A 461,373-nucleotide genomic window follows, 5' to 3' on the forward strand; every position below is an offset into this window, starting at 1 on the left:
CGAGGTCGAAGTGGTAGGTGGTGCGCAGCGTCTCGTGCCGGCGCACCGTCTGATTGAGAACCGCCCGGCAGTTCTGGACCGTCAGGCCCGCTGGAATGTCCAGATTGAGAATGATATGTGTATTGTGCCGAGCGTGCGGCGGCAGTTCGTGGTAGCGGAGCCAGATGTAATGCTGGCCCCAGCCGAGATTCGTCTTCATCGGCAGCCCGCTTCCTGCGGTTTGAACGGTTCAGCGTACTCAGGCTAAATGAGAAGCAAGCCCCCGTCCGGCGCCGCCGCTGTCATGTTGTCTGGGGTGAAAAGCTGCCAGAGCACCTCGTTGACAGCCGTCGCGGAATTCGATGAACCTGGACGAGGTAATTCAGCGCAGGGATTTCGAGGAGACCCGTGATGGAAATACCTCACGAGTTCCAGGCCATTCTTCGCCGGCATCTGCCCTACGCCGGGCCGGGTGATCTGGCCGCCGACGACGATCTCACCGCGCTCGGTCTCGATTCGATGGGGGTGGTGCAGTTGCTCGTCGATCTGGAAGACGGATACGACTGGGAACTGCCCGACGACATCCTCGACGAGGAGACGTTCGCCACGGTGGGGTCGTTGTGGACCCGGTTGTCGGCGCTGCTCGGCGCGGCGCGGGCCGGACTCTGAGCCGTGCCGACCCGCCTCGACGACCTGCTGCGGTCCGGCGCCGACGACCACGCGGCGCTCACCTACAAAGACGTGACGCTCACCTACCGCGAGCTGCGGAGCCGGGTCGCGCGGGCGGCCGGGGGGCTGCGCGGGCTGGAGCCCGGCGCCCGGGTCGCCGTCTACGCGGAGAAGCGGATCGAGACGGTCGTGGCGATCTTCGCGGTGGCGGCGGCCGGCGGGGTCGTCGTGCCGATCAACCCGCTCTTCAAGGCGCGGCAGGTCGACTACGTGATCGACGACTGCGGCGCGGTGCTCCTGCTGACCACGCCCGAGCGGGCCCGCACGCTGACCGCCTCGGCGCCCACGGCGATGCTCGACGACCTCGACGCCGGACCGCCGGGCCCCGCCGGGCGCGGCGACGCCTCCCCGGTCGCGGCCATCCTCTACACCTCCGGCAGCACCGGACGGCCGAAGGGCGTCGTGCTGAGCCACGGCAACCTGCTCGCGGGGGCGCGGAGCGTCGCCGGCTACCTCGGCCACACCTCCGACGACGTGGTGCTCGCGGCGCTGCCGCTGAGCTTCGACGCCGGGTTGAGCCAGCTCACCACCGCGTTCCTGGCCGGAGCCCACGTGGTGCTGGTCAACTACCTGCTGCCGCGCGACGTCGTCCGGCTCTGCGCCCGGCACGGGGTGACCGCGCTGACCTGCGTGCCGCCGTTGTGGACGCAGCTCGCCACCCAGAACTGGCCGCCCGAGGCGACGCGCAGCCTGCGGTACTTCGCGAACACCGGCGGCCGCCTGCCCGCCACCACCCTGGCCAGGTTGCGCGAGACGTTCCTGCAGGCCACCCCCTTCCTGATGTACGGCCTGACCGAGGCCTTCCGGTCCACCTACCTCGACCCCGCCGAGATCGACCGCCGGCCCGGCTCGATCGGCAAGGCGATCCCCGGCGCGGAGGTCCTCGTCGTGCGGGCCGACGGTTCGGCCTGCGACCCCGGCGAGGAGGGGGAGATCGTGCACCGGGGCCCGCTGGTGTCACTCGGCTACTGGAACGACCCGGCCCGCACGGCCGCGCGGTTCCGGCCGTTCCCGCCCGGCGCCGACGAGATCGCCGTCTGGTCGGGCGACGTCGCCTACCGCGACGACGACGGCTTCATCTACTTCGTGGGGCGCACCGACGAGATGATCAAGACCTCCGGCTACCGGCTCAGCCCCACCGAGGTGGAGGAGGCGGCCTACGCCACCGGCCTGGTCGCCGAGGCCGTCGCGGTCGGCGTGCCGGACGAGGAACTGGGCGAGCAGGTGGCGCTGCACGCCGTGCTCACCGCCGCCACCACCCCCGACGAACTGCGCCGGGCGATGGAACGCGACCTGCCCCGGTACATGGTGCCGCGCCGGTTCATCCTCGCCGACGCGCTGCCCCGCTCGGGCAACGGCAAGTTCGACCGCGCCGAGCTCCGCCGCCGGGCGCTGCGATGAGCTGGGAAGGCCACCGCGACGGGCAGCTGACCGTCGGCGGCGTTCCCGCCGGAACGCTCGCCGCCCGCGTCGGGAGCACGCCGTTCTTCGCCTACGACCGCGACCTCGTCACCCGCCGGGTCGCCCTCCTGCGCACGGTCTTGCCCGCCGAGGTCGAGCTGAACTACGCCGTCAAGGCCAACCCGATGCCCGCCCTGCTCCAGCACCTGAGCGGCCTGGTCGACGGCTTCGACGTGGCCTCGGCCGGGGAGCTGAAGCACGCGCTCGACACGCCGGTGCCCCCCGCGCGGATCGGTTTCGCCGGGCCGGGCAAGACCGTCGGCGAGCTGACCCAGGCGGTCGCGGCCGGCGTGACGGTGGAGCTGGAGTCGGAGACCGAACTGGCCCGGGTGCGCGCGATCGGCGCGGAACTTGGGATTCCCGCCCGGATCGCGATCCGGGTCAATCCCGACTTCACCGTGCGGGGCTCCGGCATGCGCCTGGGCGGCGGGCCGCAGCAGTTCGGCATCGACGCCGAACGGGTGCCGCAGGTGCTCGCCCGGCTGGGCGACGACGTCGACTTCCAGGGGTTCCACGTCTTCGCGGGCTCCCAGAACCTGCGCGCCGACCACATCTGCGAGGCGCAGCGGCACACCGTCGACCTGGTCCTCGGGCTCGCCGAGGTGTCGCCGCCCATCCGCTACCTCAACCTCGGCGGCGGGTTCGGCATCCCCTACTCGCGCCGCGACCAGCCCCTCGACCTGGCGCCGATCGGCGACAACCTGGCCCGGCTGCTGCGCGAGCGCGTCACGCCGCGGTTGCCGGAGGCCCGCGTCGTCGTCGAACTCGGGCGCTACCTGGTCGGCGAGGCCGGCGTGTACGTCACCCGGGTCGTGGACCGCAAGGAGTCGCGGGGCACGACCTTCGTGGTCGTCGACGGCGGCATGCACCACCAACTGGCGGCCTCGGGGAACCTCGGGCAGGTGATCCGGCGCAACTATCCGATGGCCGTCGCCGACGGCGTCGGGCGGCCCGTCGACCCCCCGGTCACCGTGGTCGGCCGCCTGTGCACCCCGCTCGACCTGCTCGGCGACCGGGTGGAACTCCCGCGCGTCGACGTCGGCGACCTGGTCGTCGTCTTCCAGGCCGGCGCCTACGGCCTGACCGCGAGCCCCACGGGCTTCCTCAGCCACCCGGCGCCGGTCGAGATCCTCGTCTGAGAAAGGGGCGCCGGGGCGCCCCTTCCGCTACGGCAGCGGCACGGTCGCGGGGAACAACGACGGCGCCAGGGCCGCCTGGTCGACGTCCCACAGATCCTTGAGGCTGGTCTCCGGGGCCGTCGCCGCCATCTGGACGCCGAGCGCGATCGTGCGCATCATCCCGGCCATGCTCTCGGCCGAGATGATGGTCGGGTCGGCGAGCATGAAGACACTGGTCCGGCCGTTGGCGACCGTCACCCTGACCCGGAACGGCTGGCCGTACTGCTGCGCCAGCGGCGTCCACGACAACTCGGCCGGAACGTCGCTGGTGGCGTCGGACGGCCGGCGGTCGAGCTGCACGTAGTTGAACCAGCAGCGGAACAGCTGGTTCACCCAGCAGTCGTGCGTCAGCTCGACGCCGCGCTCCGCGGCGACCTCCGCGGCGAGCGCGGCGATCCGGTCGAAATCGTAGGAGGAGTAGCGGTACGCCTTCGCCCCGGCCCAGTGGAGGCGCTTGACGTGCTCGCCCAGCGGCGATCCCGGGTCGACGGTCGTGACGACCGGGATGAGCTGGTTCATCGTGCCGATCACATGGTGGTGCTCCGGCGAGAACCGGTTGGAGGCCATCAGGCTCATCGTCACCCTGTCGGTGTCGGTGTGCCGGGCCAGCCCGGCCGCGACCAGCGCCATCACCAGCGCGGGCGCGGTGACGCCGAGCCGCTTGGCGGCCAGCGCGGCCAGCCCGCCGAGGCGGTGGGAGTGCAGGGTGGCCTCGATCCGGTCGCGCTTGACCTTGGCCGGCAGCGTCGGCAGCGGGTCGGCCAGGACGTCGCCGAGGGCGCGCCGCCAGTAGCGTTCCGACGCCTCCTGCCGGTCGCGCCACCGCTCGCCGCGCTGCTCGACCGCCAGTTCTCTCGGCGTGGGCCCGAGTTCGGCCACCGCCCCCGGGTCGGCGATCAGGGCGCTGAACTGGTCGGTCAGGTGGTTGATCGACCAGACGTCCATGATCAGATGGGAGAACGACAACGCCAGGAACACGGCCGAGCCGTTGGTGGTGATCATGCGCCCGCGCCAGCACAGGCCGCCCTCCATCGCGAACGGCTCGGCGCAGAGTTCGTCCTTGGTGTCCTCCGGGTCCTCCCAGTCGCGGACCACCCGGTCGATGCGCTCGATCGGCAGTTCGGCCGACTCGTGCACCCGCTGCACCGGCTGCCCGTCGACGACGTGGTAGGTCGTGCGCAGCGGCTCGTGCCGGTCCATCAGCACCCGCAGCGCGTTCTCGACCCGGGCCATCGGCAATCCCCGCAGGTCGCAGACGATGGGGAGGTTCGCGTCCTGCATCCAGTCGTCGGGATAACGCTCGATCTCGCGCCAGCTGAAGAGCTGGCCGTGGCTGAGGGGGGCGTCGGCGGGCATCGGTTCTCCTAGCGGTTCGTGACGGACTGCCGTCCGTGCCACAACACGTAGATGGCGACGGCGACGGCGATCTCGAACATGGTCCCCAGCGTGACCAGGCTCGCCACGTCGGCGTGGATCAACGGCAGCCCGCGCAGATCCTGCATCAGGCTGAACGCGATCAGTCCGGCGTGCGACCCCGCGACGGTCCAGGTGAGCCGCACCCTGACCTGCGGCGGCCGCACCCAGCCGGTGCGGCGGGCCAGCGGCCGCAGCACCGCGGCGGACACCACGGCGACCGGCAGCGCCTGCGCCGCCAGGAACGCCGTGACGTCGCCGCCGGTGGCGAGCGCGCCCGCGCCCCCGGCCAGGGTGACCACGGCGCCCCACCGCAGCGCCGAGAGCAGTTCCGGCTCGGTCCGCCGTGAGATCGCCAGGAGCACGCAGACCACCACACCGGCCGCCCAGACGGCGGCCACCAGCGGGTCGACCCCCCGGAGCAGGAACAGCACGCCGCCGGCGACCGGCCAGACCCCGGCCGAGACGGCCCAGAGCAGCGCCGGATCGAATGGCGGGCTCACGTTTCCGGACCCGGCCTCTTCTCGCAAAGAGTTCTCCCAAAAGAGATGGTTATTCGATTTCGGTCGAGAATAGCGCGTCGTACTGGCATCAGAGCTCGCGCGTGCGGTCGTGTCAAGGCTGTTTCCCCTGGACGACGTTGGCAGCTAGCTACTGGCAACAAGGTGCCAGCACACGATCGTGGCCCGGCGCGGGGAGCCGCCCGTAGGGTCGCAGTAACTCCAGCGGTGACCATTTGAATAACGCTCGTGTCCGTTATTTTCCCCGGATGCATTTTAGCGGCTTGAGGTGGCGCATTCATGGTTCAGGACTCGATTCAGTCGGACGCCCGGCGCGATTCGTCGGTCGAGCCGATCGCCGTGGTGGGCATTTCCTGCCGGCTTCCGCAGGCGGACACCCCCGAGCGTTTCTGGCGTCTTCTCCGCGAGGGCGTCGACGCGGTGACCGAGGTGCCCGCCGGCCGGTGGCCGGACGCGCCCGCCGACACCCGGGGCGCATTCGTCGGCGACGTGGACCGTTTCGACGCCGCCTTCTTCCGCATCTCCCCGAACGAGGCCGCCGCCATGGACCCGCAGCAGCGGCTGGTCCTGGAACTGGCCTGGGAGGCGCTGGAGAACGCCCGGCTCGCCCCCACCGCCCTGCGCGACGCGGCGGCCGGGGTGTTCATCGGCGCGATCTCCAACGACCACGCCGCCCTGCTCGGCGACCCCGGGCGGCACACCTACATCGGCGCCAACCGCGCCATGATCGCCAACCGGGTCTCCTACTTCCTGGGACTGCGCGGCCCGAGCCTCACGCTCGACACCGGGCAGTCGTCGTCGCTGGTGGCGGTGGAGCTGGCGTGCGAGAGCCTGCGCCGGGGCGAGACCGCCCTGGCCCTGGCCGGCGGCGTCAACCTGAACCTGCTCGCCCAGACCACCGCCGCCATCGGCAGCTTCGGCGCGTTGTCGCCCGACGGCCGCTGCCACACCTTCGACAGCCGCGCGAACGGATACGTGCGCGGCGAGGGTGGCGCGCTCGTCGTGCTCAAGCCGCTCGCGGCGGCGCTCGCCGACGGCGACCCGGTTCACTGCGTGATCCTCGGCGGGGCCGTCAACAACGACGGCGGCGGCGACGGCCTGACCGTGCCGAGCGCCCGCGCCCAGCAGGAGGTCATCACGCTGGCCCGCCGCTCGGCCGGGGTCAGCCCTGCCGAGGTCCAGTACGTCGAGCTGCACGGCACCGGCACGAAGGTGGGCGACCCGATCGAGGCCGCCGCCCTCGGCGCCGCCCACGCCGGATCGCGCGCCCCGGGCGACCCGCTGCTGGTCGGCTCGGTCAAGACGAACATCGGCCACCTCGAAGGCGCGGCGGGCATCGCCGGCCTGCTCAAGGTCGTGCTCAGCCTCAAGAACCGCGAACTCCCGGCCAGCCTCCACTTCGAGCGCCCGAACCCCGACATCCCCTTCGCCGACCTGGCCCTCCAGGTGGTCGGGTCGTCCCGCGCGTGGCCCGCCCCCGGCGGGCGGCTGGTCGCCGGCGTCAGCTCGTTCGGCATGGGCGGCACCAACTGCCACCTGGTCCTCGCCGAGGCCCCCGCGAGCGCCGCATCCCCGGCCGCCGAGGGCACCGGCGCCGGGTTGCCGTGGGTGATCTCCGCGCGGTCGGCCGAGGGGCTCCGGGCGCAGGCCGCCCGCCTCCGCGACCGGATCGACGGCGAGCCCGCGATCGGCGCCGCCGACGTGGCGCTCTCGCTGGTGCGGACCCGGGCGCAGTTCGAGCACCGGGCGGTCGTCCTGGGCGAGGGCCGCAGGGAGGCGCTCGACGCGTTCGCCGCCGGGCGGCCCGGCGAGTCGCTGGTGAGCGGATCGGCCGTCTCCGGGCAGCGGGCGTTCGTCTTCCCCGGCCAGGGGTCGCAGTGGGCGGGCATGGCCGCGGAGCTGCTCGACGGCTCGCCGGAGTTCGCCGCGCTCGTCGCCTCCTGCGACGCCGCGCTCGCGCCGTTCGTCGACTACTCGGTTCTGGACGTCCTGCGCGGCGCCCCCGGCGCTCCCGGCCTCGACCGGGTCGACGTGGTGCAGCCCGCGTTGTGGGCGGTCATGGTGTCGCTCGCCGGGTTGTGGCGGGCCAACGGCGTCGAACCCGACCTGGTCCTCGGGCACTCGCAGGGCGAGATCGCCGCGGCCACCGTCGCGGGGGCGCTGAGCCTGGAGGACGGGGCGCGGGTGGTGGCGCTCCGCAGCCGGGCCATCGCCGGCATCGCCGGCCTCGGCGCCATGATGTCGGTCGGCGCGCCGCTCGACGTCGTCGAGGAGGCCGTGCGGCCGCTGGCGCCGCAGGTGGGCGTGGCCGCGTTCAACGGCCCGCGCTCGGCGGTCGTGTCCGGGCCGCGCGCGGTCCTGGCCGACCTGGGGGAGCGGCTCGCCGCCGACGGGCACCGGGTCAAGCTGCTGCCGGTCGACTACGCGTCCCACTCGCCCGAGGTCGAGAGCATCCGCGACGAGGTGATCGCCGCGCTCGCGCCGATCAGGCCGGTGCGCTCGGCGATCCGGTTCGTCTCCACCCTCACCGGCGAGCCGATGGACACCTCCGGGCTCGACGCCGGGTACTGGTACTCCAACCTGCGGCAGCCGGTCAGGTTCGCGCAGGCCACCCGGTCGGCGCTGGACCTGGACGCTGCCCTGTTCGTCGAGTGCAGCCCGCATCCGGTGCTCGGCGCGAGCGTCGCGGCCACCGCCGAGGCGGCCGAGCTCGACGTCGCGGTCGTCGGGTCGCTGCGGCGCGGCGAGGGCGGGCCCGAGCGGTTCACGCGGTCGCTGGCCGAGGCGTACACCTGGGGCGCGCCGGTCGACTGGGCGGCGCGGGGCGAGGCCGGGGCCCGGCTGGTCGACCTGCCGACCTACCCCTTCCAGCGCCGCCAGTTCGGTTCTGCCGCGATCCTGTCCCGGCCCGCCGCCGCAGCGGTCACCGCGGCCGAGGCCCCCGTCGCGCCGGCCGGGTTGTCGCGGCGCGAGATCCGCGAGCTGGTGCTCGCCACCGCCGCGGGCGTGCTCGGGCACCAGGACGCCTCGGGCGTGGAGCCGCACCGGACGTTCAAGGACCTCGGTTTCGAGTCGGTCGCCGCGGAGGAGCTGCGGGCCCGGCTGCGCACCGCGCTCGGGACGCGGCTGCCTGCAGGGCTCGTGTTCGACCACCCGACGCCCGACCGGCTGGCCGACCACCTGTACACGCTGACCAGCGGCGACGTGGCCGAGGCCGCGCCGGCCGAGGCGGCGGGGACCGACGGCGACCCGATCGTGGTGGTCGCGATGGGCTGCCGCTACCCCGGCGGCGTGACGACGCCCGAGGAGCTGTGGCGGCTGGTGCGCGCCGGGGCCGACGCCGTCGGCGAGTTCCCCGAGGACCGGGGCTGGGACCTCGACGCGCTGTCGGCCACCAGCGACACCCGGCACGGCGGCTTCCTCAGCGGCGCCGACCTGTTCGACGCCGGGTTCTTCGGGATCAGCCCGCGCGAGGCGATCGGCATGGACCCCCAGCAGCGGCTGCTGATGGAGGTCTCCTGGGAGACCGTCGAACGCGGCGGCCTCGACCCGGCCACCCTCGAAGGCACCCCCACCGGCGTCTTCGTCGGCGCGATGTCCTCCGACTACGGGCCGCGCCTGCACCAGCCCACCGGCGTCGCCGACGGCCACCTGCTGACCGGCACCGCCCTCAGCGTCGCCTCCGGCCGGATCGCCTACGCGCTCGGCCTGCGCGGCCCCGCGATCACCGTCGACACGGCGTGCTCGTCGTCGCTGGTCGCGATCGTGCTGGCCATGCAGGCGCTGCGGCGCGGCGAGTGCTCGCTGGCGCTGGCCGGGGGCGCGACCGTGATGTCCAACCCCGGGCTGTTCGTCGAGTTCAGCCGGCAGGGCGGGCTGGCCGCCGACGGCCGCTGCAAGGCGTTCTCCGCCCAGGCCGACGGCACCGGCTGGGGCGAGGGCGTGGGCATGCTGCTGCTCGAACGGCAGTCCGACGCGGTCCGCAACGGCCACCCGGTCCTGGCCGTCCTGCGCGGCGGCGCGATCAACCAGGACGGCGCGAGCAACGGCCTCACCGCGCCGAGCGGCCAGGCTCAGCGGGAGGTCATCCGCCAGGCTCTCGCGGACGCCCGGTTGTCGCCCGCCGACGTCGACGCGGTCGAGGCGCACGGCACCGGCACCCGCCTCGGCGACCCCATCGAAGCCGAATCGATCATCGCCGCCTACGGCGCGGACCGCGACCCGGAGCGGCCGGTCTGGCTCGGCTCCCTGAAGTCGAACGTCGGCCACACCCAGGCCGCGGCCGGGGTCGGCGGCCTGATCAAGATGGTCAAGTCCCTGGAGCACCGCACGCTCCCGCGCACCCTGCACGCCGACGAGCCCACTGCGCAGGTCGACTGGTCGGCGGGCCACGTGCGCCTCCTCACCGAACCGGTCGCCCTGCCCGGCGACCGCCCGCTCCGCGCGGCCGTCTCCAGCTTCGGCATCAGCGGCACCAACGCCCACGTCATCCTCGAACGCCCGGCCGAGCCGGCACTGCCGGGGCGGGAGCGGCCGGAGCAGGAACCGGTCGCGCCGGACTCGGCGGCCTCCGCGAGCATCACGGGACCCACGACTTCCGCGGGCTCCGCGCTGGTCTGGGTGCTCTCGGCCAAGACCGAGAGCGCGCTCCGGGAGCATGCGGCGCGCCTCGGCGCGTTCGCCGAGGACGCCGCCGACGAGGATCTCGTCGCGGCCGGGCCGCTGCTGGCGCGGCGGGCGGCCTTCGCGCACCGCGCCGTCGTGGTGGCGAAGGACCGGGCCGACCTCCGCGAAGGGCTGGCGGCCGTCGCCGCCGGCACGCCGCACGCGGCCGTGGTCACGGGCGTCGCCCCGGGCTCGGTCCAGCCGGTGTTCGTCTTCCCCGGCCAGGGGTCGCAATGGGCCGGGATGGCCGTCGAGCTGCTCGCGTCCAGCGCCGTGTTCCGGGAGCACCTGACCCGGTGCGACGACGCGCTCCGGCCGTACACCGGCTGGTCGGTGGCGGACGTGCTGCGGGAGGCAGAGGGCGCGCCGAAACTGGAGGGCTCCGACGTCATCCAGCCGGTGCTGTTCGCCGTGATGGCCTCGCTGGCCGGACTCTGGCGGTCGGTCGGGGTCGACCCCACCGCCGTGGTCGGGCACTCGCAGGGCGAGATCACCGCGGCCTACGTCGCGGGGGCGCTGTCGCTGGAGGACGCGGCCAAGGTCGTGGCCCTGCGCAGCAAGGCGCTGATGAAGCTCGGCGGCACCGGCGGCATGCTCGCCGTCTCGCTGCCCGCCGACCGGATCGACCTCACTCGCTGGGACGGCCGCTTGTGGCCCGCCGTGTACAGCGGCCCGGCCAGCACCGTCGTCGCCGGCGACCTCGACGCGCTCGCCGAGTACGCGGCGGAGTGCGGCGAGACCGTGCGGACCCGGCCGGTCGCGATCGACTACGCCGCGCACACCCCGCACATCGCGGCGCTGCGCGAGGAACTGCTGGCCACGCTCGGCGACGTCACGCCGCGCCCGACCGAGGTCGCCTTCTGCTCGGCCCGCGACGGCGTGTTCATCGACCCCGCCGAGCTCACCGCCGACTACTGGTTCACCAGCCTGCGCACCCCGGTCCGGTTCCAGCAGGCCGTCGAGGCGTTCGACGGCCACCCGGTCTTCATCGAGGCCAGCCCGCACCCGACGCTGACCGGGCACGTCCAGGACACCCTGGCGGCGGCCGACCGGCCGGGCGGCGCCACCGGCACGCTCCGGCGCGACCAGGGCGGTCTCGCGCGGTTCCTGACGGCGGCCGCCCACGCGTACACCCTGGGCGCGGACGTCGACTGGGCCGCCGCGCTCGACGGCGGGCCGGGCCACCACGTCGACCTGCCCACCTATCCGTTCGAGCGCAGCCGCCACTGGCTCGGCGGCGACGTCCCGGCGGGCCTGGGGGCCTCGGGGCATCCGCTGCTCGGCGCGGTCGTGGCGCTGGCCGGCGACGACGGCCTCCTGCTCAGTGGACGGTTGTCGCGCGGCGGCGCCCCCTGGCTGGGCGACCACGCCGTCGACGGCGAGGCGATCCTGCCCGGCACCGCGTTCCTGGAGTTCGCGCTGGCCGCCGCCGAGGCGGCCGACTGCGAGGAGGTCGAGGAGCTGACGATCGAGGCGCCGCTGCCGCTGCGGGGCGCGTGGTCGGTCGAGGTCCAGGTCGCGGTCGCCCGCGCCGACGAGCAGGGGCGGCGCGGGTTCACGATCCACGCCCGCCCGACGGGAGACGCCGAGAACCCGTGGACCCGGCACGCGTCGGGCGCCCTCGCCCCGTCGGCCCCGGCGCTCACCGGCGCGCCCTGGTCGCCCGGCACGCCCGTGGACGTCGCCGACGCCTACGCCCGCCTGGCCGAGCACGGCTACCACTACGGCCCCGCCTTCCAGGGCCTGCGCGCCGCCTGGCGGTCGGGCGCGGACACCTTCGTGGAGGTCGCGCTGCCCGAGCCGCTGCGCGGGGAGGGCTTCACCCTCCACCCGGCGCTGCTGGACGCCGCCCTCCACCTCCTGGTGCTGGAGGCCGCCGACGAGGCCCGCGACCCCGGCACGCTGCTGCTGCCCTTCTCCTGGACCGGGGTCCGGGTGTCCGCCCGGGGCGCCGACTCGCTCCGGGCGCGTCTGTCGGGCGACTCCCTGACCTTCTACGACGCCAGCGGTCTGCCGATCGCCGAAGCCGACGCCCTGCACCTGCGCAGGGTGGCCCGGGGCGCGACCCGGCCCGCCGCCGAGACCTACGGCCTCGACTGGGTCGAGTCGGAGACGCCGGCCGCCGAGCTGGGCGACCAGCGCTGGGCCGTCGTCGGGATCGACGCCTTCGCCGACGAGATCGGCGCGGCGCTGGAGGAGGCCGGGGTGGCGGCCCCCCGCAGCTACGACCTGGTGTCCGTCGCGGAGATGTCCGTCAGCGGCGTGCCGCCCACCGTGCTGGCGCCCGTCTCGACGGACGACGACGACCTGCCGTACGGCGCGCACGACGGCCTGAACGAGGCGCTCAACCTCATCCAGGCGTGGGTCGGCGACGACCGGTTCTCCGGGTCGCGGCTGGTGTTCGTCACCCGGGGGGCACGGAGTTCCCCGGCGGGCGGCGCGCTCTGGGGGCTGGTGCGCTCCGCGCAGTCGGAGCACCCGGGACGGTTCGTCCTGCTCGACGTCGAAGAGGGCTTTACCGCCTGGGGTTCGGCCGCCGCCGCCGTCGGGGCGGGCGAGACGCAGCTCGTGACGGAGGACGGCGCGGTCCTGGTTCCCCGCCTGGCCCGCCGGACCGTCGCCGCGGCGCCCGGGTCCGGCCTGGGCGACGGCACCGTGCTCGTCACCGGCGGGACCGGCGGGCTGGGCCCGCTGATCGCCCGGCGGCTGGTCGACCGGCACGGCGTCCACGATCTGCTGCTGGTCTCCCGGCGCGGCCCCGACGCGCCCGGCGCGGCCGAGCTGCGCGCCGAGCTGGAGGCCGGGGGCGCGAACGTCACCATCGCCGCCTGCGACGTGTCCGACCGGACCCGGCTGAAGGCGCTGCTCGCCGGCCACCGGGTCACCGCCGTCGTGCACGCCGCCGCGGTCCTGGACGACGTCACCGTCGAGGGCATGTCGGCCGGCCGCCTGGACACCGTCTTCGCGCCGAAGGCCGACGCCGCCTGGCACCTGCACGAGCTCGTCCCCGACGCGACCGCCTTCGTGCTGTTCTCCTCGGTGGCGGCCGTGCTCGGCAACCCCGGCCAGGGCAACTACGCCGCCGCGAACGCCTTCCTCGACGCGCTCGCCGCGCACCGCCACTCCCTCAACCTGCCGGCGGTCTCGATCGCCTGGGGCCTCTGGGACACCGGAACGGGCATGTCCGGCACGTTGTCGGAGGCCGACACGGCCCGCCTGGTCCGCGCCGGCATCGCCCCGATGAGCGCCGAGCAGGGGCTGGAGCTCTTCGACGCGGCCCTCACCGCCCAGGAGCCCCTCCTGGTGGCCGCGACCTGGGACCGCGCCGGGCTCCGCGCCAAGGCGGCGGCCGGCGAACTGCCCCCGCCGCTGCGCGGGCTGGTCCGCGCCCCGGGCCGGACCGCGGCCAAGGCCGCCGAGCAGGCGACCGGACGGGCCGGCCTGGCCGAGAGCCTGGCCCACCTCACCCCCGGCGACGCGCGGGCCCGCCTGATCGACGTCGTCCGCGCGCACGTCGCCGCGGTCCTGGCGCACGGCGGCGCGGGCAGCGTCGGCGTCGACCGCTCCTTCAGCGAACTCGGCTTCGACTCCCTCACCGCCGTCGAGCTGCGCAACCGGCTCACCACCGACACCGGGTTGCGGCTCTCGCCGACGCTGATCTTCGACCATCCCACCGTCGAGGCCCTCGCCGACCACCTGTTCCACACCCTGGCCCCCGCCGGGCCCTCCGCCGAGGACACGCTGCGCGCCGCGCTGGAACAGGTCGCGTTCATGGTCGCCGCCGCCAACGGCGACGGCGACTCCCTCCGCGAAAAGCTCGTCGCGATTCTGCAGAGCGGCCTGGAAACCTTCGGGGCCGCCCCGACCACCAGGCTCCGAGCACGGCCGAGCGGCACCTCGGACGCGGCGGAGCGACTCAGCTCCGCCTCGGACGAGGAGATCTTCGCCCTGCTCGACGACCGGGCCAAGGCGTCACCCCTGAGGTCCTCACCGGAAAGGTCCGAACATGGCGACTGAGGACAAGCTGCGCGAATATCTCAAGCGCGCGATCGTCGAGTTGGCGGAGACCCGGCAACGGCTCAGCGACAGCGACGACCGCCGGCACGAACCCATCGCGATCGTCGGCATGGCCTGCCGCTACCCGGGCGGGGTCACCAGCCCGGAGGAGTTGTGGGACCTGGTCGCCGCGGGCGGCGACGCCGTCGGCGAGATGCCCGCCGACCGAGGCTGGGACGTCGAGGGCATCTACGACCCCGACCCGGAGGCGATGGGCAAGACCTACTCCCGGCACGGCGGCTTCCTCTACGACGCCGGCGACTTCGACACCGCGTTCTTCGGGATGAGCCCGCGCACCGCGCTGGCCACCGACCCGCAGCACCGGCTCGTGCTGGAGACCTCCTGGGAGGCGTTCGAGCGGGCCGGCATCGACCCGGCCACCCTGCGCGGCAGCCTCACCGGCGTCTACGTCGGCAACATGTACAGCGACTACTCCTCGCGGTTCACCGACGGCGCGGTCCCCGAGGGCGTCGAGGGCACGCTGCTGGTGTCGAGCGCGCCGAGCGTGCTGCCGGGGCGGGTGTCCTACACCTTCGGGCTGGAGGGCCCGTCGATCTCGGTCGACACGGCCTGCTCCTCCTCGCTGGTCGCCATCCACCTCGCGGTCCAGGCGCTGCGGCGCGGCGAGTGCACGATGGCCCTGGCGGGCGGCGTCACCGTGATGGCCACCCCCGACTCCTTCGTCGAGTTCTCCCGCCAGCGCGCCCTCGCGCCCGACGGGCGGTGCAAGTCGTTCTCCGCCGACGCCGACGGCGTCGCCTGGGCCGAGGGCGCCGGCATCCTGCTGCTGGAGCGGCTCTCGGACGCCCGCCGCAACGGCCGCCGCGTGCTGGCCGTCATCCGCGGCTCGGCCGTCAACCAGGACGGCGCCAGCAACGGGCTCACCGCACCGAACGGCCCCGCCCAGGAGAAGGTCGTCGAGCAGGCGCTCGCCGACTCCCGGCTGGACGCCCGCGACATCGACGCCGTCGAGGCGCACGGCACCGGCACCCGGCTCGGCGACCCGATCGAGGCGGGGGCGCTGCTGGCGACGTACGGGCAGGGCCGGTCGAAGGACGCCCCGCTCTGGCTGGGCTCGGTGAAGTCGAACATCGGCCACTCCCAGGCCGCCGCCGGGGTGGCCGGCATGATCAAGATGGTGCTGGCGATGCGGCACGGCGTGCTGCCCCGCACGCTGCACGCGGAGAACGCCACCCCCGAGATCACCGAGAACGTCCAGCTCCTCAACAGCGCCCGCCGCTGGTTCCGCGAGGGCCGCCCGCGCCGGGCCGGCGTCTCCTCCTTCGGCATCGGCGGCACGAACGCGCACGTCATCGTCGAAGAGGCGCCCGAGCAGCCGGAGCCGCAGGTCCAGGCCCCCGCGGTCGTCGGCGCCCCGCACGCCTGGCTGCTCAGCGCCCGCACCGCCACGTCGCTGCGCGAACAGGCCGCCCGCCTGCACCGGCTCGTCAGCGCCGACCCGACGATCACCCCCGCCGACGTCGCGCACGCCCTCGCCACCCGGCGGGCCAGGTTCGAGCACCGGGCCGTCGTCGTCGGCCACGACAGGGAGGCCCTGCTGGCCCGCCTCGGCGGGCACCTCCAGAACGAGCAGATCACCGGCACCGCGCCCGACCGCCCCCGGCTGGCGTTCCTGTTCACCGGGCAGGGCGGCCAGCGGGCCGGCATGGGCCGCGAGCTGGCCGCCGCCTCACCCGTCTTCGCCGCCGCGCTCGACGAGGTCTGCGCCGCCCTCGACCGCTACCTCGACCGGCCGCTGCTCCAGGTGATGTGGGCCGAACCCGGCACGCCCGACGCGGCGCTGCTGAACAAGACCCGCTACACCCAGCCCGCGCTGTTCGCCTACGAGGTGGCCGCCTACCGGCTGCTTGAATCGCTCGGCGTCACCCCCGACTTCGTGGCCGGCCACTCCGTCGGCGAGTTCGCCGCCGCGCACGTGTCCGGCGTCTGGTCGCTCGCCGACGCGGCCCGGCTGATCGCCGCCCGGGGGCGGCTCATGCAGGCCCTGGACGTGCCCGGCGCGATGGTCGCCATCGAGGCGAGCGTCGAGGAGGTGCGCCCCGGGCTGACCGGCCAGGTCGGCGTCGCGGCCGTCAACGGGCCCGCCTCCGTCGTCGTCTCGGGTCCCGAGGAGGCGACGCTCGCGGTGGGGGCGCGCTGGCGCGAACTCGGCCGCCGCACCCGCCGGCTGCCGGTCAGCCACGCCTTCCATTCCGCGCTGATGGAGCCGATGCTCGCCGCGTTCGAGGCCGAACTGCGCACCGTGCTGTTCACCGAGCCGCAGTTCCCGGCCGCCACCAACCTGGGCCCCGACGCGAGCTGGACGCAGCCGTCGTACTGGCTCGACCAGATCCGGCAGGCGGTCCTGTTCCAGCCGTTGATCGCGCAGCTGGAGGCGGCGGGCGTACGCGCCTTCCTGGAGGTCGGGCCCGAGGCGGTGCTGGCCGGGATGGCGCACGACTGCGTCACCGGCCCCGGCGCGGTGATCGCCTCGCTGCACCGCCGTCAGCGCCCCGAGCCCGACGCGCTCGTCGACTGCCTCGCCCGCATGGCCGTCGCCGGGGTCCCGGTCGACTGGGCGGCGCTGTCGGGCGGCGGCGCGCACGTCGAGCTGCCCACCTACGCCTTCGACCGCGAGCGGTTCTGGCTCAGCTCGCTCCTGCGCACCGGCGACGTCACGTCGGCCGGGCTGCGCGACGCCGGCCACCCCCTGCTGGGCGCGGCCGTCGACCTCGCCGACGACGGCACCACGATCCTCACCGGACGGCTCGCCGCCTCGTCGGCGCCCTGGCTGGGCGAGCACGTGATGCTCGGCTCGGCCGTGCTGCCCGGCGCCGCGCTGGTCGACCTGGTGCTGGACGTGGGCGGCCGGATCGGCTGCGACGAGATCGAAGAGATCATGTTCGAGGCCCCGCTGGTGCTGCCCTCGCGCGGCGCGGTCGACGTGCAGGTCGTGCTCCAGCACGCCGACGGCCCCCGCCCGATCCGGGTCTACTCCCGGCCCGCCGGGGAGCCCGACGCCGTCTGGACCCGGCACGTCTCCGGCCTCGTCAGCGCCGCGCCCACCCCGGTGACGGCCGCCTGGGCCGCCGAGTGGCCGCCCGCCGGCGCCGTCCCGATCCCCGTCGACGGCGGCTACGAGCGGCTGGCCGACCTCGGCTACGAGTACGGCCCCGCCTTCCAGGCCGTCCGGGCCCTCTGGCGGCACGGCGAGGACCTGCTCGCCGAGGTCGCCCTCGACGACGACCAGGACGTCGCCGGGTACGGCGTCCACCCCGCGCTCCTGGACGCGATGTTCCACCCCATGCTGCTGGCCGACCCGGCCGCCGCCGCCGAACTCCGCCTGCCGTTCGAGTTCCGCGGGGTGCGGCTGCTGGCCGCGGGGGCCCGCCGCCTGCGGGTCAGGCTCGCCTCCATCGACGCCGACGGGTGCTCCGTCGAGGCGGCCGACGGCCGGGGGCAGCCGGTGTTCGCGATGGACTCCCTCCGGGCCCGGCCGGTCCCGGCCTCGGCGCTGGCCGCCTCGACCGGCCCCGCGCCGCACGGGGTCGACTGGGTGGAGGTGAGCGGACCGGCCGGCAACGGTTCCGGGTTCGCGTTCCTCGACCCCGAGCACCTGCCGTCGCTGGAGCCGGTGCCCGAGTTCGTGGTGACCACCCTGACCGCCGACGACGGGGACGTGCCCGCCGCCGTGCGCCGGGTGTGCGCGCAGGCGCTCGACCTCATCCAGACCTGGGTGTCCGGCGACCGCTTCGCCGGTTCGCGCCTGGTGTTCCGCACCCGCGCCGACGACCTGGCCGGCGCCGCCGTGCTGGGCCTGGTGCGGTCGGCGCAGTCGGAGCACCCCGGCAGGTTCGTCCTGCTGGAGGCCGGGCCCGACTTCACCGCCTGGGGTTCGGTGGCCGCCGCCGTGGAGGCGGGCGAGTCGCAGCTGACCGCCCGTGACGGCGTGCTGCTGGCCCCCCGGCTGGCCCGCCGGACCGCCGGGCCCTCGACCGGGATCGGCGAGGGCACGGTGCTGGTCACCGGCGGCACCGGCGGCCTCGGCAGCCTGGTCGCCCGGCGGCTGGTGGAACGGCACGGCGTGCGGGACCTGCTGCTGGTCTCCCGGCGCGGTCTGGACGCGCCCGGCGCCGGGCTGCTCGTCTCCCACCTGGGCGGTTACGGCGCCCGGGTGACGGTCGCCGCGTGCGACGTGGCCGACCCCGGCGCGCTGGCCGCCGCGCTCGCGCTCGTGCCGCCCGACCGGCCGCTCACCGCAGTCGTGCACACGGCGGGCGTGCTCGACGACGCCACCGTCGAAGGGCTCACCCCCGCCCGGCTCGACACCGTGCTCGCGCCCAAGGCCGACGCCGCCTGGCACCTGCACGAGCTCACCCGCGACCTGCCGCTGTCGGCCTTCGTGCTCTTCTCCTCGCTGGCCGGCGTGCTCGGCAACCCCGGGCAGGGCAACTACGCCGCCGCCAACGCCTTCCTGGACGCCCTCGCCGCGCACCGCCGCAAGGCGGCCCTGCCCGGCGTGTCGATCGCCTGGGGGCTCTGGGAGACCGAATCGGGCATGTCCGGCACGCTGACCGAGGCCGACACGGCCCGGCTGGCCCGCGCCGGCATCGCCCCGCTCACCGTCGAGCAGGGCCTCGACCTCCTGGACGCCGCGCTCGGCAGCCCCGAACCGCTCGTCGTGGCGGCCAGATGGGACACCGCCGGCCTGCGGGCCAGGGCCGAGGCGGGCGACCTGCCCCCGATGGCGCACGGCCTGGTCCGCCTCCCGCGCCGGGTCGCCGCCGGAGGGCCGGCGGCCGGACCGAGCCCGTCGGGCGGGCTCGGGGAGCGGCTGGCCGGGTTGTCCCAGCCCGACGCGCTGCGCCTGCTCACCGACACCGTCCGGGCCCACGTCGCGGCGGTGCTGTCGCACGGCAACGCCAGCAACGTCGGCGTCGACCGGGCCTTCAGCGAACTCGGCTTCGACTCGCTCACCGCGGTCGAGCTCCGCAACCGGCTCAACGCCGAGACCGGCCTGCTGCTCCCGGCCACGCTGGTCTTCGACCACCCGACCGTGAACGCGCTGACCGACTACCTGTTCAAGAGCCTCGCGCCCGCCACGCACTCGCCCGAGGAGATGCTGCGCGGCGTGCTGGAACGGGTCGAATCGATGATCACGGCCGCCGCCGGAGACGCGATCAGGAACAAGGTCGTCGCGATCCTGCAGAACGGCCTCAACCGTTTCACCGCCGCCGATCCCACGCGCGCCAACGGCGACGCGGACGACGTGGCCGGCCGGATCGACTCGGCCTCCGACGAGGAGATCTTCGCGCTTATCGACAACGAGCGGTGACCCGTGGCCACCGGAAGTGAAAAGGCGGGATCGATGAGTACTGAGGACAGACTTCGCGACTACCTCAAGCGCGCGATCATCGAGCTGGAGGACACCCGCGAGCACCTCGCGGAACTGGAGGAACGCCGGCACGAGCCCATCGCGGTCGTCGGCATGGCCTGCCGCTACCCCGGCGGCGTGACCAGCCCCGAGGAGCTGTGGGAGCTGGTCGCCGAGGGCGTGGACGCCATCGGCGAGTTCCCCACCGACCGCGGCTGGGCCGCCGACCTGTACGACCCCGACCCCGAGGCGGTCGGCAAGTCGTACACCCGCCACGGCGGCTTCGTGTACGACGCGGCCGACTTCGACGCCGCGTTCTTCGGGATGAGCCCGCGCACCGCGCTGGCCACCGACCCGCAGCACCGGCTCGTGCTGGAGTCGTCCTGGGAGGCGTTCGAGCGGGCCGGCATCGACCCGGCCACCCTGCGCGGCAGCCTGACCGGCGTCTACGTCGGCAACATGTACGAGCACTACGCCGGCCGCTTCATCGGCACGGTCCCGAACGCCGTCGAGGGCACGCTGTTCACCTCCAGCGCGTCGAGCGTGTTGTCGGGACGGGTGTCGTACACCTTCGGGCTGGAGGGCCCGTCGATCTCGGTGGACACGGCCTGCTCCTCCTCGCTGGTGGCGATCCACCTGGCGGTGCAGGCGCTGCGGCGGGGCGAGTGCGCCCTCGCGCTCGCCGGGGGCGCGACCGTGATGTCGTCGGCGGAGCCGTTCATCGAGTTCTCCCGCCAGCGGGCCATCTCGGCCGACGGCCGCTGCAAGTCGTTCAGCTCGACCGCCGACGGCGCGGCCTGGGCCGAGGGCGTCGGCATCCTGCTGCTGGAGCGCCTCTCGGACGCGCGGCGCAACAACCGCCGGATCCTCGCGGTGGTGCGCGGCTCGGCCGTCAACCAGGACGGCGCGAGCAACGGCATGACCGCCCCCAACGGCCCCGCCCAGGAGCGGGTCGTGCGGCAGGCGCTGGCCGACGCCCGGCTCGACACCCGCGACGTCGACGCCGTCGAGGCGCACGGCACCGGCACCCGGCTCGGCGACCCGATCGAGGCCCAGGCCCTGCTCGCCACCTACGGGCGCAAGCGGGCGGCCGACCGGCCGCTCTGGCTGGGCTCGGTGAAGTCGAACATCGGCCACACCCAGGCCGCCGCCGGGGTGGCCGGCGTGATCAAGATGATCAAGGCGATGGAGCACCGGACCCTGCCGGTGACCCTGCACGTGGCGGAGCCGACCCCGCACGTCGACTGGTCGTCGGGCGGGGTGCGGCTGCTCACCGAGCCGGTCCCGCTGCCCGCCGACCGGGTGGTGCGGACGGCCGTGTCGAGCTTCGGCATCAGCGGCACCAACGCCCACCTCATCCTGGAGGAGGCGCCCGCCGCCGAGACCGACGCCGCCGCAGAGACGGGCGCCCCGGCCGTCGGCCGCCTCGTCTGGGTCGTGTGCGCCAAGTCCGCCGCCTCGCTGCGCGGCCAGGCCGCCCGGCTGAGCGCGTTCGCGGGCGGCGCCGCCGAAGCCGACCTGTTCGCCGCCGGCCGGCTCCTGGCCCGGCGGACCGGCTTCGCCCACCGCGCCGTCGTCGTCGCCGAGGACCGCGCCGAACTGGTCGCCGCGCTGACCGCTCTGGCCGACGGAGTCCAGCACCCGGCGGTCGTGAGCGGAGTCGCCCCCGCCGACACCCGGCCCGTCTTCGTCTTCCCCGGCCAGGGCTCCCAGTGGGCCGGCATGGCGGTCGAGCTGCTCGACTCCAACGAGGCGTTCCGCGCGCAGATGCAGCGCTGCGAGAAGGCCCTGCGCGTGCACACGGGCTGGTCGGTCACCGGCGTGCTGCGCGCCGACGAGGGAGCCCCGCCGCTGGAGGGCACCGACGTCATCCAGCCGGTCCTGTTCGCGGTGATGGTCTCCCTGGCCTCGTTGTGGCGCTCGTTCGGCGTCGAACCCGCGGCCGTGGTCGGCCACTCCCAGGGCGAGATCGCCGCCGCCTGCGTGTCGGGCGCGCTCTCCCTGGAGGACGCCGCGAAGATCGTCGCACTGCGCAGCCGGGCCCTGGTCAAGCTGAGCGGCACCGGCGGCATGGCCGCCGTGTCGCTGCCCGCCGCGCGGCTGCGCGACCTGCTGGAGCCGTGGCACGACCGCATCTGGATCGCGGTGCACAGCGGCCCGGCCTCCTGCGTCGTCGCCGGCGACGTGGACGCGCTCGACGCGTTCACCGCCGCCCACGGCGGCGCGGTGCAGATCCGCCGGATCGTGGTCGACTACGCCTCCCACACCCCGCACGTCGAGGCGCTCCGCGAGGAGCTGCTGGCCACCCTCGACGGGGTCGCGCCCCGCTCGACCGACATCGGGTACAGCTCCGCGCACCGGGGCGAGTTCATCGACACCGCCGAGCTGACCACCGCCTACTGGTACGAGAGCCTCCGCAACCCGGTCCTGATCGAGTCGGCGGTCACCGCCTTCGCGGGCGAGGGCACCCCGCTGTTCGTCGAGGCCAGCCCGCACCCGGTGCTCGGCCACGACCTGCGCGAGATCTGCGAGTCGGCCGGGATCACGGCGGGCGTCGCCGCCACCCTGCGCCGGGGATCGGGCGACTGGCGCCGTTTCCTGACCGCGCTGGCCGACGCGTACGTCCTCGGCGCGGAGGTCGACTGGAGCGCGGCCGTCACCCCCGGGCCCGACCGCAACGTGGACCTGCCGACCTACGCCTTCGAACGCCGCCGCTACTGGCTGGGCGCCGCCGGGCCGGCCGGGATCGCCCCCGCCGGGATCGACGCCTCCGGCCACCCGCTGCTCACCGCCGTGGTGCCGACCGCCGACGACGGATTCCTGCTCACCGGCGAGCTGACCGCGGCGACCGCGCCCTGGCTGGCCGACCACGCCGTCGAGGGCGGCGTGCTGCTGCCCGGCGCGGCCTTCGTCGAGCTGGCCCTCGAAGGCGGCGCGCTCACGGGCTGCGACCACCTGGAGGAACTGGTCATCGAGGCGCCGCTCTTCCTCTCCGAGGGAGAGACGGTGCCCCTCCAGATCATCGTCGGCGCGTCCGACGCCGACGCCCGCCGCCCGGTCGGGGTCTTCGCCCGCGCCGGTTCGGCCTGGACGCGGCACGTGTCCGGGCTCCTCGCCACCGGCTCGCCGGTCATGCCGGAACCGCCCGCCTGGGCGGCCACCTGGCCGCCCGCCGACGCCGAGCCGTTCCCCATCGACGGCGCCTACGAGCGGCTGGCCGACCTCGGCTACGAGTACGGTCCCGCCTTCCAGGGCGTCCGCGCCATGTGGACCCGGGGGACCGAGCTGTTCGCCGAGATCAGCGCCGACGGCACCGACGTGACCGGCTTCGGCATCCACCCGGCCGTGCTGGACGCCGCCTTCCAGCCGATGGTGCTGGCCGCCGGGCCCGGCGCGCCGCGACTGCCGTTCGCCTTCCGGGGCGTCGGCCTGCACGCCTCGGGCGCGACCCTGCTGCGGGTCCGGCTGGTGCCCTCGGGCGACGACGCGACCGTCGAGGCGGCGGACGCGTCCGGCCACCCGGTGTTCTCCATCGCCGGCCTGCGGGTGCGGACCGCCCCGGCGCGCACGTCCGCCGCGCGGGGGCCCGTCCTCCACGGGACGGACTGGGTGAAGGTGGCCGCGCCGGCCGGGGACGAGAGCGGATTCGTCTTCCTCGGCGCCGGCCCCCTCCCGGCCGACGTGCCGGGATTCGTCGTCGCCGTCGTCGGCGCCGACCCGTCGAGCGGGCTCCCGGTCGCGCTGAGGGAGGAGTGCGGCCGGGCGCTCGACCTGGTCCGGATGTGGGCGGGCGACGAGCGGTTCGCCGCCTCCCGCCTGGTGTTCGTGACCCGGCCGGGCGACCTGGCCGGCGCGGCGGTGCGCGGCCTGGTGCGCACCGCGATGTCGGAGCATCCCGGCCGGTTCGTGCTCCTGGAGGCCGCGGAGGGCTTCGCCGACTGGTCGGCCGTGGCCGGGGCGGTCGCGGCGGGGGAGACGCAGCTCGCGGCCGTGGAGGGCGCGTTGCTGGCCCCCCGCCTGGCCCGCCGGCCCGCCGGACCCGCCGAACTCCCCGCCGGGATCGGCGAGGGCACGGTGCTGGTCACCGGCGGCACCGGCGGCCTCGGCAGGCTTGTCGCGCGGCGGCTGGTGGAGCGCCACGGCGTACAGGACCTGCTGCTGGTCTCCCGGCGCGGCCTCGACGCGCCCGGCGCGGAGGAGCTGGCCGGTGAGCTGGGCGCGCTCGGCGCGCGGGTCACGGTCGTGGCGGGCGACGTCGCCGACCGCGACACGCTGGCCGCCGCGCTCGCGCTGGTCCCGCCCGACCGGCCGCTGACCGGCGTCGTGCACACCGCCGGCGTCCTCGACGACGCGACCGTCGAGCACCTGGACGCCGGCCGATTCGCCACGGTGCTCGCGCCCAAGGCCGACGCCGCCTGGCACCTGCACGAGCTCACCCGCGACCTGCCGCTGTCGGCCTTCGTGCTGTTCTCCTCGCTGGCCGGGACCCTCGGCAGCGCCGGCCAGGGCAACTACGCCGCCGCGAACGTGTTCCTGGACGCCCTCGCCGCGCACCGCCGCGAGGCCGGGCTGCCGGCCGTGTCGATCGCCTGGGGCCTGTGGGCCGTCGGCAGCGGCATGACCGGCGGGCTCACCGACGGCGACGTGGCCAGGATGGCCCGCTCCGGCGTCGCCCCGCTCACCGTCGACGCCGGCCTGGACCTGTTCGACGCCGCCCTCGGCAGCGCCGAACCGCGGGTCGTCGCCGCCAGCTGGGACGTCGGCGGGCTCACCGCCCGCGCCGAACGGGGCGACCTGCCGCCGCTGCTGTCCGGCCTGGTCCGCGCCCCGCGCCGGCAGGCCGCGTCCGGCGTCGCCTCGGCCGCCCCCGCAGGCGACCTGAGCGGACGGCTGGCCGCGGTGCCCGAGACCGAGGCCAGGCGGCTGCTGACCGACCTCGTCCGCGCCCACGTCGCCGCCGTGCTCGCCCACGGCAGCGCCGCCGGGATCGACGTGGACCGGGCGTTCAGCGAGCTCGGCTTCGACTCCCTGACCGCCGTCGAGCTCCGCAACCGGCTCAACGCCGAGACCGGCCTGCGGCTGCCCGCGACGCTCGTCTTCGACCACCCGACCGTCACCGCGCTGACCGGCTACCTGTTCCGGCACCTCGCCCCCGCCGCGCCCTCGCCCGAGGAGACGCTGCGCGGCGCGCTGGAGCGGATCGAGGCCGAGCTCGGCACCCTCAACGGCGAGGCGGACGCGGTCAGGCACAAGCTCGTCGCCATCCTCCAGACCGGCCTGACCCGGCTCTCGCCGGGCCCGGCCACCGCGACGGAAGTGGTGGCGAAGATCGGCTCGGCGTCCGACGAGGAGATCTTCGCGTTGATCGACAACGAACTCTGACCACCGACCCGACCACCCCCTCGCTACTGGAAAGGCTCGACAGATGGGGAACGAGGAAAAACTCCGCGCCTACCTCAAGCGTGTGACCGTCGAACTGACCCAGACGCGCCGCCAGCTCGCCGCCGCCGAGGACCGCGCCCACGAACCGGTCGCGATCATCGGCATGGCCTGCCGCTTCCCGGGCGGCGGCGAGACGGTCGAGGGGTACTGGGACATGTTGTCGCAGGGCCGCAACGGGGTGACCGAGGTGCCGGCCTCCCGCTGGAACATCGACGACTACTACGACCCCGACCCGCGCACCCCGGGCGCGATCTACACCCGGGACGGCGCGTTCCTGCCGGAGATCACCACCTGGGACGCCGAGTTCTTCGGCCTGTCCCCGCGTGAGGCGATCCGCGTCGACCCGCACCACCGGCTCCTGCTGGAGCTGACCTGGGAGGGACTGGAGAACGCCGGCGTCTCGCCGACCCGGGTGGCGGGCAGCCGCACCGCCGTCATCGTCGGGCTGATGGAGACCCTCCAGTACGGCCGTCTCCAGCTCGAACGCCAGGGCCTGGACGCGCTGGCCGACCCGTTGCTGGCCCCGGGGGTGTCCGCCAGCGTCGCCGCCGGGCGCATCGCCTACCAGTTCAACCTGTCGGGCCCGACGCTCACGGTCGACACCGCCTGCTCCTCCTCGCTGATCGCGGTGCACCTGGCCGCCGAGAGCCTGCGGCGCGGCGAGTGCGACCTGGCCATCGCGGCCGGGGCGTCGCTGACCATCCACCCCACCAACGTCATCCAGGCCTGCGCCGGCGGCATGCTCTGCCCCGACGGCAGGTGCAAGACCTTCGACGAGGGCGCCGACGGCTACGTGATGGGCGAGGGCGGCGGCCTGGTCGTGCTCGAACCGCTCTCCAAGGCGATCGCCAACGGCCGCCGCATCCGGGCCGTGCTGCGCGGCTCCGCCGTCAACCAGGACGGCCGCAGCAACGGCCTCACCGCCCCCAGCCGCAGCGCCCAGGTCGCGGTCATCACCAGTGCCATGGCCGCCGCCGGGGTGTCGCCCGACGACATCGACCACGTCGAGGCGCACGGCTCCGGCACCCACCTCGGCGATGCGATCGAGCTCGGCGCCCTGCACGACGTCTTCGGCGGCCGGCCGGCCGAACGCCCCCTGCGGGTCGGCGCGGTCAAGACCAACATCGGCCACACCCAGGCCGCCGCGGGCGTCGCCGGGCTGATCAAGTCGGTGCTGATCCTGGAGAACCGGCTCATCCCGCAGACCCTCAACCTGACCCGGCCGTCCCCGGCCGTGCCCGCCGACGGCTCCATTCGGCCGGCCGTCGACGCGGTGCCGCTGCCCGGCGAGGGCGCCCCGCGCCTGGTCGGCGTCAGCTCCTTCGGCCTGTCCGGCACCAACGCCCACCTCGTGCTCGAATCGGCGCCGCGGCCCGAACCGGCGGCGGCCGCCGAGGGACCGCACGCGCTGCCCCTCTCGGCCGCCGGCGACGCGGCGTTCCGCGAGCACGCGGCCCGCCTCGCCGCCTGGCTGGAGGAGCACCCCGGCGCCGACCTGGCCGACGTCGCGCACACCCTGCGGGTCGGCCGGGCCGAGCACGACCACCGCCGCGTCGTGGTCTGCGACGACGTGGCCGGGGCCGTGCGCGGCCTGCGGGCCGCCGCCGCGTCGGGGGCCGCCGCCCGCGTCAAGGGGCGGCCGCGCGTCGCCTTCCTGCTCCCGGGCGTCGGCGACCAGTACGCCGGCCTCGGCCGGGAGCTCTACCAGGCCGAACCCGTCTACGCCGAAGCGGTCGACCGCTGCGTCGAACTCGCCGGGGACGTCGACCTGCGCCCGCTGTTCGACCAGCCCGCCGCCGCCTCCGGAGACCTGGCGATCCTGCTCGGCCGGGCGCAGGCCCCGTCGGGCGGTGACGACCGGCTCGCGCACGCCGAGGTCGCCCACCCGTTCCTGTTCACCGTCGAGTACGCGCTGGCCCAGCTGCTCGCCCACCGGGGCGTGCGCCCCGACGCGCTGCTCGGCTACAGCCTCGGCGAGTACGTCGCCGCCACCCTGGCGGGCGTCTTCACCCTGGAGGACGCGCTGCGCGTCGTCACCGAACGCGCCCGCCTGATCAGCGCCATCCCGGCCGGCAAGATGGTCGCGGTCGCGGCCGGCGAGGAGCAGGTCCGCGCCTTCGGCGACGGGACCGGCACGAGCGTCGCCGCGCTGAACGGCCCGTCGATGACCGTCCTCAGCGGCCTGCCCGACGAGATCGACGCCGTCACCCACCGGCTGCTGGAGGCGGGGATCGCCTGCCGCCCGCTGCGCTCCGCGCACGCCTTCCACTCCTCGCTGCTCGAACCGGCGCGGGAGAAACTGGCCGCGCTGATCGAGTCGGTGCCCCGGCAGGCCCCGTCCACCACGATTCTCTGCAACCTCACCGGCCTGCCGATGACCGCCGAACAGGCCACGAGCAGCGCCTACTGGGCCGACCAGCTCGTCAGCACCGTCAGGTTCGCCGACGCGGTCGGGCACTGCGTCGAGCAGGACGTCGACGTGTTCGTCGAACTCGGCGCGGGGCAGACGCTCGGCGGCCTCGTCCGGCAGAACCTCGCGGGCGGGTCGCGGGCCGCGGTCCTCGGCACCCTGCCGGCCTCCTGGACCGGCGGAGCGCCGCGCGACTCCCGGGCCGAACTCCTGGACACCTGTTCCCGCCTGTGGGAACTGGGCGCGGGGGTGACCTGGGAGCGCGTCCAGCCGGGACCGGGCCGCGTCGTCAGCCTGCCGGCCTACCCGTTCCAGCGCACCCGCTACTGGCCCGAGATCACCGAGGGCAGCAGCGCGCCGGTGCCGTCGGCCCGCTCGGCCGAACCGGCCGACCTCTGCTTCGCGCCCGCCTGGCGGCGCGACCCGGCCCGCCGGGCCGTCCCAGCCGACCTGCGGCTCGACGGCTCGCTGATCGTGTTCGCCGACTCCGGCGGCGTCGGCACGGCGCTGGCCGACCGCGCCGCCGCCGGGGGCGCCCGGGTCGTGGAGGTGGTCGCCGGGACCGGGTTGCGCCGCGAGGGCCGCCGCCTGGTCATCGACCCGCGCGACCCCGCGCACTACGCCGAGGTGTTCGCCGCCGCCGAAGGCGACGGGCCGGTCCGGGTGGCCCACCTGTGGAGCCTGCTCGCCGACGACCCGCACACCGCCGTCGAGTGGGGCTTCGACAGCCTGCTGCTCGCCGCCCAGGCCCTCGGCGACCGGAAGGTACGCCTGCTGACCGTCACCCGGGGAGCCACCGAGATCCTCGGGGCCGACGCGACCGCTCCGTACCGGGCCGTGACGCACGGTCTGGGCCGCGCCGTCCGGCACGAGTACGCGGGCCTCGACTGGACCGGCGTCGACCTCGATCCCGACGCGACGGACGTGGCCGCCGAGGCCGCCCAGATCGGCGCCGAACTGCTGCTGGACCCCGGCCCCGACGACGCCGTGGACGCGCACGACCGGGTCTCCGGCTGGCGGCGCGACCGCCGCTGGTCGCGCGGCTGGGCCGAGGCGCCCGCCGTGCCCGATCCGCCGTCGCCGTGGCGGGAGGACGGCGTCTACCTGATCACCGGCGGCGCCCGCGGCCTGGGCATGGCCCTGGCCAAGCACCTGGTGAGAAGCGGGGTGCGCAGGCTCGCGCTGGTCGGCCGGACCGCGCTCTCCCGCGACGCCGCGGCCGACCCCGGCAGCAGGGCCGGGCGCAGCCTGCGGGACGTCGCCGACCTGGAGGCCGCCGGCGCCGAGGTGCTGCTGCTCACCGCCGACGCCGGCGTGCCCGCCCAGCTGCGGGCCGCGCTGGAGAGCTGCCGCGACCACTTCGGCACGCTCACCGGCGTGATCCACGCCGCCGGGCTCCCGGCGGGTGGAATGGCCCAGCGCAGGGCGCTCGCCGACGCGGGCGCGGTGCTCGCCCCCAAGGTCCTGGCGATGGGCCCGCTGGCCGAACTGGTCGGACCGGGCACCCCCGCCGACCGGCGGCCCGAACTGCTCGTCCTGTACTCCTCGGCCGTCACCGCGTTCGGCGGCATCGGCGAGAGCGACTACTGCGCCGCCAACACCGTCCTGGACGCCTACGGCGAGGCGCTCGCCGCCTCGGCCCCCTCCACCCGGGTCGTCTCGATCGCCTGGGGCCCCTGGCGGCACGACGACTGGCAGGCCGAGAGCCTGAAATCCGCCACCGGCCTGGCCGAGCGCGTGCGCGCCTACCGCGAGCGGTACGGCTTCGCCGACGACGCCGGCTGCGCCCTGCTCGACCGGATCCTGGCCGGCGGGCACGGCAGCGTCCTGGCGGTCCGGCAGCCGCTCGGCGAGGTGCTGCGCGACTGGTCGGCGATGGTCGACATCGACGCGCTGGTCGGCGCGACCACGGCGGTCTCGCTCAGCGAGCGGTTCCCGCGCCCCGAGCTGCGCACCGACTACGCGGCCCCCCGGACCGAGACGGAGACCGTCGTCGCCGAGGTGTGGGGCGCCTACCTCGGCATCGACCGGGTCGGCGTGCACGACCCGTTCTTCGACCTCGGCGGCAACTCCCTGGTCGGCATGGCCATGGTGATCGCCATCGAGAAGGAACTCGGCGTGCCGATCGCGCCCGCCGTGCTGTTCGAACACCCGACCGTGGCGGAGTTCGCCGCCGCGGTGGCCGGAGACGCCGCCGAAGGCGCCCGCCAGGCTTTGGACACCAGCTCGGCGCGGGGGTCGCGGCGTCGCCGCGCCCGCTCGGGGACGCGGAAGTGAGGACGCCCGACATGGGAGCTGACGACGTGGTTGACGAAGAGAGCGCAGGCACCGACATCGCCATCGTCGGGATGTCCGGCCGGTTCCCCGGCGCGCCCGGTGTGGCCGAGTTGTGGGCCGCCATCCGGGCCGGGCGGTCCGGGGTGACCCGCTTCACCGACGAGGAGCTCCGGGCCGCGGGCGTGCCCGACGACCTGCTCGCCGACCCCGGGTACGTGAAGGCCGGGGCCGTGATCGACGGGGTGGAGCTGTTCGACGCGGGCTTCTTCGGGTTCAGCCCGAAGGAGGCGCAGATCCTCGACCCGCAGCACCGGCTCTTCCTGGAGCACAGCTGGGAGGCGCTGGAGGACGCGGGTTGCGACCCCACCCGCTTCGACGGCGCGATCGGCGTCTTCGGCGGCTCGGCGTGGAGCTCCTACCTGCAGAACAACCTGGTGCCCAGCGAGGTCAGCGCCATCATGGGCGAGCTCGCGGTGGGCCTGGCCAACGACAAGGACTCCCTCACCACCCGGGTCTCGCACACGCTCGGCCTGACCGGCCCCAGCTACTCGGTGCAGAGCTACTGCTCCACGTCGCTGGTCGCGATCTGCGCCGCCGCCAGCAGCCTGGCCGCCTTCGAGAGTGACCTCGCGCTGGCGGGCGGCGTGGCGGTCGGCGTGCCGCACCGGGTCGGCTACCTCTACCAGCAGGGCGGCATCGCCCCGCCCGACGGCGAGTGCCGCGCCTTCGACGCGGGCGGCCTCGGCGCGCCGCTCGGCAGCGGCGTGGGCGTGGTCGCGCTACGCCGCCTGGAGGACGCGCTCGCCGACGGCGACCAGATCTACGCGGTCATCCGCGGCTGGGCGGTCAACAACGACGCCGGCCGCAAGGTCGGCTTCACCGCGCCCGGCGTGCAGGGCCAGGCGGCCGTGATGGCCGAGGCGCTCGCCGCCGCCGGTCTGACGCCCGCCGACATCGACTACGTGGAGGCGCACGGCACCGGCACCGCGCTCGGCGACGCCGCCGAACTGGCCGCGCTCCAGCAGGTGTTCCGGGGCCAGGACCTGCTGATCGGCTCGGTCAAGCCCAACGTCGGCCACCTCGACCGGGCCGCCGGCGTGACCAACCTGATCAAGGCGGCGCTCGCGCTCCGCAACGGCGAGATCCCGCCGACCCGCAACCTGTCGACGCCGAACGCGCAACTCGGCGCGGGCGAGGCCCGCCTCGACGTGGTCACCGACTTGCGCGCGTGGCCGGACGCGGCGGGCCGCACCCGGCGGGCCGGGGTCAGCGCCTTCGGCATCGGCGGCACCAACGCCCACGTCGTGCTGGAGCAGGCCCCGCGGACCGCCCGCCCGGCGGACGCCCCCCGGCCGCAGCTGCTCATCTGGTCGGCCCGCTCGGCGAAGGCCGCCGACGAGCTGACCGGCCGCCTCGCCGACCACCTGGCCGGCGCCCCCGATCTGCGGCTCGGCGACGTCGCCCACACCCTGGCGGCCGGCCGCCGCGTCTTCGAGCACCGCCGGTTCCTGGTCGCCGCCACGGCCGGGGAGGCCGCCGACGGCATGCGCGACGCCGGCGTGCTGGGCCGCGCCGAGAGCCGCGCCGACCGCCCGGTCGGCTTCCTGATCCCGGGCACCGGCGAGCAGTACCCGGGCCTGGCCGAGGACCTCTACGCCACCGAACCCGCGTTCCGGGCCGCCCTCGACGAGTGCCGCACGATCCTGCGCACCCGGATGGACGGCGCCGACCCGCTGGAGGAGATGCTCCGCCCCCGCGACACCCGCGCGGGCGGCGGCCTCGGCGCCCTGCTCGGCCGCGACGCCGCCCCCTCGGCCGCGATGCCCACCGCGCTGCTGCACCCCGCGCTCTTCTCCGTCGAGTACGCCCTGGCCACCACCCTCATCGGCTGGGGGGTCACCCCGGCCGTGCTGGCCGGCTACAGCCTCGGCGAGTACGTCGCCGCCTGCCTGGCCGGGGTGCTCTCGCTGGAGTCGGCGCTCGCGCTGGTCGCGCACCGGGCCACCCTGATCGACGCGCTGCCCGAAGGCGTCATGAGCGCGGTCCCGCTCGGCGCGGCCGACCTGGCCGCCCGGATCGCCCGCGCGGGCGTCGCCGGGGTCGACGTGGCCGCCGAGAACGGCCCCGACCTGACCGTGCTCGCGGGCGAGCCCGCCGCCATGGACGAGGTCCGGGCGCTGCTGGCGGCCGACGGGATCCCGTGCCGCCCGCTGGCCACCGGGCACGCCTTCCACTCCCGGATGATGGAGCCGGTCCGCGCCGAACTGACGGCCTGGATCGCCGCCAACGTCGAGCTCGCCGCGCCGCGCATCCCGTACGTGTCGAACGTCACCGGCGAGCTGATCACCGACGCGCAGGCCGTCGACCCCGGATACTGGGCCGAGCACATGTGCGCGCCGGTCAGGTTCGACGCCGTGCTGGGCACGCTGCTGGCGCAGGGCGACCACGCCCTGCTGGAGCTGGGCCCCGGCCAGTCGCTCGGCGCGATGGTGCGGGCGCACCGCGACTGCCCGCGCGACCGCTGGCCGCTGGTGGTCCCCACCCTCCCGGCCGCCGCCGACCCGCGCCCGGCCGGGACGGTGCTCGCCGAGGCCGTCGGGCGGCTCTGGCTGGCCGGCGTCCCGATCGACTGGACCGGCTACCGGCACGACCGGCCGGCCGCCAAGGTCGGCCTGCCCACCTACCCCTTCCAGCGCGAGCGCTACTGGATCGACGCCCCGGCCGGGCGGCCCGCCGAGGCCCCGCGCCTGGCGGCCGACCCCGACCACGTCCAGCTGCTGGAGACGCGCTGGGCCGCCGAGCCGCTGCCCGCCGAGACGGACGCCACCGGCCGCCACGTCCTGTTCGCCGACGGCACGGGTGTCGCCGACGCGCTGGCCCAGGCGCTGCGCGCTGACGGCGGCGACGTGGTGACCGTGCACGCGGGCGCCGCGTTCGCCGAGGTCCCCGGCGGCTTCACCATCGACCCCGCCTCGGCCGCCGACCACGTCGCGCTCGCCCGGCGGCTGGCCGAGGGCGGCCCCGCCGTCGTGACCGACCTGCGCCTCCTCGACCCCGGCGGCGGCCCGGACGGCCGGGCCGTCGTGCCGCTGGCCCGGCTCCTGGACGCCTTCGGCGACGAGGGCGGCGACCGCACCCGGGTCGTGATCGTCACGCAGGGCGGGCAGGCGGTCGCGCCGGGGGAGCGGGCCGACCCGGCCCAGGCCGCCGCCGCGACCCTGCCGATCATCGGCAACCAGGAGTACCTCGCCCTCGACTGCCGCGGCGTGGACCTCGACCCGCGCGCGGGCGCCGCCGGTCACGCCGGCGTCCTGGCCGCCGAGCTGCGGCGCGCGTCGTCCGACGTGCTCGCCGCCTACCGGAACGGCCGCCGCCACGTGCGCGAGTTCGCCGCGGCCAAGGCCGCCCCGGAGAAGAGGACCGGGGTGCGCCCCGGCGGCACCTACCTGATCACCGGCGGCCTCGGCGACGTCGGCCTGCTCGTCGGGGAGCACCTGATCCGGGCCGGCGCGGGCCGGCTGATCCTGACCAGCCGCAGCGGCCCGCGCGGCGACGGCGCCGACCGGCTGCGCGCGCTCGGCGCGGAGGTGCTCACCCCCCGCGTGGACGTCACCGACGCCGCCGCGATGCGCGCCATGCTGGCCGACGTCGGGCGGGTCGACGGGGTGGTGCACGCCGCCGCCGAGACCGGGCCCGACACCTTCCTCCCGCTCCGCGACGTCACCGAGGCCGCCGTCGAGCGCCACTTCAGCGCGAAGGTCACCGGCGCCCGCGTGCTCGCCGAGGTGCTGCCGGAGCTGGACTTCTGCGTCCTGTTCTCCTCCACCTCCGCCATCCTGGGCGGCATCGCGTTCGGCAGCTACTCGGCCGCCAACGCCGCGCTCACCGCCCTGGCCGGTCGTCCGGGCTGGACGGCCGCGAGCTGGGACACCTGGTCGGTCACGCTGGAGCGCCTCGAAGGCGGCATGGGCGCCAGCATGGCCGCCCACTCGATGACCGCCGCCGAGTCCCTGGCCGCGCTCGACCAGGTGATCACGATCGGGCGGCCCGCCGTCGTGGTGGCCGCGGGCGGCCTGACCGACCGGCTGCCGGCGGTCGCCGCCGAGACCGGACCGGCGTACGCCGCCGAGCGGTTCCCCCGCCCCGAGCTGCCGCAGCCCTACAGCCCGCCGCTGACCGGCACCGAGCGCGGACTGGCCGAGTTGTGGTCGGAGGTGCTGGGCGTCGAGCCCGTCGGCACCCGCGACAACTTCTTCGACCTCGGCGGGAACTCGCTGGTCGCGCTCCAGATGCTGGCGCTGGTCAAGAAGCGGTTCGGGGTCGCCGTCCCGACCGTGCTGCTCTTCGAGGCCCCGACCGTCAACCGGCTCGCGGCCATCCTGGACGAACGCGGCGCCGCGACCCCCGTCGTCAAGCCCGCGGCCAAGCCCGCCGCGCCCGTCGCGGCGACCCGGAGCGACGACGACCGGCGGATCGCCATCGTCGGCATGGCCGGCCGGTTCCCCGGCGCGGGCGACGTGGACGCCTTCTGGCGCAACCTGCACGACGGCGTCGAGTCGATCAGCTTCTTCACCCCGGAGGAGCTCCGAGCGGCCGGCGTCGACGAGGCCCTCGTCCACGACCCCTCGTATGTTCCGGCCCGCCCGATCCTGGACGACGTCGCCGGCTTCGACGCCCAGTTCTTCGGCATCAGCCCCCGCATGGCCGCGATCACCGACCCGCAGCAGCGCCTGTTCCTCGAAGTCTGCTGGGAGGCCCTGGAGCACGCCGGCTACGGCGCCCCCGAGCACCGGGGCCGGGTCGGCGTCTACGGCGGCGCCAACATCAGCACCTACCTCCTGCACATGGGCGAACGCCTGATGCGCGAGGACGAGGACGTCAGCCACTACGAGATCATCATGGGCAACGACAAGGACGCCCTCACCACCACCGTCTCCTACCTGTTCGACCTGCACGGCCCGAGCGTCGCCGTCCAGACGTTCTGCTCCACCTCCCTGGTCGCCACCCACCTGGCGGTGCAGAGCCTGCGCGCGGGCGACTGCGAGATGGCCCTGGCCGGAGGGGTCTCGATCCGGGTTCCCGACAAGGTCGGCCACGTCTTCGGCCCCGGCGGCATGGAGTCGCCCGACGGCCACGTCCGCACCTTCGACGCGCAGGCCCGGGGCAGCATGTTCGGCGACGGGGCCGCCGTCGTCCTGCTCAAGCGCCTGTCGGACGCGATCAGGGACGGCGACCACGTCTGGGCCGTGATCCGCGGCTCCGCGATGAACAACGACGGCGCGCTCAAGGTCGGCTACACCGCGCCCAGCGTGGTCGGCCAGGCCCGGGTGATCGCCGACGCGATGGCCGACGCCGACGTCACCGGCGAGGACATCAGCTACGTCGAGGCGCACGGCACCGCCACCGAACTCGGCGACCCGATCGAGGTGGCCGCGCTGACCCGCGCGTTCGGCCCGACCGGCGAGACGGGGTACTGCCCGATCGGCTCGGTCAAGACCAACGTCGGCCACCTCGACCGCGCGGCCGGCGCGAGCGGCCTGATCAAGACTTCCTACGCGCTGAAGAACCAGGTCATCCCGGCGAGCCTGCACTACACGGCCCCCAACCCCGAGATCGACTTCGACAACAGCCCCTTCTACGTGAACGCCGAGCTCTCCCCGTGGCGGACCCGCGACGGCCGCCCGCGCATCGCCGGGCTCAACTCGCTCGGGATGGGCGGCACCAACGTCCACATGGTCATCGAGGAGGCCCCGGCGCGGCCCGCCGCCGCCGAGGACGGGACGGGCCGCCGCCACCAGATCCTGCCGGTCTCGGCCCGCAACGCGGTCGCCGCCGAGGAGGCCGCCCGGCGGCTCGGCGAGCACCTGGCGGCCTCTCCCGGCACCCGGCTGGCCGACGCCGCGTACACGCTCCAGGTGGGCCGCAAGACCTTCGAGCACCGCAAGGTCGCCGTCGCCACCACCACCTCCGACGCCGTGCGCGTCCTCACGGGTGACGGGCTGCTGTCGCGGGTCGACACCGTGCAGGGCCGCCAGACGGCGTTCCTGTTCGCGGGCGTCGGCGAGCAGTACCCGGGCATGGTCACCGAGATCCACCGGCGCGAGCCCGTGTTCCGCGCGGCCCTCGACGAGTGCCTGGAGGTGCTGCGCGGCCCGCTCGACGGCGTCGACCTGCCCGGCCTGGTCGCGGGCGGGCGCGGCGCGGCCGCCGACCTGGCCGTCTTGCTCGGCCGGGCCACCGGCGACAAGGCCGACGACCGGGCCGCCACGCTGCGGCGCACCGAGATCGCCCAGCCGGCCCTGTTCGCCGTCGAGTACGCCCTGGCCCGCACCCTGATGGCCTGGGGCGTGCAGCCCCGGCTGATGCTCGGCTACAGCCTCGGCGAGTACGTCGCGGCCTGCCTGGCCGGGGTGCTCTCGCTGCCGGACGCGCTCGCCCTGGTCGCGCACCGGGCGGCGCTGATCTCCACGTTGCCCGCCGGGTCGATGGTCGCCGTCTCGATGCCCGCCGAGGACGTGCGCCGCAAGTTCCGGCTGGAGCGGCGCGGCCTCGACCTCGCCGCCGTCAACGGACCGCAGGTCTCGGTGGTCGCCGGTCCGGCCGACGAGATGGAGCGGCTGGTCGCCGAGCTGCGCCGGGCCGAGATCCCGTGCCGGGCGCTGGAGACCACGCACGCCTTCCACTCCCGGATGCTCCGGCCGGTCGCCGGGGAGCTGACCGACTGGGTGAAGGCCAACGTCCGGCTGAACCCGCCGGAGCTCCCCTACATCTCCAACCTGACCGGCGAGCTCGCCGACGCCGACCTGGTCTGCGACCCGGGCTACTGGGCCGAGCACATGTGCGGGACGGTCCGGTTCGGCACCGGCGTCGAGACCCTGCTGGCCGACCCCGAGCTGGCCGTCGTCGAGATCGGGCCCGGCCAGTCGCTCGGCGCGCTGGTCCGCGGGGCGGGCTGCCCGCCCCAGCGGTGGCCGCTGATCCTGCACGCGCTGCCCGGCGGCAGCGACCCGCGCCCCGACGACGAGGCGCTGGCCGGCTGCCTGGCCCGCCTCTGGCTGGTCGGCGCGGAGCTCGACTGGAACGCCTACCACGGGCGGCTGCCCGACGCCGGGACCGACGGCCTGCCGGGCCGGATCCCGCTGCCCACCTACCCGTTCCAGCGGCGCCGCTACTGGATCGAGGGGACGCCGGGCCCGGCCGGGCCGAAGACGAAGCCGTCGGCCCTGGAGAGCGGCAGCATCTTCGACGCGATCACCAGCCTGCCCAAGCTGCCCGAGGAGCAGTGGCTCCACCTGCCGGTCTGGCGGCAGACCGCGGCCCCCGCGCCCGGCGCGGACCAGCCGGCCACGTGGCTCGTCTTCACCCGCGAGGGCGCGGCCGACGAGGTGACCGCCGACCTCGCCGCGACCGGCGCGACCGTCGTCCAGGTCCGCCCCGGCGAGGGCTACGCCGCCACCGGCGACGGCCACACGGTCCGCCCGGGGAACGTGGCCGACGCGCTCGCCCTGCTGCGCGACCTGCGCGCCGCCGGGCGGGGGCTCGACCGGGTCGTGCACCTGTGGAACCTGGAGCCCGGCGACGGCCCGGTCGAGAACACCGTCGAGTACGGCCTGCACACCCTGGTCGCCCTCGCCAGGGCGGCGGGGGAGTCGGGCGTCGACGGCTGGTCGCTGGACATCGCGGTCCGCGGCACCCAGGAGGTCCTCCCCGGCGAGGTCCGCGACCCCGACGGCTCGACGCTGCTCGGCCCGGCGCTGGTGATCCCCCTGGAGTACCCGAGGGTCACCACCCGCTTCATCGACCTCGACACCCCCTCGGGCCTGGCCGCCGAGCTGGCCCGCCCGCAGACCGACCGGATCGTGGCGCTGCGCCGGGGCCGCCGCTACCTGCCCGGCTACGAGACCATGGCCACCCCGGAGGCCGCGCCGCTGCGCGACGGCGGCGTCTACCTGATCACCGGCGGCCTGGGCGGCATCGCGCTCGGCCTGGCCGAACGCATGGCCCGCGACGTCAAGGCCCGGCTCGTCCTGCTCGCCCGGTCCGGCCTGTCGGGCCGGCCCGAGGCCGCCCGGCGGGTCGAGGCCATCGGCGACCTCGGCGGCGAGGTCGAGATCGTGGTCGGCGACGTGTCCGACCCGGCCGCGGTGAAGCGGGCGGTCGACACGGCGATCGAGCGGTTCGGCGCGCTCCACGGCGTCCTGCACGCGGCCGGCCTCCCGGCCATGGGCCTGATGCAGTTCAAGCGGCCCCGGGAACTGGACGCCGTGCTCGCCCCCAAGATCGCCGGAACGCGGGCGCTGGAAGAGGCCCTGCGCATCGGCGAACCCGACGAGATCGAGCTGGACTTCCTGGCGCTGTTCTCCTCGATCACCTCCGCCACCGGCGGCGGCCCCGGCCAGGTGGACTACTGCGCCGCCAACGCCTACCTCGACGGCTACGCCCTCCGGCTGGCCGCGACCGGCCGCAACGTCGTGTCGATCGACTGGGGCGAGTGGACCTGGAACGCCTGGGAGGCCGGCCTGGCCGGCTACGACGAGGGCCTGCAGACCTTCTTCAAGGAGAACCGGGCCCGGGTCGGCATCGGCTTCGAGGAGGGGTACCGCTCGCTGCTGCGCGCCCTGGCCAGCGGCGAACCGCGAGTGGTCGTCTCCACCCAGGACTTCGAGACCGTCGTCACCGGCAGCGCGCTGTTCAACCTGGAGGCGGTGACCGCGCCCGCCGGCGCGGGCGCCCCCGGCGACCGGCACCCCCGGCCCGAGCTGGTCACCCCCTACCAGGAGCCGTCGGGGCCGAAGGAGGAGGCCATCGCGGCCATCTGGGGCGAGGCGCTGCGCCTCGACCGGATCGGCGTGCTCGACAACTTCTTCGAGCTGGGCGGCAACTCGCTGCTGGGCGTCAGCATCGTGGCCGCCCTGCGCCGCGAGTTCGCCCTCGCCGAGCTCCCGCCGCACATCCTGTACGAGGCCCCGACCGTGGCCGCGCTGGCCACGACCATCGAGGCCCTCACCTCCGGACCGAAACCGGCGGGCGAGAACGGGGGCAGCCACGTCCGCGCGCAGCTCCGCCGCTCGGGCCTGGAGTCGTCGGCCTCCCGCCGACGCAGATGAAGCCATCTTTCACAGAAACGGAGAGGTCATGACCCTTATCGGTGTGGTGGGCGCCGGCGTGATGGGCGTCGGCGTGGCCCAGAACCTGGCCCAGACCGGCCACGAGGTGGTCCTGGTGGACAAGGACGAGGAGATCCTCGCCGCGGCCCGCGCCACCATCTGGCGCAACGCCAGGATGAGCCGCCTGATGGGCGGCCCGGCGCTGGACCCCGATGACGTGCTGTCCCGGATCACCACCGCGGTGGGCGCCGAGGCGGTCGCCAAGGCCGACGTCGTCATCGAGAACGTGACGGAGAACTGGGACGTCAAGCGGGCGGTCTACGAGACGATGGACGCGGTCTGCGGGCCCGACACCGTCTTCGTGGTCAACACCTCGGCGATCCCGATCACCAAGGTCGCCGCCGTCACCGGCCGCCCCGACAAGGTCGTCGGGGTGCACTTCATGAACCCGGTCCCGGCCAAGCCGGCGTGCGAGCTGATCCCCGGCTTCCACACCACCGCCGAGACCGTCGAGCGGGTCCGCGACCTGCTGTCGGCGATGGGCAAGAAGGCCATCGACGTCAAGGACGCCTGCGGCTTCGTCTCCAACCGCGTCCTGATGCTCACCGTGAACGAGGCCGCGTTCCTCGTCCACGAGGGCGTCGCCACCGCCGAGTCGGTCGACGAGGTGTTCCGGAGCTGCTTCGGCCACCCGATGGGCCCGCTGGAGACGGCCGACCTGATCGGCGTCGACACGATCCTCTACAGCGTCGAGGTGCTCTACGAGCACTACGCCGACAGCAAGTACCGGCCCTGCCCGCTGCTCAAGCAGATGACCGACGCGGGCCTGCACGGCCGCAAGTCGGGCCGCGGTTTCTACACCTACGACGCCAACTAAGGAGCCAGACATGTCCGCCAACGCCAAAGAGCAGATCCTCGACTTCGTGCGCGCCCGCTACCCGCAGGCGGAGATCGACGAGACCCAGGACATCTTCGCCCTGGGCTTCGTGAACTCGCTGTTCGCCATGGAGCTGGTGATGTTCATCGAGAAGACGTTCGAGGTCACCATCCCCAACGACGAGTTGAAGATCGACAACTTCCGGTCGGCCGAGACCATGTCGGAGCTGGTCGACCGGCTTTCGCCCGCACGAGTCTGACATGACGACCCAGGCTGAGATCGCGCCGGGCGTGCTCCAGGTCACCGACCGGAAGTCCGCCCGGGCGTTCGTCGACACCCACATCGTCCCGTACGCCGACGCGTACGACCGGCAGGGCCGGGTCCCCGAGGAGCTCCTGGAGCGGATGACCGCCGCCGGGCTCTGGGCCCCCTTCCTCCCCCGGGACACCGGGGGAGGGGGCATGGACCTGGTCACCCTCGGCGAGGTCCACGAGGAGGTCGGCCGAGGCTGCTCCTCGGTGCGCAGCCTGCTGACCGTCCACACGATGGTGTCGTGGGCGGTGCAGCGGTGGGGCAGCCCGGCGCAGCGCGAGCAGTGGGTGCCGGCGCTCGGCCGGGGAGACGTGCTCGCCGCGTTCTGCCTGTCCGAGCCCGGCGCCGGCAGCGACGCCTCCGGGATCGCCAGCAACGTCGTGGAGAAGAACGGCGGCTGGGTGCTCAACGGCGTCAAGAAGTGGATCACCAACGGCCAGCGGGCCGACCTGTTCCTGGTCTTCGCCCGCACGGCCACCAGCATCGGGGCGTTCCTGGTCCCCAGGGACACCCCCGGCGTCGAGGTGACGCCGATCGAGGACGTGCTCGGCACCCGGGCGTCGATGATCGCGGAGATCTCCTTCCGCGACGTCGCGCTCGGCCCCGACGCGCTGCTCGGCCCGAGCGGCTTCACCGCCGGCATGGTGCTGACGGGCACCCTGGACCTCGGCCGCTACAGCGTGGCGACCGGCTCGGTCGGCATCATCCAGGCGGCGCTGGAGGCCTGCGCCGCGTACGCCTCCCGCCGCACCGTCGGCGGGTCGCTCCTCAAGGATCTGCCGCTGATCCAGGCGAAGCTCTCCGACATGGTCACCGACGCGCGGGCGGCCCGGCTGCTCGTCGCGGAGGCCGGCCGCCTCAAGGACGCCGGGGAGGCGTCCACGATCATGGCGACCTGGGTGGCGAAGTACTTCGCCTCCACCGCCGCCGCCCGGCACGCGTCCGAGGCGGTCCAGATCCACGGCGCGAACGGCTGCGGCCACGACTACCCGGTGGCGCGGCTGTACCGGGACGCCAAGGTCATGGAGATCATCGAGGGCAGCAACGAGATCCAGCGCATCACCATCGCCGGCCAGGCAGAACGGGAGATCATCTGATGACCGTGATTGACCTCAGAAAACCGGCGCAGGGCCGGATCAAATGCGTGGTCTGGGACCTGGACAACACGCTCTGGGACGGCGTGCTGCTGGAGGACGGCGACGTCGCCCTGCGGCCCGAGGTGGTGGCGCACATCCACCGGCTCGACCAGATGGGAGTGCTGCACTCGATCGCCAGCAAGAACGACGGCGCCGCCGCGCGGGAGAAGCTGCGCGAGTTCGGCCTCGACGAGATGTTCCTGCACCCGCAGATCAACTGGAACGCCAAGTCCGAGTCCATCGCGCGCATCGCGAAGGCGCTCAACCTCGGGCTCGACGCCTTCGCCTTCGTCGACGACCAGGAGTTCGAGCGCGGCGAGGTCGGCCACAGCCTGCCGGCCGTCACCCTGGTCGACATCGTGGATCTGGAGGAGGCGCTGGCCCGGCCGGAGTTCATCCCCCGGTTCGTCACCGACGAGTCGGCCCAGCGCCGCCCCATGTACCAGGCGCAGGCCGCGCGCGACGACCTGGAGTCGGGCTTCGTCGGCACCAACGAGGAGTTCCTGGCCGGGCTGGAGATGCACTTCACGATCGCCCCCGCCGTACGGGACGACCTCCAGCGGGCCGAGGAGCTGACGGTCCGCACCAACCAGCTCAACTCGACCGGCCGCACCTACTCCTACGAGGAGCTCGACGAGCTGCGCGGCTCGCCCGACCACCTGCTGCTGGTCGCCTCCCTGACCGACCGGTTCGGCAGCTACGGCAAGATCGGCCTCGCCCTGGTGGAGAAGGGCGAGCAGGTGTGGCGGCTCAACATGATGCTGATGTCCTGCCGGGTGATGTCCCGCGGCGTCGGCATGGTGCTGCTCAACCACATCATGCGGCTGGCCCAGGCGGCCGGGGTGAGCGTGCGCGCCGACTTCGTCGAGACCGGCCGCAACCGGATGATGCAGATCACCTACGCCTTCGCGGGCTTCCGCGAGGTGAGCAGAGACGGCGTCCACGTGGTGCTGGAGGCCGACCTGAGCACCGTCCAGCCGCCACCGCCCTACGTCCACTTGGAGATCGTCGATGAGCTTTGACGACGCGGCATCCCGGTGGATGCCGTTCGCGGGCCAGACCGGCGCCGGTCCCGGCGCGCTCGCGCTGTACTGCCTGCCGCACGCCGGCGGCGCCGCCTCCACCTTCCGGAGCTGGCAGCGCGTCCTGCCGGGCGTGGCCGTGCAGCCCATCCAGCTCCCGGGCCGCGACAGCAGGCTCAGGGAGCCGGCCTACGACCGGATGGGGCCGCTGGTCGCCGACCTCGCCGAGATCATCCAGGCGGACGTCTCGCTCGGCTCGATCGACCGCAGGTACGCCCTGTACGGCCACAGCCTCGGCGCGCTCGTCGCGTTCGAGCTGGCCCGCGAGATCCGCCGCCGCGGCGGACCGCCGCCGGTCCACCTGTTCGTCTCCGGATCCGTCGCCCCGCAGCTCGCCTACGAGGACGGCAAGCCGGTCGGGCAGATGTCCCGGCCGGAGGTGGTCTCGATGCTCCGCGAGCTCGGCGGCACGCCGGAGTGGCTGCTGACCGACCCCGGCGTGCTCGACATGATCCTCCCGGCCGTGGTCGCCGACTTCACCATCAAGGAGACCTACGAGTACCGGGAGGAGAAGCCGCTGGACCTGCCCATCACGGCCATGCCCAGCACCGACGACTCCCGGATCAAGGCCGAGACCGTGACGCCCTGGGGGGAGCAGACCACCAGGGAGTACGAGCTCCAGCCGTTCGTCGGCGGCCACTTCGCGGTGTTCGAGCAGGCCGCGCTGGCCCACAAGCTCATCTCCAAAGCCCTGCTCAAATGGATGTGACGGAACCCTTCGTGTGGCGGGTCCACCTCGATCAGCCTGACGGCGCGAGGTGGGCCCCGCTGCTTTCCGGGCCCGAACGCGACCGCGCGGCGGCGCTGGCGACCCCGGTCGAGCGCCGCCGTTTCACGGTCGCGCACGGCGTCCTGCGGGCCGTCCTCGGACGGCTCACCGGCCGGCCGCCGGCCGAACTCGTTCTCGACGCGGAGGATAACGGCCGGCCCTTCCTCGTCGGCCGCCCGGTCGACTTCAACCTGTCGCACTCCGCGGAGTGGGCGCTGATCGGGGCGGTCGGCCCGCACCTGCGGGTCGGCGTCGACGTCGAGCAGGTCCGCGACGACCTCGACCACCTGGCCATGGCCCGGCACCTCTACCAGCCGGCCGAGGTCGAGCGCCTGACCCGGGCCGCCTCGCCCCGGGAGGAGTACTTCCGGCTCTGGTGCGCCAAGGAGGCGTACGTCAAGGCGACCGGGGAGGGCCTGCCCGGCCTGCGGAACGCCCTGGTGACGCACGAAGGGAACGCGACGGTGGGTTCGTCGCGTTCCCTTCGCTGGATCGAGGTGGCGCCCGGCTACGCGGGCGCCGTCGTCACGACCGCTGGGAGACCGGCACCACGTACCGGTTGAACACCAGGTCGCGCAGCACGTCGTCACCGCCCTCCACGATCGACACGTACCGCACGTCCCGCAGCAGCTTGCCGATCACCGCGTCGTGGGTGTAGCCGACGCCGCCGAACATCTCGGAGGCGGCCGAGGCGATCTGCCAGCCGATCTGGCCGCAGAACATCTTCGTGGTCAGCGCCGCCTTCAGCGTGCCGACCCGGAGGAACTCCGCGGCCGCGTCGGGCCGGGCCGCGATCTCGTCGTAGCGGCGGGCCGCCGCCAGGCACTGGTTCGCCATCACGTCGATCTGCATCTCGAACTGGCCCAGCTTGGCGGCGAACACCGCGTTGCCGGCCAGGATGGCGCCCTTGACCTGCTTGGACCTGCCGTACTCCAGGCACACGTCCCGGATCCGGCGGGCGATGCCGAGCGCCGTGGTGGCGATCAGGATGCGGCTGGCGTTCAGCCCCACCTCCAGCAGCCGCAGCCCGTTGCCGCGCAGCACGTTCTCCGCCGGCACCCGCACGTCGGTCAGCGTCACCTGGTAGGTCGCCGAGGAGCGCAGCCCCAGCACGTCCCAGCGTTTGTCGATCCGGATGCCCGGCGTGTCCCGGGGGACCAGCACCGCGAGGTACCCGGCCGGGTCGTGCTCGGCGCGGGCGACCACCACCAGGAACTCGGCGAAGTCGGCGTTCGTGGAGAACGCCTTCTCCCCGTTCAGCACGACGTCGGTCCCGTCGCGGCGGGCCGTCGTGGTGATCCTGGCCAGCTCGCTGCCCGCCGCGTGCTCGCTGCCGAGCGTCGCGCAGAAGCCGCTCCCGGCCACCAGCTTGCCCAGGTAGTGCTCCCGCAGGCCGGGGGAGCCGTACCAGGACACCATGCTGGTGGTCAGGACCGGGATGAACAGGGTGAACGCGGCGCCGGCGTCGGCGTAGGCGAGTTCGGCGACGATCTGCACGCCGTCCTCCAGGCCGAGGCCGGGGCCGCCGTACTCCTTCGGCACCCACCAGTTCGCCAGGCCGGTGTCGGCGAACCGCTCGTACAGCGGGAGCGGCGCCTCGGCCAGCGAGTCGAGGTAGGCGTCCTTGCCGATGAGCTCCCGGCGCGCGAACGCCTGGACGGCCCGCACGTGCTCCGGCTGCCTCATCCGGTCTCCCGTTCGTCGAGCAGCTCGGCCAGCATGCGCACCGTCGGGCACTCCAGCAGTCCCGTCACCGGGACCGACGCGTTCAGCGACTTGCGGATCCGGGTGGTCAGCTCGATCGCGAGCAGCGAGTGGCCGCCCAGCTCGAAGAAGTTGTCGGTGGCGCCGATCGGCTCGATGCCCAGCACGCGCGACCAGATCTCGGCCAGCGCCGCCTCGGTGCCCTCCTTCGGCTCCACGTAGGGGTTGTTGAGGTCGGGTCTCGGGTGGCGTTCCTGGTCGTCGGGGCTGTCGTCGGCGCCGTGGATGTCGCCGGTGACCCACTGCGCCAGCCGGCCCTCCAGCGGGCCGGTCGAGATGACCAGGTGGCCGACCCGGTCGGTGGAGGCCAGGGCCCGCTCGAAGACGTCGACGCCTTCGGCCGGGGCCATCGCGAAGCCGACGACGGCCTCGCTGTGGCCTTCGAGACGGGTGGCGTCGATGCTCCAGGTGTCCCAGTCGACGGTCACCCAGCGGCCGCCGCCCGCCACCCGGGCCTGGCGGATGTAGGCGTCCAGCGCCGCGTTGGCCGCCGCGTACGGCGCGAGCGTCATGCCGCCCAGCACCGCCGCGATGGACGACAACGTGATCCGCCGGCCGGCCGCGTGCCCGCCGAGCACCTTCTCCAGCACGTGGAAGCCCTTGACCTTGGTGGCCAGGTGGGCGTCGCACTGGGCGCGGTCCATCAGGTGGGCGAAGTTGAAGTACGCCCCGTCCTGCACGCCCGCGCCGTGCACCGCCACGTCGATCCCGCCGAACCGCTCGACCGCGGCCTCGACCACGGCCGCCATGCGCTCCTCGTCGGCCACGTCGGCCGACAGGCAGAGCACGGTCGCGCCCCGGCTCTCCAGGTCCTGGATGTTGCGGATGTGCCGGGCGGTGCGCTCGCCCCCGGAGGGCGTCTCCGCCAGGAACGACTCCCACTCCTCGCGGGGCGGCAGCGGCGACCGGGCGGTGAGCACCAGGTTGCAGCGGTACGCGGCGGCCAGGTGGCGGGCGAGCACGAGCCCGACGTCGCCGAGGCCGCCGGTGATCAGCACGGTCTCGCCGTCCTTGATCGGGCGGGTCTCGTCGGTCAGCTCCTCGGTCGGGAACTGCTCGTAGGCCCGCGCCCAGGTCTCGCCGGCGCGGACCGCGACCGGGCCCTCGTGCGGGGCCAGGATCGCGGCGAGGATCTGCACCGACTCGTCGCCGGCCGGAGAGGGGTCGGCGTCGATCGTGCGGGCCCGGATCCGCGGGTTCTCCTGGGCCAGGCTGGGGGCCAGCGCCGCGAGAGTGGCGTGCTCCGGGTGGCGCAGGTCCGAGCCGAGCACGCCGACCGCCCCCGAGGTGAGCAGGGCGAGCTCGGCGCGCGGCGCGGAGCCGCTGTTGTCGACCAGTTCCCTGGCCAGCGCCAGCACGGAGTAGAAGCCGCGGCGCTGCTCGGCGTCGAAGTGCGCCGACGGGTCGTCGTCCGCCCCCGGCTCGGCCGAGGCCAGGCTGAACGCGTGGACGATCGCACGGGGCGCGGCCAGCAGCGAGTACATGAGTTCGGCCATGTCGTCGGGCTGGTCCAGCCTGACGGTGAAGTCGCCCGCGTCGTCCTGCTCGAAGCTCTCGCCGCTCCGCACGGCCGTGACCTCGGCGCCGGCCGCGTTCAGCCGGTCGATCAGGGCCTCGCCCCGGGCGTCGTCGGCGAAGACCAGCCAGGGGCCGGCCGCGCGCAGCCGCTCGTCCAGGCCGGCGACCGGGAACGGGCGCTGCTTCCAGGTCGGCAGGTACGTCCACTTCGACCGGTCGAACGTCTTGTCGTTGCTCACCGGCGCGGCCTGCGCGTTCGGGCTGGCCTTCACCCAGTAACGGCGCTTCTGCCACGGGTAGGTGGGCAGCTCGACGCGGCGGCCCGCGCCCCGGTGCAGCGCGGTCCAGTCGATCGTGCTGCCGGCCTGCCACAACCGGGCCAGCGTGGCCAGCAGCCACTCGGCCGCGGGCACCCCGTCGACGGGGGCGACGACGATCTCCTCCGACGCCTGGCCGGCGTCGTCGCGCGTCACCTGCACGCCGAGCCGGCGCAGCCCGTCGGCCAGCGCGCCGACCGCGTCGTGCCGGTCGGTGCCGTCCTCGATGCCGATCACGGCGTCGACCGCCGCGAGCAGCTCCGGCCCCCAGGTCTCCGGCACGGCCTCCGGCGTGACCAGGCGCACCTTCGGGTTGCGGCGCTGGGTCTTGGCGTTGATCCAGCGGGCGGGGTCGGTCAGCGCCACGACCGCGTCGTCGCGGTCGGCGACCACGATCGCGCGCCGCAGCGCGAACCCGCCGCGCGACATCTGCAGGGTGAACGCCACGTCCGCGACGTCCTCGCCGGAGTCGCCGGCCAGATATCCGGCCAGCCGCTCGCCGAGCGCGTTGAGCGCGTTCTCGTCGCCCGCCGAGAAGGTCAGCAGGTGCGGGCCCGGCCGGTTCGGGCGGGCCTCGCGCGGCGGCGCCTGCTCCAGCACCACGTGCGCGTTGGTGCCGCCGAGGCCGAACGAGCTGACCCCGGCCCGGCGCGGGTGCGGGCCCTCCGGCCACGGCCGGTGCTCGGTCAGCACGGTGAAGCGGTCCTGCGCGGTGGCCAGCGCCGGGTTCGGCTGGGCGTAGTCGGGCACCCCCTGGAGCAGCTCGTGCTTGAGGCTCAGCGCCGCCCGCATCAAGCCGGTCACGCCGGAGGCGCGGTCGAGGTGGCCCAGGCTCGGCTTCAGCGAACCGAGCACGGCCGGGGTCTCGCGCGGCTGGGTGAACACCCGGTTCATCGCGGCCAGCTCGATCGAGTCGCCCAGCATGGTGCCGGTGGCGTGGCACTCGACGTACCCGATGGTGTCGGGCTTGACCCCGGCCACGCCGAGCGCCGTCTCGATCACGTCGGCCTGGCCGTCGACGCCCGGCGCGGTGTACCCGGCCCGCATGCGGCCGTCGTTGTTGGACGCCGACCCGAGGATGACGGCGTGGATCACGTCGCCGTCGGCGAGCGCGTCGGCCATGCGCTTGAGCGCCACCGTGCCGACGCCGCTGCCCATCACGGTGCCGCCCGCCTCGGCGTCGAAGCTGCGGACCTTCCCGTCGGGCGACATGATGCCGCCCTGCTCGTACAGGTACCCGGCGGGCTGGGGGAGCGGGGTGAACGCGCCGCCGGCCAGCGCCATGTCGCACTCGTAGGTCAGCAGGCTCTGGCAGGCCAGGTGCACCGCCACCAGCGACGTGGAGCAGAACGTCTGCACCGACACCGCCGGCCCGCGCAGCCCCAGCTTGTACGACACCAGGTTCGCCAGCGAGTCGCGCTCGTTGCCGATCGCCATCAGCATCGCGCCGCCGGGCTGGCTCGCCTGGTGGAAGATGTTCTTCACGACGTAGTCGGGGAACCCGCAGCCGCCGAACACCGCGACCTGCCCCGGCACGTCGGTGGGGCAGTAGCCGGCCGCCTCCAGGGCCTCCCACGAGCACTCCAGGAACAGCCGGTGCTGCGGGTCCATCATCTCGGCCTCGCGCGGGTTGATGCCGAAGACCCCCGCGTCGAAGTGCTCCAGGTCGGCCAGCGGGCCGCCGATCCGCACGTAGCGCGGGTCGGCGATCTGGCCGGGCTCGACGCCGGTCTCGCGCAGCTCCGCGTCGGTGATCTCGCGCAGCCCCTTGATCCCGGACAGTACGTTGCGCCACAGGTCGGCGACGCTGTCGGCGCCGGGGAATCGACCGGACATGCCGATCAGCGCCACCGCCGAGGCGTAGTCGGTTTCCGTCATGACGTCCTTCCGCTCCGGAGCATGTTCCGCCGCTGTTCGATGCGCGAGGTGCGCTGCTGTTCGCGCACGTCGGCCGTCTGCTCTTCGTTGGCCTCGCCCGCGGTGGCCGCTTCGGCCAGCGACGAGATGGTGGGCGACTGGTAGAGGATGTGCGGGGGGAGGTAGGTCAGGCCGAGCGTCTTGCGCACGTCCGCGATGATCTCCATGCCGAGCAGCGAGTTGCCGCCGAGCTCGAAGAAGTTGTCGTGGACGCCGACCGATTCGAGGCCGAGCGCCTCGGTCCACACCTCGGCGATCTTCTCCTCGGTCTCGTTCTGGGGCTCGACGAACGCGGTCGACAGGTCGGGCCGGGGGTGCCGGCCGAACGCGTCCCTGAGCTTCTTGACCGTCGCCTGGTGGCTCTCGATCGACGACTTGCGGCTCATCGCGACCAGCGGAGCGAAGTCCTGCGTCGAGGTGACCACGTGCCGCTCACCGCTGTTCAGCACCCGTACCAGCGCCTCGAAGCCGTCCTCGAAGCTGAGCCCGAACAGGCCCCGGTACCAGGTGAAGTACTGCTTGGAGCCCTCGTCGTAGTTCTCCAGGCCCTCGGTCCAGCCGTTCCACGTCCACTCGCACCAGTCGACCGAGGTGACCAGCGCGCCGGGCAGCGGGTCGCTGAGCGCGAAGGAGTCGAGGAACGCGTTGGCCGCGCAGTAGTCGACCTGGCCGGCGCCGCCGCCGGTGGCGGAGGTGGTGGAGGAGTAGAGGGCCAGGAAGTCGACCGGCACGTCCTTGAGCACCTCGGCCAGGGCCAGCGAACCGGCCACCTTCGGCGCGAGCGTGCGCTCGATGTCGGCCACGGTCTTGAACTGCATCAGGCCGACCGCCGGCACGCCCGCGCAGTGCAGGACTCCGTTGAGCCCGCCGAACCGCTCGACCGCCGCGTCGACCGCCCGCCGCACGTCGGCGACCTTCGACACGTCGCCCGCCACCGTGACGACCCCGACGCCGCGCGCCTCCAGCCGGCGCAGCCCCTCGACGCGCCGCCGCACCTCGTCTGCGGTGCCGGGGGCGGCCAGGATCTGGTTCCACTGGTCCTTCGGCGGCACCGGGGTGCGGCCCAGGAGGACCAGGTTGGCCTGGTACTTCTCGGCCAGCAGCTCGGCCATGCCCAGGCCGATGCCGCCCAGGCCGCCGGTGACCAGGTAGGTCCCGCCGCGCCGGACGTCCACGACCGGGTCGGTCCTGTCGATGTTGGCGGCGTCCAGCACCTCGTAGCCCGGCGTCCAGCGGCGGCCCTCGCGCAGCGCGACGACCTGGTCGGCCGGGTCGGCCCGCAGCTCGGCCAGCAGCCCGCGCAGGGCGGCCGGCGAGGTGCCGGCGTCGGCGTCGATGAGACGGGTCTTGACCCTCGGGTACTCGACCGGGATGAGCCGGGTCGGGCCGAGCAGCGTGTTGCGCTCCGGGATGACGTCGTCGCCGGTCAGCACCTTCTGGCTGCCGACGGTGACGATGTCCAGCGCCCAGGTCGGCAGGCCGAGGTCGACCGCGGCGCGGGCGAAGGAGACCAGCGTGTAGAGGCCGCGCTTCAGGCACTCCTGGGTGGCGTCGCCCTCGGCGGGGGCCGGGTCGGCGGTCCAGAGGTGGACGACCCGCTCCGGCTGGAAGCCCCGCTCGCCCAGGGCGCGCAGCGCGGCGACGACGTCCTCCTGCGAGCCGGGCCGCACGACGAACGCGTCAGGGTCCTCCCGGTAGGCGTCGCCGGGCCGGACCAGCACGACCTCGTGGCCGAGGGCGTCGAGCGCGGCGCGCACCGAGCCGGTCAGCGTGTCGGCCAGGCCGGCGTCGGTGAAGAGCAGCCACTTGGTCTGCTCCTCCTCGCGCACCAGCTGGGGCGCGGTCTGCCGCCACACCGGGACGTTGATCCACCGCTCGTCCGGCAGGCGCGGCAGCGCGGTCGCGATGCTGGTGGGGTCGCTCTCGTCGAGCATGGGCACGCCGGTGCCGAGCGCCGCCTGGTCGATCTCCAGCCAGTAGTCCTGGCGGTCGAACGGGTAGGTCGGCAGCGGCACCCGGCCGGGATCCCAGCCGTCGTGGAGGGCGTCCCAGTCGATCGGCACGCCGGCCAGCCAGAGCTTGCCGACGGCGGTCGCGGTGGCGGCGAGCGTCTCCACCTGGTCGCCCTGGCCGGGCAGGGTGGTGACGATCAGCGGCCACTGGTTGCGGTCGCAGTCGGGGTGGCCGCGGGTCAGCGCGCCGAGCGACTGGCCGGGGCCGATCTCGGTCAGGGTCATGTCGCCGCCGCGCAGCACGTGCGCGAGCCCGGCGCCGAACTCGACCGTCTCGCACATGTGGCGGGCCCAGTAGCCGGGGTCGGTGACCAGGTCGGCGGTGGCGATCTCGCCGGTGACGTTGCTGACGTACGGGATGACCGGCGGGTTCAGCGTCACGTTGGCGGTGATCCAGGAGGTCAGCTCGGCCGCGACGGGGTCGAGCATGCGCGAGTGGAACGCGTGCGTGGTCTGGAGGCGGCGGCAGCCGATCTCGGCCGCCCGCAGCCGCTCGGCGGCGGCCTCGACGGCGTCCTCCGGCCCGGCCAGCACGAGCTGCGAGCCGGTGCGGACCGCGACGTCGAGGCCGAGGTCGCCGAGCACCGCCTTCAGCCGCTTCTCGTCGGCGGCCACGGCCAGCATGCCGCCCTCCGGCTGGGAGGTGATCAGCTTGGCCCGGTAGGCGACCAGCTTGAGCGCGTCGGCCAGCGACAACACCCCGGACAGGCAGGCCGCGACGTACTCGCCGAGGCTGTAGCCGACCATGATCTCCGGCTTGACGCCCCAGCTCATCAGCAGGCGGGCCAGCGCGTACTCGGCGACGAAGACGGCGGGCTGGATGAGGTGCGCGTTCGGGTCCGACGCGGGGGCGGCGGTTCCGGTCCGCCCGAGCAGCGCGGCCAGGTCGGGGGCGCTCGCGGGCCCGGCCGGCACGAAGACGTCGGACAGCTGGGACGCCTCGGTGAGGCCCAGCAGGCTGACGCACTCGTCGACGTCGGCCCGGAAGCGCGGCTCGGTCTCGTACAGGGCGGCGACCATGCCCGGGTACTGCTCGCCGACGCCGGCGATCAGGAACCCGGTCTTGCGGCCGACCGCCGTGTCGGTCCGGCCCAGTGGCCCGGCCGGGTCGGTGAGCAGCGCGGCGGCTTTGGCGTTGCCGTCGGCGACGACCACCTTGCGGTGGTTGAAGACCTTGCGGCCCTTCTGGAGGGTGTACGCGACGTCGCCCAGGTCCACGCCGGGGTCCGCGGCGATGCTCTCGCCCAGACGCACGGCCATCCGCTCGGCGGAGGCGGCCGACCGGGCCGACACCGGGAGGATCTGCCAGCGGCGCGGCCGTTCCGGGCGCGGGGCCGGAACGGGCGCCTCGACGATGATCGCGTGCGCGTTCGTGCCGCCCATGCCGAGCGAGCTGATCCCGGCGATGCGCGGCCGCTCGGCGCTGCGCGGCCAGGGAGTCGGGGTGGCCGTGACGTAGAACGGGCTGGTCTCGAAGTCGATCTCGGGGTTCGGCGAGGTGTAGTGCAGCGTCCCGGGGATCAGCTCGTGCCGCAGCGACTGGACGACCTTGATCAGGCCCGTCACGCCGGAGGCGCGGTCGAGGTGGCCGACGTTCGGCTTGATCGAGCCGAGCACGCAGTACTGCTTCTTCTCCGTCTGGCCGAACGCCTTGGTCAGCGCCGCGACCTCCATCGGGTCGCCGACCTCGGTGGCGGTGCCGTGCGCCTCGACGTAGCCGATCTGCGACGGGTCGACGCCCGCCTTCTCGATCGCCTTGGACACGCAGCGGCGCTGGCCGTCGATGCTGGGGGCCAGGTAGCTGAACTTCATCGCGCCGTCGTTGTTGATGGCCGAGGCGCGGATCACCGCGAGCACGGTGTCGCGGTCCTCGATCGCCTTGCCCAGGCGCTTCAGCGCGACCACGGCAGCGCCGTCGCCGAACATGCTGCCCCGGCCCTGCGCGTCGAAGGTGCGCACGTGGCCGTCGGGCGACTCCTGGCCGCCCTCCTCCCACAGGTAGCCGGTCCGGTCCGGGATGCGGACCGAGACGCCGCCCGCGAGCGCCATGTCGCACTCGTCGCGGCGCAGCGCCTCGCTCGCCAGGTGCACCGCGACCAGCGAGGTCGAGCAGAACGTCTGCACGGTCACGCTCGGCCCCGACAGGTCGAGCCGGAACGAGACGTTCGTGGCGAGCGAGTCCTTGTCGTTGCCGATCATCAGCGCGGACGTGTCGATGCCCATGGCGAACGCCTGGAGCCGGGTCAGCAGGTAGCCGCTGATGTTCATGCCGGCGAACACGCCGACCGAGCCGCGGCTCTCCGGCGAGCCGTACCCGGCCGACTCCAGCACCTCCCACACGCATTCGAGGAAGAGCCGCTGCTGCGGATCGGCCAGCGTGGCCTCGCGCGGGTTGTAACCGAAGAACGCCGCGTCGAAGCCGCGGATCTCGTCGAGAACCGGCCGGCTCCGGACGTAGTTCGGCTTCGAGAACGTCGCCGCCGGCACGCCCGCCTCGATGAGTTCCTCATCGGAGAAACGCGTGAAGGATTCGACCCCGGTGCTGATGTTCCGCCAGAAAGTCTGGACGTCATTTGCTCCCGGGAATCGACCGGCCATGCCGATGATCGCAATATCGGACTCGTCCGCGGGGTATTGCGAGCCGCCAGGTGGATGTTGCTGATCCATCAACACGCCCCTATTCACCGAATTTTTTAAGTGGGAATTCTTTTAGAGCAGCCCGCCGCGGCCCCAGCCGCGGGTGAGCCGGCGAATCGCGAAAACGCCGCAGACGAGCGCGATCCCCAGCAGGATCGCCGCGGGCAGCATCGTCCCGGCCGTGTCGCCGACGACGGCGGCCTGCAGCATCTTCAGGGCCCAGTAGCCCGGGGACAGCTGCGCGGCGACCTGCGCCCACTCGGGCATCAGGCTCAGCGGCACCAGCGCCCCGCCCAGGGAGCTGAGCGTCAGCGCGCCCACGTCGGCGATCACGCTGAGCTCGCCGTGGCTGCGCACGATCGCGGCCAGCAGCGCGCCGATCGCCAGCAGCGTGAACGCCCAGACCAGGATCGACCCCAGGACCAGCGGGACGTTCCCGGGCACGGGCAGGCCGATGACCAGGCAGCCGTACACCAGCAGGATGCTCTGCTGCGCGATCATCACCACGTAGATCGGCAGGGTCTTGCCGATCAGCAGCTCGGCGGCCGGCGCCCGGCTCACCCGGAGCCGGTCCCAGGTCTTCCAGGTGCGCTCGGCCAGGATCGCGTTGCCCGCGATGGAGATCGCGAACACCGAGAACATGACCAGCAGCCCGGTCACCACCTTGGTGGTGCCGCCCTCGACCGCGCGGACGTACAGCGGCTTCAGGACCAGCATCAGGACCATCGGCATGACCACGTAGCTGATCGTCTGGCCGGGGTCTCGGAGCCGGATGAGCGTGTTGTTGCCCGCCAGGGCGCGGATCCGGTAGAGGGACTCGCGCAGGGCGGCGGTCGGCCCCGGTCGGTAGCCGGTGTCAAGGAGCATCGCTGACCGCCAGGGATCGGTAGAGGTCGTCCAAGGAGGGGTTGTGGACCTCGATCGTGCTGATGGGCCGCTCGGCGCGGCCCAGCAGGTCGATCAGGGTGGCGGCCGGCTGCGTGGTGGAGACGCGGACCTCCTCCTCGTTGTCGTGGATCAGCCGCACCTCCCCGGGCAGCCCGTCGACCAGCTCGTCGTAGGTGCCCCGCGCGATGATCTTCCCGCTGCGGGCCACCGCGATGGTCGCCTGCAGCTCGACCAGTTCGGGCAGGTAGTGGGTGGTGTAGACGATGGCCGCGCCGTCGCCCGCCCGCTGCTTGACGACGTCGAGCATCGCCTCGCGGGTCTCCAGGTCGGCGCCGGCGGTCGGCTCGTCGAGCAGCAGCAGACCGGGCCGGTGGATCAGCGCGGTGGCCGCCTGGACCCGCCGCTGCTGCCCGCCCGACAGGCCCGCCGTCCTGCGGTCGATGAACGAGCCGAGCCGCAGCGCCACGGTCAGCTCCTCGATGGCGCCGTCGAGCGCGGCCCGGCGCAGCCCCGCGAGCTTCCCGAACAGGTTGAGGTGCTCGCGCACGGTGACGGACGGGTAGAGCGCGATGTGCTGCGGCGCGACGCCCACCCGCCCCCGGCTCGCCGACGGCGGACGCCCGTCGATGGTCACGTGACCGGCGTCCTGACGGATCAGGTACGACACGATCTCCACGAAGGTCGTCTTGCCCGCGCCGTTGTGCCCGACCAGGCCGACGATCTCCCCGGCCGCCACACTCAGGCTGAATCCGTCCAGCGCCAGGACCGGGCCGTATCGCTTGACAAGATCGATGGCGTGCAGCAACGTGTCACCTCCTTGATTATTCACCTCGAAAAGACGCTTGCTTTTCGCGGGCCCGCGAATTTGATAATTCGAATTCGACTGAAGAAATCGAGTTACCGCTACAGTAGCGGCGGCGGGCCCGGCCGCCATTGGCAGGAAGTGGCCGGGGAGAACCGGCCAGCGGCGGGCGGCTTGTCGCCGACAGGGGTCACCCCTACGCCCCGGCGGCGCAAAGACAGGGGTTGCGCGCGGCGCCGGGCCCGGCCCATTTCTGGCAGGCTGACCTGCGAGGACGGCCATTCTTGCTTGACATAAACCCGCTGTTCATATTGACCGGTTGATGTCAGAATCTTCGGGTGACTATCGAACGCTCTGACACGAAGTTGCCGGAGGAAGGCGACAGTCGCCCCAGGGGGCTGCCATCCCTCGCGGCAGGCCCGCTCACCGCGGTCGCGGCGGCGCTCGCGGCCGTGCTGACCGCCCTGTCCGGCCGGTACGGATTCCACCGCGACGAGCTCTACTTCATGGTCGCCGGCGACCACCCCGACTTCGGCTACGTCGACCAGCCGCCGCTCACCCCCCTGCTCGCCCGCGCGAGCACCGCCCTGTTCGGCGACACCCCGTCGGCGCTGCGCGTCGTCGCCACGGTCTTCTGCGTGGCCTCGGTCGTGACCGTCGCCCTGATCGCCCGCGAACTCGGCGGCGACCGCCGGGTGCAGACCGTCGCCGCCTGCTGCGCGGCCACCTCCGGGATCGTCCTGGGCCTCGGCCACCTGCTCGCCACCGCGACCTTCGACATGCTCGCCTGGCTGGTCATCAGCCTGCTCGTGCTGCGCCTGCTGCGCACCGGCGACGGCCGGTGGTTCGTGGCGATCGGCGTCGCGGTCGGCGTCGGCATGGAGAACAAGCAGCTGCTCGGGCTGCTGGTGGTGGTCCTATTCGCGGCGCTGCTGCTGGTCGGGCCGCGCGACGTGCTGCGCACCCGCTGGTTGCCGATCGGCGCGCTCATCGCCCTGGTCCTCGCCGCGCCCAACCTGATCTGGAGCGCCGCCAACGGCTGGCCCCAGTTCGCGGTCGCGGCCGGCATCAGCGAAGACGGCGCCGACGACCGCGCGATGCTCCTGCCGCTGCTGATCGCGCAGCTCTCCCCGCTGTACCTGCCGCTCTGGGCGGCCGGGCTGGTCCGCCTGTGGCGCGACCCGTCGGTCCGGTGGGCCCGGCTGATCCCGGTGGCGACCCTGCTGCTCGTCGCCGCCGTGCAGATCGCGGGCGGCAAGTCCTACTACGTGCTGCCGCTGCTGATGGTGTCGATGGCGGCCGGCGTGGCGCCCGTCGTCCAGTGGGCCCGCACGCGCGTGCTGGTCGTCTGCATCGCGGTCGCGGCGGCCGTCAACGTCGTCATCGGGCTCCCGGTCCTGCCGCCCGCCGCCGCCGGGTTGCCGAACGCGCTCAACGCCGAGGTGGGGGAGCAGATCGGCTGGCCGGAGTTCGCCGACTCGGTCGCCGCCGCCTGGCAGCAGATCCCCGAAGCCGACCGCGCCCGCGCCGTCATCTTCGCCCAGAACTACGGCGAAGCCGCCGCCATCGCCCTGTACGGCCCCGAGCGCGGCCTCCCCGCCGCCTATTCGGGCCACATGAGCTACGCCGACTGGGGCCCGCCCCCCGACACCGCGAACGGCCCCGTCCTCCTCGTCCACGCCGCCGAGAACCGCCGCATCCCCGCGCGGTTCACCGACTGCCGCCTCATCGGCCCGGTCGACGTCGGCCACGACCTCGACAACCAGGTCAGCGAGAACGTCATCCGCCTCTGCGGAGCCGCTCCCGTCCCCTGGTCCGCCCTCTGGCCGAGCCTCCGGAGCACCTGATGACGACCCCGATGAGCGGTGAGAAGATGTCACCGGCACGCCCGCCTATTGCGGCGCCGAAACCCTTAGCCTGGCTACCATGCGCGTAGGTTGCCTGATCGGGTCGGGCCGCGACTGCGACATCTACGAGGCCGGAGCGGGCAAGGTCATCCGGCGGGCCAAAGACGGCCGCAGCCTCGAACGCGAAGCGTCCGTCATGCGCCACGCCAGCCGCGGCGGCTTCCCCGCGCCGCAGGTCTACGACGCCGACGGCCCCGACATCCTGATGGAGCGCCTCGACGGCCCGAGCCTCTTCCAGGACGCCGCCGCCCACCCGCGCAAGGTCCGCGACCACGGCCGGCTCCTCGCCGACCTGCTCACGAAGTTGTCCGCCGTCCGCGCCCCCGGCTGGCTGCCCGCCGTCTGCGTCGGCCACCACCTGCTCCACCTCGACCTCCACCCGCACAACGTCCTGCTCACCGGCGACGGCCCCCGCGTCATCGACTGGGCGACCGCCCGCCGGGGAGCCTGCGCCGCCGACGTCGCCGCCACCTGGCTGGCGCTCGCCTCCGGCCACGTCGACCCCCCGCTGCGCCGCAGCCGCGACCAGATGCTGGCGGCCTTCCTCGACCGCGTCGACCGCGAGGCGGCCCGGCCCTACCTGACCGTTATGGCGGACCGCCGCCGTACCGACCGAAACGCCGACGACGCGGAGACGGCCGCCATCGACCGCCTCCTCGCCCGCGAACACACGACCCTCGAGGAGGCAGCCAATGGCAGATCGACGTGAAGTCCGGGTATCCGACGCTGATCGCGAGGCCGCAGTCGCCCATCTGCTGGCCGCCGTCGACGAGGGCCGTCTCAGCCTCGACGAATACAACGACCGCATGAGCCGCGCCTACACCTCGGTCACCTTCGCCGACCTCGACAACCTCCTGGTCGACCTGCCCGACGCCCAGGCCGCGCCGACCGTCACCGCCACCCAGACCAGGGCCCCGGCGGTGGCGACGGGCGCGTTACCCCGCTGGCTCCGGGTGGTCTGGATCGCCTGGGTCGCCAAGGTCGCCCTCAACCTGGTGATCTGGGTCCTGCTCAGCGTGACCGAGGGCGAACTGCTCTACTTCTGGCCGATGTGGGTCATCATCCCGCCGGGCCTGGCCCTGCTCGCCGTCAGCTACGCCGTCACCGCTTCGCGGAAGAGCGTGGGCTCCTAACGGCGAACGTCGATCATCCCGGCGGGATCCCGCCGGGTGGTCGAGGCCACCTCAGACCCGGGTGAACGTCAGATGCGTGACCCCTGACGGCGTCGAAACCGCCTCGATCGTGTACGTCTCCTCCAGCGCCTCCAGCCCGTCCCAGAGCCTGACCCCACGGCCGAGCAGGATCGGCACCTGCACCACGTGCAGATGATCGACCAGCCCCGCGGCGAGGAAGTCCCGGATGACCGTGGCCCCGCCGCCGACCCGCACGTCCAGGCCCCCGGCGGCCTCCCTGGCGACCGCGAGCGCCTCGGCGGGCGAGGCGTCCAGGAAGTGGTAGGTCGTGCCGCCGCCCATCTCGATCGACGGCCGCGGCCGGTGCGTGAGCACGAAGACGGGCGACCGGAACACCGGCGTGTCCCCCCACCACCCCCGCCAGTCGGGGTCGTCCTGCCAGCCGGGCGGCCCGAACTTCCCGGCCCCCATGATCTCCGCGCCGATTCCCTGCTCGTGCCGAGCCGCGAAGACGTGGTCGACGCCGGCGGCTCCCGTCTCGTGCCAGAAGCGGGTGGCGAACATCCACTCGTGCAGCCGTTCCCCGGCGTGCCCGAACGGCGCGTCGAGGGCCTGGCCGTCGCCGGTGCCGAAACCGTCGAGCGAGATCGAGAAGTTGTGCACGCGTACCGCGGACATGAGCGGGCTCCTTAGGTCGGGCTCTCACCGATGAGTCGGAGCCGCCGACCGGTTCTCTACCACCACGACGAACTTTTTCCGACCTGCTCGGCACCGGCACCAGCGGCCCCGAGTCGACCGCCAGAGCCGATCCCGTTCGGTCACGAGCCCGCGATGATCCGCCGCAGGTCGATGAACACGAGTTCCTGGCCGCGCTGGTAGGCGATGACGTCCCGGGTCGTGACCTCGACCAAGAGCTCCTCGTGGGCTTCGCCCGTGTACTCGGGGATCACCACCCCGAGGTCGGCGACCTTCCCGGTCCGCAGGTCGATCAGTCTCCCGGTCCCCTCTTTGAGGTGCAGGAAGCGGTCGGCGGCCGGTGCGAGCCCGAGGCCCGGGATGGGGCGTTCATCCGATCCGTCACGGTTGCGCACGAACGACTGCTGCTCGCGCGAACCCGTGCAGACGGTCACCCCGCACTGCACGTAGAGTTCGCCGGGCCCGACGACGGCGTCGGCCGTCGCACCGGTCTCCAGGTCGACCAGATGACGGAACAGGAATTTGTCCTCCCCGCTCACGTCGGACGGCGTCCCCGCCCACGGCCACTCCAGCAGCGTCAGCCCCTGCCCGCCCGGCACCGGTGACACCGTCCCACCCTCGACGGGCACGCTCAGCACGTCGCCGCCCTGCAGCGAGTAGATCAGCCGGTCGCCGACGAGCTGGATGCGCCCGAACGCGCCACGCGGCGACTGAGCCAACCGGACCGGCGGCCCTCCGGAGAACGGCGCCGCCCACACCTCGCCGTTCGTGTAACCGGCCTCGTTGACCCACCAGACGAGCCGGTCACCCGCCATCGCGTAACCACCGGAGAACCGCTCCTCCGGCTCGTTCACGTCGGTGATCTTGCGAAACCGCTTCGCGGCCAGGTCGTAGGCGTAGAAGGCGGCCGTACGTTCCAGGTCGATCCGGCTCCGCAACACGACGGTCCCGCGGTCGGCGAACAGGAGCCCTTCGAGAACGGTCCCGTCGTCCAGTTTCCGCGGCACCGTCACCACGGCCTCCGGCCACACCTCCTCCACCAGCCCGAGGGTGGTCTGCGCGGGTGAGCCCGTCGTCGACGGAACCGCCTGCGGACCGACTGCCGGCTCGCCGCCGATCCCCGAAGCCGGATCCAGACGGACCACCTCCGGGCGGATCACGGTCACCGCCACGACGGCGACCGCCACGACGGCGGCCACGACCAGAACCGAGGCGAGCAACCGAGGCCGACCGATCGGATCCCGATCGGAGGTGGCGCGCAGGTCGTCGTCGACGGTCACCGAAGGCTCCTGTCGTCGGGGGAGTCTCGCCGCTGGCAGCTCGAAGCCTAGCCAGACCGTCGGCCGCGCAGGTGATCTCGCGCGCCTGCATCGGGAACGACGTTCTCCGTCGATTTCACTCGTCTTGGAACCTTTTCGCCTGCTGCTCGCGATAGAGGACACATGACCCCCGACAGCGACGCCGCTCTGCTGGCCGCCGTGGCCGAGGGCAGGCTGGAGGCGCTGCGTGTGCTGCACCATCGGCACGCGCCCTGGTTGCGGGCCCGGCTGGCCCGCCGGTGCGGCGATCCCGACCTGGTCCAGAGCGCCCTGCAGGACACCTTCGTCGCGGTCTGGCAGGACGCGGGCCGCTACCGCCCCTCGGAGGGCGCGGCGGGGGCCTGGTTGTGGACGATCGCCATCCGCAAGCTGGTCAGCGCCCTGCGCGGGCGGCCGGCTCCGGTCGCCGCCGAGGCCGCCGTCACCGAGTCGGCCGAGGACCTGGTGCTGCGCGCGGTCGAGCACGGCGACCTGGGGACCGCGCTGAACCGGCTGTCGCCCGAGTTGCGGGCGGCCATCCGGGCCACCGTCCTCGACGGGCTGACCGTCAAGGAGGCCGCGCGGCTGCTCGGCGTGCCCGAGGGCACCGTGAAGACCCGCGTCATGCGGGCCAAGGCCCAGCTGAGGGAGTTGCTCACATGAACGGGTGGCACGTGCCCGACGACCTGCGGGCGGCCTATCTCGACGGTGGTCTGCCGGAGGCGGCGGCGATGTCGGTCGAGGTCCACGTGGCCTCGTGCCAGGGGTGCCAGGCCGCTTTCCCCGTACAGGAGGAGTGGCTTGAGGAGAGCTGGGCGGCGATCGCCGACGTCGTCGACCGGCCCGCGCCTCGGCCGCTGACCCGAGGGCTGACCGCGCTCGGGATGCCTGAGCACGTGGCGGTGTTCCTGGCGGCGACGCCGGGGCTGACGCGGTCGTGGCTGCTCGGGGTGGCGGGCGCGCTCGGGTTCGCGGTGGCGGCCGCGCACGCCGCCGACCGGTCGATGCTGGTCTTCCTCGCGGTCGCGCCGGTGCTGCCGCTGCTCGGCATCGCCGCCGCCTACGGTGCGCGGGTCGACGCCCTGTACGAGGTCGCGAGCGCCGCGCCGATCAGCGGCGGCCGGGTGCTGCTGCTGCGCGCGATGGCCGTGCTGGTCGCCGCGCTGCTGGTCACCGGGGCGGCGACCCCGGCGTTGCCTGCGTTCACCGCGGCGTGGTTGTTGCCGTCGCTGGCCCTCACGGGGGCGGCGCTCGCCCTCGGCCCGCTCCTGGCGCCGCACCGCGCCTCGGCGCTGCTGGCCGCGGGCTGGCTGGCGGCGGTGCCGGCCGGCCGGGAGGCCGTGTTCGGGGCGCCCGCGCAGGCCGCGTACGCGATGGCTCTGATCCCGTTCGTCTATCTGGGGGCACGTCGATGGAACCGACTCTGACCGTCCGCGAACTGACCCGGCGGTTCGGCCGCCGGACCGCGCTCGACCGGGTGTCGCTGGAGTTCGGCACCGGCGTGACCGGGCTACTCGGCCCCAACGGCGCCGGGAAGACCACGCTGATCCGGATCCTGGCGACCACGCTCGCGCCCGACGGCGGCGGGGTGCGGGCGTTCGGGCTCGACCCGGCCGACCGCGAGCAGCGGCGGGCGCTGCGCCGCCGTCTGGGCTACCTGCCGCAGAACCCGGGGGTGTACGCCCACTTCACCGCCTTCGAACTGGTCGAGTACGTCGCGATCCTGAAGGAGATGAACGACCGGCGGGCCCGGCACGACGAGGTGCGGCGGGTGCTGGCCGAGGTCGACCTGGGCGACCGCGCCCGCACGAAGGTCCGCAGGTTGTCGGGCGGCATGCGGCAGCGGCTCGCGCTCGCGCAGGCGCTGCTGGGCGACCCCGACCTGATCGTCTTGGACGAGCCGACGGTGGGGCTCGATCCGGAGCAGCGGATGCGGTTCCGGGCGCTGCTGTCGAGGCTGGGCGAGAGCCGTACCGTCCTGCTGTCGACCCACCAGACCGAGGACGTCACGACGCTGTGCGGACGCGTCGTGGTGCTGAAGGCGGGATCGGTGGTGTTCGAAGGGGGCCCGGGGGAGCTCGCGGCCCGGGCGGCCGGGCGGGTGTGGCTGACCACCGCGCCGCCCGCCGGCACGTACTGGCGCACCCCTGACGGCCGTTACCGGACCCTGGGCGACCGGCCGCCGGAGGCGGTGCCGGGGGAGCCGGGCGTCGAAGACGGCTACCTGCTGCTGCTCGGCGCCGAGGGGGTGCCGGCGTGACGCTGGCCGTGTTCGAGCTGCGCCGCATGGTGCGCAACCCGCTGATCTGGGCGGCCGTTGTGATCGCGGTGGTCGTGGAGGGGGCGCGCGCTTCGCAGTGGTGGCCTGACCTGACGTTCGTGACGGTGCGCGCGGTGACGGCGTCCACGCTGGTGGCCGGGGCGGTGCTGGTCGCCGCGAACCTCGCCGCGGGCCGCGACCGCCGGGGCGGCCTGCCGGAGTCGCTCGGCGCGCTGCCGAGCCGGGCGCCCGCCCGCACCCGCGCGGTCCTGCTCGCCGCCCCGCTCGCCGGGGCGCTGGCCGCCGCCGCGGTGATCGTCCCTCTGGTCGGGTACGCCCTGCTGCGCGGCCCCGTGGCCGGGACCTTCGACGGCTGGGAGGCCCTCAACGGCGTGGCCCTGGCCGCGCTGGCGGCGACCGCCGGCGCGGCGCTGGCCCGCTGGACGCCCTGGCCCTTCACCTCCCTGCTGGTGATCTTCGGGTTCGCCTTCCTCCTCGTCGCCAATCCCCGGGGCGAGTACGGCGGCTGGGCGCTGCCGTGGATCGCCACGCACGACGCGACCCTCGGCCCGCGCCCCTCGGCGGCGCACCTGCTCTACCTGGTGGCGGTCGCGGTGGCGGTGGGCGCCGTGGCGCTGTTGCGGCACGGGCCGCGGCCGGTCCCGGCGGCGGTCGCGGCGGTGTCGCTGGCGGTCGCGGTCCCGGTGGTGGCGCAGGCCGCCCACCTGCCCAAACCCGCGCCGGTGGCGTGCCGGGACCACGACGGGCTGACCTTCTGCCCGCGCCCGGGTCACGAGCCGTGGGTGGCGGGGTGGGCGGCGGCGCTGCGCCCGATCACCTCGGTCGTGCCGCCGCGGGCGCTGGCCCGGGTGCCGGAACTGCGCCAGGAGCTCTACGGCACGCTGCCGCTGGTCTGGCGGCCGGGCGTCAGCGAGACGGGCGTCGCGGGCGCGGTCGCCGAGAGCGCGGCCGGTCTGGAACCGGGCCCGGGGTGCGGACGGGCCCGCACGGTGGTGGCGTTGTGGCTGACCGGCCGGGTCGCCGCACTGGACCACGAGCGGGCGCCGGCGAACTGGTCGTGGCCTCCGGGGGCGGCCGGGCCGGGCGACGGCTGGCACGTGTACCCCTTGACCGAGAGCGGCCACACGGCCGTCGTCCCCGGGCGGCTGAACGGCGCCTTCTACGACGACGCCGACCTGGCCAACGCCCGCGCGCTGCTCCGCGACCCCGGCGCGGCCGACCGGGTGCGGGCCCACTGGACGACGCTCACCGATCCGGCCACCACCACCGTCGATGCCGCGCCGCTGCTCGGCATCGAGGCGGTCACCGGTCGCGGGCTGTGCGGGGAACCGAGGTGAGGGCGCTGGCCCTCCCGCTGATCCGGGCCGTCGACTGGCTGCCGCTGGCGGCGACGGTCCCGGCGGTGCTGGTCGGGGCGTGGCTGGTTCCGGCCGAGTTCGCGGTCGCGGTGGTGCGGCTGGCGGCGGCTCTGCTCGCCGCCGCTGCGGCGTTCACGCTGGTGGACGCCATGGCCGCGACGACGGCCGCCACCCCGGTGCCGCGCCGGGTGCGGCAGTGGGCGCGCACGCTGCTGGCCGCCCTGGCGGCGGGCGGGGCGTGGACGGCGGCCTGGTGGCTGGCCGGCGTGCCCGGGTCGCCGGTCGGCCCGGCCGGGGAGACGGTGGCGGCGCTGCTGCTGGCGTTCGCCGGGGCCGGCTGGGCGGTGCGGCGCGCGGAGGGCCGGGCGGTGGCGCTGGCGGGGGCCGCGCCACTGCTGGCCTGCGGCGCGGGCACCTGGGCTCCTGCGGGGGTCGGCTGGTGGTGGGCGGTGGGCCCGCTCCTGCTCCTGGTGGCCGCCGTCCACGACGACGTGACCTGACGGCCGCTACCCTCCGAGCCATGATCATGAAATTAGCCGGTGCCGCCGTGGCGGCGCTCGTCCTGTTCGCCGGGCCCGCGCACGCCGCCCCCGTCAAGGGTCAGCCCAGGCTGACCAACAACGCGATCTACAAGAAGCCCGCGCTCAAGAAGGTCTCCTGCAAGGCGGTCAAGGGCACCACCAAGGCGTCGACCGAGAAGTACGTCAAGAAGGTCGTCTCCTGCCTGAACACCGCCTGGAAGGGCGCGATCGACGGCTTCCAGCCAGTCAAGGTGCACTTCAAGCAGGACAAGCAGGCGTGCGCCAGCGGGAACGACATCGCCGGTTCCTACGCCGAGATCTGCACCCAGGCCGTGGACGTCCGGCTCGCCGACGACTGGATCAGGGCCAAGAGCGACGCGATGGCGTTCGCGGCCCTGCTCGACGCCTGGAACGGCGTCGTCCAGGGCATGACGGGCATCGGTTCGGCCTTCCGGTCCATGCCGAACGACCGGACCGGTGAGGACATGGCGGAGCAGACGCACCGCTACTTCCTGCAGGGCGACTGCTTCGCCGGGGTGTCGGCCCGCGCCCTGGGCCGCAAGATCACCGACTTCAAGCAGGTGATCGCGGGCCTGGAGCCGCCGGAGTACTCCTACCTCAAGCACAACGGCAAGCTCGCCAACCGCGTGTACTGGATGAAGAAGGGCTACCAGTCGGGCAGGCCCGGCGCCTGCAACACCTGGACGGCCCCCGCGGCGAAGGTCGCCTAGGAATCCGGCGGCGGGCATGTCGAGAACCGGCGACCGGCTCCGTCCCCGCTCCGAGACGAAGGAGCAGGACATGAACCGACACGACGTCACCGAGGTGCTCGCCCAGCCGATCGCGCGCGACCTGCTGGCTTCCCCGATCCCCGCCCGCCTGGCCTACACCGGCCTCGACGGCGCACCCCGCGCGATCCCCATCGGGTTCTGGTGGGACGGCGCGCACGTCGTCATGGCGACCGTGCCCGCCTCGGCCAAGGTCGGGGCGCTGCGCCGCGATCCCCGGGTGGCCGTGACCATCGACACCGAGCGGGCGTGGCCGCCGAGGGCGCTGCTGATCCGGGGCACGGCCCGGCTCGAAACGGTGGAGGGGGTGCCCGGCTCGTACATCGAGGCGGCCCGCAAGCTCGTCCCGGCCGAGCACTTCGCGGGCTGGGAACAGGGGGTGCGGGAGCTGTACGACCAGATGGTCGTCATCTGCGTCGACCCCGAGTGGGCCAAGCTCCTCGACTTCGAGACCACCTTGCCCAAAGCCGTCGAAGACCTGCTCCTGGCCCGAGCCTGAGGAACGGGGCGGAACGGGATGGAACGCCTTATCTGTGAGGCGGCCGCGACCGGCCGTCTCTCATCATCGATAAGGACAGATCATGAAAAGCGTTCTCAAGCGGCTGGCCGCCGTCGTCGTGGCCGGCGTCGGCGTCGTCAGCCTGGCCACCGCGCCCGCGCAGGCCGCGACCGTCATCACCGCCCACCTGGAGATCGGGTTCAACACCGGCGTGCCGGCCGCCCGGACCATCAACCTGAACGTCCACGTCCCCATGAACGAGTACGACGCCAACGGCTACCTCATCCACGGCGCCAGGATCCAGGTCCGCTTCTACGGCAGCGACCCGGGCAGCGACCCGATGATCTACGGGCCGATCACCTGGTACAGGGGCGACTACGGGCTGACCGCCGGGGCCGACGGCATCCACCTCGACTACGGCTGGGAGGTCCCGCAGGGCTCCTTCCTCAACGAGGACAGCGGCTTCGCCAACAACGGCGACGAGGTCTACATCGTCGCGAAGTTCATCGACGGCGACGGCGCGACCATCAGCGCCACGTCCAACACCGAAGAGGGCATCTACTAGGTTCACTCCACGGCGGCCGTCCCCACCATCTTCAGCGCCCGTTCGAAGTACTCCGCCGCCGGGCCGAACCGCCCCTGCGTCAGATGGTCGTCCCCCATGTCGCACAGTGCCGCGATCGTCCTCGCCGCGTGTACGGCGGTGCGGTGCAGGACCCGCGCGTCGTCGTAGCGCGCGCACTCGTGCAGGTGCCGGTGGAGCGTCGCCGACAGCTCCAGCGCGTGCGCCGGCCAGCCGTGCCGGGCCGCGTGCACGGCCACCGCGAGCAGGTTGGCCAGTTCGGTCTCCACCGCCGCCGACGCCGTCTGCACGTAGTGGTCGAACAGGCGCGTCAGCGCCGACCGGCGGTCGTGGTCGGTGTCCTCGTCGGCCAGGGTCGCGGTCGCGTGGGCGCGGGGCAGGTCGTGGAAGCGGTAGCGCCCGGGGGCGGGTTCCTGGAGCAGGTGGGCGTCGACCAGATCGTCCAGGAGACGGCCCGCGTGTTCGACGGTGGTGCCGACCAGCGCGGCGGCCGCCAGGCGTTCGATGTCCGGTCCGGGGTGGAGGCCGAGCAGGCGGTACATGTCCTGCTGGCCGGGCGGCAGGTGGTGGTACGACAGGTCGAGCGCCGCCGCGATGCTCAGCGGGCCGACCTCCAGTTCGCCCAGCCGGTGCTGGTGGTCGCGCATCCGGTCGGCGAGGTGGGCGGGGGTCCAGCCGGGGCGGATGCGCAGGCGGGCGGCCGCGATCCGGATCGCCAGCGGCAGCCGGCCGCACAGTTCCACGATCTCCGTGAGCAGCCCCGGAGCCTCTCCGCTGACGCGCTGCTCCCCGGCCGTGCGGGCGAACAGCGTGAGGGCGTCGGGGCGCGGGAGCACGTCCAGGGAGAGCGGGCGCACGTCCTCCAGGCCGGCCAGCCGGCGGCGGCCGGTGATCAGGACCAGGCAGGTCGGTGAGCCCGGAAGCAGCGGGCGGACCTGCGCTTCGGTCGCCACGTTGTCGAGCAGCACCAGGACGCGGCGCCCGGCCAGCCGGGTGCGGTAGAGGGCCGCGCGGGCGCCCGGGTCGTGCGGGATGCGGTCGCCGGGGACGCCGAGCGAGCGGAGCAGCTGGTCGAGGGCGTCGCCGGGGTCGACGGGGGCGCCGCCCCGGGTGAAGCCGCGCAGGTCGACGAAGAGCTGGCCGTCGGGGTAGCGGTCGGCCAGCCGGTGGGCGACGTGCACGGCCAGGGTCGTCTTGCCGACGCCGGCCATGCCGTCGACCGCGGCGATCACCGGGCCTCCTTCGCGGGTGGTGGCGAGGTCGTCCAGGAAGGCGATCTCGGCGGTCCGGCCGGTGAAGCTGGCGATGTCGCGCGGCAACTCCCGGGGGACGACCGTCGGGGCGCCCGTCGGGGCGGCCAGGTCGGCGTGGCCGCCGAGGATCTGGTGGTGCAGGCGCTGGAGCGGCGGGCTCGGGTCGATGCCCAGGTCGACGTTGAGGCGCCGGCGCAGGTCGCGGTAGACGCGGAGCGCCTCGGCCTGGCGGCCGGAGCGGTAGAGGGCCAGCATCCACTGGGCGTGCAGGTGCTCGCGCAGCGGTTGTTCGGCGACGAGGGCGGCCAGGTCGGCGAGCAGGTCGTCGTGGTGGCCGAGGGCCAGGCGCGACTCGATCCACGTCTCCTGGGCGGCCAGCTTGCTCTCCTCCAGGCGGATGCGCTCGGCGTCGAGCAGCGGGTCGAGGGCGACGTCCTCGAAAGGGCGGCCTCGCCACAGGCCCAGCGCGCCGCGCAGCCGCTCCGACGCCAGGCCCGGTCTGCCCGCCGTCAGGGCGCGGCGGCCCTGGGCGGCGAGGTCCTCGAAGGTGAGCAGGTCGAGATCGGCGGGGGTCAGCCGGATCTCGTAGCCGCTCGGGACCGTCGACAACAGCGGCGGTTCGGCGCGGCCGGCCAGGCCGAGCACCTGCCGCAGCGCCGACACGTAGGTCCGCAGGGCCACGGCGGCGGTTCTGGGCGGGCGTTGCGGCCACAGGGCGTCGACCAGCCGGTCTACGTGGACCGGCCGGTTGACGTGCAGCAACAGGACGGCCAGCAGGACCCGCTGTTTGGCCGCGCCCAGCCGGACCACTCGGTGGCCGTCGGAGCGGACTTCCAGTGTGCCGAGGACACGAAACCGCATAGACCGGCAATACCACATATTGTTCACATACTGGGATCCTTGTTCCATTCTTCAGTTCAGGCACTTGGGGCCCGGGGGCGTCGCCGGATTTCGTGCCCTACACAATCCGGGTTTCCGGACAAAATCGCCGAACTCTGTCAAGCCACGCCTTTACCGGCTTTTTATGGCCGGGCCGCAAAGTGGCCGCATGTCTGATCTGATCAGCGTCGACGAATGCGAGCAGCTCACCCCCGACCACGTCCACGACCTCTACCGCCGGCACGTCAACCGCAGCCAGGTGTCCCTGATGACCTCCTTCGGCTTCGGCCGTGAACTGGTCGAACGCGCCGAGGGCGCCTACCTCTGGACCCGGTCGGGACGGCGGATCCTCGACTTCACCGGGGGAGTCGGGGTGCTCAACCACGGCCACAACCACCCCCGGATCCTGGCCGCCCGAAAAAGGTTCCAGGAGCGGCAGCGGATGGAGGTGCACAAGACCTATTTCTCTCCGTACGTCGCCGCGCTCGGCCACAATCTCGCCCAGCTGCTCCCGGGCGACTTGAACATGTCCTTCTTTCCCAATTCGGGCGCCGAGGCGGTCGAGGGGGCGGTGAAACTGGCGTACAAGTACCACCGGGGGCGCCGGCACCGGATCCTGCGCGCCGACATCGCCTTCCACGGCAAGCTGCTCGGCTCGGGCAGCCTCACCGGGGCCCACCAGAACTTCACCTTCCCCGGCATCCCGGGCGTCGAGGTCTTCCCGTACGGCGACCTCGACGCCGTCAGGCGGCTGGCCGGGAAGGACGTCTACGCGATCCTGATCGAGCCGTTCAGCGCGTCCACCATGACGGCCTGCTCCGAGGAGTTCCTGCGCGGGCTGCGCGAGATCTGCGACGCCCACGACATCGTGCTCATCTTCGACGAGATCTACACGGGCTGGGGCAAGACCGGCAGCCTCTTCTACTTCATGCGCTACCCCGGCCTGGTGCCCGACGTCGTCACCACCTCGAAGTCGTTCGGCGGCGGCAAGTCGTCCATCTCCGCCTACATCGCCCGGGAGCCCGTCTTCAAGAAGGCGTACGACAACCTCGGCGACTCCCTGATGAACAGCACCAGCACCACCTACTACGGGTTCGGCGAGGAGACCGCCACCGCGATCGAGGCGGTCAACATCGCCGTCGACGACGACTACCCGGCCCGCGCCCGCGCGATCGAGCGGGTGCTCGCGCCCGGCCTCGACCGGATCAGGAAGACCTACCCCGACACGGTGGCCCGGGTCAGCGGGGCCGGCGCGCTCTACGGCGTCTTCCTCGACGGCGGCCCGAAGCTGCTCGACCGGGTGGCGAAGCTGGCCCCCGTCGGGCTGGCCCGCGACCCCAACTTCCGGGTCAAGCTCATCACCTGCGCCGTGATCGACGCCCTCTACCGCGACCACGGCGTCTACGCCTACTACACCCTCAACGGCGCGAACCCGCTGGTCGCCGCCCCGCCGCTGGTGGCGGAGCCGGCCGACGTGGAGTACTTCCTCGACAGCCTCGACCAGACCCTCGCCCAGGGGCTGCTCCGGCTGGTGACCCGATTCGTGAAGGAGAAGGTGGCGCCGCGATGGGGATCGTAGTCACGGGCAGCGCGGGCATGCTGGGCTCGACCCTGCTCCGCCGCCTCCACGAGACCGGCCGACCCGCCTCGGGCGTCGACCTCAACCCGGCCGACGGCGTGGCCGCCGACATCCGCGACACCGCCCGGATGACCCGGTTGTTCGACGGGGCCGACGCCGTCGTCCACACCGCATCGGCGCTGCCCAGCTACCCCGACGCCGAGATCCACAGCGTCATCGTCGAGGGCACCCGCAGCGTGCTGACCGCCGCGCGCGACGCGGGCGTGCCCCGGGTGGTGCACATCTCCTCCACCGCCGTGTACGGCCTGCCGAAGCTGGTCCCCACCCCGGAGGACCATCCCCGCGAACCCGTCGACCCCTACAGCCGGGCCAAGACCGCCGCAGAGGAGGTCGCGGAGAAGTTCCGGGCCGACGGAATGTGCGTGCCGATCATCCGGCCGAAGACCTTCCTCGGCCCGGGACGGATGGGCCTGTTCGCGATGCTCTTCGAGTGGGCCGAGGAGGGCCATGGCTTCCCCATCCTCGGCAGGGGCGGGGCGCGCATCCAGATGCTCGCGATCGACGACCTCGTCGACGCGATCCTGCTGGTCCTCGACGCGCCCGCCGACGTCGCGGGCGACACCTACAACATCGCCGCCGCCGAGTTCGCCACCCTGCGCGAGGACTTCCAGGCCGTGCTCGACGCCGCCGGGCACGGCCGTCGCGTGCGGTCGGTCCCGGCCGGTCCCGCGCTCGCGGTGCTGCGCCTGCTCGGCCGCACCGGCCTGTCCCCGGTGTACGACCGGCTGCTCTACAAGCTGCTCGACGACTCCTACGTCGACATCGCCAAGGCGCGCGACCGGCTCGGCTTCGCGCCGCGCCACGCCAACCGCGACGCCATCCTCGACGCCTACGCGTGGTGGCGGGAGAACGCGCGGGGCCAGAGCGCCGGGCGCACCAGCCGCGACGCCTGGCGGCAGGGCGCGTTGTCCTTCGTCAAGTTCCTCTTCTGACGGCGGGGAGACGCCACATGGGTGTCATCGAGGCGGATCTCGCCGCCCGCGCGCGGCCGGGCCGGATCGGCGATCTGGTCACGCTGCTGCGGCCGCTGCACAGCGTCAAGAGCCTGCTGCTGGTGCCGCTGCCCCTGCTGGACGCCGGCCACTGGACCCTCACCGCGCTCGCCCAGGTCGCGTGGGCGGTCGCCGGGTTCGTGCTGGCCGGGGCCTGCGTCTACGTGGGCAACGACCTGGCCGACCGGCACCGCGACCGGCTGCATCCCGTCAAACGGCACCGGCCGATCGCCGCCGGGCGGATCTCGGTGCGGGCCGCCCACCTCTACCGGACCCTGCTCGTCGTGCTGCTCGCGCTGATCGTCGCCGTGGGGCCCGGCCGGCCCTACTGGCCGCTGCTGGCCTACCTGGCCCTCAACGTGGCCTACAGCCGGTCGCTCAAGCACGTGCCGCTGGTCGACGTCGGCGCGGTCGCGCTGGGGTTCGCGCTGCGGGTCGTGCAGGGGTACGCCGCCATCGGCGCGCCGATCTCCGGATGGCTGGTGGTGACGGTGTTCGCGCTGTCGCTGCTGCTCATCGTCGGCAAACGCCGCCGGGAACTGCTCGACAGCGGCCCCGACCACCGGCCGGCGCTGCGCGGCTACTCGGTCGAGCTGACCGGCCACCTGCTCCAGTTCGCCGCCGTCCTGTCGGCCGTCGCCGGGCTGGTGTACGTGCGGACCGAGGCGCCGCTCGGGCCCTACGGGCCGGGGGCGCTGGTGCTGGCCACCCCGTTCGTGCTGTTCGCCCTGTTCCGCTACCTGCAGGTGGTGCTCGTCGACGGCGGGGGAGGCGACCCGGTGCGCGGCCTGCTCGGCGACCGGGGGCTCGCGGTCACGGCGCTGGGGCTGGCCATCGTGCTCGGGACCGCCTTCGTCCTGGCCCGCAACCCCGCCCTGGCCGACGTCCTGGTGCGGTGAAGGAGACCCGATGACCCTCGTGTCGATCGTCATCCCGGCCTACAACGCCGCCAAGACCCTCCGGCTCTGCCTGGCCTCGGCGCTGGCCCAGACCCACCGTCCCCTCGAAGTCATCGTCGTCGACGACGCCAGCACCGACGGCACCCCCGAGACAGCCGCCGAATACCCGTGCGTGGTGGTCCGGCAGCCGTACAACCAGGGGGTGTCGGCGGCCCGCAACAGCGGGGCCGCGCGGGCCCGCGGCGAGGTGCTGTTCTTCCTCGACTCCGATGTCGCCCTCGCGCCCGACGCGGTTGCCGCCGCCGTGCGCCTGCTCGCCGCCGACCCCGGCTGCGGCTGCGTCTACGGGGTGTACGACCGGGAGCCGCTCATCGACGACGGCCCCGTCGAGGTCTACCGCACCCTCCACCTGCACCACGCGCTCAGCCGGGGGGCGGGCCCGACGGCGACGGCGGTCTTCGCCCTCGCCGCCCTGCCCCGGACGGTGTTCGAGCAGGTCGGCCCGTTCGACGTCACCCTGCGCGCGGCCGAGGACGACGAGTACAGCGAACGGCTGCTGGCCGGGCACCGCATCCGCCTGTCGGGCGCGATCACCGGCCGGCACGACGAGGCCGACCGGCTGCTGCCGCTGCTCGCCGAGCAGTTCCGGCGGGCGCGGCTGCTGCGCCGGTCGGCCCGCAACCGCCTGCGCAAGGACGCGCTCGTGGTCAACCGCGTGAGCGGCGTCGCCGCCGCCGCGCTCACCCTCGCCACCCTCCCGCTCGGCCCGTTCGTCCCGGCGCTGCCGGTGCTCTTCCTGCTGGCGTTCGCGGCGGCCGATCCGCCGCTGGCCCGGTTCGTCTGGCGCGAGCGCGGGCCCGCCTTCCTCCTCTACTTCGTCGCGGTGCACTTCCTCGTCCACACGGCCCTGCTCGCCGGGGCGGCGGCCGGATGGCTCCCCAGAAAGGCCGGTGACTCATGAGACCGCTGGTCTCCGTGATCATCCCCAACTACAACTACGGCTACGTGCTCGGCCAGTGCCTGGAGGCGGTCCGCGCGCAGACCTACCCGAACGTCGAGATCGTCCTGGTGGACGACTGCAGCACCGACGACAGCGTGGCCGTCGCCCGCGCCATGGGCGTCGAACCGCTCAGCACCCCCCGCAACGGCGGCGTGTGCGTCGCCCGCAACCTCGGCGTCGAGCACGCCCGGGGCGAGATCCTGTTCTTCCTCGACTCCGACGTCGCCCTCGCCCCCGACGCCGTCGCCGAGGCGGTCGCGATGCTAGCGGCCGACCCCGCGATCGGCGCGGTCAGCGGCAACTACGAGGCGATCCCGCTCAACCGGGTCAGCCTGGTCCGCGAATACCGCAACCTCTACCGCCACTACTGGTATCTGGTCGCCGAGGGCCCGATCACCGGCTTCCTGCCGGTCGCCATCATCGCCTTCCCGGCCCGCGTCTGGGCCGAGGTCGGGCCGTGGACCGACGCGCTCAAGCAGTCGGAGGGCGCCGACGTCGGCGAACGCCTCGCCGACCGCGGCTACACGGTGGTGCTCACCTCGGCCGTGCGCGGCCGCCACGACGACGACGCCGAGGTGCGCACCGCGCTCTGGAAGGTCTTCACCCGCACCCGCATGCACGTGCCGTTCTTCCTGCAACGCCGCTACGCCGCCGGCGTCGTCGGCTCGCCCGAGTCGGGCGCGAGCCTGGCCGCCGCGCTGGCCGCCGCCACCCTGCCGGTCCCCCTGCTGACCGGCCTGCCCTGGACGGCCGCGCTGCCCGTCCTGCTGCTGCTGTCGTGGTTCTGGATCGACCGCCGCATGTACCGGTTCGTGCTGAGCAGCCGCGGCGCCGCCTTCACGCTCTACTTCGCCGCGATGCACTTCCTGATCAACCTCACCATCGCCGCCGGGGCGGGTGCCGGCATCCTCCAGTGGCTGACCTCCCGCTCCTTCCGCCGCCTCTACACGCGGGTGCCCGCGTGAAGCGGGTGCTGCGCTGGACCGCCGTCGTGCTCGTGCTCGCCTTCCTCGGCTGGCAGCTGTGGCGGGTGCGGCACGGCGTCGGCGACAGCCTGCGCCAGGTCGGCTGGTCGACCTCGATCCTGGCCGCCGTGCTCGCGGCGGTCGGCGGGCTGCCCGGGTTCTTCGCGTGGCGGCTGCTGCTCGCCGGGCTCGGCACCCGGCTCACGCTGCCGGTCGCCGCCCGCGTCTTCTTCCTGGCCGGGATCACCCGGTACCTGCCCGGCGGGGTCTGGCCGGCGGTCGCGCACGCGGCGATGGCCCGTCCGCTCGGCGCGCCGCCCGCCCGGCTGGCCGGGGCGTTCGTGGCCACGCAGGGGCTCGGGGTGGTGTCCGGGCTGCTGGTGGGGCTGATCGCACTGCCGTGGCTGGTGGCCGCCGAGCCGATCTGGTGGGCGCTGCTGCCGCTCCTGGGCGCCTCGCTCATCCCCCTGGTGGCCCCCCGGCTGCTGGAACGGCTGCTCGGCGTGGCCCAGCGGGTGCTGCGCCGGGGCGGGGGAGAACCGGTGACCCTGCCGGGGCGGCGCACGCTGCTCACCGTCACCGGGCTGCTGTCCGTCGGCTGGCTGATCAGCGGGCTGCACGTCGGCGTGCTCGCCGTCGCGCTCGGGGCCTCGCCCGCCGGGGCGCTGTCGGTGGGGATCGGCGGGTTCGCGCTCTCCACCGTGGCCGGGATCTTCACGCTCGTCATGCCGTCGGGGCTCGGCCCGCGCGAGGTCGTGCTCGGGCTCACCCTCGCCACCCTGCTGACCGGGCCCGCGCTGATCACCCTGGTCGCGCTGAGCCGGGTGCTGATCACCGTCGTCGACCTCATCTCGACCGCCGTCGTCCTGGCGGCGCTGTCCCGGACCCGTATCGCCCCTCTCGCCGAAGGAGTGTCGTCATGACGTCTCAGCTCAAGCACCTTTCCCGGCAGGTGCCGGCCGGGCCGGTGTCGGGGGCGCTGCTGCGGATGATCAGCGCCGTGCCGTTCGCCGACCGGCCGTTCGCCTGGCTCGAACGGCACCCGGGGGTGCACGGGGTGGTGCTGTCGGCGTTCGGGCTGCGCCGCCCGATCTTCATCGACCACCCGATCGACCCCGAGCCCCGGTTCGGCCACGGCCGCCCCGCGCACGCCGAGCTGACCGCCCTCATCGAGCGGGGCCGCGACCGCTACGCCGACCGGCTGACCCGCTTCCGAGACCTCGCCCCCGCGCTGGCCGGCATCCCGGTCCGCGACCGGCCGTCCGGCACCACGCCGTACTGGGACAACGGCTGGTTGCCGCCGCTCGACGCGCTCGGCCTCTACGGCCTGCTCGCCGAGACCGACCCGCGCCGCTACGTGGAGATCGGCTCCGGCAACTCGACGAAGTTCGCCCGCCGCGCCATCGCCGACCACGGCCTGCGCACCCGCATCACGTCGATCGACCCGGCCCCCCGCGCGAACGTCGACGCCCTGTGCGACGTGGTGGTGCGCAGCCCGCTCGAACGCGCCGACCTGTCGGTCTTCACCGGCCTCGAACCGGGCGACGTCGTCTTCCTCGACGGCTCCCACCGGGTGCTGATGGGCTCCGACGTGACGGTGTTCTTCTTCGAGGTGCTGCCGCTGCTGCCGCCCGGCGTGCTGGTGCACCTGCACGACATCATGCTGCCCTTCGACTACCCGCCCGAGTGGCGCTGGCGGCACTACTCGGAGCAGTACCTGCTGGCCGCCTTCCTCCTCGGCGACCCCGGCCGTCACGAGATCGAGCTGCCCAGCGCGTTCGTCCAGCACGACCCGGAACTGCGCGGGCTGCTGCGCCCGCTGTGGGAACGGCTCGGCGTCACCCAGCACTACCTGCCCGCGTCGTTCTGGTTCCGGCGGACGTGATGCTCGACTCGGCGGAGCGCCGGGAGGCCCCTGAGAAGGGCGGTCCCGGCGCGGTCCGGACCCTCCGGTGGGCGGCCGTCGCCGTGCCGGTGGCCTGGCTGGCGGTCACCGTCGTCAACTGGCTGAGCGGGGACTTCTGGTGGTGGGGCGGCGCGGCGCCGCTGGTGGTGTTCTTCGCCGTCCCGCTGCTGGTCGTCGCGGCCGTGCCGATGCTGACGCTGCGGCGGCGGGTGCCGTCGCGGCGCGACCGGGCGCTGGTCAGCCTGGCGGCGGCCGCGCTGGTGCTCATCGCGGCGCGCCTGGTGCTGAGCGGCCGGACCTGGCTCTGGGTCGTGCCCGACCTGGTGATCCCGCCCGTCCTGTTCCTGCTGGTCCCGGCGGTCCTGCTGCTGGCCGTGCCGCTGGCGGGCAGGACCCGGTGGTGGACGGCCGCCCTCGCCGCCGCGGCCCTGGCACTGGGCGCGACCCAGGCCGGGATTCACGTCGGCGCGGCCGGCGGCCCGGCCCCGCCGGGCGCGGTGAAGATCGTCTCCTGGGACGCCTACTGCTGGGACACCGACGACGACCCCGACCGGTTCCTGCGCTACCTCAAGCAGTGGCGGGCCGACGTCTACCTGCTCCAGGAGCACTCGGGCTGCGGCCCGGGCGCGCCCACCCCCATCGACGACGCCGACCGGCTGCGCCGCGAGTTCCCCGGCCACCACATCGCCACCCTCGACGGCCTCCTCACCGTCTCGCGCTTCCCGGTGGCCGGGCAGGCGGCGGTGGGGGAGGCGGTCAACCCGTACGCGCCGAGCTGGCGGCACGCCGCGCTGCGCACCGACCTCGCCATCGGCGGGCGCACCGTCTCGGTCTACAACGTGCACCTGTTCGACATGCTCTACCTGAGCGCCAGCCCGCTGTCCCCGCGCTTCTACGAGGCCATCGCGACCCTCGACACCGCCCGCAAGAAGCAGTTCGACGCGCTGGCCGCCGACCTCGCCGCCAACCCGAACCCGGTCGTGGCCTCCGGCAACCTCAACACCCTGCCCGGCATGGGACACCTGCGCGCCCTCGACGGCCTGACGGCCGCGCAGGGCCCGCTCCTCCCGGCGTCCCTGTCGTTCGCCGGGTTGCGCCTGTGGCGCATGGACTGGACCTTCACCTCCCCGGAGCTGGCCGTCCACGGCTACGACCTGCACTCCCCGGACGGCCTGTCCACCCACCACCTGCAAGAGCTGTTCGTCTCGGAGGCGTGACACCGATGGAAGCCCCCCTGGTCACCGTGATCGTGCCGACCTACAACCACGCCCGGTTCCTCCCGCTGGTCCTGGCGGCGATCCGGGATCAGACCCACACGCCGCTGGAGGTCGTCGTCGTGGACGACTGCAGCACCGACGGCTCGGCCGGCGTCGCCGCGTCGGCGGGCGTGCCGGTGCTGCGCACCCCCGGCAACAGCGGCCCCGCCGTCGCCAGGAACCTGGGCGCGGCGCACGCGAACGGGGAGATCCTCTTCTTCGTCGACTCCGACGTCGCCCTGGCCCCCGACGCGGTCGCCACCGCCGTGGCGATGCTGGCGGCCGACCCGGCGCTCGGCGCGGTCTGCGGCATCGAGGACCCCGACCCGCTGATCCGCTCGACCCGCGTCGAGGACTACCGCGCCCACCAGCACCACTACTGGTCGATCGCGTCGGAGGGCGAGGTGTCGTTCCTGTGGTCGGCGATGTTCGCCATCCGCGCCTCGGTGTTCCGCGAGACCGGCCCGTTCAACCCCGATCTGCGCCACACCGAGGAGGTCGACTACGGGCGTCGTCTCAGCGATCATTACCGGGTGCGGATCACGCGCGCCGTCCGCGGCCGGATGGGCCACGACCGCGAACTCCCGACCCTGCTGCGCAAGCTGTTCCAGCGCGGCCGCATGCGCGTCCCCCTCTACGCCCGCCGCCGCCGCTTCGCCCAGGGCTACGAGACCCCCGCGCGGGCGCTGGCGTCACTGGCGTCGGCGCTCGCGGTGCTCACCCTCCCCGCGCCGTTCCTGCTGGGCCCGTGGTGGGCGGCGCTCCCGGCCGCGTTCCTGGCCGCCTGGGCGCTCGGCGACGCGGGCATGTTCCGGTTCGTCTTCGCCCGCAAGTGCCCGCTGTTCGGCGCCTACTTCGTCGCCGTCCACTTCGTGGTCGGCCTCGCCATCCTCGCGGGCGTCGCGGCCGGCGCCCTCCAGTGGCTGGCGTCCCCTTCCTTCCGGCGCCTGTACGACGCCCGCACCCCCGAGCCGGCCCGTTGAGGAAGGCGGCCGGGATCGCGGCGGCCGGCTGGCTCGGCTTCGTGATCCTGCACCACCTGCTCAGCGGCCGGTTCTGGTTGTGGCTGATCCCCGACCTGATCCCGCCCGCCCTCTATCTGGCCGTCCCGGTGACCCTGCTGGCGGCCGCCCGGTGCCGAGGCCGCGCGGCCCTGCTGGCCGCCGGTTCGCTGCTGCTGGGAGTCCCGCACGGCGGCCTCAACCCCGCCGCCCTGACCGCCCCCGGCGGCCCGCCCCCGGCCGGAGCGGTGCGGGTCTTCTCGTGGAACACCGAATACTGGCACCAGGACGACGACCCGGCGGCCTTCTACCGCTTCCTCACCGACCAGCACGCCGACGTCTACGTGCTCCAGGAGTACCTGAACTGGGTCGGCGACCGCCCCCGCGAGGTCGACGACCTGGCGGCCCTGAAACGGGAGTTCCCCGGCTACCACCTCGCGGCCGAGGGCGAACTCGTCACGGTGTCGCGCTTCCCCATCGTGGCCGCCCGCCCGGTCGTCGACCCGGCCGGCCCGTCGTGGCAGGCGGCCTTCGACCTCGCCAAGATCCTCCGCACCGACCTGCGGATCGGCCCGTCGACGCTGTCGGTCTACAACGTGCACATCCCGGCCCAGTACGTCCTGAACGAGAACCCGTTCACCACCCGCTTCTACACCGAGCTGCGCAGCCGCGGCGACCGCCGCGACACCCAGTTCGGCGCACTGCTGGCCGACCTCGCCGCCAACCCGTCGGCGGCCCTGGTCAGCGGCGACTTCAACAGCACCGGCGCGATGGGGGAGCTGCGCCCGCTGTTCGACCGGCTGACGAGCGCCAACACGGCGAACCGTTCGATCTTCCCGACGTCGTGGTACGCGGGCGTGCTCCCCCTGTGGCAACTCGACTGGACGTTCACGAGAGGGCTGACGATCCACCAGAGCGACCTTTCAGACCCGCGCGGCCTGTCCGACCACCGGGCCCAGTCAGTGACGATCAGTACGGATCGCGGCGCCGAGGACCGGCCGGCGTAGGTCGGCCGGGGTGATCACCACACCCGTCACCCGGGAGGCGAGAGCCAGGGCCATCGGGTGGGCGTTGTCGAGGGAGTCGTCGGCGGCCGGGTCGACGCCCAGCTCGCGCAGATGCCGGTCGAGCCGGCCGGGGTCGGTCCCTGACCGGCGGACGGGGTAGCCCGGGTCGAGGGCGGTCACGACGTGGCCGTCGACGGCGTAGGAGAGCCGATGGTGGGCGTAGTCGTGCCGGAGCACCGACACGGCCTCGCCCCCGTCGCGTGAGAGGGCGGACAGGGTCTCGGGCTCGGAGCCGCGCCAGCCGAAGTCCTCGACGGCGACGGTCCAGCCGCCGATCCGGCGGACGGTGACGATCTGGGGGCCCTCGGGGTAGTAGGTGTGGTCGTCGACGTCGATCTGCCGGATGTCCGCGTCGGCCGCGCCGAGCCGCCGCAGCGTCTCGTGTTCGTCGAGGTCGCGGACGAAGACGACGGTGTAGACGTCGCCGAGCTCGCTCCGGCTCTCCCACGCGTAGTCGTCCGGCGACGGGCCGGGGGTCCGGGCGGTGGCGTGGACCAGCTCGTACGTGTCGGCCTCGTCCCAGACCTCCGGGTGGGCGGCGAGGAAGGCGTCCACGAACACCTGGGCGACCCGGCCGCGTTCGCTGACCGGGTGGCCCTGGTCCTTGGCCCAGGCGCGGATGCGGTCGGAGACGTCCCGTCCGAGTGTCCGGTGGGTCACCCGGAGGGGGGTGAAGTCGACGTCGCTCACAGGGTGGTCAGCCAGTCGGTCAGGATGCGGTTGACCTCTTCGGGGCGTTCCTGCTGGATCCAGTGGCCGCAGCCGTCGAGCACGTGGGAGGAGACCAGGCCCGGCAGCGTGGTCGGGTAGGCGGCGATGGCGCCGGCCATCCACGTCACGGTGGCGTCGAGGGCGCCGGCGGCGAACAGCGACGGCTGGGTGATGGGGGCGCCGTCGAACTCGGCCAGGTCCTCCCAGTCGCGGTCCATGTTCCGGTAGCGGTTGAGGGCGCCGCGCAGGCCGGTGCGTTCGAACTCGGCGGCGTAGACGTCGAGGTCGGCTTCGCTCAGCCAGGCGGGCAGCCGGTCGGCGGGGAACCGGTCGCGCAGCCTGCCGCCCCCGGAGACGAAGTGGGGGTCGGTCGTGTGCGGCATCGTGTCGGCCGACAGGGCGGCGTAGAAGCCGGCGAGCCAGCCGCGCACGTCGGGTTCGATCTCGGCCTCGGCCCGGCCGGGCTCCTGGAAGTAGCTGATGTAGAACTCGTCGTCGCCGCCCATCGCCGCGAAGATCTCGGTGGGGCGGGGCCCGCCGCGCGGGGCGTAGGCGACGCTCAGCAGGCCGACCGCGCGGAAGACGTCGGGCCGCAGGAGGGCGGAGTGGGCGGCGATCGACGAGCCCCAGTCGTGCCCGACGACCACCGCCGACTGTTCGCCCAGCGCCTGGACCACCGCGACGTTGTCCTCGACCAGCTCCACCATCCGGTAGGCCGCCACGTCGTGGGGCTTGGACGAGCGGCCGTAACCCCGCACGTCGACGGCCGCGACGCGGTATCCGGCCTCGGCCAGCACCGGGATCTGCCGCCGCCACGAGTACCACGACTCGGGGAACCCGTGCACGAGCAGCACCAGCGGCCCCGACCCCTGCTCCACCAGGTGGATGCGGCCGGCGGCGGTCTCGACCAGGCGATGGGTGAGTGCGTTCATCCCTCCATCATCCGACGGATTCGAACGCGCTGTTCACCACCCCGAAGTCCGCCGCGTCCGCGAGCGCCCCGTACGTGCCCGACGTGAGGATCTCGGCGGCGGCCCTCCCGGCCAGGCCGTAGGCCGCCTGCGAGATCGACGACCCGAGGCTGACCCGCCGCACGCCCGCCTTCCGCAGCGCCTCGACGTCCGGGGCGCCGGGGCCGGCCATCGCGTTGACCGGCAGCGACGTCCGGGACACGAGTTCGGCCAGCGTCGCCAGGTCGAGGAGGCCGGGCACGAGCAGGCTGTCGGCGCCCGCCTCCGCGTAGGCGGCGGCGCGGGTCACCACGTCGTCGAGGCGGCCGGCCGGGTCGCCGATCCCGAACAGGAAGACGTCCGTGCGGGCGTTGATCAGCAGTTCGGGCAGGCCCGCGTCGGCGGCCGCCTGACGGGCCGCGCGGATACGTCCGGCCTGGTCGGCGACGTCGAAGAGCGGGCCGCCGGGCGCGGTGCAGTCCTCCAGGTTGACGCCGACCGCGCCGATCACCGCTGTCACGCTCTCGGCGACGTCCTCCGGGCCGGGGCCGTAGCCGCCCTCGATGTCGGCCGTGACGGGCAGCTCGACGGCGGCGGTGATGCGGGCGACGGCGTCGGCGGCCTCGGCGCGGGTCAGGTGCTGGTCGTCGGGGCGGCCGAGGGCCCACGACACCCCGGCGCTGGTGCCTTGGCCCCGGCGGCGGCGATCATCGCGGCGCTGCCGGCGTCCCAGGCGTTGGGCAGCAGCAGGATCCCGTCGGCGTGCAGGTCGCGAACGCGCGGGCCTTGGCGTGCAGGTCGTCGGTCATGGTCGTCCCCCTGAGATGCAACCCACGGGTTACAGTCGCTCCGTAACCTGTCAAATGAGATAAAGAGGGTTACACTGGGAGGGTGCAGCCGGACACGCTGATCGGACTGGGCGGACACCCCGCCCTCGATTTCCTCAACAGCCACCTCGTCTTCCACCGGGAGACGTTCGAGCTCCTCGGCGACGGCACGGCCTACCTCGACTGGCTGGAAGCCGAACACCTCGTCGACGCCGGCGACAGGGCGGCCGCCGAGACCGACCCGGGCCTCGACGCCGCCGCCCGCGCCGCCGTCGGCCTGCGCGACACGCTGCGCCCGGTGATCGCCGCGTGGGCGGCCGGCACGCCCGGCGCCCCCGATGACGCGACCCTGGCCGCGCTGAACGGGCTGGTCCGGGTCGGCCGGCGCTGGGACGAGGTCGTGCCCGCCGACGGCGGGCTCGCCTACCGGCCGCGCCGCGCGTGGGGGAGCCCCGAGGCGCTGCTCGCCCCGGTCGCGGAGGCGGTCGCCGACCTGTTCGTCCACGGCGACCGGGCGCTGGTCCGGGTGTGCGACGACGTGACCTGCGGCCTGTGGTTCTACGACACCACCAAGTCCCGCCGCAGGCGCTGGTGCTCCATGGCGATCTGCGGCAACCGGGCCAAGGTCCGCCGCCACCGGATGGCGACGTGAACCCGCTGCCCGACGTCCTCGCCGAAGACCTGGACGTCGTCTTCGTCGGCATCAACCCCGGCCTCACCTCGGCCGCGCGGGGGCACAGCTTCGCCACCCCGGGGAACCGGATGTGGCCCGCCCTGCACCGCTCCGGGTTCACGCCCCGGCTGCTGCGCCCCGAGGACGAACGCGACCTGCTGCCCCTCGGCCTCGGGCTGACCACGATCGTCCGCCGGGCGACGTCCAAGGCCGCCGACCTCGCCACCGGGGAGTACGTCGCCGGCGGCCGCGACCTGGTCGCCCGCATGGCGCCCCTGCGCCCGCGATGGCTGGCCCTGCTGGGCGTCACCGGCTACCGCCGGGCCTTCGGCGTGCCGGGCGCGACCATCGGCCCGCAGCCCGGCCGCCTCGCCGGGGCGCGGGTGTGGGTGCTGCCGAACCCCAGCGGGCTGAACGCCCACTACCCGCCCGAGGCGCTCGCCGCCGAGTTCACCCGGTTCCGGCTGGCGGCTTGCATCCGGTACCCACGTACAGCCTTACCGTCGGGGCATGACGCCTGACATCTCCGCCTGCACCCTGCCCACCGCCGAACGGCCGCTGCGCGTCGCCGAGTTCGACACGTTGTTCGCCGAGGCGGTGCGCGGCGTGCGGCGCGAAAGCCCGGAGCGGCTGCGGTTCGAGCTCGCCCACGAACCCGGGTACGCTGCCCGCGCCGCCCACCTGGCGGTCCGGGAGCACGGCTGCTGCTCGTTCTTCACCTTCACCCTCACCGTCGCCGACGGCGGCCTCACGCTGGACGCGACGGTGCCACCCGGGCACGAAGACGTGCTCGACGCGATCGAGGCCCGCGCCGCCGGCCGCTGACGAGAGGAGAATCCGCGATGGACGGGTCGTACCTGCGCACCGGGCAGGTGGCCGAACGGGCCGGGGTGAACGTCCAGACGCTGCGCTACTACGAGCGGCGCGGACTGATCGCCGAGCCGGGCCGCAGCCTCGGCGGCCACCGCTGCTATCCGCCCGACACGGTCGCCCTCGTCGGCGCGATCAAGGCCGCGCAGCGGCTCGGCTTCACCCTCGACGAGGTGGCCGGCCTGCTGGCGACCGGCCGGTCGACCCCGGACCTCCGCGACCGGGCCCGCGCCAAGATCGCCGAGATCGACGCGAAGATCGCCGGCCTGGCCGGCGTCCGGCGGGCGCTGAGCCGGGTGGTCGCCGCCCGCTGCGACAGCCTGACCGACTGCACCTGCCCCGAGCTCGCATGACGGGCCGCCACCGGCTGGGCGAGGTGACGGCCGTCTTCCTCAAGCTGGGTGTCATCGCCTTCGGCGGGCCCGCCGCGCACACCGCGATGATGCGCGACGAACTGGTGCGCCGCCGGGGCTGGGTGAGCGACCAGCGGTTCGTCGACCTGATGGGCGCGACCAACCTCATCCCCGGCCCCAACTCCACCGAGCTGGCCATCCACCTCGGCTACGACCGGGCCCGCTGGCGCGGGCTGCTGGTGGCCGGGGTCTGCTTCATCGTGCCGGCCGCGCTCATGGTGACGGCCCTGGCCTGGGTGTACGTCACCTACGGCGGCACCCCCGAGATCCGGGGCGTGCTCTACGGGGTGGTGCCGGCCGTCATCGCGATCATCGTGCACGCGCTGACCGGCCTGCTGCGCACCGCGATCAAGAACCTCTGGCTCGCGGTCCTGGCGGTCGCGGCCCTGGCCGCCTACTTCCTCGGCGTCAACGAGCTGCTGATCCTGGCCTCGGGCGCGCTGCTGGCCGCCGCCACGACGGCCGCCCGCCGGGGCCTGCTCGCCGTGCCGCTCCTCGGGCCGGTGGCCGGCGGCCTGCCCGTCTTCCCCGACCCGACCGGCGGGCAGCTCACGCAGCTGTTCCTGACCATGCTGAAGATCGGTTCGGTCCTGTACGGCAGCGGCTACGTCCTGCTCGCCTTCCTGCGCGGCGACTTCGTCGAACGGCTCGGCTGGATCAGCGGCCGGCAGCTCGCCGACGCCGTCTCCATCGGCCAGGTGACCCCCGGGCCCGTCTTCACCACCGCGACCTTCATCGGCTACCTGGTCGCCGGTCCGCTCGGCGCGTTCCTGGCCACCGTGGCGATCTTCCTGCCGTCGTTCGTCTTCGTCGGCCTGCTCACCCGGCTCACCGACCGGCTCCGCGCCGCCGAGTGGACCTCCGCGCTCCTCGACGGCCTCAACGCCGCCGCCCTCGCCCTCATGGCCGGGGTCTCCTGGCAACTCGGCGTCACCGCGATCGTCGACCCGCTGACCGTCGCCGTCGCCGCGGTCACGCTGGTGCTGCTCTGGACGACCCGGCTCAACAACGCCTGGTTCATCGCCGCGGGGGCCGCGATCGGCCTGGCCCACACCCTGCTCACCTGATCACCCGTACAGCGCGGCCGGGTCGAGGTGGTAACGCCCCGACGCGACCGGTTCGCCGAGCAGCAGCCGCCGGGCGGCGTCGGTGACCGCGCCCGCGCCCACCGCCACGTCGGAGGCCAGCTGCGGCCAGCTCGCCAGGGTCCGGCCGACCTCCGGCAGGGACGCCCGCATCCGGGGGCTCAGCGAGTCGAACATCGCCAGGACGTACCGGATCTTGTCCTTGGGCGCCAGCCCGATCAGGTCGTCGGCGCTGACGTCGCCGAGGCGGCCGTGGAAGATCGGGCGGCCGGGTTCGAGGTCGAAGCGCTCGACGTCGAGCATGCCGCGGTCGCTCGTGCTCATCAGCACCGGGATGCGCAGGTCGCGTGCGCGTTCGCGCACGGCCACCTTCGCGTAGAGGTCGTCGCACTCCTCGACGACGAGGTCGAGGCCGTCGAGGAACACCTCGACGTTGGCCGGGGTGACCCCTTCGGGGAAGGTCTCGACGTCGAGGTAGGGGTCGATCTCGTACATCTGGCGGGCGGTCACGACCGTCTTCTCCAGGCCGAGGTCGGGCAGCCCGGCGCGGATCCGGTTGAGGTTCGTCAGGTCGAGCCGGTCGAAGTCGGCGATCCTGAACGACCCGCCGACGCCCTCCATCGTCAGGGTGAGCGCGGTGCCGTTGCCGACCGACAGGCCGACCACGCCGATCCGGGCCGCGCCGAGCCGCCGCTGCTCCGCGGGGGTGATCTTGTTCCGGTTGCGGTCGGTGCGCAGCCGCCGGAACTCCTCGGCCGGGTGGGTGCGCACCAGCACCGCCGACCACGGGTACCAGACCCAGGTCCCGTCGCCGAGAGGGTCGTGGACGCGGCGGACCGCACCCGAGCCGAGCAGTTCCTCGGCCTGGGTCTCGGTCAGCAGGGCGGGGCGCCATTCGTCCACGTCACACCGCCGTGTAGCCGACGGTGCCGCGCACGACGTCCAGGACCTGGGCGCCGGTCGCGTAGCTGAGGAAGACCCGCTCGGCGCGCCCGCGCGGCGGGAAGAAGCCGTCGACGCACAGGACCGTCGTGGCCGTGCCGTAGGTGGACCGGAACGCGACGTCCTCGAAGGCGACCCAGGTGTCCCAGTCGGCGTCGAACAGGTCGAGCGCCGTCGCGCGGATCAGCCGCGCCATCGTGCGCGACAACCCCGAGCCGCGCAACCGGGGATGCACCCACAACCCGCCGACGTGGGCGATCCGGCCCGACAACGCGGGCACCGGCGTGGCGAGCTCGATCCCGGCCGCCATCTCGGGCGGGACCGGGTCGAACCACAACGCGAGCGACTCGACCAGCGCGGCGAAGTCGCGGGTCACGAACACCCGCCCCGCGCCGCAGGCGACCACCTCGCCGCCCGCGTCGAGCGCGGACAGGTGGAAGGCCGAGCCGGGGACGATCCGGCTGCGGGCGGGGTCGAAGGTCGGGTTGACGCCGTCGGCCCCCATGGCCGCGCCGACGACCTCGGCCCAGCGGTGCAGGTCGCCGGTCAGCCGCAGCCGCAGGCCGCGCCGCCCGGCCCATTCGGCGGACGCGGTCGCGAGCTCGCGGACCTCGGGCCGCCGGAAGAAGATCCCCCTCATGGCCACCAGGCTCGCCGCTCGCCCCGAAGCGGGGCGATAGCCGCGAGCGGGACAATCAGGTAGACGCGGCCCCGGGCCGCCGCGCCACGAAGACGAGCTCCATGCCGGGCCGGTCGGGCGCGCCGCGCACCTCGTCGACGGCGAAACCGTGCTCCCGCAGGTCGGCCTCGACCTCGGCGCGCTCACGGAACCGCAGCGTCGATTCGGAGACCACCACCGCCCCGTCGGACGCGAACACGTGCACGCCCCGGAAGCTCACCAGCGGCAGGCGCACCCCGGTCAGCTCGCGCCAGGTCTCGACCCGGCCGGCACCCGGGATGTCGGTCACGCGGTGGGTGGTCGCGCGGCTCCACCCGGCCCACTCCTCCCACACCCGCCGCGCCGGGTCGCGCGTCTCGAAGACGAACCGCCCGCCGGGCCGCAGCGCCCGGAACACGCCGCGCAGCGTCCGGCGCCACGCGTCGGCGTCGACGATCGCCTGGACGGCGTTGCCGGTCATCGTCGCCAGGTCGGCCCCCAGGGGCGGCAGGTCGCCCGCGTCGCCGTCGAGCCAGCGCACCTGTTCGGCGCCCGGCTTGCCCCGCGCGACGTCGACCGACGCCTTCGCGGGATCGATCGCGGTGACCGCGATCCCGCGTCCGGCCAGCAGCAACGCGAACACGCCGGTGCCGCACCCGACGTCCACGACCGACCGCGCGCCGAACTCCGCGGCCATCGCGAGATAGGCGTCGAGGTCGCCCCGGCCGGGGTCGAGCGGATCGTAGACGGCGGCCAGCCTCGGGTGCGCGTAGTTCGCGTCGATCACGGCACCAGGTCGATCGTGAGACCTTCGTCGCGCAGCGCCGCGACGGTGCCCGGGTCGGCCTCCGCGCCGGTGATCAGGAGGTCGACCTCGGGCAGGGCGCAGACCGGGGCCAGCCCCGTACGGCCCAGCTTCGACGAGTCGGCCACCACCACGTGACGCCGCGCGGCCCCCAGCATCCGGCGTCTCATCTCGGCCTCCAGCAGGTTCACGCCCGTGACGCCCGAGACGGCGTCGACCCCGTGACAGGCCAGGAACACCGTGTCGGCGTTGATGCGGTCGAGCATCAGCGCCCCCATCGGGTCGACCAGCGCGTGGGTCGCCGGCCGCAGCGTGCCGCCGGTGAGCAGCACGGTGACGCGGGGGATCGCGGGCTCCAGCTCGACCGCCACCCGCAGGCTGTTGGTGAACACGACGACGTCGGTCAGCTCGGGCCGGGCGACCAGGGCCCTGGCCAGGAACGTCGTGGTGGTGCCGGCGTCGATGACCAGGCTCTCGCCGCTGACCACGAGGGCGGCGGCGTGGCGGGCCAGCCGGGTCTTCTCGACGGCGGCGCTGCCGAGCGACACCTCGAACGACGGTTCGGCCTGCCGGGTGGGCCTGGCCGGGATCGCGCCGCCCCGGACGCGGCGCAGCGAGCCCTGCCGGTCGAGCAGTTCGAGGTCGGCGCGGATGGTCACGCTGGTGACGCCGAACAGCCCGGCCAGGTCGGTCACCCGGACGAACTCGTGCTCCAGCACCATCGAGACGATGCGCTCGCGGCGGGTGTCGGCCGCGACGTCCGCCACCTCGGTCATCGGCGTCCGCCCCGCAGGCCCGGCGGCAGCAGCGCGCCGTGCGCCGCGATCAGTTCGTCGCACAACGCCTCGATCGCCGCCGGGGGCAGGGCGGCGGAGGTGGCAGGGTCGAGCATCACCGCTTGGTACACCGCCGATCGTCTCTGCTCCAGGGCCGCGGTCACGGTCAACTCAACCACATTGAGGTAGGTCCGGTTCAACGCCGCCAGCTGGACCGGCAGCGCCCCGATCGGCACCGGGCGCACGCCCGCGCCGTCGACCCGGGCGGGGACCTCCACGCACGCCGCCGGGGGCAGGTTGTCGATGAGCCCCTCGTTCGGCAGGGTCAGGTAGACCTCGCGCGGTGTGCCGGTGACCATCGAGTGGATCACCTCCGAGGCCATCTCGAAGTGCTTCCACTGCGCCAGCAGCGGCTCGCCGGAGGCCAGCGCGCCGCGCAGCCGCTCGTAGGCGTCGAGCTTGCGGGCGCCGCGCCGCAGCGCCTCGTCGACCGGCAGGCCGAGCCGCCGCACCTCGCTCTCGTGCGGGAGGAACCACGGCACGTACTCCGCGGCGTGCTCGCTCGACTCGGTCGGATAGTGGCCGAAGCGGCGGTAGATCTCGCTCCGCACGTCGTCGTCGCCCGCGATCAGCGGATCGAGGTCGGGGTAGAGCGAGCGGCCGCCGCTCTCGAACCGCAACACGAAGGCCTGGTGGGTGACCCCGGCCGTACGGAAGTCGATCTCCGCCAGTTCGCGGCCGACCAGGTCGGCCAGCAGGGCGTGGGTGTCGCGGACGGCGTGGCACAGGCCCGCGACGTTCCGCAGCGGGCTGCCCGCCCTGACGGCCCAGCAGAGCGCGGCCATCGGGTCGGTGTAGGTGAGCAACCAGGCGTCCGGGCAGCGCCGGGCCATGTCGGCCGCCAGGGCGAGCATCTCGGGGATGGTGCGCAGCGCGCGGAAGACGCCGCCGACGCCGATCGTGTCGCCGAGGGTCTGGCGGAGGCCGTACCGGCGGGGGATCTCCAGGTCGCGCAGGAGGGCGTCGTAGCCGCCGACGTCGAACTGGCAGATCACGAAGTCGGCGCCGTCGAGCAGCGCGGGCCGGGCCGCGGCGGCCTCGATCCGGGCGTGCGCGCCGCTCTCGGTGTCGAGCCGGCGGGCCAGCGCCTCGGCGGTCGCGAGGCGGCCGGGGTCGACGTCGTGCAGGGCGACGCGGAGGGCGCCGGCCAGCTCCGGGGCGGAGAACAGATCCGAGAGGATCTTGCGGGTGAGGTCGACGTTGCCGGCTCCGGTGATGACGATCCTGGTCATCGGAACCTCCCGGAGGAGCGGCCACCGCCCGCAGGCGGTGGCCGCCCCCTCCTATTCGAAGCGGATCTCGTCGATGGTGATGGTGGAGTTGCCGCCGTACCAGAAGCCCATGGCGAGCTGGCTGGGCGAGCTGCGGTTGACGCCGTTGGCGGCCATCGGGATGCGGATGTCCTGGTAGGCGGTGGTGATGACCGGGTGCCCGCCGCCGTCGAGGGTGAAGTCGGCGAACAGCTTGGTCGAACCGCCGAGGCCCAGGTTGAAGTGGGTCTGCTCACCGCCCGAGGCGCCCTTGACCCTGATCACCAGGTGGGTCTTGGACGTCAGGTCGACCCCGACGTCACTGCCGAACCAGCCGCAGTTGTTGTACCGCAGGCTCAGCGCACCGCCGGTGACGGCGCTGTCGAGGAAGCAGTTCGCCCCGGTCCACTTGCCGAAATCGTTCTGCGACGGCCATGGCGGGCTGCCGTTGAAGTCGTCCAGGACCAGGCCGGTGGGACTGGGGGAGGGCGACGGCGAGGGGGACGGAGACGGCGAAGGCGATGGGGAAGGGCTGGGCGAGGGTGAAGGTGAGGGTGAAGGGCAGTTGGGGGCGCACTGGCCGACGGTGAAACTCGGGGCCAGCACGTTGTAGCCGCCCGCCGCGTGCCAGGTCCCCGTGTTGGCGAACCTGATCGAGTACTCCGCCCGCGACCGCAACCCGGTGGCCTGGTCGGGCAGCCACAGGGCCAGCCGGTAGGTCCCCGGCACCACGGTCGACGGCACGGTCACCGTCTGGGTGGCGAGGGTGTGCGCGCCGGGTGTCCAGCGGCGCGGGTCGAGGCCCGGCACCGGCAGGTCGTAGCGGCGGGTGCCGTCGTCGAGCACCAGGAACACCGGGCGCTGCTTGACCGGGCCGGCCCAGCCGTCGTTGCGCAGGGTGGCGGAGAAGGTCAGCTGCCCGCCGGGCTGCACCGAGTCGGAGAGGTTCGCGTCGACCAGCCGGAGCCGGTAGCCCATCTTGCGCTTGAGCCGGACGAACGCCGTCTCCGCCGGGTCGTCGCCGGAGGCCGCCAGGTTGGCGGCCTTCCACTTGTTCGTGTTGACCGCCGCGTAGTCCTCGTTGATCTCGGTGAAGTTCAGCTTCGACATCTCGGCCTGGACGTTGACCCCGGCCGCGTCGTTGTAGCCGTCGGAGTTGCAGGTCTCGCCGCCGGTGATGGCGTTGAAGCCGGTGGACGTCGCGCGGTCGTACATCCACTGCTTCTTCACTTCGATGTCGAACCAGCCCATCCACGAGTTGTTGTCGTAGGTGCCCATGTCGTTGTAGTCGGCCAGGAAGCAGTCGTTGTGGAAGCCGATCCGGTCCTTCTGCGCCTGGGTGAGCGAGGGCGCGTCGAGCACCTCCTTGATGAAGATCGGATAGCGCAGGGCGAGCGGGATCGTGGCCGGGGTGGTCTCCAGGATCTTCGTGACGATGCGGAGCCGGGTGGCGTACTGGTCGTGGTTGAACGGGTCGGAATAGGTGCCCGTGTGCCACTCGCCCCACGCGCCCAGGTAGCCGGCCTCCAGGTGCGCCACCACGTCGGCGTTGGCGGTCAGCACCGCGCCGACCTGCGTGACGTGGCCGAGGATGCGCGCCTCGGGCACCGACGCCCAGCCGTCCCAGGTGTAGGCCGGGCGCAGCACGATCTTCAGGCCGGCCGCGCGCACCGCCGCGAGGCCGCTCGCCAGGTTGTCGAGCAGGGCCTGCGGGAGGGTGTCGGCGCCGCTGTACTTGTCGAGGTGCAGGTAGCTGTGGACGAGCGTGTTGCCGTTCTGCCTGGCCCGCGCGAAGGTGCGGTCGAGCAGGTCGGGGTTGAAGCCGGGGATGGTGGCCGCGTTGACGTAGTCGTTGACGGCCGGGTCGTCGATGATCTCGTAGCGGTTGTGGAAACCGCGCTCGGGGTTGGCGATGACGGTGGCGAGGTCAGCCTGGTAGGTGCGGGTCTGCGCCTCGGCGGTGCCGATGACCAGCCCGGTCACGACCAGGGCCGCCGCCGCGACCACGGCGCTCGTTCGTCTGGGCATCATTCGAACCGGATCTCGTCGATGGTGATGGTGGAGTTGCCGCCGTACCAGAAGCCCATGGCGAGCTGGCTGGGCGAGCTGCGGCTGATGCCGTTGGCGGCCATCGGGATGCGGATGTCCTGGTAGGACGTGGTGATCACCGGATGCCCGCCGCCGTCGAGGGTGAAGTCGGCGAACAGCTTGGTCGAACCGCCGAGGCCCAGGTTGAAGTGGGTCTGCTCACCGCCCGAGGCGCCCTTGACCCTGATCACCAGGTGGGTCTTGGACGTCAGGTCGACCCCGACGTCACTGCCGAACCAGCCGCAGTTGTTGTACCGCAGGCTCAGCGCACCGCCGGTGACGGCGCTGTCGAGGAAGCAGTTCCCGCCGGTCCACTTGCCGAAATCGTTCTGCGACGGCCATGGCGGATTGCCGTCGAAGTCGTCGAGCACCAGCCCCGAGGAGGCACCGGGATCCGTGACGACGGTGACGGTGTTGCTGACCGGCGACAGGTTGCCCGCCGCGTCGCGCGCCCTGACCGTGTACGCGTAGCTCGTCGAGGCGCTCAGCCCGGTGTCGGTGTACGTCGTCCCGGTGACCGTCGCGACCTGCGCGCCGCCCCGGAACACCTGGTAGCCGGTGACCCCGACGTTGTCGCCCGCCCCGCTCCACGCCAGCGACGCCGACGAGGCGGTCCTGCCCGTCGAGGTCAGCGTCGGCGCGGTCGGCGCGGTGCAGTCGCCGGTGCAGGGCCCGCCGCCGGTGCTGACCGAGCCCAGGTTCACCCAGCCGTCCGAACCCTGGTTGGCGTTGGCGAACGACAGCGGATAGGGCGGCCGCCACCGGTCGATCGTGTAGTCGGACAACCGCGTCGCGGCGGGCCGGTTGCGCAGCACGGTCTGGGTGACCGCCTCCAGCGGGTTCCGCACCCGCAGCACCAGCGAATAAGACCCCGCCGGCAAGCCCGACGTGCTGAGGTTCGCCGAGAAGTTCACCGGCCGGCCGAAGTCGAGGTGGTCGGCGGTGTTCCAGTCGGGGAACGCGCGGATCCGGAGCGGCTGCACGGTCCGGATGTCCCAGTCGGTGTCCCACGTCTTCACCACGGTGCCCGCGCTGTTGCGCAGCCCGAGCACGAATGTCCACGGGTAGTAGAACGGGGCCACCCCGTCGTTCTGGACGGTCACCCCGACCTTGAACGTCGAACCCGCGGCAGCGTTGAAGTTGGCCTGCGGGATGTGCAGGTTGTAGCCCATCTTGCGCACCCCGGCCGCGACCTTCGGGTCGGTGGGGCTGTAGCCGCCGGCCCCGGTCTGGTTGATCATCCACGAGATGTGGGTGAGCTCGGTGGCCGCGAGCACGTCGTCGACCTGGCCGCCGCCGGCGGGGTAGTTGGCGTACAACGAACCCTGGATCTCGGGGCGGGCCTCGCCGCCGATCGACTGGGTGACCCACCGGTTCTCGGTGCCGGTGTCCAGCATGATCTGGGTGAACGCGTCGTCCCAGCCGTTCATCGAGCGGGGCAGCGTCATGCTCTTGAGCTGGTTGCCGCGCCACTCCTTGTACGGCCACGAGTCGTCGTGGAAGCCGATGCCGGCGGCCGTCTCCGCGCCCGCGAGCCCGGGGTAGCGCACCTCCAGCTGGAGGTTGTCGAAGGCGGAGTCGTAGGCGTTGATCAGGGTGCGGATCGTGGTGTCGCTCGGCATCAGGTTCGGGTAGCCGTCGGCGGGGTCGCGGTCGTACGGCCAGGTGTGCCACTCGCCCCATAGGCCGACCAGGCCCAGCGACATGAACCCGGCCCGGGGGTCGTCGTCGTAGCGGGCCGCGAAGGCGTTGATGAACGAGATGAACGCCGCGACGACGTCGGGGTCGTCGTAGTCGGGGCTGACGGTGCCCCAGAACCCGTTGGTGCGCAGTGCCGTCTTGCCGTTGAGGCAGGGCGGGATGCCGTTGCCCGGGTGGGAGCCGGTGCCGCCGGGATACTCCACGTAGAAGCGGAAGGCGAGCTGGCGGCCCCAGACGGCGGCCTCGTCGAGGGCCTTCTCGAAGACCGTCCAGTCGAAGACCGAACAGCTCGACGGGTCCTTCATGACCTCGTTGAGCGCGAAGTAGCTCCACAGGACGCCGCCCGGGAACTTCGCTCCGTAGTCGTCGCCGGGGAACAGGTAGGGCGCGAACCCCTTGAGGGGCTGGCCGACCGGCGTGTTGGCGTAGGTGTAGGCGTGGGTGGTCAGGGAGGTGTCGGGGGCCGGACCGGCGGGCGGCCGGGGCGGCGGACCGGCGGCGGCCTGGGCGGGGAGGGCCTGGCCCAGGAGCAGGGTCGTGAGGGCGGTCAGGGCGGCGAGCCATCGCTTCATGGGGGCCTCGGTTTTCACATCGAAACCTGGACGTAACGAATTACAAACAGGAATCTTCGCTTTCGCAACCCTCCGTGAGGTACTTATGATTAGCTCTTGACAAATTTTCGCTAGCCTACATCATTACTTCCGGAAAGGGGCGCGCATGCAGGCGGTTCTGAGGAAGCGCGACGACCGGATGGCCGGCTGGTTGTTCCTGCTGCCGGTGATCATCGGATTCCTGATCTTCTACGCCTATCCGACGGTCCGCGGCGTCTGGTACTCGTTCACCGACTACAGCCTGCTCAACGACCCCGCCTACGTCGGCGCCGACAACTACCGCGAGCTCGTCGGCGACGGGCAGTTCTGGAACGCCCTCAAGGTCACCGCCTACTACGTCGTGGTGAACATCGGCTCCCAGACCCTGCTCGCGCTCGGCCTGGCCGCGCTCATGCACCGGCTGACCCGCTCGGTCGTGCTGCGCGCCGCGCTGCTGGTGCCGTGGCTGGTGCCGAACGTGACCATCGGCCTGCTCTGGGCCTGGCTGCTCGACCCCGACCTGGGCTTCGTCAACCACCTGCTCGGCGTGGTCGGCATCGACACGACGTTGTCGTTCAACTCGCCCACCTGGGCGATGCCGCTGGTCGCGCTGGTCAACAGCTGGGCCTACACGGGCTACACGGCGCTGCTGCTGTACGCCGGGATGCTGCAGATCCCCCAAGGGCTCTACGAGAGCGCCTCGATCGACGGCGCTGGCGAGGTGCGCATGTTCCGCTCGATCACGCTGCCGCTGCTGCGGCCGATCATCGCGCTGGTGCTGGTCGTGTCGCTGATCGGGTCATTCCAGATCTTCGACACCGTCGCGGTCGTCTACGGCGGCAAAGCCCCCATCCCGGAGGCCCGCGTCATCTACTACTACATCTTCCAGCAGGCCTTCACCTACTTCCACATGGGCTACGCCGCCGCCGTGGCGATGGTCCTCGTGCTGGTCCTCGGCGTGCTGACCGCCGTGCAGATGCGGATGCTGCGCGCGTCCCGGTCGGACCTGGGCTGATCGGACCTGGCTAAGGAGCTCCCCCATGCTGAAGCGCGCCTCCTGGCTCGCCCTGATCGCGGCGCTCGCCGTGACCGTCTTCCCCTTCTACTGGATGATCCGGACGGCGCTCACCCCCGCCGCCGACCTGTTCCGCGACTCGACCGCGCTCTGGCCGTCGAACCCGACCCTGATCAACTTCACCCGCGTGCTGGGGCTGGTCTCCTCCGAGGAGGCCAGGGCGGCGGGCGGATCGGGCGCCGAGATCGACTTCCTGCTCTACACGGCCAACTCGCTCGTCTACAGCGGCCTGATCGCGGTCGTCCAGACGCTCTGCTGCGCGATGGCCGGCTACGCCTTCGCGCGGCTGCGCTTCCCGGGACGCGACCTGGTGTTCGGCGTCATCGTGGCGGCGCTGATGGTGCCGCCGATCTTCACGCTGCTGCCCAACTTCGTGCTGGTCAAGCAGCTCGGCCTGGTCAACACCTTCCCCGGGCTGGTGCTGCCGAGCCTGCTCATGACCCCGTTCGCGGTGTTCTTCCTGCGGCAGTTCTTCCTGTCGATCCCGCGTGACGTCGAGGAGGCCGCGACGCTGGAGGGCGTCGGCCGGTGGGGCATGTTCTGGCGGATCGTGCTGCCGATGAGCCGGGGGCCGCTCATCACGATCGGGCTGACCACGATCGTGTGGAGCTGGAAGGACTACCTGTGGCCGCTGCTCGTCGGCAAGGCCGAGGAGACCCGCGTCCTGACCGTCGGCCTGGGGGTGTTCCTCCAGCAGTCGCCGAACCGGGCGCCCGACTGGACCGGCCTCATGGCGGGCTCGGTGTTGTCGGTCGTCCCGGTCCTGCTGCTGCTCGTCTTCCTCGGGCGGCGGCTGGTTCAGTCGCTCAACTTCTCCGGCATGAAGTAGCGCACGATCGCGGGGTCGAGCGGCGGCACGTCGAACGGCGTGCCGCCGTCGCGCAGCGACAACGTGGCGAGGTACCCGGCCGCGACGCTCATCCGGGCCGCCACCGGCGAGGTGTCGGTCGGGCCGCCGTGCCGGGCGAACCGGAGGAACTCCGCCATGATCGCCTCGTCGGCGCCGCCGTGCCCGCCGGCCGCCTCCGGCACCCGGTAGGCCCGGTCGGGTTCCCGGTAGGGCGACTGCCCGCTGTTCCAGACCTGGACGACCGAGCCGGGCCCGTCGCCGAGGTTCTCCAGGCGGCCGTGGGTGCCGATGACGGTGTAGTTGCGCCAGTAGTCGGGGCTGAAGTGGCACTGCTGATAGGCGGCGATGACGCCGTTGTCGAGCCGCATGTTCATCACCGACACGTCCTCGACGTCGATCAGGTGGTGGAAGCCCGTCGACGCCGACGGCGGCCAGGGCCAGTCGCGCAGCCAGCCCTCGGCCGGGGGTGTGCCCGGCGGGCGGCGGTCGAGGTTCCCGTACACCAGGAGATCGCCGAAGGCGCTGACCCGTTCGGTGTAGCCGCCGGCCAGCCAGTGGATCACGTCGAGGTCGTGGGCGGCCTTCTGGAGCAGCAGGCCGGTGGTGCGGCGGCGGTCGGCGTGCCAGTCCTTGAAGTAGTACTCGCCGCCGCGCCCGACGAAGTGCCGCACCCAGATCGTCTTCGGCACGCCGATCTCCCCGCGCGCGATCACCTCGCGCATCAGCCGGACCACGCCCATGTGCCGCATGTTGTGGCCCAGGTAGAGGCGGGTGCCGGTCTCGGCCGCCGTGCGGAGCACCTCGTCGCAGTCGCCGATCGTGATGGCGAGCGGTTTCTCCAGGTAGACCGCCTTGCCCGCGCGCAGCGCCGCGATGGCGATCTCGGCGTGGGTGTCGTCGGGGGTGGCGATGAGGACGGCGTCGACGTCGTCCTCCAGCAGGTCGCGGTAGTCGGTGAAGGCGCGCTCCGCGGGGAGCCGGGTCAGCGCGGCCGGGTCGGTGTCGCACACGGCGGCGATCCGGCACCCCCGGCCCGGGCGGTGGGCGGCGGCGGCGAGGGTCGATCGTTGTCCGGCGCCGATCACGCCCAGGCGGAGGTCATGCATGTCGGGTCCCTAGTGCGTGCGGCCGAGGGTGAGCCAGCCGGTCAGCGTCGTGTCCTGTCCGGCGTTGGCGAAGCGTAGCGGCACGCCGTTCCTCAGCGGATTGACGACCCGCATGACCAGCGTGTGGTCGCCCTTCCTGAGCCCGTGGAGCCGGGTGCTCAGCTCGGCCGGGGCGCCCGGCAGCACGCTCGTGAGCTGCCAGGACGTCGTCCACCTCTTCGTGATCCGGCCGTTCCTGACAGCGGCCACCTCGACCGGCCAGTCGTAGGGGAACGGCGCGACGCCCTCGTTCACGATCCGCACGGCCACCTCGGAGCCGCCGACGCGCGCCTCGGCGACCCGCAACGAGTAGCCGAGCGATGTGGCGGCGGCCAGCGCGGCGTCGTAGGCCGCGCCCGTGTACCCGGGGCTGAAGGCGTGGTGGTTGAGCAGCCACGTCGCGTGGGTCTGCGCGACGCTGCCCGCGAAGTCGCCGTCGCAGCCGCCCGAGAACAGGCACCCCTGCAGTTCGGGACGCAGCTCACCGGCGACCGGGTTGGTCTTCCACTTGTCCGCCGTCCCGGCCTGGTTCATCAGGTCCATGAAGTGCCAGCCCGGACCGGGCAGCGTCGAGAAGACGAACGAGTCGTCGTGGTAGCCCATATCGAGCGCCGCGTTGTCGGCGCCCGGATAGCGCACCATCAGCCGCGTCTCGTCGAAGGCCGCGTCGTAGGCGCGCAGCACCCGCTGCTGCTGCGCCGGGGACGCGAACCAGTTCTCCGTGCCCGGGTCGCCGTTGTGCGGCCAGGTGTGCCACTCGCCCCAGAAGCCCAGCAGGCCGAGCTGCACGAAGCCGATCCGGGGGTCGCCGTCGTAGCGGCGGCCGAGCGCGGCGATGAACGCGTCGAGCGCGGCGGCCAGGCGCGGGTCGTCGTAGTCGGGCGACACGCTGAGGCCGTCGTTGCCGAAGTCGTCGTACGGCCGGGTGAGCAGCCCCTGGTCGATCAGGAACCGCGGGATGCCGCTCGGCTTGGCCGGATAGTCGAGGTAGAAGCGGAACGCGGTCTGGTGCCCCCGGGCCGCGATGGCGTCGAGCCCCTCCTCCAGGGCCCGCCAGTCGAACCGGTGCGGGCCGGTCATCACCGCGTCGAGCGGCAGGTAGAACCACTCCATCGTGTGCGGGAACGTCGCGTACGCGCCGGCGTACGGGATGAAGCCCTTCAGGGGGTTGGCGGCGGGTTCCTGGCCGGCGGCGAGCGGCCGCCAGCCAGGGTGGGCCTCGGCCGGTGCGGTCAGCAGGACCGCCGTGATCAGCGCGGCCATGAGTATCCGGGCAGGTCGGGGGACCATCGGGCCTCCAGCAGGGGACTTATGAGTCAGCCTTGACAAATTTTCGATGAGCCACATCATTATTCGGGAGAGCCCCCAAGGCAAGAGGGAACTTTTCTGGCCCCTCGGCCACGTCCCCCCAGGAAGAGGTACCTCGATGATCGACAGGAAGCGGGTCGGCGCGGCCCTGCTGTGCGGGTTGCTGGCGCTCACCGGCTGCGGCGGCGCGGACGAGGAGCCGGGGAGCGGGGGCGGCCAGGTCACCCTCGACTACTGGCTCTGGGACGACAACCAGCAGGCCAGCTACCAGGCCTGCGCCGACGCCTTCGCCGCCGCCAACCCCGGCATCACGGTGAAGATCACCCAGACGGCCTGGGCGCAGTACTGGCAGAACCTGACCACCCAGCTCGCCGCCGGCGACGCCCCCGACGTCTGGACCAACCAGGTCTCCTACTACCCGCAGTTCGTCACCAGCGGGCAGATCCTCGACATCCAGCCCTACGTCGACGCCGACAAGGTCGACCTGAGCCAGTACCAGTCCGGCCTCGCCGACCTCTGGACCAAGGACGGCAAACGCTACGGCCTGCCCAAGGACTGGGACACCGAGGCGGTCGTGTACAACGGCGACCTGCTCGCCAAGGCCGGCGTCGACCCCGCCGAACTGGCGAACCTCACCTGGAACCCGCAGGACGGCGGCACCTTCGAGCAGGTCATCGCCAAGCTCACGGTCGACTCCAAGGGCCGAAACGGCCTCGACCCCGCCTTCGACAAGGACGACGTCGCCGTCTACGGCTACCTGCCCGAGTGGAACGACGGCTCCCAGGGCCAGAACGGCTGGGGCGAGCTCGCCGCCGCCAACGGCTTCGTCTACCTCGACAAGAACCCGTGGGGCACCCAGTACAAGTACGACGACCCCAAGCTGATCGAGACCATCGCCTGGTACAAGGCGCTGACCGACAAGGGCTTCGCGCCGAAGTTCGACAAGCAGTCGACGCTCGGCATCGACGCCGTGATGAACTCCGGCAAGGCCGCGCTGACCATCGCCGGCTCCTGGACCATCAACACCTACCTCGGCGAGGGCGCCCAGCAGAAGTTCGCGCTCGCCCCGCTCCCGGTCGGCCCCACGGGCACCCGCAAGAGCGCCATCAACGGCCTCTCCGACGCGATCTGGGCCGGCACCGAGCACAAGGACGCCGCCTGGAAGTGGGTGAAGTACCTCGGCTCGGCCGACTGCCAGAACACCGTCGGCGACAACGCCGTCGTCTTCCCGGCCGTCAAGAGCGCCACCGAACGCGCGCTCGCCGCCCACAAGGCCAAGGGCCGCGACGTCCAGGTGTACGTCGACTACACCACCACCCCCGGCGGCACCTTCCTGCTCCCGATCACCGACCACGGCACCGAGATCAGCCAGATCGTGCAGGACGCCCTGCAGTCGGTGATCCTCGGCCAGATCTCCCCGGCCGACGCCCTGACCAAGGCGAACCAGCAGGTCAACGCCCTGTTCGTCTGATGATCCGCTCCCGGCGGGACCGTGTGGGTCCCGCCGGACCCTGGCTCGCTTCCAGTGAGGAGAACCATGCCCCTGCTCGTCGACCTGGCGGGACGCGCCTTCGCCGTCGAACTGACCGGATCGGTCCCCGTCGAGCCCGTCGCCGGCGGCCTGATCCTGCCGCCCGGCCGGGTCGCGGTCCTGCACGGACTCGGCGACGCCCTGTTCTACCGGCACGGCCAGAACTCGTGGAGCCCCTGCGGCTGGCGCCGCCTCAGCGAACCCCCGCTGCGCATCGCCGACCCCGAACGCCGCCTGACCGCCGACGACACCGTCTGGGACGACCCGGCCCGCCACCACTCCTCGGCCGTGGCCGCCCTCCAGGGGCCCGACGGGAACGTGCTCCTGCTGGGCGCGCTGGGCCTGGGCACCCCCCGGCTGGCCGCCGACCACGACACCCTCGCCGGGTGGTGCGAGGAGGACGGCGCGCCCTGGTTCCTGGCGTACGGCCCCGAGCGGGAGGTCTTCGCCTCCTACACCCGTGAGCTGGCCGGGCGGCTGGGCCGCAGCGACCGGCGGGCGGGCAACGTGTGGTGCACCTGGTACGCCTACTACGAGGGCATCACCGAGGAGCAGCTCAACAAGGACCTCGCCGGGCTGGCCGGGCTGCCCTACGACGTCGTCCAGGTCGACGACGGCTGGCAGCGGATCGTGGGGGACTGGGAGCCCAACGGCAAGTTCCCCTCGGGCATGGCCGCGCTGGCCGGGCGGATCAGCGCGGCGGGCCTGCGGCCGGGGCTCTGGCTGGCGCCGTTCATCACGCTGCCGGACGCCGATACCGACCCGGAGTTCCTGCTGCGCGACGCCGCGGGGAACCCGGTCGAGGCCGGGCACAACTGGGGGGCCGCCTACTGGGCGCTCGACCTCACCCACCCCGGTGTTCAGGAGCACCTGCGGGCCCTGATCCACCGGGTGGTGCACGAGTGGGGCTTCACCTATCTCAAGCTCGACTTCGTCAACGCGGGCGCGGTGCCCGGGATCCGATACTCGGGGGCGGCGCGGGAGCGGGCGTACCGCGACGGCCTGCGGCTGATCCGCGAGGCGGCCGGACCGGAGGTCTACCTGCTCGGCAGCGGCGGCCTGCTGCTGCCCTCGCTCGGGCTGGTCGACGGCATGCGCAGCGGCCCCGACGTCGCCCCGATGTGGGCCAACTACGCCACCGACGACCCCTCCGACGCGATGGCCTACAACGCCGTCGTGAACTCCCTCCACCGGTTGTGGCACGCGCCGCTGCTCCAGGTCGACCCCGACGTCGTCTACTTCCGCAGCCGGCTGAACCTGCTCACCGACGCCCAGATGGCCTGGTTGCAGGACCTCGCCGCGATCTGCGGCTTCCGCGCGGTGTCCGACCCGCCCTCGTGGCTCAGCCCCGCCGAGCTGGAACGCCTGCGCGCCTATCTGACCGACCGGCCGGAGATCGTCCAGGAGGGCCGTTACCGCTTCACCGTCGACGGCCGCGAGGTCGACTTCACCCCCGCGCTGAGCCCCGGCCAGCAGTACCCGATCTCGTGAGGTGGACGATAGAATTACGCTTTCTCAAAGCGTAATTAGTGGGGCAGATTCCAGACGCGAGCCACGGTCTCGCTTTAGGGGGCACAGGTGGTCGACCCGGCCGGAGCCGATGTCAGCAGGCTCCGCGAGCTCAACTCGCTCAGCGTCGTCCGGGCGATGCGGGGCCAGCCGCCCGCCACCGTCACCGAGCTGGCGGGCCGCACCGGGCTGTCGCGGCCGGGCACCGACGTCGTCGTGCGCGGGCTGGTGACCGACGGGTGGGTGCAGGTCGTCGAGCCCGACGGCAGCACCGTCGGCCGCCCGGCCCGCCGCTACCGCTTCAACGCCGACGCGGGGCACGTCTTCGGGGTCGACGTCGGCGCGCACAAGATACTCGTGCTGCTGTCGAACCTCGAAGGGGAGGTGCTGCTCAGCCGCCGTCTGCCGGTCGACCCCGACGCCGGCCCGGCCGAACGGCTCGCGGCCCTCGACGCCGCCCTCGACGGCTGCCTGACCGAGGCCGGGCTCGAACCCGACCGGATCTGGGCGATCACGGTAGGGGTGACCGGCCCGGTCGACGCCTCGGGCCGGACCTCCCTGTTCACCCCGCTGCCCGGCTGGGCGAGCGTCTCGCCGGCCGACCACCTCGCGGCCCGGTTCGGCTGCCCGATCTCGGTCGAGAACGACTGCAAGCTGGCCGCCGTGGCCGAACGCTGGCAGGGCGCCGCCCAGGACGCCGACGACATCGTCTACCTGCAGGCGGGCATGCGCATCGGCGCCGGCCTCATCATCGACGGCACCCTGCGGCGCGGCTTCGGGGGCGCGGCCGGGGAGATCGGCGCGCTGAAGACGCTCCGCTGGTTGTCGGCCCCCTCCCGCCTGGAGAACTGCCCCGGCATGCCCGCCGACGTCCACCCCGACGACAAGGCGGCCTGGGTCTTCGAACGTGCCCGCGAGGGCGACCGCGACGCCCGGACCACGCTGCGCCGCTACGCGAAGGACCTCGCGGTCGGCACGGCGGCGCTCGTGCTGACGCTCGACCCGCAGGTCGTGGTGCTCGGCGGCGGCTACTCGCGGTCGGCCGACCTGATCATCGACCCGCTGGTCGACGAACTGGAGCGGCTGGTCCTGCGGGTGCCGGAGGTCAGGGCGTCGAACCTGGGCGCCGACGGCGTGGCGCTGGGGGCGCTGCGCATCGCGCTCGACCAGATCGACGCCCAGCTCTTCGCCGACGGCATGCCCGCGCCGCTTAAAACGTGAAAATCCCATATCCGCGACGTTGACGACCTCTGACGGCTGCTTTAGCGTCAGGCGGATTGAAACGTTTTTGCGGTGAGGTGGTCGACAGTGGTGACGGCTGGGCTGCGGGCGCTGCGCATCGAGACGCCCTCATGGGCCTACGGCAACTCGGGCACCCGGTTCAAGGTCTTCACGCGCGAGGGGGTGCCCCGCGACCCCTACGAGAAGATCGCCGACGCCGCCCAGGTCCACCGCTTCACCGGCGCCGCCCCGACCGTCGCCCTGCACATCCCGTGGGACCGGGTCGACGACTACCGCGACCTGGCCGCCCACGCCGACGCCCACGGGGTGGCGATCGGGGCGATCAACAGCAACGTCTTCCAGGACGACGACTACATGCTCGGCAGCGTCACCAACCCCGACCCGGCGATCCGCCGCAAGGCGCTCGGGCACCTGCTCGACTGCGTCGGCGTCATGGACGCCACCGGCTCGGAGGTGCTGAAACTCTGGTTCTCCGACGGCACCAACTACCCGGGCCAGGACGACATCCGGGCCCGCCAGGACCGGCTCGCCGAGGCCCTCGACGCCGTCTACGCCCGGCTCGGCGGCCACCAGCGGCTGGTGCTGGAGTACAAGCTGTTCGAACCGGCCTTCTACGCCACCGACGTGCCCGACTGGGGCACCGCCTACGCCCACTGCCTGCGGCTCGGGCCGAAGGCGACGGTGGTCGTCGACACCGGCCACCACGCGCCGGGCGTCAACATCGAGTTCATCGTGGCGTTCCTGCTGCGCGAGGGGAAACTCGGCGGCTTCGACCTCAACTCCCGCTTCTACGCCGACGACGACCTGATGGCCGGTGCGGCCGACCCGTTCCAGCTCTTCCGGATCATGTACGAGGTGGTCGCCGGCGGCGGTCTCGACGGCGGCGTGGCCTTCATGCTCGACCAGTGCCACAACATCGAGCCGAAGATCCCGGGGCAGATCAGGTCGGTGATGAACGTCCAGGAGGCGGCGGCCAAGGCGCTGCTCGTCGACCGCGGCGCGCTGGCGCGGGCGCAGCGCGCGGGCGACGTGCTGGGGGCCAACGGGGTGTTCATGGACGCGTACAACACCGACGTGCGCCCCCTGCTGGCCGCCTTCCGCGAGGAGCAGGGACTGGCCCCCGACCCCATGGCGGCCTACGCCGCCTCCGGCTACGGCGAGCGCATCGCCGCCGACCGGGTCGGCGGCCGGCAGGCAGGCTGGGGAGCCTGAGTGCCATGTCACACATCCAGTACGAGGTGGTGTCAAAGCCGTAACCTGATCTTGTCGGTTATGAGGGTTTTCAAAGAGATTTGGGGTAATTCCCGAGTCTCTGGAGGCTCTTCGTGCCACCGTTGCGAGCCGCCCTCGTCGCCGTCGGACTGGTCGTGGCCATCGCCACCCCCGTCCAGGCGAGTGCCGCCCCCGCCATTTCCGTGGAGAACGGGCGCACCCAGCCCGTCTTCTCCTACGCCGACGCCATCCGCGAGTCGGTCCTCGTCGAGTCGAGCGTCGACAGCGACGCCGACGGCGTCCTCGACCGCGTGCGGGTCGACATCATCCGCCCCAAGGAGTCGGGCCCCGCTCTCAAGGTCGCCTCGATCATCGACGAGAGCCCCTACTACGACAACTCCGGCCGCGGCAACGAGGCCGAGCGCAAGGTCTACGACGCGAACGGGAACATCGTGAAGTTCCCGCTCTGGTACGACAACTACTTCGTGCCGCGCGGCTACGCCTTCCTCGCCGTCGACATGATCGGCACCACCAAGTCGACCGGCTGCCCCGACGTCGGCGGCAAGGCCGACATCCTGGGCGGCAAGGCCGTCATCGACTGGCTCAACGGCCGCGCCACCGCCACGAAGCTCGACGGCGTCACCCCGGCCGTCGCCGACTGGAGCACCGGCAAGGCCGGCATGATCGGCAAGTCGTACGACGGCACCCTCGCCAACGGCGTCGCGGCGACCGGCGTCGAGGGCCTGGAGACCATCGTCCCGATCTCGGCGATCAGCTCCTGGTACAAGTACCAGCGCATGAACGGCGTCATCTACAACTTCAACTACCAGTCGTACCTCGGCAACGCCGTCGACACCGACCCCGACGCCAAGTGCGCCGCGGTCCGCGCCTACGCCGACGCCAACGACGGCGACGACACCGGCAACTACAACGCCTACTGGGCCGAGCGCGACTACATCGCCGGCACCCTCGGCGACGTGTCCAAGGTCAAGGCCTCGGTCTTCGTCGTGCACACCGTCAACGACCTGAACGTCAAGCCGGACAACTTCTCCGTCTGGTGGGACGCGCTGGCCAAGAACGGCGTGCCGCGCAAGATCTGGGTCGGCCAGACCCAGCACGTCGACCCGTTCGACTTCGAGGGCCAGCGCGACCGCTGGGTCGACACCCTGCACGCCTGGTTCGACTACTGGCTCGTCGGCGTGCGGAACGACGTCATGAAGCAGCCGCGCGCCGACGTGCAGACCGGCCGGACCGACTGGATCACCCTGCGCGACTGGCCCGAGCCCGCCGCCCAGCCGCACCTGTTCCGCCCCGCCGCCGACGGCACGCTGGGCCTTGTCCAGGCGCAGAACGGCGAGACCGCGACCTTCACCGACGTCCGCCAGTCGGAGAACGCCATGGTCGCCAACATCACCACCCCGGCCGCCGGCCGCGTCGCCTTCACCACCAGTGAGTTGTCCAAGGACATCCGGATGTCCGGCACGCCCGAGATCAGCCTCCAGGTGAAGCTCGACAAGCCGACCAGCAACCTGACCGCGCTCCTCGTCGACTTCGGCACCGCCGAGCGCGTCGCGTGGCGCTCCAACCAGGGCATCCGCAACCTGACCACGCAGAGCTGCTACGGCGAGTCGACCGCCGCCGACGACGGCTGCTACTTCGACGTCGAGACCAACATGGCGACCGCCGCACTGGAGATCGTCGGCCGAGGCTGGATCGACGTGCAGAACCGCGACTCGATCAGCGCCTCGAACCCGCTCCCCGTGGGCTCGTACGGCGAGGTCAAGTGGCTGACCCTGCCGCAGGACTACACCTTCAAGGCCGGGCACCGCATCGGCCTGGTCCTGGCCGGCACCGACTCGACCTACAGCGGCGAGCCGGCCACCGGCGCCAAGGTCACCGTCGACCTGCAGCGCAGCCGCGTCCGCATCCCGCTCGTCCTGGCCCCCGGTGAGACCGTCACCGAGGCCGACGTCCGCGCCCGCCGCGCCGCTCCGTGGGTCGCCCCCGCCGAGCCCGAGTGGCCCGCGCCGGAGTACCGCTTCTGGTAAACCGTTAGAACCCGGCGACGGCCCGGCGGCTTCGTGCCGCCGGGCCGTCCCCCATTTCACCTGCGGGCCGGCCCGTAGCGGGCCGTCCCGGCGATCTCCCGGGCCGTCTCCTCCTCCTCGGCGGCGACCCGTTCGGCGCCCACGATCCGGGCCATCAGCTCCCGGGCCTCGCCCGGTTCGAGCACGTCGAGGTCGGTGCGCCGGACGCCGGAGAGCCCGCCCAGCCGGTTGCGCGAGGTGATCAGCACCGCCGCCGCGCCGCCCGGCAGCAGCGGCCGGACCTGCTGCTCGGTCCCGGCGTCGTCGAGCACCACCAGCGTCCGGCGGCCGGCCGGCAGCGTGCGGTAGAGGTCGGCCCGCTCGCCGGTCGACTCGGGCAGCGCGCCGGGCGTCACCCCGAGCGCCTTGAGGAAGCGGCCGAGCACCTCGCCCGGGTCGGCGGGCGCGCAGCTCGGCGTACAGGCGGCCGTCGGGGAAGGCGTCGGCGACCTGGTGGGCGACGTGCAGCGCCGGCGCCGACTTGCCACTCCCGGCGCGGCCCGCGACGATCTGCACGATCCCGCCGCCCGATTTCAGCGCCGCCCCCAGCGCGGCGCTCTGCCGGTCGCGGCCGGTGAAGTCGGCGGCGGCCGGCGGCAGCTGCGCCGGGACGGCGATCCGATGGGCCTCGCCCGACGGCGGCCCGAGCAGGGCGGCGTCGCCGCGCAGGATCGCGTGGTTGATCGCGGTCAGCTCCGGCCCCGGGGTCGACGCCGAGCTCCTCGGCCAGCAGCGCGCGGCCCTCGCGGAACACCGCCAGCGCGTCGGACTGGCGGCCCAGCCGGTAGAGCACGGTCATGTACTGCCCGCGCAGCCGTTCGTTGGCCGGGTGGACGTCCACCAGCGCGGCCAGTTCGGCGGCGAGCCGGCCGTGGCGGCCGAGCGCCAGGTCGGCGGCGATCCGGTCCTCGGTCGCCGACAACCGCAGCTGCTCCAGCCGGGCCGCCTCCCCGGCCCCCACCTCGACGGGCCCGAGCAGCCGGAACATCACCGGCCCAGCATGACAACCGCCGCTTTCCACGACTAGGCCGCAGACTTGCCTGTGAACGCCAGTCACTGTTCGTCCTGATTTCGCCTCCTGGTCAGGCGCGTCCACCAGGCTCGCCGCAACGTTGTTCGCTGGGTGAAGAAGGCGTGAAGTTGAGAATCAATTGGCGGCGGACAGTCGCATTAGTACTCCCGGTCCTGACCGCTGTGCCGTTCCTCGTGACGTTGGCCCAGGCGGCCGAACCGGTGCCCTCGATCAAGGTGAACGAGGTCGAGTCGAACGGCGGCACCCCCGGTGACTGGGTCGAGCTGACCAACACCGGCACCACGCCGGTCGACATCGGCGGCTGGCAGATCAAGGACAGCGAGGACGACCACGTCCTCACCGTCGCCGCCGGCACCATGGTCGCCCCGGGCGCGTTCGTCGCGCTGGAGACCGAGCCGGCGTACGGCCTGGGCGGCGGCGACTCCGTGCGGGTCTTCCTGGCCGACGGCACGACGCTCGTCGACTCCTACACGTGGGCCGCGCACGCGCCGATCACCTGGGGCCGCTGCCCCGACGGCACCGGCGCGTTCGCCGCCACGGTCGCCTCCACCAAGGGCGCGGCCAACGACTGCGGCACCCCCTCGGCGTTCGTGAAGATCAACGAGATCGAGTCGAACGGCGGCACCCCGGGCGACTGGGTGGAGCTCGTCAACGTCGGCCCGGTCCCGGTGGACATCGGCGGCTGGATCGTCAAGGACAACGACGACACGCACGTGTTCACCGTCCCGGCCGGCACCACGATCGCGCCGGGCGCGTTCCTGGCGCTCGACACCGAGGTCGCGTACGGCCTCGGCGGCGCCGACTCGGTCCGCGTCTACCTGGCCGACGGCAGCACGCTCGTCGACGCCCACACCTGGTCGGCGCACGCCGCCGTCACCTACGCCCGCTGCCCCAACGGGACCGGCGCGTTCACCGACAGCACCGCCGCGACCAAGGGCGCGGCCAACACCTGCGGCTCCCCGGCTTCGACCGTGAAGATCAACGAGATCGAGTCGAACGGCGGCACCCCGGGCGACTGGGTCGAGCTGACCAACACCGGCACGACCCCGGTCGACGTCTCGGGCTGGATCGTCAAGGACAACGACGACACCCACATCCACGCCATCCCGGCCGGCAGCACCATCGCCCCCGGCGGCTTCCTCCCCGTGGACGTCGAGCTCTCCTACGGCCTGGGCGCGGCCGACTCCGCCCGCCTCTACTCGGCCGACGGCCTGACCCTGCTCGACTCCCACACCTGGCCGGCGCACGCCGCCGTCACCTACGGCCGCTGCCCCGACGGCACCGGCGCGTTCACCGACACCACCGCTTCAACCAGGGGCGCGGCCAACGCCTGCGGTGCCACCACGCCGACCGGCACCCCGTGGCCCGGCGGCGCCGACGTCGCGACTGCCGACGGCGCGGGCGTGCTCGGCGGCAACATGAGCGGCCTGTTCTACCAGCCCTCCGGCGACGCCGGTCCCGGCTCGTTGTGGGCGGTCAAGAACGGCCCCGGCACCCTCTACCGCCTGGAGAAGAACGGCGCGGCCTGGACGCCCGCCGAGACCCACCCCCTGAAGTTCGCGACCGGCCTGGGCGACCCCGACGCCGAGGGCGTCACGCTGACCTCCGCCGGCGTCGCGGGCGGCGTGTTCGTCTCGACCGAGCGCGACAACGGCGTCAGCGGCGTCAGCCGCCCTGCCGTGCTGCGCTTCGACCCGGCCGGCGCCGACGGCACGCTGTCGGCCGCCAAGGAGTGGGTCCTCACGGCCGACCTCCCGGCGGTCGGCGCCAACGCCGGCCTGGAGGCCATCGCGTGGGTGCCCGACTCCTACCTCACCGCGAAGGGCTTCGCCGACGAGCGCACCGGCGCCGCCTATAAGCCGTCCGACTACCCGAACCACGGCGAGGGCCTGTTCCTCGTCGGCGTCGAGGGCACCGGCAGCGTGTACGCCTACGCCCTCGACCAGAACGGCACCGCGTTCACCAAGATCGCCACCGTCGCCAGCGGCTTCCCCGGCGTCATGGAGCTCTCCTACGACCCCGAACTCAAGAAGGTCTGGGTCGTCTGCGACGACACCTGCCAGGGCCGCGCCGCCCTGTTCGACGTGAACGCCGCCGGCAAGCTCGCCGCCACCGTCGTGTACGACCGCCCGGCCGGCCTGCCCAACCTCAACGACGAGGGCTTCGCCCCGGCCGCCCAGGCCGAGTGCGTCGCGGGCCGCAAGCCGGTCTTCTGGACCGACGACAGCAACACGGGCGGCCACGCGCTGCGCACCGGCACCATCGACTGCACCGTGCTCGACCTCGACACCGACGACGACGGCGTCGACGACGCGATCGACCCGAAGAAGGACGACCCCGCCAACGAGAGCTTCTCCGACGGCGTCACCTCGGGCCGGATCCTCGCCCGCGAGGGCCGTACCGTGACCGTCTCGGACACCACCGCACCGGCCGGCGTCCTGGTGACCGTCGGCGCGGGCGGCCAGCCGGCGCGGGTCCAGCTCAACGGCGTCTTCGGGACCGCCGCCCTGACCGAGGGCGCCTACCGGATCACCGGCACCGGCAGGACGTACACGGTCGCCGCGCTGAGCGGGCAGGCCGCGGCGAAGGTCACCGTCAACGGCACCCCCGTCACGCTGACGGCGGGCGCGGGCGGCTCGGTCACCCTGACCGAGGTGCCCGGCAACGGCACCGTCGCCGGGATCGTCGGCATCGGCCACACCGGTGACGTCACCCTGACGGCGTCCGGCGTCCCGGCCGGGACCTGCGGCGACATCGTGGTCCGCAACGTCATCGTGGCCACCGCCGGCGCGACGTCGGTCTCCGGCACCGGCGCCAGCGACCTGATCATCGGCCGCTCGGCCGACGACGTCATCACCGGCAACGGCGGCGACGACTGCGTCGTCGGCCAGGGCGGCGCCGACACCATCACCACCGCCGGCGGTAACGACCGCATCGACGCCGGCAACGGCGCCAACGTGGTCAGCGCGGGCGGCGGCGACGACCACGTCCAGGGCGGCAACGACGCCGACACCTTCGACTGCGGCGAGGGCGCCGACGTGGCCCGCCCGCTGCGCGGCGCGAACGTCAACGTCGAGGGCCGCTGCGAGACCTTCTGACCGATTCCCCCCATGAGCCCGCGACCCCCAGGGGGTCGCGGGCTCAGCCGTCCACGGCGACGGCGGCGTACTCGTAGTTGGTGCGGCCGTTCTCGTCGCCGTAGTGGGAGCGGCCCGTCATGATCTCGCCCGTGGGGGAGAGCGAGGTGTGCTTGCTCTCCTTCAGGTCGGCCGTCCAGTGGCGGCCGACGATCCGCAGGCTCTTGCCCTGCCAGCGCATCATCTGCGCGTAGTAGACCGTGTAGCCCTTCTCGTCGCCGTAGTGGTAGCGGCCGGTCAGCGCGTAGCCGTCGGGCACGGTGTACACGCTGCGCGGCTCGTCCACGCGCACCCAGTAGCGCTCCGGGAGCACCTCCACCCGGACGTCGTTGATGTAGATCTGCCCGCAGTAGTAGGTCGTGGTGCCGTTCTCGTCGCCGGTGTGCGCCCGGCCGACCAGCATCTGGTGCTCGGGGCAGAAGAAGGTGCTGTTCGACTCCTTCACCTTGCCGATGTGCCCTCCCAGCACCCTGATGGTGTACGTCTCCGCGGCGGCCGGGGCGGCGGAGGCCAGGGTCGCCGCGGCGACGGCCGCGGCCAGGGTCTTCTTCAACATGGCGGTTCTCCCGTTCCTCGTTGGCTTCGACGGGAACTCTCGCCCAGGCGACTTGTGAGGCGGTGGAGACGTTCTTGGAGGCGGCCAGCGAGCCGGTTGTGGCGTGTCACAAGTGAGCTTGCGGCGGTGCTCTACCAATGTGAACGTCGTACAGGAGAACGTGCTGGTCGGGAGGGGCGTCGCCGTGGGGTCCGATCCGCCGGTCCGGGCCGATCTGGAGCAGGTGTTCCGGGCCGCCTATCCGCGCGTCGTCGCGGTGGCCGCCCGCGTGCTCGGGTCGCGGGACGAGGCGGAGGACGTCGCGCAGGAGGTCTTCCTCGCGTTCGGCCGCTCCACGGTGCCCGCCGGGGAGGCGACCGGCTGGTTGTCGGTCGCCGCCGCGCACACCGCCCTGAACCATCTCCGGTCGGGCCGCAGGAGGACCGCCCGGGAGGAAAACGCCTCCGGCGAGACCGTCGCCCCCGACATCGCCGACGCCGTCGTCACCCGCGACGAACGCCGCCGTGTGCGCGAGGCCCTCGCCCGGCTGCCGCGCCGCCAGGCGGTCGCCCTGGTCCTGCGGCACAGCGGCCTCAGCTACGCCGAGGTCGCCGCCGCCCTCGACCTGTCTCCCGGCAGCGTCGGCACGATCGTGCGACGGGCCGAGTCCGCTCTGCGCAAGGAGTTGAACCGTCATGCGCCATCCGACTGACGGCACGCTGCGCCGGCTCCTCGACGAGCCGGACGGGGTCGCCGACGCCGACCGCGACCACATCGCCCACTGCCCCGCCTGCCAGGAAGGACTGAACGTGGCCCGTGACGACGCCGCCTTCGCCGCCACCGTCTTGCGCCCCGACGTCGAGGTGGACGTCGACCAGGCGTGGACCCGCTTCTCCACCCGCCCCCCGGCGAAGCGGGCCACGGTGCTGAGCCGCTGGCGTTCCCGGCTGCGCAGCCCGGTCGTCGCCATCGCCGGCGCGGCCGTGCTGGTCACCGGCGCGGGGGCGGCGGCCGCCGCCGACTGGCTGCAGATCTTCCAGGCCGAGCAGGTCGCCCCGGTGACCGCGCCGCAGGCCGAACTGGCCAAGATCCCCGAACTCGACGAGTTCGGCGACCTCGACATCACCGACGAGATCAACTTCCGCCCCGCGAAGGGCCTCACCGAGGCCCAGGAGGCGGCCGGCCTGACCCTCCCGGCGGTCGCCGACCTGCCGCGCGGGGTGAGCGGCGCGCCCGCCTACTACGTCGTCGGCAAGGCCGGCGCCTCCTTCACCTTCTCCGCCGAGACGACCGCCCGGACCGCCGCGAAGGCCGGGGCGACCGCCCCGCCGATGCCGCCGGGGCTCGACGGCAGCCGGTTCATCCTGTCGGCCGGGCCGGGCCTGGCGGCGGTGTGGGCCTCCGACCACGAGATCCCCGCCCTGGCCGTGGCCCGGATCACCGCGCCGTCGGTCTACTCGGCGGGCGTGCCCTTCACCACCGTGCGCGATTACCTGACGTCGCTGAGCTTCATCCCCGCCGACGTCGTGGCCCAGCTGCGCGGCTTCTCCGGCGACGGCACGCTGCCGCTGTTCTCGGCGGTCGAGGAGAAGCAGACGTCCGTCACCGACGTCGGCGGCCGCCCGGCCACGCTCGTGCAGAGCGGCTCCATGACCGCGGTGCTCTGGGTCGCCGACGGCGTGATCAACGCGGTCGCCGGTTCGCTCACCGCCGACGAGGTCCTGACCGTCGCCCGGGGGCTGCGATGACCAACGCCGTCTGGACCTCCGGCCTGCGCAAGCGCTACCGGAAGCGGACCGCCGTCGACGGCGTCTCCTTCTCGGTCGCGCGGGGCGAGGTGCTCGGCCTGCTCGGCCCGAACGGCGCCGGCAAGACGACCGTCATCAAGATGATGCTCGGGCTGGTCCGCCCCGACGCGGGCGAGGTCATGCTCCTCGGCCGGCCGGTCACCGACCCTCGCGCCCGCGCCAAGGTCGGCTACCTGCCCGAACTCTTCCGCTACCAGCCCTGGCTCACCGCGAAGGAGGTCCTCGGCCTGCACGTGCGGCTCGCCGGGGCCGACGTACCGGAGCGGGAACGGCACGACACCCTCGGCCTGGTCGGGCTCGCCGAGCGGGCGGGCGACCGCGTCGGCGGCTTCTCCAAGGGCATGCAGCAGCGCCTCGGCCTGGCCGTCGCGCTCGTCGCCCGCCCCGAGTTCGTGGTGCTCGACGAGCCGACCAGCGCGCTCGACCCGGTGGGCCGCGCCGACGTGCGCGACATCCTGCTGTCGCTGAAGGACCGCGGCGTGGCGGTGCTGCTCAACTCCCACCTGATCGGCGAGGTCGAACGGGTCTGCGACCGCGTCGTCGTGCTCGACCGGGGCCGGGTCGCCGCCTCGGGCACCCTCGCCGAGCTGCTCGGCGGCCGGGAGCTGCGGCTCCGGCTGGAGAAGGTCACCGCCGAGGCCGAGGAGCGCCTGCGCCGCGCCGGGCCGCTGAGCCGCGACGGCGACCTCTACACCGTCGCCGACCTGGAGGGCGACCTGATCCCCGACCTGGTCGCCGACCTCGTCGAGCTCGGCGCCCGCGTCCACTCGGTCGAACCCGGCCGCGTCAGCCTGGAAGACCGGCTGCTCGACATCCTGGGAAGTGAACGATGATCGTCCTCACCTTCGCCGCCCTCACCCTCCGCGAGGCGGCGCGCCGCAAGGTGCTGCGGGCGCTGGCCGTGCTCACGGTCGTGCTGCTGGGCCTGTCGGCGTGGGGCTTCCACACCCTCGTCACCAAGGAGTTCGACGGCGCCCTGCTGACCAGCGGCGAACTGCGGCTCATCGCCTCCCAGCTGCTCAACCTGGTCATGTTCGGCCTCAGCCTGATCGCCGCCCTCGGCACCGCCTTCCTGGCCGGCCCGACCGTCGCCGGGGAGATGGAGTCGGGCGCCGCCCTGGCGATCCTGGCCCGCCCGATCCGGCGCTCGACCGTCCTGACCGGCAAGTGGCTCGGTCTGGTCGTCTTCGGCGGCGGCTTCATCGCCCTGGCCGGGCTGGCCCAGTTCGTGATCGTGTACGCCACCACCGGCTACTGGCCCTCCGACCCGGTCACCGGCCTGGCGCTGCTCGCCCTCCAGACGGCCGTCCTGCTCACGCTCGGGCTGCTGTTCTCCACGCTCATCTCGCCGATGGCCTCGGGCGTGGTCGCGGTCGGCCTGTTCGGCGCGACCTGGATCGCGGGAGTGGTCGGGGGAGTGGGCCGCGGCCTGGGCAACGACAGCGTCGCCGCCGTCGGGTCGGTCTCCCAGGTCCTGCTCCCGACCGACGGCCTGTGGCGCGGCGCGATGTACGCCTTCCAGGACCCCACCGCGCTGCTCGGCTTCGGCGGCCCGGCCGTCAAGGGCGGCTTCCCGTTCCTCAGCGACGCCCCGCTCACGTGGGCCTACCTGGCCTGGACGATCACCTGGACCGCCCTGGTGCTCGGCCTGGCCGCCCTGCTGCTGCGCCGCCGCGATCTGTGACCGCCCAGGTCACAAGGAGTTTTTGCGCAGGTGAACGAAGGATTTCACCTCACCGAAACCTACGTCCGGCCGGGGGCCGGATAAGGTCTGTCCATTCTCGACAACGTTGATCCCTTCATCGGCACCGCGGCCACCGACCTGCCCCCGGCAGGCGGCCTGGCCGCCACGTGGTGGTGGCCGAAACCGCAGGTGGGCAACACCCACCCCGGGGCCACCTCACCCCTCGGCATGGTCTCGGCCTGTGCCTACTCCGGTGCCTACCCGACCGGTTACGGTCGTTACGCCAAGAACACCGAAGGCGTGCCCGAGGAGATGTTCGACCGTCTCCAGGCCAGTGGGTTCACCCACTTCCAGCAGTCGGGCACCGGCGCGATCCGCAAGTACTACAACTACGTGCGGGTCACCCCGATGGTGCAGCCCCTCGACGACCTCGGCCAGTCGTGGTCGTTGTCCGACGAGGAGGCCTCGCCCGGCTACTACGCCGCCACCCTCGACACCGGCATCCGGTGCGAGGTCACGGTCGGCCAGAAGGTGGCCGTGCACCGCTACACCTTCCCCCGGCACAGCAGCGCCCGGGTGGTCGTCGACCTGTCGTGCGGCGGGCTCGCGATCGACCTCGGCCGCACCGTGCCGCTGCGGGCCCAGGTGGAGAACATCGGCCACGGCCAGGTGCAGGGCACCGTCGTCATGGAGGGCGTGCCCCTGTCGGTGTACGTCGACGTCGACGCCCCCGGCTGGCGCCAGATGCTCTGGTACGACCGCCGGCTCATCGACGGCGGCACCCGGCTCGACTTCGACAGCATCCGGCACACCACGCTGCGCCCCTTCGGCATGCTCTACATGGGCCCCACCCGCGCCGGGCAGACGATCGAGGTCCGCATGGGCTTCTCGCTGCGCGGCTGCGACCAGGCCAAACGCAACCTGGAGCGGGAGACCGGCCTCGGCCAGCCCTCGTTCGACATCGTCAAGCTGCGCACCCGCGCCCGCTGGAGCGACCACCTCGACCGCGTCAAGGTCGACGGCGGCACCCCGGCCCGCCAGACCGTCTACTCCACCGCGCTCTACCACTCGCTGATCAAGCCGTGCATCGTCGACGACGAGAGCCCGTTCTGGCCGAACAACGGGCCCTACGCCTTCGACGTCTGCACGATGTGGGACATCTACAAGACCCAGCTCCCGCTGCTGATGGCCATCGCCCCCGACCGCGCCTCGGGCCTGCTCGAATCGCTGATCCGGGTCTGCGAGGAAGAGGGCAACTTCCCGATCGGCTACCGCATGGCCCGCGGCGCCGACCGGTTCTTCCGCCAGGGCAGCGCGCTGGCCCACACCGCGCTCGCCGACGCCCACGCCCTCGACCTCGACGGCATCGAGTGGAGCTGGGCGCTCGTCCACATGGCCGACGACCTGCGCCGCATGTACGGCGAGGACTTCTTCGAGCACGGCGTCGTCCACCCCATCACGCACACCCTCGACCTGGCCTACGGCCACCACCTGACCGCCCAGCTGGCCCGCGCGCTCAACGACACCAAGCTCGCCGACGACCTGGCCCGCCGCGCCCACGGGTGGGTCAACGCCTTCGACCCCGGCACCGGCCTGCTGCGCGACTCGGAGTTCTACGAGGGCGGCAAGTGGAACTACTCCTTCCGGCTGCTCCACGACATGGCCGCCCGCATCGCGCTGGCGGGCGGCGACGCCGGCTTCATCGCCAAGCTCGACCGTTTCTTCGGCTACGGCGCCGCCCCGGTCAAACAGGCCGGACGCCGCCCGCAGCCGGCCGAGATGGCGGCCGGCTACGCCCTGAACCGCTTCGAGGGCCTCAACAACGAGCCCGACATGGAGGCCCCGTGGGCCTACCACTACGCGGGCCGTCCCGATCGCACCGCCGAGGTCGTGCACTCCGCGCTCACGTGGCAGTTCGGCACCGGCCCCGGCGGCCTGCCCGGCAACGACGACTCCGGCGGCCTGAGCTCCTGGTACATCTGGGCCTCGCTCGGGCTGTTCCCGGTGGCCGGGCAGAACCTCTTCCTGATCAACGCGCCCGCGTTCGAACGGGCCGCGCTGAGGGTAAGAGAAGGCGAGTTCGTCATCGAGACCAGCGGCCTCAAAGAGGCGCCGATCAGCTCCGACGGCGCCGAGCATGAGCCCCCGGTCCAATACGTCCAGTCGGCCACCCTCAACGGCCGTCCACTGGATGCGGCCCACCTGACTGCCGCGACCGTCCATCGGGGCGGCAGACTGCACCTGCGACTCGGCCCCGAGCCATCGGGATGGGGGCGGGGTGTCCGCCCGCCGTCCCTGTCCGATTCCCCTGCGCTATCGGAGGAGACTCGATGACCCACCCCCGTCGCCGCCTTGTGATCGTGGTCAGGGCCGACCCGGTCATCTGCGGCCATTCCGGCGAGGCCCGCAACCTCGCCGAAGTGGCGCTGACCCGTGGATACGACGACGTCAGGCTGCTGACCTGGCCCATCGCGGCCCTCCAGGCCGCCGGGCTGCCGTTGAAGCCGCTCGACCGGCTGCTGCCGTACAGCCCCGGCATCACCGTCGAACGTCCCGAACCCGTCGGCGACTACCGGGTGCCCGACGGCCGCCACCTGGCCGGGCTGACCGGGCGTCTGGTCGAACTGCTGGCCGAGCCGGTGCCGACGACCTGCCTGTCGATGTACATCGTGCCGCACGCCAACGTCGTGCTCGACGCCGTCAACGCGGCCCGGGCGGCGGGCTTCAACCCCAACGTCCGGACCATCGTGAAGGCCGTCGGCTCCGACGTCACCAACGTCATCCGCAACTGCCTGCGCGACGGCCACTTCGGCGCCGCGACGGCGCTGTTCACCACGTTCCTGGCCAACGACGAGGTCGTGGCCGTCTCCGACTACACCCGCGACGAGATCATCGACGCGGCCGGGCAGGTCGACGCCCACGTCGGCACCACGTTCGCCGAACAGTGCCGCCGCCGGGTGTCGGTCAGCTACCCGCCGATCGACTCCACCGCGTTCCTCGACCCCGACCCGTCGCTCGTCGACGCCGCCCTCGCCCACCGCGGCCTCGAACGCGACGGCTACCTGCTGTTCCTGTCGCGGGTCACCCCGGCGAAGGGCATCTTCGACCTGCTGGCCGCCTACCGGCAGGCCCGCAGCCGCGAGAAGGTCAAACTCGTCATCGCCGGCACGGGCACCGCGCTCGCCCAGGTCCAGGCGATCGCGGCGGCCGACGAGCACGTCGTCGTCCTCACCGACGTCGACGACAACGAGAAGCCCCTGCTCATGCGCGGCAGCGCGGCCTACGTGCTGCCGACCAAACCCGAGCCCGACTTCGTCGAGACGTTCGGCATCGCCCTGGCCGAGAAGATGCTGGCCGGCGGCGGCCCGATCATCACCACCGACACCGGCGGCACCCTCGAAGCGGTCGGCGACGCCGCCATCATCGTCGACCAGGGCGACGTCACCGGCATCGCGGCCGCGATCGACCGGGTGGTCCTCGACATGAACGGCACCGAACGCCGCGAGCTGGAACTGCGGGCCCGCGACTGGGCCATGCAGTTCGACCGCGCGGCCGTCTTCGACGACCTGTTCCCCGAGACGGCCCTCCGCCAGAGCGCCTGACCGCGATCGACGCCGGCCCGGACGGATCACTTGCCGCCCGGGCCGGTTCACTTGACCGGCAACACCGCGCGCACCGCGAAGCCGCCGTTCAGCGGGCCGGCGTCGAGGGAGCCGTGGAAGAGGGCGGCCCGTTCGCGCATGCCGATCAGGCCGTGGCCGCCCGGCACGTGCGGCGCGGGCCGGAAGCCCTCGCGCGGCCCGTCGTCGGTGACGTCGACGCGCAGCTCGCCCGGCCCGTGGCCGATCGTGACCGCCACCCGGGTCGGCCCGGCGTGCTTCAGCGTGTTGGTCAGCGCCTCCTGCACGATCCGGTAGGCCGACAGGTCGAGGCCCGCCGGCAGCGGCCGGGGGTCGCCGGTCACCTCGACGGTCACGTCGAGCCCGGCCGTGCGCGACTGGTCGACCAGGTCGCCGACGCGGGCCAGGCCCGGCTGCGGGAGACGGCTGTCGGTGGCGGGGCCGCGCAGCAGGTGCAGCATGCGCTGGAGCTCCTCGACCGCGCCCCGGCCGGTCGCCTCGATCTGGGTCAGCGCCTCGCGCTCCCGGCCCAGGTCGGCGGGGAGCCGGCGGCGCAGGCCGCCCGCCTGCATCACCATCATGCTGACGCTGCTGGCGACGATGTCGTGCAGCTCGCGGGCCAGCCGGGCCTGCTCCTCGGCGACCGCCTCGCGCACCAGCTGCTCGCTGCGCGCGACCACGGCGTAGGTGCGCTCGTCGGCGCGGCGGGCCAGCACCTGGTAGCGGCGCACGCCGACCCCGGCCCCGCCCGCGATGGCCGACATGCCGGCCGCGATGGCGTACTCGGCGAACTCGGCGCCGCCGTAGGTCGTGCCCATGGTGGCGACGAAGACGGTCGTGGCCGCCACGCCGAACAGAGCCCGGGTGCTGCGCAGCCGGGTCTGGCTGAGCACCGTGAACAGGAAGACCAGCTCGGTCAGCCACTGCCAGGCGGCGGCGTCCTCCAGGGTGAACACGAACACCGCGGCGGAGACGACGGTGTAGAGCGCCATCGTCCAGATGGGGGCGACGCGCCGGAACAGCACCAGGAGCGCGGTGGCGACGCCGCCGGCCACCCACAACGCGGGGATCGACCGCTCGGCCAGGTCGGTGCCGCCCGTCAGCTCCTCGATGACGGCGAACAGCCCGACCGCCCCGGCCACCAGGCCGTCGGCCGCGCTCAGCCGGGTAGCTTGCACGAGATGAGCGTAGTGTGCGGTTCGTCTCAGTCGAGCAGTTCGTCCAGCACCCGGGGAGCGAGCCCGAACGCCGTCGTCATGCCGATGCCGGAGGTCACCGAGACCACCCGCACCCCGGCCATGGGGGAGACGTCGAGGAAGGGCCGCGCGGCCGAGGCGTAGACGCCGCGCCAGCGTTCCCGCACCTCCAGGCGGGGCACGCCGAGCAGGCGGGCGGTCTCGCGGAGCACGAGCCGGTCGAGGTCCTCGGCGTTGAAGGGGTCGAGCGTCGTCGCGTAGTGGTGGGTGTCGCCGATGACGAGGTCGCCGTCGGGCCGCTGGGTGAACATCAGGTTCAGGCCCGCGTCCACGAGAGGCGCACTCTCGGTCTCCAGCCGGGCGCGCACCGCCTTCAGGCCCGGCAGCGCCGCGAAGCCGTCGTAGCGCAACATCGAGAACCCGGTCAGCACCGCGGGCGCGATCTCTCTCCTGTACGGGTCGGCGACCCGCAGCATGTGGAGGGCGCAGCGGCGCACGCCGTACAAGGCAGAGAGCTCGGGGAAGTGCCGGTCGACGTCGTGCCCCACGCAGACCACCACGGCGCCCGCCTTCAGCGGCCCCCGCGAGGTGCCGACCAGGCCGGGTTCGATCGTGTGGACGGCGGTCTCCCAGTGGAAGGTCACGCCCTGATCGGCCAGCCACCGGGCGACGGCGGGCACGGCCGTGCGGGGGTCGACCCGGACGTCGAGCGGGAACCACGCCCCGCCCAGGCTCTCGATCCCGACGCGCTCGGCGACCTCGCGGCCGGTCAGCGGCACGACCTGGTCGCCGCGCTCCCGCGCGAACTCGCCGAGCACGGCCATCTCGTCGTCGTGCCGGGCGACCAGCACCGTGCCCGACTCCCGCAACCAGAACCCGGCCTCGCGGGCCAGCCGCACCCAGGCCGAGCGGGCGTCGAGCGCGTAATCGAGCGCCGCCCCGGCCTGCGCGGTCACGCAGCCGTGGCCGAAGTTGCGCACCGACGCGCCGGTCGCATGCCCGTCGCGCTCGACGACGGCGACCGACCACCCCCGGCGCACCGCCTCCACCGCGTGCGCCAGCCCGACGACGCCCGCCCCGACGACCACCAGGTCTGCCCGACTTGTCATGACAAGTAGGGTAGCCATATGGACGAGCCCCTGCACCGGCGCATCGCGGCCGACCTCCGCCGCCGCATCGCCGACCACGAGCTGCCGGTCGGCTCGGCGCTGCCGTCGGAGTCGCACCTGTGCGAGCAGTGGGGCGCGTCCCGGGCCCCCGTCCGCCAGGCCCTGGCGGCCCTGCGCGCCGAGGGCCTGATCGGCGGCGGCCAGGGCAAACCCCCCGTGGTCCGCTCGACCGCGGTCAGCCAGCCGTTCGAGACGTTCCTGTCGTTCTCCCGCTGGGCCCTGGACCACGGCCGCGTCCCCGGCCAGCGCACCCTGGAGATCACCCGCCGCCCCGCCTCCCCGGAGGCCGCCGAAGCCCTGTCGCTGCCCGACGGAGACCCGGTCGTCGACCTGCTGCGGCTCCGCCTGCTCGACGGCATCCCCGTGATGCTCGAACGCACCACGTTCGTCTGGCCGGTCGGCCGCCTGCTGCTCGACCACGACTGCGACGAGGGCTCGATCTTCGCCTTCCTGGCGGCCCGGGGCGTCGACCTGACCCACGCCCGCCACGTCATCGACGCCGTCGCCGCCGACCCGGTCGACGCCGACCTGCTCGGCCTCCCCCCGGGCGCGCCCCTGCTCCGCGAACGCCGCCACACCACATCGGCCGCCGGTGAGCCGGTCGAGTACTCCGACGACCGCTACCGGCCCGACGCCGTCTCCTTCACGATCGAGAACTCCCAGCGGGCCCGCCCGGCCCTGCTGCGTACCCGAGGACGGATGCCATGATCGAACTCGTCGTCCTGGACGTCGCCGGCACGACCATCGAAGAACACGGCAGCGTGTACGAGGCCCTCGAAGCCGCCGTCCGCGCCGCCGGCGCCACCCCGACGCCGGAGGAGGTGCACCGCTGGATGGGCGCCGGCAAACGCGAGGCCATCGCGGGCCTGCTCGGAGCCCCGTCGGAAGCGGCCTACCAGGACTTCCGCGCCCGCCTGGCTTCCCTCTACGCGACCAAGCCCCCCTACCCGCTGCCGGGAGTGGCGGAGGCGGTGACCCGGTTGCGGGACGCGGGCGTGAAGGTGGCCCTGACGACGGGCTTCGACCGCGAGGTGGCGACGGGCCTGCTGGAGTCGGTGGGCTGGACGGGCTTCTTCGACGCGGTGATCTGCGTGGACGACGTCCCGGCCGGCCGACCGGCGCCTTACATGATCTTCCGGGCGATGGAGGCGACCGGGGTGACCGACGTGCGCGCGGTTCTGACGGCGGGCGACACGGTCCGGGACCTGGAGGCGGGGACCCGCGCCGGGGCGTCGATGGTGGTGGGGGTGCTGACGGGGGCGCAGGACGCGGTCGACCTGGGGGCGGTCGCGCACACCCACATCCTGGCGGGGGCGGCGCGGATCCCGGATCTTCTGCTGCCCAATTGACGGCATACAGAGGACAAGGGGGCGTTGCCGCTGGTCTACTAGACGTATGCAGAAGAACAATGCGCCACATGACTACGGACAAGTGGACCGAGACCCTGACCGAACTGGCGGAGGCCATCCGCACCTCGGAGATCCCGGGCGACCTCGGCATCAGCCAGGTCACGCTCGCCACCACCTGGGACTTCGAAGGAGAAGAGGCCCTGGAGGCCACCGTCGTCATGGACGGCGAGGACCCCGACGGCTGGTCGGGCGAGCTGACCCACGCCCTGGCGACGAACGGCAACACCCTCGCCGCCCGGCACGGCCTCGACCACTACGTCTTCTTCCGCATCTACTCCCCGCAGGAGTGGGCCGACAAGGACCGCCCGGACGACGAGGAGGAGGCGTGAGCGGGAGCTTCAAGGTCGACGACTACCTCCGCCTCGCCGACCAGATGGCCGGCCGCTCCGCGGGCCGCAAGCGCCCGATGTCCGCCCACCTCCGCCGGGCGACCTCGACCGCCTACTACGCCCTGTTCCACGAACTCGTCGGCCAGGGCACCAGGCGCGCGGTCCGGGGCGGTTCGGACGACCAGCGCCGCACCGTCAGCCGCTGGTACGCCCACGGCAACTTCCGCCAGACCGCGCGCTGGGTCAGCGCGATCGCCGCGAAGACCAGCGCCCCCGACGCCGTGACCCTCCTGCTCAGCAGCAACGGTCACGTCGACGCCGACCTCGCGCTGCTCGCACGGACCTTCACCACCCTCCAGCGGGAGCGCCACACCGCCGACTACGACCCCGACTACAAGCCGACCCGGTTCGACACCCTCGGACACGTGACGAGCGCGAGGCTGGCCGTCGACGCGGCCCGGCGGCTGGACGGGGCGAACGTGCAGGCGTTCGATATGTTCCTGCTGCTCTCACTCGGCGGGGAGCGCATGGTCAGGAACACGTGATCTGAGGAGGCGGTCATGGAGGCGGAACTCCGCGCACTCGAAGGCTGCTCGAAGGGGAGACGTGGCTCGTGACGTACCTGCTGGATCAGGCCGGGCGGATCAGCCGCCGCTCGACCGTCTGGACGCGGACCGCCGACGGCTGGGCCGCGCACTACCACCAGGGGACGCTCGCATGACCGCCGCCGACCTCGCCGCGCACCTCGCCTCTCTCGGTGTCGACGTGCACTCCATCGGCCGTGACCTCGACGAACGCTACTGTCTCGTCGAAGCGCCTGACGGCTGGCACGTCTACTACAGCGAACGCGGCCAGAAGTCCGGCCTCCGGATCTTCCGCGACGAGGACGCCGCCTGCCGCGCCCTGCTCCGCGACGTCCTCGCCGACCACGGGGTTCAGGCGCGCCTGCGCACCTCGGGAAACTCCGGCTCCGCAACCTGACGCCCGCGCAGGTGCCGGTCCAGGAACCAGGCCGTGTACGCCCGCGTGATCTCGACGGCCCGCGCCCCGTCGAGCGGCTGGGACGTCAGCCCCACCTGCCCCCGGAGGATCGCGTAATCGGTGAACGACGAGTGGTCGGTGCCGGTCACCTCCACCCACGTCTTCGGCTTCGCCTGCACGGGCGGCCACGTCGCGTCGGTCCTGACCGCGCCCATCAGCAACACCGGCCTCTTCAGCGGCGGCACGTCGGGCATGAAGCTGCCGTCGAAGTCGACGGCGGCCCGGATCGACGGGCGAGCCGCCATGGTGTGGACGGCGGCGTTGCCGCCCATCGAGTGACCCGCGACGGCGACGCGGTCGACGTTGAACCGCTTCTTCACCTGGTCGATGACGAACGTCAGGTCCTTGACCCGCCCCGCCGAGACCTGCGCGCCGAGTTCCTTCGTCTGTGGACGTTCACACACCACACACGTCGTCGTATGTCCGTCGGGAAAGGTGGTGCCGACCGACTCGTAGGTGTGCTCGACCGCCGCCACCAGGTAACCCCGGCTGGCCAGGTCTTCGCCGAGCGACGTCAGGGTGGCCCGGGGAAACGAGAAGCCCGGCGACAACACGACGAGCGGCAGAGCCTTCCTGACCATCGGGGCGCCCGACCGGGCATGGGTCCGGGTCGTGGCCAGCACTCCGGGCGGGACGTCTTCTGCCCCCGGGACACGGGCGAGGATGTTGGCCGACTCGGCCGTGGTGACGTACCGGAACCGTTTTGTTTTGGAAGAGAGCGCCGGATACCAGACCGTCACCATGAGCTGCCGCGAACCGGACGCGGGCACCCACGGATCGGGGCGCGACCGGTCGACGAGGTGCAGCGCTTTGGCGCCGACGGGGTGCGGGCCGGTGGGGACGGGCAGGGCCGGCGTGGTGACGAGGCCGCTCACGAGCGCGCCGACGGTGAGGATGTCCATGCCCTCACGGTTCCGTTACGCGGCCTGTCGGCATCAGCGCCGAAGGTCAGCCCGTGCTACCGACTTCCGGCGGAGGTCGCGGCGACCAGAAGACGGTGGCCCGGCATCAGCTCGTGAGGCAGCGCCTCCTCGGGAAACCAGCCGGCTTCCAGGATCTCGGTCGGATCGAGCGCCAGGGTGCCGCCGAGAAGTTCGCCCTCGTAGGCGACCTCGACCCGCAACCGAAACCCGCTCTCGACCCGCACCAGCCGATTGACCTGCGCCTTGAGACCGGTCTCCTCCATGACCTCACGGGCGACGGTGTCCTCGAAGGTCTCACCACGTTTGGCGTAACCGGTGGGCAGCCCCCACTGCCGGCCCTCGGGCCAGAAACGATGTTTCAGCAACAGGACCCGGCCGTCGTCATCACGGATGACACCCACCACCCCGACCATGAACGTCGCCTGCGACAACCAGAGCAGGCGCCACTGCACCGCGCCCCCGATCGCCCGCCAAGCGGTCGCCGCCAGACTCCTCAAGGCTGCCATCGTTCCGTTCTACACCACCCGGACACGGGCTCCGGGAAGGCCCGGTCGAGCTTGTGGACTGGCGTGGTGAACCGGTGGACGGACCTCATCGCGGGCCTCCTTGATGAAGCTGGCAGCGCATGGTCCTAGCGCGATGTTCACGGTCTCTCGCCATGGCGTGTGCAGCGCGGTGTTGCGTGGTGAGGCTTGCGCCTTGTGCGGGGCACCGCGATGTTCCATGGTGCGAGCTCGAGCCATGGTGTGGTGCAGCGCCGTCTTCCGCACTGGTGACTCCCGCGCGGTGGCCATGTCCTTGACCAGGGCTCAAGACCTCGCGATCTTGACGGCCGCCATCACGCGGTCGTCGAGGACCCTTTCCGTGCCGTCGAAAGCGGGCACCACCCGCGGGCTCGCCACGAGCGGGATCGGCTGCCACTCGGCCGGATCGAGCACGGCCAGGATGTCGAAGTGGTCGACGACCAGCAGCGTGCCGCCGGGCCGGACAGCCGCCGCCAACTGCGGAACGATGTCCTCCAGCGCGTGGACGTAGTTGGTGCAGACCAGGTCGTATCCGTCGTCGGGTGCGGTCCAGGTGGTCAGGTCGGCCTGCTGCCAGGTGATCCTTCTGACGACCTCGGGACCCGCCTCTTCCGCGAGGGCACGGGCGTGGTCGAGGGCCACCTCCGAGATGTCGAGCGCCGTCACCTCCCACCCTCGGCGAGCCAGCCAGATGGCTTCGGCGCCCGGCCCGCATCCGGCGTCGAGGACCCGGCCCGGGGCGAGTGACTCGGCCACATCGAGCAGGTAGGGGTTGGGCTCGTGGCGCAGGGCGTCGGGGTCGGAGGTCCGGTACTTGTTCTCCCAGAACTCGCGGTCGAACACCTCGTCATGATCCGGGTGCGCGCCATGCCTGTGCCCGTGCCCGTCCCCATGACCGGACTGGTGATCAGCGCCGTGGTGGTGCGCAGGGTCGGGTCCGTGGTGGTGCGCAGGGTCGGGTCCGTGGTGGTGCGCAGGGTCGGGTCCGTGGTGGTGCGCAGGGCCGGTTCCGTGGTCGTGCGCAGGGCCGGGTCCATGGTCGTCACTGTGACCGAATCCATGGCTGTGGCTGGGATCACCGCCGATCTCATGGCCCTGCTCGTGCTGTTCGGCGTGCTCTCGGCCATGCGCGTGAGCGTTGACGCGTGCGAGTTCGTCTTGGCGCTCCGTACCGTCTCCGTGCTGCTCGTCTCCCGGCCCGTGGCCCGTGTAATGCCCGCGCTCGTGCCCCGGCTCGTGGGCGGCTTTCTCGTGCTGTTCCGCTGTGCTCATGTTCGCCTCGCCTCGCTCGTTGTCCGGATATTTCATGACGCCGCCGCCACCGCCAGTCGCGTCTCCTCCGCGATCAGGTCGCCGTTGATGCGGGCCCCCGCCAGCGCCCCGGCCGCCGCTGACGACCCCACCTGCGCCATCAGGTCGGTCACGTTCCCCGCCACCCACACCCCGGGCACGTCCGTCTGCCCGTCGGCCGCGGCCGGAATGTGCTCGCCGAAGCCCCCGGGATGCGGGACGGCCTTGAGGCCGAGCTGCTCCAGGAAGCCCACCCGCGCCTCCAGCCGGGTACCGACCACCACGGCGTCGCGCGGCACGACGGTGCCGTCCTTCAGCCGGACGCCGGTGATCCGGTCGTCGGCGATCTCCACCGCTTCGACTTCGCCGATCACCACCCGGATGCCGCGGGTGCGCAACTCCACGGCCTGCTCCTCCGCCGGCGGCTCGGCGGTGAAGAGGGTCACGTCGTCGCTGAGCTGGCGGAACATCATCGCCTGGTGGAGGCCCATGGGGCTGGTGGCCAGGATGCCGATCGCGCGGTCGCGGATCTCGTAGCCGTGGCAGTAGGGGCAGTGGACGGCGTCGCGGCCCCAGCGTTCCCGCAGGCCCTCGATCTCCGGCAGGACGTCGATCAAGCCGGTCGTGACCAGCAGGCGGCGGGCGCCGACCTGGCGTCCGTCGGCCAGGGTCACGGTGAAGCCCGGTTCCACGCCGACGACCGAGCCGGTGGCGATGTGGCCGCCGTACCGTTCGACTTCGGCTCTGCCCTTGGCCAGGAGTTCGGCGGGCGGGGTGCCGTCGTGGGCGAACAGGCCGTGGACCGCCTTGGCGGGCGCGTTGCGCGGCTCGCCGGCGTCGATGACCAGGACCGATCGGCGGGAGCGGGCCAGCATGAGGGCCCCGTTGAGCCCGGCCGGGCCGCCGCCGACCACAACTACGTCGTAGGTTTCTCTCATGCCGCCCACTGTGCGGCGAATGACGGCAGATGTGCAAACTTGTTTGCCAATATGGCAAACTCGCCAATATGACGGACGACATCGGCCAGGCCCTCGACGCGGTCGGCCCCCGGCTGCGGGCGCTGCGCAAAGAGCGGGAGACCACCCTCGCGGCGCTCGCGGAGGCGACCGGGATCTCGGTCAGCACCCTGTCGCGACTCGAGTCGGGCGCGCGGCGACCCACGCTCGAACAACTGCTGCCGCTGGCCCGCGCCCACGGGGTGACGCTCGACGAGCTCGTCGACGCCCCGGCGACCGGCGATCCGCGGGTCCATCTGCGACCGACGTTCCGCAACGGCCTGACCATGTTGCCGCTGACAAAGCGGGCGGGTGGAATCCAGGCGTACAAGATCATTCTGGCTCCCGGCGACCGCAGCTCGGAACCGGAGCTGAAGACGCACGAAGGGTACGAATGGCTCTACATCCTCAACGGGCGCATGCGCGTCATCCTCGGCGAACACGACGTGATCATGGAACCGGGCGAAGCGGCGGAATTCGACACGCGGGTACCTCACTGGTTCGGGGTCGCCGGCGACGAACCGGTCGAATTCCTGAGCCTGTTCGGCACCCAGGGCGAACGCATGCACCTCCGGGCCCGTCCGAAGAAGGCCCGAGACGCGGACCACCTCGACTGAGTGAGGCGGTTGCGCGGGGCTGCGTGACCCGGCCCTGATCTGGCCGAGGTGATCGAACCCTGGGGCGAGGTGCTCGGATCGCCGACCCGGCTCGGGCTGGGATTCACGTTGGCCGACCCGCCCTGGCCGTTCTCCCCGAACCCGCGTCTTCAGCGGCAGCGGATCCGGGGAGCGCTCATGTTGGCCGACCCGACCCGGTCGTCTTCTCCGAACTCGCGTGCCCTCGGCCACGGCGGATTCGGGGGAACGCTCGTGTTGGCCGACCCAAGCTGGTCGTACTCCGCAACCCGCGCGCTTTCAGCCACGGCGGATCCGGGCGAGCGCTCGTGTTCGCCGACCCAAGCTGGTCGTTCTCCCCACCCCGCGCGCCTTAACCCACAGCGGATCCGGCGAACGCTCATGGTGGCCGACTCGACCCGGTCGTTTTCTCCGGGCCCGCGCGCCGTCGGCCGCGGCGCATCGGGCGGAGCGCTCGTGTTCGCCAACCCGACCCGGTCGTTCTCCCCGAACCCGCGCGCCTTCGGCCTCAGCGGACCGGGAGGAACGCTCTCCTTCGCTGACCCCCGGTTCCGCTTTCGCATTCACCCCGAGCCGCGCCGGCCCACGCTCAGCGAGGTGTTGTATCGGTTCCGAGCACGTCGATCGACGCCGTCCCGTCCGCAGCCACGTCCAGGACCCCCCAAACCGTCCCAGCGACCACCGGGAACCGGCCCGGCCGCGAGGCCGTGACCTGCCCGGTCGCCGGGTCGTGGCGGACACCCGTGTAGGCGTCGAGCAGTGACCAGCCGGCCATCGCGCGCACGTAGTGGTCGCCGCATTCGATCTCGTTGAACGGGTTGCGGCGGGTGCCGTCGTAGCGTTCCCGCAGGCCGTCGAGGATGCGGAACGCCTCGTCCGGCAGGCCCTCGTACAGGCAGCTGGCCGCGACCTGGTACTCCACGCCGGTCCACACCTCGTCGCAGTAGCGCAGCGGCACCTCCGGGCGTCCGCCGTGCGGCCAGGTGCACACGACCAGGCCGGTTTCGGTTCCGTCGGCGAACGAGCGGTAGCCGTGGGGTTCGAAACCGGTGCGCAGGTTGTACTGAACGATCGATTTCAATGCGGTTTTGACCCGGTCGGCGGGCAGGATGTGACCCAGGTTCAGCTGGTGCGCCCACCACTGGCCGAGCAGCTGGTCCGACAGGCACCCCTGCCCGAAGTCGTGCTCCTCGCCGGTGTCGGGCTGGCCGTAGTACTCGCCCGTCCACAACAACTCGTCGTACCCGTCGCGGCCGAGCGTGAAGAGTTTCGCGAAACCGGCGGCCAGCTCGGGTTCCACGAGCCGGGCCATCTCCTCCATCGCCCGCAGCGCCGCGAGCCAGAGCCCGCCGACGAACATGTTCGGTCCGTGCAGGCTGATGTCGTAGGTGCAGGGCTGGTCGCCGCGCAGAATGCCGGTTCCGTCCGGGTCCCAGGTGCGGGTGACGTGCTCCATCAGCCGCCGCAGCGCGGGCCACTGCTCGCGGAGCCAGCCGAGGCCCGATCCGTCCAGAACCGTTCTGTACGTCTTGAGCACCGCCCCCAGCATCCCGTCGAGCGCCGGCCGGACCGGCCCCCCGATCGCGACGTCGTGGTATTGCGGCAGGTAGAGCGGCAGGGCGACCCGATGGGGGATCGACCCGTCGGGGGCCTGGATCGTGAACTCGGTCTCCCGCATGTCCCGCCCGAGCGAGGGGAACAGCCGGGCCAGCGCCTGCTCGTAGTTGAAGACGTGGTTGCAGTTCAGCGGGCACGACCCGCCCACGTCCCCGTTCCAGTTCCGGGTGGACGCCCCCAGCGCCCCCTCGAACCCGTAGGCGCGCCCGTCGGCGGTCCGGAACAACGAGGGCGACCGCACCAGCGTGCCCTGCGCCGAGATTACGTCCTTCAGGATCTCGGGGAGGTCGCTGTCGGCGACCGCCGAGGCCCACGCCCGCGACGTCGTGTCGAGGTGGTCGCGGTCGGCCAGGTAGGCGTCGAGTACGTCGACCGCGCCGCCGAACCGGGTCGCGTAGTGGTTGCCGATCCAGAACCGGCTCCCCGCATAGGACGGGGTGGGACCGAACCGGTCGAAGTCGGCGAACCGGTTGGGGAACCACCAGGCGTGCACGAAATCGATCGTCGCGGTTTCGCCCGGCGCAAGTGCGAAGGCGGCGGTGACGCCGGCGTCCCAGGTGAACCCGGCCGGGCTGGGACCGGCGGGCGCCCGCAGGGGAGAGGCCCCGTCGGCCAGCGCGGCCCGCAGCGCGGCGTCGGAGAAGTCGCCCAGTTGCACCGGGGTGACCAGTTTGACCGTCTCGGCGAAGCGCAGCAGCGCCTCGGCGCCGATCGCCCGCGGGAAGGCGACGGCCGGGGCGTCGGTCCACAACAACATCTCGCCGTAGCCCTCGTCGGTCTCGCCGAGCGAGGGGTTGTCCATCAGCACGCCGGTCTGTCCGGGCCTTCTGAGCAGGCGGTTCACGTTGCCGCCGTACCCGGCGCCGCGGGTGCCGTCGATGGGGGTGACCCCGTCCCAGCCGACCGCGTTCTGCAGGGCGCCCAGCAGGAAGCCGTGCCGGAACTCGGCGCTGGTGTTGGTCACCGTGAACTGGTAGCGGACCAGCGGCAGCGAACTGGCGTCGGCGTCGAGCGGCACGAAGGGGGTGAACGCCGACATCGACACCGCTACCGGCAGCGCGTCGTCGAGGTAGTCGACCTCGGCGAAGGGGTAGGCGGCCTGGAACTCGGTCGCCGTCACGGTCGGCCACGACGGGAGTCGTCCCAGGTCGGGCACTTCGGCGTCGGAGACGTTGGGGGCCGGGTCGGAGCCGGGCGGCACCGGGGCGCCACGTAGCAGGCGCACCACGTCGTCCGGCGGCTCGGTCGAGGAGACGCGCAGTGCGAAGAAGCTGTCGGGCAGGAAACCCCGATGGTTGGGCACCCCGCCGAGTTGCCACTGCCGCAACGCCCCGTCTCCGGCCAGCGCCACGTGCCCGGTGCCGAAGCCGCCGAGAGGGAACGCGACCGCGCGCCGGGCCTCCCCGGAGTACCGCTTCACAGCCCCCGCCTTTCCAGGTTGGATTTCGTCGGTCTTGAAATCGATTTCAGGCACGCTAGACGAGCTCATCAGGGGTGTCAAGCGCGGGTATGGTGTGGCGCTATGGCGACGATTTACGAGGTTGCGGCGCTCGCCGGGGTCTCTCCCGCGACGGTTTCCCGGGTTTTCAACGGCAACACCGTCTCCGAGGAGAAGCAGCGCCTCGTCCGCGACGCCGCCCAGCAACTCGGCTTCACCCCCAACAAGACCGCCCGCAGGCTGCGCAAGCAGAGCTCTGAGGTCATCTGCCTGCTGGTGCCCGACATCGAGAACCCGTTCTTCACCGCCCTGGCCCGCGGCGTCGAAGACCGCGCCCAGGAGTCGGGCTTCTCCGTCGTGCTCTGCAACACCGACGACGACCCCGCCAAGGAGCTGCGCTACCTGCAGATCGCCGCCTCCGAGCACATGGCCGGCGTGATCCTCTCGCCCGCCTCCGACGAAGTCGACCTGGGCGCCATCGCCTCTCTCGGCAGGCCCGTCGTAGCCGTCGACCGCACCACGCCCTACCCGGTCGACGCCGTGAAGATCGACAACCGGGCGGCCGGCATCGCCGCCACAACCGCGCTGGTGGACGCCGGTTTCCGGCGCATCGCCTGCATCGCGGGTCCGGCCGGGATCGAGGAGACCGAAGACCGCTACCTTGGCTGGAAGCAGGTCGTCACGGCCCGCAAGACCCTGGTCCGCGACGGCTTCCTGCAGCACGCCAACTTCCGCGTCGACGGCGGCCGGGCCGCGATGAAGGCCCTGCTCGAACTGATCCAGCCGCCTGACGCCGTCGTCACGACCAACAACCTGATGGCCATCGGCGCACTCCAGGCCCTGCACGAGAGCGGCATCGACCCCGAGGACTTCGGCGTCGCCGTGCTCGGCGAACTGCCCTACCTGCTGCCGCCGCCGTCGAGCGTGGTGCAGGTCCGGCTGCCGGCCCGCCACCTGGGGCGGACCGCCGCCTCGATGCTGCTGGAGCGCATCGGCGGCGACACCCAGCCGCTGCGCACGGTCGTGCTGCGGGCCGAGATCGCCCGACCGCCGTTATCGCTGTAATCGATACCGTCCTGTTACTTGCCTGATCAGGGGCTTCATGAGGTACGTTTCGCGGAGTGCTTGACGAAATCGATTTCTTGCACTTTCATGTGGCGCACGCCACACGCCCCCGGGGCCGCAGGCCGGCTGTGGCTCGCGTTGTGCATCTGCCCCAAGGAAAAAGGACGCAGGCCTATGAACATCCCCCGCCGCAAGGTCGCGCTGGCCTGCGCGACCGCCACCCTGGCGGCGACGGCCCTTGCGGGTTGCGGAAGCGACTCGGAATCGACGTCGACCGGTGCGAAAGCCCTGGAAATCGTCTACTGGAACTACGGCCCGGCCGCCGAGAGCGGCAACAAGGCCACCGCCGACGCCTTCACGAAGGCCCACCCCGACGTCAAGGTCACCCTCACCCCGGTGACCGGCGAGAACTGGGGAACCTACTACGCGAACGTCGCCACCCTGATCGCCTCGGGCAAGAAGCCCGACCTCATGGTGATCTCCGGTGAGGGCGCCCAGTTCGTCCACAGCAACAAACTCGTGAAACCGATCAACGAATACCTGGAGAAGGACGCCGGGGCCAAGGCCATCACCGACGACATCGCCCAGGGCCTCATCGACGGCTTCACCGTCAAGGGCGACGTGATCACCCTCAGCTACGGCTGGAACGACATGGTCGTCTACTACAACACCGACGTCTTCAAGAAGGCCGGCGTCGAGCCGCCCAAGGCCGACTGGACCTGGGACGACTTCAAGACGGTCGCCAAGAAGCTGAGCGTCGACACCAACGGCGACGGCACCAACGACCAGTACGGCTTCACCTGGGCCAGCAACGAGATCTTCCCCGGCATCATGCCGTGGGTCGCCAACGCCGGCGGCAACCTGACCAGCGACGACGTCTGCCAGGCCACCGCCGACTCCCCGCAGGTCACCAAGGCCGTGACGTTCCTCAACGACCTCATCAAGGAGGGCGTCGCCCCGGCCCCGATGCCGATGAGCGACGTCTTCACCCGCTTCCAGAACGGGCAGATCGCCATGTTCGGCGCGGGCCGCTGGCCGATCGCCACCTTCCTGCCCGCCGGGTTCAAGAGCTTCGACATCCAGCTCTACCCGAAGGGCGACACGTACAAGACCGTCTTCGGCGGCGCCGGATACCCGATCCTGAAGTCGTCGCAGAACCCCGACCTGGCCTGGGAATACCAGAAGTTCACGGTCAGCGACGAGATCGAGAAGGGCTACGTCGGCACCCCCGACAAGCCCGGCGACTCGATCCCGTCACGGCGCTCGGTGGCCCACACGATCTCCCAGGTCGGCGTGCCGCCCGCCAACAGCGACCTCTACTACGACAGCATCGACAAGTTCGAGACCCTCGTGCCCTACCCGGCCCCGGCCAAGTACAGCACGTTCGAGTCGACCGTCCTGCGCCACCTGCAGCAGATCTTCGCCGGCGAGACCACGGTCCCCGACGGCCTGAAGGCCATGCAGGGTGAGCTGACGGGCATCGTCACCTGCTGAGCGACCGGGTCCGGCCCCTGAACCCGGACCCGGTTCCCCTCCCAAGGCGGACCACTTTGACCACTGACACCCACGCTGCCACCCGCCTCCGGGACGAACTCGTCCCCGGGGCGGGGCCCGCGGCACTCACCGATCACCCGGCCCCCGAACTCCGGACCGGCCCCGTTCCCGTCACGAACGGCGCGACCATCCCCGGTTTCACGGCGGCCGTGTTCCGGGACGGCTCCCTTCCGGCTAGGGGTGGTGCGACCATCCCCGGTTTTACGGCGGCCGTTCTCCGGGACGGCTCCGTTCCCGCTAAGAATGATGCGGCCATCCCTGGTTTCACACCGGCCGTCATCTGGAACGGCTCCGTTCCCGCCAAGAAGGGTGCGGCCGCCCCTGGTTTCACACCGGCCGTGCTCCGGAACAGCTCCGCTCTCGTTACGAACGGCGCGACCATTTCCGCTATCACGGCGACCGGGCTCCGTGACGGCCTCGTTCTCGAGGCGGACGGTGCGAGCCTTCCGGGTTTCACGGCGGTAGCCGTGCTCGGAAACGGCTCCGTTCCCGCCAAGAGTGGTGCAACCACCCCAGGTCTCACGGAGGCCGTGCTCCGGCACAGCCTCACTCCCGCGACGGCACCCGTTCTCGGCGCGACCTCCTCCCAGCCCGGGCGTGCCGTCGAGGCGGGGCGATGAGCGTCAAACAGGCCCAGGCCCGGACCCGTGGTGACGGGGTCGCGGCGCTGGCTTTTCTCACGCCGTCGATCCTCACGTTCCTGGTGTTCGTGCTGGCGCCGACCATCGGCGTGCTGATCCTGAGTTTCTTCGACTGGAACCTGCTCAGCGACGGCACCTTCGCCGGCCTGGACAATTTCCAGCGCCTGTTCACCGACGAGCGGCTGCTCGGGGTCTACGGGTCGACGACGTACATGGCGCTGGTGATCCTGGCCGTCAACGTCGTGCTCGGACTGCTGCTCGCGGTGCTGCTGGAGACCAGGATGCCCCGCTGGATCAGGGCGTTCTTCCGGCTCTCGTTCCTGTTCCCGTTCGTCGTCTCCGCCTCGGCGGTCGCGCTGATCTGGCGGTTCCTGCTCAACAAGGATCTCGGCCTGGTCAACTACCTGCTGGGGCTGACCGGGCTCGACCGGATCGACTGGCTCGGCAGCTCCACCTGGGCGCCGATCTCGGTCATCATGGTCAACTCGTGGAAGACGATCGGGTTCTCGATCCTCGTCTACATCGCGGGCCTGCAATCGATCCCGAAGCAGTTGCGCGAGGCCGCGATCGTCGACGGCGCGGGCGCGTGGACCCGGTTCTGGCGCATCACCTTCCCGCTGCTGTCGCCGACCATCTTCTTCCTCGTCGTGATCAACACCATCAACTCCTTCCAGATCTTCGCCGAACCCCGGGTGCTGACCCAGGGCGGCCCGGGTGACTCCAGCCGCACGATCGTCGAATACCTCTACGACCGCGCCTTCGGCGACTTCGACCTCGGTTACGCCTCCGCGATCGGCATCACGTTCGCGCTGGTCCTGGTCGTGCTGACCGCCATCCAGTTCTGGTTCTCGCGCAGATGGACCCACTACCAATGAGCAGCCGACTGACCGTTGGGCACGTCGCCGCGCGCGTCCTGACGTTCGTGATCCTCGTGGTCGCGGCCGTCGCCATCACCGCGCCCTTCCTGTGGATCTTCCGCGGGGCCTTCTCCGGCTCCGACGCGGAGCTCTACCGCCTTCCGCCGACCTTCCACGCGGAGAACCTCACGCTGGACAACTTCGGCAAGGTGACCGAGCAGGTGCCGTACTTCCGGTTCTTCCTGAACTCGATCATCGTGTCAGGGACCGTGACGATCGCGCAGCTCATCACCTGTTCGACCGCCGCCTACGCGTTCGCGCGGCTCCGGTTCCGGGGCAAGGGCGTGCTGTTCGCCGTGGTGATCGGGTCGCTGATGATCCCGATCCAGGTGACGATCGTGCCGTTGTTCCTGGTCATGTCGAAGATCGGCATGACGAACTCACTCTGGGCGCTGATCTTCCCGGGCATCTTCTCCGCGTTCGGCATCTTCCTGCTGCGCCAGCACTTCATGGCGCTGCCCTACGAACTGGAGGAGGCCGCCAAGATCGACGGCGCCTCGCGGTTCCACACGTTCGCGCGCATCATCCTGCCGCTGTCGGGGCCGTCGATCGCGACCCTGGGCATCCTGTGTTTCACGTACTGGTGGAACGACCTGCTGCTCCCGCTGGTGATGATCTCCGACACGGACAAGCAGACGCTCCCGGTCGGACTGGTGCTGCTGGCCGGGCGCTTCTCGACCGGTTCGCTCGGCACCATCGCGGCCGGCATCGCGATGGCGATCGTGCCCGTGCTGATCGTCTTCATCGCGGCGCAGCGGTACATCGTCCAGTCGATCGCATCGAGCGGACTGAAGCTCTGATGATCACACGTCTGCACGCCGCATCCCCGACGACCAGGCCCACAGCTCCGATGATCACAAGCTTGCACGCCGTAATTCCCGCGACCCGCCGCGAGACTCCGATGGCCACATGTCTCCCCGCCGTATCTCCGGGGACCGGGCGCGAGGCTCCGACGGTCACATGTCTGCACGCCGTATCTCCGGGGACCGGGCGCGAGGCTGCGATGGTCACATGTCTGCACGCCGTATCTCCGGCGACTGGGCACGAGGCTCCGATGGTCACATCTCTGAAATCCGCATTTCCAGCGACCGGGTCCGAGCCACTGGTGATCACGTTCCTGAACTGCGCGTCGACCGGGTCGAGGTTGTGATGGTCGCGTTTCTGAAACCCGCGTTCCTGCTCTTCTGGCGGGAACTGCCTCGTGCCGTCATAGCGGGGCTGTTCTTTCTCGCCACGCTGGTGCCGGTGATCACGTCGGCGACGGTCGGCGCACCCGCCTGGATGACCGCGCTCGCCACCCTGCCGCCGTCGCTCGCGCTGACCTCCGTCGCGCGGTTCTGCGCGCTGGTCGCGCGCGGTGAGGCGCCGAAGCTGGCTGAGCTGCGCAGATTCGATCCGGTGCTGGCGCTGTTCGTCGCCGGGTGCGCGGTGCTGACCGGCGTCACCGTGGTCGCGGGCGCGCTGGCGATGGTCGTGCTCCCGTACGCCCTCGCCTACGGCGCCCTGCGCGGCAAGCCCGGCCTGAAAGCCCTGCGGGGCGGCGCGATCCTGGTCGCGTTCAAGCCCTTGTGGGCGCTCACGATCGTGGCCCTCTACTGGCTGGGCGGGTTCGCCGCCGCCGCGTCCACCGGCGTGCTCGCCGTGGTCGTCGTGCCGTTGCTGCTGGTCGTCACGGCCACGCAGACGATCGGCCTGCTCGACGAGATCGACACCCTCCAGGGCCGGACGTGGCCGGCCCGAAGGTGACGATCTACCAGGTGGCCGCCCATGCCGGGGTGTCGGCGGCCACCGTGAGCCGGGTCATCAACGGCGCCCGCGTCTCGCCCGAGACCGAACGTAAGGTCCGGGCGTCGATGGCGGAGCTGAGCTTCACCCCCAGCCGGGCCGCGCGCCGCCTGCGCGGACAGTATTCCGAGGTCATCGCCCTGATCATCCCCGACGTGGAGAACCCGTTCTTCACCGCGCTGGCGCGCGGCGTGGAGAACCGGGCCCGCACCGGGGGCTACTCGGTCGTGTTGTGCAACACCGACGACGACCCGGAGCGCGAGCAGACGTACATGGACATCGCCCTCGCCGAGCACATGGCCGGCGTGTTGATCGCGCCCGCCGACGGGGCCAGTGACGTGCAGAAACTCATCGAGCACGGGGTTCCGGTGGTGGCCGTCGACCGGAGCCTGCACCGGCCCGACGTCGACGCGGTCACCGTCGACAACCGGGCCGGCGGGCGGGTCGCGGCCGAGGCGCTGCTGGCGGCCGGGTTCTCCCGGGTCGCCTGCATCACCGGGCCGCAGTCGGTCGAAACGGCGCAACTCCGCATGGAGGGCTGGCGGCAGGCCACATCGTGGCCCGGCGACCGGCTGCTGCGCTACGCCGACTACCGCGTCGACGGCGGCCGGGCCGCGATGCGCGACCTGCTGTCGCTGCACGAACCGCCCGACGCCGTGGTGGTCGCCAACAACCTGATGGCCGCCGGGGCGCTCGACGTGCTGCGCGAACGCGGGCTCGAACCGCCCCGGTTCGGCGTGGCCGTTTTCGGTGATCTTCCTTTCACGTCGCTCGAACGCCAGGGCGTGCGGGTCGTCGACCTGCCCGCCCGCAACCTCGGCGAAGCCGCGGCGGCCCTGCTGCTCGCTCGCATCGCCGGCGACGACGGACCCGCGCGCACGGTCATCCTGCGCGACACGAACACCCGGGAGAGATGGTGACGTTGTTCTTCGGTGTCGACATCGGCACCTCGTCGAGCAAGGGCATCGTGGTCGACGGTTCGGGCACCGTGCTCGCTTCTTCGGTACGCGACCACCGCGTCGCCCGCCCCCACCCCGGCCACGTGGAGATGGACGGCGAGAGCTGGTGGGCCGAGTTCGTCTCCCTGGCCGAGGAACTGACCACCGGCCGCGAGATCACGGCGGTCGGCGTGAGCGGCATGGGCCCCTGCGCCCTGCTGACCGACGCCGACGGCACACCGCTGCGCCCGGCGATCCTCTACGGCGTCGACACCCGGGCCGCTGCGGAGATTTCAGAAATCACCGAGCTCCTCGGTGGCGCCGAGACGATCCTGGCCCGTTGCGGCTCGGTGTTGTCGTCGCAGGCGGTCGGCCCGAAACTGCGCTGGGTCGCCAAGCACGAACCGGAGATCTGGGCCCGCACCCGGCGGCTGTTCATGCCGGCGTCGTGGCTGCTCTACCGCCTGACCGGCGAATACACCCTCGACCACCACTCGGCCAGCCAGTGCACCCCGATGTACGACGGCACCGGCTGGGACCCCGAATGGGCGCCGCTGGTCGCCCCCGGACTGGACCTGCCCACCCTGCGCTGGTCGGACGAGATCGCCGGAACGGTGAAATCGAATCTCGCGGGCATCTCCGCCGGAACCCCCGTGATCACCGGCTCGATCGACGCCTGGACCGAAGCCGTCAGCGTCGACGCCTGCAACCCCGGCGACCTCATGCTGATGTACGGCACCACGATGTTCCTGATCGCCACCGTCGACCGGCCGCTGCGCACCCCCACGATGTGGGGCACCGTGGGGGCGTACACCGGCTCCCACAACCTGGCCGGCGGAATGGCCACCTCGGGCGCGATCACCTCGTGGCTGAGCGACCTGACCGGAACCGGTTTCCCGGCCCTGCTGGCCGAGGCGGATGCCTCCGGACCGGGCGCGCACGGCCTGCTGATGTTGCCCTACTTCGCGGGGGAACGCACCCCCGTCCACGACCCCGACGCCCGCGGCGTCATCGCGGGACTGACCCTCAGCCACACCCGGGGAGACCTCTACCGGGCCGCCCTGGAGGCGACGGCGCTCGGAGTCCGGCACAACGTCGAGGCGCTGCGCGCCGCCGGAGCCGAGGTCGAGCGGGTGGTCGCGGTCGGCGGCGGCGTGCGGGGCGGATTGTGGACCCGCATCGTCAGCGACGTCACCGGCCTGCCGCAGATCATCCCCACGACCACCATCGGCGCCTCCTACGGCGCCGCCTACCTGGCCGCCCGCGCCACCACCGGCGCCGCCATCACCGACTGGAACCCCCCGGCCGAGACCGTCACCCCCGTGCCCGACCCGGCCTACGACGAGCTCTACGCCCTCTACCTCGACCTTTATCCCGCCACCCGTGAGGTCGCCCACGTCCTCGCGGCCCGGGAACGCCGCCTTTCCTCCGGAGGAACCCGCTGATGTACACCATCCCCCCGACGCCCGAACGCCCGGCCGCGCCGCCGAAGACCGCCTACCTGATCGCCAGCGGCGACCTGCGCCTTTCGGCCAACCTGGCGGGCTGGCCGACCCAGGTCCAGATGGAAGCCGACGTGACCGCCGCCTTCGCCGAACTCGGCTGGACGGTCGTCCGCGCCAACGACGTCGACCCCGCCACCGGCCACGGTTTCATCTCCAGCCAGCGCATGGGCCTGGAAGTTTTCAAGACCATCCCGCCGGACGCCCCGCTCATCGTCGCCGAGGCGGTCTGGCAGTACAGCCACCACGTGCTGGCCGGCCTGCGCACCCACCGTGGCCCCATCCTGACGGTCGCCAACTTCGAGGGCACCTGGCCCGGCCTGGTCGGCCTGCTGGGCCTCAACTCCGGTATGACGAAGATGGGAGTGGCGTACTCGACGATCTGGAGCGTCGACTTCCAGGACGACTGGTTCAAAGCAGGCATCAAGAGCTGGGTGGAGACCGGGACGATCGCGCACGACGCCTCCCACGTCCACGACCTGCCGAAACTGACCGAAAGCCCCGAACGCGACCTCGGCGTCGCCCTGGCCCGCCAGCTCCTCACCGACAAGGCGATCATCGGCGTGTTCGACGAGGGCTGCATGGGCATGTACAACGCGATCATCGACGACGAGTTGCTGAACCCGATCGGCATCTACAAGGAACGCCTCTCGCAGAGCGCGTTGTGGGCCGAGATGCAACGCACCTCCGACGAGGAGGCCGACGCCGTCGGCGCCTGGCTGCGGGACCAGGGCATGACCTTCAAGCTGGGCGAAGACGAGGCCACCGAGCTGACCGAGGCGCAGCTCAGATGGCAGTACAAGATGTACGTCGCCGCGCTGCGCATCAGCGACGACTACGGCCTCGACGCCGTCGGCATCCAGTACCAGCAGGGCCTCAAGGACCTTTCGCCCGCCTCCGACCTGGCCGAGGGCCTGCTGAACAACGCCTCCCGCCCGCCCGTGACCAGCCGCGACGGCTCCCGCGTCTTGTGGGAGAACGCCCCGCTCCCGCACTTCAACGAAGCCGACGAAGGCGTCGCCGTCGACGCCCTGGTCACCAACCGCATCTGGACCGCCATGGGCCTCGACCCCGCGACGACCCTGCACGACGTGCGCTGGGGCGAGCAGTACGGCGACCAGTTCGTGTGGGTCTTCGAGATCTCCGGCTCTGTTCCGCCGTCGCACTTCGAAAACGGTTACGCGGACGCGGTCGGCTGGCGGCAGGACCCGGTTTACTTCCCGCTGGGCGGCTCGACCATCAAGGGCGTCTGCAAGCCGGGCGAGATCGTGTGGAGCAGGGTCTTCATCATGGACGGAGAGCTGCACGTCGACCTGGGCCGCGCCTCGGCGGTCTCGCTGCCCGAGGAGGAGACGGAACGACGGTCGCAGGCGACGACGCCGGCGTGGCCGATCATGCACGCGGTGTTTCACGGGGTGAGCCGCGACCAGTTCATGGCCCGGCACAAGGCGAACCACTTGAACGTGGCGTACGCGCCTGACGGGGAGACGGCGGACAAGGCGCTGGTGGCGAAGGCGGCCCTGTTCGAGGAACTGGGTGTGAAGGTGCACATCTGCGGAGACGCGAACGTGAGCTGATTCCTGACCGGCGAGGGAGGCCCTGGCAGGACCCCGGTCAGGAGGTCATCCGTGCTGCCGCGCGGATGTGGTCAACAGATCCCGAATCTCCGACAACCCGCTCTGCAGGCGGGCGAGTTCGCCTCGGACGGCGGACACGTCCTCCTGCAGGGCGGTGACTCGTGCGTCTACCTGCGTCATGCCGCCACGAATGCCGACACTCTCGAGGCGAAGAGCCGAGAGGCGATGACGGATCTCCTTGGTCTCCTCACACAGCATGTCGGTGCCTGCTTGGGTCAGGGCGACGTTCTTCGCGACTTCGGAGACACGGTCTTCGATGTAGGACATCGGGTTACGCGCCCTGGCGCTCGACGAGCCTGGCCAACAGGTCGCGTACCTCCATGTGACCGGCCTTGAGCATGGCGATGTCGTCGCGCATGAGGCCGATGTCGTCCCGCATCAGGCCCATGTCGTCGCGCATCAGGTTCATCGAGCGTTCGAGGGACACCTGCCCGGCTCTGAGGACGATGATGTCGTCCTTCGCGACGGAGAGGTTGTCTTTGACGACGCTCATGTCGTCCTGGATGGCGGTGATCCGGGTGTCCATCTTCGCCATGTCCTGACGCATTTCGGCGATGTCGTCCCGGATCTCGGAGATGTTGCTGTGGATCGTGACGATGTTGGTCTCCAGGGCGGAGACGCGCTCCTCGATGAGTGACATGCCGTAGACCTTATCCGGTTCCGGGCTAGGTAGGTCGGCACTTGTCTACATTCGCTCGGGGTCTGGACGTGTACTTCTCCACATACCGGAACCGCCGGATCACAACCTCCCGTACCGGTACGCGAATCACTCCTACAGAGAAGACAAGGAACTGAGATGCGTACCTCCATCACCCGGCTGGCCACCCTCACCGCCACCGCCGCCGCGCTGGCCGCGACCCTGGCCGGCACCGGTCACGCCGCGACCGCCGGCACCGTCGAGCTGAAGAACGGGAAGATCACCTACGTGGCGGGCGCGCAGAGCGTCAACAGCGCCTCGATCACCGTCTTCAACGGTCAGATCGCCGTCTTCGACACGGTGAACCTGACCCCGAAGGGCGGGTGCCAGAAGTTGACGCCGCGCGCGGTGACCTGCGGGACCACCGCGACCGAGTTCTCCGCCGACCTGGGCGACCTGAACGACTCCTTCAGCGTCGGCGTCTCGATCAAGGGCACCGTCAACGGCGGCGACGGGAACGACAACCTCATCGGCAGCAGCACGTCGGCGCAGGGGCACAACGTCACCTGGATCGGCGGGAACGGGACCGACACGATCTCGTACAAGTCCAGCAACAGCTCCGTGCGGGTCACCCTCGGCGACACCGTGAGCGATGGACGCAACATCGACAACGACTTCGTCCGCGGCGACGTGGAGAACATCGTCGGGTCGACGTTCGGCGGCGACTTCCTGATCGGCGCCGACACCCCTAACCGCATCGACGACGGCGGCGGCGCCGGCGACAAGCTGTTCGGCCTCGGCGGCAACGACGAGCTGTTCGCCAAGGACCTGGCGAAGGACTCCGACCTCGACTGCGGGGCGGGCGTCGACTCGATCACTATCGACAAGGACGGTCTCGACCCCGAGCCGGTCGACTGCGAGAACGTCCAGCCCTTCTGACCCGGAGAACGGCGCCCCGCCCGGTGGCGGGGCGCCGTTTCGGCGGCAGTTGCCCTGGACGTAGTAGAGCGACCGCGAGATGGTCGCGGCGGATGCCGTAGATCAGGTGGGCCCCGTCGCCCCACATCATCCGGGCCTCCTCGTCCTCCGAAAGTTGGAGCAGGGTCACCCACTCCTTCGCCTCGGAGACGAAACGGGGGTCCTGCCACCCGCCCGGCACGGCCAGGGCCGCCCCCACCTTCTCGACGGACCGCTGGAAGGCCACCGAGTACCGAGTGCGTCGTCCGGGGGAGGCGGGCCCGCTCGAAGTCGTCGAGCGCGTCGCGGAAGTCGCGGCGCCACACCGCCGCGTAGGTCTCCTTGACGCCGCCGAACGCCTCCACCAGGTGGGGCTGGCAGCTCTCCGGCCAGGTCGCGACCGTCCGGGCGGTCAGGGGCAGCATCTCTCGGTAACGGCGGTGCCCGGGGGGACGTACACCACGAAACCCTCGCGGCCCTCGACCCCGGCCAGGAACACCAGCGTGCCCGTCCCGGGCAGGTCGAGGTTCATCTCATAGCCGGCCAGCGCGGCGCAGTCGAGTTCGGCGGCCAGGGCGAGGCCGGCGGGCACGTCCACGTCCGGCGGCAGCAAGGGGCGGCCGCCGAGACGGCCGACCACGGGGTCGCCCTCCGCCGCGTGGGTGAGCCGGACCGCCGGGCGGGCAGGTGGTCGCGGACGACGCCAGCGTAGCCGGTCAGCCACGGGGTCATGATCGGCATTCTGGCGCATGCGACCGGCAAAGCCTTGCCCATGTGCCCCGGCCCACCGCCTCCGTTTCGTCAACGTGATCCATGTCGGAGGGGGCCGGCCCCTCCCTCGTGAAGGGCGTCCGATGACGACCGAGATCAACGCCAAACTCACCGCCGCCGCGGTCGCCGAGCACGCCTCCAGCCTCGGCACCGCCGCCGCCCGCAACCTCGCCACCACCACCAAGTCGGTCCCGCAGATGCAGGGCATCTCGTCGCGCTGGCTGCTGAAGGTGCTGCCGTGGGTGGAGGTCGCGGGCGGCACCTACCGGGTCAACCGCAGGTTGTCGTACACGATCGGCGACGGGCGCATCCAGTGTCTCAAGACCGGGGCGCGGGTTCAGGTCATCCCGCAGGAGCTCGGCGAACTTCCGCTGCTCCGGGGGTACGGCGACGGTGAGGTGCTGGCCGCGCTGGCGAGCCGGTTCGAGCAGACCGAGTACGCCCCCGGCGACCTGATCGTCAGCCCGGAGCAGGCGGTCGACCGGTTCCACATCCTGGCGCACGGCAAGGTCGACCGGCTCGGCGCGGGCAAGTACGGCCACGCCGTCTCGCTGGGCGTGTTGTCCGACGGGGCCTACTTCGGGGAGCAGGCCCTCCTCGACGACCACGGCGTCTGGGAGTTCGGCTTCCGCGCGGTCACCCCGTGTGTGCTGCTGTCGTTGACGAAGGAGGCGTTCGCCGAGGTCGCCGACCGGGCGGCGGGGCTGCGGGCGCACCTCGACGCGCGGCTGCACGCCGAGACGCCGCACACCGACGCCGACGGCGAGGCGGCGATCGAGTTGTCGTCGGGGCACTCCGGCGAGCCGACGCTGCCGCACACCTACGTCGCCTACGAGACCCACCCGCGTGAGTACGAGCTGTCGGTCGCGCAGACGGTGCTGCGGGTGCACTCCCGGGTCGCCGACCTCTACAACGAGCCGATGAACCAGGTGGAGCAGCAGCTGCGGCTGACCGTCGAGGCGCTGCGGGAGCGGCAGGAGCACGAGCTCGTCAACAACCGCGACTTCGGGCTGCTGCACAACGCCGACCACGGGCACCGCATCTCCACCCGGTCGGGGCCGCCCACGCCCGACGACCTCGACGACCTGCTCGCCGTCGTCTGGAAGGAGCCGACGGTCTTCCTGGCGCATCCGCACGCCATCGCCGCGTTCGGGCGCGAGTGCTCCAAGCTGGGCCTCTACCCGAACACGGTGAACCTGCTGGGGCGTGAGGTGCCGGCCTGGCGCGGGGTGCCGATCCTGACCTGCAACAAGCTGCCGATCAGCGACACCGGGGTGTCGTCGATGTTGCTGATGCGCGTCGGCGAGGAGAGCCAGGGGGTCGTCGGGCTGCACCAGACGGGGTTGCCCGACGAGTACGAGCCCGGCCTCAACGTGCGGTTCATGGGCGTCAACGAGCAGGCGATCATCTCCTACCTGGTGAGCGCCTACTACAGCGCCGCCGTGCTGGTGCCCGACGCGCTGGGCGTGCTGGAGAACGTCGAGCTCGGGCACCGGGACTAGCGGGTGCGGCCCTTCGAGCTGCCCGACTTCTACCGCCCCTGGCCGCCGAGGCTGAACCCGCACGTCGAGGGGGCCCGCGCGCACAACCGCGCGTGGGCCGCCCGGCACGGGCTCATCGACGAGCGGGTCTGGGACGCGGCCTGGGCCGACTCCATCGACCTGGCGCTGTTCGCCGCCTACTGCTTCCCCGACGCGACCCCGGCCCAGCTCGACCTGCTGACCGACTGGTACGTCTGGGGCTTCTACTTCGACGACTGGTTCCTGCGTCACTACAAGGCGACCGGCGACGTCGCGGGCGCCGCGGCGTGGCTGGCCGACGTGCGCGGATTCATGCCGGTGGACCTGTCGCAGCCGGTGCCGGCCGCCGAGGACCCCGTACAGGCGACTCTTCAGGAGTTGTGGGCGCGGACCGTGCCGGGCACCACCGAGGAGTGGCGGCGGCGCTTCGGCGACGACACGTTCGCGCAGATGGACGACGCCTGCTGGGAGCTCGGCAACCTGGCCGAAGGGCGGGTGCCGAACCCGATCGACTACCTCGAACGGCGGCGCGGCGCGGGCGCGGGCCGGTGGGTGGCCGACCTGATCGAGCTGGTCAACGGCACCCCGCTGCCCGATCACGTGTGGGCGTCGCGGCCGGTCCAGGTCGTGCGCGACACCTTCACCGACGCGCAGGTGCTGCTCAACGACGTCTTCTCCTACCAGCGGGAGACCGAGCAGGAGGGCGAGCTCAACAACTTCGTCCTGGTGCTGCGCGAGTTCCTCGGCCTGACCCCGCAGGAGGCCGCCGACACCGTCAACGACCTGATCACCTCGCGGCTGCTCCAGTTCGAGAGCACCCTGCTGACCGAGCTGCCGGAGCTGCCGCTCACCCCGGCCGAGCGGCTGGCCGTGCTGAACCTCGCGCGGTCGCTCCAGGACGCCAACGCGGGCTCCCACGAATGGCATCTGCGCTCGTCGCGGTACATGAACGAGGAGACCCGAGGGGCCGACCCGAGGGTGCCGGTGTGGCGGCACCCAATGGGCCTGGGCACCTCGGCGGCCCGGTTGTGGGCGGGCCACCGCCCGGTCGACCGGCACGCCGCCTTCCGGCCGCCGCCGCAGGACAGGCCGGTGGCGAGCCCGTTCGCCGGGGCGGCCCGGACCGCCGCGGCCGACTGGGCGCGGCGCATGGGCCTGCCCTACTCACCGCAGGCGGTGTCGTGGGCGGTCACCGCGCACCACGGCGTGCCGCGCGACCGGCTCGAAGTGCTCGCGCAGTGGTACGTCTTCCTCGCCGCCCTCGACACGGCCGTCGACCGGCTGTTCAAGGCGCGCCGCGACCCGGCCGGCGGGAAGGCGTTCCTGCGGCGGCTGCCGCTGTTCCTCACCGAGACCCCGCCCGTGCCGGTCAACCCGGTCGAACGCGGCCTGCGCGACCTGTGGGGGAGGGCCCCGCTCGACCCGGCGAACGTCGAGCGGCTGCTCGCGGTCCGCGAGTGGGAACTGGGCAACAGCGCCCGCGAACGGGTGCCCGACCCGGTCGACCACCTGCAGACCCGCCGCGCCGAGCACGCGGGGCTGATGATCGATCTGGTCGTGTACGGCCTGGGCCTCCCGGCCCCCCGCCGGGGCGCGCTGGAGGAGTGTTTCGCCGACCTCGCGACGGCGCGGCGCGACCTGGTGACGTACCCGGACAAGATCGGTGTGCCGACCGAGGTCAGCAACGGAGTGTTGGCGCTGCAACGGCTGCTCGGCTGCGAGCTGCAACAGGCGGCCGACGTGGTCGGCGACCTGCTGGCCGCCCGCCGCGAGCAGTTCGACCGCCTCGCCGCCGACGCCCCCGCCGGCTACGCGGCGGCGCTGCGCACGTGGCTGGCCGGCGACCTCGGCGAAGGCGCCCGGCTGGGCCTGTCGGGCCTGGGCACGAGAGGAGCCCACGCGTGGCGACCAGCCTGACCAGCCTCGGCACGGGCGCCGCCCGCGCCCTGGCGACGACGACCAAGACCCCGCCGAAGACGGCCTCGACGACCCCGAGGTCGCTGCTGGACATCCTGGAGTGGCGCGACCTGCCCGGCGGCGCCTACCGGCGCACCAGCACCCTGCGCCGCACGATCGCCCGTAGGGGCAGCTCCCAGCCGGGCGTCCAGGTCACGGCGGGCCACACGGGCGAGCCGGAGATCCCCGGCATGTACGTCGAATACGGCTGCCCGCCGCGCGAGTACGAGCTGACCGCCGCCCAGACGATCATGCGCGTGCACCGCCGGGTGGGCGACCTCTACAACGACCCGCACGACCAGTACGAGGAGCAGCTCCGGCTGACCCTCGACGCCCTGGCCGAACGCAAGGAGCTCGACCTCGCCCGCGAGCTCCTCCAGGCGCCGCCCGCCCGCCACCGCGTCACCACGGCGCAGGGCCTGCCCACCCCGCTCGACCTCGACGCCCTGATCTGCAAGCAGACCTCGCCGCGGTACCTGCTCGCCCACCCGCGCGCCATCGCCGCCTTCGGCCGCGAGTGCAACCGGTTCGGCGTGCGGCCCGACGAGGTCGACTTCGGGGGCCGCCGGGTCGCCGGCTGGCGCGGGCTGCCGTTCGTGCCGTGCGACAAGCTGCCGATCGCCGCCGACCACACCACGAGCATCCTGGTGGTCAGGCCGGGGGAGGGGCGGCAGGGCGTGGTCGGCCTGCGCCCGGCGCAGACCCCGGTGGTGCGCGAACTCGGCACCTCGCGGCAGGCCGTCACCGACTACCTCGTCAGCGAGTACTACGGGGTGGCCGTGCTGATCCCGAACGCCGTCTGCGCCCTCGACGGAGTGCAGGTGGTGCGTACTTCGACGCACTGAGCATTCCGCCACCGACCCCGCGTCCCTTCCCGCCGAGAGTGAGCATCCCGGCGGTGAGAGGACGTGGCGGCGATGGAGACCCGGCAGCGAGCGATCTGGGCCGACGCGGCCAAGGGCGTCTGCATCCTGCTGGTCGTGGCGTGGCACACGGTCGGCAAGAGCTACCAGCGCATCGACTGGACGTCGGCCGGCCCGTTCCCGGCGCTGTGGGGCGTCGTCGGCGACGCGCTCATGACGCTCCGCATGCCGCTGTTCTTCACCGTCTCCGGCATGTTCGCGCTGAGCGCGTACCGCAAGCCGTGGCACCTGGTCGTCCGGTCGAGGGTGGCCAGGTTCCTCTACCTCTACGTGGCCTGGACGGTCGTCCACACCGCGATCCTCTGGTTCACCCCCGCGTTCGACACCCTGAGCGCCCGGAGCGCGGGCGAGTTCGCCGAACTGCTCCTCGTCACCCCGCCCAACCTCTGGTACCTGTACGCCCTGGCCGTCTACTTCGCCGCCGCGAAACTCCTGCACCGCGTCCCGATCCCGGTGCTCCTGGGCGCGGCGGCCCTGCTCGCGGTCGTCACCGCGGCCGGCGTGTTCGACACCCCGGGAAACCGCGGCTCGATGTTGCAGAACTTCGTCTTCTTCCTGCTGGGCCTGCACCTGCGCCCCTGGGCCGAACGGGTCGCGGCGACCACGACCTGGCGCCGCACCGCGATCATCGGTCTCGTGTACGCAACCGCGCTCGCCGCCATGCTCCTGCTGTCGGCCCAGCGGATCCCGACCGTGTGGACCCTGGTCTCGCTGCTGGCGACGGTCTTCGGCCTCTCGGCGGCCCCCCTGCTCGCCCGCCTGAGGCTGATCGGCGAGGGCCTGGCCTGGCTGGGCCGCCGCACCCTGCCGATCTACGTCATCCACATGCCGCTGCTGGCGATCGTGCACACCACCACATCGGGCCTGCTGGCCGACGTGCCCCTGGCGGTGGCCGCCCTCTATCCGGCGGCGGTGACGGCGGCGCTGGTCGCGACCTGCCTGCTGATCGACCGGCTGCTGCCTGCCTGGCTGACCGACCTGCCGAAACGCCGCCGCGAACCGGCCCTCACTCCGTGAGGCGGGCGGCGTGGCGGGTGATCAGGTGGCGGGCCGCGAACGTCAGGTCCTGTTCCGCCGCCTCCGCCAGAGTCAGCCACTTGTACGCGTCGCCCTCGCCCTCGTCGAGCGCCACCGGCGGTTCGGCGCCCACCGTCGTCAGGAAGGTGTGCCACACGTGGCCGTCGGCGCCGCGGCGGCACTGGTCGCCGTCGATGGGCTCGGTGGCGATCGGCGACAGGGAGATCGCGCGCAGGCCGGTCTCCTCCTGGAGTTCGCGGGCCGCGCTGGCCTCGGGCGACTCGCCGTGTTCCACGTGGCCGGCGGGGATGGTCATCGCGAAGGGGAAGGCGATGCGGTTGAAGAACAGGAACCGGCCCGACGGGTCGCGCACGAAGACGCCCGCCGTCTCGTGCCACAGGCGCAGGGCCGTGTCGACGATCAGCGACCGGTCGGCGGTCTGGCCGCAGGTGGCGCAGCGGCGGCGGACCCGGCCCCCTTCGGTGTAGGGCTCGACGGTCTCGGCGTCGCAGTGCAGGCAGTATTCGTGGCGCATGGGCAGGGCCCACCCCCTCGTGAAACGCTGACCAGCCCATTGTGCGGCACGGCCGCGTCCGAGGGCCTCCGCAGGTGGATACGGTTCTGGCTTCGCGGACGGTTCAGGCGCGCGCGCCGATCGGAGACAATCCGCTGATGTTCACGAAGAAGCAGGCGCCGATGGAGACCGACGACGACGATCCCGTTCCCATCCTCGACCTGGCCAGGACCGAAGGCTTCGAGGTGTTCCAGCAGCGCGTCGACGAGGGTGACGAGGTCGCCCAGGGCCTGCTGGCCGAGTGGGGCGTCGACGACCTCGCCACCGAGAAGGGTTTCCGGGCCTGGTTCGGAAACGTTCACGGCGTCAGCGAGGGGACCACCCCCGCCGAGCTCCTGACGGCCCTCGACGACGTGCCGGAGAAGGACGACGACGGCGTCTGGAAGTCCCTCGCCCGGCTGCTCGGCTTCTCCCCGGACACCGCCTCGGCCGAGAAGATCATCGCCGGGACGGTCGTCCGGCACGTCATGGACGCCGACGAGGAGGTCCGCGGCCAGATCGAGGAGTTCTTCGACGCCCTCGGCAAGGACCTCGACGACTACGACCTCGAACTGGCCCGCCAGGGCGGCGTCGCGATCTTCGGCGACCCCGCGGCCGACAAGCCCAAGGTGGCGGCCACCCGGCTGAACGACGGCGTCAGGAGGGACACCGCCGAGCGGTTGCGGAGCATCAAGGACGGCATGGTCTCCAAGGTCGTGGTCGACACCCCCGAGCAGCGGTCGCTCGACCGGCTGGCCTGGGTGCTGGCCAACCTGAAGGCCGGCCGCGAGTGCGTGGCCGTGGTGACGATGCTGGAGAACGAGATCCGGCTGTTCGCCAACTCGGCCGACGCCGGGCTCGGCGCCGACTTCAAGCGGCTCTTCGACGCGGCGGTGAAGGGACAGCGGCAGGCCGCCGACGACATCAGCGCCATGTTCGACGAGATGGTCGGCCAGAAGCTCGAGGTCCGCGTCGTGAAGGACGGCAAGCTGCCCCCCGACGTGCTGCGCCGGGGCGAGCGGCGGCTCCGCAAGACCCTCGACTTCCTGGCCTCCCTGGAGAAGGACTGGGACGACCTGCGGGTGCTGACCCACCAGGCCGCGCGCGGCATGAAGATCCACGCGGAGACCCAGGCCGGTGACGTGCTGCTGCGGCAGCGGGAGAAGGCCCTCGGCGAGGAGGCCGGGTGGTCCGACGACGAGGACGTCGAGCGGCGCGAGAAGGAGCTCAAGCGGAAGATCGACGACGGGAAGCGCGCCCGGCTCTCGCGGCGCATCACCGACGCCAAGATCGCGATCGGCATCTCCAAGTTGTGCTGCTTCAAGTGCTGGCTCATGATCCAGGCGCTCAAGGCCAAGGGCATCAACCTGTCCCCGTCGGGCACCCACGCCAAGACCTACGGCGCCGGCTGGCCCGCGCCGGCCAGCCTGGCCAAGCCGTCGTTGTTGCGCGCGTTCCTGCAGATCCCGGAGGACGAGGAGGAGCGCACCGACCTCGACGGCCGCCTCCTGAAGGCGATGTCGACCGCCGACGGCCGGGCCGCGATCGTCACGGAGATCGTCTCCTTCACCGACAAGGGCCAGCTGGAGTCCGGCTACGAGTCCAGCGGGGACGAGAGCGAGGTCTCGCTCACCCTCTGGAAGGACTACTACGAGGACGACGACTCCTCCTCCGAGGAGGTCGTGGTCGAGAAGCCGAAGCGCAAGGCTCCGGCGAAGCCGAAGCAGGTCGTCAGGAAGCCGGCGCCCGTCAAGGTGGTCGAGCCCGACACCTCCGGCGACGACGACGAGCGCAACGCGTCGAGCGACGACGACTTCGTCACCACCGCCCGGAAGAACCAGCGGGCCGACGACCCCGTGCCGCGCCGGGTCACCCGGTCGAGCGGCCTCCAGCTGCCCGGACTCGTCGGCTCCGCCTACCCGGCCGACCCTGGCGAGGCGAAGTTCGCCAAACGCAAGGACCACGGAGGCGACAAGCGCAAGACCCCGGTCAAGCGGCGCAAGACCGGCAAGAAGAAGTAGCGCTAGCGGCAGACCAGCCGGAGCGTGTCGTCGACCGCCTCGTAGACGGCCTCGATGGGGTGGCGGCCCATGATCCAGCCGCGCAGGCCCTGGTCGGCGACCGCCCGCAGGGTCGAGACGACCACCGCGTCGGCCCCCGCCGAGGCGGCGCGCATGACGTCGGCGAACAGGGTGTCGAGCGGGGCGTAGACCTCGGCCGCGCGGGGGTCGTCGGTGGTCTGTAAGACGATCATGAGCCGGTAGAACTGCGGCTGCGCCTGGAAGGCGCGGATGGCGGCGTGCAGGACGTGCCGCAGGCGGTCGCCCTCGGTGTCGCCGCCCGGCGGGAGGCGGTCGAGCCTGCGCCGCAGGCCGTCCTGCCACTCGTCGAAGACGGCGGCGAAGAGGTGTTCCTTCGAGGAGAAGTACCGGTAGAGGGTGCCGAGCGCGACCTGGGCGTCGCGGGCCACGTCGGAGACCTTGATCTTGTCGTAGTCGCTGCCCGTCAGGCCGCGCAGGCCGGTCCTGACGATGCGGGCGCGGCGTTCCCGCTGGTCCTTGCGGAGCGATTCCGGCGCCGCCGGGCCCGGCACGTCGGTGACCATCGCGGAGTTCTCCTGATCGGGTGGGAAATTTCGATCTAGGTTACCGGTCCGCGCGCCGTAATGATCATGAAATCCTCGGACTTGTTGTACTGTGCGGTGCACAGTACTGTGTGAAGCATCATGGAACTCGAACTCCGGCGTGGCGTGATCGTGCTGGCGGTGCTCTCCCAGCTCGGCTCCTTCCGCTACGGCTACGAGCTGCGCCAGGCCCTGGCCGAACAGGGCATGGCGATCGAAGAGGGCACCCTCTACCCGCTGCTGCGCCGCCTGGAGAACCAGGGCGCGCTGGTCAGCGAGTGGCGCACCGACGGCGGCTCGCCCCGCCGCTACTACACGCTCAGCGACGACGGCCGGGAGCAGCTCGCCCGGCTGACCGGCTCGTGGAAGGAGCTCACGGCCACCATGGACCGACTTCTGCAGGGTGAAGGGGCGTCATGAACGCCGAACAGCTCATCGACTCCTACGTCGCCGACGTCGCCCGGCGGCTGCCGCGCCGCCAGCGCGCCGACGTCGCCGCCGAACTGCGCTCGATCCTCCTGGACGAACTGGGCGATCACACCGACCCCGAGAGCGCCCGCCGGGCGATCGACGCCTTCGGCCGCCCCGCCGAGGCCGCCGCCCGCTACCGCCCGCCCCTGGTGCTGCTCGACCCGGCCGACTCCCGCCCGTTCCTGCGCTGGTCGCTGGGCGGCCTGGCGGTCATCTGGGTGCTGGGCGCGGTGTCGGTCATCGAGGAACCGGGCCCCAACCCGGTCGCCGCGTGGTGGCTCGGCGTCGCGGTCCCGTCGATGTGGTGGCCGGGCGTGCTGTTCACCGGCTACGCCCTGTCGGCCTGGGTGCGACGGAGATGGCCCGACCGGGGCCGCTGGCAACCGCGCCCGATCGACACCGGCCGGGTCAACCGCTGGGGCCACGCCGCCGCCTGGGTCTTCTACGCCTGCGGCACGGTCGCGCTGGTGACCCTGCCGTGGTTGCACTACGACCCCGCCTTCCACGCGCGGCGCGGCCCGTGGGTGCTGGCGTTGCTGATCGTGCACCTGGTCCTGTACGCCGTCGTCATCGTCAACGGCCGCTGGAACTCGCTGACCCGGCGGCTCGACATCGTGATGAACCTGGCCGTCGGGGGAGTGCTGATCTGGGTCATGGCGGCCGGGGCGGTGTTCACCGAAGGGTGGGTCGACGACATGGTGAAGGGCATCGTCGTCCTGATCCTGCTGGTCACCGCCTTCGACGTCGTCCAGAAGACCCGGCGCGAGCTCCGTCAGCACAACCTCAGCTCGTCGACATAGGTCGCGGGGTCGGCGGCGGAGAACTCGTCGCAGGTGTCGTGGTTCCACAGGCTGCCCGGATAGAGCGCCGGCGCCTCCTTCAACGGCCGCATCCCGGTGATCCTGAAGGGGGCGCCGCCGTCGTCGATCGTCAGGGTCACCGTCTTCTGCTTCTGCAGCACGTCGGCGACCAGCCGGTATTCGCAGTAGCGGCCCGTCTCCACCTGCACGTCGAACACCTGCTGCTCACCCGGCGCGAGCAGCACGGTCTGGGTGTCGAACCAGCTCTTCTCCGACCAGCCGTACTTCTCCATGAAGCGGGGGACCGGGTGGCGCGCGTCGAGGTCGAAGGACAGGTCGACGAGCATCTCGGTGCCCTGCGGCGGCGAGTAGAAGACGGTCCCGCCGAGGGGCTCGCGGCAGTCGGCGTCGACCCGCAGGTCGAGGATCCGGACGTCGAGTTTCGAGACGTTCTCCAGCACGAACCGGGTGCCGACCGCCACGCCGACCCCGCCGAGCGAGCGCATGAGGTCGGCCAGTTCGTCCACGTCGGCCGACGCGCGGACCGCGTTGATGCGGCGCAACGTGGCCGGGTCGGGCCGGTAGGCCGTGGGGAACACGAACGTGTCACCCGGGTCGAGGTCGCGGATCTTCAGCGCCGCCACCACCACCGGCTTGGCGATCGGGCTCGGCGACGGCGAGGCCAGCACCACGAGTTTGGCCGCGTCGGAGGTGACCGCCGCGACCGTGCCCGTGACGACGGTCAGCAGCGCTCCGCCGACGACCAGGGCGGGCTTGCCCAGCAGCCTTTGACGTAACGACGGTTTGGGGTGGTGTCGGCGCACCCGCCCTATCGAATAGCCCGGACCGTCCGGGCATCGGCCGTTTCCTCCACCTGGTTGGAGGCCCAGGTTCTCCGGTACGCGTCCACCAGCCAGGCGTCGGCCCGCGCCTCGTCGGGGTGCTCGGGCAGCACGCTCACCGGGACCAGCTCGGCCAGCCTGCGCTCCAGCCCCGCCGCCATCGCGAGGGCCTCCTCGCGGCCGATCTCCCCGGTCCGGATCGCCACGATCACCTCGCGCTGCGGCATCGGCAGCGTGATGCGCCCGGTCTCCAGCAGCTCGACGCCCTGGAGGCCGAGCCGGACCATGTGCCCGGTCGCCTTTGGCATCTGGTCGCGGTCGCGCTGGGCGCGCAGGTAGCCGATGAACCGGTCGGCGGCCCGCCGCGACAGGATGAACGACGGCCCCTCGGCCAGCAGCTCGGCCCCGAGCGGGGTGACCGTCGCGTCGGGCGCGAACAGGGCCAGCAGCACGGTCGGGTTGCCGTCGAGCGCCAGCCGCATCCACTTGCGCAGGCTGTAGACGGTCAGGTCGAGGTCGCCCGGCCGCGACCGCGTCCCTTCGGGCACCGAGCGGTGGATGTACTGCTCGAAGGGCCGCAGCCCGATCACGTATTCGGGCGGCTCGACGCAGATGCCCAGCTCGTCGTGGTCGCCGGTGTCGCCGACGGTGGTGCCGTGGAGGCGGGAGCCGATCTCGCAGCGCAGGATCGTGTGCGCCGCCGCGATGGCCGCGAATTCCGGGGTGCTGTGCCGCGTCCAGCCGGTCATAGGCTGAATAGTACGATAAATATCGAACTAAGGAGACTTCGTGCTGTTCGAGCCCCTCACCCTGCGGTCGCTGACCTTCCCCAACCGGGTCTGGATGTCGCCCATGTGCCAGTATTCGGCCGCCGTCGACGGGCCCGACACCGGGGTCCCCCATGACTGGCACCTCGCCCACCTGGCCGGCCGCGCCGTCGGCGGCGCGGGGCTCGTCATGGGCGAGGCGACCGCCGTCTCGCCCGAGGGCCGCATCAGCCCCGCCGACACCGGCCTGTGGAACGACGCGCAGGAGACGGCCTGGGAGCGCATCACCCGGTTCGTGTCGGCCCAGGGCGCGATCCCCGGCATCCAGCTCGCCCACGCCGGGCGCAAGGCGTCGACCGACCGCCCCTGGCTGGGCGGCGGACCGGTCGGGCGGGCCGACCACGGCTGGACCCCGGTCGCGCCGAGCCCGATCCCGTTCTCGGCGGCTCACGTCGTACCGGACGAACTGACCACCGCCGAGATCGGCAAGCTCGTCGAGGCGTTCGCCACGGCGGCCGAGCGGGCGCTGCGCGCCGGGTTCCGGGTGGTCGAAATCCACGGCGCCCACGGGTACCTCATCCACGAGTTCCTGTCGCCGCACAGCAACCACCGCACCGACGCCTACGGCGGCACGTTCGAGAACCGGGCCCGGTTCGGCCTGGAGGTCGTCGACGCGGTGCGCGCGGTGTGGCCGCAGGAGCTGCCGCTGTTCTTCCGGGCCTCGGCGACCGACTGGCTGCCCGAGGGCGAACCCGCCTGGACGCCCGGCCAGACCGTCATGCTCGCGGCCGAACTGGCCGCCCGCGGGGTCGACCTGATCGACGTGTCGAGCGGCGGCAACGCCTCCACCCAGCAGATCCCGCTCGGCCCCGGCTACCAGGTGCCCTTCGCGCGGCAGATCAGGGCCGAGGCGGGGGTGCCGGTGGCGGCGGTCGGCCTGATCACCGAGCCGGAGCAGGCCGAGGAGATCGTGGCCACCGGCCAGGCCGACGCGGTGTTCCTCGGCCGCGCGCTGCTGCGCGACCCCTACTGGGCGGTCAGGGCGTCGGGGGAGTGGCCGGCGCAGTATCGGCGCGCTGCCCCTCAACCGCGCTGACCACGCTGTCGAGCAGCCCGGGGAACAGCCGGTCGAGGTCGGCGCGGCGCAGGCCGTTCATCTTCGAGGTGCCCCGGTAGACCTGGGTGATCACCCCGGCCTCGCGCAGCACCCGGTAGTGGTGGGTGGTCGTCGACTTGCTGACGGCCAGGTCGATCGCCGAGCACGGCACCTCGGCGCCCGAGACGGCCAGGAACCGCACGATCTCCAGCCGGGCCGGATCGGCCAGCGCGTGGAGCACCTCTTCGAGCCGGATCTCCTCGGCCGGGGGATGCTCCAGGACTCTCGCCGTCATCCCTCGATCTTAGTCCGACAGACGTCGGACTACCGATCTCCCCGCCGTGACAGCGCCGCGAAGGGACCGTGACAGGGGCGTCCCGCACCGTGGGGGCATGACACTCGAAGCACGTTTCCAGCGGGGGGACGAGGAGGCCTTCGCCGACGTCGCCGGCCGTTACTCGCGGCCCATGTTCGCCGCCGCCTACGGGATGCTCGGCGACGCCGAACTGGCGGCGGACGCCGTACAGGAGGCCCTCGTGAAGATCTGGCAGAAGGCCGCCACCTACGACCCCGGCCGCGACCTGGCCCCCTGGTTGTTCACCATCACCCGCCGCGCCGCCGTCGACGTCCACCGCAGGACCCGGCGGGACGCCGGCGCGACCGACCTCGACGCGGTCGCCGCCCGCCTGGCGGTGCCGCCGCCGTCGCTCGACCACCAGTGGACCTCGTTGCAGGTGGCGCGGGCGCTGGCCCGGCTGACCCCGCAGGAGGCGCAGGTGCTGCGGATGGCCTACTTCGAGGACATGACGCAGAGCGAGATCGGCGCGGCGCTGGGCCTGCCGGTCGGCACGGTCAAGAGCCGCACCTTCCGCGCCCAGAAACGGCTCGCGGAGCTGCTCGCCCACCTGCGATTCGGACCGGCCGAAAGCCCTCACGAAGCGTCGGAGGCGGGGCACAGGTCCCGCCTGTGCCCCGTCCGGTGAAGATCTCAGAAGAGCGCCTGCGCCCTGTCGACCACCTCCTTCCCCAGAGGCCGGTGAGGCGGCCACGAAGCCGGTGAGCCGCCGGCCGGCCGGCCCGGCGGGTCGAGCCGCACGCCGTCGGGGCCGACCGACAACACCGACCCGGGCACGCCGGGCGCGGTGAACGGCACCCGCACCACCCCGCCGTGCACGGCCGCCGCCGAGCCGAGCACCCCGTCGGGGATCGCGGGCTCGGCCACCTCGCCGGTCGACGGCGTGAAGACGGCCAGCCGCGAGCGGCACCCCCGGTCCACCCGCAACACGATCCGCGCGCCGTCGCCGCCGAGCGGGGTGACCCGCCCGGACAGCCCGCCCAGCACCGGACGGCCGCGCCACCGGAACTCCGGCGGCCCGCCGGGCGGCATCCCGACGAGCCCGCCGGGCAGCACCCGGGCCCCGGTGACGGCGCCGGGCATCAGCTCCCAGCTCCCGTCAGACAGGTCGAGCACCACCGGGCCGGGCGCCTGCGGCCGGGTCAGCCCGAGCAGCCGGGGCGCGAGCACGACCCCGGGGCCGCTCGCCCCCGGCGGCAACCCGGCCAGCCGCTTCAGTCCGCCCGCGCCCGCCCGGTAGACCGCGTCGCCCGTCACCAGGTCGCCCGTCAGGTGGACGAACGGCCCGCGCCCGGCGGCGAGCGTGGTCTCGGCCGACTGGGTGACCAGGGAGATCCGGTGGCGGCCGTCGTCGTTGCGGCAGAGCAGCGCCCGCTCGCCGTCGAGCGGGCTGATCTGGGTGCCGGGCTCGCAGGCCGAGGCCAGCGGGCGCATCAGCGGGCCGGGACCGGTGAAGTCCCACACCTCCGGTCGCGCCGCGTCGCCTCCGGTCACCGCGAGGCAGGCGGCGTACCGGCCGTCGGCGGAGAACCGCCAGCTCACCCTCACCGTCGTCACGCTCACACCTTGCTCAGGCGGCCTTGTGGGCGACTTGTGGGTTACTGAAGATCCAGTGGGGCGGGCCGTAATGCCTCATCAGGGCAGGTTTTTCTGACCGTTGACGCCCTCTTAGCACACTTGTAACATTCAGCCATCACTGCGCAAGAATCTTGCAAGCTGATGTTTGATTCCTATCTTTTCCTCGCAACTTCAGGGATGCACAGCGTCCGTGCTCCTGTACCCCCCGACCCCTGTAGTGCCATGCCGAGAGATAGAAGAAGGCGATGACGAGAAAGCACGGACCGTTACGGCTGCTGGCGGCATTTGTCGCGGCAGTTCTCGTCGTGACCGTGGGGCCGCTGCAGCCGGTCTCCGCGGCCGGCGGGCCCAACCTCGCGGCCGGGAAGACCACCGCCGCGAGCAGCACCAACTCCCCCTACCCCTCATCCAACGTCGCCGACGGCAACCAGGAGACCTACTGGGAGAGCTCCGGCAGCACCTTCCCGCAGTGGGTCCAGGTCGACCTGGGCAGCGCCCAGACCGTCGACCAGGTCGTCCTGAAGCTCCCCTCCGCGTGGGGCGCGCGCACCCAGACCCTCTCGGTCCAGGGCAGCCTCGACAACAGCGGCTGGTCGACGATCGTCGGCTCGGCCGGGCAGAACTTCGCCCCCGGCAACGCCAACACCGTCACCCTGAACTTCGGCGCCACCAACACCCGGTACGTCCGCGTGAACATCACCGCGAACACCGGCTGGCAGGCCGCCCAGCTCTCCGCCCTCGAGGTCTACGGCGTCACGAGCTCCTCGGGCAACCTCGCCTCGGGCCGCACGATGACCGCCAGCAGCGTCTCGCAGAACTACGTCGCGCCCAACGCCAACGACGGCAACGCGAGCACCTACTGGGAGAGCAACAACAACGTCTTCCCCGAGTGGCTCCAGGTCGACCTCGGCTCCTCGGTCGCGGTCAACCGGGTCGTGCTGAAGCTGCCCCCGGCCACCGCCTGGCAGACCCGCACCCAGACCCTCGAAGTCCAGGGCAGCGCCAACGGCTCCAGCTTCTCCACGCTGGTGCCCTCCGCCGGGTACACCTTCAACCCGGCCACCGGCAACACGGTGACGATCAATTTCACCTCCGCCGCGACCACCCGCTACGTGCGGCTGAACATCACCGCCAACACGGGCTGGGCGGCCGGGCAGATCTCCGAGTTCGAGGTGTACGGCCCCACCGGCACCGGTGACACCCAGGCGCCCAGCGCCCCGGGCAGCCTGACCTACACCGAGCCCGCCTCCGGCCAGATCCGGCTCGCGTGGAACGCCTCCACCGACAACGTCGGCGTCACCGGCTACGACGTCTACCGGGGCGGCCAGCTCATCGCCAGCGTCGCGGGCAACGTGCTGACGTACACCGACAACCAGCCGGTCACCGCCACGGTGACCTACTTCGTGCGGGCGAAGGACGCGGCGAGCAACGTCTCGGGCAACTCCAACTCGGTCACCCGCACCGGCCAGTCGACCGGTGACACCCAGGCGCCGACCACCCCCGGCAACCTGGCCTACACCGAGCCCGGCTCGGGCCAGATCCGCCTCACCTGGACCGCCTCGACCGACAACGTCGCCGTCACCGGCTACGACATCATCCGCAACGGCTCGGCCGCGGGCAGCGTCTCGGGCTCCACGCTCGTCTTCACCGACACCCAGCCGGCCACCGCCACCGTGACCTACCTGGTCCGGGCCCGCGACGCCGCCGGGAACGTCTCCGGCGACAGCAACTCGGTCACCCGCACCGGCACCAGCCAGCCCGGCAGCAACCTGGCCACCGGCAAGGAGATGGTCGAGTCGGGCCACGTCCACACGTTCGTCGCGGCCAACGCCAACGACAACAACCTGGACACCTACTGGGAGGGCGCGTCGGGCAGCTGGCCGAGCACCCTGACCGTCAAGCTCGGCGCCAACGCCAACGTCACCTCGGTCGTGCTGAAGCTCAACCCGTCGTCGGCGTGGGGCGCGCGCACCCAGAACATCCAGGTCCTGGGCCGCGAGCAGTCGGCCGGCGGCTACACCAACCTGGTGTCGGCGGCCAACTACACCTTCAACCCGAGCTCGCAGAACACCGTCACCATCCCGGTGACCGCGACCACGGCCGACGTGCAGCTCCGGATCACCAGCAACACCGGCGCCCCCGGCGGCCAGATCGCCGAGTTCCAGGTGTTCGGCACCCCGGCCCCCAACCCCGACCTGGTCGTCACCTCGGCCACCTGGTCGCCGTCGTCCCCGGTCGAGACCGACTCCATCACGCTGTCGGCGGTCGTCCGCAACAACGGCAGCGCCAACGCCCCGGCGTCGTCGGTCAACCTCTACCTCGACACCACCCGCGTCGCCACGGTGAGCGTCCCGGCCCTCGCGGCGGGCGCGCAGACCACCGTGACGAGCAACATCGGCCCGCGTGACGCCGCCTCCTACTCGGTGAACGCCAAGGTCGACGAGGCCAACACGATCATCGAGCAGAACGACGGCAACAACGCCTTCGTCAACAGCACGGCCCTCGTGGTGCGCCCGGTCGACAGCTCCGACCTGGTCGCCGCGCCGGTGGCCTGGACCCCGAGCAACCCGTCGGGCGGCCAGACCGTCACCTTCAGCGTCGGCATCAGGAACCAGGGCACCGTCGCCTCGGCGGGCGGCTCCCACGGCATCACGCTGACCGTCCTGAACGACTCGGGCACCGTCGTCCGCACCCTGACCGGCTCCTACTCCGGTGTCATCGCCGCCGGCGCGACCACCTCGCCCGTCAGCCTCGGCACCTGGACGGCCGCCAACGGCCGCTTCACCGTCCGCGTCGTGCTCGCCAACGACGGCAACGAGCTGCCGGTCAAGCAGGCCAACAACACCACCAACAACGGCCTCTTCGTGGGCCGCGGCGCCAACATGCCGTACGACCACCTGGAGGCCGAGGACGCCGTCCGCGGCGGCGGCGCCGGCGTCGTCGGCCCGAACCGCATCATCGGCGACCTGGGCGGCGAGGCCAGCGGCCGGCGCGCCGTCACCCTCAACACCACCGGCGCCTACGTCGAGTTCACCACCCGCGCCCAGACCAACACCCTGGTCACCCGCTTCTCGATCCCCGACGCCTCCGGCGGCGGCGGCATCAACGAGGAGCTCAACGTCTACGTCAACGGCGCCTTCCACAAGGCGATCAACCTGACCTCGAAGTACATGTGGCAGTACGGCAACGAGGCGAGCCCGAACAACTCGCCCGGCTCCGGCGGCCCGCGCCACATCTACGACGAGGCCAACATCTTCCTCGACGGCTCGTTCCCGGCCGGCACGAAGATCAAGCTGCAGAAGGACGCGGCCAACGCGACCAACTACGCGATCGACTTCATCAACACCGAGCAGGTCGCCCCGATCGCCAACCCCGACCCGTCGAAGTACGTCGTGCCGACCGGCTTCACCCAGTCGGCCGTCACCGCCGCCCTGGACAAGGCCCGCATGGAGAGCGGCTGGGAGGGCGTCTACCTGCCCGCCGGCGACTACTCGGTGCAGAGCAAGTTCAACGTCTACGGCAAGGCCATCAAGGTCGTCGGCGCCGGTCCCTGGTACACCCGGTTCTACGCCCCGACGAGCCAGGAGAACACCGACATCGGCTTCGACGTCCAGTCGTCGGCCAACGGCGCCTCCTTCAGCGGCTTCGCGGTGTTCGGCAACTACACCTCGCGCAACGACGGCCCCGGCAAGGTGTGGAACCTGACCGGCATCAGCAACATCTCGATCGACAACATGTGGATCGAACACCAGATGGTCATGGTGTGGGGCACCAACGTCAGCAACCTGCTGCTGACCAACAGCCGCGTCCGCAACATGTACGCCGACGGCCTGAACCTGACGAACAACAGCAAGAACAACACCGTCAGGAACATCGACGCCCGCTCCACGGGTGACGACGCCTTCGCCCTGTTCAACGCGATCGACATCGTCCAGGGCGACAACACGGGCAACCTCTGGGAGAACCTCTCGGTGACCACCCCGTGGCGCGCGGCGGGCCTGGCGGTCTACGGCGGCCAGAACAACACGTTCCGCAACATCTACATCGCCGACACCCTGTGCTACTCGGGCGTGACGGTCTCCTCGCTCGACTTCGGCTACCAGTTCAAGGGCTTCGGCACCCAGCCGACCACCCTGGAGAACATCTCGATCATCCGGTCGGGCGGCCACTTCTGGGGCGCGCAGACCTTCCCGGGCATCTGGATGTTCTCGGCCTCCAAGGAGTTCCAGGGCATCCGGATCAACAACGTGGACATCGTCGACCCGACGTACTCGGGAATCATGTTCCAGACCAAGTACAACGGCGCGGCGGAGTACCCCCACACCGACACGGTCTTCAACAACGTCTCGATCTCCGGCGCCCAGAAGAGCGGCGACGCGTTCGACGCGAAGTCGGGCTTCGGCATCTGGGTCAACGAGATGCCCGAGCAGGGTCAGGGCCCGGCGGTCGGCTCGGCCACCTTCAACAACCTGACCTTCAGCAACAACTTCCAGAACATCAAGAACACGACCTCGACGTTCACCCTCAACATCAACTAGTCACCCGCTGAGCGGGCGCTGCCGCCGGAAGGCCAACCTCCGGCGGCAGCGCCGTTTCATCTGTACGGGCTCAGTCCCACCAGAACGACCAGGCGTTCCGCCCCATGATCAGCTCGGCGTAGTCCTCCAGCGTGCCCGGTCCCTGGACGATGGTGTCGGGGCAGAACGTCCAGTGCTCGGCCGCCACGTGGACGGCGTGCAGCGGCGTCGTCGGCGGCGCGGCCACGCTCAGGTCGAGGGTGTTGAAGCCGACCCCCACCACGCGCGCCCCGAACCGCTCCTCCCACGAGCGCACGACCGCCGCCATGGGCACCGCCCACTCGTTGTGGTTCACCGCGCCCTGCCAGCCCATGACGGCCAGCGCGTCGGCGCCCCGGTCGGCGGCCACCAGGCCCAGCGGGGTGCCGTTGCGGGCCAATTCGCGGGCGTACCAGTCGGCGACCACGTCGGGATGGGCGACCGGCACGCCGGGCTCGGCCAGGCCGGGGGAGACGGGCCCGAAGGGCTCCAGATTGCCGATCTGGTCGTGGGAGGCCATCTCGACCCAGTCGGCCCACACCTCGTCCATGAACGCCTGGGCGTGGAACAGGTCGATGCGCTCGGCGTCGTCGGGGGCGATCTGGCCGACCGACCACGGCTGCACCGACTCCTCCATCAGCAGCGGCCACAGGCCCGAGGCGGGGTGCTCGGCCCGCAACGACGACCACAACTCGCCGGACACGGGATCGTCGCTCAGCCAGAACGCCGGCCGCCGGTGCGGGCGTCCGCGTTCGAAGGTCGGGTCGGGCCACACGGTCACGCCGGGAGGCAACTCCACGGTGAGCTCGCGCCGCACGCCGTCGTCGGCGAACAGCTCGCGGAGCTCGGGCGGCAGCAGCCCCTTTCTAACCGGCACGGCGGAAAGAATAGTTCACACCGTGTTCGTGCGGTTATCGTGTGGTCATGCCGGTTCCCCGACCTCTGCGGCCGGGCGACCCGCGGCAGGTCGGGAGCTACACGCTGACCGGCCTCATCGGCGAAGGCGGCCAGGGCGCCGTCTTCCACGGCCACACCGACAAGGGCGAGCCGGTCGCCGTCAAAGTCCTGCACGCCCGCGTCTTCGGCAAGCGCGACTTCCACAACGAGGTCGCCGCCGCCCGCCGGGTGGCGCAGTTCTGCACCGCCCGCGTCATCGACGCCGACGTGACCGGCGAACGCCCCTTCATCGTCAGCGAATACGTCGACGGCGAGTCGCTGGAGTCGCTGGTCAAGCGCGAGGGCCCGCGCGACGCCGGGTCCCTCGACCGGCTGGCCGTCGGCACGGCCGCCGCGCTGGCCGCCATCCACCGCGCGGGCATCGTGCACCGCGACTTCAAACCGGCCAACATCCTGCTGGGCGCCGACGGCCCGCGCGTCATCGACTTCGGCATCGCCCAGGTCGTGGACGCCGCCGGCACCGAGGCCAGCCGCGTGCAGGGCACCCCGGCGTACATGTCGCCCGAGCAGCTGGCGGGCCGCCGCCCCGGCCCGGCCTCCGACGTGTTCTCGTGGGGCGTCACGATGACGTTCGCCGCGACGGGCAAACCGGCGTTCGGCAACGACAGCATCCCGGCGGTGATGAACCGCATCGTCACCCGCGAGCCCGACCTGTCGTTCGTGCCCTCGCGCCTGCGCGCCGCCCTGGCCGCCGCCCTGGCCAAGGACCCGGCCGACCGCCCCACGGCCGCCGACCTGCTCGTGACGCTCGTGCACGCCCGCGACGAGGGCCAGCACGCCCACGTGCGCACCTCCCGCCGCCGCCGGGTGCTGATCGGCGGCTCGCTGGGCCTGATCGCCGCCTCGCTCGCCACGGCCGTGGTGCTCCTGCCGTCCGAACCGGCCCGCCGGCCCGTGGTCGCCGTCTCGCCGATGAGCCGCCCGGTCGACGCCGCGTTCGGGCAGCCGATGGGCGCGCCGTTCACCGGACACCGGGGAGAGGTGCTGTCGGTCGCCGCCGGGGCCCTCGGGGCGCGCCCGGTGGTCGTGTCGGCCGGCCGCGACGGCACCGTCCGCGTCTCCGACGCGGTCACCGGCGCCGCGATCGGGAAGCCGCGTCCGGTGAACGCCCTGAGCATCTCGTCGCTGGCCGTCGACGGCGACGTCGTCGTCTGCGGCGGCTACGGCGCCGGCGTGTGGCTCTCCGACCTGCGGACGGGCCGCAAGCTCGGCTTCGCCGCCGAGACCGGCGACGTCCTGTCGCTGGGCGTGACCGGGGTGGGCGACCGCCGCGCCGTGGTCACCACGGGTCCCGGCTCGGTCCGCGTGACCGACCTGTCGACCGGCGAGACCCTGCTGAAGCTCGGCGGCGGCGCGACCGCGGTGGCGTTCACCATCGTCGAGGGCCGCGACGTCGCCGTGACGGCCACTCTCGACGGCGCCGCCGAGGTCTGGGACCTCCACTCGGGCGAGCCCGTCGGCAGCGCCTTCCCCCTGCCGGGCGAGCTGCTGGCGGTCTGGTCGGACATGGCGGTCACCGCGGCCCCCGACAACACCGTGCGCGTCTTCGACCTCCCGTCGGGCCGGCCCCTGGGTTCGCCCTACCGGGGCCACACCGACCGCGTCAGCGCCCTGGCGACGACCGAGCTCGACGGCCGCCCGGTCGTCGTCTCGGGCAGCTGGGACGGCACCGTCCGCGTCTGGGACCTGATGACCGGCACCCCGGTCGGCCCTCCGCTGACCGGCCACCGGGGCTGGGTGACGTCGGTCGCGGTGACCGTGGTCGAGGGCGTGCCCGTGGTGGTGTCCGGCGGCCGCGACGGAACGGTCCGCACCTGGCGGCTCTAACGCTCCAGCGTGGCGAAGACGATGACGTTGTCGGCGTAGTGCCCCGTGGCGTCGTCGAACGCGCCGCCGCAGGTGATGATCCGGAGCTCGGCGGCCGGGGAGGCGCCGTAGACGTCCCGGGTGGGGAAGTCCTTCTTCGCATGTGTACGCACTTCGCCGACCCGGAACGTCACGGTCTTTCGGTCTTCGAGCCTGACGAGGACGCGGTGTCCCGGCTTCAGCGTGCCGAGCTCGGCGAACACGCCCGGTCCGGTGGTGGAGTCGAGGTGCCCGGCGATGACCGCCGGACCGGCGTCGCCGGGGCGCACGCCGCCGGCGTACCACCCGGCGACCTCCGCCTTCTTCGGCGGCACCAGGACACCGTGGGCGTCGAGCGTCAGCCGCTCCAGCCGTGAGCGCACCCCGATGGCGGGGATGCTCACCTCGACCGGTTCGGCGTGCGGGGCCTGCGGCGTGACCCGCGCGACCTGGTTCTCGACCGGCCCCCACCCGGCGGCCTGCCGCTCAGGCGTGCCCGGCCCGGCCTGGGGGGTCGCCGCGAGGACGGCGGGCAGGTCCGGGCCGGCCGCCGAACCTCCGGCCGTCAGCAGCACGGCGACCAGCAGTGCCCGGCGTCTCACCTCATACGGCCCGAGGGGGTGCGAAGCCGTACAAGAAAAGCGGTGACGGCGAGCACCAGCGCGCCCGCGAGCGCGAACACCCAGACCGGAACACCTTCGTGGGCGAGCCCGCCCATGCCCGTGTCGACCGCGCCCTGGGGCGTCACTCCGGGCGCGGCCGCGTCGGTCAGCGGAAGCAGCCGCAACCCGGACTCCCCGTCGAGCACGACGACGGTGTTGGTCGACCCCGGCGCGAGCCGCACGTCGGCGCTGGTGCTGTCGTCGCCCCCGGCGGCGGTGATCTTCTGCATGGCGGCGTCGACCTCGGTGTACGCGGGCGTGTCGGCGAACCGCAGGTCCTCCTCCATGCCCCCGGCGGAGACCGTCACGGTCCGCTCCTTGAGCGACGCGGCGATGACGCGCAGCCCCGCCTTCCCGTCGGGAAGTTCCATCGAGTCGTTGAGAACCTGCAGCCGAATGCTCTTGTACGGCCCCATCCCCGCCACCGTGTACGCCTGCCCGCCCGCGACCCGCACGTTGGCCGACAACACCGGCGGCGTGGTCGCCCCGGCCCCGGCGGGCCGCATCGCGACGGTGTACTGCCCCGCGCCGAGGCTCTGATAGGGCGACACCCCGCCGTAGGGGACGGCGTTGAGCACGAGCTTGGCCCGGTCGCCGCCGAACGGATAGAGGCAGACGTCGACCGCCGGGGTGTCCGGCGACAGATGCGCGAGCCGGACATGCCCGACCTGCGGCGCCGCGTTGGCCGCCGGAGCGGCGAGGAAGAACAGCAGAAGGGCGCCGGTGAGTAACCGAGGGAGTTTCATCGTGCTCCGTTATGAGGACAATGAGCCGGTGGGGCTCGGCGCTGTGTACCGTATGCGCAGGATTGTTGACACTGCGTCGACCGGTCGAGCGATATTCACCTCAATGGGATGAAATCGTGACTCTTGTGCCTCAAGAAACCTGATGATCCCGGAAACCGACGCGCTGGTCGGCTCGGCCCCATCGACGGAGGAGATCTCGACCGTCCGGTACGGCACCTCCCGGGGGTCCCTGCCGCCGTCCTCGAACTCCCGAATATAGAGCTTGTGTGACGCCGCGAGCGCCGCCAGTGACACCAGGATCCGCGCGTCGACCTCCCCGCCCGCGAGCTGCCGGGTAGCTTGGGGCGTCGCCGCCAGCCGGGGATTGGCCAGCAGTTCCCGCCCGGCGTCGCGCCGATCCCGCTTGTCACGCTCCAGCGCTTTCGCGAACGTGCCGGCTCCTTGCGGGGTGACCTGGACGATCCTGATACTGCCGACGGTCGCGAGCGGCTCCTCGGCGGTGACCGGCTCCAGCCCCGGGCCGAAGAGCTCACCGAGCGCGGGGGTGACCACGACGACGTCGGCGTTGAGGACCTCCTCCTGCCCGCGCAACGGCAACAGCCGGGACGGCTCGATCTGACCGGCCAGCAGCGCGCACACCGGCGCGTCGCATCCGACGATGCCGGCGACCTGGCGCGCCACCCAGTCGGCGGCCCGCTCCCGGTCCTTGGCCGCCGCGTCGACCTGGGGCAGTTGTTCGGTGGGCGCGGCGACCTGCTGGACGGCCCGCGAGTTCACGAAGGCACCCGCGACCAGAAGCCCCGCCGCCGCGAGCGCCAGCCCTCCGGCGGCACGCAACTGCCGTGCCGGAGGCAGGCCGAACAGCACCAGACCCCCAATTAGAGTTCGTCCCTTATGCGCCTACGTCATCACGGGAACACGCGCAGTGGCAAGACTCTAGCGGGTGGATTTACGTCGATAAACGGGCATATGAAGGGTCGTGACGTGGTGGCGTCGCCTCGTCGGCGACCTCAAGGCCCGCAACCACCTCGACACGTATGCCCTGACCGTGGTCGTCTTCACGTTCGCGATCCTGTCGCTGGTGAGCGACGCCCTCGACGACGACCTGCGCTGGGCTGTACTCCTGTCAGGCGTCGGCCTGCTCATCTACCGCCTGACCCTGGTGCCCACGTCGCCGTCCCCCGTCGAACTCCTGCACGACCGCGCCGTCTTCGAAGAGTCCCCGCTGGCCCCGCTATTGCGCGACGCCCGCGACGTCCGGGTCTTTGCGCCCTCGGCGGTCAACCTGCTGTCGCCGCAGACCTGCGAACTGCTGCGCAAGACCGTCCTGGCCCGGCGCAACGGATCGGTCCGCGTGGTGGTGCTCGACCCCGCGGAAACCGCCGCGATCGCCATCGCCTCCCGGCAACTCGACGACTCCCTGGAGTTTCCCATCCAGCGGTTGCCGCAGTCCCTCGTTTCGGCGCTCGACCGGCTGAAACTCATGGCGGGCTGGCGGACCGAAGGGGCGTTCTCCTACCGGCTGTTCCCGTACAACCCGGGATTCTCGCTGGTGCTGGTCGATCCGGAGACGCCGCACGGACGGGTGATCGTCGAGTTTCACGGGTTCCATAATCCGTCGACGTCGTCGCGCATGCATCTGGAGTTGGTGGCGGGGCGTAATGAGCGCTGGTATCGGTACTGGATCCAGCAGTTCGACCGGGTGTGGGAGGAGGCGTCCGCGCCGGAAATCTTGACGCGACGGGAAAAGCCATGAGAGACAGTAATCGCGGAGGTACGTCAGGTCGGCGCCGACAGGGCGAAGGGGACCGCGATCACGTTACCTGAATTAGGACATCGGCCATTTCCGGCATCCCTCGACGTCGAGGCCCTCCTGGCGTCGGGGTGGAAACCGCATGCCTTCCGCCAGTTCATTCTGAAGATTCACAGCCGTTGCGACCTCGCCTGCCGCCATTGCTACGTGTACGAAATGGCCGACCAGAACTGGCGCAACCAGCCGAGGCGCATGTCGGAGGCCATCGCCGACAAGGTGGCCCTGCGGATCGGCGAACACGCGATGACCCACGACCTGACCGAGGTCGACGTGATTCTTCACGGGGGGGAACCATTGCTGGCGGGGCCGGAGTTCATCGCCTATCTGGTACGGGCCATCCGCCGGCAGATGGACACGGGCAGCCGCGTCAACGTGAGCGTGCAGACCAACGGCATGCGCCTCGACGACGAGTTCCTGAAACTTTTCGAGAAACTCGGAATCCGGGTGGGCATCTCATTCGACGGTTACGCTGAAGCGCACGACCGGCATCGTCTTTTCCGCGACGGGAGAGGAAGTCACGACCAGGTCGCAGAAGCGATCCAGCGGCTGTCCGCCGGGCGATATCACAGCCTTTTCGGAGGGCTTCTCTGCACGATCGACGTACGCAACGATCCGCTGCGCGTTTATGAGGCGCTGCTGGCCTTCGACCCCCCGTCCGTCGACTTCCTGCTGCCACATGGGAACTGGTCGACCCTGCCGCCGTTCCGGGATGCCGAGTCGACCACGACACCATACGCGGACTGGCTCATCCCGATCTTCGATCGCTGGTACGGCCGGGCCGAGACCGAGATACGCCTTTTCACGGAGATCCTTCGCCTTCTGAGCGGCCACGGCTCCCGAAGCGAGTCGATCGGGTTGTCACCTGCTTTGCTGGCGGTCGTCGAGACCGACGGCAGCATCGAACAGTCCGACATCCTGAAATCCGCCTATCACGGCGCCGCCGCGACCAGCCTCCACGTGCTGCGTGATCCCTTCGACGCCGCACTGCGTCTGCCCTCACTGGTCGCCCGTCAGATCGGGGTCGAGGCGCTCTCCCCGACCTGTCGGGCCTGTGACGTCGTCGCCGTCTGCGGCGGCGGCCTCTACGCCCATCGATACGACGACGAATCAGGATTCCGCAATCCCAGCGTCTACTGCGCCGACCTCTATGCCCTCATCCGGCATATCCACCGGGTCTTCGCCGAAGACCTGATCAGGATGAGAGGCCATCGATGAGCGTCGCGTCTCACCACGTCTCCAGCGACTCCTTCTCCGCGTTGGCGTCGGGCGGTGGCGGCGCACCCGCCATGGCCGAGCTCCGGGCTGCCCAATACAGCAAACACCGCATGTTGCTGCGCGCGGTCGTGGAGACGTTTCCCTCGGCCCGGCGTGCCGCCGAAGCATTCGCCGTGCTGGCCGATCTGGAGGCCGGCGCCCCCCGGGCGGTCGGCCACGTGCTGCGCTACCCGGCCGTGGGGGCCTGGGCGGCCCAAGCGCTGCGCGGCACCGCCGACCCCGATCGGCTGACCGCCGTCGCCCTCGCCGCCGCCCACCTCGCCGGCCGCGAATACGCGCTGCCGGTGAGCTCCCGGCAGGGCTGGGTCACTCTGCCGTCGATCGGCGGATTCCCGGCTCGAGGCGTGTTCGATCTGGTCACCGGTCCCGACGGACTCAAGGTGGACGGGAGTCCAGTCGAAGGATGGCGGTCACTGGCCACCATCACCACCGGCGGTTTCGCCCTCACCGTCGATGACCTCGACCCGCATCGCTGGCCCGACGACGGCATCGACCTTCCCCGTATAGAGGCCCGGGAACGCGACCTCTGGCAGTCACTGCTCCGCGACGCCTGGCAGGTGCTGACCGAGCACCACTGGACCGTGAGAGACGAGGTCGCCACAGCCGTCACCGTCCTCACTCCCATCGGCGCCCCCAGCGACACCCCGCAGAGTGAGTCGTCTCGCGACGCGTTCGGCGCCATCGCCCTCTCGTCGCCGTCCGACGGGGTCTCGCTCGCTGAGACCTTCGCGCACGAGACCCAGCACGTGAAGCTGTACGCCCTGAACGACGTGGTACCCCTGCTGACGCCCGACAACGGCGACCTCTACTACGCCCCGTGGCGGCCCGACCCCCGACCCGCCCGTGGCCTGCTGAACGGAACATACGCCTACCTCGGGGTGACCGGATTCTGGCGCCGTCAGCGGCTCGCCGAATCCGGTGAGCGTGCCCACCTCGCCGACGTCGAGTTCGCACAGTGGCGTGACGCGGCGTACGAGGCGACCCAGGCCCTGCTCGCCGGCAGTGGTCTGACCCCGGAGGGTGCCGCGTTCACCCGGGGGATGGCCCGTACTCTCCACGCGTGGCTCGATGACCACGTCGACCCCGCGGCGCTCTCTCAGGCGCACGACGCCCAGGCGGCACGCCGGACCGCCTGGGAGAAGCGCAACGAGATGTCGTCTAGATCGGCTGGGGGTCGAAGTCGCAGTTGATCCGTCGCCCCTGCGCCGTGTAGGCGGCGTCGGGGTGGTTGACGCTGCCCAGGTCGTGGTAGCGGTTGAGCGTCTCTTCCTGCACCTTGTCGGCTTCGGAGGTGAGCCCGACGGCCCGGAGGTCGAGTGACAGGTTCGCCGCGCACGACAGGGTCAGGAAGTGGTCGGCGCCGAAGTCGTCCGACAGGCGTTTGTGCAGATCACGGCCGTCCTTGACGGCGTTGTCGAGCTCGCCTGTCGCGGCCAGGTCGGACAGCAGGTTGATGGCGCAGGTCACGGTGTAGTCGTGTTCCTGCCCCAGCCGTCTGGTGAGGGCGTCGACGATCTCCCGGTTGAGCTCGCGCGCCCCCCTGGCGTCTCCGCGCAGCCGGATCAGCACCGCGAGATTGCCGCGGCACGCGTGCGCGAACGGGTGGTCGGGGTCGAACACCTGGGGGTAGAGGGGCATGATCTCCAGGGCGAGCTGGTAGGCCTGGTCGAGATCGTCCTTGACCCGGTAGGCGTTGGAGAGGTTCACCGCCGCCGCCATGGTGTCAGGATGCTGGTCACCCAGCAGGTGCTTCAACCGGGTGTAGGTGGTGTGGGCCAGCTCGAGCGCCTCGTCGATGTCGCCACGTCGCCGTTTGGCGATCGAGAGGTCCTTGGCGGCCAGCAAGGTGTGGTGGGAGTCGAGGGTGAGCTGCTGCTTGCCGTAGTCGAAAGCGTCCTGGCCGAGGTCGACGGCCATCTCGTAGTCGCCGCACAGCCGGACCGCCCGGGACAACCCGCTCCAGGTGCCCAGCATCTGCGACCAGCCCACGCCGGTCCTCGCGGTGCTCAGATCGCGCATGAGCCGCTGGAACATGTCCTGCGCGGTGGTGTAGTCGCTCGTCAGCGAGTAGTCGATGGCCAGGTTGTGGCGTACGCGGAAGATGCTCGCCTGGTCGGGCTCGGCCACGGACAGGTAGGAGCGCAGCAGTTCGTCGTCCTGCTCCCGAGCCCGCTGGAATTCACCGCGGGCCCGCAGGGTGCTGCCGTAGCTGTTGGTCGCCCACAACGTTTCGGAATGGGTGGGCCCGAGCACTCGGCGCATCGCGTCGAGGGTGTCGTGGTCGGTGTCGTAGGCCTTGGAGTACTGGCCCATCCCGCGGAGGATGTTCCCGAGGTGCTTCCGGGCGACCAGGACGTCGATGTGGTCGGCGGTTCCTTCGCGCTCGGTCCACTTCGCGATGAGTTCCTCGACCCGGGAGCGCGCGAGTTCGTAGTTGCCGGCCCTGTAGAGGTAGCGCACGGTGTTCAGAGCGAACTCGCGCACGTTCGGGGTCGCGCACTCAGCGAGGTTGGAGTAGGCGATGTGCGGGACGAGTTCCTCGAACGCCTTCCAGTTGATCGTGTCTTCCGGGTCCTTCGGCGCACTGTGCGCCAGCAACAGGTGGACTTCGTGCCGGATGTCGTGCTGCTCCGTGGCGTTGAGCTCCTCCCGCAGGAGGGTCTGGATCAGTCGGTGGACCTGGATGGTGCGCGTCGCCGAGTCGATCTTCGCGAGCGCGTAGCGGCCCAGGACGCTGAGCGCCTTGGTGAGCATCAGAGGGTCGGCCAGGATGGGGGCGATACGCGGGGTCTCGGCCTCGGTGCCCTTCCGGAACACGTCACGGGGGATGGGCTCCGGGCCGAAGAAGGCGCAGCATCGCAGGACTTCGATCGCCTCGGGCAACCGCCGGCGGAGCTGGTGGACCGAGAGTCGCCAGGCGGCGGCCATCGACTGGGGGTAGTCGTCGGACTTGCCCATCTGCATCAGGGCGGTGGTCTGCTCCTCCAGATGCTCGATGTACTCGTCGATGGACATCGCCGTTTCGTACATGAGGGCGCCGGCCTGTTCCAGGGCCAGCGGCAGGTCGCCCAGTTTCTCGGCCAGCAGGCTGATCGTCTCGTCGGGCATCTCCCTGCGGATGCGGTTGCGCAGGAACGTCAAACTCTCTTCGCGGCTGAAGACGTCGACACCGACGCTCTGCACCCGATGAGCCCACAGGGAGTTGCGGGAGGTGATGAGCGCGTGTCCAGGCCCCGCGGGGATGTAGTCGCTGAGTGAAGAGGGCTCGTCGGCGTTGTCGAAGATGATGAGCCAGCGCCGGAAGGGCTCGCCCTTCTCCAGCGCCCGCTTGACGGCGCGAGCGGTCTCCTCGATGCCGAGACCGGAGCTCGGCGGCAGGTTGAGGTGGGGGGCCAGCGCCGCCAGCGAAGCGGGCACCAGTTCGCGTTTCTCGGCCGGAATCCAATAAACGACGTCATAGTGACCGCGGTAGCGCCAGGCGTATTCGATGGCGAGCTGGGTTTTCCCGACACCGCCCTGCCCCTGTAACGCCTGGGCCTGCGGTTCCAGCACGACCGCGCTCACCTGCGTGATGTTGTCGCGGAGCGACTTCAGAAGCCCCTCCCGGCCGGTGAAGTGGGGATTCTTCGGTGGAACTCTCTCCCACACCGTGGGTTGCCGGTCCGGAATGGCGTGTGCTGCCTGCGACCGTTCCACTTGAAACCTCCGCCCCTGCCCCACCACGGGAATCTGGGATTATGCCGCAATAGTAAAGCTTGATTCACGGTCCCGCTCATCACAGAATCGTAAGGAAGCATGGTGACGTTGCGGGAAGGCCTCCAGCGGGGGCGCCGGTCCTGAATCCGGGAAATGGATGCCCGTAACTCGCCCATGGGTGCGAGGAGAGCACATGCCCGAGAACATGAACGGCGGGATCATCGACTGCGGTTCGGTGTCGCTCAAAGAGCTCAGCTCGATGAGCGTCATGAGTCCGGCCCTTGCCTACGTCTGCGCCGAAGGCGAGCCGGTAGCCAGGTTCCAGAGCGCCGTTTAGCCGTTTAACGGTCAGGCCAAGCACACAGGCGAACGAACCGGCCCACTAACGATCAGAACCGATATATCGTGCCGGAAATGGCCGTGGGCCGGTTCGACCGCGAGGTGTTTCTTGCACGGAATGGACGACGACAGCTGGGATCGGCTGGTCTCTCAGCTGAAAAGCGGAGCGTGTACGCCGTTCCTCGGAGCGGGTGCCTGCGCCGGAGTGCTCCCATCTGGCGCGGAGCTCAGCCGCAAGCTCGCCGCCCAGTGGAGGTATCCGTTCCGGGACAAGGACAACCTCACGAAGGTCACGCAGTTCGGGGCGATGAAATACGGCGAGTCGGTGCATGCCAAGGAGGAGATCTGCAAGGAGCTGGCGACGGACGCCGCTCCTGATTTCACCGATCCCAGAGAACCTCACGCGCTGCTGGCGGACTTTCCGTTGCGCGTTTTCCTGACCACCAACTACGACGACTTCATCCTTCAGTCGCTGAAGGCCGCGGGGAAGACCCCGAACGTGGCACTCTGCCCCTGGAATCCCGGGATCGACTTCGACCGCGAGCTCTTCCGCTCCAAGGCCGGCTGGAAACCACAGCCTGAGACGCCCCTCGTCTACCATCTGCACGGCCGGTTACAGGACCCGACCTCCATCGTCGTGACAGAGGACGACTACCTCCAGTTCATCGCCAACCTGGCTTACGACCGGACCGCCGAGAAAAACGTCATGCTCCCGCCGGTCATTCTGGACGCCCTCACCAGACGCTCGCTCCTGTTCATCGGATACAGCCTGCAAGACTGGAACTTCCGGATCCTGTTCGACGGTCTGCAACGTGCCGTACCGGGGATCAACCGACGCCGGCACGTCAGCGTCCAACCGGCGCCGAAGGTGAAGAGGTCCGAGGTACAGGGCCTGCAACGCCGCATGGAGCGGTATTACGAAGACTGGAAGATCTCGATTTTCTGGGGAACGGCGGCGGAGTTCTGCGAACAACTTAGAGGGCGGTTGACGTGAAGCGGGGCAGCGAAGGCATGATGGCGCACGAGCCCTATGTCGGCCTGCGGGCCTTCCGCGCCGAAGACGCACACCGGTTCTTCGGCCGGGATCGTGAGGCTCAGGAAGTCGCCTATCACTGGCAGGCGAACCGGCTGACGATCCTGCACGGACCCTCGGGCGCCGGAAAGACCTCGCTGCTACAGGCGGGGGTGCTGCCGATCGTGCGGGCCGAGTCGAACGACGTCCTGCCCGTCGGCCGGGTCTCCTACCGTTCGGCCTTCCCGGCGGCCGAGGGATCGATCTATCCGACCGCGGCGCTGCCTCCCCACCACAATCCCCATGTCTTCGCCCTGCTGTCGGCATGGGCGCCGGGCGAGGCACTCAACCGGCTGGCCGGTCTGACGCTCGAAGGCTTCCTGCGCAGCCGTCTTCCCCGGCAGGACCCTTTCGGCGATCCGGTGCCGGTCCTGCTGGCCGTCGACCAGGCCGAGGAGCTCTTCGACGGTGTCGCCCATCGTCAGCTGTACCGTGAGTGGTTCTTCGACCAGCTCAAACGCGCGCTCGACGCGGACGAGAACATCCGGTTGCTGATGTGCGTCCGAGACGAACATCTCGCCTCGATCCTCCCTCACTGTCCCGAGCTGGTCGGAGACGATCACCGGCGAGTCCGGCTCGGCCCGCTCGACGCCGAACAGGCCGGCGAGGCCATCGAGGGACCTGTCCGGGGCACGGGCCGTCACTTCGATGATGCAGCGATCGGCAAGCTCCTGCGTGACCTCCACACGGGGGACACCCCCGTGCGCGAGCAATGGCGGTTCGAACCCACCCGCCTTCAGGCGGCCTGCACGATGTTGTGGCGTTCGCTTTCACCGGGCATCCGGATGATCAAGGAGAACCACGTCGGAGAGGTCGCGGCGGGCGACAAGCAGGTGACCTCGTTCTGCGAGGCGATGGCTGGAGAGGTGGCGGCCGATCATCTCAACGGCGATTCCGGCCGGTTGATGGTCTGGCTGGCTCGCACGTTCGTCACCCAGCTCGTCACCCGGCGCCGGGTGACGGTCCGGGAGAGGACGACGGCAGGCATGCCCCACGCGGTCATCGATGCCCTCAACCTGCGGGGCGTGCTCCATCATGATCGGGCGGGTTGGTGCGAACTGTCGCACGACGGGCTGATCCAGCCGATTCTTCAGGCGGCCGGCCCGGTCGACCTCGCCTCTCCCGGCACCGACCCCGACGATCTCCTGGGTACGGCCGACCTGGCCGTCCGTGACCGCGACTTCGAACAGGCCAAGTCCATCGCGGCGGAAGCCCTGAGCCAAGCCGCCGGGGATCAGCGGATGAGCGCGGAGATCCACTCGTTCCTGGGGAACATCGCTCACCACGAGAAGCAGTACGACACCGCGATCGATCATTATCGCGAAGCCGCGATGATCTTCGAGGCCCTCAGCGCCCTTGAGGCGGTGGGCCGGCTGCTGGTGGGTATCGGCCGGCTGCGTCTCGCCCAGGGGCTGCCCGCGCTGGCCGTCGACGAACTCACGGCGGCCCTCAGCCGATACCCCAACGACCTCAGCATCAAGACCGCACTCGCCTGGGCACTGTGGCACGACGGCGCTCCCGACGCCGCCCGCGCGGCCGTGACCGACGTTCTGGAGGAGGACGGCAGCGCTCTCGACGCGCTCCATGCCCGAGGTGAGATCCTCGCCAGCATGGGCGAGGCCCGGGCCGCGCTGCACGACTTCGAGCGGGCCACGCCCCTCCAGTGGCCCTCGACCAAGGCGGCCCATGCGCTGGCCCTGGTGATGACGGGCCAGGAGTCGGTCCAGGAGATCGACAAGGAGATCGCCGAGGCGCTCGCCGACGCCCCGGACAGCGGCCCCGTACGCCTTTACGCGGCCTGGATCGAATCGAGACTGGGCCATTCCGGGGTGGCGCGCGACCACGCGCTGCTCGCGCTGAACTCGACCGCTCCGGCCCTGCCGAGCCATCTCTCGCGACAGGCGGAGGAACTCACCGCGCCGGGGTGAGCAGCTGTCGCCAGCGTGGCATCGCGACTGAGGCGCAGACCGCGGCCGCTATCGTGAAAGCGAGAATGAACCTGGTCGCTTCGCCGCTTGTCTGGACGCTGGCCAACCAGCCGCCCAGTGGGGCCGCCACGCATACGGCCGCGTGCGACGCGAGTCGGTGGACACTGACCACACGGCCTAGCATCGACCGCTCGACCTCGCGCAGTTCGTACATCCGGATCGACACGTTCATCAGTGAACCGGTGCATCCTGTCACCAATGTCGCCAGGCCGTAGTACATCGGATCGGTGAGCGTGGTGATCATTAATGCGAACACCCAGATCCACATCTGCGTCACCAGGGCCGTGGTGCCGGGTTTGATGCGCTTCTGAACCCATGGGAATCTCGCCAGATTGGACCCTATCGCTCCGCCGAATCCTCCCGCGGAGAGTATGATTCCCACCAGAATGGGAGAAAGATTCGCCGACCCGGCCATGAAAATGATGATGACCGTGTTGATGGCCAGATTCGTGGTCGTCGTGGCGAAGATCGCGTGTTTCATGAAACGGTGCCGGCGTAGCTCTTGGATTCCGCTTCTTATCTCGCCCAGGAGCCGCTGGTAGCTGAGGCTGCGCATACCCGCCATCAGCTGCCGAAAACTGGTCGCCCGTGGTTCGTGATTTCTTCGGCGGCGGGATATGGCCGACAGAAATCCGGTGGAGCAGAGGAACAGGAGAGCGTTCACCGCAAGGGCCACCGGCGCCCCGAAGTGGTAGAGCAGGCCGCCGAGAGGTCGTCCGGCGAGCACCGCGAAGTGCACGCCGCTCTCGCTGGCGACCAGCCTGCTGTTCATGGAGTCGCGCGGAATAAGGCGGGCGAGAAGTGCTGTCTCCGCCAGTGAATACGTGACTCCGAAGCCGCCTTCCAGAAATGCCGCGATGATGATATGAGTTATCGTCACATCATCGAGCAGGATTGCGAGCAATACGGTGGCGATGGCGAATGCGCGCCCGGCCTCGGTGAACAGCATGATCGATCGGGGATCGACCCGATCAGCCAGAAGCCCGGCCGGCATGTAGAAAAGCAGTCCGGGAACGGTGAGCGCAAAAGTCACCAGGCCGATCTGCATGGGTGACGCGCTGATGACCGTCAGGGCGAGCAGCGGGTAGATGATGCCTACTGTTCGTGACCCGATCGTCGAGACGGCCACGCTGATGAGGGCGCGAACGAAATTAGACCGCCGACGTTTCTGCCGCCTCCTCGGAGGCTCATGTCTTCGGCGTACGGCTTGTTCGTTTCTTCCCTTGGACCTGCATGCCTTGTCGCTCAGGTGAGGGGAGGCGACCGGAGAGTACAAATTACTCTCCTTTTCGGCCGGACGTAGCGAGGGCAGCAAGAAGTACACCACGCCCGTAGCGGCCAGGTGCCATATGGTGCCTGGCCATGCTGACGCCTGTCCGAACACCAGAGGTTTTGAAGCATAGTGGTGAATCGGCGTTCTAGACGTCTTTTTGCGAGTCATCGGGTGGCGTCAGGTGATCGGCGTGCCGCCGGTCACGGGCAACCCCCCAGTCAATCTGCGCGTACCCGGATTGTCTGCTTATCGTATTTCGATTCGGCAAAGATGTGCCGCTGTGGGCGACTCTTGGGGCTGGGCACTCTTCCCTTCTTGGAACATATGCGAAGACTGAGCACAAAGTACAGTAAAGCGGGGATTTCCGAGCTGCTGGTGCTAGGAGGAATCTTGACCGTGATGGTGGTCGGGCCCGGGGGCAGGAAGATCGCGGTCGATGAGAGGGGATCACCCGACGGATCTCCGGTGATCCTGCTCCACGGAACTCCCGGCAGCCGCGTCGGCCCGGCGCCGCGTGCCGCGGTTCTCTATCAGCTCGGCATCCGGCTGATCACCTTCGACCGTCCCGGATACGGCGCCTCCGATCGCGACCCCGGCCGCACGATCGCGAGCGCGGCCGCGGACGTGGCGGCCATCGCCGACTGCCTTGGCCTCGATCGTTTCGCCGTCGTAGGGCGTTCGGGAGGCGCCCCTCACGCATTGGCGTGCGCGGCCCTGCTGCCCGACAGGATCGTCCGTGCCGCCGCTCTCGTCGGGCTGGCCCCTCGGGCTGCCGATGGACTCGACTGGTTCGACGGCATGACCGCCTCCAACGTCCGTGAGTTCACCGTGGCCCGGGTCGGGCTCCCGGCGGTCGCGGCCAGTCTCGGGGCGGCGGCGGAGCGGATCAGGGCCGATCCCGCCAGCAAGATCCATGGGCTGACCCTCGAGGCGCCGGAGTCCGATCGGCGCGTCGTCGCCGATATCGGCATCCGGCGCATGCTGCTGCGCAACTTCGCCGAAGGGCTCCGCTACTCGAGCGACGGCTGGGTCGACGACGTGCTCGCGTTCTGTACCGACTGGACCTTCGATCCGGCCGCCATCCGCGTGCCGACCCTGGTGTGGCACGGGGAGAACGACGTGTTCTCGCCGGTGAACCACGCCCGATGGCTCGGACGGCGCATCCCCGGGGCCACACTGCACATCGAACGGGGAGCCGCCCATTTCGGAGCTCTCGACATCCTCCCGGAAGTGTTCGTCTGGCTGACCTCCGATCACGTCGGCTGAGGCTCCAGGTCGCGGTTGATCCGCCGCCAGTTCTTGAGTGAGATCACCACCGGATGGGTGTCACCCAGCTTGTCGATCATCGTGTCGAGCGTGCTCGCCTGGAGCTCGCCGGCCAGCGCGGTTCGTCCCGACTCCAGCAGAGTGATCGCGAGATCGGCCTGGCAGACGAGCGTGTCGGGGTGACGGGCCCCGAGCGTCTTCGTGAGACCCTCGAACGCCTCCCGCAGCTTGGCTTCGGCGCGCTTGTGGTCACCCAGGTCGGACAGGCAGTTGGCGACGTTGATCGTGCACGACAGAGTGAACGGATGGGTGGCCCCCAGGTGCCCGCGGAAACCCTCCAGCGTCTCCTCACTCAGCGCCAGCGCCTCCTCGGGGCGGCCGAGCCCGCGTAGATAGATCGACAGATTGTTGGACGCCACCTGGGTGTAGGGGTGCCGGGGCCCCTGTCGGCTGATGTAGTCGTGGCGGGTCAGCTCAGCCACCTGGTAGGCCCCCTCCTTGTCGTTCAGCGCCGAACGGCAGGACGCCAGCTCCAGCAGGGCGGCGGGTGTCTCCAGCGACGATGGGAAGAGACGCTCGAACTTCTCGGCCACGCGCTGGGCGATGACCAGGGCCTCCTCCTGCTCACCCGCCTTGCGGAGCGAGACCGACAGGCTCTTCTCGGCGCGCATCAGCTCGATGTGGTCGTCGTCGACCGCTTCGCGATACTGGGCGAGGGTCGTCGCGAGCCAGTCGGCCGACTCGCGGTAGTAACCGGCTTCGCGCAGGTCGCGACCGAGGTTCTGAGCGGTGCTCAGGGTGTCGGGGTGGAGGGCGCCGATGACGCGGCTCATCCGGTCGTAGGTGTCCTCGTCGAGGTCGCGGGCGTTGAAGCAGTCTCCGACCAGCCGATAGGACACCGCCAGGTTGTTGGCCGCGTTCAGAGTCCGGTTGTGGTCTTCACCGTAGAGCTCACGCCAGAGCTCGTACGTCTTCTGGTCGAGCGCGAGGGCGCTTTCGAACTCTCCGGCCGCACGCAGGTCGGCGCCCAGGCCACCACGAGTGAGCAGGGTATGGGGGTGGTCGAGGCCGAGCAGGTCCTGCTGTTGCTGCAGGGTCCACTCACTGAGCTGGCGCGACTGGACGAACTTGCCGAGAGCACGGTGGGCGTTCCCGATGTTGTAGAGCATCAGCAGGCGTTGCCGCTCGATCTGGCCGAACTTGCCCTCCCAGAAGTCGGCCAGGCGCTGACCGAGGTTGACCGCGCTCGTGTACTCGCCACGTCGGCAGTAGTAGCGGACCCGGTCGATCAGCAGCTTCCGAGTGTCCTCCTCGGTGCAGTTCTCCGCTTCAGAGGACAGCAGGTGAGGCCAGATGATGTCGTACCGCGGCCAGTTCGCGGGATCGTCCACCTCGCCTTTACGCGGTCGCGCGCCCACCAGGATGTGGTGCACCTCATGGGACGTCGCCTCGATCTCCTCGGTGGTCATCTGTCCTCTGATGACCGTCTGGACCAGGCGGTGCAGCTGAATCGTGTTCGTGGCGGGGTCGACCTTCGCCAGGGCGAACCGGGTCACCTCCCGGATCAGCCGGCCGAGCATCACCTTCTCGCCCCGAAGGCTGGGGTCGTGCGGCAGCAGGGAGCGCATCATCTCGTCGCTGTAGACCAGCTCCTGAGAGATGGGCTCAGGAGAGAAGAACGCGCAGAGCTGAAGAAGCCGGACCGCGCCGGGGGAGCGCTCCTTCAACTGGGCGAGTGAGATGTTCCACGTCAGCGCCACGGGAAGCGGGTATCCGCGCGGAGGCTCCGTCAGCAGGATCTCGGCGCTCTGGCTGTCGAGCTGTTCCAGGTACGTCGACGCGGAGACCCCGGTCTCCGCCAGCCACGCCGCCGCCTGCTCGATGGCAAGGGGCAGATGCCCCAGCGCGTCGGCGACCCTCAGCGCTTCGTCCCGTTCGAGCGTCGGAACCCGGCGGACGAAGTGCTCGAGACTCTCCTCCTCGGAGAACACGTCGACTTCGAGCGGGGTCGCGACGTCGGTCCAGGAGCGGTTACGGGAGGTCACCAGGACGTGGCCGGAGCCGCCGGGAAGGTACTCCTGCAGCTGATCGGAGTCACGCGCGTTGTCGAAGATCAAGAGCCAGCGCAGCTGCCCGATCCGCAGCGCCTCCCGGGCGGCCTCGGCGCCGGCCACGACGCTGTCGCCGTATCGGATGTTGAGCTTGGTGGCGAGTTCCGCGAGCGCGGTGTTGATCAGGTCGGGCTGTTCCGCGGAGATCCACCACACCAGGTCGTAGTCGGCCCGGAAGCGGTGCGCGTACTCCAGCGCGACCTGCGTCTTGCCCACGCCGCCCAGACCGTGCAGCGCGATCGCCTGCTGGGGCAGGGCCACCGCGCGGTTGCTGCCGACGAGCTGGTCGCGCAGCGTCTCCATCGCGGTGCTCCGGCCGGTGAACGTGTTGTTCCGGGGGCCCACGTTCCAGATCGGCGGTACGGCGCCCGGGAATCGCGAGCCGAGCTGGAGCTGGTCGCTCGGGTAGTCGCGCGGGTCGCGGCCGGCTGCCCGCAGCACGGCTTCCGTCGCCTGCTCGGGAGTCAGGCGCAGCAGATCGACAGGCGGCTGGTCACCGAAGAGCGCCGTCATGCGCACGTCGGCGACCCGAAGCGCGGTGATCTGCCGAGGGTTCAGCAGGTCCGTCGCGGCACGCGGGCCGCCTTCCTCGCCATTCAACGCTCGCATGTACGCGGGTGAGAGCACCGCCATGACCTGCATGTGCGGATCGGTCGGCGTCTCCGACGCGAAAGGCGAGATCGCCCGGGGCACCACCCGGCAGCCCGTGCGTTCCAGCACCGAGCTGATCCAGTCGGCCCACATGCGGTCGTCGGCGACGTAGCTCAGCAGGATGTCGGCCTGCTCGGCCGGCTGCCGGCGGGTGAAGGCCTCCAGCCACCGGGTTCGCAGCGACTCCTCCATCGGCGGCAGCGAGGTCACCTCGCCTTCGGTGACCGCGGTGGTCAGCCGCTCGTACGCGGCGAGTAGCGACGTCGGCGACCCGGCTCCGTCGCCGAAGGTCGCCAGCGTCTCTTCGAACGCGTAGAAGCGCTTGTACGGGATCTCAACGGCGCCCCAGTATCGGTTGCGTTCTTCGGCCGTCATGTTCTTCGGCAGGTGGTCGAACCGGGCGCGGGCGAGTTGCCGCCCGGCGTCCAGTTTTTCCTTCTCCCCGTCGTCGATGCGCATGGGCACGGGCAGGATGCGGATCGGGCGGGTGCGGATGCGCTCGTCGATGTAGTGGGCGATCTTGGCAGCGCCCTCGATGCTCTGGTCGGCCATGGTGAAGCAGTCGACGAGCACATCGGGCAGGTGGATCGTGCAGATGTCGGCGATGTCACTCAGCCCGGTCCGGCTGTCGATCAGGGTGTAGTCGTAGTTGGCCTTCATGTCGGCCCGCAGCGCGTCGAAGAAAGGCCCCCCGCCGAGCCGTTCGTAGAGGTTGTCCCAGTCGAAGGTCGACACCAGCGACGAATAGTCGCGGTTCTGCTGTCCTGCGGAGATGAAGTCGAGGGTGCCTTCGCCGAGGAACTCCCAGTCGATGGACACCGCGTGGGGCATCACTCTGGCGTACTCGAGGTGCCAGTCGGCGGCCCGCTGCTGGGGCCGGATGGCCGCCCATACGTAGTTGTTGATGATGTCGATCACCCCGGTGGTGGAGGTGATCACCCCCTCGTTGAGGAAAGGGTGGAAGAACTTGTGCAGGCCCGGCGATTCCAGGTCCCAGTCCACGACGAGCACGCGCTTCCCACTCGCGGCCAGGATCCAGGCCGTGTTCGCCAGCGCCATCGTGCGCCCGGTTCCACCCTTGTACGAGTAGAACGTGACGATGCGGCCTTCCTCGTCAACCATCGGGACCCTCCGCGTCCATCAGTCGTAATTTCCGGGTGTGCTGTCCCTCGGGGGGATAGGGCTTGGCCTTCCTGAGGAACTGGTTGCCCGCCCGGCTCAAGGCCTCGGGAAAGGCCCGCCCGAACGAGGAGAAGTCGTCGATCCATTCGGTGTAGGGATCGGACAGCCGCTTGCCCAGAGTCGCGGCGAGTGTCGACCGGAGATGCGGCGCGCGTGTCTGGGTCTCCTCGTCGAGGAGGTTCCACGGGATGATCACGCTCACCCAGGGCAGCTCGGCCTGGTCGAACGCGGCCAGGGCGGAAAGGCACGACGGCTCCGTCAGCGCCCACGGATCGATGATCAACACTCCGGGTCCGCTGGGCTGTTTGCCCGTCACCAGGTCGGGAGCGAAGGCGGAGAGCGAGCCGATCTCGGCCCGGAAGCCGTGCGCGTAGGCCATCTCCATCGCATAGGAGCAGAGCGAACGGCCGTGGTCCTCGTTGCGGTAGGGATTCCACTCCTCCGGGACGCGACCGTAGTAGTAGGCGCTCCGGCCATGGGGGAGTCGTTCGAGGTCGGGAGCGACGATGGTCAGGGTCATCGGCCGTTCGGCCTCGAAGTCCTCGAACGCGCTCGGCAGCGCACCGAAGTCGAGGGGTTCGGTCGGCCGTATCCAGGTCGCTTCGCCGACCTGGACGATGCGCCGGGCCAGTTCCCAGGTGGCGAGCTGGTATTGAGGGCGTCGGCGGCTCAGCTTCGTCAGACCGTAGAAGCCCTCGTCGCGGTAGCGGCTGCCCAGATCTTCATGGGCGAACTGGATGGAACGGGCGACCTGGGGGAGTCTCTCGGGCTCCATGGGCGTCCACAACGCCGGGATGATCGCTTCGGGCCGATGGCCGTCTGGGCCGAGTTGGTTGTTGACCCGCTGCAGGAACGCCGTCCACTCACGGCCGCAGTTCGGACTCACGAAATAGCGAGGGCTGTACAGCGGAACGAAGACCCGGCAGGTGGCCAGCGCCTCGGCCAGGCGTTTCTGCCAGATGTGACCGGAGAGAAGGCCGGTGTCCATGAACCCGGCCATCGAGGCGTCGGTCAGATTGGTGAGCTCGAGAATGTGGTCGCGGAGATCGTTGAAGAGTTTGGTGACCCACTGGTTCGGCTTACGCTCGGGTCCGTTCGGCGGAGTGTGGGCGTAGCTGAGGAAAAAATAGGGGCCGGGTGGCTGTGGAGCCGACTGTTGTGCCATCCGCCTCCCTTCTCTTGCTCACTGTAGAGACCGGGCCGTCCTGAGCGAGAGTACGTGGAACCTCATTCTTCGCCTGTCGCTTCCGCCTCATCCGCATGACGGCGAAATACTCTGCCGAACGTCCAGGTGCGCACATATCCCGTGGTCCGGAAGCCGTGCCGAGCTCGGCGAAGTCGCTGTCATCGAAGATGACGTCGGAGAATTCTTGCCTTTCTGGCCGTCGTTGTCCGTCACTACGCAACGGTAGAGCCTGGTTGGAAAATGTCGATATAGGTAGCGACATTCGGCCAGGTGGAAAACGGTGCAACGGGCGATCCCAACGCCCGACAGGAGTATGCGAGCGCCGACCTCGCAGAGCCGACAGTGGAGAGTCCCCCTGCGATGACCTGCCGGATGGATGAATCGACGGCTGTCGGGGCTGGCGCGGCGAAACGAGTTCAGCGAGTGCCGCTGCGCGTCGACGGCATCATCGCCGGAACTCCCGTTCGGACTCGCCTCGGGAGCGTTTTCCGGTAACCGGGGTTGGCCGCGCTGACGCCGGCGCTTCCCGAACCGATGGAATCGTCAGGGCTCTGACGACCATTGGTGCGCCTCCCTCCACTCAGCCCGGGCCGGCGGAGAGAGGAGCGCACCGTTGTCGTCACGGTTGTGACTGGAACGCCCTGTGGTGGGCGGCTGCGGACGCGCGGGCCAGTTCGAGGACGTCTTCGGGCAGTGGTTCGGTCAGCCACGGCGCAATGGTGGTCCGCATACGCGCGACGAAATCCCCGCCCAGATCCGTCAGCGCGCCGCTGTTGGCAAGTGTTTCGATCGCCTCAGCCGTCTGCGCGCGCCAGCGCGCGAACTCGTGGCGGGCGGGATCGGGTTCGACGTGCCGCCTCCGCCGCCAGTAGTCGGCGACTGCGATGTGGGCGTAGGTCCCCTGCAGCAACCCTTCGAGGGGCCGAGGATCGGGACGCCACGGGGCGTAGAACAGGCGTTCGTCCTTCTCTTCGTAGAGATCGACGACATCGAGAATCGCGCCCAGCTTGACGTGCTGGAACTCGTGGATGATCAGCAGGGCCAGCGTCGCGGCGTCGGAAGGCAGCGCTGCGGCGACCGCGCCGAAGGCGTGGCGGGCGGTCGAACTGACGTCGCGACCGGCCTCGGCGGGCATCAGCGGCACCAGCGTGGACAGTCCGTCGCGCAGCCCGGGCAGGTAGTCGGGGTAGTCGCGCTCGATGAGTTTCCAGGCGCCGTCGAACGCTTGCTGCCAGTCGGCCAGTTCGTCGCGGTCGAGGCGGCGCGAGGCGGGCCACTGGTGACAGTGGCGATAAGGGTCGGCGTCCTCCAGGACGACGCTGTGCTCCCCGGAGGTGAGCCGCCGCACGGGCCACCATTCGCCTTCGCCGTCGAGCGTGGTGACCTGACCGCCCTCCACCACTATTCCGACGTGGTCGCCGCTCACGTTGGCGAGCGCGCCTACGGTGGGCAGGTACATCACACCGTCGGAGACCTCGGCCCGGATCTTGAGGGAGGTTCCCGCCCGGCACGCGACCGCGGCGGCGATGTTGCGCAGGTATCGGGGAGAGGCCTTGCCCTGAAGGCAGTCGATCGCCCATACCCGGACGTAAGGATGGGCGAACACGGCGTCGGCCAGGCCGGGGAAACTGTCGTCGAGGTCGGCCAGCGCGTCGAAGCCCTCCGGCTCCGATGGACCCACTGCGGTCATCAGCACCCGCCGGATGCTCATCTGCGGTCCGGCCAGCGCGTCGATCTCGGCAGCACCGCCGTAGCCGCTGGCAAGAAGCTCGAGAGCCTTCACGGGCAGATGGTGTGCCTGCATAGTCGTCGCCTCACGAACGTGACTGATCAGCTTGAAGAGGTCCATGCAGTAGACGCTCGGGTTGTCGAATGAGTTGTCGCGGTAGCGGTGAGGATAGAGACCTCCACCGCAGCTCGACACCACCGGACACGACCGGCACTGGTCGGCCAGACCTGCGATTCCGGTCTGCCGTGCGCCGATTCCCGGGTGGGCGGCCACTTCGTCGAGGGAGTTGCCGAAAACGTCGAACCCCGTGGCGGCGGCCCCGTCGAAGGCGACCTTCAGTGAGTCGACCTGTTCGTAGGAGCCGTCGGTGTCGACGACGACGAGGGTGCTCGGCTCCAGGCCGATCGCCTCGCTCAGGCTCGACCCGCCGTAGGAAGTGCGCAGGATGGACTCGAACAGGCGGATCCTGATCGGTCGCCCGTCGCTCTCCCAGCGGTCGTAGATGCGGCCCAGCCAATCGGCGTAGTCGGTCTCGGATCGGCGTGGAGGAGGCTCGTCCCAGGTCGCGTGGGGCAGGAGGAAGTCGACCTTCGGAGGGCTGAGGTGGCACAGCGCCTCGTAGACCCGGATCGGATCGTTCAAAGTGTCGATCGTGCAGAGAATCCCGCTGAAGAGGTGAGGGCTCTCCCGCTGGAGCAACTCGATGCTGCGGACGACCTTTTCGTAACTGCTACGGCCGTCGGCGTAGAGGCGGTGGCGGTCGTTGGCTTCCTGGTCGCCGTCGAGGGATATTCCGATTTGGACCGAATGTTTTTCGAAGACCTGGAGATAACGTTTGCTGAGCAGAACGGCGTTGGTGTGTATCTTGAGTTGGACTTCGGTTTCCCCGTCAATGCGTTCCCGCAGTGTCGTGGCTATTTGGTCGAGCCGCTCCGGCCCTGCCAGAAGCGGCTCGCCGCCGTGCAGAATGACCGAAACTTCGCTCAGATTGCGTGATCTCGCATGTTCCGCGATTCGTTCTGCTATTTGAGTGATAGTATCGAGGGAGACCACCTTGGGGCGATTGCGCCACGATTGGTCGGCATGCTCGTAAACATAGCAGTGATCGCAGGCGAGATCGCACCGGCTGTGTACTTTTAGTACAAACTGCCGAAGTGCAAGGCGGGACCCTGTCATTCAGTCCGTCCGAGTCGAGGCGAAATCAGATTGAAGCCTGGAAAGCGGCGACGCTCACGCGTGTCTCCGGCATGAGTCTGTTTAGCATCTTCGCCGTTTCGAGGCCATTGTATTTGGCCGTTTCCCGCAGCGTCTGCCTGCTCACATTGGTGACTGAGCAAGTGACTTCCGTAGTCCCATTGTTCATTTCTCGGGCCCCTTGTTAGGACTCCGATGGGAACCTGTTTCGATGAGGCGGATCAGGAACCATCGGGCTCGTTGACGTAGCAAGCCCCGGGGACTGACACGTCGAGTCACCGAGGCTAATCAGGACATACCACCGATTCGGTCACGTTAGGGACATGAGGGTGGCATGCTTCGACATTGTATATAGTCGATCCGCACCCTGCTTTGGGCCGGAACTGACTTACGGACAGCGCTCTCGTGGTGCGCCTGGCGGAATCGTACGGGATAGCAGTGCCTTCCGGTCCCATGGACCCGTTGCGACTCGGTACGTAGGGCGGCTCTTGGAGTTCTGGACGTATCGAGCTGGGGCATTATGGCCATCGTTGTGTGGTGGTCGAGACCGCACTGTGGCACTTTGGTGATGTGAGCGGCCGGCCGGGCCGCCGGCGCGGAGTGGGGACGGCCGGACCGCTTTTGGGGACCTCTAGTCCTCGCCTGGGTGATCGTCGAGCGGACATCCCGTGGCCGAGCCGGCTCGGAGGAGGCGCTCTATTAGCTGTTCTTCTTCCGGAGCCAATGGCTCGTCGCGGTGGAGCGGTTTTCTCTTTTCTGTGGGTCGCCTCGGCATGATGACCCCTTGATCTCGTGATTTCCCTCGTCCCCCGGGAGTATATGGCGGGAGGGCGCAGTCGTGTACTCAGGATGTGTTATCGGAAACGAGCAGACGGTTCAGAGTCCGAACACCGAATTCCAGGCCCTCGACCGGCACTCTCTCGTCCACGCCGTGGAATAGTCCGAAATAGTCGAGTTCGGTGGGAAGAAGCAACGGGGCGAATCCGTACCCTTTGATGCCGATGCGGGCGAACGACTTCGCGTCGGTTCCGCCCGTCATCACGTAGGGTACCGGGCGTGCCAACGGATCCTCAAGGCGCACGGCGTCGCACAGTTCGTTGAACAGTCCACTGATGGGGGCGGAGGGGCCGTCCTCGAAGTTGATGAACTCACGGGTGATTCGAGGGCCCAAAAGCCGGTCGATGGTAGCCAGGAATTCGTCTTTCAATCCGGGGACGAAACGTCCGTCGATTCCCGCCTCAGCTGTCCCAGGAATTACATTGATCTTGTATCCGGCGTTCAGCATGGTCGGATTGGCGGAATTCCTGATCGTGCCCTTGAACAGGGCGGCCGCCTTCGGGGGCACCTCAGCCAGGTGCGCCGGATCGATCTCCATGCCGAGGACGCCGGACAGTTCCCTGATCATGGCCGAGACCTCCGGCGTGAGGTGGATCGGCCACTCGTAGTCGGCCACCCGTGCCAGCGCCCGCGCCATCTCCGCGACCGGGTTGTCGACAGGAGGCTTCGACCCGTGCCCCGCCACCCCGTGCGCCGTCACCTTCATCCACGCCGTCCCCCGCTCCCCGACCCCGATCGGGTAAACCCGCACCCCCGACGGCATCGTCACCGAGAACCCCCCGGACTCCGAGATCGCCTCCGAACACCCCTCAAAGAGGTCGGCATGCTCGGAGACCACATACCGCGACCCGAACTCCCCAGTAGCCTCCTCATCAGCGAGAAAGGCCAGCACGAGGTCCCGCCGAGGCCGCACCCCCTGCCGCACCCACGCCAGCGTCATCGCCAGCGACCCCTTCATGTCCACGGCCCCGCGTCCGTGCACGTAGCCGTCGGCGATCTCCCCGCTGAAGGGGTGCAGCTTCCAGTCGGCGGGGTCGGCCGGCACCACGTCGAGGTGCCCGTGGATCAGCAGCGCGTCGGGAGAGTCGCCGGGCACCCGGCAGACCACGCTCGCCCGCCGGGGCGCGCTCTCGACCAGGACGGGGGAGAGCCCGACCTCGGAGAGCAGCCCCGCCACGTACTCGGCGGCCTCCCGCTCCCCGGGCCCGGGGTTGGTGGTGTCGATGCGGATCAGCTCGGAACAGATCTTGGCAGCCTCACTCATGATCCAAGCCTTACCTGATTGAGCATCCCCCTACTCACGCCACCCCACCAGAAGCACGCCAAGCTCCGGATATGCGGAGGAATCTGCTGATCTATCAGGGCCCCGGCGCGCCGCCCACCCCGGAGGGCTGGCACGCCATCAGGACCACCCACCACGACCCGCGCAGCCTCTGCCGCTGGATCGACGCGCGCTGGGAGGGCGGGCGGATCGCGCTGGTCGCCCACGGCACGGCCGGTCTCGTCTTCCGCCACGCCTACCTGGTCGCCAACGGCGACGACGACTCCCGCGAGCACCGCCCGTGGGCCAGGCACGTCTCCCGTATGGTCCTCCTGGCCTGCCCCAGCCGGGGCGCGGGCCTCGGGCGTTTCCGCAGGGGCGGCGCTTACGTCACCGACCTGCGCATCCGCTGGGTCGACCACTTCGACCGCACCACCGACCCGGTCAAGATGGTTCAGATCAACGGGCCGTCGGCGAACCGCGACGACTGCGTGGACGTCGAGCAGTTTCCCAACGCCCGGCTCGTCACCACACCCGACGTCTTCGACAACCGGGCCATCCTCGACGCGGTCGTCGGCCGCTTCCAGCCCACCACACCCCCGTCACGGCCGGCGCCTCAGCCCACGGAGTTCCTGCTCACCCCGTACACGAGACTGAGCACCTTCCTCGACCTGTACGCCCAGACCTACGCCCTCCACCGCCACGCCGGCCTGAGCGTCACAGCGGTCGAAGGGGGCGCCAGAACCCTGGCGAAGGCCCTGAGCCGGGTGCCGTCCCTCAGATTCGACACGGTCCGGCTGGACCGCCCGGCCCTCCCGCCCGACTTCCCCTGGCAACGGGTCGTCGAGCGGGAACAGGCCGACCACATCACGCGCACCGGATAGGCGCACACCGGCGGCGCCCAGCGGAGCGCCCCCTACAGGTAGAGCCCCGTTTCCACCGGGGTCTCCTCCGGAACCACGCCCGCCTTCAGCGCGAACATCTCCGCCAGCGTCAACCCCCCAGGCCCGACCCTGACAGAAGACCCCAGCCACGCCGAAGCCTCGTCGGCCTGCATACGCCCGACTTCGATCTGCGCCAGACACCGCCCCGGCCGCACCACCGCGGGATGCAACCGCTGCAGATCCTCATTGGTGGTCACAGCCACGAGCACATCCCGCCCCTGCCCCAGCAACCCATCGGTCAGGTTGAGCAGCCGGGAAAGCCCCTGCCCCGCAGAAAGTTTGGCCTCGGCCCGGATCAGCTCGTCACAGTCCTCAAGCACGAGAAGCCGCCACTTCTTCTCGTCATGGTCAGGGCAGTCGCACCCGACCGCCACCTCCATCAGATACCCCGGGTCGTTGAACAGCCGCTCGGGGTCGAGCACGCAGTCGACCTGGCACCAGGCGCGCCACTCCCGCGCGAGCGTCCGCAGCAGCGTCGTCTTCCCTGTCCCGGGCGGCCCGTGCAGGAGCAGCAAGCGCCCCGGGGCGGTCCCGCCCCGCAGCGCCATCAGGGAATCCAGCTTCCCCAGAGCAAGCCGGGGGTAGTTCCGGCGCACGTCCGCCCACGCCGACGCCCCGATCGTCTTCGTCGAGCGCCGGCGCCCGTGTTCGGACTTCCAGAAGAAGCCCATCGTCACGTTGTCGTCGTCGGCCGGTTTCGGTTCGGCGGCGTCCTTCACCGTTTCGGTCACCACGGCCGCGGCCAGGTCTTCGGTCACGGCCGTCACCGCGACCATCGCGCTGCCGCTCTTGTAGCGGACGACGCGCATGGTCCAGCCGTCGCCCTCGTACAGGCGGGAGTCGGGGCCGTCGTCCGACGACGCGGCGCGTACCAGCATGCCGCCGGAAGCGGTCAGCGGCGCGTCCTTGCGTACCCTTTCGACGCTGGCGGTCTGCGCCCACGGCTGTACCCCGGTCGCGAAAGGGGAGAGGGCCAGGGCGTCGATGATGTCGGCGGGGCTGTCGCTGTCGTCGACCCACACTTTCATCTCGAGCGGAGTCATGGAGGTAATGATCCCGATCTGTCGGGGGAGGTGTCGACGCATTATCCGTTTACGCGTGGGACACGGGGGCGAAATCGGCCTCGCGTAGGAAGGTGAGGCATGGCGATCGATCCGTTCGTACCGTGGGGTGTCGCAACAGAGGAGTCCGGCGGGCCTCGGCTGGCCGTCAAGGATGTCGTCGACGTCGAGGGGCTGCCCACCGGGGCGGGGCATCCCGATCTGCTGGGGGGACCGGCCGAGCGTGACGCGGAGGCGGTGACCCGGCTCCGCTCCATGAGCGTATTCGCCGGGAAGACGCACACCGACGAGCTCGCCTGGAGCCTGGGGGGCACCAACCAGCACTATGGCGCGCCCGAAAACCCGGCCGCGCCGGGTCACGTCTGCGGGGGGTCGTCGAGCGGGTCGGCCGCGGCCGTCGCCGGCGGCCGCGCCGATCTCGGGCTGGGCACCGACACCGCCGGTTCGGTCCGCGTTCCCGCCTCCTTCTGTGGTCTGTACGGCTACCGCCCCACCCATTCCCGTGCTCCCCGCGACGGCATCGTGCCGTTGGCGCCTTCCTACGACGTTCCCGGGCTGCTGGCCAGGGAGCCGCTGCTGCTCGAATGGGCGGCCGACGCGCTCCTCGACCCCGGGCCCGAGGTCGACGCCCCGGCGCGGGTCTGGGTGCCGGCCGACCTCTGGGGCGAACTGTCCCCCCGGGTGGGGGCCGCGCTGGCGGGGCCGATCCGCGGCCTCGGGCTGCCCGTCGACCGCACCCCGCTCGGGCTCGACCCCACCGACGCGTTCGCGGTCACCCAGGCCGCCGAGGTCTGGGCCTGCCACGGCGCGTGGGTGCGGGAGAAGCGGCCGGTGTTCGGGCCGGGCGTCGCGGCGCGGTTCGAGCGGGCCGAGCGGCTCACCGGCGAGGAGGTCAGCCTCGCCCGCAAGACCGTCGCCGAGGCGCGGCAGCGGCTGCTCGACCTGCTCGACGGGGCCGTCATGGCGCTGCCCAGCGCGCCGGTCACCGCGCCGGAGCTCGGGCGGCCGGCCCGCAGCAGGGCGGCCACGCTGCGGCTGACGTGCCTGGCGCCGATCGCCGGGGCGCCCGTGCTGGCGCTGCCGGTGACGCGGGTCGGCGGGCTGCCGCTGGGGCTGTCCCTGATGGCGGCCCCGGGGGGCGACGAGAACCTGTTCGCGCTAGCGTCGGGGGCATGACGACGATTGGCTGGGACGGCGACGCGATCGTCCTGATCGACCAGACCCGGCTGCCCGCTGAGGTCGTCCACCTCCGCATCACGACGGTCGCCGATCTCGTCGACGCGATCAAGCGGCTGGCCGTGCGGGGCGCGCCCGCCCTCGGGGTCGCCGGGGCTCTGGGGGTGGCGCTCGCATCCCGTACAGGAGAGTCGATCGAACCCCTGGCGGCGGCCCGGCCGACCGCGGTGAACCTGGCGTGGGGGGTGCGGGAGGCCGCCACGGCGGCCGACCCGCTGAAGCGGGCCCTGGAGATCCGCGACGACGACATCCGCGCTTGCCGCGAGATGGGGGAGCGCGGCGCCGACCTGCTCGCCGCCTACGGCGCGACCCGCGTCATGACCATCTGCAACACCGGCGCGCTGGCGACCGTCGAGCGCGGCACCGCGCTCGGGGTCGTGCAGACCATGCACGAACGCGGCGTGCTCACCGAGGCCATCGCCCTGGAGACCCGGCCGCTGCTCCAGGGCGCCCGGCTCACCACATGGGAGCTGCAGAAGATGGGCGCGCCGTTCCGGCTCGTCGTCGACTCGGCGGGGCCGTTCCTGCTGGCGCGGGGCGCGGCCGACGCCGTCGTCATCGGGGCCGACCGGATCGCCGCCAACGGCGACACCGCCAACAAGATCGGCTCCTACATGCTCGCCCTGGGCGCCCACCGGGCCGGGGTGCCGTTCGTCGTGGTCGCGCCCGAGACCACCGTCGACCCGCGCACGCCCGGCGGCGGCGACATCGAGATCGAAGACCGGGGGAGCGCCGAGGTCACCGCGCTGCCCGGCGTCGCCACCTACAACCCGGCCTTCGACGTCACCCCGGCGGAGCTGATCACGGCCATCGTCACCGAGCGGAGAGTGGTCCGTCCCGCGCGGGGCGAAACGCTCATTTCGTGATCAAGAAACTGGCGACATGCGCTAGCGTCTTGACGACTTCCGTCATGTTCCAGACATCAATGGAGATGATTCGCAATGCGCACAGAACCCCCCTTCCGTGCGGATCACGTCGGCAGCCTCCTGCGCCCGGCCACCCTGCTCCAGGCTCGTGACGACCACGCCAAGGGCATCCTCGACGCCGCCGGTCTGCGCGCCGTCGAAGACGCCGCCATCCGCGACGTCGTCGCCCTCCAGGCCGAAGCCGGCCTCCAGACGGCGACCGACGGCGAGTTCCGCCGCGCGTCCTGGCACATGGACTTCATCTACCGCCTCGGCGGCATCAGCGTGGCCGCCGACGAGCAGATCGTCGTCAAGTTCCGCAACGAGAACGAGAAGATCGAGTTCACCCCCAAGGGGATGAAGGTCGACGGCAGGATCACCCTCAACGAGACGATCTTCGCCGACGACTTCGCCTACCTGCAGAGCGTGGCCGGCGAGGGCCAGACCCCCAAGCTGACCATCCCGTCGCCGAACATGGTCCACTACCGCGGCGGCCAGGCCGCCATCGACCCCGGCGTCTACCCGGACATCGAGGAGTTCTGGGCCGACCTCGCGGCGGCGTACCAGGACGAAGTGGCCCGCATCGGCGCGCAGGGCTGCACCTACCTGCAGTTCGACGACACCTCGCTCGCCTACCTGAACGACCCCGCGCAGCGCGCCGAGATCGCCGCCCGCGGCGACGACGCCGACCACCTCCACCTGCGCTACATCCAGCAGATCAACACCGCCATCGCGACCAAGCCCGAGGGCATGCGGATCACCACCCACATGTGCCGCGGCAACTTCCGCTCCTCGTGGGCGGCCGAGGGCTCCTACGACTTCGTCGCCGAGGCCCTGTTCGGCGAGCTCGGCGTCGACGGCTTCTTCCTGGAGTTCGACGACGAGCGCTCCGGCGGCTTCGAACCGCTGCGTTACGTGCCCAAGGGCAAGTACGTCGTCCTCGGCCTCATCACCACCAAGTCGGGCGTGCTGGAGTCGAAGGACGACCTCAAGCGGCGCATCGAGGCGGCCTCCAAGTACATCGACGTCGACCAGCTCTGCCTGTCCCCGCAGTGCGGGTTCTCTTCCACCGTTGAGGGCAACTCCCTCACCCAGGAGGAGCAGCTCGCCAAGCTGCGCCTCATCGCCGAGACCGCACAGGAGGTCTGGGGCTAGAGGGACCGATGACCGTTGGGCATATCGGCCGTCGATATGGGCAAAGCGCCACTCGCGCCATCCGGCGGCCAATATGCTCGGCGTCCTGTCCAACCTGTTCGGGAGTTTCCTCGTGGCGATCTCGCTGGTGACCCGCTCGCAATGGGGGGCCCGCGCTCCCAAGGGGTCCTACTCCCCGCTGACGTCCACGAAGGGTGTCAAGGTCCACTACACGGGCGGCCGCGTGCCTCCGGAGATCGTCAACGATCACAATCTGTGCATCGCCCAGGTGAAGTCGATCCAGAACTTCCACATGGACGGGAACGGCTGGATCGACATCGGCTACTGCGTCGACGAGCAGACCGAGATCCTCACCCGCGACGGCTGGAAGTCCTACCGGGAGATCCAGCCCGGCGACGTGACATTGACGCTGAACCACGAGACCGGCCTGTCCGAGTGGCAGCCCCTTCTCGACGTGTACGTCTTCCCCGCCCAGCCCCGCACCATGATTCGTATGGAAGGCGACCGGCACTCCTCGCTCACCACTCCCCAGCACCGCTGGCCGGTCGAGCGCTACCGGCGCCGGACCGGCACGGCCAGGGTCAAGGACGACCGCGGCCGATGGGCCGCGACCGGACGGAGCCCCCGAGAGGTCACCTCCCGGGAGCGCCTGTGGGCGACCACGGAGACGCTCACCTACTGGGACCGCATCCCGATCGCCGCTCCCTGCGCCGACCTGCCGACCGAGGCCAAGTGGTCGGACGCCTTCGTGGAACTGGTCGCCTGGTTCTGGACCGAGGGCACCGTCAAGCGTGCCAGGGACAAGACGCCCAGCACCTCGGTGGCGATCTATCAGGCTGTGAAGAACGCGGCGAACGTCAGCCGCCTGCGGATGGCCCTGACCGAGGTCTTCGGCCCCGACTCGGGTGCGTTCCCCCGGCTCGGCCGAAGCACCGACGGCGTGCCGCGCTGGCGCGAGGCGCTCAACGACGACCTCGTGGAGTTCCATCTCTCCGCCGACGCCGGTCCGCATCTCCTCGACGTCGCGCCAGATCGGGTGCCCACCCACGAGTTCCTGCTGTCGTTGACCAAGGCCCAGCTCGGACTGTTCATCGAGACGTCCCTGCTCGCCGACAACAGCGGCGAGGACAAGCTCGCGCAGAAGAACCGGGCCGCCTCCGAGGCCTTCATGTTCGCGGTGCTGCTGTCCGGCCGTAGCGCTTCCCTGCGCCGCAGGCCGCCCACCGCCTCCTGCAAGACCGACATGTGGCAGGTCGCCATCCGCCGGCAGGGGTTCTTCGGCCCACGCGCGGCCATGCAGAGCAAGGGCGAGTTCCAGATCTCGGAGGAGATCTACGACGGCGAAATCTGGTGTCCGCGTACCGAGAACCAGTCCTGGCTCGCCCGCCGGAACGGCTCCGTCTACTTCACCGGCAACTCGATGATCGCCTGTCCCCACCGGAAGGTGTTCGTCGGGCGGGGGCCCGACCGGCTGCCCGCGGCCAACGGCTCCGGGCTCAACTCCGACCACTACGCCGTGCTCGGCCTGGTCGGCAACGCCGGGTTCGTGAAGCCCAACAACGATCTGCTGCACGCCATCCTCGACGCGATCGACTACCTCCGTCAGGAGGGCGGCGCCGGGACCGAGATCAAGGGGCACCGCGACGGCTTCTCCACCGACTGCCCGGGTGCGGCGCTCTACGCGTGGGTGCAGAGTGGTGCGCCCCGGCCGGGGGGCGGCACGCCCGGCACCCCGCCCGGCGGGCAGATCCCGGCGTGGCCGGGGCGGTTGTTCACCTTCCCGCCGGTCACCGTCGGTGACGACGTCAAGCGGTGGCAGCAGCAGATGAAGAAGATCGGGTTCGAGCTCGACGCCGACGGCGCCTACGGGCAGCGCTCGCGCGACGTGTGCAAGACGTTCCAGCGGCGGGTCGACCTGCCCGACGACGGGATCGTGGGCAAGCAGACCTGGGATGCCTCGTTCCGCTACACATTGTGAATTAGGGGTCGGCCAGGGGGGCTCCTCTTTAGAGGTTCCACCTATCATCCGGAGCATGAAAGTCGATCTGGCGGCCGGGTTCGATCCCGGATCGCGGGAGGAATGGCGGGCGCTCGCGCTCGGAGTGCTGCGCAAGTCGGGTTACGAGGGCGACGACCCCGAGGGGCGGCTCGCGACCCGTCTCCACGACGGCGTGACGATCGCGCCGCTCTACGACGGGCTGCCCGACGCGCCGCGCCTGGTGGGCCGGGCCGGGGCGTGGGACGTCCGGCAGCGGCACGCCCACCCCGGCGCGCGGGAGACCCGGGAGGCGATCCTCGCCGATCTGGAGAACGGGGTCTCCTCGCTCTGGCTCGACCTGACCGCGCTCGACCCCGCCGATCTGCCCGCGGCGCTCGACGGGGTGCTGCTCGACCTGGCGCCGGTCGTGCTCGACGCCGGGAGCCGGGCGGCGCGGGCGGCCCACGTCTTCCTTCAGCTCGCCGAGCACGCCGACCTGCCGGGCGGGAACCTGGGCTTCGCGCCCGGCGATCCCGATCTCGCCGAGTTCGCCGGCCGGGCGCGCGGCGGGCTGCGGCTGGTCGTCGTCGACGCGCTGGCCTATCACGACCGGGGCGCCGCCGACGCGCAGGAGCTCGCCGCCTCGATGATGCAGGGCGTCGCCGCGCTGCGGCGGCTGACCGAGGCCGGGCTGCCGGTCGAGCGGGCCTTCGAGCTGATCGAGTTCCGGTACGCCGCCACCGCCGACCAGTTCCTCACGATCGCCAAGCTCCGGGCGGCCCGCCGGTTGTGGGCCCGGGTGGCCGAGGTGGCCGGCGGCCCTGCCGCGCAGCTCCAGCACGCGGTGACCTCGGGTGCGATGATGACGGCGCGTGACCCGTGGGTGAACATGCTGCGCACCACGCTGGCCTGTTTCGCGGCCGGGGCCGGGGGCGCCGACGCGGTGACGGTGCAGCCGTTCGACGCCGCGCTCGGGCTGCCCGACGCGTTCGCCCGCCGGATCGCCCGCAACACCCAGTCGCTGCTGGTCGAGGAGGCCGGGGTGGCCCGGGTCGCCGACCCGGCCGGGGGCTCCTGGTACGTGGAGCACCTCACCGACGACCTCGCGAACGCCGCCTGGGACCTGTTCCGGCAGACCGAGCGGCACGGCGGGCAGGTGATCGAGGAGGCGATGCGGCGGGCCGGGGCGTCCAGGGAGAAGGACGTCGCCCGCCGCAAGCAGCCCATCACCGGGGTGAGCGAGTTCCCGAACCTGGCCGAGAAGGTCCCCGCGCGGACCCCCGGCCCGGGGCTGCCCGGTGCGCCGCACCGTTACGCCGAGCCGTTCGAGCGGCTCCGCGACCTCGCCGACCGGCAGGAGACCCGGCCGGAGGTGTTCCTTGCCACGCTCGGCCCGGTCGCAGTGCACACCGCCCGCGCGAGCTTCGCCGCCAACCTGTTCGCCGCCGGCGGCATCGCGACCGTGACGGGTGAGGTGGCCGACTTCGACCCGGCCCGGACCGCCGTCGCCTGCGTCTGCTCCTCCGACCGCCTCTACGCCGAGCAGGCCGCCCAGGCCGCCGCCGCGCTCAAGGAGGCCGGGGCCGCGAAGGTGTGGCTGGCCGGCAGGGGGGAGTATGAGGGTGTCGACGCCACCCTCTTCGCGGGGTGTGACGCCCTGGACGTCCTGGAGACGACGTTCGACGACCTGGGAGTGGAGCGATGATCCCCGACTTCAGCGAGACCCCGCTTGGGACCGGCCACCCCGAGCCCGCCAAGGTCGACGGCGAGGTGTGGGAGACCCCCGAGGGCATCGCGGTCAAGCCCGTCTACGACGCCGCCGACCTGCCCGGCTACCTGCCGACCTATCCGGGCAGGGCGCCGTTCCTGCGCGGGCCCTACCCGACCATGTACGTCAACCAGCCGTGGACCATCCGCCAGTACGCCGGCTTCTCCACCGCCGAGGAGTCCAACGCGTTCTACCGCCGCAACCTGGCGGCCGGGCAGAAGGGCCTGTCGGTCGCGTTCGACCTGGCGACCCACCGGGGCTACGACTCCGACCACCCCCGGGTCGAGGGCGACGTCGGCATGGCCGGGGTGGCGATCGACTCGATCTACGACATGCGCACGCTGTTCGACGGCATCCCGCTCGACCGCATGTCGGTGTCGATGACGATGAACGGCGCGGTGCTGCCGGTGCTCGCGCTCTACATCGTGGCGGCCGAGGAGCAGGGGGTGAAGCCGGAACAGCTCCAGGGGACCATCCAGAACGACATCCTCAAGGAGTTCATGGTCCGCAACACCTACATCTACCCGCCCGAGCCGTCGATGCGGATCATCTCCGACATCTTCGAGTTCACCTCGCAGAAGATGCCGAAGTTCAACTCGATCTCGATCTCCGGCTACCACATCCAGGAGGCGGGGGCCACGCTCGACCTGGAGCTGGCCTACACCCTGGCCGACGGGGTCGAATACCTGCGGGCGGGCACCAAGGCGGGCCTCGACGTCGACGCGTTCGCGCCGCGCCTGTCGTTCTTCTGGTGCATCGGCATGAACTTCTTCATGGAGGTCGCCAAGCTGCGCGCGGCCCGCCTGCTGTGGGCGCGGCTGGTGCGCGACTTCGGCGCGACGAACCCGAAGTCGTTGTCGCTGCGCACCCACTCGCAGACCTCCGGCTGGTCGCTGACCGCGCAGGACGTCTACAACAACGTCGCCCGCACCTGCGTCGAGGCGATGGCGGCCACCCAGGGCCACACGCAGTCGCTGCACACCAACGCGCTCGACGAGGCGCTCGCGCTGCCGAGCGACTTCTCGGCCCGCATCGCCCGCAACACCCAGCTGGTGCTCCAGCAGGAGTCGGGCACGACGCGGGTCATCGACCCGTGGGGCGGCTCCTACTACGTCGAGCGGCTCACCGAGGAGCTGGCCGAGAAGGCGTGGGCGCACATCCAGGAGGTCGAGGAGGCCGGCGGCATGGCCCGCGCCATCGACCTCGGCCTGCCCAAGCTCCGCATCGAGGAGGCCGCGGCCCGCACCCAGGCCCGCATCGACTCGGGCCGCCAGCCGGTGATCGGCGTGAACAAGTACCGCCCGGAGGCCGACGAGCCCATCGAGGTGCTGAAGGTCGACAACAGCGCCGTACGCCGGCAGCAGCTCGCCAAGCTCGACCGGCTGCGCGCCGAACGCGACCCGGCCCAGGTCGAGCGGGCCCTCGCGGCGCTGACCGAGGCGGCCGCCGGGGGCGGCAACCTGCTGGCCCTCGCGGTCGACGCCGCCCGCGCGAAGGCGACCGTCGGGGAGATCTCCGACGCGCTGGAGAAGGTGTTCGGCCGCCACGAAGCCCGCATCCGGACCATCTCCGGGGTCTACCGCCAGGAGGCCGGCGCCGACATGAGCAGGATCGAGGAGGTCCGCCGGGCCTGCGCCGAGTTCGCCGAGGAGGAGGGCCGCCGGCCCCGCATCCTGGTGGCGAAGATGGGCCAGGACGGCCACGACCGGGGCCAGAAGGTGATCGCGACCGGCTTCGCCGACCTCGGCTTCGACGTCGACGTCGGCCCGCTGTTCCAGACGCCCGAGGAGGTCGCCCGCCAGGCGGTCGAGGCCGACGTCCACGTCGTCGGGGTGTCGTCGCTGGCGGCGGGGCACCTGACGCTCGTCCCGGCGCTGAAGAAGGCGCTGGAGGACCACGGCGCGGGCGACATCATGATCGTGGTCGGCGGGGTGATCCCGCCCGGCGACTTCGACGCGCTGCGCGCGGCGGGCGCCGACGCGATCTTCCCGCCCGGCACGGTCATCGCCGACGCCGCCCTCGACCTCGTCGCCGGCCTGCGGAACCGATGATCGCCGAAGGGGTCGTGAAGGGCGACCGCCGGTCGATCGCGCGGGCCATCACCCTGGTCGAGTCGACCCGCGCCGACCACCGTGAGCAGGCGCAGGACCTGCTCACGCGGCTCGCCCCGGCGGCGGGCAAGGCCCGCCGGGTGGGGGTCAGCGGGGTGCCGGGCGTCGGCAAGTCGACGTTCATCGAGGCGCTCGGCACGATGCTCACCGGGGAGGGGCACAAGGTGGCGGTGCTCGCCGTCGACCCGTCCTCCAGCAGGTCGGGCGGCAGCATCCTGGGCGACAAGACCCGGATGAGCCGCCTGGCGGTCGACCCGAACGCGTTCATCCGCCCGTCGCCGACCGCCGGGACCCTCGGCGGGGTGGCGAAGGCGACCCGCGAGGCGATGGTCGTGGTCGAGGCGGCCGGTTACGACGTCGTGCTCGTCGAGACGGTCGGGGTCGGGCAGTCGGAGACGGCGGTGGCCGAGATGGTCGACACCTTCCTCGTGCTCTCCCTGGCGCGGACCGGCGACCAGCTCCAGGGCATCAAGAAGGGCGTCCTGGAACTGGCCGACGTGATCGCGGTCAACAAGGCCGACGGCGAGTTCGAACTGGCGGCCAAGAAGGCGGCCCGCGAACTGTCCGGCGCGCTCCGCCTCCTCAACGCCCACACCCCCGTGCTGACCTGCAGCGGCATGACCGGGGCGGGGCTGCCGGAGTTGTGGGCGCACATCCTTAAACACCAGGAGACCACCGACCTGCCGGCCAAACGCCGCCGCCAGGCGGTCGACTGGACCTGGGCGATGGTCCGGGAACGCGTCCTCGGCGACCTGCGCGAACGAACCCGGGACATCGCCGCCGACATCGAGCGGCAGGTGCTCGACGGCGACCTGACCCCCGCCCAGGCGGCGGAGTTGCTGTACAGAGCGGAGTCACAGGTCCAGGGATGATCCGCCGAACCTGTCCTGGAGGAAGCGGCCCTGGTCCTTCAGGGCCTGTTCGTCGCCCGCGTGGACCGCGTCCGCCACGCGGTCCAGGCCCGTTTTCAGCAGGTCGAGCTGGTTGAGCAGTTCCGCGTGGGCGGCTTCCCGCCGCACCAGGGGCAGGCGGCCGTAGGCGTCGAGGCTGGTCGGGAGGTAGTCGCGGATCGTCTGGGCGACCACGTGCAGGTGGTCGGGGGACTCGACCCGGCCGAGCACGCCGCGCAGCGTCTCGGCCAGCTCCACCACGCGGTCGATCACGTCGGGCGGCAGTCCGCGCAGCCGCCCGACCAGGGTGTCGAGGTCGGCCCGCAACGCCGCGGTCTCCGCCCTGGCGAGGGACAGCACGACCCTGGTCTTGTCCGAGGGGGCCAGGAGCGCGCCCAGGCCGTACAGGCCGACGACCACGACGGGCCAGAACGCCCCGGCGACGCCGAGGAACACCAGGCCCACGCCGACCAGCCCGCAGGCCGAGCCGACGATGTTCTTCGTCGAGCCGAGGTAGGTCAGGATCCGGTCACTGGTAGCCACGGATCTCCTTGAACGCCTCGGCCAGCGAGCCGTTCCGCGCGTCGAAGACGGCGCCGCCGGTCAGGGTCGCGACCTGCTCCATCTCCTCGACGTCGCTGTCGCCGAACAGCACCACGAAGGTGCGCACCGCCTTCTTCTCGGCGGGCAGCCCCTGGTAGTAGAGCTGGAAGTCGAGGTACTCCGACCCGTCGGTGTTCTCGCCGTCGGTCATCAGCACGATCGAGGAGTAGCGCACGGGGTCGACCGGCTGCTCGTAGGCGGCCCGCAGCGCGTCGTAGATGGCGGTGCCGCCGTCGGCCGACAGCCCTTCGGCGTAGCCCTTGATCTGGCCGAGCACCGCCTCGGGGTCAGACTCGGGCACCTGGTAGTCCTGCTGCCCCTTCAGCCGGTCGGCGAACGGCAGCAGCGTGACCTTCTCGCGGTTGCGGAACCGGGAGAACGTGCCGTAGGCGGAGGTGTCGGCGCCGGTCAGCGTCACGAGCGCAGTGCGCAGGCCGTCGATGCGGTCGCCCTCCATCGACCCGGAGGTGTCCAGCACGAACACCGCCCGCGCGGGTACCCGCACCTGGTTCAGGTAGGCGCCGATGAGCTCGTCGGCCGCCGAGCGCCGGTTCGGGAACGGCAGCTCCACCAGCGGCGCCGACCCGAACTCGGGCGCGAGCGCCACCCCGGGCACGATCGGCCGCCGATGGGTGGCCGTCATGATCTCGCGCTGGGTCTCGGGTGTACGCAACCACGCGACCAGCTCGTCGTACTGCTCTTTCCGATCGGAGCCGGCGAGCAGGGTGAGCGGGTAGTCGGCCGACACCACGCCGTCGGTGGGATAGACGAGAGTCAGCTTCCCGGGCATGCCGAGCAGCACCGACTCGTAGTTGACCAGCCCGTCGACGTCGGGCCGGGCCGTGTAGGCGTCGGCCAGCCAGCCCGACGAGCCCGAGGTGAGCTCCTGCGCCGAGAAGAACTCCTTCAGCCGGGGCGTCACCGCCGCGATGGCCCGCGCGTCGAGCGCCTCGCCGGCGTCCGAGAGCGCCGCCGCGACCCCGACCAGGGCGGAGAACCCGGAGTTCGAGGAGGCCGGGTTGGTCATGCCGAACGTGAACCGGTGCGCGGCGGCGGCGGTCGCGATGTCCGACCAGGTCACCGGCTTGACGTTCCAGCCGAGGTCGGCGGCCTTGCCGGGCCTGAGGCCCAGCACCACCGGCGAGATCATGATCTTCGTCTGGGTCGACAACCGTTCCCGCGCCCCGTCGATCAGCGACAGGTAGCGGTTGGAGGAGAACCAGATCGCGTCGTAGTCGCCGGCGTCGCCGCGGGCCACCTGCTCGGCGCCGTCGAGGGTGCCGGTGTAGGTGAACTCGACGTCGATACCCGACTCCTTCAGCAGCGGTTCGAGGTCGGCGACCTCGCTGCCCGCCAGGACGCGGAACGGCTCGCCGGCCGAGCACGCGGTCAGCGACGCCGCGACCAGCAGCAGCGCCAGGAGGGCCCGCCTCATCGCTCGCTCCGCTCCAGGTACTTCCGCGCGTTCTCGATCTCCACGGTCAGGCTGCCCACCGTGGTGGCCATGTTCTCCACGGCCCGCGCGCGGAACTCGTCGATGGTGTCGATGGTGGCGTAGACGTTGTCGAACGCCTTGCGCAGCGAATCGAGGTCGACCGTGGTCGCGGCGGCCTGCGCCTGGATGTCGGCGGCCTGGCCGCGCAGCAGCTCGCTCGTCGACACGATCAGGTCGGAGGTGGTCGTGTTGAGCGCGGTGATCTGGTCGAGCACCAGCTTCTGCCCGGCGAGCGCCTGGGCCACCACGACGGCGGTGCGCAGCGCGGCCATCGTCGTGGTGGTGGCGCGGTCGACGCCCTTGATGAGCTCCAGGTTGTTCTTGCGCACCAGGTCGAGGGCCAGGTAGCCCTGCGCCGACACGGCGAGCTGGGTGAGCAGGTCCTGGTGGCGCTGCCTGACCGCGAACAGGGCGTCGCTGCGCAGCGCGGTGACGCGCTCCTCGTCGGGCTCGCGCAGGATCAGCTCCTCGATCTCGGCGTCGAGGGCGGCGGCCATGACGGCGTACTCCTGGAGTTTGAGCATCGCCTCCCACAGCAGGCGGCGCTCGCCCTCGATGGCGGCGTTGTCCTTCCGCAGGTCGTCCTGGCCCGACTTGAGCGAGCGCACGATGTCGTCGAGGTGCTTCTGCGCGCTTTGGTACTTGGCGAAGTAGTCGCGCAGCTTCCCCGGCAACAGGCCCATCAGGCGGCGGCCGGTGGTGGCGTTCTTCGGGTCGAGGTCGACGATGGTGCGGCGCAACGACACCAGGTCGCCCGCGACCGGTCCCTCGGCGGCCTTGAGCGGCCGGCGGAGCATGCGGTTGGAGACCTGCGACGACGCGCCGATCTCGGTCGCGCCCATCGCGGTGATGTCGGCGACCTTCTTGGTGAAGTCGGGGGAGCGGGGGTCGAGCGCGGCCAGTTCGCCGGCGAACGCGCGGGCCCGGCCGGTCAGTTCGGCGTCGCGGTCGCCGGAGATCGGCATCATCCGCGACGCCTTCTCCGCGGGCACCGGGGGGACCGGCTCCGGTGGCGTGAGTACCAGGTCCATCAGGCTTTCCTCAGAGGTAACGCTCTTCGATCAGGGCGACGAGCTGTTCCAGGTGGTCGTAGGCGGGCGGCTCGACCACGTCGACCAGGTCGCGGGTGAGCGGGGTGCCCTGGGCGAGCCCGGCGAAGACGCCGGGGTCGGCGGTGCGGAAGCCGTGCTCGGCGGCGAGTCTCGCGAACTCGGGGTCGCCCGTCAGCAGCCGGCCGACCTCGTTCGCGTGCTCGTCGAAGGGCACCAGGGTGTGCTTGCTGAGCACGGTCGGCGAGGGGTAGAGCAGGCGCATCTGCGGGCCGATCGAGCCGTCGCCGGCGAACAGGCGGGCGGCGTACTGGGCCTCGTACACCATGATCATCGGGGTTTTGCCCATGCCCATGGCCAGGTAGTCCTCGAACGGCGCCTCGGAGGTCGACTCGGAGTAGCCCTGGTCGAGGAACAGCGGCGCGACCCGCTCGGCGACCCGCGCGTCGGCCCCCCGGACCACGTCGTCGCCGTTGGCGACGTAACTCGTCAGCGCCAGGTACATGGCCGCCGAGTTCGAGGTGCGGATGTCGGTCGTGGTGAGCAGCACCCGTTTTCTGGCTTTGTACGCCGAACCGGGCATCGCATCCCACCGAGTGCCTTTATCTACTAATTCCAGATATTTCTTGATGTCGAAGGTGGTGCCGCTCACGACCCCCGCCTGTGTCAGCGTGGCCACGATCGGCTCGAAGGTCGCCACCGCCATGGGCGAGAAGAACGGCGCGAAGGTCGTGGCGACCCCGCGGTCCTTCTTGATCTTCTCGGCGGCGGGCGCGCTCGACGGGAAGGCGAACGCGTAGGTGCTCAGGTCCACGCTCGTGGCGATCTCGCGGGACCCGGCGGTGTCGACCTCCACCTGGAGGCCGTGCTTCGCGAAGGCGGCCTTGACCTGGGGGTCGTCGAAGAACGGCTTCTTCTCCGACCCGATGACGCCGCGGACGACGGTGACCCCTGACCCGAGGTTCCCCAGGACGAGGGCCGCGACGACCCCTCCCCCCAGGAGGACGGCCAGTGCCACGCCGAGTAATCTTCTCCTCATCTCACCCTGAATTATGTGAGATGCTGCGAAAACCGACGTGACTCGCAAAAAGAATTCAGAGCTCGTTCATCCCGATTTCACGGGTGACGGTTTTCACTCCCGGTTCGGGTTTTCTCCTCCCGCGTTCGACCTCACTTCACCCCGACGCACGATTGCACCCCACCGGGTGTGATCCGGTGTGACGATGCTGTCGCTTTCGGATATCGGGGAGGCGATCATGCATCACGACCCGCTGTTGCCACCGGTGGTGGCACGGGCCCTCGACGACTACCGCGCGCTGCTCGCCGAGCACGGCATCACCTGGGGCGAACCCCCGCTCGGCTACGTGCGCATGCTGAGCTTCCTCCGGTTTCCGGACGAGGCCTACCAGATGTCCGGCGACACCGACCTCGACCGGGCCTTCCGCGACGCCGTCAGCGGCCGGGAGGCGCCCGACGGGCTGACCGTGCTGCGGCTCACCGCGAGCGGCTACATCCTGGAGGCCCGGTCGTGCGCGGTGCTCTCCGCGACCCCCGTGCCGGGCGTGCTGCTGGTCGACTCGGCCCGCGCCACCGCCGCCACCGTCACCCTCGACGGGACCGAGCACGTCATCGGCGCGGGCGGCGCCCGCCTGGCCGAGTTCTCCAGCGACAGCGACCTGCGCTGCGACGGCGAGAAGGTCGACCTGTCGGTGCTCACCCGGGCGGCCGTGCCCGCGCGGCTGCGCCTCAGGGCCGGGTTCCCGTGCCGCTGGAGCGTGACATCGACCGACGGCCAGGGCTGGTGGCCCGACGGCGTGCCGAACCGGCGCGACTACCACGGCGTGCCCTACTTCCACGGCGACGACCTGACCGTGCCGGTGCCGGCCGAGCCGCTGGTCGTCCGGGTGACCCGCGGCATGGAGTACGAGCTCGCGGAGACCCAGGTCGTGCCCTCGCCCTGGCGCGAGACCACGGTCGAGCTGACCCCGGCCCGCGTCTACGACGCCGCCGCGAACGGGTGGTACGGCGCCGACCTGCACGTCCACCTCAACTGGGCGGGCGACGTGGTGGCCGCCCCCGCCGAGGCCGCCGCCATGCAGCACGGCGAGGACCTGCACGTGCTCAACCTGGTGGCGGGCAACGTGGCCGGCCGCCGCGTCTACGACCAGGAGGCGCTGCACCACTGGGCCGGCCGCGACCTGCCCTGGTCGGACGCCGGGCACGTCGCCCGCATGGGCGTCGAATACCGCAACGACCTGCTCGGCCACGTGCACGCCTTCGGCCTGGCCGCGCCGCCGTCGATCTACCACACCGGCTTCCTCGACGACGCCGACTGGCCCCCCAACGGCGCCGCCTGCGGTGAACTGCGCGAACTCCAGGCGGTGCTCGGTTACGCCCACCCGTTCCACGGCCCGGTCACCACGCCCGCCGACGTCATCGGCGCGGGCCTGCGCGACTGCAACGCCCGCGCCCTGGTCGTCGACGCCGCGCTCGGCCTGGTCGACGGCGTCGAGCTGCTGCACTTCTCGGAGTTCTCCGGCACCGTCGAGGTCTACCGCCGCCTGCTCGGCGCGGGCAACCGCCTGGCCGCGCTGGCGGGCACCGACTCGATGTTGTCCTACACCCGGCAGGACACCGTCTCCAGCCCGCCCGGCTGGGAACGCGTGTACGCGCGCCTCGGCGGCCCCCTCTCCGCCGAGGCGTACGCCCACGCCGTGAGACAGGGCCGCACGTTCGCCACCACCGGGCCGTGGCTGGAGCTGACCGCCGGGGGAGCCGAGATCGGCGACACCTGGTGCCTGGCGGCCGGCGACGAGATCGAGATCGTGGCCCGCAGCGTCGGCCCCGAGGTCGAACGCCTGGAGATCGTCACCGCCGACGGCGTCGTCGCGGCCGGTCCGGGCGGCGAACTGCGCACCACGCTGACCGTCAACGAACCGACCTACGTCGTGGCCACCGCCGCCGGCGGCCCCCACCGCCGCAGCCTGCACCGCCGGGTGTACGCCCACACCAGCCCCATCTACGTCGACGTCGCCGGCCGTCCGGTCGCCCGGGTGGAGGACGTGCGGTGGTGCCTCGACTGGCTGGCGCTGCTCGACCAGACCGTCAGGTCGCACGCCCGCCTCGACTCCCCGAGCCAGCTCGCCGACCACCGCGACCTGATCGAGAAGGCCGCCCAGATCTACCGCTCGCGCCTCTGACGTAAATGGTTTGCAGGCTGGTGACCAGCTCGCCTAGCGTGGACGACGTCACATCGCCTGCCCAGGGGAGATCCGTTGGAGCTCTAGAGATCATGTCCGCTTCTCTCTGACACATGACCTCTGGAGTTGGTGCGCCATGTTGCGCTGCGACGATCTCTTCTTTTATTGGGCCGACGGCACCCCCGTCTTCGAAGGCCTCGACCTCGTGATCGGCCCCGGCGTCACCGGGCTGATCGGGGTGAACGGTTCCGGCAAGTCCACCCTGCTGAAACTCGCCGCCGGCGAGCTGGTGCCCATCAGAGGCTCGATCCAGGTGTCGGGCTCGGTCGGCCACCTGCCGCAGAACCTCCCGCTCGGCGTGCGACGTACCGTCTCCGACCTCATGGGCATCACCGAGGCCAGGCGCGCCCTGCACGCCATCGAGGCCGGGGACGCCTCCGAGGAGCACTTCGAGAACGTCGTCTGGGACGTCGAGGAACGCGCCCGCGCCGAACTCGACAAGCTCGGCCTCGACGACGTCGGCCTCGACCGGACCGTCGCCACGCTCTCGGGCGGCGAGACGGTCATGGTCGGCGTCGCCGCCGAGTTCCTGCGCGCCCCCGACGTGCTGCTGCTCGACGAACCGACCAACAACCTCGACCTGGCCGCCCGCCACCGGCTCTACGACGCGATCACCGCGTGGCCGGGCACGATCGTCGTGGTCAGCCACGACCGGGTCCTGCTCGACCTTGTCGACCGGCTCGCCGAACTGCCCGAGGGGCGCATCTTCGGCGGCGGGCTGACGGCGTACGAGGAAGTGCTGGAAGTGGAGCAGGAGGCGGCCGAGCGGATGGTGCGCGCGGCCGAGGGCGAGGTGCGGCGCGAGAAGCGGGAACTCGTCGAGGCCCACGAGAAGATGGCCAAGCGGGTGCGGTACGGCAAGAAGATGGAAGCCCAGAAACGCGAGCCGAAGATCATCATGAGCGCCCGGAAACGGTCGCAGCAGGAGAGCATCGGCAAGCACCGCATCATGCACGAACAGCGGCTCTCCGACGCCCGCGACCGGCTCACCGAGGCCGAGGACGCGGTCCGCGACGAGGCCGAGATCCGCGTCGACCTGCCGGGCACGGCCGTGCCGCAGACCCGGATGGTGCTCTCGTTCCCGCTCGGCGGCACGTTCGTCACCGACCGCGACGTGTCGGGACCGCTGGAGGTGGTGCCCGAACGCCGCGGCCGGGAACCGTCGGAGCTGGTCGTGCGGGGCCCCGAACGCATCGCGCTGCTCGGCCCGAACGGCTCGGGCAAGACGACGCTGCTGGAGGCCGTCATGCGGTGGCCGGAACTGGTGCCGACGCGCTACCTGCCGCAGCGGCTCGACGTGCTCGACGAGACGGTCAGCGTCGCGGCCAACGTGCGCGCGGTCGCGCCCGGCGCGTCGGAGAACGAGATCCGCGCGGGCCTGGCGCGGTTCCTGTTCCGGGGCGACCGGGCCGAGCAGCTCGCCGGCACGCTGTCGGGCGGCGAACGCTTCCGGGCCGCGCTGGCCCGGCTGCTGTTCGCCCAGCCGCAGCTGCTGCTGCTCGACGAGCCGACCAACAACCTCGACCTGGCGAGCGTGCGCCAGCTCGCGGGCGCGTTGTCGGGCTACCGGGGCGCGCTGATCGTGGCCAGCCACGACCTGCCGTTCCTCGACTCGATCGGCATCACCCGGCGCCTGGACCTGTGAGAACGCGACGAGCCGCCGCCCTGCGACAGGGCGGCGGCTCGTCGGATGTCCGGGGGTCAGCTGGAGAAGAGCATGCCCACCCAGCTGTTGCGGCGGTGGCCGTAGTGGCCGCCGTGGTGACCACCGTGACCCCAGGCGGGACCGTGGGCGGGCGGCGGCGGGGGCGGCGGGGCCGAGTAGTGCTGCTGGGCCCACTGGCTCTCCATGCGGCTCAGGGTCTCGAGCTCGCCGTAGTCGAGGAAGATGCCGCGGCAGTTGTCGCACTGCTCGATGTGGACGCCGTTGCGGTCAAGAGTCCGCATGTTGCCTCTGCACTTAGGGCACTGCATGAGGTTCATCTCCTTATGTGACGTGCATCGTTCACTCTAGGACAGCGGCGGGGCGGCGAGGATCCTCTCGCAGGAGGACATCAGAGCCGCCGCCGCGTCGTCAAGCGGGACGCCGTCTTCGCGGGCATTGGCCACCGCGACGGCCGCCAACTGGACGGTCAACGCGCGGGCCGGTCCGTCGAGTTCCCGCCACATGTCGTCGCCGGAAATCGCGGTGCCGCCGGCCCGCAGGTAGGAACGTGTCAGGCGATCCCAGGCCGCCGGGTCCATGAGCCCGTTGGCCACCCACGCCGCCGGCCGGGCCAGATCCCACGCCGGGTCGCCCCAGCCGAGGTCGTCGGGGTCGATGAGCGTCCAGGCGCCGTCGTGGCGCAGCAGCTGGCCGAGGTGCCAGTCGCCGTGCGTCAGCGCCCGCCGCCGCTGGTTGAGGTTCAGGGTGGTGTACGCCCTGCGGGGCAGGTCGTGCGGTTCGAGCCGTGCCACCGCGCGCGTCACCCGTTCGGGGCCGCCCATCATCGGCACGCCGTCGGGGACGGGCTGGCGGTGCAGCTCGGCCAGCAGTTCGCCGGCCTCCTCCCACGGGGCGTCGTCGAGGTCGTCGGGCGTGAGCGGGACGCCGGCGGGCCACACGGTGACGATGCGGCCGCCGACCCGGTCGACCGACAACACCGGGAGCATCAGCCCGGCGGGCAGCTCGACGGCCAGGCGGGCCTTCAGCGCGGCCTCGTCGGTGTCGGCCTCGTGGGCCTTCACCACGACGTCGCCGACCCGGACCACCAGCACGCGGGTGTCCTTCAGCACGGCGGGTTCGCCGCCGCCCGCGTGGCGGACGAGTTCGTCGAGGAGGGACACCCGGACAATCTAAGACATGAGAATCGGCTTCGGTGTGCCCGTGTCGGGCACGTGGGCGACCCCCCAGATCATGGCCCGGGTGGCGACGCGGGCGGAGGAGCTCGGCTACCACGAGATCTGGACGTTCCAGCGGCTGCTGCACCCCGCCGGCACCGACATCGGCGCCGTCTACCGCAGCGTGCAGGACCCGATCGTGTCGCTCGCGTACGTCGCGGCGCTGACCTCGCGGATCAGGCTCGGCGTGGCCGTGCTCAACCTGCCCTTCTTCTCGCCCGCGCTGCTGGGCAAGCAGCTGGCCACGCTCCAGTCGGTGAGCGCCGGGCGGCTCGACGCCGGGCTCGGGCTCGGCTGGATGGAGGAGGAGTTCATCGCCTCGAAGGTGCCGCTGGAGCGCCGCGGCAAACGCGCCGACGAGTACCTCGAACTGCTGCGCCGGTTCTGGACCGACGAGGTGATCGAGCACCACGGCGAGTTCTACGACGTCGTGCCCTCACGCCAGGAGCCCAAGCCCGAGACGCCGCCGCCGATCCTGCTCGGCGGCGGGGCGCCGGCCGCGCTGCGCCGGGCCGGGCGGCTGGCCGACGGGTGGATCAGCTCCAGCCGCATGATCGCCGACGACCTCCCGTCGATGATCGACCAGGTGAAGGAGGCCGCCGCCGAGGCGGGCCGCGAGGTGACCCGCTTCGTCTGCCGCGGCGTCACCCGTCCCGGCCGCGACGCGAGCCAGCCCTTGTCCGGCCCGTACGAGAAGATCCGGGAGGACGTCGAGGCGCTCGAGGCCAAGGGCGTCACCGAGGTCTTCCACGACCTCAACTTCAACCCCGCCTTCGGCGCCCCCGACGCCGACCCGGCCGCCTCCCTGGCCCTGGCCGAGGAGGCGATGGAGAACCTGGCCCCTAGATGAGGCCGTACGCCCGGGCGATCAGCTCGTAGGAGCGGATGCGCGTCTCGGTGCCGTGCGTCATCGTGGTGATCATGAGCTCGTCGGCGTCGGTGCGCTTGCGCAGCTCGTCGAGCTGGACGCGCACCTGCTCGGGGGTGCCCAGGGCGACGTTCGCGAGGCGGTCGCGCACGAACTCGGCCTCGATGGCGCTGAACTCGTACTCGTTGGCCTCCTCGGGGGTCGGGAACGCCCCCGGGTTGCCCGACCGCAGCCGCAGGAACGACAACGCGCCCGGCAGCGCCTGCCGGTACGCCTCCTCCTCGGTCTCGGCCGCCAGCGCGGAGACGCCGATCATCGCGTAGGGCTCGGCCAGCACCTCCGAGGGGCGGAAGGAGGTGCGGTAGAGCTCCAGCGCCGGTTCGGTGTTGGCCGCGCTGAAGTGGTGCGCGAACGCGAACGGCAGGCCGAGCAGCCCGGCGAGCCGGGCCGAGAAGCCGCTCGACCCGAGCAGCCAGATCGGCGGGCGCTGCGGCCCGCGCGGGATCGCCTGGATGCGCGGGAAGGTGCCGTCGAGGAAGGCGGTCAGCTCGTTCACGTGCTGCGGGAACTGGTCGGGGTCGACCTCGGCCCGGCGGCGCAGGGCGTGCGCGGTGGCCATGTCGGTGCCGGGCGCGCGGCCCAGCCCCAGGTCGATGCGGCCCGGGTGGAGCGCCTCCAGCGTGCCGAACTGCTCGGCCACCACCAGCGGGGCGTGGTTGGGCAGCATCACGCCGCCCGACCCGATCCTGATGCGCTCGGTGGCCGCCGCCAGATGCGCGATCAGCACGGCGGGCGACGAACTGGCCACCCCCGGCATGCCGTGGTGCTCGGCCACCCAGATGCGGTGGAAGCCCCACGCTTCGGCCTTCCTGGCCAGGTCGGTCGCGCCGCGCAGCGCCTCGGTGGGGGTGATCCCCACGCCTACGGTCGCCAGCTCCAGCACCGACAGGGGGACCTCGGCCGTCCCCCGGGCCACACCGTGGATATTGTCCATAACCTCAGATAACCGGAGTCTTACTCCGGTTATTTCCTTCTGCGATGCTTAGCCCCATGAGTGAGCGCAAGCCGATCGAATGCTGGCTGTCCGACATGGACGGCGTCCTGGTCCACGAAGGTCAACCCGTGCCGGGAGCCGACGAGTTCATCAAGCGGCTGGAGGCGTCGGGGAAACGGTTCCTCGTGCTCACCAACAACTCGATCTACACCCCGCGCGACCTGTCGGTGCGGCTCCGGTCGGCGGGCCTGGAGGTGCCGCCCGAGGCGATCTGGACCTCCGCGATGGCCACCGCCGACTTCCTGTCGGCCCAGCGCCCCGAGGGCAGCGCCTACGTGATCGGCGAGTCGGGCCTGACCACCGCCCTCCACGAGGCCGGATACGTGCTGACCGACCTGAACCCCGACTACGTCGTGCTGGGCGAGACCCGCACCTACAGCTTCTCTCACATAACCCGCGCGATCCGGCTGATCGAGAACGGCGCCCGCTTCATCGCCACCAACCCCGACGCCGTCGGCCCCTCCCACGAGGGCAACCTCCCGGCTTGCGGCGCGGTCGCCGCGATGATCACCAAGGCGACCGGCGTCGACCCGTACTTCGTCGGCAAGCCCAACCCGATGATGATGCGCAGCGCCCTCAACCGCATCGACGCCCACAGCGAGTCGACCGCGATGATCGGCGACCGCATGGACACCGACGTCGTCTGCGGCATGGAGGCCGGCCTGCACACCATCCTGGTGCTGACCGGCGTCTCCAAGGCCGACCAGATCGACCGCTGGCCCTACCGCCCCTCGCAGGTCGTGAACTCCGTGGCGGACCTCATCGACCTGGTCTGACTGTCAGAGTAGGGGGATGCACACGATCTACCTGGAGCTCGGCAAGAAGCGGGTGTTCGCCAACTCGGTCGACTGGCCGGGCTGGAGCCGGTCGGCCAAGACCGAGGACGACGCGATCGAGGCGCTGCTGTCCTACGAGGAGCGCTACCGCGTGGTGGCCGACCGGGCCGGGCTGGTGTTCGAGCCGGGGGAGATCCGCGTCGCCGAGAAGATCACCGGCGATTCGACCACCGACTTCGGGGCGCCCTCCGTGCCGGCCGTGCTCGACGCCGAGCCCTGGGGCGTGGCCGAGGCGGCCAAGAACGCGGCGCTGATGACGGCCGCCTGGGAGGTCTTCGACGCCGTCGTCGGGATCACCCCCGAGGAACTGCGCAAGGGGCCCCGGGGCGGCGGGCGCGACCGCGACAAGATGGTGGCCCACGTCGTGAACGCCGAACGGGCCTACGCCGCCAAGCTCGACGTGCGGATCAGGCCGGGCGAGGTGGCCGGGATGCGGCCGAGGCTGCTGGAGGTGGTGTCGCGGCCGCTCGACGGCGACGACTACCGGTGGCCGGTGCGCTACGCCTCGCGGCGCATCATCTGGCACGTGCTCGACCACGTGTGGGAGATGGAGGACCGGACCGAGCGTCAGTAGACGTCGCGGCGCAGCCTCTTCACGTCGGACCGGCGTTTCTTGTTCTCCAGGCGGCGCTCCACCTGGCCTTTCGAGGGCTTGGTCGGGCGCCGCTTCTTCGCGGGCGGCGCGATCGCGTCGCGCAGCGCCGCCTCCAGGCGGACGCGGGCCGCCTCGCGGTTGCGCAGCTGCGAGCGGAACTCCTGGGCGGCGATCGTCAGCACGCCGTCGACCAGCCGGTGGGCCAGCCTTTCCAGGGCCCGTTCCCGCTGGACGTCGGTCAGCGCGGTGGTGGTGCGAACGTCGAAGCTGAGCTCGACCCGGCTGTCGGTCGTGTTCACACCCTGGCCGCCGGGCCCGGAGGAACGCGAGAACCGCCAGCTGAGCTCGGCCTCCGGAATCTCGGTCATGGCTCCAGGTTAGCCGTGCGATCAACGCATTTTTCCGGCACTGTTGGCCCGTGACGATCGTCGGAGTGCACGGCATCGGGAAGTACAAGTACTTCGAGCAGGGCGGCGGTTCCCCGGTCAAGGCGGCAGAGCTGATGCTCGCCAAATGGAACCGCTATCTCCACGACGGCGGGCTGACCGGCGGCTCGGTCGCCGAGGTCGCCTACTACGCCCACCATCTGCGCAAGGGCGTGCCGCAGCCGCCGAAGAAGATGGCGCCGCCCGAGAAGATGGTCTTCACCGACTGGATGCGCCAGGTCGAAGACCATCGCATCGCCGCGGCGGCGGGCGAGACGCTGACCGCGCTGGCCCACCGGCTGGCGGGCTGGCTGCTCGACCGGCTCGGCGCGGGCGCGCTCAAGTTCGCCGAGGACTTCTGCCCCGAGGTGGCCACTTATCTGGCTGGCGGCGCCCCGCGCACCCTGTCGCGCGACGCGGTGGCCGAGGTGATCCGGCGGCGCAAGCCCCGGGTGGTGATCGCCCACTCGCTGGGGAGCGTGGTGACCTACGAGGCGTTCTGGGCGCATCCCGACCTGAGAGCCGACCTGCTGGTCACGCTCGGGTCGCCGCTGGGTATGCGGAACGTGGTGTTCGAGCGGCTCGCGCCGCTGCCGGTCGCCGGGATGGGGGCACGCCCGCCGGGGGTCGGGCGGTGGATCAACGTCGCTGACAAGGACGACATCGCCGCCATTCCCGCCGAGTTACGCCCGGTTTTCAAGGGCGTGGAACGTGACTTGCAGTGCAACATCGACTGGCTCGATTTTCATACCGTCCGCAATTACCTGGGTTGTGGTGTCTTGAACTCCCATTTGCGGGACTTTCTCCAGTAAAAAGCTCGATAGGGTCGTCGCGTGCCGTACACCGAAGGGACCCGGGCCTTTCAGGTCGACCTGCGCGGAGTGGTCGATCTGCTCAGCCGGCATCTCTACTCCAGTCCGCGTGTCTACGTCCGTGAGCTGCTGCAGAACGCCTGCGACGCGATCGTCGCGCGGCGGGCGGGCGATCCGATGGCGCCCGGACGCATCCGGGTCGAGGTGGGGCCCGGCACGATCCGGGTCCACGACACCGGGATCGGGCTCACCGAAGACGAGGTGCACACGCTGCTGGCGACGATCGGGCGCTCGTCCAAACGCGACGAGCTCGGGTTCGCGCGGCACGAGTTCCTGGGGCAGTTCGGCATCGGGCTGCTGTCGGGGTTCCTGGTCGCCGACGAGATCCACGTCGAGTCGCGGTCGGCCGCCGGCGGGCCTGCGGTGGTGTGGACCGGGCGGTCCGACGGCAGTTACGACGTCGCGACCGAGGCCGGGCAGCCGGGGGAACCGGGCACCACGGTCACCTTACGGCCGCGCCGCGACGCCGCCGTCTGGACTTCGCGCCGGACCGTAACGGAATTGGCCCAGCTCTTCGGCTCGCTGCTGCCCGTCGAGGTGACCGTCGACGGGGTCGCGGTCTCCGGCGCGGGCGCGCCCTGGCTGGTCCGGCACGCCAGTCCCGCGCTCCGGCGCGAGGCGCTGACGGCGTACGGGAGAGAGCTCTTCGGCTTCTCCGCCTTCGACGTGATCGACCTGTCGGTGCCCGAGGCGGGGCTGACCGGGGTGGCGTTCGTGGTGCCCCACCCGGCCAACCCGGGGGCCCGCGACGCGCACCGCGTCTACCTCAAGGGCATGCTGCTGTCGGAGAAGCTGACCGGGCTGCTGCCCGAATGGGCGTTCTTCGTGCGGTGCGTCGTCGACGCCGCCGAACTGCGCCCGACCGCCTCCCGCGAGGCCCTCTACGACGACGACCTGCTCGAACACGCCCGCGACGCGCTCGGCACGCAGCTGCGCGAGTGGCTGGTGCAGCTGGCCGCGACCGACCCGGCCCGGCTGCGCGGCTTCCTGCGGCTGCACCACCTCGGCGTGAAGGCGCTGGCCCTGCACGACGACGACATGCTGCGCCTGGTCGACCGGTGGATCGAGTACGAGACCGCCGACGGGCCGATGACCCTCGCCCAGTTCCGGGTGCGGCACCCGGCCGGCCGCTACACCACCAGCGTCGACGAGTTCCGCCAGCTCGCCGGGGTCTGCGCGGCCCAGGGCGTGGGGCTGCTCAACGCCGGTTACGTGTACGACGGCGACATCCTCGCCCGCCTCACCCGTGTCGAGCCCGGCCACGGCCTGTCCCGCCTCGAACCGGCCGAGCTCACCACCCGGATGGCCCCCGTCGACCCGGCCGCCGAGCTCGCGGTCCGCGGCTTCCTCGCCACCGCCGCGACCGCGCTGGCCCCGCTGGGCTGCGAGGTGGTGCTGCGTGACTTCGACCCGGCCGCGCTGCCCGCCCTCTACCTGACCAGCCGGGCCGCCCGCCACGAGGCGCAGGCCCGCGAGGCCGGCGAGATGGCGGGGGAGATGTGGGCCGACGTGCTGGGCGCGCTCGACGCCGGCCGGGGCGAGCGGCCGCAACTGGTGCTGAACCACCGCAACCCGCTGGTCCGCCGCGTCACCCGGCTGTCCGACCCGGGCCTGGCCGCCACCGCCGTCGAGGCGCTCTACGGCATGGCGCTGCTGCACGGCCACCACCCCATGCGGGCCGCCGACACCGCCACCCTCAACCGGTCGTTCCTCGGCCTGCTCGACTGGGCCGTCAATGGATGACGTCCACGAGCTGATCGACCAGGCGCGGGCGCTGCCGTACGGCGAGGCGAAGACCGCCCTCCTGGAGACGGCCCTGCGGCACGCCGAGACGTCCGGCGACCACGCCCTGACCTGGGCGGTCCGGATGGAGCTCACCGAGGCCTACCAGTACGGCGCCGAGCACGCCAAGGCGTTCGCGGCCTTCGCCCGCTGCCTGGCCGACCACGACGCCGAGCCGGGGGGCTTCGGCGAGTGGTCCGTCCACCAGCTGCTCTGGCACTTCAAGTGGATCGTCGGCGACCTGCGCCGCTTCCCCGAGGTGCCGCTGGCCCGCACCCACCAGATGCTCGACGACATGGAGCGCCGCTACCGCGAGAACGGCGACGGCCTGCACGCCGTGTGGGCCGCCCGCTGCGCGCACGCCGCCCACCTGGGCGACTACCCGGCCGCCGACGAGCTCTACCACCGCTGGACGACCACCCCCCGCGACATGCTGAGCGACTGCGAGGGCTGCGACCCGACGTCCCGGGCCTTCTACCTGATCCTGCGCGGCCGCGACGAGGAGGCCGTCGAGCTGGCCGAGCCGGTGCTGCGCGGCGAGCTGACCTGCCACGTCCAGCCGCAGAGCATCCTGACCACCCTGCTGCCCGCCTACGTGCGGACCGGCCGGTTCGCCGAGGCCGCGCACGCCCACCGGGTCGCCTACCGGGCGATGCGCGGCGACGCCAACGAGGTCGAGGAGATCGCCTCCCACCTGTGGTTCTGCGCGGTCACCGGCAACCTGGCCCGCGGCCTGGAGATCCTCACCCGCGAACGCCCGCTGCTGGAGCGCGCCCCGAACCCCGGCGCGGCCATGTGGTTCGCGGCGGCCGGGGCGCTGCTGCTGCGGCTGCTCCGCGAGCAGGGCCACGCCCAGCCGGGCGACCCGGCCGAGGAGGCCGCGCTCACCGCGAAGGCCCGGGAGATCGCGGGCCGGTTCGACGCCCGCAACGGCACCTCCGAGCAGAGCCGCCGCGTCGAGGAGTGGCTGGCGGCCGAGCCGCTGGGCGAGCACGTGCCGCTCGACCCCCGGGCCCGGCACTCCCCGCCGCCGCTGCCGCCCGCCCCGCTGCCGCCCGCGCACACCCCGGGAGAGCTGCTCGACCTGGCCGAGGAGGCGTGGCAGCGCGGCCGCCCCGACGAGGCGAAGGCGGCCTGGGCGCGGTACGACACGTTCCCGCCCGACCCCGCCCTGGAGGCGCGCCGGGCCGACGGCCGGGGCCTGGTCGCCATGGTCGACGGCGACACCGAGACGGCGCTGGCCGAATGGCGGCGCGCCGCCGGCCTGCACACCGACGACGACCGCCGCCAGGGCTCCCTCGGCCGCATCGGCCTGCTGCTGTGCCAGCTCGGGCGGGGCGAGGAGGGCCTGCCGCTGGCCGAACGGTCGGCCGAGGTCCTGAACACGCCCAACGCGCTCATCCGGCTCGCGCACGCCTACCTGACCCTCGGCCGCGAGGACGACGCCGAGCGGGTGCTGACCGCCGCCCCGCCCACCGGCGCCGGCCTGCTGATGCTCGCCAACGTGCGCGGCGACGCCGAAACCGCGCGACGCGCCCGCGACGCCCTGCGCGCCGAGGACGACCGCGAGGGCCTGGCCCGCGCCTGCGGCCTCTACGCCCACCTGATGCTCTCGGCCGGCGTCGACGAGGCCGGCGCCCGCGAGGTGCTGGCCGCCTACGACGAGGCCGTCGCCAACGCCCCCGTGGCCGACCGGGCGGGCGTCCACCACGACCGGGGCAGCCTGCACCTCCAGCTCGGGATGCTGCCCGAGGCGCTCGACGACCTGGTCGAGGCGGTCGCCCAGTACGTCGCCGAGGGCGACATGGAGCCGGTCAGGTACGCCCGGTTGTCGCTGGCCGAGGCGTACGCCCGGCTGGGGCGGCCGGCCGAGGCGGAGATCGCCGCCGAGGAGGCGCTCGAGGGGTTCCGGGCCGCAGGTGACGACGAGGTGTGCGCGCGCATCGAGGAATTCATCGCCGACCTGCAAGAAGACGACTGACGGCCGCCCGGCGTTCATTGACGACGGGTACCCGTTCATCTGTTCATTTTTGGTTATCGCGCTGGTCAGAGCCGTAAAAGAATTCCGACAGACGAGCGGTCTGCACTGTCAGACGTGCAGCGCAGATCGTTCATCTCCGGCGTGCTCCTGGCCGCCGCGGCGCCCGCTCTCCCGGCCCTGCCGTCCCGGGCCCTGAAGACCGATCCCTTCGCCGTCGGCGTCGCCTCGGGGGACCCGTCCCCTGACGGCTTCGTCCTGTGGACCCGTCTCGTGATCGACCCCTACGGCGCCGACGGCCGGGGTTCGATGCCCTCACGGGACGTCGACGTGAAGTGGCAGGTGTCCACAGACGAGAGGTTCGCGACCGTCGTGCGGGACGGGACGGCCGTCGCGTCGGCCCGTTCGGCGCACAGCGTGCACGTCGAGCTGGCGGGGCTCGAACCGGGCCGGGAGTACTTCTACCGGTTCCGGGCCGAGAACTCCGTCTCGCCGGTCGGCCGCACCCGCACCAGCCCGGCCGTGTCGTCGCCGCTCACCTTCGCCATCGCGGCCTGCGCCCACTGGGAGCACGGCTACTACACGGCGTACCGGCGGCTCGCCGAGCAGGAGCCCGACCTGGTCGTCCACCTGGGCGACTACATGTACGAGTACCAGCCCAACGGCTACACCGCGCCCTTCGGCAACATCCGCACCCACTCGGGCGGGGTGAAGTGCGCGACGCTGGCCGACTACCGGATGCGGCACGCCCAGTACAAGAGCGACCCCGACCTCCAGGCCGCCCACGCGGTCGCGCCGTGGCTGGTCGCCTTCGACGACCACGAGATCGAGAACAACTGGGCCGCCGACGTCTCCGCCAGCGACGCGCCCGCCTTCGACCAGCGCCGGGCCGTGGCCTTCCAGGCCTACTACGAGAACATGCCGCTCCGGCGGGCCAGCGTGCCCAAGGGGGCCTCGATCACGATCAACCGGCGGGTCTCGTGGGGGCCGCTGGCCCGCTTCCACCTGCTCGACACCCGCCAGTTCCGCGACGTCCAGGCGTGCGAGGACGGCGTGCGGGCCGGCTGCGACGACCGCCTCGACAGCGGGCGCACCCTCCTCGGCAAGGCGCAGCACGAGTGGCTCGTCGACGGCCTGCGCGACTCTCCGGCCACCTGGAACCTGGTCGGCCAGCAGATCGTGATGACCCAGAAGGACCTCAAGGTCGGCCCCGGCCGCGAGTCGAACCTCGACTCCTGGGACGGGTACGCCGCCGAGCGCGACCAGATCCTGCGCGGCATGGCCGGGGTGCGCAACCCGGTCGTGCTCACCGGTGACGCGCACATCCACCACGCGGCGGAGTTGCGTACCGACTTCGACGACCCGGAGACCAACGTCGGCGTCGAGCTGGTCGCCACCTCGATCGCCAGCGACGGCGACGGCTACCGCGACACCGAGCGCATGTCGGCGCTGCGCGCCGAGAACCCGCACATCAAGTACCTCGACCAGCGCCGGGGCTACATCCTGGCCCGCCTGTCGGAGCAGGAGCTGGTCGCCGACTTCCGCACCCTCGACTACATCAGCCGCCGGGGCGCGCCCGCGAAGACCTCGGCCCGGTTCACCGTCCCGGCGGGCGAGCGGAGGTTCGCGTGATCCTCGGCGTGGCGGCCCTGATCGTCCCCCTGCTCACCGGCCTCGCCCCGCGGTGCGACGCCTTCGTGGCGGTCGCCCAGCCCTACGCGACCGTCGACGGCCAGGTCAGAGCGGGTGCGGTACGCATCCTCGACGGCCCCCTGATCACCCAGGACGACCCGGAGCCGGGCGACATGTTCGGCTCCGCCCTGGCCACCGGCGACTTCGACGGCGACGGCTGCGCCGACCTGGCGATCGGCGCCTCGGAGGAGGACGCCGGCCCCGGCGGCCGCGACGGGCACGGCGTCGTCGAGATCCTGTACGGCCTGACCTCCCGGAAGACCGTCACGCTGCCGGGCAAGGGGGCCGACCGCTTCGGCGCGGCCCTCGCGGCGGGCGACCTCGACGGCGACGGCGACGACGAACTGGCCATCGGCGCCCCCGGCGGCGGCTCGGTCTACGTCTTCGGCCGGGGGAAGAAGCTGCGCCGGATCGAGAACACCGGCGGCGCGGTGACCGACCAGTTCGGCGAGGCGCTGGCGACCGGCGACTTCGACGGCGACGGCACCGACGAACTCGCCATCGGCGCGCCCGGCGCGAACCTGATCCGCCAGGGCGAGGGCACCGTGACCCTGGTCGGGAAGGACGGCCGCCGCCTGCTCTACTCGCAGGAGACCTACGGCATCGACGGCCTCTCGGAGAGCTGGGACGCCTTCGGCGCCGCCCTGGCGACCGGCGACTTCAACGCCGACGGCCACGACGACCTGGCGATCGGCGTGCCCGGCGAGGGCCTGAACAAGCTCCAGCGGGCCGGCGACTACGGCGAGGGGGCCGTGGACGTCGTCTACGGCTCACCCGGCGGCCTGCGCCCGGCCACCGCCGAGGCGTGGACGCAGAACAGCCTGGCCGGCGACGCGATCATGTACGACCGGTTCGGCACCTCCCTGGCCGCGGGCGACCTGAACGGCGACGGCGACGACGAGCTCGTAGTCGGCGTGCCCGGCGAGAACGCCGTCCAGGTGCTCGCCGGCACCCGGAGCGGCGGCCTGACCAAGAACCACAACCTGCTGATCCCCGGCCCGAAGGGCGCGGAGTTCGGCGCGGCGGTCCTGGTGCACGGCGGCGACCTGATCGTCGGCGCGCCGACGAAGGGCGAGGTGTTCCGCTACCGGGGCGCGGTGAAGAAGGGCTCCTACCCGGGCGTCGGCAAGAAGGGCGAGAAGATCGCCGAAGGGAACGGGTTCTTCGGCTTCGGCCTCGGCTAGAAGCGGATCCTGATGCCCACCACGGAGATCAGCGCCGAGATCGCCATCATGCCCGCGCAGGCGTACATGGAGAGCTGGAAGGCCGTGTTGAACAGCGCCGGGTTCAGGTAGGCCTCGCCGGTCAGGCCGACCAGCGGCGGCACCGCCGCCACGGCCAGCAGGCTGCCGGTCCGGGCCAGGGCGTTGTTGACCCCGCTGGCGATGCCGGCGTGCCGCTGCGAGGCGGTGGCCAGCACGGTCGCCGTCAGCGGGGCGACCGTCAGCGACAGGCCCAGGCCGAACAGGGTCACCGGCGGCAGCACCTCGGTCACGTAGTGGGCGCCGTAGCCGATCCGGCTCATCCACATGAACGCCAGCCCCGAGATCAGGATGCCGATCGTCATGGGCCAGCGCGGGCCGATGCGGCGGGCCAGCTCCCCGGCGTGCGGGGAGATCACCAGCATCAGCAGCGTCACCGGCACCAGGGCCGAGCCCGCCGCGAACGCGGTGAACCCCGAGACGGTCCGGAGCTGGAGCACGAGCACGAAGAACACCACGCCCATGGCCGCGTACATGAACAGCGTCACCGCGTTGACGGCGGTGAAGGCGGTGTTCTTGAACAACCCCACGGGCACCAGCGCCTGCGCGCCCCGGTGGTGCTCGACGATCACGAAGGCGGCCAGGATGACCGCGCCCAGGACCATCGGCACGACCTCGGTCTCGATCAGCCCGTAGGTCAGCGCGGCCAGGCCGAGCGCCGCCAGGCCCGCGCCCAGCGCGTCGAACCGGCCGGCGGCCTCCTCGTCGCGGGTCTCCGGCACGTGCCGCGCCGCGATCAGCAGCACCACCACCGCCAGCGGCAGGTTGATGAGGAAGACCCAGCGCCAGCCGATCGTCTGGACGATCCAGCCGCCCAGCAGCGGGCCGATGGCGGCGGCCGTGCCGCCCAGGCCCGACCACGCCCCGATCGCCTTCGGCCGGTCTTCGGCGGCGAACGTGGCCTGGATGATCGCCAGCGAGCCGGGGGTCAGCAACGCGCCGCCGATGCCCTGGAGCGCGCGGGCCGCGATGAGGGCCTCCATGCTGGGCGCCAGCCCGCACAGGGCCGAGGCGATGGCGAACCAGACCACGCCGATCATGAACACCTTGCGGCGGCCGTAGCGGTCGCCCAGAGAGCCGCCCAGCAGGATCAGCCCCGCGAGGGTCAGCGTGTAGGCGTTGATGGTCCACTGCAGGCCCTCGATGTCGGCGTCGAGCGCCCGGCCGAGGTCGGGCAGCGCCACGTTCACGACCGTGCCGTCGAGCAGGGCCATGCCAGAACCGAGCACCGTCGTGGCCAGGATCCAGCGGCCCTTGGCCGTGCTGAGCTGCACCGCTTCCGTCGTCACGTGACCAACATAGTCACCACGCCGGCCTGCTCCGGGCACCGGGATCGAGTACCGGTACGGCCCTATTTCCCGTCCTGAATGGCTTTCTCTTTCCTCACGCCATTGCCTGAATGATGTGAGGGAGAGCCGCTTACCGCCAAAATGACTGATGTTTATTGGCAGATGTCATGCTTGAAGGCCCCGCCTCCAGCCAGATAGTCACGGTGTGTCAGTGCGGCCTGTCACAGTGCCGCAGCAGCACCCGAAGGGGGTCTCATGACACGCAGACGTGTCATCGCGTTAGCAGTCACCGCCCTTGCCCTCCCGTTCGCGACGCTCCTCCCCGCCACCGCCGGGGCCGCCGCGCCGGCGCCGTCCTCCGCGCCGCTGAACGACTTCCGGCACTGGGACGGAAAGCTCGCCGACACCTTCCAGGGCAAGGAGATCGACCTGCCGGCCCGGTACGAGCCGTCCAAGGCCCGGAAGTCGACCGCCGCGGCGGCGGCCACCCCGCCGGTGGGCACGGTGCGGAACTGGCTGGCCATCGACGACACGCAGGCCGGGGGAGCGCCGTTCCCGAAGGAGTTCACCCTCCGCGGCGTCGGCGACAAGATCGAGGTGTGGGTCGCGAACGATCTGTCGTTCCCGGCCGGGGACTGCCGGGCGCAGATCCCGAACTCCACGACGATCACCGACGCGCAGGTCGCCTACTTCGTCAACGAGTTCGACACGAACATGTACCCGAAGGAGACGGCGGCCTTCTCCACCCCGCCCGACCGCGACGGGACCAACGCCCGCATCCCCGGCGACTACACCGGTGACGGCGACAAGACGGTCGCGCTGATCGACAACGTCCGCGACGACAACTTCTACGACTTCCCGGCCAACCCGACCTACATCGCGGGCTTCTTCTCGGCCGGCATCAACGAGCGCGTCGACCGCAACGTCATGACCGTCGACGCCTTCGACTGGGCCCACCGGACCGGCGACGCCCCGGCCGACGAGCCCACGAGCGACCTGTGCACCAGCCGCCCGGCCCGCCCGAACGCGTACGAGGGCACGTTCGCGCACGAGTGGCAGCACCTGCTCATGTACTACACCGACCCGTTCGAGGGGAACTGGATCAACGAGGGCCTCTCCGACTTCGCCCAGACCCTCACCGGCTACGTCGACGCCAGGGCGACCATCAACGACTTCGGCGCCGACAGCCACATCTACTGCTTCCAGGGCTTCGGCAACGTCCAGGCCCGGTACAACCCCAACCCGAGGCAGTGCGGCGGCCCGCAGAACTCGCTGACCCTCTGGGGTGAGGGCGAGCCGAGCGAGGTGCTCGCCGACTACGGCAACGCCTACGAGATCATGCTCTTCCTGTACGACCGCTACGGCGCCGGCTTCATGTCCACGCTGCACCGCGACGGCGAGCACCAAGGCCTGGCCAGCCTGGACGCCGCGCTGAAGGCGAAGGGCGCCGACCTCTACCGGGTCATCCACGACTACCAGTCGATGGTCCTGCTCGACCGGATCGTGGAGAGCCGCACCGGCATCGTGCTGGGCGTGCCCAAGTCGCGGGTCACCTCGGCCTCGCTGAGCTCCACGGTGAACCTCGCCAACCCCGACACCTACGACACCCCCGGCGCCGCCCCCAACGGCGCCGACTACGTGACGCTCCAGAAGGCCAACGGCCAGCCGTTCAAGGGCAGCGAGCTGCGCACCCTGAAGTTCACCGGCGCGACCGGCCTGCCCGCCCTGCCGCTCGCCTGGACGATCGTGAGCGACGAGCCCGACCGCCCCGGCAACCCGGTGCTGTTCTCCGGCAACGAGAACAACCTGAACGTCAGCGCCGTGGCCGAGGTGAGCGTCCCGGCCGCCGACCCGACCCTGCGCCTGCTGGCCAAGTACGGCGCCGAGGAGGGCTACGACTACGGCTACGTCGTCGTCTCCACCGACGGCGGCGCGACCTACACCCCCGTCGCGGGCGACCAGACCGTCGAGGGCCCGCTCGGCCCGTCGCTGAACGGCACCACCAGCGGCTTCGAGCCGCACACGTTCGACCTGTCCGCCTACGCGGGCCAGAACATCCTGCTCGGCTTCCAGTACGTCTCCGACGGCGGCGTCAACGAGGGCGGGATCCACCTCGACGACATCACCGTCGGCGGCACCGCCGTCAGCGACGGCTCCAGCCTGGAGCCGTTCGACTCCTTCACCGAGATCAAGCCGACCGCCGTGCACAACTGGAACGTCCGCCTGGTCGGCCTCGACGAGAAGCACAAGGTCGCCGCCCAGGTCGAGTTCAACGGCAAGGGCACGATCAACCTCAACCGCCTCGAACTCCTCCTGGCCCGGCCGTTCACCAAGATCGTGGCCATCGTGGCGTACGACGAACCGACCGAACTCGGCCAGCAGTACGCGCCCTACACCCTCACGGTGAACGGTGTGAAGCAGCCCGGCGGCTGATCGTGCTGACCCGGCGCCGCGTGCAGACGCCTGACTAGCCGGGTGGGCATTCGAAATGCTCCGTGACCCGCACGCCTGGGGCTAGGCGTGCGGGTCACGGTCCTATCCGGGCCGTGGAGGGTGACCGGCTGAGTCCTTATGCGATTCTCGTCGCCCTCCAACCTTTTCCGGCGGTGGCGCGTCTCACCAATCATGATTAAGCGGATCATTTCCCTCACCGTCGTCGTCGCGGCCGTGGGCGCCTTGGCGCCCGCCACGGCACAGGCGTCAGCCGGGCAGGTGCTCAAGCTGCGCAAGGGGCTGACGATCACCCTGCCGAACGCCTGGAAGGTACACGGCAAGGGCGACTTCACCTACGTGGTCGCCGGTAAGTGCAAGAAGCTCCATCAGCCCGGCTGCCGCCAATTCTCGATCTTCGGCCCCAAGGGCATCGCCATAGGGAATGAGCTGTTCAATCCCTATACGGGCAAGTCGCCCTACTACGCTGCCACCGACGTGCAGCCGTGCCCGCTGAACGCGAAGTGGAGCTACGGCGGCGGCGTCAAGCTCCTCACGTCCGGCTATCGCGAGATCGGCAAGGGACACAAGGCGCAGTACCGCGCCTGGCGGATCACGTGCGTCGCGAACGACTCGTCCAAGGTGAAAGCGACCTTCGTCCAGCGCGAGTGGCTGCTGCCGAAGTCCAAGATCCTCATCGTCGACAAGTTCAGCACCCCCGGCCTGTCCAAGGTGCTCACGAACGCGGTCTGGCGCTGACCGCCGGCGCTCGGCCGCCTCAAGCCGAGCCTGGCCTCGTCCGGCGGACATGTCGTCAAGCCCGCCATCACGTCCGAAGGTCCTGAGTGGTCTGCTCCGGACGTTCCTCGCGGGCTTTCCGGCTGCCGCCGGTCAGGCAGGCTGACGGTCGTCGGGGTCCTGCTCTTGCCGCTGTGCCCGTGATGTGGGCCGATGGCCGGCCACGGCGGTGTCGGCGACCGGCCGCCGATACCTGCTGTGCGGCCTCCGAGGAGGTTTCTTCGTCTCATCCCGAGTCCCGGCCGTGTCTCGGAGCAGGATCACCTCGGCCTCGGCCGAGGTGCGGGTGGAGGGCGCCCAGGCGACTGGCTTCGCACTCGATGGGTCCTGGCCGACCACGGCGGTGCTGTGGGGCGGCCTCGATCACGAAATGTGGGCGAGATCAATGATTTGTCGCCGCGTTCTGATAGGAACAGGGCCCATGCTGACAATCCTCCCGGAGAACATTCACCCCAACCCGTGGGATCTCTACGACGAGACCTACGCCGGTCTGGACGTCCACGTCTTCCCGCCGGACGACGACGACGAGCAGCTGCCGGCCGCCGGCACGGTGGCGTGGCGGATCGCCGAGCCCGACGCCTACGACGCCGAGGAGGGCGCGTTCGCCGGGACCCTCCAGGTGTTCCTCGACCAGGTCGCGACCGAAGAGGTGCGGGCGCTGGTCATCGGGTGCTGGGAGCAGGCGTACGACACCGACTCCTCCGTGATCGTCAGCCTGCTGGCCGAGAACGCCAAGCGGTTCCCGGCGCTGCGGGCGATCTTCCTGGGCGCGATCCAGTCGGAGGAGGCGGAGATCTCCTGGATCCAGCAGTCCGACGTGACCGCGCTGCTGACCGCCTTCCCGCAGCTGGAGCGGCTGGAGGTGCGGGGCGGCAGCGGCCTGGCCCTGTCTCCCGTCCGGCACGAGAACCTGCGCGTGTTGCGGTTCGAGACCGGCGGGCTGCCCGCCGAGGTGGTGCGCGCGGTCGCCGCGTCCGACCTGCCCGCGCTGGAGCACCTCGACCTGTGGCTCGGCATCGACAACTACGGCGGCGACTCCACGGTCGCCGACCTGGCCCCGATCCTGGCCGGCGACCGGCTGCCCGCGCTGAAGCACCTGGGGCTGCAGGACAGCGACCACCAGGACGAGATCGCCGCCGCCGTCGCCGCGGCCCCGATCGTGGCCCGTCTCGACGTGTTGTCGCTGGCCATGGGGACGCTGGGCGACGAGGGCGCCGAGGCGCTGCTCAGCGGGCAGCCGCTGAGCCACCTGAAGGTGCTCGACCTGCGCCACAACTACATCACCGACCCGCTGGCCGAGCGCCTGCGCGTGTTCGTCGGCGACGCCGAACTCGACCTGGCGGAGCGCAAGGAGCGCGACGACTGGATCTACGTGTCGGTGGCCGAGTGACCCACGTTGACCTGGGCGTGGGGATCCTCGACGAGGACGGCGACGTCCTCGACGGGCTCGACTCCTTCTTCGCCGACGCCGGCACCGGGAAGGTGTCGTCCATCGGCATCGCCGAGTGGCCGGAGATGTACGAGGAGAGCTCGCAGGCCATCGTCGAGAAGCTGGCCGCCAACGCCCACCTGCTCCCCGGCCTGCGCGGCCTGTCCCTGGGCCACGTCGACCCGGAGTTGTGCGAGATCTCCTGGATCCAGCTCAGCGACCTCACGCCGCTGCTGACCGCCTTCCCCGGCCTGGAGCGCCTCGACCTGCGGGGGAGCGACGGGCTGGCGCTGACCCCGCTCCGGCACGAGAGCCTGCGGGTGCTCCGGGTGGAGTGCGGCGGCCTGCAGAGCTCGTTCGTCCGGTCGGTCGCCGCCTGCGACCTGCCCGCGCTGGAGCACCTGGAGCTCTGGTTAGGGGTCGAGCGCTACGGCGGGAACACCTCGGTCGTCGACCTGGCCCCGATCCTGGCCGGCGACCGGCTGCCCGCCCTGAAGCACCTGGGGCTGCAGGACAGCGAGATCCAGGACGAGATCGCCGCCGCCGTTGCCTCCGCGCCCGTCGTGGCCCGGCTCGACGAACTCGACCTCTCGATGGGCATGCTGACCGACGTGGGGGCCGAGGCGCTGCTCGACGGCCAGCCGCTCAGCCACCTGAGGCTCCTCGACCTGCACCACAACTTCCTCAGCGAGGCGATGGCCGAGCGCGTCGAGAAGGCGCTGCCGGGGGTCGACGTGAAGCTGCACGACCGCCACGCGCCCCGCGACGACCGCTTCTACGTGGCGGTGTCCGAGTGATCTCCCTCAGCCTGCCGCCGCGGCTCAAAAACGAGCGGTACTTCGACCGCTACGCCAACCTGCCGATTGTCGGCTTCACCGCCGACGCGCCCGAACAACCGCCGGGCGGCAGCGGGGCCTGGCACCTGGCGGTCATGGAGGAGGACATCCTCGAGCAGATGGACGCCTTCTTCGACCGCGTCGACACCGAGACGGTGCCCGCCCTGGTGCTCGGCTACTGGGCCGACCTCTACCAGACGAGCTCGGCGCCCATCGTGGCGAAGCTGGCCGCCAACGCGCACCGGCTGCCCGCCCTCCGGGCCCTGTTCCTGGGGGCGGTGTCGAGCGAGGCGTGCGAGATCTCCTGGATCAAGCAGAGCGACGTCACCGCGCTGCTGACCGCGTTCCCCGATCTGGAGCGCCTGGAGATCCGGGGCGGTGACGGCCTGGCCCTCAGCCCGGTCCGGCACGAGAAGCTGCGCATGCTCCGCGTGGAGACCGGCGGTCTGAGCGGCGCGTTCATCCGGGGACTCGCCGCCTGCGACCTGCCCGCGCTGGAGCACCTGGAGCTCTGGCTCGGCGTCGAGCAGTACGGCGGCGACTACACCGTCGACGACCTCGCGCCGATCCTGAGGGGCGACCGGCTGCCCGCCCTCAAGCACCTGGGCCTGCAGGACAGCGACCGCCAGGACGAGATCGCCGCCGCCGTCGCGGCCGCGCCGGTCGTGGCCCAGCTGGAGAACCTCGCCCTGTCGATGGGCGTGCTGACCGACGAGGGCGCGGAGGCCCTGCTCAGCGGCCAGCCGCTGACCCACCTCGACCAACTCGACCTGCACCACCACTACCTCAGCGACCAGATGATCAAGCGCGTCGAGAAGGCGCTGTTCGTGGTGGGCGTCGACCTCGGCGACCGCCAGTACGACGACGAAGGATGGTTCTACGTGGCGGTGGACGAGTGACGATCTCCCTCGACCTGCCCCGGCACCCCGACGAGACCGACGTCTACTACGGCAGCTACGCCGGCCTTCCGACCGTCAACTTCTTCGGCACGGCCGACCACCCGCCGGGCGAGGTGGCCTGGTTCGTCCAGGACGAGAGCCTCGCCGGGTTCTTCGACGTCGTCGACCTCGCCCGGGTGCGCGCCCTCGTGATCGGCGGCTGGGACACCAGCGCCCCCGGCCTCGTCCGGGAGCTCGTCGCCGCGGCCCACCGGCTGCCGGCGCTGCGGGCGCTGTTCTTCGGGGCGATCCCCTCGGAGGCGCAGGAGATGTCGTGGATCAACCAGACCGACGTCACCCCGCTGCTGACCGCGTTCCCCGCCCTGGAACGCCTGGAGACCCGGGGCAGCATGGGCCTGCACCTCTCCCCGGTCCGCCACGAGCGGCTGCGCATGCTCCGGCTCGAGAGCGGCGGGCTCGGCGACGACGTCGTGCGCGGCGTGGCAGCGTGTGAGTTCCCGGCCCTGGAGCACCTGGAGCTCTGGCTCGGCGTCGACGAATACGGCGGCGACTACACCGTCGAGGACGTCGCCCCGATCCTGACCGGCGACCGGCTGCCCGCCCTGAAGCACCTGGGCCTGCAGGACAGCGACCGCCAGAACGACGTCGCCGCCGCCGTCGCGACCGCCCCGATCGTGGCCCGGCTCCACGGCCTGGCCCTGTCGATGGGCACGCTCACCGACGAGGGCGCCGAGGCGCTGCTCAGCGGGCAGCCGCTCACCCATCTGCGGCGGCTCGACCTGCACCACCACTACCTGAGTGACGCCATGTCGGCCCGCCTGCGCGCCGCCCTGCCCACGGTCGACCTCGACCTCGACAGTCAGCTCGACCCCGACGAGGACGAGGGCTGGCTCTACACGTCGGTGGGCGAGTGATCGTCGTCGGGACTCCGGGAGACCGCCGCACCGACCTGTTCGGCGCGGCGGCCCGCGCGCACGGCCTGGGCGAGGTCACCGTGGTCCCGTGGACGGACGTCCTGACCGGCGTCCCGCTCGCGTTCTCCGGTCTGGTCCGGGTCGACTCGCCCGGCGAGTCGGCCGAGGCCGACGCCCTGCTGCGCGGTGCGGGCGACCCCACCCGCGTCGGGGGAGGGGCGACCTGGTACACCCGGTTCGTGGACGGACTCGGACGGGTGGCCGGAGCGGGCGGCGAACTGCTGGCGGACGTGGGCGAGATCGCCGCCATGTTCGACAAGCGCCGCTGCCACGCCCTGCTGGCCGGGGCGGGCCTGCCGGTGCCCGGCGGCACGACCGTGCGGTCCTACGGCGAGCTGCGCGACCAGATGCGGGCGCGGTCGTGGCCCAGGGTGTTCGTGAAGCCCGCCCACGGCAGTTCGGCGTCGGGGGTGATCGCCTTCGAGACCTCCGGCACCCGTCTGCGCGCCGTCACCTCGGCCACCGAGGACCTGCGGAACTCGCTGGCGGTCCGGACGTACACCGACGAATCGACCGTCGCCCGGATCGTCGACGCGCTGGCCCCCGACGGGCTCCACGTCGAGCGCTGGTTCCCGAAGGCGTCGGTGGCGGGCGGCTGCTTCGACCTGCGGGTGGTGACGGTGGCCGGGCGGCCGACCCATGCGGTGGCGCGGGTGAGCCGGGTGCCGATGACCAACCTGCACCTGGGCGGCAAACGGGGCGACCTGGGGGAGATCCGGGCCCGGCTGGGCGCCGGCCGGTGGGACGAGGCGATGGACGTCTGCGCCCGCACCGCCGCGTGCTTCCCCGGCAGCCTGACGACCGGCGTCGACCTGATGATCGGCGCCGACTGGCGGTCGATGGCGGTCGCCGAGGTCAACGCCTTCGGCGACCTGCTGCCCGGCCTGGGCGCGCTCGACGGCAGCGGCCTGACGACCTACGAGTGCCAGGCGCGGGCCGTCGCGGCGGGGTGGCGATCGTGCTCGACATGAACACGGTCGTGGGCAGCCACGACATCCTGCTGCTCACCCTCGACACGCTGCGGTACGACGTCGCCGAACGGCTCATGGCCGAGGGGCGCACGCCGGGCTTCGCCAAGTTCCTGACCTGGGAGAGGCGGCACAGCCCCGGCAGCTTCACCTACGCCTCGCACGCCGCGATGTTCGCCGGGTTCCTGCCGACGCCGGTCACCCCCGGCCCGCACACCCGGCCGTTCGCGGCGGCGTTCCCGGGCAGCGCGACCACCGCCCCGGAGACCTGGGTGTTCGACGCGCCGGACCTGCCCGCCGGGCTGGCCAAGGCCGGATACCGGACCGTCTGCGTCGGCGGGGTGGGCTTCTTCAACCGGCTGAGCCCGCTGGGCTCGGTGCTGCCCGGCCTGTTCCAGGAGAGCCACTGGGAGCCCGGGTTCGGGGTGACCGCCCCCGACTCCTTCGAACGGCAGCTCGACCGCGCCGAGGAGGTGCTCGCCGGCGTCCAGGAACCGGTTTTTCTTTTCCTGAACGTCTCGGCGCTGCACCAGCCCAACCGGTTCCACCTGCCCGGCGCGGCCGACGACTCGATCGAGTCGCACGCGGCCGCGCTGGAGTACGTCGACCGGCACGTCGCCCGGTTGTTCGCCCTGATGACCCGCCGCCGGCCGTGCTTCGTGATCGTCTGCTCCGACCACGGCACCGCCTACGGCGAGGACGGCCACGTCGGCCACCGGCTCGCGCACGACGTCGTCTGGACCGTCCCCTACGCCGAATTCGTCCTCAACCGGAGCTCCGATGATCAGTCCGTATGAGAGTTACGTCTACGCGTACCCCCACAAGACGGCCTATCGGCCGCTCGACCCGCGCCCGGCGCTGACCGACGTGTGGCGGGGCGAGCGGGCCGGGTCGTTCTACGCCCACATCCCGTTCTGCGAGATGCGCTGCGGCTTCTGCAACCTGTTCACCCGGACGGGCGCCCCCGAAGAACTGGTGGCGGCCTACCTCGACGCGCTCGAACGCGAGACGCTGGCCCTGGCCGACGCCCTCGACCCGGCGTTCACCACGGCGGCGATCGGCGGCGGCACGCCCACCTACCTGAGCCCGGCCGAGCTCACCCGGTTGTTCGACGTCACCGCCAAGATCACCCCCTGGGGAGAGATCCCGCTCTCGGTGGAGACCTCCCCGGCGACCGCGACCCCCGACCGGCTGGCCGTGCTGAAGGAACGCGGCGCGACCCGGATCTCCATCGGGGTGCAGAGCTTCGTCGACGACGAGGCCCGCGCGGCGGTGCGCCCGCAGAAGCGGGCCGAGGTGGACGCGGCCCTCGACGCGATCAGGGCGACCGGCTTCCCGATCCTCAACATCGACCTCATCTACGGCATCGACGGCCAGACCCCGGCGTCGTGGCGGCACTCCCTGGAGACCGCGCTGCGCTGGGCCCCCGAGGAGCTCTACCTCTACCCCCTCTACGTACGCCCCCTCACCGGCCTCGGCAAGATCGGCCGCGACTGGGACGACCAGCGTATGGAGCTCTACCGGGAGGGCCGCGACCTGCTGCTCGGCCGGGGCTACGAGCAGGTGTCGATGCGCATGTTCCGGCTGCCCGGCACCGGGACCTCCACCGACTACTGCTGCCAGACCGACGGCATGGCGAGCGTGGGGTGCGGGGCCCGGTCGTACACGAGCACCCTGCACTACTCCCACGAGTACGCGGTCGGCGCCCGCCACGTCCGGTCGATCATCGACGACTACGTGCGCCGCGACGACTTCACCGAGGCCCTGATCGGCTTCACCCTGAGCGACGCGGAACGGCGGCGACGCCACACCGTCCAGAGCCTGCTCCAGAAGGACGGCCTCGACCTGGGCCTCTACCGGAGCCGGTTCGGCGGCGACCCCGACGTCACGGCGGTGCCGGCCGGATGGCTGGTGCGCGACGGCGACGTGCTGCGGCTGACCGACGACGGCCTGGCCCACTCCGACGCGGTCGGGCCGGCCCTGTTCTCCGCCGAGGTCCGCGCCCTGATGGCGGGCAACGACGCCCGATGACGCACCTGACGATCCTCTACCGCGGGCCGCTGGCCAGCTGCGACTACGACTGCGCCTACTGCCCGTTCGCCAAGCGGCGCGACACCCCCGAGCAGCTGCGCGCCGACCGGGCGGCCCTGCTCCGCTTCACCGCCTGGACCGCCGAGCAGGACCACGAGCTGAGCGTGCTGTTCACGCCGTGGGGGGAGGGCCTGGTCAGGTCGTGGTACCGGGAGGCGATGGTCGGGCTCAGCCACCAGGCCAACATCCGCCGCGTGGCCGTCCAGACCAACCTCAGCTCCCGGACCGGCTGGCTCGACCGGGCCGACCCCGAGAAGCTGGCGCTCTGGGTGACCTACCACCCGACCCAGGTGACCTACGACCGGTTCCTGGCCAAGGTCACGGGCCTGCCGGTCCGGCACAGCGTCGGCGTCGTGGGAGACCCGGCCCACCTGGAGCACGCCCGGCGGCTCAGGAAGGACCTCCCGGCCGGCACCTACCTGTGGATCAACGCCGAGGAGGGCCGCGCCTACACCGACGAGGAGGCGGCCGACTGGCAGGAGATCGACCCGCTGTTCCACTACAGCCGCTTCCCGCATCTCAGCGCGGGCCAGGCGTGCCGGACCGGCGACACGGTGATCTCCGTGGACGGAGAGGGGACCGTCCGGCGCTGCCACTTCATCCCGACGGTCCTGGGAAATCTCTATGACGGCACGTTCCGGAACCGGCTCGGTCCGCGGGCCTGCCCGAAGCTGGAGTGCGACTGCCACATCGGCTACGTCCACCTCGAACCCACCGGCCTGTACGACGTCTTCGCCGGGGGCGTCCTGGAACGAATCCCTCACAGGGCTCTCACAGAACCGTCCAGGAAGCCCTGAGCCGGGGGGCGCAGGCTCGGCCGCATGATCGAAGTGACCCGGCTGAGCAAACGCCACGGCGACGTCGTCGCCGTCGACGACCTGACGTTCGACGTGAAACCCGGCGCGGTGACCGGGTTCCTCGGGCCCAACGGGGCCGGCAAGACCACCACGATGCGGCTGATCCTCGGCCTCGCCGCCCCCAGCGCGGGGCGGGCCCGCGTCCTCGGCGCGCGGCTCGCCGACCTGCCCGAGCCGATGCGGGCGGTCGGGGCGCTGCTGGACGCGGGGGCGCTGCACCCGCGCCGGTCGGCCCGCGACCACCTGTACTGCCTCGCGGTCGGCAACCGGATCGGGCGGCGGCGGGTCGACGAGGTGCTCGACCTGGTCGGGCTGACGGCGGCGGCGCACCGGCACGCGGGCGGCTTCTCGCTCGGCATGAAGCAGCGCCTCGGGCTGGCCGCCGCGCTGCTCGGCGACCCCGGCGTGCTGATCCTGGACGAACCCGCCAACGGCCTCGACCCCGAGGGCATCGTCTGGATCCGCACCCTGCTGCGCGGCCTGGCGGCCGAAGGGCGCACCGTCCTGGTCTCCAGCCACCTGATGGCCGAGACCGCGATGACCGCCGACCGGCTGATCGTGGTGGCGCGCGGGCGGCTGATCGCCGACACCACCGTCGAGGCGCTCGCCCGGCCCGAAGGGGTGCTGGTCCGCACCCCGGAGGCCCGCCGGTTCGCCCGGGTCCTGGTCACCCACGGCGCGTCGGGGGTCGAGCCCGACGGCGACGACCTCGTGGTGCGGGGGCTGGAGCCGCGGCGCATCGGCGAGCTCGCCGCCGCCGAGGGTGTGGTCCTGTACGAACTGACGCCCCGCCGCGCGTCGCTGGAAGAGGCGTTCATGGAGCTGACCCGATGATCGACGCGATCCGCTCCGAATGGGCCAAGACCCGCACCACCCGGTCGACGTGGTTCACCCTCGCCGCGATCGTCGCGCTCGGCGCCCTGTTCGCGGTGCTGTTCGGCTACGCCGCCGCCGCGGAACACGCCCGGCTGACCGCCGCCGAGCAGGCCGCCTACCGGCCCGCGCCCGACTTCCGGCCGTTGATCTTCGTGCAGATCGCCGTCGGCTACTTCGGCCTGCGCGCCTTCACCGTCGAACACCTCACCGGGACGATGACGCCGACCCTCACCACGGTGCCCCGCCGGGGGCGGGTGCTGGCCGCCAAGGCGATCGTCTGCGCCGCGCTGACGCTCGCGGCCGGGACGGTGACCGGGCTCCTCGTGGTCTTCGTCAACCGGGCCGTGCTGGCCTCCCGGCAGGTGCCCCTGAACGCGCTGACCGAGCCCGGCATGCTCCGGGTGCTGGCCGGGCCGGGCCTGCTGCTGGCCCTGCTCGCGCTGATCGGCCTGGCCGCCGGCTGCCTGGTGCGCAGCACCGCCGGGGCGCTGGTCATCACCATCGTGGCCGGGGTGTTCGTGCCGGCGATGGCCTCGCTCTACCCCGAGTGGCTGGCCCGGCTGATCCTGAGCTACTGGCCGATCACCGCCGGGCTGCGGCTGCTCAGCCTCGACGCCGACCCCGACCTGCCGGGACCGGCGGCCGGAATCGCCGTGACCTGCGCGTGGGCCGTGATCCTGCTGGCCGCCGCCTACGCGGTGTTCCGGCGGCGGGACGCATGATGTGGGGGACGAAAGGGGCGTGATGGAGCGGCTGCTGGTCGTCGACGACGAACCGACCGTACGGGAACTGCTGTCGGCGACCCTGCGCTTCGCCGGGTTCGAGGTCGCCTCGGCCGCCACGGGCACCGAGGCGGTGGAGGCGGTCCGGCTCTCCCGGCCCGACCTGATCCTGCTCGACGTGATGCTGCCCGACCTGGACGGCTTCCAGGTCGTCCGCCGCCTGCGCGAGCTGGCCCGCCCGCCGGTCCCGGTGCTGTTCCTGACCGCCCGCGACTCCCCGGCCGACAAGGTCACCGGCCTCACCCTCGGCGGCGACGACTACGTCACCAAGCCGTTCGACCTGCCGGAACTGCTGGCCCGCATCCGCGCGATCCTGCGCCGCACCGGCGTCCCGCACGCCCACGCCGTGGTCGTCGGCGACCTGGAGGTCGACGTCGAGGGCTGCCACGTGCGCCGCGCCGGGGTGACGGTCAGGCTGTCGCCCACCGAGTTCCGCCTGCTCAGCTACCTGGCCGAGCACGCGGGCCGGGTGGTGTCCAAGACCTCGATCATCGAGGACGTCTGGCAGTACGACTTCGCCGGCGACACCAGCATCGTCGACACCTACGTCAGCTACCTGCGCCGCAAACTGGAGACCGGCGGCCCCCGCCTCATCCACACCGTCCACGGCGTCGGCTACGTCCTGCGCGAGCCCCGATGACCTCCCTGCGCGGCCGCCTCCTCCTGATCACCTGCGCCCTGCTCGCGGCGGGCCTCCTCCTGAGCGGCTCCATCGTCGTCGGCCTGCTCCGATCGGGCCTGGTCGACCGGGTCGACACCCAACTCCGCGTCTTCGGCGGCATCATCGCCGTCATCCCACCCGCCCTCACCTCCCGCACCCCGGCCGATCGCGCGGCCGGCAACGCCCTGAGCACCAACCTGGACCTGATCAACCGCCTGTACATCGCGGAACTGGGCCCCGACGGCAAGCCCCTCTCAGAGGTCCACCTCCCACCCGGCCCAGGCGGCCCGCAACTACCGGCCGACCTGAACGATGCCCCCAGACCAGGCGGACTCGGACCGACGGTTCGCGCTGACGGCGAGCGCAGCTCCGACGACCCCGAGTCGACCGCCCGCAAGTCGGCAGCCCCTAAGCCGACGGTCTCTGAGCCGACGGTCTCTGATCCGACCGACCGCGAGGCGGGCGCGGTTACTGAGCGGGCAGGTTGGGGTCAGCCCTTTGAGGCGCGGGATTCCGCGGGTGGGGCCGATTGGCGGGTGCTGGTGGTGCCGCGTCAGGGGGCCGGGACCTCCGTCGTCGTGGCGGCGTCGTTGGACGCCGTGCAGGCCACCGTCGGGCGGGTGCGGGCCATCTACCTCGTCACCGGGATCGCGCTGCTGGCGCTGCTCACGCTGGCCGGGTGGTTCGCCATCAGGGCCGGGCTGCGGCCGCTGCGGGACATCGAGGAGACCGCTGCGGCCATCGCCGCCGGGGAGCTCGGCCGGAGGGTGCCCGACGCGGCGCCCGACACCGAGGTCGGGCGGCTCTCGGATGCGCTCAACGGCATGCTGGGCCAGATCGAGCGGGCGTTCGCCGCCAGGACCGAGTCGGAGGCGCGGTTGCGGCGGTTCGTCGCCGACGTCGGGCATGAGCTGCGCACGCCGCTCGTCGGCATCAAGGGCTTCTCCGAGCTCTACCGCATGGGCGGGCTGCCCGAGGTCGCCCCGGCGATGGCCAGGATCGAGAGCGAGGCCGGGCGGCTGGCCCGGCTCGTCGAGGACCTGTTGCTGCTGGCCCGCCTCGACGAGGGCGGCGACGCGCTGCCGCTCGACCTGGCCCCGATGGACCTGCGCACCCTGGCCGCCGACGCCCGCCTCGACCTGCGCGCCCTCGCGCCCGGACGACCCGTCGAGCTGACCGGGCCCGACGGCGGGGCGCCCGGCTCGGCTCCGGTGGTCGGCGACGAGGCCCGGCTGCGCCAGGTCGTGACGAACCTGGTCGGGAACGTGGTCGAGCACACCCCCGACGGCACTCCGGTGCGCATCGGGGTCGGAACCAGGGACGGTGAGGCCGTGCTGGTGATCGAGGACCACGGCCCGGGCCTCACCCCGGAGGAGGCCGCCCTGGTCTTCGACCGCTTCTCCCGCGCCGACGCCTCCCGCAGCAGGTCGGGACCCGGCGGCGCGGGCCTCGGCCTGGCCATCGCCCGCTCCCTCGCGGAGGCCCACGGAGGCCGCCTCGACCTGCGGACCGCACCCGGCCAGGGGGCCGCCTTCACCTTGGTCATGCCCGGTGCGCCGACCTGAGCGGGGATACGCCCGGCCAGGGGACGGCCTTCACTTCGGTGATGTCCGCTGCCAGCCTGAGCCCTGATAAGCCCGGCGGCTCGGTTCGGGGTCAGGTCTCCTTTTCGGGGAAGTAGTTCTCCTCGTTCACCCCGAACGTCCATGCCACGCCCTGGCGGGCTCGCTGGACCCACGGCGGCACTCGCAGGAAGTAGGTGCGGAAGGTGCCGTCGGGTTCGGCGGTCGAGTTGACCACCTCGACCGTCACCACGTCTTCGTCGTTCGGCAGGGCGATGCGCCACAGGATGCCCGTCTCGTCGCGGTGGAGCGGGGTCGCGCCCGACTCGGACAGGTAGCGGTCGAAGCCGAAGTGTTCCAGCATGACCCGGCGCAGCTCGGCGTTCTCCTCGTTGCGGATGCGCTCGGGGGTCAGGTTCGCCATCGACGCGACGAAGCCCTCGGGCACCGGCATGCCGTGCCAGGCCTCCAGTGCGAAGCCGTCGGGGAAGACCAGCGCGGGGCCGTCGGAGCGGTGGAGGCGGCCCGCCTCGTCGAGGTGGAGCTCGGCGGGGCGTTCGCAGACGATGGCCACCTCGGCGTAGGGGAACCACCAGCCCGCGTGGCGGGACACCCGGGTCAGCCCGGCCAGGCCGGGGGCGTCGGCGAAGGCCGACAACCAGGCGGCGTCGTGCTGGCCGAGCACGGCGTCGAGGGCGGCCTGGCGCAGCAGGTCGCCGGCCTCCTCGCCGCCGAGCACCGACAGGCCGCGGCGGATCTCCTGGACGACCGTGTTCACCCTCGGCCAGAGCAGCGCGCCGGTCGACTCCCACACCCGGGCCCAGCCGGCCCCGCCGGTCTCGCGCAGCATGTCGGCGCGGGCCCACTCCCAGGGCTGGGTGCGCACCTCTTCACGTACAGAGTGACCGAGCGGCTGGGCCAGCAACGGGGCGGCCGACAGGATCAGCGAGCCGAGGCCGGCCTTGTTCAGCGCGTCGACGGCGGCCTCGCCGCCGTGGTGGATGGCGGCGGCCGCGGCGGCGACGACCGGCGACCCGGCCCACAGGATCACCGAGGGCGCGGCCAGGCCGGCGGCGGCGTAGGCTTCGCGGACGCCCGCCTCGGCCTCGGCCCGGTCGCCGGGGCCGGTCGTGAAGGCGACGTCGGCCCAGGTCATGGTGGTCTCGATGCTCATCAGTCGGCCACCACCCGGAACGAACCCGGCACGTATTCACGCTGACGGATGATCCGGAACCAGCCCTTGGGCAGCGGGATCGTGGCGTGCTCCTCGTGGACCAGCCGGCCGCCCTCGGGCAGGTGGAGGTAGCCGGGGTAGAGGGTGCCGGGGCCGTGGAGCGCGTGGGCGTGGCCGGTGGCCTCGCCCAGGGCCAGCACGATGCGGCCCTTGTGGTCACGCGGTTCGGAGACGAGACCGGGAGGCACCGACGCCTCGGGGACCGGCATGATCAGGATGTCACCCTGTCGGTACATGACCAACCTTCCGTGTTCGGGGGGTTGATCAGAAACTATCGACGGCCACCGACATTTCCCGGGCCGCGGCCGCGAAGTCGGCGATCAGCGGGCTGCGGCGGCCGGAGCTCCAGGCCAGGCACACCTGGTTCGGCGCGAGGTCGGTCACCGGGACGTACCCGACGTCGGGCCGGGTGTAGAAGAGCGCCGCCGACAGCGGCAGGATGACGACGCCGTGACCGGCGGCGACGTGTTCGAGCTTCTCCTCCACGGCGCGGAACCGCACCTCGGGGTCGCGCCGCGAGGTGACGTCGCGCCACTCGGGGACGGCGTCGGGGTTCTGCAGCAGCCGCTCGCCGGCCAGGTCGGCGACGCCCACGGCGTCCTTGCCCGCCAGGGCGTGGCCGGCGGGCAGCACGGCGACGCGCGGCTCGCTCCACAACGGCACGACGCGCAGGCCGCGCCGGTCGATCGGCAGGCGGACGTAGCCGACGTCGACCCGGCCGTCGTGGATGGTGGCGGTCTGGTCGTCCCAGGTCGTGCGCACCACCTCCACCGTGAGCTCGGGGTGGCGCTCGCCGAACGCCCGCACCGCCGGGGTGACGATCAGGCCGGGCATGAACCCGACCGTGAACACGCCGCCGCCCCGGGCCGCGCGGGCGACGCGGCGGCGCAGGCCCTCGGCCGAGGCGAGCAGCGGGCGGGCGTCGGCCAGCAGCTGCTCGCCGGCTGGGGTCAGCTCGGTCGCGCGTTTGCTGCGGACGAACAGCTGGGCCCGCAGCTCCTCCTCCAGCGCCCGGATCTGGCGCGACAACACCGGCTGGGCGATGTGCAGGGCCTCGGCGGCGCGGCCGAAGTGGAGCCGCTCGGCCACCGCGACGAAGTAGCGCAGCTTCCGCAGGTCGACGTCCACCAGCGCCTCCTCCCGCTCGTGATGCCCTCAGGGTATTGCAGAGCACAAACGAGGTCTTGGACGCAGACCTTCCGGCGCAGCCATCGTGGAGGGGTCGGCGGAGCCTTCGTACAGGAGCGGAAAAAATGGATCTTCAGGGGAAACGGGTCGTCGTGCTCGGCGGCACCTCGGGAATCGGGCTGGCCACGGCCCAGGCGGCGGCGCGGCAGGGGGCCGTGGTGACGGTCGCCTCCCGCCGCCGGGCGAGCGTCGACCACGCGCTCGCGCGGCTGCCGGAAGGGGCGGCGGGACGGGTCGCCGATCTCACCGACCCGGCGGCGGTGGGCGCGGTCCTCGCAGGGGCGGGCCCGATCGACCATCTCGTCTACACCGCCGGGGAGCCGCTGGCATTGATGCCGGTCGGCGGCCTCGACCTCGACGCGGCCCGCGACTTCTTCGCCGTCCGCTACTTCGGGGTCCTGGGCGCGGTGCGGGCCGCGCTGCCCCATCTGGCCGGGAACGGGTCGATCACGCTGACGACCGGGACCGCCAAGGACCGGCCGGGGCCGGGGTGGTCGGTGGCGGCGAGCATCTGCGGGGCGATGGAGTCGCTGACCCGGGCGCTGGCCGTCGAGCTCGCGCCGATCAGGGTCAACGCGGTGGCCCCCGGGTTCGTGCGCTCGCCCCTGTGGGCCGGGATGGGGGAGGAGGCCCGCGAGCGCATGTACGCCGAGGCCGGGGCCGTGATCCCGGTGGGCCGGGTGGGCGAGGTCGAGGACGTGGCGCGGGCGTACCTGTTCCTGATGACCGAGCCGTTCGCCAGCGGGACCGTGCTGACCGTGGACGGGGGCCACGTGCTCGTCTAGCCCAAATCCGACAAAAGGTGTGTGTGATGACAAATCGGATGGGTACGGCCGGGCTCATGACGCAGACCGTCGGTGACTACGTGGTACGACGCCTGCAGGAATGGGGCGTACAGCAGGTCTTCGCCTATCCGGGCGACGGGATCAACGGCATCCTCGCGGCCCTGGGCCGGGCCGACGACGTGCCCCGGTTCGTGCAGAGCCGGCACGAGGAGATGTCCGCCTTCGCGGCCGTCGGCTACGCCAAGTTCAGCGGCCGGTTCGGGGTGTGCATGGCCACCTCGGGCCCGGGGGCGATCCACCTGCTGAACGGCCTCTACGACGCCAAGCTCGACCACGTGCCGGTGGTGGCGATCGTCGGCCAGACCGCCCGGAGTGCCATGGGCGGCAGCTACCAGCAGGAGGTCGACCTCCAGGCGTTGTTCAAGGACGTCGCCTCGGAGTACCTCGTCGAGGTCAACGTGGCCGAGCAGCTGCCGAACGCGCTCGACCGGGCGATCAGGACCGCCGAGGCGTCCCGCGCGCCGACGGCGGTGATCATCCCGTCGGACCTCCAGGAGGAGGAGTACGCCCCGCCCGAGCACGCCTTCAAGATGGTGCCCTCCAGCCCGCCCGGCACGGTGTGGGCGCGGTCGGTGGCCGCCGAGGCCGACCTCGAGCGGGCCGCCGAGGTGCTCAACGCGGGGGAGAGGCTCGCCGTCCTGGTCGGGCAGGGGGCCCGGGGCGCGGCCGAGGAGGTGCGGCGGCTCGCCGACCTCACCGGGGCGGGGGTGGCCAAGGCGCTGCTCGGCAAGGACGTGCTGCCCGACGACCTCCCCTACGTGACGGGCTCGATCGGGCTGCTCGGCACCCGGCCCAGCTACGAGATGATGCGCGACTGCGACACCCTGCTGATCGTGGGCTCCAACTTTCCGTACACCCAGTTCCTCCCCGAGTTCGGGCAGGCCAGGGCCGTGCAGATCGACGTCGACGGCCGGTTCATCGGCATGCGCTACCCCACCGAGGTCAACCTGATCGGCGACGCCGCCGCCACGCTCGGCGCGCTGCTCCCGATGGTGCGGCCCAAGGTCGGCAGCGAGTGGCGCGAGACCATCGAGCGCAACGTCGCCCGCTGGTGGGACGTCATGGAGCGCGAGGCCGAGGTGAGCGCCAAGCCGGTCAACCCGATGCTGATCGTCTCGGAGTTGTCCCGGCGCATCCCCGGCGACGCGATCGTGACGGCCGACTCGGGCTCGTCCACCAACTGGTACGCCCGCAACCTGCGCATGCGCGAGGGCATGCGGGGTTCGCTCTCCGGCACGCTGGCCACGATGGGCCCCGGCGTGCCCTACGCCATCGGCGCGAAGTTCGCCCATCCGGGCCGGCCGGTGGTCGCCCTGGTGGGCGACGGGGCGATGCAGATGAACGGCCTGGCCGAACTGATCACCATCGCCCGCTACCACCACCTGTGGAGCGACCCGCGCCTGGTCGTCTGCGTCTTCCACAACAACGACCTCAACCAGGTCACCTGGGAGCTGCGGGCCATGGGCGGCGCCCCGAAGTTCGAGGCGTCGCAGAGCCTGCCCGACGTCGACTACGCCGGGTTCGCCCGCTCCCTCGGCCTGGAGGGCGTCACGGTGGCCGAGCCCGAGACGCTTGGGCGGGCCTGGGATCGCGCGTTCGCGGCGGGCGTGCCGACCGTGCTCGACGTGCACTGCGACCCGGAGGTGCCGCCGATCCCGCCGCACGCGACCTTCGACCAGGTCAAGTCGGTGAGCGAGGCCGTCGTCAAGGGCGACCCCAGCGCCTTCCACCTGATGGCCCAAGGGGTGAAGACCAAGGCACAGGAGTTCCTCCGGTGGCCGCACGACTGATCGACCGGGTCGCCGCGCGGGCCTGCCGGGTGCCGACGCAGGAGCCGGAGACCGACGGCACCCTCGGCTGGGACGCCACCACCGTCGTCGTGGTCCACGTCGAGGCGTCCGGGGTGACCGGGCTCGGCTGGACCTACGCCGACGCGGCGTGCGTGCCGCTGGTCGAGGGCGTGCTGGCCGGGGCGGTGACCGGGGAACCGGTGCTCGACGTGCCGGCCCGCTGGGCGGCCATGCGGCACGCCGTGCGGAACCTGGGGCGGCCGGGGCTGGTGTCGTGCGCGATCTCGGCGGTGGACATCGCCCTGTGGGACGCGGCGGCGCGCACGTGCGGGCTGCCGCTGTGCCGCCTGCTCGGCCGGGTGCGCGCGTCGGTGCCCGTGTACGCCAGCGGCGGCTTCACCTCGATGAGCGAGGACGGCCTGCGCGACTGGGCCCGCGCGTCGGTGCGCCGCACCCCCCGGCTGAAGATCAAGATCGGCGCCGACCTCGACCGGGTGGCGCTCACCCGCGCCGCCGTCGGCGCGGGCGCGGAGGTGTACGTGGACGCCAACGGCGCCTACACCGTCGGCGAGGCCCGCCGCGTCGCCGCCCGGCTCGCCGACTGGGACGTGACCTGGTTCGAGGAGCCCGTCTCCAGCGACGACCTCCCGGGCCTCGCGCGGGTGCGCGCGGTCAGCCGGGCCGACGTCGCGGCCGGGGAGTACGGCTACGACCTGCCCTACTTCGCCCGCATGACCGAGGTCGTCGACTGCCTGCAGATCGACGTGACCCGCTGCGGCGGCTACACCGAGTTCGCCCGCGCCGCCGCGCTGGCCGCCGCCGCCAACCGCGACGTGTCGGCCCACTGCGCCAACTCCCTCTCGGCGCACGCCGGCGCCGCGACCCCGAACCTGCGGCACCTCGAATGGTTCGCCGACCACGAGCGTGTCGAGAACCTGCTCTTCGACGGGTGCCTGGCACCCGCCGACGGCGTCGTCACCCCGCCGGTCTCGGTCGCCGGCCACGGCATGTCCGTCCGGGAGGACGCCGCCCGGCGCTACGCGGTCGAACCCGGAGGAGAGCCATGACGATCATCGACGCCCCGCCCGCCCTGGAGGCGGCCCTGCGCGACCGGGTCGACGGCGAGGTCAGGTTCGACGCGGGCAGCCGCGCCGCCTACTCCACCGACGCCTCCAACTTCCGCCAGGTGCCCATCGGCGTGGTGGTGCCCCGCACCCCGGACGCCGGGGCCGAGGCGGTCGCCGTCGCCCGCGACTTCGGCGCGCCCGTGGTGTCGCGCGGCGGCGGCACGAGCCTGGCCGGGCAGGGCGCCAACACCGCCGTGGTGATCGACTGGTCGAAGTACTGCACCACGCTCGAATCGGTCGACGTGGACGGCCGCACCTGCGTCGTCCAGCCGGGCATCGTCCTGGACGAACTGAACCGTCGCCTCGAAGGCCACGGCCTGCGGTTCGGCCCCGAGCCCGCCACCCACATGAACTGCACCCTCGGCGGCATGATCGGCAACAACTCGTGCGGCGCGACCGCGCAGCGCACCGGCAAGGTCGTCGACAACGTCGCCCGCCTGGAGGTGCTCCTCTACGACGGCACCCGCTTCTGGTGCGGCGAGACCACCGACGAGCAGTACGCCGCCGTCGAACGCCGCGGCGACCCCCGGGCGGCGGTCTACCGGCAGCTGCGCGCCCTGCGCGACGCCTACGCCGGCGAGATCCGGCGGCGCTACCCCGACATCCCGCGCCGGGTGTCCGGCTACAACCTCGACTCCCTGCTGCCCGAGCACGGCTTCGACGTCGCAGGGCTGCTCGTCGGCAGCGAGTCGACCCTGGTCACCGTTCTGCGTGCGGAACTGGAACTGGTGCCGGTGCTGCCCGAACGCGCCCTGGTCGTGCTCGGCTACCCCGACATCGCCGCGGCCGCCGACGCGGTGCCCGCGATCCTGCCGCACGAGCCGATCGCGCTGGAGGGCGTCGACCACAAGCTGGTCCGCGACGAGCAGATCAAGCACCTCAACCCCGACGCGCTGGGCGAGCTGCCGGAGGGCCGGGCCTTCCTGATGGTGCAGTTCGGCGCCGAGACCGCCGAGGAGGCCCGGTCGCGCGCGCAGGCCCTGCTCGACGACGGGCACCGCGCCGACGTCCAGTTCCTCGGCGACCCCGCCCGCGAGGACGAGCTGTGGCACGTCAGGGAGGCGGGCCTGGGCGCGACCGCGCACGTCGCCGCCCGGCCCGACACGTTCGAGGGCTGGGAGGACTCGGCCGTGCCGCCCGACCGGCTCGGCGAGTACCTGCGCCGCCTGCGCGACCTCTACCGCGAGTTCGGCTACGAGAGCGAGAGCGACACCGGCCCCGCCCTCTACGGCCACTTCGGGCAGGGCTGCGTGCACACCCGCATCCCCTTCGACCTCTACACCGCCGACGGCGTCGCCGCCTACCGCCGGTTCATGGAGCGGGCCGCCGACCTCGTCGCCGGCCTGGGCGGGTCGTTCTCCGGCGAGCACGGCGACGGCCAGAGCCGGGGCGAGCTGCTGCCCCGGATGTTCGGCTCCGAGATCGTCGCCGCGTTCGGGCGGCTCAAGGCGATCTTCGACCCCGACGACCGCATGAACCCCGGCAAGGTCGTTGCGCCCGACCCGCTCGACGACCATCTGCGGCTCGGCCCGCACTGGGCCCCGGCCGAGCCGCGGAACCTGCGGTTCGCCTATCCGCACGACGGCGGCTCGTTCGGCCAGGCGGTCAACCGCTGCGTCGGGGTCGGCCGCTGCCGTCAGCACACCACCGAGGGCGGCCAGGTCATGTGCCCGTCGTACCAGGTCACCGGCGAGGAGGAGCACTCCACCCGGGGCCGCGCCCGGTTGTTGTTCGAGATGCTCAACGGGCACGGCGACGAGACCGTCCACGGGGGCTGGCGCTCGCCGGAGGTCAAGGACGCCCTCGACCTCTGCCTGGCGTGCAAGGGCTGCAAGACCGACTGCCCGGCCAACGTCGACATGGCGACGTACAAGGCGGAGTTCCTGTCCCACCACTACGCGGGCCGCCAGTGGCGGCGGCCCCGGTCCGACCTGGCGCTGGGCTGGCTGCCGGTGATCGCCGGGATCGTCGGCGGGCTCCGGCTCGGGCCGGTGGCGAACCGGGTGCGGGGCCTGGCCAGGGTGCTCGCGGGGCTCGCCGACCGGGAGCTCCCGGCGTTCGCCGGCGAGAGCCTCCAGCACTGGTTCAGCCGCAGGGACGCGAAAGGGACCGGCGCCCGCGGGACCGTGCTGCTGTGGCCCGACACCTTCACCAACCGGTTCCACCCGGAGATCGGCCGGGCCGCCGTCGCGGTCCTGGAGGAGGCGGGCTGGCGGGTCGCGCTGCCGCCCGGCCCGGTGTGCTGCGGGCTGACCTGGATCTCCACCGGCCAGGTCGACACCGCCAAACGGGTGCTCGGCCGGACCGTGCGGCGGCTCGCCGAGCACGTGCGCGACGGCGGCCTGGTCGTCGGGCTGGAACCCAGCTGCACGGCGGTGTTCCGCGGTGACGCCGAGGAGCTGTTCCCGGCCGACCAGGACGTGCGGCGGCTGCGGAACCAGACGGTCACCCTCGCCGAGCTGCTCACCCGGCACAGCCCCGGCTACCGCCCGCCGCGCCTGGGCGTCGAGGCGCTGGCCCAGGTCCACTGCCACCAGCACGCCGTGCTCGGCTTCGACGCCGACGAGGACCTGCTGCGAGCCGCGGGTGTACGGGCGGAGCGCCTCGACTCGGGCTGCTGCGGGCTGGCCGGGAACTTCGGCTTCGAACGCGGCCACCTGGAGGTCAGCGAGGCGTGCGCCGAACGGGTGCTGCTGCCCCGCCTGCGCGCGGCCGGGCGGGAGACCGCCGTGCTCGCCGACGGGTTCAGCTGCCGGACCCAGATCCACCAGCTCGACAGCGGCGGCCGGGAGGGCGTGCACCTGGCTCAGCTGCTCGCCGTCGGGCTGCGTCAGGAGGGGCGATGAAACCGGCGGAGCAGGTCGTGGTCGTCACCGGCGCGAGCGGCGGCGTCGGCCGCGCGGTCGCCGAGGCGTTCGGCGCGCGCCGGGCGAAGGTGGCCCTGCTCGCGCGGGGCGTCACGGGCCTGGGGGCGGCCGCCGGGGAGGTGCGGCGCGGCGGCGGCACCCCACTGGAGATCCCGGTCGACGTGTCGGACTTCGCGCAGGTGGACGCCGCCGCCGCCCGCGCCGAGGCCGAGCTCGGCCCGATCAACGTGTGGGTCAACGTCGCCTTCACCTCGGTCTTCGCGCCGTTCGAGGACATCCGGCCGGACGAGTACCGCCGCGTCACCGAGGTGACCTACCTGGGCTACGTCCACGGCACGATGGCCGCGCTGAACCGGATGCGGCCGCGCGACCGGGGGACCGTCGTCCAGGTCGGATCGGCGCTGGCCTACCGGGGCATCCCGCTGCAGAGCGCCTACTGCGGGGCCAAGCACGCGATCCAGGGCTTCAACGAGGCGCTGCGCTGCGAGCTGCTGCACGCCCACAGCGGCGTCCACGTGACCATGGTCCAGCTGCCCGCCGTCAACACGCCGCAGTTCTCGTGGGTGTTGTCGCGGCTGCCCCGCCAGGCGCAGCCGGTGCCGCCGATCTACCAGCCCGAGGTCGCCGCGCGGGCCGTGCTGCACGCCGCCGACCATCCGGAGCGCCGCGAGTACTGGGTCGGCGCGAGCACCGTCGCGACCCTGATCGCCAACGCGGTCGCGCCGGGGCTGCTCGACCGCTACCTGGCCAGGACCGGCTTCGACTCCCAGCAGACCGACCGGCCGAGGTCCCGCCGCCAGCCCGTCAACCTGTGGGCGCCCGCCGACGGCCCGCACGGCCGCGACTACGGCGCGCACGGCGCGTTCGACGACCGGGCGGCGGCGGTCAGCCCGCAGGCGTGGGCCAGCCGCCACCACCTCCTGGTCGCCGCCCTCGGCGCGGTCGCCGGCGCGGCGGCCGTCGTCATCCGGATGCGCTCGCGTCACCTCGGGTGAGGAGCTCGGCCAGCGGCAGCAGGTCCGCGCGCGGCACGGTCAGCCCGATCGGGTCGCCGGGGTCGCCGACCTGGTCCCACGAGACGAACCGGCTGCCCCGGTGCAGGCGGCGGATCACCACTCTGACCAGCGCCGGGCTGCTGCCGCCGGGCCCGCGCTCGTAGCCGAACAGCTGGCCGGTGTGCCGGGGCACGACGACGAGGCCGCTCAGCCGCAGCGCCTGCGCGGTCTCCCCGAGGAGCGGGCCGTCCTGGGTGAGCTGGACGTCGGCCACCTGCCCCACGGGCCCGCCGTCGCGGTCGACGACCCGGCGGCCGACCAGCGAGCTCAGCCGGTCGCGGGCCGGGACCTCCGGCCGCCGGACCGGCCCTGGCCCGCGCCGCCCCGGGCCGGCCCCGCCGCTGCCGGGCAGCGGGTCGATCAGGTGCTCCCTGACCCAGCGCTCCAGCGCCGCCTCCGGCACGTCGCCGCCGACCGTCACCGCGCTGCCGATCTCGCCGACCAGGTTCATCGGGATGCGGCGCGGGGCCGGGTCCTCCTCCGGCCGGAACAGGCGGGTGATCCCGGTCATCAGCCGGCCGGCCACGCCGCCGACCCGGGGGCCGAGCGCCAGCGGGCCGGAGAGGATCGCGGTCACGTACGGGACCTCGCCCGGCTCGATCTCCAGGTCGTCGACCTTGCAGAGCAGGCGGCCGTCCGCCGCCACCACCTGCCGGTCGAGCAGGTGCAGGTGGGCGTGCAGCACGCGGCCGGTCACTGGCCCGCCTTGGTCGCCAGCATCAGCGGGACGGCCGCCACCGCGACCACCAGGAGCAGGATCATGTAGACGGTCCCCAGGGAGTTGGAGAAGCGGCCGTTCACCCGGTCGCCCATGTAGTCGGGGTCGTTGGCGATCATCAGGACCGGCAGGTAGGTCAGCGGCAGCGCCGCCGCCGAGAAGACCAGCGAATACTCGGTGACCTTGATCGGGTCGATCGTCGTCAGGATCAGCGCCACCGCGACGATCGTCGAGACCAGCAGCGTCGCGTGGAACCGGGCCGCCTCCCGGGGGCGCACGTACTTGCCCCATTGCCAGCCGAAGTACTGGCTGATCGAGTAGCCCGACGACAACGCCGTCTCCAGGGTCGCGCCGAACGTCGCGGCGAACACGCCGAAGATCACCAGGGCCAGCCCGATCTGGCCGAAGGCGAGCCCGGCGGGCAGCACCATCTGGCCGAGCGTCTCGACCTCGATCATCCGCGGCAGGAAGACGGTGGCCGCGCAGGCCGCGATGGCGATCGACAACAGACCGCCCAGGGGGAAGCCGACGAACACGTTGGCGCGCATGACGCCCAGGTCGCGCCGGGTCCAGCGCTCCTCCACGCCGCCGGAGGAGAAGAAGAACACCTCGTAGGGCGTCATCGCCGCCCCCAGCAGGGCGACCGCGTAGAACCAGTACGTGGCCGCGCCGTCGTCGGACGGGTTGTGGGTCAGCTGGTGCCCCAGCTCCCCGTAGTCGGGGCCCAGAGCGAAGAAGGCCACCAGGAAGACGATCAGGGCGAGCCCGGCCAGCCCGAAGACCCGCTCCATCGTCTCGAACCTGACCCGCCACATCACCAGCCAGGCCACCAGCCCCACCGCCGGCACCCACAGCAGGTAGTCGATCCCGGTGGCGAGCTCCAGCGCCAGGGCCGCGCCGCCGATCTCGGCGGCCAGGGTGAGCAGGTTGATGCCGAAGGACGCGGCCAGGTTGAGCAGGCCCGCGCGGGGGCCCAGGCGCTCCCGGACGAGGTCGAAGACGGGCCGGCCGGACACGGCCGCCACCCGCCCGGCCATCTCGGCGAACAGGCAGATGCCGACGACGCCGACCACCACCACCCAGGCCAGCGACAGCCCGAACCGCGAGCCGACCAGCGCGTTGGCGACCAGGTCGCCGATGTCGACGAACCCGCCGATCGCGGTCAGGATGCCGAGGGTGACCGCGAAGAACCGCTTCACGACGGACGGCTCTCGGCGAAGGCCCGCAACCGGTCGCCCAGCGCCGCCAGGTCGGCGGCGGCCTTCTCGGGGTCGGCGATCTCCCGGAGCCGCACCTCGTTCAGCAGCACCTGCACCTGCTCGGCGGCCTCCGAGGTCAGCTCGGTGATCTCCGCCCGCACTCGCGCGGCCTCCGGCGAGGGCGGCTGCACCGCGCCGAACTGGGAGTCCACGCTGCCGAGCGCGGTGACGGTCTCGGTCAGGAGGGTCTGCAGGTAGGGGCGGGTCAGCCGCGCCTCGTGCTCGACCGCCAGCCGCACCAGCGCCACCGAGGAGGCGGCGGCCTCGGCCGTCGCGCCGGCCTTCTTCCCGTAGTCGGCGTCGTTCCACGCGGGGGAGGCGCACCCCGCCAGCAGCAGCAGCCCGATGAGCAGGAGCCGCCTCACGGCCGGGTCCGCAGCAGGAAGTAGGCCAGCAGGCCCAGCAGCACCGCGAACTGGATCCACGCGGCCAGCAACACCAGTCCCTCGTCCGTCACGAGACGGCCACTGCCCCCGCCGGACCGGGCCGAACGTTCACTCCCGGGTGCGTCTGAGCAGCGCGATCACCGCGCGCTCGGCCGCGCCGTGGGTGGCCGGGCCGTCGCCCTCGCCCAGGTCGGCCAGCGCGCGGTCGATGGTCCTGCCGCGTTCGTACGCCGTGATCACGCGGGGGTCGACGTAGGAGGCGCGGGCCACGGCCGGGGTGTTGCCCAGGTGCCCGGCCACCTCCTTCATGACCCGCGTGACAGCCCGGCGGCGGCCGGTCCGGCTGCGCACCCGCTTGGAGACGGCCAGGCCGACGGCGGCGTAGACGGTGGCGTGCCAGGTGCGGAAGTCCTTGGCGCTGACCTCGGTCCCGAAACGGTCGCGCAGGTAGTCGTTGATGTCGTCGCTCTTGACGTCGACCCAGTCGCCGTCGCGGTGGTAGCCGAGGAGCTCGCCCTCGTCGCGCCCCTTGCGCAGGGCGGTGACGACCTTGCAGACGTCGGGGTCGGTGATCTCGATCTCGCGGGGCACCCCGCCCTTGGCCGGATAGGCGCAGGAGACCCGGCCCCGCGAGCACGTCACGTGCTCCAGGCGCAGGGTGGCCAGGCCGAAGGACTCGTAGGCCTCCCCGCCGACCCGGAACAGGCCGATGTCGAGCATCCGGGCGGCGGCGGCCAGCACCCGCTCCCGGGTCAGGCCCTTCTCGCCGAGGTCGGCCCGCACCCGCTCCCGGAAGCCGGGCAGGCGTTCGGCCAGCTTGCCGACCCGCTCGAACTTGGCCCGGTCCTGCTCCTCCCGCCAGGCGTCGTGGTAGCGGTACTGGCGGCGGCCGGCCGCGTCGGTGCCCACGGCCTGGATGTGGCCGTCGGGGTCGCGGCAGATCCACACGTCCCGCCAGGCCGGGGGCAGCACCAGCGCCCTGATCCGGCGCAGGGTGCGCCGGTCCTTCACGGGACGGCCGTCGGCGTAGGCGTAGGAGAAGGACCGCCCGCGACGGCGGCGGGTGATGCCGGGCTCGGCGGGGTCGCTCGGACGCAGTTCGGCCACTCCGGCACCGTGCCCGTCATCGTGTCGTATTAACGGACCGGGGGAATCTCCGTTGACGTGCTGAAATACGTGATGATCGCGCTGCCGGTCAGCGCCTGCGCCGCCGGGGGAGTGCCCGCCGTCGAGGAGGCCACCGGGCGCTTCTTCGCCGCCGTGGCCGCCGGGCAGGGGGCGGCGGCGTGCGCGCTGCTCACCGACGCGGCCGCGGCCAGCCTGCCCGAGCCGTGCGCGACCAGCATCCTGGACGCCGGCCTGCGCGGCGGCCCGGCCCAGGAGGTCGCGGTGTGGGGGTCGGAGGCCCAGGTGCGCCTCCCGCAGGACACCGTGTTCCTGCACCGGGGCGCCGGCGGCTGGCGGGTGCGCGGGGCGGGCTGCCGTCCCGACGGCGAGCGGCCCTACGACTGCGAGGTGTCCGGCTGATGCGCGCCATGTTCGCCGTGACCGTCGCGATCATCGTGGTGGGCCTGGCGTACTTCCTGCTCGTCGGGTTCCTGCGCCGATGATCCGCCGCAACGGGCTGAGCCTGTTCTTCCTGGTGATCTTCGTGCTCGCGCTGGCCGGGCAGTCGATCGCGGGTCTCGGCGCCTACAACGACGACCAGCTCGGCTCCGGCGGCGACCCCGTCTCGTGGGGCGCCTACGTCACCTCGGCCGACTTCGCGGTCGACGTCGCCGAGAACTGGCAGTCGGAGTACCTCCAGTTCCTGCTGTTCATCGTGGTCACCGTCTGGCTGGTCCAGCGCGGCTCCCCGGAGTCCAAAACCGACGGCACCGGCGACCAGGTGCGGCCGGGCAGCCCGGAATGGGCCAAGACCGGCGGCCTGCGGACCATGCTGTTCGCCAACTCGCTCGGCCTGGTGATGGGCGCGGCCTTCGTGCTCTCCTGGTACGCCCAGTCGGTCGCCGGCACGGCGGCGTACAACAGGGAGCAGTTGTCGCAGCTCCAGGACCCGGTGACCTGGGCGGGCTACGTGGCCTCACCCGACTTCTGGGACCGCACGCTGCAGAACTGGCAGTCGGAGTTCCTGGCCGTGCTCTCGATGGTGGCCCTGTCGATCTACCTGCGCCAGCGGGAGTCGCCCGAGTCGAAACCCGTCGGCGCGCCCCACGGGGAGACCGGCACCGACGTCTGAGTTGACGCTGCCATTACCTAACCGCTATTCATTACCTAGCCGTTAGGGGTGGTGCATGCAGGACGCGATACTGGCGATGCTCGCCAAGGAGCCGTCACACGGCTACGACCTCGGCCTGCGGCTGCGGCGCGCCCTCGGCCCGCTGGGCGGGTCGATGAACGCGGGCCAGGTCTACGTGACCCTGGCCCGGCTGGAGAAGGCGGGCCTGGTCGTCCACGAACGGTCGGCCGGGTCGCCCGACCGCCCCGACCGCAAGGTCTACGCCCTCACCGACGCCGGCCACGAGCGGGTGACCGCCTGGCTGGCCGAGGTGAACCGGCCCAAGCCCGACCTGGTGGAGTTCCACCTCAAGCTGGCCGCGGCGAGCGCGTCGCGGCTGGCCGACCCGGTCGAGCTCGTCGACGCCCAGCGCCGCGAGCTGCTGCGGCGGCTGGCCGAGGCGCAGCGGGCGGTGCTGGCCGAGCCCGAGGGCTCCACCGGCGGCCTGCTGCTCGAAGGCATCGCGCTGCGGCTCCAGGCCGACCTCCGCTGGCTGGAGGCCTGCGAACGGGTCTGGTCGAGAAGGGCGGACGCGTGAACGTGCTGCAGGTCCGCGACCTGACCAAACGGCACGGCCGCAAGCACAACCTGGTGCGCGCCGTCGACGGCGTCGACCTCGACGTGCCGGCCGGGCAGATGCTGGCGGTGACCGGGCCGAGCGGCTGCGGGAAGTCCACCCTGCTCAACCTGATGGCCGGCCTCGAACGGCCCACCGGCGGACAGGTGTGGCTGGCCGGCGAGCGCATCGACACCGCGGGCGAACGGGCGCTGGCCCGGCTGCGCCGCCGGTCGGTCGGGTTCGTCTTCCAGTCCTTCCACCTGGTGGAGGAGCTGACGGCCGCCGAGAACGTCGAGCTGCCGGTGCTGCTGGCCGGCGGCTCCCCGCGCGCCGCCAAACGGCGGGCCGGGCAGCTGCTCGACCAGGTCGGCCTGGCCGACCGGGCCCGTCAGCTGCCCTGGAAGTTGTCGGGCGGGGAGCGGCAGCGGGTGGCCGTCGCCCGCGCCCTGGCCAACGAGCCGCTGGTGGTGCTGGCCGACGAACCCACCGGCAACCTCGACACCGCGGCCACCAACGAGGTGCTGCGGCTGTTCGCCGACCTGCGCGCCATGGGCCAGACCGTCGTCATGGTCACCCACGACGCCAGAGTCGCGGCCACCGCCGACCGGCTCGTCTCGATGCGCGACGGCGTCTTCGTGGAAGACACCTGGCTGGGCGGAGGCTCCGGCTGGCTCGACGGCCTCTTCGCGATGGGGGACTGACCGCCGTGGGCCGTCTCCTGCTCGTGTCCCGGCTCGTGCTGGGCGACCTGCGCCGGCATCCCGGCCCGGCCGTGCTGCTCGTGCTCTCGACGTTCGTCGCGACCGCCGTGCTGAGCCTCGGCATGTCGCTGCCCGGGGCCACCGAGCGGCTCTACCTCCAGACCCGCGCCGCGACGGCCGGGCCCGACGTGGTCGCGCTGGCCCCCGGCATGGGCGGGGCCACCGACGCCGTGCTGACCTCTTTGGAGAACGCCCCGGGGGTGGTCGCGCGGAGCAGGCCGTACCGCCAGTTCTTCGCGACGCTCACCACGGGCGGCGGGGAGGCGCGCGCGATCGTGCTCGGGGCCGACGCGAAGCCGGGGCCGATCGACCGGCCTTTGGTGACCTCGGGCCGGTGGGTGCGTCCCGGCGGCGTCGTGGTCGAACGGGGCTTCGCGGGCGCGGTCGGCGTCGACGTCGGCGACCGCGTCGCCGTCGCGGGGCGCACCTTCCCCGTCGTCGGGATCGCCGTGACCGCCGCGCGCACGGTCTACCCGTGGGCCATGATGGGCGGGCCGGGCAACGGCCCGAGCGACGGCGCCGGGCTGGTCTGGATGACCGAACCCGACACCCGGCCGCTGGCCGCCTCCGGCCTCCCGGTGACCTCCCTCGTCTACCTGCGGATGGCCGACCCCGCCGACACCACGCGCTACATGGCCTTCTACCACGACACGCCCAACTCGGCGGGCGGGCGCGTCGGCGACTCCGCCGCCCGGGTGAACTCCTTCACCTGGCAGTCCATGGCGCACCAGGACGACGTCTACCTCCGCGACGGCCAGCCGATCCTGATCATCGGGGGCTGGCTGCTCAGCTTCATGGCCGTCGCCGGGCTGAGCACCCTGGCCGCCGGACGCGCCGCCGCGCAGGCCCGCCGGGCCGGGCTGCTCAAGGTCGTCGGCGCCACCCCGGGCCTCATCGCCGTCGTCCTGCTGGCCGAATACCTCACGCTGGCGCTGCTCGCCGACGCGGCGGGGCTGGCCCTGGCCCGGCTGGCGGCGCCGACGATCATCAACCCCAGCGGCAGCCTGCTCACCGCCGACGCCGGACCGCACGGCGGGGCCGTCGTCATGACGACCGTCGTCGCCGTCGGCGTGGCGATCCTCACCGCCGCCGCGCCGGCCCTGCGGGCGGTGCGGGCGAACGTCGACCGCCGCCCCGACCACCTGGTCCTGCTGAGCAGGATGGCCGGGTGGCTGCCGGTCCCGCTCCTGCTCGGGCTCCGGCTCGTCGCCCGCCGCCCCGGCCGCGCGCTGCTGCACGCGGGCGGCACGGCGACCACGGCCATCGGGCTCACGGTCCTGCTGATGGTGCACGCCCAGCCGAGGGATGGCTGGGACCTGGGCGGCGTCACCCTGGCCGACCTGGCCGACGACCAGTCGCGCCGGCTGCTCGCCGGGGTGACGGCGGCGATGGCCGTCCTGGCGGTGGTGAACACCCTGACGATGACCTGGACCACCGCGACCGAGTCGCGCGCCACGATGGCCGTCGCCCGCACCCTCGGGGCCACCCCCGGGCAGGTCACCGCCGGTCTGGCCGCCGCGCAGCTGCTGCCGACCCTGCCCGGCGCGTTCCTCGGCATCCCGCTGGGCCTGTCGCTGCACTGGTTCTTCGGCCCCGCCGACCAGCCGCCCACCCCGTTGTTGTGGTCGGTCCCGCCCGTGCTCCTGCTCGCCACGGGGCTGCTGTCGGTGGTGCCCGCGCGCCTGGCGGCCCGCCGGTCTGTGGCGGAGGCGCTCGCCGCCTGAGGGGCCGTCTCTTCACCCTTTCTTCGCCGTACGCGGGGACTCCGGCACGGCGCCGCCGGAGAGGAACCCAGGGTGCAGAAAACGGCGGAACGGCTGGCGGAGGACGGGGTCGTGGGCCTCATCGTCGTCTGGGCCGACAACAACGGCATCCCGCGCTCCCGGACGATCCCGATCGAGCAGCTGCCGCAGGCGGCCGAGCGCGGCGTCGGCGTCAGCCCGCTGTTCGCGATCTTCGACACGCACGACGGCATCACCTACGGCCCGCCGGGGCTGACCACCCCGTCGGGCGACGTGCGCCTCGTCCCGGTCGCCGACCGGATCGTCCGGCTGGCCGGGCAGCCGGCGTTCGCGTGGGCCCCCGGCCGGCAGATGAACGCCGACGGCTCGCCGTGGCCGTACGACCAGCGGAGCGTGCTGGAACGGCAGGTCGAGGCCGCCGCGCGGGCCGGGCTGGAGTTCCGGGCCGGCTACGAGATGGAGTTCCGTCTCAGCCGCCTGGACGGCCCCCTCCCGGTCGTCGGCCCTTCGTACAGCCCGCGCCTGCTGCTGGAGGTCGACGAGTTCGCCGCCCGGCTGATGGGCGACCTGCGCGCCAACGGCGTCGAGATCGGCCAGCTGCACGCCGAATACGGCCCCGCCCAGTTCGAGCTCAACATCGCCCCCGCCGACCCGCTCACCGCCGCTGACCGGCAGCTGCTCACCCGCCAGACGATCCACGCCGCCGCCCGCGCGCACGGCCTGCGGGCCTGCTTCGCCCCGCTGACCGACGGCGCACGGGTCGGCAACGGCTGGCACCTGCACACTTCGGTCGCCCGCGACGGCGTCAACCTGCTGTCGGGCGGCGACGGCGTCCACGGCATGACCCCTGACGGGGCCGCCTACCTGGCCGGACTGCTGCGCGACCTGCCGTCGATCACCGCGATCACCGCCCCCAGCGTCGCCTCCCTGCTCCGCCTGCGCCCCGGCTTCTTCTCCAGCGCCTACGCCTTCTGGGGCGTCGAGAACCGCGAGGCCGCGTTGCGGTTCGTGCCCGCCACCCCGCTGCTGGGCGCCGCCCACGCGAACGTGGAGCTCAAGCCCTCCGACGCCTCCGCCAACCCCTACCTGTCGCTGGCCGTCGTCATCGCGTCGGGCCTGGCCGGCATCGCCGACGGCCTGGTGCCCCCGCCCCCCTTGCAGGAGGACCCCGGCCCGTGGACCGACGAGCGCCGCGCGGCGGCGGGCATCCACCGCCTGCCCGCGACGTTCGAGGACCAGCGCACGGCCCTGCTCTCCAGTGACCGCGTCCGCGCGGTCCTGGGCGAAGAGCTCTTCGGCGCCTTCACGGTGGTCCGCGCCGCCGACCAGGCGTGGGCCGAGGGCAGACCGGACGACGAGATCATCGCCGCCCACCTGTGGCGCTACTGACCCGCGCCTCGACCGCAAGGGTCCAGCAGACCCACGAGACCCAGAGCAGCGCGGTGATCGCCCCGACGGCGAGGGTCAGCGACCCCGCGGGCCCGCCGCCCATCGCCCAGAGGTCCCCCACGAGGAGCGCCGTCCCCGCGACCCGCGAGGCGACGGCCCGGCCCCGCGCCCCGGCACGGGAGAACCGGCGGCCCAGCACGTGACAGGCCGCGATCAGCGAGAAGAAGGTGAGCGATCCGGCGGCCATGTGACCGACGGCGGCGAGTCCGAGCTCCCCGGGCCCCGCCGGGGTCCCGGCCGGAAAGCCGTCGGCGGGATCCATGGTGAAGACCCCGGCGGCGACCATGCCGGCCCCGGCTGCGGTGACCAGCCGGGGCGTCCAGGCGCCGATCTCCACGCGACGCAGGCCGGTGGCTCCGAGGAGCAGCAGGATTCCGCAGATCACGAAGTCGGTGATCTGGAGCCAGCCGAGCGAGCCCGTGCTCAGCAGGCTGAGCGGGTGGCGGGTCAGGTCGAAGCCCTCCCGCGTGGCCGCCTGGGCCAGGGACACCGCCGTCCAGAGCGGTCCGGCGACGGCGGCGCAGAGGAGCAGGGCGCGGGTGGTGGACGTGGTCATCGCGGGCCTCTTCGTGTCGAGGGGGTGGGTTCACCCGGGACGTCGCCGATGCGATATGACAGGGAACGCCCCTCATTCCCTGTCACATCCGCGGATCGACGTACCGGTACCGAACACCGGACGACGAAACGGAGACCGAGATGCGTTACCTGATGCTGAGCCTGGCCGACGAGAACACCCCCGCCCCCGACGAGCGGCTGTTCGCCGAGATGGGCGCCTTCATCGAGGAGATGAGCGCCAAGGGCATCCTGCTGGCGACCGGCGGCCTGGAGCCCGGCGGGCTGCGGGTCACCTCGTCGGGGGAGGAGTTCACCGTCACCGACGGGCCGTTCACCGAGGCCAAGGAGGTCGCCGTCGGCTTCGCCCTGGTCGAGGTGCGGTCGGAGGAGGAGGTGCTGGAGCTGGCCCGCCGCTTCCGGCGCATCGTCGGCGACGGGGTCAGTGAGATCCGCAGGGTCCAGTGATCGACGCCGTCTGGAAACTGGAGTCCGCGAAGATCGTCGCGGCGCTGACCCGGCTGGTCGGCGACGTCGGGCTGGCCGAGGAGTTCTCCCAGGACGCCCTGGTCGCCGCGATGGAACAGTGGCCCGCCGGCGGGATGCCCGCCAACCCGGGCGCCTGGCTGATGTCCGTGGCCAGGCGCCGGGCGATCGACCACATCCGGGCCGAGCGGCGGCACGACCGCACCCACGGACAGCTGGCCCACGACCTGCGCCACGACGACACCCCGGAGCACGACCGCGACGACACGCTGCGGCTGATGTTCCTGTCGTGCCACCCGGTGCTGCCGCCCCCGGCGCGGGTCGCGCTCACCCTGAAGCTGCTCGGCGGCCTGAGCACCGCCGAGATCGCCCGCGCCTTCCTCACCGGCGAACAGGTGATCGCCCGGCGGATCGCCGACGCGAAGCGCACCCTGGCGGAACACCGGGTGGGCTTCGACCTGCCCGGCCCCGCCGAGGCGGCGGGCCGGCTCGCGTCGGTGCTGGAGGTCGTCTACCTGATCTTCAACGAGGGGTACGCCGCCGCCTCCGGCGACGACCTGATGCGCCCCGGCCTGACCCTGGAGGCGCTGCGCCTCGGCGGCATGCTGGCCGAGGCGGCTCCCCAGCCGGAGGTGCTGGGCCTGCTGGCCCTGATGGAGATCCAGGCGTCGAGGGCGGACGCCCGCACCGCCCCGTCGGGGGAGCCGATCCCGCTGCACGAGCAGAACCGGGGCCGCTGGGACCGGCTCCGCATCCGCCGGGGCTTCACCGCGATGCTGAAGGCCAGGGAACTCGGCGGCCCGCCGGGCCCCTACCTGCTCCAGGCCGCCATCGCGGTCTGCCACGCCCAGGCCCCGACGGCGGAGGAGACCGACTGGCCCCAGATCGCCTCCTTGTACGACCTCCTCCTCCGGCTGACCCCCACCCCCGTCGTGCGCCTCAACCGGGCGGTCGCCGTCGGCTGGGCCCACGGCCCGCAGGCGGGTCTCGACCTGACCGAGGACCTGACCGCCGACCCGGCGCTGCGGAACTACCACCTGCTCCCGGCCGTCCGCGCCGACCTCCTGCTGCGCCTGGGCCGCCCCGGCCCGGCCCGCCGCGAGTTCCAGCACGCGGCCGCCCTGGCCGACAACGCGGCGGAACGCGCCTTCCTGCAACGCCGCGCCGCCGCCCTCCAACTCGAAGAGCCCGAGGGCCCGCTGCTAGGCCCGGCGGTGGCCGCCTTCCTCGCCGCCCGCCCGAAGCCGACCGCCCACTCCTACGGCCAGACACTGCGACGACTCCGCACGGCCCTGGGCGACCAGACACCGGTCGCCGAACCGACCCCCGCCGAAGTGGCCCGCGTGGCGACGACGGCCTGGGGCGCCACCGCACCCCGCACGTGGAACCGCCACCTGTCGGCACTCCGCTCCTTCGGCGCCTGGACCGGCCGCCCCGACCTGACCGCCGACCTCACCCGCCGCCCCGAGCCCCCACCGACCCCCCGACCCCCCGCGCCGACCTGGCGTGACGTCGACGTGGCCCCTCGTGAGCGGGCCCTGTGGTGGTTGCTGCACGAGTCGGCCGCCCCCGTCACCCGGGTGCTCGCCCTCAACGTCGAGGACCTCGACCTGGCCGACCGCCGCTCCCGTACCGGGATCACCTGGCGTTCTCGCACGGCCGCGCTGCTCCCCGAGCTCATCGGCGGGCGCACGCGCGGGCCGCTGTTCCTCTCCGGTCGCCGGCCCGCGCCCGCGCGGACCACCGCCAAGGCCGATCTCTGCCCGCACACCGGCCGTCGCAGGCTCTCCTACGAGCGTGCCGAGTACCTCTTCAAACGGGCCACCGGTCACACCCTGCGCACCCTTCGCCTGACCTGAAAAGTCAAGACAAATCGCCACCTGTACACCCGAAAATCCCCGATTTACACTCCGGGAAAATGATCGGGGAGGTGGCCCGGCATGCTGGTCGGAGACGTCATGACGGCGTTCCCGGCGCACATCCGGCTCGGTTCGACCATCAGACGGGCGGCCGAGGTGGTGAGCGTCTCGGAGGTCGGTCAGCTCATGGTCATCGACCATGACGGCAGGTTCGCCGGGTCGTTGTCCGAAGAGGATCTGGTGCGGGCCATGCTGCCCGGCTTCGACGACGTGACCGCCGGCGGCGGCACCCTCGCCGACGCGTTCCGCCTCTTCCTGGAGAAGGGCCGCGCCCTCGCCGACCGGGTCATCGACCCGCTCGTCGTGCGCGACACGGCCACCGTGAGCCCGGCCGACGAACTGGCCAGGGCCGCGATCGTGATGATCGAGCGCGGCATCCGCCGGCTTCCCGTCGTCGACGGAGGGAACCTCGTGGGCACGCTCTCCCGCGCCGACCTGTGCCGTGCGGTGATCTACCATTCCTGAACTGCGGCTGACTCTCACCGACCGGCACACCAAGGCGACCAGCCAGCGGGTGTGCACCCTGCCGGTCACCCTCGGCCGCGACGCCGGCGCGGCGGCCGTGGTCCTCGACGACGGCGCCGTCTCCCGGCGGCACGCGCGGCTCGAATGGGACGACGGCCAGCTGGCCCTCACCGACCTGGGCAGCTCCAACGGGACGTTCGTCAACGACGCCAGGATCACCCGGCACGTGCTGCGCACGGGCGACCGCGTCCGCATCGGCCGCTACGAGGTCACGTGGGCGTTCATGGACCCCGACCGGACCACCACCCTCGACGCCAACCAGCTGACCATGCTGCGGCCGGTCGGGCCGCCCCGCGTCGCCGCCCGCCGGGTGGTCGAGGGGGCCGAGGCGCACAACCGGCGGTCCGGGCACGAGCTCGACGGCTTCCTGTCGTTCGCGCACGGCTTCCTGCCCGCCGAGCCGCCGCTGCTCGCCTTCCCGGCGTCCCACCTGGCCTGGGACGAGATGACCGCCCGGCTGCCCGAGCTGTTCCGCCGCCTGTCGCTGCGGCGCGCCTTCGACGCGATGCCGGTGCTCGACGCCCGGCCCGAGGCGCTGCCCGACCGCTACCTGCTGCGCGCCTCGACGATGCTCGGGGTGTTCGCGCACGCCTACCAGTACATGGCCGTCGACCCGCCGAAGGCGCTGCCCGACTCGCTCCTCCGCCCATGGACGCAGGTCTCGCGCCGCCTCGGCAAGAAGACGCCCGCCGTGTCGTACATCGACCTGTTCTTCTACAACTGGCGGCTGCGCGACCCGGCCGGGCCGAGGGTCCTCGACAACATGGACCTGCTGGTGCCGACCTGGGACAACGCGGCCGAGCGGGTCTTCTACCTGGTCACCACCGAGTTCGCGATGGGGCTCACGCCGGTGCTCGGCGCGATGGTCGAGGCGCAGGAGGCCGTCGTCGCCGACGACCCGGCCGCACTGGAGCGTTCCCTCCTGACGATCCTCGACCGGCTCCGGTACGTCACCCAGGTCGTCTACCCGCAGATCGACCCCAACCCGCGCGGCCGCAGCCCGCTCGACCAGGTGCTCTGGGCCAAGACGGTCGGCACGGCCGGCGTCCCGATCTTCGACGGCGCGCCGAGCCCGAGCGGCACCGCCCAGCCGCAGGTCCACGCGATCGACGCCTTCCTGGAGCGCCGCGAATACGGCTCGATGGTCGGCCGGCAGAGCACCTACCTGGCCGGCTTCTTCCCCCGGCACTGGCAGGAGCTGGTGGCCGCGCTCCGCGAGGTGTCGGTCCGCCAGTACGTCGAGGACACCCGCGACAGCACCCTGCGCGGCGTCTACAACGCCATGCTCGACGCCTACGTGGGCGACCGGGGCTGGATGGGGCTGCACCGCATCAAGGCGTACGGCTTCCTGGAGGTCGCCTTCAAGGTCGGCCGCCAGGTGACGACCGGCGCCCGCTTCACCGGCCTGTTCAAGGACCGGACCTGGGACAAGGTCGACGGCGAGCTGGCCGTCGTCCGGGAGGAGCGCCGTCCTCCGGTGGGCGCGCCGGTGGTGTTCGGCACCGCCCGCCGGGGCCGGGTGGTCACCGGCGAGTCGGGTTCCTGGACGTGCTACCTGGAGCTCGACGTCACCGGCCAGGGCGTGCACCACCTGCCGGGCGACCGGGTCGGCGTGCTGGCCGAGAACGACGACGACCTGGTCCGCCGCACCGTCGCCGCCCTCCAGGCGACCGGCGACGAACTGGTGCCGCTCACCCCCGAGTGGCGGACGGCGGTGGCCGGCCGGGCCGGGTTCGGCGAGGCCGACGTGCTGCCGCTGCGCACCCTGCTGCGTTTCGCCCGCCTGCGGCCCATCGGCCGCGAGGTGGCGAAGCGGCTGATCAGGCTGACGGCGGCCGGGGCCTGGCAGCGGGTCGTGGACGCCCGCATGGAAGACCAGTGGGAGCTCTGGGACGTCCTGAACCTGCTGTACGCGGGCGGCTACGACGTCACCCGCCTGTGGAAGGCCGACCTGCGGGAGAAGGACGCCTTCTGCCGGGTGGTGCCGCCCGAGCCGTTCCGCCTCTACTCGATCGCCTCGGCCCCGCCGCCCGGCGAGGCGGCCACCACGCTGCGGCTGGTGGTGGCCGGTCTCGGCTACACCTCGGCCCGCACCCCGTGGTCCTATCCCCGCGAACGGCGCGGCACCGCCTCCCACTTCCTGCGCCGGGCCGCCCAGGAGGGCCGCCGCCAGTTGTCGCTGCGGATCGTGCCGACGCCCAGGTTCCGGCTGCCCGCCGACCCCGACCGGCCGGTCGTGATGTTCGCCGCCGGTTCGGGGATCGCGCCGTTCCTCGGGTTCGCCGCCGCGCGGACCGGGCCGGGGGAGAACCGGCTCTACCTGGGCATCCGGTCGCCGGAGGAGTTCGTCCACCACCCCGATCTGGAGACCGCGGCGGCCGAGGGCCGCCTGCGGTTGTCGGTCGCGTTCTCCCGCGCCGACGCCGGCGTCTCCTTCGACGGCGCGCGGCACGTCGTGGGGGCCGGTCGCCGCCGCCGGGTCGACGACGTGATCCGGGCCGAGGCCGACGAGTTGTGGGCGCTGCTGGAGCGGGGCGCGCACGTCTACGTGTGCGGCAGCGCCCGGTTCGCCGTCGCGGTGCTCGACGCGCTCGCGGAGATCGTGCCCGGCGACGGCCGCGAGTTCCTGCGGCGGCTGACCGCCGACGGGCGGCTGAGCCAGGACGTCTTCACCACCTACCTGGGCCACGCGCAGCAGGGCCCCCGCTTCGACGTGTCGGAGCTGGCCCGGCACACCACCGCCGAGGCGGGCTACTGGATGGCGATCGGCGGGGCCGTCTTCGACGTCGGCGAGTTCCTGCACCTGCACATCGGCGGGCCGCACATCGTCCGCAACCACGTCGGGCTCGACGCGACGGCGGCGTACCGGAAGATCCTGCACCACGCGCACGCCGAGATCGACGCGCAGCTCGCCATGTACCAGATCGGCCACCTGCGGCGGCTGGAGTTCGGGTCCAGGTGGGGCGTGGTGCTCACCGAGGAGGGGCTGCGCGCGCTGCCGCTGGAGGAGCTGTTCCGGACCTGGGTCCGGTTCGTCTACCTGCTGGTCGGCATGGAGAACGCGCTGACCGCCGACTACGCCTTCACCACCATGGCGGCGACGGCGGGCGAGAACCCCGACGAGCTGACGCCGTTCAAGGCCCAGTTCGTCGTCGAGGCCCACCGCCGGTTCCTGGTCAGCTATCTCGACGGGCTGCTCGGCGACGACCTGCGCACCCTGTGGCAGCACACCGCCGGGTTCTGCGACCCCCACCTCGACCTGCGCTCCTACGACGCCGACCGGTCGGCGCTGGCGGCCCGCCCCGAGACCACGCTGGTCACGTCCACGGTGTCGGCCGTGCGCGACCTCGACTTCGCGCGCGTCGCGACGCTCTGCCGCGCCTACGCCCATCACGACGTCCGGCTGCTGCGCGAGCTGAAGGCCGCGATCCTGGAGGGCCTGCGGGCGTTCGAGACCCACGAGGCCGACGTCGTCGAGCGGGCGGGCGCGACCCTGCTGGGCGCGGTCGGCGAGGCCCTGGCCGCGGTCGCGGCCTACTACCGGAGGCTGGCCGACCTGACCCGCGCCCAGGGCGTCACCGCCGACGACGCCGCCGAGGAGGCGATCCCGCCCGACCGGGGCATGCCCGGCCACGGCGGCCCGCTCCCCGTGTGACCCGCCTCAGCCGTTCAGCAGCGCCACCGCCTTGCGCAGGGCCGGGTCGCGCCCGGTCGCCAGGTCCAGCGCGGTCGTCGGGGCCTGGTGGTCGGCCGGGACGCCGACCGTGTCGATGATCTCCTTCCCGGGCCCGAGGTGGCGGACCGACGGCAGCGCCACGATGCTCCCGTCGCCGAGCAGCCACGGGGAGGCCGGGCCCGAGACCGCGCCTGCCGTGCGGGTGCCCACGATCGGGGCGATCCCGTTGCCCTGGACGGCTGCGCTGAAGTCCTCACACGCCGACGCGCACCGCCGGTCGGTCAGCACGACGAGCCGCGCGCCCAGCAGCGGCACGGTGTCGTCGGTCCGGTTGGCGGTGCAGGAGCCGTCGTACCCGCAGAAGTAGCTGGTGACCTTCCCGTGCGCGAACGCGCCGAGCAGCCGGACCACCTCCCGGGGCGAGCCGCCGCCGTTGCCGCGCAGGTCGAGCACGACCTTCTTCGGCCCGCCGCGCAGCGCCGCGATCACCTCGTCGGCCGCGCCCTGGTAGAAGCCGGGCAGCCGCACGTGCCGGACCCCGGACACGTCGTCGACCCGCACGGTGCGCTCGGGCCGGGTCAGCGGGCCGACGGCCAGCTTCACCGTGCGCACCCGGCCGGTCGTGGGCCGCTTCAGGGTGAGCGCGAACCTCGGCTGCTGCACCTGTTCGAGGACGAGCGGGTTGAGGGTGCCGCCGACCCAGACGGGCACCCCGTCGATCGCCTGGACGATGTCGCCGGCCCGGACGCCGGCCTTGTCGGCCGGGCTGTCCTCGACGATCTCGGTGAGGAAGAACGGCGGCCGGGCCGCCGGGTCGAGGCCCGGCCCGCTGATCCCCGACGCGCCGACGATGCCGGTCCCGACGGGGTTGTCCTCGTCGTCGGGCTCGGGCACGTCGTGCCGGGCGTGGTTGTCGCGCAGCCCCGCGACCATGCCGTCGATCGCCGCGCGCAGCGCCACCGGGTCGCCCGCGCCGAGCGCCCCGGCCGCGGCGGCCCAGTCGGCGTCGCGGTCGCCGGTCAGCGCGGGCAGCCGCAGCCCCGCGACGTCCGCGCCGCGTTTCTGCAGGTTCCGCGTGTACGCGGCGAAGGCGTCCTTCAGCAGATCCTGGGTACGCAGGCCGGGCCCGCCGAAGTAGTGGTCGAGCACGCAGAAGAACGCCTGCCCGAGCGTGTCGACCGAGGTCGGGGGAGGGGAGGCGGGCGGCGGTCCCGACAGGCGGGCGCACGCCGGCGGCGCGGCGGCCGCCGCCGGGGCGGCGGGCGCGAGGGGCACGGTCAGGAGGGCGGCGAGGGCCGCCGCGGCCAGAAGCTTGGTCATGTCGCCGAATGCTGGCGGGCGGCGCGTTGCGCGGCTGTGACGGGAACCGTTGACGCCGCTGTAACCTCCGGCCCGGTAGGAACGGGTCATGCGAGTTCTGGTGGTGGAGGACGAACGCGACCTGGCCGACCTCGTCGGCGAGGGCCTGCGACGCCAGGCCATGGCCGTCGACGTCGTCTACGACGGCGCGGCGGCGGCCGAACGCCTGGCCGTGCACGACTACGACGTGGTCGTCCTCGACCGCGACCTGCCCGACGTCCACGGCGACGACCTCTGCCGCGACCTGGCCGGACGCGGCAGCCGCACCCGCATCCTGATGCTGACGGCGGCGGCCTCGGTGCCCGAACGGGTGGCGGGCCTGGGGCTGGGCGCCGACGACTACCTGCCCAAGCCCTTCGACTACGCCGAACTGGTGGCCCGGGTGCGGGCGCTGGGGCGGCGCAGCCGCGAACCGGTGCCGCCCGTGCTGACCCGCCACGGGATCGTGCTCGACACCCGGCGCGTGCAGGCCGCCAGAGACGGGCGGCACCTGCACCTGTCGCTGAAGGAGTTCGCCGTCCTGGAGGCGCTGCTGCGGGCCGAGGGCGCGGTCGTCAGCACCGAACGCCTGCTGGAGCTGGCCTGGGACGAGCACGCCGACCCGTTCACCACGGTCGTCCGGGTCGTCGTCAGCCGGCTGCGCGGCAAGCTCGGCGACCCGCCGTGCATCCGGACCGTGCCCGGCGCGGGGTACGCGCTGTGAGGACGATCCGGACGCGGCTCGCGCTCACCTACACCGCGCTCGCCCTGGTGACGGCCGCCGTGCTGCTGACGAGCGTCAACCTGTCGCTGCACCAGCGGCTCCGCGTCGAGGGCGGCCCGGAGGGGCCGGAGGCGCCGGTGGCCCCCGTCCTGGAGCGGCCGTTCGCCGTGCCGCCGGAGCCGAGACCGCGCCTGGTCGAGGAGGTCGTCACCTACCAGTGGGAGGTGACCGGCATCGCCATCCTCGTGATGGCCCTGGTGTCGCTCGCCGTCGGCTGGTTCTTCGCCGGGCGCATGCTGCGGCCGGTCCACCGCATCACCGCGACGGCCCGCCGCCTGTCGTTGTCGAACCTGCACGAGCGCATCGCGCTGGCCGGGCCGCGCGACGAGCTGCGCGAGCTGGCCGACACCTTCGACGAGATGCTGGCCCGGCTGGAACGGTCGGTCGAGGGCCAGCGCCGCTTCATCGCCACCGCCTCCCACGAGCTGCGCACGCCGCTGGCCGTGCAGCGCGCCGCGATCGAGATCGGCCTGCCCGACGACGTCGGCCCGGTCAAGGGCAAGCTGCTGGCCGCCAACCGGCGCAGCGAGCGGCTCATCGACGCCCTGCTGGTGCTCGCCCAGGCCGAGCACGGGCTCGAAGCGCCGGAGGAGGTGGATCTGGCGGAGGTGGTCAGGCTCGCGGTGGCCGAACTCGACCACGGCGACGTGACGGTGACCGTGACGGCCGGGCCGTGCCCGGTGCTCGGTGACCGGACCCTGCTGCACCGCCTGGTCACCAACCTGGCGGGTAACGCCGTCCGCCACAACGTGCCCGGCGGCACCGCCGGGATCACCCTGACCGGGGGAGTGCTGCGGGTGGTCAACACCGGCCCGCACGTGCCGCCCGAACGGTTCGGCGACCTGTTCGCCCCGTTCCGGCGCATCGGCACGACCCGGACGCAGGGCGCCGGCCTGGGCCTGTCGATCGCCGACGCCATCGCCCGCGCCCACGGGGCCCGGATGGAGGCGCGCCCCAACCCCGGGGGCGGGCTGGCGCTCGTCGTCAGGTTCCCGCCGGTCAGCTGACCCCGAACCGCGACATCACCCGCGACAACACCGCCGACTGGTCGCCGCGGCCGGTCCGGTCCCAGACCCCGCCGGCCAGCAGATAGCGCTCCCCGGCCACGAACGCGGTGCCCGCCCGCGCCATGGCGTCGATGCGCCGCCGGACGTGCGGCCGCCGGGAGAACGCGCCCATCCGCAGCGGCAGCACCATCCAGCTCGTCAGCGTGTAGCCGCACGCGCGGGCGTGCGCCAGCACCGAGCACGGGTCGGCGTACGACGAGATCATCATCAGCACGGTGTCGAACCCGGCCGACAGGATGCGCTTGCTGATGCCCGCGCCGGTGTGCCCGCCCGACAGATGCGGAAACGCGGGCAGCTCCTCCGAATGCGGAAGATACGGCGGATTGGCGACCACGCACCGCCGTTTCTCGCCGGGGCGCAAACCGGTGAAGAAATCGCCGTGCCGGACGTCGTAACGACCGGTGAGACCGCTTTGGAGAATGAGTTCGCGCGCGGACGCGGCGGAGGTCTCGTCGAGTTCGAAACCGCGCATCCGGCCCTGGAAATCGACGCGCCGAATGACGTTCACCATGGCCTGTCCCGAACCGGCGCCGAATTCGTGGACGTGTGTCATCGCAGGTCGGCGCGTGAGGAGCTCCTCCACGCAGAGCCCGTAGAATTCCGACTCCTCGTGATCATAGAAAGCGAGCATCCACGCTCCTCGATTTCTCGAATCGGCGATTCATATCGGCTTACCCGGGCGCCGCGAGGCCATGGTCGCAACGAGTCAGGGGCGCGGTAAAAAGGCGGACAAGTTATTCAGGACGGGCCTCCGGGTATTTTCCCGTCGGCCGGATCGTCCACAGCGGTTCTCCCGCATGACAGAGCAGGTGCGCCGCCCATGGCCGTCCAAGAGCCGATCACGTCACCGCTCGCGCCCGTCAAGCGCGGCAAGGGCACGGTCATCGTGTCGTGGCTGACCACCACCGACCACAAGGTGATCGGCTACATGTACCTGATCTCCGCCTTCGGGTTCTTCCTGATCGCCGGGGTCATGGCGCTGATCATCCGGGCCGAGCTGGCCCAGCCGGGCCTCCAGCTCGTCTCCAACGCGCAGTACAACGAGCTGTTCACGCTGCACGGCACGCTCATGCTGCTGCTGTTCGCCACCCCGCTGTTCGCCGGGTTCGCCAACGTCGTCATGCCGTTGCAGCTCGGCGCGCCCGACGTCGCCTTCCCGCGGCTGAACGCGGTCAGCTTCTGGTTGTTCCTGTTCGGCGGCCTCGGGGTCACCGCCAGCCTCTTCAACGAGGAGGGCGCGCCGGCGTTCGGCTGGACCGGCTACACGCCGCTGTCGACCGCGCCGTTCAGCCCGCAGATGGGCGGCGACCTGTGGATCATGGGCCTGGTGCTGTCGGGCTTGGGCACGATCCTGGGCGCGGTCAACTTCATCACCACGATCATCACCATGCGGGCGCCCGGCCTGACGATGTTCCGGATGCCGATCTTCACCTGGAACGTCCTGCTGACCAGCGTGCTCGTGCTCATCGCCTTCCCGGTGCTGGCGGCGGCGCTGCTGGTGCTGGAGGCCGACCGCCGGCTGGGCGCGCACGTCTTCGACGCCGAGGTCGGCGGCGCGATGTTGTGGCAGCACCTGTTCTGGTTCTTCGGCCACCCCGAGGTCTACATCGTCGCGTTGCCGTTCTTCGGCATCGCCACCGAGATCATCCCGGTGTTCAGCCGCAAACCGCTCTTCGGGTACGTCGGCCTGGTCGGCGCCACCATCTCCATCACCGGCCTGTCGGTGACGGTCTGGGCGCACCACATGTTCGCCACCGGCCGGGTGCTGCTGCCGTTCTTCTCGTTCATGTCGTTCCTGATCGCGGTGCCGACCGGGGTGAAGTTCTTCAACTGGGTCGGCACGATGTGGCGCGGCCACCTGTCGTTCGAGCCGCCGATGTTGTTCGCGATCGGCTTCCTGGTGACGTTCCTGTTCGGCGGCATCACCGGCGTCATCCTGGCCAGCCCGCCGCTGGACTTCCAGGCGCACGACTCCTACTTCGTGGTGGCGCACTTCCACTACGTGCTGTTCGGCACGGTGGTGTTCGCGATGTTCGGCGGCTTCTACTTCTGGTGGCCCAAGTGGACCGGCCGCATGCTCGACTTCCGGCTCGGCCGCTGGCACTTCTGGCCGCTGTTCATCGGCTTCCACACCACGTTCCTGGTGCAGCACTGGCTCGGCATCTCGGGCATGCCCCGCCGGTACGCCGACTACAGCGCCGTCGACGGCTTCACCACGCTCAACGTGGTCTCGTCGGTCGGCGCGCTCATCCTGGGCATCTCGACGCTGCCGTTCCTGTTCAACGTCTGGTACACCGCGAAGTACGCGCCGAAGGTGGAGGTCGACGACCCCTGGGGCTTCGGCAACGGCCTCGAATGGGCCACCTCGTGCCCGCCGCCGCGGCACAACTTCCACCGCCTGCCGCCCATCAGGTCGGAGCGGCCGGCCTTCGACCTCAAGTACCCCCACGTCACCCGGCGCGGGATCCCCAGTGGATGACGACCGGGTGCTGGCCGAGATGGCCCGCGCCCTGCGCGAGCAGGACCGGGCCTTCGCCGCCCGCATCGACCGGCTGAACGCCACCTGCGCCGCGATGGCCCGGGGGTGTTTCCAGTGGGAGGTCAGCCGGACCGAGACGACCCTGGTCGTGCTGGCCACGATCCTGACCGCCGTGCTGATGGGCGTGGTGGCGGTCGCCGTCCACCGGGATCAGCCGAGCACGCAGAACTCGTTGCCGTCGGGGTCGGCCATGAGCACACGGCCCTCGGCGGCGCCGAGCCGGGTCGCCCCCAGGGCCACCAGCTGGTCGATCTCCACCTGGGCGAGGTCGAAGTGCAGCCGGTTCCTCCCGGTCTTCACGGCCACCGGCGGGCCGCCCCACGTGATCTTCGGGCCGCCGTGCGGTGACCGGATCGCGGTCTCCTCGTTCTGGTCCCACACCAGGGGCCAGCCCAGGGCCGCGCTCCAGAAGTAGCCGACCGCCTGCGACCCGTCGCCCGCGAGCGCCCCGATGAAGCCGCACTCGGCGAGGAACGTGTTGCCCGCCTCGATGACGCAGAACTCGTTGCCCTCGGGGTCGGCGAGCACGACGTGCTCCTCCTCGGGCAGCTGGCCGACGTCGTAGTGCCGGCCGCCCAGCGCGAGCGCCCTGGCCACGGTCGCCTGCTGCTCCTCGGGCGAGCCGCTGGTGAGGTCGAAGTGCATCCGGTTGTGCCCGGTCTTCGGCTCCCGCGTCGGCAGGAACCGGAGGCGGAAGCCGGTGTCGTCGGCCGGCAGCAGCGTCGTGTCGCCGTCGGCCTTCCAGCCGAGGAACTCGCCCCAGAACCTCGCGAGCGCGGGAGGGTCGTGCGCGTCGATGCAGAGTGCGGCGAGCTGAGGGGTCATGCGGCCCACGCTAACCATGAGGATCGCGGCGGTTCCACTGATTTTCTCCGTAACGCATCGGTAACGGTTGAACTGTCCGCTCTGGTGTGTTTCTGATGTGAACGCTAACAATCACAACAGGAAAATCCCTGGCTGAGCGGTGTTTCGGGTGTGTTAGCGCTAACAGTCAGGGCCATGTGCGCAAGTGAAGGGAAGGCCATGACGGCATCCGAGAACTCAGGAATGAGCCGCCGCACCTTCGTCCGGACGTCGGCCTTGGGGGTGGCGTTAGCCGCGACGACCACCGGCGTCCAGACGGCGACGGCGTCGGCCGCGACCGCGAACGTCACCGAGGCGGTGGCCGGGATCCCCTATGTCGGCGCCGGGAGCAACACCCCGGTCAGGCCGTTCCGGCTGCACGAGATCAGCCTGAAGACCGGCCTGCTGCAGGAGAAGCGCGACCGGATGAAGGCGTTCCTGCAGGCGTTCGACGAACGCCGGTTCCTCTTCCTGTTCAACAACCAGGCGGGCCGGCCCAACCCCGCCGGCGTGACCGCGCCCGGCGGCTGGGAGGACGGCGGCCTGCTGAGCGGCCACTGGGCCGGGCACTACCTGAGCGCCCTGGCCCAGGCGTACGCCGACCAGGGCGAGACCGTCTACAAGACCAAGCTCGACTGGATGGTCACCGAACTCGGCGCCTGCCAGGACGCCATCACCGCCCGCCTGACCGCCCCCGAGGACCCCGAGGAGCCCGAGGCGCTGCCCATCGGCCGCGTGGCCGGGAAGTTCGGCAACGCCCTGAAGCTGAACGGCGGCGGCAACGCCGAGCACGTCAGGCTGCCCCAGGAGGCGGTCTCCCAGCTGACCAACTTCACCATCGCGACCTGGGTCAACCTCGCCGCCGCGCAGAACTGGAGCCGGGTCTTCGACTTCGGCCAGAGCACCGCCGTCAACATGTTCCTCACCGCCCGCGCGGGCGTGACGGGCAACCCGCCCCGCTTCGCCATCACCACCTCGGGCAGCGGCGGCGAGCAGCAGATCAACGGCACCGCCGCGATCCCGACGGGCCAGTGGGTCCACCTGGCCGTCACCCTCGCGGGCGGCGTCGGCACCCTGTACGTCAACGGCGCCGTCGCCGGCACCAACCCGAACATGACCCTCAACCCGACCAACCTCGGCGTGCCCGGCAACGTCTGGATCGGCCGCTCCGCCTACGGCGACGCGATGCTCAACGCGAGCGTCGACGAGTTCCACATCTTCGACCGCGCCCTCAGCGCCGCCGAGATCACCTCGCTCCAGAGTTCCGCCGCGGGCACCACGGGCGGCGGCAACATCGCCTGGTACCGCTTCGACGAGACCGACGGCGCCTCCGCGCTCGACTCCTCGCCCAACAACCGCCCGGCCGGCATCGTCGCCATCCCGCAGTCGGGCGGCCAGCTCTGGAAGCCCGTCTACGCCGGCTACCTGGGCGCCATCCCCGAGGACGCCGTGATCCGCGTCGGCCCGCCCCGCTACGCCCAGTACGGCGGCAACGCCGCCACCAACGTGTGGGCGCCCTGGTACACCCAGCACAAGATCGTTCGCGGGCTGCTGGACGCGTACACGCTGACCGGGAACACCAGGGCCCGCGACATCGCCGTGAAGATGGCCGACTGGGCGCACAGCGCCCTGACCACCGGCGACAAGAACCACCCGAGCTACCCGGGCCCGGTCACCCGCGACAACCTCAACCTGATGTGGGACACCTACATCGCGGGCGAGCTCGGCGGGGCCAACGAGGTGTTCGCCGAGATCCACGCCCTGACCGGCGACGCGAAGCACCTGGAGACCGCGAAGTTCTTCGACAACCGCGAGTCGCTGTTCGGCGCGACCGTCGAGAACCGCGACATCCTCACCGTCACCAACCCGCTCGCCTACGGCCGCAGGCGCCCGGCCCGCCTGCACGTCAACCAGCACGTGCCCGGCTTCTCGGGCTACCTGCGGATCTTCGAGCAGGGCGGCGGCGACGACTACCTGAAGGCCGCGAAGAACTTCTTCGGCATGCTGGTGCCGCACCGCATGTTCTCCCACGGCGGCCTCGGCGGGAACTACCCGGGCTCCAACAACAACATCGAGATGTTCCAGAACCGCGGCAACATCGCCAACGCGATCGCCCAGGGCGGCGCCGAGACCTGCTCGATCTACAACGTCGCCAAGCTGGCCAGGAACCTGTTCTTCCACACGCAGGACCCGGCCTACATGGACTACTACGAGCGGGCCCTGTTCAACCAGCTCGCCGGCTCGCGGGCCGACTCGGCGAGCACGGCCAACCCGCAGGTCACCTACTTCCAGCCGCTGACCCCCGGCGCCGCCAAGTCCTACGGCAACACCGGCACCTGCTGCGGCGGCACCGGCCTGGAGATCCACACCAAGTACCAGGAGGCGACCTACTTCAAGTCGGCCGACGGCTCGGCCCTGTGGGTCAACCAGTTCGTGCCCTCGACCGTGACGTGGACGGAGAAGAACTTCGCGCTGACGCAGGAGACGGCCTTCCCGCGCCAGGCCGGCACCAAGCTGACCGTCACCAGCGGCGGTCAGCTGGCGCTCAAGCTGCGGGTGCCCAAGTGGGCCGTCAAGGGCTACTCGGTGAAGGTCAACGGCGTGCTCCAGCTGCTCCAGAGCCCGGTCCCGGGCACCTACGTGACCCTGAACCGCAACTGGGGGACCGGCGACGTCATTGAGATCTCCATGCCGTTCGCCATCAGGATCGAGCGCGCCATCGACCGCCCCGACACCCAGTCGATCATGTGGGGCCCGCTGCTCATGCCGATCCTCGGCAACCCCGGCGGCGGCGCCTACCGCGAGCTGACCCTCTACCGCCACCTCAAGCGCGACGGCGACTACGCGCGCGCGGCGATCACCGCGAACGGCGTGACCGCGGCCGGCGACCCGCTGTTCACCACGGGCGGTTTCAACCTCCGTCCCTGGTACGTCGGCGACACCCAGGCCCACTCGGCCTACTTCCGCCGGGTCGAGCCGAAGATCGTCTTCGGGAGCGTGGACTCGGGCGTGCCCAACGTCAAGCGCGACGACGGCCTGCCCAACTACGACGTGCCGGTCACCGGCGTCGTCTCGCCCGGCACCGACGGCCTGACCTTCCTCGACGTGCTCTGGGACGCCGCCCCGTTCGCGACGCACGCCGCGTTCATGGCCAAGGTCACCGCGACGGCCGACGTGTTCGTGACGGCGGGGCTGCTGACCGCCGCGCAGAAGACCGCGATCGTGGCCGCCGCCGACAGCGCCCGCGCCCAGCTCGCGCCCGGGGCGCAGCTCCCGGCCACGGTCACCCCCGAGGCCCGGTTCATCGGCGGTTCGGCCTACCTGGCCGTCCGGGTCAGGAACGACCACGACGCCCCCGTCGACGTCGAGATCGAGACCGCCCACGGCGCCAGGACCTTCACCGGCGTCGCCCCCGGGAAGTCGGCGTTCCAGCAGTTCGCGGTCCGCGCCGCCGCCCTGCCCGCCGGCGAGGTCACGGTGTCGGTCAGCGGAACCGTCGAGGGCGACGAGGTCACCACCGAGATCGTCGAGCAGTACGCGGCCGCGTCGCGATGACCCCCGAGTTCGGGCCCTCGGAGCTCTGGGAGCCCGCCACCCGCCGCGACCCGTACGCGTTCTACACGCGCGTGCGGGCCGCGGGCCGGCCGATCCCGCAGCTCGACCCGGCGGGCGACCGCTGGTGGGTGGTGGCCCGGCACGCCGACGTCCGGGAAGGACTCCAGCACCCGGACCTCGGCCACCAGCTCCCCGGACAGCCGCCCCCGCCCGACGAGGCCGGACGGATCGCGGCCCGCCAGCTCATCTCCCTCGACCCGCCCGACCACACCCGCCTGCGCGGCCTGGTCAGCCATGCGTTCACGGCCCGGACCGCGGCCCGCCTGGAGCCGTGGATCACCGAGGTCGCCGACCGGCTGGTCGCCCGCGCCCGCTTCCTGGGCTCCTTCGACGGCGTGGCCGACCTGGCCGACCCGCTGCCGGTCAACGTCATCGCCCAGCTCGTCGGGGTGCCCGAGGACGACCGGCCGATGTTCCGGTCCTGGTCGGCCACGATCGTGTCGGGCTCCGACTTCGACGGCTCGGCCACGCTGGCGTTCGCCGCCTACCTCGACGACCTGGCCGCCCTGCGCCGGAAGGAGCCGGCCGACGACCTGCTCTCCGGCCTCGTCGACCTCGACCGCGACGACCTGGTCGCGACGGTCCAGCTGCTGCTGATCGCCGGGCAGGAGACCACGGTCGACGTCGTCGTCAACGCGATCAGGCTGCTGCTCACCCACCCGGAGCAGTGGCGGGACCTGCGCGACGACCCGTCGCTGGCGGGCGCGGTCGTGGAGGAGACGCTGCGGTTCCGCGGCCCGGTCGAGATCGTGCCGCCCCGCTTCGCCCTCCGCGACCTCGGCCTGGCCGGGGGCGTGATCCCGGCCGGTGAGCGGGTGGCCCTGTCGATCTGGGGCGCCAACCGCGACCCGGAGGTCTTCGCCGACCCCGACGTGTTCGACGTCCACCGCGCCGACGCGCACCGGCACCTCGCGTTCGGGCACGGCATCCACTTCTGCCTGGGCGCGGCGCTGGGCCGCCTGGAGGCGCGGATCATGCTCGACCGCGTCGCCCGCGACCTCGGCACGCTGCGCCTCGTGGCCGACCCCGGCGACGCCTTCCGGCTGCACCAGGGAGGGTTGCCGCTGACCGTCTAGCCGTCGGCCGCCCCGAGGGCGCGCAGGCAGAAGGCCGAGACGAACCCCTCGGACTCCTCCAGGGTCCGGCCGCCCTCGGTCAGCGGGATGCGTTCGGAGCCGAGCACCGCCAGCACCGCCCGCGCCGCCGCCTCGACGTCGGGGGTCTGGAACTCGCCCGAGTCGACGCCGCTCTGGATGATCTCGCGCAGGATCGCCTGCATCGGCGCGACGTGGGCGGCCAGCCGCTGGTAGGCGTCGGGCCCGAGGGTGGCCGACAGGTCGGCGGCCCCCGGATGCGGGTGGGCGACCAGGCCGGTCAGCTGGAGCCGGACGAACGCCCGCAGCCGCACCGACGGCGAGGCGTCGGCGGGCAGGTCGCGGGCGTAGCTCTCGACGAAGTAGTGGGTGACCCGCTCGGTGAAGGCCAGCAGCAGCGCGGTCTTGTCGGGGAAGTAGTTGTAGAGGACGGTCCGGGTGATGCCGGCCTCGGCCGCCAGCTCGGTCATCGAGATCGCGTCGATGCCCTGCCTGCGGGCCAGCCGCGCGATGGCCTCCAGGATCTTCTCCTGGGTCTGGGCGCGGTGCTCGCCGATCGTGGCGGCCGAGATGCGCGGCACGTCAGGCCGCCACCGTGGCCACCCGGCCCAGGTCGCCGAGCACCTCGGTGTTCAGCTGGTAGGCCAGCCGGGTCTCCCGGATGACCCGCTGCCGCCCGGCCTCGTCGAGGCTCTCGCCGAGGGCGTCGAGACGGCGGCGGTATTCGTCCTTGAAGCGGGGGAGGCTGCCGATGTCGAAGTGGTAGAAGTCCACCCCGCCCCCCTTGCCGTAGCCGTAGATCTTCTGCAGTTCCAGCCGGATGAACTGCCCGCCCGACAGGTCGCCGAGGTACCGAGTGTAGTGGTGGGCCACGTATCCGCCCGGCCAGTCGGAGACCTGGTTGATCCGGGCGACCAGCGTCTGGGTCGGCTTGCTGGGCGCGATGCGGCCGGCCCAGTCGTCGCCGTAGATCGTCGTCAGGTCGCGGACGAGCGCCTGCTCGCGGTAGAGCTCGGGGAAGACGAAGGCCCCGGCGACCGGATCGCCGGCCAGCCGCTTCGACGCGCCGTCGAGGGCCATATAGGCGAAGTAGTGCTGGGCGACCATCTCGCCGTAGGCCTCGGGACTAAGCCTGCCCGCCATCAGGTTCTTCAGGTAGCTGTCGTCCTCCGCGGACTCGTGGTCGGTCCAGGTCGCGGTCCGCAGGACCTCGGCAAAACCCATCGCAGGCTCCTCAGAACGTCGTTCATGACGAAGTGTCACAAACCTTCGGCGCGATCGTCAACAGGTTGATGACAGGGTGTCGTTAAACCTGATTACAGAATTACGATCGCTCTCAGCGAACTCACGCAAGCTTGGGAACACCATGGGACTCGCCTTAGTTGAGCGCATATAACTCAAGGCTGAGGAGCACGCATGACTGAGATCCTTCCCGTCCTGCCCCTGGACGACGAGGTCGTCCTGCCCGGCATGGTCGTCCCCCTCGATCTGTCCGACTCCGAGGTGCGCGCGGCGATCGAGGCCGCCCAGGCCACCGGGGCCAAGAAGCCCCACGTCCTCCTGGTTCCCCGCATCGACGGGCACTACGGGGCGGTCGGCGTCAGCGCCGTCGTCGAGCAGGTGGGCAGGCTGCCCGGCGGCGAGCCCGCCGCCGTGGTGCGGGGCGTGTCGCGCGCCCGCGTGGGCACCGGCACGACCGGTCCCGGCGCGGCCCTGTGGGTTGAGGCCACCATCGTGCCGAAGAGCACCGACGAGCCCGACGCCAAGGTGAGCTCCCTGATGAAGGAGTACAAGGCGCTCACCACCACGATCCTGCAGAAGCGCGGCGCCTGGCAGGTCGTCGACCAGGTCAACGGCATCGACGACCCCTCGGTGCTGGCCGACAGCTCCGGCTACGCGCCGTGGCTCTCGACCGCTCAGAAGCTGCTGCTCCTGGAGACCTCCGACGCCGGTGAGCGGCTCGAGAAGCTGGTCGGCTGGGCCCGCGACCACCTCGCCGAGGTCGACGTCGCCGAGACGATCCGCAAGGACGTCCAGGAGGGCATGGAGAAGCAGCAGCGCGAGTTCCTGCTCCGCCAGCAGCTCGCGGCGGTCCGCAAGGAACTGGCCGAGCTGAACGGCGACCCCGAGACCGAGGAGGAGGACTACCGCGCCCGCGTCGAGGCGGCCGACCTGCCCGAGAAGGTGCGCGAGGCCGCCCTCAAGGAGGTCGACAAGCTGGAGCGCACCTCCGACCAGTCGCCCGAGACCGGCTGGATCCGCACCTGGCTCGACACCGTCCTCGACCTGCCGTGGAACACCCGCACCGAAGACGCCTACGACATCGCCGGCGCCCGCGCGATCCTCGACGCCGACCACACCGGCCTCGACGACGTGAAGGACCGGATCATCGAGTACCTCGCGGTCCGCAAGCGCCGCGCCGACCAGGGGCTCGGCGTCGTCGGCGGGCGGCGGTCGGGCGCGGTCCTCGCGCTGGCCGGCCCTCCCGGAGTCGGCAAGACCTCCCTCGGCGAGTCGGTCGCCCGCGCCATGGGCCGCAAGTTCGTGCGCGTCGCCCTCGGCGGCGTCCGCGACGAGGCGGAGATCCGCGGCCACCGGCGCACCTACGTCGGCGCGCTGCCGGGCCGCCTGGTCCGCGCGATCCGCGAGGCCGGCTCGATGAACCCCGTGGTCCTGCTCGACGAGGTCGACAAGGTCGGCGCCGACTACCGGGGCGACCCGACGGCGGCCCTGCTCGAAGTCCTCGACCCGGCGCAGAACCACACCTTCCGCGACCACTACCTCGAGGTCGAGCTCGACCTGTCCGACGTGCTGTTCCTGGCCACGGCCAACGCCCTGGAGCAGATCCCCGGCCCGCTGCTCGACCGCATGGACATCGTGACGCTCGACGGCTACACCGAGGACGAGAAGGTCGTCATCGCCCGCGACCACCTGCTGCCCCGGCAGCTCGAGAAGGCGGGCCTGACCCCCGACGAGGTCGCGATCGACGACGCGGCGCTGCGCCGCGTGGCGGGCGAGTACACCCGCGAGGCGGGCGTGCGCTCCCTGGAGCGGGCGGTCGCGCGGGTGCTCCGCAAGGTCGCCGCGGCGGTCTCGCTGGGCGACAAGGCCCTGCCGCTGACCGTCACCGACGACGACCTGGTCGGCTACCTCGGCCGGCCGCGCCACGTGCCCGAGTCGTCGCTGCCCGAGTCGCGCCAGCGCACCTCGGTGCCCGGCGTCTCGACGGGCCTGGCGGTGACCGGCGCGGGCGGCGACGTCCTCTACGTCGAGGCGTCGCTGGCCGACCCCGAGACCGGCCAGACCGGGGTGACCCTGACCGGTCAGCTCGGCGACGTGATGAAGGAGTCGGCCCAGATCGCGCTCTCCTACCTGCGCTCGCGCGGCGCGGAGCTGGAGTTGCCGGTCGGGTCGCTGAAGGACCGCCAGGTCCACATCCACGTCCCGGCGGGCGCGGTGCCGAAGGACGGCCCCTCGGCCGGCGTCACCATGACGACCGCCCTGGCCTCGCTGCTCAGCGGGCGTCCGGTGCGCAGCGACGTGGCGATGACCGGTGAGGTGTCGCTCACCGGCCGGGTCCTGCCGATCGGCGGGGTCAAGCAGAAGCTGCTGGCCGCCCACCGGGCGGGCATCACGACCGTCCTGATCCCGGCCCGCAACGAGCCCGATCTCGACGACGTCCCGGCCGAGGTGCTGGCCGACCTCGAGGTCCACGCCGTCGGCGACGTGCGTGAGGTGCTGGAGATCGCGCTGACCCCGGCCACGGTGGGCCAGTCGGCCGCCGCGTAGCCTTCCCCCAGCGCGAAGGGGGCCTCCCGGGACAGGGGAGGCCCCCTTCGTCATGTCCTGATCTGCACGATTCGTGTCGTTGCGGCCATCGGGGGGTGGATCCCAGGATGGGGACATGCGGGTCGTCTGCGTCATCACCGAGGGGTTCCAGCACCTCGACCTGGCCGGTCCGGCCGACGTGTTCGCCACGGCCGGGCTGGTCAGCCGGCGGGCGGCGTACACGCTGGAGGTGACCTCGGCCGTGGCCGGGCCGGTCCGGTCGTCGAACGGGCTGGCCACGCTGGTGGACACGCCGATCGACGAGGTCACCGGGCCGATCGACACGCTGCTGGTGGCCGGCGGGCTGACCGTCGACGACCATCTGCGCGACCCCCGGCTGGTGGCGGGGGTGCGGCGGCTGGCGGCGGGGGCCAGGCGGACCGGGTCGGTCTGCACGGGGGCGTTCCTGCTCGCCGAGGCCGGGCTGCTCGACGGCGGGCGGGCCACCACCCACTGGTTGTCGGCCGGCGACCTGGCCCGGCGCTATCCCGCCGTCGAGACCGAGCCCGACGCGATCTATGTGCGCAGCGGCGACGTCTGGACCTCGGCCGGGGTGACCACCGGCATCGACCTGGCCCTGGCGATGGTCGCCGACGACCACGGCCACCACGTCGCCCGCGCCGTCGCGCGGGGGCTGGTCGTCTACCTCCACCGGCCCGGCGGGCAGTCGCAGTTCTCGGCGCCGATCCAGGCCGTACCGCGCAGCGAGCCCATGAAGGAGCTGCAGACCTGGATCGACGAGCACCCGGAGGAGGACCTCAGCGTCCCGGCGCTGGCCCGCCGGATGAACCTGAGCGAACGCCACTTCTCCCGCGTCTTCACCGACGAGACCGGCATGCCCCCCGGCCGGTACGTCGAGATCGCCCGCACCGGCGCCGCCCGGCGGCTGCTGGAGACCACCGACGAACCCCTCGACGTGGTCGCCCGGCGCACCGGCCTGGGCCTGCCCGGCAGCCTCTACCGGGTGTTCCGCCGCCATCTGCGCGTTTCCCCCGGCGACTACCGCCGCCGCTTCCGCGACAAGGAGCACTGACATGCACGTCGCCATCCCGCTCTACCCCGGCTTCACCGCCCTCGACGCGGTCGGCCCCTACACCGTGCTGGCCTTCGCGCCCGGCGTCACCGTCACGTTCGTGGCGGGGGAGACGGGACCGGTCGCCGACGACCAGGGCACCCTGTCGATCACCGCCACCGCGACCTACGACGACGTGCCCGCCCCCGACGTGGTGCTCGTCCCCGGCGGCCCCGGCACGGTCGAGGCCCTGAACGACACCCGCCTCATCGACTGGATCAGGACCGCGCACGCGGCGTCGACCTGGACCACCTCGGTGTGCAGCGGCGCCTACCTGCTCGCGCACGCCGGCCTCCTGACGGGCCTCCCCGCGACCACCCACTGGGGCTTCCTCGACGGGCTGGCCGGTTTCGGCGCGATCCCGGTCGCCGAACGGGTCGTCGTCCAGGGGAAGATCGTCACCGCCGCCGGGGTGTCGGCCGGCGTCGACATGGCGCTGACCCTGCTCGCGCTGATGCGCGACGAGGACACCGCCAGGGCCGTGCAACTGGCCATCGAGTACGACCCCGCCCCGCCCTTCACTTCAGGATCGGCCGCGACCGCCACCCCTGAGCTGCGGGAACGCGCGCTCGGCCTCATCCGGGTGGGGTGACCTGCACTTTCAAGCGAGCGTCAAGTGAGTCGCTACTGACCCGCTATCGGGACGGTCTATCTCTTTACCTGTCAAACTCCTCGTCCCGAGAGGAATCCGAAAGTGCGATTCATCAAGAAGCTCCTGGTGAGCGGTGGCGTCGCCGCCGCCCTCATCACCGGCGCCGTGGTTGCGCCGACGGCCGCCAGTGCCTCCCCCTTCGTCGGAGACTGGGGCCCCTACTACTCCGCCGACCACAAGGCCGAGGCCGAGGGCAAGTTCGTCGTCGACCACGGCAAGAAGAAGGTCTGGTACTGGGAGAAGTTCAAGAAGCCCATCAAGAAGTGCTGGTGGAAGCACGGCGAGAAGAAGTGCAAGATCGTCGGCTGGAAGTGGGACAAGAAGTGGTCCTGGAAGTGGGAGGAGTACACCAAGATCTCGGTCAAGGGTGAACTCACGAACCACAAGTGGTGGGGCGACAAGAAGTACAAGTGCGCCTGGGCCGTCTTCAAGATCGAGGACCTCGACGGCCACACCTCCTTCGAGAAGTTCCGCAACTGCGACAAGGGCAGTGACTGGATCGGCTTCCACGCCACCAACGTGAACACGATCGACGTCCAGGTCTCGCGCGGCAACCACTTCGGTCCCAAGGGCTTCTTCGGCCCCTGGTCGCCGGTGTACGAAGCCGTCTGACCGGCACCCTCGAACGGTAGGCTGAGCGGTCTACTGAACGGCCCGCGCCATTCCCGGCGCGGGCCGTTTCCCTTTGCGCCCCGACGATCACCGAGTAATGTTCGGTCATGTATCCGGGTGCCATCGCCGCCGTGAGCCCTGACAAACCCGCTGTGATCATGGCCGGTAGCGGCCGCGTGGTCACCTACCGGGAACTCGACGAGGAGTCCAACCGCCTCGCCCACCTGCTGCGCGAGGCCGGGCTGCGGCCCGGCGACCACATCGCGTTCATGCTGGAGAACCACCCCCTCTTCCTCGCGATCGCCTGGGCGGCCCACCGGTCGGGGCTGTTCTACACGGCGGTCAGCTCGCGGCTGCAGGCCGGCGAGCTGACGTACATCGTGGAGAACTGCGGCGCGAAGGCGTTCATCTCCTCGGCCGCGTGCGCGCAGGCCGCCGCCTCGGTGACCGGGCCGCCGCTGCGGCTCATGCTCGACGGCACGGTGCCCGGTTTCCTCGCGTACGAGGCCGCCGTCGCCCCCATGCCCGTCACCCCCGTCGACGGCGAGGTGCAGGGCATGGACATGCTCTACTCCTCGGGCACCACCGGGCGGCCGAAGGGCGTCAAGCCCAACTGGACCGGCCAGCCGCTCGACGTACCCGGCCCGCTCATGAACCTCATCGGCTTCCTGTTCGCCGCCACGGCCGACAGCGTCTACCTGTCGCCCGCGCCGCTCTACCACGCCGCCCCGCTGCGCTACTCGCTCACCTTCCAGCGTTTCGGCGCCACGGTCGTCGTGATGGACCGCTTCGACCCCGAGCGGGCCCTGGCCGCCATCGAGACGTACGGCGTCACGCACTCCCAGTGGGTGCCGACGCACTTCATCAAGTTCCTGAAGCTCCCGGCCGAGACCCGCGCGAAGTACGACCTGTCGACGCTCGCGTACGCCGTCCACGCCGCCGCCCCCTGCCCCATCCCGGTCAAGGAGCGGATGATGGAGTGGTGGGGCCCGATCATCCACGAGTACTACGCGGGCACCGAGGGCAACGGCTTCATCTACGCCGGCCCCCACGACTGGCTCTCCCACAAGGGCACCGTCGGACGGCCGCTGCTCGGCGTGCCGCACATCCTCGACGCGCAGGGCGAGGAACTGGGCCCGGGGGAGACCGGCGTCGTCTACCTCTCCGACGGGCCGACCTTCGTCTACCACGGCGACCCCGACAAGACCGCCGCCGCGCACGACCCGAAGGGCCGGGGCTGGTCGACGCTCGGCGACATCGGCCACCTCGACGAGGAGGGCTTCCTCTACCTGACCGACCGCAGCTCGTACATGATCATCTCGGGCGGGGTGAACATCTACCCGCAGGAGGCGGAGAACCTGCTGGCGGTCCATCCGAAGGTCGCCGACGTGGCCGTCTTCGGGGTGCCCGACGAGGAGATGGGCGAACAGGTGAAGGCCGTCGTGGAGCCCGCCGACCCCGCGACCGCCGGGCCCGAGCTGGAGGCGGAGCTGATCGCGTACTGCCGCGAGCGGCTGGCCCACTACAAGTGCCCGCGGTCGGTCGACTTCCGCACGGAGCTGCCCCGGCACCCCACCGGAAAGTTGTACAAACGAATTTTGCGTGACGAATACTGGCCGGAGCAGCACAAATAAGGCCGATGTTCGGTTTCGCCAGGTCAGCGGGGTGATCGCTTAAGCCGGCCTTATCGGGGGTTTGCCATCTTAGAACCACCGGCCCGAAGGAGCCGGGATTCGGTAAGGGGATGGCAGAGATGAGCGCTGACGAGCGGGAGAACGAAAAGGGGACCACCGAGGTCCTCGACGGGCGCGGCTGGAGCCAGTTCGGCCGCCGGGCCCCCCAGTACGGCGACTACCGGGGCGAGCAGCCCACGCCGCAGTTCGCGCCGCCCCCGCCGCCACACCAGCCGGGCCCCATCCAGGGACACGTCGGCGCGAACCCGGTCGGCGACACCGCCGTCTACGGCCTGCCGCCGGTCCCCCCGGAGCCGCCCCGGCAGCAGCGGTCCGACGGGCGGGCCTGGAAGCGGGGCGTCTCGATCCTCGCCCTGGCGTGCGTGGCGGTCGGCGGTGGGGTCGCAGGGGCCCTCATCACCAACGCGATGGACGACGACGGCGTGCCGGTGCTGGCCAGCCCGGTGGTGAACTCGCAGAGCAACGGCTCGGCTGCGATGCCCGCGAAGGGCACGATCGCGGCGGTCGCCAAGGCCGTGCAGCCCTCGGTCGTCATGATCACCGTGACCTCGCAGCAGGGCCAGGGCGAGGGCTCCGGCGTGATCCTCTCGGCCGACGGGCTGATCCTCACCAACAACCACGTGGTCGCCGGCGCCGGGCAGAACGCCCAGATGGCCGTCAAGTTCAGCGACGGCCGGACCATCCCCGCGACGCTCGTGGGCACCGACCCGACGACCGACATCGCGGTCATCCGCGCCACCGGCGTCTCGGGCCTCACGGCCGCCGCGCTCGGCGACAGCGACGCGCTCCAGGTGGGCGACTCGGTGCTGGCGATCGGCAGCCCGCTCGGCCTGGAGGGCTCGGTCACCTCGGGCATCGTCTCGGCCCTCGACCGCACCGTCACCTCCGGGGGCGGCGGCGGAGGCGGCGGCCCGGAACTGCCCCCCGGCTTCGGCGGCGGCTTCGGCCAGGAGCAGCAGCAGGCCGAGCCGACCACGACCATCGGCGGCATGGTGCAGACCGACGCGGCGATCAACCCCGGCAACTCCGGCGGCGCCCTGGTCAACGCGGCCGGCCAGGTCATCGGCATCAACACCGCGATCGCCACCTCGGGCGGCGGCAACGGCAACATCGGGGTCGGCTTCGCCATCCCGATCAACACCGCCAGGAACGTGGCCGACCAGCTCATCAAGACCGGCAAGGCGGTGCACGCCTACCTCGGCGTGAGCGTCGGCGACGCCACCGGCGACACCCCCGGCGCCCTGGTCTCGACGGTCGAGCCGAACGGCCCCGCCGCCAAGGCGGGTCTCCAGCAGGGCGACATCATCACCAAGGTCGACGACACCCCGATCGACGGGGGCGAGACGGTGGTCGGCCTCATCCGCGGCCACCAGCCCGGGACCAAGGTGACCGTGAACTACATGCGGAACGGTCAGGCGAACACGGCGACGATCACTCTGGAGGAGAAGACGACGAGCTGACGCGGAGATCTCTCAGGTATGGGGACAGGGAAGACCGGCGGCGCCTCCTCGGGGGCGTCGCCGGTCTTTTTCTCCGTTACGGCTCCGCCTGCCACGGCCCCTGCCGCCGCCTCCGCCTCTCCTGCGGGGCCGGGCGCCGACCGGCCGCGCCCGGCCCGCCCCGTCACGGCGGGGTCTATCGGCGGATCATGGTCTCGGCCCGCCACAACTCGCGGTAGTAGCCGTCGGCCGCCACGAGTTCGGCGTGGGTGCCCCGCTGCACCACCAGGCCGTCCTCCAGCACGATCACCTCGTCGACCGCCTCCAGCCCGCGCAGCCGGTGGGTGACGAGCAGGGTGGTGCGGCCCCGGGTGGCGTCGAGCAGGTCGCCCATCAGGGCGTCGGCCGTGGTCTCGTCGAGGGCCTCGGCGGGTTCGTCGAGCAGCAGGACCGGCGGGTCGTAGAGGAGGGCGCGGGCCAGCGCCAGGCGCTGGATCTGGCCGCCCGACAACGTGCGGCCGTCTTCGCCGAGCTGGACGTCCCAGCCGGCCCGGTCGGCGAACGTGCCGAGCCTGGCCTCCCGCACCGCCCGCTCCAGCTCGGCGTCATCGGCCTCCGGGCCCGCCAGGCGCAGGTTGTCGCGGAAGGTGGTCTGGAAGACGTAGGGGTCCTGGGTGAGGCCCGTCATCATGGCGCGCGCGTCGTCGGGGGAGAACCGGCGCAGGTCGGTTCCGTTGACGGTGACACTCCCCGACACGGCGTCGACGGTCCGCATCAGCGCCGACAGCAGCGTGCTCTTGCCCGCCCCGCTCGGGCCCACGACCGCGAGGCGTTTCCCGGGGGTGAGCGTCAGGCTCACCCCGCCGAGCGCGGGCCGGTCGCCGTGGCGGACGACCAGGTCGTCGACCACGACCGTGAGCGGCCCGGCGGGCCGGGGCAGCGGGTCGGCCGGGGCCGGCACCGCCGGGGGCACGGCCTCGATCTCGCGCAGCCGCCGCACCGCCGCGAGCACCCCGGTCAGCCGCTCGCCGGCCACCGCCAGCGGGAGCACCGGCTCGAAGCAGACCAGCGACGTCAGGGCGAGCACGGCGGTCGCGATCGAACCGGCGTCGAGCGCCAGGGCCACGGCCACCACGATCACGACCGTGAGCCCCTGCACCAGCACCCCGGCGGCCAGCGCGGTCGCGTTCACCCGGGCCTGGCCGCGCTCCAGGCGGGCCAGCCGGTCGTCGGCCGCCGCGGCGGCGTCGAGCGCCCGCCCGGTCGCGCCGTAGGCGGCCAGGTCGGCCGACCCGTGCACGAGGTCGGCGGTGTGCGCGGCCAGGTCGGCCCGCGCGGGCGCCAGCCGGGCGGTCGAGCGGCGGGCCATTGCGGCCGTCGCCGCCGGGAGCAGCACCCCCGCGACGGCCAGCCCCGCCGCCAGCACCACCGCCGCGAGCGGCAGCAGGAACGCCGCGATCACGACGGCCGTGACCCCTGTGACCAGGGCGGCGACGGCCGGGAGCAGGCAGCGGACCAGCAGGTCCTGGACCGCGTCGGTGTCGTCGACCATCCGGCTGAGCAGGTCGGCCCCCCGGTGGGAGAGCGGCCCGGCCGGGATGAGCGAGTCGTAGAGGCGTTCGCGGGTCGCCGCCTGCGCGCGCAGCGCGACGTCGTGGCCCGTCAGCCGCTCGGCGTAGCGGAACACGCCCCGGGAGGTCGCGAAGGCCCGCACCGCGACGATCGCCACCGACAGCGCGGCCAGCTCGGGCTGCTGGGCGGCCCGCGTGATGAGCCAGGCGGCCGAGGCGATCAGCCCGAGCCCGGCCAGGTCGGCCGCCGACCCGGCCAGCGCGGCGATCAGCAGCCGCCGGTTCCAGATGATCGAAGTCTTCACGCGATCACTCCGTCGTCGACGCGGATCACTCGGTCGGCCAGGGCGATCATCGCCGGGCGGTGGGCGACGATCACCGCCGTGCGGCCCTCGGACAGGGTGCGGGTGGCCTCGACGACCGCCGCCTCGCTGCGGCCGTCGAGCCGGGCCGTGGGTTCGTCGAGGAGCAGCAGCCCCGCGCCGGGGCGGCAGAACGCGCGGGCCAGGGCCAGCCGCTGGCGCTGGCCGGCCGACAGGTCGGCGCCCCGTTCGCCGATGACGGTGTCGTAACCCTCGGGCAGATCGGTGACGAAGACGTCGGCCTGGGCGGCGACCGCCGCGGCGCGGATCTCCTCGGGCGAGGCCGCGCCGTCGAGCGAGATGTTGCCGGCCACCGAGGTCGCGAACAGGTGGGGGCGCTGCGGCACGAAGGCCAGCTGCCGCCGCCACGCGTCGAGGTCGAGGGTGACCAGGTCGACGCCGCCGACCAGGACCCGGCCCTCGGAGGGGGCGACGAAGCCCAGCAGCAGGTGGAGCAGGGTGCTCTTGCCGGCCCCGCTCTCGCCGACCAGGGCCACCCGTTCGCCGGGCGCGATGGTGAGCGACACGTCGCGGAGGGCGGGGTCGTCGCGGCCGGGGTAGCGCACGGTCACGCCTTCGAGGCGGATCTCCGGGACCCGCTCGCCGACGGCGGCGGCGCGCGGAGCGGCCGGCTGCGCCCCTTCGAGCAGCGCGAACGCCTGGTCGGCGGCGGTGACGCCCTCCATGGCGGCGTGGAAGCGGGTGCCCATCGCGCGCAGCGGCAGATAGGCCTCGGGGGCGAGCAGCAGCACGAGCAGGGCGGTCGTCAGGTCGAGCGAGCCCGACAGCAGCCGCAGGCCGACCGGGACCGCGACCAGCGCCAGCGACAACGACGCGACCAGCTCCAGGACCAGCGACGACAGGAACGCCACCCGCAGGGTCTTCATCGTCGCCGACCGGTGGGCGCCGGCCACCTCGCGGACCACGGTCGCCTGGTGGCGGGCCCGGCCGAACGCCCGCAGGGTCGGCAGGCCGCGCACCACGTCGAGGAAGTGGCCGCCGAGCCGCGACAGGGCGGCCCACTGGCGTTCGGTCACCGCCTTGGTCGTCATGCCGACCAGCGCGCCGAAGATCGGGATCAGCGGCACCGTCACCAGCACGATCAGCGCGGTCGTCAGGTCGGCGGCGAACAACCTGACGATCACCGCCACCGGCACCACGGCCGCGACGGCGATCGACGGCAGGTAGCCCGTGAGGTAGGGGTCGAGCGCGTCGAGGCCGCGCCCGGTCAGCGTCACGAGCTCGCCCGAGCGGGTCTCGGCCGGGCCCATGCCCTGGAACCGGCGCAGCAGCCGGTGACGCAGCTCCGACTTCACCCCGCTCGCGGTGGCCCCGGCCGCGACGCCCTGGACCCAGCCCAGCGCCCCCCGGGCCGCGATCACCAGGGCCAGCCAGCCCAGCACACCGACGGCGAACCGCCCCGACAGCACCCCGGCCAGCAGTTCGGCCTGGACCAGGACCAGCAGCCCGGCCGCCACCGCCGCGCCCAGGCACACCAGGAGGTGGCGGCGCGGCAGCAGCCGCACGAGACCTTTGTGCACCGAGCCCCCCTCAGAAGTAGGCGGGGACCGGCCCCTTCCCGAAGGCCCTCCACACCCAGATCTGCGCCCCGGCCAAGACCGGGACGAACGGCAACACCATAAACGTCAACACCGTTAGGTTCGCGGACGGGGCCGCGTTGGCGACCACCGCGCCCGCCGTCCCGACCAGCGGCACGATCGCCGGCACGGCCGCCAGCGCGCCGGTGACCAGGAGCGATCCCCCTCCGGTGAGCCGCCAGTCGAGGAACCGGCGGCCGTGCATCACGAAGAGGGCGGCGACGAGGAGGCCGTACAGGAGCCCGAAGGGGACGGAGAACCCGCCCAGGCCGGCCAGCAGCAGGCCCCAGGCCAGGCAGACGCCGAAGGAGGCTACGGCGATCGTCCACTCCCAGAACGCGCGGGTGAACAGGCGGCGGCGGAACCACAGGCCCGCGTCGCGCAGCACCCACGAGACCAGCAGCAGCACCACGGCCTCGTAGTTGGCGCTCAGCACGTTCTCGCACGCGGGGAAGGCCCCGAACAGCACGCCCGCGACCGCGATCAGCCACACCTCGTTGGCCAGCACGAACGGGCCGATGGCGCCGATCGCCCGATCGCGGTCGGGGGTGAGCGGCAGCAGCATGCCGACGCCGAGGTCGAAGCCCTCCAGGGTGAAGTAGCCGATCAGCAGCAGCGCCAGGACGCCGAACCACAGGATGTCCATGAGCAGCTCCTAGAAGGTCAGGGCCGGTGCGGGCGCGGGGTTCTCGCCGAGCGCGACCTCGTGGGCGCCGCGCCGGACGATGCGCACGATCAGCACGTAGTCGGCCACCGCCAGCAGGGTCAGCACGCCGACGAACGCGACGAACGACACCGTGATCTGGCCGCCGGTCAGCCCGGGGGTGATCGCGTCGGCGACCGTGAGGCGCTCCCAGATCATCCACGGCTGGCGGCCCTCCTCCCGGGCGATCCAGCCGAGGATCGCCGCGATGAAGGGGAGGGGGGTGACCAGCATGATCAGCGGGTGCAGGAACCGCCAGCGCGGCGCCCACTTGACCAGGATCACCAGCACGAGGGCGACCAGCTGGAGCAGGTGCCCGATGAGGATCATCATGCCGAGGCCGAACGCGGCCAGCGGCCGGTCGACGAACTTGTCGGGCTGGACGCCGGTCACCGGCCCGAACTGGGCGAACCCGAAGCCGACGACCATCATCGTGCCGGCGAAGGCGGTCCAGACGCCCATCCGCAACGACCGGGAGAACAGCTCCCGGTCGGGGGTGCGGCGGAACAGGTGGTAGGCGCTCGCGCTCATCACCACGAAGCCGCCCACGGTCAGCCCGGCCGACAGCACGTGGGGCAGCGCCATCGACAACGACGGGTTGGTCAGCAGCGCGCCGAAGTCGTCGAGGCGCAGCACCTCGCCGTCGCGCACCGACCCGGCCGGGTGCTGGAGGAACGAGTTGGCCACCATGATCCAGAACGCCGACGCGTAGGCGGTGATCGTGACCAGCCAGATCGTCGCGACGTGCAGCCACTTCGGCAGCCGGTGCCAGCCGAAGATCCACAGGCCCAGGAACGTGGACTCCAGGAAGAACGCGATGAGCGTCTCCAGCGCCAGCGGCGCGCCGAACACGTCGCCGGCGTAGTGGGTCAGGCCGCTCCAGCTCAGCCCGAACTGGAACTCCATCACGATGCCGGTGACGATGCCGAGCGCGTAGTTCGTCACGTAGATCTGCCCCCAGAAGCGCGTCGCGCGTTCGTCGAGGGTGCTGCCGGTGCGGGCGTATCGGGTGTGCATGATCGCCACAAGGGGGGCCAGGCCCAGCGTGAGCACGACGAACAGGAAATGCAGGCTCCCCGTCATCGCGAACTGCAACCGGGCCAGGTCGAGGACGTCCATGAAAGGCTCCTTATGTCTGGCTACATATAGAGAGCCTACATGTAGGCTGGCTACATGCCGCACCCGGTTAAGGTGAACACGTGAACCCCGACGCGCTCCGTGGGCATATGGACGCCCTCCTGCTGTCCGTGGTGGAGCACGAGCCCCTCCACGGCTACGCGATCATCGAAGCCCTGCGGGATCGGTCGGGCGGCGCCCTTGACGTACCGACAGGTACTGTTTACCCAGCGTTGCGGCGGTTGGAGCGGGCCGGCTTCCTGGCGAGCGAATGGGCGACCGTGGGCGGCCGCAAACGCCGCACCTACCGGCTGACCGACTCGGGGCGCGCCGAACTCGCGGGCGAACGCACCGCCTGGACCAGCTTCACCAGCGTCATCGGGCGGGTGCTGAACCCGCAGACGTGAGACAACGCGCCGCGCTCCAGAGTTGCCACGCCCAGAAGGCGACGCTGACATACGTGGCCACCTGGCCGGGGAGATAGCCGGGGAACGCCGACAGCGCCGTGCCGGCCGTGAACATCAGGGCGCCGCACAGCGCCGCCATCAGCGGCGCCTGGATCCAGACCAGCAGGCCCAGCAGCCGGGCCGCCCCGCGCGAGCGGCGGGTGCGGCGCAGGCGCAGCAGCACCGCCGCGCCCGTCAGGCCCGTGGCCACCTGGATGAGGTCGACCGACCGGGCCACCACCTCGAACCAGACGGGCTTCACCACGTCGAAGTCGGCCGGGAAGATCTGCCACAACACGCCCCACATCAGCGCCACCGCCGGGGTGCTGAGGAACAGCAGCGTCGCGGTCCGGCGGCTCTGCGCCGCGGTCAGCTCCTCCTGGAACCCCGGCGCCACCTCGGCGACCGGGCCGAAGTCGGCCACCGCGCGGGCCTGCGCCTCGTCGGGCGGCAGGCCCTCCTCCGCGTAGGCTTCGGCGGCGTCGCGCAGGCCGTCGCGGGCCTCGGCCACGAGGTCGTTCCTGGCCCGGCGCGGCCCCCGGAGCGTCTTGGCCAGCCGGTCGGCGTAGTCGTCGACGGCAGCCGTCTGGAATGCGGTGTCCATAGTCGTTCGCCAGGTTATGAGGGAGCTCGCGGGTCTCACATCAGGGCGAACCCTGATCCGTCCCCGACGAGTGGGCCCAGGTGCCGCCCTGCGTCACCGCCGGGCGGGGATGCCGGTTCTGCTGCTGCGGAGTGGACGACCAGAGCGCCGCCGCCACCGCCACCAGGGCCAGCAGCGCCACCCACGACAGGCGGCTGAAGAAGGTGCGGCGGAAGGGCGGCCAGCTGAACCGCAGCTGCCGCCGCCCGCCGGGGCTGGTCGCGAACACGCAGTCGCGCAACCGCAGCCGGTCGGCGTCGACCGCGCCCGGCAGGTGGCAGCGGGTCAGGTCGGCGCCCTCGATCGTCAGGTCGTCGGCGTCGAGGCCGGTGATCGACAGCACCCGGATCGGGCCGCCCCTGCGCCCGACCTTCGAGCGGCCCCGGCTGGTCAGGCCGGTCAGGTCGAGGTCGGCGTCGCCCGCCCGCACGGTCAGCCGGCCGAGCACCCGCGCCTCCGACAGGTCGACCGGGCACCCCGTGACGTGGAGTTCCACCGGGCCGGTGGCCCTGGCCTGGGTGAGCGCCAGGTGGCGGCCCACCACGGCGGGGGCCAGGAACGCCTTCGCCCCGAACCTGACCGACTGGAACCCGGCCGCGCCCTCGAACGCGGTCTTCAGGAACGACACCGGACGCGAGAACCGGGCGCCGCGAAAGGTCGCGTCGCCGTGGAACCTGGCCTGGTCGAAGGAGCTGAACCCGTGGAACTCGGCCCCCCGGAAGGACGCCGAGCCGAAGCACGCCTCGCCGAAGAGGGCGTCGCTGGCCACGGTGGAGTCGTCCATCGAGAGGTGGCCGCGCACGCGGGAGCCGTACAGGGAGAATTCACGGCCGAAACGCACGCCCTGAAATGAGACATTTCCTCTGAAATGGGTGTTGAAGAACGACGCGAGCGCGTCGAAACGCGCTTCGTCGAACGACGCGTCGCCGGTGAACGTGACGTCGCCGAACCGGGCGGGGGAGCTGAACACGGCCTGGTCGAAACGGGCCCGGCCGACGACGTTCTCCATCGCGGCGAGAATCCGGTCGAGCAGCCCGGCGGGGACGGTCGTGCCGCGCAGGTCGAGGGCCTGCCCCGGCGTCAGCGTGGCGAGGTGGGATTCCAGTTCTTCGGCTTCCAGGTGGGTCAGGCAGCGGTTGTACGGCTGCCGCGACACCCCTACGCAATCGGCGCTCGTGGCGCAGGTGCTCCAGGAAAGGAGTTGCCTCATGTCAAAGGCTTACCCACGATCGGCAATTCTTCCGGCCGTTTTCCGCCGACCTGTCAAATGTGTCGCCGATGCCACCCCCGGAACGGAAAACGGCCCCGGAAGTGTTCTTCCGGGGCCGTTTCGCTCATTCGGTGCTCAACTGGGTGATACGCGGGGGCCGGAGGGTGCTGAGGATCTCGTCCATGCAGTTACACGAGCCACAACCGGGGATCATGGAAGTCTCCTGCCGTCGTCGGGGACGCGGGACGTACCCACGGGTGCGACCGGGCAACCTGACCGGCGTGATAGGGCTTGGAATGCGGTGGGACCGGATCGGGTTGCACCCCGTGAGGAAAGGAGTCGCGAGTGGCGACCATCGAGGTAACCGAGAGCAACTTCAACGAGATCGCCGACGACGGGATCGTGCTGCTCGACTTCTGGGCGGAGTGGTGCGGGCCGTGCAAGTCGTTCGGTCCGATCTTCGAGAAGGCGTCGGCCAAGCACGACGACATCAAGTTCGGCAAGATCGACACCGAGGCCCAGCCCGCCCTGGCCCAGGGGTTCGACATCACGGCGATCCCCACCATCATGGCCATCCGTGACGGCATCGTCGTCTTCGCCCAGCCCGGCGCCCTCCCCGCCCCCGCGCTCGACGACCTGATCACCCAGGTCCGCGCCCTCGACATGGACGCGATTCGGGCCGAGATCAGCTCGGAGATCAACAAGAACTAGCCCGGCCAGACGAAAAAGGCCCCCGAGCCGGGGGCCTTTCGCGTTTCCGCGGGTCAGTCGCCCCGGTAGAGCTCCGCGACCCGGAACGCCAGGTCGAGCGACTGCGACCGGTTCAGCCGAGGGTCGCAGGCGGTCTCGTAGCGCAGCGCCAGGTCTTCTTCGAGGATCTGGTGGCCGCCGCCGACGCACTCGGTCACGTCGTCGCCGGTGAACTCGATGTGGATGCCGCCCGGGTGGGTGCCCAGCGCGCGGTGGACCTCGAAGAAGCCGGTCACCTCGTCGATGACGTCTTCGAGCCGGCGGGTCTTGTAGCCGCCCGCGGCCTCGAAGGTGTTGCCGTGCATCGGGTCGCAGATCCATGTCACCACCGCGCCGCTCGCGGTCACCTTCTCGACCAGCGGCGGCAGGGCGTCGCGGACCTTGCCCGCGCCCATGCGGCTGATGAAGGTCAGCCGGCCCGGCTCGTTGGCCGGGTTGAGCTTCTCGACCAGCGTCAGCGCCTCGTCGGCCGTCGTGGTCGGGCCCAGCTTGACCCCGATCGGGTTGCGGATCTTGCTGAAGAACTCGACGTGGGCGTGGTCGAGCTGGCGGGTGCGCTCGCCGATCCAGACCATGTGGGCCGACACGTCGTAAGGAAGACCCGTGCGGCTGTCGATGCGGGTCATCGCGTGGTCGTAGTCGAGGATCAGGGCCTCGTGGGAGGAGTAGAACTCGACCGTGTGGAACTCCGCGGGCTCGGCGCCGCAGGCGCTCATGAACGCCAGCGCCTGGTCGATCTCCCGCGCCAGCCGCTCGTAGCGCTGACCGGCCGGGGATCCGGCCACGAAGTCCTGGTTCCAGGCGTGGACCTGCCGCAGGTCGGCGTAGCCGCCCTTGGTGAAGGCCCGCGCCAGGTTCAGCGTGACGGCCGAGGAGTGGTAGGCCCGCAGGAGGCGGCCCGGGTCGGGCACCCGCGAGGCCTCGGTGAACTCGAAGCCGTTGACCATGTCGCCCCGGTAGGCGGGCAGCTCGACGCCGTCGCGGGTTTCGGTGTTCTTCGACCGCGGCTTGGCGAACTGCCCGGCGAGCCGGCCGATCTTGACGACGGGCACCCGCCCGGCGTAGGTCAGCACGATCGCCATCTGGAGCAGCGTCTTGATCTTGTTGCGGACGTTATCGGCGGTGGCGCCGGCGAAGGTCTCGGCGCAGTCACCACCCTGCAGGACGAACGCCTCGCCGCGCGCGACCGCCGCCAGCTCGTCTTTCAGCCGGTCGCACTCCCCGGCGAAGACCAGCGGGGGCAACCCGCGCAACTCGGTGACCACATCGTCGAGCGCGCCGCGGTCGGGCCACTCGGGCTGCTGGGCGGCGGGCAGGTCACGCCAGGTGTCGAGGTTGAGTGCGCTCACGACATACGAGGTTATCGTTCCTCGTCCCGAGGACCGGCCTGCCATGTCCATTCAGTGAGATGAACGTACGTGCTCGGGAAGGAAACCCAGCCCGATGACGCGGCCGAGGAGGCGGCGTACCGGCAATGGGATCTTGCGCACGGCGGCGGCGATGGAGCCCGCATCGGCGTCGCCCGCGAGGACGCGGGCGATGATCCGGTTCTGGATCTGCACCTGGAGGGCCTGCGTCGCGGCCGTCGGATACCACCGGCGGCGCCGCAGTTTCGCCAGGAGAGAAGCCGGCACCGGGTCGAGCACCGGCCGCCGCTTCTCCTGCGCCCTGGCGAGCGGCCCGGCGAGCAGGTTCCCGGCCGCGATGGCGTCCTGGATGGCCAGGTTGATGCCGACCCCGCCGACCGGCGACATGGCGTGGGCGGCGTCGCCGACGACCAGCAGGCCCGGCAGGTGCCACTGCGGCAGCCGGTCGACCACCACGGTCAGCAGCTGGACGTCGCCGAAGGCGAGCTCGCTCGTGTCGAGATAGGGGAGCAGGCCCGTGATCGTCGCCCGGAAGTCCTCCAGGCCGGCCGCCTTGAGGCCGTCGAAGCCGCCCTTGGGGATCAGGTAGGCCAGCTGCCAGTAGTCGCCCCGGTTGAGCGACACCAGCGCGGTGCCCTTCCCCGGACGCAGGAACACGTCGTCGGGGTGCCCGTCGTGGCGCGGCAGCCGGAACCACAACACGTCCATCGGCGCGCCGATGTCGACCGGCGCGAACCCGACCGCCCGGCGCAGGTCGCTGTGCCGCCCGTCGGCCGCCACGGTCAGCGCGGCCCTGATCTCCGACCGGACCCCGCCCGCCTCGACCCGCAGGCCGCGCACCGCGCCGCCCTCGCGGATCACCCCGACCGCCTTGTGCTCCATGAGCAGCCGGAAGTTCGGATAACGCGCGGCCGCCTCGGTGATCAGTGTGAGGAAGTCCCACTGCGGCACCATCGCCAGCCGCTTGTGCCGGCCGGGCAGCCCCCGGAAGTCGGCCACGGGCAGGAACTCCTCGCCCGTGTAGAGGGCGAAGTAGTCGAACGAGCGGTGCGGGATGGCCTCGAACTCGGCCAGCAGCCCCAGTTCGTCGAGGACCTGGATCGTCGACGGGTGGATCGTGTCGCCCCGGAAGTCACGGAAGAAGTCGGCGTGCTTCTCCAGCAGGACGATCTCGACGCCCGCCCGCGCCAGCAGCAGCCCCAGCATCGCCCCGGCGGGCCCGCCGCCGGCGATCACCACGGTGGTTTCCATATTTCCCTGTCTACCCGGGCAATCCACGGGGCGGACAGCGGCGAATGGGGTTCGTGAACGATGTCGTGCCCATCTCCGTCACGGGCCGCAGTCCCGAACTCGACGAGCTGCTGGTCCTGGTCGCCCGCGGCGACGAGACGGCTTTCGAGCGTCTGTACGACAGATTGATCGCCTCGGTGTTCGGACTGATCCGGCGCGTCGTCCGCGACCGGGCCCAGGCCGAGGAGGTCGCCCAGGAGGTCATGGTCGAGGTGTGGCGCACCGCCGCCCGCTTCGACCCCGCCCGGGGCGGCGCCATGTCCTGGGTGATGACCGTGGCCCACCGGCGCGCCGTCGACCGGGTACGGTCGGCGCAGGCGTCCTCCGACCGGGAGAACCGGGTCGCCCAGATGGGCGGCGAGGTGGCGTACGACCACGTGGCCGAGACCGTGACCACCCGCCTCGAAGGCGAACGCGTCCGGCGCTGCCTCGACGGCCTGACCGAACTGCAACGCCAGGCCGTCACGATGGCCTATTACGGGGGCTACAGCTATCCGGAGGTGGCCGGCCTCCTGAAGGTCCCCTTGGGAACGGTGAAGACGCGCATGCGCGACGGCCTGGTACGACTGCGAGACTGCATGGGGGTGGAACGGTGAACGACGAGATCCACACCCTGTCCGGGGCCTACGCCCTGAACGCCCTCCCGTTCCGGGAACTGGGCGAGTTCGAGGGCCACCTGTCGAGGTGCGAGACCTGCTCGATCGAGGTCCGCGGCCTGCGCGAGACCGCCGCCCGCCTGGGCGCCGCCGTGGCCGAGGCCCCGCCCCGCGCCCTGAAGTCCCGGGTCATGGCCCAGATCGCCGAGGTCCGCCAGGAACCGCCCCAGATCGAGGAGGAAGAGCCGCCTCCTGCCGAGGTCGTCGTCCCGCTGCGGCGTGGAAAGGGCCGGTGGGCGCTGGCCCTGGCGGCGGTCTCGGCCGCCGCGGCGGTGTCGATCGGCGTGATCGCCGTCAACGAGATCCGGTCGCGCGACGCGTCGATCGAGGAGACCCAGAGCCTGCTCGCGGCCCCCGACGCGGTGGTGCGGAAGGTCGAGATGGTCGGCGGCGGCTCGGCGACGGTGGTGGCCTCGGAGAGCCACGGGAAGGTCATGTTCACCTCGGAACTCCCCGCGCTCGACCCTTCGAAGACGTACCAGCTGTGGACGATCGGCGGCGAACGCATCCGCCCGGCGGGACTGGTCGACGGCGGCGGGATCCGGACGGCGACGGTCGAACTGCCGGCGGGGACGGACCACTTCGGGGTGACGGTGGAACCGGCGGGGGGTTCAGAGCAGCCGACGACGGAACCGGTGATGCTCGCCAAGGTGACCTGAGCGCCCGGGGTCAGCCGATGTCGGCGAGGGTCTCGCGGAGGCCGTTCAGCAGGTCGGCGTTGCCGATCCCCTGGGCGAGCGTGAAGCCCTCGCCGGCCGACAGGTGAGACGGGCGAGGTAGTGGGTCACCTGGCCCGCGGTGTTGCCGATCAGGCGGTGATAGTCGAGCGCCTGGGTGAGCGCCGAGGTGCCCTGCGCGAACCGACCGGCCCCGCCGTAGGCCCAGGTGCAGCAGGGTCCAAGCGACCTGGTCGAGGGCGACGCAGAGCTCCAGGCCCGCGACCGAGACCTCAATGGCCTCGGTGTAGCGGCCCATTCCGCGGTAGGCGTCGGCGATGTGGGCGATCACCCAGATCTCGGCGGGCGCCTCGCCGGTGGCCTGGTGGATGGCGCGGGATACGTTGTGCGCGGCGGTCAGGACCAGGCCGGGGCGAGCAGGAAACCCGGCCCGACCTGCCAGCGCGGCCTCACTTGCGGGCCGCGGTCGTGGAGCACCTCCACCGCGCGGTCGACCGTCACCCGGTTCATCGGGCCGTCAAGGCTTGTCGTCGGAGCCCTGGGTCACCTTCACCGGAGCGCCGTTCACGTCGACCGGCGCTTCGAGGGTGACGGTGATGGATCTCCTCGGCGGCGTAGGACCCCTTGCCGTCGAGTTCGACGGCCCGGAATTTCACCTTTCCCCGGTTTTCGCGGATTTGGTGACGCCGACGTGCAATTCGATCTGGGTCTGGTCCTATCGGGAAACTGATCGGCGAATCGTCGCCTTCGGCCATCGCGGCCATCGCGGCCAGCAACTCCGCACGTAGCCGCCGCAAGAGCGATCTGTCCCATCCGCCGCTCCAGAAAGGCGTTGGACGTCGATTCTCCCGATCGCGATTCATTCGGCGATGAGATCTCCGGGTGGGCGGCGGCACGTCCCGCCGCCCACCCGGATGAGCACTAGCGCGTGAGGATGCCCAGCGCCCGTACCAGCCCGTCGGTCGCGCCGTTACGCAGCCGGGCGTAGTCGGCCTCCGGGTACTGCCTCGGACCGTCCTCCACCAGCAGGATCAGGTAGAGGTACGCCTGGTACATCGCGAAGCGGATCCGGGACGTCGGGGTGAAGCCGGCCCGGCCGCCGCCCTCCTGGTAGCCCGCCAGCATCGGGTCGTCGCCGGTCAGGTCGCCGAAGATGGTCGGGGTCACGAAGTCGGCCAGGGGGTCGCCCCAGAAGGCGCGTTCGTGGTCGATCAGGGCCTCGACCGTTCCGTCGGCGGTCAGGAAGACGTTGCCCGGCCACACGTCGAAGTGGACCAGCGCGGGGGCGTGCACGTCGTCGAGGGCCGCCGCGTTGCGGTGGAAGGCGCCGACCAGGTCGAGGATGGTCGCCGGGAGGCGGGTCTCCCATTTCACCGCGTCGTCGAGGATGGCGCCGACCATCTTCAGGAACGCCTCGCGCCACGTCTGGCCGGTCAGGCCCGCGTAGGGGTAGCCGAACGTGCCGGTGCCCGGGATGCGGTGGAGGGTCGCGAGGTGGACGCCCATCTCGCGCCGCAACGCGGCGTCGCGCGCCGGGTCGGGCGTCGCGCGGTTCCACGGGGTGCCCGTCAGGGCCGAGAGGATCAGCCAGTCGCCGCCGATCTCCGGGTCGTCGAAGCCCGCGTGGAGGAGCGTGGCCATCGGCAGGCCGGTGCCCTGGGCCAGGTGGTAGACCATGGCCTCGGTGCGCAGCAGGTCGCGCTCGTAGGTCAGGAGCGGCAGGTCGGGCGGCGGCCCGACCTTCAGTACGACCTGCGACTCGTCGTCGAGGCCGAGGCGCCAGACGGCATTGGCGAAGCCGTCGGGCAGTTCCTCGGCCGTCACGACGCCCGCTCCCAGGGCGCCGATGACGAGCGCGTCGAGTTGGGCGGTCGTCAGTGACCGCTTCGTTTTGCTGTCCATGGGTCGTCAGGCCGCCGAGATCGTCCAGCTCGCCTCGTGCGTGTCGCCGGGCTTGAGGACGATCAGGTCGGTGCCGCTGTTGTAGGCGTCGGGCGGGCAGGTCATCGGCTCGACCGCGACGCCCTTGTAGCCGAGGCCCACGCCGTTGCAGACCTGGACCCAGGGCAGGGACTCGTGGTCCCACGTGACGGCCACGCCGCCGCCGGGGCCGCTCACGACGACGCGGCCCTCGGTCAGGGCCGTGTAGGCGTGGTCGATCGCCACCCCGCCCAGGGCGTGGGGCACGCGGTAGTCGTACTCCGTGCCGTCGACCGCGACCAGCTCCGTGGGGGCGAGCAGCTCGTCGGTCAGGAAGATCTTCCCGGCGGGGAGGGACAGCGTGTACTCGGCCACGTCGGGGCCGGCCAGCAGCCACGGGTGGGGGCCGCAGCCGTAGGGGGCGGCGGCCTCGCCGATGTTCTCGGCCTTGAGCGTGGTCGTCAGGCCCGACTCGTCGAGGACGTAGGTCGTGGTCAGGGCGAGCCGGTAGGGGTAGCCCTGGTGGGGCTCCAGCGTGTATTTCATGACCGCCGACGAGCGGTGGTCCTCGATCGCCGTGAACTCCACGCACGACCAGTGGGCGTCGGAGACGAAACCGTGCAGCGCGTGGCCCCGGTCGGGCTCGTTCACCGGGAGCTCGAAGCACTCGTCGGCGAAGACGTAGCGGGCGCCGACGACCCGGTTGGGCCAGGGGGCGAGCAGGGTGCCGTTGTAGAACTCGATCGGCCCGTCGACGGGGCGGCTCGGGATCAGGTCACGTCCTCCGTGAGTGAGGGCTGACACGGCGCCGCCGAGTTCGGTCAGCTCCGCGCGGTAGCCGCCGCCGAGGAGGGTGTACTGGGGCACGGGGGGTGTCCTTTCTCCGAGAGACAAGGTCCAGGGTATGCGCCACGTGATCGGCCCAGCTCGGCAGCCTCCTGGCCGCCCGAGTGGGAGCGCTCCCACAACCTAGTGTGAATTGGGCTGAAGAGTCAACGAAAAGAAAGCAGGTCACCGCAGTTCGCCGGTCTCGATAAGATCCCGGTACCAAAGGGCGCTGTCTTTCGGAATTCGTTTCTGCGTCTCGAAGTCGACGTGCACGATGCCGAATCGCTGGCTGTATCCCTCGGCCCATTCGAAATTGTCGAGCAGCGACCACACGTGATATCCCTCGACGTTCGCGCCCGCCTTGATCGCGCGGTGCATCGCGCCGATGTGGCCGCGCAGATAGCTGATCCGGTCTTCGTCGTGCACGCCGCCGTCGGGGGAGACGGCGTCGTCGGTCGCCAGGCCGTTCTCGGTGATGACGATCGGCACGCCGGGGTGGTCGCGGGTGACGCGCAGCAGGACGTCGTGCAGGCCGTCGGGGTAGTCCTCCAGCCAGTTCGCCACCCTGACCGGGTGGCGGACGACGCGCCGCTGTTCGGCGTCCATGAAGAGCGGCGTGTAGTACTGCACGCCGAGCACGTCGATTTTCTCACTGATGATCTCCATGTCCCCGTCCATGATCATGTCATGGCGGGTCATGGCCTCCTCCGGGTAGGTCCCCCGGAACACCGGCTCCAGGTAGAGGCGGTTCTCGCGGGCGTCCTGGCGGCGCGCGGCCTCCTTCGCCTCGGGCGAGTCGTCGGCCGGGTAGGTCGGGTGGAGGTTCAGCGCCGGGCCGATGCGGCGGCCCGGGTGGCGGTCGTGCAGGATCCGGCTGGCCAGGCCGTGGCCCAGCAGCAGGTGGTGGCAGGCGACCAGGGCGCGGTCGTCGTCGCGCACGCCGGGGGCGTGGATGCCGGTGCGGTAGCCACAGTCGACGACCGTCTTCGGCTCGTTGATGGTGAGCCAGTCGCGGACGTGCAGGGCGTCGTACATGATCTCGGCGTACTCGGCGAAACGGTAGGCCGTGTCGCGGTTCTCCCAGCCGCCCTCGTCCTGCAGGGCCTGCGGCAGGTCCCAGTGGAACAGCGTGACCATCGGCCGGATCCCGGCGCCGACCAGGGCGTCGACCAGGCGCTTGTAGTAGTCGAGGCCCTTGAGGTTCGGGCGTCCGCCGCCGGTCGGCTGGACGCGCGGCCAGGCGATCGAGAAGCGGTAGCTCTCCAGGCCGAGCTCGCGCATGAGCTCGACGTCCTGCTCGTGACGGTGGTACTGGTCGGCGCCCGGATCGCCGGTGTCGCCGTCGCGGACGTTGCCGGGGGTGGCGGCGAAGGTGTCCCAGACCGACACCCCCCTGCCGTCCTCCTTGGTGGCCCCCTCCACCTGGAAGGCGGAGGTGGCCGCCCCCCAGACGAAGTCGCGCGGGAAGCGTACGGGCGTCATGGTTCTCCTCGGTCGGTCTGCGGCGCAGGCGCCGGCGGCGCTGAGTGACATCAGCACAAATACACCACGACGCGTCATTCCAACCATCTGCGCGGTTCCTCCAGCAACCGCTTGACCGCTCCGAGGAAGAGCGCGGCATCCCGGCCGTTCACGACGCGGTGGTCGTAGGCCAGCCCGATCCGCACCGTCTGGCGGACCATGAAACCTTCATCGCCCTGCTGGACCTCCTGCTGCGTCGACGCCAGCGACAACGCCGCCACGTGGCCGGGATAGACGATCGGGATCGCGAACTCCACGCCCGCCTCGCTGTGCAGGGTGACCGCGATGTTGGCGCCCTCCAGGTCCCGCTCGCGGAAGCTGCCGCGCAGCGCGGTCATCCGGTAGTCCATGAGCTCGCGGGCCACCGCGTCGAGCGGACGCACGTCCGCGTCGCGGACGACCGGCACGAACAGGCCCTTGCCCACGTCGATGGTGACCCCGACGTGCGACCCCTCCGCGAGCCGGATCCGGCCGTCGCCGAGCCAGCTCGCGAACAGGTGCGGGAACTCCGCCCGCTGGTCGGCCACCGCCTTGACCAGCAGTTCCGACAGCCCGATCAGGGTCCGGGCGTGCTTGGACAGGTCCCGGGTCAGCTTGGCGGTGTCGGTGACGTCGGCCTTGACCGCCGTGAACGCCGCCGGGATGGTCTGGTGCGACAGCACCACCACGTCGGCCGCCTGGCGCTGCGACCTCGGCAGCGTGACGACCTCGCGCGGGTCGGTCAGCGCCGCCACGTCCTCGGCCCTGACCACCTTCCGGCCGAGCGCCCGCACCCGGTCGAGCGCGATGCCGTGCTGCTCGATCAGCGCCTGCGCCGGGCGGGTGATCACCACGTCGATCTCCCCGGACGTCAGCGGCGGCACCTCCGGGACGACCGGTTCCGCGACCTCCACCGACGCCCCGATAGCGGCGATCAATTCGCCCGGCGCGCAGTCGCCGGAATGCACCCGGATGACGAGCGTCCCGTCGGCCGGGCTTTCCAGTTCCTCGGCCGTCTTGGACGTTTCGATGACCACGAGCGGGTCGCCCTGTTTCACCTCCTGGCCGTCGACCGCGAGCCATTCCACGAGGATGTAGCTGTCGTCGTTGTTGTTCAGCTTCGGAATGCGGAATTCGGTCATTTGTTTATGGCTCTTCGGATGTCGGCGGGCTGGACGGTGCAGCGGGCCTCGAGATGCGCGGCCGTCGGGATGATCGAGTCGGGCGCCGAGATGTGCGTGATCGGCGCGGTCAGCCGGCCCCACAGCCGCTCGTGCAGCAGCCGGGCCACCTCGGCGCCCCAGGTGCCCCCGGCGGTGCCGTCTTCGGCGACGTGCACCCGCTTGGCCGCCGCGAGCACGTCGGCGACCGGGGTCACGTCGAGCGGGTGGAGGCGGGCGGGGACGAGCAGCGTACAGGCGATCTCGTCTTCGAGCAGCAGGTCGCGCAGGGCGGCGACGGCGCGGTCGGTGAGACCGCCCGGGGCCAGCAGCACGTCCTCGGTGTCCCGCTCCGCCCGGATCACCGCCCAGCCGTCGCGCACCTCGAAGGTGTGCAGGCCGTCGCCGCCGCTGAGCATCGGCTTGGTGTAGAGCACCTTGTCCTCGAAGAACACGGCCGGGGTGCCGCTCGCGAAGATCTCGCCGAACAGCCGCCCGGCGTCGTGGAAGGGGCTCATCTCGTAGACCGACAGGCCCGGCACGCCGATGAAGTGCTTCTGCAGGCTCTGGCTGTGCGTCGGCCCGTAGCCGCGGCGGCCGCCGGTGGGCAGGCGCACGATCAGCGGTACGTCCACCCGCCGGCCGTACATGGTCGTCGACTTGGCCGCGAAGTTCACCAGCTGGTCGAAGGCCAGCGTGGCGAAGTCGCCGAACATGATCTCCACGATGGCCCGGTCGCCCGCCAGGGCCAGCCCGGCGCCGACGCCGACGATGCCCCCCTCGGACAGGGGGGTGGACATCACGCGCGGGCCGAAGCGGTCCGACAGCCCTTTGGTGATCTTGAACGCGCCGCCGTACGGATCGGAGACGTCCTCGCCCAGCAGGTGGACCGACGGGTCGTTCTCCATCAGCGCGTGCAGCGACCGGTTCAGATGCTCGGCGACTCTCATGACCACTCCGACAGGGGCCGGGCCAGCACGTTCTCCACGGCGGCGTCGATGAACGCGCGCTCGATCTCCTCCAGCGCCGCGACCTGCGCGGGGAAGTCGCGCGTGTAGTGGGCGTACCAGTCGCCCGCGGCGGCCTCGGCCAGCTCGGCGGCGGTCCGGGTGTCGTCGCCCTTGCTGTGCGGGCCGGCCCGGTGGACCGACGCCTCGAACACCGCCGGGCGCTTCTCCCGCCGTACGTAGTCGACCAGCGGGGCCAGCGCCCCGCGCACCACGTTGACGTCGGGCGACTCGACCCGTTCGTGCCGCACCCCGAACCCGGCGCAGCGGCCCGCGATCGACCCGGCCAGCTGCGCCCCCGTCGGGGTCGACTGGGCGATCCGGTTGTGCTCGACCACGACGAGCAGCGGGGCGCCCCACAACTGGGCCATGTTGAGGGCCTCGTACACCGACCCCTCGCCCCAGGTGCCGTCGCCGACGTACGCGCACGCGATCCCGTCGCCGGTCCGCTTGTGCCGCAGCGCCACCCCGACCGCGACCGGCAGCGACTCGCCCTGGACGCCGGTCGACAGGAACCGCTCGTGGTAGATGTGCTGGCTGCCGCCCACCCCGTTGCAGAGCGCCCCCTCGCGGCCGGTGATCTCGGCCAGCAGGGCGTGCGGCTCGTCGTAGCGGGCCAGGAAGTGGCCGTGCCCCCGGTGGTTGCTGAACACGTGGTCCTCGGGCCGCAGCAGGGCGCTGACCGCGACCGGCACGTGCTCCTGGCCGAGGCAGGTGTGCGTGGTGCCGTTCAGGCGGCCCTGCTCGAACAGGCGCAGCAGGGCCTTCTCGAAGTGCCTGATCCGCAACATCCGCGACAGGTCGGCTTCAGAGACGGGCGTCAGCGTGCGTTCCCGCACCGCTCCGATCATGACTGGGACTCCTTCGCGCGGGCCGCCGCCAGCGCGGCCAGCGCGGCGAGGCGGCGGTTGGGGCGCAGGTCGGTCAGGTGGGCTTCCAGGGCGCCGGCGTCGAGCGAGCCGATGAAGTCGAGCGCCGCCTTGCGCGACCGCCGGGACAGGTGGCGGTGCAGCGCCTCGTCGCCGGTCACCGGGTCGAGGGCGTTCAGCCAGGGGCCGAGGTCCTGTTCCGGGACGACCGGGACGGGCCGGGCCTGGCCGACCGACTCGTAGCGCTCGATGCTGCGCACCGGCACCGAGTAGGGCACGCCGAGCTTGGCCTCCGACAGGCCGCCGACGGCGCTGGCGATGACCGGGATCCCTCTGGCCATGGCCTCGACACAGGCGTACCCGAAGGTCTCGTCCCAGAGCGAGGGCATGAGCAGGACCTTGGCCCGGGACAGGACGTCGTCGATGTCGTCGGACGGCTGCCCGATCTCGATGTTGGGCCGCCGCTTCAGCTCGTCGAGGTCGTCGGCGGTGGTGCCCCACGTCGGCACGGCCAGGAACCGCAGGTTCGGCCGCGCGTCGGCCAGGCCGAGGAGCACGCTCAGGCCCTTGTAGCCGCACGGGTTGATCATCGTGACCAGGTCCCCGCCGGCCAGCTCGGGTGGATCTCCGTAAATATGCGGATAAATCAGCGTGGACGAGAGGTCGCCCCACTTCTGGAGGTACGTCCCCGCCGCCTGGCTCACCGCCACGACCGAGGCCGCCAGCTTCACCATCCGGGTCCCGGCCGCGCTCGGGTAGAACGCCCCGGGCCCGAACGGCAGCTGCTGCAGCGTGTGCGCCAGGTAGACGACCCGCTCCGGGGCCGCCCTGAGCGCGGCCCCGAGAACGATCAGTCCCGGGTCGTCCGACGGGACCAGCGTCCAGTCGGGGGAGACCTCGGCGGCGACCTCGCCGATCCGGTTGGCGAGCAGCGACGCGCGGGTCACCACGTGCGCCCGCACCCCGTTGTACTCGTAGACCAGCGCGTCGGGCGTGGCCGAGGCCACCTCCGCGCCGAGGCCCCTGAGATAGGCCACGTGGTCGTCGCTGGACGTCGCCCGCAGCGCCCCGCTCATCGGCGCCACGACGTGGCACTCGTGCCCGCGCGCCGCGAGCTGTTCCATCATGATCCGGTTGGACTTGTTCGCCCCGCCGTGGCTGGGCAGGTGGAACATGTTCTGGGCGAGCAGGACTCTCATGCGTTGTCGGAGAGCAGTTCGTTGATCTCGTCGTCCGACATGCCGTCGAGCTGCTTCAGCAGGGCGGCCAGCTCGTCGTCGTCCACGGCCGCGATCCGGCCCTGGTCGATCGCCTTGGACGCCTCCGCGACGGTGAACCCGGACGCGAACAGCACGTCGATGGGTAACTCGACGCCGAACTGTTCCTCGACCCTGGCCAGGAACTGGACCATCGTCAGCGACTGGCCGCCGAGCTCGAAGAAGTCGTCGTCGATCGAGGGCGGCGCCTGGCCGAGCAGCTCGGTCCAGATCTCGGCGACGGCGGATTCTGTGGGGGTCATGCGGAGGTTCCCTTCAGTTCTGCGAGACCGACCAGATCGTCGGGTTCGGCGTCAGGGGTGTCCCGGTCGAAGTTCCGGAGCGCCCGGTGCCTGAGAGCGATCACGATCGTCACGGCCATGGCGAGGCCGCAGATCAGGTAGAGCAGGCCGATGCCGCGCCCCTCGCCGACGCCGATGACGGCGCCGACCGTCGAGGCCAGCGCGCCGTCCTCGCGCAGCAGCGGGACGAACACCAGCCCGGCCAGCCAGGCCTGCACGGCCAGGCCGATGGGCTGCGTCGACATGGCGAGCATCTGGTTGATGGCGATCACGCGGGCGTGGTAGCGCTGCGGCACCTTCGAGTGGATGATCGTGATCCAGATGCCGTCGCTGATCGTCATGAACAGCGCCATGCCGGCCGCCCCCACCGCGACCAGCGGCAACCACGGCCGCAGGCCCATCGAGAAGGCGAACAGCGCCACGACGGCCACGGCCGAGAGCATGCCGAACATCCGGCGGCGGCGCGGGCCGCCCCAGATCGAGATCACGAACCCGCCCGCCACCGCGCCGGCGGCGGCGACCAGGGCCACGGTCCCGGTGTCGCCCAGGTCGCCCATCGAGAGCACCAGCGGCGAGATCATCGTGAACGCGGTGAACAGGAAGAAGTTGACGGCGAACATGGTGATCGCCATCGCCCGCAGGCCCGGCCGCCGCCACAGGTAGCGGAAGCCGTTGCGGATCTCCGCGCCGACCGTCTCGCGCCGCGTCCAGGCCATGGCCTTGGGGAACGGCGTGAGCAGGGTGACGGCGACGGCGAACAGGTAGCAGACGACGTTGGCGATCAGGATGCCGTCGAGCCCGATCGCGGCCAGCACCCCGACCGCGAACAGCGGGACCATCAGGCGGCCGATCGCGTTGCCCAGCTGGAGCACGCCGCCGGCGTGACCCAGATAGTGCTTCGGAGCCAGTTGCGGTACGGCCGACGCCCAGGCCAGGCGTTGCACCGTCAGCGCCACGCTCAGCAGGACGAGGATTCCGTACAGGGCGGGCATCGGGAGGGTGTCGGTGAGCAGCAGCCCCAGCATGAGCGCCTGCAGCCCGAGGCAGGCGCCGTCGCCGATGAGCATCGCCTTGCGGCGGTCGCTCCGGTCGACCAGCGCGCCGACCAGCGGCGACAGCAGCAGGCCGGGCACCAGCGCGATGATGGCGAACAGGCTGAACTGCAGCAGCGAGCCGGTCTTCAGGTAGGCCCAGATCGGCACCGCGAACTCGGTCATCGCCGTGCCGACCATCGACACCGTCTGGCCGACGGCCACCCGCAGGAACCGGCCGAGCGTCGCCTCGGCCGCCGGCTTCTCCCGGGAGACCGCCTCCTTGCGCCACGTCTCGGCGGCGTGCGGGCCGTCGAGGTCGGTGTGGACGGTGGTGATGATCCTCGCCAGCTCCTCGGCCCGGTAGCGAAGGAAGTAGTGGCCCGCCTCGTCGATCACCACGAGCGCCGTCGTCCTGGCGGTGACGTGCCAGTCGCGGTAGCGCTCCTCGTAGAAGTCGGTGATCGGGTCGCGGCTGCCGACGATCGAGATGACCGGGGCGGTCAGCGGGGTCGCGCCCTCGTCGATCAGCTTGGTGAAGTAGGCCTCGCCCGCCTTGGCGTCCGAGCGCATGGTCGTGACGATGCGCTCGACCTCCTCGGCGCCCAGGCCGTCGAGGTCGGCGCCGATGGCGCGCAGCCAGTTGGCCTCGGAGTTGTTGTTCCGCAGCCGCCGGTTGTTGAAGTAGTGCTTGTTCAGCAGGCCGCTCAGGCCCTTGGTCGGGACGGCGAACGGGAAGCTGCCGGCGATGTAGACGGCGTCGACCTCCCGGCCGGCCTCCTCGACGCGGCGGGCGATCTCGGTCGTGAGGGCGCTGCCGACGCAGTGGCCGTACAGCACCAGCGGGCCCTTGACCTTGGCCAGGATCTCCTCGCAGATCTTCGCGGCGGCCTCGTCGAAGGGCAGGACCTCCTCCTCGACGCCCAGCTCGTGGCCGGGCAGGGCGACCGCCTGGAGCGCGACGCCCTTCGGCAGCGCGTCGGCCAGCGCCTGGTAGACGACCGCGCTGCCGCCGCCGTAGGGCACGCAGACCAGGGTCATCGTGGGGGCCGCGATCGGCTTGGTGAGCCGGACCAGCAGGCCCTGCTCCTCCTCGGCCGGCCCGTCGACCAGCGCGGCGAGGGCCGCGACGGTCCGGTTGGCCAGTGCGTCGACGACGCTGACCGGCCGGTCGGGCATCGTCTGGCGGAGCTTGGCGATCATGCGGATGAGCAGCAGCGAGTGGCCGCCCAGCGCCATGAAGTCGTCGTCGGCGCCGACGCTCTCGACGTTGAGGACCTCTTTCCAGACGCCCGCGATCAGGAGCTCGGTCTCGGTGCTGGGCTCGCGTCCCGCCGAGGCGGTGACCTGCGGGGCGGGCAGCGCCTTGCGGTCGACCTTGCCGTTCGCGTTCAGCGGCATGCGGTCGAGCTCGGTGAAGACCACCGGGACCATGTACTCGGGGAGGCGGAGCGCGCAGTGCTCCTCCAGGCCCCGCACCGGTTCCGCGACCGGCACGTAGTAGGCCACCAGCCGTTCCTCGTGCACCGCCGCCACCGCGTCCCGCACGCCCGGATGGTCGAGCAGCGCGGCCCTGACCTCGTCCAGTTCGATGCGGTAGCCGCGGATCTTCACCTGGTCGTCGAACCGGCCGAGGAACGCGACGTTCCCGTCGGGCAGCCAGAGGACCCGGTCGCCCGTCTTGTAGACGCGTTCACCCTCGAACTCCACGAACCGTTCGGCGGTCAGGTCCGGTCGGTTCATGTAGCCGCGGGTGACGCCGACGCCGCCGACGTACAACTCGCCGGGGACGCCCGCGGGGAGCAGGCGGCGGTGCGGGTCGAGAACGAACATGCGCATGTTGGGCAGTGGCGCCCCGATGGGGACGACCTCGTGGTGCTGCCGGTGGGTGACCGGGTAGACGCACGTGCCGACGGTGGCCTCGGTGGGGCCGTACTCGTTGATCAGCCGTCCGGGGCCGAGGATCTCGAGCCAGCGGTCGGCGAGCGAACCGGGGAGGGCCTCCCCGGCCACGACGATCACCCCGGCCAGCGCGGCGGCGCGGGCGTCGTCGAGCTGGTGGCCCAGCACCTCCAGATGCCCGGGGGTGAGCTTGATGAAGCTGAAGTCTCCGCCGCTGAGCAGCTCGCCGAGCTCGCCCATGTCGAAGTCCTGGTCGAGGACGGTGACCGCCTGGCCCACCACGAGCGGCGCCCACAGGTTGGGCACGACCAGGTCGAAGGCGACCGACCCGAGCAGCGGCGCGCCGCCCTCACCCCGCGAGGCGAGCTCCTCGACGGCCCACCACACGTGGTTGACCAGCCCCCGGTGGGTGACCTGGACGCCCTTCGGCTTCCCGGTCGAGCCCGAGGTGAAGATCAGGTATGCCAGCCGGTCGAGGTCGGGCTCGACGTCGACGGGGGTGGTGTCGCCGTCGATCGAGGCGACCTCGACGACCGTGGGGCCGTCGAACCGGGACAGGTACTTGCGCTCGGTCAGCACCAGCGGCGTGGCCGCCGTCTCCAGCATGTCGGCGATGCGCTGCGGCGGGAACGCCGGGTCCATCGGCACGTACGCCGCCCCGGCCAGCCAGACGCCCAGCAACGACGCGATCAGGTCGGGTGACCGGTCGAGCAGCACCCCCACCGTGGTCTCCGGCGTGACGCCCTCGGCCAGCAGCCGCCGGGCGATCTGGTGGGCGCGGGCGTGCAGGTCGGCGTAGGAGACGTCCCGGCCGGCGTACCGGACCGCGGTCGCCGTCGAGTCCCGGTGCTGCGCGAGCAACAAAGGGAGCGCTCTCTCGGGGTACGGACGCGCCGAGTCGTTCCACGTCCCGAAGATCGTGTCCCGTTCCTCGGGAGTCACCAGGTCGAGCTCGGCCAGCGTGGCCGACGGGTTCGCCGCGATCTGGGCGGCGAGGTGGTGGTAGTGGCCGACCATGCGCTCGACGACGTCGTCGTCGAGCAGGTCGCGCCGGTAGGTGAAGTCGAGCCCCGTGACGTCGCCGTCGAGGTGGACGAGCAGCGACAACTCGTAGCCCTGGTGGTCGACCTCGTGGTCCCAGATCGAGGCGGTCAGGCCGGGCCAGTCGCCGCGCTGGTCGCGGAAGCCGCGTAAGGAGAAGCTCACCGGCAGCGTCAGGCCGACCGCGTCGGCCAGCACCGACAGCGGCAGCTGGTTGCTCAGCGCGCCGCCGACCGCCGCCCGGATCCGCGCGGCCACCTCCGGGAAGGAAGGATCGCCGGACAGGTCGCCGTGGATCGGCACCGCGTTCACGAAACACCCGACGACGCCCTCCAGCTCCCGCCGCCGGCGCCCGCCGTTGGTCGTCGCCACGGTGACGCCCTCGGCGCCGGTGTAGCGGGCCAGCAACATCGAGAACACCGCCAGCAGCGCGGTGAACGGCGTCGTGCCCGGCCCGCCGGCGGCCTGCAGCGCGGCGAGGGTGCCCGGGGCGAGCAGGCTCCAGTTCGTGCTGGTACGCCGCCCGCCGGGAACCGGCCGCTCCCGCCGCACCGGCAGCTCCACCGAGGGCGCGCCGTCGAGCGCCGCCCGCCAGTAATCGGTCCGCCGGGCGACCGTCTCTCCGGTCAGCTCGGCCCGCGACCAGGCGGCGTAGTCGGCGTACTGAACGGGCAACTCGGCGAGAGTCCCCGGTTCCCCGTTGAGGGCCTCGCGGTAGAGGGTCGCGAGCTCGTCGGCGAGGACGCCCATCGACCAGCCGTCGGCGGCGATGTGGTGGCACACGACCACCAGGGCGTGCGACCGCTCGGCCAGCCGGATGAGGGTGGCCGCCACGACCGGCCCGGTCCGCAGGTCGAAGCGCCGGACCACCGCCTCGGCGGTGATCTCCTGGGCCAGATCGGGCGCGCCGTGGAACTCCAGCGGCATCGGGAACGGGTCGAGCACGGTCTGAAGCGGTTCGTCGCCGGTTTGGGCCGAGACGTCCGCAGCGGGGAAACCTGCCGTCTGGGCGGCCTGGTCGTCGGGAGTCGCGTAAACGGTACGCAGGCTCTCGTGTCGGACGATCAGGGCGTCGAGGGCGGCGGTCAGCGCCGGGACGTCGAGCGGGCCGTCGAGTCGCAGGCCCAGGGTGGCGTTGGGGGCCGGGGTCACGCCGTCGAGTTGCGCGCCGAGCCACATCTGGCGCTGCTCGAAGGAGCAGGCGAGGGGGCCCTGGTCGCGCGGCACGACGGGGATGGGGGATTTCGGGCGCGCGGTGAGCAGGCGGGCGAGAGCCGCCTGGCGCGCGGGGGAGAGCCCGCCGAGGGAGCTACGGGGCGCGGACTCGGGTGTGGATGTGGACGTCACTGCCACGGAGTGGCCTTTCTTTGAACGGTCCAAGGCAACCCGAAAAAGGCCGGCGCGATAAGCGCCATCCTAATGTTGCGCTGAGTTGCAGAAAGTTGCGGAACCCGATTAACCGTCATGGGAGCGCTCCCACTGCACCCCCACAAGAGATTAATGGAACCTATTCGTCACGCGCAAGTGCGCGTGCCGCGCCGTCGGGGAATGTCGGCTTACCCGCGAAATACCGATGAGTAAGCGAGCAGCCCTCCTTCACTCTGCTGTTGTGCAGGTCAGGCATCCGGGAGCAGGATAGTATAGAACTTAAAAAAAGTCACGACCATGAGTCTGCCCCACATTCCCGGAGCGCCGGAAGCGGCCGTTCCATTATGCGGGATCACCGTTGACAGGAACATGTCGCTACTGCTTCTTTGGTTGCATTCAGGGCGGGCATCCGGGAACAAGAGAGCGCTTTCTCGTCGGAGTATCACCCACCGGCCGCCATCGATGCAAGGGAACAGAAACTTTCATGCGCAACTCACTGTCAGCCGAAATTCCGGGCGCCGGGCGGGTGGCGTGCCGAGGATAATCGCCGTCACCCATGGCACCGACGGCGACGTGATGCCCTTCGTCCGGCTCGGGTCGGAACTGCGCCGCCAGGGCCACGACGTGACCCTGATCACCCACGAGCACTACCGGGCGGCGGCGGCCGGGCTCGACTTCGCCGCGATCGACACCGCCGAGCAGTTCGCCCGCCACCAGGCCGACACCACCCAGCTCATGGACACCCGGAGCGGGCTCGGCTGGCTCGCCTTCTACGAGCGCAACGGCCTGTTCGAGCAGCTCGCCTTCGAGGTCAAGGCCATCGCCGAGCGCCACGAGCCGGGCCGTACGGTCCTCGTCGGCCGGCACACCTCGGCGTTGTCGGTCAGGTTCGCCGCCGAACTGCTCGGCTGCCCGGTCGCCTGGGTCGCCGTCTCCCCGATCCAGGTCATGGGCGCCCGCCTGGCCGCCCACATGTACGCGACCGAACTCGCCGGCGGCTTCCAGGCCGTGCGCGACGACCTCGGCCTGCCGCCCGTCGCCGACTGGCACGCCTGGTTCGCCGGCGCCACCATGGACATCGGATTGTGGCCCCGCTGGTTCGACCAGGCGGGCGCGAAATCGCCGGCGCGATTCGAACTCGCCGGATTCGCGGTGCCCGACGCCGCGTCCCGGGAAACGTTCTCTCCGGACGTCGTCGCCGACCGTCCCGTGCTCGTCTCGGGCGGCACCGGGCGCATGCTGAACGAGGCGTTCTACGCCTCCGCCCTGAAAGCGGTCGAGGGATTTCCGGCCGTGGTCGTCACGCCCTATCCCGAATTGCTGCCCACGCCGCTGCCCGACGGGGTGCGCTGGTTCGAACGGTTGCCGTTCGACCAGGTCGTACCGGAAGTCAGAGCGGTCGTGCACCACGGCGGCATCGGCACTTTGACGCGCGCGCTGATGGCCGGCACCCCGCAATTGGTGCTCGCCGACGGCGCCGACCGTCCAGACAACGCCGCCCGGCTGGCGAAACTCGGGCTGGCACGATGGCTTCCGCCCGGGAAATGGCCCCAGGCGGGGGAACAACTGCGCGACCTGCTCACATCGGGGGAGCGGCCGGCAGCACCGGAGGACCTCGACCCGTCGGCGGGCATCACGAGAGCGGCGGCCCTCATTGCCTCGCTCCTCGGCCCGCCGCGCCCGGTTCGTCCCGTCCTCACGGAATCCCAGCGCGAAGCGCTCCGACGCCACCTCCGAAAAGGATCCCGATGAGCTGGCAACCCCACGAGTTACACAGCGACGGCAGGCCGCTGGCCGACTTCCTGCGCGACACCCCCGTCGACGACCTGCTGGTCGACAAGAAGGCCCTGGTCTTCCGCGGCTTCGGGGTGACCGAGGCGACCCTTGACCCGCCGATGGACCTGCTGCTGCCCAACCGGCTGGCCTACGTCCACGGCAACTCCCCGCGCACCAAGGTCGGCCAGAACGTGTACACCTCGACGGAGTACCCGGCCGAGTACACGATCTCCATGCACAACGAGTTGTCCTACGCGGCGTCCTGGCCGTCGCGGCTGATGTTCTTCTGCGCGAAGGCGGCCGAGTCGGGCGGCGCGACCCCCGTCGTCGACGGCGTGACGTGGCTGGAGTCCCTCGACCCGGCGGTGCGGGAGGCGTTCGCCAAGGGCGTGCGCTATACCCAGAACCTGCACGGCGGGATGGGCCTCGGCAAGAGCTGGCAGGAGACCTTCGAGACCTCCGACAAGAAGGCCGTCGAGGCGTTCCTCGACGCCTCGGCCGCCGAGTGGACGTGGCGCCCCGACGGCGGGCTGCGGGTGACCCAGATCCGCCCGGCGACCACCCGCCACCCGGTGACGGGCGCGGAGGTCTGGTTCAACCAGAGCGACCAGTGGCACCCGGCGTCGCTGGGCGACGAGACGGCGATGATGCTGGCCGAGATCATGCCGCCGGAGGACCTCCCGCAGTCGGTCCAGTACGCCGACGGCACCCCCATCCCCGCCGAGCACGTGATCCAGGTGCGCGACCGGGGCCTGGAACACGCGGTCGACGTCGACTGGCGAACGGGCGACGTGCTGCTGATCGACAACGTCCTGGTCGGCCACGGCCGCCGCCCGTTCCACGGTTCGCGCCGCGTCCTGGTCGCCATGAGCTGACCCCCACAGAGCAGCCGGCCCGGCGGGGAGAGCCGGGCCGGCCTTCCCCTGCCGTCCACAAGTGGCCTCCAAGGAGGGGTCGGCAGACTCCTGGCAGACATCGTCTTCAGGAGGAATCATGTCGATCGGCAGGCGTCTTCTCGGCTCGGCGGCCGTGGCACTGGGCTTGTTGGGCGCGGCGGCCCCCGCCCAGGCCACCGAGCTCGACTTCCACACGCTCTACCTGTTCGAGCACGGGGGATACGACGGGCGGGCCACGCCGCTCCAGACGGTCGAATGGAGCGACGCCGGCCACTTCTGGGTCTTCCGGCCGATCTCCCAGCCGGAACTGCCCCTGTTCAACGACGAGGCCAGTTCGCTGACCAACAACGACTGGAACGCCTGGGTCGTCTTCGACGACAAGAACTACCGCGACCGCCGCTACTGCATCAGGCCCGGCGAGTCGGTGCCGAGCCTCGGCGCGCAGCAGTTCAAGTTCAACGACAAGATCTCCTCGGCCCTGCGGCTGGAGAGCGCGAGCTGCGCGGGCTACCCGGCCTTCTTCACCACGGGCTGATCAGGTCGACGCCCTTATCACCAGGTGGGTGTCGAGGATGACGACCGGCTGCTCCAGCGGTTCGCCGTTGATGCGGGCCACCAGCAGCTGCACCATCTGGCGGCCCATCGCCTCGGTCGGCTGGTGGACGCTGGTCAGCGGCGGCTCGGTGTGCAACGCCACCTTCGAGTCTTCGAACCCGATCAGCGCGATGTCCTGGGGCACCGCGCAGCCGCGTTCGCGCAGCACCCGCAGCGCGCCGACCGCCATCGGGTCGGAGGCGGCGAACACGGCGTCGAGGTCGGGGTGGCGGTCGAGCAGTTCGCGCATCGCCGTCGAGCCGCTCTCCTCGGAGAAGTCTCCGTAGGCGACGCGTTCGGTCAATCCGGTCGCCAGAAGGGCGTCGCGGTAGCCCGCCAGTCGGTCGACGCCCACGCCCATGTCCTGGGGGCCGGCGATGGTGGCGATGCGGGTGCGGCCCTTGCCGAGCAGGTACTTGATCGCCTGCCGGGCCCCCGCCCGGTTGTCCATGTCGACGTAGCTGTAGGGGTTGAGCCCCACGGGGCGGCCACCGAGGACGGTGGGCACGCCGAGCTCCTCCAGACGTCCGGGCAGGGGGTCGGCGCCGTGGACCGAGGTCAGCAGGACGCCGTCGACGTGCTGCCCGGTCAGGTAGTGCTCCAGGCGGTCGTGTTCGTTGCGGTTCTGCGCCATGCTCAGGATGAGCTGCAGGCCCGTCTCGGCCAGCGCCGACCCGATTCCCCTGATCAGGCCGGCGAAGTAGGGCTCGTCGAACACGCGCTGCTCGGATTCCGACACCACCAGGGCGATGGTGTCGGTCCGGTTGGTGACGAGGGTCCGGGCCGCCCGGTTCGGGACGTATCCGAGCTCGTCGATCGCGAGCAGGACGGCGTCGCGGGCCTTCTCGCTCACCTTCGGTGAGCCGTTGATGACCCGTGAAACCGTTCCTCGCCCGACTCCGGCCCGTGCGGCGACGGCTTCGAGCGTCGGCCTCGCGACCGAGCGGCGGTCCCCGTTCATCAGTTCTGCCCCCTCACCACGTTCACGCTATTGTGCCGGACCCCGGAGGCCCCCGTGCCGGATGGTCTCGGCGTACCAGAGAGCGCTATCTTTCAGGATGCGCGTCTGGGTTGGGTAGTCCACGTACACTAGGCCGAATCTCTTGCCATAACCCCACGCCCACTCGAAATTGTCCATGAGCGACCAGGCGAAGTAGCCCTCCAGCGGCACGCCCGCCTCGATGGCCTGGTGGCAGACCCTCAGGTGGGTGTCGATGTAGGCCTGGCGTTCGACGTCGTGGATCGCGCCGTCGTCGGTGACCACGTCGTCGTAGGCGGCGCCGTTCTCTGAAATGTACAGAGGGACGGCGGGGTACTCGTCGCGCAGCCGGGTGAGGACTTCGAGCAGGCCGTTGCCGTCGACCTCCCAGCCCATGCCGGTGACCGGGCGGCCGCCGTTGACGAAGCCGACGTGCTCGTTGCCGGGCCACGCCGAGCCGGTGTCGGTGGGGGCCGCGGACGCCGACTTCGGGCCGCCCTCGGCGCCGGTGACGGTGAAGCGGCTGTAGTAGTTGATCAGCAGCATGTCGAGCGGGGCCGCGATCAGCTCCAGGTCGCCGTCCTTGATGTACTCCTCGGGCGCGATCAGCGGCGTCAGGTCGTCGAGGACGTCCTGGGGGTAGCTGCCGCGCATGAGGGCGTCCAGGAAGAAGCGGTTCTGCATGCCGTCGATGCGGCGGGCCGCGTCGAGGTCGGCCTCGGTGTCGCTCTGCGGGCTGATCGCGTAGAGGTTGACGCAGCCGCCGATCCGCGTGTCGGTGCGCTGGGCCCGCATCGCCTGGACGGCCAGGCCGTGGGCCAGGTTCAGGTGGTGGGCCGCCTTGATCGACTCCGCCGGGTTCCGGCGGCCGGGGGCGTGCTCGCCCGAGGAGTAGCCGAGGAACGCCGCGCACCACGGCTCGTTGACCGTGGCCCAGTTGGCGACCCGGTCGCCGAGGGCGCCGTGCACGATGGCGGCGAAGTCCGCGAAGCGCTTCGACAGGTCGCGCGACGGCCACCCGCCCTCGTCTTCCAGGACCTGCGGCAGGTCCCAGTGGTAGAGCGTCACCCACGGCGAGATGCCGTAGGAGAGCAGCTCGTCGACCAGGCGCTTGTAGAAGTCGAGGCCCTTGGCGTTGACCTCGCCCTTGCCGTCGGGCTGGATCCGCGACCAGGAGACCGAGAACCGGTAGGCGCTCAGCCCCAGGTCGGCCATCAGCCGCACGTCGTCGCGGTAGCGGTTGTAGTGGTCGATCGCCACCGAGGCGTCGTCGCCCTCGACGACCCGCCCGGGTTGCGCGACGAAGGTGTCCCAGATGGAACGGCCGCGGCCGTCGGCCGTGAGCGCGCCTTCGATCTGGTACGCCGACGTCGCGCTGCCCCAGACGAAGCCGGTGGGGAAGACCAGACCAGGGGTGTCGATCTGGGTCTCTGTGTTCTGGGTCACTCCTTGACCGCACCTTCCATGAGTCCGCCGATGATCTGGCGGCCGAAAAAGACGAATACCAGCAGAAGAGGAATGATCGAGACCGTCGTGCCCGCGAAGATGAGCACGTAGTTGGTCGAGTAACGGTCGTTCAACGCCCTCAGCGCGACTTGCACAGTCGGATTGTCCGGCGTGAGCACGATGAGAGGCCAGAGGAACTCGTTCCAGATCAGCATGAACGTCTGGATCGCCAGCACGGCCATGCCGGGCCGGACCGCCGGCACCGCGACGTTCCACCAGATGCGCAGGGTGCTCGCGCCGTCGACCCGCGCGGCCTCCACCAGTTCCCTCGGTACGGCCTGGCGCGTGTACTGCGTCATGAGGAACACCCCGAAACCGTTCACCAGGAACGGCAGGATGACCGCCTTGAGGGTGTTCGTCCAGCCCAGCGTCACCATCATCTGGTAGAGCGGGACGATGCCCATCTGCTGCAGCGGCACCATCATGGTCAGCACGACCGACAGCAGCAGCAGGTTGCGGCCCCTGAAGGTGAGCGAGGCGAACGCGAACCCGGCCAGGGTCGAGATGATCACGATGCCGATCGTCACCGTGCAGGCGATGATGATCGAGTTGATGATGCCCGTCATGAAGTGGGCGTTCTCGGCCTCGAAGACGGCCCTGATGTTGTCGCCGAGGTTGCCGGCCGGGAGCAGCGGCGGCGGCATGCTGTGCGCGTCCTCGTTGGTGCGCGTCGCGATGACGATCATCCAGTAGATCGGGAAGATCGACAGGAAGATGGCCAGGCCCAGGCTCGCCTTGGTCAGGACGGTCGCCCGGAACGGGTCGAGCCGGGAGGTCCCGGCCCCCGTCGGGCGCGGGGCCCGGGGCGCCCGATGTGTGATCGTCGTCATCGTGATCTCCCGATGCCGCGGACGATGGCGAAGTTGATCAGCGCGGTGATCATGATGAGCAGGAACAGGATCCAGGCCGCGGCCGCGGCGTAGCCGTACTGGAAGTCCCGGAAGCCCTCCTTGACGATGAACATGGCCACCGTCTGGAACTGGCCCGTCGTGCCGCCGGTCATCAGGCCGGCGCCGAACATCACCGGTTCGGCGAACAGCGTGAAACCGCCGATCGTCGAGACGATGACGGTGAAGATGATCGTGGGCTTGAGCAGCGGGACCGTGATGCCCCAGAACTGGCGGCGCGGGGAGGCGCCGTCGATGGCGGCGGCCTCGTAGAGGTCCTTGGGGATCGTCTGCATCGCGGCCAGGTAGATGATCGCGTTGTAGCCGGTCCAGCGCCAGTCGATCATCGTGGCGATGGCGATCCACGACGACCACTTCTCGTTCTGCCAGTGGATCGGGTCGATCCCGAACGCGCCCAGCACCCAGTTGACCAGGCCGTAGTCACGGCCGTACAGCTGGGTGAAGACGACCGCGACGGCGACGACCGAGGTGATGAGCGGCGCGAGCACGCTCAGCCGCAGCACCAGCCGGCCGCGCAGCTTCTTGTTCAGTGCGTTGGCCAGCAGCAGCGCGAGCAGCAGCTGCGGCACCGTCGCGATCACGAAGATGCCGACGGTGTTGAGCACCGAGTTCCAGAACTTGTCGTCCGCGAGGAGTTCGGTGTAGTTCTCCATGCCGATGAACGTCTTGTCGCCGGCGAGCTGCCAGTCATGCAGCGACACCCAGGCGGTGAAGATCAGCGGGAAGACGCCGAAGATCGCGAACAGGATGAAGTAGGGCGAGACGAACAGATAGGGAGTGGCCCGCAGGTCCAGCCAGGACCAGAATCTGCGGCTGCCCGGCGGCCGCGCGTGCCGCCGGGGCCCGGGTGGCACCGTGCGGCTCCGGGAGCCCGCGTCGACGCTGAGGCTCATCGTCAACCTTTCGTGGAAGGAGCGGCCGGGGGGATCCGGCCGCTCAAGTGAGTGACCGGCCCCTCGGTGCAGGGGCCGGTCGGGCACGGCCGGGGGGTCAGCCCGCGGCCTTCACGCCCTCCTCCACGAATCGGGTCCAGGCCTCGTCCCACTTGACGGAGCCCTGGTCGGCGCCCACGAGGACCTCCTCGACGGCGGCCTTCACCTGGGCGTGCTTCTCACCGAAGAACACCGGCGCGAGCTGCGCGACCGAGGCGGCGAAGATCGGGCCGCTCGGGGCGTCGTTGAAGTACGCGTTCTTCGCGTCCGCGACGGTCGGGTCCTGCTGCGCGGGGATGGAGCTCGGGAAGTTGCCGCCCTCCTTGAACGCCGCGACCTGGCCGTCCTTCCCGGTCAGGAAGTTCAGGACGTCGGCGGCCTCCTTCGGGTGCTTGCTCTGCGACGGCACCATCAGCCAGGAGCCGCCCCAGTTGCCGGAGCCGCCGGGCACGGCCGCGACGTCCCACTTCTTGGCGTTGGACTCGCCGGAGGTGCCGGAGATCACGCCGAGCATCCACGACGGGCAGCCCATGGTGGCGAAGCCACCCTTCTGCATCGCGGTGTTCCACTCCTCGCTCCAGGAGCGGAGCTTGGCGGTCAGGCCCGCGGAGCTGAGCGACTGCACGTAGTCGAACGCGGCCTTGACGCCCGGGTTCTTGTCGACCACGAGGGCCTGGCTCTTGTCGAAGTAGTAGAGGCCGCCGTTCTTGCCGGCCTCCTGCGCGAGCACCGAGTTGTACACGGTGTTGGCGCCGTCGACGAAGCCCGCGTCCGGGACCTTGGCCTTGAACTTCTTGCCGACCTCGAGGTAGTCGTTCCACGTCGGCCAGAGCTTGGAGACCTCGTCGCGGTTGGTCGGCAGGCCGGCCTTCTCGAACAGGTCGGTGCGGTAGCACATGGCCATGCCGCCGATGTCGGTGCCGAGGGCGAACAGTTTGCCCTCGGTGTTGACGCCCACGTCGTACTTGAACGCGGGGAAGTCGGCCTTGCGGCTGTCGAGGCCGTACTGGCCGAGGTCGGCGAAGTACTGCGGGCGGGCGGCCATGAGGCCCATCGCGCCCTCGTCCATGGCGATGATGTCGCCGGCGCCGCTGCCGGCCTCCAGCCACTGGAGGACCTGCGGCAGGTAGGTGTCCTCGAACCGGTCGGTCAGGTTGACGTACTTGACCTGGACGTTCGGGTTCGCGGCGTTCCACTGGGCCACCGCGTCGTCGTAGGCGAAGTTCTCGCCGCCGCCGAAGGTGTTCAGCGTGATCTCGATCTTCTCTGCAGGTGCAGGGGCCGCGGAGCCGCCCGCGCTAGGTGCCGCTGCGGGTGCCTCGTCGCCGCCGCAGGCAGCGGCCGTGAAGGCCAGCGCCCCTGCGGCCACGGCCGCGAGCACACCGCGGCGCGTGTTGTTCATCATTCCGGACCCCTCTCAGGTGGTTCCCGAATCTGTGACAGAAGGTGGGCTCCCGGCCGATCCCCGACTGCTCAGCAGGTTGGGAGCGCTCCCACGAAGAGTCCACTATGGGCAACGCACCCGTCAATATGCCGAAACCTAACTGTTACTCCTGTAACGGTTAGAGGCGTAGAAATGGACATGAATCGACAAAAAGTACATACCCGCAGTTGGGAGCGCTCCCAGTCATAAAGCACAAGTGGCCCATCTCGCTGTGGGAGATGGGCCACTTGGGGTGGGAGCGGGCTCAGATCGTGGTCACGGCCTCGTGGAGGTCGAGGCGGGGGTTGCGGGCGTACCACGCGTCGGGGCCCGGCCTGCCGATGTTGACCACGGCGAGCACCTCGTGCCGGCCCTCCGGGAAGAACTCCTTCTCCAGGGCGGCCTTGTCGAACCCGGCCATCGGCCCGGCGGCCAGGCCGTGGGCGCGCACGCCGACGATGAAGTAGCCCACCTGCAGGGCGCCGTTGAAGCGGGCCGACTCGACCCGGCCGTCCCGGTCGGCGAAGGCGTCCTTCGCCCCGGGGAAGTGCGGGAACGTGCGCGGCAGGTGCTCGTGGAAGTCGACGTCGGCGGCCAGGATCGCGACCAGCGGCGCGGTGGCGGTCTTCGCCTTGTTGCCCGGTGACATGTGCTCGACCAGGCGCGCCCGCGCTTCGGGGGAGCGGACGTAGACGATGCGCAGCGGCTGGTTGTTCATCGCGGTCGGGCCCCACTTGATCAGGTCATAGATCGCGTGCGCGGTCTCCTCGGAGACGGGCTCGTCGGTGAAGGTGTTGGCGGTCCGCGCGTCGCGGAACAGGAGATCCTGCCCGGTGGCGTCGAGGGCGCTCTCGGTTGTCATGGCACTCATGTTGCCCAACAACCTTCTTCTCATGCAATATCTTCCCGTGCAGGGAAATTATTCGGTGAGCACCTCCTCCAGCCGGGCCAGCGCCCGCCGCAGGGTCTCCCGCTCGGCGACCGACAGCGGGGCGTCGAAGTGGCGGTCGACGACGCGGACGTGCACGTCGACGGCGCGCAGGAAGATCTCCGAGGCCAGCTCGGTGGGCCGGATCAGGGTCACCCGCCGGTCGCCCTCGTGGCGGCCCCGGGTGACCAGCCCCGCCTTCTCCATCCGGTCGAGCAGCCGGGTCATGCCCCCGCTGGTGAGGGTCAGGTCGAGCGAGTTGATCGCCGTGCAGGCGCCGTGGTCGCGGTAGAGGCGCAGCAGCACCTCGAACATCACGTGGGTGATCCCGACCTCCTCCTGGAGCGCCTTGTCGATCAGGCGTTCCAGGGTGGCGGCCGACCGGATGAGGTGGCCGAAGCCGGGGCTCAGCCGATCACATGCGGCGCGTTCTGGGGGCGGGGGCCGATCCATTGCACTCCTGACGGGGGGAAATCTGAGCGTTCGCCCAAAATCGTATCGGCGACCCGGCACCCCGCCCCCGAGCACGCGTGCAGCGCGGCCAGGCGGCCCGACAGGCCGGCGACCAGCGCCGGGTCGGCGGTGGCGGCCAGGTTGGTGAGCTGGTGGGGGTCGGCGATCATGTCGTACAGCTGGCGCTCGCCGGTGGCGTACTCGACGTAGGCGTGGGTCTCGGTGCGCAGCGCCCGGTAGGTGGGCGGGCAGCCCGGCGCGTAGTCGGGCTTGTCGAACTCCACCAGCACCGCGTCGCGCCACGGGACCCGGCGGCCCTCCAGCAGCGGGACCAGCGAGCGGCCCTCGACGAAGCCCGGCACCTGCGCCCCGGCCAGCTCGGCGAAGGTCGGCCCCAGGTCGACCGTCGAACCCAGCGAGGTGTCGACCCGCCCGGCCGGCACCCCCGGCCCGCGCACGATCATCGGCACCCGGATGTCCTCTTCGTAGGGCGTCGTCTTGCCCGACCGCAGCCGGTGCTGCCCCAGATGGAAGCCGTTGTCGGAGCCGAAGAAGATGTAGGTGTCGTCGAGCTTGCCGGCCTCCTCCAGCGCCGCGACGACCGTGCCGACCAGGTCGTCGAGGCCCGCCGTGGAGCGCAGCCGGTCACGGTACATCTGGTCGATGTTGCGCTTCACCCTCGGCGACATGCGCCCGCGCTGCTGCACCCACAGCGGCTCGGCCGACACGTCCCGCTGGTTGTACGACGGCGTGCGCGGCGCCTTGACCCCCTCGAAGGCGTCGGCGTGGCGCGGCGCGTGGTTGGCCGGGCGGTGCGGCGCGGTCGGCGTCAGGTAGAGGAAGAACGGGTCGCTGCGGCGCACGAAACCGGCGGCCTTCTGGGCCAGCACGTCGGTCAGGTAGTCCTCCGGCTGCTCGCCGCGCTCGACGATGATGCCGTCGTCGTTGAGGGCGTAGCCGTATTCGCGGTAGAGGTTGGTGACCGGCACCGCCCACTCGTCCCAGCCCGGCGGGATGTAGGTGCGCGGCACCTCGGGGCTCGGATACTGGTTCAGGTACTTGCCGAACAGGGCCGTGCGGTAGCCCGCGGCCTTCATCCAGGTGCCGATCGTGCTCTCCTCCAGCGGCTTGAACCTGGGGAAGCCGCCGGTGGGGAAACGGTTGCTGGTCACGCCGTGGCTGTGGATGTACTGCGCGCGCAGGATCGACGAGCGCGACGGGCAGCACCACGGGTTCGTCACGTAGAAGTGGGAGAAGGTGGTCCCGCTCGACGCCAGCCGCGAGATGTTCGGGAAGCGGTGGAGGTCGGCCGTGTCGAGGTCGTCGGCGAGGATGAAGACGACGTTCGGAGGAGCCTTCACGGCCGCCTTCGCGGACGCCTTCGGGCTCGACTTCGGGCCCGACTTGGCGGTGGCCGGCGTGATGGTCAGCGGCGCCGCCAGGAAGGCCAGGGCGAGGCCGCACGCGAGACTCCTCTTCAGCATGGGGCAGATCATTGCCGCTGTTACACCTGCGAAAACGTACATTTAGCAGCGGACCGTGCACGATACGTAGTTGATTCGGCCAACCGGTTGCACCGTTCTAAGTGCTCCGGGACAGTGAGTCACATGAGATCCGGGGGTTCACGTATTCGGCTGTTCACCCGTCGTTCCCTGTCCTGTTGCGATCGGCGGCTACCGTGAGCCCGTCGTGAACGGGTCCATGGAGAGTTCTGCGAGTAATGGCGGTTCGTCCGTCGCGTGGGTCGAGTCCCCGCTGCAACTGCTCTGCGTCATCGAGGCGCAGCACGCGGGTCTGCTCGGCGACGACGCCGTCGTCGTTCCGCGTTCGGGCCTGCCCGCGCTTCGGCTGACCCGCAACGAGATCGCCCGCCTGGCGCTGCCCGACGGGCTCAGCTTCGCCGAGCCGTCGGCCAAGATGCCCAAGCCCGGCCGGTCGTGGGCGGTCGGCGACGCCTTCTCCGGCCGCGTCCAGCTGAGCCTGCTCACCTCTCCGGTACGCCGCCTGCTGCTCGTCGACGACGGGCTGGCCACCATCCGGCTCCTCGAACTGCTCGCCGGCCGCCGCCCGCTGCTGCGCGCCCGCGCCGTGCCGGGCGCCGCGCGCACCGCCATGGGGACGGTCGCCGGGCTGCGGCTGCGCCGCCTGGCCCGCCGCGGCCGCCTCACCGTCTTCACCGCGCTGCCGGTGCCCGACGAGGTCGCCGACGCCGTCCGCGACCTGGGCGCGGCCGTCGTCCGGCACGACTTCCCGTGGTTGCGCAGCCAGCCCGGCAGGCGCCCCCCGGCCGAGAAGACCGTCGTGCTCGGCACCTCGCTGGTGCGCAACGGGCTCATCCACCGCGAGGCCTACGTCAAGTGGCTGACCGGGCTCGAGGAGCCCGTCGCCTACTACCCGCACCGCCGCGAAGACCCCAAGGACCTCGACCGGGTCCGCCGCATCGACGGCGTCACGGTCTACGAGAGCGGCGCGCCCGCCGAGATGACGCTGCGCGACCTGCGTCCCGGCCAGCGGGTGCTCAGCCTTCCGTCGACGGCGGTCACCTCTCTCCGTATCCTGCTGCGGGCACGCGGCGTCTCGGTGGAGACCGTCGAGGTCCCCGACGAATGGTGGACCGCCTCGGCGGGCCCGTCGCTCCGCTCCCACCTCCAGCTGTTCGCACACGAAAGAGTCGCTCCTTGATCCGCGTTTTCGCCGTGGCCGATTCCGACTCCTACCTGAAATGGGCCGCGGGGCTCGTCGCAGGGGCGCCCGGCGACTGGAAGCTCGAACTCGCCGTGGTGCGCACCCCCATCGCGCCCTCCGAGTCGCAGATCGCCGCCGCCGTGAGCGGCACCCGATTCCACGACGTGCCGACGCTCGGCGCGCGGGCGCTGCGCAAGGCCGCCGAACGGTTCCGCCCCGACGTGATCCTGGTGTCGTGCACCGGCCCGGTCGTCGACGCGCTGGTCAGCGAGGTCCTCGCCGGCCTGAAGCCGCGCCCGGTGTTCGTCACCGGCCTGCCGGGCATCTCGGTCCCGGCGACCGAGAAGGCCTGGATCTACCGCAGCGGCTGCGACCTGTTCATCCTCCACTCCGGCCGCGAGGTGCGGGAGTTCGGCGAGATCGCCCGGCGGCTCGGCGGCGGCGGCCAGGTGGCGCTGGCCCGGCTGCCCTACCTCGACCTCACCGGCCACCCCGCGGCCGGCGAGACCCGCGACCGGGTCGTGTTCGCCACCCAGGCCAAGGTGCCGGTGCGGCGCGACGACCGCGAGAGCGTGCTGCTGTCGCTGAAGGTGCTCGCCGAGGCCCGGCCCGACCTGCGGGTGGTCGTCAAGCTGCGGGCCCGCGACGACGAACGCCAGACCCACAACGAGAAGCACCACTACGAGCGGCTCTGGAACACCATGGCGGCCGAGGGCCGGGTCCCGGCGGGCCTGCTGTCGTTCGAGGCCGGGCCGATGCACGAGCACCTGGCCCGCGCCCACGGCTTCGTCACCGTCTCCTCCACGGCGGCGCTGGAGGCCATCGCGCAGGGCGTGCCGCTGCTGGTGCTGTCGGACTTCGGGGTCAGCGCCGAGATGATCAACCTGGTGTTCGAGGGCTCCGGCTCGCTCGGCACGCTCGACGACCTCGCCAAGGCCGGCTTCCGCACCCCGACCCCCGAGTGGTGCGCGGCCAACTACTTCCACGAGGCCGCCCACAACGACTGGGCGATCCGCACCCTCGCGCTCGTCGAGGCCGCCCGCGCGGGCGCCCTGACCCCGTCGTCGTCGCTGCTCGACGGCCCCCAGCACGCCGCCGCCCGCCGCCGCGCCCGGCTGCGCATCGAGGTGCCGCCCAAGGTGCTGCGCTACGGCTACCGCGCCAAGAAGAAGATCCGCAAGCTGCTCAAGTAACCACGCCCCGTCACGGCGCGTGCGCACCCGTTGACGGGGATTTGTTCCGGATGACATCGATCGGCAACGGCCCGCTCATGCACTGAGGGGCATGAGAGTCGACGGTTCCGCCCACCCGGTGGTCGTGGTCGGCGGCGGGCAGGCCGGGCTGGCGATGAGCCACTGCCTGACCCGCCTGGGCGTCGGTCACGTCGTGCTGGAGCGTGGCCGCGTCGGTGAGTCGTGGCGCTCCCGGCGCTGGGACTCCTTCTGCCTGGTCACCCCGAACTGGCAGTGCGACCTGCCCGGACACCCCTACGCGGGCGGCGACCCCGGCGGCTTCATGGTCCGCGAGGAGATCGTCGCCTACCTGGAGGACTACGCCGCCTCGTTCGCGCCGCCCGTGCGCGAGCGGGTGACGGCCACCCGGCTGACCGCCGTCGAGGGCGGGTTCGCCGTCGCCACCGACCGGGGCGTCCTCACCGCCGGGCAGGTGGTGGTCGCGACCGGGCCCTACCAGACGCCGGTCGTGCCGCGCCTGGCCGAGCGGCTCACCGTGCCGTCGCTGCACTCCGACGCCTACCGCGCCCCCGGCGACCTGCCCGGCGGGCCGGTGCTCGTCGTGGGCAGCGGGCAGTCGGGCTGCCAGATCGCCGAGGACCTGTTCCTGGCCGGGCGCACCGTGCACCTGGCCGTCGGCACCGCGCCCCGGGTCGCCCGCCGCTACCGGGGGCGCGACGTGGTCGAGTGGCTCGACCTGATGGGCCACTACGACCGGCCGATCACCGAGTTCGACGACCCTGACGCGGTGCGGGCCCGCGCCAACCACTACGTGACCGGGCGCGACGGCGGACGGGACATCGACCTGCGCGCCTTCGCCCTGCGGGGCATGCGCCTCCACGGACGGCTCACCGGCATCACCGGGGGCCGGTTCGAGTTCGCCGACGACCTGGAGGCCAACCTCGACCACGCCGACGCGGTCTCCGAGGGCGTCAAGGACTCCGTGGACGCGTACATCGCCTCGAACGGGATCGCCGCCCCCGTGGAGGAGCGCTACGTGCCGGTGTGGCGGCCGCCGGCGGGGACCTCGGCGGTGCGCGCCGACGAGATCGGCTCGGTCGTCTGGTGTACGGGCTTCCGGCGGGACCACTCGTGGATCAGGGTGCCCGTGTTCGACGGCACCGGCTACCCCGCCCACACACGCGGGGTGACGCGCTGGCCCGGTCTCTACTTCCTCGGCCTGCCGTGGCAGCACACGTGGGGCTCCGGCCGCATCGTGGGGGTCGGCCGCGACGCCGAGCACCTCGCCGGGCACATCGCCACCCACCTCGCCGGACGCGCGCCCTCGGCGTCCGGCTACCACGTCCACCCCGAGCTGCTGGGGACGTGATGATCCGAGACGCCCATCGCCACCTGGGAATCCTGCCCGCGTACCCCTTCTACGGCGGGCCGCCGGTCCGCCCCGACGTCGGCGCCCGCGCCACCATTGCCGAGCTGCTGCGCGACCTCGACCGCGAGGGCACCGAGCGGGCGCTGGTGATCCCCAACTACGGCGTGCCCGACCCGGCCGTCGCGTTCTCCTTCAACGAGCTGTGCGTCGAGGCCGCGGCCCGCGACGACCGGATCCGCGCCGGGTTGTGGGTCTCGCCGCTGCCCTCCGACGAGGCCCGCACGCTCGCCGCGCTCGCCCTGGCCAGCGAGCCCGGGGTCCGGGCGCTGAAGCTGAGCTTCCTGCTCGGCGGACGCCCGGCCGACCCCTCCTGCCGGGCGCTGCTCGACCGGATCTTCACCGTCGCCCGCGACGGCGACCTGGTCGTGCACGTCCACACCTCGCCCGGGGCCGCCTCCGACGTCGACGAGATCGCCCACCTGGTCGAGCGGTACGGCGACGCCGTCGCCATCCACCTCGTCCACTTCGGCGGCGGCGCGTCGGGCCACATCAAGCTCGCCGGGTCGCGGTTCTTCGACTGGGTCGCGGCCGGCAAGCGCGTCTACACCGACCTCTCCTGGGCCATCGGGTTCGCCCCGCGCTGGCTGGCCCACGAGATCGACCGGCGCGGCCTCGGCCACGACCGGTTGCTGTTCGCCAGCGACGAACCCTGGGGCGACCACCCCGGGGAGCACGCCCGGCTCAGCGCCGCCGTGGGGGACGGCGAGCTGGCTCGGCTGGTCTTCCACGACACCTTCGAGAAGCTGTACGGATAGGAGCTTTCGACATGACCGAACTGACGGAGCTGGAGCAGGCCAGCCTCACCGAGATCCCCCACCCGTCGCTGCCCGACGGGTCGAGCCTCTACGGCGAGACGAAGGTCTTCCCCGACTACAAGGCCGAGGACGGCGAGACGTACTTCACGCTGGTGCACGGCATCGCGCACGAGTCGTCGGTCAGCTTCGTGGCGATCCTCCAGGCGACCCGGGCGCTCCGCAAGGGCTTCGAGTCGGCCATCTACTTCTACGGACCAGGGTCGTTGAACTGCCTGGCCACGCGCGGTTTCCCGACGACCGGCAACTCGGCGTTCCCCGGCGAGCACAACATCAACAACTCGCTGAAGACGTTCATCGCCGAGGGCGGCAAGGTGTTCTGCTGCCGGTTCGGGCTGTCGCTGCACGGCGCGCGCGAGGAGGACCTCATCGAGGGGGTCATCCCGACCCACCCGCTCGACGTGCAGGACGCGCTGATCCATTACTCCCGCAAGGGCGCCGTCATCAACTCGACGTACATGTTCTGATGGCCGACCGCGTCTCGACCCGCGTCGACGTGGCCATCCGGGGGGTCCGGCTCGACGCGCCCGTACGGCGGACCGGGGGCGCCGGTCCGTCGGACGACGGGCACCTGCTCGTCGACGGCGCCAACGCGGCGCTGCCCCTCGACCCCGCCAGCCCCTACGTCGTCCGCGACGGGCGCCTCCACCTCGGCGGCACCGACCTGGGGGTGGCCGTCCGGCCGGTCCGGCGGCCCCGCTTCTACGACCTGACGACCGACGACGGCGTGCCCTACGAGAAGATCGCCCGGCTCCACGGGGCCGACGTGCTGGCCACGACCGTGGTGCAGACCTGCGTGCGGTACGCCGAGGAGGACCGCTGCCGCTTCTGCGCCGTGGAGGAGTCGCTGGCGTCCGGCGCGACCGTGGCGGCCAAGACGCCCGCGCAGCTCGCCGAGGTGGCCGCCGCGGCGGTCCGCCTCGACGGGGTGCGGCAGATGGTCATGACGACCGGGACCACCTCGGGCCCCGACCGGGGGGCCAGGGTGCTGGCCCGGTCGGTCCGGGCCGTGCTCGCGGCGGTGCCGGGGCTGCCGGTCCAGGTGCAGTGCGAGCCGCCCGCCGACCTGGCCTGGATCGCGGAGCTGAGGCGGGCCGGGGCGCACGCCATCGGCATCCACGTCGAGTCGCTCGACGACGGGGTCCGGCGGCGCTGGACGCCCGGGAAGGCGGAGACGCCCCTGCGGGACTACTGGGCGGCCTGGGACGAGGCGGTGCGCGTCTTCGGCCGCAACCGGGTCTCGACCTACCTGCTCATCGGGCTGGGGGAGTCGGCCGACGAGCTCGTCGCGGGCGCCTCCGAGCTGATCGCCCGGGGCGTCTACCCCTTCGTGGTGCCCTACCGGCCGCTCGCCGGGACGCTGGGGCGGCGCGACGGCGTACCGGCGCCCCCGGCGGAACTGGTGCGCGACGTGACCGAGAGGGTGGCGGCGATGTTGCGCGGCGCCGGGATGACCGGCGCCGGGCAGGGCGCGGGCTGCGCGGCCTGCGGCGCGTGCAGCGCCCTGGCGACGGCGGGCGGGTGACGGCGTGATCTCCGTCTGCGACGTGCTGCTGCCGGGCCGGCCCGGACCGCCCGCGCACCCCGCGCTCGACGTGCCCGCCCTGCTCGGGGCCGGGCGCGCGCCCGCCCCGTTCGTCGTCGAGGCGACCACCGACCGCGGCCGCCTGTACGCCTACCGGCTGCTGCGCCGCCGGGTCTTCGTCGAGGAGCAGGGCCTGTTCGACGACGACGACCTCGACCACCGCGACGAGGACCCGCGCACCGTCGTGCTGGTGGCCCGCGACGCCGCCGGGACGGTGCTGGGCGGGGTGCGCCTCGGCCCGGAGGAGGACGGGCCCGACATCGGCTGGTGGCGCGGCTCGCGGCTCGTCGTCGACCCGGCGCTGCGCCGGGCTCCCGGCGTGGGGGCCGCGCTGGTGCGGGCGGCGTGCGCGCACGCCGAGGAGGCGGGGGTGCTGCGCTTCGAGGCCGACGTCCAGGATCGGGCCGTTCCGCTGTTCGGCCGGCTCGGGTGGAGTCCGGTCGGGCCCGTGCGGGTCGCCGGGCGGCCCCACCAGCGGATGCGGTGGCCCATCGGGCGGCTCGCCCGCGCCGCCGAGGCCAAGGCCGCGCTCGGGCCGCTGCTGCGCGGGCTCTCGCCCGGCGGGCGCGGCTGGGTCGGCGACGACGCCGCGCCGGTGCCCGGCGGCGACCTGGTCGCCGCCTGCGACGCGATCCTGCCGTCGATGGTCGAACGCGACCCCGACTGGGCCGGGTGGTGCTCGGTGCTGGTCAACCTCAACGACCTCGCGGCGATGGGGGCCGCCCCGGTCGGGCTGCTCGACGCGCTCGGGGCCCGCGACGCCTCGTTCGCGGCGCGGGTGCTGACCGGGCTGCGGCGCGCGGCGAGCGCCTACGACGTGCCCGTCCTCGGCGGGCACACCCAGCTCGGGGTGCCGGCCGCGCTCTCGGTCACCGCGCTCGGGCGCACCGCGTCGCCGGTGCCCGGCGGGGGCGGGCGTCCCGGGCTTCCGGTACGGCTGACCGCCGACCTCGGCGGCCGGTGGCGGACCGGGTACACCGGCCGGCAGTGGGACTCCACCTCCACCCGCACCACCGGGGAACTGCGCGCCATGCTCGGCGCGGTCGGCGCCGCCCGGCCCGCCGCGGCCAAGGACGTGTCCATGGCCGGCGTCGCCGGCACCCTCGGCATGCTCGCCGAGGCGAGCGGCTGCGGCGCGGTGCTCGAACCCGCCCGCGTCCCCCGGCCCGCCGGGGTGACCATGGGCGACTGGCTGACCTGCTTCCCGGGCTTCGCCATGCTCACCGCCGGAGGTCCCGCGCTGCCCGCCGGGCCCGCGACGGGGGCGGAGTGCGGCGCGCTCGTGACCGGGAGCGGGGTGCGGCTGCGCTGGCCCGACGGGGTGGAGACGGAGGGCGTGCACGGCCCGGTCACGGGACTCGGAACGGCCTGAGGAGGACGCATGACCATTCGGCTCGCGGCCGTCGCCGCCCCGTTCGGCCGGGACCTCGACGCCTGTTTCGCCGTGATCGAGGCCCTGGCCGCCAGGGCCCGGTCGGAGGGGGTGTCGGTGCTGGCGCTGCCCGAGGCGTGCCTGGGCGGCTACCTGGCCGACCTCGGCGGCTCGGCCGCCGGGCCGCCCGCGCTGCGCCGCGACGGCCCGGAGCTCGACCGCCTGGCCCGCATCGCCGGCGACCTGGTGATCTGCGCGGGTTACTGCGAGGCCGACGGGGACGCCCGGTTCAACTCCGTCGTCTGCCTCACCGGCGACGGCGTGCTCGGCCACCACCGCAAGGTCCACCAGCCGCTGCGCGAGGACCGCAGCTACGCGGCCGGCGACGGCTTCACCGCCTTCGACACCCCGGCCGGGCGCATGGGCATGATGATCTGCTACGACAAGGCGTTCCCCGAGTCGGCCCGGTCGCTGGCCCTCGACGGCGCGGAGATCGTCGTCTGCGTGTCGGCCTGGCCCGCCAGCCGCACCGACCCCGCGCCCGATCTGGCCGACGACCGGTGGACCCGCCGGTTCGACCTGTTCGACCAGGCGCGGGCGCTGGAGAACCAGGTGGTGTGGGTGTCGGCGAACCAGTCGGGCGCCTTCGGCGACCTGCGGTTCGTCGGCCGCGCCAAGATCGTCGGGCCGGGCGGGGAGATCCTCGCCGCGACCGGCGTCGAGGGCGGGTTCGCCGCCTGCGACGTCGACGTGCCGGGCGTGCTGGCCGCCGCGCGGCGGTCGATGGGGCACCTGCGGGATCGGCGTCCCGAGGCGTACGCGGCAGGATCGTGACCCGTGCTCCGCATCGCCGCCGCCTCCGCGCACTTCGGCCGTGACCTGGAGTTCGACCTCCAGCGGGTCGCCAAGCTCATCGCCGACGCGCGCCAGGAGGGCGCCGGGCTGCTCGTGCTGCCCGACGCCGCCCTCGGCGGCTACCTCGCCGACCTGCGCGACCCCGACCCGGCCGCGCTGCCGCCCGCCCTTGGTGCCGACGACCCGCTGATCAAGCGGGTCGCCGGGCTGGCCGCCGAGATGGTGGTCTGCGTCGGCTACCGCGAGGCCGACGGGGAGGCGCGCTACAACGCGGCCGTCTGCGTGCACGGCGACGGCGTGCTCGGCCGCCACCGCAAGGTGCACCTGCCGGCCGGGGAGGTCGCCGCCTACGCGCCCGGCGACCGCTTCGACGCGTTCGACACCCCGGTCGGGCGGATCGGCATGCTGATCGACTACGACAAGACCTTCCCCGAGTCGGCCCGGTCGCTGGCCCTCGACGGCGCGCAGATCCTCGCCTGCCTGTCGGCCTGGCCCACCAGCATCACCAACCGGGCCCCGCGCATGGCCCAGGACCGCCAGTCCCGCCTGTTCGACCTGTACGACTGCGCCCGCGCCGCCGAGAACCAGGTCGTGCTGGCCTCCTCGAACCAGACCGGGTCGATGGGCGGGATGCGGTTCCTCGGCCAGGCCAAGGTGGTCGGCCCCGGCGGCGACATCCTGGCCCGGACGTGGTCGAAGGCCGGCCTCGCGGTCGCCTCGGTCGACGTGGCGGCCGAGATCGCGCAGGCCCGCCGGGTGCTGCGGCACATCGGCGAACGGCGGCCGGAGGCGTACCGGGCATGAGGATCGCGCTGCTGACCTACTCGACCCGGCCCCGGGGCGGGGTCGTGCACACCCTGGCCCTGGCCGAGGCGCTGGCCGCCCTCGGGGAGGAGGCCGAGGTGTGGGCGCTGGGACGCGGCGGCGACCGCCGGTTCTACCGGGACGTGCGGGTGCCCGTCCACGTCGTCGACTGCCCCGACGTGCCCGGCGAGACGGTGGGGGAGCGGGTGCTGCGGTCGATCGACCTGCTGCGGGCGGCGTTCACGCCGTCGGCGTACGACGTCGTGCACGCCCAGGACTGCATCACCGCCAACGCGGCCGGGCGCTGCGTGCGGACCGTCCACCACCTCGACCACTTCACCACACCCGAACTGGCCGCCTGCCACGAACGCGCCCTGGTCGAACCGTTCGCGCACGTCTGCGTGTCGTCGGCGGTGGCGGCCGAACTGCGGGAGGGCTGGGGCCTGTCGGCCGGCGTGATCCCCAACGGCGTGGACGCCGAACGGTTCGCCGCCGCCGACGGCTCGGCCTGGCGCGACCGGTTCGGCGCCTACGTCCTGACGGTCGGCGGCATCGAACCCCGCAAGGGCTCCCTCGACCTGCTCGAAGCGCACGCCCTGCTGCCGGAGTATCCGCTGGTAGTGGCGGGCGGCGAGACGCTGTTCGACTACCGGGGCTACCGCGCCGAGTGGGAGGCCCGCGCCGCCGGACTGGGCGTCGAACCGGTCGTGCTCGGCCCGGTGCCCCACGACGACCTCCCGGGCCTGGTCGCGGGCGCGGCGGCGTTCGCGTTCCCGTCGACGAAGGAGGGCTTCGGCCTGGCCGCGATGGAGGCGCTCGCGGCCGGGGTCCCGCTGGTCGTGCGCGACCTGCCGGTCTTCCGCGAGGTCTTCACCGGCGCGGCCCTGTTCGCGACCGACCTCGCCTCGCTCGCGGCGGCGCTCCACGAGGCGATCACGGCCCCGTCGCCGGAGCGGGTGGCGAACGGAAAGGCGCTGGCCGCCCGGCACACGTGGCGCCGGGCGGCCGAGGCCCATCTGGAGTTCTACCGGGCGTACCTGACGTGACAGCCTCAGGCGTCGGCCTCGCAGGCCGTCTCGGTCTCCGCCGTGCACCGGTCGAAGCCGCCGACCCCGTTGGCCGTGTCGATCCCGTCGTTGCCCTTCAGGATGTCGTCGTCGGCGCCCCCCGTTGAGCCCGTCGCGGCCCGAGCCGCCGTTCAGGACGTCGAGCCCGGCGCCGCCCCGCACGGCCGACTGGAACCCGGTGCCGTTCGAGAACGTGTCGTCGCCCCCGAGCAGCGAGACGTCCAGGAACTGGATGGCGCTGGAGCACTGGGCCACCGCGCCCGACTTGACGCACCCCGCGCCGACGACGATCCCCGACGTGGAGTCGACGGTCAGCGTCCCCGAGAGGAAGCTGACGTTGACCGTCTCCCCGTCGCCGGTGCCGACGATGAAGAGCGTCTTCCCGGAGACGTGGACGGACGTGTCCGTCGCCGCCTGCGCGGGACTCGTGACCATCACCAGGCCGGCCGCGACCAGCGCTAACGCGGTGATGATCCGTTTTGCGAGTGACATGTGATTTCCCCCGTCTGGTTGTTGACGGGGTCCAGGAAACCGCGGAAGCCGGTGGGCGTCTGCGGACAAATACTCACGGCTCCAGGGACTCGGGGATGGAGTCGCTGTTGCCATTGGGCCGCTCGGTCTTCCCGGCCGCGTCGTAGATCTTGACCCACTTCACCGTCGGGAACTGCTTCAGGGTCGCGTTGAGGTGGTTGGCGACGGTGAAGGTCGCGCCGCCGCTCTTCACCTTGCCCGTCAGGTAGACCCGCGCGACCTTGTTCGTCACGGTCAGCTTGCTGTAGCCGGTCGCGCCGGAGTTCACGAACCGCAGCCCGGCCGCCTGCTCGGCCGCCGTCGGCCCGGCGAAGAGCCGCTGGAGCGCGCCGTTGGCGGTGCTGGGCGGGATCACCGGCCGCGACACGGCCTTGAGCTTCGGCTCGCGGGGCAGGTCGAGGAAGTACGCCTTCACCGGGACGGTCCGGTAGTTGACGGTGAAGTCGACGACGACCCGGCTCGGCTTGGTCAGCGTGTACATGCGGAAGGGCACCTTCTTGGCCAGCCCGACGCCGAACGACAGGGTCGCCTCCCAGTCGCCGGTCCTGACCACCTGGACGATCCCCGGCAGGGCGTACGTCCGGCGGGCCGCGCCGTAGGTCGAGCCGCCCGAGTCGTTGTGCCCGCGGGCGTCGAAGAACCGCAGGGCCAGCTTGGCCGCGCCGGGCACCGGCACGGTGTGGCCCGAGCCGTCTTCGATCAGCTTGGGCACGTACTCCGCGATGCGCGTGGGTGGCAGCCCGTTGCGGAACTCGAAGACGAGGCGGTCGACGCCGGGGTGGCGGTCGGCCCTGATCGCCACCAGCTGGGGCACGGTGTCGGCCGAGGCTGCGGCGGCGGGGAACAGGACGGCGGGGGCGAGCAGGGCTCCGGTGAGCAGGGAGCGCAGGGTGTTCATGGTCTCTCCGAGGGTTTGTCACGTTCCAGGGACGAGCCGTCCCGGAGCCGTGGGCTCCGGGCGCGGCTGTCCTTAAAGACGCGGCGAACCGCTCATCAGTTCTCCGACCGTATGGAGATGTCGCTTCCCGGCAATCCCGTCAGAACGTCCCGCTGAACGGGCCCGGGTTCGTCACCCCCGCCCCCGGCCCGAACGTGTGCCGCACGCCCGTCTTCGTCGTGACGACGTAGCCGGTCGGCGTGACGGCGATGTCGGCGGCCTCGGCCGAGCCCTCGGGCAGGTCGCCCAGGTGCTTCGCGTCGCCGAAGGCGAACACGTTCCCGGCCACGTCGACCATCACGTAGCCCTTGCCGGTCGCCGTGCCCGACATGGCGACGATCGCGCGCTCGAACGTCGTGGCGTTGCCGAACCACTTCGCCGCGCCGAACGGGTGCACCTGCCCGGCCGAGGTCAGCAGCCAGTAGCCGCCCGTCGTGACCTCGATGTCGACGAACTGGCCGCTGTAGCCCTCCGGCGCATCGGTGATCCACACGCCGGGCCCGTAGACCTGGCCCGTGGAGGTCGTCACCAGATAGCCGTTCGGAGCCGCGTCGATCGCGACCAGCTCACCCTCGGCGGCGGCCGGGCGGGCGACGGGGGGCGCGGCGTCCCCGTACGGGAAGATCTGACCCGACGACGAGAGCAGCCAGTAGCCCGCGCCCGACGGCGTGACGGCGGCGTCGGTGACGCGCCCCGACACCGTCGGGGCCGCGCCGGGCAGGCCGCCGAACACCTGGCCGGTCGAGGTGACCGACAGGTAGCCCGCGCCGAACGGCCGGGCGCCGCCGCCGTTCACCATCGCCGGGTAGTCGGCCGGGCCGCCGTCGGTCGACAGGATGCCGATGTTCTTCTTCGCGTGGACGACCCCCGCGACGCTGTAGGACGCCCAGAACGAGTCGAGCCGCCCGCCGTGCCAGCGCATCGGGTTGCGCACCACCTGGGAGTTCTGCCCGACCGTGACGACGTTCCTGGTGCCGTCCTTGTTGACGGTGACGCGTTCGACCACGACCACGTGGCCGGCCGCGCCGCTGCGGTTCATGACGACCATGTCGCCCGGCACGATCGCCTTGATCGAGCCGTTGGCCTGCCGCTCCATGCCGAGCGCCGCCGCCCGGGTGAAGATCTGCGAGGCGATGCCGACACCGGAGAAGATCCCCGAGTGCCAGCCGCGCTTCAGGTAGAAGCGCTGCGGCAGTTCCACGCACTGCCACCAGTTGTAGGAGACGCCGCCGACGTGGCGTTGGCCGGCGCAGCTCGTGGCGGTGCTGGCGCCGCAGACGGGCACGCCGCCGCCGGCGAACCAGGAGGTGCCCGCGAGTCTCAGCGGAGCCCCCGCCGCCGACGCCTCGGCCGGCACGGTGGGGGCGAGCACGCCGGCGGCGGCCATTCCGCCGGCGATGATCTGTTTGAGAGGGGTGGACATGACGGCAAGAGTGCCGAAACCTCACGTCACAGAATGTGTGGAATACCCCTTTGGTATCACCCGGAACCGATCAGCCTTTGACGATCTGCTTCAGCCGGGCGAGGCCGGTCTTCGGCGGCGGCGGGGGCGGCGGCGCGGGTTTCTCGATGAGGCCCAGCGCCTCAAGGCGCTTCTTCTTGAAGTAGCGCATCGGGCCGTTGGCCCTGACGTACGCGTCGGCCGCCGCCCGCAGCCCCGGGTGGGCGGCGCTCTGCATGCAGTAGGCGACCGCGTCGACCAGACCGGCCGGATCGGCGACCGCCGGGTCGGTCAGCGTGCCGTCGGCGTCGAGGCGGGGGACCGTCGCGTCGACGATCGTGACGGGCACCCGGTTGCTGTTCTCGTACGGCGTCAGCCGCTCCAGCAGCAGGTCTGCCCCCATCGTGGCGACCGGGAGGCCGAAGAAGCGGCGGGCCGTCATCAGCGCCGTGGAGAAGCAGCTCACCACCAGTCGGGCGCGGCGGGCGGCGAACAGCACCTCGGCCGGGACCTCGTCGGGCGCCACCGTCAGGGTCGCGTTCAGGCCCGCCGCGATCTGGGCCAGCTCACGGCCCTGGCGGCGGCCGGCGGCCGGGTGGGGCTTGAAGACGATCGACCGGTGGCCGCGCGCGACGACGCCGCGGACCATGTCGGCGTGCAGCTTGAACTCCTCGTCGGGGGTGAGGATGCCCAGCGACGACAGGTACTGGCCCAGGACGATCGCCTCGCCCTCGGGCATCGGCCCCGACGCCGCCGCGACCCGGCCGACGACGTCGGTGAACGCCCCAGCGGGCACGGCCTGGGCCGGCACGCCGTATTCGGTCAGCAGCAGCGGGGTCTGGCCGGGCACCAGGTCGAGGTGGAGCAGCCGGGTGATGCGCTGGGAGATCTCGCCCGGGAGCACGTCGCGGGTCGGGCTGTGGGCCATCAGGCCGTCGGAGTAGATCGTCAGCATGGCGTCCTTGAACAGGCCCGGCAGGGCCCGCGCGGGCGGCACGATGACCGACTCCAGCACCATCTCGTCGATGTGCTCCAGGCCCATCGCCCTCTGCAGTAGGCGGCCCAGCATGGGGGTCTCGATCGAGCGGGGCTTCCAGTCTGACGGGTGGAGCGGTGCGATGATCTCGTTCCACGAGACGATCCGGTCGAAGCGGTCGCGCAGCGCCCCGAACCCGGGCGCCTCGTCGAGGCCGAGCGCGGCCTCGGGGATCGGGGCGTTGTTGGTGACGATCAGGACCCGCTCGGCGGAGCCCGGCGGGCCGAACGCCCCGGCGTCGACCGCCGCCGCCAGGGACATGGCGCCGAAGAACCGCGAGGCGTGGAAGACCTGCGTCACGAAACCTCCAATAGCCGGGCGAGGTGCTCCCGGCGGTCGGGCTCGATGGCGTCGAAGCTCTCCCTGACCATCGCCTCGGGCAGGCGGCCCAGCCGGTCGGCCCCGCGCGCCTCGAACTTCGCCAGGATCTCGGGCGTGAACCGCTCGCGGTTGGCCAGGTGGTTGTCGAGCAGGGCCAGGAAGGTGCGCACCACCTTCGGCAGGAACCGCTCCTCCACCTCTTCGAAGACGAGGTCGAAGGCGTCGAAGAAGTGCAGCTGCCGCTCGTCGCCGATCTGGGTCAGCGACTGCGGCACGCCCCGGCGGTAGAAGACCCCGGCCAGCGAGACCGCCGCGAACGAGCGGGCCCGCTGGTGCAGCCGCCAGATCCACGGCCGGTCTTCGGCGGTGTGCAGGCCGCCGGGGAAGGTGAGCAGGTCGCCGAGCGACTCGCGGCGGTAGACGCCGGCCCACGCGTAGGGGTAGTCGACCATCGTCTTGGCGTCGGGCGGCAGGATCGACTCACGCGGGTCGAGCACCACCCCGCGCCGGGCGACCGGCGCGCGGTGGGTCTCTCTCTTCAGGCCGTTCACCTGGACGTGGTCGACCCGGACGAAGTCGCAGCCCAGGCCGTCGATCGCGGCGACCAGGTCGGCCAGGTAGCCCCGGCCGATCCAGTCGTCGCCGTCGAGGAAGGTCACGTAGCGGCCGGAGGCCAGCTTCAGCCCGGTGTTGCGGGCGTCGGCCAGCCCGACCGGCACCTGGTTGCGGATCAGGTGCAGGCCGGGGAGTTCCGTGCGGAACTCGTCGGTGATCGCGCCCGTGTCGTCGGCCGAGCCGTCGTCGACGACGATGTACTCGAAGTCGGCCCGCTGGTTGCGGACCAGCGACGTGAGCGCGTCGGCGATGAAGGGCGCGCCGTCGCGGACCGGGACGATCACCGAAAGGCTGATCACACGGTCACCCTGCGCAGGCGGGCCCGGGGGGCCTCCTCGCCGGGGAAGACGCGCTTGACGCCGTCGCCCAGGGCCTTCTCGATGATGCGGATGTCGCGGACGAGGTGCTCCAGGCCGCTCGGCTCCAGCGAGGCGGCGTGGTCGGAGCCCCACATCGTGCGGTCGAGCGTGATGTGGCGCTCGACCGTGACGGCGCCGAGGGTGACGGCCGCCAGCGAGATCTGCAGGCCGCGCTCGTGGCCCGAGTAGCCGACCGGGACGCCGTAGCGCTCGCGCAGGGTGATGATCGTGCGCAGGTTGGCCTCCTCGGGAGGCAGCGGGTAGGTCGAGGTGGCGTGCATCATGACCAGGTTCTGGGTGCCCAGGATGTCGACGGCGGCGTCGATCTCCTCGAGGGTCGACATGCCGGTCGAGAGCAGGATCGGCTTGCGGGTCTCGGCCAGCGCGCGCAGCAGCTCGTGGTCGGTGATCGACGCCGAGGCGACCTTGTGGGTCAGCACGTTCATGTTCTCGAGGAACTCCACCGACGGGACGTCCCACGGCGAGGCGAACCAGTCGATGCCCTTCTCGGCGCAGTAGAGGGCGATCTGCTGGTATTCGTCCTTGCCGAACTCGGTCCGGATCTTGTACTCCATGTAGGTCATCTCGCCCCACGGAGTCTGCCGGATCTGCGAGCGCTGCTCCATGGGCACGCAGATCTCGGGGGTGCGCTTCTGGAACTTCACCGCGTCGCAACCGGCCTCGACGGCCACGTCGATGAGCTTCTTGGCGATCTCGACGTCGCCGTTGTGGTTGATGCCGATCTCGCCGATGACGTAGACCGGGTGGCCCGCGCCGAGCAGCTTCTCGCCGATGGCGACGGCCTTCGGCTCGACCGTGACGGCGCGCGGCCGCAGGATCGGGGCGGGGGTGTCGGCGGCCTTGGGACGGGCGGCGAGCACCCGGTCGGCCAGCTCGCGGACGGCGCCGGCGCCGCCGCTCTGCGTCAGCACGACCCGGGCGGCCTTGCGCACCTCGGCGTGGGCCTCGGGGACGGTGATCGGCCAGCCGACCAGCGCCATGCAGCCGAGGTCGTTGACGTCGTTGCCGACGTAGGCGACCCGCTCGGGGTCGAGGCCCTCGATGGCCAGCCAGTCGGCCAGCGCGCTCCGCTTGGCCGACAGGCCCTGCAGCACCGGCACGCCGAGCTTGCGGGCGCGGGCGGCCACGACCGGGTTCTGCTCGGTCGACAGGACCAGCACCTTGACGCCCGAGCGCAGCAGCAGCGAGACGCCCATGCCGTCGGCGCGCGAGACGGAGACCATCTCGCGGCCCTCGGAGTCGACGAACGCGCGGTCGTCGGTGTGCACGCCGTCGAAGTCGGTGACCACGGCGTCGACGTCGATCGGCAGCGGCGTGTCGACCACGTGGGCCAGCGCACGCACGATCTCGAGGTCTTCGGGGGTGTCGATCTCGTGGGCGGTCACGCTCCTGACCGGCTGCACGGCGACGGTGCCGAAGAAGCGGTGACCGGCCTCCAGGAAACCCTGGGCGCGCATGGCGTAGAAGGCGCCGGTCTCGCGGAAGTGGGGCTCGCGGTCCTGGCGGCGCGGGCGGGTCGCGGGGTCGTGGTTGACGCCCTCGCCGCCCTCCGTCCAGATGAACTCGTAGGTCTCCAGACCGGAGAACACGACGTCGGCCTCGCCCGACAGCACCTTCGCCACGGCGGCGTCGACGTCGGCCGGGTCGATGAACGCGCTGGTGCACTGGACGAGCAGGACGACCTCGGGGGTCTCGTCGAGCGACGACAGGGCGTGCAGGACGGCCGACTCGCTCGACGCGGTCGACCCCGCGATGTCGGCGGGACGGTCGACGACCTGGGCGCCGGCGGCCTCGGCGGCGGCGGCGATCCCGTGGTGGTCGGTGCTCACGACCACGGTGTCGACGGACCCGGCGCGGACGAGCGCGCTGACGGCCCGGGAGACCAGGGGGATTCCTCCGACCCGCTCCAGGTTCTTCAGCGGGACTCCCACCGAACCACCGCGGGCGGGGACAACGGCCAGGACTCGCACGGGTCAACTCCTCAAAGGGCGGCAACCCCCCAGGGATGGGGGTCCCAGGAAACCTAGTCACGAGTGTGACCTGAATGGGGTTGCTGAGCTTAACGGTTATGAACGTGCATGTTAACTTTCCGTGCCGTTAGCATCACTTTGATCTCCGTGATCGCGCTGACCTGCCGCTATTTCCCGGCGTTTCAGGGGGTATCGACGTCGTTTACCCATAAATCTTGACCCCTACCCAAATGATCAAAATTTAGATAGAAGACACATATGAGACGTATTTTGCTGGCGGTGAGTTTACCTCTGGTTCTCCTTGCCGCCGGATGCTCCGGCACCCCTCAGGAAAGGCAGGACCCGTTGACCACCGCCCTCACCCCCCGCGTCGCCGGCACCGCCGCCGTCGACGGCCGCCAGGACCTCCTGACGATCGCCTCGGCCGCCCTCGGCCGCGAGGCGCTGGTGTGGGTGCTCAAACCGGCGGGCTGGACGGAGGGCTCGACCGGCTGGCCGGTCCTCTACCTGCTGCACGGCTGCTGCGAGCCGACCGGCGACACCTGGCTGACCAAGGGCGAGGCGGCACGTGTCACCGAGAACCTGAAGGCGGTCGTGGTCGTCCCCGAGGGCGGCGGCGACGGCTGGTACGCCGACTGGCTCGACGGCCCGGCGTGGGAGACCTTCCACCTGAAGGAGATGCTCCCCCTGGTGGAGGACCTCTACGGCGTGGGCGACCGCCGCGCGATAGCGGGCCTGTCGATGGGCGGCCACGGCGCGATGGGCTACGCCGCCCGCAACCCCGGCCTGTTCGAGGCGGCGGCCTCGTTCTCCGGCGTGCTCGACATCAGAATGGACGTCCCCGGTTTCTCGTCCTTCCTGAAGGACAACGGCGCCGACCCCGACCAGCTCTGGGGCCCGCTGCCCGCCCGCGAGGACAACTGGCGCGCCCACAACCCCGCCGACCTCGCCGCGCAACTGAAAGACCTGCGCCTCTACGTGTCGTCGGGCAACGGCGAACCGGGCGAACTCGACGACGGCGGCGGCACCGACTTCGGCGAACAGTCCATCCTCCGCCAGAACCAGCGTTTCCTCCGCGCCGCCCGCCTCGCCGGCCTGACCGTCGAAACCGACCTCTACGGCAACGGCAAACACGACTGGCCCTATTGGACCCGCGCCCTGGAACGCGCCCTCCCCACCCTGTTGCCAGAAGCCTGATCCGTCCCGCCGTCGATGCTCACAACCCTTTTTCCGTTACGGCTCCGCCGGGCCGGCCACCCGACCACGCGCGACCACCCGACCTGCCCGCGCCGGGAATGCGGAGCCCGACACCCCTGAGCTCTGCGGCAGTCGTGCCCGCGCGGGAATGAGAAGGCCCGACGACCCTCGGTTCGTTCGAGCGGTCGGGCCCGCGCGGGCTCGACACCCTAGAGCTCTGCGGCAGTCGTGCCCGCGCGGGAATGCGATGGCCCGACGACCCTTGGTTCGTTCGAGCGGTCGTGCCCGCGCGAATGCGAAGGCTCGACGACCCTCGGTTCGTTCGAGCGGTCGTGTCCGCGCGGGCGTTGTGTCTTTTCTCTTTCTGTGATTTGCCGAAATTTCCGGAAATCAGCGGCCGGACCCCTCGGAGCCCGCCACGACATAGTGGCGAGGGGTGGTCGCCGCCATTCGGCCGGGGAGGAGGCGGAGGCATTCGGTGTGCAATTCCGCCGGGGTCAGCGGCGTTTCCACGCGGCAGACGAGATCTTTGTCGACCGACGCCGGAATGCCGCAGGCGTCCGTCGCCAGTCGGGTCACTTCCGGCAGTGAGATCCATTGTCCGTCGCTGAACACCCAGGAATCGTCCCGCTCAACCGGGACGATTCCTGAAATTTCGGAAATGTCGCAGACATTTCCGTCCCCGGCCGCGATCAATATCTTGGCGATTCCCTCGCCCAGCCTCAGTGTGTCCTGCCGGGGCAGCACACGCGGGTCGGACCACAGGGTCAGGTCGAGTTCGCCGTGCAGGCGGTTGACCCACAACGCCGTCCGGCACGGCAGCGTCGCCTCCGGCAGCCACACGGCCCGCACCTCGTCGCCGCTCGTCGCCGGACGCCCGGTGCGGCCGGCGCCGCTCATGTCGTTGAACACCAGGTCGCGGGCGAAGAACACGCCGCGGTCGCGCTGCACGCGCTCCATGACGGCGATCAGCGCGTCCGCGTCGAAGCGGCTGTTCTGGTACGCCCCCAGCGCCGCCCCCCGCACCCCCGCGAGCACCTCCTCGAAGGAGGCCGACACCGGCACCGGGACCAGCGCGTCCTGGGCCAGGGGGCCGACGTAGGAGCGCAGGTCGGGGCGGAACCGGTTGGCCGAGATCGATAAGACCGCCGTCAGCGGCAGGCCGCCCCGCAGGCCCGACAGCGCCGCGTACGCGGCCAGGACGGCGGCCGAGGCGCTCACCCCGGTCCGGGCGGAGATGCGGGCCAGCGCGCGGGCCGCGCCGGCCGAGCGCACCCGCAGGCGCGGCAGCCGCCACTCGTGCCCCGTGTCGTCGACCGACACGGTGAGCGTCGAGCGCGGCACCCGCGTCAGCGCGCCGTCCCAGTAGCGCAGCGCCGCCTCGGCCCGTTTGCGGCCCGCCGGGGAGGTCTCGGCGAGCGCGACGTCGACGGGCTGCGGGGCGGTGACGGGGTCGAGCGGCTTGCCGACGGCGATGTCGTCCCAGTCGGCCAGCAGCACGGCGAGCCCGGCCGCGTCGGCGGCGCTGTGGGTGGTCACCAGCGTCACCTGGTCGCCCGACACGCCCACCCGCAGCGGCAGCTCGTGCTCCAGGTCGAACCGGACCGTGTGGTCGGCCTCGGGGCCGAGCGCGATCTCGCCGGAGCCGTGCACCCGCTGCACGTCGCCGTGGAAGGTGGTCCGCAGCGACTCGTGCCGGGCCACGAGGCGGCGCACCGCCTCCTCGACCGCGACGCCGGCCGGGAGGGTGCGTACCACCCGGTAGTTCATGTGCTCGGGCGGGTCGGTGCGCACGCAGCGCACCATGTTGGCCTGGCCCATCGTGAGCGGGCCCTCGCGGGCGGGCAGCCCGGAGAAGTTCACTGGGGCCTCCCGTGGACGAGCGCGGCGGCCTCCTCGTCGGAGAGCTCGTCGAGCTCGGCGACGATCATCTCCTCCAGCACGGCGGCCAGCTGCTCCACGGTCGGGGCGTCGAAGATGACCCTGATCGGCACCTCGATCCCGGTGATGGCCTTGATCCTCGCCAGCGCGCGGGCCGCCAGCAGCGAGTGGCCGCCGATGGCGAAGAAGTCGTCCAGCGCGCCGACCCCGGTGAGGCCGAGCACCGAGTCGTACACCTCCGCGACGAGCGCCTCGGCGTCGCCGCGCGGTTCGACGTGCCCGAGCGAGGCGCCCGCGTCGGGCGCCGGCAGCGCCCGCCGGTCGACCTTCCCGTGGGGGGTCAGCGGCAGCGCGTCGAGCCACATCCAGACCGAGGGGATCATGTACGACGGCAGCGCGTCGCCCGTCCATCCGGCCAGGTCGGTCCGGGTGCCGGTGACGTAGGCGACCAGGCGGTCGGCGTCGGCGACGACCACGGCCCCGGTGACCGCCGGATGCGCGGTCAGCCGCAGCTCGATCTCGGCCGGTTCGACCCGGTGGCCGCGCACCTTCACCTGGTCGTCGACGCGCCCGAGGAACTCCAGCCGCCCGTTGGCCAGGAACCGGGCCCGGTCGCCGGTCAGGTAGAGCCGCCCGTCGGGCGTGGGCCGGAACCGCTCGGCGGTCAGCGCGGGCCGGTTCAGGTAGCCGTCGGCCAGCCCGGGGCCGCCCAGGCAGAGCTCGCCCGGCATGCCCGGCGGCACCGGATGCCCGTGGGCGTCCAGCACCCGCGCCACCACGCCCCCGACGGGCCGCCCGATCGACGGGCGCTCCTCGCCGGTCACGTCGCCCGCGGTGGCGATGATGGTGCCCTCGGTCGGCCCGTAGGTGTTCACCAGGCGGATCGACTCGCCGAACCGGGCCCGCCACCGGGCCACGGCCGCGCCGCTCAGCTCCTCGCCGCCGAGGACGACCAGCCGCAGCCCCGGGGGCATCTCGACGTCGAGGGTGACCAACTCGTGGAAGTAGGCCGTCGGCAGGTCGAGCACCGTCACGTCGCGCCCGCGCGGCGAGGCCAGGAAGGCCGGCAGCGTCAGCGGCCCGCCGGGCAGCAGTTCGAGGGTGGCCCCGGCGGCCAGCGCCGGATAGATCTCCTCGGCGTGGGTGTCGAAGGAGTAGGCCGCGAACTGCACCACGTGGTCGCCCGGTGCGAGCCCGTACGCCTCCCGCATCCACGCCACCCGCGTGGCCAGCGCCCGGTGCCCGACCACGACGCCCTTGGGCGTGCCGGTGGAGCCCGAGGTGAACAGCACGTAGGCGGCGTCCTCGTGGCTTCCCCCGGCGGCCTCGGCGCGCAGGAACGCCTTGCGCGCCTCGGGCAGCGCCGGGTCGACGGGCAGGTACGCCGCCCCGGAGGCCCAGGCCCCCAGGAGCGCCCCGATGCCCTCGGGGGTGCGGTCGAGCCCGACCTCCCGGATCGTGCGCCCGTTCTCGTGCACGGCGATCGGCAGTTCCCCGTAGGCGACGACGCGCCCGTCGGTCCGGATGGCGGTCGCGCCGGGCCGTTCGGCGATCTGCCGGGCGATCATCGCGGGCACCCGCTCGGGTTCGGGCAGCGCGGGCCCGTGCCCGGCCTCCTCCAGGAAGGCGAGGTCGGCGTCGGTCAGCAGCGGCAGCTCCGAGAGCCGCCGGGCCGGGTCGGCGACCACGCCGAGCAGCAGCGTCTTCAGCCGGGCGGCCAGGCCCTCGGCGGTGGCGGCGTCGTAGAGCAGGGTGTCGTACTCCAGCTGGACGTGCAGGCCCTCGGGGTCCTGCCAGGCCTCCAGCAGCAGGTCGAACTTGGCCTGGGCGTGCCCGCTCGGCAGGTCGGTCACCGTCAGCCCGGCGAACGGGCGCGGCACCCGGCCGGTCTCGTGGGTGTGCAGGATCGCCATCGTCTGGAAGACCGGCGTCCGGGTCAGGTCGCGCTCCAGCCGGAGCTCGGTGACCAGCTTCTCGAACGGGACGCCGCGGTGCTGGAAGGCGTCCAGGACGGTGGCCCGGGTCGACCGCAGCAGGTCGGTGAAGAGCGGGTCGCCCGACAGGTCGCCGCGCAGCACCAGGATGTCGGTCAGGTAGCCGATCACCGATTCGAGCGCGACCGTGTCGCGCCCGGCGTTGGAGGTGCCGACGAGGATGTCGGTCCGCCCGGTGTGCCGGGACAGGGTGGTCTGGTAGGCGGCCAGCAGCGCCATGAACAGCGTGACCCGGTTGTCGCGGGCCAGCGCGACCAGCCGCTCGGTCTCGGCGAGGCCGATGCGGAAGGAGACCGTCGCGCCCGGCCCGGCGTTGCCCGTGCGGGGCCGGTCGGGGTGCAGGTCGAGCGGGGTGGGGGCGGCCAGCTGCCGCCGCCAGTAGTCGACCGCCGGGCCGGCGTCGCGGGCCCGCTGCCAGACCGCGACGTCGCCGAACTGCAGCGGCACCGGCGGCAGCTCGACGCCGGAGTAGGCGTCGGCGAGCTCGTCGAGCAGGATGTTCAGCGACACCCCGTCGCCGGTGATGTGGTGGGCCACCACGCAGAGCACGTGCGCGCCCGGCGCCTCGACCACGGTGACCCTGATCGCCGGTCCGGCGGTGAGGTCGAACGGGGTGTTGACCCGGTCGGCGACCGGCCGGGCGGGGTCGTCGGCGGTGATCCACTCGATGACCGGGGTGGTGTCGAGGATCGCGACGACGGGCTCGCCGTCGACCGCGGGGAAGCTGGTGCGGAGGATCTCGTGCCGGTTGGCGACCGTGGTCAGGGCGTCCTGGAGCCGGGCGCGGTCGAGGTCGCCGGCCAGGCGCCGGACCATCCACATGTTGAACCCGGCGTCGGTGTCGGGGTGGAGCCGGTTGAGGAACCACAGGCGCTCCTGCCCGGCCGACAGCGGCGGCGTGGTGCCGGCCGGGCGCGGCCGGGGCACGTGGTCGACCGGCGGGCGGGCCGCGTCGACCTCGGCGGCCAGCCCGGCGACCGTCGGGTGCAGGAACACCGTGCTCACCGGCAGCCTGACCGGCAGGCGGGCGATCACCCGGGTGGCCAGCAGCGAGTGCCCGCCCAGGGCGAAGAAGTCGTCGTCGCCCCCCGGGAGCTCCGCGTTGAGCACGTCGGCGAACACCTTGGCGACCAGCCGCTCGGTCCGGGTCTTCAGCATGCGGGCCGGCGCGGCGGTGGCCCCGGCCTTCGGCAGCGCCTTGCGGTCGACCTTCCCGTTGGGGGTCAGCGGCAGCGCGTCGAGCACCACGACCCGGCTCGGCACCATGTACGCCGGCAGCAGCCGCCGCGTCTCGTCGCGCACGCGGGCGGCGTCGCCGGTGACGAACGCGACGATGGTGTCGTCCTGGACGGCGCACACCGCCTGGCCGACCCCGTCGATCGCCTCCAGCACGGTCTCGATCTCGCCGAGCTCGATCCGGTGCCCGCGCAGCTTGACCTGGTTGTCGGTCCGGCCGAGGAACTCCAGGGTCCCGTCGCCGAGCATCCTGACCAGGTCGCCGGTCCGGTAGAACCCGTCGGCGGTGAACCGCTCGGCGGTCAGCTCGGGCCGGTCGTGGTAGCCCAGGGCGACGCCGAGCCCGCCGATGCGCAGCTCGCCGGGCACCCCGATGGGGGCCAGGTCGCCGTGGGGCGCGACGACCCGGACGACCGTGCCCGGAGTCGGGCGGCCGATGCTGATGGCCTCGGCGTCGCGCGGCACGTCCCAGGTGGTCGAGTAGATCGTGGTCTCGGTGGGGCCGTAGCCGTTGATCAGCCGCCGGGTGCGGGCGGTCAGCTCGCGGGCGAGCTTGGGCGGCAGGGGCTCCCCGGCGGTGATCGCGGTGACCGGCGGCCAGTCGGCGGTGAGCAGCACCCGCCAGCCCGACGGCGTCGCCTGCACGTGGGTGACCCCGTGGTCGCGGATGAGGTCGGCGACCACCTGGGCGTCGCGGGCGTCGTCGGCGAACACCAGCCGCCCGCCCGTGATCAGCGGCAGGAACAGCTCGACGGCCGAGATGTCGAACGCGGTGCTGGTGAGCGCCAGCCACACGTCGGCGGGCGTCGACCCGACGACGTCGCGCATGCCGAGCAGCAGGTTCGCCAGCGCCGGGTGCGGCACGACCACGCCCTTGGGCCGGCCGGTTGACCCGGAGGTGTAGAGAATGTAAGCGGGTGCGTCAGAGGAGGTCGGGGTGAAGTCGGCTTCGGGGACGGCGAGGTCCTCGTCGCGCAGCACGACCTCCGCGCCTGAATCTTTCAGAATGTATTCAACCCGCGCCTGCGGGTAGGCCGGGTCGACCGGCAGGTAGGCCGCCCCCGCGAAGTGGGCCGCCAGCATCGCGACGACGGTCTGCACGCCCCGCGAGGTCCTGATCGCGACCAGCCGCGCGGGCGGCAGCGAGGCCGCCACCGACGTCGCCCAGCGCAGCAGCTCGCCGTAGGTGACGTCGTCGACGGCCAGTGCGTCGGGGGTGCGCCCGGCCTGCTCGACGAACAGCGAGGTCCAATTGGCGACGTCGTACCCGGGCGCGCCCCGGCCCTGCTCGGTCAGCCAGGCCCGCTCGGCGGCGGGCAGCAGGTCGGCGGTGTCGAGCGGCCGGTCGGGCGCGTCGAGGAGGGCGGCCAGCAGGGTGGCGAAGCGGGCGCCCATGTTCCGGGCGGTGGCCTCGGTGAACAACTCGGCGGAGTAGATCAGCGAGCCGGTCATGGTGCCGTCGGGGTGCGGCCACAGGTCGAGCGAGAGGTCGCAGCGGGCGCCGGTGAAGCCGCTCGGGAACGCCTCGGCGTCGAGCCCGGGGAGCGGGCTCGACACCGTGTCGGCGGTGTAGCTGTGCAGGGCGAACATGGTCTGGAAGACCGGCGTGCGGCTCAGGTCGCGGGGAAGGCCGAGCTCGGCGATGACGCGCTCCAGCGGCACGTCGGCGTGGGACATGGCCTCGATCAGCGTCCGCCGGGTCGCCTTGACCGCCTCGGCGAACGTGCCGGCCGGGGCTAATCGGAGCGGCAGCGTGTTGGTCAGGTGGCCGATGACCTGCTCCAGGCCGACGTCGTCGCGGCGGGAGACCGGGGTGCCGACGCAGAAGTCGTCCTGGCCGGAGTGCCGCGCCAGGAACACCGCGAACGCGGTCAGGTAGAGCATGAACGGCGTGGCCCGCATGGCGCGCGCCGTCTCGGCGGCCCGTACGGCGGTCGCGGCGTCGATCTCCACGATCACCTCGCCGCCCGCGCCGCCGCGCCGGGCCGGGCGCGGCAGGTCGGTCGGCAGGTCGAGCACCGGCACGTCGCGCAGCCGCTCGACCCACCAGCTCGTGTGCCCCGCCTCGGGCGCGTGGACCTGCGGTTTCAGTGGTGGGAGCGCTCCAGTTCCGCCGTACGCGTCGGCCAGCTCGCGGGCCAGCACCGCCACCGACAGGCCGTCGGCGATGATGTGGTGCAGCGCGACGGCCAGCACGTGGTCGTCGGGGGCCAGCTCGATCAGCACGACCCTGATCGGCGGTTGCGACAGGTCCATCGGCGTGTTCGCCAGGTCGCGCACCATCTCCCGCGCCCGGCCGGGATCGGCCGCCGTGAGCCGGGTGATCGGCACCGGGCCCGGCGGCAGCACCTCGGCGGCCGCGGTGGGGAAGCGGGTGCGCAGGTTCTCCTGCCGGGCGGCCGCGGTCTCGAACGCCAGGGCCAGCCTCGGGACGTCGAGGGGGCCGCGCAACCGGTAGGCGTGGCAGGTCGTGTAGGACGGGTCTTCGGGGTCGAGCTGGTGCAGGAACCAGAGGCGTTCCTGCCCGGGGGAGAGGGCGCGAGCCAAAGGGGGAACCGCCAAACTAAAACTGGAAAGTTTGCTTACAGTTAGCGAGATCGCCGTCAGTGAACCACGCGGACGGAGGGGCCGACAAGACCTCCTCCCGGTCATTGTCCGCACGTGGCGGGCCGTGCGAGACTGACGATCTCCGCTTAACTGTAAAGACTATTTACAGTAAGGGAAATTGACAAACCGTCGTCGGAAGAGACCTTGCGTGAGCACACTGTCGGCCGACAAGAAGGCCCTCCTCGCCCAGCGGTTACGGCGCAGGGAGGAGACCCGGGCGATACCCCCGCGCGACCCGGCCGCGCCTCTCGTGCTCTCGCCGGCCCAGGAACGGCTGTGGTTCCTGGAGCAGTACCGGCCGGGCACCACGACCTACACCGTCCCGCTGACGATCCGCCTCCAGGGCGAGCTCGACGACGCGGTGCTCGAATCGGCCTTCCACCAGGTCGCCGCCCGGCACGAGGTGTTCCGCGCCCGGTTCGCCGCCGACGACGAGGGCGTTCCGGTGGTGACCCTGCGGCCCGAGGCCGGGGCCGAGTTCCGGCTGGCCGAGGCGGCCACCGACGACGAGGCCCGGCAGATCGTCGAGGCCGCCCTGACACGCCCGTTCGACCTGGAGCACGGCCCGGTGCTGCGCGCCCTGGTGGTCCGGCTCGCGCCCGGCGACCGGATCCTGCTGCTGTCGGCCCACCACCTGGTCACCGACGGCTGGTCGCACGACATCGTGTTGTCGGAGCTGCTCGCGCTGGCCCGCGGCGAGGAGCCCAAGGCGCCCCCGGCGGTCGCCTACGCCGACTACGCCGTCTGGCAGCGCGACCGCGACCACACCCGCGACATCGCCCACTGGCGCGAGCGGCTGAGCGGCGTCCCGGTGCTCGACCTGCCCGCCGACCGGCCGCGTCCGCCCGAGATGGGCCACGCCGGGGCCGTGTACGAGGTCCCGCTCGACGTGACCATCGCCCGCGACGGCGCCGTGACCCCGTACATGGTGCTGATGGCGACCTTCCAGGTGCTGCTGGGCCGCTACTCGGGCCAGGACGACTTCGCCGTCGCCTCCCCGAGCGCCGGCCGGAGCGTGCCCGAGCTCGACGACGTCGTGGGCATGTTCGTCAACACCCTGGCCATGCGCGCCGACCTGACCGGCGACCCGACCTTCACCGACCTGGTGGCCCGGGTCCGCGACCGCGCCCTCGACGCCTACGCCCACCAGGAGCTCCCGTTCGACCGGCTCGTCCAGGAACTGGAGGTCGAGCGCGACGTCTCCCGCTCGCCGATCGCCCAGGTGACGATGGCGCTGCAGAACTGGCGGCAGGGCCTCGACGGCCACGGCCTGACCCTGACGCCGTTCCGCGTCGAGGCCGGGGTGAGCCGCTTCGACCTGTCGCTCTACCTGTACGAACGCCCCGGCGGCTACTGGGCCCAGTTCGCGTACAACACCGACCTGTTCGACCGCAGCACGGTCGAGCGCCTCGCGGAGCACTTCGCGGCGCTGCTGGCCCAGGTCGTCGCCGACCCCGGCCGGCCGATCTCCTCCTACGCCCTCCCAGCCGGCGAGGCGCTCGCCTTCTCCGACGGCGGCCCCGTGGCGCGGGCGGGAACCCTGCTGCACGAGGTGGTCGACGGCCCGGCCGACCGGGTGGCCGTGCGCTGCGACGGCGTCGACCTGACCTACGGCGAGCTGGCGGACCGTTCCGACGCGCTGGCCGCCCGATTACGCGACCTCGGCGCCGGACGCGACGCCCGGATCGCCGTCTGCCTGGAGCAGTCGGCCGAGATCGCGGTCGCCATCCTCGGCGTGCTGAAGGCGGGCGCCGCCTATGTGCCGCTTGACCCGGCGCAACCCGACGACCGCCTCGCCTACCTCGTCGCCGACGCGGGCATCGAGATCGCCGTCACCCGGCGCGACCTGCCCGGCGTCGCCCACGCCGTCACCCCGGACGAACGCGGCTCGGCGGCGCTGCCCGAGGTCTCCGAGACCGACCTCGCGTACGTCATCTACACCTCCGGCACCACCGGCCGCCCCAAGGGCGTGGCCGTGCAGCACCGGCAGATCCTCACCTATCTCTCCGGCGTCCGCGACCGCCTGGACCCCAGGCCGCAGGGCTCCTACGCCCTCCTCCAGTCGCTCAGCTTCGACTTCGGGATCACCGTCTTCTACCTGTCGCTGATGACCGGCGGCACGCTGACCCTGCTCAACCCGCGCCTCCCGGCCGAGGAGCTCGCCCGCACCATGGCGGAGAGCGACTACCTGAAGATCACCCCGTCGCACCTGGCGTCGCTGCTGCCGGAGGCCGACGTCCTGCCGAAGGAACTGCTGCTGCTCGGCGGCGAGGCCTCCCCGGCCGAGTGGGCCGCGGGCCTGCGGCGGCCCGGCCTGCGGGTGGTCAACCACTACGGGCCCACCGAGACGACGGTCGGGGTCACCACCCACGACGTCCGCGACGGGGAGGCGGGCCTGCTGCCGATCGGCCGCCCGCTGCCGGGCGCGCGCGTCTACGTGCTCGACCCGGCCGGGAACCCGTGCCCGGTCGGCGTGCCCGGCGAGGTCTGTCTCGGCGGCGACCGGCTGGCCCGCGGCTACCTGGGCCGGCCCGCGCTGACCGCCGAGAAGTTCGTGCCCGACCCGTTCGGCGAGCCGGGCGCCCGCATGTACCGCACCGGCGACCTCGGCCGCTGGTCGCCCTCCGGCGAGCTCCAGTTCCTCGGCCGCCGCGACCTCCAGGTGAAGGTCCGCGGCTACCGGGTCGAGCTCGCGGAGATCGAGATCGTCCTGGCCGACCGCGAGGGAGTCGGCCAGGCCGTCGTCGAGCTGCGCGACGACCGCCTCGTCGCCTACCTGGTCGGCGAGCCGCGCGACCTGCGCGCCGAACTGGCCGACCTGCTGCCCGACTACATGATCCCGTCGCGGTACGTCTGGCTGGAGGCCCTGCCGCTCAAGTCGCACGGCAAGGTCGACCGCGCCGCCCTGCCCGACCCCGGCACCGACCGCCAGGCGGCGTCGGCGTACGTCCCCCCGGCGACCCCGCTCGAACAGGCCATCGCCGACGTCTGGGCCGCCGTGCTCAACGTCGACCAGGTCGGCGCCGAGGACGACTTCTTCGCCCTCGGGGGCCACTCCCTGCTGGCCGCCCAGGTCGTGGCCAAGCTCCGCCGCGTCACCGAACGCCCGGTGACGATCATGGACATCTTCCGGCACCGCACCGTCCGGGCCCTCGCCTCCCGCGGCGACGACGGCCCGCGCCGGTTCCTGCACCGCCTCACCCCGCCCCGGCGCACCACCACGAACCTGGTCTGCGTCCCGTACGGCGGCGGCAGCGCCGCGATCTACCAGCCCCTCGCCGACGCCCTGCCCGATCACGTCGCCCTCTACTCCGTCGCCGTGCCCGGCCAGGAGTGGGGCCTCGACGAGGAGGCGCGGCCGGTCCCCGAGGTCGCCGACGCCTGCGTCGCGGAGATCCTCGAACGGGTGCCCGGCCCGATCGCCCTCTACGGCCACTGCGGCCTGGGCGTCATGCTCGCCGTCGAGATCACCCGCCGCCTGGAGGCCGCCGGGCGCGAGGTCGAGGTGCTGCACCTCGGCGGCGTCTTCCCGTTCTCCCGCCCGGGTTCGCTCGCCGGGCGGATCCGCACCGCCGCGGAGAAGCTGCGATCGGACCGCATGTGGGCCAACGGCCTCATCGCGGCCGGTCTCGACGTCGAGGAGCTCGACGACGACCAGCTCAAGGCGATCATCAAGAACCGCCGCGAGGGCACCCGCGAGGCCGAGGCGTACTTCACCCGGCTCTGGTCGGAGTCGGGCGGCCCGGTCATCAACGCGCCGATCACCGCCGTCGTCGGCGAACGCGACCCGGCCACCGAGTTCTACCAGGAACGGTTCCGCGAGTGGCTGCGGCTGGCCCCGGCCAGCTCGTGCGTGGTCCTCGACGAGGCCGGCCACTTCTTCCTCAAGCACCGCGCCGAGGAGCTCGCCGAGATCGTCACCACCCGCGAGAAGGTGCCCCGCACCCCCGAACGCACCTGGTGGACCCAGGCGACCTCCGACGAGCCCGTCGCCGACGAGGGCCCGAAGCCGAGCATGAAACGCTTCGGCGCGGTCGCCGCCGGGCAGCTCGTCTCGATCGTCGGCTCGGCCCTGACCGAGTTCGCCGTGCCGCTGTGGATCTACGTCACCACCGGCTCCCTGGTGAACTTCGCGCTGTTCTCGGTGATCGGCCTGCTCCCCGGCATGCTGGTCGCCCCGCTCGCGGGCGTGATCGTCGACCGGTACGACCGCCGCAAGGTCATGCTCGCCGGAGACGTCGGCGCCTGGTCGACCCAGCTCGCGCTCGGCGTCCTGTTGTGGACCGGCAACCTGCACATCTGGACGATCTTCCCGCTGCTGGCGATCCTGTCGGTCGCGCTGACCTTCCAGCGCCTCGCCTACGGCGCGTCGATCCCGCAGCTGGTGCCCAAACGGCTGCTCGGGCACGCCAACGGCGTCGTGCAGATGGTCACCGGGTCGGTCCAGCTGATCGTGCCGCTGATCGCCGCCGGCCTGATGGCCACGATCGGCCTGGAAGGCATCCTCGTCATCGACGTCGCCAGCTACACCTTCGCCATCGTCTCGGTGCTGCTGGTCAAGTTCCCCCGCGTGATGGGGCTGCGCCGCCGCGAGACCATCTGGGCCGAGATGGTGGCCGGCTTCCGCTACACCTGGTTCAACCGCAGCTTCCGCGCCATGCTGCTGTTCTTCGCCGGCCTGAACGTCTTCCTGTCGCCGCTGTTCCTGCTGCTCAGCCCGCTCGTGCTGGCCTTCGGCGGCAACACGATCGACGACGTGGGCCGGGTGTCGTTCTTCGGCGGCATCGGGGTGCTGCTGGGCGGGCTCGCCATCGCCCTGTGGGGCGGCCCGCGCCGGCGCCGCATGCGCGGCATGCTGCTGGCCACCCTCGCGCTCGCGGTCTTCTGCGCCGTCACCGGCCTGCGGCAGGACCTCGCCGTGATCGCGGTCGGCGCGTTCGGCATGTCGCTCGCGCTGACCGTCGTCAACGGCATCTACGCCACGATCGTCCAGGTCAAGGTGCCGCAGCGGTTCCACGGCCGGGTCATCGCGCTGAACACCCTGATCGCCTGGTCGACCCTGCCGCTGGCCTTCGGGGTGGTCGCCCCGTTCGGCTCGGAGCTCATGGAGAGCCTCGTCGACGGCCCGAAGGGCGCCGGCATCGGGCTCCTGTACGTCGTCTTCGCCGCCGCCATCGCCCTCATCGCCCTCGTGGCGCTGCGGGTGCCGAGGCTGGCCCGGTTCGACGCCGACGTGCCCGACGCCCCGCCGGACGACCTCATCGGTCTTCAGGCGGTGGCGGACCGGCGAGCGGCAACCGCATCACGAAGCTGACGCCGCCCGGGACCGGCTCGACCTTGACCGTGCCGTGGTGGGCCTCGACCACCTCGCGGGCGATGGCCAGGCCCAGGCCGGTGCCGCCGCGCATCCGGCTGCGGGCCGTGTCGAGCCGGGTGAACCGCTCGAAGATGCGCTCACGGTCGGCCTCGGGGATGCCGTCGCCGTCGTTCTGCACCGTCAGCACGGCCTGGTCGCCCTCGGCGGCCAGGCTGACGGTGACCTCGCTGGCGGCGTGCCGGTCGGCGTTGTCGAGCAGCTCGCCGAAGGCCCGCGCGAGTTGCGGCTCGATCGCCTCGACGACCACGCCGGGCTCCAGGCGCAGCTTGCGCGGCATGCGCTCGGAGCTCGGCTTGAGCCGGGCGCCGACCAGCCCGGCCAGGTCGACCCGCTCCTTGACGTTCGCCTCGGCCGAGCCCACCCGGGCCAGGAACAGCAGGTCGGTGCAGATCGCCTCCAGGCGGTCGGTGTCGCGCAGCGCCGCCTCGATCGCCTCCGGCATGTCCTCGGCGTGCAGCCGGCCGCTCTCCAGCTGGGCCCGGATGCCCGCGATGGGGGTGCGCAGCTCGTGGGAGGCGTCGGCGGCGAACTGGCGCTGCTGCTCCACCGCCCGCTGCATGCGGCCCAGGGTCGCGTTGGCGGTGCGCGCCAGCCGGGCGATCTCGTCGTCGCCGGGCGGGACCGGCACCCGCCGGGTGAGGTCGCGGACGGTGATCTCGGCCAGCTCGTTGGTGATGTCCTCGACCGGGTGGAGGGCCCGGCCGGTGATCCGCCAGGCCAGCCAGCCGATCAGCGCCGTCAGCAGGGCGACCTGCACGGCGATGGCCAGGGCCAGGCTACGGGTGGTGAGGAAGCTCGGGGCTTCCCTGGCTGCGTACACGACCTCGCTGTTGGCGCCCGTGGTCGCTCTTATACCGACCCCGTAGACGCAGTTCTTCTCCGGCAGCATGCACGAGGTGAACCGGATGATCCGGTTGTCGGGGGCCGGCCAGACGGCCGTGACCGGGGGCAGGTCGCGGGCCGGGTTGCTCGACTCGATCACCCGGCCGCCGGGGGCGACGACCTGCACGTAGGTGATCTCGTCGCGGATCGGGATGGGGGAGGGCACCTGGCCCATGCGGATCTCCGCCGACACCTGCGAGGCGACGTTCTGGCTGGCCTCGAAGATGTTGTCGATCACCAGCCTGCGGGTGATCAGGTTGCCGCCGACCCCGACCGGGACGAGGATCAGCAGCGCGATGGCCACCGCGACCAGCGTGAGGCGCGCGCGGATCGAGCGGGTCCGCAGCCAGGGGAGGGACATCCCTTGAGGCTACTCACCGTGATCTCATCGCGCCGCCCCGACAACACCAAAGGTCGGCCAAGCCCCGGGCGGGAATCGGACGCCGCCTTATGCTGGACATCCTTCCGGAACACGACCGAAACGTGCGTAAGCCAGTGTGGTGGTCGGCGGGGGAAGAAAGGAGGCTGGTCATGCTGCTGCGTCTGCGGGTGTCGCTGCCCGATCGGCCGGGAGTGCTCGGCCAGGTGGCCAGGGCCTTCGGGGTGATGGGGGCCGACATCCTCCAGGTGACCGTGCTCGAACGCGAAGCGGGCCGGGCGATCGACGACTTCACCGTCTCGTGGTCGGCCGTCTTCAGCGCCGACGAACTGCGCGAGCGCATCGGCGTCGTGCCCGGGGTGCGGGTCGAGGCGGCCTGGCCCACCCGGGAGACGCCCGGCGCGAGCCCCGACTACGACCTGCTCGGCCACGTCGCGGCCGAACCGCAGCGGGCCGTGCTCACCCTGGTCGACGCGGTGCCCGACCTGGTCAGCGCCGAATGGGCGGTCGCCGTCGACTGCGCGTCGGGCGAGGTCGTGCACGGCAGCTGGCAGGCCCCCGAGGCCCTCGACGCCACCCGGCTGACCGCGCCCCGCGCGACGGCGTTCTCCGAGGGCACGCTGAACCTGCTCAGCGTGCCGATCGGCGACCTGTGCCTGGTCGTGGCGCGACGGCAGGGCCCGGCGTTCCACCGGGCCGAACAGGACAAGGTGACCCGGCTGGTCGGCGTGGTCTCGGTGCTCGCCCACGCGGGGGCGAGCCGCTAGCCGCTAGCGACGAGGGGGGTCGATGCGCGCGCCGGTGTGGGTGAACAACATCAGCCGCGACACGTCGACGGCCACCCGGGCGTGCTCGCCCGCGCGCCACGACGGCCGGGCGCCCAGCCGGACGATCAGGTCGGCCCGGCGGTGCGACCCGAGCCCGTTCGGGCCGCCGACGGGCTGCGGGCCTGACGGGGTCTCGTCGGCGTCGGTGTCGGAGTTGAACAACCGCCGCATCATCGACCGGGTCTTCGAGCCGTTGGCCCCGCCGTTCGCGGTCCGGAACCTCGGGTCGGGCGGCTCGGGCACGGCCACGGCCGGGATCCCGCACTCGACGTAGGCCAGCCACTCGTGGCCGTGGTATTCGAGCGTGCGGACCCGGCCCATGAACATCGGGCCGTCCATGCCCTCGGGCATCGGCGCGAGCGCGTCGGGGCGGATGCCGACGATGATCTGGCTGCCGGTGTGTTGTGACACCGCGTAAGCACGTGGATCGGTCCACGGCATCGTGATCTGGTGGGTGCCGAAGTCCAGCATTATGAACTGGTTCTGCGGTGTACGCACCGTGGCCGCCAGCAGGTTGAGCTGCTGCGAGCTGAGGAACGCCGCCGTGAAGGCGGTCGCCGGGTCGTTGTAGACCTGCGCCGGGGTGCCGATGTCCTGCAGCACGCCCCGGTTCATGATCGCGATCCGGTCGGCGAGCGTGAGGGCCTCGATCTGGTCGTGCGTCACGTAGATGGTGGTGACGCCGAGGGCGCGGACGAGGCTGGAGATCTCCATGCGGAGCTCGGTGCGCATGCCGGCGTCGAGGTTCGAGAGGGGCTCGTCCATCAGGAAGAGCGACGGCTGACGCACTATGGCACGGCCCATGGCCACCCGCTGGCGCTGGCCGCCGGAGAGCGTTCCAGGCCGGCGGTCGAGCGTCTCGTCGATGTGCAGCGCCTTCGACAACTCCACGACGCGGTCGCGCACCATCTGGGGGTCGGCTTTGGCGATCTCCAAGGGGAAGGACAGGTTCCCCCGCACCGTCCGGTGCGGATAGAGCGCGCCGTTCTGGAACACCATCGCCACGTCGCGGTCGCGGGGCGCCAGATGGTTGGCGATCTTCCCGCCCAGCCAGAGGTCGCCGTCGGTGATGTCCTCAAGACCGGCGATCATGCGGAGCAAGGTGGACTTCCCGCAGCCCGACGGCCCGAGTAACACCAGTAGTTCGCCGTCCTCGGCGCGCAGATTCATCCGGTCCACAGCCAGGAATCCGCCTGGGTAGACCTTGGTGACGTTGTCGAGGACGACCTGGCTCATAGGTTCTCGTTCCCTTCCGGGCGCGCAGTGCCCGGAGCCCGCCATCTGGGTGATTGATGAGGTAGTACATCGCGTGGGCACGGTCCATGTCCATACATGTCGTGAAAAAGGGGAGGCCGGGGGGTTACCGGGGTGTTGCCGGGACCAGGGGTGACCCAATCGAACGACGGTGACCCGGTGTTCTGGGTGGCCCGAAATGCCGTGAGCTGTATCTGGAGCCCCAACTGGCTTGCGGAACTTCCTGCTGGTTTTCACGACGTTCTTCGTCATGAGCTGACATTTCCCGAAACGCCGACATGAAAGGTTCATTTGACTTCCGGCCCTGACAAGGGCGGATCAAAGGTGAGCGGCCTACTTTCTGCAATGCGAAGAACAGGTGAAGTAGCGTTCCTGGCCCGAAAGCCGCCGGGCGGTGAGGATACGCGCATGAACAACGCCCGGCTCGCCGACATCGCGGTGCAGGCGGGGGTCAGTGAGGCGACCGTGAGCCGCGTGCTCAACGGGAAGGCGGGGGTCTCCCCGTCCACCCGGCAGGCCGTCCTGACTGCCCTCGACTTCATGGGGTACGAACGCCCGCTCCGATTACGCCAGCGCAGCAACGGCCTGATCGGACTGGTCACCCCCGAGCTGGACAACCCCGTCTTCCCGGCCTTCGCCCAGGCGGTCGAGAAGGCCCTGGGCCAGCACGGCTACACCCCCGTCCTGTGCACCCAGCTGTCCGGGGGCGCCCCCGAAGACGAGTTCACCGAGATGCTCATCGACCGGGGCGTCAGCGGCATCGTCTTCATCTCCGGCCTGCACGCCGACGCCACCGCCCGCATGGACCGCTATACCCGGATGACCGACCGCGGCCTGCCGATCGTCCTGGTCGACGGCTACAACGAGGCGATCCAGGCGCCCTTCATCTCCCCGGACGACCGCCTGGCCACCCGCCTGGCCGTCCGCCACCTGGTCGACCTCGGGCACGAGCGCATCGGGCTCGCGCTCGGCCAGCGCCGGTTCGTCCCGGCCCTGCGCAAGATCGAGGGCTTCCGGCAGGCCATGACCCACCTGCCCCGGGCCGCCGACGCCGACGACCTGATCGAGCACAGCCTGGCCACGGTCGAGGGGGGCCAGGCGGCGGCGGGGGCGCTGTTCGACCGGGGCTGCACGGCCGTGTTCTGCGCCAGCGACCTGATGGCCCTCGGCGCGATCAGGGCCGCCCGGCAGCGCGGGCTCAACGTGCCCGGCCACGTCTCGGTGGTCGGCTTCGACGACTCCCCGCTGATCCCGTTCACCGACCCGCCGCTGACGACCGTGCGCAAGCCCATCGGCGCGATGGCCTCGGCGGCCGTGGAGACCCTGCTGGAGATCGTCGACGGCGCGCCGTCGAAGAACCTGGAGCTGATGTTCCAGCCCGAGCTGGTGGTCCGCCGCTCGACCGGCGCCAGGCACGGGAAGGGCCCGTGACGTCCTGGTTGGGTGTCACGGGCCCCGGTACCCATGGCCGTGTTTCCGGGTTGCGGACGCGGGCATGGCCGCCAGCTTCGGCCGAGGGAGGATGGCCTGGCTGACGAGGCTGTCAACGGAGCCTGGCGGCCTCCGCGGCGAGTTTCTCGATGAGGGCGTAGTCTCCGGCGGCCAGCGCGTCGGCGGGCGTGAGCCACGTGCCGCCGACGCAGCCGACGTTGGGCAGCGCGAGGTAGTCGGGCGCGGTCGCCAGGCGGATGCCGCCGGTGGGGCAGAAGCGCACCTCGGGCAGCGGGCCGCCCAGGGCCTTCAGGTAGCCGACGCCGCCGGCCTGCTCGGCCGGGAAGAACTTCATCTCCCGCAGGCCGCGCTCGAACAGCGCCATGACCTCGGTCGCGGTCGCCACGCCCGGCAGGAACGGCACGCCCGAGGCGGTCATCTCGTCGATCAGGGCGGCGGGGGAGCCGGGGGAGACCAGGAAGCTCGACCCCGCCTCGACGGCGGCCGCGACGTCGGCGGGGCGGCGGACCGTGCCCGCGCCCACGACCGCTCCCTCGACCTCGGCGGCGATCCGGCGGATCGACTCCAGCCCGGCCTCGGTCCGCAGGGTGACCTCGATGACCGGCAGCCCGCCGGCCACCAGGGCGCGGGCCATCGGCACGGCGGTGTCGACGTCGTCGATCACGACGACGGGCACCACGGGGGCGAGGTCGAGGAGGGAACTCATACGTACTCCACACTAGTGGCCCGCTGCTGGAGCCAGGCGGCCGCACCCGTCAGAGCGGGCTGCTCGGCGACGATCAGCGAGGTGGCGATGGCGGTCAGATAGTCGGACAGGGCCGGACCGGTCAGTTCGAACCGGGACCGGAAGTCGCTGCCGCGGACGCGGTCGACGATCCGGGGCAGCACCCCGCCGCCGAGGTAGACGCCGCCGCGCGCGCCCAGCGTGAGCGCGACGTTGCCGGCGAACCCGCCCAGCAGGGCGAGGAACACCTCGACGGTCTCGTGGCACAGGTCGTCGTCGCCCGCCACGATCTCCGAGGCGCTCTTGCGGGTGGTCTTGATGCCGCGGACCAGAGCGAGGCCCCGGTGCAGCCGGGGCAGGCCCGAGCCCGAGAGCAGGTGCTCGGCGTCGACGTAGGGCAGGCCGTCGGCGCGCAGCGCCTTGACGATCTCGAACTCCAGGTCGGTCACCGCCGGGACGGACACGTGCCCGCCCTCGCCCGGCACCGGCACCCAGCCGTCGCCGGCCGGCACCAGGCCGGCCACGCCCAGCCCCGTGCCGGGCCCGAGCACCGCCTTCACCATCCCGGCCGCCGGCGCCGGGCCGCCCAGCGCCACCAGGTCGTCGCCCGCCAGGTGGGGCAGCGAGATCGCCAGCGCCTCGAAGTCGTTCAGCACGTGCGACTGCGGGATGCCGAGGCCCGTCACCGAGCCCGACCACGAACCGTTGGTCAGTGTGTAGTGGTCACCCTTGACCGGCCCGGCGATCGCCACGCAGGCCGCGCCCGGCCGCACGCCGTCGGCGTGGTCGGCCAGATACGCGGATATCGCGTCGGGCAACGTCGGGTGTTCCGCCACGTTGAGGACGGCCACCGCCTCGGGCACCGCGCCCGGCCCGGAGACGATTCCAAAACGTGCATTGGTGCCGCCGATGTCGGCGACGAGCCAGGGGTAGCTCACTTAGAACCCTCCGAAGATGCTGGCACCGCGTTCCGCGGGTCCAACCGTACGACGGAAGGCGGCAAAAAGCTCGCGTCCGGTTCCCACCCATTTGTCATCAGGTTTCGCGGCGCCGTCGGGGGTCCGGGCGCTCAGGTCGGCCAGCACGTCGAGCGTCCCGGCGGTCGAGTCGAGCCTGATCGGGTCGCCGTCCCTGATCAGCGCGATCGCGCCGCCGTCGGCCGCCTCGGGCGACAGGTGGATCGCGGCGGGCACCTTGCCCGACGCGCCCGACATACGGCCGTCTGTAACGATTGCGACCTTCTGTCCTCGGTCGAGCAGCACGGCCAGCGGCGGGGTCAGCTTGTGCAGCTCCGGCATGCCGTTGGCGCTCGGCCCCTGGTAGCGCACGACCGCGACGAAGTCCTGTCCGTCGAGCTCACCGGCCTCGAACGCGCGCAGCAGGTCGAGCTGGTCGTCGAACACCTTCGCCGGCGCCTCGATCACCAGGTGCTCGGGCTTGACCGCCGACACCTTCGACACCGCCCGGCCCAGGTTGCCGCCGACCATGTGGATGCCGCCGTCGGGCGAGAAAGGTTCATCGGCGGGGCGCAGCACCGACAGGTCGCCGCTGCCTTCGGCGCGCTCGGTCCAGACGAGCTCTCCCTCCTTCAGCTCCGGCGCCGACCGGTAGAGGCCGAGCCCCCGCCCGGCCACCGTCAGCACGTCGTCGTGCAGCAGCCCGGCGTCCAGCAGCGTGCCGATGAACACCTGCATGCCGCCTGCGGCGTGGAAGTGGTTCACGTCGGCTTCGCCGTTGGGGTACATCCGGGTCAGCAGCGGCACGACCTTCGACAACGCCGCCATGTCGTCCCAGGTCAGCGTGATGCCGGCGGCGTTAGCCATGGCGACCAGGTGCATGGTGTGGTTGGTCGAGCCGCCCGAGGCCAGCAGCGCGACGACGGCGTTCACGATCGCCTTCTCGTCGACGACGTGGCCGATCGGGGTGTACTCGTCGCCGTGCGCGGTCAGCTCCACCACACGCTTGGCGGCTGCGGCCGTCAGCGCGTGGCGCAGCTCGGTGCGCGGGTTGACGAAGGTCGAGCCCGGCAGGTGCAGGCCCATGACCTCCATCAGCAGCTGGTTGGAGTTGGCGGTGCCGTAGAAGGTGCAGGTGCCGGGGGAGTGGTAGCTGTCGGCCTCGGCGTCGAGCATCTCCGCGCGGCCGATCTTGCCCTCGGCGAACTTCTGCCGGGCCCGCGCCTTCACCTTGTTCGGCAGCCCCGACGTCATCGGCCCGGCCGGCACGAACATCGCCGGCAGGTGCCCGAACCGCAGCGCCCCGATGAACAGCCCCGGCACGATCTTGTCGCAGACCCCGAGCAGCAGCGAGGCGTCGAACATGTCGTGCGAGAGCGCGATGGCCGTCGACATGGCGATGACGTCGCGGCTGTAGAGGGACAACTCCATGCCCGCGCGGCCCTGGGTGACCCCGTCGCACATGGCCGGCACCCCGCCGGCCACCTGCGCGACACCCCCGGCCGCCCGGACCGCCTTCTTGAGTTCCGGCGGGTAGCTCTCGTACGGCTGGTGCGCCGAGAGCATGTCGTTGTACGACGTCACGATCGCCACGCCCGGCCGGGTGGACGCCCGCAGCAGCGGCTTGTCGTCACCGGCGGCGGCGAACCCGTGCGCCAGGTTGGCGCAGCCCAGATGGCCCCGTGCGGGCCCCCGTCGACGCAGCTCGGCCGCGTCGGCGTCCACACGGGACAGGTAGGCGGTGCGGGACTCCCGGCTGCGATCGGCGATGCGTTGGGTGACCTCGGCCACGGCCGGGTGTGTCATGACGTCCCCTCCTCAATACGGACAAGGGGGACATTAGCCCGAACCTTAGGTATTCATCAAGCCGACTTTTGTAACTTAGAATGAATAAGTCGGTGAACTTCGGTCAACCACTATGCTTGAGGCGATGCCACGTATGTCACGGATTGCCACCACCGGTGAGGTGCTCCAGCTGATCCGCGGCGGAGAGGCGACGACCCGCGCCGAGATCGGCCGCGTCACCGCGCTCTCCCGCCCCGCGGTCACCCACCGCGTCAACGAGCTGCTGCAACGCGGCCTCGTCGTGGAGGACGCCGAAGGCCCGTCGACCGGCGGCCGGCCCCCCGTGCGGCTGCGCTTCAACGCCTCGGGCGGCGTCGTGGCCGTGGCCTCCCTGGGCGCCAGCCGCACCCAGATCGCCCTGTGCGACCTGGCCGGCGATGTGATCGAACGCACAGACCTGGTGATCGACGTCGAGTCGGGCCCCGACGCCGTCCTCGGCCTCGTGATGGACACGTGGGAGAAACTGCTGGAGGGCCGGGGCCCTCTCGCGGGCGTCGGCCTGGGCGTGCCCGCCACCGTCGAATACGCCCGGGGCCGCACCGAGTCGGCCCGCGTGATGGCCTCGTGGACGGGCGTCGAGATCCCGCCCCGCATCGCCAAACGCTTCCCCGTCCCGGTCCTGGTCGACAACGACGTGAACGTCATCGCGATGGGCGAACACCGCGGCGTCTACCCCGACCAGGACGACCTGCTGTTCGTGAAGGTCTCCACCCGCATAGGAGCCGGCGTCGTCTCCAGCGGCACCGTCATGCGCGGCGCCCTCGGCGCGGCCGGCGAGATCGGCCACATCCCGGTCCGCGACGGCGGCGGCGTGTTGTGCCGCTGCGGCAACCTCGACTGCGTCGACTCGGTCGCCAGCGGCACCGCGATCCTGCGCACCCTCCGCGAACGCGGCCGCGACGTCGAGACCCTCGCCGACGTGACCGTCCTGGTCCGCCAGGGCGACGCCGAGACGATGGCCGTGGTCCGCCAGGCCGGCCGCTGGCTCGGCGAGGTCATCGCCAGCGCGGTCAACCTGCTCAACCCGTCGGTGGTGGTGCTCGGCGGCGACGTGGCGGAGATGTTCCAGCCGCTCGTCTCGGGCGTGCGCGAGGTCGTCTACCAGCGCTCCACCCAGCTCGCCACCCGCAGCCTCCGCATCGAACGCAGCCGCCTGGGCCCGGGAGCGGGCATCACCGGCTGCGCCCTCCTGGTGATCGACCGCATCCTCGACCCCGACGCGATCTGACGGGGGGACGACCCCCCGAACCCCCCGCTGTGAGGGGGCTGCGCCCCCTCACGCTCCCCCCGGCCCGCTTCGCGGTCCCGGCCGTCGCATTCGCTCCGGAGGTCGCTGCCGCTCCCGGGCGAAGGGCTCCGCCCCTCGCACTCCCTGGAAAGCCTCGCTCCGCTCGGACGGCTGCTCGCTCCGCTCGAAATCCTTTTTCCGTTACGGCTCCGCCCGGCCGGCCACCCGACCCCCTGCCGCCACCCGATCTCTCAGCGTGGCGGGTGAGATCATCCTCCCCATCTGAAACATCCGAACTCGGGCGGAATGTGATCAAATTCGGGGTGCCGATCCCCTCCCACGGTTCGCGGGGCCCGCGTGTCGGGGCCTGGCGGCGGGCCTCTGCGGGGCGGGGAACCCCTCCACGCACAGGAGTACCGTTTGACCACTCCCGAGAGTCTCCCCGACTTCCCCGACGGGCTTCCCGCCGGGATCGACACCACGACCACCAGCGCGGCGCGGATCTACGACTACCTGCGCGGGGGCACGAACAACTTCGAGGTCGACCGTCAGGCCGCCGAGGTGTTCAAGCAGCGTTTCCCCGAGGCGATGCCGTCGGTGCGGGCGACCGTCCAGTTCCTCAAGCGGGTGGTGCCGTTCCTGGCCGACCAGGGGGTCGCCCGGTTCCTCGACATCGGCGCGGGTCTGCCCACCGACGACAACGTGCACGAGATCGCCCAGCGGCGCCGGCCGGACGCCCGCGTCGTCTACGTCGACAACGATCCCATGGCCGTCGCCATGGCCGCGACGATGCTGAGCGACAACCCGCTGACCCGCTACGTCCGGGGCGACTTCCGGCGGCCGCAGGAGATCCTCGCCGACCCCGCCGTCCGGGAGCTGCTGGAGCCCGGCGAGCCGGTCGCGCTGATGCTGGTGGCGCTGCTCCACTTCGTCCCCGACCACGAGAAGCCCGCCGAGGCGATGCGCACGCTCGTCGACGCCCTGCCGCCGGGCAGCTACGTGGCCCTGTCGCACGCGTGCACCGACGGCTTCGACGCGACCGCCCTCGACGGCATCGCCGACGCCAACCAGGCGCTCACCGCGCCGTTCATCCTGCGGCCGAGCGACGAGGTCGCCGCCATGTTCGAGGGCCTGGAGCTGGTGCCGCCGGGGCTGGTGCAGTGCGGCCGGTGGACGGTGAACGGCGAGGAACCGAACCATCTGAACTCCCGCATCCTCGGCGGGGTCGCGGTCAAGCCCTGATCCGCGGTTTCGCGCGACCCTCCGGCGAAGGCCGGAGGGGTTTCGACTTAGGAGCCCCGTGGAAAAGCCCGACGGCGACCGCGCGCCCTCATTGGCGCACGTCTACCTCCACCTGGTCGGATCGGAGCGGGAACGGCCGCAGGACCGCAGGGCGGCCGACGAGGTGGCCGCCGCCGCGCCCGCGCTGGTCGACCTCGCCCGGCAGAGCACCCGGTTCCTCATGGAGGCCGTCGCCTACTGCGCCCGGCAGGGCGTCGACCAGTTCCTCGACATCGGGTCGGGCACGCCCGGCAGCCCTCCCGTCCACGAGGCGGCGCACGCCGTGAACCCGGCCGCCCGCATCGTGTACGTCGACAGCGACCCGGGCGCCCCCAGCCGGGTGCCTCCCCGGCACTTCGACGCCACCCGGCGGGTGTGGCAGATCAAGGCCGCGGCCGGCGACACCGAGGGCATCCTGTCGCACGGCACCGTCATCCGGGTCCTCGACCTGACCCGCCCGGTCGCCGTCCTGTGGACCTCGACCATGTCGCTGATCCCCGACCACGACGACCCGGTCGGCATCGCCCGGGCGATGATGGAGGAGATGCCGTCCGGCAGCCACATGGTGATGTCCCACGTCACCTCCGACGGCGCCGACCCGGAGATGCTGGCGTACGTGCACCGCCGGAACCCGCTGTTCCACCGGCCGCTGCAGCTGCGGCGACGCCACCAGATCGTGTCGTTCTTCGACGGCCTCGACCTGGTCGGGCCCGGCCTGGTGCCGGTGACCGACTGGCCGGCCCCGGCCGACCCGCCGGTCGTGCTGCCGCTCTCGGGGTACGCCGCGGTCGGCCGCAAACCCTGACCGCGTCACTTCCGGTACGCGTCCTCGACGGCGCGGGCCTTGGCCAGGCACGCCGCGCGCCGCCTGCGGTCGCCGTGCAGGTCGGCCGCCTGCCACCACGCCGCCACGGCCGTCCACCGGTCGCCGGCCGACGCCAGCAGGTCGCCGTGGTGCTCGTGGATCGTCGCCGCCACCCGGGCCAGGCCCGCGTACTCGGCCAGTTCGGCCGCCGGGAGCGACAACGCGATCGCCTCGTCGGCCTCCCCGGCCTCGGTCAGGACCCGGATCAGCGCCCACGTGGCGACCACCTCGTAGGAGGCGCGTTCGTCGCCGGGGCTGGGCCGCGTCCCCTCGGGGAGTTCCCGGGCGCGGGAGAGCGCCCGGCGCGACAGCGCGACCGCTTCGGCCAGGTCGCCCTCGCGCGCCGCCACGTCGGCCGACGAGACGTCGGCGTTGATCATGGGCAGCGGATCCTGCGATTCGGCCGCGACCGCGACCGCCCGGTCGGCGTCCTCCCGGCCCGCGTCGAGGCGGCCGGCCCTGGTGTGCAGGCGGGCCCGCAGGGCGAGGGCGCGGGCCAGCGCCCGCCGGTCCTGCCGCTCGGCGAAGTGGTCGATGCTGGTGGCCAGCATCGGCAGCGCCCGCCGCCCCTCACCCTGGCGGGCCAGCAGCCGCGCCATCCGGTACCGCGCCTCGGCCGCGATCTTGACGTCGGTGTCCTCGGCGGCGTTCAGCACCATCCGCCACATCGTGTACGCCTCGCCGGTGCGCCCGTTCACGTACAACCACGCCGACAACCGGCGGGCCAGGCCGCAGGCGAACAGGACCTGCTGCTGCCGGCAGGCCACCTTCACCGCCGTCAGCAGGGAGGCCGTCGAGGCGGCGAACCAGGCGCGGGCGTCGTCCTCGATGAGCGCGAACGCCGCCTTGAGGCCGGTCGGCTGCGGGCCGAACGACGTGATCGCCTGCAGGGCGGGCGCGAACGGCTCGACCGGCATGAACCCGTCGGCGAAGGTGACCAGCAGCAACCACGCGACGAGCATGCGCCGCATCGTCGACTCGTGCTCGGGCGCGTGCCCGGGGTCGGCCAGCCGGGCGTGCGCGAACTCGCGGAACAGGTCGTGCATCGCCCACCGGTCGCGGCCGGCGCCGTCGAGCCCGGCGGGGAAGATCATGTTGTGCCGGGCCAGGGTCTCGTGGACCGGCGCGGGGTCGTCGACGCCGAGCAGCATCGCGGCCTGCCAGTCGAGCCACGGGCCCGGCCCGGCCATGCCCAGCATCCGGTACGCCGCCCGCGCGTCCTCCGGTAAGAAGGTGTAGCTGGACTGGAGCAGCCCCTCCACGACGGCGTCGCCGTTGCGCAGGTGCGGCAGCACCTCGGCCCCCGACAGGCGCGCCGCCAGGCCGGTCAGCCCGAGGTCAGGGCGGGTGGCCAGCACGCCGGTGGTGACGCGGACGGCGAACGGCAACCCGCCGCACGCCGCGGCGATCGAGGCGGCCGCGCCCGGGTCGGCGTCGACGAGGTCGGCGCCCACGATGCCGCGCAGCATCTCGAGCGACTCGTGCTCCAAGACGGGCTCGACCCGGAACGGCGCCGCCTCGGGCAGGCTCAGCAGCAGCCGCGAGGTCACCATGACCGCGCTCCCGGCGCCGGCGGGCACCAGCGGGGTCACGTGGTGGTCGGAGGTGACGTCGTCGATCACGACCAGGACCCGCCGGTCGGCCAGCATGGTGCGCATCAGCGCGGTCCGTTCTGCCACCGCGCCCGGGACGTCGGCGTCGGCGACGCCGAGCCCGCGCAGCAGCTCGGCCAGCAGGTCGGCCGGTTTGCGCGGCTGCTCCGACATGCCCGACATGGCCAGCCAGATCTGCCCGTCAGGGAAGGCGTCGCGGATCCGGTGCGCGACGTGCACGGCCAGCGCGGTCTTCCCCACGCCCGCCGGTCCGGACAGGGTGACGACGGGCACGCCGTCGTGGGTGCGGGTGACGGCGCGGGCGACGTCCCGCACCAGACGGGCCCGGCCGGAGAAGCCGACGACGGCCGGGGGGAGCTGCTGCGGCACCCGGGCACGCTCCGGCGGCGCGTCCGGGAACGCTCCCGCCGCCGGGGGCACCACGGGAGACAGGCCGGCCACCTGGAGCGCGTCGGCCTCAGGAAGGTCGGCGCTGATGGCGTCCCGCACCGCCCGCATCACCCGGCCCGGCCCGGAGCCGGTCTCGTCGTGGAGCATCCGCGCCGCCGCCTCGTAGTGCGAGAGCGCCGCCCGCCGCTGGTCGTTGCGGTAGAGGCTGACCATCAGCAGCGTGTGCAGGTCTTCGGCGAACGGGTCGTCGACCAGGACCGGCCGCAGGCTGCCCGCCAGCTCCACCCACTGCCCCGCCCGCGCCTGCAGCCGGAACAGCGCGGCGCGGGCCGTCGTGAACTCCTCCGTCAGCGACACCCTGACCGCGTCCAGTTCCGGCGTCTCGGGCAGGTCGCCGAGCGGCTCGTCGTCCCACCGCCGCAGGGCCGCCTTCAGCGCCTCGATCGCCGCGGCGCGGCGGCCGGCGGCCTGGTGGTCGTGGGCCGCCGCGACCAGGGCGCGGAACTCGTGGACGTCGACCTCGTCGGCGTCGGCCAGCTCGATGCGGTAGACGTCGGCCAGCACCGGGACCCGGCCGGGGAGTTTGCGCCGCAGCTGGTAGATCGCCGACGAGAGCGAGTTCCCGTTGCGTTCGCGAGGGCCCCAGACGGCGTCCGCGAGCGCGTCGGGGGAGCTTCCCCGGGGGCCGGCGACGATCAGGCAGGTCAGGAGACGCCGGTGGATCGGGGACAGGGAGATCCCGCCCCCGGATTCGTCGGCGACGTGTGTTCTCCGCCGCAGGACCGCGAACCGCACACCACTCCCGTTCCTGACGTTCCGCCTCAACGTGAAGGAAGTCGCCACAAATCATTAGCGACCCATTAGCGCCCCATCATCACACGATGAGTCCCGGAGGCTATGGTCACGCCCACAGGACTCGCGCCCTGGCGAGGGGCGCGTGGGGGAGGTCCCCTCGGGCACACCCGAAACAACCCCCAAGTGCCCGGGGGGACACCGCCGCCGGCGTCAGTGGGCGCAGACCAGGCAGGCCAGCGCGTGCTCCAGCGCCTCCGGGCTCTGCGCCGGCGTCGGCCACGGCATCCGGACCAGCCGGTCGCGGCCCGCCCTGACCGTCGCGCCGTACCGGTCGAGCTCCCACAACCACGCGTCGGGGGCCGGTTCGCCCATCAGCCGCTCCACGGCGGCCACCAGCTGCGCCCGGTGCGAGGAGTTCACGTGGTGCAGCATGCGTTCGGCCACGTCGAGGAACGGGTCGGGCTCGGCGTCGAGGTAGTCGTCGGAGTCGAGGACGCCCGACTCGGTGCCCGTCAGGTAGACCACGTCGGCCACGTCGACGCGCAGCAGGCGCGGGGCGCGGTCGCCGTTCTCGATGACGGCGAAGAGGTCCTCGTCGGGGCAGCGTTCGGCGATGGCGACGGCCGTCTCGCGGACCTCGTGGCCGGGGACCGTGGCGGCCCAGCCCCTGATCTTCAGCATGCCCCGGGCGCGTTCGGCCTCGCCCATGGTGCGGGTGGCGACCAGGTCGACGGTGACCGCCAGGTCGTCGCGGCAGCCGTACAGGACCTCATCGGGTTTGACCAGCAGGACCGGGCGGCCCTGCGCGTCGACGCCGCCGCGCGCCGGGAGGGCCGTCAGCTCGGAGCCGGCCACCGCGACGTGCGTGGGCGCCGCCGTCGCGGCCAGGGTGCGGACGCGTTCGGTGATCGGGGGAGCCGAGACGGGCTGGGTCATCGTGACTCTCCTTCGGTCTGTTAAGGTAAGGCTTACCTTAGCAAGGGTTACCTAACCACAGAGGAGTGCACGTGCGCTACACGGGTCCGAAGGTGCGGTTGTCGCGGCGGGCGGGCGTCCCGCTGACCCGCAAGGCCGTGAAGTACTTCGAAGCGCGGCCCTACCCGCCCGGGGAGCACGGCCGGAAGACCAACCGCCGCAACGTCGGCGACTACGGCATGCGGCTGATGGAGAAGCAGAAGCTGCGCTGGTACTACGACGTGTCCGAGCGCCAGCTGCGCCGCTACTGGGACCTGGCCGTGCGCCGCCCCGGACGCTCTGGCGAGGAGCTGCTGGCCATCCTGGAGACCCGGCTCGCCTCGGTCGTGGTCCGCTCGGGGCTGGCCGCCTCGATCTACGCCGCCCGCCAGTACGTCAACCACGGCCACATCACCGTCGACAGCCGTAAGGTCGACATCCCCAGCTACCTCGTCAAGCCCGGCCAGGTCATCGGCGTGCGGGCCCGGTCGCGGCAGATGCAGCCGTTCGTCGCCGCCGCCGAGGGCGTCTACGCCGACGAGCGCCCGGCCGCCTATCTGTCGGTCGACCTGAAGGAGCTCACGGTGACCCTTGTGTCGGCGCCGACGCGCGAGCAGATCGCCGTCCCGGTCGACGAGCAACTCGTCGTGGAACACTACTCTCGGTAGCCTTTGGCCGGGGATCGCCGTATTTCCCGGGGTCCCCGGGCATTCGTTCGACCGCGATTACGCTCGCCTGCTGTTCCTGTTCGCTTCCCCCGGGGGCAAAAACGGTGCGCGAGCGTGTCCGGTACATCATCGAGTCCAAGCGGTTCCAGCAGGCGATCATCGCCGTCATCCTGATCAACTCGGCCGCCCTCGGCGTGGAGACCTCCGCCGACGCGATGGCCCGCTACGGCGACCTCCTCCATCTCATCGACCGCGTCTCCCTGGTCATCTTCGTCGTGGAACTGGCCGCGCGGCTCTACGTCCAGCGCGCCCGGTTCCTCCGCGACCCGTGGAACGTCTTCGACTCCATCGTCGTGGTGGTCTCGCTCATGCCGGCCGCCGGCGGGCTGACCGTCCTGCGGTCGCTGCGGGTGCTGCGGGCGCTCCGGCTGGTCTCGGCGGTGCCGAGCCTGCGCCGGGTCGTGGGCGCGCTGCTCACCGCCGTCCCCGGCGTCGCCTCGATCGCGGCGCTGCTGGGTCTGGTCCTGTACGTCGCCGCGGTCATGGGCACCCGCATGTACGGCCACGTCGCCCCCGACTACTTCGGGACCCTGCAGACGTCGTTGTTCACCCTGTTCCAGATCATGACCGGCGACGGCTGGTCGGACATCACCCGCCAGGTCATGACCGTCTACCCGTCGGCCTGGATCTTCTTCGTCGTCTTTGTGCTGATCTGCACCTTCGTCGTGGTCAACCTCTTCATCGCGGTCGTGGTGAGCGCCATGGACGAGGAGGAGGTCGAGGTCAGCGAGCGCATCCTGGCCGAACTGGCCGAGCTCAGAGAAGAGGTCAGGTCGCTGCGCGAGCCCGCAGGCGCGCCGTGAACTGCGGGAACCACACCTGCCATCCGGCGACCGCCAGCAGGCCGAGCACCAGCCCCCAGCCGGGGAGCGGCAGCAGCCCGAGGACCACCGGCCCGGCGACGGCGGGCAGCGTCCAGCCGAGCAGCCAGCCGATCGGCGCCTTCGAGGCGGCCGCGATGACGCCCGACGTGAGGAAGTAGACGACCGTCCCGCCGCAGAGGGTCCACTTCACCGCCTCCTCCAGGTGGCCCTCCGGGTGGGCGACCAGCGCCCCGAGCCCGGCCGCGATGGCCGCGACCCCCGCGGTCATCGCGAAGTGGCTCGGCAGCGTGACCTTCGCCTTCACCTCCTGTACGGGGGCCGCGGAGGCCCCGTACCGGAGGGTGAGCCACCAGAAGCAGACCAGCAGCCCGAACCCGGCCATCGCCGACACGACCAGCGGGCGGGTCCACTCGATCTCCGAGGTGGCCACCACGACCTGCATGACCGCCTCGCCCAGCACGATGATCACGAACAGCCCGAGCCGCTCGGCGAGGTGGTCGCCGTCGACCCGCGCGGGCCGGGGCAGCGTGATCGGCCGCAACCGCCGGCCGCGCGCCAGCCGCCGCTCCTGATGCTCCTCGAACCGCTTGCTCATCCGGCTGAGCTGCTGCTCGCTGTCGCCGCCGCGCAGGAACGAGAAGGTCAGGTCGAGCGCGATGCCGATACCCCACAACCAGTAGCGGTTGGCCGGCTCGTGCGCCCAGATCGAGATCACCCACGGGATCAGCCCCGCGCCGTTCTGCGCGGCGGGCCAGCCGCCGAAGAACGTGTTCGTGGAGCCCCACGTGGAGGTGGCCAGCAGGCGGCAGTAGACGTAGGCGATGGCGAACGCGGTCCCGTGTTCCCCGGTGGCCTCCGGCACCGACGCGGCCATGACCGCGATCCCGAACATCGCCGCCAGCATCGCCCGCTGCCGGGTCTTCGGCCCGGCGACGTTGGCGTAGAGCGTGAACGAGGTCCAGACGCTCCAGATGGCGTAGTAGAGCCCCAGGAAGAGCAGCACTCTCTGGACGTCGAGAGGATGCTCGGGCGTGGGATGCAGGATGTGGGCCAGCTGCGCGACGGCCACCACGATGATCAGATCGAAGAACAGCTCCAGCCAACTGGCGTGCCGCTCGACCGCTTCCACCTCAGACACGCACAGGAATGTACGCGTTGCCCGCCCGGTGACATAACCGGCATCGCGTCAGACGATTCCCCGGCGCTCCAGCTGCCGTTCCATCGGCTCCGCCCCGGGGCGGTTGTCGATCTCGACGTGATCGACGACGGGCGGTTCGTCGACCTTGATCGCCTTCAGGTAGGCCGCGAACGCCGCCAGTTTCCCCCGGTCCCGTTCGAGCCCTCGGGCGACGATGCGCTCGCGCAGGGTCGCCGCGTCGGACCTGACCCAGAGCAGCCGGACGTCGCCGCCGCCCAGCTCCTCGGCCCATTCGTCCCAGCGGGACTTCGAGTGGACCTGGCCGGTGAAGGGGCCGCTCAGCAGGACGGGCGTGCCGTGGCGCCGGATCTCCCGGGCGGTGACGGTCATGCCCGCGTACTCGTACCTCTTGATGTGCTGGTCGTACCAGGGGCCCTCGCGCTCGCCCTCGTCGCGGCCGGCGGCGGCCAGGATCGCGCTGACCATGCCGCCGTACATGGTGTCCTTGTCGAGCAGGGCGGGCACCGGGTCGAGGCGGGCCAGCAGGAGCTCACACAGTGTGGTCTTGCCGCTCCCGGGCGGGCCCGCCACGATCCAGCAGGTCATCGGTCCTTCCTGGGCGGCCCCATCGGCTCGATCTTCGGATCGGCCCACGGGCCGTCCATCGCCTCGGGGGTCGCGGTCAGCCGGTGGGCGGCCATGGCGCTGACCCGCAGGCCGTAGAGCCCGTGGTCGGGGTCGATCGCCACGACGCCGTAGCCGACGTCGACTTCTTCCTTTTTCAGCCGCAGTTCGCGCAGCGCCATGTCAAGGGTGGCGCCGCGCGGCAGCCGTACGGTGATCAGAACCATCACACAACAACTCCGGTCGCCCTAGCATGCAGGGCCTCGACGATGCCGGGCACGTTCACGACTCCGTATCCGTAGTCGTAGTCATACCCCAGCACACCACGATCATCGGCACTTCTCATCAGCAAAGTCCTCAAATCGGACGGCGAGAGGACCGTGGACGGCACCCGCGACCGGATCGCCGCCACGACCCCGGCCGCGACCGGGCAGGCGGCGCTGGTGCCCGAGTCGGGCTCGCCGGGGCCGAACGCCCCCGACCCGGCGAAATGGGTGTAGGCGGCCAGGTCGGGCTTGCGGTCGGCCAGGCGGCCGGGGCCCTGCGAGGAGTAGCCGACCCGCTCGCCGGTCACGTCGACCCCGGCCACCGACAACACCGCCGGGTGGGAGTTGGCCCCGGTGATCGGCTGGTCGGGATAGGCGCAGCGGCCGTCGGGGCACTCGCGCCCGCAGTTGCCGGCCGCGAACAGGATGTCGGCCCCGGCGGCGGCCAGCGAGCCGACGATCAGGTTGAACGGGTGGGCGGGGTTGTCGGAGTAGTTGCCGGGGTGGCCGGGCGGGAAGTCCCAGTCGGGGGAGAAGGAGCCCCAGCTGTTGGTGACCACGAGAGCCCGCGACTCGGCGGGCTGGGCGTCGAGCACGGTGCGCAGGTGGGCGAAGGCGGCCATCGCGTCGGACAGCAGGCCGTCGAGCGCCGAGCCGCCGGGGCGGCGCGACAGCAGCACCGGGATGTCGATCACCGACGCCTTCGGGGCGGCCAGCAGCGCGTCGAAGGCGCACATCGTGCCGTGGTCGACGTCGAACTCGCCCGGCCGCCCGAGCACGCCGTCGGGCGACCAGCTGCGCTCCCGGTCGAGCGTGAAGTCGCCGCCCAGGGCGGCCGACACGTGACGCTGGTTCACCCCGGTGTCGGTGACGGCCAGGGCGACCCCGGAGCCGTCGTACCCCTCGGCGTGGAGTCTTTCGACGGCGAGCAGCCGGCGCACGTCGCGCCAGCCGCCGACGGGACCGTCGCCGCCGCAGGTGAGGGAGGTCTGGATGACCGGGTCGGCATAGACGCCGACCACGCCGCCCCGGCCGGGCAGCAGGGCCAGCCGGGTCGACACCTCGTCGTCGGCGATCTCGCCCCGGACCAGCACCGAGGCGTCGCGGGGCGCCATCGAGAAGATCAGCGGCTGGTTCAGCGACAGCGGGTCGCCGCCCGCGCGGGCGGGCAGCGGCCGGGGCACCGCGACGGGGGTGAACGTGGGGTCGAGCAGCACGCCGGGGAGCCCGTTGGCGACGTCGGCCGCGGTGGCCGTCACGGTGGGGTCGGCGACCGCGGCGACCACGTCGGGGGCGGGGCGGAGCTGGACGAGCACGCGCATGGGAGCTTCCATCCGGTCAGGGGGAGTCGACGCCCACCAATCTCGCGTACGCCCGCCGACCGGTCCACCGGATGAAGTCGCGTCAATCCACTCCGTACCCGTCGATACCTCCGGAGTGGTACGACGATCTAACTCCCCGGCTTGTGCAGCACGACGAAGCCGTCGCGTTCGAACACCACCATGTAGCCCGCCGCCCGGCGCTCCTCGACCGCGTTCTTCGCGTCGTCGACCGACCCCCACGGCCAGGCCCACTGCCCGAGGTCGGCCAGCACCCACGGCGCGCTGCGGGGGGTGGGCTCCCAGACCAGCACGGTCGTCCGGTGGGTCAGCATCGGGCCCATGTGGTTGGGCGCCTCGACCACCACGCCGTCGGGGATCACGGCCATCGCCTGGTACGCCGCCGCCGACCGGTCGTGCGGCTTGTAGAAGCCGGGGTCGGCGAGCTGGTCGAAGGCGAACCGGGGGACCTGGGTCAGCCCGGCGACGGCCACCGCGGCCGCCCACGCGATCACCGCGATCCGCTTCGCCTCGTCACCCCTGATGCGTCGCAGCAGCCGGGTCGCGCCGTCGACCCCGGCGCAGAAGACGATCGCCACGACGAAGGCGTTGTAGTGGTACTCGGTCGACCACCACAGGCTGTTCTCCGAGACGAGCCGCTCCAGCACCATCGGCGCGGCCGCCAGGATCAGCGGCGAGAACAGGCACAGGAACAGCGTCAGCCAGCAGAGCAGCACCAGCGTGTCGATCTTCCCGGCGTCGCCGAACACCAGGTGGAGGGTGTTGAGCGGATCGCTCACCAGCTTCAGCACCGCCGCCGGGAGCGTCTCGCCGAGGTGGGTGTAGCGCCAGTGGTTGTCGTTGGAGCCGCCCGCCCACGGGATCAGCACCCCCCGGATCAGCGCCAGCGCGCCGAGGCCCATCGCGGCCACGATCGCGCCGTCGAGCCGCCTGCGGGTCAGCGCCAGCGCCGCGCCGAAGCCGATCAGCATCAGCCCCATGTCCTCCTTGACCAGCAGCAGCCCGAACGCCGCGAGGTAGGCGGGCAGCCGCCGGCCCCGGTCGAAGCGCTCGATCATGATCGCGCTCAGCACCGGGACGAACATGACCTCGTGGACGTCGAAGTTGACCGCCTGGGCCACCGGGAACGACACCGCGTAGGCCCCGGCCACGAGGTAGGCGGCCACGACCCCCAGCCGCCTGCGGGCGTACATCCACAGGAACGGGATGGCGGCGGCGAACAGGGCGGCCTGGCAGATGATCAGGGTGCGGGGGCTGTCGTGGATCGCGTAGAAGGGGGCGAGCAGCGCGTAGATGGGGGAGAAGTGGTCGGCCAGCTGGAGGAAGTCGAGCCCGTAGCCCTTCTGCACGCCGACCGAGGGGGCGTAGGGCGGCCCGAAGGAGGCGTAGCCGCGCACCGCCTGGTCGACGATCACGAGGTCGAAGATGGTCGCCCGGAACGTCCCGAACCTCACCAGGCCGAGCAGCGCGTAGGTCACCGCCGACACCCAGGCCAGTGACCAGACGCCGATGCGATGAGGGGTCAGATGGCGGGTGATCGGGAGAAACACCATCACATCGTCCCAGAACCCCTGACGTGAAAAGCCCGTCCGCCTGGCCTCCGGGTGGCACATCCCCGTGGCGCCGAGGTCGGCGAGGTCGGCGCCACGAAGAACCGGAAAGCCAGGCGAACGGGAGTCTGGGGTCGCGTCAGGCCAAGGTGCTCAGAGTGGTGGGCGGTATCTCCACAGTGGTCGGATTGGCCAGGACGCGGTCGACCACGACCCCGGCCGCGCCGCGCGAGGCGGCGCCGAAGCCCAGGTCGGAGGCGACGAAGGTGCAGCGGGCGACGGAGCCGGTGACCCCCAGGCGGGCGAGTTCCGCCTGGGCGCGCGGGAGGATGTGCCCCTCCAGCCGCGCGAAGAAGCCGCCGACGACGATGACCCGGGGGTTGAAGAGCCGGACGAGGGTGGCGGAGCCGCGGCCCAGCCAGCGGCCGACCTCCGCCAGGGCGTGGTCGACCTGGGGATCGCCCGCCGCCAGGCGGCGCTCGATCTCGCTCAGGCGTTCCTCGGGGTCGCGGACGATGCCGTCGCGCACCCCGTAGGCGTGGTCGGGGGTGACCATGCGCACCAGCGCGGCCAGCCCCACCTTGGTCTCCCAGCAGCCGATGCGGCCGCAGCCGCAGCGCTCGCCGGAGGAGTCGACCATGACGTGGCCCACTTCACCGGCGAAGCCGTCGGCGCCGCCGAGGAGGCGTCCGCCGGCGATGATGCCGCCGCCGACGCCGACCTCACCGGTCAGGTAGACCATGTCGGTCGATCCGGCGGCCACGCCGTTGGTGAACTCGGCCAGCGCGGCCAGGTTGGCGTCGTTGGCGACGGTGACCGGGACGCCGGGGGCGACCTCCCAGAGGCGCTCGGCGACGGGGACGCCGTACCAGCCGAGGTTCGGGGCGACGTGGACGACCCCGTTGGTGCCGTCTATGAGGCCGGGCACGGCGACCGTTATCCCGGCCACCCGCACGCCCAGCATGTGGAGTTCGGCTATCGCGTCGCGGGCCACGCGGGCGAGCTCGTCGAGCGACTGCTCGGGCTCACAGCCCATGGCGTCGAACCCGACGCGGCGGTCGACCAGGACGCGGCCCGCCAGGTCGGTGGCGAAGGCGGCGATGTAGTCGACGTTGATCTCGAGCCCGAGGGCGCCGACGCCCGCGCCGTCGAGGGCCAGGGCGAGGCCGGGACGGCCGACGGAGCCGGCGTGCTGGGGGCCGATCTCGCGGATAAGGCCACGGGCTCGTAACTCGCCGACGAGGCTGGTGACGGTCGCCTTGTTCAGCCCGGTCTCGGCGGCGACCGCCGAACGCGAGCGGGGGCCGTGCTCCTGGAGGTGACGCAGGACGAGCGACAGGTTGGACCGGCGGATCATGGTCTGATCGACGGGCACGCCCGTGGAGCCGTTCCTGCCCAGCGCGGGCCCTGAGGTTAGTCGCACGTCTTGCTTCCCGTCGGTCTGCTTGCGGCCGTTCGTCTCGAATTAATTTGCATGCCTCGCCGAATTAAATGTCCTGGACGCATGTGCCACAAGTGTCGAACCGCTTCGCCTTGCATTACAGTTTCGTAACACGAAACTCTGGCCCGTTCCGCAGAGTCCCGGGTCTGTACACGGGGATGACAGGTGTGTTAGAAATCGGTAAATTCCATCAGCTGTTACGCAAAAGTTAGACGGAATGACGCATCTCAGTGACGTGGCACCGTCGTGATTTGCGTCGGCATGACCCCGATTTACCTGTTGTAGCCCGGGCACAAGCGCGGCGGCGCGCGCCTTGCCTGACTGAATCCCCTGGTCAGGAAAGGATCACCCCCTACATGTCTCGACCCCACCGGTTACGGGCGTTAGCCGCCCTGACCACGCTCCTGGTGACGATGGGCGTCGTCGTGGCGCCACCCAGCGCCCACGCGGCCGACATCCCGGCCTCGGACTACCAGCAAGTCGCGCTCGCCACCGGACCTGGCGAGCTCGGTGAGGCGATGTCCCTGGCCGTGCTGCCGAACCGGTCCGTCCTGCACACCGCGCGCGGCGGCCAGGTCAGGATCACCGACGTCAACGGCAACACCTCGCTCGCGGGCACGCTCAACGTGTACACGCACGACGAGGAGGGCCTGCAGGGCGTGGCGGTAGACCCGAACTTCGCCACCAACCGGCACATCTGGCTCTACTACTCGCCCCGGCTGAGCACCCCCAACGGCGACGCGCCGACGACGGGCACCCAGACCGACTGGAACACCTGGAAGGGGCAGTTCTACCTGTCCCGGTTCACGCTGACCACGGGCAACACCATCGACATGGCCAGCGAGGTGATCGTGCTGCGGGTCGACAACGACCGCGGCCAGTGCTGCCACGCCGGCGGCGACATCGACTTCGACGCCCAGGGCAACCTCTACCTGACCACGGGCGACGACACGAACCCGTTCGAGTCGAACAGCTACACCCCGATCGACGAGCGCACCAACCGCAACCCGCAGTTCGACGCGCAGCGCTCCTCGGGCAACACCAACGACCTGCGCGGCAAGGTGCTCCGCATCAAGCCCCAGTCGAACGGGACGTACACGATCCCGTCGGGCAACCTCTTCCCGTCGGGCACCGCCAACACCCGTCCCGAGATCTACGCGATGGGCCTGCGCAACCCGTTCCGGATGAGCGTCGACAAGGCGACCGGCATCGTCTACCTGGGCGACTACGGCCCCGACGCCGGCGGCGCCGACGCCAACCGCGGCCCCGGCGGCCAGGTCGAGTTCAACCGCATCACCTCGGCGGGCAACTACGGCTGGCCCTACTGCACCGGCAACAACACCACGGCCGAGACCTACAACGAGTACACGTTCCCGAGCGGCCCGTCGCAGGCCAAGTACAACTGCGCGGCCGGCCCGACCAACAACTCGTTCCGCAACACCGGCCTGCAGACCCTGCCGCCGGCCAAGCCCGCCTGGATCCGCTACGGCGGCGAGGCCGGCAGCCCGCCGGAGTTCGGCGGCGGCTCGGAGTCCCCGATGGGCGGCCCGGTCTACCGCTACGACCCGAACAACACCTCCCCGGTCAAGTTCCCGCAGTCGCTCGACGGCCGCTTCTTCGCCGGCGAGTACGGCCGCCGCTGGATCAAGGCCATCGCGGTGACCTCCTCGGGCGGCGTCGGCGAGATCAGCGGCTTCCCGTGGACCGGCACCCAGGTCATGGACATGGCCTTCGGCCCCGACGGCGCCCTGTACGTGCTCGACTACGGCACCGGCTCGGGCAACCAGGCCCTCTACCGCATCGAGTACATCGGCGGCGCGAACCGCAACCCGATCGCCAAGGCCGCGGCCACCCCGACCTCCGGCGTCGCCCCGCTCGCGGTGAGCTTCTCCTCGGCGGGCTCGTCCGACCCCGAGGGCTCGGCGCTCACCTACGCGTGGAACTTCGGCGACGGCACCACCTCCACGGCCGCCAACCCGTCGAAGACCTACACCGCCAACGGCACCTACAACGTGACCCTGACGGTCCGTGACAGCGGCGGCCTGACCGGCTCGGCGAACGTGACGATCACGGTCGGCAACACCGCCCCGACGGTCAACCTGCAGACCCCGCTGAGCGGCGCGCTGTTCAACTTCGGCGACACGATCCCGTACACGATCTCGGTCAGCGACCCGCAGGACGGCACGATCAACTGCGCCCGGGTGAAGTTCACCTACTTCCTCGGCCACGACAGCCACTCCCACCAGATCACCTCCAAGGACGGCTGCTCGGGCACCATCACCGTGCCGACCGACGGCGAGCACGACGCCGCCGCCAACATCTACGGCGTCTTCACGGCCGAGTACACCGACAACGGCGGCCTGACCACCACGGTCACCCGCACCCTCCAGCCCCGGCACCGCCAGGGCGAGCACTGGGGCGCCCAGAACGGCGTCCAGACCGCCCAGCACGCCGCCGCCGAGGGCGGCACCACGGTCGGGTTCGTCGACAACGGCGACTGGGTCAGCTTCACCCCGTACAACCTGACGGGCGCCACCTCGTTCGTCGCCCGGGTCTCCTCCGGCGGCGTCGGCGGCACCCTCGAAGTGCGCGCGGGCTCGGCGACCGGCACCCTGCTGGGCACCGCCACGGTGGCCAACACCGGCAGCTGGGACACCTTCACCAACGTCACGGCCAACCTGAGCAACGTGCCGACCTCGACGACCACGCTGTTCCTGGTCTTCAAGGGCGTCACCGGCCAGGGCAACCTGTTCGACCTCGACGCGTTCACCATCAACGGCGGCACGAGCAACCCGCCCGCCGGGACGATCGAGGGCGAGGCGTTCACGTCGAACTCCGGCGTTCAGACCGCGGCCCACGCCGCCGCTTCTGGCGGTCTGACCGTCGGCTACATCGACAACGGCGACTGGGCCGGCTACTCCAACGTCAGCACCTCGGGCAAGACCTCGTTCACCGCCCGGATCTCCTCCGGCGGCCCCGGCGGCACCATCACGATCCGCTCGGGCAGCCAGACCGGCGCCGTCCTCGGCACGGTCGCGGTCCCGAACACCGGCAGCTTCGACACCTTCCAGAACGTCTCCACGACGCTCAACGGGAACGGCACCGGCGCCCTCTTCCTCACCTTCACCGGCGGGTCGGGCGCGCTGTTCGACATCGACACCTTCTCGCTCGGCAGCACCCCGCCGCCGAGCACCACGGTCGAGGGCGAGGCCTTCACGTCCACCTCGGGCGTGCAGGTCGCCACGCACACCCCGGCGAGCGGCGGCCTGACCGCCGGGCACATCGAGAGCGGCGACTGGGCCGCCTACAACCAGGTCACCGTGAACGGCGCCACCGGCATCTCGGTCCGCTACTCCTCGGCCGGTCCCGGCGGGACCATCGAGGTGCGGGCCGGCTCGGCGACCGGGACGGTGCTCGGCACCCTCGCGATCCCGAACACCGGCGGCTGGGAGACCTTCGCCACGGCGACGGCGAGCCTGACGTCCGGCTCGGCGACGGGCCAGGTCGTGCTCCGGTTCACCGGCGGCTCGGGCGCCCTCTTCGACGTCGACACCTTCACCATCCAGAAGTGAGGCGGGACATGAAGCGCAGACTCCTCGGCGCGATCGCCGCGGCGGCCGTCGCCGCGACGACGCTGACGCCGACGGCGGCGCACGCCGCCGACCCGGCCTACCAGGTGCTCGTCTTCTCCAAGACGGCGGGCTTCCGGCACGACTCGATCCCGCAGGGCATCGCGGCGATCCAGGCCATCGGCTCGGCCAACAACTTCACCGTCACCGCGACGGAGGACGCCGGCGCGTTCACCGCCGGCAACCTGGCCAACTTCAAGGCCGTCGTCTTCCTGAGCACCACGGGCGACGTGCTGAACGCAACCCAGCAGACCGCGTTCGAGAACTACGTCAACGGCGGCGGCGGCTACGTCGGCGTGCACGCGGCGGCCGACACCGAGTACGACTGGTCGTACTACGGCAACCTCGTCGGCGCGTGGTTCCAGAGCCACCCGGCCATCCAGACGGCCACCATCCGCACCGAGGACCGCGCCCACGCGGCCACCGCCCACCTGGGCGGCACCTGGTCGCGATCTGACGAGTGGTATTCGTACCGCACGAACCCGAGAAACAGCGCGAAGATCCTGCAAAATCTCGACGAATCGAGTTACTCGGGTGGCGGGATGGGCGACCATCCCATCACCTGGTGCAAGAACGTGAACAACGGCCGCAGCTTCTACACCGGTCTGGGCCACACCCAGTCGACCTACGGCGAGACCGCGTTCCGCACGCTGCTGCTCGGCGGCATCCGGTACGCGGCCGGCTGGGCCAAGCAGGACTGCCGCGTCGAGACCGGCTACACGCCGATCTACAACGGCTCCACCACCGGCTGGTCGCAGGCCGGACCGGGCAGCTTCACCAACTCCGACGCGACCCTGAAGTCGACCGGCGGCATGGGCATGCTCTGGTACTCCGCCAAGGAGTACGGCTCGTACTCGCTGAAGCTCGACTGGAAGATGGACGGCGACGACAACTCCGGCATCTTCGTCGGCTTCCCGTCGTCCACCAACCCCCAGTCGGCCATCGACAACGGGTACGAGATCCAGATCGACGCCACCGACACCTCCGACAAGACGACGGGCTCGGTCTACGGCTTCAAGTCGGCCGACGTCGGCGCCCGCGACGCCGCACTCAACCCCCCGGGCGAGTGGAACGGCTACGAGATCCTCGTCGAGGGCGAGCGGCTGCGCGTCTACCTGAACGGCCGCCTGATCAACGACTTCACCAACACCGTGGCCAACCGGTCGCTCGTCCAGGGCTACATCGGCATCCAGAACCACGGCACCGGTGACGACGTGTCGTTCCGCAACATCCGCATCAAGGAGCTGAGCGGCAACCCGCCGCAGCAGCCGGCCACGATCGAGGCCGAGTCGTACACCTCGAACTCCGGGGTGCAGCCCGCCGGGCACGCCGCCGCCAGCGGCGGCACCACCGTCGGCTACATCGACAACGGCGACTGGGTCGGCTACAGCAACTTCTCCACCGCCGGGAAGAACAGCTTCTCCGCCCGCGTCTCCTCGGGCGGCCCCGGCGGCACCATCACGATCCGGGCGGGCTCCCAGACCGGCACGGTGCTGGGCACGGTCAACGTGCCGAACACCGGCAGCTGGGACACCTTCCAGACCGTCACCACCTCGCTGAACAGCAACGCGTCGGGCCCGCTGTTCCTCACCTTCAGCGGCGGCTCCGGCGCCCTGCTCGACGTCGACACCATCACCCTGACCACCGGCAGCACGCCGACGCAGACCACGGTCCAGGGCGAGGCGGCGACGTCGCAGTCGGGCACCCAGATCGCCGCCCACGGCCCCGCCGTCGGCGGCCAGACCCTCGGCCACATCGACAACGGCGACTGGGCCGGCTACACCCAGGTCACCGCGAACGGGGCGACCCGCATCACGGTGCGCTACAGCTCGGCCGGACCGGGCGGCCAGATCCAGGTCCGCGCGGGCTCGGCGACCGGCACCCAGATCGGGACGGTGACGATCCCGAACACCGGCAGCTGGGACACCTTCCAGAGCGTCTCGGCGAACCTGACGAGCTCGGCCTCCGGGGCGATCTTCCTGAGGTTCACGGGCGGCTCGGGCTCCCTGTTCGACGTCGACCAGTTCACCATCGAGAAGTAACCGCACCACCCGAAGCCCCGGGCGCCGCGACGCGGCCCCGGGGCTTCCCCCGTTCTCCGTTCAGCGGGCGGGCGGGACCTCCACCTGGGTGAAGCGCCGGGTCTTCAGGTCGACGACGTCGAGTTTCGTGCCGACGATCGCGGCGGCCGCCTCGAACGAGCACGCGTCCCCGGAACGCACCTCACGGCAGCCGATCCGGTTGCCGTGGGCGACGAGGTAGCCGCCGCCCGAAGAGGTCTCGGCCGTGACGTTCACCCTGACCCGCGACCCGTCGCCCACCCGGCCGGTCCGGATGGAGACCAGGGCCGGCGGGCGGTTCTTCTGCCAGTCGTAGCGGGCGCCGTCGCGCGAATACCGCCACTGCTTGTCGAGGAACTCGGCCTTGAGGTGCGCGACCGCGGCCGCGTCCTCGACGAAGTAGCCGGCGTCGAGGTGGAAGGACGGGTAGACGTTCTTGGAGCCGATGTAGAAGATCTGGTCGTCCACCACGATCACCTTGCTGTGCAGGGCGTAGGCGCACTTGGTGTTCTTCTTGTCGCAGTTCTCGCCCTTGCCGGTCTCGCCCTTCCACTGCGGCTCGTCGCTGCTGCGCATCGCCGCGTACTGGAGGGTGTCGAGCATGACGGCCTCGGCCTCCTGGCGGCCCCCCGCCTGCAGGGCGATGCGTCTGCGCAGCAGGTCGGTGAAGTGGCGCAGATCGTCGGTCGTGGACTCCTGGCTGCCCGGCGTGGAGACGACGACGCGGACCTTCACGCCCTGGATCATCCTGGCGGCGAGCGCGTCGAGCAGGCGCAGGTCGCCGAGCGGCTGGACGGCCTTCAGCGGGCCCCTGATGGACGCGCACCACCCGTAGAGGTCCTGCTGGGAGAAGACGGTCGAGCGGGTGGCGGAGGCCACCATCTCCCGGAGCGCGGTCTCCTCGGGGTTGACGGTCTGGTAGTCGCGGTCGAAGTTGACCACGTCCTCGTCGGCGAAGCTCCTGGTGCACTTGGCGTCGTCGGGGTCCCTGAGCTCGGACAACGTGTAATCCGATCGGCTGTCCTCGTCCTGGACGCCGACCCCGAGGCCGCCGACCATCAGCATGTCGAGGTCGCCCGCCTGTTCGGCGGCGGGGGTGGGCAGCCGGGCGACGCAGTCGCGGAACCTCGGCCACACCCACGAGCCGGTGAGCGCGCCCAGGTTCAGGTCGTTGCGGTTGGCGCAGGTCCATTCCCAGATGCGGTCGATGTAGTCGGCCGCCGACCTGGCCGCGGGCCCCCGGACCGCCATCATCACGTCGGTGACGGGGTTGGGGCCCTCGATGTAGCCCCGGGCGAACGGGTTGACCCCGCCGGTGATGATGGTGCGCCCGTCGACGACGATCAGCTTGGAGTGGTTCCAGGAGGGCGTGAAGCCGCCGACCGGGACGAGCGGGGCGCCCGCGTACGAGGTGGTCATCGTCGCCACCTGGAACACGACGTTGGCCGAGGCCCTCGGGCCGAGGGTCTTCTTCACCTGGTCGTCGAGCCACCTCTGCGGGTTGCCGGCCAGGCTCAGCACCGGCGCGCCCACCAGCATCCGGAAAGTGATCTTCGTCGGCGACCGCAGCGCCGCCCTCTTCAGCCCCATCACGATGGCGTCGAAGAAGTCCCCATCAGGGAAGGTCTCGCATGGCGAGCCGGGCACGCTCGGGCAGCCGAGCGCGGTGATGTCGACCGTGCTCGTGGCCTCGCCGATGTTGTCCCTGATCTTGGCGAGGAGCCGTTTGGTGCCCGGCCGCCCGCCCAGCGAATCGGTCGGCACGCACGGGTTGACCCCCCAGCAGTCGGGGGTCTGCAACAACCAGCTGCCCGCCGAGTCGTCGAGCCGGTTGCCGCTCGTGCGTTCCCAGACGTGGCCTTCCAGGCCGGGCGACACGTGCCTGACGGCCCGCTCGATCCGGTCGAGATAGGGCGTCGGCGTGGTCGACGACGACGCCGGAGAGGACGGGACGGCGGCGGCCGCGGCCACCACCATGCCGATCATGGCCATTCTCATGAACGCCACTCAACCCGGGCGGCCCGCCTCCGCGGCGGCGGGCCACACCGGGCCAAGGTAAAGCGTCAGAACCCGCAGAGCTCGGCGAGCGACTTGTCCTCGGTCGCCTGGGAGTTCGGCGTCGGTGTCAGGGTCGGCTTGGCCGCCGTCGGGGTCGGGCTCGGGCCGGCGCCCGAGGCCGACGGGTTGGGGCCGCTCGGGGAGGCCGTCACGCCCGCCTGGACGGGGGCCGCCGCGCCGTTGGACTTGCGGATGGCCGTGAGGACCATCTTCTTGATCTTCTCCCAGTCGGCGCTGCCCGGCCAGATCTGCGGGGGCACGAACTGGGTGCTGGTGATCTTGGCGTCCTTCACCTTCATGCCGAGCGTCACCAGGTGCTCCAGCAGGGGGCGAGGGATGTCGGTGCGGAACAGCCGCTTCGCCGCCTGGACGATCTTCGTGAAGTTGGCCAGCACGACCGGGGGCGACGCCTGCTGGGCCAGCGCGCCGATCACGCAGCGCTGGCGGCCCATGCGGGAGAAGTCGTCGCTGCCGACGCGGGAGCGGCCGTACCAGAGGACCTGCTCGCCGTTCAGGACCCGCTTGCCCGCCTTGATGGTGCCGGCGGTGCCGTAGACGCCGCCGTACTTGATGTCGGTCTGTACGTTGATCTCCAGGCCGCCGATGGCGTCCACGAGGGCGGCGAAGCCGTACATGTCGACCATGGCGTAGTAGTCGACGTGGATGCCGAGCGTGGTGCTGATCGCGTCCTTCAGCGCCGTGGGGCCGCGCACGCCCAGGTTGGGGTAGTCCTCGGCGTACTGCCAGACCTCGTTCAGCAGGCCGCCGTTGGGCAGTTCGGCGCGGAAGCCGTTCGGGAACTGCCGGTTGAGCGGGCTGTTCTTGCTGAAGTGGACGTGCTGGAGGTTGCGCGGCAGCGCGAACAGGATCGTGTTGCCGGTCTGCACGTTGACGCTGGCCACCTGCATCGAGTCGGTGCGCACGCCCATCCGGTTGCCGGCCGCGTCACCGCCGATGAGCAGGAAGTTGACCCGCTTCTTGCCGTTCCACGGGTCGGCCGCCTTGATGGGCACGGCCTGCGGGTTCGTGCTGTCGTGGTCGCTGGGGAAGTTCTCCAGCAGGTCCTGCGCCGCGTTGACCGTCGTCGCGGCGAACGCGAACGGCGCCATGACGGCCACGCACAACGCGCCCACCACGACGCCCGACACGATCTGGCCCCGCTGCGGCAGCCGGTCGGGCTGCAACGAGACGTAGGACATCAGCACCAGCCCGAACCACGCCAGCGCGAGCACCGCCGAGCCGACCAGGACGGTCGTGAGCGTGCTCTCGCGGACGGCCGAGCCGACGTCGCCGAGGATGCCGATGCCGAACACGACGGCCGCCACGAGGATGAGCCCGAACGTGCCGAGGAAGGCGTAGCCCATCTTCCGCCGCCCGCTGCGCAGGTGCGCGGCGCCCGGCACGATCGCCGACAGGGCGGTCCAGCCGATGACGCCGCCGGTGGTCAGCGGACGCCCGAACTTCGGCGCCCGGCCGCCCTTGGCGGGACCGCGCGGCGGCAGGGGAGCGGGCCTGCGGGGCGGACCCGGCCGGGTCACCTCGTCGTCGGCGATGCGCTGCTCGGCGGGCGGGCCCTGCACGGCGGGCGGCGGCGTGAACTGCGGCCCGCTTGAGTTCGGCGGGGCGCCCACGTGCACGCCCCCGCTCGGGGCGCCCGAGTGCACGACCAGGTCGGGCCGGACGGAGGCCGCCGGTCCCGCGTTCTTGGGGACCGGGTCGGGCTGCGGCCCGGCGGTCTTCGGGATCGCGGCGAATGATCCGGTCTGCGGGGGTTCCGACGGTACAGACGCTTCTGCGGGCATCTGCTGTTCTTCGTATGTTTCGTCGGCTACGCCGCCGGGGAAGTCCTCGGACGACTTCTGGGGGCGCTTACGGGTGCGTCTCTGACGTGACTCGTCACCCGCGGCTCCCCCACGACCCATGGTCGACCGCTCCTCTGCTCGTTGTTGCCCGTGCGATGCCCAGGGATTCTAGCCCTCAAATCTGGACAACACTGAACACATCCGGAAAGAAGGCCTTGTCTACGAGACGGCCTTCGCGGGCATCGCCCACGTGTTGCACTGGTACGCCTGCTGCTTCTGCCACCCCTGCCGGAACCACACGCCGTTGTTCCCCGGCGATCCGTGGTCACGCGGCCATCCCGGGTGGTCGCCGAGGTTGCCCCAGAACGTGAACAGGTCGTTGCGCCGCGCCGCCGGGACCGGATAGCTCGCCGCGACCGAGCGCATGAACATGCCGGCGAAGCAGTTCGCCTGGAGTTCGAGCCGCCGGCTCAGCGCCAGCCGCTGACCCTCCGACCCGGAGGCGAGGCTGCGCTCCCAGCGGGCCTGCGACAGGCCGGTGAGCTGCTGGACGTGGTGGCCGTACTCGTGGCCCATCATCGCCGTGTAGGCGCCGTGCCACGACGACATGCGCGCGTAGCCGACCGAGCCGCCGTTGCCGTTGGCCATGGCCTTGGTGGAGGCGTACACCGACATGGTGCGCGGGCAGTAGTAGGGCGCCGCGCTGTTCGCCTGCGGGAAGTCGCCGCACGGCCCCCGGCCCTTGCCCGAGGCGATGACCCACTTCGGCGGCTCGAACGGGATGCCGACCTTCTCCAGCGTCGCCTTCCACGCCCGGTCCATGCACGTGGCCGTCTTCAGGATGTGCGCCTTGATCTGCCTGTGGTCGAACACGTTCGCCCGCCCGCCCGGACAGCGGGTGCGCGGCAGCGCGCCGGCCGTGTAGACCGTGTTCTCCTTCAGCGACCTGTTGAGCGGCGCCTTCTGTTCCTGTACGGGCCGACGCTCCTGCCGCTGAGGTTCGCGCACCGTCCGGCTCCCGTCGCCCGACGACGTGACGACCGCCGACTCGCTGTCCGGCCGCTCGGCGACCGACGCCCCGAGCACGACCACCACGAACCCCACGGCGACCAGCCCGAGGATCCCCCCGATGATCGGCCCCGCGCTCGACTTCCGTCGAGGCTGCCAGTGCGGCGGCATCTGCCGCGGCGGCCCATAGGGCCCCGCGGGCGCGGGCCGCATCCCGGGCGGAAAATGCGGCTGCCGCGAGGGCGGACCGGGCGGACCCGAGTGCCCGTTCGGTCCCGGATGTGAAGGCGGTCCCGGATGTCCATACGGGGCTGGGTGTCCCTGGTTTCCGGAGCCGTCCAGGGGTGCCGGGCGGCTCGGGGCGCGCGGGGGAGCGGGGTGGCCCGGCGGGGGCGGTGGCGGGGCGGCTCGGGGGGCCGGCTGGGCCGGGGGAGGGGGTGCAGGGTACCCCGGTAAGGGCGGCCGCGGGCCGCCTGGACCGTATGGGTGACGCCCGGGAGCCGGTGGATACGGCTGCCCCATCTCTTCGACCCCCTTGGTTGGAGATTGGGCAGAACAATACTGATTTCACACTCGTCACGGATGTAGCACTGATCGCGCACGGGCCGTAATCATGCGAGGTGATCTCTGCGATGTTCCGGATTCGGACGGCTCGTCTGCCCTAGCGTCTTTGGCATGAATCTGCAACAGCTCCGCTATGTGGTAGCCACCGCAGAGCACCGCACCATGACCGACGCCGCACGGTCCCTCTACATCGCGCAGCCCGCGTTATCCCGCGCGATCCGGGACCTCGAACGGGAACTCGGCATGACCCTCTTCGCGCGTTCCGGGCGGGGAGTGGTCGTGACCGCGCAGGGGCGGCGGGTCGTCAAGCTCGCCCGGGAGGCGCTCGACGCCGTCCGGGAGATCGAGGCGCTGGCGACCCAGTCGCACACGGCGGGAGCCGAACTGCGCATCGCGTCGACGCCGAGCCTCGAACCGGGGCTCGCGGGTCGCCTGCTGCCCGCCTACGTGGCGGAGCATCCGGGGATCCGCGTGCACATCGTCCGCTGCGACGGGCGGGACAGCGTCGTCACCGCCGTCCGCGAGCAGCGGGCCGACCTCGGGCTGACCGACCTGCCGGTGCCCACCGACCTGGTCAGCCATCCGCTGGAGCGGCAGGAGATCGTGCTGATCTCCCCGCCCGGTCTCGACCTGCCCGATCCGGTGCCGATGAGCAGGCTCAACGGCATGCGGCTGGTGCTGCCCGGCCAGGGCAGCCCGCGCCGCCGGGAGTTCGACCAGATCTTCGCCTCGTACGGCGTCCGGCCCATCCCCGCGCTGGAGTCGGACGAGCGGGCCCGGTGGCTGCCCGCCGTGCGTGAAGGTCAGGCCTCGCTCCTGTGGTATCGCGGCATGGCCGAGCAGGCGGCCCGCGCCGGCCTGGTCGTGCGGTCGCTCGACCCCGCCCCCAGGAAGATCATCGCGATCGTGCACGCCCGCAAACGGCTGCCCGCGACCGCGCAGGACTTCGTGACCCTGGCAGAAGGAGGATCCGCCGCCTAATTGCTTGGACCGTTCCAAATCCGACATGCCGGATTCGGGGCCGGATCTGTGGGGGCACTTCTGGATCGGCCATTTCCCGAAGCGTTCCCTCGTCCCGGCAGACGCGGAGAAGGCGCGGAGTAGGCTCGCTGACGATGTCTACTCTGCGCCTTCGTGGCCGTGCGTTCGGCCCCGGCGACCACGCGATCATGGCCGTGGTCAACCGCACGCCCGACTCCTTCTACGACCGGGGTGCGACCTACGGCTTCGCCGCCGCCCTCGACGCCGCCTCCCGCCAGATCGAGGCGGGCGCCGACATCGTCGACATCGGCGGCGTGAAGGCCGGGCCGGGCGACGACGTCGACGTGACCGAGGAGATCCGCCGGGTCGCCGACCTCGTGGCGGCGGTCCGCGACCGGCACCCGTCCGTGATCATCAGCGTCGACACCTGGCGCGCCGAGGTCGGCGAGGTCGTCGCGGCGGCCGGCGCCGACCTGCTCAACGACACGTGGGGCGGGGTCGACCCCCGGCTGGCCGACGTGGCCGCCGAGCACGGCATCGGCCTGGTCTGCGCCCACGCCGGACGCGTCGAGCCGCGCACCCGCCCCCACCGGATCGCCTACGACGACGTGGTCGGCGATGTGGTGGCGTACACGACCGATCTGGCGGAGAAGGCGCTCGCCGCGGGGGTGTCGGGGGACCGCATCCTGATCGACCCCGCCCACGACTTCGGCAAGAACACCTACCACTCCCTGGAGCTCAGCCGCCGCCTCGACGAGATGGTCGCGACCGGCTGGCCGGTCCTGGTGGCCGTCTCGAACAAGGACTTCGTCGGCGAGACCCTCGGCGGCCTCCCCGTCGACCGCCGCCACGCCGGCACCCTCGCCACCCTGGCCATCTCCGCCGCCCAGGGCGCCCGGGTCTTCCGGGTCCACGACGCCGCCTCCGCCCGCACGGTCCTCAACGTGGTCGCCCGCGGCTGACCCGGCTCGACGCCGACCTGCCGCCGACCTGCCGTCGGCAATGCGCCGGCCGGGCGCGGTTCTGGTCAGCCGTAGATCACGGACAGGAACCTGACCAGGATCGCCTCGCGGGTCTTAACGGGGAGCGCGTCCAAGACCGCGTTGACCGCGGCCATCTCCGGCTGGTCGCGCGAGGTCAGGTCGATGCCGACCGAGGCGGCCAGTTCGACGAAGGTCGGGTCGTCGAGCTCGTCGAGGTTCAGCGACGCGATCAGCTCCGGCAGGCCCTCGGGGACCGCCGCCGGGCCGCGTTCGCGGGCCGCCCGCGCCGATTCGGCGATGACGGCGAGCAGCGCGTCGACCCGTTCCAGGGTCACGCCGGTGACGGTGATGTGGACGTTCGCCGGGATGCCCGCGTAGGAGAGCTGCGGCTGGAGGAACCAGCCGCGTCTGCGGGCCTCGTCGGCCAGCACGAACACGTCGACCTCGGGGGAGCCCGCGATGGCGACCAGGGCGGCCTGCGGGTCGCCCAGCACCCGCAGGCCGGGGATCTTCGCGGCGCCTTCGGCGATCCGGCGGGTGGCCTCCAGGGTGGTGCGGCCCAGGTCGAGGTAGCCCTCGCGGCCCAGCGCGTGCAGGGTGCCCCACGCGCCGCCGAGCGGGCCGGCCGACCGGGAGCTCTGCACGGTCGCGTTGATGATCGTGTAGCCGGGCCAGGCGGCCGAGGCGAAGTAGGCGGCGCGGCGCAGCGCCGCGTCCTTGAACAGCAGCACCGACGCGCCCTTGGGGGCGTACCCGAACTTGTGCAGGTCGCAGGAGATCGAGGTGACGCCCGGCACCGACAGGTCGAACGGCGGCACCTCGGCCCCGGCCTCCCGCAACCACGGCAGCAGCCAGCCCCCGACGCACGCGTCGACGTGGCAGGGCACGCCCCGCGCGGCGGCCAGCGCCGCGACCTCGGCGACCGGGTCGATCACGCCCTGCGGGTAGGAGGGGGCCGACACCACCACGAGCACGGTCCGCTCGGTCATGGCCGCCTCGACGGCGGCGGGGTCGACGGTGAAAGTGGTGAGGTCGACCGGCACGGCGACCACCTCGACCCCGAGGTAGTGCCCGGCCTTGTGGAACGCCGGGTGCGCGGTGACCGGCACCACCATCTGCGGCCGGTCGGTCGCGGCGGAGTCGCGGGCCGCCTTCACCGCCAGCATGATCGACTCGGTGCCGCCGCTGGTGAAGATGCCCGGCGCGCCCGGCTGCCCCAGCTCCGCGGCCACGGCCCCGACGACGTCCTTCTCCAGGGCGACCATGCTGGGGAACGCGGTCGGGTCGAGCATGTTGACCTCGAGCATGCCCGCGTACGCCGCCGCGCCCGCCTCGTGGACCTCGGGGCGGCCGGTGTCGTACACGTAGGCGGTGACCTGGCCGCCCCGGACCGGGAGATCGGACTGCTGCGCCTCGGCCAGGCGGGCGAGCAGTTCCTCGGCGGTCACGCCGTGGTGGGGGAGCACCGTGACATCTCCTGACATACGTTGACGATTCGGATCACTTTACGGAAGCCTCACAGCCCTGCGTGAGACCCGACGACAGATGGGACCCGTTCCATGCGCGTGGCAGCCTTCGTTGCCGGACTCTTAGCCGTCTTGGTGGCGGCTCCGCCCGCCGCCGCGTCGGCGGCCACTCCGAAATACCCGACCACGTTCCCCCTGCCCGCCGGCTTCCAGCCTGAGGGCGTCGCCGTCGACGAGGGCCGTTCGGCCTACTTCGGCTCCCGCGCCTCCGGCGCGATCTACAAGGTCGACCTGCGCAGCGGGAGGGGCCGCGTCATCAACGAGGGCCCCGGCACCCCCTCGCTCGGCCTGAAGGTCAAGCGCAACCGCCTGTTCGTCGCGGGCGGCACCGCCGGGAACGCCCGGGTGCTGGACGCCCGCACCGGGAAGGTGCTCAAGAGCTACACCCTGGCCACCGGCGCCTCGTTCGTGAACGACGTCGTGCTGACCCGGGACGCCGCCTACTTCACCGACTCCACCAACCCCGTGCTCTACCGGCTCGACCTGCGCCGCTGGGGCCGCCTGCCCGCCGAGGCCCAGAAGATCCCGCTGACCGGCGACCTGGCGTACACGACCGGCATCAACGTCAACGGCATCGCCCAGACGCCCGACGGGAAGGCGCTGCTGCTGGTCCAGTCGAACACCGGCAAGCTGTTCCGGGTCGACAAGAAGACCGGCGTCACCAAGCAGGTCGACCTCGGGACCGAACTGCTCACCAACGGCGACGGGCTGCTGCTGGAGGGCCGCCAGCTGGTGGTCGTCCAGAACTTCCTCAACACCGTCACCTGGGTCAAGCTCGACCGGCACGCGACGAAGGGCACGATCGACCGCAAGGTGACCGACCCCCGGTTCGACGTGCCGACCACCGTCGCGGCGTTCAAGGACCGCCTCTACCTGCCCAACGGCCGCTTCAGCACCACCCCGACGCCCACGACGCCCTACGACGTCGTGGCCATCGACCGCTGAGACGGAGCACGATGGGGGCATGGCGACTGACGTAGCCGCGGCCGTCTGCGACTGGGAGGACGACCTCCGCCGCGCGGGCCGCGCCGCCCCCGCCGAGCTCTCGGTGATGTTCCGCGTCGGCGCGCCCGCGCTCGCCCTGGCCTTCACGGCCGGGGCGGTGCCGGCCGCCGCCCTCGCCGACCGGCCGTCGATCGCGGGCATCGTGCTGATCCTCCTCTCGGCGGTCCCGTGGGGGCGGTGGATCCTCAGGGGCGACGACGGGCCGTCGTGGTGGTTCGCGCTCGCGGTGCTCGGGCCGCTCGGGGCCGCCGTCCTGATCGGGCTGGGCAGCCCGGTGGCCTCCCTGATGGCGCTGGCGGTCGGCCTGCTGCTGGTGGCGCTGAACGTCGGGTTCGCGCCCGTGCCGCTGGCGGCGGGCGTCACCGCGCTGATCTATCTGCTCGCCGTCGCCGCCGCGCTGGGCGCGCCGCCGGTGGTCTGGGTCGCGCTGCACCTCGGGTTCGCCCTCACGCTGGCCGCCGCCTACGCGGTGCGGGTCAGCCACGAGTCGAGCCGCCTGGTCGCCCAGGCGCTGGAGGCGCTGGCCCTGCGGCGGGCCGCCGACCAGCGGCGCATCATGGCGCAGGACGTCCACGACGTCGTCGGGCACACCCTCGCGGTGACCATGCTGCACCTCACCGCCGCCCGGATGGCGATCAGGCGCGACGCCGCCGCCGAGGCCCTGGAGGCCCTTGAGGAGGCCGAGCGGCACGGCCGGGCGAGCCTGGCCGACCTGCGGCGGCTGGTGAAGGTGCTGCGGTCGGGCGAGGAGTCGCCGGCCGGACCGCAGCCCGGCCTCGCCGACGTCGAGGCGCTCGTGGAGGGCTTCCGCGGCGCCGTCGAGCTCACCTTCTCCGTCGACGGGCTCGCGGTGGTGAACCCGGGGGCGGAGCTGGCGGCGTACCGGATCATTCAGGAGGCCCTGGCCAACGCGGTCAGGCACGGAACCGGGACGGCCCGGGTCGCGCTGACCCTGGCGGACGGCGAACTGGCCGTCGAGGTCGCCAACCCCGTCGGCGCCCTCAGCGACGACGGGCCGGGCAGCGGCCTCGTGGGCATGCGCGAACGCGCCACCGCCGCCGGGGGCGAGCTCACCGCCGGATCGCGCGACGGGGAGTGGGTCGTGTCGGCGAGGATTCCGGTGTGATCACCGTCCTGCTGGTGGACGACCAGCCGCTCGTCCGCGCCGGCCTGCGCCGCATCCTCGAACCCGAAGGGACCTTCACGGTCGTCGGGGAGTGCGACGACGGCGACCAGGTCGCCGCCGCCGTCGCCCGCTGGACCCCCGACGTGGTCGTCATGGACGTCCGGATGCGCCGCGTCGACGGCGCCGAGGCGACCCGCCGCCTGGCGGGAGCCGTGCCGGTGCTGATCCTGACCACCTTCGACGACGACGACACCGTCGCGGCGGCCCTCGGCGCGGGCGCGGCCGGGTTCATCCTGAAGGACGCGCCAGGCGAGGACATCGTCCGCGCCGTCACGATGGTCGCCGAGGGCGGGTCGTGGCTCGACCCGCAGGTCGCGGGCCCGGTGCTGACGGCCTTCCGGCGGGTCGCCGACCGCGAACGGAAGGGCCGTTCTGCGGCGGCCCAGCTGACCCAGCGGGAACTCGACGTGCTGGCGCAGGTCGCGCGCGGGGCCACCAACGCCGAGACGGCCGCCGCGCTGCACGTCTCGGAGGCGACGGTCAAGACCCACCTGGGCAACATCCTGACCAAACTCGGCCTCAGGGACCGGCAGGCCGCCATCGTGTACGCCCACGACCACGGCCTGGCCTGATCACACCGGCAGCCGGACCGTCGCCTTCAGGCCCGGTTCCGCGTCGTCGAGCGTGATCGAGCCGCCGTGCGCCTCGACCACCTCGCGCGCGATGGCCAGCCCCAGACCCGTGCCGCCGTCGTCGCGCGACCGCGAGGTGTCGAGCCGGGTGAACCGGTCGAAGACCCGCTCGCGGTCCTCCGCCGGGATGCCCGGCCCGTCGTCGGTGACGGTGATCAGCGCCCACGGCCCCGACTTCCAGAGCCCCACCCGCACCTTGTCGTGGGCGTGCCTGACCGCGTTGTCGATCAGGTTGACCAGCACCCGGCCCAGGTCCATCTCGGCCCCGATCACCACCACGGCCTCGGCCGGGATGTCGGCGCCGAGGCCGTAGCGGGCGGCGGTCCGGGTCACCAGGCGGCCGAGCTCGACCGGCTCGTGGCGCAGCGTGCGTCCCTCGTCGAGGCGGGCCAGCGCCAGCAGGTCCTCGGCCAGCTTCGACAACCGCAGGGTGTCCTCCAGGACGCCTTCGGCCGTCTCGCGCCAGTCCTGCCCGTCGGGGTGGCTCAGCGCGACCTCCAGCTGGAGGCGCATGCTGGCCAGCGGGCTGCGCAGTTCGTGGGCGGCGTCGCTGACCAGGGCGCGCTGCCGCGAACCGGCCTCCTCCAGGCGGGCCAGCATGTCGTTCAGGGTCATCGCCAGCGAGTGGACCTCGTCGTTGGCCTCGGGCACCGGCAGCCGCCGCGACGGCGACGAGCCGGTGATCTCGGTCGCGCCCCGGCGCAGCGCGCCGATCGGGCTCAGGGTCCGGCCGGTGATCACCCACGTCGCCCCGGCCAGCACGATCAGCAGCAGCGGGGTGCCGAGCAGCAGGACGTGGCCGGTCGCCTTCAGCGCCCGCTCGATCTCGCCGAACGAGCGGGCCGCCAGGACCGTCACGCCGTTGTCGGCGCTCATCACCGCGATCCGCAGCACCGACGGGATCCCGTAGGGGCGGCCGTCGAGGAACTGCGGCCTGCCCGAATCGGCGGCGGCCCTCCGGACGCCTTCGGGGAGCAGCGCGACCAGGCGGTCGGTCGACGGGGTCGCCGAGGTGATCCGCCCGTCGCGGTCGATGACCTGCACGATCGTCGCCTTCGTCGGCACGATCTCGCCGTCGAGCCGGCCCGCGTCCGACAGGGCCACGATCTCCCGGGCCCGCGAGGTCACCTCGTCGTCGATGGTGGCGATGAGGGAGCGGCCCAGGACGTTCACGAACACCCACGCCGCCACCGCCAGGCCGACGCCGAGCACGGCCGTGGCGACCACGGTCAGCCGGACCCGCAGGCTGCGCCGCCGCCACCACCGGAACGGGTTAGCCGCCATCGCTCGCCAGCCGGTATCCCGCCCCCCGCACCGTCTGCACGGCGCCCCGGCCGAACGGCGCGTCGATCTTGCGGCGGAGGTAGCCGACGTACACCTCGACGACGTTGGGGTCGGTGTCGTAGGTGTCCCAGACGTGCTCCAGGATCTCCGCCTTCGAGACGACCTCGTCGGGGTGCCGCATCAGGAACTCCAGCAGCGCGAACTCGCGGGGCGTGAGGTCGACGGTCTTCTCCGCGCGCCGCACCAGCCGCCGCGCCGGGTCGAGCGTCAGGTCGCCGGCCCGCAGCACCGACGGACGGCGTCCGCCGCCGCGCCGCAGCAGTGCGCGCAGCCGGGCGACCAGGACCACGTACGAGAACGGCTTGGTCAGATAGTCGTCGGCGCCCAGGTCGAGGCCGTCGGCCATGTCGTACTCGCCGTCCTTGGCCGAGAGCATCAGCACCGGCACCCAGTTCTCCGCCTCGCGCAGGCGTTTGCACACGTTGTAGCCCGACAGGCGGGGCAGCATGATGTCGAGCACGACGATGTCGTACTCGCCCGTCGAGGCCAGGTGGAGGCCCTCCTCGCCGTCGTGGGCCAAATCCACGGCGAAGCCCTCGGCGCGCAGCCCCCGTTGCAGGGCCGCGGCCATCCGTCGTTCGTCCTCCACCACCAGCACGCGCATTTCCCCATTTTGGGGGTTGTGTGCTGTGACCCGGCTGAGAGGAGTCTCAGCACGTCTCAGCCTCGCCACAGGGCCGGGCGCGCATGGTGTGGGCACGTCCATCAGATTGGAGTGCATGAGATGTCCACGAGAGCACGCGCCGTGAGGTGGGGGGTCCCGGCCGCCGCCGTCCTGGTGGTGGCGGGCGCCATCGGAGCGGGCCCCGTCATCGCGGCGGTCCAGGGGGACCCGCAACTGCCCGAGCTGACCGCCGAGCAGCTGATCGGCGAGGTCAGCGCCAAATGGAGCGGGACCGGCACGATGCCGCCGATGTCGGGCACGATCGTCGAGACCGCCTCGCTCGGCATCCCGGGCCTCCCGGCCGCGCCGGTCGGCACCAGCCCGCTCGCCCTGCTGTCGGGTTCCCACGAGCTCAAGGTCTGGTACGGCTCCGCCGACCGGTTCCGCATCGCGATCCCCGGCGCCATGAGCGAGCAGAACGTGATCTACAACGGCGGTCAGGCGTGGTGGTGGGACAGCGCCGCCAACACCGCCACGAAGATCAAGCTCCCGGTGGACGATCCGGCTCCCGCGCCCCTCCCCACCGCCGTGACCCCGCCCGACGCCGCCCGCCAGGCGCTCGCCATGGCCGAGTCGGACACCGCGATCAGCGTGGGGAACGACGCGACGGTCGCGGGGAGGGCGGCGTACGAGCTGGTCTTGGCCCCGAAGGCGGCCGAGTCGCTGGTCCGGGACGTGCGGGTGGCGATCGACGGCGAGACGCTGGTGCCGCTGCGTGTCCAGGTCTTCGCCGAGGGCGCCGCCGAACCGGCCTTCGAGGTCGGCTTCGACTCGATCACCTTCGCCGAGCCCGCCCCCGAGAACTTCACCTTCACCCCGCCGCCGGGCGCGAAGGTGACCGAGGGCGACCTGCCGGCGTTCACGCAGGCCCAGCCGCAGATGCCCGCCGGCGACGTCGCCGTCACCGGCAGCGGCTGGACCTCGGTCGTGACGCTGCCCTTCGACGCGGCCGCGCTCAAGGACAACCCGATCCTGGCCGCGGCCAAGCCCGTCGAGGGCGGCAGGGTGATCACCACCAAGCTGGTCTCGGCCCTGCTGACCGACGACGGCCGCCTCCTGGCGGGCGCGGTGACCCCCGAGACCCTGGAGAAGGCCGCCGGATGAACGCTCCCGCGATCGCCACGCGGGGCCTGACGAAGCGCTTCCCGGGAGGTCAGGTCGCCGTCGACGGCGTCGACCTGGCCGTCCCGGGCGGTTCCGTGTACGGCTTCCTGGGCCCCAACGGATCGGGCAAGACCACCACGATCCGCATGCTGCTCGGCCTCATCACCCCGACGGCCGGCACCAGCACCCTGTTCGGCGACCCCGCCCGCGCGGCCCTGACGAGGGTGGGCGCGCTGGTCGAGGGCCCCGCCTTCTACCCGTGGCTCTCCGGCGAGGCCAACCTGCTGCGCCTGGACGCCGCCAACCCCGCCGCCGACGCCGCCACGGCCCGCCGGCGCACCGCCGAGGCCCTCGACCGCGTCGGCCTCACGGCGGCGGCCGGGAAACGCTACAAGGCGTACTCGCTGGGCATGCGCCAGCGCCTGGCCATCGCCGGCACCCTCCTCAGCCCGCGCGACCTGCTGGTCCTCGACGAGCCCACCAACGGCCTCGACCCCCAGGGCACCCGCGAGGTCCGCAACCTCATCAAGGACGTCGCGGCCGACGGCACGACCGTCTTCGTCTCCTCCCACCTGCTGGCCGAGGTCGAGCAGATGTGCACCCACATCGGCGTCATGCGCACCGGCCGCCTGGTCGCCCAGAGCCCGATCGACGACCTGAGGACGGCCGCGACCGCCCGCGTCGAGGTCGAGACGTCCGACGTGACGGCCGCGGCGAGGGTCCTGACCGACCTCGGCCTCCGTGACGTGACCCGGGGCCCCGGCCGGGCCTCGGCCGAGATCGGCGCAGCGGCCCCGGAACACGTCAGCGACCTGCTGTTCAGGGCGGGCGTGCCGATCCGGGGTTTCCAGGTGACCAGGCCCAGCCTGGAGGACGTGTTCGTCGGACTGACGGGGGAGGGCTTCGATGTCGACTCATGACCGGACGGTGGTGGCGTCCACCGACGGGCTGGAGCAAGAAGAACGCCCCACAGGCGCGACGCCGGCACACCGGCCAGCCGGGGGCCGGCCGAGCTCTCGCGCCGAGGCTTCTCACAACGGGCCCGACCGGACCGCGACTACGGGTGCTGATACCGACGCGAATCCCGGGGCGGCCGTCGGTGGGGGTGTGAACTCGGGTGCTGATGGTCTCGGGTCGCGGTTCGTGGCCCGGCCGTGGCAGGCGACGGTGCGGTCGGCCCTGCGGTTGTTCCGGTCGGAGCTGGGGCTGATCTTCCGGCGGCCGCGGACGGTGGCGATGCTCGCGGTCGTGGCGGTGGTGCCGGTGCTCTTCGGAGCCGCCATCAGGGTCTTCGGGGACGACGGCGAGGCGATCCTGGTGCAGGTGGCCGGGAACGGGCTCGCGCTCGGGTTCGTCGCGTTCACGTTCATGGTCCCGCTGATCCTGCCGGTGGTCGTCGCCGTCGTGGCCGGTGACGCCGTCGCGGGGGAGGCGGGGCTCGGGACGCTGCGTCATCTGCTCACCGCGCCCGCCGGGCGGACCCGGCTGCTGGGGGTCAAGTTCGCCGGGATGAGTGTGTTCGCGCTGGCCACCAGCTTGATCATCATGGTCGCGGCGCTGCTCACCGGGTTGGTGTTGTTCCCGGTCGGCCCGGTCACGCTGCTGTCGGGCAGCACCGTGCCGCTCGTCGAGGGGCTGCTGCGGATCGGGCTGGTCGCGCTCTACGTCACGCTCGGCATGATCGCGCTGGGCACGCTCGCGCTGGCCGTGTCGGTGTTCACCGACACCTCGATCGGGGCGGTGGTCACCACGGTCGTGCTGGTGCTGGTCAGCCAGATCCTCACGGTCATCCCGCAGCTGGACGCCATCTCGCCCTACCTGCTCACCTCGTGGTTCCAGCGGTTCGACGGGGCGCTCCGCGAACCGCTGGCCACGGGTGACATGGGTCAGGGGGTGCTGGCGTTCGCCGCGTACATCGCGATCTTCGGGTCGCTCGCGTGGGCGCGGTTCACGTCCAGAGACGTGACGTCCTAGGCGGTCGGCTTGCGGCGCAGGGCCGCGATGGCGACGCCCACGCCGGCGACGCCGACGACGATCCCGATGCCGCCGATGAGGCGGGCGGTGCCGTCGGCGGAGCCCGAATCGTGGTTGTCGGCGGCGGCCGGGGCGGCGGCCACGGCCGGGGTGGTGGCCGCGGGGGCGGCGGCCGGACTGGCGGCGGCGCCGTGGTGGTCGTCACCGGTGGGCGGGGTGAGCTTCAGGGTCGGGACGGGGTGCTCGGCCTCGCCGCCGTCGGTCTTCGGCTCGTCCTTCCAGTCGACGACCTCGCCGCTGCTGTAGGTCTGCTTGGTCGGGAAGTAGAGGTGGTCGGTCGCGGTCGGCAGGCCGCCGAGGGAGACCTCGAACTCCTGGAACTCGCCCGGCTTCACCTCGCCGCCCGACCAGGTGATCTTGGTGACGGCTTCGGTGATCTCGCCGTACTGCGACTGGACGGGGGTGGGCAGCTTGCCCTCGGTGACCTCGGCCTTCCAGCCGGGGACCGGCTTGACCGACACGAAGGGCAGCGGGTGGTCGACGGGGAAGGTGACCTCGATCTTGGTGGTCGAGGCGTCGTCGCGCTCGTTGGGGACGCGGAAGGCGACCTTGCTGAAGCTGCCCTGCTCGACCGACCCGGGCTGGACGGTGACGTGGGCCAGGGCGGGGATCGCGAAACCGAGGGTGAGGGCGGTGGCGGTCGCGGTGATGGTCAGGGCGCGGCGGATGACGGACATGGCGAAGACTCCACTTGGTCGTACAGGAAGGGAACGGGACGGGTCAGCACCCGGCCGGTGGAGGTCCTCTTCTGACGACGGCGTGCCGGAGAGGCCGGAACGGCCCCGGCCGGACGATCAACACGCGCACCCGCGCCGGACGCGGCAGCACCGGGACCGGCGGCGCCTTCAGCACCCGCCAGGCGTCGGCCCCGATCCGCCGCAGCACCCCCCACAGGGCGGCCTCGCCCCGGGCGAGCCACCAGGCGGTGACCAGGGACGCGGTCAGGTGGGCCAGGAACATGCCGAGCGACACCCCGAGCCCGCCGTGGGTGTGGCCGGGGTCGGGCAGCGGGCCGATCAGCACCCGCGCGGTCTGCCCCTCGGTGAACAACTCGTGGAGCACGACCTGGGCCGCGACCTGCGTCCCGACGATGACACCGGTCGACCGCTCGCGTCCCGCGAGCACGAAGGCCGTGCCGAACGCGCCCAGCATCCCGACGGCGAGCGCCGCGAGCGTCGGCCCCTCACCTCCGGCGGCCTGGTGACCCACGGCCGCGAGCACGACGCAGACGGCGGCGAACGAGACCGAACGGGCGAACCGCAAGGCAGGACCGGCCGACCCACTCACCCCGTGCGACGGCGTCGCGTCTGGTGGGGTCGGGTGGGTCTTCGGCATGGCGCGCACATCTTCTCACGCTTCGGCGGGATGTCACCCCCGTGCCCAAAGCGATCCCGTCAGGAGCAGTGCGATATTTCGGTTTTTGTCGCTAATGTGGCCGCGCGGACCAAGAACGTTTTCGAGGTGGGTGACATGCGGCACTTCATCGGGCTGCTCGTCGGGATCGTCGTCGCCGCCGCTCTGCTGTTCGGAGGGGGCTGGGCCTCACGCGAGTCGTTGCGGGGATCCGTCAGTGACATCGACCCGATCCGGGATCCGCGGATGCTGATCGCGCTGGGCATCATGGCCGTCGTCGGGCTCCTCCTCGGGCTGGTGATCGCGGGGCGGATCTCGCCGGTCGCCACGTTCGTGCCCTCGATGGTGCTGCTGGCCTGGACGGTCGTGTACGCCATCGACGTCTCCCGCGCGACGAGCCTGGCGCCCGTCGGCGCGACCATCCAGAAGGAGATCGCCGAGGCCGGCCAGGGCATGCTCGCCCTGCTGTCGTCGGGCGTCTACGGGCTGGTGGGGATCGCCCTGTTCGTGCCGGTGCTCATGCCGTCACGATGGGCGGGTCCGCATCGGGAGTACGACGAGGAGTACGAGGAGCAGCCGGAGTACTACTGAGGTAGAGGTGCGCGACCACGTCCTCGATCGACTCCTGCCCGGGGACCAGCGCCCGCAGCTCGGCCACGCTCCCGTCGAAGGCGAGCCGGCCGTGGTCGATCAGCAGCACCCGCCGGCACAGCCGCTCGACGTCGCCCAGGTCGTGGGTGGTCAGCAGCACGGTCGTGCCGCGTTCGGCGTTGAGCCGGGCCAGGAACGAGCGGACCTCGGCCTTGGCGACCACGTCGAGCCCGATCGTGGGCTCGTCGAGCACCAGCACCTCGGGGTCGTGGAGCAGGGCGGCGGTGACGTCGCCGCGCATGCGCTGGCCCAGGCTGAGCTGCCGGACCGGCGTGCGCAGGAAGGCGCCCAGGTCGAGCACCTCGGTGAGCTCGGCCAGCCGGGCCGCGAACCGGCTCCGATCTACTTTGTAAAGGAGTCGGACCAGCTCGAAACTGTCGCGCAGCGGCAGGTCCCACCACAACGTCGTCCGCTGCCCGAAGACCACCCCGATCCGCCGCGCCAGCGCCTTGCGCTGCCGGGCCGGGTCGAGCCCGGCCACCAGCGCCCGGCCGCGCGTGGGGGTCAGGATCCCGGTCAGCATCTTGATCGTGGTGGACTTCCCGGCGCCGTTCGGGCCGAGGCAGCCGACGAACTCCCCGGCCCCGACCCGGAAGGTCAGGTCGTGGACGGCCGGCACGACCGTCCCGCGTACCTTGAAGTCGCGGCTCAGTGACACGGTCTCGATCATCTAGCTCCCCGTTGATCGGTAGCGGCGGATGCCCGCCCGCCAGGCGAGGGCGGCCACGCCCGCCAGCAGCAGGGCGGCCAGGGGCGCGGCGAAACGGAGCCAGCCGGGCAGCCCGAAGGGGTCGGGCCGCCCGAGCACGTAGAGGGCCGGCTGCCAGTTCACGAAGGCCAGCGGGACGATGTAGGTCACCCCTCGGACGAGCTGCCCGCCGTAGACCGACAGCGGATACTGCGTCAGCGTGACCCCGCCGTAGGTGAAGGCGTTGGCGAGCTCGGGAGCGTCGACCAGCACGAACTGGAGTGCCGCCCCGAGCGTGAACACCGCCGTGAAGATCACGACTCCGCAGACGATCATGACCGGCACCATCCACGCCCGCGACCACGGCACCACCGGCAGCGCCAGGCCGAGCACGATCGCCGCCTGGGCCAGCCGCCCGATCCGGTGGGCGCCGAAGCCGTCGGCGGCCATCTGGACGAAGGGGGACACCGGCCGGATCAGCATCGTGTCGAAGGTGCCGGCCCTGATGTGCTGGCTGAGGCGTTCGATGTTGCCGAAGAGCATGTCGGCGAGGGCGAAGGAGACGCCGCCGGTGCCGTACAGGAACATGACCTCGCGGAGCGAGAACCCGCCCAGGGTGGTGACGTGGGTGAACACGATGCCGATGGCGATGACGTCGAGGGCGTTGATCGCGAACGAGCTGATGATCGAGACGGCGAAGGAGGTGCGGTACTGGGCGGAGGCGCGGACCCACGTCCAGGCCAGCAGGAGGTAGTCACCCACCCTGCACCACCACCTTGCGCCGGGCCGCGACGGTGAGCAGCGCGCCGAGGCCCAGCAGGGCGACCGCCCAGAAAAGCTGGAACGCCAGGCTGCTGAACGGGGGGTCGGCGCCGAGCCACATGTCGGCCGGGACCTGCACCATCGCCGCGAACGGCGAGGCTTCGGCGACCGTGCGCAACCAGCCGGGGAACAGCCCGAGCGGGAGCACCATCCCGCTGAAGAAGAAGGTCAGCAGGGACGAGAGGGTGTGCATGCCCCGGTCGTCGGTGGTCCAGCAGGCCGCCAGCGTGACGAGGTAGCGCCAGCCGAAGCTGACCACGATCCCCAGCACGAACGACAGGGCGAACCAGGGCGAGACCGGCGCGACCATGGTGAACATGACCGCCCCGGCGATCGAGGGCGGCAGGCTGCGGGCGAGAGTCAGGTAGGCGGCTCTGCCGAGGTCCTCCGCGAGGCTCCAGAGCAGCAGGGGAGCGGGTCTGACCAGGTCGAACGCGATGTCGCCCGACCTGATGCGGTCGCCGAACGACAGGCCGCGGCCGAACACCTGCATGGGCCCGATGAAGCCCTGGGTGAGGAAGCAGAACGTGACGGCCTCGGCGATCGTGTAGCCCGCGAGGCCGGGGCGGGCCTCCCATAAGGCGATCAGGACATAGGCCCGCAAAACGCCGAAAACCGTGTTGGTGAAGGCCCCGGCGAGCGCCGCGGCGAGGTAGGTGCTGTGCCGGCGGAAGCCGTACTGGAACAGGCGCAGGTAGAGGACGAAGTCGGCCACCTCCCGCCGAGGATCGTAACCCGGTATTTCACCCCTGCCGATCTGCGTAACCCCTGTGTAACATCCTGGGTTACCTAACTAGGCATAAGGGAACGAATCGGACAAGGAGGGATCCGCATGAACGCTGACATCGACGTGGACGTTCGCCCGGAGCACCCTTTGAGCTGGCAGGCCATAGCGGCCAACGGGCTGTTGCGCGGCACCATGAAGCCCATATCGGCCGTCCTTCTCCGTACGACCACCAGCCTGGTCGTCGCCAACCGGATCATCGAGCTGGGCGGGCGCCTGCCCGGACTGGTCCCGGCGACCGTCTCGATCGAACAGGAGTCGTTCGGCGCCTGCTCGGGGGAGTGGGTACGCGGGTCCGGTCGCCCCGACTCCGATCTGGAAGAGCTCGATGAGAGCAAGGTCGTCCTCTATCTCCACGGGGGCGGCTATTTCATCTGTTCTCCAGTGACGCACCGGCCGATCACGTGGCGGTTGTCCGCCGTGACGCAGCGGCCGGTGCTGGCACTCGACTACCGGCAGGGGCCCCAGCACAAGCTGGCCGAGTCGCTCGCCGACGCCCTCGACGCCTACCGCGCCCTCCTCGACCGCGGCTTCGCCCCCGAAGGCATCGTGCTGGCCGGTGATTCGGCCGGCGGACATCTGGCCCTGGCGATGCTGCTCTCCCTGCGCGACAACGGGCTGCCGCTCCCCGCGGCGGCCATCTGCCTGTCTCCCTGGGCCGACCTCAGCGACGAGCGCAAGACCGCCAACCGCTGGGCCGACCCCCTGCTCCCCGCCGGCCGGGTCGAGTGGATGGCCCGCCGCTGGACCGAGGGCCTCGACAACCGCGACCCCCTCGTCTCCCCGGTCTTCGGCGACTACACCGGCCTGCCGCCGCTGATGATCGTCACCAGCACCACCGAGGTACTCCGCGAGGAGGCCCACCGCGTCGCCGAACGGGCGCGCGCCGACGGCGTTCCGGTGCGGTACGAGGAATGGCGGAAGATGCCCCACGTCTTCGCGCTCATGGCCGACATACTCCCCGAGGCCCGGCTCGTCTTCCCCCACATGGGCCAGTTCGTCGAGGCGGTCGAGGCCGCGGCGAAGACCGGCGGCGGCGAGGTCGCGGCCTGAGCTCGCGCCGTGAATCCGCCCCTAAGACGAGTTACGGCTGATACCGCTGTGACCAGGCGTTTGTTACCCCGAGGTCGTAGTGACCTAACCCGTTATGCCGCTTCTGCCTAGTTGGAGGCGCGGACCGTTCCATCCGGCCACAGTGTGCCTTGCGTACTTCTTTGGATCGGAGAGGTAACTTCCGGATGGCACGAGGCGGAACGGGCCCCCAGAACGGCATGCCGCCCGGCGTGCGGCCACTCACCGTGGGAGACCCGGTCATCATTGGCCGGTATCTGCTGCTCGGCCGCCTGGGCACCGGCGGCATGGGCGTGGTCTACCTCGCGGAGCACCCGCAGGGCGGCCTGGTGGCGCTGAAGACGCCCCACCCGATGCACCTGTCCGACCCGACGCTGCGCGCCCGCTTCACCGAGGAGGTCGAGTTCTCCCGACGGGTGGCGCCGTTCTGCACCGCCGCGGTGATCGAGGACGGCCGCGACCGCGACCGCCCCTACCTGGTCACCGAGTACATCCCCGGGCCGGGCCTGTCGCAGGTCGTGGCCGCGCGCGGGCCGCTCACCCCCGACCTGGCCTACGGCGTCGCCCTCGGCACGGCCGCCGCCCTGGTCGCCACCCACGAGGCCGGGCTCGTCCACCGCGACCTGAAGCCCGGCAACGTGCTGCTGTCGCCCAGCGGCCCGTTCGTGATCGACTTCGGCATCGCCCGCGACCTCGACACGCTGGCCGCGCACACCCAGGCCGGGCAGATCATGGGCAGCCCCGGCTGGGTCGCCCCCGAGCGGCTGACCGGCGGCCCGGCGATCCCCGCCTCCGACGTCTTCTCCTGGGGCTGCCTGGTGGCCTTCGCCTCGACCGGCTACCACCCGTTCGGCGCGGGCGAGGCCGAGGTCGTGATGCGCCGCATCATGCTGGAGGAGCCCCGGATCGCGGCCGTGCCCAAACTGCTCTGGGACACCGTGAACGCCGCCCTGCGCAAGGAGCCCGCCGAACGCCCCGACGCCGCCGAGCTGCTGTCGGCCCTGCTGGCCGCCGGAGGGGTGGGCCTGCCGCCCGACCTGCGGGTGGCCGTGGCGGAGGTCATGGAGGAGATCTGGCAGCCGGTGCCCTACCCGCGCGGCGGCGAGCTGAAGGCCCTGGCCGCCCCGGCCCCCGCGACCGGCGTCCGGGGACGCCGCCGCCGGTCGGGCTCGGCCACCCAGCACGCCGGATACGCCGCCCTGGCGACCGTCACCATCGCGGCGCTCACGGTCGTGGCGGCCACCAGCTCCCCGGCGGGCGGCGTGCAGACCGCCGAACCGCCGGCGGCGCTGCCGATGGTCGTGCTGCCCAACGAGGCCGCCGCCTCTCCCGAGGTGCTCGGCACGTCGCGGCCGCCGGTGGCGGGCGAGGTGCCGCCGGTCGGCGAGGACGGCGCGCAGGTCACCGTGACGGCGACCCGGACGATCACCCCGTCGTGGCCGCCGGGCGAGGACCCGTGGAACACCTCGGTGCCCTCGCCCCCGCCCGGGGGCGGCTGGACCCAGGGGCCGCCCGACTCCGGCCCGACGGGCAACCCGAACCCGAACCCCAATCCGACGCGGCCGACCCCGACCCGCCCGGTCCCGACGGGCGGGATCACCACGGAGCCGCAGTGGGGCGACGAGGAGTCCCCGCAGCCCTCGCCGTCCCCGTCTCCGTCGCCTTCGCCGTCACCCTCGCCGAGCCCGTCGCCGTCGCCCTCGCCGGCTTAGACGCAGCCTTGCGTGGACACGGCGGCGTTGGCGGCCCGTGCCTTGGTCGCCAGGTGACCGAACATCTTGGCGGTGACCGCGTAGCCCCGCTCGGCCTCGCCGGTGTCGGCCGCGAAGATCATCCCTGAGACCGTGCCGTCGGGCCTGAACAGAGGCGCGCCCGCGACGCCCGGATCGACGGCGGCCCGGACGATGAAGACCTCTTTGAGCACCTCGCGCTCGTTGTAGATGTCGTTGGTCACCGCGAGGGTGGCACGCCTGACGCCGCCCGACCTCACGACGAGGTCCCGGTCCTTCGGGTATCCGGCGAACGTGGCCCGCTCGTCATGGCCGATCGGGCCGAACCGCAGGGTTCCGGCGCGCAACCCCGGCACCCGCAACACGGCGATGTCGCGGTCGACGTCGAAGAGCACGACGGCGCCCTCGTGACGCGCTCCGTCGGACCCGAGCACCTGTACCGGGCCGCGGCTGCCGGCCACCACGTGGGCCACGGTCAAGACCCGCTCGGGCGCGTAGGCGAAGCCGGTACCGTGCGCCGTGTCCTTCTCGCAGGAGGGGGTGGCGGCGCGCACCCTGACCACGATCGGCCGCTGCGCCGCGATCTCGGGCGGCATCGACGCCGAGGCCGAAACCGGCGCCGCCTGGGTGGGCTGCGGGGCCTCTTGGCCGCAGCCCGCCGCGGCGGCGAGGGCGGCGAGCGTGAGTAACTTCCCGATCACCCGCCGGATCCTAGCTGGCCCCTAGTGGAACTGGTCCTCTTCGGTGGAGCCCCGGTAGGCGGTCGTCGAGGAGTCGGGTGAGATGGCGGTGCTGACCAGGTCGAAGTAGCCGGTGCCGACCTCGCGCTGGTGCTTGGTCGCGGTGTAGCCGCGCTTCTCGGCCTCGAACTCGGCCTCCTGGAGCCCCACGTAGGCCGTCATGCCCTCTTCGGCGTAGCCGCGGGCCAGGTCGAACATCGAGTAGTTCAGCGAGTGGAACCCGGCAAGGGTGATGAACTGGAACTTGTACCCCATGTGGCCGAGCTCGCGCTGGAACTTGGCGATCGAGGAGTCGTCCAGGTGCTTGCGCCAGTTGAACGACGGCGAGCAGTTGTAGGCGAGCATCTGGTCGGGGTAGCGGTCCTTGATCGCCTCGGCGAAGCGGCGGGCGACGTCGAGGTCGGGCGTGCCGGTTTCCATCCACAGCAGGTCGCTGTACGGCGCGTAGGCCAGCCCCCGCGCGATGCAGGGCTCGATGCCGTTGCGGACCCGGTAGAAACCCTCGGCGGAGCGGTCGCCGGTGCAGAACTGGCGGTCGAGCGGATCGACGTCGCTGGTCAGCAGGGTCGCGGCCTGGGCGTCGGTCCGCGCGATGACCAGAGTGGAGACGCCGCAGACGTCGGCCGCGAGGCGGGCCGCGTTGAGGGTCTTGACGTGCTGGGAGGTCGGGATCAGCACCTTCCCGCCGAGGTGGCCGCACTTCTTCTCGGACGCGAGCTGGTCCTCCCAGTGCACCCCCGAAGCGCCGGCCGCGATCATGCCCTTCATCAGCTCGAAGGCGTTGAGCACGCCGCCGAATCCGGCTTCGGCGTCGGCGATGATCGGCGCCAGCCAGTGGGGCGCGTCCTCGACGCCCTCGGCCCAGGTGATCTGGTCGGCCCGCAGCAGCGCGTTGTTGATGCGCCGGACCACGGCAGGCACCGAGTTGGCGGGGTAGAGGCTCTGGTCGGGGTAGGTGTGGCCGCCCAGGTTGGCGTCGGCGGCGACCTGCCAGCCCGACAGGTAGATGGCCTTGAGCCCGGCCCGCACCTGCTGGACGGCCTGGTTGCCGGTGAGGGCGCCCAGCGCGTTCACGTAGTCCTCGGTGTGCAGGAGGTCCCACAGCCGCTTGGCGCCGAGGCGGGCGAGGGTGTACTGCTCCTGGACGGAGCCGCGCAGCCTGATCACGTCGTCCGGGGTGTAGGTGCGGTCGATGCTGGACCACCGGGGATTGGTGTCCCAGTCATGACGCAGCTCGGCAGCGGCTGACCTGAGGCGTTCGGACATCATCTTCTCGGTCACTCCCTTGTTGCGTTGGGTCGTCACCTGGGGTGCTTGGTTCGAGTTTGTGTTGATGTCAAGAGACCAGACAAGCCGATATGTCTAGAAATATGGCCAAATCTTCGCGGAGCGAGAATTCGTTCCCGTGTTGTCCGCAGAAGAAACCTCGAATTTCCCATAAGGGCTAGACCAATCGATGTGAGCTGCGTCACCGGGCCTGGAAGATGTCACGAAATTTCGCCTATTCTGAGGAGATGCCCTCCGTGCTCGGCGAAGAACCGCTGTCTTTGACGCAGGAGATCGACCTGCTCGCGTTCGGCCAGCGCCTCAAACACCTCCGCCGGCAGCGTGGCCTCACCCTCTCCGACCTGGGTGAACGGGTTGGCCGGGCGCCCAGCCAGCTCTCCCTGCTCGAGAACGGCAAGCGCGAGCCCAAGCTGTCGCTGCTCAAGGCGCTCGCCGCCGCGCTCGGCGTCCCGGTCGAGGAGCTGCTGCGCCGCCAGGCCCCCAACCGCCGCGCCCAGCTGGAGATCGCCCTGGAGGAGGCCCAGCGCGACCCCCTCTACACCTCGCTCGGCCTGGGGAAGCTGAAGGTCTCCGCGCGGGTCCCCAACGACGTGCTGGAACACCTTCTGGGCTTGTACGACGAACTGAAGGCCCGCCAGGCCAAGGGCACCGCCACCCCCGAGGAGGCCCGCGCCGCCAACGCCGAGCTGCGGCAGAAGCAGAAGGAGGCCGGCAACTACTTCCAGGGGATCGAGAGCGCCGCCGCCGAGGCCCTGCTGTCGGTCGGCTACCGGACCGGCGCGCTGTCCCAGAGCATGATCCAGGCCCTGGTCGCCCACTACGGCTTCACCGTGCACACCGCGCCCGACCTGCCGCGTTCGGCGCGGTCGGTGACCGACCTGCGCAACCACCGCATCTACCTCAAGCGCGAGCAGCTCGGCATGCACACCCCGCGCACGATCCTGCTGCAGACCATCGGCCACATCGCCCTGGGCCACCACAAGCCGCGCGACTTCGCCGACTTCCTGCGCCAGCGCGTGGAGGCCAACTACTTCGCCGCCGCCGTGCTGGTCCCCGAGGCCGCCGCCGCGCCCTACCTGCTGGAGGCCAAACGCGACCGCGCCCTGTCGGTCGAGGACCTCCGCGACGTCTTCGCCGTCTCCTACGAGATGGCCGCCCACCGCTTCACCAACCTGGCCACGCACCACCTCGACCTGGTCTGCCACTTCGTGCGCAACGACGCCGGGGGCATCATCTACAAGGCGTACGAGAACGACGGCATCATCTTCCCGGCCGATGAGCAGGGCGCGATCGAGGGGCAGCGGCTCTGCCAGCAGTGGTCGGGCCGGCAGGTGTTCCGGTCGCCCGACCGCTACTCGGTCTACCACCAGTACAGCGACGGCCCCACCGGCACCCACTTCTGCGTCGCCCACGTCGACCCGTCGCACGAGAAGGACTTCGCGATCACCCTCGGCGTGCCGTTCCGCGAGTCGCGCTGGTTCCGGGGCCGCGAGACCACCCGGCGGACCAAGTCGAACTGCCCCAACGGCGACTGCTGCCGCCGCCCCCCGGCCGAACTGGCCCAGCGCTGGGAGGGGTACGCCTTCCCCTCGGCCCGCGCCAACTCCCACGTCCTGGCCGCGCTGCCGCCCGGTTCCTTCCCCGGCGTCGACGAGGCCGACGTCTACGCGTTCCTCGAACGCCACGCCGCCGATTAGAACGGTCACGACACCCCATAAGGTGTGTGCGTGATGGTCAGGGGGGAGTGCGGGCGTGCTGCCTGAGGTGCTGGCGTGGTCGGGCAGGCGATCGTCGTCGGCGTCCGACTGGCCCCTTCCGGCGCTGCTCGATGCCAAGGGCGCCACGACGATCAGCGTCGTGCTCCCGGCCAGGAACGAGCGCGAGACCGTCGGCGAGATCGTCACGGCGATCCGGCGCGACCTGCCCGGCCTGGTCGACGAACTCGTGGTGATCGACTCCCGGTCGACCGACGACACCGCCGCCGTGGCCGCGCGGGCGGGCGCGACGGTGATCGCCCAGGACGAGATCCTGCCCGACCTCAAGCCGCTCGACGGCAAGGGCGAGGCCCTCTGGAAGTCCCTCGCCGTCACCGGCGGCGACCTGCTGGTCTTCATCGACTCCGACCTGCGCGAGTTCGAGACCTCGTTCGTCACGGGGCTGCTCGGGCCGCTGCTGGCCGACCCTTCGGTGGCGTACGTGAAGGGCTGTTACGACCGCCCGTTCGGCGCCGAGCCGACCGGCGGCGGCCGGGTGACCGAGCTGGTCGCCCGCCCGCTGATCAACCTGCACTGGCCCGAGCTGGCCGGGTTCGTCCAGCCGCTCTCGGGCGAGTACGCCGGCCGCCGGTCGGCCCTGGAACGGGTGCCGTTCGTGACCGGCTACGGCGTGGAGATCGGCCTGCTGATCGACCTGCTCGACCTGTGCGGCCTCGACGCGCTGGCGCAGGTCGACCTCGGCCGCCGCGTCCACTCCCACCAGTCGACCGAGGCCCTCGGCGGCATGGCCGCGCAGATCCTGCAGACCGCCTGGTCGCGGCTGACCGGCGTGCCGCTCGGCAACGGCCAGCTGCGGCTGACCCAGTTCCGGCGCACGGCCGCGGGCCACGAACCGGTCGACCATGATGTCTCCGTCGCCCAGAGACCTCCCATGGCGGGCGTTCTATCCTGAGACGGTGCCAGACGACTGGTTCCGCACCCTGAGCTCCCAGCCTCACCCGCTGACGGCGGAGGAGTACACGCTGCTGCCCGGCGACCTGCTGATCGAGGTCGTCGACGGCTACGTGGTACACCGCCCCGCCAGCGACCGCCGGCACCAGATCATCGGCCGGCGGCTCGCCGACCTGCTGGAGAAGCACGCCCGCGAGGCGATGGCCCGCGGCTACGCCTGCCTGACCGTCGCGAACGCGGTCGACGTCCGGCTGCGCGACGTGCCGCTGCACGTCCGGCGGCCCGACGTGGTGCTCTTCCGGTGCCTCGACGAGGGCCACGCGCTGCGCCCCGACGACGTCGTGCTGGCCGTGGAGATCGTCGAGGCCACGACCGAGACCACCGACACCTGCGGCAAACCCAGCGAATACGGGCGGGCCGGGATCCTCTACTACTGGATCGTCCGGCTCGACCGGATCGGCGTCTGCGCCGTCGAGCGCTACCACCTCGACCAGGCGAGCATGACGTACAAGCACATCGGCACCCTGATGCGCGACGAGGGCGGCGCGCCCGAGGTCGGCACCCCGATCTCGATGATCATCGACTGGCCGGAACTCCAAGACTGACGGCGAGCCGGGCGGCGTCGAGCCGGGCCGGGCCCATGTAGTAGAGGACCGTTCCCGCGTTCAGTTCGGTCGGCCACGGCGGGTTGACCAGCAGCGTCGCGCCGTCGCGGGCGGCCAGCAGGGTCGCGCCGTGGTGGCGGCCCAAGACGGTCTGGCAGTGCTCGACCGTCACCGGCCCGACCGTGAGCGGCACCGAATAGGTGTCGGCGCCGCCGTGGGTCATGAGCTGGGCGTAGATCTCGCTGATCCCGGGGTCCTTCAGCTCCTCGGTGATCATGTGCGGGGTGTGCCACTGCACGCAGCGGATCCTCTCGCCGACGTACCGGACCTGCCTGACCCGCGCGAGATCGCGCAGCGCCACCACCAGATGCGCGGTGGTGGTCACGTGGTCGGCGGTCAGCGCGACGGCGAGGGCCTCGTTGTCGTCGCGGGCGTCGACCAGCACGCTGTGCGCCCTGTCGACGCCCGCTCTGCGCAGCGTCCTCTCGTCGGCCAGGTCGCCCCGGACGAACTCGACGTCCTTCTCGGGCATGGGATGGCTCTGGACGTCGTCCCAGGCGCAGACGACCACCTTCGTGCCGTCGGCGGTGAGTTCGTCCACCATCGTCTCGGTACGTCCCGGGCTGTAGCCCAGCAGCACGATGTGGCCGGACTCTCGCACCGTGATCGAGCCGTGCATGCGGCGTCCCCTCGTCCGTTCGATCCGGGTGGCGAGGCGGGTGAACAGCGTCGTCAGCGTGGCGATGCCGCCGACGATCACGTAGACCCCGACGGCGTGGCCCAGCGGCGATTCAGGGAACAGGTCGCCGTAGCCCACGGTCGAGGTCGTCACCACGAACCACCACCAGAAGTTGTCCGGCGAGGTGATGTCGGCGCCCGGTTCGGCCAGCGTCATCAGGGGCCAGCTCGTCGCGAACACCACGGCCAGCACGAGCACGGGAGTCCACCAGGTGCTGATCCGGGCTAGCAGCCGCGCGAGGAAGATCGGCATCTCAATCCCCATTCCGGTGCAGGTCACCTTATAGGCGACAAGCAGGAAAAGGTCCTCACAAATTGGACTCGGCACCTGGACTCGGCACATGGAGGAGCCGTGGACCTCCCGGCGGCGCCCGGGAGACCCACGGCCCAGCTTTTCGGGTTACGGGTAGGAGACCACCTTCGCGGGGATGGTCGCCGTGCCCTGGGCGGGTCCGCCGGTCGTGTTGATCACGTGGTTGATGATCCCGTTGCCGCCCAGCGAGACCGCCAGCAGGCTGTGGAACTTCACCGTGGACCTGATCGGCACCTCGAAGACCCGGTCGACCTGGATGGTCGGGTCGACGTTGAAGTAGCAGTAGGCGCCCATGCCCCAGCCCTCGTGGACCTGGACGTTGTCGCCCACCTTGTAGGCGGCCCAGCCCTTGACCGAGCCGTTCATGTAGGCGGCCTGGTTCGGCGGGTCGTACGCCTTCTCGTTCTGGAAGAAGATCGTCCGGCCGCGCTCGCCGTACCACTCGACGTCGTACTTGCGGTAGTGCTCGACGAACAGGCCGGTGGCCAGGACGTCGTCACCGTTCACGATCAGGCCGGTCTCGGCGGTGTTGACGTTCCAGCCGATGCCCTCGCCGTGGTCGCCGCGCCAGAGCCACGTGTGGTCGATGATCACGTCGTCGCTGTTGACGATGACGCTGACCTCGGCGTTGCCGGCGAAGGCGCCGCCGATGCGGACGAACACGTCCGACAGGGTGGTCGGGTTGGCGCTGTGGTCGGCCGAGGAGCCGGGCGGGCCGACCTCGATGAGCACCGGCGACTTCTGCGGTCCGGCGTCGATCAGGAAGCCCGCCAGGCGCACGCCGTCGACGTCGGCGACCTTCATCGCCACCGCGGCGTTCTCGGGGATGATCGTCGCCAGGCCGAGGCCCAGCACGACCGTGTTGGCCCGGTCGATGTTGATCGGGGCGCTGGTGCGGTAGATGCCCGGGGTCAGCAGCAGGTGCAGGCCCTGGGCGAGCGCCGCGTTGATGCGGGCGGCCGAGTCGCCGGGCTTGGCGACGTAGAACTGCGACAGCGGGAGCGAGGTGCCGGGGGTGGCGCCGTTCGCCCAGCTCTGGCCGCGCGCGTTGGTGCGGAGCGAGGGCACGAAGACGCGGTAGGCGCCGGAGCCGTCGACGTACAGGTAGGGCTTCTCCCGCGAGAGCGGGGTGTTCTGCAGCGTGGTGTAGACGGGCTCGGGGAAGCCGGTGGCCGGGGCGCCGTTGACGCCCGAGAACACCATGTTCCACACGCCGTTCAGCCAGCCGCCGATCGTGGAGTCACGGGTGTACCACTGCTGCTGCGAGTAGGGCCCGACGGTCCCGTCGATGCGCGAGTCGGCGATGTAGCCGCCCGACGCCCAGCCGTAGCCGGTCGGCGCGAGGTTCAGGTTGCCCTTGATCCACATGCGGCGGAACGGCGCGGCCTGCGAGACGGCCCACTGGTTGGTGCCGCCGGTCGGCTGCACCGACAGGTTCTCGGTGGAGCGCCAGAAGTTCTGCGTCGCGTTGCCGTTGAACCAGCCGGCGTCGACGGTGATGCCGCCGTTGATCGTGACGTCGCCGGGGTTCTGGCCGAGGCCGTAGATCGAGGTGTAGAACCCGACCTTGGCGTTCACGTTGTAGGTGCCCGGCTTGAACATGAACGCGTGGCGTCCGGTGCCGAACTGGGCCGACTCCTGCTGCGTGAACACCGAGTCGAGCTGGCTCTGGATGGTCGCGGCCGGGGTCGAGGGGTCGTAGACGTGGACGTTCGGGCCCAGGTCGCCGCCGCCCGTGATCGGGCCGCCCGGGTCGCCCGGGTCGACGGGGCCGCTGCCGGTGTAGACCGCCATCTCCCAGAGTGAGTAGCCGTAGCCGGTGCCGCGGGCGGTGCCGTACATGCGGATGTAGCGGCCGTTGCCGGTCACGGTGTGCGACTGCACGCCGCCGGTCGCCCCGGTCACCGTCTTCAAGGTGGTCCAGCTGGTGCCGTTGGTCGACGACTGGAGCTGGAATGAGGAGGCGTAGGCGGCCTCCCAGCGCAGGTCGATCTTGCAGACGTCCACGGCGGAACCGAGGTCGACCTGGACCCACTGCGGGTCGCTCGCCGCGCTCGACCAGCGGGTTCCGGTGTTGCCGTCGACCGCGGCCGAGGCCGGGAAGCCGGCGCCCTGGAGCGAGGAGGCGGTGGCGGTCTTGTTGAGCGCCGCGTTGGTGGTGCCGCAGGTGCCGCCGGAGGAGCCGTCCGGCCCGAAGACCTGGAACTCCCACAGCGAGTAGCCCCAGCCGGTGGCCCGGGTGACGCCCTGCATCCGGACATACCGATAGGTACCGCTCACGGACAGGGTGTCGGTGCCTCCGTCACCTCCGGTGACGCTCTGCAGATCCGTCCAGGAGGTGCCGTTGGCCGAACCCTGGATCTTGTACGCGCTCCCGTAGGCCCCCTCCCAGAGGAGGGTCACCTTGTTGATCGCCTGGGCCGACCCGAGGTCGACCTGCAGCCACTGGTCGTTGGTGTAGAGGCTCGACCAGCGGGTGCCGGTGTTGCCGTCGACGGCCGCCGAGGCGGGCGTGCCGCCGTTCTCGGCGGAGGAGGACGTCGCCGTCTTGCCCTGAGACAACAAGACGTCGGCGAAGGCGGGATTGGCCGGTAAGGCGATCAGCGTGGCGGCGGCGACCACCGACGCGGTGCCCAAGGCGACGAGCCTGGACAGACCTCTCATGCGTGTTCTCCACAGTGAAGGGGGGTGTGAAGGGTCTTTCTCAATGCCTTATTTCGATCCTTGATTTAACTTAACGGGAACATGGACGTCAAGGGGTAGCCTGTGGCGGTGACGACCTTCAACCCTGAATTGCCCGACGACGTCCGTGAGGTCCGCGAGTGGGTGCACGCCTTCGCCCGCGACGTCGTCCGCCCAGCTGGGAGCCTGTGGGACGACCGTGAGGAGACCCCGTGGCCGGTGCTCCAGGAGGCGGCCAAGATCGGCCTCTATTCGATGGATTTCTTCGCGACCCAGTGGTTCGAGGACAGCGGTCTGGGGTTGCCGGTCGCCTTCGAGGAACTGTTCTGGGGCGACGCCGGAATCGGCCTCTCCCTGACGGCGACGGGCCTGGCCGCCGCCGCGTTGTCGGCCAACGGAACCGACGAACAGGTCGGGACCTGGTTGCCGGTCATGTTCGGCACCCCTGACGACGTGGCGGTGGGAGCGTTCTGCGCCTCGGAACCGGACGCGGGCTCCGACGTGGGAGCGATCCGCACGTCGGCCACCCGCCTGCCGTCGGGCGATTTCCGGCTGAACGGGACCAAGACGTGGGTGTCGAACGGCGGCATCGCCGCCGTCCACATCGTGGTGGCGACCGTCGACCCGTCACTGGGCGCGCGCGGGCAGATGACCTTCGTCGTGCCCCCCGGAACCCCCGGCTTCTCCCAGGGCCAGAAGTTCCGCAAGCACGGCATCAGGGCCTCCCACACCGCCGAGGTGGTCTTGGACGATGTGGTGCTGCCCGCCTCGTGCCTGCTGGGCGGGGTCGACAAGATGGAGGAACGCCTGGCGCGGGCCCGCTCGGGCCAGAGCTCGGGCGGCCAGGCCGCGCTGCGGACCTTCGAGGCCACCCGCCCGGTCGTCGCGTCGATGGCCGTCGGGATCGCACGGGCGGCCTTCGAATACGCGCGCGACTACGCGCGCGAGCGGCGGCAGTTCGGCCGGGCCATCGGCGAGAACCAGGCCGTCGCGTTCCTGCTGGCCGACATGGCGACCCGGATCGAGGTGGCCCGCCTGCTGACGTGGAAGGCGGCCTGGATGGGCCGGCAGGGGGCCGGGTTCTCCCAGGCCGAGGGGTCGATGTCGAAACTGGTGGCGGGGGAGACGGCGGTGTGGGTGACCGAGCAGGCGATTCAGGTGCTGGGCGGGGCGGGCTACACGCGCGACCACCCGGTGGAGCGCTTCCACCGGGACGCGAAGATCTTCACCATCTTCGAGGGGACGTCGGAGATCCAGCGCCTGATCATCTCCCGAGCGGTCACCGGCCTCCAGGTCCGATGAACGACGTGCGCCTCCGAGGGGCTGGTGCGCTTCACCGCCGAACTCGACGTGGCCTGGCGCTACGACGGCGAGTTCGGGGGGATCTCCGACTGCTGCGCGCTGACCGTGGCCGGGCAGGACGCAAGGGCCTGCTACTACGCCGACTTCCGCGTCATCCGGGTGCGCGACGGGGTGACCACCGGCTGGCCTAAAACCGGTCGAATCCGGGCAGCCGGCGCTGCGATCATCCCGTATGCGGATCAGCGTGTACGACCTGTTCGACGACGTCGTCCCGGAGAGCCGGCTCTGGGAGCTCACCGCCGAAGAGTGGATCGATCTCGACGCGTCGATGCGTTCCGGCTACCGCCGGCAGGTGCCGCGTCGCGTCATGCTGATGGCGCGTCCCGCCCACGTCCTGCTGATGGCGTGCAGCAGTCGGGGTGAGTTCCGGGAGCGGGCGATTCCGCAGCTCGCGCGCCATCCGGTCCTGTGGCCGCTGCTGGTCGTCCGGGCCCTCGACTGGGCCGGGCCGGTGCGCGACTACGCCCGGCACATCCTCCTCAACGTCGCGACGCGGCCCGAGGCGGCGCGGCGCATGATTCCGACCGCCGTGCGGCTGCGCGGCAGGCGGGGCGGGGCCGATCTGCTCGACCTGCTCCACCCGGTGATCCCCTTGGACCGGCACGCCGACTTCGACGGGGCGACGATGCGGTTCGTCGTCGAGGAGCTGATCCGGCGAGGCGACGTCGAGGCCGTGCGCACACTGCATGAGCGGATGACCGCGCCGGGGGCGCTGCTGCGCGCGGCGGCGTACCTGATCGAGCGGAGCGACCCCGAGCCGTTTCTCGGGTCGCCGTTCGCCCCGATCAGGGCGCGGGCGCTGGTGCTGGCGCCGCATCGGGGCGGTGAGTTCCTCGGCGACCGGTCGAAGATCGTCCGGCTGACGGCCCAGGGGCTCGTCAGGCGGGCGGGGGGTGATCCCGCGCCCTGGTATCGCGCCCGGCTGGGGAGCGCCGTCTCGATCCTGGGGCTGGGGGAGAGCGGCGGGCCCGCCGACGCGGAGCTGGTCGTGCCGTTCCTGCGGGATCCGCGGGCGCGGGTGCGGGCCGCCGCCGTCACCGCCCTGCGGGTGTGGGGACGGCACGACGACGTCGCCGCGCTGGTGCGCGACCCGTCGCCCCGGGTGGTGCGGCAGGTGGTGCAGAGCCTGCGGGCCGCCGGGGCCGCGCCGGACTTCGGGCTGCTCGACCGGGCCGGCCCGCCGCACGTGCGGCGGGCCGGGCACCGCCTGCTCGCCGCCGCCGATCCGTGGACGCGGCTCAAGGCCGACCTGCTGCTGCTCGACGACCCCGACCTGGGGGCGGGCGCGGCGGCGGACCTGCGGGTGTGGTGCGAGCGGGTGCTGGTCAGGCTCTACCGGCCGTGCCCGGAACCGTTGCGGGAGGAACTGGCCGGGCTCCTCGCGAAAGCGCCGGAGGAGATCCGGGCGCGGGCGGGCTGGGTGCTCAGGTAGCGACCCGGCCGGCCAGCCGTTCGTAGCGCTGTTTGGCCGCCTGGGGCGAGCCGAGGCCCAGCGAGGTGGCGATCTCCTGCCAGGTCAGGCCGCGCCCCCGGGCGATCAGCAGCAGGCTCGCCTCCAGCTGGTCCATCTCTCCCCTGACGAGCGGCATCAAGGTCAGGGCCGCCGACAGGTCGGAGGTGTCGACTTCCGGTTCGCCGTCGTCAGGGGCGGCGGAACCGGCGGCCAGCATGGTCACGAGGCGGACCGCCTCGTGGGGGCCGAGGACCGTCGGGTGGACCTGACGGGCGCGCTGGGCTTCGGTCGCGGCGTGGCGGGTGGCGATGTGGGTGAGGGATGCGTACACGTCCACCAGCATGGCTCTTTCAACGAAACGTTGTCAACAGAATGTTGAAACATCGGATCGTTATCCTATTCAGGGGTGCATGATCCACTAGGGCCGTGTTACAAAATCCTCGATCGCTTCCGCGGACATCTGTCCGGGCGGCCGAGACGGGTGGCACCCCGTCTGGTCGTCCGGCCGCGCCGTGGCCGAGAGCACCGGGTTCCGCGTCCGCGGGGCCTCATCGGACGTGATCCCTGACACGGCAACATGCGCGGCGGCGCGCGCCTTGCCTGACGAGACCCCTCACTCGTTCAGGAAAGGACCCCATGTCCCCACGTCTCCGGCGATGGGCCACGCTCTTGTCGGCGGCGGCGCTGACGATCACGGGCACCGTGGTCGTCTCCGCCCCGGCCCAGGCCGTCGACATCCCCGCGGCCGACTACCAGCAGGTCCCGCTGGCCGTCGGCAGCGCGAAGCTCGGCGAGGCCATGTCCCTGGCCGTCCTCCCGAACCGGAACGTCGTGCACACCGCGCGCGACGGCTGGGTGCGGGTCACCACCCCGGCCGGCATCACCAAGAACGCGGGCAAGCTGAACGTCTACACCCACGACGAGGAAGGTCTCCAGGGGGTGGCGGCCGACCCGGCCTTCGCCACCAACCGGTGGATCTACCTCTTCTACTCGCCCCGGCTCGACACGCCCACGGGCGACGCGCCCAAGGAGGGCACGCCGGAGCAGTTCGAGGCGTGGAAGGGGCACCTGAACCTGTCGCGGTTCACCCTCAACGCCGACGACACCCTTGACCTGGCCAGCGAGAAGGTGATCCTCGAGGTCCCGAACGACCGGGGGCAGTGCTGCCACGTCGGCGGCGACATCGACTTCGACGCCGAGGGCAACCTCTACCTGACCACGGGCGACGACACCAACCCGTTCGAGTCGGACGCGTACACCCCCATCGACGAGCGCACCACCCGCAACCCGCAGTTCGACGCGCAGCGCTCCTCGGGCAACACCAACGACCTGCGCGGCAAGGTGCTGCGCATCACGCCGAAGGCCGACGGGACGTACACCATCCCCGAAGGGAACATGTTCGCCCCGGGCACCGCGGGCACCCGGCCCGAGATCTACGCCATGGGCTTCCGCAACCCGTTCCGGATGAGCGTCGACAAGGCGACCGGCATCGTCTACCTGGGCGACTACGGCCCGGACGCCGGCGGGCCGAGCGCCAGCCGGGGCCCCGCCGGGCAGGTCGAGTTCAACCGGGTGACCGGGCCCGGCAACTACGGCTGGCCCTACTGCACCGGGACCAACACGAGCAACGAGGTGTACAACGAGTACACCTTCCCGAGCGGCCCCTCCGGCGCGAAGTACGACTGCGCGAACGGCCCCGCGAACAACTCCTTCCGCAACACCGGCCTGGCGACCCTGCCCCCGGCCGTGCCCGCGTGGATCAAGTACGGCTTCGAGGGCTCCCCGACGGAGTTCGGCGGCGGCTCCGAGTCGCCGATGGGCGGCCCGGTCTACCGCTACGACGCCGGCCTGGAGTCGAACGTCAAGTTCCCGCAGTCGCTCGACGGCCGGTTCTTCGCCGGTGAGCTCGGCCGCAAGTGGATCAAGGCGATCGAGGTGAAGGCCGACGGCTCGCGCGGCGAGATCGCGCCCTTCCCGTGGACCGGCCAGCAGGTCATGGACATGGCCTTCGGCCCCGACGGCGCCCTCTACGTGCTCGACTACGGCAGCGGCGCCGGCGACCAGGCGATCTACCGCATCGACTACCTGGCCAACAGCAACCGCAGCCCGGTCGCCCGCATCGTCACCGACCGCATCTCCGGCGTCGACCCGCTGACCGTGAAGTTCACCGGCGACACCTCCTCCGACCCCGAGGGCAGCGCGCTCACCTACGCGTGGGACTTCGGCGACGGCGGCACTTCGACCGAGGCCAACCCGACCCACACCTTCGAGGACGAGGGCGTCTTCGACGTCGTGCTGACCGTGACCGACCCCGACGGCGCGACCGGCAGCACCAACGTCTCGATCCACTCCGGCAACACCCTGCCGACCGTCACCCTGAAGTCGCCCGTCGCGGGCGCCCTGTTCGACTTCGGCGACACGATCCCGTTCGAGATCGAGGTCACCGACCCCGAAGACGGCGACGTCGACTGCGGCCGGGTCGAGCTCGACTACGCGCTCGGCCACGACCAGCACGCCCACCTGATCACCTCGCGGACCGGCTGCACCGGCACGATCGTGGTGCCCAAGGACGGCGAGCACGACGCGGCGGCCAACCTCTACGGCGTCTTCACCGCCCGCTACGTCGACGAGGGCGGCCTGGAGAACACCCAGACCGTCACCCTCCAGCCCAAGCACCGCCAGGCCGAGCACGCCCACACCCTTCAGGGCGTGCAGGTCACCACGCCGGGCGGATCGGAGGGCGGCCGGGCCATCGGCCACACCGACAACAACGACTGGATCTCCTTCGAGCCGTACGCCCTCGGCAACGCCACCAAGATCACCGTACGGACCGCCTCGGGCGGCGTCGGCGGCACGATCGAGGTGCGCGCGGGCTCCCCGACCGGCACCCTGCTCGGCACGGTCGCCGCGCCGAAGACCGCCGGATGGGGCGACTTCGTCGTCAACACCGGCGACCTGACCAACGCGCCCGCCGGGACGACCAAGCTCTACCTCGTCTTCAAGGGCCCGGCCGGCGCCCTGTTCGACCTCGACTGGTTCGACTTCACCACCACCGGCGAACTCGACGCCACCACGGTCGAGGGCGAGGCGTTCACCTCGACGTTCGGCGTCCAGGACGCGCCGCACGGCAACGCCAGCGGCGGCAAGGCGGCCGGCTACACCGACCCGGGCGACTGGGCCGGCTACGCGCCGATCAACCTGACCGGCGCGACCACCTTCACCGCCCGCATCGCCTCCGGCGGCCCCGGGGGCACGTTGTCGATCCGGCACGGCTCGCAGACCGGCCCGCTCCTGGGCACGATCACGGTCGCCAACACCGGCGGCTGGGAGGACTACGTCGACCTGTCGACGCGGCTCACCAACGTGCCGGCCGGGAACGGGCAGCTCTTCCTCGTCTTCGACGGGCCGTCCGGCCGGGGCGCGCTGTTCGACGTCGACTACTGGACCCTCGTCAGGGAGCCGATCCCCGACGACAAGGTCCTGGTGTTCTCCAAGACGGCCGGGTTCCGGCACGGCTCGATCGGCGTCGGCCTCCAGGCCCTCACCCAGCTCGGCCAGGCCAACGGGTTCGAGGTCGTCAACTCCGAGGACGGCGGCGACTTCACCGCCGAGACCCTGTCGCAGTTCAAGGCGGTGGTCTTCCTCAGCACCACCGGCGACGTGCTGACCGACCCGCAGCAGGCCGCCTTCGAGGACTACGTCGACGGCGGCGGCGGCTACATGGGCGTCCACGCGGCGGCCGACACCGAATACGGCTGGTCCTACTACGGCGGCCTGGTCGGCGCCTACTTCAAGGGCCACCCGGCCACCCAGCCCGCCACGGTCGTCACCGAGGACCACGACCACCCGGCGACCGCGCACCTGGCGGACGAGTGGACGCGTACCGACGAGTGGTACAACTACCGCACCAACCCGCGCGGCTCCGTGCACGTCCTGCAGACGCTCGACGAGAGCAGCTACCAGGGCGGCGACATGGGCGCCGACCACCCCATCACCTGGTGCAAGACCCAGGGCGAGGGCCGCTCGTTCTACACCGGCCTCGGCCACACCGACGAGTCCTACGCCGAACCGGCCTTCCGGCAGCTGCTGCTCGGCGGGCTCGAATACGCCATGGGCCGCGAGGAGGCCGACTGCTCGGCCGACGCGACCGGCCCCGCGGTCTCGGCCGCCACCACCCCGGCCGCCCCCGACGGCGCGAACGGCTGGTTCGTCTCCACCGTGACCGTGACGATCACCGCCGACGACCCCTCGGGCGTCGACACGACCGAGTACCGCCTCGACGGCGGCGCGTGGACGGCGTACACGACCCCGATCGGCATCGCCGCCGACGGCCCGCACACCGTCGAATACAGGGCCACCGACGGCTCGGGCAACACCACGACCGGCACGCTCCAGGTCGCCAAGGACGCCACCGCGCCGCTCACGGCCGCCCAGTTCGCCCCGGCGAACGACGACGGCTGGCACAACGGCGGCGTCCCGGTCACCCTGTCGGCGGCCGACCCCGCCTCCGGCGTCGCCAAGACGGAGTACTCCCTCGACGGGGGCGCGTGGACCGCGTACACCGGACCGGTCACCGTCACCGGCGAGGGCACGCACGACCTGACCTACCGCTCCACCGACAAGGCCGGGAACGCCGAGACCGTCAAGGCCGCGGTCGTCCGCATCGACGGCAGCCGCCCGACGATCCTCATCTCCGGCCTCGCCGACGGCCAGATCTACGGCGACAGCCAGGACCTGCGCATGAACTGGCAGGCCGTGGACGCCACCTCCGGCGTCAAGACCCTGGTCGGTGAGCTCGACGGCACGGCCATCCAGCCGAACCAACTGCGTCCCCTGTACGAACTCGCGCTGCGCACCCACACGCTGAAGGTCACCGCGACCGACAAGGCGGGCAACCAGTCCGTCGAGACCGTCGTCTTCGGCGTCACCACCTCGACCAGGGACCTCGCCAACCTGATCGACCGCTTCACCGCCACCGGCCGCCTCACCCAGAGCCAGGCCGGCGACCTGCACAAGGAACTGACCAGGGCCCGCAAGGCCGAGGCCGACGCCGACGACGCCAAGACGATCAGGGCGCTGACCGACTTCAAGGACGAGGTCGCCGCCACCGACGCCGAAGCGGAGATCCGCGACGTGCTCACCCGCGACGCCGACGCCGTCATCGCCCGCCTCGGCGGCCAGCCGACCGGCAGCGCCTGCACCGCCACCTACCGCGTCACCCAGTCGTGGAACGGCGGCTTCGGCGGCGAGGTCACCGTGAAGAACACCGGCGGCAAGAAGCTGACCGGCTGGACCGTGACCTGGACCTGGCCCAGCGGCCAGACCGTCACCAAACTCTGGAACGGCACCCACACCCAGACGGGCGCCGACGTGACCGTCGGCAACGCCGCCTACAACGGCGCCCTGGCCGTCAACGCGCAGACGACCTTCGGCTTCAACGGGTCGTACCCGACGCTCAACACCGCCCCCGAGCCGACCTGCACGGCGGCCTGACCCCCTGACCGCCCGGCCTCCTCACCACCCCCCGCGGGGAGGCCGGGCCCTGGGGGGTGTACGCCCCGGCATGCCGGGCACGGGCCAGTCATGGCCGAAAAGCGTGGCATAGACGGAGAAAGCGAGATCGTCGCCGAACGATCGGGCGCCGACACCGAAACCCCCGACCACCCGATCCTCCGCGACCCCGAACCACTGGAGGAGACCGACGAGGGGCCGGACGCGGAAGACTCCGACATGCCCGAACCCGAACCCGAGGTCGGCCCCACATCATGATCTTGTGAAAGGCGAGCTGCCCGTCGACGGTTGCGCGACCAGCCCGTCGAGCCACTTCTCCGTTCGACTCCATCGTCAACGGCGGCCGCGACTTGGGCCAGGAACACGCGAGCTCCGCGGCGAGCCGCAGGCTCTCTTCTGCGAGCCCGTCCGCACCACACGCGGCCGGAACCAGCACACTGTCCTCGACCTCCGCGACGGCGGGCACGACCTGATCCCGCGCCCGCGCCCACAGTGCTTCGACGATCTCCTCGATGGTGGGCGGCGCGTCGAGGCCCAGCCGTGACTGCCCAGCCAGCCGCCGGCAGGCGTAGGGGAAGATCTCCGCGTGCCGGGCGAACGGGACGGTCTCCGGCATCTCGAAGCGGGTGAGCCGCTGGTCGAGCCCTGCACGAGCGGCCCGACCCGCCGCAGCAGCCGCAACGACCGCCAGACGGAGAAGCCGGGAAACATCCCGGCCCAGTCCCGGGTGACCTGCCCGGCGGTGGCCTTCACTGCCACTCCGCCAGCAGGTGGAAGTCGGGATGGACCAGCCACGAGGCCAGGAACTCCGCGTCGCCCACGTGCGAATACCGGATGTCTCCGCCGTGCATCGCATAACCGACCTCGTGGACGACGCCCCCGATCGACGCCACGAACGGCCGCACGGCCAGCATCCGCCGCCGGAAGTCGCCGGGCGCCCCGTCGGACACCCAGGGACGCGGTCCGAGCAGCCCGTCGAAGTCGACCAGCGCGTCGAGGCGGCGGGCCAGATCGAGGGCCGCCCTGCCGAGACGGGCCTCGTCCTCGCTCCACATCATGAGCTCCGCCACGGGCACCCTCGGCACCTGGGAGTAGTCGTCGCCGGGATCGGGCTCCCACGGACCGACCTCCATGTGGACGCCGGGCGGCGGCTCCGTCAGGGCGGGCGGCGCGAACAACCACAGGGTCAGTCCGGCGGCCATCACGCCACTACGGCGAGCAGCGTCGTCGCCGCGTCCGTCAGTTCCGCATCGCCGCTGACCACGGCCCTCCGGCGGCCCTCCTCCACGGTGATCCCCCTGCTGGCGAGCCGCCAGAACGTGTCATGGTCCATGGACACCTCGGCGGCCGGATCGCCCGCGCCCATGCGCCACCGGCCCGCCCGCCACACCGCCGACCACTCCCGCCCGCCGACCCGCAGCACCACGGACGTGCCCTCCGCCCGCACCAGACCGCGCAGCGCGAAGGGCAGCGCCCGCGCGAACGTGTCGGCGACCGGACCGGCGAGCTCCTCGCCGATTGCCCCCGGTCGGGAGACCGCGTCGCGGAGCTGCTGCTGGTGCACCCAGAACTCGGTGTACTCGCGCGCCACGTCGAGCCACGCCGGGCTCGGCACATCGGTCGCCGCCCACGAGACGTCCAGGTCGGCGGGGGCGTCGAGGTCCTTGCCCGCCCAGTACGCGTCGAGCTGGACCCCCAGGTGCCGGATCTGGTCGACCAGGACGGCGGGGGAGAAGGCCCGCGCCGCCCGCACGAACTCGTCGTTCACCCGCGCCAGGAAGTCCGGCAGCGTCTCGCCGTCGAGGAAGCCGTTTCCGCGATGGCCGTCGCGGCTGCCGGACAACCGCCGGGCGTAGTCGTGCACGACGTGGGCGACGACGTCGTGCACGTCCCAGCCGGGGCAGCCGGTCGGCCGGGTCCAGTCGTCCGGGGACAGTCCGCCGAGCAGGTCGAGGAGTGCCCGCCGCTCCACGGGAAAGAGGTGGCGCACGTCGACCGGGTCCCCGAAGATCGTCATTCGGCCACCTCCCGGACCGGCAGGATGATCGCCGACGGGTGGCCCGGGTCGTGGAAGACCCGCTGGTCGGCTGTCCGCAGCGTCGTGGCGGTGGCGCGCGGTTCGCCCGTTCCCGGGTTGCGGTCGTAGCGGGGGAAGGCGCCGCTGGAGACCTGGACGCGGAGGCGGTGCCCGCGCCGGAACAGGTACGCCGTCGGCCAGAGGCGGACCTCCACCGCCGTCTCCCGGTCGGCGTCGGCGACGCCGGTCAGGCCGTCGCACACGTTGGTCGAGCGGCCGTCCGGGCCGACGTCGCACAACCGGACGAACACGTCGGCGTGCGGGAGGCTGGAGCGGAAGTGGATCTCGGCGCGCACGTCGCCGACGACCTCGACGTCGTCGTCCAGCGGCGGGGTGGTGTAGGTCAGCACGTCGGCGCGGGCTTCCAGATCGGTGTTGTCGACGGGGCCCGACGTCACGCCGAAGGCCATCCGGACGCCGCCCACCGCCGGGGTCGGGTCGGCGGGGTCGTAGCGGTAGCCGTCGGGGGCCGATTCGTCTGGCGGGTCGGTCGACAGCCGCCCGCCTGCGTGGAGGTGGAAGCGCCGGTCGGCGTAGCCCGGCGGGGGCCATGACGGGAAGTCGCGCCAGTTCTCCTCGCCCATGACGTACAGGCGGACCGGGGCGCGCTCGGCCGGGGTCTCGCCCCGGGCCAGGGGCAGGGCGAACTCCAGGGCCTCGGTGGCCATGGCCGCCATGGCGTCGGGGGAGCTGTGCGTCCAGGGGCCGACCGTGAGGCGGGCGTCCGGGAGAGCGCGGAAGTCGCGGAGCTGGCCGGGGAGGAAGATGTCGTACCAGCCGCCGACCGTGCTCACCGGCACGCCGCAGCCCGCCACCCGGTGCCGGTGGTCGGCCGGCCGCCAGAACGGGCTGTCGGTGTCGTGGACGAGGATGTCCTGGAGGTAGTCGCTGCGGTGGCCCAGCGCGGCGGTGTCGGCGCGGTTCAGGGGGAGGGTGCGCAGCGCCCGCTGGAGGCGGCGGCCGCCGAGCAGCATCCGCAGCAGGAAGAACGGCCGTTCCTGTACGCCCACCATGACGCCCCACGAGAACGGCGTCTCCAGCGAGAAGCCGTCGCGGCGCAGGAACTCCAGGGTGAGCGCCGACTCGGTGACCCCGGGCACGAGGGCCTTGACCTGCGGCGGCAGCGAGTCGGCCACGGCCCACTGGGTGAATCCGAGGTAACTCATGCCGTACAGGACCATCGACTCGCCGAACCACGGCTGCCCGGCCACCCACTCGACGGTGTCGAGGCCGTCGTCGCGCTCCCGCCGCAGGGGGTCGAAGTCGCCGCCCGAACCGAACGTGCCTCTGGTGCTCTGGACGACCGCCTGGAAGCCGCCCCTGACCAGCGGATCGACGAGCTGGCGGCCGGTCCGCCGCCCGTAGGGGGTGCGCACCAGCACGACCGGCCGGCCGTCGCCGTTCGGGGGCGCCCAGCGGTCGGCCAGCAGGACGGTCCCGTCGCGCATCGGCACGCGCAGGTCACGCTCGATCGGCTTCATCGGCCACCCCCGTGTTCTTCGGTGAACCAGCGTCGCAGCCGGTCGAAGATCGCGTCCAGCGCGCCGTTGCCGAGACCGCTCTCCAGGGTGCCCTCGCAGAAGCGCTCGCCCCGGATATAGGCGGTGGCCAGCCGGGCGGCGTCGGCGACCGGCGCGCCGGCCAGCCCCCGGCCCTCGGGATGGAGCGGAGTGTCCCGGCTCCACGTGCCCCAGTCGAACGGCACGACCACGTCGAGCTCCGCCAGCAGCCGCACGACCTGCCAGAACCCTTCGGTGTAGCGCGGGTAGGGCAGCTGGTGCTCGGGGGTCTCCCAGGTGACGGCGCGGTCGGCGGGCGTGAGCGCGTCGACGGCGGCGAACAGCCGCCGCCACCGTTGCGCCGGATGCGCCGCCAGCCCGGCGGCGATGTTCTCGTCACTGGTCACGACCTCGGTGAAGGCCGTCCGTACCTCGGGCGTGAACGTCACGAACCGGACCTCCTCGACGCCGGTCGGCGCAGCCCGCAGCGCCCGGACCGCGATCGCGGCGGCGTCGCCGGGCGGCCAGCCGCCGGCCCCGGTGGAGATCGCCGGGAACGCCACGCTCCCGGCCCCCAGCTCGCCGGCGATGCGCAGGCTCTCCCGGTAGCAGGAGGCCAGCAGCGCCGAGCGGTCCTCGCCGGCCGACCACACCGGCCCGGCGGTGTGGATCACCCACCGCGCCCGCAGCTCGCCGCCGGTGGTGGCGACCGCCCGTCCGAAAGGCAGTCCGTTCCTGTACGCGGACGCGCGCAGCGCCCGGCACTCCGCCAGGACGGCCGGGTCGCCACGCCGATGGACCGCGCCGCCCAGCAGCGACGGATCGGTCGCGTTCACGATGGCGTCGGCGTGCTGGGTGGTGATATCGCCGTGGACGACGAGCATCCGCATCCCCGCAGTCTGCCTCAGCGCAGCGGCAACGCCGAGAAGTCGTGGTCACGCCACAACGACCGCGAGGTCTCCTCCGGATAGGCCACGACCGCCGACGGCGTGCCGAAGACCTGGGTGAGCCGCTCTTCGTTCGTGTACGCGGCCCAGCCGGGGTCGCCGTGGGCGGCGAAACCCGTCCACGCCCCCCGCATCCGCGCGGAGAGGGCCACCGCCTCCGGCGACGGCTCGCCGATCAGCATGGCCGTCTGCCCGCTGGTCAGGTTGCCGAACACGAGCGGCACGTCGAGCCCGTGACAGGCCCCGAGCACGCCGCCCATGCCGGGCGCGCCCCAGGCCAGCTCGAACAGATGCGCCCGCCCGCCGCCCGCGACCTGCGCCTCGGCCAGCCGCACGCTCGGCATGCGGAACAACCAGTCGGCGTTCACCAGCTCGTACACCTCCTCGTCGGAGGCCCCCGGAAACGCCTCGCGGTAGCGGGCGTGCGGCGCGAGCACCCGCAGCGCCGTGTCGGCCTGCTCGCGGGTGACCTGGCCGAGCACGCCGTCGATCAGGCTGAACAGCCGGTGCTCGTCGCGGGTGTGCCCGGCGAGCAGCGCGACGTCACGCCCCGCGCCGCGCGCGAGCGCCTCCCACGGCGTCGAGGGCAGCACCTCGCCGTCGACGACCGGCGCGAACGGGATCGGCCGATGCGTGATCACCCCCCACTCACCCATGTTGGCGAAGACCGCGTCGCCCACCGCGGGCATCAGGTCGGGCGGCACCTCCGCCATCCCGCCGACCGTCGGCGCGACCCCCGCCTCGGCCGCGAACGCCGCGCCGATGTCCTCGGCGAGCTCGGGGGAGAAGAACGTGCCCGGCACACTCTGCGCGATGGCTCGCCGGAACAACCCGGCGGCCTTCGGCATGGCGAGCAGCGCGGCGACCGACCCGCCGCCCGCCGACTCCCCGAACACCGTCACCTTGGCGGGATCGCCGCCGAAGGCGCGGATCTCGTCCCGCACCCACTCCAGCGCCGCGACCTGGTCGAGCAGCCCCCGGTTGGCCGGAGCACCCTCGATGTGCGCGAACCCCTCGACGCCGTGCCGGTAGTTGACCGTGACGACGACCGTCCCGGTCGAGGCCAGGTGCGCGGCGTCGTATTCGGGCAGGCCGGAGTGGCCCATGGCGTAACCCCCGCCCGGGATCCACACCATGACGGGGAGCTCCCCGTTGGTGTCCGGGGTCCAGACGTTGAGCGTCAGCCAGTCGTCGCCGATGTCGTTGGACGTCCCCAGCACGCCCGACTGCGGAGGCGGCGGCCCGAAAACGAGAGCGGGACGCGTGCCCTCCCAGCTCCTTGTGGGCCGCGGCGCCTGGAACCGCAGGGCGCCGACGGGCGGCTCGGCGAACCGGACCCTGCGGAAGACGGCCAGGCCCGCTTCCCTGACGCCGCGCAGGAGACCGGCGGTGGTGCTGACTGTGGACGGTTCGCTGAAGACCATGCGGCCGACCCTGCCAACAGGCGGGGAACCCGGGCAAAACATTTAGGGCCACTTCGGCTAGCTTGCGGAGCATGAGACTGTTCAGCCGGGCGGGCAGAGGAGCCGTCAAGGTGCTGTCGCCCGCCGACCTCGATCGGCTGACCCAGGCGGCGACCGATAGGAACTGGAGCGGCCGGGGCCGTCCCGACTGGGTGGCCGCGCATCGCGCCCAGATCACCGAGATCTACCTGACGTACCTCACCGAAGACCAGCCGAAGGTGTTCCGCTGCTCGACGACGGTTCTCCTCCACGACGGCGGCGGCGGGCACTTCTCCCTCGACATCGCCAAGGCCGACTTCGCCCGGCTGCGGGACGCGCGCACCAAGACCGTGATCGACCTCGCGCACATCCCTCTGGACGCCGCCCAGCAGGAGGAGTGGGACCGCGCCTATCCGAGGTGAGACCGGGCGTCCCGCCAGGCGGCGCACACCTGACGAATTCGGGCCGGGAGCGGATCTCGATTCTGGGATCCACCCCCGGCCGCGTGTGCATGGCCGGTTAGACGATGGTGCAGTTCGCGCCGTTGAGGGTGAAGGCGGCTGGTTTGGCGGCGTTACCGGTGTGGTTGGCCTGGAAGCCGATGTCGATGGAGGCACCTGGTGGGAGGGAGCCGTTGTAGTTGACGTTTCGAGCGGTGACCTGGCCACTGGAGGGGCTGTAGGTGGCGTTCCAGCCGCCGGTGATGCTCTGCCCGCCGGGGAGGGTGAAGACCAGGGACCAGCCGTTGACACCGGCATTTCCGGTGTTGGTGATGGTGAGATTCTCGGTCAGGCCGTTGTTCCAAGCGTTGACCGTCGCGGTGACACGGCAGGCGGACGATCCGCCGGGTGACGGAGACGGTGTCGGAGACGGCGAGGCCGGGGGCTCGGTCGGGCCGCTGAACTGGGTGAAGAAGTTCCAGACGACGCCCGGGACCCAGGTGCGTGAGCCGCTGTCGCCGCCGGCGCCGTCCTGCGGGGCCGCGATGTGGCCTCCGTCGAAGGCGGCCCAGACGACCGGGTAGCCGCTGCGGCAGCCGGAGTAGGTGGTGACGCGGTGGGTGAGGCTGCCCGCGGACGGCTCCGGCGGATTCTGGGCGGTGCAGCCGTTGTTCGTCACGAATCGATTGCGCAGGGAACGGCCGGAGGCGATGTTGTCACCGATGCCGTGCACGCCCAGGTAGGCCACCGGCTGGGTGCCGCCGCTGCAGCCGCTGAGGGTGCCGGGGGAGGACTGCACCGCGACGGCGCGGAAGATGTTCGGGCGGGCGCAGGCCAGGGCGAAGCTCATGGCGCCGCCGTAGCTGAAGCCGACGGCGAAGCGCTGTGTGGTCTCCACGCACAGGTCGGACTCGATGCGGCGGAGCATGTCGTCGACGAAGACGAGGTCTTCGCCGCCGGAGTTGGCCCAGCCGTTGCCGATGCCCTGCGGGGCCACGAAGATGGTGCTGTTGTTCGACAGCCGCAGCAGCCCGTAGTACGACCAGACATCGCGTTGCACGGTCTGGCCGGTGGCCACGTCGGTGGCGGTGCCGCCCCACCAGTGGAAGCCGAAGACGATCCGGTAGGCGCGGTTACGGTCGTAGTTGTCGGGGATCCGCACGATGTAGCTGCGGGTTTTGCCGCCGCTCTGGATGGTGTTGGTGCCGTTGACCAGCGTGGGGGCCTTGCCGCAGCCGGCGGTCGACGCCAGCAGGGCGCTGGAGGCGGCGGACGCGCTGCTGCTCAGCACAGCGGGGATCGTGGTCAGCACGAGAACCGCCGCCAAGGCGATGGCGGTGAAGAAGGACGTGCGCACGGACATCACGCGGCTCCTTCCGGCATTCGATGTTGCGCAGGAACGGACAGGGAAACCATGTACTGCTCCTTGGTCAGGGGGAGCGTTCACAGGACTGCCCCGTGAGCCGGCGTACGCCGGCAGGGGCCGGTGGCGGACCTCGCGGGAGCAAATGGGACGCGGTCAGCTCGCGCTCAGGTTGAATCCTTCGATCAGATCACGGTGCAGGGCACGCCGTTGAGGGTGAAGGCGCCCGGCTCCGCGGTGTTGCCGGTGTGGGTGGCCTGGAAGCCGACGTCGATGGTCGCGCCCGGGGCCAGCGTGGCGTTGTGGCCGACGTTGACCGCGCTGACCTGGCCGCTTGAGGGCGAGTAGGTCGCGTTCCAGCCCGACGTGATCGTCTGCCCCGACGGCAGGGTGAAGACCAGCGTCCAGCCGTTGACGGCCGAGGTGCCGTTGTTGGTGATGCTGATGTTGGCGGTGAAGCCGTTGTTCCAGGCGTTCATCGTGTACGCCACCCGGAACTGCCCGCCGCCCCCACTCGGCGAAGGCGACGGCGTCGGAGTCGGGGTCGGTGAGGGGAGCGGGCCCGCAGTGGTGACGAAGGTCGTGATGCTGCGGGCGGGCAGTGAGACCGTCAGGGAGCCGTTCGTCATGGCCGTCGTGCCCTGGGGGGCGACGGTGCGGTTGGCGTCGGTGACCCAGGAGGAGGCGCCGGTGGCCGAGCTCCCGGCGATGGTGAATTGCTGGCTCACCGCTGAGGTGTTCTTGTTGATGGCCACGATGACGACGGTGCCGCCGCTGCGGTAGGCCGACACGTAGACGTTGGAGGCCGGGTTGGCGGTCGCGCCGATGCGGACGTAGCCGGGGCGGACGAAGCGGGAGTAGTGGGCCATCATCGCGCCGCGTTTGCTGACCGTGCCGTCTTCGCGCATGGGGCCGTAGCCGCGGCGGATGTACCACCAGACGTACATCTGGAACTCGGCGTCGACCATGGCGCGGTGGATGTGCTCCCCGACGTCGAGCGCTTGGGGCCACAGGTCGGCCGAGTCGCTGCTGTTGGGGTGGTAGACCTCGGTCATCCACAGCTCTTTGCCCGCGCCGCGCTGCTGGAACAGGGGGTAGGGGAAGTTGGCGTAGGAGGTGCCGTACAGGTGGGCGCCGATGATGTCGACGTTCGCCAGGGCGGTGGCGTCGTTCAGGATCGGGTCGGACATGCTCTTGACGTACTGGAAGGATTCGGGGGCGATGACGCGGGTGCTGATGGAGCCGGCGTTCTCGCGCAGGAAGCGCAGCATCTCGGTGGAGGTCCACCATGTCCAGTCGTGGGCGTAGTCGGGTTCGTTCTGCACCGAGATGGCGTACAGGTTCACGCCGTTGTTGCGCAGGTGGGTGGTGAAGTCGTTCAGGTGCTGGGCGTAGGCGGCATACGCGTTGTAGCGCAGGCGTTTGGCGTTGGTCTGGCTGCCGCGCGTGAACGTCTCGATCATGGAGGCGGGCGGGTTCCACGGCGAGGCGAACACCAGCACCCCGAGTTCGGCCGCGCGCCGGGCGGTGGCCAGGTCGCGGCTGAAGTCGGCGGAGCTTTCCGGGACGGGGATGCGCAGGACCGAGAAGCCCAGGCGGCCCTCGCCGGTGCCGAACGCGGTCTCGCGCTGGGCCGAGGTCAGGTCGCCGATCCAGGCGGCGTGGGCCATGCCGCCGTATCCGCGGATCGTCTGCCGCTGCGTTGAGGGGTCGATGACCGCGGTGGCGGCCGCCGCCTCCGACGCCCCGACGACGGTCGCGGCCGCCGTGATGACCGGCAGGGTTCCCATCGTGGTCAGCACGGCTCTGCGGCTCAGCAGGCTCCGTCGGCCGTTCTCGGGCTCGTTCTGATCGTCCATCGTCACGTCTCCGGCGTCGCGCTGGTTCTGTTTCTCTCACCTGAGCGCCCCGTCACGATGAGCGTCAAACAGCAGCCGAGCCGACCGGTCGCCAAGCTGTGCGGATGGCGAGGACGGGCTGAAAATTTCACGAAAATAAGCGGGTTACAGGGCGAAAATCAGTCTCGCGGTACCGCCGTGCTGCCCCGGACCATCAGTTCGGTGCCCAGTTCCACCCGCCGCTGCGGCAACTGCTCTCCCGAAGCCAGCTTGACCAGCATCTCGGTGGCCGCCGCCCCCATCTCGGCCAGGGGCTGGCGGACGGTGGTGAGGGGCGGATTGACCCACTTCCACGGAGCCATGTCGTCGAACCCGACCACGCTGAGATCGTCGGGGATGCGCAGGCCGAGCTCGTGGGCGGCCCGGTAGACGCCGATCGCCATCCCGTCGTTGGCCGTGAAGATCGCGGTCGGGGGGTCGGCCAGGTCCATCAGGTGATGGGTCTGCACCACCCCGTCCTCGATGTTGAACGACCCCGGGCGGATCAGTGCGGGATCGGCCGGAAGCCCGGCCGCGTCCAAGGCCGCGCGGTAACCGTCGAGGCGGGCCCGGCCGGAGAAGGCGAACTCGGGGCCGGTGATCATGGCGATCCGGCGGTGGCCCAGTTCGAGCAGGTGACGGGTGGCCTCCAGGCCGCCGCTCCAGTTGGTCGCCCCGACCGACGGCACCCCCCGGCCGGGATCCCCGGCCGGATCGAGCACCACCAGGGGCATGTCACGCGTCGCCAGCAGGACACGCTGCTCCTCGGTCGGGCCGGAGAACACCGTGATGACGCCGGCCGGACGACGGCCCAGCACATCCTTGATCCAGCGCTGCCCCGGCACGTGCTGACCGGAGAGTTCAGAGACGATCACGTTCATGCCGTGGTATCCGGCCACGTCCTTGACGCCCTTGATGATCTCTATCGGATATTCGCCGGCCAGCTCGTGGAAAACGACCTCGACCAGGCCCGCCGGCTTGATGCGACGGCGCTGCCGCCGCAGCCCCCGCTCCCGGATGAGCCCTTCGACCAGCGCCCGGGTCTCCGAGCCGACCTCGGAACGGCCGTTGACGACCTTGGAGACGGTCGCGACCGACACACCCGCCAACTCGGCGATCTCGGCGAGGGTCAGCGCTTCGGCAGGAGCGAGATCAACCTGAGGGGCATCTTCAATCGACGTCATGCCGGAAGTTTACGGGCATACTTTCGGCCGAAAAATGGCTTCGTTTCCGCTGTTCTCTGCGCTGAACGCGCGCGGAGGGCCGATATCCGTCCGAACGCGGTTCTGAAAACTATCGAAATTTGTCGGAAAGATTTCACTGACCAGGCGTGCTGGTCGCTCGCGGCGAGTCGGAGCATCTTCGAAAATTCTCCTGAAGTAAGACCGAAACCAATGGTTGCCAACAGGTAACTTCTGTGAAATTTTCACATGCGCGGGCAGAGTGACGCGATCTCCACCCGGGCGAACACCCAGGCCGGCACCGCGTTCACGACCACCCCCAGGTCAGTGAGGGCGGCGACTCGTTGACCCTGACTGGACCGTCGGATGTACTCCGCGACAACGCACCACCCCGAAGGAGCGCCCTGGAGACCTGAGATCAGAAATGTTTGCGATAACAGTGCGCTCCGAGGCTCTGCCTTCCGACCCCTTCAAGGAAGCGGCATGCTCCCACCTGCGATCCCGACCATCGCTTTCTCGGTCCGACGAACCCGCGCCGTCCCTGACATCGCGGTCCTCGGGACGGGCGTTTTGACGGTTGCTGCTCCGTTGATCTCGGCTGCCGCCGCCAGGCCGAGCGGATACTTCGGCGCGGTGTACCTGATGAAGCCGGACGCCGCCGAACCGCGCCAGCGTCACCACCCGGTCGCGGGGGAGACACGGTGGATTCCGGCGCCGGCCGGCCGGTCCGGGACCGGCACCGGGATGTCCATCGTCTCTCTCAGGAACGGCGCGCCGATGGCGGCGACCATCAGCGCGGCGACCTCACCCCCACCGACGCCGACCGCATCGTGGACCACGCGATCAGCCGGGGCCTGGAGATCCACGGCCGCGCCCCGTTCCGGCAGGCGCGGTATCCGTGCGCTTCGAGCCTGCGCAGCAGGATGATCAACGGCTCGATCCCGGCCGGAGACACGGCCACGCCCTTCGCCTTCACCCTCGACGAGACCACCCGCTCCCGCGTCTGATCTTCCGCCCCGGCAATCGTGCACATCAGTAGAAAGGGATTACCTGTGACCCTGAGCCGCAGGCAGTTCGGCAAGACCGCCCTGACGACGGCCGCCCTCGCGACCGCCGGCGTGGCCGGCTTCCCCCGCGCCGCGTGGGCGGCCAACACCGCCTACGTCTTCGCCTACTTCACCGAGACCCCCAACCAGTCGGCCTCCAACTACGGCCTCCACCTGGCCGTCAGCCGCGACGGCCTCAACTGGTCGCCCCTCAACCAGAACAACCCCGTCGCCACCCCCACCGCCGGGCAGCAGGGGCTACGGGACCCGCAGGTCTACCGCAAGGTCGACGGCACCTTCGTGGTCGTCGCCACCGACCTCAAGGGTCTCAACTTCGGCACCACCAGCCAGTATCTGCACGTCTGGGACTCGGTCGACCTGACGAACTTCACGGGTTACCGCCGCCTGCGCATGCACACCACCAGCGGCCACACCTGGGCCCCCACCGTCTTCCGCGACAACTCGCGCGGCCAGTACGGCATCGTCTACTCGTTCAACACCGGCGGCCGCGACATCCTCGCGGTCAACTACACCAGCGACTTCCAGACGGTCAGCGCCCAGCAGACCTTCTGGAATCCCAGCTTCAACGTCCTGGACGGCGACATCGTCGTCGACGGCGCGACCACGTACCTCTATTACAAGAACCTCAACGACGGGAACCTCTACGGCGCGCGTTCGTCGACCGGCCAGCCGAACAGCTTCACGACCTACACCAGCGGCATCCGGATGGGCAACGCGATCGAGGCGCCGCTGCTGCTGAAGACCAACGAGGGCGGCTGGCGGCTCTGGGGCGACTCGTTCAGCCCGGTCAACAACGACTACTACCTGTGGACGTCGTCGAACATCGGCGCCAACTCCTGGACCGCCGCCAACCAGCGCGACTACACCCCGCCGCTGAACTCCAAGCACGGCTCGATCGCCGGCATCACCGACGCCGAGTACAACGCGCTGGTCTCCCGGTGGGGGCTGCCGAGCTGGGTGCGGCTCAAGTCGTACAACTTCCCCGACTACTTCGTCCGGCACGCCAACCGTGTCGGTCGCATCGACCCCTACCCCTTCGACCCGCACCGCGAGCAGCTGTGGCGCATGGTGCCCGGCCTGGCCGATTCCAACGGCGTCTCCTTCGAAGCGATCACCGCGCCGGGCAACTTCCTGCGGCACAACAACTACGCGATCCGGCTCGACCCCAACGACAACACGGCGACGTTCCGCGCCGACGCGACCTTCCACCGGGTTCCCGGCCTCGCCGACGGCAACTGGACGTCGTTCCGGTCGCACAACTTCCCGACCTATCACCTGCGGCACCAGGGCTATGTGCTGCGCATCGACCCGGTCAGCGCCTCCTCCAGCGCGGCGGACCGCCAGGACGCGACCTTCCGCATTAGGTCATGAGTCGAATGTTATCGCTAACAGTGTGCCGTCGAAGCTGACGCCGGTCAGCCCATGAACTGGTCCCGGCCGCGTCGAGGGGGGAGCGCTCAGCGCGGCCGGGACCCCTCCACATCCATCTTCACCGCCCGAAAGGGGCGACCCGTGAGACCACTCCTGCGCCGTCTGGTCGCGCTGACCATGAGCGCGCTTCTGCTGGTGACGCTGGTGCCGGCCTCGGCGAACGCCGACAACCCGATCGTGCAGACGATCTACACCGCCGACCCCGCGCCGCTCGTCCACAACGGCCGCGTGTACCTCTACACCGGTCACGACGAGGACGGCTCCACCTACTTCACGATGCGCGACTGGCGCGTCTACTCCTCCTCCGACATGGCCAACTGGACCGACCACGGCTCCCCCATGAGCCTGTCGACCTTCTCGTGGGCCGACGCCAACGCGTGGGCCGGCCACGTCGCCTACCGCAACAACAAGTTCTACTGGTACGTCCCGGTCCGCCAGCGCTCCACCGGCCGCATGGTCATCGGCGTCGGCGTGTCGAACAGCCCCACCGGCCCCTTCACCGACGCCCTGGGCCGCCCCCTGGTCGACAACAACGAGATCGACCCCAACGTCTTCATCGACGACGACGGCCAGGCCTACCTCTACTGGGGCAACCCGCGCCTCGCGTACGTCCGCCTCAACACCGACATGATCAGCTACAGCGGCGGCATCAACTACATCTCCCTCACCGCCGCCGGGTTCGGCGCGCGCAGCGGCAACGCCCAGCGGCCGACCCTCTACGAAGAGGGCCCCTGGGTCTACAAGCGCAACGGCTTGTACTACAACGTGTTCGCCGCCGAATGCTGCGGGGAGTTCATCGCCTACTCCACGGCTCCCAGTGCCACCGGGCCGTGGACCTACCGGGGCACCATCATGCCCCGCCAGGGCGCGAGCTTCACCAACCACGCCGGCATCGTCGACTTCGCGGGCGGGTCGTACTTCTTCTACCACAACGGCGCCCTGCCGGGCGGCGGCGGCTTCACCCGCTCGGTGGCGGTGGAGAAGTTCACCTACAACTCCAACGGCACCATCCCGCAGTTCAACATGACCACCGCCGGTCCGCCTCAGGTCGGCACCCTCAACCCCTACACCCGCCAAGAAGCCGAGACCATCGCCTGGGCCACCGGGGTGGAGACCGAACCCGCCAGTGAGGGCGGCATGAACGTCGCCTACATCGAGAACGGCGACAACATCAAGATCAAGGGCGTCGCCTTCGGCACCGGCGCCTCCTCCTTCACCGCCCGGGTCGCCTCGGCCGCCGCCGGTGGACGCATCGAGGTCCGCCTCGGCTCGGCCACCGGCACTGTCGTCGGCACCTGCACCGTCCCCGGCACCGGCGGCTGGCAGACCTGGACCACCGTCACCTGCCCCGTCACCGGCGCGACCGGCACCCGTGACCTCTACCTGCGCTTCGCCGGCAACAGCGGCAACCTGTTCAACTTCAACTGGTGGCAGTTCACCGGCGGCGGCAGCGGCCCCACCGAACTGCTCACCAACGGCACGATGGAGAACGGCACCACCGGCTGGACGACCTCCGGCGGCACCCTGTCCTCCGCCACCCCCGCCTACGCGGGCAGCCGCTCCCTGCTCAACACCGGCCGCACCGCCGCCTGGCAGGGCCCCAACCAGAACGTCACCAGCCAGCTGACCAACGGCAAGAGCTACACCACGAGCGTCTGGGTCCGCTCGCAGAGCGGCACCCCCAGCGCGAAGGCGACCCTCGCCATCACCGCGAACGGCACGACCAGCTACTTGCAGCTCACCCCGACCGCGGCGATCAACACCGGCGGCTGGACCCGGCTGACCGGCACCACGACCGTCTCGTGGACCGGCACCCTCACCAACGCCTCCTTCTACGTCGAGACCACCGCCGGCACCGACGGCTTCTACATCGACGACGCCTCCTTCCAGTGACAGGAGCAGTGACATGTCCTTACGCAGAACACTGCTGACCGCGATCACCGTCGCGTCCCTCGTGCCTCTCGCCGCCGTGCTCACGCCCACCGCCGCCACCGCGGCGGCCACGGCCGGGTGCGGGCGGACCCCGACCCTCGCCAACGGCACCAACACGATCCAGAGCAGCGGCAAGACGCGCAGCTTCATCGTCCGCATCCCCAGTGGTTACGACAACCGGCGGCCCTACCGGCTGGTGTTCGGATTCCACTGGCGGGGCGGCACCGCCACCGACGTCGCCACCGGCCAGACCGTCCAGCGCGACGTCTGGTCCTACTACGGTCTCCAGCGCCTGGCCGGCGAGAGCACGATCTTCGTCGCGCCCCAGGGCATCGGGAACGGCTGGGCCAACTCGGGCGGCGAGGACGTGACCTTCGTCGACGACATGCTGCGCCGCATCGAGGGCGACCTGTGCGTGGAGACCACACAGCGCTTCGCCCTCGGCTTCAGCTACGGCGGTGCGATGAGCTTCTCCCTGGCCTGCTCCCGGCCGGACGTCTTCCGGGCGGTCGCCGTCTACTCCGGCGGGCGGCTCAGCGGATGCAGCGGCGGCACCCAGCCGATCGCCTACTTCGCCGCGCACGGTCTGCGTGACGGCGTTCTGAACATCTCGGGTGGACGCTCGATGCGGGACCAGTTCGTCCGCAACAACGGCTGCACCGCGCAGAATCCGCCCGAGCCCGCCCAAGGCAGCCTGACCCACCGCACAACCACTTACTCAGGCTGCGCGTCGGGCCGTCCCGTCACGTGGGCCGCCTTCGACGAGGGCCACATCGCGGCCCCGCAGGACGGAGCGAGCGGCGACAGCGGCTCCCGTACGTGGTTGCCCGCCGAGACCTGGCGCTTCTTCACCCAGTTCGGCGGCAGCGGTGGGAACCTGCTGACGAACGGTTCGATGGAGAACGGCGCCACCGGCTGGACGACCTCCGGCGGCACCCTGTCCTCCGCCACCCCCGCCTACGCGGGCAGCCGTTCCCTGCTCAACACCGGTCGTACCGCCGCCTGGCAGGGTCCGAACCAGAACGTCACCAGCCAGCTCACCAATGGCAAGAGCTACACCACCAGCGTCTGGGTCCGCTCGCAGAGCGGGACCCCCAGCGCGAAGGCGACTCTCGCCCTCACCGCGAACGGCACGACGAACTACCTCCAGCTCACCCCGGCCCAGGCGGTCAACACCGGCGGCTGGACCCGGCTGACCGGCACCACGACGGTCTCGTGGACCGGCACGCTCACCAACGCCTCCTTCTACGCCGAGACCGTCGCCGGCACCGACGGCTTCTACATCGACGACGCCTCCTTCCAGTGACAAGCACCGCCGGGCCCGCGAAGCGGCTTCGCGGGCCCGGCGGCCTCGAAAGGATCACCATGGAAGGAACCACGCCGTGAGGTCGTGCCGCGTAGGGGCCGCGGGCCGCGAACGTCCGTGTGTCATCAACCGTGAAGGGCGCGCGTTCGACCTGTCGCCGCTGACGGCGGACATCGACGGCGCCTTCTCCGCGGTCAGTGGGACAAGGGCAAGTCCTGCGGTACCGGCACCCCGGCAGGGGTGGCGACGGGCCGGGGCGCCCAGGCCTGTCTGCGTGCGGGGACGTGGCCGAGGTGGAGATCGAGGGTCTGGGACGTCAGCGTCAGTGGGTGGGACAGGCGTGACGTGCCGTGTCGATCACGGTCTGCATCTCGGTGGCGGCGAGCTGGGCGGCGTCCAGGCCCATGGCGGCGAAGGCGCCGGAGATCTCCAGGGAGACCAGCCCGTGGAGGCGCGACCAGCACAGCACGCCCAGACGCAGGGCCAGCGGGCTCATGCCGGGGGGCGCGCCGATGGCCTGACCCCATCTCACCAGCGATTCGTCGAGCGGGGTCGTGGTGTGCGGGGTCGGCTCGGCGATCTCCTGGAGGGCGGCGAGCAGTTGCAACATGCCCTGGTTGACTCCCGCGACGCCCTCGGGGGTGTCCTGTGCGGTGGCCGAGCGGTCGGAGAAGAGCATCGCGTAGCGGCGGGGATGGGTGAGGGCCCATCGCCGCCACGCCTGGGCGATGCGGGCGATCCGGGCCGGGGCGTCGAGAGGAGGTTCGGTGCGGGCGGCGGCGGCCGTGGTGGAGCCGAGGTCGGCGTAGGCGTCGACGACCAGGGCTTCCAGCAGCGCCTCGCGTGAGGGGAAGTAGCGGTAGAGCGCCGGCGGGCTCATGCCCATGGCCTTGCCGACCGAGGCGATCGAGACGTCGGTGACGCCGCCGGCGTCGAGGAGTTCGAAGGATCGCTCCTTGATCTCCTTGATCGTCTGCTGCCGCACCCGCTCGCGTCGGCTCGGGTTCTCGGTCACGGACACGGGCTCAGTGTAGCCACTTTACGATCGCTACGATCAGACACTAAAGTTAATGGTCGTAACGAAAACTACTTGGCATCACTCACGCAAGGAGCCCTCATGGCCATCGGAAAAGACCCCGCCCCCTGGGCCGACCGCACCGGACGCGTCATCATGGCCGTCAACGCCGTCGCCACGCTCGCCGCGTTCGCGGGCGGGCTGTTCATCACCGCCGAGGTCGCCGACGAGCGAGTCATCACCGAGGCCTGGCGCACGCTCGCCTACATCGTCTTCGCCGGCATCTGGGCGATCCTCGCCGTCGCACCCCGCCGCCAGTGGGGCTTATGGGAGCTGCTGCTCTTCCAGAAGGGAGGGATCACGATCTACAGCTTCGTCATGTGGCACCTGCCCGACGCGCCCCGGACCGCGTTCATCGACCTCGCCGTCACCGTCACCACGCTCATCGCCTACGTGCTGTGCCGGGGCTGGAGCAGCTGGCGGACCGGCGCCGCCGTGTCGACCGCATAACTCAAGACCGTCCACCGCTACCGCCCGCGCCTGCGCCGCGTGGGCGGTTTTCGGCGTTGCCAAATTCACAAAACAGACATCAATCCCATGTCTAATCCCATGCTGCACGTTTCTGATCCCGATAAGTCTGTTATGTACTCCGACTATTGCTTGATTAATCCCATGTTTGTAGCCTGGCGGTGTCACCGGCCGGAAAACCACGGGTCGATCGCCAGGTGATCGGCGCACCGACGGTCACGGGGGCTGCGGTCGACGTCGCGCCCGGCTCGGCGCTCACCCACTGGACGATCACTGCGGCCCACCCGCGCCGCACGGAGTCTGAAGGGACATTCGATGTCCGATTCCCCGTATCACTTAAGCCGCCGGAGCGTTCTGGCCGCCGCCGTTGCCACCACGGCGGCGACCCTGCTCAAAGCCGGCCCCGCCTGGGCCACCGAAGGCCCGCAGAGTTACTCGCCGACCTGGGCGTCGGTCGACCAGCACCCGCCCGCCGCCGAATGGTTCCAGGACGCCAAATTCGGCATCTACTACCACTGGGGCGTCTTCAGCGTCCCGGCCTTCGCCAACGAGTGGTACCCGCGCAACATGTACAACAACGGCTCCGGCGAGAACAACCACCACCGCGCCACCTACGGCGAACCGGCGGCCTGGCCGTACCACAACTTCATCAACGGAGCCCGCGACAGAGCCGGCAACTGGGTGCAGTTCGCGCCCCGGCTGCGCTCAGCCGGAGGCAACTTCGACCCCGAGGAGTGGGCACAGCTGTTCGTGGACGCCGGCGCGAAGTTCGCCGGCCCGGTGGCCGAGCACCACGACGGCTACTCGATGTGGAACAGCAGCGTCAACGAGTGGAACTCCGTCGCCACCGGCCCCCGCCTGGACCTGCTGCGGCTGCACGCCGACGCCATCCGGGCCAAGGGGATGAAGCTCCTGGTCGCGATGCACCACGCCTTCAACTTCACCGGCTTCTACCAGTGGGCGCCCCAGCAGTCGGCCACCTCGCTGCGCAAGCTCTACGGCCAGCTCGACCGCGCCACCGAAGAGGTGCTCTGGTACGACAAGCTCAAGGAGATCATCGACGGCTACCAGCCCGACATCATCTGGCAGGACTTCGACCTCAGCCGCATCGCCGAGTCGCACCGGCTGAACTTCCTGTCCTACTACTACAACCGCGCGGTCGCCTGGAACCGCGACGTCGTCGCGACGTACAAGGACGGCTTCAACACCCGCGGCGAGGTCTACGACTTCGAACGCGGCGGCCCCGCCGGGATCCAGACGCCGTACTGGCTGACCGACGACAGCGTCTCCAGCTCCAGCTGGAGCTACACCAACGGCCTGGGCTACTACGCCTTCCGCGCCGTCCTGCACGCGCTGATCGACCGGGTCAGCAAGAACGGCAACATGCTGCTCAACATCGCCCCCATGGCCGACGGCACGATCCCCTCCGCGCAGCGCACCCTGCTGCTGAACATCGGCGACTACCTGCGCCGGTTCGGCGAGTCCATCTACTCCACCCGCGCCTGGGCGGCCTTCGGCGAAGGACCCACCCAGATGGGCGGCGGCACCTTCCAGGCGCCGCGGGAGGGCACCAGCGCTGACATCCGGTTCACCCGCAGCAAGGACAACCGTGTCCTGTACGCCACCGTGCTGGGGTGGCCCGGCAGCCAGCTGCACATCTCGACGCTTGGCTCCAACCGCATCAACCTGGGCTCGCTCACCTCCGTCCAGCTCCTCGGCTCGAACGCGGGCTCCTACGTCAACCTGCCCACCCGGAACCAGGACGGCAGCGGCCTGCACATCACCATGCCCTCCTCGTCCGCGCCGTTCTCCGCCCCCGCCTACGTCGTCAAGCTCACGTTCTCGGGCACGATCCCGCAGCTGGGCTCGGGTCCGACGCCGACCGGCTGGGTGCGGATCAGCAACGCCGCCAACGGACTGGTCCTGGACAGCGGCGGCAACGTCGCCTCCGGCTCGAACCTCAAGCAGTGGACGTCCGACGGCTCCACCAACCTCCAGTGGCAGCTCGTCGACCTCGGCAGCGGCTGGTACCGCATCGTCAACCGCACCAACGGAATGGTCATCGACAGCTGGGGCGCCGCCAGCGGCACCTTCTGCCGGCAGGCCGCCTGGAACGGCAACAACAACCAGCAGTGGCGGCTCAGCAGCCTGAGCAACGGGCGCTACCAGATCATCAACCGCGGCAACGGGCTCGCGCTGGACAGCGGGGGCGACACCACGGTCGGCTCCTCGGTGAAGCTGTGGACACCGGTCTCCAGCCCCAATCTCGAATGGACCATCACCAGCGTCTGATCACCAACACCTCGTGGAGGCTCGATGAAAGCCCGCAGGACGATGGCGACGGCGCTGAGTCTGTCGCTGTTCATCAGCACCTTGATCTCCCTGGTCGCCCTCACCGCCGCCGCCCCGAGCGCGGTGGCCGCCGACTCGCGCAATCACCTGAACTTCAACCGAGGCTGGAAGTTCCTCCGCAAGGACGTCTCCAGCGCGTCGAACGTCGGTTTCAACGACGCCTCCTGGGTCGGCGTGGGCCTGCCGCACAGCTTCGACGCCCCTTACGACGTCGGCGGATCCAGCGGCGGCGACTCCTTCTACGTCGGGCCCGGCTGGTATCGGAAGACCTTCGACGTCCCGGCGGAATGGGGCCAGAAGACCGTCGAGATCGAGTTCGAGGGCGCGGCCAACGTCGCCGACGTCTGGGTGAACGGCACGAAGGTCGGCACCCACCGAGGCGGATTCACCGGTTTCACCTTCGACATCGGCAGACTGCTCAGGACCGGCTCGAACCTCATCGCCGTCAGGGTCGACAACGGGTGGAAGGCCGACCTGGCGCCCCGGACCGGCGACCACCAGTTCATGGGCGGGCTCTACCGTGACGTGTTCCTCAACGTCACCGACAAGGTCCACGTCGCGTGGTACGGCACGTTCGTCACGACGCCGGCCCTGACCAACCCGATCTGGGACACGAGCAACGCGGCGTACTACCGGAACATTGACCTCAGCCAGTATCCGAGCACGTCGGCGTTGCAGGCCAACCTCGACGCGAGGCGGTCCAACGTCCGGGTCCAGACCGAGGTCCGCAACGACCGGACCACCTCCGCGAGCGTGCTGGTCCGGCACGTCGTGACCAGGAAGGGCGCCACCACGGCGCTCGCCACGTTCAGCTCCGCCACGCGGACTCTGGCGGCCGGCCAGACCGCGACGATCGACGCCGTCAGCGGCGGGCTCGGCGACACGAGCGCGATGGTGCAGAACCTCAGCCTGTGGGCGCCCGACAACCCCGCGCTCTACACCGTGACGACCTCCGTGCTCGTCGACGGCGCGCAGGTCGACGACTACCAGACCGTCTTCGGTTTCCGCAGCGCCCAGTGGAAGGTCGACGGCTTCTACCTCAACGGCCGCAAGACCCTGCTCATCGGCGCGAACGCCCACCAGGACCACGGCGGCTGGGGCAACGCGGTGACCAACGCCGGGCTGCGCCGCGACGTGGAGATGATCCGCGAGGCCGGGATGAACTTCATCCGCGGTTCGCACTACCCGCACGACCCGGCCTACTCCGAGGCGACCGACGAACTCGGCGTCATGATGTGGGCCGAGAGCGACTACTGGCACACCGCGACCGCGGGCCGAGAGGGTTCCCCGGTCGGCAGCGCGACCGACTACCTGAAGGACGGCTACCCGCAGAACTCCTCCGACCAGTCGGCCTTCGAGCAGAGCGCGCTCGACCACCTCGGCGCGATGATCCGGATGGAGCGCAACCGTCCGTCGATCATCAACTGGTCGATGGGCAATGAGGCGTTCTTCACCGCGTCGGGCACCATGTCGAAGGCCAAGGCGCTGGTCAGCAAGATGCGCGACCACGCCCACCTGCTCGACCCGACCCGCAAGGCGGCGATGGGCGGCGTGCAGCGCAACGCCTTCGACCAGCTGTCGATCGCCGACATCGCCGGCTACAACGGCGACGGCGGCAAGATGACCAACACGTGGATGCCCAACATCGTCAGCGAGTACGGGTCCTACACCTCCGACCGGCCGGGCCTGTACGCGCCGACGTTCGGCGACATCGCCGATCCGTCCAACTCCTCGCGGTACCGGCTGACGACGGGCAGCGCCGGTCTGGCCATCTGGGCCGGCTTCGACCACGGCACGGTCTTCGGCGCCAGCCTGGCGCGGATGGGGATGGTCGACTACTACCGGCTGCCCAAGGCGCAGTGGTACTGGTACCGGGCCAACAAGTCCCTGTGGACGGGCCTGACGCCGGTCAACGACTCCAGGGTGGTGGCGCGGGAACAGTCGGTGTCCGGTACGGCCACGAAGATGTCGCTCGCCGTCTCCAAGTACGGCGGCACGACGATCGCCAACGACGGCGCACGAGACACGCAGCTGGTCGTGACGATGCTCAACGCCTCCAACCAGTGGGTGAACCAGACCAGGCAGGTCACGCTCACCGTCACCAGCGGTCCCGGCGGGTTCCCGGGCGGGAAGACGTACACGTTCGTACCCGGCCGGCAGATGTTCGACGGCAGGGCCGCGATCGAGTTCCGCTCCTACTTCGCCGGCACGACCACCATCACCGCGAGCTCGTCGGGGCTCCCCGACGCGACCCTGCAGATCACCACCTCCGACACGGTCGGCGCCGGGTCGGAGACGGAACCGCCGTACTTCGGTGACTCCAGCCGGTGGGGCGAGGCGATCTCGACGGTGGGCCCGCCCGTCGCGTACACGACCGACAACCAGGCGGTCGCACACCCGATGGACGCCACGTCGGAGCTGAGCGGGCGCGGCAAGGCGCTGGCGGCGGACGGCGACCCGTCGACGTCGTGGGCCGCCGGGGCGACCGGCGCGAACCAGAGCGTCACGGTGTTCCTGGAGCAGGCGCGGCACCTCTACAAGGTCGCGGTCGCCTTCCCCGACGGAGCCCTGCCGTACACCGTGTCGGTGCGGGGCGCGGACGGGACGTGGACCGACGTGGTCCGCCACACCTCCGCCACCGTCGCCGCCCGTCCGGTCGAGGACTCCCTCGACGGCGTGTACGCCGAGTACGTCCGCGTCTCCTTCCCCGACCTCGGCTCCGGCCAGCGAGCGGCGGTCAGCGAGCTGACGGTCCTCGGCAACCTGGCGATCTCGCCGCGTTACGCCGCCGACGGCGCCTACCTGTCCGACGTCGTCGACTTCTCCGGCGGCGTGACGACGGGCTCGGGAAGCAAGGGCAAGGACCAGACGAGCACCGGCGGCAGGCTCACTCTCGGCGGTGTCTCCTACGACAAGGGCATCGGACTTCAGGGCGCGAGCTCGGTCACGTACACCACCTCGGGCCGGTACTCCCGGATCGTCGGTGTGGCCGGTATCGACGACGCGGTGACGGGCGGCGACGCGACCTTCCTGATCTACGCCGACGACCAGCTCGTCTACACCAGGAGGATGTCGTCGTCGACCGTGCTGAGAGAGCCGTTCGACCTGTCGATCAGCGGCGCGACGAGGATCCGGCTGGTGACGGACGCCAACGGATCGTCTGCCAACGACTACGTCGACTGGGCGGACGTGCGGCTCATCGGGGCCGTGCGCGATCTCAGCAGGGCGGGGACGGGCCTGGTGACCACGTTCGCCGGCCTGACCGACCAGTTGCAGGCCGGGACGCCCTATCGGGCCGGCGTGACGGTGGCGAACACCGGAGGCTCCGCGCGCAGTGTTCGGGCCGGCATCACGCTCTACGACTCCCAGGGGGCCGTGGTCGACAGCCGGGTGAGCCAGGTGTCGGTCCCGGCCGGCGGCCGGGCCACCATCAACCTCACCCTGTCGATGCCGAACTCCATCGCCGGCCGGTACGCGACGGTCGTCGTCTCTGATCCCAGCACCCTCGCCGCCCTGTCGGCGGCGGCGTGGCTGGGGCCGGACCCGGCGAGGTTGACGTACACCCCGCCCGACGTCCCGACCTGGACCGCGAAGGTGGACGGCGAGAGTTCCTCGATCGTCAAAACGGGGTCGTGGGCTCGGTGGGACACCAGCGCTGCCTACCAGGGCACCGAGACCTTCGTGAACACCTCGGGCGCGACGATGTCGTACACCTTCACCGGCGCGTACGCGCGGATCGGAGCCAAGTTCGACGGCAGCCAGCACGGATTCACCGTCTACGTCGACGGCACCCAGGTGGCGACGGTCTCGACCCAGGTCGGCGACGGTAGCAACACCTACCGCGTCGCCTGGACCTCCAACCGGCTGACGACGGGCCAGCACACGATCCGCATCGTCACGACCGGAAAGGCCGGCATCGACTACTTCGAATCGGGAGTCGCGGCCTCGACCTAGCCGAAACGGGTGTCAGGGGGAGGCGGTGAACAGGTCAGCCTGGACGGGTGGTGCCGCGCACCACGAGGCTGGTCGGCATCACCTCCTCCTGCACGGGAGTGTCGGAGTCGGCCAGACGGCGCAGGAGGGCGCGGGTCGCCTGGGCTCCCAGTTCCTCCAGCGGCTGTTCCACAGTCGTGAGGTCCATCAGGGCCGCCATGTCGTGACCGTCGAAGCCGACCAGGGAGATGTCCCATCCCGGCCGCAGGCCGGCGGCCCGCATGGCGCTGATGGCGCCGAAGGCCATCTCGTCAGACATCGCGAACACCGCCGTGGGGGGTTTGCGCAGCGCCATGAGCTGGTTCATCGCCTTGACCCCGCCTTCGACGGTGAAGTTGCCCGGAACCTCCAGGAGCCGCAACGAGCGGATGCCGGCCTCGTGCAGCGCGTCGACGTATCCGAGATAGCGGGGGTGCTCCAGGACCAGGGGGTTGCGGTGGTCGCGGCCGTAGATGAGGCCGATGCGGCGGTGGCCCAGTTCGATGAGGTGCTCGGTGGCCGTGCGGGCGCCGGCGCGGTCGTCGATGAGCAGGCTGGTGGCACGTTTCGCGCGGGTGCCGATCACCGCGACGGGCACGTGCAGGCGGGTGAGCCCCTTGACGTCGCGGCTGCCTCCGGCGACCGACATCACCAGGATCGCGTCGACCCTGCTGGCCAGCCGTTGCCAGTGCGGCTCGGGATGCGGGTCGCTGGGGTCGCCGAGGGCGTGCACGAGCATGTCCATGCCGCTGGGGCGGAGTTCCCGTTCGATGCCGCTCATCATGCGGCCGAACGACCACCGTCCGACCGACGGCAGCACGATGCCGATCGTGTTGGTACGGCCGGTGGACAACGCGGCGGCGGCCGAGCTGCCGATGTAGTTCATGCGGTCGGCGACGTCGAGGATGTGCCGGCGGGTCTCCGGTTTGACGAGGTCGAGTCCGCGCAGGGCACGGGACACCGTGGCGACGGACACGCCCGCCTCGTGCGCGATGTCGCGGACCGTCACACTCATCGATCTCCCACTCTCTGCGCGGTTCCCGACCACCATTGTGGCGTCAGTGCGGCGTCAGCCGGGAAGGGCTCGGCTCCGCTGCTCGCGTCCGGCCGCGCCGTAGGGCCAGTCGTTCACCGGCGGGGCGCTGGCCTCGTCCAGCCGGCGCAGGTGATCGTAGTCGAGCGTCACCCGCGCCGCGCCCAGGTTCTCGGTGAGCTGGGCGAGCGTGCGCGCCCCGAGGAGGACGGACGACACGACCTCACGCGCGGCCACCCAGGCGAGGGCGACCTGTGCCATGGTGGCGCCGATCTCGTCCGCGACGGCCTGCGTCTCGGCCAGGATCCGCCAGACCCGCGGGTCGGCCGCCCGGGGCGCGTACGCCTCGATGCCGCGGCCGGGGTCCTCGCCCAGGCGGGTGGCGCCGGTGGGCACGGCGTCGGGCCGGTACTTGCCGGAGAGCCAGCCGCCGCCCAGCGGAGACCAGGCCAGGACGCCCAGGCCGTTCTCCTGGCAGGCCGGGACGATCTCCCACTCGATGTCGCGGACGAGCAGGCTGTAGCTCGGCTGCAGGGCGACGAGCGGAGCCGTGCCCAGCCGCCGGGCGAGGTCGGCCGCCTTCTGCACCTGCCAGCCCAGGTAGTTCGAGACGCCCGCGTAGTCGACGCGTCCGCTGCGCACCGCGTCGTCGAGGAAGCCCAGGGTCTCCTCCAGCGGTGTCATCGGGTCCCACGAGTGCACCATGTACATGTCGACGTGGTCGCGTCCGAGGCGGCGGAGCGAGGCGTCCAGGGCCCGGCGCAGGTGGCGGCGGGAGGCGCCCTCCGCGGCGAACACGCCGGTGGCGGGGAAGCGGCCCTTGGTGACGACGACCATCTGGTCGGTCAGGTCGGAAGGCCGGGTGGCCAGCCACTTCCCGACGATGGTCTCGGCCGCGCCGGCGCCGTAGACGTCGGCGCAGTCGATCAGCGTGCCGCCGTGTTCGGCGAAGTGGTCGAGCTGGGCCAGGGCCTCCGGCTCGCCGGTCTCGCCGCCGAACGTCATGGTGCCCAGGCCGAACCGGGAGACCACGCAACCGCTGGCGCCGAGGGTGGAGTACTGCATGTGGACGTCCTTCGGGGGAGAGGGGTCAGCGACCGGTGATCCGGTGGCGGTCGACGAGCCGGTTCATGACCTGGTCGAGGACCGGGTCGACGGTGCGCCGGGCGGGGTCGGCGTCGTGCCAGGCCACGATCTCCGCCGCGCCGCGCGCGAACGGGACGGCAGCCGCGAAGCCCGGCACCACCCGGCGCAGCTTGGCGTTGTCGAAGATCATGGTGTTGGCCTTGTCGCCGAGCAGGGCGGCGCCCCATTCCGGGTCCGCCGCCGCGATCGCGGTCGAGGGCACGTGCACCGGCCGGGGCCGCACGCCCGCGGCCCGCGCCATGACCTCGTAGATCTCGTTCCAGGTCAGGGCCTCGTCGGAGGTGATGTGATACGCCTCGCCGATCGTGTGCGGCAGGCCGAGCAAGCCCACGAAACCGCGGGCGAAGTCGCTGTGGTGGGTGAGGGTCCACAGGGAGGTGCCGTCGCCGGGCACCACGACCTCCGCGCCGCGGCGCATGCGGTCCATGACGGTCCAGCCGCCGTCGAACGGAGTCATGGTGGGGTCGTAGGTGTGCGACGGGCGCACGATCGTGACCGGGAAGTCGTCGTCCCGGTACGCCGCCATCAGCACGTCCTCGCAGGCGATCTTCGCCCGCGAGTAGGCCCAGTACGGGTTCTTGAGCGGCGTCGACTCGGTGACGGGCATCCGGGCGGGCGGCGTCTGGTAGGCCGAGGCCGAGCTGACGAAGACGTACTGCCCGGTGGCGCCGGTGAACAGGTCGACGTCGCGGCGCACCTGGTCGGGGGTGAAGCCGAGGAAGTTGACGACGACGTCGAAGGACTCGCCGCCGAGCGCCGTGCGCAGCGCGGCGGTGTCCCGCACGTCGCACCGGACCAGGCGGGCCCCGGGCACCGGCCGGGCTGTCGACCGGGCCCGGTTGACCAACGTCACCTCGTGTCCCTGCGCCAGCGTGAGCCGGGCGCAGGAGGCGCTGATGATTCCGGTGCCCCCGATGTAAAGGATCTTCACTGCTGCCTTTCCTTGGTCCTTGGAGTTGTCAGCCCTTGACGCCACCGGCGGTCAGCCCGCTGATGATCCGGCGCTGGAAGAGCAGGACGAGGATGACCAGGGGAACGGTGACCACGACCCCGGCGGCCATCTGGGTCCCGAACGGCTGGTCGAACTGCGAGACCCCGGTGAACTTGGCGATCGCCACGGTCACGGGCTGGACGTCCGGCGTCTGGGACATCGAGTTGGCGACCATGAATTCGTTCCAGGCGGAGATGAACACCAGGATCGCCGTCGTGAACACCCCCGGCACGGACAGCGGCAGGATGACGTGCCGGAAGGCCTGCGACGGTGTCGCTCCGTCGGTCCGGGCCGCCGCCTCCAGCTCCCACGGCATGGCGGCGAAGAAGGTGGTCAGCACCCACACGCCCAGAGGCAGGCTGAACCCGACATCCGGGATGATCATACTCTGGTAGGTGTTGATCCATCCCCAGTCCGCGAACAGCTGGAACACCGGCGAGAGGATCGCGACGCCCGGGAACATCGACATCGCCAGGAAGAAGCCGAGCACCAGGTTCCGCCCGCGGAACTTCAGGCGGGCCAGCGCGTACGCGGCGAAGACGCCGATCACCATGGAGATCACCGTCACGCTCGCGCTGATGACGAGGCTGTTGCGCAGGGCCAGGGTGAAATCGCTCCCCGAACCGAAGACCGCGGCGTAGTTCACCAGTGACGGGTTGGCCGGCAGCAGCCGGTTGTCGAAGATCTCCGCGGGCGGCTTCAGGCTGGAGACGACCATCCACCCGAACGGAGCGAGGCAGAACACCAGGACCAGCCCGTTCGCGAGCAACAGGCCGGCGGTCCCGCCCCACCTGCGGACCTCGTGCGCGGTCGTGCTCATGTCCGGTCCCTTCCGAGGGCGCCGGCGCCCAGCAGCCGTACGAACAGGAACGCCGTGACGAAGATGAGGAGGAAGGTCAGGGTGGAGAGGGCTCCGCCGTACCCCGGTTTGAGGTCTCCCAGGCTGGCCCGCACCACCAGGATCGACAGGGTCGTGGTGTCGTTGGCGCCGTTGGTGAGGATGGCGGGCAGGTCGTACAGGCGCAGGGCGTCCAGCATCCGGAACAGTACGGCGACGACGAGCGCCGGCTTGACCAGCGGGAGCGTGATGTGGCGGAAGCGGTGGAGGACACCCGCGCCGTCGATGCGCGCGGCCTCGTAGACCTCCTTGGGGATGATCTGGAGCCCGGCCAGGATGAGCAGCGCGACGAACGGGGCCGTCTTCCAGGTGTCCGCGAAGACGATCGCGAACTTCGAGGGCCATTCGGCGCCCGTCCAGGTGACGTCGGCGCCGAACAGATGGTTGACGATGCCGCGCGGGTCGAAGGCCCAGCGCCAGAGCACGGCCGCGACGGCGGTGGGGATCGCCCACGGCACCAGGACGCTCGCGCGCAGCAGGCCCCGGCCGCGGAAGCTCCGGTGCATGATCGCCGCCATGCCCAGGCCGATGAGCACCTCCAGGACCACGGTGACGACGGTGAACAGGAAGGTGACCCGGAACGCGGCCCAGAAGTCGGCGCCGCCCGCGCCCCACAGGGCCCTGGCGTAGTTGTCGAACCCGATGAAGGCCGCTGGTCCCATCGGCCGGTCGTCGAAGAAGGACCCGTACACGGCCCTGAGCACGGGATAGGCGATGACCAGCAGGAGCACCGCCACCGACGGCAGCAGCAGCCGGAAGGCGAGCCGCTCGGGCCCCATGAGCCGGGGTCGCACGGCGCTCGGTCGTGTCGTGTTCATGATGAGCGGCTCACCGACCGGCTACTGCGCGATCGCGGCCGAGAGCTGGGAGGCCATGTCCGTGATGGCCTGGTCCACACTCTTGCCGCCCTGCAACGCCGCGTACGCGTTGGTCTGCACCGCCAGCGTGACCGCGTTGTAGTCGGCGGTGCGCGGGCGCGGGGTCGCCGTGGTCAGCGACTGCTTCAGCGTCGGCAGGTACGGCGACTGCGCGATCAGTTCCGGATCGTCGTAGAGGGCGGCGCGCACCGAGGCCTGGTTCATCTTGGCGACCACGAAGCGCTGGGTCTCCTCGGACTGCATGAACGCGATCCAGTCCTTCGCGGTCTCCTTGTGCTTGGAGAAGGCGGACACGACCAGGTCGATGCCGCCCAGCGAGGAGGACCCGGGGCCGTTGACCCCGGGCAGCAGCGCGGTGCCGAACTTGTCCTTCACCGCCGAGTCCGCCGCGCCCGCGGAGGTGTAGACGTACGGCCAGTTCCGCAGGAACATCAACCGGCCCTCGACGAAGGCCCGGCGGCTCTCCTCCTCCTTGTACGTGATCGCGTCCTTGCTGATCTTGCCGTTCTTCATGGCGTCGACCAGGGTCTGCAGACCGGCGCGGGCCTCGGGGGAGTCGACGGCGACGGTCTTGCCGTCGTCGCTGAGGAACGCGCCGCCCGCGCCGTTGACGGCCTCGGCCGCGTTGACCGTCAGGCCCTCGTACTGGGCGAACTGGCCTGCGTAACAGGACATCTCCGGCGTGAGGTGCTCGTCGCAGGCGGCCCACATCTCCGCCCACGTGGTGGGCGGCTCGGGGACCAGGTCCTTGCGGTAGAAGAGCAGGGCGGCGTTGGTGATGAAGGGCGCGCCGTAGAGCTTGCCGTCGTATTCGGCGGTCTGCACCGCTGTGGGCAGGATGTCCGGGCCGCCGAGTGCGGCCTTGTCCAGCGGTTCCAGCCAGCCCCGTGAGGCGAACTCCGACGTCCAGACCACGTCGGACCACAACACGTCGTAGGCCGAGCTCTTGGCCTGGAAGTTCTGGACGAAGGACGCGCGCTGGTCGTCGGGGGAGGCCGACAGCTCCAGCATCTTCACGGTCTCTTGCGGGTGCGCCTCGTTCCACTTGGCGAGGAGCGTGTTCATCTCGGCGGTGAAGTCCTTGCCGGACGCGAAGACGATCGGTCCCCGGCCGGGGCCCAGGCCGCTGTCGTCCGAGGCGGCCGGCGTGCCGCCGCCGCACGCGGACAGCAACATCGTCAGGATTCCCGCGCTCGCGCACGCCGCGAGCCGTGTCTTCCGGAACGTCATGGTGTCCCTCCACAGGGAACGAGGGGGATGGGGGGAAGCGGGCCGGTGGCGTTTCGCCTGAGGGGTGTGCACCGCGAGGACCGCTGGGAACAGGACCGTATGCAGCAATGTAACCGGTGTCAAGTAACCGGTGTCATTCGCTCCGGTCGAGAGGAGCCCCCCATCGCCGCAGGTCGTTTCTGCATGCTCCACCCCGCCGTGGATGGGTGGTGGACCTCATGGCGGCGAGTCGGTAGCGCCGTGCACACTAGGGCGAAAGGTGCAAGAAGTCGGAGAGGGGACGTGATGGTCTTGATCGCCGACAGTCTGCCGGCCTATACGCCGCCGGGGCCGGTCCTGCTCGTCTCGGACACTCCCCTCATCTGGGCTCTCACGGCAGTGCTGGTCTTGACGATGCTCGCGGTCGGCGCCTTCCGGGTCGTCTCCGAGAACGAGCGCCTGGTGATGTTCCGGTTCGGCCGCCTGGCCGCGGTGAAGGGCCCCGGCCTCGCCGTCGTGCTGCCGGGCGTCGATCGTGTGGTACGGGTCCCGCTGGACACGACCTATGTGGATTTCCTCTGGCTGGACGCCGTCACCAGGGATGGCGTGGCCGTGACGGTCAACGGTGCGGCGCTGACCTCTGTGGGGGATCCGGTCGCCTACGCCATGAGCCGGGACTCGCCGAACTCGGCCACGCTGGCCACGGCGGAGACGGAAATCCGCGGCTACGTCGCCGAACGCGACCTGGCGGAGCTGGCGGAGCCGTCCGAAGGCGATCTGAGTGACCTGTCGGCCAAGATCGGCGACCGCACTCGCGACTGGGGCGTTGACGTCACACTCATCGAGTTCTCGCGTGTGGAAGTACGGCTCAAAGCTGATCTGGTCCGCTGGGCGGAAGGGTTCGCGGACCGCGCCCGGAAGGCGGCCCGGTGACGGCGACGGACACCATGATCGTGGTTCATGCCCCGATACACCGCAGCCCAGGAAGCGAGGCGATCTGAGACGTGGACATCACCCGCACCACCGTGCCCGGCATAGGCACCGTCCATCACTGCACGACCCGATCAGGGCAGCACTTCGGCGTGTTGGTGGACAATGCCGGCCGCCGACAGCTCCTCCTCTACGGGTCCGCCGATCTTGACGTGCCGCTGCAGAGCATCGTCATGGAGCACGACGAGGCCGATCGGGCCGCCGAAATTCTGCACAGCCAGCCCGTTCCCGACCGGCTCGCCGCCTTGGAGCGCCGTTTCGCCGAGATCACCGGGGAGGCGCAGTCCCCCGTCCGGCGGGACGACGCGGTGTGAGCGCGCTCGGCGTGCCTACGCGGTCGGCCGCAGTCCTGGCAGTTCCCTGAGCTGCCTGCGGGAGGTGATCCCCAGCTTCCGGAAGACGTTGCGCAGGTGGGCGTCGACGGTACGCGGGCTGATGAACAGGCGGGCGGCGGCTTCTTTCGAGGTGGCGCCCTCGGCGACCAGCCGGGCGATGTGCAGTTCCTGCATGGTGAGCTGGTCGCGGGCGTGGCCGGAGCGGCTGCGCGCGGTCTCGCCCGTGGCGCGCAGCTCGTCGGCGGCGCGGCGGGCGAACGCCTCGAGCCCCGCGGTGGACAGGAGTTCGTGCGCCGTGCGCAGGTGTGGCCGGCAGTCCTGCCTGCGGCCGGCGCGTCGCAACCATTCCCCGTACAGCAGGTGCGCTCTGGCCCGGTACGGGAGCAGCGGGCTCTTCGCGAGGAGCTCGATCGCCTCCCGGTAGTCGTCCTCCAGCCCGGTCACCAGACCGCGTGCGTAGGCTGCGATCCCCAGGCCGGTCGGGGTCCCGCTGGCCCGCGTGCGTTCGGTCAGCAACGCGAGGCCGGTGACGGCGGTCTCGCGTTCACCGCATCGGACGGCTCCCTCCACCAGTTCCGGCAGGGAGAACCCGCCGAGGAAGAGGTCTCCGCCGGCGGTCGCCAGCCGGGCGGCGGCGAGCGCCTTCGGGTAGTCGGCGAGCCCGTTGTGCAGGACGGCGCTCGCCCAGTGGACGTTGGCGACCAGGTGTCCCGAGCTGGACGCCAACGCGGCGGCCTCGGCGAACAGCGGGGCCGCCTCCGCACGGTGTCCGCGCATCGCGGCCAGCTGTAATCGGTGATAGACGGTCGGCGGCCCGCCGGTCGCGTCGGCGATGGCCTCCTCCTCCGCGATCGCGGCCATCGCCCGGTCGAGGTCGCCCGCCAGCACCGCGGCGGCGGCGGTCTGGCCGAGGCCGAGCCGTAGCACGAGCGGTGTCCCCGACTCCCGGCCGTTCGCCGCCAGCCAATCCACGAGCCGCATGTGGACGTCCGGGTCCCACAACTCACCGGCGAGCATGACCGCGAGCGCGGGCTGGCGGGTCCACAGCGGACCCGCGGCGCCGTCGAGCGCCTCCCGGAGCAGCGGCACGGCCGCCCGGTGCCCGTCAGACCGCAACGCGGTCAGCGCGTCGAGCACGTCGGGGGTCTTCGGGTCGCGAGGGGGGAAGGACGTCACCTCGTCCAGGACCATCTCCAGCACCCCGGTCGCGCGGCCGACCAGCAGGCTCGTCTCCAGCGCCGCCAGGCAGCACTCACGGGCGCGGACGGGGTCGAGCGGCGCGAGCCGTCGCGCGGCCCGCAGCATGTGCGCCGGTCCGGTGCCGTCGTCCACCTGGGCGAAGGCCATCCGGCCGCGTAACAGGTCGGCCTCCGCCTGCTGGAACTCGTCCAGGCCCCACCGCTCGGACGTCCTGATCAGGTCGACGGCCCGTTCGACGGCGCCCGCCTCGACGTGCGCACGTGCCGCCGCGAGGGTCCGCCTGATCCGCCGAGCGGGGTCGAGCGTCAGTTCCGCGGCGCGGTCGAGGAACGCGGCCGCGGCGACGACGCCGCCCCGCCCCTGGGCGCGGGACGCCGACCGGGCCAGTTCGGCGGCGACGTCCTCGTCCGGCGCGGCGGCGGCCTGGGCGCGGTGCCAGGCCCGCCGGTCGGGGTCGGCCGCCGGGTCGGTGACCTCGGCGAGGACACGGTGCGCGAGCAACCGTTCGGCGGGCTGGGCTCCCGCGTACGCCGCGATCCGCGCGAGCGGATGGTGAAAGCGCACCCGGGTGCCGAACTGGATCAGACCTGTGGCGGTGGCGGCCGACGCCGCCGCGGCGGAGATGCCGGCCCGGCTCGCGGCGGGCCACAACAACCCGGGGTCGCCGGTCGGGTCGGCGCCCGCGATCGTGAGCAGGAGCCGCGCCTCCGCCGGCAGGGCGGCCAGCGCGGCGTGGTAGCCGTGCTCGACGCGGGACGGCACCGGCGTGCTCTCCGGCAGGGCGAACCCGCCGGCTCTCGGCAGGGCGAGCAGCGCGAGAGGGTTTCCGCGGGCCTCGGCGACGAGCCGGTCACGAACCTGCTCGTCGAGCGTCTCGTGGCGCTGCGCCGCGAGCAGGGCCCGCGCGTCCGCGTCGCCGAGCCCCTCGACGGTCAGCCCCGGCAGGACGTCGAGCCCGTTCGAAGGGGCCGGCGTCCGGACCGCGAGCACCACGGCCACCGGTTCGACGGAGACGCGCCGGGCCAGGAAGGCCAGGGCCTCCGTCGAGGCCGCGTCCAGCCATTGCGCGTCGTCGACGACGCACAACACCGGACGTTCCCGGGCCGCCGCCGTCAGGAGCCCCAGCACCGCCAGCCCGATCCGGAACACATCCGGTGTTCCCGTCGCCATTCCGAACGCGACCCGGACGGCCTGACCGTGCTGCGCGGGCAGTTCGGGCAGGTGACGCAGCACCGGCTGGCACAACTGGTGCAGCGCGGCGAACGGCAGCTCGGCCTCGAACTCGGCCCCCGACGCGCGTACCACGTGGAACCCGGTCGCCGCTTCCTCCACGTGCCGCAGCAGAGCGCTCTTGCCGATGCCCGCCTCACCGCGCAGGACCAGCGCACCGCCGTTTCCCTCTTTCGCCGCGCCGGTCAGATCGTCGAGGCGTCGCGTCTCGTGACGCCTGCCGAACATGCGCACAGTGGGTACCCTAACCGGGCGATTCCACTGCGGAAGAGTTCGTTGTCAGTTCCCGGCCGTCGAACCCTCGACCCTGGCCTTCAGGTCCTGAAGCCACAGGTCCAGCCCACCGCCGAGCATGGCGGCGACGGCGTCGTAGTCGGGCCCCTTCAGCGAGTCCAGGAAGGCGGCCTCCCAGGATTCCTCGGTGTGCACGTGGGTGACGCCGTCCTTCTCGGTGAACGTCCACAGGTGGACGCCCTTGTCGATGGAGATCGCCTTACCGATCGCCGGGCCCTCCCAGATCACGCACTCGCCCGGCTCCAGCCGCTTGACGCTCGACGTGATCGACAGGGTGTCCGCCGGGGAGAACTTCGACTCGGGGACGGGCGTCGTCCACCGGAACTTCGACGTGTCGGACAGGGGCCCGGGGTCGAGGCGCTCGATGGTCGCGATCGCCTTCTGCCAGCCCGCCCATCCCTCCACGTCGATGTGGGTCTCCCAGACCTGCCGCAGGGGCGCGTTGATCACGATTTCCGAGGAGCTCGTGACGGGTGCCTCAAGGTCGATGCCCATCCCATCGCACTTCTCGCCCTTGCCCGGTGCTGCCTTGACCGGGGACTCGGCGGAGGGCTCGGCCGAGGGCTCGACGGCAGGTGCGGCGGCACTCGACCTGGCACGCGACTCGTCGCCGTCACCGGGTCCGCACCCGGTGACGGCAGCCGCGAGTCCCACGGCCACCGCGGCGATCCTCGCGACGGGCCGACGTGTCGAGTTGGAAAGGCGCATGTCCATCCTTGTTCTGTCGGTCATGTCACCGCTCGCCGGCCGGCGAGCGGAGTGAACGGCATTCCTGCCGAGGCCAGGAGTGCAGGTGCTTCCGCGGCCCGACGGCGGCGGCATATTGAGAGCGGCGTGCCCGCGGGGCCGCGTTGCCGGCCGCCGGTGATTCCCCTGCACCGGTTCGTCGTCGTGGACGTGGAGCCGCACACCCTCAACGGTGTCCGCGTGGACGCCCAAGGCGCTGCGCGCCATCGCCATCGGCGATGCCGGGTGGTGTCGGTGCGGTGCGACGTTCCATGGGCGACACCATTCCGCGCCGGCTGGTGTCGTCGCGTCGGTGAAAATTGCGTAGATTCGCCGATCTGCGCATGCCGATGGTTCTGTCCCATCTGGACTCACCGTTCGGCGGGCGGGTGTCGGCGCGCCGGGCAGGCTGGTCGTCGTTTTCCAGCCAGATGGTGCGGCCGGGATGGTCGTCGTGAGGGAACGCCGACCGCTATGACGCGGTGTGTTCCCGCCCGGTCAGCCGGTCCAGCTTTTCGCGGGCGTCCGTGCCCGGTCGGGGCGTCAGGACGACGAGGCGGAGGTCGGTGGTCTGGGTGGTCAGGACCGAGGTGTCCAGGGGGATCGCGCCCACGTCGGGATGGACGGCGGTCTTGTGGGCACTCTCATGGACGGCCACGTCCCCCAGCGCCCACAAGCGGCGGAAGCGGTCGTTCCCGGCCAGCCGGGAGATCAGCGCCGCCACGTCGGGGTCATCCGGATAGCGGGCGCTGGTCGCGCGCAGGTCGGCCACCAAAGACTGCTCGAAGTACGCGCGCTCGCTGTCGGTCTGCCGGACCCGAGGGTTGCGAGACTCGAACTGGGTGATCATCGCGTTGCGGTCGTCGGCATGCGCGTCGCCAGGATCTCCGAAGGTCGCCGCGAACAACCGGTTCCAGTGCAGGAGACGCCACGCGGCGTCATAGACGGCCAGTGGCGTGTCATCGAGCTGGTCGATGACACGGTGCAGACTGCCTGGGATGAGGCCCGGGATCCGGCCCGGGTTCGCGGCCAGGCCGGCCAAGCGCATCAGGTGCGCCTCTTCGTCGTCGGAGAGCCTCAACGCGCGGGCCAAGGAGGCGCAGACCTGCGCCGACGGCGTCGCCGCCCGCCCCTGTTCCAGGCGCGCCACGTATTCGACGGAGATGCCGGCCAACGCCGCCAGTTCGCCGCGCCGCAAACCGGCTACCCGGCGCGGTGAGGCGTTCGCGAGATCGACCGCGGCCGGGTCCATGCGGTCCCGCCACGCCCGGAGAACGGCGCCGAGTTCGTTCATGGACGACATGCTCCATCATCGTTCACCCACCTACCACAGGCT

359 protein-coding genes and 1 pseudogene (1 of these 360 running past the window's edge) are annotated in these 461,373 nt (G+C 71.7%); 203 read left to right on the plus strand and 157 right to left on the minus strand.

Annotated elements, in window-relative coordinates; all coding sequences use genetic code 11:
• On the minus strand, positions 1-199 hold the 5' end (the start) of the coding sequence (locus AW274_RS16650; RefSeq protein WP_083974369.1) for a condensation domain-containing protein. It extends 1,364 nt beyond the left edge of the window; 199 of the gene's 1,563 nt are visible here — the first part of the coding sequence; it begins with the start codon at positions 197-199; the stop codon falls past the left edge of the window.
• Positions 200-390: 191 nt separating this feature from the next.
• Between AW274_RS16650 and AW274_RS16655 the strand changes: the two genes are divergently transcribed.
• Genes AW274_RS16655 through AW274_RS16665 form a run of 3 tightly spaced genes read left to right on the plus strand, consistent with a single transcriptional unit; the run spans position 391 to position 3,308 of the window.
• Complete coding sequence (locus AW274_RS16655; protein WP_062432655.1) at positions 391-648, plus strand: phosphopantetheine-binding protein; 258 nt, start codon at positions 391-393, stop codon at positions 646-648.
• Between the two features lie 3 nt (positions 649-651).
• Positions 652-2,109: an AMP-binding protein gene (locus tag AW274_RS16660; protein WP_062432658.1), complete on the plus strand. Its 1,458-nt coding sequence runs from the start codon at positions 652-654 to the stop codon at positions 2,107-2,109.
• On the plus strand, positions 2,106-3,308 hold the full coding sequence (locus AW274_RS16665; RefSeq protein ID WP_062432660.1) for a pyridoxal-dependent decarboxylase, exosortase A system-associated: 1,203 nt from the start codon (positions 2,106-2,108) through the stop codon (positions 3,306-3,308). Before AW274_RS16660 ends, AW274_RS16665 begins: the two co-directional genes overlap by 4 nt.
• A gap of 27 nt (positions 3,309-3,335) precedes the next feature.
• On the opposite strand, the gene AW274_RS16670 is transcribed toward AW274_RS16665, so the two are convergent.
• Entirely contained in the window at positions 3,336-4,703 is a 1,368-nt protein-coding gene (locus AW274_RS16670; RefSeq protein ID WP_062432662.1) for a condensation domain-containing protein, read from the minus strand.
• Positions 4,704-4,711: 8 nt separating this feature from the next.
• Positions 4,712-5,263 (minus strand): hypothetical protein, encoded by a 552-nt coding sequence (locus AW274_RS16675; protein ID WP_062432664.1) that lies wholly within the window; start codon positions 5,261-5,263, stop codon positions 4,712-4,714.
• A 297-nt stretch (positions 5,264-5,560) separates the two neighbouring features.
• Here AW274_RS16675 and AW274_RS16680 point away from each other — a divergent pair, with 297 nt between their 5' ends.
• The 11 genes from AW274_RS16680 to AW274_RS16730 are packed head-to-tail and all read left to right on the plus strand — an operon-like array spanning position 5,561 to position 43,351.
• Positions 5,561-13,963, plus strand: coding sequence for an SDR family NAD(P)-dependent oxidoreductase (locus AW274_RS16680; RefSeq protein WP_062432666.1), 8,403 nt, complete (start codon positions 5,561-5,563; stop codon positions 13,961-13,963).
• On the plus strand, positions 13,953-19,337 hold the full coding sequence (locus AW274_RS16685) for a type I polyketide synthase (protein ID WP_062432668.1): 5,385 nt from the start codon (positions 13,953-13,955) through the stop codon (positions 19,335-19,337). Before AW274_RS16680 ends, AW274_RS16685 begins: the two co-directional genes overlap by 11 nt.
• Positions 19,338-19,370: 33 nt before the next feature.
• Positions 19,371-24,758, plus strand: coding sequence for a type I polyketide synthase (locus AW274_RS16690; protein ID WP_062432670.1), 5,388 nt, complete (start codon positions 19,371-19,373; stop codon positions 24,756-24,758).
• A gap of 43 nt (positions 24,759-24,801) precedes the next feature.
• Positions 24,802-29,505 (plus strand): type I polyketide synthase, encoded by a 4,704-nt coding sequence (locus AW274_RS16695; RefSeq protein ID WP_062432672.1) that lies wholly within the window; start codon positions 24,802-24,804, stop codon positions 29,503-29,505.
• A 26-nt stretch (positions 29,506-29,531) separates the two neighbouring features.
• Positions 29,532-38,612 (plus strand): type I polyketide synthase, encoded by a 9,081-nt coding sequence (locus AW274_RS16700; RefSeq protein ID WP_198169253.1) that lies wholly within the window; start codon positions 29,532-29,534, stop codon positions 38,610-38,612.
• A gap of 28 nt (positions 38,613-38,640) precedes the next feature.
• The gene (locus AW274_RS16705; RefSeq protein WP_062432677.1) at positions 38,641-39,489 is read left to right on the plus strand and encodes a 3-hydroxyacyl-CoA dehydrogenase family protein; all 849 of its coding nucleotides are present in this window, start codon (positions 38,641-38,643) and stop codon (positions 39,487-39,489) included.
• 10 nt (positions 39,490-39,499) lie between these two features.
• On the plus strand, positions 39,500-39,748 hold the full coding sequence (locus tag AW274_RS16710) for an acyl carrier protein (RefSeq protein ID WP_062432680.1): 249 nt from the start codon (positions 39,500-39,502) through the stop codon (positions 39,746-39,748).
• 1 nt (position 39,749) lies between these two features.
• Positions 39,750-40,898, plus strand: coding sequence for an acyl-CoA dehydrogenase family protein (locus AW274_RS16715; protein ID WP_062432683.1), 1,149 nt, complete (start codon positions 39,750-39,752; stop codon positions 40,896-40,898).
• A complete protein-coding gene (locus AW274_RS16720; RefSeq protein ID WP_062432686.1) occupies positions 40,898-41,959 on the plus strand; it encodes an HAD-IIIC family phosphatase in 1,062 nt (353 codons plus the stop codon). The genes AW274_RS16715 and AW274_RS16720 overlap by 1 nt, the downstream gene beginning before the upstream one ends.
• Positions 41,949-42,728, plus strand: a complete 780-nt coding sequence (locus AW274_RS16725; RefSeq protein ID WP_062432689.1) for a thioesterase II family protein — start codon at positions 41,949-41,951, stop codon at positions 42,726-42,728. Before AW274_RS16720 ends, AW274_RS16725 begins: the two co-directional genes overlap by 11 nt.
• Positions 42,725-43,351, plus strand: a complete 627-nt coding sequence (locus AW274_RS16730; RefSeq protein WP_062432692.1) for a 4'-phosphopantetheinyl transferase family protein — start codon at positions 42,725-42,727, stop codon at positions 43,349-43,351. The genes AW274_RS16725 and AW274_RS16730 overlap by 4 nt, the downstream gene beginning before the upstream one ends.
• Here AW274_RS16730 and AW274_RS16735 read toward each other — a convergent pair.
• From AW274_RS16735 to AW274_RS16755, 5 genes are read right to left on the minus strand one after another with little or no spacing between them, the layout of a single operon-like run.
• Positions 43,314-44,474, minus strand: coding sequence for an acyl-CoA dehydrogenase family protein (locus tag AW274_RS16735; RefSeq protein ID WP_062432695.1), 1,161 nt, complete (start codon positions 44,472-44,474; stop codon positions 43,314-43,316). The genes AW274_RS16730 and AW274_RS16735 overlap by 38 nt on opposite strands.
• Positions 44,471-48,265 carry an SDR family NAD(P)-dependent oxidoreductase gene (locus AW274_RS16740; RefSeq protein ID WP_062432698.1) on the minus strand — a complete coding sequence of 1,265 codons (3,795 nt, stop codon included), beginning with the start codon at positions 48,263-48,265 and terminating at the stop codon, positions 44,471-44,473. Before AW274_RS16740 ends, AW274_RS16735 begins: the two co-directional genes overlap by 4 nt.
• On the minus strand, positions 48,262-52,983 hold the full coding sequence (locus AW274_RS16745; RefSeq protein WP_063813403.1) for a type I polyketide synthase: 4,722 nt from the start codon (positions 52,981-52,983) through the stop codon (positions 48,262-48,264). Before AW274_RS16745 ends, AW274_RS16740 begins: the two co-directional genes overlap by 4 nt.
• A gap of 42 nt (positions 52,984-53,025) precedes the next feature.
• Positions 53,026-53,820 carry an ABC transporter permease gene (locus AW274_RS16750; protein ID WP_062432704.1) on the minus strand — a complete coding sequence of 265 codons (795 nt, stop codon included), beginning with the start codon at positions 53,818-53,820 and terminating at the stop codon, positions 53,026-53,028.
• Positions 53,810-54,646, minus strand: a complete 837-nt coding sequence (locus tag AW274_RS16755) for an ABC transporter ATP-binding protein (RefSeq protein ID WP_062432708.1) — start codon at positions 54,644-54,646, stop codon at positions 53,810-53,812. Before AW274_RS16755 ends, AW274_RS16750 begins: the two co-directional genes overlap by 11 nt.
• A 335-nt stretch (positions 54,647-54,981) precedes the next feature.
• On the opposite strand from AW274_RS16755, the gene AW274_RS16760 reads away from it, so the two are divergent.
• From AW274_RS16760 to AW274_RS16770, 3 genes are all read left to right on the plus strand, one after another.
• On the plus strand, positions 54,982-56,490 hold the full coding sequence (locus AW274_RS16760) for a glycosyltransferase family 39 protein (RefSeq protein ID WP_198169254.1): 1,509 nt from the start codon (positions 54,982-54,984) through the stop codon (positions 56,488-56,490).
• 79 nt (positions 56,491-56,569) lie between these two features.
• On the plus strand, positions 56,570-57,259 hold the full coding sequence (locus AW274_RS16765) for a phosphotransferase (RefSeq protein ID WP_062432711.1): 690 nt from the start codon (positions 56,570-56,572) through the stop codon (positions 57,257-57,259).
• Entirely contained in the window at positions 57,243-57,683 is a 441-nt protein-coding gene (locus AW274_RS16770) for a DUF1707 SHOCT-like domain-containing protein (RefSeq protein ID WP_062432715.1), read from the plus strand. The genes AW274_RS16765 and AW274_RS16770 overlap by 17 nt, the downstream gene beginning before the upstream one ends.
• A gap of 51 nt (positions 57,684-57,734) precedes the next feature.
• Here the strand turns inward: AW274_RS16770 and AW274_RS16775 are convergent, their stop codons facing one another.
• Both AW274_RS16775 and AW274_RS16780 read right to left on the minus strand, forming a co-directional pair.
• On the minus strand, positions 57,735-58,361 hold the full coding sequence (locus tag AW274_RS16775; protein WP_062432718.1) for a dihydrofolate reductase family protein: 627 nt from the start codon (positions 58,359-58,361) through the stop codon (positions 57,735-57,737).
• Positions 58,362-58,501: 140 nt separating this feature from the next.
• The gene (locus tag AW274_RS16780) at positions 58,502-59,659 is read right to left on the minus strand and encodes a hypothetical protein (protein WP_062432721.1); all 1,158 of its coding nucleotides are present in this window, start codon (positions 59,657-59,659) and stop codon (positions 58,502-58,504) included.
• 162 nt (positions 59,660-59,821) lie between these two features.
• Between AW274_RS16780 and AW274_RS16785 the strand changes: the two genes are divergently transcribed.
• The 8 genes from AW274_RS16785 to AW274_RS16820 all read left to right on the plus strand — a co-directional run bounded on the left by AW274_RS16785 (position 59,822) and on the right by AW274_RS16820 (position 65,689).
• Positions 59,822-60,340, plus strand: a complete 519-nt coding sequence (locus tag AW274_RS16785) for an RNA polymerase sigma factor (protein WP_062432726.1) — start codon at positions 59,822-59,824, stop codon at positions 60,338-60,340.
• A complete protein-coding gene (locus AW274_RS16790) occupies positions 60,337-61,104 on the plus strand; it encodes a zf-HC2 domain-containing protein (protein ID WP_062432729.1) in 768 nt (255 codons plus the stop codon). The genes AW274_RS16785 and AW274_RS16790 overlap by 4 nt, the downstream gene beginning before the upstream one ends.
• On the plus strand, positions 61,089-61,937 hold the full coding sequence (locus tag AW274_RS16795; protein WP_062432732.1) for an ATP-binding cassette domain-containing protein: 849 nt from the start codon (positions 61,089-61,091) through the stop codon (positions 61,935-61,937). The genes AW274_RS16790 and AW274_RS16795 overlap by 16 nt, the downstream gene beginning before the upstream one ends.
• Complete coding sequence (locus tag AW274_RS16800) at positions 61,934-63,295, plus strand: hypothetical protein (protein WP_062432738.1); 1,362 nt, start codon at positions 61,934-61,936, stop codon at positions 63,293-63,295. The genes AW274_RS16795 and AW274_RS16800 overlap by 4 nt, the downstream gene beginning before the upstream one ends.
• The gene (locus AW274_RS40325) at positions 63,292-63,816 is read left to right on the plus strand and encodes a hypothetical protein (protein ID WP_157520334.1); all 525 of its coding nucleotides are present in this window, start codon (positions 63,292-63,294) and stop codon (positions 63,814-63,816) included. The genes AW274_RS16800 and AW274_RS40325 overlap by 4 nt, the downstream gene beginning before the upstream one ends.
• A gap of 20 nt (positions 63,817-63,836) precedes the next feature.
• Complete coding sequence (locus AW274_RS16810; RefSeq protein ID WP_157520337.1) at positions 63,837-64,568, plus strand: hypothetical protein; 732 nt, start codon at positions 63,837-63,839, stop codon at positions 64,566-64,568.
• A 70-nt stretch (positions 64,569-64,638) separates the two neighbouring features.
• Entirely contained in the window at positions 64,639-65,124 is a 486-nt protein-coding gene (locus AW274_RS16815) for a pyridoxamine 5'-phosphate oxidase family protein (RefSeq protein ID WP_062434568.1), read from the plus strand.
• Positions 65,125-65,206: 82 nt separating this feature from the next.
• Complete coding sequence (locus AW274_RS16820) at positions 65,207-65,689, plus strand: hypothetical protein (protein WP_062432747.1); 483 nt, start codon at positions 65,207-65,209, stop codon at positions 65,687-65,689.
• A gap of 2 nt (positions 65,690-65,691) precedes the next feature.
• Here the strand turns inward: AW274_RS16820 and AW274_RS16825 are convergent, their stop codons facing one another.
• A complete protein-coding gene (locus tag AW274_RS16825) occupies positions 65,692-67,821 on the minus strand; it encodes an AfsR/SARP family transcriptional regulator (protein ID WP_198169255.1) in 2,130 nt (709 codons plus the stop codon).
• Between the two features lie 187 nt (positions 67,822-68,008).
• Here AW274_RS16825 and AW274_RS16830 point away from each other — a divergent pair, with 187 nt between their 5' ends.
• Genes AW274_RS16830 through AW274_RS16875 form a run of 10 tightly spaced genes read left to right on the plus strand, consistent with a single transcriptional unit; the run spans position 68,009 to position 78,504 of the window.
• Complete coding sequence (locus tag AW274_RS16830; protein WP_062432753.1) at positions 68,009-69,418, plus strand: aspartate aminotransferase family protein; 1,410 nt, start codon at positions 68,009-68,011, stop codon at positions 69,416-69,418.
• Positions 69,406-70,410, plus strand: a complete 1,005-nt coding sequence (locus tag AW274_RS16835; RefSeq protein ID WP_062432756.1) for an NAD-dependent epimerase/dehydratase family protein — start codon at positions 69,406-69,408, stop codon at positions 70,408-70,410. Before AW274_RS16830 ends, AW274_RS16835 begins: the two co-directional genes overlap by 13 nt.
• A 17-nt stretch (positions 70,411-70,427) precedes the next feature.
• Positions 70,428-71,369: a UbiA prenyltransferase family protein gene (locus AW274_RS16840; RefSeq protein ID WP_062432759.1), complete on the plus strand. Its 942-nt coding sequence runs from the start codon at positions 70,428-70,430 to the stop codon at positions 71,367-71,369.
• A 10-nt stretch (positions 71,370-71,379) separates the two neighbouring features.
• Positions 71,380-72,330 (plus strand): glycosyltransferase family 2 protein, encoded by a 951-nt coding sequence (locus tag AW274_RS16845; RefSeq protein WP_232320152.1) that lies wholly within the window; start codon positions 71,380-71,382, stop codon positions 72,328-72,330.
• Positions 72,327-73,334, plus strand: coding sequence for a glycosyltransferase family 2 protein (locus tag AW274_RS16850; RefSeq protein WP_062432762.1), 1,008 nt, complete (start codon positions 72,327-72,329; stop codon positions 73,332-73,334). Before AW274_RS16845 ends, AW274_RS16850 begins: the two co-directional genes overlap by 4 nt.
• A complete protein-coding gene (locus AW274_RS16855; protein WP_062432765.1) occupies positions 73,331-74,257 on the plus strand; it encodes a lysylphosphatidylglycerol synthase domain-containing protein in 927 nt (308 codons plus the stop codon). The genes AW274_RS16850 and AW274_RS16855 overlap by 4 nt, the downstream gene beginning before the upstream one ends.
• Positions 74,254-75,219 carry a class I SAM-dependent methyltransferase gene (locus AW274_RS16860; RefSeq protein WP_198169256.1) on the plus strand — a complete coding sequence of 322 codons (966 nt, stop codon included), beginning with the start codon at positions 74,254-74,256 and terminating at the stop codon, positions 75,217-75,219. The genes AW274_RS16855 and AW274_RS16860 overlap by 4 nt, the downstream gene beginning before the upstream one ends.
• Positions 75,219-76,457, plus strand: a complete 1,239-nt coding sequence (locus tag AW274_RS16865) for an endonuclease/exonuclease/phosphatase family protein (RefSeq protein ID WP_062432768.1) — start codon at positions 75,219-75,221, stop codon at positions 76,455-76,457. Before AW274_RS16860 ends, AW274_RS16865 begins: the two co-directional genes overlap by 1 nt.
• Before the next feature lie 5 nt (positions 76,458-76,462).
• Positions 76,463-77,479: a glycosyltransferase family 2 protein gene (locus AW274_RS16870; RefSeq protein ID WP_062432771.1), complete on the plus strand. Its 1,017-nt coding sequence runs from the start codon at positions 76,463-76,465 to the stop codon at positions 77,477-77,479.
• On the plus strand, positions 77,476-78,504 hold the full coding sequence (locus tag AW274_RS16875; RefSeq protein WP_062432774.1) for an endonuclease/exonuclease/phosphatase family protein: 1,029 nt from the start codon (positions 77,476-77,478) through the stop codon (positions 78,502-78,504). Before AW274_RS16870 ends, AW274_RS16875 begins: the two co-directional genes overlap by 4 nt.
• On the opposite strand, the gene AW274_RS16880 is transcribed toward AW274_RS16875, so the two are convergent.
• The 3 genes from AW274_RS16880 to AW274_RS16890 are packed head-to-tail and all read right to left on the minus strand — an operon-like array spanning position 78,457 to position 80,898.
• A complete protein-coding gene (locus AW274_RS16880; protein WP_062432777.1) occupies positions 78,457-79,254 on the minus strand; it encodes a DUF6461 domain-containing protein in 798 nt (265 codons plus the stop codon). The two genes, AW274_RS16875 and AW274_RS16880, sit on opposite strands and share 48 nt — an antisense overlap.
• On the minus strand, positions 79,251-80,207 hold the full coding sequence (locus AW274_RS16885; RefSeq protein WP_062432780.1) for an alpha/beta fold hydrolase: 957 nt from the start codon (positions 80,205-80,207) through the stop codon (positions 79,251-79,253). The genes AW274_RS16880 and AW274_RS16885 overlap by 4 nt, the downstream gene beginning before the upstream one ends.
• 7 nt (positions 80,208-80,214) lie before the next feature.
• Positions 80,215-80,898, minus strand: a complete 684-nt coding sequence (locus tag AW274_RS16890; protein ID WP_232320153.1) for an isocitrate lyase/PEP mutase family protein — start codon at positions 80,896-80,898, stop codon at positions 80,215-80,217.
• A 218-nt stretch (positions 80,899-81,116) separates the two neighbouring features.
• On the opposite strand from AW274_RS16890, the gene AW274_RS41995 reads away from it, so the two are divergent.
• The 5 genes from AW274_RS41995 to chrA are packed head-to-tail and all read left to right on the plus strand — an operon-like array spanning position 81,117 to position 84,075.
• A complete protein-coding gene (locus AW274_RS41995) occupies positions 81,117-81,704 on the plus strand; it encodes a CGNR zinc finger domain-containing protein (protein WP_062432783.1) in 588 nt (195 codons plus the stop codon).
• A complete protein-coding gene (gene mug, locus AW274_RS16900) occupies positions 81,701-82,246 on the plus strand; it encodes a G/U mismatch-specific DNA glycosylase (protein WP_232320154.1) in 546 nt (181 codons plus the stop codon). Before AW274_RS41995 ends, mug begins: the two co-directional genes overlap by 4 nt.
• A complete protein-coding gene (locus tag AW274_RS16905) occupies positions 82,236-82,550 on the plus strand; it encodes a hypothetical protein (RefSeq protein ID WP_062432786.1) in 315 nt (104 codons plus the stop codon). The genes mug and AW274_RS16905 overlap by 11 nt, the downstream gene beginning before the upstream one ends.
• Before the next feature lie 17 nt (positions 82,551-82,567).
• A complete protein-coding gene (locus tag AW274_RS16910) occupies positions 82,568-82,948 on the plus strand; it encodes a MerR family transcriptional regulator (protein ID WP_062432789.1) in 381 nt (126 codons plus the stop codon).
• The gene (gene chrA / locus AW274_RS16915) at positions 82,945-84,075 is read left to right on the plus strand and encodes a chromate efflux transporter (RefSeq protein ID WP_062432791.1); all 1,131 of its coding nucleotides are present in this window, start codon (positions 82,945-82,947) and stop codon (positions 84,073-84,075) included. Before AW274_RS16910 ends, chrA begins: the two co-directional genes overlap by 4 nt.
• Here chrA and AW274_RS16920 read toward each other — a convergent pair whose 3' ends face one another.
• From AW274_RS16920 to AW274_RS16950, 7 genes are read right to left on the minus strand one after another with little or no spacing between them, the layout of a single operon-like run.
• Positions 84,076-84,996, minus strand: coding sequence for a ThiF family adenylyltransferase (locus AW274_RS16920; protein ID WP_083974381.1), 921 nt, complete (start codon positions 84,994-84,996; stop codon positions 84,076-84,078).
• A 1-nt stretch (position 84,997) separates the two neighbouring features.
• Positions 84,998-85,675 carry a hypothetical protein gene (locus AW274_RS16925; protein WP_062432794.1) on the minus strand — a complete coding sequence of 226 codons (678 nt, stop codon included), beginning with the start codon at positions 85,673-85,675 and terminating at the stop codon, positions 84,998-85,000.
• Positions 85,676-85,730: 55 nt separating this feature from the next.
• A complete protein-coding gene (locus AW274_RS16930) occupies positions 85,731-86,480 on the minus strand; it encodes a class I SAM-dependent methyltransferase (protein WP_062432797.1) in 750 nt (249 codons plus the stop codon).
• Positions 86,477-87,274, minus strand: coding sequence for a DeoR/GlpR family DNA-binding transcription regulator (locus AW274_RS16935; protein WP_062432812.1), 798 nt, complete (start codon positions 87,272-87,274; stop codon positions 86,477-86,479). Before AW274_RS16935 ends, AW274_RS16930 begins: the two co-directional genes overlap by 4 nt.
• A complete protein-coding gene (locus tag AW274_RS16940) occupies positions 87,271-88,566 on the minus strand; it encodes a family 4 glycosyl hydrolase (RefSeq protein WP_062432817.1) in 1,296 nt (431 codons plus the stop codon). Before AW274_RS16940 ends, AW274_RS16935 begins: the two co-directional genes overlap by 4 nt.
• Before the next feature lie 51 nt (positions 88,567-88,617).
• Positions 88,618-90,612, minus strand: coding sequence for a DUF4832 domain-containing protein (locus tag AW274_RS16945; protein WP_198169257.1), 1,995 nt, complete (start codon positions 90,610-90,612; stop codon positions 88,618-88,620).
• Positions 90,612-92,945, minus strand: a complete 2,334-nt coding sequence (locus AW274_RS16950; RefSeq protein WP_062432823.1) for a DUF4832 domain-containing protein — start codon at positions 92,943-92,945, stop codon at positions 90,612-90,614. Before AW274_RS16950 ends, AW274_RS16945 begins: the two co-directional genes overlap by 1 nt.
• 145 nt (positions 92,946-93,090) lie before the next feature.
• Between AW274_RS16950 and AW274_RS16955 the strand changes: the two genes are divergently transcribed.
• Both AW274_RS16955 and AW274_RS16960 read left to right on the plus strand, forming a co-directional pair.
• On the plus strand, positions 93,091-93,978 hold the full coding sequence (locus AW274_RS16955) for a carbohydrate ABC transporter permease (RefSeq protein WP_062432825.1): 888 nt from the start codon (positions 93,091-93,093) through the stop codon (positions 93,976-93,978).
• A gap of 25 nt (positions 93,979-94,003) precedes the next feature.
• A complete protein-coding gene (locus AW274_RS16960) occupies positions 94,004-94,867 on the plus strand; it encodes a carbohydrate ABC transporter permease (RefSeq protein ID WP_062432828.1) in 864 nt (287 codons plus the stop codon).
• On the opposite strand, the gene AW274_RS16965 is transcribed toward AW274_RS16960, so the two are convergent.
• Positions 94,837-95,994, minus strand: a complete 1,158-nt coding sequence (locus AW274_RS16965; protein ID WP_062432830.1) for a Gfo/Idh/MocA family protein — start codon at positions 95,992-95,994, stop codon at positions 94,837-94,839. The two genes, AW274_RS16960 and AW274_RS16965, sit on opposite strands and share 31 nt — an antisense overlap.
• A gap of 9 nt (positions 95,995-96,003) precedes the next feature.
• Entirely contained in the window at positions 96,004-97,323 is a 1,320-nt protein-coding gene (locus tag AW274_RS16970; protein ID WP_062432833.1) for a hypothetical protein, read from the minus strand.
• 136 nt (positions 97,324-97,459) lie between these two features.
• On the opposite strand from AW274_RS16970, the gene AW274_RS16975 reads away from it, so the two are divergent.
• From AW274_RS16975 to AW274_RS16995, 5 genes are all read left to right on the plus strand, one after another.
• Entirely contained in the window at positions 97,460-98,812 is a 1,353-nt protein-coding gene (locus AW274_RS16975; protein ID WP_062432836.1) for an ABC transporter substrate-binding protein, read from the plus strand.
• Between the two features lie 66 nt (positions 98,813-98,878).
• Positions 98,879-100,363 (plus strand): glycoside hydrolase family 36 protein, encoded by a 1,485-nt coding sequence (locus tag AW274_RS16980; RefSeq protein WP_062432839.1) that lies wholly within the window; start codon positions 98,879-98,881, stop codon positions 100,361-100,363.
• Positions 100,364-100,450: 87 nt separating this feature from the next.
• The gene (locus AW274_RS16985) at positions 100,451-101,602 is read left to right on the plus strand and encodes an ROK family transcriptional regulator (protein ID WP_062432842.1); all 1,152 of its coding nucleotides are present in this window, start codon (positions 100,451-100,453) and stop codon (positions 101,600-101,602) included.
• Positions 101,603-101,674: 72 nt separating this feature from the next.
• Entirely contained in the window at positions 101,675-102,835 is a 1,161-nt protein-coding gene (gene rhaI, locus AW274_RS16990; protein WP_062432844.1) for an L-rhamnose isomerase, read from the plus strand.
• Between the two features lie 113 nt (positions 102,836-102,948).
• Positions 102,949-104,883, plus strand: a complete 1,935-nt coding sequence (locus AW274_RS16995) for a Xaa-Pro dipeptidyl-peptidase (protein WP_083974385.1) — start codon at positions 102,949-102,951, stop codon at positions 104,881-104,883.
• A gap of 56 nt (positions 104,884-104,939) precedes the next feature.
• Here the strand turns inward: AW274_RS16995 and AW274_RS17000 are convergent, their stop codons facing one another.
• Together AW274_RS17000 and AW274_RS42980 are read right to left on the minus strand one after the other, a co-directional pair.
• Positions 104,940-105,410, minus strand: a complete 471-nt coding sequence (locus AW274_RS17000) for a hypothetical protein (protein ID WP_232320155.1) — start codon at positions 105,408-105,410, stop codon at positions 104,940-104,942.
• Between the two features lie 266 nt (positions 105,411-105,676).
• Positions 105,677-105,910 (minus strand): annotated as a pseudogene (locus AW274_RS42980) (BTAD domain-containing putative transcriptional regulator); the annotation flags it as partial.
• Between the two features lie 206 nt (positions 105,911-106,116).
• On the opposite strand from AW274_RS42980, the gene AW274_RS41315 reads away from it, so the two are divergent.
• Positions 106,117-109,053 (plus strand): lamin tail domain-containing protein, encoded by a 2,937-nt coding sequence (locus AW274_RS41315; RefSeq protein WP_063813406.1) that lies wholly within the window; start codon positions 106,117-106,119, stop codon positions 109,051-109,053.
• 43 nt (positions 109,054-109,096) lie between these two features.
• Here the strand turns inward: AW274_RS41315 and AW274_RS17015 are convergent, their stop codons facing one another.
• Positions 109,097-109,648 carry a hypothetical protein gene (locus AW274_RS17015; RefSeq protein ID WP_062432851.1) on the minus strand — a complete coding sequence of 184 codons (552 nt, stop codon included), beginning with the start codon at positions 109,646-109,648 and terminating at the stop codon, positions 109,097-109,099.
• 139 nt (positions 109,649-109,787) lie between these two features.
• On the opposite strand from AW274_RS17015, the gene AW274_RS17020 reads away from it, so the two are divergent.
• The 6 genes from AW274_RS17020 to AW274_RS17045 all read left to right on the plus strand — a co-directional run bounded on the left by AW274_RS17020 (position 109,788) and on the right by AW274_RS17045 (position 116,721).
• Entirely contained in the window at positions 109,788-110,339 is a 552-nt protein-coding gene (locus tag AW274_RS17020; protein ID WP_083974389.1) for a sigma-70 family RNA polymerase sigma factor, read from the plus strand.
• Entirely contained in the window at positions 110,323-111,375 is a 1,053-nt protein-coding gene (locus AW274_RS17025) for a hypothetical protein (RefSeq protein ID WP_062432854.1), read from the plus strand. Before AW274_RS17020 ends, AW274_RS17025 begins: the two co-directional genes overlap by 17 nt.
• Positions 111,372-112,268: an ABC transporter ATP-binding protein gene (locus AW274_RS17030; protein WP_062432857.1), complete on the plus strand. Its 897-nt coding sequence runs from the start codon at positions 111,372-111,374 to the stop codon at positions 112,266-112,268. The genes AW274_RS17025 and AW274_RS17030 overlap by 4 nt, the downstream gene beginning before the upstream one ends.
• A complete protein-coding gene (locus tag AW274_RS17035) occupies positions 112,265-113,119 on the plus strand; it encodes an ABC transporter permease (protein WP_062432860.1) in 855 nt (284 codons plus the stop codon). Before AW274_RS17030 ends, AW274_RS17035 begins: the two co-directional genes overlap by 4 nt.
• A 93-nt stretch (positions 113,120-113,212) precedes the next feature.
• Positions 113,213-115,453, plus strand: coding sequence for a glycoside hydrolase domain-containing protein (locus AW274_RS17040; protein WP_062432863.1), 2,241 nt, complete (start codon positions 113,213-113,215; stop codon positions 115,451-115,453).
• Complete coding sequence (locus tag AW274_RS17045) at positions 115,450-116,721, plus strand: glycosyltransferase (protein WP_062432866.1); 1,272 nt, start codon at positions 115,450-115,452, stop codon at positions 116,719-116,721. The genes AW274_RS17040 and AW274_RS17045 overlap by 4 nt, the downstream gene beginning before the upstream one ends.
• A 47-nt stretch (positions 116,722-116,768) precedes the next feature.
• Here AW274_RS17045 and AW274_RS17050 read toward each other — a convergent pair whose 3' ends face one another.
• Both AW274_RS17050 and AW274_RS17055 read right to left on the minus strand, forming a co-directional pair.
• Positions 116,769-117,917 (minus strand): sensor histidine kinase, encoded by a 1,149-nt coding sequence (locus AW274_RS17050; protein ID WP_062432870.1) that lies wholly within the window; start codon positions 117,915-117,917, stop codon positions 116,769-116,771.
• A 26-nt stretch (positions 117,918-117,943) separates the two neighbouring features.
• Complete coding sequence (locus tag AW274_RS17055) at positions 117,944-119,044, minus strand: TIGR03364 family FAD-dependent oxidoreductase (RefSeq protein ID WP_062432873.1); 1,101 nt, start codon at positions 119,042-119,044, stop codon at positions 117,944-117,946.
• 18 nt (positions 119,045-119,062) lie between these two features.
• Here AW274_RS17055 and AW274_RS17060 point away from each other — a divergent pair, with 18 nt between their 5' ends.
• The 5 genes from AW274_RS17060 to AW274_RS40330 all read left to right on the plus strand — a co-directional run bounded on the left by AW274_RS17060 (position 119,063) and on the right by AW274_RS40330 (position 121,823).
• A complete protein-coding gene (locus tag AW274_RS17060; RefSeq protein WP_062432876.1) occupies positions 119,063-119,812 on the plus strand; it encodes a GntR family transcriptional regulator in 750 nt (249 codons plus the stop codon).
• Positions 119,809-120,453, plus strand: a complete 645-nt coding sequence (locus tag AW274_RS17065; protein WP_062432878.1) for a phosphonatase-like hydrolase — start codon at positions 119,809-119,811, stop codon at positions 120,451-120,453. Before AW274_RS17060 ends, AW274_RS17065 begins: the two co-directional genes overlap by 4 nt.
• Positions 120,454-120,521: 68 nt before the next feature.
• The gene (locus AW274_RS17070; protein ID WP_062432881.1) at positions 120,522-120,842 is read left to right on the plus strand and encodes a hypothetical protein; all 321 of its coding nucleotides are present in this window, start codon (positions 120,522-120,524) and stop codon (positions 120,840-120,842) included.
• The gene (locus AW274_RS17075) at positions 120,839-121,387 is read left to right on the plus strand and encodes a hypothetical protein (protein WP_062432886.1); all 549 of its coding nucleotides are present in this window, start codon (positions 120,839-120,841) and stop codon (positions 121,385-121,387) included. The genes AW274_RS17070 and AW274_RS17075 overlap by 4 nt, the downstream gene beginning before the upstream one ends.
• Before the next feature lie 172 nt (positions 121,388-121,559).
• The gene (locus tag AW274_RS40330; protein ID WP_062432889.1) at positions 121,560-121,823 is read left to right on the plus strand and encodes a hypothetical protein; all 264 of its coding nucleotides are present in this window, start codon (positions 121,560-121,562) and stop codon (positions 121,821-121,823) included.
• Here the strand turns inward: AW274_RS40330 and AW274_RS17085 are convergent.
• From AW274_RS17085 to AW274_RS17100, 4 genes are all read right to left on the minus strand, one after another.
• Positions 121,778-122,785, minus strand: a complete 1,008-nt coding sequence (locus AW274_RS17085; protein ID WP_062432892.1) for an alpha/beta hydrolase family protein — start codon at positions 122,783-122,785, stop codon at positions 121,778-121,780. The two genes, AW274_RS40330 and AW274_RS17085, sit on opposite strands and share 46 nt — an antisense overlap.
• A 56-nt stretch (positions 122,786-122,841) precedes the next feature.
• On the minus strand, positions 122,842-123,303 hold the full coding sequence (locus AW274_RS17090) for an NUDIX domain-containing protein (protein ID WP_198169312.1): 462 nt from the start codon (positions 123,301-123,303) through the stop codon (positions 122,842-122,844).
• Between the two features lie 312 nt (positions 123,304-123,615).
• On the minus strand, positions 123,616-124,173 hold the full coding sequence (locus tag AW274_RS17095) for a class I SAM-dependent methyltransferase (protein WP_062432898.1): 558 nt from the start codon (positions 124,171-124,173) through the stop codon (positions 123,616-123,618).
• 461 nt (positions 124,174-124,634) lie between these two features.
• Positions 124,635-125,558 (minus strand): NAD(P)/FAD-dependent oxidoreductase, encoded by a 924-nt coding sequence (locus AW274_RS17100; RefSeq protein ID WP_083974531.1) that lies wholly within the window; start codon positions 125,556-125,558, stop codon positions 124,635-124,637.
• Between the two features lie 68 nt (positions 125,559-125,626).
• Here AW274_RS17100 and AW274_RS17105 point away from each other — a divergent pair, with 68 nt between their 5' ends.
• Entirely contained in the window at positions 125,627-126,232 is a 606-nt protein-coding gene (locus AW274_RS17105; protein ID WP_062432903.1) for a helix-turn-helix domain-containing protein, read from the plus strand.
• A 607-nt stretch (positions 126,233-126,839) separates the two neighbouring features.
• On the opposite strand, the gene AW274_RS17110 is transcribed toward AW274_RS17105, so the two are convergent.
• Positions 126,840-129,287 carry a GH116 family glycosyl hydrolase gene (locus AW274_RS17110; protein WP_062432906.1) on the minus strand — a complete coding sequence of 816 codons (2,448 nt, stop codon included), beginning with the start codon at positions 129,285-129,287 and terminating at the stop codon, positions 126,840-126,842.
• Positions 129,288-129,389: 102 nt separating this feature from the next.
• Here AW274_RS17110 and AW274_RS17115 point away from each other — a divergent pair, with 102 nt between their 5' ends.
• The 8 genes from AW274_RS17115 (at position 129,390) to AW274_RS17150 (ending at position 139,284) form a co-directional block, all read left to right on the plus strand.
• The gene (locus tag AW274_RS17115) at positions 129,390-130,370 is read left to right on the plus strand and encodes a LacI family DNA-binding transcriptional regulator (protein WP_062432909.1); all 981 of its coding nucleotides are present in this window, start codon (positions 129,390-129,392) and stop codon (positions 130,368-130,370) included.
• A 174-nt stretch (positions 130,371-130,544) separates the two neighbouring features.
• Positions 130,545-131,864, plus strand: a complete 1,320-nt coding sequence (locus tag AW274_RS17120; protein WP_062432912.1) for an ABC transporter substrate-binding protein — start codon at positions 130,545-130,547, stop codon at positions 131,862-131,864.
• A gap of 676 nt (positions 131,865-132,540) precedes the next feature.
• On the plus strand, positions 132,541-133,440 hold the full coding sequence (locus AW274_RS17125; protein ID WP_062432915.1) for a carbohydrate ABC transporter permease: 900 nt from the start codon (positions 132,541-132,543) through the stop codon (positions 133,438-133,440).
• Positions 133,437-134,282: a carbohydrate ABC transporter permease gene (locus tag AW274_RS17130; RefSeq protein ID WP_062432918.1), complete on the plus strand. Its 846-nt coding sequence runs from the start codon at positions 133,437-133,439 to the stop codon at positions 134,280-134,282. The genes AW274_RS17125 and AW274_RS17130 overlap by 4 nt, the downstream gene beginning before the upstream one ends.
• Positions 134,283-134,631: 349 nt before the next feature.
• A complete protein-coding gene (locus tag AW274_RS17135; RefSeq protein WP_062432921.1) occupies positions 134,632-135,228 on the plus strand; it encodes a hypothetical protein in 597 nt (198 codons plus the stop codon).
• Positions 135,210-136,187, plus strand: coding sequence for a LacI family DNA-binding transcriptional regulator (locus tag AW274_RS17140; RefSeq protein ID WP_198169258.1), 978 nt, complete (start codon positions 135,210-135,212; stop codon positions 136,185-136,187). Before AW274_RS17135 ends, AW274_RS17140 begins: the two co-directional genes overlap by 19 nt.
• On the plus strand, positions 136,184-137,650 hold the full coding sequence (locus AW274_RS17145) for an FGGY-family carbohydrate kinase (protein WP_157520340.1): 1,467 nt from the start codon (positions 136,184-136,186) through the stop codon (positions 137,648-137,650). The genes AW274_RS17140 and AW274_RS17145 overlap by 4 nt, the downstream gene beginning before the upstream one ends.
• Positions 137,650-139,284, plus strand: a complete 1,635-nt coding sequence (locus AW274_RS17150; protein WP_062432928.1) for a hypothetical protein — start codon at positions 137,650-137,652, stop codon at positions 139,282-139,284. The genes AW274_RS17145 and AW274_RS17150 overlap by 1 nt, the downstream gene beginning before the upstream one ends.
• A 45-nt stretch (positions 139,285-139,329) precedes the next feature.
• Here AW274_RS17150 and AW274_RS17155 read toward each other — a convergent pair whose 3' ends face one another.
• Together AW274_RS17155 and AW274_RS17160 are read right to left on the minus strand one after the other, a co-directional pair.
• The gene (locus AW274_RS17155) at positions 139,330-139,611 is read right to left on the minus strand and encodes a hypothetical protein (RefSeq protein WP_062432931.1); all 282 of its coding nucleotides are present in this window, start codon (positions 139,609-139,611) and stop codon (positions 139,330-139,332) included.
• A gap of 4 nt (positions 139,612-139,615) precedes the next feature.
• A complete protein-coding gene (locus tag AW274_RS17160) occupies positions 139,616-139,984 on the minus strand; it encodes a hypothetical protein (RefSeq protein WP_062432934.1) in 369 nt (122 codons plus the stop codon).
• Positions 139,985-140,140: 156 nt separating this feature from the next.
• On the opposite strand from AW274_RS17160, the gene AW274_RS17165 reads away from it, so the two are divergent.
• Positions 140,141-140,920 (plus strand): hypothetical protein, encoded by a 780-nt coding sequence (locus AW274_RS17165; RefSeq protein ID WP_062432937.1) that lies wholly within the window; start codon positions 140,141-140,143, stop codon positions 140,918-140,920.
• Here the strand turns inward: AW274_RS17165 and AW274_RS42985 are convergent.
• Together AW274_RS42985 and AW274_RS17170 are read right to left on the minus strand one after the other, a co-directional pair.
• Entirely contained in the window at positions 140,859-141,185 is a 327-nt protein-coding gene (locus tag AW274_RS42985) for a DUF1963 domain-containing protein (protein ID WP_157520343.1), read from the minus strand. The two genes, AW274_RS17165 and AW274_RS42985, sit on opposite strands and share 62 nt — an antisense overlap.
• Before the next feature lie 165 nt (positions 141,186-141,350).
• On the minus strand, positions 141,351-141,662 hold the full coding sequence (locus AW274_RS17170; protein WP_157520346.1) for a YwqG family protein: 312 nt from the start codon (positions 141,660-141,662) through the stop codon (positions 141,351-141,353).
• 130 nt (positions 141,663-141,792) lie between these two features.
• On the opposite strand from AW274_RS17170, the gene AW274_RS17175 reads away from it, so the two are divergent.
• The 4 genes from AW274_RS17175 to AW274_RS17190 all read left to right on the plus strand — a co-directional run bounded on the left by AW274_RS17175 (position 141,793) and on the right by AW274_RS17190 (position 147,125).
• On the plus strand, positions 141,793-143,211 hold the full coding sequence (locus tag AW274_RS17175; RefSeq protein WP_062432943.1) for a family 2B encapsulin nanocompartment shell protein: 1,419 nt from the start codon (positions 141,793-141,795) through the stop codon (positions 143,209-143,211).
• A gap of 3 nt (positions 143,212-143,214) precedes the next feature.
• Positions 143,215-145,146 (plus strand): terpene synthase family protein, encoded by a 1,932-nt coding sequence (locus AW274_RS17180; protein WP_062432946.1) that lies wholly within the window; start codon positions 143,215-143,217, stop codon positions 145,144-145,146.
• Entirely contained in the window at positions 145,131-146,030 is a 900-nt protein-coding gene (locus AW274_RS17185; protein ID WP_062432949.1) for a hypothetical protein, read from the plus strand. The genes AW274_RS17180 and AW274_RS17185 overlap by 16 nt, the downstream gene beginning before the upstream one ends.
• A gap of 72 nt (positions 146,031-146,102) precedes the next feature.
• The gene (locus AW274_RS17190) at positions 146,103-147,125 is read left to right on the plus strand and encodes an acyltransferase family protein (RefSeq protein ID WP_062432953.1); all 1,023 of its coding nucleotides are present in this window, start codon (positions 146,103-146,105) and stop codon (positions 147,123-147,125) included.
• Here the strand turns inward: AW274_RS17190 and AW274_RS17195 are convergent.
• Complete coding sequence (locus AW274_RS17195; protein WP_062432956.1) at positions 147,115-147,660, minus strand: NUDIX hydrolase; 546 nt, start codon at positions 147,658-147,660, stop codon at positions 147,115-147,117. The genes AW274_RS17190 and AW274_RS17195 overlap by 11 nt on opposite strands.
• A gap of 137 nt (positions 147,661-147,797) precedes the next feature.
• On the opposite strand from AW274_RS17195, the gene AW274_RS17200 reads away from it, so the two are divergent.
• A complete protein-coding gene (locus AW274_RS17200; RefSeq protein ID WP_062432959.1) occupies positions 147,798-149,699 on the plus strand; it encodes a hypothetical protein in 1,902 nt (633 codons plus the stop codon).
• 2 nt (positions 149,700-149,701) lie between these two features.
• Here AW274_RS17200 and AW274_RS17205 read toward each other — a convergent pair whose 3' ends face one another.
• Positions 149,702-150,283: a TetR/AcrR family transcriptional regulator gene (locus tag AW274_RS17205; RefSeq protein ID WP_062432962.1), complete on the minus strand. Its 582-nt coding sequence runs from the start codon at positions 150,281-150,283 to the stop codon at positions 149,702-149,704.
• Between the two features lie 120 nt (positions 150,284-150,403).
• Between AW274_RS17205 and AW274_RS17210 the strand changes: the two genes are divergently transcribed.
• Both AW274_RS17210 and AW274_RS17215 read left to right on the plus strand, forming a co-directional pair.
• Entirely contained in the window at positions 150,404-150,721 is a 318-nt protein-coding gene (locus AW274_RS17210) for a PadR family transcriptional regulator (protein ID WP_062432964.1), read from the plus strand.
• Positions 150,718-151,572, plus strand: coding sequence for an HAAS signaling domain-containing protein (locus AW274_RS17215; protein WP_062432967.1), 855 nt, complete (start codon positions 150,718-150,720; stop codon positions 151,570-151,572). The genes AW274_RS17210 and AW274_RS17215 overlap by 4 nt, the downstream gene beginning before the upstream one ends.
• Here the strand turns inward: AW274_RS17215 and AW274_RS17220 are convergent.
• Both AW274_RS17220 and AW274_RS17225 read right to left on the minus strand, forming a co-directional pair.
• Entirely contained in the window at positions 151,545-152,396 is an 852-nt protein-coding gene (locus tag AW274_RS17220) for a hypothetical protein (protein ID WP_062432970.1), read from the minus strand. The two genes, AW274_RS17215 and AW274_RS17220, sit on opposite strands and share 28 nt — an antisense overlap.
• 5 nt (positions 152,397-152,401) lie before the next feature.
• Positions 152,402-153,163, minus strand: a complete 762-nt coding sequence (locus AW274_RS17225; protein ID WP_062432973.1) for a nucleotidyltransferase domain-containing protein — start codon at positions 153,161-153,163, stop codon at positions 152,402-152,404.
• 94 nt (positions 153,164-153,257) lie between these two features.
• Between AW274_RS17225 and AW274_RS17230 the strand changes: the two genes are divergently transcribed.
• Entirely contained in the window at positions 153,258-154,277 is a 1,020-nt protein-coding gene (locus tag AW274_RS17230) for an NADH:flavin oxidoreductase/NADH oxidase (RefSeq protein ID WP_062434595.1), read from the plus strand.
• Here AW274_RS17230 and AW274_RS17235 read toward each other — a convergent pair.
• Positions 154,219-154,572, minus strand: a complete 354-nt coding sequence (locus AW274_RS17235; RefSeq protein ID WP_062432976.1) for an ArsR/SmtB family transcription factor — start codon at positions 154,570-154,572, stop codon at positions 154,219-154,221. The genes AW274_RS17230 and AW274_RS17235 overlap by 59 nt on opposite strands.
• Positions 154,573-154,669: 97 nt before the next feature.
• On the opposite strand from AW274_RS17235, the gene AW274_RS17240 reads away from it, so the two are divergent.
• Positions 154,670-155,260: an RNA polymerase sigma factor gene (locus AW274_RS17240; protein WP_062432979.1), complete on the plus strand. Its 591-nt coding sequence runs from the start codon at positions 154,670-154,672 to the stop codon at positions 155,258-155,260.
• A gap of 5 nt (positions 155,261-155,265) precedes the next feature.
• Here the strand turns inward: AW274_RS17240 and AW274_RS17245 are convergent, their stop codons facing one another.
• A complete protein-coding gene (locus AW274_RS17245; RefSeq protein ID WP_157520352.1) occupies positions 155,266-156,189 on the minus strand; it encodes a hypothetical protein in 924 nt (307 codons plus the stop codon).
• Positions 156,190-156,455: 266 nt separating this feature from the next.
• Here AW274_RS17245 and AW274_RS17250 point away from each other — a divergent pair, with 266 nt between their 5' ends.
• On the plus strand, positions 156,456-160,748 hold the full coding sequence (locus AW274_RS17250; RefSeq protein ID WP_062432984.1) for a galactose-binding domain-containing protein: 4,293 nt from the start codon (positions 156,456-156,458) through the stop codon (positions 160,746-160,748).
• 70 nt (positions 160,749-160,818) lie between these two features.
• Here AW274_RS17250 and AW274_RS17255 read toward each other — a convergent pair whose 3' ends face one another.
• Positions 160,819-161,643: a DUF4253 domain-containing protein gene (locus tag AW274_RS17255; protein ID WP_062432987.1), complete on the minus strand. Its 825-nt coding sequence runs from the start codon at positions 161,641-161,643 to the stop codon at positions 160,819-160,821.
• A 47-nt stretch (positions 161,644-161,690) separates the two neighbouring features.
• Here AW274_RS17255 and AW274_RS17260 point away from each other — a divergent pair, with 47 nt between their 5' ends.
• Positions 161,691-163,550: a serine/threonine-protein kinase gene (locus tag AW274_RS17260; protein ID WP_157520355.1), complete on the plus strand. Its 1,860-nt coding sequence runs from the start codon at positions 161,691-161,693 to the stop codon at positions 163,548-163,550.
• On the opposite strand, the gene AW274_RS17265 is transcribed toward AW274_RS17260, so the two are convergent.
• The 3 genes from AW274_RS17265 to AW274_RS17275 are packed head-to-tail and all read right to left on the minus strand — an operon-like array spanning position 163,547 to position 165,843.
• Positions 163,547-164,170: a class F sortase gene (locus tag AW274_RS17265; RefSeq protein WP_062432993.1), complete on the minus strand. Its 624-nt coding sequence runs from the start codon at positions 164,168-164,170 to the stop codon at positions 163,547-163,549. The genes AW274_RS17260 and AW274_RS17265 overlap by 4 nt on opposite strands.
• Positions 164,167-164,976, minus strand: coding sequence for a DUF4397 domain-containing protein (locus tag AW274_RS17270; RefSeq protein ID WP_062432996.1), 810 nt, complete (start codon positions 164,974-164,976; stop codon positions 164,167-164,169). Before AW274_RS17270 ends, AW274_RS17265 begins: the two co-directional genes overlap by 4 nt.
• A gap of 9 nt (positions 164,977-164,985) precedes the next feature.
• Positions 164,986-165,843: a hypothetical protein gene (locus AW274_RS17275; protein WP_062432999.1), complete on the minus strand. Its 858-nt coding sequence runs from the start codon at positions 165,841-165,843 to the stop codon at positions 164,986-164,988.
• A 112-nt stretch (positions 165,844-165,955) separates the two neighbouring features.
• On the opposite strand from AW274_RS17275, the gene AW274_RS17280 reads away from it, so the two are divergent.
• From AW274_RS17280 to AW274_RS17290, 3 genes are all read left to right on the plus strand, one after another.
• Entirely contained in the window at positions 165,956-166,732 is a 777-nt protein-coding gene (locus tag AW274_RS17280; protein ID WP_062433002.1) for a hypothetical protein, read from the plus strand.
• Positions 166,733-166,888: 156 nt separating this feature from the next.
• Positions 166,889-168,004 carry an FxsB family cyclophane-forming radical SAM/SPASM peptide maturase gene (locus tag AW274_RS17285; protein ID WP_269750593.1) on the plus strand — a complete coding sequence of 372 codons (1,116 nt, stop codon included), beginning with the start codon at positions 166,889-166,891 and terminating at the stop codon, positions 168,002-168,004.
• Complete coding sequence (locus tag AW274_RS17290; protein ID WP_062433008.1) at positions 168,001-169,254, plus strand: HEXXH motif domain-containing protein; 1,254 nt, start codon at positions 168,001-168,003, stop codon at positions 169,252-169,254. The genes AW274_RS17285 and AW274_RS17290 overlap by 4 nt, the downstream gene beginning before the upstream one ends.
• Here AW274_RS17290 and fxsT (AW274_RS17295) read toward each other — a convergent pair.
• Entirely contained in the window at positions 169,223-171,787 is a 2,565-nt protein-coding gene (fxsT, locus tag AW274_RS17295; RefSeq protein ID WP_369408642.1) for an FxSxx-COOH system tetratricopeptide repeat protein, read from the minus strand. The genes AW274_RS17290 and fxsT (AW274_RS17295) overlap by 32 nt on opposite strands.
• Before the next feature lie 166 nt (positions 171,788-171,953).
• Here fxsT (AW274_RS17295) and AW274_RS40340 point away from each other — a divergent pair, with 166 nt between their 5' ends.
• The 3 genes from AW274_RS40340 to AW274_RS17305 all read left to right on the plus strand — a co-directional run bounded on the left by AW274_RS40340 (position 171,954) and on the right by AW274_RS17305 (position 175,099).
• Entirely contained in the window at positions 171,954-172,097 is a 144-nt protein-coding gene (locus AW274_RS40340; RefSeq protein ID WP_157520358.1) for a hypothetical protein, read from the plus strand.
• A gap of 120 nt (positions 172,098-172,217) precedes the next feature.
• Entirely contained in the window at positions 172,218-173,093 is an 876-nt protein-coding gene (locus AW274_RS17300; RefSeq protein WP_062433014.1) for an SIR2 family NAD-dependent protein deacylase, read from the plus strand.
• Entirely contained in the window at positions 173,090-175,099 is a 2,010-nt protein-coding gene (locus AW274_RS17305) for a tetratricopeptide repeat protein (RefSeq protein WP_062433017.1), read from the plus strand. Before AW274_RS17300 ends, AW274_RS17305 begins: the two co-directional genes overlap by 4 nt.
• Here the strand turns inward: AW274_RS17305 and AW274_RS17310 are convergent.
• Positions 175,083-176,288 (minus strand): MFS transporter, encoded by a 1,206-nt coding sequence (locus tag AW274_RS17310; RefSeq protein ID WP_062433021.1) that lies wholly within the window; start codon positions 176,286-176,288, stop codon positions 175,083-175,085. The two genes, AW274_RS17305 and AW274_RS17310, sit on opposite strands and share 17 nt — an antisense overlap.
• Positions 176,289-176,897: 609 nt before the next feature.
• Between AW274_RS17310 and AW274_RS17315 the strand changes: the two genes are divergently transcribed.
• Positions 176,898-177,698, plus strand: coding sequence for an alpha/beta fold hydrolase (locus tag AW274_RS17315; RefSeq protein ID WP_198169259.1), 801 nt, complete (start codon positions 176,898-176,900; stop codon positions 177,696-177,698).
• Here the strand turns inward: AW274_RS17315 and fxsT (AW274_RS17320) are convergent.
• The 5 genes from fxsT (AW274_RS17320) to AW274_RS17335 all read right to left on the minus strand — a co-directional run bounded on the left by fxsT (AW274_RS17320) (position 177,686) and on the right by AW274_RS17335 (position 187,852).
• Positions 177,686-181,582: an FxSxx-COOH system tetratricopeptide repeat protein gene (fxsT, locus tag AW274_RS17320; RefSeq protein ID WP_062433027.1), complete on the minus strand. Its 3,897-nt coding sequence runs from the start codon at positions 181,580-181,582 to the stop codon at positions 177,686-177,688. The genes AW274_RS17315 and fxsT (AW274_RS17320) overlap by 13 nt on opposite strands.
• Positions 181,575-182,807 carry a TIR-like protein FxsC gene (locus AW274_RS17325; protein WP_062433031.1) on the minus strand — a complete coding sequence of 411 codons (1,233 nt, stop codon included), beginning with the start codon at positions 182,805-182,807 and terminating at the stop codon, positions 181,575-181,577. Before AW274_RS17325 ends, fxsT (AW274_RS17320) begins: the two co-directional genes overlap by 8 nt.
• Before the next feature lie 87 nt (positions 182,808-182,894).
• The gene (locus tag AW274_RS42990) at positions 182,895-183,248 is read right to left on the minus strand and encodes an AAC(3) family N-acetyltransferase (protein WP_157520508.1); all 354 of its coding nucleotides are present in this window, start codon (positions 183,246-183,248) and stop codon (positions 182,895-182,897) included.
• A gap of 199 nt (positions 183,249-183,447) precedes the next feature.
• Complete coding sequence (locus AW274_RS17330; protein ID WP_062433033.1) at positions 183,448-185,733, minus strand: FxsB family cyclophane-forming radical SAM/SPASM peptide maturase; 2,286 nt, start codon at positions 185,731-185,733, stop codon at positions 183,448-183,450.
• Between the two features lie 862 nt (positions 185,734-186,595).
• On the minus strand, positions 186,596-187,852 hold the full coding sequence (locus tag AW274_RS17335) for a M20/M25/M40 family metallo-hydrolase (protein WP_062433035.1): 1,257 nt from the start codon (positions 187,850-187,852) through the stop codon (positions 186,596-186,598).
• Positions 187,853-187,923: 71 nt separating this feature from the next.
• Between AW274_RS17335 and AW274_RS17340 the strand changes: the two genes are divergently transcribed.
• A complete protein-coding gene (locus tag AW274_RS17340) occupies positions 187,924-188,733 on the plus strand; it encodes a hypothetical protein (protein ID WP_062433037.1) in 810 nt (269 codons plus the stop codon).
• A 32-nt stretch (positions 188,734-188,765) separates the two neighbouring features.
• On the opposite strand, the gene AW274_RS17345 is transcribed toward AW274_RS17340, so the two are convergent.
• Positions 188,766-189,836, minus strand: a complete 1,071-nt coding sequence (locus AW274_RS17345) for a DUF5925 domain-containing protein (protein WP_232320158.1) — start codon at positions 189,834-189,836, stop codon at positions 188,766-188,768.
• A 99-nt stretch (positions 189,837-189,935) separates the two neighbouring features.
• Between AW274_RS17345 and AW274_RS17350 the strand changes: the two genes are divergently transcribed.
• From AW274_RS17350 to meaB, 7 genes are all read left to right on the plus strand, one after another.
• The gene (locus AW274_RS17350; protein ID WP_062433042.1) at positions 189,936-191,030 is read left to right on the plus strand and encodes an amidase family protein; all 1,095 of its coding nucleotides are present in this window, start codon (positions 189,936-189,938) and stop codon (positions 191,028-191,030) included.
• Entirely contained in the window at positions 191,027-191,956 is a 930-nt protein-coding gene (mtnA, locus tag AW274_RS17355; protein WP_062433045.1) for an S-methyl-5-thioribose-1-phosphate isomerase, read from the plus strand. The genes AW274_RS17350 and mtnA overlap by 4 nt, the downstream gene beginning before the upstream one ends.
• 75 nt (positions 191,957-192,031) lie before the next feature.
• Positions 192,032-193,150 (plus strand): 5-methyltetrahydropteroyltriglutamate--homocysteine S-methyltransferase, encoded by a 1,119-nt coding sequence (locus tag AW274_RS17360; protein ID WP_062433048.1) that lies wholly within the window; start codon positions 192,032-192,034, stop codon positions 193,148-193,150.
• 73 nt (positions 193,151-193,223) lie between these two features.
• The gene (locus tag AW274_RS42005; protein WP_062433050.1) at positions 193,224-195,128 is read left to right on the plus strand and encodes a peptidoglycan-binding protein; all 1,905 of its coding nucleotides are present in this window, start codon (positions 193,224-193,226) and stop codon (positions 195,126-195,128) included.
• Positions 195,129-195,183: 55 nt separating this feature from the next.
• On the plus strand, positions 195,184-196,833 hold the full coding sequence (locus tag AW274_RS17370) for a methylmalonyl-CoA mutase subunit beta (protein ID WP_062433053.1): 1,650 nt from the start codon (positions 195,184-195,186) through the stop codon (positions 196,831-196,833).
• Positions 196,830-198,947, plus strand: a complete 2,118-nt coding sequence (gene scpA, locus AW274_RS17375) for a methylmalonyl-CoA mutase (protein ID WP_062433057.1) — start codon at positions 196,830-196,832, stop codon at positions 198,945-198,947. Before AW274_RS17370 ends, scpA begins: the two co-directional genes overlap by 4 nt.
• On the plus strand, positions 198,944-199,879 hold the full coding sequence (gene meaB, locus AW274_RS17380; protein WP_062433060.1) for a methylmalonyl Co-A mutase-associated GTPase MeaB: 936 nt from the start codon (positions 198,944-198,946) through the stop codon (positions 199,877-199,879). Before scpA ends, meaB begins: the two co-directional genes overlap by 4 nt.
• Here meaB and AW274_RS17385 read toward each other — a convergent pair.
• Genes AW274_RS17385 through AW274_RS17400 form a run of 4 tightly spaced genes read right to left on the minus strand, consistent with a single transcriptional unit; the run spans position 199,862 to position 204,083 of the window.
• Positions 199,862-200,440, minus strand: coding sequence for a hypothetical protein (locus tag AW274_RS17385; RefSeq protein WP_062433063.1), 579 nt, complete (start codon positions 200,438-200,440; stop codon positions 199,862-199,864). The genes meaB and AW274_RS17385 overlap by 18 nt on opposite strands.
• Entirely contained in the window at positions 200,427-201,935 is a 1,509-nt protein-coding gene (locus AW274_RS17390; protein ID WP_062433066.1) for a substrate-binding and vWA domain-containing protein, read from the minus strand. Before AW274_RS17390 ends, AW274_RS17385 begins: the two co-directional genes overlap by 14 nt.
• Positions 201,932-203,026: a toxic anion resistance protein gene (locus AW274_RS17395; RefSeq protein ID WP_062433069.1), complete on the minus strand. Its 1,095-nt coding sequence runs from the start codon at positions 203,024-203,026 to the stop codon at positions 201,932-201,934. Before AW274_RS17395 ends, AW274_RS17390 begins: the two co-directional genes overlap by 4 nt.
• 10 nt (positions 203,027-203,036) lie before the next feature.
• The gene (locus tag AW274_RS17400; RefSeq protein ID WP_062433072.1) at positions 203,037-204,083 is read right to left on the minus strand and encodes a hypothetical protein; all 1,047 of its coding nucleotides are present in this window, start codon (positions 204,081-204,083) and stop codon (positions 203,037-203,039) included.
• A gap of 217 nt (positions 204,084-204,300) precedes the next feature.
• On the opposite strand from AW274_RS17400, the gene AW274_RS17405 reads away from it, so the two are divergent.
• Positions 204,301-206,244, plus strand: a complete 1,944-nt coding sequence (locus tag AW274_RS17405; RefSeq protein WP_062434598.1) for a CehA/McbA family metallohydrolase — start codon at positions 204,301-204,303, stop codon at positions 206,242-206,244.
• Between the two features lie 136 nt (positions 206,245-206,380).
• Complete coding sequence (locus tag AW274_RS17410; protein ID WP_062433075.1) at positions 206,381-207,949, plus strand: ABC-F family ATP-binding cassette domain-containing protein; 1,569 nt, start codon at positions 206,381-206,383, stop codon at positions 207,947-207,949.
• Positions 207,950-208,005: 56 nt separating this feature from the next.
• Here AW274_RS17410 and AW274_RS17415 read toward each other — a convergent pair whose 3' ends face one another.
• Entirely contained in the window at positions 208,006-208,287 is a 282-nt protein-coding gene (locus AW274_RS17415; protein ID WP_419672892.1) for a TFIIB-type zinc ribbon-containing protein, read from the minus strand.
• A 27-nt stretch (positions 208,288-208,314) separates the two neighbouring features.
• Positions 208,315-209,130, minus strand: a complete 816-nt coding sequence (locus AW274_RS17420) for a phosphotransferase family protein (protein WP_062433078.1) — start codon at positions 209,128-209,130, stop codon at positions 208,315-208,317.
• Between the two features lie 16 nt (positions 209,131-209,146).
• On the opposite strand from AW274_RS17420, the gene AW274_RS17425 reads away from it, so the two are divergent.
• Positions 209,147-210,034: a TIGR03619 family F420-dependent LLM class oxidoreductase gene (locus tag AW274_RS17425; protein WP_062433080.1), complete on the plus strand. Its 888-nt coding sequence runs from the start codon at positions 209,147-209,149 to the stop codon at positions 210,032-210,034.
• Here AW274_RS17425 and AW274_RS17430 read toward each other — a convergent pair.
• Positions 210,027-211,028 (minus strand): LLM class flavin-dependent oxidoreductase, encoded by a 1,002-nt coding sequence (locus AW274_RS17430; RefSeq protein WP_232320159.1) that lies wholly within the window; start codon positions 211,026-211,028, stop codon positions 210,027-210,029. The genes AW274_RS17425 and AW274_RS17430 overlap by 8 nt on opposite strands.
• A 74-nt stretch (positions 211,029-211,102) precedes the next feature.
• On the opposite strand from AW274_RS17430, the gene AW274_RS17435 reads away from it, so the two are divergent.
• Both AW274_RS17435 and AW274_RS17440 read left to right on the plus strand, forming a co-directional pair.
• A complete protein-coding gene (locus tag AW274_RS17435; protein WP_062433087.1) occupies positions 211,103-211,882 on the plus strand; it encodes an HAD-IIA family hydrolase in 780 nt (259 codons plus the stop codon).
• 16 nt (positions 211,883-211,898) lie between these two features.
• The gene (locus AW274_RS17440) at positions 211,899-212,516 is read left to right on the plus strand and encodes a hypothetical protein (RefSeq protein WP_062433089.1); all 618 of its coding nucleotides are present in this window, start codon (positions 211,899-211,901) and stop codon (positions 212,514-212,516) included.
• Here AW274_RS17440 and arfB read toward each other — a convergent pair.
• On the minus strand, positions 212,510-212,905 hold the full coding sequence (gene arfB / locus AW274_RS17445; protein ID WP_062433093.1) for an alternative ribosome rescue aminoacyl-tRNA hydrolase ArfB: 396 nt from the start codon (positions 212,903-212,905) through the stop codon (positions 212,510-212,512). The genes AW274_RS17440 and arfB overlap by 7 nt on opposite strands.
• A 50-nt stretch (positions 212,906-212,955) precedes the next feature.
• On the opposite strand from arfB, the gene AW274_RS17450 reads away from it, so the two are divergent.
• From AW274_RS17450 to AW274_RS17470, 5 genes are all read left to right on the plus strand, one after another.
• Entirely contained in the window at positions 212,956-213,774 is an 819-nt protein-coding gene (locus AW274_RS17450; protein WP_062433095.1) for an alpha/beta fold hydrolase, read from the plus strand.
• A gap of 21 nt (positions 213,775-213,795) precedes the next feature.
• On the plus strand, positions 213,796-215,577 hold the full coding sequence (locus AW274_RS17455; protein ID WP_062433097.1) for an HSP90 family protein: 1,782 nt from the start codon (positions 213,796-213,798) through the stop codon (positions 215,575-215,577).
• Positions 215,570-217,597: a tetratricopeptide repeat protein gene (locus AW274_RS17460; RefSeq protein ID WP_062433100.1), complete on the plus strand. Its 2,028-nt coding sequence runs from the start codon at positions 215,570-215,572 to the stop codon at positions 217,595-217,597. Before AW274_RS17455 ends, AW274_RS17460 begins: the two co-directional genes overlap by 8 nt.
• A 114-nt stretch (positions 217,598-217,711) precedes the next feature.
• Entirely contained in the window at positions 217,712-219,226 is a 1,515-nt protein-coding gene (locus tag AW274_RS17465) for an alkaline phosphatase D family protein (protein WP_232320160.1), read from the plus strand.
• A complete protein-coding gene (locus tag AW274_RS17470) occupies positions 219,223-220,470 on the plus strand; it encodes an FG-GAP-like repeat-containing protein (RefSeq protein WP_062433104.1) in 1,248 nt (415 codons plus the stop codon). Before AW274_RS17465 ends, AW274_RS17470 begins: the two co-directional genes overlap by 4 nt.
• Here the strand turns inward: AW274_RS17470 and AW274_RS17475 are convergent.
• Complete coding sequence (locus AW274_RS17475) at positions 220,467-221,837, minus strand: MFS transporter (RefSeq protein WP_062433107.1); 1,371 nt, start codon at positions 221,835-221,837, stop codon at positions 220,467-220,469. The two genes, AW274_RS17470 and AW274_RS17475, sit on opposite strands and share 4 nt — an antisense overlap.
• 255 nt (positions 221,838-222,092) lie before the next feature.
• Between AW274_RS17475 and AW274_RS17480 the strand changes: the two genes are divergently transcribed.
• From AW274_RS17480 to AW274_RS17545, 14 genes are all read left to right on the plus strand, one after another.
• Positions 222,093-224,270: a M6 family metallopeptidase gene (locus AW274_RS17480; protein WP_062433110.1), complete on the plus strand. Its 2,178-nt coding sequence runs from the start codon at positions 222,093-222,095 to the stop codon at positions 224,268-224,270.
• A 192-nt stretch (positions 224,271-224,462) separates the two neighbouring features.
• Positions 224,463-225,026, plus strand: coding sequence for a hypothetical protein (locus AW274_RS17485; RefSeq protein ID WP_062433112.1), 564 nt, complete (start codon positions 224,463-224,465; stop codon positions 225,024-225,026).
• A 460-nt stretch (positions 225,027-225,486) separates the two neighbouring features.
• Positions 225,487-226,455, plus strand: a complete 969-nt coding sequence (locus AW274_RS17490) for an STM4015 family protein (protein ID WP_062433115.1) — start codon at positions 225,487-225,489, stop codon at positions 226,453-226,455.
• Positions 226,452-227,291 carry an STM4015 family protein gene (locus AW274_RS17495; protein ID WP_062433118.1) on the plus strand — a complete coding sequence of 280 codons (840 nt, stop codon included), beginning with the start codon at positions 226,452-226,454 and terminating at the stop codon, positions 227,289-227,291. Before AW274_RS17490 ends, AW274_RS17495 begins: the two co-directional genes overlap by 4 nt.
• On the plus strand, positions 227,288-228,229 hold the full coding sequence (locus AW274_RS17500; RefSeq protein WP_083974403.1) for an STM4015 family protein: 942 nt from the start codon (positions 227,288-227,290) through the stop codon (positions 228,227-228,229). Before AW274_RS17495 ends, AW274_RS17500 begins: the two co-directional genes overlap by 4 nt.
• Positions 228,226-229,143, plus strand: coding sequence for an STM4015 family protein (locus tag AW274_RS17505; protein ID WP_063813409.1), 918 nt, complete (start codon positions 228,226-228,228; stop codon positions 229,141-229,143). The genes AW274_RS17500 and AW274_RS17505 overlap by 4 nt, the downstream gene beginning before the upstream one ends.
• Positions 229,140-230,174: an STM4014 family protein gene (locus AW274_RS17510; protein WP_083974405.1), complete on the plus strand. Its 1,035-nt coding sequence runs from the start codon at positions 229,140-229,142 to the stop codon at positions 230,172-230,174. Before AW274_RS17505 ends, AW274_RS17510 begins: the two co-directional genes overlap by 4 nt.
• Complete coding sequence (locus AW274_RS17515; protein ID WP_062434603.1) at positions 230,171-230,968, plus strand: STM4013/SEN3800 family hydrolase; 798 nt, start codon at positions 230,171-230,173, stop codon at positions 230,966-230,968. Before AW274_RS17510 ends, AW274_RS17515 begins: the two co-directional genes overlap by 4 nt.
• Positions 230,952-232,202 (plus strand): STM4012 family radical SAM protein, encoded by a 1,251-nt coding sequence (locus tag AW274_RS17520; RefSeq protein WP_062433124.1) that lies wholly within the window; start codon positions 230,952-230,954, stop codon positions 232,200-232,202. Before AW274_RS17515 ends, AW274_RS17520 begins: the two co-directional genes overlap by 17 nt.
• Positions 232,199-233,059, plus strand: coding sequence for an STM4011 family radical SAM protein (locus AW274_RS17525; protein ID WP_062433127.1), 861 nt, complete (start codon positions 232,199-232,201; stop codon positions 233,057-233,059). The genes AW274_RS17520 and AW274_RS17525 overlap by 4 nt, the downstream gene beginning before the upstream one ends.
• Before the next feature lie 24 nt (positions 233,060-233,083).
• The gene (locus AW274_RS17530) at positions 233,084-233,953 is read left to right on the plus strand and encodes an ABC transporter ATP-binding protein (protein WP_062433134.1); all 870 of its coding nucleotides are present in this window, start codon (positions 233,084-233,086) and stop codon (positions 233,951-233,953) included.
• The gene (locus AW274_RS17535) at positions 233,950-234,717 is read left to right on the plus strand and encodes an ABC transporter permease (RefSeq protein ID WP_062433136.1); all 768 of its coding nucleotides are present in this window, start codon (positions 233,950-233,952) and stop codon (positions 234,715-234,717) included. The genes AW274_RS17530 and AW274_RS17535 overlap by 4 nt, the downstream gene beginning before the upstream one ends.
• Before the next feature lie 22 nt (positions 234,718-234,739).
• Positions 234,740-235,417, plus strand: a complete 678-nt coding sequence (locus AW274_RS17540) for a response regulator transcription factor (RefSeq protein ID WP_062433138.1) — start codon at positions 234,740-234,742, stop codon at positions 235,415-235,417.
• Complete coding sequence (locus AW274_RS17545) at positions 235,414-237,003, plus strand: sensor histidine kinase (RefSeq protein ID WP_062433140.1); 1,590 nt, start codon at positions 235,414-235,416, stop codon at positions 237,001-237,003. The genes AW274_RS17540 and AW274_RS17545 overlap by 4 nt, the downstream gene beginning before the upstream one ends.
• Before the next feature lie 91 nt (positions 237,004-237,094).
• Here AW274_RS17545 and AW274_RS17550 read toward each other — a convergent pair whose 3' ends face one another.
• Genes AW274_RS17550 through AW274_RS17560 form a run of 3 tightly spaced genes read right to left on the minus strand, consistent with a single transcriptional unit; the run spans position 237,095 to position 239,362 of the window.
• On the minus strand, positions 237,095-238,174 hold the full coding sequence (locus tag AW274_RS17550) for a DUF6745 domain-containing protein (protein ID WP_232320161.1): 1,080 nt from the start codon (positions 238,172-238,174) through the stop codon (positions 237,095-237,097).
• Entirely contained in the window at positions 238,174-238,470 is a 297-nt protein-coding gene (locus AW274_RS17555; protein ID WP_062433143.1) for a DUF8820 family protein, read from the minus strand. Before AW274_RS17555 ends, AW274_RS17550 begins: the two co-directional genes overlap by 1 nt.
• 28 nt (positions 238,471-238,498) lie before the next feature.
• Positions 238,499-239,362 carry a LysR family transcriptional regulator gene (locus tag AW274_RS17560; protein ID WP_062433150.1) on the minus strand — a complete coding sequence of 288 codons (864 nt, stop codon included), beginning with the start codon at positions 239,360-239,362 and terminating at the stop codon, positions 238,499-238,501.
• Positions 239,363-239,487: 125 nt separating this feature from the next.
• On the opposite strand from AW274_RS17560, the gene AW274_RS17565 reads away from it, so the two are divergent.
• Genes AW274_RS17565 through AW274_RS17580 form a run of 5 tightly spaced genes read left to right on the plus strand, consistent with a single transcriptional unit; the run spans position 239,488 to position 247,046 of the window.
• On the plus strand, positions 239,488-240,207 hold the full coding sequence (locus AW274_RS17565; RefSeq protein ID WP_062433153.1) for an SDR family oxidoreductase: 720 nt from the start codon (positions 239,488-239,490) through the stop codon (positions 240,205-240,207).
• 56 nt (positions 240,208-240,263) lie between these two features.
• A complete protein-coding gene (locus AW274_RS17570) occupies positions 240,264-242,057 on the plus strand; it encodes a thiamine pyrophosphate-requiring protein (RefSeq protein ID WP_062434612.1) in 1,794 nt (597 codons plus the stop codon).
• The gene (locus AW274_RS17575) at positions 242,042-243,124 is read left to right on the plus strand and encodes an enolase C-terminal domain-like protein (RefSeq protein WP_062433156.1); all 1,083 of its coding nucleotides are present in this window, start codon (positions 242,042-242,044) and stop codon (positions 243,122-243,124) included. The genes AW274_RS17570 and AW274_RS17575 overlap by 16 nt, the downstream gene beginning before the upstream one ends.
• Positions 243,121-246,030 carry an FAD-binding and (Fe-S)-binding domain-containing protein gene (locus AW274_RS38620; protein WP_063813411.1) on the plus strand — a complete coding sequence of 970 codons (2,910 nt, stop codon included), beginning with the start codon at positions 243,121-243,123 and terminating at the stop codon, positions 246,028-246,030. The genes AW274_RS17575 and AW274_RS38620 overlap by 4 nt, the downstream gene beginning before the upstream one ends.
• Positions 246,027-247,046: an SDR family oxidoreductase gene (locus tag AW274_RS17580; RefSeq protein ID WP_063813413.1), complete on the plus strand. Its 1,020-nt coding sequence runs from the start codon at positions 246,027-246,029 to the stop codon at positions 247,044-247,046. The genes AW274_RS38620 and AW274_RS17580 overlap by 4 nt, the downstream gene beginning before the upstream one ends.
• On the opposite strand, the gene AW274_RS39265 is transcribed toward AW274_RS17580, so the two are convergent.
• The 4 genes from AW274_RS39265 to AW274_RS17600 all read right to left on the minus strand — a co-directional run bounded on the left by AW274_RS39265 (position 247,015) and on the right by AW274_RS17600 (position 250,576).
• On the minus strand, positions 247,015-247,803 hold the full coding sequence (locus AW274_RS39265; RefSeq protein WP_062433161.1) for a hypothetical protein: 789 nt from the start codon (positions 247,801-247,803) through the stop codon (positions 247,015-247,017). The two genes, AW274_RS17580 and AW274_RS39265, sit on opposite strands and share 32 nt — an antisense overlap.
• On the minus strand, positions 247,800-249,023 hold the full coding sequence (locus tag AW274_RS17590; protein ID WP_062433162.1) for an NRAMP family divalent metal transporter: 1,224 nt from the start codon (positions 249,021-249,023) through the stop codon (positions 247,800-247,802). The genes AW274_RS39265 and AW274_RS17590 overlap by 4 nt, the downstream gene beginning before the upstream one ends.
• The gene (locus AW274_RS17595) at positions 249,020-249,448 is read right to left on the minus strand and encodes a hypothetical protein (protein WP_062433163.1); all 429 of its coding nucleotides are present in this window, start codon (positions 249,446-249,448) and stop codon (positions 249,020-249,022) included. The genes AW274_RS17590 and AW274_RS17595 overlap by 4 nt, the downstream gene beginning before the upstream one ends.
• A gap of 129 nt (positions 249,449-249,577) precedes the next feature.
• On the minus strand, positions 249,578-250,576 hold the full coding sequence (locus AW274_RS17600; RefSeq protein WP_232320162.1) for a DNA topoisomerase IB: 999 nt from the start codon (positions 250,574-250,576) through the stop codon (positions 249,578-249,580).
• A gap of 57 nt (positions 250,577-250,633) precedes the next feature.
• On the opposite strand from AW274_RS17600, the gene AW274_RS17605 reads away from it, so the two are divergent.
• The 6 genes from AW274_RS17605 to AW274_RS17630 all read left to right on the plus strand — a co-directional run bounded on the left by AW274_RS17605 (position 250,634) and on the right by AW274_RS17630 (position 256,198).
• Positions 250,634-250,996: a hypothetical protein gene (locus AW274_RS17605; RefSeq protein ID WP_062433166.1), complete on the plus strand. Its 363-nt coding sequence runs from the start codon at positions 250,634-250,636 to the stop codon at positions 250,994-250,996.
• A 79-nt stretch (positions 250,997-251,075) separates the two neighbouring features.
• Positions 251,076-251,708 carry a DUF6766 family protein gene (locus AW274_RS17610; protein WP_062433169.1) on the plus strand — a complete coding sequence of 211 codons (633 nt, stop codon included), beginning with the start codon at positions 251,076-251,078 and terminating at the stop codon, positions 251,706-251,708.
• A gap of 55 nt (positions 251,709-251,763) precedes the next feature.
• The gene (locus AW274_RS17615) at positions 251,764-252,285 is read left to right on the plus strand and encodes a PadR family transcriptional regulator (RefSeq protein WP_062433172.1); all 522 of its coding nucleotides are present in this window, start codon (positions 251,764-251,766) and stop codon (positions 252,283-252,285) included.
• Positions 252,282-253,007, plus strand: a complete 726-nt coding sequence (locus AW274_RS17620; protein ID WP_083974407.1) for an ABC transporter ATP-binding protein — start codon at positions 252,282-252,284, stop codon at positions 253,005-253,007. The genes AW274_RS17615 and AW274_RS17620 overlap by 4 nt, the downstream gene beginning before the upstream one ends.
• A 5-nt stretch (positions 253,008-253,012) precedes the next feature.
• The gene (locus tag AW274_RS17625; protein WP_062433176.1) at positions 253,013-254,791 is read left to right on the plus strand and encodes an FtsX-like permease family protein; all 1,779 of its coding nucleotides are present in this window, start codon (positions 253,013-253,015) and stop codon (positions 254,789-254,791) included.
• Between the two features lie 72 nt (positions 254,792-254,863).
• Entirely contained in the window at positions 254,864-256,198 is a 1,335-nt protein-coding gene (locus AW274_RS17630) for a type I glutamate--ammonia ligase (RefSeq protein ID WP_062433179.1), read from the plus strand.
• On the opposite strand, the gene AW274_RS17635 is transcribed toward AW274_RS17630, so the two are convergent.
• Positions 256,170-256,814, minus strand: a complete 645-nt coding sequence (locus AW274_RS17635; protein ID WP_062433182.1) for a DUF998 domain-containing protein — start codon at positions 256,812-256,814, stop codon at positions 256,170-256,172. The genes AW274_RS17630 and AW274_RS17635 overlap by 29 nt on opposite strands.
• 140 nt (positions 256,815-256,954) lie before the next feature.
• Between AW274_RS17635 and AW274_RS17640 the strand changes: the two genes are divergently transcribed.
• The 4 genes from AW274_RS17640 to AW274_RS17655 all read left to right on the plus strand — a co-directional run bounded on the left by AW274_RS17640 (position 256,955) and on the right by AW274_RS17655 (position 263,395).
• Positions 256,955-257,278 carry a YciI family protein gene (locus tag AW274_RS17640; protein ID WP_062433185.1) on the plus strand — a complete coding sequence of 108 codons (324 nt, stop codon included), beginning with the start codon at positions 256,955-256,957 and terminating at the stop codon, positions 257,276-257,278.
• The gene (locus AW274_RS17645) at positions 257,275-259,155 is read left to right on the plus strand and encodes a DUF6596 domain-containing protein (RefSeq protein ID WP_062433189.1); all 1,881 of its coding nucleotides are present in this window, start codon (positions 257,275-257,277) and stop codon (positions 259,153-259,155) included. Before AW274_RS17640 ends, AW274_RS17645 begins: the two co-directional genes overlap by 4 nt.
• Before the next feature lie 81 nt (positions 259,156-259,236).
• Positions 259,237-259,680, plus strand: a complete 444-nt coding sequence (locus AW274_RS17650) for a CBS domain-containing protein (protein ID WP_062433192.1) — start codon at positions 259,237-259,239, stop codon at positions 259,678-259,680.
• A 49-nt stretch (positions 259,681-259,729) separates the two neighbouring features.
• Positions 259,730-263,395 carry an FHA domain-containing protein gene (locus tag AW274_RS17655; protein ID WP_062433194.1) on the plus strand — a complete coding sequence of 1,222 codons (3,666 nt, stop codon included), beginning with the start codon at positions 259,730-259,732 and terminating at the stop codon, positions 263,393-263,395.
• A gap of 6 nt (positions 263,396-263,401) precedes the next feature.
• Here AW274_RS17655 and AW274_RS17660 read toward each other — a convergent pair whose 3' ends face one another.
• A complete protein-coding gene (locus AW274_RS17660) occupies positions 263,402-264,736 on the minus strand; it encodes a S41 family peptidase (protein WP_062433197.1) in 1,335 nt (444 codons plus the stop codon).
• A gap of 88 nt (positions 264,737-264,824) precedes the next feature.
• Between AW274_RS17660 and AW274_RS17665 the strand changes: the two genes are divergently transcribed.
• Positions 264,825-265,478: a response regulator transcription factor gene (locus AW274_RS17665; protein ID WP_062433200.1), complete on the plus strand. Its 654-nt coding sequence runs from the start codon at positions 264,825-264,827 to the stop codon at positions 265,476-265,478.
• On the plus strand, positions 265,475-266,545 hold the full coding sequence (locus AW274_RS17670) for a sensor histidine kinase (RefSeq protein WP_083974409.1): 1,071 nt from the start codon (positions 265,475-265,477) through the stop codon (positions 266,543-266,545). Before AW274_RS17665 ends, AW274_RS17670 begins: the two co-directional genes overlap by 4 nt.
• Here AW274_RS17670 and AW274_RS17675 read toward each other — a convergent pair.
• Positions 266,538-267,116 carry a methyltransferase gene (locus AW274_RS17675; RefSeq protein ID WP_157520364.1) on the minus strand — a complete coding sequence of 193 codons (579 nt, stop codon included), beginning with the start codon at positions 267,114-267,116 and terminating at the stop codon, positions 266,538-266,540. The two genes, AW274_RS17670 and AW274_RS17675, sit on opposite strands and share 8 nt — an antisense overlap.
• A 309-nt stretch (positions 267,117-267,425) precedes the next feature.
• Between AW274_RS17675 and ctaD the strand changes: the two genes are divergently transcribed.
• On the plus strand, positions 267,426-269,084 hold the full coding sequence (gene ctaD, locus AW274_RS17680; protein WP_062433209.1) for an aa3-type cytochrome oxidase subunit I: 1,659 nt from the start codon (positions 267,426-267,428) through the stop codon (positions 269,082-269,084).
• Between the two features lie 210 nt (positions 269,085-269,294).
• Here ctaD and AW274_RS17685 read toward each other — a convergent pair whose 3' ends face one another.
• Positions 269,295-269,969 carry a VOC family protein gene (locus AW274_RS17685; protein ID WP_062433213.1) on the minus strand — a complete coding sequence of 225 codons (675 nt, stop codon included), beginning with the start codon at positions 269,967-269,969 and terminating at the stop codon, positions 269,295-269,297.
• Positions 269,970-270,167: 198 nt separating this feature from the next.
• On the opposite strand from AW274_RS17685, the gene AW274_RS17690 reads away from it, so the two are divergent.
• Both AW274_RS17690 and AW274_RS17695 read left to right on the plus strand, forming a co-directional pair.
• On the plus strand, positions 270,168-273,542 hold the full coding sequence (locus AW274_RS17690; protein ID WP_062433215.1) for a beta-L-arabinofuranosidase domain-containing protein: 3,375 nt from the start codon (positions 270,168-270,170) through the stop codon (positions 273,540-273,542).
• On the plus strand, positions 273,539-274,678 hold the full coding sequence (locus tag AW274_RS17695) for a cytochrome P450 (RefSeq protein ID WP_062433218.1): 1,140 nt from the start codon (positions 273,539-273,541) through the stop codon (positions 274,676-274,678). Before AW274_RS17690 ends, AW274_RS17695 begins: the two co-directional genes overlap by 4 nt.
• Here the strand turns inward: AW274_RS17695 and AW274_RS17700 are convergent.
• Both AW274_RS17700 and AW274_RS17705 read right to left on the minus strand, forming a co-directional pair.
• The gene (locus tag AW274_RS17700) at positions 274,675-275,277 is read right to left on the minus strand and encodes a TetR/AcrR family transcriptional regulator (protein WP_062433221.1); all 603 of its coding nucleotides are present in this window, start codon (positions 275,275-275,277) and stop codon (positions 274,675-274,677) included. The genes AW274_RS17695 and AW274_RS17700 overlap by 4 nt on opposite strands.
• Before the next feature lies 1 nt (position 275,278).
• Positions 275,279-275,920, minus strand: a complete 642-nt coding sequence (locus AW274_RS17705; protein WP_062433225.1) for a biliverdin-producing heme oxygenase — start codon at positions 275,918-275,920, stop codon at positions 275,279-275,281.
• 192 nt (positions 275,921-276,112) lie between these two features.
• Here AW274_RS17705 and lon point away from each other — a divergent pair, with 192 nt between their 5' ends.
• The 6 genes from lon (at position 276,113) to AW274_RS17735 (ending at position 284,014) form a co-directional block, all read left to right on the plus strand.
• Positions 276,113-278,485 (plus strand): endopeptidase La, encoded by a 2,373-nt coding sequence (gene lon, locus AW274_RS17710; RefSeq protein ID WP_062433227.1) that lies wholly within the window; start codon positions 276,113-276,115, stop codon positions 278,483-278,485.
• Positions 278,486-278,600: 115 nt separating this feature from the next.
• Positions 278,601-279,557: a GlxA family transcriptional regulator gene (locus tag AW274_RS17715; protein WP_062433229.1), complete on the plus strand. Its 957-nt coding sequence runs from the start codon at positions 278,601-278,603 to the stop codon at positions 279,555-279,557.
• A 1-nt stretch (position 279,558) separates the two neighbouring features.
• A complete protein-coding gene (locus AW274_RS17720; RefSeq protein WP_062433230.1) occupies positions 279,559-280,188 on the plus strand; it encodes a DJ-1/PfpI family protein in 630 nt (209 codons plus the stop codon).
• 102 nt (positions 280,189-280,290) lie between these two features.
• Complete coding sequence (locus AW274_RS17725) at positions 280,291-280,860, plus strand: hypothetical protein (protein ID WP_062433233.1); 570 nt, start codon at positions 280,291-280,293, stop codon at positions 280,858-280,860.
• 131 nt (positions 280,861-280,991) lie between these two features.
• Positions 280,992-282,494 carry an acyl-CoA synthetase gene (locus AW274_RS17730; RefSeq protein ID WP_232320163.1) on the plus strand — a complete coding sequence of 501 codons (1,503 nt, stop codon included), beginning with the start codon at positions 280,992-280,994 and terminating at the stop codon, positions 282,492-282,494.
• Positions 282,495-282,613: 119 nt separating this feature from the next.
• Positions 282,614-284,014, plus strand: coding sequence for a S1C family serine protease (locus AW274_RS17735; protein ID WP_062433238.1), 1,401 nt, complete (start codon positions 282,614-282,616; stop codon positions 284,012-284,014).
• Positions 284,015-284,189: 175 nt separating this feature from the next.
• On the opposite strand, the gene cydC is transcribed toward AW274_RS17735, so the two are convergent.
• The 4 genes from cydC to AW274_RS17755 are packed head-to-tail and all read right to left on the minus strand — an operon-like array spanning position 284,190 to position 289,346.
• Positions 284,190-285,869 (minus strand): thiol reductant ABC exporter subunit CydC, encoded by a 1,680-nt coding sequence (gene cydC / locus AW274_RS17740; RefSeq protein ID WP_083974411.1) that lies wholly within the window; start codon positions 285,867-285,869, stop codon positions 284,190-284,192.
• Positions 285,866-287,467, minus strand: coding sequence for a thiol reductant ABC exporter subunit CydD (gene cydD, locus AW274_RS17745; protein WP_062433241.1), 1,602 nt, complete (start codon positions 287,465-287,467; stop codon positions 285,866-285,868). Before cydD ends, cydC begins: the two co-directional genes overlap by 4 nt.
• Before the next feature lie 10 nt (positions 287,468-287,477).
• The gene (locus AW274_RS17750; protein WP_062433244.1) at positions 287,478-288,170 is read right to left on the minus strand and encodes a cytochrome d ubiquinol oxidase subunit II; all 693 of its coding nucleotides are present in this window, start codon (positions 288,168-288,170) and stop codon (positions 287,478-287,480) included.
• A gap of 9 nt (positions 288,171-288,179) precedes the next feature.
• Entirely contained in the window at positions 288,180-289,346 is a 1,167-nt protein-coding gene (locus tag AW274_RS17755) for a cytochrome ubiquinol oxidase subunit I (protein WP_062433248.1), read from the minus strand.
• Between the two features lie 80 nt (positions 289,347-289,426).
• Between AW274_RS17755 and AW274_RS17760 the strand changes: the two genes are divergently transcribed.
• Complete coding sequence (locus AW274_RS17760; protein ID WP_083974413.1) at positions 289,427-289,750, plus strand: PadR family transcriptional regulator; 324 nt, start codon at positions 289,427-289,429, stop codon at positions 289,748-289,750.
• Here the strand turns inward: AW274_RS17760 and AW274_RS42650 are convergent.
• Positions 289,719-290,393, minus strand: coding sequence for a permease prefix domain 1-containing protein (locus tag AW274_RS42650; RefSeq protein WP_063813415.1), 675 nt, complete (start codon positions 290,391-290,393; stop codon positions 289,719-289,721). The two genes, AW274_RS17760 and AW274_RS42650, sit on opposite strands and share 32 nt — an antisense overlap.
• 40 nt (positions 290,394-290,433) lie before the next feature.
• Positions 290,434-291,642 carry a pentapeptide repeat-containing protein gene (locus AW274_RS17770; protein WP_157520367.1) on the minus strand — a complete coding sequence of 403 codons (1,209 nt, stop codon included), beginning with the start codon at positions 291,640-291,642 and terminating at the stop codon, positions 290,434-290,436.
• A 345-nt stretch (positions 291,643-291,987) separates the two neighbouring features.
• Here AW274_RS17770 and AW274_RS17775 point away from each other — a divergent pair, with 345 nt between their 5' ends.
• A complete protein-coding gene (locus AW274_RS17775; protein WP_062433257.1) occupies positions 291,988-292,353 on the plus strand; it encodes a thioredoxin family protein in 366 nt (121 codons plus the stop codon).
• 53 nt (positions 292,354-292,406) lie between these two features.
• Here AW274_RS17775 and AW274_RS17780 read toward each other — a convergent pair whose 3' ends face one another.
• Together AW274_RS17780 and AW274_RS17785 are read right to left on the minus strand one after the other, a co-directional pair.
• On the minus strand, positions 292,407-293,741 hold the full coding sequence (locus AW274_RS17780; protein ID WP_232320164.1) for a class II 3-deoxy-7-phosphoheptulonate synthase: 1,335 nt from the start codon (positions 293,739-293,741) through the stop codon (positions 292,407-292,409).
• A 51-nt stretch (positions 293,742-293,792) separates the two neighbouring features.
• Positions 293,793-295,010, minus strand: a complete 1,218-nt coding sequence (locus AW274_RS17785; RefSeq protein WP_062433260.1) for an FAD-dependent oxidoreductase — start codon at positions 295,008-295,010, stop codon at positions 293,793-293,795.
• A gap of 44 nt (positions 295,011-295,054) precedes the next feature.
• Here AW274_RS17785 and sigK point away from each other — a divergent pair, with 44 nt between their 5' ends.
• Positions 295,055-295,645 carry an ECF RNA polymerase sigma factor SigK gene (gene sigK / locus AW274_RS17790; protein WP_062433262.1) on the plus strand — a complete coding sequence of 197 codons (591 nt, stop codon included), beginning with the start codon at positions 295,055-295,057 and terminating at the stop codon, positions 295,643-295,645.
• Positions 295,642-296,364, plus strand: coding sequence for an anti-sigma factor (locus AW274_RS17795; protein ID WP_062433265.1), 723 nt, complete (start codon positions 295,642-295,644; stop codon positions 296,362-296,364). Before sigK ends, AW274_RS17795 begins: the two co-directional genes overlap by 4 nt.
• Before the next feature lie 10 nt (positions 296,365-296,374).
• Here AW274_RS17795 and AW274_RS17800 read toward each other — a convergent pair whose 3' ends face one another.
• Positions 296,375-296,713, minus strand: a complete 339-nt coding sequence (locus tag AW274_RS17800; protein WP_062433269.1) for a hypothetical protein — start codon at positions 296,711-296,713, stop codon at positions 296,375-296,377.
• Between the two features lie 265 nt (positions 296,714-296,978).
• Here AW274_RS17800 and AW274_RS40355 point away from each other — a divergent pair, with 265 nt between their 5' ends.
• Positions 296,979-297,170: a hypothetical protein gene (locus AW274_RS40355; protein ID WP_157520370.1), complete on the plus strand. Its 192-nt coding sequence runs from the start codon at positions 296,979-296,981 to the stop codon at positions 297,168-297,170.
• A 133-nt stretch (positions 297,171-297,303) separates the two neighbouring features.
• Here AW274_RS40355 and AW274_RS17805 read toward each other — a convergent pair whose 3' ends face one another.
• The 9 genes from AW274_RS17805 to AW274_RS17845 all read right to left on the minus strand — a co-directional run bounded on the left by AW274_RS17805 (position 297,304) and on the right by AW274_RS17845 (position 310,545).
• Positions 297,304-298,284: a phosphotransferase family protein gene (locus tag AW274_RS17805; protein WP_062433272.1), complete on the minus strand. Its 981-nt coding sequence runs from the start codon at positions 298,282-298,284 to the stop codon at positions 297,304-297,306.
• A gap of 6 nt (positions 298,285-298,290) precedes the next feature.
• Positions 298,291-299,169, minus strand: a complete 879-nt coding sequence (locus AW274_RS17810; protein WP_062433275.1) for an aldose 1-epimerase family protein — start codon at positions 299,167-299,169, stop codon at positions 298,291-298,293.
• Positions 299,170-299,313: 144 nt separating this feature from the next.
• Positions 299,314-300,612, minus strand: coding sequence for a GH1 family beta-glucosidase (locus AW274_RS17815; protein ID WP_198169261.1), 1,299 nt, complete (start codon positions 300,610-300,612; stop codon positions 299,314-299,316).
• Between the two features lie 74 nt (positions 300,613-300,686).
• Complete coding sequence (locus AW274_RS17820; RefSeq protein ID WP_062433281.1) at positions 300,687-301,772, minus strand: 2-oxo acid dehydrogenase subunit E2; 1,086 nt, start codon at positions 301,770-301,772, stop codon at positions 300,687-300,689.
• Positions 301,769-302,740 carry an alpha-ketoacid dehydrogenase subunit beta gene (locus tag AW274_RS17825; RefSeq protein WP_062433284.1) on the minus strand — a complete coding sequence of 324 codons (972 nt, stop codon included), beginning with the start codon at positions 302,738-302,740 and terminating at the stop codon, positions 301,769-301,771. The genes AW274_RS17820 and AW274_RS17825 overlap by 4 nt, the downstream gene beginning before the upstream one ends.
• Complete coding sequence (locus AW274_RS17830) at positions 302,737-303,648, minus strand: thiamine pyrophosphate-dependent dehydrogenase E1 component subunit alpha (RefSeq protein WP_062433287.1); 912 nt, start codon at positions 303,646-303,648, stop codon at positions 302,737-302,739. Before AW274_RS17830 ends, AW274_RS17825 begins: the two co-directional genes overlap by 4 nt.
• The gene (locus AW274_RS41325; RefSeq protein ID WP_062433290.1) at positions 303,645-304,865 is read right to left on the minus strand and encodes a glycosyltransferase family 4 protein; all 1,221 of its coding nucleotides are present in this window, start codon (positions 304,863-304,865) and stop codon (positions 303,645-303,647) included. Before AW274_RS41325 ends, AW274_RS17830 begins: the two co-directional genes overlap by 4 nt.
• A complete protein-coding gene (locus AW274_RS17840; RefSeq protein ID WP_062433294.1) occupies positions 304,862-305,185 on the minus strand; it encodes a phosphopantetheine-binding protein in 324 nt (107 codons plus the stop codon). The genes AW274_RS41325 and AW274_RS17840 overlap by 4 nt, the downstream gene beginning before the upstream one ends.
• The gene (locus tag AW274_RS17845; protein WP_063813417.1) at positions 305,182-310,545 is read right to left on the minus strand and encodes a non-ribosomal peptide synthetase/MFS transporter; all 5,364 of its coding nucleotides are present in this window, start codon (positions 310,543-310,545) and stop codon (positions 305,182-305,184) included. The genes AW274_RS17840 and AW274_RS17845 overlap by 4 nt, the downstream gene beginning before the upstream one ends.
• Before the next feature lie 552 nt (positions 310,546-311,097).
• Here AW274_RS17845 and AW274_RS17850 point away from each other — a divergent pair.
• The 3 genes from AW274_RS17850 (at position 311,098) to AW274_RS17860 (ending at position 313,773) form a co-directional block, all read left to right on the plus strand.
• Positions 311,098-312,318 (plus strand): glycosyltransferase, encoded by a 1,221-nt coding sequence (locus tag AW274_RS17850; RefSeq protein WP_198169263.1) that lies wholly within the window; start codon positions 311,098-311,100, stop codon positions 312,316-312,318.
• Complete coding sequence (locus AW274_RS17855) at positions 312,315-313,217, plus strand: TauD/TfdA family dioxygenase (RefSeq protein ID WP_062433301.1); 903 nt, start codon at positions 312,315-312,317, stop codon at positions 313,215-313,217. The genes AW274_RS17850 and AW274_RS17855 overlap by 4 nt, the downstream gene beginning before the upstream one ends.
• A 118-nt stretch (positions 313,218-313,335) precedes the next feature.
• Entirely contained in the window at positions 313,336-313,773 is a 438-nt protein-coding gene (locus AW274_RS17860) for a beta/gamma crystallin family protein (RefSeq protein WP_062433304.1), read from the plus strand.
• Here the strand turns inward: AW274_RS17860 and AW274_RS17865 are convergent, their stop codons facing one another.
• From AW274_RS17865 to AW274_RS17900, 8 genes are all read right to left on the minus strand, one after another.
• Entirely contained in the window at positions 313,774-314,793 is a 1,020-nt protein-coding gene (locus AW274_RS17865; protein WP_062433307.1) for a LacI family DNA-binding transcriptional regulator, read from the minus strand.
• A 27-nt stretch (positions 314,794-314,820) separates the two neighbouring features.
• Entirely contained in the window at positions 314,821-316,257 is a 1,437-nt protein-coding gene (locus tag AW274_RS17870) for a GH1 family beta-glucosidase (RefSeq protein WP_062433310.1), read from the minus strand.
• A complete protein-coding gene (locus AW274_RS17875; RefSeq protein ID WP_062433313.1) occupies positions 316,254-317,147 on the minus strand; it encodes a carbohydrate ABC transporter permease in 894 nt (297 codons plus the stop codon). The genes AW274_RS17870 and AW274_RS17875 overlap by 4 nt, the downstream gene beginning before the upstream one ends.
• Positions 317,144-318,118 carry a carbohydrate ABC transporter permease gene (locus tag AW274_RS17880; RefSeq protein WP_062433318.1) on the minus strand — a complete coding sequence of 325 codons (975 nt, stop codon included), beginning with the start codon at positions 318,116-318,118 and terminating at the stop codon, positions 317,144-317,146. Before AW274_RS17880 ends, AW274_RS17875 begins: the two co-directional genes overlap by 4 nt.
• Positions 318,119-318,215: 97 nt before the next feature.
• Positions 318,216-319,562 (minus strand): ABC transporter substrate-binding protein, encoded by a 1,347-nt coding sequence (locus tag AW274_RS17885; protein WP_062433321.1) that lies wholly within the window; start codon positions 319,560-319,562, stop codon positions 318,216-318,218.
• Positions 319,563-319,845: 283 nt separating this feature from the next.
• A complete protein-coding gene (locus tag AW274_RS17890; RefSeq protein ID WP_083974419.1) occupies positions 319,846-320,442 on the minus strand; it encodes a malonic semialdehyde reductase in 597 nt (198 codons plus the stop codon).
• Positions 320,443-320,499: 57 nt separating this feature from the next.
• Positions 320,500-320,961, minus strand: a complete 462-nt coding sequence (locus AW274_RS17895; RefSeq protein ID WP_062433328.1) for a MarR family winged helix-turn-helix transcriptional regulator — start codon at positions 320,959-320,961, stop codon at positions 320,500-320,502.
• The gene (locus AW274_RS17900) at positions 320,916-322,445 is read right to left on the minus strand and encodes a sulfatase family protein (protein ID WP_062433330.1); all 1,530 of its coding nucleotides are present in this window, start codon (positions 322,443-322,445) and stop codon (positions 320,916-320,918) included. The genes AW274_RS17895 and AW274_RS17900 overlap by 46 nt, the downstream gene beginning before the upstream one ends.
• A gap of 217 nt (positions 322,446-322,662) precedes the next feature.
• On the opposite strand from AW274_RS17900, the gene AW274_RS17905 reads away from it, so the two are divergent.
• The 11 genes from AW274_RS17905 (at position 322,663) to AW274_RS17955 (ending at position 333,259) form a co-directional block, all read left to right on the plus strand.
• A complete protein-coding gene (locus AW274_RS17905; RefSeq protein WP_062433334.1) occupies positions 322,663-323,643 on the plus strand; it encodes a hypothetical protein in 981 nt (326 codons plus the stop codon).
• The gene (locus AW274_RS17910) at positions 323,640-324,839 is read left to right on the plus strand and encodes a DUF6716 putative glycosyltransferase (RefSeq protein ID WP_232320166.1); all 1,200 of its coding nucleotides are present in this window, start codon (positions 323,640-323,642) and stop codon (positions 324,837-324,839) included. The genes AW274_RS17905 and AW274_RS17910 overlap by 4 nt, the downstream gene beginning before the upstream one ends.
• Positions 324,840-324,930: 91 nt before the next feature.
• Positions 324,931-326,208 (plus strand): MSMEG_0569 family flavin-dependent oxidoreductase, encoded by a 1,278-nt coding sequence (locus AW274_RS17915; RefSeq protein ID WP_062433338.1) that lies wholly within the window; start codon positions 324,931-324,933, stop codon positions 326,206-326,208.
• Positions 326,208-327,023 (plus strand): amidohydrolase family protein, encoded by an 816-nt coding sequence (locus AW274_RS17920; protein WP_198169264.1) that lies wholly within the window; start codon positions 326,208-326,210, stop codon positions 327,021-327,023. Before AW274_RS17915 ends, AW274_RS17920 begins: the two co-directional genes overlap by 1 nt.
• An 11-nt stretch (positions 327,024-327,034) precedes the next feature.
• On the plus strand, positions 327,035-327,547 hold the full coding sequence (locus AW274_RS17925; RefSeq protein WP_062433344.1) for an MSMEG_0572/Sll0783 family nitrogen starvation response protein: 513 nt from the start codon (positions 327,035-327,037) through the stop codon (positions 327,545-327,547).
• On the plus strand, positions 327,547-328,605 hold the full coding sequence (locus AW274_RS17930; protein WP_062433347.1) for an MSMEG_0568 family radical SAM protein: 1,059 nt from the start codon (positions 327,547-327,549) through the stop codon (positions 328,603-328,605). The genes AW274_RS17925 and AW274_RS17930 overlap by 1 nt, the downstream gene beginning before the upstream one ends.
• Before the next feature lie 4 nt (positions 328,606-328,609).
• Positions 328,610-330,037, plus strand: a complete 1,428-nt coding sequence (locus AW274_RS17935) for an MSMEG_0567/sll0787 family protein (protein ID WP_232320167.1) — start codon at positions 328,610-328,612, stop codon at positions 330,035-330,037.
• A gap of 9 nt (positions 330,038-330,046) precedes the next feature.
• On the plus strand, positions 330,047-330,871 hold the full coding sequence (locus tag AW274_RS17940; protein ID WP_062433351.1) for a carbon-nitrogen hydrolase family protein: 825 nt from the start codon (positions 330,047-330,049) through the stop codon (positions 330,869-330,871).
• A gap of 3 nt (positions 330,872-330,874) precedes the next feature.
• Entirely contained in the window at positions 330,875-331,696 is an 822-nt protein-coding gene (locus tag AW274_RS17945; protein WP_062433353.1) for a carbon-nitrogen hydrolase family protein, read from the plus strand.
• Positions 331,693-332,742, plus strand: a complete 1,050-nt coding sequence (locus tag AW274_RS17950; protein WP_062433356.1) for an MSMEG_0565 family glycosyltransferase — start codon at positions 331,693-331,695, stop codon at positions 332,740-332,742. The genes AW274_RS17945 and AW274_RS17950 overlap by 4 nt, the downstream gene beginning before the upstream one ends.
• 124 nt (positions 332,743-332,866) lie before the next feature.
• Positions 332,867-333,259, plus strand: coding sequence for a hypothetical protein (locus AW274_RS17955; protein WP_157520372.1), 393 nt, complete (start codon positions 332,867-332,869; stop codon positions 333,257-333,259).
• A gap of 69 nt (positions 333,260-333,328) precedes the next feature.
• Here AW274_RS17955 and AW274_RS17960 read toward each other — a convergent pair whose 3' ends face one another.
• The 5 genes from AW274_RS17960 to AW274_RS39275 all read right to left on the minus strand — a co-directional run bounded on the left by AW274_RS17960 (position 333,329) and on the right by AW274_RS39275 (position 339,994).
• Entirely contained in the window at positions 333,329-334,192 is an 864-nt protein-coding gene (locus AW274_RS17960; RefSeq protein ID WP_062433362.1) for a GerMN domain-containing protein, read from the minus strand.
• A 139-nt stretch (positions 334,193-334,331) separates the two neighbouring features.
• Entirely contained in the window at positions 334,332-335,654 is a 1,323-nt protein-coding gene (locus AW274_RS17965) for a CHAP domain-containing protein (RefSeq protein WP_062433365.1), read from the minus strand.
• A gap of 70 nt (positions 335,655-335,724) precedes the next feature.
• Positions 335,725-337,008, minus strand: coding sequence for a polysialyltransferase family glycosyltransferase (locus AW274_RS17970; RefSeq protein ID WP_198169265.1), 1,284 nt, complete (start codon positions 337,006-337,008; stop codon positions 335,725-335,727).
• Complete coding sequence (locus tag AW274_RS17975) at positions 337,005-337,943, minus strand: glycosyltransferase family 2 protein (RefSeq protein WP_062433368.1); 939 nt, start codon at positions 337,941-337,943, stop codon at positions 337,005-337,007. The genes AW274_RS17970 and AW274_RS17975 overlap by 4 nt, the downstream gene beginning before the upstream one ends.
• Positions 337,940-339,994, minus strand: a complete 2,055-nt coding sequence (locus AW274_RS39275) for an N-acetylneuraminate synthase family protein (protein WP_083974421.1) — start codon at positions 339,992-339,994, stop codon at positions 337,940-337,942. The genes AW274_RS17975 and AW274_RS39275 overlap by 4 nt, the downstream gene beginning before the upstream one ends.
• 345 nt (positions 339,995-340,339) lie before the next feature.
• Here AW274_RS39275 and AW274_RS17990 point away from each other — a divergent pair, with 345 nt between their 5' ends.
• Positions 340,340-341,191 (plus strand): alpha/beta hydrolase, encoded by an 852-nt coding sequence (locus tag AW274_RS17990; RefSeq protein ID WP_062433372.1) that lies wholly within the window; start codon positions 340,340-340,342, stop codon positions 341,189-341,191.
• Between the two features lie 390 nt (positions 341,192-341,581).
• On the opposite strand, the gene AW274_RS17995 is transcribed toward AW274_RS17990, so the two are convergent.
• Complete coding sequence (locus AW274_RS17995) at positions 341,582-343,054, minus strand: hypothetical protein (RefSeq protein ID WP_062433375.1); 1,473 nt, start codon at positions 343,052-343,054, stop codon at positions 341,582-341,584.
• On the minus strand, positions 343,051-348,849 hold the full coding sequence (locus AW274_RS18000) for a non-ribosomal peptide synthetase (protein ID WP_062433379.1): 5,799 nt from the start codon (positions 348,847-348,849) through the stop codon (positions 343,051-343,053). The genes AW274_RS17995 and AW274_RS18000 overlap by 4 nt, the downstream gene beginning before the upstream one ends.
• A 208-nt stretch (positions 348,850-349,057) precedes the next feature.
• Here AW274_RS18000 and AW274_RS18005 point away from each other — a divergent pair, with 208 nt between their 5' ends.
• Entirely contained in the window at positions 349,058-354,223 is a 5,166-nt protein-coding gene (locus tag AW274_RS18005) for a non-ribosomal peptide synthetase/MFS transporter (RefSeq protein ID WP_062433399.1), read from the plus strand.
• On the opposite strand, the gene AW274_RS18010 is transcribed toward AW274_RS18005, so the two are convergent.
• A complete protein-coding gene (locus AW274_RS18010) occupies positions 354,168-355,529 on the minus strand; it encodes a sensor histidine kinase (RefSeq protein ID WP_062433403.1) in 1,362 nt (453 codons plus the stop codon). The genes AW274_RS18005 and AW274_RS18010 overlap by 56 nt on opposite strands.
• 170 nt (positions 355,530-355,699) lie before the next feature.
• On the opposite strand from AW274_RS18010, the gene AW274_RS18015 reads away from it, so the two are divergent.
• Positions 355,700-356,314, plus strand: coding sequence for an ACT domain-containing protein (locus tag AW274_RS18015; RefSeq protein ID WP_062433405.1), 615 nt, complete (start codon positions 355,700-355,702; stop codon positions 356,312-356,314).
• Between the two features lie 3 nt (positions 356,315-356,317).
• Here AW274_RS18015 and AW274_RS18020 read toward each other — a convergent pair whose 3' ends face one another.
• Positions 356,318-357,610, minus strand: coding sequence for an ABC transporter ATP-binding protein (locus AW274_RS18020; RefSeq protein WP_062433408.1), 1,293 nt, complete (start codon positions 357,608-357,610; stop codon positions 356,318-356,320).
• Positions 357,611-358,036: 426 nt separating this feature from the next.
• Between AW274_RS18020 and AW274_RS18025 the strand changes: the two genes are divergently transcribed.
• A complete protein-coding gene (locus tag AW274_RS18025) occupies positions 358,037-359,059 on the plus strand; it encodes a LacI family DNA-binding transcriptional regulator (RefSeq protein ID WP_062331177.1) in 1,023 nt (340 codons plus the stop codon).
• A gap of 112 nt (positions 359,060-359,171) precedes the next feature.
• Here the strand turns inward: AW274_RS18025 and eda are convergent, their stop codons facing one another.
• The 3 genes from eda to edd are packed head-to-tail and all read right to left on the minus strand — an operon-like array spanning position 359,172 to position 362,566.
• Complete coding sequence (gene eda, locus AW274_RS18030) at positions 359,172-359,786, minus strand: bifunctional 4-hydroxy-2-oxoglutarate aldolase/2-dehydro-3-deoxy-phosphogluconate aldolase (RefSeq protein WP_062433412.1); 615 nt, start codon at positions 359,784-359,786, stop codon at positions 359,172-359,174.
• Positions 359,783-360,742 (minus strand): glucokinase, encoded by a 960-nt coding sequence (locus tag AW274_RS18035; protein ID WP_062433415.1) that lies wholly within the window; start codon positions 360,740-360,742, stop codon positions 359,783-359,785. The genes eda and AW274_RS18035 overlap by 4 nt, the downstream gene beginning before the upstream one ends.
• A complete protein-coding gene (gene edd / locus AW274_RS18040) occupies positions 360,743-362,566 on the minus strand; it encodes a phosphogluconate dehydratase (protein ID WP_062433417.1) in 1,824 nt (607 codons plus the stop codon).
• Between the two features lie 133 nt (positions 362,567-362,699).
• Here edd and AW274_RS18045 point away from each other — a divergent pair, with 133 nt between their 5' ends.
• The 3 genes from AW274_RS18045 (at position 362,700) to AW274_RS18055 (ending at position 365,919) form a co-directional block, all read left to right on the plus strand.
• Entirely contained in the window at positions 362,700-363,833 is a 1,134-nt protein-coding gene (locus AW274_RS18045) for an ROK family transcriptional regulator (protein ID WP_157520378.1), read from the plus strand.
• 420 nt (positions 363,834-364,253) lie between these two features.
• Positions 364,254-365,075: an SAM-dependent methyltransferase gene (locus AW274_RS18050; RefSeq protein WP_062433422.1), complete on the plus strand. Its 822-nt coding sequence runs from the start codon at positions 364,254-364,256 to the stop codon at positions 365,073-365,075.
• Between the two features lie 58 nt (positions 365,076-365,133).
• On the plus strand, positions 365,134-365,919 hold the full coding sequence (locus tag AW274_RS18055) for an SAM-dependent methyltransferase (RefSeq protein WP_062433425.1): 786 nt from the start codon (positions 365,134-365,136) through the stop codon (positions 365,917-365,919).
• A 5-nt stretch (positions 365,920-365,924) separates the two neighbouring features.
• Here the strand turns inward: AW274_RS18055 and AW274_RS18060 are convergent, their stop codons facing one another.
• On the minus strand, positions 365,925-368,777 hold the full coding sequence (locus AW274_RS18060; RefSeq protein ID WP_062433428.1) for an AfsR/SARP family transcriptional regulator: 2,853 nt from the start codon (positions 368,775-368,777) through the stop codon (positions 365,925-365,927).
• 210 nt (positions 368,778-368,987) lie between these two features.
• Entirely contained in the window at positions 368,988-369,713 is a 726-nt protein-coding gene (locus tag AW274_RS18065; protein WP_062433431.1) for a DUF2470 domain-containing protein, read from the minus strand.
• A 71-nt stretch (positions 369,714-369,784) separates the two neighbouring features.
• On the opposite strand from AW274_RS18065, the gene rpsD reads away from it, so the two are divergent.
• Together rpsD and AW274_RS18075 are read left to right on the plus strand one after the other, a co-directional pair.
• Complete coding sequence (rpsD, locus tag AW274_RS18070) at positions 369,785-370,399, plus strand: 30S ribosomal protein S4 (protein WP_062433436.1); 615 nt, start codon at positions 369,785-369,787, stop codon at positions 370,397-370,399.
• 104 nt (positions 370,400-370,503) lie between these two features.
• Positions 370,504-371,262, plus strand: a complete 759-nt coding sequence (locus tag AW274_RS18075) for an ion transporter (protein ID WP_062433439.1) — start codon at positions 370,504-370,506, stop codon at positions 371,260-371,262.
• On the opposite strand, the gene AW274_RS18080 is transcribed toward AW274_RS18075, so the two are convergent.
• From AW274_RS18080 to AW274_RS18105, 6 genes are all read right to left on the minus strand, one after another.
• Positions 371,228-372,421, minus strand: coding sequence for a low temperature requirement protein A (locus tag AW274_RS18080; protein ID WP_198169266.1), 1,194 nt, complete (start codon positions 372,419-372,421; stop codon positions 371,228-371,230). The genes AW274_RS18075 and AW274_RS18080 overlap by 35 nt on opposite strands.
• 48 nt (positions 372,422-372,469) lie before the next feature.
• On the minus strand, positions 372,470-373,027 hold the full coding sequence (locus AW274_RS18085) for a P-loop nucleotide/nucleoside kinase family protein (protein ID WP_062433445.1): 558 nt from the start codon (positions 373,025-373,027) through the stop codon (positions 372,470-372,472).
• On the minus strand, positions 373,024-373,272 hold the full coding sequence (locus tag AW274_RS18090) for a hypothetical protein (protein WP_062331203.1): 249 nt from the start codon (positions 373,270-373,272) through the stop codon (positions 373,024-373,026). Before AW274_RS18090 ends, AW274_RS18085 begins: the two co-directional genes overlap by 4 nt.
• Positions 373,272-374,633 carry a S8 family serine peptidase gene (locus AW274_RS18095; protein WP_062433448.1) on the minus strand — a complete coding sequence of 454 codons (1,362 nt, stop codon included), beginning with the start codon at positions 374,631-374,633 and terminating at the stop codon, positions 373,272-373,274. Before AW274_RS18095 ends, AW274_RS18090 begins: the two co-directional genes overlap by 1 nt.
• A gap of 128 nt (positions 374,634-374,761) precedes the next feature.
• On the minus strand, positions 374,762-376,204 hold the full coding sequence (locus tag AW274_RS18100) for a DUF2079 domain-containing protein (protein ID WP_232320169.1): 1,443 nt from the start codon (positions 376,202-376,204) through the stop codon (positions 374,762-374,764).
• Between the two features lie 136 nt (positions 376,205-376,340).
• Positions 376,341-377,624: an ROK family transcriptional regulator gene (locus AW274_RS18105; RefSeq protein WP_198169267.1), complete on the minus strand. Its 1,284-nt coding sequence runs from the start codon at positions 377,622-377,624 to the stop codon at positions 376,341-376,343.
• A gap of 374 nt (positions 377,625-377,998) precedes the next feature.
• Between AW274_RS18105 and AW274_RS18110 the strand changes: the two genes are divergently transcribed.
• Together AW274_RS18110 and AW274_RS39280 are read left to right on the plus strand one after the other, a co-directional pair.
• The gene (locus AW274_RS18110; RefSeq protein WP_062433451.1) at positions 377,999-381,214 is read left to right on the plus strand and encodes a carbohydrate-binding protein; all 3,216 of its coding nucleotides are present in this window, start codon (positions 377,999-378,001) and stop codon (positions 381,212-381,214) included.
• A gap of 8 nt (positions 381,215-381,222) precedes the next feature.
• Positions 381,223-383,313, plus strand: a complete 2,091-nt coding sequence (locus AW274_RS39280; protein WP_083974433.1) for a ThuA domain-containing protein — start codon at positions 381,223-381,225, stop codon at positions 383,311-383,313.
• A 60-nt stretch (positions 383,314-383,373) separates the two neighbouring features.
• On the opposite strand, the gene AW274_RS18120 is transcribed toward AW274_RS39280, so the two are convergent.
• From AW274_RS18120 to AW274_RS18130, 3 genes are all read right to left on the minus strand, one after another.
• Positions 383,374-385,329: a phospholipase D-like domain-containing protein gene (locus AW274_RS18120; RefSeq protein WP_157520381.1), complete on the minus strand. Its 1,956-nt coding sequence runs from the start codon at positions 385,327-385,329 to the stop codon at positions 383,374-383,376.
• A 65-nt stretch (positions 385,330-385,394) separates the two neighbouring features.
• Positions 385,395-387,191, minus strand: a complete 1,797-nt coding sequence (locus tag AW274_RS18125; protein ID WP_062433458.1) for an LCP family protein — start codon at positions 387,189-387,191, stop codon at positions 385,395-385,397.
• A 219-nt stretch (positions 387,192-387,410) separates the two neighbouring features.
• A complete protein-coding gene (locus AW274_RS18130; RefSeq protein ID WP_062433460.1) occupies positions 387,411-388,412 on the minus strand; it encodes a neutral zinc metallopeptidase in 1,002 nt (333 codons plus the stop codon).
• Positions 388,413-388,874: 462 nt separating this feature from the next.
• Here AW274_RS18130 and AW274_RS18135 point away from each other — a divergent pair, with 462 nt between their 5' ends.
• Together AW274_RS18135 and folP are read left to right on the plus strand one after the other, a co-directional pair.
• The gene (locus tag AW274_RS18135; protein WP_062433463.1) at positions 388,875-389,744 is read left to right on the plus strand and encodes a LysR family transcriptional regulator; all 870 of its coding nucleotides are present in this window, start codon (positions 388,875-388,877) and stop codon (positions 389,742-389,744) included.
• A gap of 134 nt (positions 389,745-389,878) precedes the next feature.
• Complete coding sequence (gene folP, locus AW274_RS18140) at positions 389,879-390,706, plus strand: dihydropteroate synthase (protein ID WP_062433467.1); 828 nt, start codon at positions 389,879-389,881, stop codon at positions 390,704-390,706.
• Positions 390,707-390,771: 65 nt separating this feature from the next.
• Here folP and AW274_RS18145 read toward each other — a convergent pair whose 3' ends face one another.
• On the minus strand, positions 390,772-392,211 hold the full coding sequence (locus AW274_RS18145) for a pyridoxal phosphate-dependent decarboxylase family protein (RefSeq protein ID WP_062433471.1): 1,440 nt from the start codon (positions 392,209-392,211) through the stop codon (positions 390,772-390,774).
• Between the two features lie 81 nt (positions 392,212-392,292).
• Between AW274_RS18145 and AW274_RS18150 the strand changes: the two genes are divergently transcribed.
• From AW274_RS18150 to AW274_RS18160, 3 genes are read left to right on the plus strand one after another with little or no spacing between them, the layout of a single operon-like run.
• Positions 392,293-393,198: an NHL repeat-containing protein gene (locus AW274_RS18150; RefSeq protein WP_269750581.1), complete on the plus strand. Its 906-nt coding sequence runs from the start codon at positions 392,293-392,295 to the stop codon at positions 393,196-393,198.
• 19 nt (positions 393,199-393,217) lie between these two features.
• Positions 393,218-394,384 carry a sensor histidine kinase gene (locus AW274_RS18155; protein WP_062433477.1) on the plus strand — a complete coding sequence of 389 codons (1,167 nt, stop codon included), beginning with the start codon at positions 393,218-393,220 and terminating at the stop codon, positions 394,382-394,384.
• A complete protein-coding gene (locus AW274_RS18160; protein ID WP_157520384.1) occupies positions 394,381-395,016 on the plus strand; it encodes a response regulator transcription factor in 636 nt (211 codons plus the stop codon). Before AW274_RS18155 ends, AW274_RS18160 begins: the two co-directional genes overlap by 4 nt.
• On the opposite strand, the gene AW274_RS18165 is transcribed toward AW274_RS18160, so the two are convergent.
• Together AW274_RS18165 and AW274_RS18170 are read right to left on the minus strand one after the other, a co-directional pair.
• A complete protein-coding gene (locus AW274_RS18165; RefSeq protein WP_062433480.1) occupies positions 395,017-396,360 on the minus strand; it encodes a sensor histidine kinase in 1,344 nt (447 codons plus the stop codon).
• Positions 396,350-397,024, minus strand: coding sequence for a response regulator transcription factor (locus AW274_RS18170; protein ID WP_062331247.1), 675 nt, complete (start codon positions 397,022-397,024; stop codon positions 396,350-396,352). The genes AW274_RS18165 and AW274_RS18170 overlap by 11 nt, the downstream gene beginning before the upstream one ends.
• A 120-nt stretch (positions 397,025-397,144) precedes the next feature.
• Here AW274_RS18170 and AW274_RS18175 point away from each other — a divergent pair, with 120 nt between their 5' ends.
• The 3 genes from AW274_RS18175 to AW274_RS18185 all read left to right on the plus strand — a co-directional run bounded on the left by AW274_RS18175 (position 397,145) and on the right by AW274_RS18185 (position 400,162).
• The gene (locus AW274_RS18175) at positions 397,145-398,188 is read left to right on the plus strand and encodes a LolA family protein (RefSeq protein WP_063813419.1); all 1,044 of its coding nucleotides are present in this window, start codon (positions 397,145-397,147) and stop codon (positions 398,186-398,188) included.
• Positions 398,185-399,108 (plus strand): ABC transporter ATP-binding protein, encoded by a 924-nt coding sequence (locus AW274_RS18180; RefSeq protein ID WP_062433486.1) that lies wholly within the window; start codon positions 398,185-398,187, stop codon positions 399,106-399,108. The genes AW274_RS18175 and AW274_RS18180 overlap by 4 nt, the downstream gene beginning before the upstream one ends.
• Before the next feature lie 187 nt (positions 399,109-399,295).
• A complete protein-coding gene (locus tag AW274_RS18185) occupies positions 399,296-400,162 on the plus strand; it encodes a DUF2705 family protein (protein ID WP_232320170.1) in 867 nt (288 codons plus the stop codon).
• Here AW274_RS18185 and AW274_RS18190 read toward each other — a convergent pair.
• Together AW274_RS18190 and AW274_RS18195 are read right to left on the minus strand one after the other, a co-directional pair.
• Positions 400,159-400,899, minus strand: a complete 741-nt coding sequence (locus AW274_RS18190) for a YcnI family copper-binding membrane protein (protein ID WP_062433488.1) — start codon at positions 400,897-400,899, stop codon at positions 400,159-400,161. The genes AW274_RS18185 and AW274_RS18190 overlap by 4 nt on opposite strands.
• Before the next feature lie 43 nt (positions 400,900-400,942).
• Complete coding sequence (locus AW274_RS18195) at positions 400,943-401,557, minus strand: hypothetical protein (protein ID WP_062433490.1); 615 nt, start codon at positions 401,555-401,557, stop codon at positions 400,943-400,945.
• Between the two features lie 135 nt (positions 401,558-401,692).
• On the opposite strand from AW274_RS18195, the gene AW274_RS18200 reads away from it, so the two are divergent.
• Entirely contained in the window at positions 401,693-402,166 is a 474-nt protein-coding gene (locus tag AW274_RS18200; RefSeq protein WP_062434634.1) for a hypothetical protein, read from the plus strand.
• On the opposite strand, the gene AW274_RS18205 is transcribed toward AW274_RS18200, so the two are convergent.
• From AW274_RS18205 to AW274_RS18215, 3 genes are read right to left on the minus strand one after another with little or no spacing between them, the layout of a single operon-like run.
• Positions 402,093-402,896 carry an ABC transporter ATP-binding protein gene (locus tag AW274_RS18205; RefSeq protein WP_062433492.1) on the minus strand — a complete coding sequence of 268 codons (804 nt, stop codon included), beginning with the start codon at positions 402,894-402,896 and terminating at the stop codon, positions 402,093-402,095. The two genes, AW274_RS18200 and AW274_RS18205, sit on opposite strands and share 74 nt — an antisense overlap.
• Positions 402,897-403,676 (minus strand): ABC transporter permease, encoded by a 780-nt coding sequence (locus tag AW274_RS18210; RefSeq protein WP_062433495.1) that lies wholly within the window; start codon positions 403,674-403,676, stop codon positions 402,897-402,899.
• Positions 403,669-404,451, minus strand: a complete 783-nt coding sequence (locus tag AW274_RS18215; RefSeq protein ID WP_232320171.1) for an ABC transporter permease — start codon at positions 404,449-404,451, stop codon at positions 403,669-403,671. The genes AW274_RS18210 and AW274_RS18215 overlap by 8 nt, the downstream gene beginning before the upstream one ends.
• Positions 404,452-404,568: 117 nt before the next feature.
• Between AW274_RS18215 and AW274_RS18220 the strand changes: the two genes are divergently transcribed.
• Together AW274_RS18220 and AW274_RS18225 are read left to right on the plus strand one after the other, a co-directional pair.
• Entirely contained in the window at positions 404,569-405,573 is a 1,005-nt protein-coding gene (locus AW274_RS18220; protein WP_062433498.1) for an alpha/beta hydrolase, read from the plus strand.
• A 185-nt stretch (positions 405,574-405,758) separates the two neighbouring features.
• Positions 405,759-407,303 carry a serine/threonine-protein kinase gene (locus AW274_RS18225; protein WP_083974441.1) on the plus strand — a complete coding sequence of 515 codons (1,545 nt, stop codon included), beginning with the start codon at positions 405,759-405,761 and terminating at the stop codon, positions 407,301-407,303.
• On the opposite strand, the gene AW274_RS18230 is transcribed toward AW274_RS18225, so the two are convergent.
• Both AW274_RS18230 and aceA read right to left on the minus strand, forming a co-directional pair.
• Complete coding sequence (locus tag AW274_RS18230; protein ID WP_062433504.1) at positions 407,300-408,022, minus strand: S1 family peptidase; 723 nt, start codon at positions 408,020-408,022, stop codon at positions 407,300-407,302. The two genes, AW274_RS18225 and AW274_RS18230, sit on opposite strands and share 4 nt — an antisense overlap.
• Before the next feature lie 21 nt (positions 408,023-408,043).
• Positions 408,044-409,327: an isocitrate lyase gene (gene aceA / locus AW274_RS18235; RefSeq protein ID WP_083974537.1), complete on the minus strand. Its 1,284-nt coding sequence runs from the start codon at positions 409,325-409,327 to the stop codon at positions 408,044-408,046.
• A gap of 248 nt (positions 409,328-409,575) precedes the next feature.
• Between aceA and AW274_RS18240 the strand changes: the two genes are divergently transcribed.
• The 3 genes from AW274_RS18240 to AW274_RS18250 are packed head-to-tail and all read left to right on the plus strand — an operon-like array spanning position 409,576 to position 412,619.
• Positions 409,576-411,045, plus strand: a complete 1,470-nt coding sequence (locus AW274_RS18240) for a helix-turn-helix domain-containing protein (protein ID WP_062433507.1) — start codon at positions 409,576-409,578, stop codon at positions 411,043-411,045.
• Positions 411,046-411,100: 55 nt separating this feature from the next.
• Positions 411,101-412,015, plus strand: a complete 915-nt coding sequence (locus tag AW274_RS18245) for a glucosyl-3-phosphoglycerate synthase (protein WP_062433510.1) — start codon at positions 411,101-411,103, stop codon at positions 412,013-412,015.
• 4 nt (positions 412,016-412,019) lie between these two features.
• Entirely contained in the window at positions 412,020-412,619 is a 600-nt protein-coding gene (locus AW274_RS18250) for a Uma2 family endonuclease (RefSeq protein ID WP_198169269.1), read from the plus strand.
• Here the strand turns inward: AW274_RS18250 and AW274_RS18255 are convergent.
• Both AW274_RS18255 and AW274_RS18260 read right to left on the minus strand, forming a co-directional pair.
• Positions 412,591-413,610 carry an ion channel gene (locus AW274_RS18255; protein ID WP_062433513.1) on the minus strand — a complete coding sequence of 340 codons (1,020 nt, stop codon included), beginning with the start codon at positions 413,608-413,610 and terminating at the stop codon, positions 412,591-412,593. The genes AW274_RS18250 and AW274_RS18255 overlap by 29 nt on opposite strands.
• A 147-nt stretch (positions 413,611-413,757) precedes the next feature.
• Positions 413,758-416,334, minus strand: coding sequence for a discoidin domain-containing protein (locus AW274_RS18260; protein WP_062433515.1), 2,577 nt, complete (start codon positions 416,332-416,334; stop codon positions 413,758-413,760).
• Between the two features lie 108 nt (positions 416,335-416,442).
• On the opposite strand from AW274_RS18260, the gene AW274_RS18265 reads away from it, so the two are divergent.
• Both AW274_RS18265 and AW274_RS18270 read left to right on the plus strand, forming a co-directional pair.
• Positions 416,443-417,654, plus strand: coding sequence for an acyl-CoA dehydrogenase family protein (locus AW274_RS18265; protein WP_062434645.1), 1,212 nt, complete (start codon positions 416,443-416,445; stop codon positions 417,652-417,654).
• A 232-nt stretch (positions 417,655-417,886) separates the two neighbouring features.
• Positions 417,887-419,146 (plus strand): hypothetical protein, encoded by a 1,260-nt coding sequence (locus AW274_RS18270; RefSeq protein WP_062433518.1) that lies wholly within the window; start codon positions 417,887-417,889, stop codon positions 419,144-419,146.
• Here AW274_RS18270 and AW274_RS18275 read toward each other — a convergent pair.
• Entirely contained in the window at positions 419,139-419,498 is a 360-nt protein-coding gene (locus tag AW274_RS18275) for a DNA-binding protein (RefSeq protein ID WP_198169270.1), read from the minus strand. The genes AW274_RS18270 and AW274_RS18275 overlap by 8 nt on opposite strands.
• Before the next feature lie 305 nt (positions 419,499-419,803).
• Between AW274_RS18275 and AW274_RS18280 the strand changes: the two genes are divergently transcribed.
• Both AW274_RS18280 and AW274_RS18285 read left to right on the plus strand, forming a co-directional pair.
• Positions 419,804-424,660: a ThuA domain-containing protein gene (locus AW274_RS18280; protein WP_157520387.1), complete on the plus strand. Its 4,857-nt coding sequence runs from the start codon at positions 419,804-419,806 to the stop codon at positions 424,658-424,660.
• Positions 424,661-424,750: 90 nt separating this feature from the next.
• A complete protein-coding gene (locus AW274_RS18285) occupies positions 424,751-424,936 on the plus strand; it encodes a hypothetical protein (protein ID WP_062433524.1) in 186 nt (61 codons plus the stop codon).
• Between the two features lie 491 nt (positions 424,937-425,427).
• Here the strand turns inward: AW274_RS18285 and AW274_RS18290 are convergent, their stop codons facing one another.
• Genes AW274_RS18290 through AW274_RS18310 form a run of 5 tightly spaced genes read right to left on the minus strand, consistent with a single transcriptional unit; the run spans position 425,428 to position 430,625 of the window.
• Positions 425,428-425,880: a DUF6368 family protein gene (locus AW274_RS18290; RefSeq protein ID WP_157520390.1), complete on the minus strand. Its 453-nt coding sequence runs from the start codon at positions 425,878-425,880 to the stop codon at positions 425,428-425,430.
• The gene (locus AW274_RS18295) at positions 425,880-426,695 is read right to left on the minus strand and encodes a maleylpyruvate isomerase family mycothiol-dependent enzyme (protein WP_062433531.1); all 816 of its coding nucleotides are present in this window, start codon (positions 426,693-426,695) and stop codon (positions 425,880-425,882) included. Before AW274_RS18295 ends, AW274_RS18290 begins: the two co-directional genes overlap by 1 nt.
• Entirely contained in the window at positions 426,692-428,236 is a 1,545-nt protein-coding gene (locus AW274_RS18300) for a CocE/NonD family hydrolase (RefSeq protein ID WP_062433534.1), read from the minus strand. The genes AW274_RS18295 and AW274_RS18300 overlap by 4 nt, the downstream gene beginning before the upstream one ends.
• Entirely contained in the window at positions 428,233-429,144 is a 912-nt protein-coding gene (locus tag AW274_RS42995) for an O-acetyl-ADP-ribose deacetylase (protein ID WP_083974443.1), read from the minus strand. Before AW274_RS42995 ends, AW274_RS18300 begins: the two co-directional genes overlap by 4 nt.
• Positions 429,145-429,158: 14 nt before the next feature.
• The gene (locus AW274_RS18310; RefSeq protein WP_062433537.1) at positions 429,159-430,625 is read right to left on the minus strand and encodes a carboxylesterase/lipase family protein; all 1,467 of its coding nucleotides are present in this window, start codon (positions 430,623-430,625) and stop codon (positions 429,159-429,161) included.
• A 71-nt stretch (positions 430,626-430,696) separates the two neighbouring features.
• On the opposite strand from AW274_RS18310, the gene AW274_RS18315 reads away from it, so the two are divergent.
• Entirely contained in the window at positions 430,697-431,065 is a 369-nt protein-coding gene (locus AW274_RS18315) for a hypothetical protein (protein ID WP_157520394.1), read from the plus strand.
• Between the two features lie 97 nt (positions 431,066-431,162).
• Here the strand turns inward: AW274_RS18315 and AW274_RS42025 are convergent, their stop codons facing one another.
• The 3 genes from AW274_RS42025 to AW274_RS18330 form a co-directional block, all read right to left on the minus strand.
• Positions 431,163-432,446: a CE1 family esterase gene (locus tag AW274_RS42025; protein WP_062433542.1), complete on the minus strand. Its 1,284-nt coding sequence runs from the start codon at positions 432,444-432,446 to the stop codon at positions 431,163-431,165.
• Positions 432,447-432,631: 185 nt separating this feature from the next.
• Entirely contained in the window at positions 432,632-434,305 is a 1,674-nt protein-coding gene (xynC, locus tag AW274_RS18325; RefSeq protein ID WP_062433545.1) for a glucuronoarabinoxylan endo-1,4-beta-xylanase XynC, read from the minus strand.
• 158 nt (positions 434,306-434,463) lie between these two features.
• Positions 434,464-435,507, minus strand: a complete 1,044-nt coding sequence (locus tag AW274_RS18330) for a LacI family DNA-binding transcriptional regulator (protein ID WP_062433548.1) — start codon at positions 435,505-435,507, stop codon at positions 434,464-434,466.
• 698 nt (positions 435,508-436,205) lie between these two features.
• Between AW274_RS18330 and AW274_RS18335 the strand changes: the two genes are divergently transcribed.
• The 4 genes from AW274_RS18335 (at position 436,206) to AW274_RS42030 (ending at position 441,240) form a co-directional block, all read left to right on the plus strand.
• Positions 436,206-436,511, plus strand: a complete 306-nt coding sequence (locus AW274_RS18335) for a hypothetical protein (protein ID WP_062433551.1) — start codon at positions 436,206-436,208, stop codon at positions 436,509-436,511.
• Positions 436,512-436,556: 45 nt separating this feature from the next.
• Complete coding sequence (locus AW274_RS18340) at positions 436,557-437,942, plus strand: glycoside hydrolase family 43 protein (protein WP_062433554.1); 1,386 nt, start codon at positions 436,557-436,559, stop codon at positions 437,940-437,942.
• Between the two features lie 141 nt (positions 437,943-438,083).
• The gene (locus tag AW274_RS18345) at positions 438,084-439,895 is read left to right on the plus strand and encodes a family 43 glycosylhydrolase (RefSeq protein WP_232320172.1); all 1,812 of its coding nucleotides are present in this window, start codon (positions 438,084-438,086) and stop codon (positions 439,893-439,895) included.
• Between the two features lie 13 nt (positions 439,896-439,908).
• A complete protein-coding gene (locus tag AW274_RS42030; RefSeq protein ID WP_083974447.1) occupies positions 439,909-441,240 on the plus strand; it encodes a carbohydrate binding domain-containing protein in 1,332 nt (443 codons plus the stop codon).
• Positions 441,241-441,562: 322 nt separating this feature from the next.
• On the opposite strand, the gene AW274_RS18355 is transcribed toward AW274_RS42030, so the two are convergent.
• Entirely contained in the window at positions 441,563-442,261 is a 699-nt protein-coding gene (locus AW274_RS18355; RefSeq protein WP_062433559.1) for a TetR/AcrR family transcriptional regulator, read from the minus strand.
• A gap of 96 nt (positions 442,262-442,357) precedes the next feature.
• On the opposite strand from AW274_RS18355, the gene AW274_RS18360 reads away from it, so the two are divergent.
• The 3 genes from AW274_RS18360 to AW274_RS18370 all read left to right on the plus strand — a co-directional run bounded on the left by AW274_RS18360 (position 442,358) and on the right by AW274_RS18370 (position 449,089).
• The gene (locus AW274_RS18360) at positions 442,358-442,765 is read left to right on the plus strand and encodes a hypothetical protein (RefSeq protein WP_063813424.1); all 408 of its coding nucleotides are present in this window, start codon (positions 442,358-442,360) and stop codon (positions 442,763-442,765) included.
• A 333-nt stretch (positions 442,766-443,098) separates the two neighbouring features.
• On the plus strand, positions 443,099-445,075 hold the full coding sequence (locus AW274_RS42035) for an alpha-L-fucosidase (RefSeq protein ID WP_062433561.1): 1,977 nt from the start codon (positions 443,099-443,101) through the stop codon (positions 445,073-445,075).
• 24 nt (positions 445,076-445,099) lie between these two features.
• Positions 445,100-449,089, plus strand: coding sequence for a glycoside hydrolase family 2 TIM barrel-domain containing protein (locus AW274_RS18370; protein WP_083974449.1), 3,990 nt, complete (start codon positions 445,100-445,102; stop codon positions 449,087-449,089).
• A gap of 34 nt (positions 449,090-449,123) precedes the next feature.
• Here the strand turns inward: AW274_RS18370 and AW274_RS18375 are convergent, their stop codons facing one another.
• Genes AW274_RS18375 through AW274_RS18400 form a run of 6 tightly spaced genes read right to left on the minus strand, consistent with a single transcriptional unit; the run spans position 449,124 to position 455,283 of the window.
• On the minus strand, positions 449,124-450,122 hold the full coding sequence (locus tag AW274_RS18375; protein WP_063813426.1) for a LacI family DNA-binding transcriptional regulator: 999 nt from the start codon (positions 450,120-450,122) through the stop codon (positions 449,124-449,126).
• 54 nt (positions 450,123-450,176) lie between these two features.
• The gene (locus tag AW274_RS18380) at positions 450,177-451,205 is read right to left on the minus strand and encodes an aldo/keto reductase (protein WP_062433568.1); all 1,029 of its coding nucleotides are present in this window, start codon (positions 451,203-451,205) and stop codon (positions 450,177-450,179) included.
• Positions 451,206-451,230: 25 nt separating this feature from the next.
• Complete coding sequence (locus AW274_RS18385; protein ID WP_062433571.1) at positions 451,231-452,217, minus strand: SDR family oxidoreductase; 987 nt, start codon at positions 452,215-452,217, stop codon at positions 451,231-451,233.
• Positions 452,218-452,245: 28 nt separating this feature from the next.
• A complete protein-coding gene (locus tag AW274_RS18390) occupies positions 452,246-453,097 on the minus strand; it encodes a carbohydrate ABC transporter permease (protein ID WP_062433574.1) in 852 nt (283 codons plus the stop codon).
• Complete coding sequence (locus AW274_RS18395) at positions 453,094-453,993, minus strand: carbohydrate ABC transporter permease (RefSeq protein WP_062433576.1); 900 nt, start codon at positions 453,991-453,993, stop codon at positions 453,094-453,096. The genes AW274_RS18390 and AW274_RS18395 overlap by 4 nt, the downstream gene beginning before the upstream one ends.
• A gap of 21 nt (positions 453,994-454,014) precedes the next feature.
• Complete coding sequence (locus tag AW274_RS18400; RefSeq protein WP_062433578.1) at positions 454,015-455,283, minus strand: ABC transporter substrate-binding protein; 1,269 nt, start codon at positions 455,281-455,283, stop codon at positions 454,015-454,017.
• A gap of 285 nt (positions 455,284-455,568) precedes the next feature.
• Between AW274_RS18400 and AW274_RS18405 the strand changes: the two genes are divergently transcribed.
• Together AW274_RS18405 and AW274_RS18410 are read left to right on the plus strand one after the other, a co-directional pair.
• The gene (locus AW274_RS18405; protein ID WP_062433579.1) at positions 455,569-456,195 is read left to right on the plus strand and encodes an SPFH domain-containing protein; all 627 of its coding nucleotides are present in this window, start codon (positions 455,569-455,571) and stop codon (positions 456,193-456,195) included.
• A 71-nt stretch (positions 456,196-456,266) separates the two neighbouring features.
• The gene (locus tag AW274_RS18410) at positions 456,267-456,566 is read left to right on the plus strand and encodes a cation:proton antiporter regulatory subunit (protein ID WP_062433581.1); all 300 of its coding nucleotides are present in this window, start codon (positions 456,267-456,269) and stop codon (positions 456,564-456,566) included.
• A gap of 15 nt (positions 456,567-456,581) precedes the next feature.
• Here the strand turns inward: AW274_RS18410 and AW274_RS18415 are convergent, their stop codons facing one another.
• From AW274_RS18415 to AW274_RS18425, 3 genes are all read right to left on the minus strand, one after another.
• Positions 456,582-459,245, minus strand: a complete 2,664-nt coding sequence (locus tag AW274_RS18415; RefSeq protein WP_062433583.1) for an AAA family ATPase — start codon at positions 459,243-459,245, stop codon at positions 456,582-456,584.
• Positions 459,246-459,296: 51 nt separating this feature from the next.
• A complete protein-coding gene (locus tag AW274_RS18420) occupies positions 459,297-459,971 on the minus strand; it encodes an SRPBCC family protein (protein WP_198169271.1) in 675 nt (224 codons plus the stop codon).
• Between the two features lie 538 nt (positions 459,972-460,509).
• Positions 460,510-461,331, minus strand: a complete 822-nt coding sequence (locus AW274_RS18425; protein WP_062434657.1) for a helix-turn-helix transcriptional regulator — start codon at positions 461,329-461,331, stop codon at positions 460,510-460,512.
• Positions 461,332-461,373 lie beyond the last annotated feature (42 nt).

Origin of the sequence: Herbidospora daliensis (assembly GCF_001570585.1) — a bacterium.
Lineage (GTDB): Bacteria > Actinomycetota > Actinomycetes > Streptosporangiales > Streptosporangiaceae > Herbidospora > Herbidospora daliensis.

Bases quoted from the DNA above. Each gene is read 5' to 3' on its own strand.
- AW274_RS16655 (WP_062432655.1), top strand. From the start codon at position 391: ATGGAAATACCTCACGAGTTCCAGGCCATTCTTCGCCGGCATCTGCCC.
- AW274_RS16665 (WP_062432660.1), top strand. From the start codon at position 2,106: ATGAGCTGGGAAGGCCACCGCGACGGGCAGCTGACCGTCGGCGGCGTT.
- AW274_RS16670 (WP_062432662.1), bottom strand. From the start codon at position 4,703: ATGCCCGCCGACGCCCCCCTCAGCCACGGCCAGCTCTTCAGCTGGCGC.
- AW274_RS16680 (WP_062432666.1), top strand. From the start codon at position 5,561: ATGGTTCAGGACTCGATTCAGTCGGACGCCCGGCGCGATTCGTCGGTC.
- AW274_RS16685 (WP_062432668.1), top strand. From the start codon at position 13,953: ATGGCGACTGAGGACAAGCTGCGCGAATATCTCAAGCGCGCGATCGTC.
- AW274_RS16690 (WP_062432670.1), top strand. From the start codon at position 19,371: ATGAGTACTGAGGACAGACTTCGCGACTACCTCAAGCGCGCGATCATC.
- AW274_RS16695 (WP_062432672.1), top strand. From the start codon at position 24,802: ATGGGGAACGAGGAAAAACTCCGCGCCTACCTCAAGCGTGTGACCGTC.
- AW274_RS16705 (WP_062432677.1), top strand. From the start codon at position 38,641: ATGACCCTTATCGGTGTGGTGGGCGCCGGCGTGATGGGCGTCGGCGTG.
- AW274_RS16710 (WP_062432680.1), top strand. From the start codon at position 39,500: ATGTCCGCCAACGCCAAAGAGCAGATCCTCGACTTCGTGCGCGCCCGC.
- AW274_RS16715 (WP_062432683.1), top strand. From the start codon at position 39,750: ATGACGACCCAGGCTGAGATCGCGCCGGGCGTGCTCCAGGTCACCGAC.
- AW274_RS16720 (WP_062432686.1), top strand. From the start codon at position 40,898: ATGACCGTGATTGACCTCAGAAAACCGGCGCAGGGCCGGATCAAATGC.
- AW274_RS16725 (WP_062432689.1), top strand. From the start codon at position 41,949: ATGAGCTTTGACGACGCGGCATCCCGGTGGATGCCGTTCGCGGGCCAG.
- AW274_RS16735 (WP_062432695.1), bottom strand. From the start codon at position 44,474: ATGAGGCAGCCGGAGCACGTGCGGGCCGTCCAGGCGTTCGCGCGCCGG.
- AW274_RS16740 (WP_062432698.1), bottom strand. From the start codon at position 48,265: ATGACGGAAACCGACTACGCCTCGGCGGTGGCGCTGATCGGCATGTCC.
- AW274_RS16745 (WP_063813403.1), bottom strand. From the start codon at position 52,983: ATGGATCAGCAACATCCACCTGGCGGCTCGCAATACCCCGCGGACGAG.
- AW274_RS16750 (WP_062432704.1), bottom strand. From the start codon at position 53,820: ATGCTCCTTGACACCGGCTACCGACCGGGGCCGACCGCCGCCCTGCGC.
- AW274_RS16765 (WP_062432711.1), top strand. From the start codon at position 56,570: ATGCGCGTAGGTTGCCTGATCGGGTCGGGCCGCGACTGCGACATCTAC.
- AW274_RS16770 (WP_062432715.1), top strand. From the start codon at position 57,243: ATGGCAGATCGACGTGAAGTCCGGGTATCCGACGCTGATCGCGAGGCC.
- AW274_RS16775 (WP_062432718.1), bottom strand. From the start codon at position 58,361: ATGTCCGCGGTACGCGTGCACAACTTCTCGATCTCGCTCGACGGTTTC.
- AW274_RS16785 (WP_062432726.1), top strand. From the start codon at position 59,822: ATGACCCCCGACAGCGACGCCGCTCTGCTGGCCGCCGTGGCCGAGGGC.
- AW274_RS16790 (WP_062432729.1), top strand. From the start codon at position 60,337: ATGAACGGGTGGCACGTGCCCGACGACCTGCGGGCGGCCTATCTCGAC.
- AW274_RS16795 (WP_062432732.1), top strand. From the start codon at position 61,089: ATGGAACCGACTCTGACCGTCCGCGAACTGACCCGGCGGTTCGGCCGC.
- AW274_RS16810 (WP_157520337.1), top strand. From the start codon at position 63,837: ATGATCATGAAATTAGCCGGTGCCGCCGTGGCGGCGCTCGTCCTGTTC.
- AW274_RS16815 (WP_062434568.1), top strand. From the start codon at position 64,639: ATGAACCGACACGACGTCACCGAGGTGCTCGCCCAGCCGATCGCGCGC.
- AW274_RS16820 (WP_062432747.1), top strand. From the start codon at position 65,207: ATGAAAAGCGTTCTCAAGCGGCTGGCCGCCGTCGTCGTGGCCGGCGTC.
- AW274_RS16825 (WP_198169255.1), bottom strand. From the start codon at position 67,821: ATGCGGTTTCGTGTCCTCGGCACACTGGAAGTCCGCTCCGACGGCCAC.
- AW274_RS16830 (WP_062432753.1), top strand. From the start codon at position 68,009: ATGTCTGATCTGATCAGCGTCGACGAATGCGAGCAGCTCACCCCCGAC.
- AW274_RS16835 (WP_062432756.1), top strand. From the start codon at position 69,406: ATGGGGATCGTAGTCACGGGCAGCGCGGGCATGCTGGGCTCGACCCTG.
- AW274_RS16840 (WP_062432759.1), top strand. From the start codon at position 70,428: ATGGGTGTCATCGAGGCGGATCTCGCCGCCCGCGCGCGGCCGGGCCGG.
- AW274_RS16845 (WP_232320152.1), top strand. From the start codon at position 71,380: ATGACCCTCGTGTCGATCGTCATCCCGGCCTACAACGCCGCCAAGACC.
- AW274_RS16850 (WP_062432762.1), top strand. From the start codon at position 72,327: ATGAGACCGCTGGTCTCCGTGATCATCCCCAACTACAACTACGGCTAC.
- AW274_RS16860 (WP_198169256.1), top strand. From the start codon at position 74,254: ATGACGTCTCAGCTCAAGCACCTTTCCCGGCAGGTGCCGGCCGGGCCG.
- AW274_RS16865 (WP_062432768.1), top strand. From the start codon at position 75,219: ATGCTCGACTCGGCGGAGCGCCGGGAGGCCCCTGAGAAGGGCGGTCCC.
- AW274_RS16870 (WP_062432771.1), top strand. From the start codon at position 76,463: ATGGAAGCCCCCCTGGTCACCGTGATCGTGCCGACCTACAACCACGCC.
- AW274_RS16885 (WP_062432780.1), bottom strand. From the start codon at position 80,207: ATGAACGCACTCACCCATCGCCTGGTCGAGACCGCCGCCGGCCGCATC.
- AW274_RS16905 (WP_062432786.1), top strand. From the start codon at position 82,236: ATGACGCCTGACATCTCCGCCTGCACCCTGCCCACCGCCGAACGGCCG.
- AW274_RS16910 (WP_062432789.1), top strand. From the start codon at position 82,568: ATGGACGGGTCGTACCTGCGCACCGGGCAGGTGGCCGAACGGGCCGGG.
- chrA (WP_062432791.1), top strand. From the start codon at position 82,945: ATGACGGGCCGCCACCGGCTGGGCGAGGTGACGGCCGTCTTCCTCAAG.
- AW274_RS16925 (WP_062432794.1), bottom strand. From the start codon at position 85,675: ATGAGGGGGATCTTCTTCCGGCGGCCCGAGGTCCGCGAGCTCGCGACC.
- AW274_RS16935 (WP_062432812.1), bottom strand. From the start codon at position 87,274: ATGACCGAGGTGGCGGACGTCGCGGCCGACACCCGCCGCGAGCGCATC.
- AW274_RS16940 (WP_062432817.1), bottom strand. From the start codon at position 88,566: ATGACCAGGATCGTCATCACCGGAGCCGGCAACGTCGACCTCACCCGC.
- AW274_RS16945 (WP_198169257.1), bottom strand. From the start codon at position 90,612: ATGCCCAGACGAACGAGCGCCGTGGTCGCGGCGGCGGCCCTGGTCGTG.
- AW274_RS16950 (WP_062432823.1), bottom strand. From the start codon at position 92,945: ATGAAGCGATGGCTCGCCGCCCTGACCGCCCTCACGACCCTGCTCCTG.
- AW274_RS16955 (WP_062432825.1), top strand. From the start codon at position 93,091: ATGCAGGCGGTTCTGAGGAAGCGCGACGACCGGATGGCCGGCTGGTTG.
- AW274_RS16960 (WP_062432828.1), top strand. From the start codon at position 94,004: ATGCTGAAGCGCGCCTCCTGGCTCGCCCTGATCGCGGCGCTCGCCGTG.
- AW274_RS16965 (WP_062432830.1), bottom strand. From the start codon at position 95,994: ATGCATGACCTCCGCCTGGGCGTGATCGGCGCCGGACAACGATCGACC.
- AW274_RS16970 (WP_062432833.1), bottom strand. From the start codon at position 97,323: ATGGTCCCCCGACCTGCCCGGATACTCATGGCCGCGCTGATCACGGCG.
- AW274_RS16975 (WP_062432836.1), top strand. From the start codon at position 97,460: ATGATCGACAGGAAGCGGGTCGGCGCGGCCCTGCTGTGCGGGTTGCTG.
- AW274_RS16980 (WP_062432839.1), top strand. From the start codon at position 98,879: ATGCCCCTGCTCGTCGACCTGGCGGGACGCGCCTTCGCCGTCGAACTG.
- AW274_RS17015 (WP_062432851.1), bottom strand. From the start codon at position 109,648: ATGTTGAAGAAGACCCTGGCCGCGGCCGTCGCCGCGGCGACCCTGGCC.
- AW274_RS17025 (WP_062432854.1), top strand. From the start codon at position 110,323: ATGCGCCATCCGACTGACGGCACGCTGCGCCGGCTCCTCGACGAGCCG.
- AW274_RS17030 (WP_062432857.1), top strand. From the start codon at position 111,372: ATGACCAACGCCGTCTGGACCTCCGGCCTGCGCAAGCGCTACCGGAAG.
- AW274_RS17035 (WP_062432860.1), top strand. From the start codon at position 112,265: ATGATCGTCCTCACCTTCGCCGCCCTCACCCTCCGCGAGGCGGCGCGC.
- AW274_RS17045 (WP_062432866.1), top strand. From the start codon at position 115,450: ATGACCCACCCCCGTCGCCGCCTTGTGATCGTGGTCAGGGCCGACCCG.
- AW274_RS17055 (WP_062432873.1), bottom strand. From the start codon at position 119,044: ATGACAAGTCGGGCAGACCTGGTGGTCGTCGGGGCGGGCGTCGTCGGG.
- AW274_RS17060 (WP_062432876.1), top strand. From the start codon at position 119,063: ATGGACGAGCCCCTGCACCGGCGCATCGCGGCCGACCTCCGCCGCCGC.
- AW274_RS17065 (WP_062432878.1), top strand. From the start codon at position 119,809: ATGATCGAACTCGTCGTCCTGGACGTCGCCGGCACGACCATCGAAGAA.
- AW274_RS17070 (WP_062432881.1), top strand. From the start codon at position 120,522: ATGACTACGGACAAGTGGACCGAGACCCTGACCGAACTGGCGGAGGCC.
- AW274_RS40330 (WP_062432889.1), top strand. From the start codon at position 121,560: ATGACCGCCGCCGACCTCGCCGCGCACCTCGCCTCTCTCGGTGTCGAC.
- AW274_RS17085 (WP_062432892.1), bottom strand. From the start codon at position 122,785: ATGGACATCCTCACCGTCGGCGCGCTCGTGAGCGGCCTCGTCACCACG.
- AW274_RS17100 (WP_083974531.1), bottom strand. From the start codon at position 125,558: ATGAGAGAAACCTACGACGTAGTTGTGGTCGGCGGCGGCCCGGCCGGG.
- AW274_RS17105 (WP_062432903.1), top strand. From the start codon at position 125,627: ATGACGGACGACATCGGCCAGGCCCTCGACGCGGTCGGCCCCCGGCTG.
- AW274_RS17115 (WP_062432909.1), top strand. From the start codon at position 129,390: ATGGCGACGATTTACGAGGTTGCGGCGCTCGCCGGGGTCTCTCCCGCG.
- AW274_RS17120 (WP_062432912.1), top strand. From the start codon at position 130,545: ATGAACATCCCCCGCCGCAAGGTCGCGCTGGCCTGCGCGACCGCCACC.
- AW274_RS17125 (WP_062432915.1), top strand. From the start codon at position 132,541: ATGAGCGTCAAACAGGCCCAGGCCCGGACCCGTGGTGACGGGGTCGCG.
- AW274_RS17130 (WP_062432918.1), top strand. From the start codon at position 133,437: ATGAGCAGCCGACTGACCGTTGGGCACGTCGCCGCGCGCGTCCTGACG.
- AW274_RS17135 (WP_062432921.1), top strand. From the start codon at position 134,632: ATGGTCGCGTTTCTGAAACCCGCGTTCCTGCTCTTCTGGCGGGAACTG.
- AW274_RS17150 (WP_062432928.1), top strand. From the start codon at position 137,650: ATGTACACCATCCCCCCGACGCCCGAACGCCCGGCCGCGCCGCCGAAG.
- AW274_RS17155 (WP_062432931.1), bottom strand. From the start codon at position 139,611: ATGTCCTACATCGAAGACCGTGTCTCCGAAGTCGCGAAGAACGTCGCC.
- AW274_RS17160 (WP_062432934.1), bottom strand. From the start codon at position 139,984: ATGTCACTCATCGAGGAGCGCGTCTCCGCCCTGGAGACCAACATCGTC.
- AW274_RS17165 (WP_062432937.1), top strand. From the start codon at position 140,141: ATGCGTACCTCCATCACCCGGCTGGCCACCCTCACCGCCACCGCCGCC.
- AW274_RS17175 (WP_062432943.1), top strand. From the start codon at position 141,793: ATGACGACCGAGATCAACGCCAAACTCACCGCCGCCGCGGTCGCCGAG.
- AW274_RS17190 (WP_062432953.1), top strand. From the start codon at position 146,103: ATGGAGACCCGGCAGCGAGCGATCTGGGCCGACGCGGCCAAGGGCGTC.
- AW274_RS17195 (WP_062432956.1), bottom strand. From the start codon at position 147,660: ATGCGCCACGAATACTGCCTGCACTGCGACGCCGAGACCGTCGAGCCC.
- AW274_RS17200 (WP_062432959.1), top strand. From the start codon at position 147,798: ATGTTCACGAAGAAGCAGGCGCCGATGGAGACCGACGACGACGATCCC.
- AW274_RS17205 (WP_062432962.1), bottom strand. From the start codon at position 150,283: ATGGTCACCGACGTGCCGGGCCCGGCGGCGCCGGAATCGCTCCGCAAG.
- AW274_RS17210 (WP_062432964.1), top strand. From the start codon at position 150,404: ATGGAACTCGAACTCCGGCGTGGCGTGATCGTGCTGGCGGTGCTCTCC.
- AW274_RS17215 (WP_062432967.1), top strand. From the start codon at position 150,718: ATGAACGCCGAACAGCTCATCGACTCCTACGTCGCCGACGTCGCCCGG.
- AW274_RS17225 (WP_062432973.1), bottom strand. From the start codon at position 153,163: ATGACCGGCTGGACGCGGCACAGCACCCCGGAATTCGCGGCCATCGCG.
- AW274_RS17230 (WP_062434595.1), top strand. From the start codon at position 153,258: ATGTCGCCCATGTGCCAGTATTCGGCCGCCGTCGACGGGCCCGACACC.
- AW274_RS17235 (WP_062432976.1), bottom strand. From the start codon at position 154,572: ATGACGGCGAGAGTCCTGGAGCATCCCCCGGCCGAGGAGATCCGGCTC.
- AW274_RS17240 (WP_062432979.1), top strand. From the start codon at position 154,670: ATGACACTCGAAGCACGTTTCCAGCGGGGGGACGAGGAGGCCTTCGCC.
- AW274_RS17250 (WP_062432984.1), top strand. From the start codon at position 156,456: ATGACGAGAAAGCACGGACCGTTACGGCTGCTGGCGGCATTTGTCGCG.
- AW274_RS17260 (WP_157520355.1), top strand. From the start codon at position 161,691: ATGCCGGTTCCCCGACCTCTGCGGCCGGGCGACCCGCGGCAGGTCGGG.
- AW274_RS17270 (WP_062432996.1), bottom strand. From the start codon at position 164,976: ATGAAACTCCCTCGGTTACTCACCGGCGCCCTTCTGCTGTTCTTCCTC.
- AW274_RS17290 (WP_062433008.1), top strand. From the start codon at position 168,001: ATGAGCGTCGCGTCTCACCACGTCTCCAGCGACTCCTTCTCCGCGTTG.
- AW274_RS40340 (WP_157520358.1), top strand. From the start codon at position 171,954: ATGCCCGAGAACATGAACGGCGGGATCATCGACTGCGGTTCGGTGTCG.
- AW274_RS17300 (WP_062433014.1), top strand. From the start codon at position 172,218: ATGGACGACGACAGCTGGGATCGGCTGGTCTCTCAGCTGAAAAGCGGA.
- fxsT (WP_062433027.1), bottom strand. From the start codon at position 181,582: ATGGTTGACGAGGAAGGCCGCATCGTCACGTTCTACTCGTACAAGGGT.
- AW274_RS17325 (WP_062433031.1), bottom strand. From the start codon at position 182,807: ATGGCACAACAGTCGGCTCCACAGCCACCCGGCCCCTATTTTTTCCTC.
- AW274_RS17330 (WP_062433033.1), bottom strand. From the start codon at position 185,733: ATGACAGGGTCCCGCCTTGCACTTCGGCAGTTTGTACTAAAAGTACAC.
- AW274_RS17335 (WP_062433035.1), bottom strand. From the start codon at position 187,852: ATGAGTGAGGCTGCCAAGATCTGTTCCGAGCTGATCCGCATCGACACC.
- AW274_RS17340 (WP_062433037.1), top strand. From the start codon at position 187,924: ATGCGGAGGAATCTGCTGATCTATCAGGGCCCCGGCGCGCCGCCCACC.
- AW274_RS17345 (WP_232320158.1), bottom strand. From the start codon at position 189,836: ATGACTCCGCTCGAGATGAAAGTGTGGGTCGACGACAGCGACAGCCCC.
- AW274_RS17350 (WP_062433042.1), top strand. From the start codon at position 189,936: ATGGCGATCGATCCGTTCGTACCGTGGGGTGTCGCAACAGAGGAGTCC.
- mtnA (WP_062433045.1), top strand. From the start codon at position 191,027: ATGACGACGATTGGCTGGGACGGCGACGCGATCGTCCTGATCGACCAG.
- AW274_RS17360 (WP_062433048.1), top strand. From the start codon at position 192,032: ATGCGCACAGAACCCCCCTTCCGTGCGGATCACGTCGGCAGCCTCCTG.
- AW274_RS42005 (WP_062433050.1), top strand. From the start codon at position 193,224: ATGCTCGGCGTCCTGTCCAACCTGTTCGGGAGTTTCCTCGTGGCGATC.
- AW274_RS17370 (WP_062433053.1), top strand. From the start codon at position 195,184: ATGAAAGTCGATCTGGCGGCCGGGTTCGATCCCGGATCGCGGGAGGAA.
- scpA (WP_062433057.1), top strand. From the start codon at position 196,830: ATGATCCCCGACTTCAGCGAGACCCCGCTTGGGACCGGCCACCCCGAG.
- meaB (WP_062433060.1), top strand. From the start codon at position 198,944: ATGATCGCCGAAGGGGTCGTGAAGGGCGACCGCCGGTCGATCGCGCGG.
- AW274_RS17390 (WP_062433066.1), bottom strand. From the start codon at position 201,935: ATGAGGCGGGCCCTCCTGGCGCTGCTGCTGGTCGCGGCGTCGCTGACC.
- AW274_RS17395 (WP_062433069.1), bottom strand. From the start codon at position 203,026: ATGGACCTGGTACTCACGCCACCGGAGCCGGTCCCCCCGGTGCCCGCG.
- AW274_RS17400 (WP_062433072.1), bottom strand. From the start codon at position 204,083: ATGAGGAGAAGATTACTCGGCGTGGCACTGGCCGTCCTCCTGGGGGGA.
- AW274_RS17405 (WP_062434598.1), top strand. From the start codon at position 204,301: ATGCATCACGACCCGCTGTTGCCACCGGTGGTGGCACGGGCCCTCGAC.
- AW274_RS17410 (WP_062433075.1), top strand. From the start codon at position 206,381: ATGTTGCGCTGCGACGATCTCTTCTTTTATTGGGCCGACGGCACCCCC.
- AW274_RS17415 (WP_419672892.1), bottom strand. From the start codon at position 208,287: ATGAACCTCATGCAGTGCCCTAAGTGCAGAGGCAACATGCGGACTCTT.
- AW274_RS17425 (WP_062433080.1), top strand. From the start codon at position 209,147: ATGAGAATCGGCTTCGGTGTGCCCGTGTCGGGCACGTGGGCGACCCCC.
- AW274_RS17435 (WP_062433087.1), top strand. From the start codon at position 211,103: ATGAGTGAGCGCAAGCCGATCGAATGCTGGCTGTCCGACATGGACGGC.
- AW274_RS17440 (WP_062433089.1), top strand. From the start codon at position 211,899: ATGCACACGATCTACCTGGAGCTCGGCAAGAAGCGGGTGTTCGCCAAC.
- arfB (WP_062433093.1), bottom strand. From the start codon at position 212,905: ATGACCGAGATTCCGGAGGCCGAGCTCAGCTGGCGGTTCTCGCGTTCC.
- AW274_RS17460 (WP_062433100.1), top strand. From the start codon at position 215,570: ATGGATGACGTCCACGAGCTGATCGACCAGGCGCGGGCGCTGCCGTAC.
- AW274_RS17480 (WP_062433110.1), top strand. From the start codon at position 222,093: ATGACACGCAGACGTGTCATCGCGTTAGCAGTCACCGCCCTTGCCCTC.
- AW274_RS17485 (WP_062433112.1), top strand. From the start codon at position 224,463: ATGATTAAGCGGATCATTTCCCTCACCGTCGTCGTCGCGGCCGTGGGC.
- AW274_RS17490 (WP_062433115.1), top strand. From the start codon at position 225,487: ATGCTGACAATCCTCCCGGAGAACATTCACCCCAACCCGTGGGATCTC.
- AW274_RS17515 (WP_062434603.1), top strand. From the start codon at position 230,171: ATGAACACGGTCGTGGGCAGCCACGACATCCTGCTGCTCACCCTCGAC.
- AW274_RS17520 (WP_062433124.1), top strand. From the start codon at position 230,952: ATGATCAGTCCGTATGAGAGTTACGTCTACGCGTACCCCCACAAGACG.
- AW274_RS17525 (WP_062433127.1), top strand. From the start codon at position 232,199: ATGACGCACCTGACGATCCTCTACCGCGGGCCGCTGGCCAGCTGCGAC.
- AW274_RS17530 (WP_062433134.1), top strand. From the start codon at position 233,084: ATGATCGAAGTGACCCGGCTGAGCAAACGCCACGGCGACGTCGTCGCC.
- AW274_RS17535 (WP_062433136.1), top strand. From the start codon at position 233,950: ATGATCGACGCGATCCGCTCCGAATGGGCCAAGACCCGCACCACCCGG.
- AW274_RS17540 (WP_062433138.1), top strand. From the start codon at position 234,740: ATGGAGCGGCTGCTGGTCGTCGACGACGAACCGACCGTACGGGAACTG.
- AW274_RS17545 (WP_062433140.1), top strand. From the start codon at position 235,414: ATGACCTCCCTGCGCGGCCGCCTCCTCCTGATCACCTGCGCCCTGCTC.
- AW274_RS17550 (WP_232320161.1), bottom strand. From the start codon at position 238,174: ATGAGCATCGAGACCACCATGACCTGGGCCGACGTCGCCTTCACGACC.
- AW274_RS17555 (WP_062433143.1), bottom strand. From the start codon at position 238,470: ATGTACCGACAGGGTGACATCCTGATCATGCCGGTCCCCGAGGCGTCG.
- AW274_RS17565 (WP_062433153.1), top strand. From the start codon at position 239,488: ATGGATCTTCAGGGGAAACGGGTCGTCGTGCTCGGCGGCACCTCGGGA.
- AW274_RS17570 (WP_062434612.1), top strand. From the start codon at position 240,264: ATGACGCAGACCGTCGGTGACTACGTGGTACGACGCCTGCAGGAATGG.
- AW274_RS38620 (WP_063813411.1), top strand. From the start codon at position 243,121: ATGACGATCATCGACGCCCCGCCCGCCCTGGAGGCGGCCCTGCGCGAC.
- AW274_RS17580 (WP_063813413.1), top strand. From the start codon at position 246,027: ATGAAACCGGCGGAGCAGGTCGTGGTCGTCACCGGCGCGAGCGGCGGC.
- AW274_RS17610 (WP_062433169.1), top strand. From the start codon at position 251,076: ATGATCCGCCGCAACGGGCTGAGCCTGTTCTTCCTGGTGATCTTCGTG.
- AW274_RS17615 (WP_062433172.1), top strand. From the start codon at position 251,764: ATGCAGGACGCGATACTGGCGATGCTCGCCAAGGAGCCGTCACACGGC.
- AW274_RS17635 (WP_062433182.1), bottom strand. From the start codon at position 256,814: ATGACCACGTCCACCACCCGCGCCCTGCTCCTCTGCGCCGCCGTCGCC.
- AW274_RS17640 (WP_062433185.1), top strand. From the start codon at position 256,955: ATGCGTTACCTGATGCTGAGCCTGGCCGACGAGAACACCCCCGCCCCC.
- AW274_RS17650 (WP_062433192.1), top strand. From the start codon at position 259,237: ATGCTGGTCGGAGACGTCATGACGGCGTTCCCGGCGCACATCCGGCTC.
- AW274_RS17660 (WP_062433197.1), bottom strand. From the start codon at position 264,736: ATGACCAAGCTTCTGGCCGCGGCGGCCCTCGCCGCCCTCCTGACCGTG.
- AW274_RS17665 (WP_062433200.1), top strand. From the start codon at position 264,825: ATGCGAGTTCTGGTGGTGGAGGACGAACGCGACCTGGCCGACCTCGTC.
- AW274_RS17675 (WP_157520364.1), bottom strand. From the start codon at position 267,116: ATGGTGAACGTCATTCGGCGCGTCGATTTCCAGGGCCGGATGCGCGGT.
- ctaD (WP_062433209.1), top strand. From the start codon at position 267,426: ATGGCCGTCCAAGAGCCGATCACGTCACCGCTCGCGCCCGTCAAGCGC.
- AW274_RS17685 (WP_062433213.1), bottom strand. From the start codon at position 269,969: ATGACCCCTCAGCTCGCCGCACTCTGCATCGACGCGCACGACCCTCCC.
- AW274_RS17690 (WP_062433215.1), top strand. From the start codon at position 270,168: ATGACGGCATCCGAGAACTCAGGAATGAGCCGCCGCACCTTCGTCCGG.
- AW274_RS17695 (WP_062433218.1), top strand. From the start codon at position 273,539: ATGACCCCCGAGTTCGGGCCCTCGGAGCTCTGGGAGCCCGCCACCCGC.
- AW274_RS17705 (WP_062433225.1), bottom strand. From the start codon at position 275,920: ATGGGTTTTGCCGAGGTCCTGCGGACCGCGACCTGGACCGACCACGAG.
- lon (WP_062433227.1), top strand. From the start codon at position 276,113: ATGACTGAGATCCTTCCCGTCCTGCCCCTGGACGACGAGGTCGTCCTG.
- AW274_RS17715 (WP_062433229.1), top strand. From the start codon at position 278,601: ATGCGGGTCGTCTGCGTCATCACCGAGGGGTTCCAGCACCTCGACCTG.
- AW274_RS17720 (WP_062433230.1), top strand. From the start codon at position 279,559: ATGCACGTCGCCATCCCGCTCTACCCCGGCTTCACCGCCCTCGACGCG.
- AW274_RS17735 (WP_062433238.1), top strand. From the start codon at position 282,614: ATGAGCGCTGACGAGCGGGAGAACGAAAAGGGGACCACCGAGGTCCTC.
- AW274_RS17750 (WP_062433244.1), bottom strand. From the start codon at position 288,170: ATGGACATCCTGTGGTTCGGCGTCCTGGCGCTGCTGCTGATCGGCTAC.
- AW274_RS17755 (WP_062433248.1), bottom strand. From the start codon at position 289,346: ATGGACGTCCTCGACCTGGCCCGGTTGCAGTTCGCGATGACGGGGAGC.
- AW274_RS42650 (WP_063813415.1), bottom strand. From the start codon at position 290,393: ATGGACACCGCATTCCAGACGGCTGCCGTCGACGACTACGCCGACCGG.
- AW274_RS17770 (WP_157520367.1), bottom strand. From the start codon at position 291,642: ATGAGGCAACTCCTTTCCTGGAGCACCTGCGCCACGAGCGCCGATTGC.
- AW274_RS17785 (WP_062433260.1), bottom strand. From the start codon at position 295,010: ATGGAAACCACCGTGGTGATCGCCGGCGGCGGGCCCGCCGGGGCGATG.
- sigK (WP_062433262.1), top strand. From the start codon at position 295,055: ATGGGGTTCGTGAACGATGTCGTGCCCATCTCCGTCACGGGCCGCAGT.
- AW274_RS40355 (WP_157520370.1), top strand. From the start codon at position 296,979: ATGGATCTCCTCGGCGGCGTAGGACCCCTTGCCGTCGAGTTCGACGGC.
- AW274_RS17805 (WP_062433272.1), bottom strand. From the start codon at position 298,284: ATGGACAGCAAAACGAAGCGGTCACTGACGACCGCCCAACTCGACGCG.
- AW274_RS17815 (WP_198169261.1), bottom strand. From the start codon at position 300,612: ATGACGCCCGTACGCTTCCCGCGCGACTTCGTCTGGGGGGCGGCCACC.
- AW274_RS17820 (WP_062433281.1), bottom strand. From the start codon at position 301,772: ATGACCGAATTCCGCATTCCGAAGCTGAACAACAACGACGACAGCTAC.
- AW274_RS17825 (WP_062433284.1), bottom strand. From the start codon at position 302,740: ATGAGAGTCGCCGAGCATCTGAACCGGTCGCTGCACGCGCTGATGGAG.
- AW274_RS17830 (WP_062433287.1), bottom strand. From the start codon at position 303,648: ATGATCGGAGCGGTGCGGGAACGCACGCTGACGCCCGTCTCTGAAGCC.
- AW274_RS41325 (WP_062433290.1), bottom strand. From the start codon at position 304,865: ATGAGAGTCCTGCTCGCCCAGAACATGTTCCACCTGCCCAGCCACGGC.
- AW274_RS17840 (WP_062433294.1), bottom strand. From the start codon at position 305,185: ATGACCCCCACAGAATCCGCCGTCGCCGAGATCTGGACCGAGCTGCTC.
- AW274_RS17855 (WP_062433301.1), top strand. From the start codon at position 312,315: ATGAGCTGGCAACCCCACGAGTTACACAGCGACGGCAGGCCGCTGGCC.
- AW274_RS17860 (WP_062433304.1), top strand. From the start codon at position 313,336: ATGTCGATCGGCAGGCGTCTTCTCGGCTCGGCGGCCGTGGCACTGGGC.
- AW274_RS17865 (WP_062433307.1), bottom strand. From the start codon at position 314,793: ATGAACGGGGACCGCCGCTCGGTCGCGAGGCCGACGCTCGAAGCCGTC.
- AW274_RS17875 (WP_062433313.1), bottom strand. From the start codon at position 317,147: ATGACGACGATCACACATCGGGCGCCCCGGGCCCCGCGCCCGACGGGG.
- AW274_RS17880 (WP_062433318.1), bottom strand. From the start codon at position 318,118: ATGAGCCTCAGCGTCGACGCGGGCTCCCGGAGCCGCACGGTGCCACCC.
- AW274_RS17885 (WP_062433321.1), bottom strand. From the start codon at position 319,562: ATGATGAACAACACGCGCCGCGGTGTGCTCGCGGCCGTGGCCGCAGGG.
- AW274_RS17890 (WP_083974419.1), bottom strand. From the start codon at position 320,442: ATGACAACCGAGAGCGCCCTCGACGCCACCGGGCAGGATCTCCTGTTC.
- AW274_RS17895 (WP_062433328.1), bottom strand. From the start codon at position 320,961: ATGGATCGGCCCCCGCCCCCAGAACGCGCCGCATGTGATCGGCTGAGC.
- AW274_RS17900 (WP_062433330.1), bottom strand. From the start codon at position 322,445: ATGCTGAAGAGGAGTCTCGCGTGCGGCCTCGCCCTGGCCTTCCTGGCG.
- AW274_RS17905 (WP_062433334.1), top strand. From the start codon at position 322,663: ATGGAGAGTTCTGCGAGTAATGGCGGTTCGTCCGTCGCGTGGGTCGAG.
- AW274_RS17915 (WP_062433338.1), top strand. From the start codon at position 324,931: ATGAGAGTCGACGGTTCCGCCCACCCGGTGGTCGTGGTCGGCGGCGGG.
- AW274_RS17920 (WP_198169264.1), top strand. From the start codon at position 326,208: ATGATCCGAGACGCCCATCGCCACCTGGGAATCCTGCCCGCGTACCCC.
- AW274_RS17925 (WP_062433344.1), top strand. From the start codon at position 327,035: ATGACCGAACTGACGGAGCTGGAGCAGGCCAGCCTCACCGAGATCCCC.
- AW274_RS17930 (WP_062433347.1), top strand. From the start codon at position 327,547: ATGGCCGACCGCGTCTCGACCCGCGTCGACGTGGCCATCCGGGGGGTC.
- AW274_RS17940 (WP_062433351.1), top strand. From the start codon at position 330,047: ATGACCATTCGGCTCGCGGCCGTCGCCGCCCCGTTCGGCCGGGACCTC.
- AW274_RS17950 (WP_062433356.1), top strand. From the start codon at position 331,693: ATGAGGATCGCGCTGCTGACCTACTCGACCCGGCCCCGGGGCGGGGTC.
- AW274_RS17960 (WP_062433362.1), bottom strand. From the start codon at position 334,192: ATGAACACCCTGCGCTCCCTGCTCACCGGAGCCCTGCTCGCCCCCGCC.
- AW274_RS17965 (WP_062433365.1), bottom strand. From the start codon at position 335,654: ATGTCCACCCCTCTCAAACAGATCATCGCCGGCGGAATGGCCGCCGCC.
- AW274_RS18010 (WP_062433403.1), bottom strand. From the start codon at position 355,529: ATGTCCCTCCCCTGGCTGCGGACCCGCTCGATCCGCGCGCGCCTCACG.
- AW274_RS18015 (WP_062433405.1), top strand. From the start codon at position 355,700: ATGCTGCTGCGTCTGCGGGTGTCGCTGCCCGATCGGCCGGGAGTGCTC.
- AW274_RS18020 (WP_062433408.1), bottom strand. From the start codon at position 357,610: ATGAGCCAGGTCGTCCTCGACAACGTCACCAAGGTCTACCCAGGCGGA.
- AW274_RS18025 (WP_062331177.1), top strand. From the start codon at position 358,037: ATGAACAACGCCCGGCTCGCCGACATCGCGGTGCAGGCGGGGGTCAGT.
- eda (WP_062433412.1), bottom strand. From the start codon at position 359,786: ATGAGTTCCCTCCTCGACCTCGCCCCCGTGGTGCCCGTCGTCGTGATC.
- edd (WP_062433417.1), bottom strand. From the start codon at position 362,566: ATGACACACCCGGCCGTGGCCGAGGTCACCCAACGCATCGCCGATCGC.
- AW274_RS18045 (WP_157520378.1), top strand. From the start codon at position 362,700: ATGTCACGGATTGCCACCACCGGTGAGGTGCTCCAGCTGATCCGCGGC.
- AW274_RS18065 (WP_062433431.1), bottom strand. From the start codon at position 369,713: ATGACCCAGCCCGTCTCGGCTCCCCCGATCACCGAACGCGTCCGCACC.
- AW274_RS18085 (WP_062433445.1), bottom strand. From the start codon at position 373,027: ATGACCTGCTGGATCGTGGCGGGCCCGCCCGGGAGCGGCAAGACCACA.
- AW274_RS18090 (WP_062331203.1), bottom strand. From the start codon at position 373,272: ATGGTTCTGATCACCGTACGGCTGCCGCGCGGCGCCACCCTTGACATG.
- AW274_RS18095 (WP_062433448.1), bottom strand. From the start codon at position 374,633: ATGCGCGTGCTCGTCCAGCTCCGCCCCGCCCCCGACGTGGTCGCCGCG.
- AW274_RS18100 (WP_232320169.1), bottom strand. From the start codon at position 376,204: ATGGTGTTTCTCCCGATCACCCGCCATCTGACCCCTCATCGCATCGGC.
- AW274_RS18110 (WP_062433451.1), top strand. From the start codon at position 377,999: ATGTCTCGACCCCACCGGTTACGGGCGTTAGCCGCCCTGACCACGCTC.
- AW274_RS39280 (WP_083974433.1), top strand. From the start codon at position 381,223: ATGAAGCGCAGACTCCTCGGCGCGATCGCCGCGGCGGCCGTCGCCGCG.
- AW274_RS18120 (WP_157520381.1), bottom strand. From the start codon at position 385,329: ATGAGAATGGCCATGATCGGCATGGTGGTGGCCGCGGCCGCCGCCGTC.
- AW274_RS18125 (WP_062433458.1), bottom strand. From the start codon at position 387,191: ATGCCCGCAGAAGCGTCTGTACCGTCGGAACCCCCGCAGACCGGATCA.
- AW274_RS18130 (WP_062433460.1), bottom strand. From the start codon at position 388,412: ATGCGGCCCGCGCCCGCGGGGCCCTATGGGCCGCCGCGGCAGATGCCG.
- AW274_RS18135 (WP_062433463.1), top strand. From the start codon at position 388,875: ATGAATCTGCAACAGCTCCGCTATGTGGTAGCCACCGCAGAGCACCGC.
- folP (WP_062433467.1), top strand. From the start codon at position 389,879: ATGTCTACTCTGCGCCTTCGTGGCCGTGCGTTCGGCCCCGGCGACCAC.
- AW274_RS18145 (WP_062433471.1), bottom strand. From the start codon at position 392,211: ATGTCAGGAGATGTCACGGTGCTCCCCCACCACGGCGTGACCGCCGAG.
- AW274_RS18155 (WP_062433477.1), top strand. From the start codon at position 393,218: ATGGCGACTGACGTAGCCGCGGCCGTCTGCGACTGGGAGGACGACCTC.
- AW274_RS18165 (WP_062433480.1), bottom strand. From the start codon at position 396,360: ATGGCGGCTAACCCGTTCCGGTGGTGGCGGCGGCGCAGCCTGCGGGTC.
- AW274_RS18170 (WP_062331247.1), bottom strand. From the start codon at position 397,024: ATGCGCGTGCTGGTGGTGGAGGACGAACGACGGATGGCCGCGGCCCTG.
- AW274_RS18175 (WP_063813419.1), top strand. From the start codon at position 397,145: ATGTCCACGAGAGCACGCGCCGTGAGGTGGGGGGTCCCGGCCGCCGCC.
- AW274_RS18180 (WP_062433486.1), top strand. From the start codon at position 398,185: ATGAACGCTCCCGCGATCGCCACGCGGGGCCTGACGAAGCGCTTCCCG.
- AW274_RS18190 (WP_062433488.1), bottom strand. From the start codon at position 400,899: ATGTCCGTCATCCGCCGCGCCCTGACCATCACCGCGACCGCCACCGCC.
- AW274_RS18195 (WP_062433490.1), bottom strand. From the start codon at position 401,557: ATGCCGAAGACCCACCCGACCCCACCAGACGCGACGCCGTCGCACGGG.
- AW274_RS18200 (WP_062434634.1), top strand. From the start codon at position 401,693: ATGCGGCACTTCATCGGGCTGCTCGTCGGGATCGTCGTCGCCGCCGCT.
- AW274_RS18205 (WP_062433492.1), bottom strand. From the start codon at position 402,896: ATGATCGAGACCGTGTCACTGAGCCGCGACTTCAAGGTACGCGGGACG.
- AW274_RS18220 (WP_062433498.1), top strand. From the start codon at position 404,569: ATGAACGCTGACATCGACGTGGACGTTCGCCCGGAGCACCCTTTGAGC.
- AW274_RS18225 (WP_083974441.1), top strand. From the start codon at position 405,759: ATGGCACGAGGCGGAACGGGCCCCCAGAACGGCATGCCGCCCGGCGTG.
- aceA (WP_083974537.1), bottom strand. From the start codon at position 409,327: ATGTCCGAACGCCTCAGGTCAGCCGCTGCCGAGCTGCGTCATGACTGG.
- AW274_RS18240 (WP_062433507.1), top strand. From the start codon at position 409,576: ATGCCCTCCGTGCTCGGCGAAGAACCGCTGTCTTTGACGCAGGAGATC.
- AW274_RS18255 (WP_062433513.1), bottom strand. From the start codon at position 413,610: ATGCCGATCTTCCTCGCGCGGCTGCTAGCCCGGATCAGCACCTGGTGG.
- AW274_RS18260 (WP_062433515.1), bottom strand. From the start codon at position 416,334: ATGAGAGGTCTGTCCAGGCTCGTCGCCTTGGGCACCGCGTCGGTGGTC.
- AW274_RS18270 (WP_062433518.1), top strand. From the start codon at position 417,887: ATGCGGATCAGCGTGTACGACCTGTTCGACGACGTCGTCCCGGAGAGC.
- AW274_RS18280 (WP_157520387.1), top strand. From the start codon at position 419,804: ATGTCCCCACGTCTCCGGCGATGGGCCACGCTCTTGTCGGCGGCGGCG.
- AW274_RS18285 (WP_062433524.1), top strand. From the start codon at position 424,751: ATGGCCGAAAAGCGTGGCATAGACGGAGAAAGCGAGATCGTCGCCGAA.
- AW274_RS18290 (WP_157520390.1), bottom strand. From the start codon at position 425,880: ATGGCCGCCGGACTGACCCTGTGGTTGTTCGCGCCGCCCGCCCTGACG.
- AW274_RS18295 (WP_062433531.1), bottom strand. From the start codon at position 426,695: ATGACGATCTTCGGGGACCCGGTCGACGTGCGCCACCTCTTTCCCGTG.
- AW274_RS18300 (WP_062433534.1), bottom strand. From the start codon at position 428,236: ATGAAGCCGATCGAGCGTGACCTGCGCGTGCCGATGCGCGACGGGACC.
- AW274_RS42995 (WP_083974443.1), bottom strand. From the start codon at position 429,144: ATGCGGATGCTCGTCGTCCACGGCGATATCACCACCCAGCACGCCGAC.
- AW274_RS18310 (WP_062433537.1), bottom strand. From the start codon at position 430,625: ATGGTCTTCAGCGAACCGTCCACAGTCAGCACCACCGCCGGTCTCCTG.
- AW274_RS18315 (WP_157520394.1), top strand. From the start codon at position 430,697: ATGAGACTGTTCAGCCGGGCGGGCAGAGGAGCCGTCAAGGTGCTGTCG.
- AW274_RS42025 (WP_062433542.1), bottom strand. From the start codon at position 432,446: ATGTCCGTGCGCACGTCCTTCTTCACCGCCATCGCCTTGGCGGCGGTT.
- xynC (WP_062433545.1), bottom strand. From the start codon at position 434,305: ATGGACGATCAGAACGAGCCCGAGAACGGCCGACGGAGCCTGCTGAGC.
- AW274_RS18330 (WP_062433548.1), bottom strand. From the start codon at position 435,507: ATGACGTCGATTGAAGATGCCCCTCAGGTTGATCTCGCTCCTGCCGAA.
- AW274_RS42030 (WP_083974447.1), top strand. From the start codon at position 439,909: ATGTCCTTACGCAGAACACTGCTGACCGCGATCACCGTCGCGTCCCTC.
- AW274_RS18360 (WP_063813424.1), top strand. From the start codon at position 442,358: ATGGCCATCGGAAAAGACCCCGCCCCCTGGGCCGACCGCACCGGACGC.
- AW274_RS42035 (WP_062433561.1), top strand. From the start codon at position 443,099: ATGTCCGATTCCCCGTATCACTTAAGCCGCCGGAGCGTTCTGGCCGCC.
- AW274_RS18370 (WP_083974449.1), top strand. From the start codon at position 445,100: ATGAAAGCCCGCAGGACGATGGCGACGGCGCTGAGTCTGTCGCTGTTC.
- AW274_RS18375 (WP_063813426.1), bottom strand. From the start codon at position 450,122: ATGAGTGTGACGGTCCGCGACATCGCGCACGAGGCGGGCGTGTCCGTC.
- AW274_RS18380 (WP_062433568.1), bottom strand. From the start codon at position 451,205: ATGCAGTACTCCACCCTCGGCGCCAGCGGTTGCGTGGTCTCCCGGTTC.
- AW274_RS18390 (WP_062433574.1), bottom strand. From the start codon at position 453,097: ATGAGCACGACCGCGCACGAGGTCCGCAGGTGGGGCGGGACCGCCGGC.
- AW274_RS18395 (WP_062433576.1), bottom strand. From the start codon at position 453,993: ATGAACACGACACGACCGAGCGCCGTGCGACCCCGGCTCATGGGGCCC.
- AW274_RS18400 (WP_062433578.1), bottom strand. From the start codon at position 455,283: ATGACGTTCCGGAAGACACGGCTCGCGGCGTGCGCGAGCGCGGGAATC.
- AW274_RS18405 (WP_062433579.1), top strand. From the start codon at position 455,569: ATGGTCTTGATCGCCGACAGTCTGCCGGCCTATACGCCGCCGGGGCCG.
- AW274_RS18415 (WP_062433583.1), bottom strand. From the start codon at position 459,245: ATGTTCGGCAGGCGTCACGAGACGCGACGCCTCGACGATCTGACCGGC.
- AW274_RS18425 (WP_062434657.1), bottom strand. From the start codon at position 461,331: ATGAACGAACTCGGCGCCGTTCTCCGGGCGTGGCGGGACCGCATGGAC.